Source organism: Paenarthrobacter aurescens, assembly GCF_041549525.1.
Lineage (GTDB): Bacteria > Actinomycetota > Actinomycetes > Actinomycetales > Micrococcaceae > Arthrobacter > Arthrobacter aurescens.
Genome location: NZ_CP157456.1, coordinates 2,518,773 through 2,980,145 on the forward strand (window position 1 = coordinate 2,518,773; position 461,373 = coordinate 2,980,145).

General features: G+C 61.4%; 411 protein-coding genes, 9 tRNA genes, 1 other RNA gene, 2 pseudogenes and 2 riboswitches (1 of these 425 cut by a window edge). Of the genes and pseudogenes, 151 read left to right on the forward strand and 272 right to left on the reverse strand.

From position 1 onward, the window contains the following. The 9 genes from ABI796_RS11665 to ABI796_RS11705 all read right to left on the reverse strand — a co-directional run. Window positions 1–209, reverse strand: partial view of a dynamin family protein gene (locus tag ABI796_RS11665; protein ID WP_141285224.1) — the beginning only. Its footprint begins 1,573 nt before the window's first position; the window shows 209 of its 1,782 coding nt (coding positions 1–209); its start codon is at window positions 207–209; its stop codon lies beyond the left edge, outside the window. A 105-nt stretch (window positions 210–314) separates the two neighbouring features. Next, window positions 315–390: transfer RNA gene (locus tag ABI796_RS11670), tRNA-Glu, on the reverse strand. Between the two features lie 127 nt (window positions 391–517). Continuing rightward, window positions 518–589 (reverse strand) — tRNA-Gln (locus tag ABI796_RS11675). Window positions 590–726: 137 nt separating this feature from the next. Then, window positions 727–1,455, reverse strand: coding sequence for an HAD family hydrolase (locus ABI796_RS11680; protein WP_141285222.1), 729 nt, complete (start codon window positions 1,453–1,455; stop codon window positions 727–729). An 8-nt stretch (window positions 1,456–1,463) separates the two neighbouring features. Then, on the reverse strand, window positions 1,464–2,990 hold the full coding sequence (gltX, locus tag ABI796_RS11685) for a glutamate--tRNA ligase (protein ID WP_141285220.1): 1,527 nt from the start codon (window positions 2,988–2,990) through the stop codon (window positions 1,464–1,466). A 122-nt stretch (window positions 2,991–3,112) separates the two neighbouring features. After that, on the reverse strand, window positions 3,113–3,889 hold the full coding sequence (locus ABI796_RS11690; protein WP_141285218.1) for a fumarylacetoacetate hydrolase family protein: 777 nt from the start codon (window positions 3,887–3,889) through the stop codon (window positions 3,113–3,115). Window positions 3,890–3,912: 23 nt separating this feature from the next. Beyond that, the gene (locus ABI796_RS11695) at window positions 3,913–4,713 is read right to left on the reverse strand and encodes an MBL fold metallo-hydrolase (RefSeq protein ID WP_141285315.1); all 801 of its coding nucleotides are present in this window, start codon (window positions 4,711–4,713) and stop codon (window positions 3,913–3,915) included. 324 nt (window positions 4,714–5,037) lie between these two features. Then, the gene (locus ABI796_RS11700; RefSeq protein ID WP_141285216.1) at window positions 5,038–6,150 is read right to left on the reverse strand and encodes a branched-chain amino acid aminotransferase; all 1,113 of its coding nucleotides are present in this window, start codon (window positions 6,148–6,150) and stop codon (window positions 5,038–5,040) included. 120 nt (window positions 6,151–6,270) lie between these two features. Next, window positions 6,271–7,323, reverse strand: coding sequence for a 3-isopropylmalate dehydrogenase (locus ABI796_RS11705; RefSeq protein ID WP_141285214.1), 1,053 nt, complete (start codon window positions 7,321–7,323; stop codon window positions 6,271–6,273). Window positions 7,324–7,512: 189 nt separating this feature from the next. Here ABI796_RS11705 and ABI796_RS11710 point away from each other — a divergent pair, with 189 nt between their 5' ends. From ABI796_RS11710 to ABI796_RS11725, 4 genes are all read left to right on the forward strand, one after another. Then, window positions 7,513–8,640 (forward strand): histidine kinase, encoded by a 1,128-nt coding sequence (locus ABI796_RS11710; RefSeq protein WP_141285313.1) that lies wholly within the window; start codon window positions 7,513–7,515, stop codon window positions 8,638–8,640. Between the two features lie 2 nt (window positions 8,641–8,642). Beyond that, entirely contained in the window at window positions 8,643–9,356 is a 714-nt protein-coding gene (locus tag ABI796_RS11715) for a response regulator transcription factor (protein ID WP_141285212.1), read from the forward strand. A gap of 121 nt (window positions 9,357–9,477) precedes the next feature. Continuing rightward, window positions 9,478–10,269, forward strand: coding sequence for an ABC transporter ATP-binding protein (locus tag ABI796_RS11720; protein ID WP_141285210.1), 792 nt, complete (start codon window positions 9,478–9,480; stop codon window positions 10,267–10,269). 3 nt (window positions 10,270–10,272) lie between these two features. Then, complete coding sequence (locus tag ABI796_RS11725) at window positions 10,273–12,738, forward strand: ABC transporter permease (RefSeq protein WP_141285208.1); 2,466 nt, start codon at window positions 10,273–10,275, stop codon at window positions 12,736–12,738. 119 nt (window positions 12,739–12,857) lie between these two features. Here the strand turns inward: ABI796_RS11725 and metG are convergent, their stop codons facing one another. From metG to ABI796_RS11770, 9 genes are all read right to left on the reverse strand, one after another. Beyond that, window positions 12,858–14,417 (reverse strand): methionine--tRNA ligase, encoded by a 1,560-nt coding sequence (metG, locus tag ABI796_RS11730; protein ID WP_141285206.1) that lies wholly within the window; start codon window positions 14,415–14,417, stop codon window positions 12,858–12,860. Between the two features lie 34 nt (window positions 14,418–14,451). Then, window positions 14,452–15,207 carry an ABC transporter ATP-binding protein gene (locus tag ABI796_RS11735; protein ID WP_141285204.1) on the reverse strand — a complete coding sequence of 252 codons (756 nt, stop codon included), beginning with the start codon at window positions 15,205–15,207 and terminating at the stop codon, window positions 14,452–14,454. Then, the gene (locus ABI796_RS11740) at window positions 15,204–18,014 is read right to left on the reverse strand and encodes an FtsX-like permease family protein (RefSeq protein WP_141285202.1); all 2,811 of its coding nucleotides are present in this window, start codon (window positions 18,012–18,014) and stop codon (window positions 15,204–15,206) included. Before ABI796_RS11740 ends, ABI796_RS11735 begins: the two co-directional genes overlap by 4 nt. A gap of 210 nt (window positions 18,015–18,224) precedes the next feature. After that, window positions 18,225–19,820, reverse strand: coding sequence for a phosphoglycerate dehydrogenase (gene serA / locus ABI796_RS11745; RefSeq protein ID WP_141285200.1), 1,596 nt, complete (start codon window positions 19,818–19,820; stop codon window positions 18,225–18,227). A 309-nt stretch (window positions 19,821–20,129) separates the two neighbouring features. Continuing rightward, complete coding sequence (gene ilvC, locus ABI796_RS11750) at window positions 20,130–21,155, reverse strand: ketol-acid reductoisomerase (RefSeq protein WP_141285198.1); 1,026 nt, start codon at window positions 21,153–21,155, stop codon at window positions 20,130–20,132. Window positions 21,156–21,231: 76 nt separating this feature from the next. Continuing rightward, window positions 21,232–21,744 carry an acetolactate synthase small subunit gene (gene ilvN, locus ABI796_RS11755; protein ID WP_011775174.1) on the reverse strand — a complete coding sequence of 171 codons (513 nt, stop codon included), beginning with the start codon at window positions 21,742–21,744 and terminating at the stop codon, window positions 21,232–21,234. A 2-nt stretch (window positions 21,745–21,746) separates the two neighbouring features. After that, window positions 21,747–23,651 (reverse strand): acetolactate synthase large subunit, encoded by a 1,905-nt coding sequence (locus ABI796_RS11760; RefSeq protein WP_141285196.1) that lies wholly within the window; start codon window positions 23,649–23,651, stop codon window positions 21,747–21,749. 294 nt (window positions 23,652–23,945) lie between these two features. Next, window positions 23,946–25,667 carry a dihydroxy-acid dehydratase gene (ilvD, locus tag ABI796_RS11765; protein WP_141285194.1) on the reverse strand — a complete coding sequence of 574 codons (1,722 nt, stop codon included), beginning with the start codon at window positions 25,665–25,667 and terminating at the stop codon, window positions 23,946–23,948. A gap of 91 nt (window positions 25,668–25,758) precedes the next feature. Continuing rightward, window positions 25,759–26,691, reverse strand: coding sequence for a LysR family transcriptional regulator (locus tag ABI796_RS11770; protein WP_141285174.1), 933 nt, complete (start codon window positions 26,689–26,691; stop codon window positions 25,759–25,761). Between the two features lie 179 nt (window positions 26,692–26,870). Here ABI796_RS11770 and ABI796_RS11775 point away from each other — a divergent pair, with 179 nt between their 5' ends. The 4 genes from ABI796_RS11775 to ABI796_RS11790 all read left to right on the forward strand — a co-directional run bounded on the left by ABI796_RS11775 (window position 26,871) and on the right by ABI796_RS11790 (window position 29,551). Then, window positions 26,871–27,899, forward strand: coding sequence for a hypothetical protein (locus ABI796_RS11775; RefSeq protein ID WP_246095861.1), 1,029 nt, complete (start codon window positions 26,871–26,873; stop codon window positions 27,897–27,899). A 23-nt stretch (window positions 27,900–27,922) separates the two neighbouring features. After that, window positions 27,923–29,086 (forward strand): sorbosone dehydrogenase family protein, encoded by a 1,164-nt coding sequence (locus ABI796_RS11780; RefSeq protein WP_141285171.1) that lies wholly within the window; start codon window positions 27,923–27,925, stop codon window positions 29,084–29,086. A 118-nt stretch (window positions 29,087–29,204) separates the two neighbouring features. Further along, a tRNA-Lys gene (locus ABI796_RS11785) sits at window positions 29,205–29,280 on the forward strand. A 195-nt stretch (window positions 29,281–29,475) separates the two neighbouring features. Beyond that, window positions 29,476–29,551 (forward strand) — tRNA-Lys (locus ABI796_RS11790). Window positions 29,552–29,643: 92 nt separating this feature from the next. On the opposite strand, the gene ABI796_RS11795 is transcribed toward ABI796_RS11790, so the two are convergent. Then, on the reverse strand, window positions 29,644–30,111 hold the full coding sequence (locus ABI796_RS11795) for a MarR family winged helix-turn-helix transcriptional regulator (protein ID WP_141282691.1): 468 nt from the start codon (window positions 30,109–30,111) through the stop codon (window positions 29,644–29,646). An 84-nt stretch (window positions 30,112–30,195) separates the two neighbouring features. On the opposite strand from ABI796_RS11795, the gene bcp reads away from it, so the two are divergent. From bcp to ABI796_RS11830, 7 genes are all read left to right on the forward strand, one after another. Continuing rightward, window positions 30,196–30,669 carry a thioredoxin-dependent thiol peroxidase gene (gene bcp, locus ABI796_RS11800; RefSeq protein WP_141282689.1) on the forward strand — a complete coding sequence of 158 codons (474 nt, stop codon included), beginning with the start codon at window positions 30,196–30,198 and terminating at the stop codon, window positions 30,667–30,669. A gap of 63 nt (window positions 30,670–30,732) precedes the next feature. Continuing rightward, window positions 30,733–30,814: transfer RNA gene (locus ABI796_RS11805), tRNA-Leu, on the forward strand. 185 nt (window positions 30,815–30,999) lie between these two features. After that, entirely contained in the window at window positions 31,000–32,667 is a 1,668-nt protein-coding gene (locus tag ABI796_RS11810) for an ABC transporter substrate-binding protein (RefSeq protein ID WP_141282687.1), read from the forward strand. Window positions 32,668–32,746: 79 nt separating this feature from the next. Next, complete coding sequence (locus tag ABI796_RS11815) at window positions 32,747–34,252, forward strand: malate:quinone oxidoreductase (protein ID WP_141282685.1); 1,506 nt, start codon at window positions 32,747–32,749, stop codon at window positions 34,250–34,252. A 67-nt stretch (window positions 34,253–34,319) separates the two neighbouring features. Further along, window positions 34,320–37,535 (forward strand): efflux RND transporter permease subunit, encoded by a 3,216-nt coding sequence (locus ABI796_RS11820; RefSeq protein ID WP_141282683.1) that lies wholly within the window; start codon window positions 34,320–34,322, stop codon window positions 37,533–37,535. 148 nt (window positions 37,536–37,683) lie between these two features. Continuing rightward, complete coding sequence (locus ABI796_RS11825; protein WP_141282681.1) at window positions 37,684–38,808, forward strand: LLM class flavin-dependent oxidoreductase; 1,125 nt, start codon at window positions 37,684–37,686, stop codon at window positions 38,806–38,808. Then, on the forward strand, window positions 38,808–39,269 hold the full coding sequence (locus ABI796_RS11830) for a MarR family winged helix-turn-helix transcriptional regulator (protein WP_141282679.1): 462 nt from the start codon (window positions 38,808–38,810) through the stop codon (window positions 39,267–39,269). Before ABI796_RS11825 ends, ABI796_RS11830 begins: the two co-directional genes overlap by 1 nt. On the opposite strand, the gene ABI796_RS11835 is transcribed toward ABI796_RS11830, so the two are convergent. Continuing rightward, window positions 39,266–40,072 carry a transglutaminase family protein gene (locus ABI796_RS11835; RefSeq protein ID WP_141282677.1) on the reverse strand — a complete coding sequence of 269 codons (807 nt, stop codon included), beginning with the start codon at window positions 40,070–40,072 and terminating at the stop codon, window positions 39,266–39,268. The two genes, ABI796_RS11830 and ABI796_RS11835, sit on opposite strands and share 4 nt — an antisense overlap. A 70-nt stretch (window positions 40,073–40,142) precedes the next feature. Then, complete coding sequence (locus ABI796_RS11840; RefSeq protein ID WP_141282675.1) at window positions 40,143–41,003, reverse strand: hypothetical protein; 861 nt, start codon at window positions 41,001–41,003, stop codon at window positions 40,143–40,145. A gap of 54 nt (window positions 41,004–41,057) precedes the next feature. Here ABI796_RS11840 and ABI796_RS11845 point away from each other — a divergent pair, with 54 nt between their 5' ends. Beyond that, on the forward strand, window positions 41,058–41,726 hold the full coding sequence (locus tag ABI796_RS11845) for a DUF1684 domain-containing protein (RefSeq protein WP_141282673.1): 669 nt from the start codon (window positions 41,058–41,060) through the stop codon (window positions 41,724–41,726). On the opposite strand, the gene ABI796_RS11850 is transcribed toward ABI796_RS11845, so the two are convergent. Then, window positions 41,714–42,943, reverse strand: a complete 1,230-nt coding sequence (locus ABI796_RS11850; protein ID WP_141282671.1) for an SLC13 family permease — start codon at window positions 42,941–42,943, stop codon at window positions 41,714–41,716. The two genes, ABI796_RS11845 and ABI796_RS11850, sit on opposite strands and share 13 nt — an antisense overlap. A gap of 132 nt (window positions 42,944–43,075) precedes the next feature. Between ABI796_RS11850 and ABI796_RS11855 the strand changes: the two genes are divergently transcribed. The 3 genes from ABI796_RS11855 to ABI796_RS11865 all read left to right on the forward strand — a co-directional run bounded on the left by ABI796_RS11855 (window position 43,076) and on the right by ABI796_RS11865 (window position 45,164). After that, window positions 43,076–43,672, forward strand: coding sequence for a DM13 domain-containing protein (locus ABI796_RS11855; protein WP_141282669.1), 597 nt, complete (start codon window positions 43,076–43,078; stop codon window positions 43,670–43,672). 100 nt (window positions 43,673–43,772) lie between these two features. Further along, window positions 43,773–44,651, forward strand: coding sequence for a fumarylacetoacetate hydrolase family protein (locus tag ABI796_RS11860; protein ID WP_141282667.1), 879 nt, complete (start codon window positions 43,773–43,775; stop codon window positions 44,649–44,651). A gap of 18 nt (window positions 44,652–44,669) precedes the next feature. Beyond that, window positions 44,670–45,164, forward strand: a complete 495-nt coding sequence (locus tag ABI796_RS11865; protein ID WP_141282665.1) for a GtrA family protein — start codon at window positions 44,670–44,672, stop codon at window positions 45,162–45,164. Between the two features lie 7 nt (window positions 45,165–45,171). On the opposite strand, the gene ABI796_RS11870 is transcribed toward ABI796_RS11865, so the two are convergent. From ABI796_RS11870 to ABI796_RS11895, 6 genes are all read right to left on the reverse strand, one after another. Then, window positions 45,172–46,341 carry a cysteine desulfurase family protein gene (locus ABI796_RS11870; protein ID WP_141282663.1) on the reverse strand — a complete coding sequence of 390 codons (1,170 nt, stop codon included), beginning with the start codon at window positions 46,339–46,341 and terminating at the stop codon, window positions 45,172–45,174. 7 nt (window positions 46,342–46,348) lie between these two features. Then, a complete protein-coding gene (gene nadC / locus ABI796_RS11875) occupies window positions 46,349–47,221 on the reverse strand; it encodes a carboxylating nicotinate-nucleotide diphosphorylase (RefSeq protein ID WP_141282660.1) in 873 nt (290 codons plus the stop codon). After that, entirely contained in the window at window positions 47,214–49,070 is a 1,857-nt protein-coding gene (locus ABI796_RS11880) for an L-aspartate oxidase (protein ID WP_141282658.1), read from the reverse strand. Before ABI796_RS11880 ends, nadC begins: the two co-directional genes overlap by 8 nt. A 62-nt stretch (window positions 49,071–49,132) precedes the next feature. Continuing rightward, window positions 49,133–50,440: a quinolinate synthase NadA gene (nadA, locus tag ABI796_RS11885; RefSeq protein ID WP_141282656.1), complete on the reverse strand. Its 1,308-nt coding sequence runs from the start codon at window positions 50,438–50,440 to the stop codon at window positions 49,133–49,135. Continuing rightward, window positions 50,437–51,156 carry an NUDIX hydrolase gene (locus ABI796_RS11890; RefSeq protein WP_141282654.1) on the reverse strand — a complete coding sequence of 240 codons (720 nt, stop codon included), beginning with the start codon at window positions 51,154–51,156 and terminating at the stop codon, window positions 50,437–50,439. The genes nadA and ABI796_RS11890 overlap by 4 nt, the downstream gene beginning before the upstream one ends. Window positions 51,157–51,268: 112 nt before the next feature. Then, on the reverse strand, window positions 51,269–51,742 hold the full coding sequence (locus tag ABI796_RS11895) for an Lrp/AsnC family transcriptional regulator (protein ID WP_141282652.1): 474 nt from the start codon (window positions 51,740–51,742) through the stop codon (window positions 51,269–51,271). A gap of 174 nt (window positions 51,743–51,916) precedes the next feature. Between ABI796_RS11895 and ABI796_RS11900 the strand changes: the two genes are divergently transcribed. From ABI796_RS11900 to ABI796_RS11920, 5 genes are all read left to right on the forward strand, one after another. Beyond that, entirely contained in the window at window positions 51,917–53,302 is a 1,386-nt protein-coding gene (locus tag ABI796_RS11900; RefSeq protein WP_141282650.1) for an amino acid permease, read from the forward strand. A gap of 138 nt (window positions 53,303–53,440) precedes the next feature. Continuing rightward, a complete protein-coding gene (locus tag ABI796_RS11905; protein ID WP_174754488.1) occupies window positions 53,441–54,493 on the forward strand; it encodes a thiamine pyrophosphate-dependent enzyme in 1,053 nt (350 codons plus the stop codon). Then, window positions 54,486–55,571, forward strand: a complete 1,086-nt coding sequence (locus ABI796_RS11910) for an alpha-ketoacid dehydrogenase subunit beta (RefSeq protein ID WP_141282648.1) — start codon at window positions 54,486–54,488, stop codon at window positions 55,569–55,571. Before ABI796_RS11905 ends, ABI796_RS11910 begins: the two co-directional genes overlap by 8 nt. Further along, complete coding sequence (locus ABI796_RS11915) at window positions 55,564–55,893, forward strand: biotin/lipoyl-containing protein (protein WP_141282646.1); 330 nt, start codon at window positions 55,564–55,566, stop codon at window positions 55,891–55,893. Before ABI796_RS11910 ends, ABI796_RS11915 begins: the two co-directional genes overlap by 8 nt. A gap of 1 nt (window position 55,894) precedes the next feature. Next, entirely contained in the window at window positions 55,895–56,725 is an 831-nt protein-coding gene (locus ABI796_RS11920) for an alpha/beta fold hydrolase (protein ID WP_141282644.1), read from the forward strand. Between the two features lie 3 nt (window positions 56,726–56,728). On the opposite strand, the gene ABI796_RS11925 is transcribed toward ABI796_RS11920, so the two are convergent. Continuing rightward, the gene (locus tag ABI796_RS11925; RefSeq protein ID WP_141282641.1) at window positions 56,729–57,142 is read right to left on the reverse strand and encodes a MarR family transcriptional regulator; all 414 of its coding nucleotides are present in this window, start codon (window positions 57,140–57,142) and stop codon (window positions 56,729–56,731) included. An 86-nt stretch (window positions 57,143–57,228) separates the two neighbouring features. On the opposite strand from ABI796_RS11925, the gene ABI796_RS11930 reads away from it, so the two are divergent. Then, a complete protein-coding gene (locus ABI796_RS11930) occupies window positions 57,229–57,897 on the forward strand; it encodes a phosphoribosyltransferase (protein ID WP_246095723.1) in 669 nt (222 codons plus the stop codon). Between the two features lie 110 nt (window positions 57,898–58,007). Here ABI796_RS11930 and ABI796_RS11935 read toward each other — a convergent pair whose 3' ends face one another. After that, a complete protein-coding gene (locus tag ABI796_RS11935) occupies window positions 58,008–59,342 on the reverse strand; it encodes an MFS transporter (protein WP_141282637.1) in 1,335 nt (444 codons plus the stop codon). A 130-nt stretch (window positions 59,343–59,472) separates the two neighbouring features. Here ABI796_RS11935 and ABI796_RS11940 point away from each other — a divergent pair, with 130 nt between their 5' ends. Then, complete coding sequence (locus ABI796_RS11940) at window positions 59,473–60,219, forward strand: IclR family transcriptional regulator (protein WP_141282722.1); 747 nt, start codon at window positions 59,473–59,475, stop codon at window positions 60,217–60,219. Window positions 60,220–60,342: 123 nt separating this feature from the next. Continuing rightward, window positions 60,343–61,143, forward strand: coding sequence for a MoaF C-terminal domain-containing protein (locus ABI796_RS11945; protein ID WP_141282635.1), 801 nt, complete (start codon window positions 60,343–60,345; stop codon window positions 61,141–61,143). A gap of 83 nt (window positions 61,144–61,226) precedes the next feature. On the opposite strand, the gene ABI796_RS11950 is transcribed toward ABI796_RS11945, so the two are convergent. After that, window positions 61,227–62,702, reverse strand: a complete 1,476-nt coding sequence (locus ABI796_RS11950; protein ID WP_141282633.1) for an APC family permease — start codon at window positions 62,700–62,702, stop codon at window positions 61,227–61,229. 248 nt (window positions 62,703–62,950) lie between these two features. On the opposite strand from ABI796_RS11950, the gene ABI796_RS11955 reads away from it, so the two are divergent. After that, window positions 62,951–63,925 carry a helix-turn-helix domain-containing protein gene (locus ABI796_RS11955; RefSeq protein ID WP_141282631.1) on the forward strand — a complete coding sequence of 325 codons (975 nt, stop codon included), beginning with the start codon at window positions 62,951–62,953 and terminating at the stop codon, window positions 63,923–63,925. 63 nt (window positions 63,926–63,988) lie between these two features. On the opposite strand, the gene ABI796_RS11960 is transcribed toward ABI796_RS11955, so the two are convergent. The 6 genes from ABI796_RS11960 to ABI796_RS11985 all read right to left on the reverse strand — a co-directional run bounded on the left by ABI796_RS11960 (window position 63,989) and on the right by ABI796_RS11985 (window position 70,789). After that, window positions 63,989–65,599 (reverse strand): sulfatase-like hydrolase/transferase, encoded by a 1,611-nt coding sequence (locus ABI796_RS11960; protein WP_141282629.1) that lies wholly within the window; start codon window positions 65,597–65,599, stop codon window positions 63,989–63,991. Further along, window positions 65,596–66,450 carry an ABC transporter ATP-binding protein gene (locus ABI796_RS11965; protein ID WP_141282627.1) on the reverse strand — a complete coding sequence of 285 codons (855 nt, stop codon included), beginning with the start codon at window positions 66,448–66,450 and terminating at the stop codon, window positions 65,596–65,598. The genes ABI796_RS11960 and ABI796_RS11965 overlap by 4 nt, the downstream gene beginning before the upstream one ends. After that, window positions 66,447–67,226, reverse strand: a complete 780-nt coding sequence (locus ABI796_RS11970) for an ABC transporter permease (RefSeq protein WP_141282625.1) — start codon at window positions 67,224–67,226, stop codon at window positions 66,447–66,449. The genes ABI796_RS11965 and ABI796_RS11970 overlap by 4 nt, the downstream gene beginning before the upstream one ends. Then, a complete protein-coding gene (locus ABI796_RS11975; RefSeq protein WP_141282623.1) occupies window positions 67,226–67,999 on the reverse strand; it encodes an ABC transporter permease in 774 nt (257 codons plus the stop codon). Before ABI796_RS11975 ends, ABI796_RS11970 begins: the two co-directional genes overlap by 1 nt. Window positions 68,000–68,025: 26 nt before the next feature. Continuing rightward, window positions 68,026–69,018 carry an ABC transporter substrate-binding protein gene (locus ABI796_RS11980; RefSeq protein WP_141282621.1) on the reverse strand — a complete coding sequence of 331 codons (993 nt, stop codon included), beginning with the start codon at window positions 69,016–69,018 and terminating at the stop codon, window positions 68,026–68,028. Between the two features lie 73 nt (window positions 69,019–69,091). Continuing rightward, window positions 69,092–70,789, reverse strand: a complete 1,698-nt coding sequence (locus ABI796_RS11985; protein ID WP_141282619.1) for an amidohydrolase — start codon at window positions 70,787–70,789, stop codon at window positions 69,092–69,094. Window positions 70,790–71,054: 265 nt separating this feature from the next. Between ABI796_RS11985 and ABI796_RS11990 the strand changes: the two genes are divergently transcribed. Then, a complete protein-coding gene (locus tag ABI796_RS11990; protein ID WP_141282617.1) occupies window positions 71,055–71,666 on the forward strand; it encodes a TetR/AcrR family transcriptional regulator in 612 nt (203 codons plus the stop codon). Here ABI796_RS11990 and ABI796_RS11995 read toward each other — a convergent pair. The 6 genes from ABI796_RS11995 to ABI796_RS12020 all read right to left on the reverse strand — a co-directional run bounded on the left by ABI796_RS11995 (window position 71,657) and on the right by ABI796_RS12020 (window position 79,213). After that, entirely contained in the window at window positions 71,657–73,030 is a 1,374-nt protein-coding gene (locus tag ABI796_RS11995) for an MFS transporter (RefSeq protein ID WP_141282615.1), read from the reverse strand. The two genes, ABI796_RS11990 and ABI796_RS11995, sit on opposite strands and share 10 nt — an antisense overlap. Before the next feature lie 86 nt (window positions 73,031–73,116). After that, the gene (locus ABI796_RS12000) at window positions 73,117–76,152 is read right to left on the reverse strand and encodes an AAA family ATPase (protein ID WP_141282613.1); all 3,036 of its coding nucleotides are present in this window, start codon (window positions 76,150–76,152) and stop codon (window positions 73,117–73,119) included. Beyond that, on the reverse strand, window positions 76,149–77,339 hold the full coding sequence (locus ABI796_RS12005; RefSeq protein ID WP_141282611.1) for an exonuclease SbcCD subunit D: 1,191 nt from the start codon (window positions 77,337–77,339) through the stop codon (window positions 76,149–76,151). Before ABI796_RS12005 ends, ABI796_RS12000 begins: the two co-directional genes overlap by 4 nt. A gap of 70 nt (window positions 77,340–77,409) precedes the next feature. Next, window positions 77,410–78,342 carry an aquaporin gene (locus ABI796_RS12010; protein ID WP_141282609.1) on the reverse strand — a complete coding sequence of 311 codons (933 nt, stop codon included), beginning with the start codon at window positions 78,340–78,342 and terminating at the stop codon, window positions 77,410–77,412. Window positions 78,343–78,509: 167 nt separating this feature from the next. After that, window positions 78,510–78,854, reverse strand: coding sequence for a DUF202 domain-containing protein (locus tag ABI796_RS12015; RefSeq protein WP_141282607.1), 345 nt, complete (start codon window positions 78,852–78,854; stop codon window positions 78,510–78,512). Window positions 78,855–78,856: 2 nt separating this feature from the next. Further along, window positions 78,857–79,213 (reverse strand): YidH family protein, encoded by a 357-nt coding sequence (locus tag ABI796_RS12020; protein ID WP_170224880.1) that lies wholly within the window; start codon window positions 79,211–79,213, stop codon window positions 78,857–78,859. 79 nt (window positions 79,214–79,292) lie between these two features. On the opposite strand from ABI796_RS12020, the gene ABI796_RS12025 reads away from it, so the two are divergent. Continuing rightward, window positions 79,293–80,363, forward strand: a complete 1,071-nt coding sequence (locus ABI796_RS12025; protein ID WP_141282604.1) for an ADP-ribosylglycohydrolase family protein — start codon at window positions 79,293–79,295, stop codon at window positions 80,361–80,363. Window positions 80,364–80,424: 61 nt separating this feature from the next. Here the strand turns inward: ABI796_RS12025 and ABI796_RS12030 are convergent, their stop codons facing one another. From ABI796_RS12030 to ABI796_RS12045, 4 genes are all read right to left on the reverse strand, one after another. After that, window positions 80,425–81,453, reverse strand: coding sequence for an exonuclease domain-containing protein (locus tag ABI796_RS12030; protein ID WP_141282602.1), 1,029 nt, complete (start codon window positions 81,451–81,453; stop codon window positions 80,425–80,427). Window positions 81,454–81,549: 96 nt separating this feature from the next. Further along, a complete protein-coding gene (locus tag ABI796_RS12035; RefSeq protein WP_141282600.1) occupies window positions 81,550–82,236 on the reverse strand; it encodes a hypothetical protein in 687 nt (228 codons plus the stop codon). After that, a complete protein-coding gene (locus tag ABI796_RS12040; RefSeq protein ID WP_141282599.1) occupies window positions 82,233–83,165 on the reverse strand; it encodes an ABC transporter ATP-binding protein in 933 nt (310 codons plus the stop codon). Before ABI796_RS12040 ends, ABI796_RS12035 begins: the two co-directional genes overlap by 4 nt. Then, window positions 83,162–83,563 carry a GntR family transcriptional regulator gene (locus ABI796_RS12045; RefSeq protein ID WP_218028003.1) on the reverse strand — a complete coding sequence of 134 codons (402 nt, stop codon included), beginning with the start codon at window positions 83,561–83,563 and terminating at the stop codon, window positions 83,162–83,164. Before ABI796_RS12045 ends, ABI796_RS12040 begins: the two co-directional genes overlap by 4 nt. Window positions 83,564–83,693: 130 nt before the next feature. On the opposite strand from ABI796_RS12045, the gene ABI796_RS12050 reads away from it, so the two are divergent. Next, complete coding sequence (locus ABI796_RS12050; protein ID WP_174754492.1) at window positions 83,694–84,455, forward strand: DedA family protein; 762 nt, start codon at window positions 83,694–83,696, stop codon at window positions 84,453–84,455. Between the two features lie 74 nt (window positions 84,456–84,529). Here the strand turns inward: ABI796_RS12050 and rdgB are convergent, their stop codons facing one another. The 6 genes from rdgB to clpS all read right to left on the reverse strand — a co-directional run bounded on the left by rdgB (window position 84,530) and on the right by clpS (window position 88,871). Beyond that, window positions 84,530–85,192, reverse strand: coding sequence for an RdgB/HAM1 family non-canonical purine NTP pyrophosphatase (gene rdgB / locus ABI796_RS12055; RefSeq protein ID WP_141282593.1), 663 nt, complete (start codon window positions 85,190–85,192; stop codon window positions 84,530–84,532). Then, complete coding sequence (rph, locus tag ABI796_RS12060; RefSeq protein WP_011775233.1) at window positions 85,189–85,947, reverse strand: ribonuclease PH; 759 nt, start codon at window positions 85,945–85,947, stop codon at window positions 85,189–85,191. The genes rdgB and rph overlap by 4 nt, the downstream gene beginning before the upstream one ends. 64 nt (window positions 85,948–86,011) lie before the next feature. After that, window positions 86,012–86,809: an MBL fold metallo-hydrolase gene (locus tag ABI796_RS12065; protein ID WP_141282591.1), complete on the reverse strand. Its 798-nt coding sequence runs from the start codon at window positions 86,807–86,809 to the stop codon at window positions 86,012–86,014. Then, on the reverse strand, window positions 86,806–87,864 hold the full coding sequence (murI, locus tag ABI796_RS12070; protein WP_141282589.1) for a glutamate racemase: 1,059 nt from the start codon (window positions 87,862–87,864) through the stop codon (window positions 86,806–86,808). The genes ABI796_RS12065 and murI overlap by 4 nt, the downstream gene beginning before the upstream one ends. Before the next feature lie 85 nt (window positions 87,865–87,949). Continuing rightward, window positions 87,950–88,516: a DUF2017 domain-containing protein gene (locus ABI796_RS12075; RefSeq protein ID WP_141282587.1), complete on the reverse strand. Its 567-nt coding sequence runs from the start codon at window positions 88,514–88,516 to the stop codon at window positions 87,950–87,952. Next, entirely contained in the window at window positions 88,509–88,871 is a 363-nt protein-coding gene (gene clpS, locus ABI796_RS12080) for an ATP-dependent Clp protease adapter ClpS (RefSeq protein WP_141282585.1), read from the reverse strand. Before clpS ends, ABI796_RS12075 begins: the two co-directional genes overlap by 8 nt. Before the next feature lie 37 nt (window positions 88,872–88,908). Here clpS and ABI796_RS12085 point away from each other — a divergent pair, with 37 nt between their 5' ends. Together ABI796_RS12085 and ABI796_RS12090 are read left to right on the forward strand one after the other, a co-directional pair. Continuing rightward, a complete protein-coding gene (locus ABI796_RS12085; protein WP_141282583.1) occupies window positions 88,909–90,237 on the forward strand; it encodes a nicotinate phosphoribosyltransferase in 1,329 nt (442 codons plus the stop codon). Further along, the gene (locus ABI796_RS12090; RefSeq protein WP_141282581.1) at window positions 90,237–90,863 is read left to right on the forward strand and encodes an isochorismatase family protein; all 627 of its coding nucleotides are present in this window, start codon (window positions 90,237–90,239) and stop codon (window positions 90,861–90,863) included. Before ABI796_RS12085 ends, ABI796_RS12090 begins: the two co-directional genes overlap by 1 nt. A gap of 77 nt (window positions 90,864–90,940) precedes the next feature. Here ABI796_RS12090 and ABI796_RS12095 read toward each other — a convergent pair whose 3' ends face one another. The 8 genes from ABI796_RS12095 to ABI796_RS12130 all read right to left on the reverse strand — a co-directional run bounded on the left by ABI796_RS12095 (window position 90,941) and on the right by ABI796_RS12130 (window position 100,476). Further along, window positions 90,941–92,716: a DEAD/DEAH box helicase gene (locus ABI796_RS12095; protein WP_141282579.1), complete on the reverse strand. Its 1,776-nt coding sequence runs from the start codon at window positions 92,714–92,716 to the stop codon at window positions 90,941–90,943. A 112-nt stretch (window positions 92,717–92,828) separates the two neighbouring features. Beyond that, window positions 92,829–93,167 (reverse strand): DUF3039 domain-containing protein, encoded by a 339-nt coding sequence (locus ABI796_RS12100; RefSeq protein ID WP_141282720.1) that lies wholly within the window; start codon window positions 93,165–93,167, stop codon window positions 92,829–92,831. An 8-nt stretch (window positions 93,168–93,175) separates the two neighbouring features. After that, window positions 93,176–93,958, reverse strand: a complete 783-nt coding sequence (gene nagB, locus ABI796_RS12105) for a glucosamine-6-phosphate deaminase (protein WP_141282577.1) — start codon at window positions 93,956–93,958, stop codon at window positions 93,176–93,178. Between the two features lie 106 nt (window positions 93,959–94,064). Beyond that, window positions 94,065–95,636 (reverse strand): transporter, encoded by a 1,572-nt coding sequence (locus tag ABI796_RS12110; protein ID WP_141282575.1) that lies wholly within the window; start codon window positions 95,634–95,636, stop codon window positions 94,065–94,067. Then, window positions 95,618–96,499, reverse strand: a complete 882-nt coding sequence (locus tag ABI796_RS12115; protein ID WP_141282573.1) for an ABC transporter ATP-binding protein — start codon at window positions 96,497–96,499, stop codon at window positions 95,618–95,620. The genes ABI796_RS12110 and ABI796_RS12115 overlap by 19 nt, the downstream gene beginning before the upstream one ends. 40 nt (window positions 96,500–96,539) lie before the next feature. Continuing rightward, window positions 96,540–97,640 (reverse strand): NADH:flavin oxidoreductase/NADH oxidase, encoded by a 1,101-nt coding sequence (locus ABI796_RS12120; protein ID WP_141282571.1) that lies wholly within the window; start codon window positions 97,638–97,640, stop codon window positions 96,540–96,542. Next, window positions 97,640–98,638, reverse strand: a complete 999-nt coding sequence (locus ABI796_RS12125; protein ID WP_141282569.1) for a tetratricopeptide repeat protein — start codon at window positions 98,636–98,638, stop codon at window positions 97,640–97,642. Before ABI796_RS12125 ends, ABI796_RS12120 begins: the two co-directional genes overlap by 1 nt. 38 nt (window positions 98,639–98,676) lie before the next feature. Then, window positions 98,677–100,476 carry a hypothetical protein gene (locus ABI796_RS12130; RefSeq protein ID WP_141282567.1) on the reverse strand — a complete coding sequence of 600 codons (1,800 nt, stop codon included), beginning with the start codon at window positions 100,474–100,476 and terminating at the stop codon, window positions 98,677–98,679. Window positions 100,477–100,678: 202 nt separating this feature from the next. Between ABI796_RS12130 and ABI796_RS12135 the strand changes: the two genes are divergently transcribed. Further along, window positions 100,679–102,007: an AI-2E family transporter gene (locus ABI796_RS12135; protein ID WP_141282565.1), complete on the forward strand. Its 1,329-nt coding sequence runs from the start codon at window positions 100,679–100,681 to the stop codon at window positions 102,005–102,007. A gap of 119 nt (window positions 102,008–102,126) precedes the next feature. Here the strand turns inward: ABI796_RS12135 and ABI796_RS12140 are convergent, their stop codons facing one another. Next, complete coding sequence (locus tag ABI796_RS12140; protein ID WP_141282563.1) at window positions 102,127–102,921, reverse strand: alpha/beta hydrolase; 795 nt, start codon at window positions 102,919–102,921, stop codon at window positions 102,127–102,129. A gap of 19 nt (window positions 102,922–102,940) precedes the next feature. After that, window positions 102,941–103,285, reverse strand: coding sequence for an ATP/GTP-binding protein (locus tag ABI796_RS12145; protein ID WP_141282561.1), 345 nt, complete (start codon window positions 103,283–103,285; stop codon window positions 102,941–102,943). Window positions 103,286–103,342: 57 nt separating this feature from the next. Between ABI796_RS12145 and nucS the strand changes: the two genes are divergently transcribed. The 3 genes from nucS to ABI796_RS12160 all read left to right on the forward strand — a co-directional run bounded on the left by nucS (window position 103,343) and on the right by ABI796_RS12160 (window position 105,844). Next, entirely contained in the window at window positions 103,343–104,038 is a 696-nt protein-coding gene (nucS, locus tag ABI796_RS12150; protein WP_141282559.1) for an endonuclease NucS, read from the forward strand. A gap of 45 nt (window positions 104,039–104,083) precedes the next feature. Then, window positions 104,084–105,334 carry an N-acetylglucosamine-6-phosphate deacetylase gene (locus ABI796_RS12155; protein WP_141282557.1) on the forward strand — a complete coding sequence of 417 codons (1,251 nt, stop codon included), beginning with the start codon at window positions 104,084–104,086 and terminating at the stop codon, window positions 105,332–105,334. Between the two features lie 306 nt (window positions 105,335–105,640). Next, window positions 105,641–105,844 (forward strand): cold-shock protein, encoded by a 204-nt coding sequence (locus ABI796_RS12160; protein WP_017199737.1) that lies wholly within the window; start codon window positions 105,641–105,643, stop codon window positions 105,842–105,844. Between the two features lie 178 nt (window positions 105,845–106,022). Here ABI796_RS12160 and ABI796_RS12165 read toward each other — a convergent pair whose 3' ends face one another. The 25 genes from ABI796_RS12165 to argS all read right to left on the reverse strand — a co-directional run bounded on the left by ABI796_RS12165 (window position 106,023) and on the right by argS (window position 133,553). Then, window positions 106,023–108,539, reverse strand: coding sequence for a DUF2156 domain-containing protein (locus tag ABI796_RS12165; protein ID WP_141282555.1), 2,517 nt, complete (start codon window positions 108,537–108,539; stop codon window positions 106,023–106,025). Further along, on the reverse strand, window positions 108,521–109,819 hold the full coding sequence (locus ABI796_RS12170) for an alpha/beta hydrolase family protein (RefSeq protein WP_141282554.1): 1,299 nt from the start codon (window positions 109,817–109,819) through the stop codon (window positions 108,521–108,523). The genes ABI796_RS12165 and ABI796_RS12170 overlap by 19 nt, the downstream gene beginning before the upstream one ends. Before the next feature lie 5 nt (window positions 109,820–109,824). Next, window positions 109,825–110,256: a DUF2550 domain-containing protein gene (locus ABI796_RS12175; protein ID WP_141282552.1), complete on the reverse strand. Its 432-nt coding sequence runs from the start codon at window positions 110,254–110,256 to the stop codon at window positions 109,825–109,827. Window positions 110,257–110,266: 10 nt separating this feature from the next. Further along, window positions 110,267–110,551: a F0F1 ATP synthase subunit epsilon gene (locus tag ABI796_RS12180; protein ID WP_014922172.1), complete on the reverse strand. Its 285-nt coding sequence runs from the start codon at window positions 110,549–110,551 to the stop codon at window positions 110,267–110,269. Window position 110,552: 1 nt separating this feature from the next. Next, a complete protein-coding gene (gene atpD / locus ABI796_RS12185) occupies window positions 110,553–112,004 on the reverse strand; it encodes a F0F1 ATP synthase subunit beta (RefSeq protein WP_141282550.1) in 1,452 nt (483 codons plus the stop codon). A gap of 83 nt (window positions 112,005–112,087) precedes the next feature. Then, window positions 112,088–112,978 (reverse strand): F0F1 ATP synthase subunit gamma, encoded by an 891-nt coding sequence (locus ABI796_RS12190; protein ID WP_011775258.1) that lies wholly within the window; start codon window positions 112,976–112,978, stop codon window positions 112,088–112,090. A 76-nt stretch (window positions 112,979–113,054) separates the two neighbouring features. Then, the gene (gene atpA, locus ABI796_RS12195; RefSeq protein ID WP_141282718.1) at window positions 113,055–114,692 is read right to left on the reverse strand and encodes a F0F1 ATP synthase subunit alpha; all 1,638 of its coding nucleotides are present in this window, start codon (window positions 114,690–114,692) and stop codon (window positions 113,055–113,057) included. An 85-nt stretch (window positions 114,693–114,777) separates the two neighbouring features. Further along, window positions 114,778–115,605: a F0F1 ATP synthase subunit delta gene (locus ABI796_RS12200; protein WP_141282548.1), complete on the reverse strand. Its 828-nt coding sequence runs from the start codon at window positions 115,603–115,605 to the stop codon at window positions 114,778–114,780. Beyond that, on the reverse strand, window positions 115,605–116,162 hold the full coding sequence (locus tag ABI796_RS12205; protein ID WP_011775260.1) for a F0F1 ATP synthase subunit B: 558 nt from the start codon (window positions 116,160–116,162) through the stop codon (window positions 115,605–115,607). Before ABI796_RS12205 ends, ABI796_RS12200 begins: the two co-directional genes overlap by 1 nt. Before the next feature lie 50 nt (window positions 116,163–116,212). Continuing rightward, the gene (gene atpE / locus ABI796_RS12210; protein ID WP_011775261.1) at window positions 116,213–116,431 is read right to left on the reverse strand and encodes an ATP synthase F0 subunit C; all 219 of its coding nucleotides are present in this window, start codon (window positions 116,429–116,431) and stop codon (window positions 116,213–116,215) included. 80 nt (window positions 116,432–116,511) lie between these two features. Beyond that, the gene (atpB, locus tag ABI796_RS12215; protein WP_011775262.1) at window positions 116,512–117,312 is read right to left on the reverse strand and encodes a F0F1 ATP synthase subunit A; all 801 of its coding nucleotides are present in this window, start codon (window positions 117,310–117,312) and stop codon (window positions 116,512–116,514) included. A gap of 81 nt (window positions 117,313–117,393) precedes the next feature. Then, complete coding sequence (locus ABI796_RS12220) at window positions 117,394–117,729, reverse strand: hypothetical protein (protein ID WP_141282546.1); 336 nt, start codon at window positions 117,727–117,729, stop codon at window positions 117,394–117,396. Continuing rightward, entirely contained in the window at window positions 117,716–118,207 is a 492-nt protein-coding gene (locus ABI796_RS12225) for a hypothetical protein (protein ID WP_141282544.1), read from the reverse strand. The genes ABI796_RS12220 and ABI796_RS12225 overlap by 14 nt, the downstream gene beginning before the upstream one ends. Before the next feature lie 120 nt (window positions 118,208–118,327). Next, window positions 118,328–119,440, reverse strand: a complete 1,113-nt coding sequence (locus ABI796_RS12230; protein ID WP_141282542.1) for an MraY family glycosyltransferase — start codon at window positions 119,438–119,440, stop codon at window positions 118,328–118,330. A gap of 276 nt (window positions 119,441–119,716) precedes the next feature. After that, a complete protein-coding gene (locus tag ABI796_RS12235; RefSeq protein WP_141282540.1) occupies window positions 119,717–120,673 on the reverse strand; it encodes a glycosyltransferase in 957 nt (318 codons plus the stop codon). Next, window positions 120,670–121,458, reverse strand: coding sequence for a WecB/TagA/CpsF family glycosyltransferase (locus ABI796_RS12240; RefSeq protein WP_170224879.1), 789 nt, complete (start codon window positions 121,456–121,458; stop codon window positions 120,670–120,672). Before ABI796_RS12240 ends, ABI796_RS12235 begins: the two co-directional genes overlap by 4 nt. Then, window positions 121,455–122,294: an L-threonylcarbamoyladenylate synthase gene (locus ABI796_RS12245; RefSeq protein WP_141282537.1), complete on the reverse strand. Its 840-nt coding sequence runs from the start codon at window positions 122,292–122,294 to the stop codon at window positions 121,455–121,457. Before ABI796_RS12245 ends, ABI796_RS12240 begins: the two co-directional genes overlap by 4 nt. Before the next feature lie 16 nt (window positions 122,295–122,310). Beyond that, on the reverse strand, window positions 122,311–123,180 hold the full coding sequence (gene prmC, locus ABI796_RS12250) for a peptide chain release factor N(5)-glutamine methyltransferase (protein ID WP_141282535.1): 870 nt from the start codon (window positions 123,178–123,180) through the stop codon (window positions 122,311–122,313). A gap of 46 nt (window positions 123,181–123,226) precedes the next feature. Continuing rightward, a complete protein-coding gene (gene prfA, locus ABI796_RS12255) occupies window positions 123,227–124,300 on the reverse strand; it encodes a peptide chain release factor 1 (RefSeq protein WP_014922181.1) in 1,074 nt (357 codons plus the stop codon). 253 nt (window positions 124,301–124,553) lie between these two features. Further along, window positions 124,554–126,716 (reverse strand): transcription termination factor Rho, encoded by a 2,163-nt coding sequence (rho, locus tag ABI796_RS12260; RefSeq protein ID WP_141282533.1) that lies wholly within the window; start codon window positions 126,714–126,716, stop codon window positions 124,554–124,556. A 305-nt stretch (window positions 126,717–127,021) separates the two neighbouring features. Beyond that, a complete protein-coding gene (gene thrB / locus ABI796_RS12265; RefSeq protein ID WP_141282531.1) occupies window positions 127,022–127,996 on the reverse strand; it encodes a homoserine kinase in 975 nt (324 codons plus the stop codon). A 2-nt stretch (window positions 127,997–127,998) separates the two neighbouring features. Next, a complete protein-coding gene (gene thrC / locus ABI796_RS12270) occupies window positions 127,999–129,102 on the reverse strand; it encodes a threonine synthase (RefSeq protein WP_141282529.1) in 1,104 nt (367 codons plus the stop codon). Next, window positions 129,103–130,419 carry a homoserine dehydrogenase gene (locus ABI796_RS12275; protein ID WP_141282527.1) on the reverse strand — a complete coding sequence of 439 codons (1,317 nt, stop codon included), beginning with the start codon at window positions 130,417–130,419 and terminating at the stop codon, window positions 129,103–129,105. It abuts the gene before it with no gap. Beyond that, window positions 130,412–131,884, reverse strand: coding sequence for a diaminopimelate decarboxylase (lysA, locus tag ABI796_RS12280; protein WP_141282525.1), 1,473 nt, complete (start codon window positions 131,882–131,884; stop codon window positions 130,412–130,414). Before lysA ends, ABI796_RS12275 begins: the two co-directional genes overlap by 8 nt. 4 nt (window positions 131,885–131,888) lie before the next feature. Then, the gene (argS, locus tag ABI796_RS12285) at window positions 131,889–133,553 is read right to left on the reverse strand and encodes an arginine--tRNA ligase (protein WP_141282523.1); all 1,665 of its coding nucleotides are present in this window, start codon (window positions 133,551–133,553) and stop codon (window positions 131,889–131,891) included. A gap of 275 nt (window positions 133,554–133,828) precedes the next feature. Here argS and ABI796_RS12290 point away from each other — a divergent pair, with 275 nt between their 5' ends. From ABI796_RS12290 to ABI796_RS12315, 6 genes are all read left to right on the forward strand, one after another. Continuing rightward, window positions 133,829–134,323, forward strand: coding sequence for a hypothetical protein (locus ABI796_RS12290; RefSeq protein WP_141282521.1), 495 nt, complete (start codon window positions 133,829–133,831; stop codon window positions 134,321–134,323). A gap of 5 nt (window positions 134,324–134,328) precedes the next feature. Continuing rightward, window positions 134,329–135,201 carry an FAD:protein FMN transferase gene (locus ABI796_RS12295; protein WP_141282519.1) on the forward strand — a complete coding sequence of 291 codons (873 nt, stop codon included), beginning with the start codon at window positions 134,329–134,331 and terminating at the stop codon, window positions 135,199–135,201. Then, window positions 135,198–136,700: an FAD-dependent oxidoreductase gene (locus ABI796_RS12300; protein WP_141282517.1), complete on the forward strand. Its 1,503-nt coding sequence runs from the start codon at window positions 135,198–135,200 to the stop codon at window positions 136,698–136,700. The genes ABI796_RS12295 and ABI796_RS12300 overlap by 4 nt, the downstream gene beginning before the upstream one ends. 108 nt (window positions 136,701–136,808) lie before the next feature. Next, window positions 136,809–136,881, forward strand: a tRNA-Arg gene (locus ABI796_RS12305). Window positions 136,882–137,055: 174 nt separating this feature from the next. Further along, window positions 137,056–138,096: a M4 family metallopeptidase gene (locus ABI796_RS12310; protein ID WP_246095721.1), complete on the forward strand. Its 1,041-nt coding sequence runs from the start codon at window positions 137,056–137,058 to the stop codon at window positions 138,094–138,096. A gap of 80 nt (window positions 138,097–138,176) precedes the next feature. After that, window positions 138,177–138,482, forward strand: coding sequence for a protealysin inhibitor emfourin (locus tag ABI796_RS12315; RefSeq protein ID WP_141282515.1), 306 nt, complete (start codon window positions 138,177–138,179; stop codon window positions 138,480–138,482). Between the two features lie 10 nt (window positions 138,483–138,492). On the opposite strand, the gene ABI796_RS12320 is transcribed toward ABI796_RS12315, so the two are convergent. Beyond that, window positions 138,493–139,461 (reverse strand): GlxA family transcriptional regulator, encoded by a 969-nt coding sequence (locus tag ABI796_RS12320; protein WP_141282513.1) that lies wholly within the window; start codon window positions 139,459–139,461, stop codon window positions 138,493–138,495. An 81-nt stretch (window positions 139,462–139,542) separates the two neighbouring features. Between ABI796_RS12320 and ABI796_RS12325 the strand changes: the two genes are divergently transcribed. The 3 genes from ABI796_RS12325 to hrpA all read left to right on the forward strand — a co-directional run bounded on the left by ABI796_RS12325 (window position 139,543) and on the right by hrpA (window position 144,828). Beyond that, window positions 139,543–139,713, forward strand: coding sequence for a hypothetical protein (locus ABI796_RS12325; protein ID WP_170224878.1), 171 nt, complete (start codon window positions 139,543–139,545; stop codon window positions 139,711–139,713). A gap of 158 nt (window positions 139,714–139,871) precedes the next feature. After that, window positions 139,872–140,864, forward strand: coding sequence for a YafY family protein (locus ABI796_RS12330; protein ID WP_141282511.1), 993 nt, complete (start codon window positions 139,872–139,874; stop codon window positions 140,862–140,864). A 13-nt stretch (window positions 140,865–140,877) separates the two neighbouring features. Continuing rightward, window positions 140,878–144,828, forward strand: coding sequence for an ATP-dependent RNA helicase HrpA (gene hrpA / locus ABI796_RS12335; RefSeq protein ID WP_141282509.1), 3,951 nt, complete (start codon window positions 140,878–140,880; stop codon window positions 144,826–144,828). A gap of 64 nt (window positions 144,829–144,892) precedes the next feature. Here the strand turns inward: hrpA and ABI796_RS12340 are convergent, their stop codons facing one another. Genes ABI796_RS12340 through ABI796_RS12350 form a run of 3 tightly spaced genes read right to left on the reverse strand, consistent with a single transcriptional unit; the run spans window position 144,893 to window position 147,356 of the window. Then, window positions 144,893–145,321, reverse strand: coding sequence for an HIT family protein (locus tag ABI796_RS12340; RefSeq protein WP_141282507.1), 429 nt, complete (start codon window positions 145,319–145,321; stop codon window positions 144,893–144,895). After that, window positions 145,318–146,466, reverse strand: coding sequence for an NAD(P)-dependent alcohol dehydrogenase (locus ABI796_RS12345; protein WP_141282505.1), 1,149 nt, complete (start codon window positions 146,464–146,466; stop codon window positions 145,318–145,320). The genes ABI796_RS12340 and ABI796_RS12345 overlap by 4 nt, the downstream gene beginning before the upstream one ends. After that, window positions 146,463–147,356: a sulfurtransferase gene (locus ABI796_RS12350; protein ID WP_141282503.1), complete on the reverse strand. Its 894-nt coding sequence runs from the start codon at window positions 147,354–147,356 to the stop codon at window positions 146,463–146,465. Before ABI796_RS12350 ends, ABI796_RS12345 begins: the two co-directional genes overlap by 4 nt. 92 nt (window positions 147,357–147,448) lie before the next feature. Between ABI796_RS12350 and ABI796_RS12355 the strand changes: the two genes are divergently transcribed. Then, complete coding sequence (locus ABI796_RS12355; protein WP_141282501.1) at window positions 147,449–148,531, forward strand: PLP-dependent cysteine synthase family protein; 1,083 nt, start codon at window positions 147,449–147,451, stop codon at window positions 148,529–148,531. Between the two features lie 17 nt (window positions 148,532–148,548). Here the strand turns inward: ABI796_RS12355 and ABI796_RS12360 are convergent, their stop codons facing one another. Then, the gene (locus ABI796_RS12360) at window positions 148,549–149,202 is read right to left on the reverse strand and encodes an MBL fold metallo-hydrolase (protein ID WP_141282499.1); all 654 of its coding nucleotides are present in this window, start codon (window positions 149,200–149,202) and stop codon (window positions 148,549–148,551) included. A gap of 94 nt (window positions 149,203–149,296) precedes the next feature. On the opposite strand from ABI796_RS12360, the gene ABI796_RS12365 reads away from it, so the two are divergent. After that, window positions 149,297–149,764, forward strand: a complete 468-nt coding sequence (locus ABI796_RS12365; RefSeq protein WP_141282497.1) for a Fur family transcriptional regulator — start codon at window positions 149,297–149,299, stop codon at window positions 149,762–149,764. Here ABI796_RS12365 and ABI796_RS12370 read toward each other — a convergent pair. From ABI796_RS12370 to ABI796_RS12390, 5 genes are all read right to left on the reverse strand, one after another. Next, window positions 149,761–150,651, reverse strand: a complete 891-nt coding sequence (locus ABI796_RS12370; RefSeq protein WP_141282495.1) for a metal ABC transporter permease — start codon at window positions 150,649–150,651, stop codon at window positions 149,761–149,763. The genes ABI796_RS12365 and ABI796_RS12370 overlap by 4 nt on opposite strands. Beyond that, entirely contained in the window at window positions 150,652–151,485 is an 834-nt protein-coding gene (locus ABI796_RS12375) for a metal ABC transporter ATP-binding protein (RefSeq protein WP_174754486.1), read from the reverse strand. A 131-nt stretch (window positions 151,486–151,616) separates the two neighbouring features. Continuing rightward, window positions 151,617–152,627, reverse strand: coding sequence for a metal ABC transporter solute-binding protein, Zn/Mn family (locus ABI796_RS12380; RefSeq protein ID WP_141282491.1), 1,011 nt, complete (start codon window positions 152,625–152,627; stop codon window positions 151,617–151,619). A 140-nt stretch (window positions 152,628–152,767) separates the two neighbouring features. Beyond that, window positions 152,768–153,838 carry a hemolysin family protein gene (locus ABI796_RS12385; RefSeq protein ID WP_373091371.1) on the reverse strand — a complete coding sequence of 357 codons (1,071 nt, stop codon included), beginning with the start codon at window positions 153,836–153,838 and terminating at the stop codon, window positions 152,768–152,770. Further along, a complete protein-coding gene (locus tag ABI796_RS12390) occupies window positions 153,835–155,193 on the reverse strand; it encodes a hemolysin family protein (protein ID WP_141282486.1) in 1,359 nt (452 codons plus the stop codon). Before ABI796_RS12390 ends, ABI796_RS12385 begins: the two co-directional genes overlap by 4 nt. A 486-nt stretch (window positions 155,194–155,679) precedes the next feature. Here ABI796_RS12390 and ABI796_RS12395 point away from each other — a divergent pair, with 486 nt between their 5' ends. The 6 genes from ABI796_RS12395 to ABI796_RS12420 all read left to right on the forward strand — a co-directional run bounded on the left by ABI796_RS12395 (window position 155,680) and on the right by ABI796_RS12420 (window position 163,264). Continuing rightward, on the forward strand, window positions 155,680–159,483 hold the full coding sequence (locus ABI796_RS12395; protein ID WP_141282484.1) for a multifunctional oxoglutarate decarboxylase/oxoglutarate dehydrogenase thiamine pyrophosphate-binding subunit/dihydrolipoyllysine-residue succinyltransferase subunit: 3,804 nt from the start codon (window positions 155,680–155,682) through the stop codon (window positions 159,481–159,483). A 140-nt stretch (window positions 159,484–159,623) separates the two neighbouring features. Beyond that, entirely contained in the window at window positions 159,624–160,223 is a 600-nt protein-coding gene (locus ABI796_RS12400; RefSeq protein WP_141282482.1) for a GDSL-type esterase/lipase family protein, read from the forward strand. A gap of 2 nt (window positions 160,224–160,225) precedes the next feature. After that, on the forward strand, window positions 160,226–161,527 hold the full coding sequence (locus ABI796_RS12405) for a serine hydrolase (protein ID WP_141282480.1): 1,302 nt from the start codon (window positions 160,226–160,228) through the stop codon (window positions 161,525–161,527). An 85-nt stretch (window positions 161,528–161,612) separates the two neighbouring features. Beyond that, window positions 161,613–162,461, forward strand: a complete 849-nt coding sequence (locus tag ABI796_RS12410; RefSeq protein WP_141282478.1) for a DUF4097 family beta strand repeat-containing protein — start codon at window positions 161,613–161,615, stop codon at window positions 162,459–162,461. Beyond that, the gene (locus ABI796_RS12415) at window positions 162,461–163,075 is read left to right on the forward strand and encodes a PadR family transcriptional regulator (protein ID WP_141282476.1); all 615 of its coding nucleotides are present in this window, start codon (window positions 162,461–162,463) and stop codon (window positions 163,073–163,075) included. Before ABI796_RS12410 ends, ABI796_RS12415 begins: the two co-directional genes overlap by 1 nt. A gap of 114 nt (window positions 163,076–163,189) precedes the next feature. Then, complete coding sequence (locus tag ABI796_RS12420; RefSeq protein WP_369299106.1) at window positions 163,190–163,264, forward strand: 50S ribosomal protein bL37; 75 nt, start codon at window positions 163,190–163,192, stop codon at window positions 163,262–163,264. A 120-nt stretch (window positions 163,265–163,384) separates the two neighbouring features. Here the strand turns inward: ABI796_RS12420 and rsrA are convergent, their stop codons facing one another. Beyond that, window positions 163,385–163,645 (reverse strand): mycothiol system anti-sigma-R factor, encoded by a 261-nt coding sequence (gene rsrA / locus ABI796_RS12425; protein ID WP_062066287.1) that lies wholly within the window; start codon window positions 163,643–163,645, stop codon window positions 163,385–163,387. Next, window positions 163,642–164,391, reverse strand: coding sequence for a sigma-70 family RNA polymerase sigma factor (locus ABI796_RS12430; protein ID WP_303409136.1), 750 nt, complete (start codon window positions 164,389–164,391; stop codon window positions 163,642–163,644). Before ABI796_RS12430 ends, rsrA begins: the two co-directional genes overlap by 4 nt. Before the next feature lie 228 nt (window positions 164,392–164,619). Here ABI796_RS12430 and ABI796_RS12435 point away from each other — a divergent pair, with 228 nt between their 5' ends. The 7 genes from ABI796_RS12435 to ABI796_RS12465 all read left to right on the forward strand — a co-directional run bounded on the left by ABI796_RS12435 (window position 164,620) and on the right by ABI796_RS12465 (window position 171,901). After that, entirely contained in the window at window positions 164,620–165,135 is a 516-nt protein-coding gene (locus ABI796_RS12435) for a DoxX family membrane protein (protein ID WP_141282471.1), read from the forward strand. A gap of 6 nt (window positions 165,136–165,141) precedes the next feature. Then, on the forward strand, window positions 165,142–166,524 hold the full coding sequence (aroA, locus tag ABI796_RS12440; protein ID WP_174754485.1) for a 3-phosphoshikimate 1-carboxyvinyltransferase: 1,383 nt from the start codon (window positions 165,142–165,144) through the stop codon (window positions 166,522–166,524). A gap of 2 nt (window positions 166,525–166,526) precedes the next feature. Next, entirely contained in the window at window positions 166,527–167,642 is a 1,116-nt protein-coding gene (locus ABI796_RS12445) for a ribosome small subunit-dependent GTPase A (protein ID WP_141282469.1), read from the forward strand. Between the two features lie 55 nt (window positions 167,643–167,697). Then, window positions 167,698–168,510, forward strand: a complete 813-nt coding sequence (hisN, locus tag ABI796_RS12450) for a histidinol-phosphatase (RefSeq protein ID WP_141282467.1) — start codon at window positions 167,698–167,700, stop codon at window positions 168,508–168,510. A gap of 171 nt (window positions 168,511–168,681) precedes the next feature. Beyond that, window positions 168,682–168,795, forward strand: a riboswitch (SAM riboswitch). A gap of 32 nt (window positions 168,796–168,827) precedes the next feature. Then, complete coding sequence (locus ABI796_RS12455) at window positions 168,828–170,237, forward strand: aminotransferase class V-fold PLP-dependent enzyme (RefSeq protein ID WP_141282465.1); 1,410 nt, start codon at window positions 168,828–168,830, stop codon at window positions 170,235–170,237. A gap of 113 nt (window positions 170,238–170,350) precedes the next feature. Continuing rightward, window positions 170,351–171,178: a class I SAM-dependent methyltransferase gene (locus ABI796_RS12460; RefSeq protein ID WP_141282711.1), complete on the forward strand. Its 828-nt coding sequence runs from the start codon at window positions 170,351–170,353 to the stop codon at window positions 171,176–171,178. Window positions 171,179–171,187: 9 nt separating this feature from the next. Further along, on the forward strand, window positions 171,188–171,901 hold the full coding sequence (locus ABI796_RS12465) for a metal-dependent transcriptional regulator (protein WP_141282463.1): 714 nt from the start codon (window positions 171,188–171,190) through the stop codon (window positions 171,899–171,901). An 18-nt stretch (window positions 171,902–171,919) separates the two neighbouring features. On the opposite strand, the gene ABI796_RS12470 is transcribed toward ABI796_RS12465, so the two are convergent. Further along, a complete protein-coding gene (locus ABI796_RS12470) occupies window positions 171,920–173,374 on the reverse strand; it encodes a DHA2 family efflux MFS transporter permease subunit (protein WP_141282461.1) in 1,455 nt (484 codons plus the stop codon). Window positions 173,375–173,405: 31 nt separating this feature from the next. Here ABI796_RS12470 and ABI796_RS12475 point away from each other — a divergent pair, with 31 nt between their 5' ends. Further along, window positions 173,406–173,774, forward strand: coding sequence for a hypothetical protein (locus tag ABI796_RS12475; RefSeq protein WP_246095716.1), 369 nt, complete (start codon window positions 173,406–173,408; stop codon window positions 173,772–173,774). 12 nt (window positions 173,775–173,786) lie between these two features. Here ABI796_RS12475 and ABI796_RS12480 read toward each other — a convergent pair whose 3' ends face one another. The 13 genes from ABI796_RS12480 to ABI796_RS12540 form a co-directional block, all read right to left on the reverse strand. Then, on the reverse strand, window positions 173,787–174,773 hold the full coding sequence (locus tag ABI796_RS12480) for a S1C family serine protease (protein ID WP_141282459.1): 987 nt from the start codon (window positions 174,771–174,773) through the stop codon (window positions 173,787–173,789). Window positions 174,774–174,933: 160 nt separating this feature from the next. Next, window positions 174,934–175,302: a transfer-messenger RNA gene (gene ssrA / locus ABI796_RS12485) on the reverse strand. Between the two features lie 98 nt (window positions 175,303–175,400). Next, window positions 175,401–175,871 (reverse strand): SsrA-binding protein SmpB, encoded by a 471-nt coding sequence (gene smpB, locus ABI796_RS12490; protein ID WP_017198498.1) that lies wholly within the window; start codon window positions 175,869–175,871, stop codon window positions 175,401–175,403. A gap of 76 nt (window positions 175,872–175,947) precedes the next feature. Further along, window positions 175,948–177,363 carry a M23 family metallopeptidase gene (locus ABI796_RS12495; RefSeq protein ID WP_141282457.1) on the reverse strand — a complete coding sequence of 472 codons (1,416 nt, stop codon included), beginning with the start codon at window positions 177,361–177,363 and terminating at the stop codon, window positions 175,948–175,950. A 55-nt stretch (window positions 177,364–177,418) separates the two neighbouring features. Continuing rightward, window positions 177,419–178,333: a permease-like cell division protein FtsX gene (gene ftsX, locus ABI796_RS12500; RefSeq protein WP_141282455.1), complete on the reverse strand. Its 915-nt coding sequence runs from the start codon at window positions 178,331–178,333 to the stop codon at window positions 177,419–177,421. Continuing rightward, the gene (ftsE, locus tag ABI796_RS12505; RefSeq protein ID WP_141282453.1) at window positions 178,330–179,094 is read right to left on the reverse strand and encodes a cell division ATP-binding protein FtsE; all 765 of its coding nucleotides are present in this window, start codon (window positions 179,092–179,094) and stop codon (window positions 178,330–178,332) included. The genes ftsX and ftsE overlap by 4 nt, the downstream gene beginning before the upstream one ends. 189 nt (window positions 179,095–179,283) lie before the next feature. After that, entirely contained in the window at window positions 179,284–180,402 is a 1,119-nt protein-coding gene (gene prfB / locus ABI796_RS12510; RefSeq protein ID WP_017198502.1) for a peptide chain release factor 2, read from the reverse strand. A gap of 95 nt (window positions 180,403–180,497) precedes the next feature. Further along, complete coding sequence (locus tag ABI796_RS12515) at window positions 180,498–180,950, reverse strand: pilus assembly protein TadG-related protein (RefSeq protein WP_141282451.1); 453 nt, start codon at window positions 180,948–180,950, stop codon at window positions 180,498–180,500. A gap of 513 nt (window positions 180,951–181,463) precedes the next feature. Continuing rightward, a complete protein-coding gene (locus ABI796_RS12520) occupies window positions 181,464–181,889 on the reverse strand; it encodes a TadE family protein (protein WP_373091387.1) in 426 nt (141 codons plus the stop codon). An 8-nt stretch (window positions 181,890–181,897) separates the two neighbouring features. Next, window positions 181,898–182,137: a hypothetical protein gene (locus ABI796_RS12525; protein WP_141282447.1), complete on the reverse strand. Its 240-nt coding sequence runs from the start codon at window positions 182,135–182,137 to the stop codon at window positions 181,898–181,900. Between the two features lie 109 nt (window positions 182,138–182,246). Then, entirely contained in the window at window positions 182,247–183,188 is a 942-nt protein-coding gene (locus ABI796_RS12530; RefSeq protein ID WP_141282446.1) for a type II secretion system F family protein, read from the reverse strand. Then, window positions 183,185–184,039, reverse strand: a complete 855-nt coding sequence (locus ABI796_RS12535) for a type II secretion system F family protein (RefSeq protein WP_141282444.1) — start codon at window positions 184,037–184,039, stop codon at window positions 183,185–183,187. The genes ABI796_RS12530 and ABI796_RS12535 overlap by 4 nt, the downstream gene beginning before the upstream one ends. Further along, complete coding sequence (locus tag ABI796_RS12540; protein WP_141282442.1) at window positions 184,039–185,262, reverse strand: CpaF family protein; 1,224 nt, start codon at window positions 185,260–185,262, stop codon at window positions 184,039–184,041. Before ABI796_RS12540 ends, ABI796_RS12535 begins: the two co-directional genes overlap by 1 nt. Window positions 185,263–185,548: 286 nt before the next feature. Here ABI796_RS12540 and ABI796_RS12545 point away from each other — a divergent pair, with 286 nt between their 5' ends. From ABI796_RS12545 to ABI796_RS12580, 8 genes are all read left to right on the forward strand, one after another. Further along, the gene (locus tag ABI796_RS12545; protein WP_141282440.1) at window positions 185,549–188,281 is read left to right on the forward strand and encodes a GH25 family lysozyme; all 2,733 of its coding nucleotides are present in this window, start codon (window positions 185,549–185,551) and stop codon (window positions 188,279–188,281) included. Between the two features lie 248 nt (window positions 188,282–188,529). Next, window positions 188,530–189,876 (forward strand): hypothetical protein, encoded by a 1,347-nt coding sequence (locus tag ABI796_RS12550; RefSeq protein ID WP_141282437.1) that lies wholly within the window; start codon window positions 188,530–188,532, stop codon window positions 189,874–189,876. A gap of 147 nt (window positions 189,877–190,023) precedes the next feature. Continuing rightward, window positions 190,024–190,815 (forward strand): hypothetical protein, encoded by a 792-nt coding sequence (locus tag ABI796_RS12555; RefSeq protein ID WP_246095715.1) that lies wholly within the window; start codon window positions 190,024–190,026, stop codon window positions 190,813–190,815. An 84-nt stretch (window positions 190,816–190,899) separates the two neighbouring features. Continuing rightward, a complete protein-coding gene (locus ABI796_RS12560) occupies window positions 190,900–191,427 on the forward strand; it encodes a hypothetical protein (protein WP_141282703.1) in 528 nt (175 codons plus the stop codon). After that, window positions 191,427–194,510 (forward strand): chitobiase/beta-hexosaminidase C-terminal domain-containing protein, encoded by a 3,084-nt coding sequence (locus tag ABI796_RS12565; protein ID WP_141282435.1) that lies wholly within the window; start codon window positions 191,427–191,429, stop codon window positions 194,508–194,510. Before ABI796_RS12560 ends, ABI796_RS12565 begins: the two co-directional genes overlap by 1 nt. A 213-nt stretch (window positions 194,511–194,723) precedes the next feature. Then, the gene (locus ABI796_RS12570) at window positions 194,724–195,479 is read left to right on the forward strand and encodes a glycosyltransferase (protein ID WP_246095714.1); all 756 of its coding nucleotides are present in this window, start codon (window positions 194,724–194,726) and stop codon (window positions 195,477–195,479) included. Continuing rightward, on the forward strand, window positions 195,476–196,504 hold the full coding sequence (locus tag ABI796_RS12575) for a lysylphosphatidylglycerol synthase domain-containing protein (protein ID WP_141282431.1): 1,029 nt from the start codon (window positions 195,476–195,478) through the stop codon (window positions 196,502–196,504). The genes ABI796_RS12570 and ABI796_RS12575 overlap by 4 nt, the downstream gene beginning before the upstream one ends. Before the next feature lie 93 nt (window positions 196,505–196,597). Continuing rightward, window positions 196,598–198,841: a YfhO family protein gene (locus tag ABI796_RS12580; protein WP_141282429.1), complete on the forward strand. Its 2,244-nt coding sequence runs from the start codon at window positions 196,598–196,600 to the stop codon at window positions 198,839–198,841. 221 nt (window positions 198,842–199,062) lie between these two features. On the opposite strand, the gene ABI796_RS12585 is transcribed toward ABI796_RS12580, so the two are convergent. From ABI796_RS12585 to ABI796_RS12615, 7 genes are all read right to left on the reverse strand, one after another. After that, window positions 199,063–199,794 (reverse strand): ABC transporter ATP-binding protein, encoded by a 732-nt coding sequence (locus tag ABI796_RS12585; RefSeq protein ID WP_141282427.1) that lies wholly within the window; start codon window positions 199,792–199,794, stop codon window positions 199,063–199,065. Continuing rightward, on the reverse strand, window positions 199,795–200,652 hold the full coding sequence (locus ABI796_RS12590) for an ABC transporter permease (RefSeq protein ID WP_170224877.1): 858 nt from the start codon (window positions 200,650–200,652) through the stop codon (window positions 199,795–199,797). A 2-nt stretch (window positions 200,653–200,654) separates the two neighbouring features. Then, window positions 200,655–202,661 carry a glycosyltransferase gene (locus ABI796_RS12595; protein WP_141282424.1) on the reverse strand — a complete coding sequence of 669 codons (2,007 nt, stop codon included), beginning with the start codon at window positions 202,659–202,661 and terminating at the stop codon, window positions 200,655–200,657. Beyond that, complete coding sequence (gene glf / locus ABI796_RS12600; protein ID WP_141282422.1) at window positions 202,658–203,842, reverse strand: UDP-galactopyranose mutase; 1,185 nt, start codon at window positions 203,840–203,842, stop codon at window positions 202,658–202,660. The genes ABI796_RS12595 and glf overlap by 4 nt, the downstream gene beginning before the upstream one ends. Window positions 203,843–204,026: 184 nt before the next feature. Further along, on the reverse strand, window positions 204,027–205,013 hold the full coding sequence (locus ABI796_RS12605; RefSeq protein WP_141282420.1) for a Gfo/Idh/MocA family protein: 987 nt from the start codon (window positions 205,011–205,013) through the stop codon (window positions 204,027–204,029). Next, the gene (locus ABI796_RS12610) at window positions 205,013–206,104 is read right to left on the reverse strand and encodes a DegT/DnrJ/EryC1/StrS aminotransferase family protein (protein ID WP_141282418.1); all 1,092 of its coding nucleotides are present in this window, start codon (window positions 206,102–206,104) and stop codon (window positions 205,013–205,015) included. The genes ABI796_RS12605 and ABI796_RS12610 overlap by 1 nt, the downstream gene beginning before the upstream one ends. Beyond that, window positions 206,101–206,718 (reverse strand): acyltransferase, encoded by a 618-nt coding sequence (locus tag ABI796_RS12615; protein ID WP_141282701.1) that lies wholly within the window; start codon window positions 206,716–206,718, stop codon window positions 206,101–206,103. The genes ABI796_RS12610 and ABI796_RS12615 overlap by 4 nt, the downstream gene beginning before the upstream one ends. Before the next feature lie 198 nt (window positions 206,719–206,916). Here ABI796_RS12615 and ABI796_RS12620 point away from each other — a divergent pair, with 198 nt between their 5' ends. Next, window positions 206,917–211,077: an FtsK/SpoIIIE domain-containing protein gene (locus tag ABI796_RS12620; protein ID WP_141282415.1), complete on the forward strand. Its 4,161-nt coding sequence runs from the start codon at window positions 206,917–206,919 to the stop codon at window positions 211,075–211,077. A gap of 39 nt (window positions 211,078–211,116) precedes the next feature. Here ABI796_RS12620 and ABI796_RS12625 read toward each other — a convergent pair whose 3' ends face one another. Beyond that, window positions 211,117–211,617 (reverse strand): hypothetical protein, encoded by a 501-nt coding sequence (locus ABI796_RS12625; protein ID WP_141282413.1) that lies wholly within the window; start codon window positions 211,615–211,617, stop codon window positions 211,117–211,119. A 238-nt stretch (window positions 211,618–211,855) separates the two neighbouring features. Between ABI796_RS12625 and ABI796_RS12630 the strand changes: the two genes are divergently transcribed. Beyond that, window positions 211,856–212,104: a WhiB family transcriptional regulator gene (locus tag ABI796_RS12630; RefSeq protein WP_003804966.1), complete on the forward strand. Its 249-nt coding sequence runs from the start codon at window positions 211,856–211,858 to the stop codon at window positions 212,102–212,104. A gap of 97 nt (window positions 212,105–212,201) precedes the next feature. On the opposite strand, the gene ABI796_RS12635 is transcribed toward ABI796_RS12630, so the two are convergent. Genes ABI796_RS12635 through ABI796_RS12650 form a run of 4 tightly spaced genes read right to left on the reverse strand, consistent with a single transcriptional unit; the run spans window position 212,202 to window position 220,571 of the window. After that, on the reverse strand, window positions 212,202–213,671 hold the full coding sequence (locus tag ABI796_RS12635; RefSeq protein ID WP_141282411.1) for a sensor histidine kinase: 1,470 nt from the start codon (window positions 213,669–213,671) through the stop codon (window positions 212,202–212,204). Window positions 213,672–213,702: 31 nt separating this feature from the next. Continuing rightward, on the reverse strand, window positions 213,703–218,559 hold the full coding sequence (locus ABI796_RS12640; protein WP_141282409.1) for an NAD-glutamate dehydrogenase: 4,857 nt from the start codon (window positions 218,557–218,559) through the stop codon (window positions 213,703–213,705). Window positions 218,560–218,616: 57 nt separating this feature from the next. Then, window positions 218,617–219,930 (reverse strand): chromosome partitioning protein, encoded by a 1,314-nt coding sequence (locus ABI796_RS12645; RefSeq protein WP_141282407.1) that lies wholly within the window; start codon window positions 219,928–219,930, stop codon window positions 218,617–218,619. Beyond that, window positions 219,927–220,571, reverse strand: a complete 645-nt coding sequence (locus ABI796_RS12650; RefSeq protein WP_141282405.1) for an SAF domain-containing protein — start codon at window positions 220,569–220,571, stop codon at window positions 219,927–219,929. Before ABI796_RS12650 ends, ABI796_RS12645 begins: the two co-directional genes overlap by 4 nt. A 155-nt stretch (window positions 220,572–220,726) precedes the next feature. On the opposite strand from ABI796_RS12650, the gene ABI796_RS12655 reads away from it, so the two are divergent. Further along, window positions 220,727–220,945 carry a helix-turn-helix domain-containing protein gene (locus ABI796_RS12655; RefSeq protein WP_141282403.1) on the forward strand — a complete coding sequence of 73 codons (219 nt, stop codon included), beginning with the start codon at window positions 220,727–220,729 and terminating at the stop codon, window positions 220,943–220,945. Here ABI796_RS12655 and ABI796_RS12660 read toward each other — a convergent pair. Next, on the reverse strand, window positions 220,942–221,529 hold the full coding sequence (locus ABI796_RS12660; RefSeq protein WP_141282401.1) for a hypothetical protein: 588 nt from the start codon (window positions 221,527–221,529) through the stop codon (window positions 220,942–220,944). The genes ABI796_RS12655 and ABI796_RS12660 overlap by 4 nt on opposite strands. 151 nt (window positions 221,530–221,680) lie before the next feature. Between ABI796_RS12660 and ABI796_RS12665 the strand changes: the two genes are divergently transcribed. Both ABI796_RS12665 and ABI796_RS12670 read left to right on the forward strand, forming a co-directional pair. Continuing rightward, complete coding sequence (locus tag ABI796_RS12665; protein WP_141282399.1) at window positions 221,681–222,460, forward strand: LysM peptidoglycan-binding domain-containing protein; 780 nt, start codon at window positions 221,681–221,683, stop codon at window positions 222,458–222,460. Between the two features lie 172 nt (window positions 222,461–222,632). Further along, entirely contained in the window at window positions 222,633–223,055 is a 423-nt protein-coding gene (locus ABI796_RS12670) for an Rv3235 family protein (RefSeq protein ID WP_246095713.1), read from the forward strand. Between the two features lie 96 nt (window positions 223,056–223,151). Here ABI796_RS12670 and secA read toward each other — a convergent pair whose 3' ends face one another. From secA to mtrA, 7 genes are all read right to left on the reverse strand, one after another. Then, on the reverse strand, window positions 223,152–225,893 hold the full coding sequence (gene secA, locus ABI796_RS12675) for a preprotein translocase subunit SecA (RefSeq protein ID WP_141282394.1): 2,742 nt from the start codon (window positions 225,891–225,893) through the stop codon (window positions 223,152–223,154). A 42-nt stretch (window positions 225,894–225,935) separates the two neighbouring features. Beyond that, window positions 225,936–227,225, reverse strand: a complete 1,290-nt coding sequence (locus tag ABI796_RS12680; protein ID WP_141282392.1) for a winged helix-turn-helix domain-containing protein — start codon at window positions 227,223–227,225, stop codon at window positions 225,936–225,938. A gap of 29 nt (window positions 227,226–227,254) precedes the next feature. Further along, entirely contained in the window at window positions 227,255–227,983 is a 729-nt protein-coding gene (gene hpf, locus ABI796_RS12685) for a ribosome hibernation-promoting factor, HPF/YfiA family (RefSeq protein ID WP_141282390.1), read from the reverse strand. A 143-nt stretch (window positions 227,984–228,126) separates the two neighbouring features. Then, complete coding sequence (locus ABI796_RS12690; protein WP_336623248.1) at window positions 228,127–228,984, reverse strand: ComF family protein; 858 nt, start codon at window positions 228,982–228,984, stop codon at window positions 228,127–228,129. Window positions 228,985–229,227: 243 nt separating this feature from the next. Then, window positions 229,228–230,946 carry an LpqB family beta-propeller domain-containing protein gene (locus tag ABI796_RS12695; RefSeq protein ID WP_141282387.1) on the reverse strand — a complete coding sequence of 573 codons (1,719 nt, stop codon included), beginning with the start codon at window positions 230,944–230,946 and terminating at the stop codon, window positions 229,228–229,230. Next, on the reverse strand, window positions 230,943–232,949 hold the full coding sequence (gene mtrB, locus ABI796_RS12700) for an MtrAB system histidine kinase MtrB (protein WP_141282385.1): 2,007 nt from the start codon (window positions 232,947–232,949) through the stop codon (window positions 230,943–230,945). The genes ABI796_RS12695 and mtrB overlap by 4 nt, the downstream gene beginning before the upstream one ends. Then, a complete protein-coding gene (gene mtrA, locus ABI796_RS12705; RefSeq protein ID WP_014922244.1) occupies window positions 232,921–233,595 on the reverse strand; it encodes an MtrAB system response regulator MtrA in 675 nt (224 codons plus the stop codon). The genes mtrB and mtrA overlap by 29 nt, the downstream gene beginning before the upstream one ends. A 224-nt stretch (window positions 233,596–233,819) precedes the next feature. Between mtrA and ABI796_RS12710 the strand changes: the two genes are divergently transcribed. From ABI796_RS12710 to ABI796_RS12735, 6 genes are all read left to right on the forward strand, one after another. After that, on the forward strand, window positions 233,820–235,106 hold the full coding sequence (locus ABI796_RS12710; RefSeq protein ID WP_246095712.1) for a proline-rich domain-containing protein: 1,287 nt from the start codon (window positions 233,820–233,822) through the stop codon (window positions 235,104–235,106). Between the two features lie 50 nt (window positions 235,107–235,156). Continuing rightward, entirely contained in the window at window positions 235,157–235,792 is a 636-nt protein-coding gene (locus ABI796_RS12715; RefSeq protein ID WP_246095711.1) for a DUF4129 domain-containing protein, read from the forward strand. Continuing rightward, complete coding sequence (locus ABI796_RS12720; RefSeq protein WP_141282379.1) at window positions 235,789–236,982, forward strand: DUF4350 domain-containing protein; 1,194 nt, start codon at window positions 235,789–235,791, stop codon at window positions 236,980–236,982. Before ABI796_RS12715 ends, ABI796_RS12720 begins: the two co-directional genes overlap by 4 nt. Beyond that, window positions 236,979–238,079: a MoxR family ATPase gene (locus ABI796_RS12725; RefSeq protein WP_141282377.1), complete on the forward strand. Its 1,101-nt coding sequence runs from the start codon at window positions 236,979–236,981 to the stop codon at window positions 238,077–238,079. Before ABI796_RS12720 ends, ABI796_RS12725 begins: the two co-directional genes overlap by 4 nt. A 31-nt stretch (window positions 238,080–238,110) precedes the next feature. Continuing rightward, window positions 238,111–239,403 carry a DUF58 domain-containing protein gene (locus ABI796_RS12730; RefSeq protein WP_141282375.1) on the forward strand — a complete coding sequence of 431 codons (1,293 nt, stop codon included), beginning with the start codon at window positions 238,111–238,113 and terminating at the stop codon, window positions 239,401–239,403. Window positions 239,404–239,480: 77 nt separating this feature from the next. Beyond that, window positions 239,481–240,194, forward strand: coding sequence for a DUF4166 domain-containing protein (locus tag ABI796_RS12735; protein ID WP_141282373.1), 714 nt, complete (start codon window positions 239,481–239,483; stop codon window positions 240,192–240,194). A gap of 10 nt (window positions 240,195–240,204) precedes the next feature. On the opposite strand, the gene ABI796_RS12740 is transcribed toward ABI796_RS12735, so the two are convergent. The 10 genes from ABI796_RS12740 to ABI796_RS12785 all read right to left on the reverse strand — a co-directional run bounded on the left by ABI796_RS12740 (window position 240,205) and on the right by ABI796_RS12785 (window position 251,856). Then, window positions 240,205–241,239, reverse strand: coding sequence for a hypothetical protein (locus ABI796_RS12740; protein WP_141282371.1), 1,035 nt, complete (start codon window positions 241,237–241,239; stop codon window positions 240,205–240,207). A 3-nt stretch (window positions 241,240–241,242) separates the two neighbouring features. Further along, window positions 241,243–241,632, reverse strand: a complete 390-nt coding sequence (locus tag ABI796_RS12745; RefSeq protein WP_141282369.1) for a chorismate mutase — start codon at window positions 241,630–241,632, stop codon at window positions 241,243–241,245. Window positions 241,633–241,765: 133 nt separating this feature from the next. After that, the gene (locus ABI796_RS12750; protein WP_141282367.1) at window positions 241,766–243,472 is read right to left on the reverse strand and encodes an ABC transporter ATP-binding protein; all 1,707 of its coding nucleotides are present in this window, start codon (window positions 243,470–243,472) and stop codon (window positions 241,766–241,768) included. Then, on the reverse strand, window positions 243,469–244,506 hold the full coding sequence (locus tag ABI796_RS12755) for an ABC transporter permease (RefSeq protein ID WP_141282365.1): 1,038 nt from the start codon (window positions 244,504–244,506) through the stop codon (window positions 243,469–243,471). Before ABI796_RS12755 ends, ABI796_RS12750 begins: the two co-directional genes overlap by 4 nt. A gap of 2 nt (window positions 244,507–244,508) precedes the next feature. Continuing rightward, window positions 244,509–245,600 (reverse strand): ABC transporter permease, encoded by a 1,092-nt coding sequence (locus ABI796_RS12760; RefSeq protein WP_141282363.1) that lies wholly within the window; start codon window positions 245,598–245,600, stop codon window positions 244,509–244,511. Between the two features lie 128 nt (window positions 245,601–245,728). Continuing rightward, on the reverse strand, window positions 245,729–247,357 hold the full coding sequence (locus ABI796_RS12765; protein WP_141282697.1) for an ABC transporter substrate-binding protein: 1,629 nt from the start codon (window positions 247,355–247,357) through the stop codon (window positions 245,729–245,731). 173 nt (window positions 247,358–247,530) lie between these two features. Next, window positions 247,531–248,652 (reverse strand): tRNA 2-thiouridine(34) synthase MnmA, encoded by a 1,122-nt coding sequence (gene mnmA, locus ABI796_RS12770; RefSeq protein WP_246095718.1) that lies wholly within the window; start codon window positions 248,650–248,652, stop codon window positions 247,531–247,533. A 138-nt stretch (window positions 248,653–248,790) separates the two neighbouring features. Beyond that, window positions 248,791–250,008 (reverse strand): cysteine desulfurase family protein, encoded by a 1,218-nt coding sequence (locus ABI796_RS12775; protein ID WP_141282359.1) that lies wholly within the window; start codon window positions 250,006–250,008, stop codon window positions 248,791–248,793. Window positions 250,009–250,141: 133 nt separating this feature from the next. Then, a complete protein-coding gene (locus tag ABI796_RS12780) occupies window positions 250,142–250,813 on the reverse strand; it encodes a hypothetical protein (protein ID WP_141282357.1) in 672 nt (223 codons plus the stop codon). Between the two features lie 116 nt (window positions 250,814–250,929). Then, window positions 250,930–251,856 (reverse strand): diacylglycerol/lipid kinase family protein, encoded by a 927-nt coding sequence (locus ABI796_RS12785; protein WP_246095710.1) that lies wholly within the window; start codon window positions 251,854–251,856, stop codon window positions 250,930–250,932. Between the two features lie 122 nt (window positions 251,857–251,978). Here ABI796_RS12785 and ABI796_RS12790 point away from each other — a divergent pair, with 122 nt between their 5' ends. The 4 genes from ABI796_RS12790 to ABI796_RS12805 all read left to right on the forward strand — a co-directional run bounded on the left by ABI796_RS12790 (window position 251,979) and on the right by ABI796_RS12805 (window position 255,067). Then, window positions 251,979–252,923: a J domain-containing protein gene (locus tag ABI796_RS12790; RefSeq protein ID WP_141282355.1), complete on the forward strand. Its 945-nt coding sequence runs from the start codon at window positions 251,979–251,981 to the stop codon at window positions 252,921–252,923. 51 nt (window positions 252,924–252,974) lie between these two features. After that, a complete protein-coding gene (locus tag ABI796_RS12795; RefSeq protein WP_141282353.1) occupies window positions 252,975–253,442 on the forward strand; it encodes a tRNA (cytidine(34)-2'-O)-methyltransferase in 468 nt (155 codons plus the stop codon). Between the two features lie 187 nt (window positions 253,443–253,629). Further along, on the forward strand, window positions 253,630–254,235 hold the full coding sequence (gene sigK / locus ABI796_RS12800; protein WP_373092979.1) for an ECF RNA polymerase sigma factor SigK: 606 nt from the start codon (window positions 253,630–253,632) through the stop codon (window positions 254,233–254,235). A gap of 1 nt (window position 254,236) precedes the next feature. Next, on the forward strand, window positions 254,237–255,067 hold the full coding sequence (locus ABI796_RS12805) for an anti-sigma factor domain-containing protein (protein WP_141282351.1): 831 nt from the start codon (window positions 254,237–254,239) through the stop codon (window positions 255,065–255,067). Window positions 255,068–255,149: 82 nt separating this feature from the next. Here the strand turns inward: ABI796_RS12805 and ABI796_RS12810 are convergent, their stop codons facing one another. The 6 genes from ABI796_RS12810 to ABI796_RS12835 form a co-directional block, all read right to left on the reverse strand. Then, window positions 255,150–256,553, reverse strand: a complete 1,404-nt coding sequence (locus ABI796_RS12810) for a gluconate:H+ symporter (RefSeq protein WP_141282349.1) — start codon at window positions 256,551–256,553, stop codon at window positions 255,150–255,152. Further along, the gene (locus ABI796_RS12815; RefSeq protein WP_141282347.1) at window positions 256,550–257,095 is read right to left on the reverse strand and encodes a gluconokinase; all 546 of its coding nucleotides are present in this window, start codon (window positions 257,093–257,095) and stop codon (window positions 256,550–256,552) included. Before ABI796_RS12815 ends, ABI796_RS12810 begins: the two co-directional genes overlap by 4 nt. 74 nt (window positions 257,096–257,169) lie before the next feature. Then, on the reverse strand, window positions 257,170–257,949 hold the full coding sequence (locus tag ABI796_RS12820; RefSeq protein WP_141282345.1) for a PIG-L deacetylase family protein: 780 nt from the start codon (window positions 257,947–257,949) through the stop codon (window positions 257,170–257,172). A gap of 5 nt (window positions 257,950–257,954) precedes the next feature. Next, the gene (locus ABI796_RS12825; RefSeq protein WP_141282343.1) at window positions 257,955–258,908 is read right to left on the reverse strand and encodes an electron transfer flavoprotein subunit alpha/FixB family protein; all 954 of its coding nucleotides are present in this window, start codon (window positions 258,906–258,908) and stop codon (window positions 257,955–257,957) included. A gap of 13 nt (window positions 258,909–258,921) precedes the next feature. After that, complete coding sequence (locus ABI796_RS12830) at window positions 258,922–259,725, reverse strand: electron transfer flavoprotein subunit beta/FixA family protein (RefSeq protein WP_141282341.1); 804 nt, start codon at window positions 259,723–259,725, stop codon at window positions 258,922–258,924. 283 nt (window positions 259,726–260,008) lie between these two features. Next, on the reverse strand, window positions 260,009–261,655 hold the full coding sequence (locus tag ABI796_RS12835; protein WP_170224876.1) for a S1C family serine protease: 1,647 nt from the start codon (window positions 261,653–261,655) through the stop codon (window positions 260,009–260,011). A 320-nt stretch (window positions 261,656–261,975) separates the two neighbouring features. Here ABI796_RS12835 and ABI796_RS12840 point away from each other — a divergent pair, with 320 nt between their 5' ends. Together ABI796_RS12840 and ABI796_RS12845 are read left to right on the forward strand one after the other, a co-directional pair. After that, entirely contained in the window at window positions 261,976–264,027 is a 2,052-nt protein-coding gene (locus ABI796_RS12840; RefSeq protein WP_174754484.1) for a TPM domain-containing protein, read from the forward strand. Between the two features lie 97 nt (window positions 264,028–264,124). Further along, window positions 264,125–264,913, forward strand: a complete 789-nt coding sequence (locus ABI796_RS12845; protein ID WP_141282334.1) for a PspA/IM30 family protein — start codon at window positions 264,125–264,127, stop codon at window positions 264,911–264,913. Between the two features lie 101 nt (window positions 264,914–265,014). On the opposite strand, the gene ABI796_RS12850 is transcribed toward ABI796_RS12845, so the two are convergent. The 5 genes from ABI796_RS12850 to ABI796_RS12870 form a co-directional block, all read right to left on the reverse strand. Then, window positions 265,015–265,812 carry a GntR family transcriptional regulator gene (locus ABI796_RS12850; protein ID WP_141286755.1) on the reverse strand — a complete coding sequence of 266 codons (798 nt, stop codon included), beginning with the start codon at window positions 265,810–265,812 and terminating at the stop codon, window positions 265,015–265,017. Window positions 265,813–265,930: 118 nt separating this feature from the next. Next, window positions 265,931–266,004 (reverse strand) — tRNA-Met (locus ABI796_RS12855). 263 nt (window positions 266,005–266,267) lie between these two features. Next, window positions 266,268–266,341: transfer RNA gene (locus ABI796_RS12860), tRNA-Met, on the reverse strand. Between the two features lie 133 nt (window positions 266,342–266,474). Beyond that, entirely contained in the window at window positions 266,475–269,555 is a 3,081-nt protein-coding gene (locus ABI796_RS12865; RefSeq protein WP_141285709.1) for a UPF0182 family protein, read from the reverse strand. A gap of 41 nt (window positions 269,556–269,596) precedes the next feature. Continuing rightward, window positions 269,597–270,733, reverse strand: a complete 1,137-nt coding sequence (locus ABI796_RS12870; protein ID WP_141285707.1) for a PDZ domain-containing protein — start codon at window positions 270,731–270,733, stop codon at window positions 269,597–269,599. Between the two features lie 210 nt (window positions 270,734–270,943). Between ABI796_RS12870 and ABI796_RS12875 the strand changes: the two genes are divergently transcribed. Then, a complete protein-coding gene (locus ABI796_RS12875; protein WP_141285705.1) occupies window positions 270,944–272,419 on the forward strand; it encodes a zinc-dependent metalloprotease in 1,476 nt (491 codons plus the stop codon). A gap of 110 nt (window positions 272,420–272,529) precedes the next feature. Here the strand turns inward: ABI796_RS12875 and ABI796_RS12880 are convergent, their stop codons facing one another. Genes ABI796_RS12880 through nudC form a run of 3 tightly spaced genes read right to left on the reverse strand, consistent with a single transcriptional unit; the run spans window position 272,530 to window position 276,274 of the window. After that, entirely contained in the window at window positions 272,530–273,156 is a 627-nt protein-coding gene (locus tag ABI796_RS12880; RefSeq protein WP_141285703.1) for a M48 family metallopeptidase, read from the reverse strand. Continuing rightward, window positions 273,156–275,288 carry an ATP-dependent DNA helicase UvrD2 gene (locus ABI796_RS12885; protein ID WP_141285701.1) on the reverse strand — a complete coding sequence of 711 codons (2,133 nt, stop codon included), beginning with the start codon at window positions 275,286–275,288 and terminating at the stop codon, window positions 273,156–273,158. Before ABI796_RS12885 ends, ABI796_RS12880 begins: the two co-directional genes overlap by 1 nt. Further along, window positions 275,285–276,274 carry an NAD(+) diphosphatase gene (gene nudC / locus ABI796_RS12890; RefSeq protein ID WP_141285699.1) on the reverse strand — a complete coding sequence of 330 codons (990 nt, stop codon included), beginning with the start codon at window positions 276,272–276,274 and terminating at the stop codon, window positions 275,285–275,287. Before nudC ends, ABI796_RS12885 begins: the two co-directional genes overlap by 4 nt. Before the next feature lie 194 nt (window positions 276,275–276,468). Here nudC and ABI796_RS12895 point away from each other — a divergent pair, with 194 nt between their 5' ends. Further along, window positions 276,469–277,671: a macrolide 2'-phosphotransferase gene (locus tag ABI796_RS12895; RefSeq protein WP_246095872.1), complete on the forward strand. Its 1,203-nt coding sequence runs from the start codon at window positions 276,469–276,471 to the stop codon at window positions 277,669–277,671. Between the two features lie 16 nt (window positions 277,672–277,687). Here the strand turns inward: ABI796_RS12895 and ABI796_RS12900 are convergent, their stop codons facing one another. Genes ABI796_RS12900 through ABI796_RS12910 form a run of 3 tightly spaced genes read right to left on the reverse strand, consistent with a single transcriptional unit; the run spans window position 277,688 to window position 284,990 of the window. Further along, a complete protein-coding gene (locus tag ABI796_RS12900; RefSeq protein ID WP_141285695.1) occupies window positions 277,688–281,239 on the reverse strand; it encodes an ATP-dependent DNA helicase in 3,552 nt (1,183 codons plus the stop codon). Further along, window positions 281,236–284,577, reverse strand: a complete 3,342-nt coding sequence (locus ABI796_RS12905) for an ATP-dependent DNA helicase (protein ID WP_141285693.1) — start codon at window positions 284,575–284,577, stop codon at window positions 281,236–281,238. Before ABI796_RS12905 ends, ABI796_RS12900 begins: the two co-directional genes overlap by 4 nt. Beyond that, window positions 284,574–284,990 (reverse strand): MGMT family protein, encoded by a 417-nt coding sequence (locus ABI796_RS12910; protein ID WP_141285691.1) that lies wholly within the window; start codon window positions 284,988–284,990, stop codon window positions 284,574–284,576. The genes ABI796_RS12905 and ABI796_RS12910 overlap by 4 nt, the downstream gene beginning before the upstream one ends. 66 nt (window positions 284,991–285,056) lie before the next feature. Here ABI796_RS12910 and ABI796_RS12915 point away from each other — a divergent pair, with 66 nt between their 5' ends. The 4 genes from ABI796_RS12915 (at window position 285,057) to ABI796_RS12930 (ending at window position 288,553) form a co-directional block, all read left to right on the forward strand. Continuing rightward, entirely contained in the window at window positions 285,057–285,767 is a 711-nt protein-coding gene (locus ABI796_RS12915) for a 3'-5' exonuclease (protein WP_141285689.1), read from the forward strand. Window positions 285,768–286,091: 324 nt separating this feature from the next. After that, window positions 286,092–287,042: an ABC transporter substrate-binding protein gene (locus ABI796_RS12920; protein ID WP_218028021.1), complete on the forward strand. Its 951-nt coding sequence runs from the start codon at window positions 286,092–286,094 to the stop codon at window positions 287,040–287,042. Window positions 287,043–287,054: 12 nt separating this feature from the next. Continuing rightward, window positions 287,055–287,819 carry an amino acid ABC transporter permease gene (locus ABI796_RS12925; protein WP_218028020.1) on the forward strand — a complete coding sequence of 255 codons (765 nt, stop codon included), beginning with the start codon at window positions 287,055–287,057 and terminating at the stop codon, window positions 287,817–287,819. Further along, entirely contained in the window at window positions 287,816–288,553 is a 738-nt protein-coding gene (locus ABI796_RS12930; RefSeq protein ID WP_017198579.1) for an amino acid ABC transporter ATP-binding protein, read from the forward strand. Before ABI796_RS12925 ends, ABI796_RS12930 begins: the two co-directional genes overlap by 4 nt. A gap of 94 nt (window positions 288,554–288,647) precedes the next feature. On the opposite strand, the gene ABI796_RS12935 is transcribed toward ABI796_RS12930, so the two are convergent. The 10 genes from ABI796_RS12935 to hemE form a co-directional block, all read right to left on the reverse strand. Continuing rightward, entirely contained in the window at window positions 288,648–289,922 is a 1,275-nt protein-coding gene (locus ABI796_RS12935; RefSeq protein WP_141285687.1) for a glycoside hydrolase family 3 N-terminal domain-containing protein, read from the reverse strand. A 129-nt stretch (window positions 289,923–290,051) separates the two neighbouring features. Beyond that, a complete protein-coding gene (gene hemL / locus ABI796_RS12940) occupies window positions 290,052–291,371 on the reverse strand; it encodes a glutamate-1-semialdehyde 2,1-aminomutase (protein ID WP_141285685.1) in 1,320 nt (439 codons plus the stop codon). 43 nt (window positions 291,372–291,414) lie between these two features. Beyond that, the gene (locus ABI796_RS12945; protein ID WP_141285683.1) at window positions 291,415–292,527 is read right to left on the reverse strand and encodes an LLM class flavin-dependent oxidoreductase; all 1,113 of its coding nucleotides are present in this window, start codon (window positions 292,525–292,527) and stop codon (window positions 291,415–291,417) included. After that, window positions 292,527–293,507 (reverse strand): porphobilinogen synthase, encoded by a 981-nt coding sequence (gene hemB, locus ABI796_RS12950; RefSeq protein WP_141285681.1) that lies wholly within the window; start codon window positions 293,505–293,507, stop codon window positions 292,527–292,529. Before hemB ends, ABI796_RS12945 begins: the two co-directional genes overlap by 1 nt. Next, window positions 293,504–294,358: a uroporphyrinogen-III synthase gene (locus tag ABI796_RS12955; RefSeq protein WP_141285679.1), complete on the reverse strand. Its 855-nt coding sequence runs from the start codon at window positions 294,356–294,358 to the stop codon at window positions 293,504–293,506. The genes hemB and ABI796_RS12955 overlap by 4 nt, the downstream gene beginning before the upstream one ends. 10 nt (window positions 294,359–294,368) lie before the next feature. Continuing rightward, complete coding sequence (hemC, locus tag ABI796_RS12960) at window positions 294,369–295,367, reverse strand: hydroxymethylbilane synthase (protein WP_141285677.1); 999 nt, start codon at window positions 295,365–295,367, stop codon at window positions 294,369–294,371. Beyond that, window positions 295,364–296,587 carry a ferrochelatase gene (locus ABI796_RS12965; protein ID WP_141285675.1) on the reverse strand — a complete coding sequence of 408 codons (1,224 nt, stop codon included), beginning with the start codon at window positions 296,585–296,587 and terminating at the stop codon, window positions 295,364–295,366. Before ABI796_RS12965 ends, hemC begins: the two co-directional genes overlap by 4 nt. After that, window positions 296,584–297,285 (reverse strand): hydrogen peroxide-dependent heme synthase, encoded by a 702-nt coding sequence (gene hemQ, locus ABI796_RS12970; protein WP_141285673.1) that lies wholly within the window; start codon window positions 297,283–297,285, stop codon window positions 296,584–296,586. Before hemQ ends, ABI796_RS12965 begins: the two co-directional genes overlap by 4 nt. Window positions 297,286–297,363: 78 nt before the next feature. Continuing rightward, window positions 297,364–298,860, reverse strand: coding sequence for a protoporphyrinogen oxidase (hemG, locus tag ABI796_RS12975; RefSeq protein WP_141285671.1), 1,497 nt, complete (start codon window positions 298,858–298,860; stop codon window positions 297,364–297,366). A 5-nt stretch (window positions 298,861–298,865) separates the two neighbouring features. After that, a complete protein-coding gene (hemE, locus tag ABI796_RS12980) occupies window positions 298,866–299,981 on the reverse strand; it encodes a uroporphyrinogen decarboxylase (protein WP_141285669.1) in 1,116 nt (371 codons plus the stop codon). A 158-nt stretch (window positions 299,982–300,139) separates the two neighbouring features. Here hemE and ABI796_RS12985 point away from each other — a divergent pair, with 158 nt between their 5' ends. After that, window positions 300,140–301,462 (forward strand): glutamyl-tRNA reductase, encoded by a 1,323-nt coding sequence (locus tag ABI796_RS12985; RefSeq protein WP_141285667.1) that lies wholly within the window; start codon window positions 300,140–300,142, stop codon window positions 301,460–301,462. 72 nt (window positions 301,463–301,534) lie between these two features. Here ABI796_RS12985 and moeB read toward each other — a convergent pair whose 3' ends face one another. Further along, window positions 301,535–302,737 (reverse strand): molybdopterin-synthase adenylyltransferase MoeB, encoded by a 1,203-nt coding sequence (gene moeB, locus ABI796_RS12990; RefSeq protein WP_141285665.1) that lies wholly within the window; start codon window positions 302,735–302,737, stop codon window positions 301,535–301,537. Window positions 302,738–302,743: 6 nt separating this feature from the next. Here moeB and ABI796_RS12995 point away from each other — a divergent pair, with 6 nt between their 5' ends. From ABI796_RS12995 to ABI796_RS13005, 3 genes are read left to right on the forward strand one after another with little or no spacing between them, the layout of a single operon-like run. Continuing rightward, on the forward strand, window positions 302,744–303,478 hold the full coding sequence (locus ABI796_RS12995) for a TetR/AcrR family transcriptional regulator (protein WP_141285663.1): 735 nt from the start codon (window positions 302,744–302,746) through the stop codon (window positions 303,476–303,478). 50 nt (window positions 303,479–303,528) lie between these two features. Next, complete coding sequence (locus ABI796_RS13000; protein WP_141285661.1) at window positions 303,529–303,753, forward strand: DUF3107 domain-containing protein; 225 nt, start codon at window positions 303,529–303,531, stop codon at window positions 303,751–303,753. Window positions 303,754–303,791: 38 nt separating this feature from the next. Beyond that, window positions 303,792–304,094 (forward strand): hypothetical protein, encoded by a 303-nt coding sequence (locus ABI796_RS13005; protein ID WP_141285659.1) that lies wholly within the window; start codon window positions 303,792–303,794, stop codon window positions 304,092–304,094. Window positions 304,095–304,151: 57 nt separating this feature from the next. On the opposite strand, the gene ABI796_RS13010 is transcribed toward ABI796_RS13005, so the two are convergent. The 4 genes from ABI796_RS13010 to thiO all read right to left on the reverse strand — a co-directional run bounded on the left by ABI796_RS13010 (window position 304,152) and on the right by thiO (window position 306,842). Then, window positions 304,152–304,478, reverse strand: coding sequence for a 4a-hydroxytetrahydrobiopterin dehydratase (locus tag ABI796_RS13010; protein ID WP_141285657.1), 327 nt, complete (start codon window positions 304,476–304,478; stop codon window positions 304,152–304,154). A gap of 31 nt (window positions 304,479–304,509) precedes the next feature. Beyond that, window positions 304,510–305,337, reverse strand: a complete 828-nt coding sequence (locus ABI796_RS13015; protein ID WP_141285655.1) for a thiazole synthase — start codon at window positions 305,335–305,337, stop codon at window positions 304,510–304,512. Between the two features lie 3 nt (window positions 305,338–305,340). Next, window positions 305,341–305,577 carry a sulfur carrier protein ThiS gene (gene thiS / locus ABI796_RS13020; protein ID WP_141285653.1) on the reverse strand — a complete coding sequence of 79 codons (237 nt, stop codon included), beginning with the start codon at window positions 305,575–305,577 and terminating at the stop codon, window positions 305,341–305,343. Then, window positions 305,574–306,842, reverse strand: a complete 1,269-nt coding sequence (gene thiO, locus ABI796_RS13025) for a glycine oxidase ThiO (RefSeq protein WP_141285651.1) — start codon at window positions 306,840–306,842, stop codon at window positions 305,574–305,576. The genes thiS and thiO overlap by 4 nt, the downstream gene beginning before the upstream one ends. Next, a riboswitch (TPP riboswitch) is annotated at window positions 306,835–306,953 on the reverse strand. It overlaps the preceding gene by 8 nt. 27 nt (window positions 306,954–306,980) lie before the next feature. Between thiO and thiE the strand changes: the two genes are divergently transcribed. Beyond that, window positions 306,981–307,652, forward strand: coding sequence for a thiamine phosphate synthase (gene thiE, locus ABI796_RS13030; protein WP_141285649.1), 672 nt, complete (start codon window positions 306,981–306,983; stop codon window positions 307,650–307,652). A gap of 38 nt (window positions 307,653–307,690) precedes the next feature. On the opposite strand, the gene ABI796_RS13035 is transcribed toward thiE, so the two are convergent. Then, window positions 307,691–308,359, reverse strand: a complete 669-nt coding sequence (locus ABI796_RS13035; RefSeq protein WP_141285648.1) for a ferritin-like fold-containing protein — start codon at window positions 308,357–308,359, stop codon at window positions 307,691–307,693. Between the two features lie 158 nt (window positions 308,360–308,517). Here ABI796_RS13035 and ABI796_RS13040 point away from each other — a divergent pair, with 158 nt between their 5' ends. The 4 genes from ABI796_RS13040 (at window position 308,518) to ABI796_RS13055 (ending at window position 314,012) form a co-directional block, all read left to right on the forward strand. After that, window positions 308,518–309,477 carry a TM2 domain-containing protein gene (locus ABI796_RS13040; RefSeq protein ID WP_141285646.1) on the forward strand — a complete coding sequence of 320 codons (960 nt, stop codon included), beginning with the start codon at window positions 308,518–308,520 and terminating at the stop codon, window positions 309,475–309,477. A gap of 142 nt (window positions 309,478–309,619) precedes the next feature. Next, on the forward strand, window positions 309,620–311,098 hold the full coding sequence (locus ABI796_RS13045) for an RNB domain-containing ribonuclease (protein ID WP_141285644.1): 1,479 nt from the start codon (window positions 309,620–309,622) through the stop codon (window positions 311,096–311,098). A gap of 278 nt (window positions 311,099–311,376) precedes the next feature. Then, window positions 311,377–313,089 carry a DEAD/DEAH box helicase gene (locus tag ABI796_RS13050; RefSeq protein WP_141285642.1) on the forward strand — a complete coding sequence of 571 codons (1,713 nt, stop codon included), beginning with the start codon at window positions 311,377–311,379 and terminating at the stop codon, window positions 313,087–313,089. An 8-nt stretch (window positions 313,090–313,097) separates the two neighbouring features. After that, entirely contained in the window at window positions 313,098–314,012 is a 915-nt protein-coding gene (locus ABI796_RS13055; protein WP_141285640.1) for a DNA-methyltransferase, read from the forward strand. On the opposite strand, the gene ABI796_RS13060 is transcribed toward ABI796_RS13055, so the two are convergent. Continuing rightward, window positions 313,985–314,593 carry a MarC family protein gene (locus ABI796_RS13060; protein ID WP_141285638.1) on the reverse strand — a complete coding sequence of 203 codons (609 nt, stop codon included), beginning with the start codon at window positions 314,591–314,593 and terminating at the stop codon, window positions 313,985–313,987. The two genes, ABI796_RS13055 and ABI796_RS13060, sit on opposite strands and share 28 nt — an antisense overlap. Next, window positions 314,593–315,438 (reverse strand): PHP domain-containing protein, encoded by an 846-nt coding sequence (locus ABI796_RS13065; RefSeq protein WP_141285637.1) that lies wholly within the window; start codon window positions 315,436–315,438, stop codon window positions 314,593–314,595. Before ABI796_RS13065 ends, ABI796_RS13060 begins: the two co-directional genes overlap by 1 nt. A gap of 80 nt (window positions 315,439–315,518) precedes the next feature. Between ABI796_RS13065 and ABI796_RS13070 the strand changes: the two genes are divergently transcribed. Beyond that, window positions 315,519–317,093 carry an aminopeptidase P family protein gene (locus tag ABI796_RS13070; RefSeq protein WP_141285635.1) on the forward strand — a complete coding sequence of 525 codons (1,575 nt, stop codon included), beginning with the start codon at window positions 315,519–315,521 and terminating at the stop codon, window positions 317,091–317,093. Between the two features lie 90 nt (window positions 317,094–317,183). Here the strand turns inward: ABI796_RS13070 and ABI796_RS13075 are convergent, their stop codons facing one another. Then, entirely contained in the window at window positions 317,184–318,053 is an 870-nt protein-coding gene (locus tag ABI796_RS13075; RefSeq protein ID WP_174754596.1) for a general stress protein, read from the reverse strand. A gap of 76 nt (window positions 318,054–318,129) precedes the next feature. Between ABI796_RS13075 and ABI796_RS13080 the strand changes: the two genes are divergently transcribed. Genes ABI796_RS13080 through ABI796_RS13090 form a run of 3 tightly spaced genes read left to right on the forward strand, consistent with a single transcriptional unit; the run spans window position 318,130 to window position 321,257 of the window. Next, window positions 318,130–319,413, forward strand: a complete 1,284-nt coding sequence (locus ABI796_RS13080; protein WP_011775428.1) for a magnesium transporter MgtE N-terminal domain-containing protein — start codon at window positions 318,130–318,132, stop codon at window positions 319,411–319,413. Then, window positions 319,394–320,125 (forward strand): DUF1003 domain-containing protein, encoded by a 732-nt coding sequence (locus ABI796_RS13085; protein WP_141285633.1) that lies wholly within the window; start codon window positions 319,394–319,396, stop codon window positions 320,123–320,125. The genes ABI796_RS13080 and ABI796_RS13085 overlap by 20 nt, the downstream gene beginning before the upstream one ends. Window positions 320,126–320,129: 4 nt before the next feature. Beyond that, entirely contained in the window at window positions 320,130–321,257 is a 1,128-nt protein-coding gene (locus ABI796_RS13090) for an Mrp/NBP35 family ATP-binding protein (protein WP_141285631.1), read from the forward strand. 69 nt (window positions 321,258–321,326) lie between these two features. On the opposite strand, the gene ABI796_RS13095 is transcribed toward ABI796_RS13090, so the two are convergent. The 3 genes from ABI796_RS13095 to sigE are packed head-to-tail and all read right to left on the reverse strand — an operon-like array spanning window position 321,327 to window position 323,305. Beyond that, window positions 321,327–321,713 carry a Sec-independent protein translocase TatB gene (locus ABI796_RS13095; RefSeq protein ID WP_141285629.1) on the reverse strand — a complete coding sequence of 129 codons (387 nt, stop codon included), beginning with the start codon at window positions 321,711–321,713 and terminating at the stop codon, window positions 321,327–321,329. A 10-nt stretch (window positions 321,714–321,723) separates the two neighbouring features. Next, window positions 321,724–322,674, reverse strand: coding sequence for a hypothetical protein (locus ABI796_RS13100; protein ID WP_246095871.1), 951 nt, complete (start codon window positions 322,672–322,674; stop codon window positions 321,724–321,726). Window positions 322,675–322,681: 7 nt separating this feature from the next. Further along, the gene (gene sigE / locus ABI796_RS13105) at window positions 322,682–323,305 is read right to left on the reverse strand and encodes an RNA polymerase sigma factor SigE (RefSeq protein ID WP_024817449.1); all 624 of its coding nucleotides are present in this window, start codon (window positions 323,303–323,305) and stop codon (window positions 322,682–322,684) included. 236 nt (window positions 323,306–323,541) lie between these two features. On the opposite strand from sigE, the gene ABI796_RS13110 reads away from it, so the two are divergent. Then, window positions 323,542–324,174, forward strand: a complete 633-nt coding sequence (locus ABI796_RS13110) for an O-methyltransferase (RefSeq protein WP_141285627.1) — start codon at window positions 323,542–323,544, stop codon at window positions 324,172–324,174. A gap of 84 nt (window positions 324,175–324,258) precedes the next feature. On the opposite strand, the gene ABI796_RS13115 is transcribed toward ABI796_RS13110, so the two are convergent. The 4 genes from ABI796_RS13115 to ABI796_RS13130 form a co-directional block, all read right to left on the reverse strand. Further along, window positions 324,259–324,426, reverse strand: a complete 168-nt coding sequence (locus tag ABI796_RS13115) for a DUF3117 domain-containing protein (RefSeq protein ID WP_009357720.1) — start codon at window positions 324,424–324,426, stop codon at window positions 324,259–324,261. 226 nt (window positions 324,427–324,652) lie between these two features. Beyond that, window positions 324,653–325,867 (reverse strand): hypothetical protein, encoded by a 1,215-nt coding sequence (locus ABI796_RS13120; RefSeq protein ID WP_141285713.1) that lies wholly within the window; start codon window positions 325,865–325,867, stop codon window positions 324,653–324,655. A 140-nt stretch (window positions 325,868–326,007) separates the two neighbouring features. Further along, window positions 326,008–326,349: a DivIVA domain-containing protein gene (locus ABI796_RS13125; protein WP_141285625.1), complete on the reverse strand. Its 342-nt coding sequence runs from the start codon at window positions 326,347–326,349 to the stop codon at window positions 326,008–326,010. A gap of 18 nt (window positions 326,350–326,367) precedes the next feature. Next, window positions 326,368–327,207: a TIGR00730 family Rossman fold protein gene (locus ABI796_RS13130; RefSeq protein ID WP_174754594.1), complete on the reverse strand. Its 840-nt coding sequence runs from the start codon at window positions 327,205–327,207 to the stop codon at window positions 326,368–326,370. Between the two features lie 163 nt (window positions 327,208–327,370). Between ABI796_RS13130 and ABI796_RS13135 the strand changes: the two genes are divergently transcribed. The 4 genes from ABI796_RS13135 to ABI796_RS13150 all read left to right on the forward strand — a co-directional run bounded on the left by ABI796_RS13135 (window position 327,371) and on the right by ABI796_RS13150 (window position 330,705). After that, window positions 327,371–328,126 (forward strand): amino acid ABC transporter ATP-binding protein, encoded by a 756-nt coding sequence (locus ABI796_RS13135; RefSeq protein ID WP_062072913.1) that lies wholly within the window; start codon window positions 327,371–327,373, stop codon window positions 328,124–328,126. A gap of 56 nt (window positions 328,127–328,182) precedes the next feature. After that, the gene (locus ABI796_RS13140) at window positions 328,183–329,061 is read left to right on the forward strand and encodes a glutamate ABC transporter substrate-binding protein (protein WP_141285623.1); all 879 of its coding nucleotides are present in this window, start codon (window positions 328,183–328,185) and stop codon (window positions 329,059–329,061) included. Window positions 329,062–329,155: 94 nt separating this feature from the next. Further along, window positions 329,156–329,806 carry an amino acid ABC transporter permease gene (locus ABI796_RS13145; RefSeq protein WP_062072917.1) on the forward strand — a complete coding sequence of 217 codons (651 nt, stop codon included), beginning with the start codon at window positions 329,156–329,158 and terminating at the stop codon, window positions 329,804–329,806. Next, on the forward strand, window positions 329,803–330,705 hold the full coding sequence (locus tag ABI796_RS13150; protein WP_141285621.1) for an amino acid ABC transporter permease: 903 nt from the start codon (window positions 329,803–329,805) through the stop codon (window positions 330,703–330,705). Before ABI796_RS13145 ends, ABI796_RS13150 begins: the two co-directional genes overlap by 4 nt. A 77-nt stretch (window positions 330,706–330,782) precedes the next feature. Here ABI796_RS13150 and dapE read toward each other — a convergent pair whose 3' ends face one another. Further along, window positions 330,783–331,907: a succinyl-diaminopimelate desuccinylase gene (dapE, locus tag ABI796_RS13155; protein ID WP_141285619.1), complete on the reverse strand. Its 1,125-nt coding sequence runs from the start codon at window positions 331,905–331,907 to the stop codon at window positions 330,783–330,785. Between the two features lie 85 nt (window positions 331,908–331,992). On the opposite strand from dapE, the gene dapD reads away from it, so the two are divergent. Together dapD and ABI796_RS13165 are read left to right on the forward strand one after the other, a co-directional pair. Beyond that, on the forward strand, window positions 331,993–333,018 hold the full coding sequence (dapD, locus tag ABI796_RS13160) for a 2,3,4,5-tetrahydropyridine-2,6-dicarboxylate N-succinyltransferase (protein WP_141285617.1): 1,026 nt from the start codon (window positions 331,993–331,995) through the stop codon (window positions 333,016–333,018). A gap of 15 nt (window positions 333,019–333,033) precedes the next feature. Next, window positions 333,034–333,876, forward strand: coding sequence for a hypothetical protein (locus ABI796_RS13165; protein ID WP_141285615.1), 843 nt, complete (start codon window positions 333,034–333,036; stop codon window positions 333,874–333,876). Window positions 333,877–333,939: 63 nt separating this feature from the next. Here the strand turns inward: ABI796_RS13165 and ABI796_RS13170 are convergent, their stop codons facing one another. Together ABI796_RS13170 and ABI796_RS13175 are read right to left on the reverse strand one after the other, a co-directional pair. Continuing rightward, entirely contained in the window at window positions 333,940–334,551 is a 612-nt protein-coding gene (locus ABI796_RS13170; RefSeq protein WP_141285613.1) for a hypothetical protein, read from the reverse strand. 109 nt (window positions 334,552–334,660) lie between these two features. Then, the gene (locus tag ABI796_RS13175) at window positions 334,661–335,287 is read right to left on the reverse strand and encodes a TetR/AcrR family transcriptional regulator (RefSeq protein ID WP_141285611.1); all 627 of its coding nucleotides are present in this window, start codon (window positions 335,285–335,287) and stop codon (window positions 334,661–334,663) included. 80 nt (window positions 335,288–335,367) lie between these two features. On the opposite strand from ABI796_RS13175, the gene galE reads away from it, so the two are divergent. Then, window positions 335,368–336,408 (forward strand): UDP-glucose 4-epimerase GalE, encoded by a 1,041-nt coding sequence (galE, locus tag ABI796_RS13180; protein WP_141285609.1) that lies wholly within the window; start codon window positions 335,368–335,370, stop codon window positions 336,406–336,408. 84 nt (window positions 336,409–336,492) lie between these two features. On the opposite strand, the gene ABI796_RS13185 is transcribed toward galE, so the two are convergent. From ABI796_RS13185 to typA, 5 genes are all read right to left on the reverse strand, one after another. Further along, window positions 336,493–337,776: a citrate synthase gene (locus ABI796_RS13185; RefSeq protein ID WP_024817462.1), complete on the reverse strand. Its 1,284-nt coding sequence runs from the start codon at window positions 337,774–337,776 to the stop codon at window positions 336,493–336,495. A 232-nt stretch (window positions 337,777–338,008) separates the two neighbouring features. Continuing rightward, the gene (gene dapC, locus ABI796_RS13190; RefSeq protein ID WP_141285900.1) at window positions 338,009–339,157 is read right to left on the reverse strand and encodes a succinyldiaminopimelate transaminase; all 1,149 of its coding nucleotides are present in this window, start codon (window positions 339,155–339,157) and stop codon (window positions 338,009–338,011) included. A gap of 12 nt (window positions 339,158–339,169) precedes the next feature. Continuing rightward, window positions 339,170–339,496 carry a ferredoxin gene (fdxA, locus tag ABI796_RS13195; RefSeq protein WP_018776555.1) on the reverse strand — a complete coding sequence of 109 codons (327 nt, stop codon included), beginning with the start codon at window positions 339,494–339,496 and terminating at the stop codon, window positions 339,170–339,172. A gap of 319 nt (window positions 339,497–339,815) precedes the next feature. After that, complete coding sequence (locus ABI796_RS13200) at window positions 339,816–340,247, reverse strand: hypothetical protein (RefSeq protein WP_141285902.1); 432 nt, start codon at window positions 340,245–340,247, stop codon at window positions 339,816–339,818. A 34-nt stretch (window positions 340,248–340,281) separates the two neighbouring features. Beyond that, complete coding sequence (typA, locus tag ABI796_RS13205) at window positions 340,282–342,198, reverse strand: translational GTPase TypA (protein ID WP_141285905.1); 1,917 nt, start codon at window positions 342,196–342,198, stop codon at window positions 340,282–340,284. Between the two features lie 283 nt (window positions 342,199–342,481). Here typA and ABI796_RS13210 point away from each other — a divergent pair, with 283 nt between their 5' ends. Next, window positions 342,482–343,324, forward strand: coding sequence for an SGNH/GDSL hydrolase family protein (locus ABI796_RS13210; protein WP_246095880.1), 843 nt, complete (start codon window positions 342,482–342,484; stop codon window positions 343,322–343,324). Between the two features lie 167 nt (window positions 343,325–343,491). Here ABI796_RS13210 and ABI796_RS13215 read toward each other — a convergent pair whose 3' ends face one another. The 5 genes from ABI796_RS13215 to ychF form a co-directional block, all read right to left on the reverse strand. After that, window positions 343,492–345,201 (reverse strand): ABC transporter ATP-binding protein, encoded by a 1,710-nt coding sequence (locus ABI796_RS13215; RefSeq protein ID WP_141285909.1) that lies wholly within the window; start codon window positions 345,199–345,201, stop codon window positions 343,492–343,494. Window positions 345,202–345,211: 10 nt separating this feature from the next. Next, window positions 345,212–346,156 (reverse strand): ABC transporter permease, encoded by a 945-nt coding sequence (locus tag ABI796_RS13220; RefSeq protein WP_141285912.1) that lies wholly within the window; start codon window positions 346,154–346,156, stop codon window positions 345,212–345,214. Beyond that, window positions 346,146–347,075, reverse strand: coding sequence for an ABC transporter permease (locus tag ABI796_RS13225; RefSeq protein WP_141285914.1), 930 nt, complete (start codon window positions 347,073–347,075; stop codon window positions 346,146–346,148). Before ABI796_RS13225 ends, ABI796_RS13220 begins: the two co-directional genes overlap by 11 nt. A 122-nt stretch (window positions 347,076–347,197) precedes the next feature. Beyond that, window positions 347,198–348,880: an ABC transporter substrate-binding protein gene (locus tag ABI796_RS13230; protein WP_141285916.1), complete on the reverse strand. Its 1,683-nt coding sequence runs from the start codon at window positions 348,878–348,880 to the stop codon at window positions 347,198–347,200. 817 nt (window positions 348,881–349,697) lie between these two features. Next, window positions 349,698–350,783 (reverse strand): redox-regulated ATPase YchF, encoded by a 1,086-nt coding sequence (gene ychF, locus ABI796_RS13235; RefSeq protein ID WP_026005753.1) that lies wholly within the window; start codon window positions 350,781–350,783, stop codon window positions 349,698–349,700. A 111-nt stretch (window positions 350,784–350,894) separates the two neighbouring features. On the opposite strand from ychF, the gene ABI796_RS13240 reads away from it, so the two are divergent. Beyond that, complete coding sequence (locus ABI796_RS13240; RefSeq protein WP_141285918.1) at window positions 350,895–352,169, forward strand: DNA recombination protein RmuC; 1,275 nt, start codon at window positions 350,895–350,897, stop codon at window positions 352,167–352,169. Window positions 352,170–352,280: 111 nt separating this feature from the next. Here ABI796_RS13240 and ABI796_RS13245 read toward each other — a convergent pair whose 3' ends face one another. Both ABI796_RS13245 and ABI796_RS13250 read right to left on the reverse strand, forming a co-directional pair. Next, complete coding sequence (locus tag ABI796_RS13245; RefSeq protein WP_141285920.1) at window positions 352,281–353,366, reverse strand: 4-hydroxy-3-methylbut-2-enyl diphosphate reductase; 1,086 nt, start codon at window positions 353,364–353,366, stop codon at window positions 352,281–352,283. A 50-nt stretch (window positions 353,367–353,416) separates the two neighbouring features. Continuing rightward, window positions 353,417–354,280 (reverse strand): hypothetical protein, encoded by an 864-nt coding sequence (locus ABI796_RS13250; protein WP_141285922.1) that lies wholly within the window; start codon window positions 354,278–354,280, stop codon window positions 353,417–353,419. A 182-nt stretch (window positions 354,281–354,462) separates the two neighbouring features. Between ABI796_RS13250 and xseA the strand changes: the two genes are divergently transcribed. Beyond that, a complete protein-coding gene (gene xseA / locus ABI796_RS13255; protein ID WP_141285924.1) occupies window positions 354,463–355,740 on the forward strand; it encodes an exodeoxyribonuclease VII large subunit in 1,278 nt (425 codons plus the stop codon). 73 nt (window positions 355,741–355,813) lie between these two features. Then, window positions 355,814–356,068: an exodeoxyribonuclease VII small subunit gene (locus ABI796_RS13260; RefSeq protein ID WP_141285926.1), complete on the forward strand. Its 255-nt coding sequence runs from the start codon at window positions 355,814–355,816 to the stop codon at window positions 356,066–356,068. 61 nt (window positions 356,069–356,129) lie between these two features. On the opposite strand, the gene ABI796_RS13265 is transcribed toward ABI796_RS13260, so the two are convergent. The 9 genes from ABI796_RS13265 to ABI796_RS13305 form a co-directional block, all read right to left on the reverse strand. After that, window positions 356,130–356,984 carry a polyphosphate kinase 2 family protein gene (locus ABI796_RS13265; RefSeq protein ID WP_141285928.1) on the reverse strand — a complete coding sequence of 285 codons (855 nt, stop codon included), beginning with the start codon at window positions 356,982–356,984 and terminating at the stop codon, window positions 356,130–356,132. Window positions 356,985–357,038: 54 nt separating this feature from the next. Then, entirely contained in the window at window positions 357,039–358,259 is a 1,221-nt protein-coding gene (locus tag ABI796_RS13270; RefSeq protein WP_062072990.1) for a pyridoxal phosphate-dependent aminotransferase, read from the reverse strand. Window positions 358,260–358,379: 120 nt separating this feature from the next. Then, window positions 358,380–359,339 (reverse strand): ABC transporter substrate-binding protein, encoded by a 960-nt coding sequence (locus ABI796_RS13275; protein ID WP_141285930.1) that lies wholly within the window; start codon window positions 359,337–359,339, stop codon window positions 358,380–358,382. Further along, window positions 359,336–360,079, reverse strand: coding sequence for an ABC transporter permease (locus ABI796_RS13280; RefSeq protein ID WP_141285932.1), 744 nt, complete (start codon window positions 360,077–360,079; stop codon window positions 359,336–359,338). The genes ABI796_RS13275 and ABI796_RS13280 overlap by 4 nt, the downstream gene beginning before the upstream one ends. Further along, complete coding sequence (locus ABI796_RS13285; protein ID WP_141285934.1) at window positions 360,076–360,816, reverse strand: ABC transporter permease; 741 nt, start codon at window positions 360,814–360,816, stop codon at window positions 360,076–360,078. The genes ABI796_RS13280 and ABI796_RS13285 overlap by 4 nt, the downstream gene beginning before the upstream one ends. Next, the gene (locus tag ABI796_RS13290; protein ID WP_141285936.1) at window positions 360,816–361,910 is read right to left on the reverse strand and encodes an ABC transporter ATP-binding protein; all 1,095 of its coding nucleotides are present in this window, start codon (window positions 361,908–361,910) and stop codon (window positions 360,816–360,818) included. The genes ABI796_RS13285 and ABI796_RS13290 overlap by 1 nt, the downstream gene beginning before the upstream one ends. Before the next feature lie 155 nt (window positions 361,911–362,065). After that, complete coding sequence (rsgA, locus tag ABI796_RS13295) at window positions 362,066–363,238, reverse strand: ribosome small subunit-dependent GTPase A (protein ID WP_141285938.1); 1,173 nt, start codon at window positions 363,236–363,238, stop codon at window positions 362,066–362,068. Between the two features lie 212 nt (window positions 363,239–363,450). Next, complete coding sequence (locus ABI796_RS13300) at window positions 363,451–363,903, reverse strand: NUDIX hydrolase (protein WP_141285940.1); 453 nt, start codon at window positions 363,901–363,903, stop codon at window positions 363,451–363,453. Between the two features lie 29 nt (window positions 363,904–363,932). Continuing rightward, window positions 363,933–365,729, reverse strand: coding sequence for a glycoside hydrolase family 35 protein (locus ABI796_RS13305; protein WP_141285942.1), 1,797 nt, complete (start codon window positions 365,727–365,729; stop codon window positions 363,933–363,935). 50 nt (window positions 365,730–365,779) lie between these two features. On the opposite strand from ABI796_RS13305, the gene ABI796_RS13310 reads away from it, so the two are divergent. After that, entirely contained in the window at window positions 365,780–366,811 is a 1,032-nt protein-coding gene (locus ABI796_RS13310; protein ID WP_141285944.1) for a pirin family protein, read from the forward strand. Window positions 366,812–366,874: 63 nt separating this feature from the next. Here the strand turns inward: ABI796_RS13310 and ABI796_RS13315 are convergent, their stop codons facing one another. Then, window positions 366,875–367,810 carry an N-acetylglucosamine kinase gene (locus ABI796_RS13315; RefSeq protein WP_141285946.1) on the reverse strand — a complete coding sequence of 312 codons (936 nt, stop codon included), beginning with the start codon at window positions 367,808–367,810 and terminating at the stop codon, window positions 366,875–366,877. Between the two features lie 83 nt (window positions 367,811–367,893). Here ABI796_RS13315 and ABI796_RS13320 point away from each other — a divergent pair. Further along, window positions 367,894–368,811, forward strand: a pseudogene (locus ABI796_RS13320) (nitronate monooxygenase); the annotation flags it as partial. Here the strand turns inward: ABI796_RS13320 and ABI796_RS13325 are convergent. Continuing rightward, window positions 368,747–369,832, reverse strand: coding sequence for a LysR family transcriptional regulator (locus ABI796_RS13325; protein WP_246095883.1), 1,086 nt, complete (start codon window positions 369,830–369,832; stop codon window positions 368,747–368,749). The pseudogene ABI796_RS13320 and the gene ABI796_RS13325 overlap by 65 nt on opposite strands. Window positions 369,833–369,931: 99 nt before the next feature. Here ABI796_RS13325 and ABI796_RS13330 point away from each other — a divergent pair, with 99 nt between their 5' ends. The 3 genes from ABI796_RS13330 to ABI796_RS13340 are packed head-to-tail and all read left to right on the forward strand — an operon-like array spanning window position 369,932 to window position 372,401. After that, window positions 369,932–371,149, forward strand: coding sequence for an MFS transporter (locus ABI796_RS13330; RefSeq protein WP_141285950.1), 1,218 nt, complete (start codon window positions 369,932–369,934; stop codon window positions 371,147–371,149). Window positions 371,150–371,192: 43 nt separating this feature from the next. Continuing rightward, window positions 371,193–371,834, forward strand: coding sequence for a TMEM175 family protein (locus ABI796_RS13335; RefSeq protein ID WP_141285952.1), 642 nt, complete (start codon window positions 371,193–371,195; stop codon window positions 371,832–371,834). A gap of 54 nt (window positions 371,835–371,888) precedes the next feature. Next, window positions 371,889–372,401: an Lrp/AsnC family transcriptional regulator gene (locus ABI796_RS13340; RefSeq protein WP_141285954.1), complete on the forward strand. Its 513-nt coding sequence runs from the start codon at window positions 371,889–371,891 to the stop codon at window positions 372,399–372,401. Between the two features lie 10 nt (window positions 372,402–372,411). On the opposite strand, the gene ABI796_RS13345 is transcribed toward ABI796_RS13340, so the two are convergent. Further along, entirely contained in the window at window positions 372,412–373,647 is a 1,236-nt protein-coding gene (locus ABI796_RS13345) for an MFS transporter (protein ID WP_141285956.1), read from the reverse strand. Window positions 373,648–373,803: 156 nt separating this feature from the next. Here ABI796_RS13345 and ABI796_RS13350 point away from each other — a divergent pair, with 156 nt between their 5' ends. Genes ABI796_RS13350 through zapE form a run of 4 tightly spaced genes read left to right on the forward strand, consistent with a single transcriptional unit; the run spans window position 373,804 to window position 376,927 of the window. Then, window positions 373,804–374,337, forward strand: a complete 534-nt coding sequence (locus ABI796_RS13350) for an Lrp/AsnC family transcriptional regulator (RefSeq protein WP_141285958.1) — start codon at window positions 373,804–373,806, stop codon at window positions 374,335–374,337. Window positions 374,338–374,356: 19 nt separating this feature from the next. Beyond that, window positions 374,357–374,782 carry a DUF1761 domain-containing protein gene (locus ABI796_RS13355; protein WP_141285960.1) on the forward strand — a complete coding sequence of 142 codons (426 nt, stop codon included), beginning with the start codon at window positions 374,357–374,359 and terminating at the stop codon, window positions 374,780–374,782. Between the two features lie 10 nt (window positions 374,783–374,792). Then, window positions 374,793–375,788, forward strand: coding sequence for a magnesium/cobalt transporter CorA (gene corA, locus ABI796_RS13360; protein WP_141285962.1), 996 nt, complete (start codon window positions 374,793–374,795; stop codon window positions 375,786–375,788). After that, complete coding sequence (gene zapE / locus ABI796_RS13365) at window positions 375,785–376,927, forward strand: cell division protein ZapE (RefSeq protein ID WP_246095881.1); 1,143 nt, start codon at window positions 375,785–375,787, stop codon at window positions 376,925–376,927. Before corA ends, zapE begins: the two co-directional genes overlap by 4 nt. Window positions 376,928–377,007: 80 nt before the next feature. Here the strand turns inward: zapE and ABI796_RS13370 are convergent, their stop codons facing one another. The 7 genes from ABI796_RS13370 to arr form a co-directional block, all read right to left on the reverse strand. Then, the gene (locus ABI796_RS13370; protein ID WP_141285964.1) at window positions 377,008–377,538 is read right to left on the reverse strand and encodes a ferritin; all 531 of its coding nucleotides are present in this window, start codon (window positions 377,536–377,538) and stop codon (window positions 377,008–377,010) included. Between the two features lie 54 nt (window positions 377,539–377,592). Beyond that, window positions 377,593–377,964 (reverse strand): fluoride efflux transporter CrcB, encoded by a 372-nt coding sequence (gene crcB, locus ABI796_RS13375; protein WP_141285966.1) that lies wholly within the window; start codon window positions 377,962–377,964, stop codon window positions 377,593–377,595. Beyond that, window positions 377,961–378,404: a CrcB family protein gene (locus tag ABI796_RS13380; RefSeq protein WP_141285968.1), complete on the reverse strand. Its 444-nt coding sequence runs from the start codon at window positions 378,402–378,404 to the stop codon at window positions 377,961–377,963. The genes crcB and ABI796_RS13380 overlap by 4 nt, the downstream gene beginning before the upstream one ends. Further along, window positions 378,391–378,912 carry a universal stress protein gene (locus tag ABI796_RS13385; RefSeq protein ID WP_141285970.1) on the reverse strand — a complete coding sequence of 174 codons (522 nt, stop codon included), beginning with the start codon at window positions 378,910–378,912 and terminating at the stop codon, window positions 378,391–378,393. Before ABI796_RS13385 ends, ABI796_RS13380 begins: the two co-directional genes overlap by 14 nt. Before the next feature lie 28 nt (window positions 378,913–378,940). Continuing rightward, the gene (locus tag ABI796_RS13390; protein ID WP_141285972.1) at window positions 378,941–380,644 is read right to left on the reverse strand and encodes an AarF/ABC1/UbiB kinase family protein; all 1,704 of its coding nucleotides are present in this window, start codon (window positions 380,642–380,644) and stop codon (window positions 378,941–378,943) included. A 5-nt stretch (window positions 380,645–380,649) separates the two neighbouring features. Further along, window positions 380,650–381,186, reverse strand: a complete 537-nt coding sequence (locus ABI796_RS13395; protein WP_141285974.1) for a PadR family transcriptional regulator — start codon at window positions 381,184–381,186, stop codon at window positions 380,650–380,652. Window positions 381,187–381,533: 347 nt separating this feature from the next. Then, the gene (arr, locus tag ABI796_RS13400) at window positions 381,534–381,959 is read right to left on the reverse strand and encodes an NAD(+)--rifampin ADP-ribosyltransferase (RefSeq protein ID WP_141285976.1); all 426 of its coding nucleotides are present in this window, start codon (window positions 381,957–381,959) and stop codon (window positions 381,534–381,536) included. Window positions 381,960–382,011: 52 nt separating this feature from the next. Here arr and ABI796_RS13405 point away from each other — a divergent pair, with 52 nt between their 5' ends. From ABI796_RS13405 to ABI796_RS13425, 5 genes are all read left to right on the forward strand, one after another. Then, window positions 382,012–382,440 (forward strand): GNAT family N-acetyltransferase, encoded by a 429-nt coding sequence (locus ABI796_RS13405; RefSeq protein ID WP_141285978.1) that lies wholly within the window; start codon window positions 382,012–382,014, stop codon window positions 382,438–382,440. Window positions 382,441–382,601: 161 nt separating this feature from the next. Beyond that, complete coding sequence (locus tag ABI796_RS13410; protein ID WP_344763160.1) at window positions 382,602–383,210, forward strand: TasA family protein; 609 nt, start codon at window positions 382,602–382,604, stop codon at window positions 383,208–383,210. 169 nt (window positions 383,211–383,379) lie between these two features. After that, a complete protein-coding gene (locus ABI796_RS13415) occupies window positions 383,380–384,072 on the forward strand; it encodes a signal peptidase I (RefSeq protein WP_141281520.1) in 693 nt (230 codons plus the stop codon). Next, window positions 384,056–384,466: an Hpt domain-containing protein gene (locus ABI796_RS13420; protein WP_141281522.1), complete on the forward strand. Its 411-nt coding sequence runs from the start codon at window positions 384,056–384,058 to the stop codon at window positions 384,464–384,466. The genes ABI796_RS13415 and ABI796_RS13420 overlap by 17 nt, the downstream gene beginning before the upstream one ends. Window positions 384,467–384,536: 70 nt before the next feature. After that, window positions 384,537–385,025: a hypothetical protein gene (locus ABI796_RS13425; RefSeq protein WP_141281524.1), complete on the forward strand. Its 489-nt coding sequence runs from the start codon at window positions 384,537–384,539 to the stop codon at window positions 385,023–385,025. Window positions 385,026–385,071: 46 nt separating this feature from the next. Here the strand turns inward: ABI796_RS13425 and ABI796_RS13430 are convergent. The 6 genes from ABI796_RS13430 to galU form a co-directional block, all read right to left on the reverse strand. Next, window positions 385,072–385,144 (reverse strand) — tRNA-Ala (locus ABI796_RS13430). Window positions 385,145–385,181: 37 nt separating this feature from the next. Beyond that, window positions 385,182–385,670 carry a hypothetical protein gene (locus ABI796_RS13435; protein ID WP_246095678.1) on the reverse strand — a complete coding sequence of 163 codons (489 nt, stop codon included), beginning with the start codon at window positions 385,668–385,670 and terminating at the stop codon, window positions 385,182–385,184. Beyond that, window positions 385,640–385,981, reverse strand: coding sequence for an SDR family oxidoreductase (locus tag ABI796_RS13440; RefSeq protein ID WP_246095679.1), 342 nt, complete (start codon window positions 385,979–385,981; stop codon window positions 385,640–385,642). The genes ABI796_RS13435 and ABI796_RS13440 overlap by 31 nt, the downstream gene beginning before the upstream one ends. Before the next feature lie 6 nt (window positions 385,982–385,987). Then, the gene (locus ABI796_RS13445) at window positions 385,988–386,878 is read right to left on the reverse strand and encodes a hypothetical protein (RefSeq protein ID WP_141281882.1); all 891 of its coding nucleotides are present in this window, start codon (window positions 386,876–386,878) and stop codon (window positions 385,988–385,990) included. Between the two features lie 145 nt (window positions 386,879–387,023). Continuing rightward, on the reverse strand, window positions 387,024–387,635 hold the full coding sequence (locus ABI796_RS13450) for a GNAT family N-acetyltransferase (protein WP_141281884.1): 612 nt from the start codon (window positions 387,633–387,635) through the stop codon (window positions 387,024–387,026). A gap of 11 nt (window positions 387,636–387,646) precedes the next feature. Next, entirely contained in the window at window positions 387,647–388,582 is a 936-nt protein-coding gene (gene galU, locus ABI796_RS13455) for a UTP--glucose-1-phosphate uridylyltransferase GalU (protein WP_174754468.1), read from the reverse strand. A gap of 98 nt (window positions 388,583–388,680) precedes the next feature. Between galU and ABI796_RS13460 the strand changes: the two genes are divergently transcribed. The 3 genes from ABI796_RS13460 to ABI796_RS13470 all read left to right on the forward strand — a co-directional run bounded on the left by ABI796_RS13460 (window position 388,681) and on the right by ABI796_RS13470 (window position 390,576). Then, window positions 388,681–389,295, forward strand: a complete 615-nt coding sequence (locus tag ABI796_RS13460) for a 5-formyltetrahydrofolate cyclo-ligase (RefSeq protein ID WP_141281528.1) — start codon at window positions 388,681–388,683, stop codon at window positions 389,293–389,295. Between the two features lie 144 nt (window positions 389,296–389,439). Continuing rightward, entirely contained in the window at window positions 389,440–389,703 is a 264-nt protein-coding gene (locus ABI796_RS13465; protein ID WP_141281530.1) for an FmdB family zinc ribbon protein, read from the forward strand. A 63-nt stretch (window positions 389,704–389,766) separates the two neighbouring features. Further along, window positions 389,767–390,576 carry an RcpC/CpaB family pilus assembly protein gene (locus ABI796_RS13470; RefSeq protein ID WP_141281532.1) on the forward strand — a complete coding sequence of 270 codons (810 nt, stop codon included), beginning with the start codon at window positions 389,767–389,769 and terminating at the stop codon, window positions 390,574–390,576. 26 nt (window positions 390,577–390,602) lie between these two features. Here the strand turns inward: ABI796_RS13470 and ABI796_RS13475 are convergent, their stop codons facing one another. The 17 genes and pseudogenes from ABI796_RS13475 to ABI796_RS13555 all read right to left on the reverse strand — a co-directional run bounded on the left by ABI796_RS13475 (window position 390,603) and on the right by ABI796_RS13555 (window position 415,933). Then, complete coding sequence (locus tag ABI796_RS13475; RefSeq protein WP_141281534.1) at window positions 390,603–394,760, reverse strand: DUF4011 domain-containing protein; 4,158 nt, start codon at window positions 394,758–394,760, stop codon at window positions 390,603–390,605. A gap of 158 nt (window positions 394,761–394,918) precedes the next feature. Beyond that, window positions 394,919–396,508, reverse strand: a complete 1,590-nt coding sequence (gene guaA / locus ABI796_RS13480) for a glutamine-hydrolyzing GMP synthase (protein ID WP_017200327.1) — start codon at window positions 396,506–396,508, stop codon at window positions 394,919–394,921. A gap of 106 nt (window positions 396,509–396,614) precedes the next feature. Beyond that, window positions 396,615–397,115, reverse strand: coding sequence for a DUF3817 domain-containing protein (locus ABI796_RS13485; RefSeq protein ID WP_017200326.1), 501 nt, complete (start codon window positions 397,113–397,115; stop codon window positions 396,615–396,617). Further along, window positions 397,112–398,008: an SURF1 family protein gene (locus ABI796_RS13490; protein WP_141281536.1), complete on the reverse strand. Its 897-nt coding sequence runs from the start codon at window positions 398,006–398,008 to the stop codon at window positions 397,112–397,114. Before ABI796_RS13490 ends, ABI796_RS13485 begins: the two co-directional genes overlap by 4 nt. Before the next feature lie 83 nt (window positions 398,009–398,091). Next, on the reverse strand, window positions 398,092–398,580 hold the full coding sequence (locus ABI796_RS13495; RefSeq protein ID WP_141281538.1) for a PTS sugar transporter subunit IIA: 489 nt from the start codon (window positions 398,578–398,580) through the stop codon (window positions 398,092–398,094). Between the two features lie 47 nt (window positions 398,581–398,627). Then, on the reverse strand, window positions 398,628–400,382 hold the full coding sequence (locus ABI796_RS13500; RefSeq protein WP_141281540.1) for a glycerol-3-phosphate dehydrogenase/oxidase: 1,755 nt from the start codon (window positions 400,380–400,382) through the stop codon (window positions 398,628–398,630). A gap of 162 nt (window positions 400,383–400,544) precedes the next feature. After that, a complete protein-coding gene (locus ABI796_RS13505) occupies window positions 400,545–401,678 on the reverse strand; it encodes a GuaB3 family IMP dehydrogenase-related protein (protein WP_141281542.1) in 1,134 nt (377 codons plus the stop codon). Window positions 401,679–401,901: 223 nt separating this feature from the next. Further along, entirely contained in the window at window positions 401,902–403,800 is a 1,899-nt protein-coding gene (locus ABI796_RS13510; protein ID WP_141281544.1) for an ABC transporter ATP-binding protein, read from the reverse strand. Between the two features lie 105 nt (window positions 403,801–403,905). Further along, window positions 403,906–405,417, reverse strand: a complete 1,512-nt coding sequence (guaB, locus tag ABI796_RS13515) for an IMP dehydrogenase (protein WP_026539869.1) — start codon at window positions 405,415–405,417, stop codon at window positions 403,906–403,908. A 258-nt stretch (window positions 405,418–405,675) separates the two neighbouring features. Further along, on the reverse strand, window positions 405,676–407,760 hold the full coding sequence (locus ABI796_RS13520) for an acyltransferase family protein (RefSeq protein WP_141281546.1): 2,085 nt from the start codon (window positions 407,758–407,760) through the stop codon (window positions 405,676–405,678). Further along, window positions 407,757–409,820, reverse strand: coding sequence for an acyltransferase family protein (locus ABI796_RS13525; RefSeq protein WP_141281548.1), 2,064 nt, complete (start codon window positions 409,818–409,820; stop codon window positions 407,757–407,759). Before ABI796_RS13525 ends, ABI796_RS13520 begins: the two co-directional genes overlap by 4 nt. 225 nt (window positions 409,821–410,045) lie before the next feature. Continuing rightward, window positions 410,046–411,176, reverse strand: a complete 1,131-nt coding sequence (locus ABI796_RS13530) for an NAD(P)/FAD-dependent oxidoreductase (RefSeq protein ID WP_141281550.1) — start codon at window positions 411,174–411,176, stop codon at window positions 410,046–410,048. A 7-nt stretch (window positions 411,177–411,183) separates the two neighbouring features. Further along, window positions 411,184–411,489: pseudogene (locus ABI796_RS13535) on the reverse strand (hypothetical protein); the annotation flags it as partial. A 98-nt stretch (window positions 411,490–411,587) separates the two neighbouring features. Further along, window positions 411,588–413,222 (reverse strand): response regulator transcription factor, encoded by a 1,635-nt coding sequence (locus ABI796_RS13540; RefSeq protein ID WP_141281552.1) that lies wholly within the window; start codon window positions 413,220–413,222, stop codon window positions 411,588–411,590. Window positions 413,223–413,384: 162 nt separating this feature from the next. Next, complete coding sequence (gene groL, locus ABI796_RS13545) at window positions 413,385–414,998, reverse strand: chaperonin GroEL (protein ID WP_141281554.1); 1,614 nt, start codon at window positions 414,996–414,998, stop codon at window positions 413,385–413,387. An 84-nt stretch (window positions 414,999–415,082) separates the two neighbouring features. Then, entirely contained in the window at window positions 415,083–415,379 is a 297-nt protein-coding gene (gene groES, locus ABI796_RS13550) for a co-chaperone GroES (RefSeq protein WP_011775524.1), read from the reverse strand. Between the two features lie 191 nt (window positions 415,380–415,570). Further along, window positions 415,571–415,933: a hypothetical protein gene (locus ABI796_RS13555; protein ID WP_141281556.1), complete on the reverse strand. Its 363-nt coding sequence runs from the start codon at window positions 415,931–415,933 to the stop codon at window positions 415,571–415,573. Between the two features lie 67 nt (window positions 415,934–416,000). On the opposite strand from ABI796_RS13555, the gene ABI796_RS13560 reads away from it, so the two are divergent. Beyond that, window positions 416,001–417,230 (forward strand): class I SAM-dependent methyltransferase, encoded by a 1,230-nt coding sequence (locus tag ABI796_RS13560; RefSeq protein WP_141281558.1) that lies wholly within the window; start codon window positions 416,001–416,003, stop codon window positions 417,228–417,230. A 12-nt stretch (window positions 417,231–417,242) separates the two neighbouring features. Here ABI796_RS13560 and ABI796_RS13565 read toward each other — a convergent pair whose 3' ends face one another. The 3 genes from ABI796_RS13565 to ABI796_RS13575 all read right to left on the reverse strand — a co-directional run bounded on the left by ABI796_RS13565 (window position 417,243) and on the right by ABI796_RS13575 (window position 419,457). Beyond that, window positions 417,243–418,055 carry a shikimate 5-dehydrogenase gene (locus ABI796_RS13565; RefSeq protein ID WP_141281560.1) on the reverse strand — a complete coding sequence of 271 codons (813 nt, stop codon included), beginning with the start codon at window positions 418,053–418,055 and terminating at the stop codon, window positions 417,243–417,245. A gap of 45 nt (window positions 418,056–418,100) precedes the next feature. Then, window positions 418,101–418,223 carry a type B 50S ribosomal protein L36 gene (gene ykgO, locus ABI796_RS13570; RefSeq protein WP_011775528.1) on the reverse strand — a complete coding sequence of 41 codons (123 nt, stop codon included), beginning with the start codon at window positions 418,221–418,223 and terminating at the stop codon, window positions 418,101–418,103. Between the two features lie 82 nt (window positions 418,224–418,305). Beyond that, the gene (locus ABI796_RS13575) at window positions 418,306–419,457 is read right to left on the reverse strand and encodes a GTP-binding protein (RefSeq protein WP_141281562.1); all 1,152 of its coding nucleotides are present in this window, start codon (window positions 419,455–419,457) and stop codon (window positions 418,306–418,308) included. A 162-nt stretch (window positions 419,458–419,619) separates the two neighbouring features. On the opposite strand from ABI796_RS13575, the gene ABI796_RS13580 reads away from it, so the two are divergent. Then, window positions 419,620–420,771, forward strand: a complete 1,152-nt coding sequence (locus tag ABI796_RS13580; protein ID WP_141281564.1) for a glutamate--cysteine ligase — start codon at window positions 419,620–419,622, stop codon at window positions 420,769–420,771. Between the two features lie 33 nt (window positions 420,772–420,804). On the opposite strand, the gene tsaD is transcribed toward ABI796_RS13580, so the two are convergent. Genes tsaD through ABI796_RS13610 form a run of 6 tightly spaced genes read right to left on the reverse strand, consistent with a single transcriptional unit; the run spans window position 420,805 to window position 426,112 of the window. Continuing rightward, entirely contained in the window at window positions 420,805–421,971 is a 1,167-nt protein-coding gene (tsaD, locus tag ABI796_RS13585; RefSeq protein WP_141281566.1) for a tRNA (adenosine(37)-N6)-threonylcarbamoyltransferase complex transferase subunit TsaD, read from the reverse strand. Continuing rightward, on the reverse strand, window positions 421,968–422,471 hold the full coding sequence (gene rimI / locus ABI796_RS13590) for a ribosomal protein S18-alanine N-acetyltransferase (RefSeq protein ID WP_141281568.1): 504 nt from the start codon (window positions 422,469–422,471) through the stop codon (window positions 421,968–421,970). The genes tsaD and rimI overlap by 4 nt, the downstream gene beginning before the upstream one ends. 13 nt (window positions 422,472–422,484) lie before the next feature. Beyond that, entirely contained in the window at window positions 422,485–423,156 is a 672-nt protein-coding gene (gene tsaB, locus ABI796_RS13595) for a tRNA (adenosine(37)-N6)-threonylcarbamoyltransferase complex dimerization subunit type 1 TsaB (RefSeq protein WP_141281570.1), read from the reverse strand. Then, a complete protein-coding gene (tsaE, locus tag ABI796_RS13600) occupies window positions 423,156–423,734 on the reverse strand; it encodes a tRNA (adenosine(37)-N6)-threonylcarbamoyltransferase complex ATPase subunit type 1 TsaE (protein WP_141281573.1) in 579 nt (192 codons plus the stop codon). The genes tsaB and tsaE overlap by 1 nt, the downstream gene beginning before the upstream one ends. After that, a complete protein-coding gene (gene alr / locus ABI796_RS13605; protein ID WP_141281575.1) occupies window positions 423,731–424,972 on the reverse strand; it encodes an alanine racemase in 1,242 nt (413 codons plus the stop codon). Before alr ends, tsaE begins: the two co-directional genes overlap by 4 nt. Before the next feature lie 45 nt (window positions 424,973–425,017). Next, a complete protein-coding gene (locus tag ABI796_RS13610; protein ID WP_246095680.1) occupies window positions 425,018–426,112 on the reverse strand; it encodes a carbohydrate kinase family protein in 1,095 nt (364 codons plus the stop codon). 46 nt (window positions 426,113–426,158) lie between these two features. Between ABI796_RS13610 and ABI796_RS13615 the strand changes: the two genes are divergently transcribed. Next, a complete protein-coding gene (locus ABI796_RS13615; RefSeq protein ID WP_141281579.1) occupies window positions 426,159–427,529 on the forward strand; it encodes a 6-phospho-beta-glucosidase in 1,371 nt (456 codons plus the stop codon). A 10-nt stretch (window positions 427,530–427,539) separates the two neighbouring features. Here the strand turns inward: ABI796_RS13615 and ABI796_RS13620 are convergent, their stop codons facing one another. After that, on the reverse strand, window positions 427,540–428,058 hold the full coding sequence (locus ABI796_RS13620) for a GNAT family N-acetyltransferase (RefSeq protein WP_141281886.1): 519 nt from the start codon (window positions 428,056–428,058) through the stop codon (window positions 427,540–427,542). Window positions 428,059–428,168: 110 nt separating this feature from the next. Here ABI796_RS13620 and mshA point away from each other — a divergent pair, with 110 nt between their 5' ends. Further along, a complete protein-coding gene (gene mshA / locus ABI796_RS13625) occupies window positions 428,169–429,413 on the forward strand; it encodes a D-inositol-3-phosphate glycosyltransferase (protein ID WP_141281581.1) in 1,245 nt (414 codons plus the stop codon). Between the two features lie 137 nt (window positions 429,414–429,550). Further along, window positions 429,551–431,239: a formate--tetrahydrofolate ligase gene (locus ABI796_RS13630; protein ID WP_141281888.1), complete on the forward strand. Its 1,689-nt coding sequence runs from the start codon at window positions 429,551–429,553 to the stop codon at window positions 431,237–431,239. 290 nt (window positions 431,240–431,529) lie between these two features. Here the strand turns inward: ABI796_RS13630 and ABI796_RS13635 are convergent, their stop codons facing one another. The 8 genes from ABI796_RS13635 to glmS all read right to left on the reverse strand — a co-directional run bounded on the left by ABI796_RS13635 (window position 431,530) and on the right by glmS (window position 444,253). Continuing rightward, entirely contained in the window at window positions 431,530–432,615 is a 1,086-nt protein-coding gene (locus tag ABI796_RS13635; RefSeq protein ID WP_141281583.1) for an inositol-3-phosphate synthase, read from the reverse strand. A 169-nt stretch (window positions 432,616–432,784) separates the two neighbouring features. After that, window positions 432,785–433,822 carry an L-glyceraldehyde 3-phosphate reductase gene (mgrA, locus tag ABI796_RS13640; RefSeq protein WP_141281585.1) on the reverse strand — a complete coding sequence of 346 codons (1,038 nt, stop codon included), beginning with the start codon at window positions 433,820–433,822 and terminating at the stop codon, window positions 432,785–432,787. Between the two features lie 79 nt (window positions 433,823–433,901). Next, window positions 433,902–435,674, reverse strand: a complete 1,773-nt coding sequence (gene treZ, locus ABI796_RS13645) for a malto-oligosyltrehalose trehalohydrolase (RefSeq protein WP_141281890.1) — start codon at window positions 435,672–435,674, stop codon at window positions 433,902–433,904. A gap of 88 nt (window positions 435,675–435,762) precedes the next feature. After that, window positions 435,763–438,075, reverse strand: a complete 2,313-nt coding sequence (gene treY, locus ABI796_RS13650) for a malto-oligosyltrehalose synthase (protein ID WP_141281587.1) — start codon at window positions 438,073–438,075, stop codon at window positions 435,763–435,765. Further along, window positions 438,072–440,354: a glycogen debranching protein GlgX gene (gene glgX, locus ABI796_RS13655; RefSeq protein ID WP_141281589.1), complete on the reverse strand. Its 2,283-nt coding sequence runs from the start codon at window positions 440,352–440,354 to the stop codon at window positions 438,072–438,074. Before glgX ends, treY begins: the two co-directional genes overlap by 4 nt. A 69-nt stretch (window positions 440,355–440,423) precedes the next feature. Next, entirely contained in the window at window positions 440,424–442,001 is a 1,578-nt protein-coding gene (locus ABI796_RS13660; protein WP_174754469.1) for an NAD(P)H-hydrate epimerase, read from the reverse strand. Between the two features lie 16 nt (window positions 442,002–442,017). Next, on the reverse strand, window positions 442,018–442,365 hold the full coding sequence (locus ABI796_RS13665; RefSeq protein ID WP_011775548.1) for a holo-ACP synthase: 348 nt from the start codon (window positions 442,363–442,365) through the stop codon (window positions 442,018–442,020). Window positions 442,366–442,369: 4 nt separating this feature from the next. Continuing rightward, the gene (gene glmS, locus ABI796_RS13670) at window positions 442,370–444,253 is read right to left on the reverse strand and encodes a glutamine--fructose-6-phosphate transaminase (isomerizing) (protein ID WP_141281591.1); all 1,884 of its coding nucleotides are present in this window, start codon (window positions 444,251–444,253) and stop codon (window positions 442,370–442,372) included. A 139-nt stretch (window positions 444,254–444,392) separates the two neighbouring features. Between glmS and coaA the strand changes: the two genes are divergently transcribed. Both coaA and ABI796_RS13680 read left to right on the forward strand, forming a co-directional pair. Then, on the forward strand, window positions 444,393–445,364 hold the full coding sequence (gene coaA / locus ABI796_RS13675) for a type I pantothenate kinase (RefSeq protein WP_303409138.1): 972 nt from the start codon (window positions 444,393–444,395) through the stop codon (window positions 445,362–445,364). 1 nt (window position 445,365) lies between these two features. After that, window positions 445,366–446,232, forward strand: a complete 867-nt coding sequence (locus ABI796_RS13680) for a D-alanyl-D-alanine carboxypeptidase family protein (protein WP_141281596.1) — start codon at window positions 445,366–445,368, stop codon at window positions 446,230–446,232. Window positions 446,233–446,301: 69 nt separating this feature from the next. On the opposite strand, the gene glmM is transcribed toward ABI796_RS13680, so the two are convergent. From glmM to rplM, 3 genes are all read right to left on the reverse strand, one after another. Further along, on the reverse strand, window positions 446,302–447,666 hold the full coding sequence (gene glmM, locus ABI796_RS13685) for a phosphoglucosamine mutase (protein WP_141281598.1): 1,365 nt from the start codon (window positions 447,664–447,666) through the stop codon (window positions 446,302–446,304). A 163-nt stretch (window positions 447,667–447,829) separates the two neighbouring features. Next, window positions 447,830–448,336 carry a 30S ribosomal protein S9 gene (rpsI, locus tag ABI796_RS13690; protein ID WP_017200290.1) on the reverse strand — a complete coding sequence of 169 codons (507 nt, stop codon included), beginning with the start codon at window positions 448,334–448,336 and terminating at the stop codon, window positions 447,830–447,832. Between the two features lie 39 nt (window positions 448,337–448,375). Beyond that, window positions 448,376–448,819, reverse strand: coding sequence for a 50S ribosomal protein L13 (gene rplM / locus ABI796_RS13695; RefSeq protein WP_011775554.1), 444 nt, complete (start codon window positions 448,817–448,819; stop codon window positions 448,376–448,378). A gap of 288 nt (window positions 448,820–449,107) precedes the next feature. Between rplM and ABI796_RS13700 the strand changes: the two genes are divergently transcribed. The 9 genes from ABI796_RS13700 (at window position 449,108) to ABI796_RS13740 (ending at window position 457,091) form a co-directional block, all read left to right on the forward strand. Beyond that, on the forward strand, window positions 449,108–449,752 hold the full coding sequence (locus ABI796_RS13700) for a prepilin peptidase (protein ID WP_141281600.1): 645 nt from the start codon (window positions 449,108–449,110) through the stop codon (window positions 449,750–449,752). Window positions 449,753–450,078: 326 nt separating this feature from the next. Continuing rightward, a complete protein-coding gene (locus ABI796_RS13705) occupies window positions 450,079–450,264 on the forward strand; it encodes a Flp family type IVb pilin (protein ID WP_231745612.1) in 186 nt (61 codons plus the stop codon). A gap of 102 nt (window positions 450,265–450,366) precedes the next feature. Then, a complete protein-coding gene (locus ABI796_RS13710; protein ID WP_062073138.1) occupies window positions 450,367–450,774 on the forward strand; it encodes a TadE/TadG family type IV pilus assembly protein in 408 nt (135 codons plus the stop codon). Continuing rightward, entirely contained in the window at window positions 450,762–451,802 is a 1,041-nt protein-coding gene (locus ABI796_RS13715; RefSeq protein ID WP_141281602.1) for a Tad domain-containing protein, read from the forward strand. Before ABI796_RS13710 ends, ABI796_RS13715 begins: the two co-directional genes overlap by 13 nt. A 51-nt stretch (window positions 451,803–451,853) precedes the next feature. After that, a complete protein-coding gene (locus ABI796_RS13720) occupies window positions 451,854–452,621 on the forward strand; it encodes a Flp pilus assembly protein CpaB (RefSeq protein WP_141281604.1) in 768 nt (255 codons plus the stop codon). Next, window positions 452,618–453,817, forward strand: a complete 1,200-nt coding sequence (locus ABI796_RS13725) for an AAA family ATPase (RefSeq protein WP_141281606.1) — start codon at window positions 452,618–452,620, stop codon at window positions 453,815–453,817. The genes ABI796_RS13720 and ABI796_RS13725 overlap by 4 nt, the downstream gene beginning before the upstream one ends. Beyond that, on the forward strand, window positions 453,814–455,256 hold the full coding sequence (locus tag ABI796_RS13730; protein ID WP_141281608.1) for a CpaF family protein: 1,443 nt from the start codon (window positions 453,814–453,816) through the stop codon (window positions 455,254–455,256). The genes ABI796_RS13725 and ABI796_RS13730 overlap by 4 nt, the downstream gene beginning before the upstream one ends. Window positions 455,257–455,258: 2 nt before the next feature. Beyond that, entirely contained in the window at window positions 455,259–456,200 is a 942-nt protein-coding gene (locus ABI796_RS13735; RefSeq protein WP_141281610.1) for a type II secretion system F family protein, read from the forward strand. Window positions 456,201–456,212: 12 nt separating this feature from the next. Continuing rightward, window positions 456,213–457,091, forward strand: coding sequence for a type II secretion system F family protein (locus ABI796_RS13740; protein ID WP_141281612.1), 879 nt, complete (start codon window positions 456,213–456,215; stop codon window positions 457,089–457,091). Window positions 457,092–457,225: 134 nt separating this feature from the next. Here the strand turns inward: ABI796_RS13740 and truA are convergent, their stop codons facing one another. From truA to infA, 7 genes are all read right to left on the reverse strand, one after another. Continuing rightward, entirely contained in the window at window positions 457,226–458,116 is an 891-nt protein-coding gene (gene truA, locus ABI796_RS13745) for a tRNA pseudouridine(38-40) synthase TruA (protein WP_174754470.1), read from the reverse strand. A 32-nt stretch (window positions 458,117–458,148) separates the two neighbouring features. Next, on the reverse strand, window positions 458,149–458,709 hold the full coding sequence (gene rplQ, locus ABI796_RS13750; protein WP_141281614.1) for a 50S ribosomal protein L17: 561 nt from the start codon (window positions 458,707–458,709) through the stop codon (window positions 458,149–458,151). A 66-nt stretch (window positions 458,710–458,775) separates the two neighbouring features. Further along, window positions 458,776–459,786 (reverse strand): DNA-directed RNA polymerase subunit alpha, encoded by a 1,011-nt coding sequence (locus ABI796_RS13755; protein WP_011775567.1) that lies wholly within the window; start codon window positions 459,784–459,786, stop codon window positions 458,776–458,778. Window positions 459,787–459,935: 149 nt separating this feature from the next. Beyond that, complete coding sequence (gene rpsK, locus ABI796_RS13760) at window positions 459,936–460,337, reverse strand: 30S ribosomal protein S11 (protein ID WP_014922380.1); 402 nt, start codon at window positions 460,335–460,337, stop codon at window positions 459,936–459,938. Window positions 460,338–460,388: 51 nt separating this feature from the next. Beyond that, a complete protein-coding gene (rpsM, locus tag ABI796_RS13765) occupies window positions 460,389–460,766 on the reverse strand; it encodes a 30S ribosomal protein S13 (protein ID WP_011775569.1) in 378 nt (125 codons plus the stop codon). Between the two features lie 196 nt (window positions 460,767–460,962). Next, window positions 460,963–461,076, reverse strand: coding sequence for a 50S ribosomal protein L36 (rpmJ, locus tag ABI796_RS13770; RefSeq protein ID WP_011775570.1), 114 nt, complete (start codon window positions 461,074–461,076; stop codon window positions 460,963–460,965). 72 nt (window positions 461,077–461,148) lie between these two features. After that, complete coding sequence (gene infA, locus ABI796_RS13775; protein WP_011775571.1) at window positions 461,149–461,370, reverse strand: translation initiation factor IF-1; 222 nt, start codon at window positions 461,368–461,370, stop codon at window positions 461,149–461,151. Between the last annotated feature and the right edge of the window lie 3 nt (window positions 461,371–461,373).

Below are 461,373 nucleotides of genomic sequence, written 5' to 3' on the forward strand. Positions count from 1 at the left end.
AGGCTTCGGTAGCGGGGAATCACGTAGTCGTCCAGCTGTGCCAGGGACTCACGAATCCACTGGCGCGCCTCGCGGACCTCCGGCACGGCAAGGGGCAGGGATGTGGCCGCAAGTTCCGCACGGGCCGCTTCCAAGGTCTCGACGGCGGTTACCGCGCCTTGGGCAGCTTGGATAGCCCGGGGTGTTCTCTGATCATCATTAGCGGTCACAGCATCATCATGCCAGCCCGATCCCCGTCACAGGGGCGGCGCAAGCAGGGAAGACAAATCCGGGGAAAAAGAAATCCCCCGGAACCATGGTTCCGGGGGATTTGCTGGTGACCCCAGCGGGATTCGAACCCGCGTTACCGCCGTGAGAGGGCGGCGTACTAGGCCGCTATACGATGGGGCCTTGCACTTTTTATCACCGTTTCCGGCGATCAAGCTGAATGAGTATTTCATACTTTCAGCTTCGCTCCAAATCGACTCAGCGACTTGAAACATCTGAATTTCCAGCGGATTTACGCGGACTTTCAGAGCTGGGATACCAGGACTCGAACCTAGAATGACGGTACCAGAAACCGTAGTGTTGCCAATTACACCATATCCCAAAGTGACTTTCGGACCGGAGTTCTACGCTTTGGTTTCCCTCAGCTTTTCCCTCCGTGCCCCTCAGCACGAGTAATGACTCTACCGGAGTCTTGCCACCTGCACAAATCGGAAAGCCGTTACCTGCATCACATGATTCCTACGCAGCCGTAGGAGCCGGCACCAGCAGTCGTGAAAGGGAGTCCACTTGGCGCCCCGTGAACTCCTCCACCACTTCCCCGGTCCTGTTCAGCCATACGCCGATCAGGCCGGCCGCCGTGGCGCCGTCAGCATCAAGGAGCCTGTTGTCGCCAACGTACAGCGTTTCTCCCGGCACTGTGCCCAGCAAGCGCACACCTTCGAGGTAGATTGCCGGATCCGGCTTTGGCACTCCCACAGTGTCCGTACCTACCAGGATCCTGATCCGGGACAGACCCGCACCATCAAGTTTGGCCCGCTGGTAATCATGGACATTGTTGCTCACGGCGCCGTAGGGAACACCGGCGGCATCCAGGGCATTGAGAACTTCCTCTACGTCCTCAAAAGCCCGCACATAAGCCGTCTGGAGCTTGTGATATTCGGCCACCCACGCTTGGGCCTGCTCACCGTCCTGAAGCTCCACGCCGAAGTGACCCAAAGCAGCTCTGCCCCTCAAGAGCCGCTGCTCATTGAAGGTCAGCTCTCCGGCCAGGTAGCGGTCGTAAAAATGCGTGGTCTCGTGGGTAAAGATGCGTCCGAACTTCACCCACCCGGCCTGATCCAGGCCGGGCAGGAGATGCTCGCTGACATCGCGCAGTGCCGTTGTCATGGCGTACTCAAGGTCCACCAGGGTGTCATCAATGTCAAAGAGGATACCGCGAACAGTGCCGAAAGAACTTGAAATAGCCATGACTTCTTCTACTGCTGGCCGCGGAACGCGCGGACCCGGGTGAGTGATGAGTCCTTGCCGAGGATCACCATGGACTCGAACAGGGGCGGAGAAATGCGGCGTCCTGAGATGGCGGTGCGCACAGGCCCGAACGCTGCGCGGGGTTTGATCCCGAGGTCCTCAACCAGGGCCTGCTTAAGGGCGGTCTGGATGTTCTCTGCCGTCCAATCACCGATCGGTTCCAGTGCCGCCAGAGCTGCATCGAGGACTTCGTCCATGTTCTGCGGAAGACCCTTGCGGGCATCCTCGGCAATATCAATGGCGTCATCGGCCTTGAAGAGGAAAGCCAGCATCTCGGGAGCTTCGCCAAGCAGCGTGATCCGTTCCTGAACCAGAGGGGCCGCCTCGTTGAGGATCTCTTCCTGACGCGGCGTCAGAATCTCCCCTACGAAACCAGCAGCCCGGAGGTAGGGAACCAAACGCTCCTTGAAGTCCTCCGGCGCAAGCATCCGCACATGCGTGCCGTTAATGGCTTCGGCCTTCTTGATATCAAAACGCGCGGGGTTACCCAGGACGTCGTGGATATCGAAGTTGGCTACGAGCTGCTCCACGGTGAAGATGTCCTCGTCCGCGCTCAGTGACCAGCCCAGGAGCGAGAGGTAGTTGAGCAGGCCCTCAGGGATGAAGCCACGTTCGCGGTGCAGGAATAAGCTGGACTCGGGATCGCGCTTGGAGAGCTTCTTGTTGCCCTGGCCCATGACATAAGGCAGGTGGCCGAACTCCGGCATGTACTCGGCAACACCAATGGCGTAGAGGGCGCGGTACAGCGCAATCTGCCGCGGAGTGGAGCTGAGCAGGTCCTCGCCGCGCAGGACGTGGGTGATGCCCATGAGGGCATCATCCACCGGGTTCACCAGCGTATAGAGCGGAGCTCCATTGGCGCGGACAACAGCGAAGTCGGGAACCGAACCGGCCTTGAACGTGATCTCACCGCGGACCAGGTCATTGAAGGTCAGGTCCTCGTCCGGCATGCGCAAACGCAGCACAGCCTCGCGGCCCTCGGCCTTGAACTGTGCCAGCTGCTCATCCGTAAGGTGACGGTCGAAGCCGTCGTAGCCCAGCTTGGGATCGCGGCCGGCCGCCTTGTGACGGGCTTCGATTTCATCAGGAGTGGAATAGGACTCGTAGATGTGCCCCCCGGCTTTGAGCTTGGCGATGACATCCTGGTAAATCGCGCCGCGCTGCGACTGCCGGTAGGGTTCGTGCGGCCCGCCAACTTCCACGCCTTCATCCCAGTTGATTCCGAGCCATTTCAGGGCGTCCAGCAACTGGTGGTAGCTCTCTTCGCTGTCCCGCGCCGAGTCCGTGTCCTCGATGCGGAAGATCAGCTTGCCGCCGGTGTGGCGTGCATAAGCCCAGTTGAACAGGGCGGTGCGGATCAGGCCAACGTGCGGTGTTCCCGTGGGCGACGGGCAAAAACGGACGCGGACCGGAGTCTCGGCGTTAACGGCAGGAATGGCGCTGGGGGCAGCGTTCGACGCAGAAGCAGTAGTCATAGTGGTTCCAACTTTACCGCCTGGCACCGCTTCAATTTCCCGGCCTGACGTGCCCGACGACGGCACTGGCCTTTCGTGCATGAGGCAAGTGCCGCCGTCGGGGTCTGACTACTGGGATGTGCCTAGCGGCGGACCACCGGGTTGGAAAGACGGCCGATGCCTTCGATCTCCACGTCAAAACGGTCGCCCTCACTGACCAGGCCGACGCCTGCGGGCGTTCCGGTCATGATCACATCGCCCGGAAGCAGAGTAAATGCGTGCGAAACGATCGAGACAAGCTCGCGGACGCCACGGATCATCTGGTTGGTGCTGCCGTCCTGGCGGAGTTCACCATTGAGCCGGCCCTGGATGGCCAGGTCCTCGTGGTCAAGGTCCGTTTCGATCCACGGTCCAAGGGGCGCTGAAGTATCAAATCCTTTGGCCCGCGCCCACTGAAGGTCGGTCTTTTGGACGTCGCGGGCTGTGAGATCGTTGCCGCACGTGTAGCCGAAGATGACGTCGTCGGCACGGTCCTCGGGAACGTCCTTGCAGATCCGGCCGATTACCACACACAGCTCAGCTTCGAAGGAAACTTCCTCCGAAAATTCGGGAAGGATGATGGGATCGTTCGGGCCGATCACCGACGTGTTGGGCTTGAGGAAGAGCAGCGGTTGCTGCGGAACCTCGTTGCCGAGCTCGGCAGCGTGCTCAGCGAAGTTCCGGCCGACGCCAATAACCTTGCTTCGGGGAATGATCGGAGCGAGGAGCCGTACGTCCTCAAGCTTGTGCTTCACATGGGTACGTTCCACACCGTTGAAGAAGGGGTCGCCGTTGATGACAGTGATTTCCTCACTGCCGGGCTCACCTTCAACAACGCCGTATAGGGGATCAGAATCAACTACAAACCGGGCGATACGCATGGGCTCAAGCCTACAGTCCGGCTCTAGCTTCGGAGGTAATCCAACTGGGCTGCGACCGAAGTCTCTGCCGCCCACCTGACGGAAGGGTCGACGTCGGGATAAACGGAGTCGGTGACCGCCGCAATTGACGCCTCGCTTCCCAAATGCCTCAGCGCCGTCCTGATTTGATCGAGCCTTTGCTCCCTGTGATCCCGGTACTCGCGGCACTTCTCGTCCAATGCCGGGAGAACAGGCCCATGTGCGGGCAGCAGTGTTGCGGGCCCGAGGGCTTCCAGCCTGTCCAGGCTTGCAAGGTAATCCCCCAGCTTGCCATCGGGATAATCCAACACGGTGGTGCCGCGGCCCAGAATGGTGTCGCCGGTCAGGACGGAGCCGGTGGGGCCGTCCTGCGGGAGATGGAAGCAGAGGGAGTCCGACGTGTGGCCCGGCGTTGCCACCACACGGATCTCCACGCCGCCGGCCATCAGCACCTCGCCGTCCATCAGCGGCTCACCTCCGTGGCAATGCTCAGGCAATGCTGCGCGGACCGGGGCGCCGGTGATCCGGTGAAAACGCGCTGAGGCCTCGGTATGGTCCGCATGCCGATGCGTAATGAGGACTACATCCACAACACCCGCCGATGCCAAAACTGCCAGGTGGTGTTCGTCTTCAGGGCCCGGGTCAACCACCGCCACAGAGGGGGAACCAGGGGCACCGATGACATAGGAGTTGGTACCGTCCAGGCTCATCGGGCCCGGGTTCGGTGCCAGTCTGAAACGGGTGAGCCCGCTGCTGCGCTGCAGGGAAGAGGAGCCGCTGGTGGGTGAGTTACCGGAAGTCGCCATCGATTCTGAAGTCACAGTCCCATCTTGGCACTGAACGCGCGCTCTCTCACATCCCGCGCCCTCCCCACCGCCCCTCTCTCACATCCCAGGCCTGTTCCACCAACGGTCTCTCATATCCCGTGCCCTTCCCAGACTCGACGCCTTCTGGCGGCTGAGGTGCCAGGATCGAGAACGTTAGAACGCCCGAGGGAACTGAGAGAAGGTTCGACGCAAACCCGAGTTATGTGATCGAGCGTGCGGGAAAGCAGAACAGCGGCCCTTCCGCTTGTCTGCCAAGTGGAAGGACCGCCGTCGTGCGTTGATGTGGTGCTGGAAAACCCGGGACTAGACCAGGCGGGTGAGCCAGCCGTGGGTGTCCTCCACGGTGCCGGTCTGGATGCCCAGGAGCTGCTGGCGGATGGCCATGGTGGTCTCGCCGGCTTTCGCATCCTCGGAGCCGATGAATTCCGTGGCGTCCTTGAGCACACCGATCGGCGTGATCACAGCTGCGGTGCCGCATGCGAAGACCTCGGTGATCTCACCGGAGGCAACGCCGTCGCGCCACTCGTCCAGGGTGATCTTGCGCTCGGTCACTTCACGGCCCATGTCCTTGGCCACCTGGATGACGGACATGCGGGTGACGCCTTCAAGGATGGTTCCGCTCAGGGCCGGGGTTACCAGGGAGCCGTCCTTCATGACGAAGAAGACGTTCATTCCGCCGAGTTCTTCCACGGCGTCGTCGTTGAAGTGGTCCAGGAACAATACCTGCTTGCAGCCGTTCGCTTCGGCTTCCTGCTGCGCAATCAGGGAGGCTGCGTAGTTGCCGCCGCACTTGGCAGCACCGGTACCGCCGCGGCCTGCACGGGCGTACTCGCGGGAGATCCAGATGGAAACAGGCTTGAGCTCGCCGCCAAAGTAGTTGCCGGCCGGGGAAGCGATAACCCGGAAAGACACTTCACGGGCTGCACGGACACCGAGGAACGCCTCCGTGGCAATCATGAACGGACGCAGGTAGAGGGCTTCACCGTCGCCGGAAGGAACCCATTCCTTGTCCGCCTGCACGAGTTCGCGGATGGCGCCGAGGAAGTACTCTTCGGGCAGTTCCGGGAGGGCCAGGCGACGCGCGGACTTGTTCAAGCGCGCTGCGTTCGCTTCGGGCCGGAACGTCCACACCGAACCGTCAGCGTGACGGTAGGCCTTAAGGCCTTCGAAGATTTCCTGGCCGTAGTGCAGGACAGCAGCCGAAGGGTCCAGGGAAATGGGTCCGTACGGCTCGATCCTGGCATTCTGCCAACCGCCATTGCCATCGGCGTCAACCTTGTAGTCAACGACGGCGGTGTGGTCGGTGAAGTAGTCGCCGAAGCCTGGGTTCGCCAGGACGGCTGCACGCTCCTCAGCAGATTTCGGGGTTTCCGAAAGCTGCTGGCTGAATTCGACGCCATGGGCAGTCTGAGTCATGTTTCCTCCACAGTCAGCTACCTGGCAGGGCGAACCGTGCCCCAAAAAAGGGTGTGGTTCAGCGATGGACCAGGGAAGCAGGTAAATAATTCAACACAAGCTTACGCCTGAGATTCGGGCCTAAAGTGCGGCCGCAATGGCATCGCCAATGGCGGCAGTGCCGCGTGGCTCGCCGGTGCGGCTTTCGACGTCGGCAACTACTGCCGCTTCGATCTTGCGGGCCGCCGTGGTGTAGCCAAGGTGGTCCAGGAGCAGCACTGCGGAGAGGATGGCCGCGGTGGGATCGGCTTTCTGCTGTCCGGCGATATCCGGGGCTGAGCCGTGGACGGGTTCAAACATTGACGGCGCAGTACGGTCCATGTTGATATTGCCCGATGCCGCCAGGCCGATGCCGCCGGTGATGGCCGCGGCGAGGTCGGTGAGGATGTCTCCGAACAGGTTGTCGGTGACGATGACATCAAAACGCGAGGGGTCGGTCACCATGAAAATGGTGGCTGCATCGATGTGCAGGTAGTCGTGGGTGACCTCGGGGAATTCCTGGGCCACGGCCTCGACAGTCCGCTTCCAGAGGTGCCCGGCAAACACGAGCACGTTGTGCTTGTGGACAAGGGTGACGTGCTTGCGGGGACGCTCGCTGGCACGGCGGAAGGCGTCACGGACAACGCGCTCCACACCGTGGGCGGTGTTGAGCGAAACTTCGGTGGCGACCTCGTGCGGCGTGCCGCCACGCAGTGTGCCACCGTTACCCACGTACGGGCCCTCGGTCCCTTCCCGGACAACAATGAAATCGATGGTGCCGGGGTTGGCCAGGGGGCTGCCGACCGTGCCGTAGAGGCGGGACGGGCGCAGGTTCACATAGTGGTCAAGGCTGAATCGGAGCTTGAGCAACATCTCGCGTTCAATGATGCCGGACGGGATGCGGGTGTCGCCCGGGGCAGCGCCTACTGCACCGAAGAGGATGGCATCACGGGTCCGCAGATCTGCCAGTACCTCGTCCGGGAGGGTCTCGCCAGTCTCAAGCCAGTGCTGGGCGCCGAGCTTGTAGTTTGTCAGTTCGAGGGCAACGCCTTCGGCGGCGACAGCCTTTTCCAGAACCTTGACAGCTTCGGCGATGACCTCGGGGCCAATGCCGTCGCCAGGGATGACAGCGAGATTGATGGACGTTGCGCTCATGGTTCTATCTAGCCAAGCAATCCACATGTTGGTCAAAATCGTCTCACTCCTCGAACATATCCTCACGATATGGCCCGGAAGTCAGACCCTGGCATGATGCCCGGCCCCGGACCCTGCGCATAGAGTCGTAGCGTGGATAGAAGGCACGCGGCGTACGAATGGTTCCGGATCAATCGCTTCAAAGTGGACATGACGGCAACCTGCCTGCTGATTCTCCTCTTCGGTCCGGTATATCTGGTTGCCGACAGGCCTTGGCTTTTCCTCCTGTCCTGCAGCTTGCTGTTTCCCCTCGCCTGGCGCCGCACCCGCCCGGCTGTGGCGGCTGGGGCCGTCATCCTGGTATGCCTCATCCAGTGGGCAGTGGGCGCGGAGCCAGTGGCCGGCCAGATCGCAGTTCCCCTTGTCATCTACGCCACGGCAGCCTATGGGCCCACGTGGGCCAGCCGGACAGTTCTGCTGGCCGGTCTCCTGGGTGGCGTCATGCTCACCACCCGCCTCTTTTCCACCACCGCTGAATCCGGCATCCTGGGCCTGACCATAGGTGCGCTCTACACTGTGCTGATCTGGATGCTGGTTCTGGTCAGTTGGACGCTTGGAGACCTCACTCGCGTCCGCAGGCTTCAGCTTCAAGCATTGGAGGACCGTACCCGGAGGCTTGAAGTAGAGCAGATGCAGGAACGGAAACTGGCTGCTGCCGACGAACGCTCCCACATTGCCCGCGAAATGCATGACATTGTGGCCCATTCACTCTCAGTCATCATTACCCAGGCCGACGGAGCGAGGTACGCTGCGGCAACCAGGCCGGAACTCGCTACCGAGGCCCTGGCCACCATTGCCGCCACGGGCCGGGACTCCTTGGGAGAGATGCGAAGACTTCTGGGGGTCCTCCGCTCGGACGACGACTCCCCTACCAGGCCACAACCCCGGCTCTCGGACCTGGATGAACTCCTCCTCGGCTTCCGTGCTGCCACACTCCAGGTGAGCTTTGATCAGTCCGGCGTACCCCGCAGGCCCCTTCCCGCCGGTGCTGAACTCACCGCTTACCGCATCATTCAAGAAGCCCTCACCAATGTAATGAAACATGCCGGACCCAACGCGACGGCGGGCGTTAACCTCACCTGGCAAGCCCGCGGATTGCAGCTGGACATCATCGACGACGGCCGGGGTGCCGCTGCGGATCCGCCCACGCCAGGCGGGGGCAACGGTCTGCCGGGGATGGGCGAACGGGTCTCCCTCTACGATGGTTCCTTGACCGCAGGCCCGGTACAGGGCGGCGGTTTCCGTGTGTCCGCTTTCATCCCCTATTCGGAGGCCTAACCTTGCCTGAGATCACCGCACCCATTCGGGTTGCACTCGTTGACGACCAGCAGTTGGTCCGTTCCGGTTTTGGCATGCTGATCAATTCCCAGCCGGACCTTGAAGTGGTGGCCGAGGCAGGTAATGGGATCGAAGCCATCCAAGCCCTGAGCGCCACGGCCGCAGACGTAGTCCTGATGGATGTCCGCATGCCGGGGATGGACGGCATTGAAGCAACCCGCAGAATTCTGGAACAGGCTGCGGCGCAGCCCTCGGGCTCCCAACGGGCTGAGATCAAGATCGTGGTTCTCACGACCTTCGACCTTGATGAATATGCTTTGGCTGCCATCCAGGCAGGTGCCAGTGGATTCCTGCTCAAGGATGCCCCACCGGAGGAACTGCTTGAAGCCATCCGCACTGTTTATCGCGGGGATGCCGTGATCGCTCCTTCCACTACCCGCCGTTTGCTGGATCATGTGGCGCCGCTCCTGAGGACCCAAACGCCGGAGCAAACTGAACACGCTGCCGCCGTGGAACGGCTGACGGCCCGGGAGCGCGAAGTCTTCGAACTGATCGCACAAGGAAAGTCCAATCCGGAGATCGCTGCAGGGCTGTTCCTCTCCGAGGCCACGGTGAAAACCCACGTGGGCCATATCCTGGCCAAACTCGGCGCACGTGACCGCGTACAGGTGGTGGTCATTGCCTACGAGACCGGCGTTGTGGCCCCCGGCACGTAGTCAGCACTGTGGCCTCATACCCGTAAGGCCGCCGGACTCAGACCACGGTATGAGCACGGTCCCGGGATAATGGACCCGCGGCCCGATCCTGCACGGCAAGGGCGGAACATAGCGTGAAACCATGACAACTTTTACGCCCCTCCCCCACCCGTCAGGATCCCGCCGGCCCGAAGCCTCGGACGGCACCACTGCGCCGGCCGTTGAGGCCCATGAACTGACCAAAAGCTACGGGCGTGCCGATACCAGCGTGACGGCACTGAACAAGGTCTCTGTGCGTTTCGACGCCGGAAAGTTCACTGCCATCATGGGGCCCTCCGGTTCCGGCAAGTCAACGCTGATGCACTGCCTTGCCGGATTGGATACCGCGGATTCCGGAAAGATCGTTCTGGGCGGCACCGAGCTGACCGGGCTCAATGACCGTCAGCTGACCGCACTTCGCCGCGAACGGATCGGCTTCGTTTTCCAGGCGTTCAACCTTGTGCCCACGTTGACTGCCGAGCAAAACATCACGCTTCCGCTCGCCCTGGCCGGAACCACGGCCGACGCCGGATGGCTGGATACCGTTGTCAGCACACTCGGGCTCAAGGACCGTTTGAAGCACCGGCCACATGAGCTCTCCGGCGGCCAGCAGCAACGCGTGGCTGTTGCCCGTGCGCTGCTGACGCGTCCCGACGTCGTCTTTGGCGACGAACCTACCGGCAACCTGGATTCGAGGGCCGGTGGCGAAGTCCTGGCATTGCTGCGTCGGAGCAGCCAGGAGATGGGGCAAACCATCATTATGGTCACTCACGATCCCGTGGCAGCGAGCTACGCGGACCGTGTGGTGCTGATGAGCGATGGAGGCCTGGTGGGCGAGATTCACCAGCCAACAGCAGAGTCCGTGCTCACTGCCCTGGGCAAGCTGGGGGCCTGAGGCATGTTGCGGGTTGCACTGTCCCAATTGACCACCCATGCCCGGCGGTTCATCGCCATAGGGCTTGCAGTCATGTTGTCTGTGATGTTTCTCTCGGCCACCCTCATGGTGGGCGCGAGCACCAATGCCTCGCTCGGGGCCAGCATCGGCGAGGCGTACCGCAACGCTGACGTTGTTGCCACGTCCAGGAGCGGGGAGCCGTTCACCCAGGCAGTGGTGGATGCGGCGTCCTCCTCGCCCTCGGTTGAGGACAGTTATGCCGAGCGGTCCACCTATGTAACCTTCCAAGCCGGTGGGGGTGAGCAATACGGCCGTCTGCGCAATGCGGCGCCGGCTTCCCTCGATGGTGCTGTCCTGACCACCGGGTCAATGCCATCAAAGGCATTCGAAGCCCTTATTGATCTCAAAACGGCCGGGCATCTGGGTCTCACGGTGGGCAGCACGTTGGAACTGCGCGGCCAGGGACCTGTGAAGACCGCGAAGGTGACCATTTCCGGGCTGACGAAGGCCACCAATGATCCCTTCTCCTCCTCGGCAGCGCAGCTGGTGGGTGCCGAGTCAGTGCTGAACGCTGTCCAGGACGCGGGAGCAGGCTTCTCCGGTCTGCAATTCACGCTCAAGGCCGGCGAGGATGTCAACGCTGCCAAGGAGTTCATCGCGCACCGCATGGAATCAGCCGGTGCCGTTGAGCCGATCCTTGAAACGGCGCAGGAGAAGGTCACCTCCACGGTGGCCATGCTCAGTGCCGGACAGGATCAGTTGACGGTTGTCCTGCTCGCCTTTGCAGGCGTGGCCATCCTCGTCTCCACGTTGGTAGTTGCAAATACCTTCTCCGTCCTGGTAGCTCAGCGGACCAGGGAATTGGCTCTGCTTCGTTGCCTGGGCGCCGGCAGGGCACAAATCCGCGGATCCGTGATGGTGGAGGCACTTGTTGTGGGCTTCATATCCTCGGTAGTGGGTGTCCTCGCTGCTACAGGCCTGATGACGGGCTTGATTGCCTGGGCAAAGTCCCAACCTGAACAGGCATTCGCCACGCTGGCCGTTCCGTCGTCGGCAATAGTTGCAGGCCTGGTGGCCGGGACGTTGCTGACAGTTGTGGCTGCGCTGGTGCCCGCAAAAGCAGCTACTGCCGTGGCTCCGCTTGCCGCACTCCGACCCACTGACGACGCGTCCGTCAGCAACCGGCGTGGCAAGGTTCGCCTGGTCATGGGCCTAGTGGCCCTGGTGGGCGGAGCGGCGTTGCTGGTTTACGGAAGCATGAGCGTCTCCTTGATGGTGGCACTGCTCGGTGGTGCAGCCTCGTTCGTGGGAATCCTGCTGTGCTCCACCCTCTTCATACCCCCAGTGGTTGCCATGGCCGGACGCCTGGCAGCACCGGCCGGAGTGCCCGGGAAACTCGCCGCTGTCAACGCGACGCGAAACCCTGCCCGGACTTCCGCCACGGCTGCTGCCCTTCTGATCGGTGTCACTTTGGTCTCGCTCATGATGACCGGGGCTGCTACCTCCAGGCACGCGTTCAACGACACCTTGGCGGAAAACTATCCGGTAGACCTCTCCGCCCAGACCGCCGTGGACACTGCCGATCCCTCCCAGGCCATCTCCAGGATCAAGGCGCTCGACGGCGTCAGCTCTGCTGTGCTGCTGCAGCCGGTGGGAACGCTGAGCGATGAGGCCACGCACAACGGCGGCAGGACCATTTACGGCCTCTCCGCCGCCGATGCCGCTTCGGTGGTGCGGGACAGTCACCTGAAACTGTCCGCGGGGACCGTTTACCTTCCCGAGGACTCCCCGGAGGGACCGGCAACCCTGACGACGCCGGCCGGTACCGTTACGCTCGAAGCCCAGGTCCTGCGGACGCGCCACGTGCCCGGCTTCGTTGAAATCTCCAGCGTCACCTCAGCTGTGCTGCCTGATACTCCCGGCATGGTCTGGGTAAAACTGGACGATTCGGTCTCGGGTGAACAGGTTCAGGCCATCCAGAAAGAGATCGCAGGAGCACTGGGGGTGCATGAGCGCACTGTCAGTGGAGCCGCCATTGAACGGGTAACTTTCAACAGCATCATTGACGTCCTGTTGCTGGTGGTCACCGGCCTCCTCGGCATCGCCGTGGTCATTGCCTTGATCGGTGTGGCCAACACCTTGTCCCTCTCCGTCCTGGAGCGAACACGCGAAAACTCCCTGCTCCGTGCCTTGGGACTGACAAGGGGCCAGCTGCGCGGGATGCTGGCCATCGAGGCCGTGCTCGTCGCAGGGGTGGCCGCAATCCTCGGGGCTGGCTTGGGTATTGTTTACGGCTGGCTCGGAGCGCAGGCAACTTTGGGAGGCGTAGCCACGGTTGTCCCGGCGGTGCCATGGCTCCAGCTGGCGGCCGTCTTCGGCGTAGCCGTGGTGGCGGGCCTCCTGGCTTCGGTGGTTCCTGCCCGGCGGGCTGCGCGGTTGTCGCCGGTGGAGGGACTCGCCACGGCATAAGTCCCCAACGCTCTATCAACTAATCACCCTTAAACTGAAACGCTCTCTCACCTCACCGGATGAACCGGAAGGAGGTGAGAGAGCGTTTCTTGTTTACGGCTGTGATGTGAGAGCGGGTCCTAGGCCTCGGCGGGCTCTTCATAGCGCGGGAAGACCGGAACCGGAGCCGGCAATTCGGTGCCGGCAACAATCGGTGTTGCCACCGCGGCGAACTGGCGGGACTGACCTTCCGGTTGTCCAAGCACCTCCAGGAGCTTTGCGGACGACGACGGCATCACCGGCTGGGCGAGGATCGCCACAATGCGGACAACCTCCAAGGTGACGTAAAGAACGGTGTTCATGCGCTCAAGATCGGTCTTGCGCAAAACCCACGGGGCCTGCTCCGCGAAATAGGCATTGGTATCGCCCAGAACGGTCCAGATCGCTTCCAGGGCCCGGCTGAACTCCTGTTTGTCGAAAGCGGCCCGCGCGGTTTCCAGCAGCGCCCCGGCCTGGGCCAGCAACGCTGTGTCCTCATCCGTGAAAGCACCGGGAACCGGAACCTTACCTTCGCAGTTCTTCGCCACCATGGACAAGGACCGCTGGGCCAGGTTGCCGAAGTTGTTGGCCAGATCGGAGTTCATGCGGCCCACGATTGCCTCGTGGTTGTAGTTGCCATCAGCCCCAAAGGGAACTTCCCGGAGGAAGAAGTACCGGCACTGGTCCAAACCGTACTGCGCAACAAAGTCCTGCGGGGCAACAACGTTGCCCAGTGACTTGGACATCTTCACGCCGTTGTTGGTCAGGAAGCCGTGGATCATGACGCGCTTGGGTAGTTCCAGGCCTGCGCTCATGAGGAAGGCGGGCCAGTAAATGGCGTGGAATCGTGAGATGTCCTTCCCGATCACGTGGACATCGGCGGGCCAGAACTTCCTGAAGGATTCCGAATCAATATTCGGGTATCCCACACCGGTCAGGTAGTTGGTCAGGGCGTCAACCCAGACGTACATGACGTGCTTTTCATCGCCCGGGACGGGAACGCCCCAGTCGAATGTGGTGCGGCTGATGGACAGGTCCTCCAGCCCACGGCGAACGAAGCTGATGACCTCGTTGAAGCGGGACTGCGGTGCACCGAACTCGGGCTGCTCCTCATAGAGCGCGAGGAGTTTCTCCTGGTAGTTGGAGAGCCGGAAGAAGTAGCTCTCCTCAGCGGTCCAGGTGACCAGGGTGTCCGTCTCCTTGGAGTAGCGGAGTCCGTCGTCCTTCACCACAGTATCGTCCTCGACGTAATAGGCCTCGTCCCGGACGGAATACCAGCCCTCATACTTGGACAGGTAGATATCGCCATTGGCTTCCATCTTCTTCCAGATGGCCTGTGAGGCGGCGTAGTGGTCCTGATCCGTGGTGCGGATGAAGCGGTCGTGGGAGATCCCCAAGTCCTGGCTCATCTGCTTGAAGGCCGCCGAGTTGCGGTCAGCGAGCTGCTTGGCAGTGATGCCTTCCTTCTCCGCTGACTGCTGCATCTTCAGTCCGTGCTCATCCGTTCCGGTCATGAAGAACACTTCATGACCGTCAAGGCGCTTGAAGCGCGCCATGGCATCAGTAGCAATGACCTCATAAGCGTGGCCGATGTGCGGCACGCCATTGGGGTAGCTGATTGCAGTGGTGATGTAGAACGGGGATTTCTCTGGAGACGTCACTCTAAGAAGTTACCTTTTTTTGGGATGGAATAGCTTAGTTAAGTTCGGTCAGCGTATCGCTGAGCCGTACCAGCTCGTGGTCGTGAGAGGCAACCAGAACGGCAATGCCATCGCTGGTGGTGTCCTTGAGGATGCCAATGATGCGGTTGGCCGCTGCACGGTCGAGGCTGGCCGTGGGCTCGTCCACCACCAATACGCGGGTTCCAAGGATCAGGGCACGGGCAATTGCTACGCGCTGGCGCTCACCACCGGAAAGCTGAGCCGGACGGTGGCGCATGCGGCGCCCAAGGCCCACCAGGTCCAGGAGGTCCTTGGCCATCTCTGTACGCTGTTCAACTTCGCCATCGGGTACAGCAGGGAGCAGGACGTTTTCCAGAGCGCTCATGCCGTCAATCAAGGCCCCGCCCTGATCCACGTAGCCGATCAGTGCCCGGCGGCGGTCCGCGATTTCGTCATCGCCCATGCTGTCCAGCGGCTGGCCCTCCCAGAAGACCTTGCCCGACGTCGGCAGGGTGAGTCCTGCGCTCACCGTCAGGATGCTGGTCTTACCGGAGCCGCTTCGACCGGCAATGCAATGCATCTCACCGGCGTGCAGGGTCAGATTGAAGTCATCGACGACGTCGACTTCCTCGGCACCGCCTTTATCTCCACCGTAGTGGATGGTGACGCGGCTCAGTTCCAACGGGGTTGCGTGATCGGCAGCCCTGACAATGGTGTTGGCTCGGGTCTGCAAGGACTCTTCCGCGGACTCCGGGGTGGCCGTCGGCTCGGGGTTGAGTTTGTCAGTCATTTGACTACTTTCGTTGCAATCGGAATCCAGCAAATAACGGCCAGCAGGCCAGCCAATCCGGCCCAGAGGGCCGCGTAGGGAGCCAGGATCAATCCCAGTCCCAAGGCGCCGAGGACACCCAATGGGAGTGCCACCGTGCCCACGAGGGCATTTTCGAAGAAGCGGACTTGGCCCAGCATGTCCGGGTTCCATCCCATGGCTTTCAACGTGCCGAGGTACTCGCGTTTGGCGTGAAGTTCAAACCGCCCGGTGACCAAGGTCAGGAGCAGGCCTACAACCACACCGAAGACAGCAAGGATAACGCTCGGCAGGGCAATGCTTGCTGCAGCCAGACCACTCAAGGCACTGGCACCTGCAGCCCGGGGAATGTCAATCAGGAGTGCAATCAAGGCACCAACGGCAGCTCCGAAGACGCCCACTGCCACAGCAAGGGAGATGGAGTTGAAACGGTTGGTGGTCAGCTGCCTGTTGGCAAAGGTCAGGGGTGAGTCCACAGTGACCAGCCGCTCATCATGCTGCGGTTCCTGATCAATGACCACGCGGTGGCGCAACTGCTGGGCGGCCAACAACGCGGCACCGCTGTAAATGACAAGCATGGTCACCGAGACGATCACGGTGGCTATGTTCCAGCTCAGCAAGCTCAGAATCACTCCGGCCGCAGCGAGGGCTGCGGCGCCCACGGCAAACTCTTCCAACACCCAGGAACGGATGCGTTTCTGCGTCCACCCCATGGCCCGGAGAATTCCGGCTTCACTCCTGCGCTGCCGGATGTAGCTCACTGTGGAAGCGCCCGTCAGGAGCGTGGCCCCAAGAAGCGTCAGGAACAGCAGGGTGATGTTGGTGCTGGTGAGCGAGCCCGAGACGGCGTCAGCGGCATCCTGCCGGACCCACGACTGCTGGACGGTGCCCAGCGGTGACTCCTTGCCGGCGTCGTCCTTGCTGTAGCCGGGGACGAAGATGTTGGCGTCTTCACGGGCGGAACCGGCCACCACGGTGGCCTCAAGGCCAAGCTCACGGATCTGGGTGGCAAGTTTCTCCACCTCAGGCTGTGCGGTCTTCCAGTTTCCGGCCGCTGATGCCTTGACACGAATGGCGTCAATGACGTCGGCGTTGCTGTCGTAGCCACGCGCCGCTGCCAGGCCGTAGTAGTCGGTGATGGCACCGGCGGACTGGCTGACCAGGCCCGTAGCGCTCAAAGACGGCTTCAATTCCGTACCCTCAACCTCTTTGCCCTCAGCGTCCTTGCTCAGGGTCATGGGGGTGGGATCATAGCCGCCCAGCGGGAGCTTGTTGACGTCGCCGGCAGCAGCCTTAACAGCGGCAGGGTCAAAGGTTCCGTACACCATGGGCAGCGGCGTTGCCGGCTTTTTACCTGTTTCCAGGTCTTCGCGGTATGAACGCTCTTCAACAGGTTTGCGCTGGGTCTGGTCCACGGGCGCCCCGAAGGAGGACTTCTCCGGCAAACGGTTCACTGTTACCCAGTCCCCCGGCGTGGCACTTTTTTCCGACGCACCATTAGCGGCGTCGTCGCCATCCTGATACTGCGGAGCAGCGGCAAAGGCTGTGCTCCACGTGGCCGGGTTGTACAAACCCTGGCTGAAGGACGCCGTGCTGCCAAGCAACTTGCTGTGGTCCGTTGATCCGGGCCATTCAAGGGCGAAGGGAGATTTGGAGACGAACGGGAGGTAATCCTTGTCCAGGGACCGGGAGACGGTACCAACGTCCTTGACCACCTTGCCGCTGGCGTCCAGTTCCTCGATCTTCACCGAGTACTGCAGATCAAGGGAGGTGCCGGAGCGGACAATCAGGGGAATGGCCTGGGAATCATCGGTGAGCAGGCCGTCACGCTTGGCCTGCTGGTACTGCGTCATCAACGGCGCCCAATGCTTGAGCTTGACGCCAAGGAAGTCCGGTCCTTCTTCCAACTGCTCCATGCTCAGGCCAGTGGTGAAGAGACTTTCAAAGTGGCGTCCGATAGCCCCGGCGTCACGTGCATCTGCCGGAGGCGCCTTCTCCAGCGGTGCCAGGAAGTCTCCAGCCGAGCCCAGCAGCGCACGCTCAGCGGCAGGGTCAACCGCGACGACGGACTCTGTCACCTCAGGTGCCAAAGGAAGCGCCACTGTGAGGTTAAAGAGGTTGTGCTCCGAGCCGAGTGCGGGGGCCGGGAACTTGATCCCGGTCTCGCCTTCAGGCCCGGCGATCCGGACGTTGCTGCCACCGGCGGTCTGTTCCTGGATCAGACGGCCCTTGCCCAGGGTGCCTTCGGCGCTGGTCTTGAAAAGAGTCTGCTGGTTCACGCCATCCGAGCTCGTGGCAGAGGCGGTCAGCCGGTATTTCTTGGGAGAATCGGACAGCACGGATTCCGCTGCCGGCCACTTGCCCGAATCCATGGCGGAGGGATCACCGGCGGTTACCGCGCCGGCCAGGCCTGAGTTGTACCCCAGGTAGTCCATGGCGTTAAGGCGCGGAGCCTCAAGGTTCTGCGATACCCGCGAGACCAGGCTGATGGGCGCTGCCACAGCCGTTTGTCCCATGGTGCGGATCTTCTCGAGCTGCTCAAAACTGATGCCGCCCTGGCCGTTGGCGATTTCCGGCTGGATCAATGAACCGCCTTCGCCATCTTGTGTCTGGTCAGGCTTAGCCTGGACCAGGATGTCGTAGAGTCCCCGCGAGTTCTCGTCCACTGTCCTGTTCAGAGCCGCCTGCGACTGGCTCTGAACGAGGACGGACAAGCACATGGCGACGATCAAAATGGCCGCGGTCAGCAGCAGCACACGGCTTCTGATGAACCTTTGGACGGCGTTCATTGGGCTCCCTGAGACCTTGATTGCGGGCGCGCACACAGACGCCGTGATTCCTCAAAAGACACAGAGAAATACCGGGCTGTATGTGCAAAAAGTTGTGGCCGGCCTGCTGCCGGGTCCGAATCGGCGGACCCAGCCATTGTAAGCAGACCGGCCACTCCTGCGTGCCAAGGTGTGTCGCCGGCACGCGAACCTCACTGATGTGAATCGGTGTTAGTCCTCCAGGTCCACTTCACGGACCATATCCGCGCCGATACCGGCCTTGATGGCCTCCAGCACCTGCTGTGGAACGGAACTGTCAATGGTCAGCAGCGCCAGAACCTGGCCGCCTTCGGTCTGCCGTGCCACCTGCATCCCGCCGATGTTAATGTTGTTCATGCCCAGGATGTGTCCGATGGTGCCGATCACGCCGGGACGGTCGGCGTAGGCCACAACCACCAGGTGTTCGCTGATGGGAATTTCCACGTCATAGCCGTTGACGCCCACCAGCTTCTCAACCTGCTTGGGACCGGTCAGGGTTCCGGCAACGGAGATCTGCGAGCCGTCGCTGAGTGCTCCACGAATTGTCAGGACGTTGCGGTAGTCCTCAGCATCCGGTGTGGTGATCAGGCGCGTGTTGATGCCGCGCTGTTCGGCGATCACCGGAGCATTGACGTAGCTGACCTGCTCGGTAACGACGTCGGCGAAGACGCCCTTCAGGGCGGCCAGTTCGAGTACCTTCACGTCCAGTGCTGCGATTTCGCCGGCTACCTCAACGTCAATCTGCGTCAGGGAAGCGTGGGTCAGTGCAGTGAAGATCCGGCCAAGCTTCTCAATCAGCGGGATGCCCGGGCGGACGTCCGGAGCGATGACTCCCCCGGCGACGTTCACAGCATCGGGTACCAGCTCGCCGGCAAGTGCCAGGCGAACGGACTTGGCCACCGAAACACCGGCCTTCTCCTGGGCTTCATCAGTGGAAGCACCCAGGTGCGGGGTGACAATGACGTTGTCGAACTCAAAGAAGGGCAGATCCGTGCTGGGCTCCTTGACGAAGACGTCAACCCCGGCTCCGGCAATCTGGCCTTCCTTCAGCGCAACGTGGAGTGCTTCCTCGTCTACAAGTCCGCCGCGGGCCACGTTGACCACGTAGGCCGTTTCCTTCATCTTGCGGAAGGCATCGGCGCCGAGCATGCCCACGGTTTCGGGCGTCTTGGGCATGTGGATGGTGATGAAGTCAGAACTTTCCAGCAGCTCATCCAGGGTGACCAGTTTGACGCCCAGCTGTGCTGCCCGGGCGGAGGTGATGTAGGGATCGTACGCAAGGATCTGGGTATCGAAGCCCTGGAGGCGCGCGGCCACCAAAGCACCAATGCGCCCCAGGCCGATGATGCCGATCTTCTTCTCGAAAAGTTCGATTCCGGTGTACTTGGAACGCTTCCACTCACCGTTCTTCAGCGCTGAGCTGGCCTGCGGAATGTGACGGGCGAGGCTCAGGATGTGCCCCACCGTGAGCTCTGCGGCGGAGACGATGTTGGAGGTCGGGGCGTTGACCACCATGACGCCGGCCTGGGTTGCGGACTTGATGTCCACGTTGTCCAGGCCCACGCCTGCACGGGCGATGACCTTGAGGTTCTTTGCCGCAGCAATTGCTTCGGCATCCACTTGGGTAGCCGAGCGGACCAGAATGGCGTCGACGTCGGCAATGGCGGACAGCAGCTGGGAACGGTCGGCGCCGTCGGTCTGTCGGATTTCAAAATCCGGGCCCAAAGCCTCGACTGTGGCGGGCGAAAGTTCCTCGGCGAGGAGGACGACGGGTTTGCTGGCTGACACGGGGAGGCACCTTACTTTGGACAACTTTGGACAGAACTGGACAAGGAGCGGATGCGTGGCCCGGGGCACGGCGCCGGGACCAGCCCAGAATATCGAATCCGGGGAGGGATTCCGGTGCCGGGAGGGGATGTTACGGCCACACCGGCAGCGGTTGTGAAGAAGTTCACAGCCCGCACGGTTGTGAAATTCGTTGGAGAAACAGCGTAGAAGCGGCGGGAAAAACGGTTCTCGATATGCGACGACGCCCGCCCGGCTGTGGTGACCGGACGGGCGTCGAAGTGCGTCGGCTGCTTAGCCGGCGCCAAAGGATCAGCGGGCTGCAGAACCTTCAACGTAGTCAGCGTCCTGCTGCTGCCAGGAGAACAGGGAACGCAGTTCGCGGCCCACCTCTTCGATGGGGTGCTGCTCTGCCTTGGCACGCAGTTCCTTGAACTCGGTGCCGCCGTTGTCCTGGTCATCGATGAAGCGCTTGGCGAAAGCACCGCTCTGGATGTCCGCGAGGACAGCCTTCATGTTTTCCTTCACCTCGGGGGTGATGACGCGAGGGCCGGAGACGTAGTCGCCGTACTCTGCGGTGTCGGAAACGCTCCAGCGCTGCTTGGCAATGCCACCTTCCCACATGAGGTCAACAATGAGCTTGAGCTCGTGGAGAACCTCGAAGTAGGCGATCTGCGGCTGGTAGCCGGCTTCGGTGAGGGTCTCGAAGCCGTACTGGACCAGCTGGGAAACGCCGCCGCACAGGACGGACTGCTCGCCGAAGAGGTCCGTTTCGGTCTCTTCGGTGAAGGTGGTCTTGATGACGCCGGCGCGGGTTCCGCCGATTGCCTTGGCGTAGGACTTGGCAAGGTCCCAAGCGGAACCGCTTGCGTCCTGCTCCACAGCGATGATGTCCGGGATACCGCGGCCGGCTTCGAATTCGCGGCGCACAGTGTGGCCCGGAGCCTTCGGGGCGATCAGGATGACGTCAACGCCAGCCGGAGCTTCGATGTAGCCAAAGCGGATGTTGAAGCCGTGGGCGAAGGCAAGCGCCTTGCCCTCGGTCAGCTTGTCCTTGATGGAGTCGTTGTAGATGGAACGCTGGTGCTGGTCCGGTGCCAGGATCATGATGACGTCGGCCCATTCGGCGGCGTCGGCAACGTTCTTGACGGTGAAGCCTGCGTCCTCAGCCTTGGCGGCCGACTTGGAGCCGTCCTTCAGCGCGATAACAACCTCGACGCCGGAATCGCGCAGGTTCAGCGCGTGGGCGTGGCCCTGGGAGCCGTAGCCAACGATGGCTACTTTGCGGCCCTGGATGATCGACAGGTCTGCGTCGTCGTCGTAGAACATTTCAGTCACTTGCGTAACTCCTCTTGAGTGGTTTTTCGTAGATATTGATAGTGGTGCTGCGGTACTGGGCTCAACGACGGGCGATTCACGCCGAACGGAGCGCCCTGTCACTCATGGAGCGGGATCCCCGTCCAACGGCCAAGGTGCCGGACTGCACAATTTCACGGATGCCGAACGGCTCGAGCACTGACAAGAGCGCAGCGAGCTTCTCGGGGGTACCGGTTGCCTCAATCACCAACGAGTCTGTGGAGACGTCGACGACTGCGGCACGGAACAGATCTGCAGCCTGGGTAACCTGCAGACGTGTCGCGGCATCCGCACGTACTTTGACCAGGATGTGGTCACGTTGTACGGAAGATTCAGAAGTCAGCTCAACAATCTTGATCACATTGACCAACTTGTTCAGCTGCTTGGTGACCTGCTCGATGAGGTCGCCGTCGGCGTCGACGACTACCGTCATGCGGGACATGCCGGGAACCTCGGTGGGTCCCACAGCCAGTGAATTGATGTTGAACGCGCGCCGGGCGAAGAGGCTGGCCACGCGGGTCAGTACGCCGGGTTTGTCCTCTACCAGAACGGACAGTGTGTGACGGCTCATGCCTAGTCCTCCTCTTCCCATTCCGGGGTCATGTTGCGGGCAACCTGGATCTGGTCATTGCTGACGCCCGCAGGCACCATGGGCCATACCATCGAGTTGGGGCTGACCACGAAGTCGATCACCACGGGGCGGTCGTTGATTTCCAGCGCCTTCTGGATGGTGGCGTCGATGTCTTCGTCGCGCTCACAGCGAAGTGCTGCGCAACCGTAGGCATCAGCCAGTTTCACGAAGTCCGGAATGCGGACGGTGTCGTGGCCTGTGTTCAGGTCCGTGTTGGAGTAGCGGCCCTCGTAGAACAGTGTCTGCCATTGGCGGACCATGCCCAGTGAGGAGTTGTTGATGATGGCCACCTTGATGGGGATGTTGTTGATGGCGCAGGTGGCCAGTTCCTGATTGGTCATCTGGAAGCAGCCGTCGCCGTCGATTGCCCACACTACGCGGTCCGGTTCACCTACCTTGGCACCCATTGCTGCCGGAACCGAGTATCCCATGGTTCCAGCACCACCGGAGTTCAGCCAGGCGTGCGGGCGCTCGTACTTGATGAACTGGGCTGCCCACATCTGGTGCTGGCCAACGCCTGCAACGTAGATGCCTTCCGGACCCGTGAGTTCACCGATGCGCTTGATCACGCGCTGCGGGGCGGTGAGGCCGTCTTCGGGCTCGGTCCAGCCCAAGGGGTAGGTATCGCGAAGGTTGCCCAGGAAGGCCCACCAGGAATCCAGGTCCGGGGTCCCGCTCAGTTCGAACTGCGTCTTCACGGCTTCTGTGAGCTCGGGAATGATTTCCTTGACCGAACCCACAATCGGGACATCGGCAGTGCGGTTCTTGGAGATTTCCGCGGGGTCGATGTCGGCGTGGATGACCTTGGCGAACGGGGCAAAGGTCTTCAGCACGCCAGTGACGCGGTCGTCAAACCTGGCACCGAGGGTGATCAGGAGGTCCGCCTGCTGAAGGGCTGTGACGGCGGAAACGGAACCGTGCATGCCGGGCATGCCCACATGCTGCGGATGCGAATCCGGGAAGGCGCCACGGGCCATGAGGGTGGTGACCACTGGAGCGCCGGTTGCCAGCGCCAGTTCCATGAGCTCCGCGGAGGCGTGGCCCTTCACCACACCGCCACCGACGTACAGTACCGGCTTGCTGGAGGCAGCGATCAGCTTGGCAGCTTCACGGACCTGCTTGTTGTGGCCACGCACCACCGGACGGTAACCGGGCAAATCCACCTTCGGCGGCCAGGAGAAGGTCATCTGGCCCACCTGGGCGTCCTTGGCGATATCCACCAGGACCGGACCCGGACGGCCCGTGGATGCCAGGTGGAAAGCCTCTGCCATGACGTGCGGGATGTCATTGGGATCGGTGACCAGGAACGAGTGCTTGGTGATGGGCATCGTGATTCCCACGATGTCCGCTTCCTGGAAGGCATCGGTACCGATCACTCCGCTGGATACCTGGCCGGTGATGGCCACCATCGGCACGGAGTCCATGTGGGCATCCATGATGGCGGTAACGAGGTTGGTGGCACCGGGTCCTGAGGTGGCGATGCAAACGCCAACCCGTCCGGTAACCATGGCGTAGCCTTGCGCGGCGTGGCCGGCTCCCTGTTCGTGACGGACCAGGATGTGATTCATGCTGGAGGCCATCAAGGGGTCGTAGGTGGGCAGGATCGCGCCACCGGGCAAACCGAAAATATCGTCCACGCCGAGTTCTTCGAGCGAACGGACAATTGCTTGTGAGCCGGACATCACCGTTGGGGGTACAACGGTGTTCGGCCCAAGTACAGGAGAGAGAGGTGCAGCAGCGTCGACGACGACGGCCTCAGCCGTACGGTCGACCTTTTCCGGAGCTTTGTAGGCTCCAGCGGACTTTGCAGCCATCAGCGAGGGGCTGATCGGCGATCCTTTGCTCATCGGACTCTTCCTTAGTGGATCTTCATTAGATGGATCTTGCTTCGGGGAATAAAAAAACCCCTCAGCCTTCCGGCTCTTCGAGGGGTTTGCGCGTGACGGTTCGTTACCAGTCGGGCTAAGCCACGCGCTTGGTAAGGACGACGACGCCAACGGTAACGAATGTGATCATGCGTTCAGTGTTCCCTCTAAGTGAGATACGTGTCAATTGACCACTATCGTATCTCACTATTTGGACAGCGATGTCCGCCTGCCGGACTCCGGCCGTCTCATGACAACCGGAGTCCCAAACAGGAATTATCCGCAGTACGCCCCGGTGGAAGCACTGTGGACAAGCTTTGCGTACTTGGCCAGCACGCCTTTGGTGAACTTGGCGGGAAGCGGCTCCCAGCCCTCCTTGCGGGCTTCGAGTTCGGCTTCGTCAACCAGGAGATCGAAGGAACGTGCGGCAATGTCCACGCGGATGCGGTCGCCGTCCTTCACAAAGGCAATGGGCCCGCCGTCCACAGCTTCAGGCGCAACGTGTCCAATGCACAGGCCTGTTGTGCCTCCTGAGAAGCGGCCATCGGTCAGCAGCAGGACATCCTTGCCAAGGCCCGCACCCTTGATGGCTCCGGTGATCGCCAGCATCTCGCGCATGCCCGGGCCTCCCTTGGGGCCCTCGTATCGGATGACCACAACATCACCCTTGTTGATCTCACCGTTGTCCAGCGCACTCAGGGCGCCCTGCTCGCGCTCAAAGACACGCGCAGTCCCCTCAAAGACGTCGGCATCGAAGCCTGCACTCTTGACGACGGCGCCCTCCGGAGCCATGGAACCGTGAAGGATGGTGATGCCGCCGGTCTTGTGGATGGGGTTGTCCAGGGCGCGGAGGATTTTGCCGTCCAGGTCCGGCGGGTTGATGGAGGCAAGGTTTTCAGCAAGTGTCTTGCCCGTAACGGTGAGGCAGTCACCGTGCAGCAGTCCGGCGTCGAGCAGTGCCTTCATGATGACCGGTACGCCACCGATCTTGTCGACGTCGGTCATCACGTAACGGCCGAAAGGCTTGAGGTCACCCAAGTGCGGAATTTTGTCCCCGATGCGGTTGAAGTCCTCCAGCGTCAGCTCAACCTCGGCTTCACGGGCGATCGCGAGCAAGTGCAGCACGGCGTTGGTGGAACCGCCGAACGCCATGGTGACGGCAATGGCATTCTCGAAGGCTTTTTTGGTCATGATGTCCCGCGCTGTGATTCCCAGGCGCAGCAGGTTCACTACCGCTTCGCCGGACTTGCGGGCAAAGTCATCACGACGGCGGTCTGCCGAGGGCGGGGCGGCTGAACCCGGGAGGGACATGCCCAGTGCCTCGCCGATGCAGGCCATGGTGTTGGCCGTATACATGCCGCCGCAAGCACCCTCGCCGGGACAAATGGCCTTCTCGATCCGGGTGAGGTCTTCCATGCTCATCTTCCCGGCGGCGCAGGCCCCCACGGCCTCGAAGGCATCAATGAGGGTGACTTCCTTCTCTGAGCCGTCTTCGAGCTTCACCCAGCCCGGCATGATGGAGCCTGCGTAGAGGAAGACCGATGCGAGGTCCAGACGGGCCGCGGCCATGAGCATGCCCGGAAGAGATTTGTCGCAGCCGGCAAGGAGCACCGAGCCATCAATACGCTCGGCCTGCATTACCGTTTCCACGGAGTCTGCAATGACCTCACGGGAAACCAGGGAAAAGTGCATGCCCTCGTGGCCCATGGAGATGCCGTCCGACACGGAGATGGTGCCGAATTGCATGGGGAAACCACCGCCGGCGTGGACGCCTTCCTTGGCACCCTGGGCGAGGCGGTTAAGGGAAAGATTGCAGGGAGTGATCTCGTTCCATGAACTCGCAACGCCAATCTGCGGTTTGGCGAAGTCGTCGTCGCCCATGCCCACCGCACGGAACATGCCACGGGCAGGGGCCGCATGAATGCCGTCGGTTACCACCCGGCTACGGGGTTTGATGTCCGGGGTGTTCGTTGTCGCAATCGGGGTGGTCTCACTCATGGTCCAAAGTCTATGTGCACCGGACACTTGCAGGCGCTGTTGCACGCCGGGTTAAGCCCATACTTTCCAATATTGCGGTTATTACCGGCCCTCAGATGTTCACATGTGAGGCATTGAGTTCCTTGGCGATCGCGGCAGCTTCGCTCTTGAGCATGTCCAAAACGATCCCGATAGTGGATCTCGCGGCCACCTCCTGCCGCGACAAAGCCACAATGCTCCTGCTCGCCTTCACCCCGGTGAGGGGGCGAAGAACCAGACCACGCCGCGCGCTTGCCCGGGCCGTGTACCGAGGCAGGAGGCAGATGCCGTGCCCTGCTCCCACCAAGGCCTCAAGCACCCTCAGGTCCGGGTATCGCTGCCCCCTGGAGGCCCGCCTGCCTGCAAGGAGTTCTATCTGGCGAAGGACAGTGTCGAAAGGAAATCCCTCCGGCACTCCTATCCATGGGTAATCAATGACGTCCGGCGGGCTTAGCCGGACTTTGGCCGCCAAGGGATGACCAGCGGGCATGGCCACGTCCAGAGCTTCTTCCAAAAGGGGAACTACCGTCAGGCCTTTCTTGGCGAAAACCTCCGGACCGTTCACACTGTGCGCCAGAACGATGTCGTAGTCGGCCACCAAGGGAGCGAAGTGGGCGGTTCCGGGATCCTCGAAGTGAGCATCAAAACTGAGCCCCTCAACGGAGGCAACCCGGTGCAACACTCCGGGAAGCAGCATTTCAGCAGCACTGGGAAAGAAAGCTGCGGAGACCCGTGTCTGCCAACCTTTCCGGTATGTGTCAATGGTGGACTCGGCCCTGGCCATGGCTGTGGCTATGTCCGATGCCGCGGCGGCCATGGCCAGTCCTGCTTCCGTGAGCTGAACTCCCCGGCCCACCTTCTCCACCAGGACAACGCCGATCTCGGCTTGAAGTGTTTTCAACTGCTGCGAAACGGCAGAGGCCGTGACATTCATTGCTTCGGCAGTTGCGCCAACACTTTGCCGGTCCGCCAATTCGCGCAGAATCTGCAGCCTTTTGAAGTCCATGGAGCCAGACTAGGTGACCGAAGGCAATTAACCGGTCCCGAATTCTTTTCACTCCCTGCTTAGTCAGGAAGCTGATATTTACGGCGAAGCAGCAGGTCAAACGCTGGACAGCCCATAAGGAGGCACGTAACGTCGGGAATACCACGAGCTGCACCCCTGTGAGCAGAAGGGCTTCCACCATGGACTGGTTAATTTGGGTCATTGTCATTGTTTTGGTCGTCGCGATTGTTTGGTGGCTGATGAACCGCAACAAGGCGCGGACAACCGATGCCACCGCAAGCCGGGCTCCGGCCGATGACCGCGTGTCCGGAAACACCGTGACCGCCGCCCCGGCAGCCATGGAGCCAAGCAACACAGCTTCCATGCCGGATCCCGCTGCAACGGCAGCAGGTGTAGCAGGCCTGGCGGGGGTCACCAATTCCGGCAAATCCGCCACGGAGGGCAGCGGCCCCAGGTTCAACGAGCCTGATGTTGCCGACCCGGATGCCACCGAAGCAGATGTTGCCCACGGAGCGTCCCCCGCTGCAGCGGAATCCCCCACTGCAGCAGAACCCCCCACAGCAGCAGACGTGGAGACCGAGCCGCGCGCCGCCGTCGACGATTCTCCGGCAGCTCCCGCCACAGACGCCCGGCCGGCTGCAACTCCGGGCTTGGGCGTTGCCGAACCCGTCATCGCTTCCCCCTCAGTGGCCGAGCCGGTCATTGACGAACCGGTAGTGGCAGAGCCTGTGGTGGACACGGACGCGAAGGTTCACGCGGCCGACGCCGGCGATGCTGTCCACCGGGACTCCGGTTCTGCAGCGGCAACCTCTACCCCGGACACCGGCGGGGTCCTGGCTGAGGACACCGCAAAGGCGGATGCAGCAGCCGATAAGGCCGAATGGGAATCTTCCTGGACGGATGCCGGCGGCACCCCGGTCCATCATCACGAATACACGGACCCACACTCCCCCACGTTGCCGGGCGCGGAGTCCGCTGCAGCCGAAGATTCGGCGGGCTCAGGCCATCTGGCTGTCGAGCACCCTTATGGGACCGGCTCCTCAAGCGCACCAGGGGACGCCTATCCCGTTAAAGCCAGCGCAGCTGCCATGACCTACCACGATGAAGACACTGCCGGCTATGAAGACGCTCCCGCTGACGTGTGGTTCGAATCATCCGCGCACGCCGAAGCAGCGGGCTTCCGGCCACCCCGCCGCAACAGGCACTGATCCGGCGGACGGTCAGGGACACCATGGTTGTGACACATGGCAGGCACCACCGGGAACGGCGTGAACGTTTGGTGCCTGCCATTGCGCTCGCTCTGCCCTTGTCCCTGCTGCTGATCCTCAGTGGATGTACGGGCAGTCCATCCTCGCCCGGAACCGCAGCAACACCGGTGGCCACGTCCGGGGCTCCTGCCACGGAAGGCGGGCAACCAACCACCGCGTCACCAATGGCCCCGGAAGTGGCCCAAAAGCTCGACGTCGGACTCCAGCTGCCGTGGTCGGTAGTCTTCCTGCCCGATGGCACAGCTGTAGTCTCCGAACGTGACTCCGCCCGGATCAAGAGCATCCGCAATGGCCAAGCCGCCACTGTTGGTGAGGTTCCCGGCGTCGACCCCGGCGGAGAAGGGGGCCTGCTGGGTTTGGCCCTCTCACCCGGCTTCGCAACGGACCGGTGGCTTTACGCGTATTTCACCTCCCCGGATGACAACCGGATTGCACGCATGAAGCTGACCGGGGACGCGGGTGGGACGCTGGCTCTGGGTGAGCCGGAAGTGGTCTTTTCCGGCATGCCCAAGGCTTCCACGCACAACGGGGGCCGCATACGATTCGGTCCCGATGGACTCCTGTACGTAGGCACCGGCGATTCCCAACGCAGGGAACAACCACAGGACACCAACGCCCTGGGCGGCAAGATCCTGCGGCTCACTCCGGAAGGCCGCCCGGCCCCGGGGAACCCGTTCGGTGAGAACCCCGTCTACAGCTACGGGCACCGAAACGTGCAGGGACTGGCTTGGGACAGCGATGGACGTCTTTGGGCCAGCGAATTCGGCCCGGACGTGGATGATGAGTTGAACCTGATCACCCCTGGCGGCAACTATGGTTGGCCTGCAGTGACCGGCGCGCCGGGCCGCAGCGGCATGATCGACGCGAAGGTGGTCTGGCCGTCAACCTCCGAGGCCTCACCCAGCGGACTCGAAATCGTTGACGGCATCGCCTATACGGGGGCGCTCCGCGGGCAACGACTCTGGGCGGTTCCACTCGATGGGGAGACCGCGGGCTCGCCTGTGGCTTATTTCACAGGTCAATACGGGCGCCTGCGGGACGTTGCCCGCGCCCCCGACGGCACCCTTTGGGTGATCAGCAACAACAAAAACCCCGATTTTGCGCTGATTCTGAGGGCAGGACGGTAAGGCCGGAGGCGGCGAACCGCTGATTTCACACTTCGGCGGAAGTCGTGTAGAGTTACATGTCGTTGCGGAGATCGCCGGAGAAAGAAAAGCTTCTCAGGCAGGAACCAAATCAACAGCTGCACCTCTAGCTCAACTGGCAGAGCAATTGACTCTTAATCAATGGGTTCCGGGTTCGAGTCCCGGGGGGTGCACCAAGGAGAAGGCCTTGGAGTGATTATCACTCCAAGGCCTTTTTGTGTTTTGCGGGACAACTCATTCAAGACAACACATGGCGTTCATCACGCCCTGCGCATTCTGGTCCCCAGGCACAAAAAAGTGGTGTAGAGTTATTTGTCGTTGCGGAGGTCAACGAGGAATGCGAATTCCCCGAATAAGCCGAAACAATAGCCGCACCTCTAGCTCAACTGGCAGAGCAATTGACTCTTAATCAATGGGTTCCGGGTTCGAGTCCCGGGGGGTGCACCACAATAAAAAGGCTCCGGATCGTAACTACGATCCGGAGCCTTTTTCTTTCCATGCCGGGGCTTCCCCAAGGAAGCCCCGGCCACAGGCTTACGTCAGACTTGCGGCAAGTCAGTGTCGATCTCGTGGGCTTGCTGTTCCGGCGCCGGCAACCCGGCCAGGCCGCGGACAACGATCCGAAGTTCCTCGCGAAGCCTTGCGGTGTCCACAGCAACGGGCGACAAAACATCCTGCTCAAGCTTTACTGCTTCTGCAAGAGCTGCAATACCGGCGTCAGTGAGGGTCACCACGTGACTTCGGCGGTCCGAATCGCTGCGTTGCCGGGTCACATGCCCGTGCAGTTCAAGCCTTGCGAGGGTAGTACCCATCGTCTGGGCCTTGACCCTCGCAACTTCGGCCAAAGCCGCCTGGGTGATGGCACCCTTGGCAGCCAACACCTGCATGGCAATGACACCGGCGTGGGTCAGGCCGATGGACTTCAATTTTTCGTTCCACGAGATTTCCACCAGGCGCGCAGCTGTCGAAAGCAAACGGGTGGTGGGCCATCTCTCCATATCTGGCATGCCGACAGTATATGCGCGGAAGCGGTGAGGGCGCGGCCTCTGGCACTAAACTGAGAAATCGCGAACACTGGCAAGGAGCATATTTTGGCTGAACGACTTATCCCGGGGGACATCGCCCCGGACTTCACACTTGAGGATGAAACCGGCAAAAGCGTGAGCTTGTCGGACCTGCGCGGTCGCAAAACCATCCTCTATTTCTACCCGGCAGCTTCCACTCCCGGATGCACCAAGGAAGCCTGCGATTTCCGCGACACGCTGGGGTCACTGAAAGCTGCCGGTTACCAGGTTGTTGGCGTCTCCCCCGATTCCGTCAAAGCACTTGCCAAGTTCAGCGAAGAAGAACAGCTGAGCTTCCCGCTGCTCTCGGACGAGGACCACGCAGTGGCCGAGGCCTACGGAGCCTGGGGTGAGAAAAAGAACTACGGGCGCAGCTACATGGGATTGATCCGGTCCACGCTGGTGATTGATCCCGAGGGAAAGGTTTCCCTGGCCCAGTACAACGTGCGTGCCACTGGGCACGTTGCCAAGCTCCGGCGGGATCTCAAGCTGGACAACTAACAGGTACACTGGAGGCCGGTATATGGCAGTTGCCCTTCTTTCAGACGGTCCAATTGCCTGCCAGCGCGAGTGGTGAAATTGGCAGACACGCAGGATTTAGGTTCCTGTGCCTTCGGGCGTGGGGGTTCAAGTCCCCCCTTGCGCACAGTTACATCAATACCCCCGGTTGCAAAGCCGGGGGTATTTTTCTCCTCAAGCAGCCGGGGGATCCTGAAGGTGCGCTGAAAGCTGGAAATGTACTGGGAAGCGCACTCAGGACGTTCAACTAGACTGGAATGCGGTCTGGCCGAAGCCGGCCACAGCACTTCCAACCGGCTTGAGGGGACACGAGTGGCAAGCAGCAAAATGCGGCGCCTGGGCATGCAGTTAGGTGCTGCTGTACTGGCATTGGGGATGGCCGGATGCACCGGAACTTCGGTGCCGTCACCGTCGTCGTCCACCGGCGACTCCCCCGCCATTCTTCCCACGGCAACCTTCAATTTCGGCACCGCGTCCATGCCTTTGGGCCTCGATCCTGCCGTCACCGCCGATTCCGAGTCGTACCGCGTCACCCGCCAGGTCCTGGAAGGACTCGTGGGAGTAGATGGCGAAACAGGCCAAACGACGCCTCTTTTGGCCACGGAGTGGAAAGACAGCAATAACGGGCTGAGCTACGACTTCACGCTCCGTTCCGGCGTGACCTTCCACGACGGCACCGTCCTGGATGCTACGGCCGTTTGCGCCAACTTCAACCGGTGGTTCACCTTTCCGGAGACCCTCAGGAGCCAGGCGCCGGGGATATCCTTCCAGAGCGTCTTCAAGGCCTACTCCGACCAGCCGGTGTTCTCAATCTTCAAGGACTGCAAGGTAGTCTCGGCCAGCGACGTCCAGATCAATCTGACGCGCCCGTTCACCGGATTCCTTCAAGCATTGACCCTTCCGGCGTTTGCCATTTCTTCCCCGGCCGCCTTGGAGGCGCAGAAAGCCAACGTCCTTGACCAGGTCCGGAACGGCCAGGCCATATCCGCTTACGCCGGCCATCCAGTGGGCACCGGTCCCTACGAATTCACAGCGTGGGATGAGAAAAAGCTCACACTGTCAAGTTACAAGGGCTACTGGGGCAACAAGGGACAGATCGCAACCATCAACTTCATCCCCTATGACCGCGCGGAATCACGGCAGCAAGCCCTCCTGGACGGCAAGATCGACGCCTACGACCTTGTGACCTCAGGCACGTTTGACCAATTGGTCAAAAAGGGTGTTCAGATCATCCAGCGCGATCCCTTCTCCGTGATGTATTTGGGGATCAACCAGGCAGTGGCACCATTGGAAAAGCCCGAGGTGCGCCAAGCGATCGAGATGGCGATCGACAAAGAGACCTTGATCCGGAAGTTCTTCATCGACAACACGGCCCAGGCTTCACAGTTCGTGCCACCCAAGCTCAGCGGATTCAACAACAACGCTCCCTCCCTGGGGTACAACCCGGACAAAGCCAAAGAGCTCTTGAAGAAGGCCGGCTACAAGGGTGAAGAACTGAAGTTCTACTACCCCCTCAACGCCACCCGGGCCTACATGCCCACCCCGGAAAAGATCTACGCCGAACTCAGCCGCCAACTGGTTGCGGTCGGCTTCAACATCAAACCCGTTCCGGTTGACTGGGAAGACGGCTACCTCCAACGGGTCCAGTCAGCCGGCGACCGGGGCCTGCATCTGCTCGGCTGGAACGGCTCGTATGCCGACGCTGACAACTTCCTGGGACCGCTGTTCGGTGAAACCCGGGCCGAGTTCGGCTACGCCGACTCCGAGGTGTTCCACAAGATCGAACGCGCGCGGGCCATGCCCGAGGGCGATGACCGCAACGCCCAATACCAGGCCATCAATGCAGAGATCGCGGCTTCAGTACCTGCCGTGCCCATCGCCTTCCCCATCTCGGCACTGGCACTGTCCGACAAGGTTGAAAGCTACCCGGCTTCCCCGGTCCTCAACGAAGTTTTCGCAAACGTCCGCCTAAAGCCTTGACGATTCCCCGCAATTTCAGTATTGAGTCTGCGCGGGGATATTCTGTGACAGCCAGTGCCGCCGCTAACGGAGATTGATCGTGACCTTCATTTCCAAGACTCAACATGCCGACGTCGTCCTTATTGGCGGTGGAATCATGAGTGCCACCCTTGGTGCGTTCATCAAGCAACTTGAACCCACCTGGACCATCTCCCTGTTCGAAAGACTCGACGAAGCAGGGCTCGAAAGTTCCGGCCCCTGGAACAACGCCGGCACCGGCCATGCTGCGCTGTGTGAGCTTAACTACTCTCCCGCAGCAAAAGACGGTTCCGTGGACCCGTCCAAGGCCCTGCACATCAACGAGCAGTTCCAGCTGTCCCGCCAGTTCTGGTCCCACCTTGTGGACAGCAAGGTGATCGGTTCCCCCAAGGGCTTCATCAACACTGTTCCGCACATGAGCTTCGTCATCGGCGATGACCACGCGAACTTCCTCAAGACCCGCTACGAGGCCCTGAAGCCCAACACGCTGTTCCGCAGCATGGAGTACACCGAGGATCAGGACCAGATCGCCAAGTGGGCCCCGTTGATCGTCAAGGGACGGGACCGCAAGCAGCGCGTGGCCGCAACCCGCGCCGCTGAAGGCACCGACGTCGACTTCGGCGCCTTGACCCGTGAACTGACCGATTACCTGCAGGGCAGCGGTGCCGAGGTCAACTACGGACACGACGTCACCAACATCCACCGTGCAGCAGGCGGTGGATGGGACCTCTCCATCAAACACCCCAAGTCAGGTGAGCACGGCCGCATCCACGCGAAGTTCGTCTTCGTGGGAGCCGGTGGCGGAGCACTGCACCTGCTGCAGGCATCCGGCATCCCCGAAAGCAAGGGATACGGTGGTTTCCCCGTATCGGGCCAGTTCTTCCGCTGCACCGATGACGCCATCACCTCCCAGCACAGCGCCAAGGTCTACGGCCAGGCGTCCGTCGGTGCACCGCCCATGTCCGTCCCCCACCTGGACACCCGCTATGTGGACGGCAAGCGCTCCCTCCTGTTCGGACCCTACGCAGGGTTCTCCACCAACTTCCTCAAGACCTCCAGCTACCTGGATCTTCCGCTGTCCATCCGCCCGGGAAACATCATCCCCATGCTGGCCGTGGCCAAGGACAACATGGACCTCACCGCATACCTCATCAAGGAGGTAGCCAAGCGGCATGAGGCCAAGGTTGAGGCCCTGCGCGAGTACTACCCCGAAGCTTCCGGGGGCAACTGGGAACTGATCACTGCAGGTCAGCGTGTACAAATCATCAAGAAGCATCCGCAAAAGGGTGGTGTCCTGCAGTTCGGCACTGAAGTCATCGCATCCCGCGATGGTTCCATTGGCGCACTGTTGGGCGCTTCTCCGGGCGCATCCACCGCTGTGCCCATCATGATCGAACTGTTGCAAAAGTCCTTCCCCAAGAACTTCAAGGGTTGGCAGTCCAAACTCAAGGACATGATGCCGGGCTACGGCGTCAAGCTCAACGAGAACCCGGATCTGGCAGCCGAACTGGAAGCAAGCACCGCCAGGTCACTGCAATTGGACGTGGCCAACGCCGTCCAAGGCTAGGCCACACCCGGGGCTGCGGCCGGTTCCCGTCAGTCGAATCGTCACGTAGACCGCAGGAGTCAATGCAATGTTCCGCTTGGCCAAACTGTCCCTGGGAAACCGGGCCCTGATCGCGCTGATCACCGTCTTTGCGGCGGTGTTCGGCGTGATCACCATGGGTTCACTGAAGCAGGAACTCATTCCATCGATCGAGTTTCCGCAGATCACCGTGGTGACCTCAATGCCGGGCGCCTCTCCGGAGGTGGTGGACAAGCAGCTGAGCCAGCCGCTGGAAACTGCTTTGAACAGCGTCGAGGGGCTTGAGTCAACAACATCGACCTCCCGCAACGGCGTATCCCAAATCACCATGGTGTTCACCTATGGTTCCAACCTGGACCGGGCGCGCAACCAGATTGACAGGGCCATCTCCAACGCCAAGCGGGTGCTGCCCTCCGACGTCGAGCCCCAATCCATAGCCGGCAACATCAGCGACTTTCCGATCGTCTATCTGGCGGTTTCTTCGGACAAGCCGCTGAGCGAACTCAATGCAGATCTCCTGAGGCTGAGCGTTCCGCGTCTGCAGAAGATAGACGGCGTCCGCGGCGCGGATGTAACCGGCGGTTCCAGCCAGCACATCCTGATCAAGCCCCGCCCCGCGGACATGGCAACTACAGGGGCCTCTGTCCAGTCCATCAGCAATGCACTGAAGAACAACGGCACCTTGGTTCCCGTGGGCACCATAGAGGACCAGGGCAAGACCCTCTCCCTCCAGCTGGGCAGCCCTGTGGATTCCCTGGAAATCATCAAGGGGCTTCCTTTGGCCGGGGCAAAGAATGCCGCCACCATCGGAGCCGTTGCCGAAGTCAGCATCGAGGACGACGCCGCCACGTCCATCACGCGCACCAACGGGAAGCCCACGTTGGCTCTTTCGGTTACCAAGAAGCCGGAGGGTGACACCGTGGCGATTTCGCATGCAGTGCGTGACGCAATCGGCCCCATGGAAGAGGAACTGGGCAACAACGCCAGCTTCACACCGGTTTTCGACCAAGCTCCATTCATTGAAAAGTCCATCAAGGACCTCACCACCGAGGGGCTCCTGGGCCTTGGCTTCGCCGTAGCTGTCATCCTGGTGTTCCTGATGTCGGTACGTTCAACGTTGGTCACCGCCGTCTCCATCCCGCTGTCCTTGCTGATTACTTTCATCGGGATTTCCGCCACGGGTTATTCGCTGAACATCCTGACTTTGGGTGCCCTCACCATTGCAATCGGGCGCGTGGTTGACGATTCGATCGTGGTCATTGAGAACATTAAGCGGCATCTGAGTTATGGCGAGCCAAAGCTGACAGCCATCCTGACCTCCATCAGGGAAGTTGCCGGGGCCATCACGGCTTCCACCTTGACTACCGTGGCCGTGTTCCTTCCCATCGCTTTCGTGGGCGACCTCGCCGGTGAGCTGTTCCGGCCCTTCGCCTTGACCGTAACCATCGCGCTGTTGTCATCACTGCTGGTTTCGCTGACAATCGTTCCGGTCCTGGCCTATTGGTTCCTTTCCTCACCCGGAAAGGGCGCTGAGGCACAGGCATCCGCCAAGGAAGCTGCGGAGAAAGCCCGGGAAGCCGAACAACGGAGTCGCCTCCAGCGCGGCTATCTTCCGATTCTTGCCAAGACGCAGAAACATCCCGTCATCACGTTGTCCGCCGCGGCATTGATTCTGGTGGCCACCATCGCCGTCTCGCCTCTTTTGGCCACTGATCTTTTGGGCCGCTCCGGCGAGAACAGCATGACAGTGCGCCAAGTCCTTCCGGCGGGCACCAGCCTGCAAGCCACCAGCGATGAAGCTTCCAAGGTCGAGGAATCGCTCAGGGGCATTGAGGGCATCAAGGACGTACAGGTCACGTCAGGTAACGCCCAGACAGGCTTCGCTGCGCTGACTTCCACCGGTTCGTCCAACTCGACGTTCACCATTGTCACCGATGAGAAGGTCAATCAAAGCAGACTTCAGGACGAGGTGCGCGCCAGACTCGAAGGAGCCGCCGGAAAAGTCACAGTAGGGTCCCAGCAAGGCGGATTTGGCACGTCCTCCACAGTGGACATCACCATCAGGGCCGCGAACTCCGCTGACCTGCAAACTGCAAGCGATGCCATGGTCAGCGCCATGGAGGGTGTCCCGGGCAGCTCTGAAGTGGCCACCAACCTTGCTTCGACGCAGTCGGTGGTCCAGGTCCGCGTTGACCGGGCCAAGGCCGTCGCGGCTGGCCTGACGGAAGAACAGGTGGGTGCATTCCTTGCATCAACCGTCAGCCCCATTCCAGCAGGTACGGTCAGGATCGAGACCAATGACTATCCGGTGCAGATCGGCGAGGGCACCCGCTTCACCAGCATTGCCGCTGTCCGTGCTCTTCAACTCCCCACCTCAGGCGGCGGGGTGCCGCTGCAGGCAATTGCCGCCGTCGAGCAAGTGGACACCCCCGTCTCGATTACCAGCAGCAACGGTCAGCGAACGGCGCGGGTAACCGTGACACCTTCAGGATCCAACCTTGGCAGTGTCAGCGCCGCGGTGCAGGAGCGGCTGGCAGGGGTGGAATTGCCCCCGGGAGTAACGGCTACCATCGGTGGGGCCACTACTCAGCAGGCTGAGTCCTTCCGGCAGCTCGGACTGGCTCTGCTGGCTGCAATCGCGATTGTCTATGTGATTATGGTGGCCGCTTTCAAGTCCCTCATTCAGCCGCTCATCCTGTTGGTCTCGGTACCGTTCGCGGCAACCGGTGCCGTGGGCTTGCTGTTGGTCACCGGTGTTCCGCTGGGATTGCCGTCCCTGATCGGCATGCTGATGCTGGTGGGCATTGTGGTCACCAACGCCATTGTGCTGATCGACCTCATCAATCAATACCGCAAGCCACATAACGGCAGCCCGGGCATGAACGTAGCTGACGCCATCACGCACGGCGCACGCCAGCGGTTGCGTCCTATCCTCATGACGGCCCTGGCCACGGTGTTCGCCCTGACTCCCATGGCATTGGGGCTCACAGGCGGTGGTGGATTCATTTCCCAACCGCTGGCGATCGTGGTGATTGGTGGTCTTGTCTCGTCCACGGCGCTGACTCTGGTCCTGGTCCCGGTTCTCTACAAGCTTGTGGAAGGCCGCCGGGAGAAGAAGGAGTTGCAGAAGGCCCTTCAGGACAAACCACCGGTTTCACCCGGCGACGGCCCCGGGAGCTCCGGATCGGCTGATTTTCAGGATTGGACCACTGGAATGATTCCCCGTGTTACCGGCCGCCGCGCCGCCCATAATCCCGCAGAGTAGCGAAAAACCAGCGAATCACGCTTGATGGACAGGCCCGGGAACAATTCCCGGGCCTGTCCTGTTACAGGTATCGATACATGCAAATGCATCTAGTTTGAGGTACACTGATTACAGCGCCCGGGACCTCGGGCAGGGAGAAAGGCACATCATGCAGATCGGCGTATTCAGCGTCAGCGACATCACCACTGACCCCACCACGGGCCGCACGCCCACCGAAAACGAGCGCATCAAAGCCTCTGTTGCCATTGCCAGGAAGGTCGAAGAAATCGGCATGGACGTGTACGCCCTTGGCGAGCACCACAACCGCCCCTTCTTCTCCTCCTCCCCCACAACCACACTTGCCTACATTGCAGCCCAGACCGAGCGCATTACGCTGTCCACGGCTACAACGCTGATCACCACCAATGATCCGGTCAAGATCGCCGAAGACTTCGCAATGCTCCAGCACCTCTCCGATGGCCGCGTGGATCTGGTCCTCGGCCGAGGCAACACGGCTCCCGTGTACCCCTGGTTCGGAAAGAACATCCAGGACGGGATTGAGCTCGCGATCGAGAATTACAGCCTCCTTCGCAAGCTGTGGGATGAGGACACGGTCAACTGGTCCGGCAAGTTCCGTACACCCCTGCAGAACTTCACCTCCACACCGCGCCCGCTCGACGACGTCGCCCCCTTCGTGTGGCACGGCTCCATCCGCACCCCGCAGATCGCAGAAGTCGCTGCGTACTACGGCGACGGTTTCTTTGCCAACAACATCTTCTGGCCCAAGGAGCACTACCAGCAGCTGATCGGGCTGTACCGTGAGCGCTACGAGCACTACGGACACGGCGCGGCGGACCAGGCAATTGTTGGTCTTGGCGGACAGTTCTTCATGAGGAAGAACTCCCAGGATGCGGTGAAGGAATTCCGTCCGTACTTCGACAACGCGCCGGTTTACGGGCACGGGCCTTCACTGGAGGACTTCACCTCGCAGACTCCGCTGACCGTGGGCAGCCCGCAGGAAGTGATTGAGAAAACGCTGACGTTCCGCGAAGCCTTTGGTGACTACCAGCGCCAGCTGTTCCTGATCGACCACGCCGGCCTGCCTTTGAAGACGGTACTGGAGCAGTTGGATCTCTTCGGCGAAGAAGTCCTGCCGGTACTGAGGAAGGAATACGCTGCCATGAAGCCAGCCCACGTGCCTGACGCACCAACGCACGCCTCACGCGTGGCTAAAGCCTTGGAAGCAAAGGTCAGCGAATCAGCCACCGCAGGTGCTGCGGGGCAGGACGCCTGATGTCCAGCCCTTCGGCGTCCTCCGCGGTTCGCCTCGCCGCCGAGACCTGGGAGTCCTTGTTCCGCTCCCAGGTGGCGGTGATGCGAAAGCTTCAGTCGGGACCGGCGTTCAAAACACTTCCCGTCAAGGAATACGATGTCCTCTTTACGCTGTCCAAGTGCCCTTCAGGTCAGCTCCGGCTCAACGAAATCAATGACAAGGTCCTGTTGAGCCAGTCCAGCCTGAGCCGCTTGGTGGACCGGTTGGAGAAGCGCGGGTTGGTGGAACGGACAACAGCCCCCGACGACGGCCGCGGGGTCCTGCTCTCACTCACCCCAGCGGGGAGTGAGCTCCAAAAAACAATTGGCCGGGAACATGTGCGGGACATCGCCAATCTGGTGGCACCTGCCCTCACAGCCGACGAGCAGCAGGAACTTCTGCGGCTGACGGAGAAGCTCCGCGCTTCGGTTGCCGGTCACTAACGCAAGCTGATGAGCTCCCGGGGGTCCTCCACCGGGAGCTCTCCGTTAACGGAGGCACTGACCTTGAGCGTTTTCAGGGTCAGGCTGCCGCCCACCGTGGACAGGAACGCCGTGTCAGAAGAATCCCGCCCTGCGGTGATGCGGAGCATGGATTCACGGGGGGCCAGTCCGGTGGGATCAATAATGTGCCACGCACCGTTGATGTGGGCCTCGGCAACAGCATGGAAATCCATGGGGCTCAATCCGGGCGCATATACCGCAGCCAAACGGGCGGGGACGTCCTTGGACCGCAATAGTGCAATGGCAAGATGTGCGAAGTCCCGGCACACGCCTTTCCGGTGCAGCAAGGTTTCCACGGCTCCATCAGTGCCCCGGGAAGATCCGCTGACGTAGCGCAGTTCCCCGTTGACCCAATCCCGGACTGCCTGGAGCAGCTCGGCGCCGTGCAGGCCTCCGAATTCGGCGTAGGAGGTAGGCAGCAACCTATCGGACTCCGCATACCGGCTGGGCCTGACGTACCTGATCAGTTCCATGGGACTGGAAGTGTCCGGCTCCCCGAAACCGTGAACCGTAGCCCGGTAATCCACTGTCACCTCACTCGGCTCGGTGAACTCCAGGTAGTGGAAACGGCCCCCGTGGTGGTCGCTGAGTTCGGCAAAAGGAACCTCAATACCATCACTGGTGATGGAGAGATTTTCCGCCAGGGACTCGTAACCATCATTATTGGCCACGGCGATGGCCATGGCCACCTTAGTGTTGGCTGCGGTCTTGAAAACGAGCGAGGCAGCAACATTGCGTTCCATTGATCTCCGGGGTGGGTGTGCGGCGGATGGCCCCATGGCCGCCGTGTGGGTGGATCAGCCAATCGCAGGGCTACAGATTGACCTTCAGAGACAGTAGCATCCGCTGGACATTGGCGAATTCAGAACCGTGGACGGCATACTTCGCGGCCAGGTCCAATGTATCGAAAGCCTTGGCCGGGGCAACCTTCTCATCTGCAGCAAAGGCATGGATCGCCGGGACGTCGCCAAAGGAGATATCTCCCTTCCCGGCAGGTCCCAGGACCCGGTTCCTCAGTTCACAGGACTGCCCGTCAACACCGGCCACCATGTTGGTAATGCCGTAGGAGCCAAAGAATTTGTAGCCCTGCACCACCCGGAACACCACGCGGGGGTCAATGGTGTCCGGGCCATCGGAGTGCGGGATGTCCAAAGGCACGCTGCTGATCACCACGTAGGGGCGTGCCTCGCCAGGCGGGCAGGAAGCAGGCGCGGCGGTTGGCAGACCTGTGTGAAGCGTGGCCAAGTAGCGCCCTTCGGCATCCTTGACCTCTACCTTCACAGCGTTGGGCAACGATCCCGCCTCCGGCGTCACCGACTGCGCTATCCACTCCTGCGGCAGTTCGAAGCTGACGGTTTTGGCGGAGTCCGTGTACGTCTTCCAGGACACCGCCGTTGCTGCCGGACTCGCTCCCGGGCTGGCCGAAACGGTGCTGCCGTCTGTTTCAGTGGGTGTTGCCGAAGGTGAGCCACCCGCGGCGCCAGATGCCGGCGTCGTAGCTTCCGGTGTTGCCGACCCCGATTCGGAGGTGTTGGGCCGGGAAATGTCAGTGGAAGTCACTTGCGGGCCCTTGTTTTCAGCAGTGCACGCTGCCGTCCCGGCGATGAAGGCCACAGCCAGTGAAATTGCGGCAAGTCGCTTGGCAGTACTGCGCAGGTTCAAGGTGCCGTTCATGACCTCAGCCTATCGGCGGCACTGCTGCGACACGCACAGGGCTAGGCTGAGGGTATGGCTCCCGATCAGCAGGACTATTTCGAGGACGATGTCCCCACCATGTCAGCGGTTGATATTGCCGACTGGCGCCTGCGGACGTTCGCCCTCTACGACAAAGTGCGTCAGCTCGCAGCTACCAACCCGTTCGACGCCCACGTGTTCTGGCGGCAGGAACGGGACCTGATGTTTGCTACGCATCCAGCCTCGGCGTTGACCCCCGGGTTGAAGGCCTCATTTTCCGGACTGAAAACGGCAGACTACGATCCTTCCTTCCGGAGGTACGCGGTCCTCTCTCCTGTTGGAGCCGGGCAGGAAATGAACGTCCAAACGGGCACTGACGGAGTGGTGCCCTTCACCAGAATCGGCACATTTGAGTTGCCCGGGCTGGGTTCATTGGCTGCATGGCGGCTTCGCAGCTACGGCGGCGGTATCTTTGTGCCTTTCCGGGACGCAACGGCCGGCAAGGACGGCGGAAGCTACGGGGCCGGCCGGTATCTGCTGGACACCGTCAAGGGCTCATTTCATGGAACCCGGGGGGCCGGCGCCGAACAGGAGTTTGTCCTGGACTTCAACTTCGCCTACAACCCCTCCTGCGCGTACAACGAAGCCTGGGCGTGCCCGCTGGCCGGGCCAGCCAACCGGCTGGAAGCAGCGGTGCCTGTAGGAGAGCTCTACCTGGGCTGACCCAACAGCCCGCCAGGGCCAAAAACGGCGAGCGCGGCTACTGCCGCCAGAATGGTCAGTGGTGCCACCACCAAGCCAAACACCGCGTATCCCTTCCATTTGATCAACACGTTCATCCGCACCAAACGGTCATGCCATAGCAGGGTGGCCAGGGAAGCCCACGGTGTGATCAACGGCCCCGCGTTCACCCCGACCAGCAGCGCCGCCATGCGCTCGGGGCTTCCGGCCAGAGGCTCGGCCAGAAGGTAGGCAGGCAGGTTATTGACCACGTTGGATCCCAGGGCGCCGGTCATGGCCAGCCTCAGAAGTTCAACAAACCCGTGTCCCTCGCCGGCCACCTGCCCCAGCAGTCGGGAGGCACCGAGGTACTGGGTTGCCTCCACCACCAGGAAAAGTCCGCAGGTGAACAGCAGCAGCGACCACGGAATCAGGGTCACTTTGAGTACCTTGGGGCGGCGGATGGCGAAAATGACCGCCAGTATCGCTGCTGCTGCGGTGGCAGGAATCCAGATTGCAGCCCCGGAGATGAGTGCCGGCAGGAGTAACAGCAGGACGGCGGCACTGCCCGCCAGCAGGACTTTGTCATTGCCGGCGCTCAGCACTTTGTCATTGCCGGCGCTCAGGGATGCCCTGTGGGCCGGTCGGGCGGAATCAAGGGCGTAACTCCTGCGAAGTTCGCGCCGAAACACCAGAGCGATCAAGGCCAGGGGAACCAGGACGGCGGCCAATGACGGCGCCCACATCAGTTGGGCAAACTGTGCGGGGCTGATGCCGCCCAGACTGTGTTGGGCAAGCAGGTTGGTCAGGTTGGAGATCGGAAGCAACAAACTGGCGGTGTTTGCCAGCCACACTGTGGTCAGGGCGAACGGCAGGACAGGAAGGCCCGCTTGGCGGGCAACCGTGACCACCACCGGGGTGAGGAGCACCGCGGTGGTATCCAGCGACAGAAAAACAGTGCTCACCGTGGCAAACAGGGCCAAAAGCAGCCACAACAGGACGCTGCGGCCCCGCCCCCAAGCCCGGATGTGGCGGGCAATCCATTGGAAAGTGCCGGCTTCACTGACGAGCTCAGTGACCACAGTCATGGCCACAACAAAGCCCAGGATGGGTGCCACCCGGTCCACGAGGACCGTCACTTCCTGCCATGGCAGGACACCCGTAGCCACGGAAATCCCACCAGCCACGAGCAGGACCAAGCCGATGATCGCCAGACGCATGGAACGGATTCTAAGCCCGGGTCCTGTGTTCTTCCTGCAGGGCAGATCATGGTGGCGGGGCGGGAAGAAGGCGTCACCGTCTTGTAAGCAATGGCGTCCCCAAAAACCCAGCGGGAAGCCTAGCCTTGGAACATGTTCACAGCGTGGAGAATGAACCGGTTGCGGCAGGTCATCCGGGCTCACAGAATCCTGGCACTTGCGGTAACGGTGTTGGTCCTTTCCGTAGGGATAGCCGGGGCTGCACTGTTCCAGCCGTGGCGCATTTTTACCAGCAGCAGCGTTTATGAAGCATTGCCTGCCACACCAGGTTCAGCGAGCATTCCGGCCCCCGTGTCCACGTCACTTCCAACTCCACTCCCGGCACCAGCAGCTCCGGTGACTCCGGTGACTCCGGTGATTCTGAGCTCGGGCACTTTCGAATCCCAGGAACATGTGACCACGGGTACTGCCCGGCTGGTGCAACTGCCTGATGGTAGTTATCTGCTCCGCCTTGAGGACCTTGCCAGCAGCGACGGGCCGGACGTCAAAGTCTGGCTGAGCAGCCTGGAAGCCGGGGGCGACTGGTTCAAGTACCGGTCCGGAAGATATGTGGACCTGGGGGCGGTCAAAGCCACGCACGGCAATCACAACTACCCCGTCCCTGCCGGCACGGACATCGCGGGGCTGACATCGGTGGTGTTGTGGTGCGACCGCTTCAGCGTGGCCTTCGGATCCGCACCTCTGACCTAAGGCGTTGCGGGGCCCGCTTTGCGGGCCAACAACGCGCCTTAGGGCGTAAAGCGGGCCCCGCAACGGAGGGGAACACGCCCCGAGGACGTAGGATGTCTTCATGACTTCGCCCCTGCCCCGCCGCCTTGCCCGTGTCCGGCCCACCCGGACGGCTACGGAGACCGGCCCGTCAATCGCCCGCCAGAGTCCTGACGAGCAATTCTTCGTGGCCAACGACTCCCCGGATTTCAACTCTGCGGAAGGAACCCGATGGACCGTGGTGGAGTCCCCTTTTCCGGCGTCGAGGGCCAATGGCAGCAGTCCCGCCAGGCAGGGCTGGGAGCCCGGGGCGCAGGTCAGCGAAGATGCCTTTACTTTCCTGGCCCCTTCAGTTCCTGTGAACGTGCTCGGCATGGCGCACAACACCGGGCAGCCCGGCCGCGACCTGCCACCACAAGCCTTCCACAAAGCAGCCTCCAGCGTGATTGGGCCCGGGGAAGCAATCCAACTGAGCTCCACCGTGGGCTACGTGGATCCGGAAGCTGAGCTGACGATCGTCGTCGGCCGGGCTGCACGCGGCTTGACCCTTGAAACGGCGAGGTCGGCAATACTGGGATACACCATCGGCAACGACGTCTCCGCCCGCGACCTCCAAAAGACTGACGAGCTCTGGATCAGCGCCAAAAGCCAGGACACCTTCACTCCTGCGGGCCCTTGGATGGTCACGGACCTCGATGTTGCGGATCTGGAAATCGGGATCGTCCACAACGGCACCGAACTGAAAACGGCGAGTTCCGCAGACCTCGGTTGGAAAGTGGATGAAATCCTGGTGTACCTGAGCTCCTTCATGACCCTCCAACCCGGGGATCTCGTACTCACAGGCTTCCCCGCAGAGTGCGCACGAATTCAGCCCGGGGACACCGTGGTGTGCCGTGTGGAAGGAATCGGTGAGCTGCGCAACCCCGTCACAGCCGCTTCCTGGGAACAGCAGCCCGCATAGTGTGTCAGGCTTAATGCCATGGAGATAGCTGCGGAGGCCACTGAGCTTCGCCCGTCTCCCTCACAAAAACCCCCGGGAAAACACCACAAGCGTCACCGCGGTGTCCTCAAATACCCGGTAGTGCGGCAATTGATCCGCTTCACGGGCGTTGGAATCGTCTGCACCGCGAGTTCGCTCTTGATTTACGCCTTGCTGCGTCCATGGATCGATCCCCAGCTCGCCAACGCCGTTGCCCTCATTGTGACGTCGTTGATGAACACGGCCCTGAACCGGAGGCTGACGTTCAAGATCACCGGCCGCAGGAAGCGCGCAAAGGACCACCTCAGCGGGGTGATTGTGATTGGCATCGCGCTGATTATCACCGGTGGGAGCTTGGGTGTGCTGCATCTTCTGAGGCCCGAAGCCACGGTCACCGAGGAGTTGTGGACCACCACGTTGTCCGGTTTTGCAGCCACTGCGGTCAGGTTTACCCTGCTGCGGCACTGGATCTTCCGGCGCGCACGGCACGTGTAGCGTGTGGTTACTCCCGCTGTTGCGGGGCAGCCAAGTTCCGGACGCGTCCGACGGCGGTTTCCACGGCAGCGGCTGCCTGCTCCAGTTCGGCGTCGGTGACAGCTGAGGTGAAGCTGAAACGCACCGCAGTCTGGGCCGTTTCAGGGGCAATGCCAAGCGCCACCAGAACAGGCGAGGGCGCGTCGGATCCCGCCGCACAGGCCGAGCCGCTGGAACACACCACGCCGAGCCGCTCCAGCTCAAGCAGCACAGACTCGCCGCTGGTGCCGGGGAAGCAGAAAGACGCCACAGAGGGCAGGCGCTGAACGCGGTGTCCGGTGAGCAGGGCATCAGGTACGGTGGCCAGTATCCGCTGGATGAACTGATCCCTGAGCTCCGAAACGCGGGCTGCCTGATGGGCCTGCTCAGCGTCGGAGAGCCTGAGAGCTGTGGACAGCGCAACAGCCCCTGCCACGTTCTCTGTGCCGGAGCGCTTGGCCCTCTCCTGGCCCCCGCCATGAACCAGGGGCTCTACCCGCAAGCGGCCCTTGGTGAACAGGACACCTGATCCCTTCGGCGCTCCAAGTTTGTGCCCGGACATGCTCAAGGCATCCACTCCAAGAGCTTTGACGTCCAGGGGCAACCAGCCGGCCGCTTGCACTGCGTCGGTGTGGAACGGCACCCCGTGTTCCCGGGCGACCGCCGCCAAAGCTGCAATGGGCTGGACAGTTCCAACCTCATTGTTCGCATACATGATGCTCACCAGTGCGGTCCTGGGACCAAGCACCGCCCGCAGGTCATCAACAGAAACCAGACCCTCCCCGTCTACCGAGAGTACGTCCACGGCGAAGTGATGCACCCGCTCCAGGTACCGGGCTGATTCTTCCACCGCAGGATGCTCGATCGCACTGATCACCACCCGGTTCAGGGAAGGATCAGCGGCCTGCCGGGCCAGCGCAATGCCCTTGATGGCGAGATTGTCCGCTTCAGTGCCTCCGGAAGTGAAGGTCACCTCACCGGCGCGGCAGTTCAGGACCTTGGCGACGCCGGAACGGGCCTCTGCGAGCGCTGCTGCTGCTGTTTCGCCCAGGCTGTGATGGCTGGAGGGGTTGCCGAACTCACCACTCAGGTATGGCCACATGGCCTCAAGGGCCTCACGGCGGACCGGAGTGGTGGCTGCGGCGTCCAGGAAGATCATGGGATGGTCAGGCAGTCTCTAGAACAACGTCGAGCCCGAGATCGAGGGCGCTCACACTGTGGGTCAGGCCGCCTATGGAGATGACGTCCACTCCCGCCGAGGCAATCCCGGTAACAGTGTTGACGTTTACGTTGCCGCTGGCTTCCACCGTGGCACGCCCGTCCACCTGCTTGACCCCAGCGCGAAGTTCTTCAACGGAGAAGTTGTCCAGCATGATGGTGTCCACGCCTGCAGCGAGTACTGGTTCGATCTGCTCGGCACGGTCCACTTCAACTTCGAAGTGCGTCGTGTGGCCAAGCTGGGCTTTGGCGGCAATCAGCAGCTCGGTCAGCATGCTGGAGTCACCTCCGGTCATGACGGCCAGGTGGTTATCCTTGGCCAGCACGGCGTCGGAGAGGCTATAGCGGTGGTTCGCTCCCCCACCACAGCGAACCGCGTAGCGTTCCAGAACACGAAGGCCGGGCGTGGTTTTGCGGGTGTCGGTGATCCGTGCACGCGTCCCTTCCACCAACCTGACAAACTCGGCCGTCTTGGTAGCAATGGCACTCATGCGCTGCACCAGGTTCAGGCCAACTCTTTCTGCCAGCAGGACCGAGCGGGCGTTGCCGCTGACGCGCGCGAGGTGGGTTCCGGCGTCGAATGTTTCACCGTCGGCGAGCAACAACTCAACCTCAGTGTCCGGGTCTACGAGCTTCATGGCATCGCGGAAAACTGTACCGCCGCTGAAAACACCCGGGACGCGCGCATTCAGCACAGCAGTTGCCCGGGCGTCTGCGGGGATCAGCAGTTGCGAGGTGATGTCGCCGCTGGGTGCGTCCTCCGCGAATGCCCGTTCCAGGATGTCCCGGACGGGGGCTGCGGGGAGGGTCAGGTTAGTCATGGACGAGGCTCACTTTCCGGCTCATGGTGTAACGCTTGTCAATATCTTCGACGACTCCGGGTTCCTCCCAGCTGTCGCTGCGGTAGTGGGCCCCCAGAGACGCCCGCCGTTCCCGCGCAGCATGTACCAGCAACTGCGCCGCCAGCAACAAATTCGCATCCTCATGCTCCCGAATATCCGAAGAATCAGGCACATTCAGTGGAAGCACGTCCTCTGCCCAGGCAGCCAACGCCACCCCGGCCTCACGAATCAGCACGCCATCACGCAACACACCGGCCTTCGCAGTCATCAACCGCCGCAAAGCCCCCCGCGAAAACACCCCCGCCTCCGCAAAAGAAACCTCGCGGGCCCCCGGCCCAGGCAAAGACTCAAACTCCCAGGCAACAGGAGCAGGCACCGGATCCAACACCAACGCCCAACCGCCCGGATTAGTCGACAAGTCCTCTTCCAGCGGCGCCAGAGGCCCCGACAGCGCCGTTGTCGCGTGAGGGCCCGAACCGGCCGCCGAGCTAGCGAGGCGATCGCCGGTACGAGGCGGGAGCGCAGGCGCCAAGGGGCCTGTGGCGCCGCGGTCACCGTAGAGGAACGCTTCAACGGCCCGCCGCCCGAACACGAGGCCTTCCAGGAGGGAGTTGCTCGCCAAGCGGTTGGCGCCTTGCACTCCGGTACAAGCCACTTCGCCGGCCGCCAGCAGCCCGGGAACAGAGGTGCGGCCGTAGAGGTCGGTCACTACCCCACCCATCCAGTAGTGGGCTGCCGGTGCCACGGGGACGAGCTCTGTTCTCCAGTCAACTCCGGCTTGGAGGGTGCGTTTGCTGAGGGTGGGGAAGCGCTTGGCCAGGAAGCCCCGGCCCCGCTGTTCTTCGATCACGGTGGCGTCGAGGAATACGTGGCCGTTGGGGTCCCCGAGTTTTGCCAGGTGCAGGGCGATGCTGCGGGAGACCACGTCCCTGGGTGCGAGTTCGGCATCCGGATGGTAGTCGGGCATGAAGCGGTGACCGGTGGCGTCTACCAGGATGGCGCCTTCGCCCCGCACCGCTTCGGAGATGAGCAGGGGGTCATTGTTGCCCTCGGCTTCGCGGGCTTCCTCAGGAAGCACCATGCAGGTGGGGTGGAATTGGAAGAACTCAAGGTCGGCGACGGCGGCACCCACACGCCATGCGAGCGCCAAGCCATCTGCTGTTGCCACAGCCGGATTGGTGGTTTGCGCGAAGAGTTGTCCAGCTCCGCCGGTGGCGAGCAGGACGGAGTCACCGTGGACACCGAGGTGGCGCCCTTCGTGAAGGAAATTGGCCCCCACCACGCGTCCACCCTGATCTCCGCCCAGGGAGAGCGAGGTTACTTGGGCGTGTCCAATCACCTGGATCTTTCCTGCGGCCTGGTAGTCCAGGACGGTCCTGATCAGCGCGGCCGCTACCCCGGCTCCTGTGGCATCGCCGCCGGTATGCAGGATGCGCGGAGCTGAGTGGGCTGCTTCAAGTCCCAGGGCGGGATCGCCGTCGTGGTCGAGGTCGAAGAGCACGCCGTAACGTTCCAGCCCGGCGATGTCCAGCCGCGCCTCGGTGCACAGCACCTGTACTGCTTCTTCGTTGCAGTGGCCGGCCCCGGCTTTGAGTGTGTCAGCGATGTGGGCTGCAACGGTGTCGCCGGGGGCGGGCTCGTCCAACACAGCGGAGATCCCGCCTTGGGCGTAGTAGGTGTTGCTGTCAGCGAGGGCACCTTTGGTCAACAGCACCACGTCAGCGCCGGCATCTGCGGCAAGCAGGGCCGAGTACAGCCCTGCGATGCCGCTTCCGACCACCACCAGCCGTTGGCGGGCAGTCCCGTCAGTTGGGCTCTCTGCTCTCATGTGAGGCTCGATTCGACTAGTCCGGTGCTGTTGCACCCGATGAAGTGATGCTGGGTGGCTTGCTAGGCAGGCTTGGCTGCAAGCATGCGTTCCAGCGCAATTTTGGCGTTGTCCTGTACGGAGTCGTCAACGGTGATGCGGTTGACGATGCGTCCTTCCACGAGTTCTTCCAGGACCCAGGCGAGGTAGCCGGGGTGGATGCGGTACATGGTGGAGCACGGGCAAATGACGGGATCGAGGCAGAAGATGGTGTGCTGCGGATTCTCGGCGGCGAGCCGGTTCACCATGTTGATCTCGGTGCCGATGGCGAACGTGGTGGGTTCGGTGGCGGCGGCGATGGCCTTTTTGATGAAGTCGGTGGATCCTGCGGAGTCTGCGGCGTCCACTACTTCCATGGGGCATTCGGGGTGGACGATCACGTTGACGCCGGGGAAGTCTTGCCGGGCTTTTTCGATCTGGCCCACGTTGAAGCGCTTGTGAACTGAGCAGAAGCCGTGCCAGAGAATGACCCGGGATTCCTGCAGTGTTTGTTCGTCGTTGCCTCCGAGTTCCTTGCGCGGGTTCCACATGGGCATCTGCTCCAGCGGAACGCCCAGTGCCTTGGCGGTGTTACGGCCCAGGTGCTGGTCAGGGAAGAACAGGACCCGCTGGCCGCGCTCAAAAGCCCATTCCAGAACCACTTTGGCGTTGGAGGAGGTGCACACTATGCCGCCGTTGCGTCCGCAGAACGCTTTCAGTGCAGCTGAAGAGTTCATGTAGGTGACGGGGATGACCGGTACGCGTCCGGATGCGTCTGGCTCCGTGCCGAAGATTTCTTCGAGCTGCTCCCAGCATTCCTCCACTGAATCTTCATCTGCCATGTCAGCCATGGAGCAACCGGCGGCGAGGTTGGGCAGGATGACGGCTTGTTCGGCAGTGGAGAGAATGTCCGCTGTCTCTGCCATGAAGTGCACGCCGCAGAAAATGATCGCTTCGGCGTCCGGCCTGGTCAATGCCGCGTTGGCAAGCTGGAAGGAGTCGCCTACAAAGTCTGCGTACTGGATGACTTCATCGCGTTGGTAGAAGTGGCCCAGAATGACGGCGCGGTCCCCGAGTGTTGCTTTGGCCGCCCGGATGCGGGCGTCCAGCTCGGCGTCGGTGGCTTTTTTGTACTCTTCGGGCAGCTGGCCTTGGCGGGGCGTAGCCTTGGGGGCAACGTCCTCGCTGGAGGCACCCGGACCATAGGCGGGCGCACCCGCAAGGGATTCTGCGAGGTCGTATTCCCAGGGGCCCCTGGCCAGGGCAGGGCTGCACGTGGACCCTGCGCGTGAGAGGCCCTTTTCAGCCTCTTCGCGAGTGATCAGCTGGACGGCAGTGTTGACGCTGCTCATGGTGTACTCCTGTTATCTGGCCCGAGGCCGGGCGTGCCGGTGAAGCGGTAGAGGCGTGGGGGGCGGTGTTTTCCGCCTTGCAGGTATTCACCGGTTTCTTCGATTTCCGGTGTTGCCTTGATTTGCCTGCGGAAGTTTGCGGGATCAAGCTGGCGATCCAGCACGGCCTCGTAGACTTCGCGGACTTGGGCGAGCGTGAAGAACTCGCCCAGCAGGTGGTAGGCGATGGACCCGTAGGCCATCTTGTTGCGAAGCCGCCAGAGTGCGTATTCGACAATCGCGTTGTGGTCGAAGGCCAGTTCGCCGAGCCTGTCTGCCCGGAACCAGCGCACATTCTCGGATTCATCGGCAAGGGCGGCCTCGGTGGGCTGAACCAGGGCCCAGTACACGATTGAGACGACCCTCTGGGTGGGTGACCGGTGAAGGCCACCGAAAGCGTACAGCTGCTCGAGGTATTGGGGTGCCAGCCCTGTGGTTTCGCGGAGGTTCCGTGAAGCGGCGTCCTGGAGGGATTCATCATGGGCCAGGGGCCCCCCGGGCAGTGCCCACATGTCCTTGTAGGGCTCACGGATCCGGCGGACCAGGGGCAGCCAGAGTGTGGGTCGCCCGGAGGTCTCGCTGGGGCGGAGCGCGAAAATCACCGTTGAAATAGCCAACGACGGCGGTGCGAGCCGCCGCTCGGCCACGTTGGCTGAGTTGGTGTTCACGGCGTTCACCTCGCTTCATCGCCGCCCGGAACCGTTCATCGTGATCCCGGAAATCTAGTTAAAGTCATCTTGACTAGAACTAATGGTACGGCTCAACAGCCCCACGGCAAAATGCTTTACGTCACACTGACTTCGCGGCAGCCTCCATCAGCGGCAGCGTGCGGCCCTGGATGTGGCTGTTCAGCACGATCACCGATGAACACCGGACCACTGATTTGGTGGCAATCATGGCATCAAGGACACGCTGCATGTCCGGGTTGGACCGCGCTGCAATCCTGACCATCAGATCCGAATTACCCGTGACCGTGTGGACCTCGATAATTTCCGGGATGGCACTCAAGCTTTCAATGATCGCGTCATGGCCGATCTCCTGGGTGATGGTGACGGAACAGAACGCCACCACAGGAAAGCCAAAATTGGCCGGATCAGGTTGGGGAACCCAGGACCCGATGACCCCGTTCTCGATCATGCGATCGATCCGGGACTGCACCGTGGCCCGGGCAACCCGGAGCACTCGGGAGGCCTCCAACACGGAAGATCGCGGCGAATCCGTGAAGAAACGTACAATTTTTGCATCAAGCGCATCGACCAGCATCAAAGTTCCTGTCCCCGGGGATCCGTAGCCATCACATCGCTACAGCAAAAAGTGATGTATCTTACAAACTGCGAGAATTATTCCACGGCTCTTGCTGCGTCGTCGACGCCCGCGTGCCACGTCCATAAGGCCAGCACGCCAAACCAGCATGTAATCCATAGAAGGTAGACACGTATGACAACGAAGTCCATCGCGGCTCCTGCCCCCACGTCCGGCCTCGGCCATTCACTGAAGCCACGCCAGCTGACCATGATGGGCCTGGGCAGCGCGATCGGCGCAGGCCTGTTCCTGGGTTCGGGAGCAGGCGTTCAAGCCGCCGGCCCTGCAGTGCTCATCTCCTACCTCGTAGCCGGGACGCTGATCATCCTGGTCATGTGGGCCCTTGGCGAAATGGCGGCCGCCAACCCCAACAGCGGCGCGTTCTCCGTCTACGCCGAAAAAGCCATGGGCAAGACAGCCGGCGGAACCATTGGCTGGCTGTGGTGGCTGCAGTTGGTAGTGGTCATTGCCGCAGAAGCCATCGGCGCGGCCGGGCTGCTGTTTTCCATTTGGCCGGTCATCCCCGTGTGGGTCCTTGCACTGGTCTTCATGGTGGTATTCACCGGCATCAACCTGGTGGGCGTGCGCAACTTCGGCGAGTTTGAGTTCTGGTTCGCCATCCTCAAGGTCGCCGCGATCGTCATCTTCCTGCTCATCGGCGCCGCCTTGCTGTTCGGCTGGCTGCCCAACGTCCCCTCCCCCGGCTTCTCGGCATTCGGTGACTTTGCTCCGAACGGGATCGGCGGCATTGCTGCCGCCTTGTTCGTGGTCATCTTTGCCTTCGGTGGAACAGAGATCGTCAGCGTTGCTGCCGCTGAAACCGAGAACCCCGCCCACAGCGTTGGCAAGGCCATCCGCACGGTGGTGTGGCGCATCCTGGTCTTCTACATCGGATCCGTTTTTGTGATCGCAGCGGTGCTCCCCGTGGGCTCGGAAGGACTGAAGTCCCCGTTTGCCGGCGTGCTGGACCTGGCAGGCATCCCCGGTGCCGGTGCCGCGATCACACTCGTAGCCGTGGTGGCCCTGCTCTCCGCCCTCAACGCCAACCTGTACGGCGCCTCCCGCATGATCTTCTCCCTGTCCGAACGCGGCGAAGCTCCGCGCTTCCTGTCCCGCCTCAGTGCCTCGAAGGTCCCCGTGGCCGCCGTCGGTATTTCAGTTGCCTTCGGCTTTATTGCCACGGTCCTTGAACTCCTGTTCCCGGAAAAAATCCTGCCGGCATTGTTGAACCTGGTTGGTTCCACCTGCCTGGTGGTTTGGGGTACAGCGCTGGTTTCCCAGTTCATCCTTCGCCGCCGGGCTGACAGGGACGGCACCGAACTGCCATTGCGCATGAAGGGCTTCCCCTACCTCACCATCGTGGGGCTGATCTTGCTGGGCCTGATCCTGGTGGTGGGCTTCGCCAACCCGGAAAGCGCAGGGCAGCTCATTGGAACGTTCATCCTGATCCTGGTCATTGCCGCCGGCTGCTTTATCAACGCCAGGTCCAAGGCCGCCAAACACGCCACTCCCGCAAAGTAACCGCCTGCTAATTACCTTCCAGAAGCCCTGCACAGTTTGTACTGTGCAGGGCTTCTTCTTTTGCCCAAATTGTACAAAGTGTTCCGTTTGAACTGAGCTGATTGCGCACAGGCCATTACGGTGACTAGGGTCACAGGCATGACTACCAATCCTGTGCCGGCCGTCGTCGAGGATGACGCGGCCCCGCTCACCCACCCTCAACTTCGTGAGCTGTACAACCTCATGGCTGCCGTTCGTCACCTGGACACCTCAGCCGTGGCCTGGCAGCGCCAGGGAATCATCCCTGGATACGCCCCAGAGCTCGGCCAGGAGGCTGCTCAGGTAGGCAGCGGCTACGCCGTGGACCGGACCCGCGACTTCGTTTTTCCCACCTACCGCGAAATGGGCGTAGCCCGGGCCATGGGCCTGGACATGGTGGGCTACATGTCCACCCACAAGGCAACCTGGCACGGCGGAATGTACAACCCCCTGGAGTCCCGGTTTGCCCCCATCCAGGCCGTGGTGGCGGGTTCGGTCCTGCATGCTGTGGGCTGGGCCCACGGCCAAACGCTTGCCGGCCACGCGGCGGGCGAGATGGGCGTAGCCATGACCTACTTCGGCGACGGTGCATCCTCCCAAGGCGACGTCCACGAAGCCATGAACTTCGCCGCCGTCATGAAGTCCCCCGTGGTCTTCTTCATCCAGAACAACGGCTGGGCAATCTCGGTCCCCACAGAACGCCAGGTAGCGGGCGGCTCCGTGGCGGCCCGCGCTGCCGGTTATGGAATTCCCTCCTTGCAGGTGGACGGCAATGACGTGGTAGCCGTCTACGAAGCCACCCGTTCCGCTTTCGCCCACTGCCGCGCAGGTAACGGTCCAGTGGTGATCGAAGCCATGACGTACCGCCGCGGCCCGCACTCCACTGCCGACGATCCCGGCCGTTACCGCACGCTGGAGGAGGAACGCCTTGATGCCGGTGAAGATCCTTTGACGCGATTCAGGCAGCGGCTCCTCGAAGAAGGCGTGGCCGACGAAGCATTCTTCGCAGAGGCACAGCGTTTGGCGGAAGAGGAAGAAGAAGCCGTCCGCGCAGGCATAGCGGACCTCGGCCCCCGGCCCGGCTCCGAGATGTTCAGCCTCGTCTTCCAGGAACCAACGCCCGCCCTTCAATCCCAGGCCACAGCGTGGCGCGAGGAGTCCGAACATGTCTGAGACCATTACCCAAGCGCGCCGGGAAGAGAACAACCCGGCCACAGCTGCCCCCGGCGTCCAGCAGATGTCCATGCAACAGGCCCTCAACCGGGCACTGGATGAAATTCTGGCCGAGGACCCTAAAACGGTGATCTTCGGCGAGGACTGTGGACGATTGGGTGGAGTCTTTCGCATTACCGACGGCCTGCAGGCCAAGCACGGCGAGCAACGGGTTTTTGACACCCCCTTGGCCGAATCCGGCATCCTCGGCATGTCAGTGGGCCTGGCCATGGCAGGATTCCATCCCATCCCCGAGGTCCAGTTCGATGGTTTCGCTTATCCGGCCATCAACCAGATCGTCTGCCAGATTGCCCGCATGAATTACCGCAGCCGCGGCACGCTGCCCATGCCCATCACCCTGCGCGTGCCCAGCTTCGGCGGCATCCGGGCACCGGAACACCACGGCGAAAGCCTTGAAGCACTCTTCGCCCACGTCCCGGGGCTCAAAGTGGTTTCTCCCTCCACGCCGCACGATGCCTATCATCTGCTGAAGTACGCTGCCACCCGGCCGGACCCGGTGATTTTCATGGAACCGAAGTCCCGCTACTGGCAAAAGGGGCCGGTGGATGTCACCAACGCCCTTCCAGGCACAGCAGTGCACGACGCCGATGCGGACAACGGCGGCAGCCTCACCGGCGCCCGTGTGGCCAGGGAAGGACGGCACATCACCCTCGTGGCGTGGGGCGCTATGGTTGCCCGCTGCCTGCAGGTTGCTGACTTGGCAGCTGAGGACGGCATCGACGTCGAGGTCCTGGACCTGCGCTGGCTGAAACCGATTGATGCTGCAGCTTTGGCGAGGTCCGTGGGAAAGACGCGGCGCGCCGTCGTCGTTCATGAAGCGCCGCTGACCTCCGGACTGGGTGCCGAGGTGGCCCAACTCATCACGCAGAGTTGTTTCTCGACGCTCAAGGCTCCAGTGGAGCGTGTCACCGGTTTTGACGTCCCTTATCCTTCCGGCGACCTGGAAGACGAATACATCCCCAACATTGATCGCATCCTCTTTGGGATCCAACGCGTACTGGAGTACCGCCGTGGCTGAAATTTCCTTCCCGCTTCCTGATCTCGGCGAGGGCCTCATTGAAGCAACCGTGCTGGAGTGGCTGGTGGAGCCCGGCCAGCAAGTGGAACGCAACCAGCCGATTGTGGAGCTCGAAACCACCAAATCAGCGCTCGAATTGCCCAGCCCCCAGGCGGGTAAAGTGGTGCGTATTCACGGAGCGCCCGGCGACACGATCAACGTTGGCGAGCCGCTGATTGTGTTCGAGGTCCCGGATGACACCGCCGGGATCGTGGGCACTGTTCCGAAGGACGAAGCACCCAAGCGCCGGGTCCGCCTGAGCGCCGTACTCGATGAGGACTGACATGATGACCGGCAGGCACACCATGGAACAGCACAGGCACACAGTAGAGGGCACCGACCCCGGGCTCTTCGTGGAAGTTCACGAGCCAGGCAATGACGCCGGCCTGCGTCCTGTGTTGCTGATCCATGGATTCTCCTCCTCGACCAAACTGAACTGGGCGGACAGCGGCTGGATCACCACCCTGCAGGATGCGGGACGGAGGGTGATCACAGTGGACCTGCCCGGTCACGGCCGAAGCCACTCCCCTGAGGACCTGGATTCCTATACGCCCAGCCGCATCCGCGCCGACCTTCTCCAAATAGTCACCGACGCCGGCGCCCGGCCCCTGCGCGATGGTGACCCGTCCACTGGACTGGACATCATTGGCTACTCGCTCGGTTCGCGGCTGGCGTGGGAATTTGGTGCCACCCAGCCGGACCTGGTTCACCGCATCGTCCTGGGCGGCCCGAGCTCGGCGGATCCGCTGGCAGCCTTTGACCTCGCCGCCGCCCAGCGGCACCTGGCCGACGGCACACCCATCGAGGACGCGTCCACGGCCGGCTTGCTGAAGATGGCGCAAATGCTCCCCAGCAACAACCTGTTCGCCATGCTGTCCCTCATTGAAGCCATCAAGGGCGAGCCGTTCGATCCCGCCGAAGCCGCTCCTCACATGCCGCTGTTGCTGGTTGCCGGGGAGAAAGACGAGCGGGCAACCACCATGCCGGAGCTGGCCGCCCTGGCCGGCGCCCGGGGTGGAATGGTGGAGACCCTGGTAATTCCCGGGCGGACCCACACCAACGTGATAACCAGCAGGGCCTTCAAAGAAGCTGCCGTTCAGTTCCTCGGCGTGTAGTTCTCAGCGGGTCAGGCGCTCGGCGTTGAGGCTCATGCGCTCCAGCACGCTCAGCGCCATGGCGTACTCGTCAATGCCGATGCCCATGGACAGGTCTTCGCGGGCATCCTCCACCAGCCTTTGGGCCTGGTGGTATGTGTCCCGGCCATGTTCGCTCAGTGCCAGCCGGTGGTCGATCATGGTGATCAGTCCACGCCCCACCAGGGCGGCAAGCTCCCGCTCTCGCAGCTTGGTATCGCCACCCCAGAGCGGCTGGAGGATGTCCTCCAGCTGATCCGGCAGCATGGCACCTTCCGAGAGTGCACCCAGGGCGTGCCATTGGCGCCGGGTGAGTTTGATCCGGGACAGGGTGGCATCGAGCTGGGCTTCCAGGGCGGCGTCGAGCCTCTTGATCCAATATCCGATTGGCTTGTTCACAAGCCCATGCTTTCAGCGGGGGCGTCACCGGGCAAGGTGTGGACTGTAGGCTTGGACATGCAACGAATTACGTGGAAGTGGAGCAGATGGGCATGCGTTTCAAGGACCGCGCGGAAGCGGGTCGGCGCCTGGCTGAAGGACTCCCCCAACTGAGGGAACGGCCTGAGACCATCGTCTTGGGCCTGGCCCGTGGCGGAGTCCCGGTAGCCGCCGCAGCAGCTGCAGAGTTATTCCTGCCTTTCGGTGCCGTACTGGTCCGCAAGCTGGGCATCCCCGGCCGTGTGGAGACCGCTTTCGGGGCACTGGCGTGGTCGCAGGGTGACGTTCTGCGGATGGTCAACAGGCCCCTGAAGGAGCTCATTCTCGCCCACGGAATCTCCCAGTCCGCTTTGGATGCCGTGGAAGCCCGTGAACGCTCCGAACTGACCCGCCGCGCCCAAACTTATCCTGGCATCGAGCACGATCTTCGCGGAAAGACAGTGGTGCTGGCCGACGACGGACTGGCCACGGGGGCCACCATGCGGGCAGCCGTAGAGGCGGTGCGGGCCGGCGGTGCCGCCACGGTGATCGCCGCGGTGCCCGTGGCATCGTTGGAAGCCTCAACGTCGCTGGCCCGGGTCTGCGACTTTGTGATGGCCCTGCACACGCCGGGCAAATTCCACGCTGTTGGCGCCTTCTACCAACGCTTCGAGCAGTTGTCCGACGCCGACGTCGTCAGCCAGCTTGAAAGTGCAGCTCCCAGCGGGCGCAAGTAACCGGCGTCGTCCATGGAGCAACGCGCTCTTGTTGTTGAAGCACCGCAAGGGTGCGGTCCCAGAGGACCGCACCCTTTCGTTTGTGCTCGCAATGGCCTTTGTAGCGGACCCTAGTGGTGGACGCTGTATCCCAGTGGACGGCCGCGGGTTTCCTTGGCCAGGATGACGCCAATTGCGGAGATGACACAGAGAACCATGATGTAGATGCCCACCGATCCGGACCACTTGGTGGTGTCAAGGAGTGCTTGAGCGATGAGCGGAGCAAAGGCACCACCCAGAATGGCGCCCAGGGCGTAGCCGATGGAGATTCCGGAGTACCGGACCTGGGCCGGGAACATCTCTGCGTACATGGCAGACATGGGTCCGTAGGACAGGCCCAAGCCGATGGTGAGGACAAACAGGGCCGTACCGTAAAGCAGGATGTCCTTGGAATCGATCAGCATGAACATGGGAATCATCCATGCGAAGACCAAGCCATAACCGATCAGGAACGTTTTGACGCGGCCGATTTTGTCCGAGAGCCAACCGCCCACCATGGTGAAGATGAGCCAGCCGAAAGAGGCGATGGTAGTGGCGAGCAAAACCTGGGGTGTGGGCATCTTCAACGTACGGGTGGCGTAGGAGATGAAGAAGGCAATCAACAGGTAGCCTGCTGCATTGTTTGCAATGAAGATCAGCGCGGCCAGAACAACTTCCTTCTTGTTCTTCCTGAACAGCTCGCCCAAGGGGGCCTTGCTTTCAGCCTTGCGCTGGGCGATTTCCTTGAAGACCGGGCTCTCACCAACAGCGCGACGGATGAGGTAACCCACCACGATGAGGACCACCGACAACAGGAACGGCACACGCCAGCCCCATGAGGCGAAATCTTCCTTGGACATTCCCGACTGCAGCAGGAACAACAGCCCGGTGGCCAGGATCATGCCGATCGGAACACCGATCTGCGGGTAGGCGCCGAAGAGTCCGCGCTTTTTCAGCGGGGCATGCTCCACAGCCATGAGTGCAGCGCCGCCCCATTCGCCACCCGCGGAGAACCCTTGGACCACGCGCAGGGTGATGAGCAGGACAGGGGCCCAGACGCCGATTGTTGCGTAGGTGGGCAGCAAGCCGATCAGCGCAGTTGCAGCTCCCATCATGACCAGGGTCATAACGAGTACAGCCTTGCGGCCCATCCTGTCGCCAAGGTGTCCGGCGACGAACGCTCCGAGTGGGCGGAACAGGAAACTGATGCCGATTGTGGCGAAGGACAGCAGCTGGGCTACTCCCGGGTTGGACTTCTCCAACGGAGAAAGGAACAACGGGGCCAGCAAAGTAGCCGTCAGCTGGGCGAAGATGAAGAAGTCGTACCACTCAATCGTGGTGCCCACCAACGTCCCGGCCAGTACCCGGCGCTCTTCGCGCTTGCTGCTGGGTCCTGACGGGGAGTCGACAGTGGAAGTTGCGGTCATTGGAACTCCATTGGGGTGAGAGTGACTGGTCGGCACGTGACTTGCATAAACCGACAGAACGGTCAGTTAGGAAAGAATACTACAACCTGTGAGCCAAAGCACAGACCCCTGCGGTGCAGGCCACCATAGAATGGTTCGCATGAATCCCCGCAGCGACGTCAAGGGCACCCCGGAAGCACCAACCCAGGTTCCGCCGTCGCAAACGCTTTCACGCGGAATCCGGGCGCTGGAGATTCTCGCGGCCGCGGAAAAGCCCCTCAGCATCGCTGAACTCACCGAAGCCCTGGGCGTCCACCGATCCGTGGCGTACCGGATCCTGCGAACCTTGGAGGACCACTCACTCTTGGTGCGCGACGACTCCGGGCGCGTTCAGCCCGGCCCCGGCCTGGCAGTCCTTGCCCGCGGAGTCTCACGGAACCTCCAAACCGCCGCCCTCCCCGAGCTCACCCAACTGGCCAACACGCTGCACATGACCGCATTCCTGGCAGTGTGGGACCATCAGGAATGCGTCACCCTGGTCACTGTGGAGCCGCGACACTCGGGGGCCGCACTTGCCCAACATCCCGGCAGCCGCCACCCCGTGAGCACAGGCGCCCCGGGAATCGCCATCCAATCGAGCATGACGGAGGAACGCTGGCAGCAGGTGGGCGCAGGCAACCCCTACCGCCCTGAAGCCCACGAAGCCCGCCGCCTCGGATACGCCACCAGCCACGATGAAGTCATCGCCGGGCTGTCCTCCATAGCCGCCCCCATCCACGTTCCCGGCGGACGGCCGGCCGCGATCGCCGTCGTCTACATCCGGCTGGACCAGGACTCCGATGCCGTGGGCAAGGCACTGGCCGCGAGCGCGGCAAGGATCGAAAGCCAGCTGGCCTGAACCCTTCCTTGCGGGTCAACTGACGTGCCCCACAGCACAAGACGATGGCCGTTCCGCCGCGAATACTCGAATGAAGGACCGGGCATTCCGTCCGGTCCTTCATTCGAGCCTGAGAAGGAACCCATGAGCCTGAATCTCCTAGACACCTCCAACTGGCTACCCCTGGACGGACTGGCCCCCGGCTTCGACGCCAACAAAGCCCCCACCGTGCAGGACCTGGCCGGGAAGGACTTCTCCCTGCGCAACGACGGCGGACCCATGACGTTCAGCTTCGACGACGAAGAAGTCCAGTGGGCTGCGGCAGGCCATTCAGGAACCGCGCCCTACGAGGCGTTCCAGGTGGCCGAGGAACTGTACTACGCCCAGTGGCAGAGTCAGCAGGATCCCCAATTTGCCGTTTCCCTGATCCTGGATCTGCTGCACGGCCGGGCGCTCTACATTGGCGCCGCACTCGGCAGGGCAACCGCCTCCAGCGTTGCTGTCCAGCACGATTTCCGCCCGGGAACGCTCGATGATCATCAGGCCACGGGGATCCCGGTAGCCGAAAGCCACGCGCTCATCGGCCGACGCGTTGAATGGGTCTACAGCGAATCCCACGCCTACGAACACATCTACCTCAGCCCCACTTGGTACACCTGGCAATGCCTCGCTGGCCCCGAGCGCGGATTGGCGGACACGGACTCCAACACTGTGTACCAAATCCGCCCCGGTATCTTCGTCTTTACCTGGCGGGAGAAGGTCATACCCTGTGGTTCAGTCACCATTGCAGACCACCGCGATCCTCACGCCATCAGGTCCCACGGCAGCCTTTTCGGATGGGATGAGGCAGGCACAAAACCGGTCCACTTCACGTTCGGTGCACATGGCCGCCTGATCAGCATCAGCCGGCACAGCCCGGAACTCGACCCCGCTACGGGGATGTAGCCCTCCGATGCGGAACATGAACTGAAGAAAACAAGGAAGCCCCGGCGACACTCGCCGGGGCTTCCTTCAGGTTGGGACGGTTATCAGTGGTCCGCCCCATGGCCGATCCGGGCGTACAGTGCCGGCTGCGAGCGCCGCAGCCGCAAACCCCAAATGACACCAGCAACTCCAGGCAACAAGACCAGCATCGGCAGGACAAACGTGACAGCCGTCGACTCAGTCTGTCCCAGCAGGACATTGAAGTTGGCCATGATGAGCACGAAGACCACCGCCAGGAGTGCGAATCCAACACCTGGGGCAATCACCCTGACCCACAGGCTCGCGCCGTGCTTTTCCCGGCGGAAGAAGCCGATCACTGCCACAGAGACCACTGTCATCAGCAGCACGAGGCCGATTGCACCACTGTTGGTAAGCCAGGTGAACATGGTAAGGACGGGATAGAGTTCGCCGAGTTCGGAACCCGAGCCGGCGATGGCGAAAGCGATGGTCACGACGACGGCAATCACCGTCTGCGCCAGCGAACCGGCGAAGGGCGCCCCGCTTTCGGTCCGCACCTTGGCCAGTGCTGACGGCAGGACGCGCTCGCGGCCAAGGGAGAAGAAGTAGCGGGCTACTGCGTTGTGGAAGCTGACGAGCGCGGCGAAGAGGCTGGTGACGAAGAGGATCTGGGCGATGTCGCTGAGCAGCACGCCGCCGTGAGTGCCCAGGAATGCGAAGATCATGTCCGGGCCGTTGGTGGTGGCCGCCTCAATCACGGCGGACGGTCCCGCTCCTATGGTCATGGCCCATGCAGAGACGGCATAGAAAACGGCGATGATGCCAACAGCAGCGAAGGTGGCACGGGCAACGGTGCGTTTGGGGTCCTTGGACTCTTCACCATAAATAGCTGCGGATTCGAAGCCCATGAAGGCGGCGATGCCGAAGGAGAGAACTGCTCCAATGCCGGGAACAAACAGGCTTTCGGGGCTGAACGTTGCTGCCGTAACGCCTTCGGGGGCCACCGCAAGGCTCATGACGTCGTACACAATGACCACCAGGAACTCCAGGGCAACCAGAACGCCAAGAACCTTGGCGGACAGGTCCACCCTGTTCACCCCCAGCCATCCGACAATTCCGATGCACACCAGCACGGGAATCCACCAGGGAACGCTCACGCCAAGCCGGGCGGACAGCAGTGAGGAGACGGTGAAGCCGAACAACCCGTAAATTCCTACCTGCATGAGGTTGTAGGCCATGAGGGCAATCAGTGATGCCCCTACGCCTGCCGGCCGTGAGATGCCCTGTGCGATATATGCGTAGAACGCGCCGGCATTGGTGACGTAGCGGCTCATGGCGGCGTAGCCAACAGCGAAGAGCGCCAGAATTGCGCCCAGGATCAGGAAGGACAGCGGCACGCCGGTCACGCCGGTAACCGCGAAGGTGGTGGTTACGCCGCCCGCGAGAACGGTCAGCGGCGCCGAGGCCGCGATAATCATGAAGGTTACTGCCGGTACGCCGAGCCGCCTCTTGGTGCCTACGGCTCCGGCGGCCCTGCCCTTGACGGGGTTGTCCACGCTCATAGTGTGCTCCTGCCTCGGTGCCGCGGGAGATTGCGCGGCACGGTGTCTGTCATTCCGCAATCTTCCACCGCAGGGCCCTTGCGTGACTTGTCTCACACGGCAGGGTGTTTGTCGCTGCACGCAAGCACGGTCGCGGGCCGGTCCCGGTGTAGAATCGTGGGCAAGCTCACGTCCGCACAACCGGCATTCCCGGCCCAGTGGCAGCGGCGCCGCGGGCGGTTGACGAGTGACCCTTGAAGAGGAGTTTGATGACCGTCGCGGCTGATACGGGCCCCGCAACCGTGGAAACCATCGTGGCGGAGTCTTTCCAGGAGTGGAGCAAAGCAATCTCCAACTCTTTCGTGCCCCTGGTGGCTACGGGTCCCAAGAGCTCATCTTTCCAAGGCTCCACCTTCCGAGGCGTCATGCGCGCTCGCGTGCTGGGGCAGATCTCCGTAGTTGAAATCACGGCCGGACCGCACACTGTCCTGCGCACGCCGGAGCTGATTGCCAAGTCCACGGGGCGCTTCTTCAAACTCAGCATCCAGCTCGCTGGTTCGGGCCGCCTGGTTCAGGATGAGCGGGAGGCGGTGCTGCGCCCCGGCGATCTCTCCATTTACGACACCTCCCGCCCGTACCAATTAACGTTCGACGACGACTTCCGCACTTTGGTGCTCATGTTCCCGCACGTATTGCTGGACCTGCCTGCAGAAGCCATGGGACATGTAACAGCCCTGCGCATTCCCGGCGATGAGGGCCTTGGCGAACTTATCAGCCCCTTCCTGGTCAAACTCGCCGACAACCTCGAGGCCCTTTCCGGCACCAACGGGCTCCGCTTGGTCCACAATGCCCTGGATCTGGTGACCACACTTTTCAACGGTGAGCTTGATCAACTCATTGAGACCGGCCGGGATCCGCATCTGCTGCTGCTGGGCCGCATCCATGACTACATCGAGGCCAATCTCGGTGATCCTGAGCTCTCCCCCGGAACCATAGCCGCAGCCCATTACATCTCCACGCGGCATCTGCATGACCTCTTCCAGGAAATCGGTACCACGGTGGCCTCCTCCATCCGCCAGCGGCGGCTCGAACGGTGCCGGCGGGACCTGAGGGATCCTGTGCTGGCTGATCGAGCCGTGACAGCCATCGCGGCGCGGTGGGGGTTCACCGATGCCGCGCATTTCAGCCGCATCTTCCGCGCCGCGTTCGGGAACTCCCCCACTGGCTACCGCAACAGTCACTGACGGCTGGCTGAACCGGCCAACCCGGCAGCCGCCGTCGAGCACTTAGGCCCCGCAGAGCCGCGGCTAAGCGGCCGCCGTGGGGGCCGTGCCCTGGTCCGTGAGGGCTGCCATCTCTTCGAGCATGGTTCGCAACAGCCGGTCTTCCAAGTCGGCGTAGGCAGGATCGCCGGCACGGTTGACCAGTTCCCCGGGGTCTTCGCCGTGATGGTAGAGCTCTGAAATCCCCGTGCCGAAGTAGCGGGTCAGCCTGCCCTCAGCTGTGATAACTGTCCGCATCCGGACAGGTCCCGGCAGTCCGTCCAAGCCGAATGGTTGTTCTTCCTCCACCAGGAGCGAGTCCCGATGACTCTCAGTCTCCCCCTGCAGCAGGGACACAAGGGAGCGTCCCTGAATGCCCCTATAGCCTTTGGAGCCGGTGAGCTCAAGAAGCGTCGGGGCTAGATCCGCGCTGGAAACCAGAGCCTTGGTACGCCGCGGCAAGCCTCCGGGAAGGTGCACCATCAACGGCACATTGGTCACCGCGCGGTAATGGACAAAATGTTTGAGCATGAGGCCGTGGTCACCAAAGAGATCTCCGTGATCGCTGGTGAACACCACAATGGTGTCCTCGGCCAGTCCCTGGCGATCCAGCTCATCCAGGATTCGGCCGATGTGCTCATCCATCATGGTGATCAGGCCATATTGGGCGGCCGCCGCGAACCTGTACTGCTCCTCCGTAGCCGCCCACGTCATGGTGGGGTCCATGTTCGGCTCGCCCCGGCGTTCGATCATGTTCCTCACGTGCGCAGGTGAGGAGGCGTGGTCCTGTTCGAAACCCAGCGGCAGTGGCAGGTCCTCTGGATTGTATAGATCTGAATAGCCTGCCGGGGGCGAGAACGGATGATGCGGATCCGGGAAGGAGACAAACATGAAGAAGGGCTGATCCTGCCCTGCGGCATCCTTGAGGTGTTCAATTGCTTTCTCGCTCACATAGCTTGTGGGGTGCATATCGGCCGGAACAGCCGTCTGGTACACCTGATCCCAGCCGCTGTAGGTAGCAGAGGAATTTGACGGACCTCCCAGCGATTCGGGATCAACGCCGCGCTCCCGGGCCCAATGGACGTAGTGGCCGCCGGGCCGGTCACCGTGACCGATGACAAGGTCCACGTGCTGGTAGCCGTAGTAGTCCGCGGGCAGCGGTATGAAACGGGCGTCATGGGCCTCCCGGTTTTCCCACTGATCCCAACCCGGGCTTAAGCCCTGACGCCGGGCATCGCTGGTACCGGGGTCCAACAACAGAGGGTCCGTGGACAGGATCTCCTCTGCCTGGTGCGGCTCAAACTCCCACCCCATGTTCTGGTGATGGAGCTTCCCCACGCCCACTGTGCGGTAGCCACCTGCCCACAGGGAACGCGGAACTGTCTGCGTCAATGGATCCAAAGTAATGCCGTTGCAACGGGTGCCGTGTGCAGAAGGCCAGCGTCCGGTCACCAGGCTGGCACGGTTGGGCATGCACGTGGGGTTGGCCACCGTGGCATTGTCAAAAACCACGCTCTTGGCTGCGAGAGCGTCCAGGTTAGGCGTCTTGACTGTGGCGTTGCCTCCGAAGCCGAGGTGGTCGGACCGGAGCTGGTCCGCGATGATGAACAGGATATTGGGCCGGCGGTTCCCAGCCGCCGCTCGCCGCCCCCTCATGCGGGCCTCTTAATGAGGGACAGTACTTCGGTTCGCTGCCGCGCAAATTCCGGCAACGAACGCGTAGTGATTTGGTCCCGTGGTGCCGGCAGGTCCACGTCCACCACTTTGAGGACGCGGGCGGGCCGGGAACCGAGCACCACAACACGATCAGCCAGGTAGACGGCCTCATCGATGTCGTGGGTCACCACCAAAATAGTCATGTTGAAGTCTTTCCGGATCTTCAGGCACAGATCCTCCAGATCAAAGCGGGTCTGCGCGTCCACGGAAGCGAAGGGCTCGTCCATGATGAGGATCTCCGGCCGATACGCCAGCGCCCGGGCAATCGCCACGCGTTGCTGCATGCCGCCGGACAACTGCCACGGATACTGGTTATGGGCATGGGAGAGTCCGACGGCGGCCAAGGCACTGTCGCAGCGCTCCTTCAGTTCCGCCGCGGGCAACTTGAGGTGCCGCAAGGGAAGGATCAGGTTTTTCCGGACGGTCAGCCATGGCATGAGCGAGCGGTTGTAGTCCTGAAAAACCAACGCCATCTCCGGCGGTGGGCCGCTGATGGTCCGCCCGTCAATGGCTGCACGTCCGCTGCTCGCCGGATGAAGGCCGGCCAGACATTTCAGGAGAGTGGTCTTTCCAACCCCTGACGGGCCAACTATGCAGACAACTTCGCCGGCGTCCACAGTGAAAGTGAGATCTTCAATGACTGTGTGTGATTTTTCGCCGCTGCCGTAGGTCTTGGCCAGATGCGCCACGTCCAGCCGAGGGGTGGTCGCACTGATGCGGGTTTCTGGTTGCTGTGCCATGGTGGACTTTCTGTTGGGGATGGGGAGGGACGGGGCCTGCCGGACGCTCATGCTGCACGCGCCATGCGACGGGATCCGATGTACCAGGACAGGACCTTGCGCTTGAGCAGGCTGAACAGCACGTTGACCAGGAATCCGATGACACCCAGGAGCAGGATGCCTGCCCACATGTCAGCGGTCATGAAGCTCTGCTGAGCCAGCAAGGTCATGGCTCCGATGCCCTGGGAACTGCCCAGCATTTCGCTGGCGATCATCACGATGAAGGCCACTTGAAGGCTCACTTGCAGTCCTGAGAAAATTTGGGGCATCGCTGCGGGGAGGAGGACATTGACCACGCGTTCCTTACGGCTGAACCTGTAGACCTTGGCTACGTCCAGGAGATCGTTGCTGACGCTCCGAATGCCGTCCACTGTGGCGATCATGGTGGGAAACAACGCCGCCAAAGCGATGCTGGTTACGCGCATCTGTGTACCGAAGCCGATCAGGGAGATGAAGATCGGCACCAATGCCACTGGAGGAATTCCACGGAGGAAATGGATCAGGGGATCGATCATCCACCGGACCGGAGGAACCAGTGCTGTGGCGAAGCCCAGGGCAACCCCGGCCACCGCTGCCATGGCGAAACCCAGGAACAGGTTCCCCAAGCTCAGGAGGACATCGGACTGGAAATGCTCAAACAGCCACAGTTCCTGGAAGCGGACAAGGATGGTTTCCAGCGGCGGGAAAAAGGGATCGGTGGAGTCCGCGGAAAGGAACCACCAGATGATCAACAGCAGCACAGGAGTGCCTGCTCCGATCACCCAGTTTCGGATTGCGGGGTTTCTCATCAGCGCACCACTTCCCGGTAGGACTCATGCCAGTGCAGGACCCGGCGCTCGGCCAGCCGGGTAGCACCTTGAAACAACAGACCCAGGACGCCGAGGACAATCACCAGGGCGTAGAGGCTGGCGTAATCACCCGCCGCCTGTGCTTGGTAAATGCTTTGGCCCAGGCCCGGACCGCCGCCAAGAAGGCCGGCCACCACGGTGACCACCAAGGCAGCAGGGGCCGCCACCCTCATGGCAGTGCCGATATACGGCATGGCGCTGGGCAAGACCACCCGAGCCAGAATCTCCCCCTGGCCCATGCCGTACGAGCGGGCAGTATCGCGTGCCACGGGGTCGGTTCCCTGAACGCCGTCTACGGTCTGCATGACAATAGGGAGCAGGCATCCGAAGACCACCAGGAAGAGCGCCATCTCAGCAGTGGGGCCAAGTACCAAAACGGCGAGGGGAAGAATAACGATCGGGGGAACCGGCTTCAGGAATTCCAGGACAGCCAAAGTGGCGTACCGAACTGATTCGAAGCTGCCTATGAGCAGTCCCAGGACCACCCCCGCCAAGGCTGCCATAGCCAGCGCGAGCAATGCGATGGCAAGCGTGGCGCCCAGAGCGGACCAGAAAGTGCCTGTCCCCAGAATGGTCGCGAGCGTGGCAAACACCTCGGTAGCCGATGGCAGGGCATTTCCTGCTGCCTTGGCCACAGCCAACACCTGCCAGATGACCAAGGCTCCCGCTATGCCCAGGGCACTGAACGCATAGGGACGGATAGATGCTTTCATGATGAATCTCCCATGGTGCTTCCGGCCTACTTCCCGAAAATAACGTCAGCCGGCAGCTTCACCGGTTCACTCAGGAATCCGAGCTCGGCAAGGTTCTTATTGGCACGCTCAATGTCTTCAATGCGGACGTCTTCGGGCCAATAGTTCACGGCACCGGACTTGACCACGTCCAGGTCAGTCTTGGTGATCTCGGCACTGAGCTGCTGCGCTTCATCAACGTGCGCATTGGCGTAGGCGTTCGCCTTGTAGATAGCGGCCCTGAAACCCTGCAACGCCTTTTCCTTGGACTTCACCGTGTTCGCCCCGGCCACCCAAAGGCCAATGGCGCCTTGTTCAAAGAATTCGACGCCGGGCGAAGCCAGGAGCCTGTTGCCCTCCGCGGCGGCCTTGGACGTGAACGGGGCCACGAGTGAGGCAGCATCCACCCGTCCGGAATTCAGGGATTGGAGTGCAGAGGAAGGATCAAGGACCATCCAGTTCACCTTGGCGGGATCGCCGCCGTCGTCCTTGACCAGTTTGCTGACAGTGACCTCCAGCTGTGCCTTGCGCGCCGGGACGCTGACGCTCTTTCCCTCCAGGTCCTTGGGCCTGTTGATGGTTGACCCCTGCTGCACCAAAAGTCCGGTGTCATCCACCCGGAGCAGGTCAGTGCCTTCACTGGCACCGTCCTTGTAGCCGTCGGCTGCGGCAATGATCTTGAGCGGCACGTTCTGGCTCAGTGCATTCAGCAGCGGAATGGAGGGCGTGTACGTGAGATCAATCTGGCCGCTCTGGGCCGCAGCAATGCCGGCCGGAGGGTTGGCAATAACAGAAATCTCCACATTGAGACCCTGCTCCTTGAAGTAGCCCTTATCAGCTGCAAGCCGGATGCCCGCGTCCGAACCTATGCCGATGGTGCCCACCTTCAGGGTGGTGGTCCCGTCCGCGGCGGGGGCGGCGGCCGGGCCGGAACCCCCACCGCAGGCGGCCAACGTCATGGACAAAACTGCGGCCAGGGCCAAGGGAATAGTGCGTCGCATGGTGCTCCTTGAATCACGAAAGGTTGGAAGGGAAAAGTTGTAGCTGATGGGGTGGACTACGTTGATGGGTGAGTTAGCCGGATTGGTGAACTACCCGGCCACCGCTGAGGGTGAGCCTGACCTCTGTGTCCAGGAGTTCTTCAATCTCCTCGTCCACGGGCCAGGGCTTGGAAAGCAAACACAAATCCGCCGTCATGCCCGGGGTCAAAGCACCCTTGAATTGCTCCGCATGGTCCTGCCAGGCCGCGTTGACGGTCATTGCCATCAATGCCTGCAAGCCGCCGATCCGCTCCGGGTCCCGCGGGTTGCCTGGCTGCGAACGAGTGCCCCGGCGAACAGCTGCCACCACTGTGCGGCGCCAATCGGCACTGGTCACGGGGGCATCCGAGGCAAGATTCAGACGGACTCCGGCCCCCAGCGCCGATTGCAGGGGCTGGTGCTTGGAGAAGCGATCCTCACCGAGAACCTGCCGCATGATGTCGCCGGCTTCTTGCCGGATAAGGGGGTTGGTGCTGTAACCAATACCCTGGGACGCCATGGTGTGAAGTGTTTCGGGGTCCCCGAAGGCCCCGTGGATGATGTAATGACGGTTCTCCGACCGCCCTGAATCCCCGTTGCCGCCATCCCCTGCGGCGATGATCGCTTGAACTGCGGCAGCGGTGGCCGCGTCCCCCGTGGCGTGAACGCCCGCCTGCAGCCCGGCGTCATTGATCAGCTTCAGGATTTTATGCAGCTCCGCAACCCGCTGGGCTTCGCTTGCTCCTTGGATCACCAGGCTGCCGTGCGTACATGCCTTCCCGTAGGGCTCGCTCATCCACGCGGTTCCGCTGCGGGGAATTCCATCGGCGAAAATCTTGACGCCCGCAATCCGCAGTTGCTCCGGACTGATGCCACGGTCCAAGTAGGCAGCGGACAGCCCGCTGCGCAGTCCTGCCTCAACCGCGCGCGAGTTGGCTCCCCCTGTTCCCGCGAAGAGCATCAGTACGTTGATTCGCAGCGAAAGTTGCTTCGCCTCGGCGAGGTCGGCCAGCAACTCCAGTGCCGCCGTCGAACCCGCACCATCCATGAGTCCCGCGCACGCCGGCCCCAGGCCGGGATCGGTGAGGGAGGTGATGCCCAAGGAATGCAGTTGCTCTTGGAATGCCAGCAGAGCAGGGCGCAAGGTTGATCCGGGGACCGGCGGCATTGCCCGCGAGAGAAGTTCCATGGCTCCGTCCTGGAGCAATCCTGTGGGAGTGCCGTCCGAGGACCTGGCTACGACGCCGCCGTCAACATCTGGCGTGGCGGCGTTAATACCGGCCCTTCTGAGCGCTTCGGTGTTGGCCAGCAACTGATGGCCGGTGCTGTCGAAAGCCACCACGGGCGTGTCCGGCCTGACATTGAGCAAGAACCCCTGCGCCGGCCCCAGCAGGGCTTCGTCCCACCCGTGGGCGCGCACCCAACCATCCTCCCCCGCCGGCGCTGTTTCCAGGACGTCGACGACGGCAGCCCAGTGGGGCGCCACGGCGGGTTCCAAGCGCACATACCCAAAGGCGGCCATGGCTGCCGAGACAAAGTGCAGGTGGGCATCGTTGATGCCTGGAATGACAGCTCCGCCTGCAGCATCGATCACCTGCGTGGCAGGGCCGATCCTCCCGCTTACGCCCCGGTGGCCCAGCGCGGCAATGCGGCCGCCCGTGATGGCGACGGCGTCGCTCACGTGATGTGGTGCCGCCGGATCCATGGTGTGGACCCTGGCGTTCGTGATCACCAGATCAGCGAAGTCTCCCATAGCTTCTCCTCAGTTCGCCGCACCAAATGTGATGCAGACAACGTTCCTGAAAGAAGTATGTCGCTTGACTGGGTCACTTGACTAGGTTTTGGCGTAAAATTTCTTTCACGGGAGTTTTCCGCCCCCGGCACGGCCATAACGGCGTCCCGGCGGATAGCGCCTACGATCAATGGGAACGCTGGGTCATGACCGGATCACCAAGGTGGCTGAACACGATCGTGGGCCCGTGACGTTCATGGAGGACTGAAAAGAAGAAGGTGAATGAATGGCCAGGGTTCCCGCCGAGGAAAGGCGGCTGCAGTTCGTCGAAGCGGCGGCAAGGGTGATCGCCCAAGATGGCCTCGCCTCTGCAACCACGCGACGAATCGCCACCGAAGCCGATGCCCCGCTTGCCGCACTGCACTATTGCTTCCGGAGCAAAGACGAACTTCTTGAAGAGGTTTACAACTTCCTCAGCAGGGACTATGCCAAGGCATTGGAGCCTGTGGCCGATCCAGGAATGGGATTACGGCACATGATTGGTGCCCATGCACGGCGCATCTGGAGCCGCATGCTGGATAATCCGCATGAGCAGGTCACAACGTTCGAACTGCTGCTCCGGCGGTTCCGCGTAGAAACCGAAGACCAGCCTCAGGCCTTGCTCATGAACCGCTCCATGTACGACGGCTGGGTCAGCTCAACGTTGGAGCTGTTCCGTGCCGCCGCTGACGCCGCCGGAGAGCCCGTTCCGGACAACCTGGAAGACATCACCCGCTTGTTTATTTCAGGGATTGACGGCATCAGCATGCAGCATTTGGCCGACCCCAACGACGAACGGTCACTGCGTTTGGTGGAACTCATGGCCGTTTCCCTCGCCGGAGCGCTCCATTACGCCTGAGGCCTGCGCTTCATCACCAAGGACGTAAGAACACCTAGCAACAAAAGGCCTGCCGCTGCGGCCACGGACACCACGAAAGCCGCGCCCGATCCCTGAGTTTGAGCCAACTGCCCGGCCAGATAGGAGCCCAGTGCAGTTCCGGCCACAATTCCGCTGGCCAGCGCCGTCATCACAGTGGCCATCCGACCTGCCGGAGCCACAACACCGCCGATGCTGAAGACAGTCACCATCACCGGCCCCACAGGGATGCCCAGTATCAGCAAGACAAAGACCATGGGCCAAATGCCTGCCGGGAGAAGCAGCAGAAGCGACAAAACGGACATCGCCAGCGCCGCGGCAACCCAACGGGAAGCCAAGCTGAACCGCTGCGGCCAGAATGCCACCGAAAGTGCCGCCACAGCTGAGCTGAGGCCCATCACGGCATACAGAATTCCTGCGATCTCAGCCGTGGCGTACTGGGCCGAGAAAGCACTGAGCGCATTCTGTGTGGCCCCGAAAAAGGTACCCATACACACCATTGCAACCACCGGAACGGCTACAACGGCCCCGGCCCAACGGTTACGTCCCCGGGACGTCGCTTCGCCCGGTTGCTCACTAACCAATTGTTGGGCGCCCGAAGGCACGACGCCGGCACGGGCCTTGCGTGGGGCCGGCATCACTGCACGCTGGCTGGGGTGGACCGCAAAGGCAGGAACCAAAGTGATGGTCATGACCGCGGCCAACGCCAGCGGCAACCATGGTGCCACCATACTGGCCAAGACGCCCACCAGGGCGGGACCCAGGACGAACGTGACCTCGTCTGCAGTACCTTCATAGGACAGTGCGGTGTCCAGGTCAGCCCGGTTGGCGGCCACACTCTTGCCGCCGTTGGCTGCAGATAGGTTGCGGGTGGTCAGCGCCATCCACCGGACACGGGCCATGGGGCCCACTTGGGGACAGCTGGCGCCAGCGAGAAAAGCGGCAATGAGGACTCCAACCGCCTCGCCCACAGAACCGTAAGTGGTGGTGAGGTATGCAGCAGCAAGGAGCCCTGCCACAGCAAGGGTGTTGATGACTGCTGCCACCATCAGCACAATCCGTTGGCCGGCCCTATCGGCCAAGGACCCCAGCACCGGAGCGCCCAACGCCGAGCCGATGCCTACGGCGCCGGCTGCCATGCCCCCGATTGCGTAGGAATGGCTGACGGCTGTCACCAGGGTCAGGGTGCCCACTGTCAGCATGGCCAAGGGAAGCCGGGCGAAAAGTCCAAGGGGCAGGAAACCAGGTCCCGCCAATTCGGGAAGCCGCGCGAAGCGGCCTGGCAAGCGTGAGGGGCGTGAGGGAGCCTGCGATGCGGGCTGTGAAGCTACAGAAATTTTATCCATTAATCCGGGTTCGCTAAAGAATGCGCATCGTCCCTCCTCCCGATGCGCGCGACCCGGTGTAACGGTTCAAGTCTATCGGATACGGCTCAGGCAGGGACAGCTTCGGAAATCTTCACGCTGGAACCGTGCCTTCCCTTGATGACCTGAAGCTGGTTGGTGATTCGCTGCTTCATCTCCGCGACGTGACTGACAAGACCAACTACCCGGCCGCCGTCGCGCAGTCCTTCCAGGGCATCCATCACTTGCTCCAAGGACTGGTCATCCAGACTGCCGAAGCCCTCGTCAACAAACAACGTCTCGATGTCCACACCACCGGCCTCCTGCTGGACAACATCAGCAAGACCCAGTGCCAGGGACAGCGACGCCATGAAAGATTCACCGCCGGATAGCGTCGAAGTGTCCCGCCGCTGGCCTGTCCACTCGTCCACAACTTCAAGCCCGAGGCCCGATTTTGCACCCCTGGCAGCCTTGGCGTCCGTGTGCTCCAAGGTGTACCTGCCATCGCTCATGGCCACGAGCCGTTCGGAAGCTGCAATGGCCACCTGTTCCAGCCTTGCTGCCAGGACATAGGTGTTCAGGCTCATCCTGTAGTTGTTATCTCCGGATCCCCTGAGAGTGTCCGCGAGTTCGGCCAGCAGATGTGCCCGGCTCCTTGGTTCCCTTCCGGCTTCGGCCAAGGTCCGGTACTCCTTCGCCAACCGGGCAACTGTATCCGCGGACTTTCCGGCAAGTCCGGCCGACAATGCCTTGGCCCGAGCGTCATCCGCAGCGTGGGACGCGAGAATCCGTGATTCAGCAAGTGCAGCCTCCGCCAGCGGAAGTTCACTCCTGGCTGCCTCCTTGGCAGCAAGGACAAGGTCCTCACCGGCAAACAGCTCATCCAGTCGGGACGATTCAGCCTCGAAATCTGACAGGTCTTTCTCCAGGCCCACAACGTCCGCTGGTGACAGAATCTCACGCCGGGCTTCATCGGCTGTGGTGAATCCGGACTCCGTCAAGGCTTTTCCAAGGGAAGCGGCCGCGTCTTCACCTGCTTGTTTTGCCTGATCAAGGTGACGCTCTGCATCCACGGCTTCCTGCAGAAGCTTCCGCTCAGCCGTGAGCGCCTCCAACCGCTCACGCAGGCTTGGGAAGCCCTCCCTCAGGCCGGCAAGTTCTGCTTCGAGGGCATCACACTGCTCTTGCAGCAGCTGAACTGCCGAAGACGCCTGAGCCGCTGCGTTTGCGGAACCATCATGATCTTGCTGCACCAGCGCGATCCGCTTGCCGAGGGCTTCGTGCCGGGCGCGAAGCTTCTCCAACTCCTCTGCAGCTTTACGTGCTGCCGCAACAGCTTCCCGGGCGGATGCCCTCTTGGCCCTGGCTTCAGCGGCATCCGTTGAACCACCTTGAGCAACCAAACCGGCGAGCACCTGCGCTGTGGAGGAAAGCTGCTCAGTGAGGCGCCCAAGAGCTTCCTCGCTTGCCTCAAACCGTTCCTTGGCCGCTTCCTCGTCCTGTGCGAGGGAGAGGGCTGATTGCACGGCCGCGGCGGGTTGGGGATGCTCTTCGCTTCCACAGACGGCGCAGGGCTGACCGCTCCGGAGCGATGCAGCCAGCTCCCCGGCTGCATTGGCCAAACGCAGTTCACGGACATCAAGCCATTGTTGGCGAAGGTCCTGCGATGTGCTGCGTGCTTGGAGGTGCTTCCTGGTAATCCCGTCCAATTCCTCGCTGACGGTGGCGTGACGGGCAACAATCTCCACCAACTCGGCGGCTTCGGCAGCTTCCCGCTCCAATTCCGTGAGTTTGTCAGCCAAAGGCTCCAGGGGCTGGATTTCCAACTCCACGGTGGAGACGTCCAGGCGCAACTGTTCCAGGACCGAGGCCGACGCCGCAGCGGAAGCCTGGTGATCTGCCACATCATCACTCATAGTGGCCAGACGGACTGCGATGGCCTCCAAACGCTGTTCATCGGGGAGCCGCGCCTCAAGGACCGCGGAGTTGGCTTTGATGGTTTCAAGCGCCATGCCCGGGTTTGCCGCCTCCAAGCCCGCTGCTCCGAGCTTCCCGCGGACGCCGGCAACCCGTACTTGGGCGGCTTTCACCTTGCTGGCTGCAGAATCAACCGCTTCCAGTTGCCCACTGAGAACGGCTGCCCTCCGGTGCTTTGCGAGCATCTCCTTGTTCTCCATGGCCCGGGGTGCTGCCAGCTCAAGCAGCACACGCCGCTGCGTGGCAGCACTGAGCCGGCCATGCCTCAGGGACTTCTCCTGGGCATCCTGGAATTGTTCCATAAGCCGGGTAGAGACGGACTCTGCGTTGGCAGCCTCATCCTGCCGGCGCTTCCACTCGGCGAGCACTTCTGCTTCCACTCCGGACAGCCAAGCCTCAGGTTCCTGGCCAGGCTGCGGTTCTGACTCCCGCTCTGGCTCCCCCAGAGCAGAAGCGGCAGCTGCAGGAAGATCCAGCTGATCCTGCTCTGCGGCAACCCGGTCCAGCAGCAGCTTCAGTTCCGAGGCATTGTCCTGCACCGCACGGGTGGCCTCGGCGGCTTGCTGCAGAAGTTGGCGTTCCACCGCTTCAAAACGCTGTGTACCAAACAATTTCTGGAGGAGGTCCAGGCGGTCGTTGGCTTTGGACCTCAGGAAAGCCGCGAAGTCGCCCTGTGGCAACATGACCACCCGGGTGAACTGCTCCCGGTCCATTCCAAGGACGTCCGAGAGCTCTGCACCCACCTCATCATTCCTGGAAGACTTCTCTTCCCAACTTCCAGCCACGCGTTCCCTGAGGAGGGTCTTGGCCTGCTGGGTGGTGAATCCATTGCGGCCACGGGCGCTGGGCCTGTCCCACGCCGGGGACCGCGTCACTTCAAAATGGCGTCCTCGCGCAGAGAATTCACAGACGACCCGAGGCTCCACGCCCGGCGCCGCGTGATCGCTGCGTAGTCGCTTTCCTTCCTGGCGGGCTCCGGGAACGGAGCCGTACAGGGCGAAGCAGATGGCATCGAGAATGCTGGTCTTTCCGGCCCCCGTAGCTCCGTTGAGAAGAAATAGACCCTGGGCACTCAAATGGTCAAAGTCAATGTGTTGGGGCGTGGCGAAGGGTCCGAACGCAACGATGTCCAAACGGTGAATTCTCACTGTGCGGCCTCCTGCAGGCGGACAGCTTCCAGGGCATCGCGCAGCGCAGCTTCCTCTGCCTCGTTTGCGTCGCGGCCCCTAACATGTTCCAGGAAGCCGCAGCAGACTCCGAGGTCGTCCTCTGCCGCGGCCAGGCGGTTGCTGTAACTGGTGGAGGTCCGCGCTTGGGCACCTTGGGGATCGAAGGAGAGCACCAGGGTTTCCGGGAAACGGGCACGCACCCTGTCCATGGCCTGTGCAGGCCGTTGTGCATCCGTGAGGGTGATCTGGCAATAGGCATTCTCTGCCCATGCATGTTCATCGCTCTCCAGGAGTTCTTCCAGAGTCCCCCGCAGGGTAGCCAGCGCCTTGGGGGCTTCCCAGAGGACTTCTTCAACGGCTACCGCGCCGCCGGCATTGAGGTCCACGAGCCATGCACCTTTGTGGTGTTTGGCTTCAGAAAATGAATAGGCCAGGGGCGAACCGGAGTAGCGGACATGAGGGGCCAGCTCCTGCCGCCCATGAAGGTGACCCAGTGCGGTGTAGGCGAAGCCTTCAAAGAGATCCAGCGGAACCGCGCCCAGACCACCTATGCTCAGGTCCCGTTCGCTTTCTGAGGTGACGCCTCCACTGGCAAAAGTATGTGCGAGGACTACCGGGTAAACCGGACCGGACTCCTGGCGTTTCTGAACATCCTTACGGATCCGCTCCACGGCTGCCTGGGTGACATCAAAGTGGGTGGCGTTTTCAGCCCCCAACCGCTCAGCGACGAGCCGGGGTTCAAGGTAAGGAATTCCGTAGATAGCCACATGGCCAAGCCCCGTGCTGCCCTCCTTAGGGTCATTAACCCCCAGAGGGAACAACACGGGTACGTCGAGTTCCTCAACGTGCGTCCTCAAGTGGACGCCCCCACGTTCGAGCAAGCGCGAGGCGAAGCCCAGCCTGATGGCGGAGTCGTGATTGCCGCTGGTCAAAACCACCGCGGCCCCCGCCTGCGTGATGCGCACCAAGGCCTCATCAAGAAGTTTGACCACATCCAGCCCGGGCAAAGCGCGATCATAGACGTCCCCGGCAATCAGCACGACGTCAACTGAGGCGGATTCCACCAGCGCTACCAGCTGGTCCACAAAGTTGCGTTGGGCGTCCAGCATGCCCACGCCGTGAAATGACCGGCCAAGGTGCCAATCGGAAGTGTGAAGTAACCGCATATTCCCAAGTTAACCGCCGGGCACCGACATTAAAGCGCAGGCGAGCCGTCCGTCGTCGAGCCCGTAGGGTTTATTTGCCCTTTTTACCGTCGAAGAAGTCCCTGGCGTCATCATTGACCGGACCAGCTTGCACAGCCCGGGAAGGAACAATGTCAGGTTTTCCAGCGGATTCCTGAACCTCGATCTCCTCCACCGGATCAATAGTGGCATCGAAGGAATCGTTGACCCCATCGCTGCCACCCAGGACATCCGCAGGCGCAGAAGCTTCAGCGGATGACAGGCCCTGGAAACCACGGAAGGCAAGGCCGGCAAGCGCCGCACCCATCAGCGGGGCTACCCAGAAGAGCCACAGACCCTCCACAGCCCAGGATGAACTGAAGAATGCCTGGGCCGTAGCGCGGGCCGGGTTAAAGGGAAGGTTCCCCAGGACTTGTCCAAGCTGCAGCAGAACCGCCATTGACAAGCCCACAGCGAAGGGCGCCATGGCAGGTACGGCCCGGCGGCCCGCTGTCGCACCAAGGAACACAGCCACAATGAGCGCTGCACCAAGGACCTCTACCAACAGAACTCCAGCCAGCTGGGTTTGGGCGGCGGCGTGTTCGCCAAAGCCCGGCGCAACGACGTCGAACGCGGCCCTGGCGTCCTTGAGGACCGGCACCGTGCTCACCACAAAGTAGATCAACGCAGCACCAATCACACTGCCGATGATTTGCGCCGCCAGGTAGCCCAAGGCCGCCACGGCCCGGATTCGGCCGGCGATCAGATTGCCCAGGGTGATCACGGGGTTGAAGTGGCCTCCCGATACATAGCCGAAGGCCAGCATGGCTGCCGTCACTGCAAGGCCGGTCGCAAGAGCTAGAGGCAAGGGGGCGGCGCCAGGATTTGAAAAGATCCCGACTCCCACAGCAACGACAACAACGAACATCGATCCCAAAGCTTCAGCAGACAGCCGGGCAACGAGTCCCGGCTGGGGTTCTGGTGTGGCCTGTACAGATGGGGTCATGTCCAATGAGTCCTTACGGTTGGTGTGAATGCCGGCTAACCAGCGTGCGCAGCGCTCTGCCGCCGATGATGGCAGGGCCTGATCTGAGTTCGGGGCAGTAAGTATTTTGTCAGCAATGAGTATCTTGTCAGCGGAGTCTGGACGCTTGCTGAATACTGCCCTTGAGCCTATCCTCCCAAAGCAATAGCTGCCATGGCAGTGGCAGCCAGTCCCACAACAGCCAGCGTGCTGACCAGGATGAGTTGGGCAGATGCTGCCTCGTTACCGGCGTGGAGTTGCCGTGAGCGAACCCACACTACCGATGCCAGCACAACAGTGGCTGCAGCAGCCATCAGGGCGCAGATCCCCTGGTAATCCAGTCCGGGAAGGCCGGTCATGAGATTGGCGGTGGAGGGTTCGGACGTCAGCCAACTGCGCCAAATGAAGAGGTCCACCACCACCAGGGAAATCAGAGTCCGGCGCCAGGCCAAGGTGGTGCGTTCGGGCTGGAGCCCGGGATCGCGCACTTCCATCCCTAGCGCGCAACCAGGATCAGCACGGCAAAGGCGAAGGCAGCTACGGCCACCACGATTGTCATGAACAGCATGACCCGGGAGAATGGGAGCGCCTGGTCATTGCGCATGGCCGCTTCCATCTGACCCCAGCGGCGGTACGAAAGAACAGCCAGTCCGGCCCCTACAAGCGCGAGCAGCACACAAAGGATCAGGCGGACGGGTGTGGGAGCTATGTTGGGCGCCAGCTGGTCCACCGCCACCGCGCCTGCGAGCAAGGCCAGGGAAGTGCGGATCCAGGCAAGGAAAGTACGTTCGTTGGCGAGAGAGAACCTGTAGTCAGGGGTCTTGCCTGTTCGTCGCCAAGCAGGTTCTCGCAAAATGTCTCCAGGATTTCTCAGTTGCCGGCAGCTTCCCCACCATATCAGCGGAGCCCCGCGGGCACGGTAAGTTACTGGCATGAGTGTTGAGCCTAAGACCCCCGCCGTTCCTTCCTTCGAGTCCCGCGTGTACGGGACACTTTTGGGCGGCGCGCTGGGTGACTCCCTTGGTTATGCGGTGGAGTTCGAGTCCATTGACGCAATTCGCGCCCGCTATGGTTCCGCAGGTCTGCTCTCCTTCGGGCAACTCGACGGCGGCAGCCACTTTTCGGACGACACGCAAATGACCCTGTACACCGTTGACGGTCTGGTGGAAGCCCTCGAATGGGCCAACGACGGCGTAGCAGCGGACGAGATCGCCTGCCTGTGGCTTGCCTACCTGCGATGGCTGGGCACCCAGGATGTTGCTGCTGCTTCGTCCGCTCCCGTGCCGCAACCCCGCTGGATCGATGCCCAGGAAGTTCTGCACCACCGCCGCGCACCCGGAAACGCGTGCCTGAGCGGATTGGCAACGGGTCAGATGGGAACAGTGGCACGTCCGGTCAATGCAGATTCCAAGGGCTGCGGTACGGTCATGCGCTCGGCCCCGTTCGGCCTCATCCCGCACATTTCACGCGAGGCGGTCTACAAGCTGAGCTCTGATGCTTCTTCATTGACCCACGGACACCCTTCAGCACGACTCAGCGCAGCAGCGTTCAGCCTGCTGATCCACAACATCGTGGCCGGAAGCGACATCCGCACGGCTGCGGCCGAGGCCCTTGACTATGTCAACGGCGTCCCTACCAAAGCACCCGAGCTGCCGGAACGCTTGGAGGCCGCCCTGCAGTTCTCACTGCAACCCACCACGTTGGACCCGGAAAAACTGACCGAAGCGCTTGGTGAAGGCTGGGTTGCCGAGGAGGCACTCGCCGTCGGACTTTACGCCGTCCTTGCCACCAGCGGCGGCACGCCGGCGGAACATTTCCGCAACGCCATAACCCTGGCCATCAACCACAGCGGTGACAGCGACTCCACCGGGTCCATCGCCGGAAACATCCTTGGCGCCTACTACGGCGAGGATTGCCTGCCGGCTGACTGGCTTGAGGCGTTGGAGGCCCCGGAGATTATCCGCGGCATGGCTGAGCGGCTCCTTGCCGTGACCACCGGCTAGGCAGCCTCCGCGCTCTCTGCGGTATCCGGGCAGCGTGAGGACATCACCTTGCAGACGACGGTTACGCGCCGCCTACCATTTGCAGGAACTCTCCCTCGGAAACAACCTCGATTTGCTGACCCTTGGCATGGAGTTCCAGGACCCGCTTTGCTTTGCCTGTAAGCCGGCCGGCACGGAGATCGCCCGCCACGAATCCATCACCCACAATCAGCACAGTAGTCCGTGCAGTGACCCGGCTTTCGGGGCGGGCGCCCATGTCCGCGGCCCGTGACTTCGCTTCGGGCCTGGTGATGGCCAGGTCCCCGGTGAACACCACGGTCTGGCCGAAGAGCGGGTGGCCGGGTTCCGCAGCCGGGTTTGGCAACGGGTTGGGCCCCTCCTCCGGCCAACTCGGGAAGCCGCCGGAAACGCCCAGTGAGCGTTCAAGGCTCCGTTCGGCAGCGCTTGCGGTCCCGCCTGTGAGCGCGGACATGCCTGCGAGCGCTGACATGGTTGCTTTGGAGAGTCCTTGTGCGGGATCGAAGGCAGGCTGCTTGGGCAGGTTCAATCCCAGGGAAAGGTAGAGCTCGGCGATGCTGTTGGCGTTGTTTCGCCGGGCAATGTCCACCAGGATGCCGGCGCAGGCGCGGGCATCCTCCGCGGCATCGTGGTGGTTGACCAGGGGAACGCCGGCTTCCTCGGCGGCGTAGGGCAGGGAATTGGACACCAGTGAGTAGCAACGGCGCGAGAGCATCACGGTGCACACGTAGTCATAGGCCGGCCCGGCCAAGCCGGAGACTTCCAGTCCTGAGCGAATAACGCCGAGGTCGAAGGCTGCGTTGTGGGCGGCCAAGATGTCGTTGCCAATGAAGGCGCCGATTTCCGGAAAGAGTTCCCCGAAGCGGGGGCGGCCTGCTACATCTTCGGCGCGGATGCCGTGGATACGGGTGTTATGGAACTCGAAGTGATCGTGGTTCTCCGGCGGGCGCATCAGCCAGGAAGCTTCTTCCACTACTACGCCGCCACGGACTTTGCTCAGGCCCACCGAGCACGGCGACCCCCGGAAGCCGTTGGCTGTTTCAAAGTCGATCGCCGTAAAGTCCAATGCCACTGGACAAGGTTACAGCCGGAAAAGGCCGCCCCTGCCGATTTCGACGGCGGGGCGGCCCTTCCAGCCTGCATTGTGGCCAACGCGACATGTGGTGGCCTATGGTGTGGCTTTGCGCAGGGTTGCGTAGGAACCTGCTGCGAGCACGCAGCACAGGAGCGCGGCCCACCCGCTGATGGTGAGCGGGGTCTGCTGGGCGAACCAGTTGCCAACGTGTCCCCATCCTTCAAACAAGGTGATAAGGGCGGCAAGGCCGATCAAGGCTACGGCTGTTCCCAAGGTAGAGACCAGGGTGCCTGTAGTGCCCCAGCGTTTGAAAATGGTTGCGAACCAAAAACCGATGATGAACATGAACATCATGACTACGAAGAAGAAAGCGGCTGTGGAGTACCAGGGGCCATCGGTAACCCACGGGATATTGAAGAAGTAGCCGTTCACACCCCAGCCGTTGCTTGCCCTTTCAAGGACGCCCCCGGCCATGTAGAGCACGGTCATCCCCAGGGCGATCAACGAGAAGAGGCCCAGGGTCCCCAGGTAGAATGCCCGCCGGCTGATGCTCAGCCCTTGGGAGAACGGGAAGACCAGGGTCATGCTCTGGATTCCAAGAACCAGGAAGTACCAGAGCGGCGCCTGGCTGCCGCCACCATTTTTGGCTTCTGAGACGGGAATGAGGGCGAAGATTGCCAGCGACATCAGGAAGGCCGCCCCCAGGATGGTCAACGGCCACCCTATATACGTCCACTTGTTGATCAGCTGCATCCGGGCAACTGCCATGGTCCTGCTCATCGCCTTGCCTCCATCGTGTGATCGGCGAATTCTTCACGGGCTGTTTCTGTTGCGCCTGCCCCGGCCATGGTCTTGCGAACCACCAATTGCTGCAGGGAAACCGGGGATAGTTCCAGGCCCAGCTCCCGGGCTTCGGTGCGTTCGCGGCCGCTGAGCACCTCGTCCACGGTCACAGAGGCCAGGGAGCCCAGCGTCTCGCGGTGCAGTATCCTGCGGCCGGCCAGGAAAGTGTCCACCTTTTCAGCCGAACCTGAAACCGTGACAGCCGAACCACGGATCTCCTCGGCATCGGCATCCATGATGATCTTCCCGTGGTCGATCACCACCACGTGTTCAAGGAGATTGGCAACCTCATCGATCAGGTGCGAGGAAAGGATGATGGTGCGGGGGTGCTGCGCGTAATCCTCCACCAAGCGGTCATAGAACAGCTGGCGGGCTACGGCGTCCAGCCCCAGGTACGGCTCGTCGAAGAATGTCAGCTCTGCACGCGAGGCCAAGCCAATAATCACTCCGACGGCGGACAGCTGACCACGCGAGAGCTTCTTGATCCGGCGCTTGAGGGGCAACTGGAATTCTTCGGCGAGGCGCTCGGCGAAGCCCTGATCCCAGTTTTTGTAGAAAAGGGCGGCGGAGCGGAAGGCATGGTGCGGTTGGAAATCATCCGGGTACTTCTGCGATTCACGGATGAAGCAGATCCGGGAGAGCACGGCCTCGTTCTCGTAGGCACTTGCGCCGAAGACGAGGGCTTCGCCGGAGGTGGCGAAGGCCTGGGCGGTGAGAATGGACATCAACGTGGTCTTGCCAGCTCCATTGCGTCCCAGCAGCCCGTAGATACGGTTCGCTGTGAGCTTGAGGTTGACGTTGTCCAAAGCATTGAGGTCTTTGTAATGCTTGATCAGGTTACGGGCCTCGACGACGGTCTCGTTCACAGGGCCGCGCTCCTTTCCTTATCTGTCGCATTGTCCGGCTCAAGCCCGGAGCTGCGTTCAATCATGGAATTCAGCTGCTCGGTTGTTATGCCCAGTTTTCGGGCTTCCAAGGCCAGCGGCTTGACGTACTGCTCAAAAAACTCTTCGGTCCGGCGTGCAACCAACTGTGCCCGCGCTCCTGTGGCAACGAACATCCCTATCCCCCTGCGTTTATAGAGAATTCCTGAATCCACCAGCAGATTGACGCCCTTGGCGGCAGTCGCCGGATTGATGCGGTGGAAAGCTGCGAAGTCGTTGGTGGAGGGAACCTGTGACTCTTCAGCCATGGTCCCGTCCACGATTCCGTTTTCAATGAGCTCTGCGATCTGCACGAAGATCGGTTTGCTGTCATCAATCATGAGCACCACCGCCTAACTGGTTCATTACTCATGTAACTAACCATACAACCGGGGAAATGAGAGTCAAGAGGCTCCCCCGAAAAACTCCATGACCACCGTCAAGTAGGCTTGATGGGTGATCTTTTCTGCGATAAGCGACCTTGCCGTATCCACAATCGGGGGCGCGGGCCCGGTTTCGCCGCCTATGGCTTCATTCCTTCCGGACTGGCTGAACCCCGACGTCTTCCTCCGCGATTCACCGTTGGGCCCCTGGGTGGTCCTCCTGGTCTGCGCCATTGTGTTCGCAGAAACAGGGCTCCTTGTGGGGTTCTTCCTGCCCGGTGACTCCATGCTGTTCACAGCAGGACTCCTGGTCTCCACCGGCGCCATCGAATTCAACCTGTGGGCCATGTGCGCCATGATCATCGTCGCTGCCATCATCGGCAACCAAACCGGCTATCTCATTGGATCCAAAGCCGGTCCTGCGATCTTCAATAAGCCGGACTCCCGGCTGTTCAAGAAGGAAAATGTGGAGAGCGCCCACGCTTTCTTCGAAAAACACGGCGGCAAGGCCCTGATCCTGGCGCGATTCGTTCCCATCATCCGCACTTTCGTGCCTGTGATCGTGGGCGTGGCACAAATGGACAAGCGCAAGTTCTTCCTCTTCAACGTCATCGGCGCAGTCCTCTGGGGTGGCGGTGTAACCCTGCTCGGAGCGTGGCTTGGTCAGTTCGAGTGGGTGGGCAACAACATCGACATCATCTTCATTGTCATTGTCCTGATCTCCGTCATCCCCATCTTCATCGAGATCGGGCGTGGATTCATGGCAAAGCGCAGGGCGGCAGCTGAAGGAACCGATCCTGTGGAGGAGTTCATCGAGGAGCACGAAGGCGGCAAGCACAGCGAGCACTAGGCGCCCCCAACACCAAGGGCAGCAAAAAGGCACCCCGCAGCGGCGGGGTGCCTTTTTTGTGCCCTGGCAAAGCGCTAGGCGGCGCCAGCCTCGGACAAAGCCTTCACAATCGCAGGCAGCAGAGCACGGAAAGCCTGACCCCGGTGGCTGATGGCGTTCTTCTCCTCGGCACCAAGCTCGGCACAGCTGCGGTCCATCCCGGCCGGCTGCAGCACGGGATCGTACCCGAAGCCACCTTCCCCGCGGGGCTCCCGAAGGAGCGTCCCCTCAAGCTGGCCATACTCCACAGTCTCGTGGGCAATACCATCAGGACCCGGAACTGCAAGAGCAGCCGCGCAAACGAAGGCAGCCCCCCGGAAGGAGTCCGGGACGTCAGAGAGCTGTGCCAGCAAAAGCCTCAAGTTGGCAGCGTCGTCTCCATGAGTGCCTGACCATCGGGCAGAGAAGATCCCGGGAGCTCCGCCGAGGACATCAACGGCAAGACCTGAATCATCAGCAATCGCTATGAGGCCTGTTGCCTCTGCTACTGCGCGGGCTTTGAGCAGGGAGTTCTCCGCAAAGGTCACACCGGTCTCGGCAACATCCGGGGCACCTGCCGCGGCAGCGTCCACCACCTGGGTGTCGACGTCGAGCCCTGGAACCTGGCCGCGAAGCAGCTCCCGGAGTTCCTTCAGCTTGCCTTTGTTGTGGGTAGCCAGGACGAGGCGAGGGGATTCTGACGCCGGCGTGCCGCTCACGGGGCTTCCGCCAGCGTCTCGCGCTGGATGGCGGACAACTGTGTAGTGCCCAGGAGGGCCAGATCAAGCAGGGCATTGAGTTCGTCGCGATCAAACGGGGCACCTTCAGCTGTTCCCTGTACCTCGACGAACTTGCCCGAACCGGTGACCACCACGTTCATGTCCGTCTCCGCACGAACGTCTTCCACATACGGCAGGTCCAGCATGGGTACGCCATCGATGATGCCAACGGAGACCGCTGCGATGGTGTCCACCAAAGGCTCTGCGTTGCGGGCAATGAGCTTGTTCTCACGGGCAAAGCGGATCGCTTCGGCAAGCGCCACGTAGGCGCCGGTGATCGCAGCGGTGCGGGTGCCGCCGTCGGCCTGCAGGACATCGCAGTCCAGAACGATGGTGTTTTCGCCCAACGCCTTGGTGTCAATGATGGAACGCAGCGAGCGGCCAATGAGGCGCGAGATCTCGTGGGTACGGCCACCGATCTTGCCCTTGACGGACTCACGGTCCGAGCGGGTGTTGGTGGCGCGCGGAAGCATGGCGTACTCGGCCGTGACCCAACCCCGGCCCTCGCCCTTTAGCCAGCGGGGCACGCCCTCGGTCAATGAAGCCGTGCACAGAACCCGGGTGTTGCCGAACTCGATCAGCGCCGAGCCTTCGGCCTGCTTGGACCAGCCGCGGGTGATGCTGATGGGGCGCAGTTGGTCCGGGGTCCGGCCGTCGGCGCGGATAACGGGTGTGGCTGTAGCTTCAGAAGTCATGGTTCCAGCTTAGCCAAGCCTGCGGCACCACTCCGACGCCACGTGCCCCAAGACGCCCGTAAGCCTAGATCGTGTAGTGGACTCCGGCGACAGCAACGGCTACGTCACCGGTGAAGACCGGCTTGGCCTCGGACAACACTTTGGTCTGCGAGGTCCATACAGGGATATGTGTCAGGAGGAGCCGCTTGGCGCCGGCATTCATGGCAGCCTCCCCAGCGCGCTTACCGGTGAGATGCACGTCCTTGATGCCATCATCCCGGCCTTCTTCAAATGCCGCCTCGCACAGGAACAAGTCCGAGCCCCTCGCGGCATCTTCGAGTCCCTGACAGGAATCGGTATCCCCCGAATAGGTGAGGATTTTGGTAACGGGAACGCCGTCCTTACCGGGTTCCGTGGCGGTGACACGCAGGGCATAGGCCTCTTCGACGGGGTGATTGACGGCGAACGGGGTCACCGTGAAGGGGCCCACAGCCACCGGCTTGAGCTCGGTCCAGTTGGTGAAGTCGAATTCCTCGTGCATACCGGGATCCAGATCCAGCCCATAGGCTGTGGCCATCCTGTCCGCTGTAGCCGCGGGACCCCAAACCGGCAGGCGGTCCCTGCCCCATCCACCCGGCTTCCACCGCACCGCGACGTGCAGGCCGCAAAGGTCCATGCAGTGATCCGGGTGCAGGTGGGTGAGGAAAATGGCGTCGATGTCTTCCAGGTCCGTATACCGCTGGATGGCACCCAAGGCTCCGCTGCCCAGGTCCATGACGATTTTCCACTCCCGCTCACCGTCGTGCGCTGTCACCAGATAGCACGAGGCCGGCGAACCGGGGCCGGGAAAGGAGCCTGTGCAGCCCACGATGGTCAGCTTCACAGATCACGTCCCATGGTTGTGCCGCTGAGGGTGTCGGGCTGGACAAAATACGAGCGGCGGGACAGTCCGGCTCCTGAACGTGCCGCTTCGAGCATCTCGGGAGTAATACGGGCCAAGCTGCCTGTGGGGTACTGGGCAGCGACGTGGTCCACATGCTTCACGGAAAGGACTTCCGGCCCCAGGAAGCGGCGGGCCAGGGTCTCAAACTGCGTGGCATCGCCGGTAGCTATGAACTCGTGGCTTGGTGCCCGGGCTTCCGTTCGCTGGATGCCATGGTTGGCCAAAGCGCGGTAAACATCCTTGGCGGTTTCTTCAGCACTGGAAACCAGCGTGACATCCTCGCCCATAACGAACGAGATGACACCGGTCAGCAGCGGATAGTGGGTGCAGCCCAGCACGACGGTGTCCACTCCGGCCACCTTGAGGGGCTCCAGGTACTCATTGGCGGCAGCCAGGAGATCGGGGCCTGTGGTGATTCCGGCTTCGACAAATTCCACGAACGCCGGGCAGGCCACAGAGGTTATGGAAAGGTCCGGGGCGGCAGCGAACGTGTCCTCATAGGCCCTGGAACCCACCGTGGCCGACGTTCCGATCACGCCGATCCTGCCCGAACGGGTAGCTGAGACTGCGCGCCGCACCGCTGGCTGGATGACTTCGATCACCGGGATGCCATACCGGGCAGTGTAGCGTTCCCGGGCATCGCGGAGCACCGCAGCAGAGGCTGAATTGCACGCAATGGTCAGCAGCTTCACCCCTGAATCCACCAGTTCATCCATGACGCCCAGGGCATTGGCACGAACCTCGGCAATGGGCAACGGCCCATACGGACCATGTGCGGTATCGCCGACGTAGAGGATTGACTCATTGGGGAGCTGATCGATGATGGACCGCGCCACCGTCAGCCCACCAACGCCTGAATCAAAAATGCCGATTGGACGTGTCCCTATGAGTTCCCCCGTGCCGATGGGGGCGTCACTGCCCAACGAGCCAAGTGGCGAACCCGAATCTGTTGTCATAATTATTCGAGAATAAGGCTTCCCGCGGTGTGCGGCCATTAACTGTGCTCTCCGCCTCGTGTCTGATGTGTCACAAGACATCCGGATCTGCGTTGAGGGCAGGAGCGGCAACCCGCCACCAGGATCAGGATTTTGCCTGCCTTGCGGCCATCATCGCCTGCACCAAAGACTCCTGAAGCCAGGTGGTGAAGTTATAGACGAGGGCAAGGTAGCTCTCCACGTCTTCGGCCTGGCTCCAATCCTGCATGCTGTGGATGTGCTCGGCATCGGCTTCATCGCGGATATCCAGGCGCTCGGCCAACACCAGCCGGACATCGTTCAAGGCCATCGACCACCGCGTGGCATCCTCGGGAGTCAGAACGAGCTCGTTCTTATCCAAGCCCAAAGCGGCCGCACGCAAGGCGCCGATTTTGTTCTCCCGGACAGAGCGTTCGGTGAGCTGGCGGAACTCCAGCGAGCCGCCGTCGTCGTCCTTCATGACGTTAGGCAACAGCCGCAACAAGGCGCGGTCACTTGGCTGCTTGACGTCCATATCCAGGCCGATCAGCGCGGCAAGAGGGTCTTCGTTCTCCCGGGCGTCAGAATCCAGCATGGAGATGACATCGTCCAATAATCCGCGCAGGAGGTCGCGCTCGGCGGGCTCCAGGTAACCGCTGATGCCCTTGAGGCCGTACTTGAATGCCTTAGCCACGCTGGCGGCCACCCTTTCCCGGTGTTTCGTTGCCGCTGGCGGCCTTCTCAACAGTGGCCCACAGGCCAAATCCATGCATGGCTACGGCATGCTGCTCCACCTGTTCCTTGCTGCCGTGGGCAACAATGGACCGGCCCTTCTTATGGACCTCCATCATGAGCTTGTGGGCCTTGGACTCCGAGTAGCCAAAGTAACTCTGGAACACATAGCTCACGTAGCTCATCAGATTCACGGGATCATTCCAGATCACAAGGTTCCACGGGATATCAGGGGCTGTCAGGACATCAGTGGCGGACCGCTCTTCAGCTTTGGTCCGTTCATCGATGTCCGTGCCATACGCAACGCTAGGGCTCATCTGTCCATTCTATGGCGGCTCGCACTAGAGTGAATTCGTGAGTAGAGCCTCGTCGTGGGACCACCCCGCAACTTCCTTGTACACAGACCACTACGAACTGACCATGCTTCAGGCCGCCTTGCACTCGGGCGCCGCGCACCGGCGCTCGGTGTTCGAAGCATTCGCCCGGCGCTTGCCGGACGGCCGCCGCTATGGCGTGGTAGGCGGCACGGGACGCCTGTTGGAGGGCATAGCCGATTTCCGCTTCGGCGAGGACGAGCTTGCCTTCCTTGAGCAAAACAAGGTGGTCAACCAGGAAACCCTGGACTATCTGGCCGACTACAAATTCAGCGGCGACATCTGGGGTTACGCCGAAGGCGACGCCTACTTCCCCAACTCCCCCATCCTCATTGTCGAATCAACGTTCGCCGAAGCTTGCATCCTGGAAACCTTCGTCCTCTCGGTCCTGAATCACGACAGCGCCATAGCTTCGGCTGCTTCCCGGATGACCTCGGCGGCCGGATCGCGTCCCTGCATAGAGATGGGCTCCCGGCGCACCCAGGAGGAATCCGCGACGGCGGCAGCCCGCGCCGCTGTGATTGCCGGCTTCGCCAGCACCTCCAATCTGGAAGCCGGCCGCCGCTACGGAATCAAAACAGTGGGCACAGCCGCACACTCATTCACGCTGCTTCACGACACCGAGCGGGAAGCCTTCGAAGCACAGATTGCGGCCTTCGGACCGGGCACCTCACTCCTGGTGGACACTTACGACGTCGAAACCGCGGTGCGTACCGCCGTCGAGCTGGCCGGGGACAAGCTGGGAGCTGTCAGGCTGGACTCCGGGGACCTCATTGCCCAGGCGCAGTGGGTCCGCCAGATGCTCGATGACCTCGGCAACGTCAACACCCGCATCGTGGTTACCTCGGACCTGGACGAATTCGCCATCGCGGCCCTGCAGTCAGCTCCCGTGGACTCCTACGGCGTTGGCACCTCGCTGGTCACCGGATCCGGCGCCCCGACGGCCAGCATGGTCTACAAGCTGGTCAGCCGCACCAACGATTCCGGAGAATTCATTTCGGTGGCCAAAGCGGCCAAGAACAAAGCAAGCGTCGGCGGACGCAAATACGCCCTGCGTAAACTCAATGAGCGCGGCCGGGCCACCCAGGAAGTCGTAGGGATCGGCCACCGCCCCGAAGATGACGGCAACGACCGCGAGCTGCTTCATCAATTCGTCAAAAACGGCGAGGTACTGCCCGGCTGGACCGGACCCGAAGGTGTCATCCGCGCCCGTGAACGGCACGCAGCCACCATGGCTGAGCTGCCCGCCGTCGTGAACCGCCTCCAGCGGGGCGAGGCCGCCATCCCCACTGTCTACGAGGAGAACTGATGTCCAGGGCCCTGATCATCGTCGATGTCCAAAATGACTTTTGCGAAGGCGGAACGCTCGCTGTAAGAGGCGGAGCCGCCGTGGCAAGTGCCATCACCGAGTATGTGGATGCCAACCAGCAACACTTCGATCACATAGTGGCCACCCAGGATTGGCACATCGAACCAGGCGAGCACTTCTCGGATAACCCGGACATGGTGGATTCCTGGCCACCGCACTGCAGGGCAAGAAGCAAAGGAGCCGAACTCCACGAGGACCTGGACCCCGAATACATCCACGCTTACTTCCGGAAAGGGCAGTACACCGCGGCCTACTCCGGCTTTGAGGGTGTTTTGGCTCCCGAAGACGACGTCCCCACCGGGGACCTCAAAGCCGGCACGGCTCCTGCCGAGGTCCTCGATGAAGACGCAATAGGGCTCGACGATTGGCTGCAAAGCCACGACGTCGAGGAAGTTGTAGTGGTTGGACTGGCAACGGACTACTGCGTCAAGGCCACTGCCCTGGACGCAGTCCAAGCCGGTTACAGCACCACTGTGATTGCCGAACTCACCGCCGGAATCGCCGAAGACCTCAGCGATACCTATGACGAGATGGAAGCGGCCGGCGTCGAGGTTGAACGCGACTGAGACCAAAGAGGCTGGAGACACCGCAAGGGCGCCGCAACCGCGGCGCCCTTGCGCTTTTCTGCTGACTCTTGAACCAGCTACTTCCGGCCGATGAACCAGTCCTGCAGCTTGCGCAACCGGGCCTGCAACTGTTCCTCGTTCGCTTGGGCCACCGCAGGGCCGCCGCACACTTCACGCAGTTTGGTATGAACCACTCCGTGAGGGGTTCCGGTGCGGGCTGACCAGGCGGCCACGTTCTTTGCCAGTTCGTTGCGCAGGTCCATCAGCATGCGGTGGTCGGGAACCGCCGGAGATGCAGCAGCTGCCAGAGGCGACTGGCGTTTCTTCCGCGACTGCTGTTCGTGCTGGCGCTGACGCAACAGCGTACCTACTTGTTCTGCGTCCAGAAGACCCGGAATTCCAAGGAAGTCCAGCTCTTCGTCGGAACCGATGTCTGCCCCGGTGCCGAACTCGCCGCCGTCGAAAAGCACGCGGTCAAAGGAGGCCTGGGAATCCAAGGCTTCGAACTTGCCCTTGGTGAGCTCGTCCGAGGCTTTGTCCTCACGGTTGGCCTCTGCCATGAGATTCTCTTCAGGATTGAAGAGCCCGTCTTCATCCTTTTCCGGCCGGTCCAGGGCGTGGTCGCGCTCCGCTTCCATGGTGTTGGCGAGAATCATCAGCGGAGGTACTGATGGCAGGAACACCGACGCCGTCTCGCCCCTTTTGCGGGCACGCACGAAGCGGCCAACAGCCTGGGCGAAGAACAACGGCGTTGACGTCGAGGTTGCGTAGACACCCACAGACAGCCGTGGAACGTCCACGCCTTCGGACACCATGCGGACAGCTACCATCCAGCGCTGGTCCCCTGCGGAAAACTCCTCGATTTTGCTCGAAGCCTTGGAATCATCAGAAAGGATCACCGTGGGCGACTGGCCCGTAATCTTCTTCAGCTGACCGGCATAGGCACGCGCGTCATCATGATCGGTGGCAATGACCAGCCCGCCGGCATCCGGCACGGTCCGCCTGACCTCGCCCAGACGTTTGTCCGCAGCGGCAAGGACGGCAGGGATCCACTCTCCGGTCGGATTCAAGGCCGTCCGCCACGCCTGTGAGGTGATGTCCTTGGTGACAGCGGCTTCGCCCAAGGACGCCGCCATCTCATCACCGGCACTGGTCCGCCAGCGCATCTGGCCCGAGTAAGCCATGAACAACACGGGGCGCACCACATGGTCCCGCAATGCGTTGCCGTATCCGTAGGTGTAGTCCGCCTTGGAACGGCGGATGCCATCGCGGTCCTCGGCGTACTCCACAAAGGGAATCGGCGAGGTGTCCGAACGGAACGGGGTACCGGTCAAGGACAGGCGCCGCGCGGCAGGGTCAAAGGCCTCACGGAGGCCGTCTCCCCAGGACAAAGCTTCGCCGCCGTGGTGGATCTCATCCAGGATCACCAATGTGCGGGCCGCTTCAGTCTTCGCCCGATGCAACATGGGCTTGCTGGCAACCTGCGCATAGGTGACTGCAACGCCCACAAAACCGCGGCCATGTTGGCCATCAGAGTTCTTGAAGTTCGGATCAATGGCGATCCCCACCTTAGCCGCGGCGTCCGCCCACTGCCGTTTCAGGTGGTCGGTAGGGGCAACAATGGTGATCCTGTTGACCACTCCGCTGTCCAGCAAGGTGGTGGCAATGCGCAGCGCGAACGTGGTCTTACCCGCGCCGGGCGTTGCCACCGCAAGGAAATCCTTGGGATTGCGTGTCATGTAGAGGTCAAGCGCCTCCTGCTGCCATGCACGAAGCTTGGGCGCTGTGCCCCACGCGGCACGCTCCGGGTATGCCGGAGGCAGGGACGGCCCACCAAAAAGTGTTTCTGTCATGCTGACTCCCCCGGCCTGACGGCAGCGACGATCATCTCAAAAAGCCCGGGCACGCCAAAGGCAGCCGTGGGACGAAAATGGTCAGATGGGGCCGGTGTTCTCTTCCCACCCACTACTTGGAGTTGCCCGGGCCGCCGTTGTTTCCACCGTCATTGCCGGGGCGGAGGCCTTCATAGATCTCCTTGCACTCCGGGCAGACCGGGAACTTCTTGGGATCGCGCCCCGGCGTCCAGACTTTGCCGCAGAGGGCAATGACGGGCTCGCCGGTCAGAGCCGACTCCATGATCTTTTCCTTGCGGACGTAGTGCGAAAACCGCTCGCGGTCGCCGGGCTCCACTTCCTGGCGCGTTTCCTCGCGCTCAATGGTGGCAGTGGACGTTCCGGCTCCGGAAAGCTCTCGCATGGGGTCGTTTTCGAATGGATCCGGAGGAAGCGTAGTCATGCCAAACATCTTACCGTCTACAGCCCCTGCCACTCCGGCTTGTTGTCATAGGTGTGCCGATAATAATCGGCCAGTTTCAGCGAAGACGCAGCAGCCTCATCGACCAAAATCGTGGCGTGCGGGTGCATCTGAAGGATGGACGCGGCACAAATGGCAGCTACCGGCCCCTCCACAAAATCCCGAACGGCCTGAGCCTTCTGCGCACCTGTTGCGACCAACACCACATGCCGGGCGTCCATGATGGTCCCCAGCCCCTGCGTGACCACATGGTGGGGAACGTCGTCGATGCTGTCGAAGAACCTCGCGTTGTCCTTTCGCGTCTGCTCGATCAATGTTTTGATGCGCGTACGGGATGCCAGAGAAGACCCTGGTTCGTTAAAGCCAATGTGCCCGTCTGTCCCCACCCCGAGGATCTGGAGGTCCACTCCGCCCACAGCTTTGATGGCGTCCTCATAAGCCTGGCATGCGGCCTCCAGGTCCTCGGCTGCACCGTCGGGTCCATGGACGTTATCCGGCTTGATGTTCACCCGGTTGGTGAACTCGCGCCGGATCACCTCGCGGTAGGACTCGGGATGCCCTGCTTCGAGCCCCACGTATTCATCCAAGGCAAAACCGTGCGCCTGGCTGAAGTCCAATCCCCCGGCCTCGTAGCGGCTGGCCAGTTCGTCGTAAATAGGCAAGGGGGACGAGCCCGTTGCCAGGCCCAGCACCGCATTGGGCTTACGGCGAACCAACGATTCGATGGCGTCTGCTGCAAGAGCACCGATCTGCTTGGTGCCAGGGAGAATGACAACTTCCATCGTCACGGCCTTTCTAGTTATGGGCGTCGAGTCCGGTTATGGGCTTCGAGCTATCTGACAGAGAGGTTATCCCATGTCCCACCTAGGAGACACGGTTGTTACGTCGTTACCGGTTCACGCTAAGTTGGGCAAACATCTCCGGGCCCCGCGCGTCCAACCATTTACCACCGAGACGCACACCCACCACGAAGAGGATGATGCCCAGCACAGGGCCCACAGCCAGATTGATCCATCCGGCTTCCGGACCTCCGCTGAATGCCTGAAAGGCCACCAAGGCAAGCTCCGGAACGAGCAGGAGTGCCAGAAGCCCCATGCCAACGGCCTGGACTGCCAAAGTCTGCGCCACATTTCCTGGCGGCTTCTTGAACGGGCTGTCTCCGGGCAAAGGTACAGCGATGTTGTAGCGGGCGGAAATAACCGAGGAGAGCCCAAGGCCGGTAAAGAGAGTGCCCAGTGACAAACCCAGAAGGTTGGGAAGCCATTGCCACTCCCCTGTCACAAAAAGCGGTCCCACGGTAAAGACCAGCACCACAGGGAGGGAAATTGCCAAACACGCCATGGCCCGGCCAAGCCGGTCATCAACGCCCCGGACCCCGGCCGCGAGATGGAGAGCAAAAGCTGTGTTGTCATATGAGACATCTGCGCAGATGGACCACGCCATCACGAACGCGGTCAACGGCCCCAGGATCATCAGCAGGCCGTAACTTCCGCTTTGCGAACCGCTGAAGAAAAAGAGGACAGGAAACAGCGGAACAATCACCAAGGATGCCGCATAGCGCGGATCCTTCAACCAATAGATCAAGGCGCGGGCAGCAACTGCACCCGCCGGTGACCCCGGAAGAAGGCCGAACAAGCCAAGCTTTCCACCCTTCTTTGCCGAGCCTCCGGAATACGGCGGCGTCACCAGCGCCCGCTGCAACAGCACATGCCAGCACAGGAGCAGACCAACAATGGTTGCTGCGGAGATCAGGAACTTAAGCCCGGCGGCGACCACGTTGCCGGACTCAAGATCGCCACCCAGAGACCACGCTGCACCCAGCGGCGTCCAGGACACAGTGCGGGCCAGCACGGGTAGGTAGTCGGCGCTGCCCCGGACACCGTCCACGATGCCCACCATGATGGGCCCCAACAGCATCAGCGGAATGAAGACGATAATGCTGCTGACATCCTTGAAGCGCCTCGAGGATGCAAGGCCAGCCGTCGCAGTCGTGACCACCTTGGAGAGCACTATGCAGGTGACTGCGCCCAAAACGGCTCCCAGCAAGGCGCCGGCCACTGCCGGAAAACTACGCCACCAAGTGCCAACCGTTCCCAACGCTGTGAGCAAAGTGGCCATACCCGGAATGCCGATGAAACCGGACAAGGCAAGTCCCGCCAGGAGCTGCCTCGGCGGTATGGCGAACGTAGTGAAACGGGCAGGGTCCAACGTCATGTCCGCCGCAGATGCCACGAGCGGAATGATGGCCCACCCCAGGACAGCGGCCGCTCCACCCAATACCACTACAGTGTGGGCGATCTCCGGATCAGCCCACCGCAGCGCTATGAGGCCTCCAATCAGGAGGACCAGCATTCCCAAAGCATAAAGAAGGCCCAAGGCCATGCCCACCAGCTGCCACGGGCTTCGCTTGAACCCGTTGAGAAGCAGGCGCCACTTGAGCCTTAGAAGGTGCGCAACCATTCCAGGCCCTCCGTCCGGTGTCCGCCGCCCACCATCTGAACAAAGCGTTCCTCCAAGGTGGAACCATCGCGGACTTCGTCCACGGAGCCCGCCGCCAAAACACGACCACCAGCCACCACAGCTACGTGGCTGCACATGCGCTGCACAAGATCCATGACGTGGCTTGAAACAATGACCGTACCGCCGGAGGCCACGTATCCCTCAAGGATGCCCCTGATGTTGGCGGCCGATACCGGGTCAACCGATTCAAAGGGCTCGTCGAGGACAAGCAGGCGTGGTGCGTGAATCAGCGCGGAGGCCAGTGCAATTTTCTTGGTCATGCCGGCCGAGTAGTCAACAACCAACGTGCCGGCATCCGCCTGGAGATCAAGGGCAGCGAGCAATTCGGGCACGCGCGAGCCCACCACTTCGCGGTCCATGCCGCGGAGCAGTCCGGAATAAGTGACCAATTGCTCGCCGGTCAAGCGATCAAACAGGCGTACGCCATCAGGCAAGACGCCCATAAGCTTCTTGGCTTCCAGCGGCCGTGCCCAAACGTCCACCCCATGGATCAACGCTGTGCCAAAGTCCGGACGAAGAAGACCGGTAGCCATGGAAAGCGTTGTGGTCTTGCCTGCTCCGTTGGGACCGACCATCCCATAGAAGGATCCTGCCGGTACTTCCAGGCTTACGCCATCAACGGCAATTTTCTCGCCGAATCTCTTGGCAAGGCCGCGAATGGACAGTGCAGCCAGTGGCATTGCCCCGCCGGAGGCCTCCGGGGGCGACGGCGGAGCGGCGGCCTGTGGGAGGGTGGGGGCTTGCGGCTCGGCAGCTTGTGGCGGCTCGGACGTGGACGTGGGTTCATGGCGTGGTTCCGTCATGAACCCAGCCTAACCTTGCCAACACAAAGCTGCGGAGGTACTAGAAGCCGTGGCGGGGAACGGCTCGCTGGTACTGCGGAACCCAAGGAATGTCATGACCAAGTTCGTAGGCAGCCCTGAGCCACCAATGCGGATCACGGAGAGCTGCACGGGCCATGAAAACCGCATCTGCCCGGCCGTTGGCCACAATGTCCTCCGCCTGTGTTGGGCTCGTCAGCAGCCCCACCGCACCAGTGAGAACTCCGGCGTCGTTCTTTACCTGCTGGGCGAACCCGGCCTGATACCCGGGCACCGCCCTGATCTGTTGATGGGCAACTGCGCCGCCGCTGGAGACATCCACCAGGTCAACACCACGTTCGGCAGCGGCTCGGGCCAGGCGCACGGATGCGTCCACGTCAACTCCACCATCAGCCCAATCCGAGGCCGAAATACGGAGCAGCAGCGGCATGGAGTCGGGAATGGCTTCCCTGACAGCATCCACTACCGCGAGCATCAGCCGGTTGCGACCTTCCTCGCTGCCACCCCAGGCGTCCGTCCGCGTGTTGATGAGCGGGCTTTGGAATTGGTGCAGGAGATACCCGTGGGCTCCATGAATCTCCACGGTGTCAAAGCCCGCATCCACCGCACGTTTGGCTGCGGAGGCAAAGTCGGCCACCACATCCTGGATATCCTCTTCGCTCATCACTCTCGGCGAAGCGTAGCCGTCGAAAGATTCGCTGCCTGGCCCCACGGTGACCCAGCCGCCGTCGTTTTCGGGAACAGAGCCTGAACGATCCGAAAACGGCCAGTAGGTGGATCCCTTGCGCCCGGCATGGGCCAGTTGGACACCGATCTTGGCATCAACGGCACCATGCCGGTGGACGAAGGCCACAATCCGTTCCCATGCGGCAGCCTGATCATCGGAATAGAAGCCCGCGTCCAGCGGGCTGATCCTGCCTGACGCGTTCACCGCAGCTGCCTCTGTAAGGATCAACGCGGCTCCGCCGGCGGCAAAGGAGCCCAAGTGCATCAGGTGCCAGTCGTTAGGGACGCCTTCTCCTGATTCCGGCCCACAACTGTACTGACACATCGGCGAGACCCAGCCACGGTGTGCAACCGTGAGAGAACGCAGCTGAAGCGGGGTGAACAGCGCGGATGGCACTAGAAGAGGACCCTCGCCAGCCCTTGGCGCGCCTTGGCTACACGCTCGTCCTGGGTACCTACAACCTCAAACAGCTCAAGGAGGCGTACGCGGGCGGTCTCACGCTCAGGACCGAAATTGCGGCCGATGAAGGTGATGATGCGTTTGAAGGCGTCATCGATGTGGCCGCCGGAGACGTCGAGATCGGCAACAGTCAATTGGGCCTGGACGTTGTCCGGTTCCTTCGCGGCGAGGTCCCGGAGGCTCTCGGCCTCGGCGGCTGAGAGCTTGTCCAACCGGGCCATCAGTTCCACCTGTGCCAGACCGGCTTTTGCATCAGCATCTGCCGGCTGCTCGAGAAGAGCCTGCTTGTAGGCCGCAATTGCCCCGGCGTAGTCGCCGGCCTCAATGGCATCGACGGCTGCCTGGTGCAACGGAGGAAGTGGTGCAGGTTCCGCGTCCTCCCCTTCCGCAGGGGCGTCACCTATGCTGCCGGTGACCCCATTGGCTGCAGCAACCTTGAGGAGTTCCTCCACAAGGTTTCGGATTTGTTCATCATCTGCCGGTCCTTGGAAAAGGGGGACGGGCTGACCCTTGACTACGGCAACTGCTGTGGGAACAGCCTGAACCTGGAAGGCCTGCGCCAGCTGGGGGAAAGCGTCAACATCAGCTGCTGCAAGTACCAGACGGCCACCGTAGCTCTGAACTACCCTCTCGGCGGCGTCAAGAACGGCGGGTGACTCCGCAGCGTAGCGGGACCACAGCAGGAAGAGCACAGGGATCTGCGCAGATAATTGCACCAGATCCTGGAAATTTGATTCGGTTGCATCTACCCGAAGCGGCGCTTTGCCGGCTTCGCCCCCTGGGGAGCCATCGGCAGGCGATCCGCCATCCGCAGGAGCAGACGGGGCGGTTGCCGACGGGGTGGCCGGGCGGCGCAGCGACGACAAGTCAACGGCACCACGAAGATTGAGCTGGCTGGCAGCGGCTGGAGTGGGTCGGTATCCGGGCGAACTCATACCGTCCACTCTAGCCGCTGCCCTGCCATGGGTCTGTCCTACTTGAAGCTGGCTCCAACCAGCCCGCGGGTAGCTGCCACGAGATTCATGGGATCTGCAGAACCTGCCGGGGGAATGTACACGGCCACGGATTCGGCGAAGTTCAGAACCATGCCCGTAGTGGTTTCCTTGCCACCGGCAAAGACTGCGGAATCGTCCTCAAGGAGAAGCTTGTCACCTGCAGCCTTTGGCGTTCCTTCGAACGCGAAGTCCAGGCGCCCTACAACCACGGCACCGCCGTCAGCAGTTCGCAGGACCACCGTCTGGTTGGTGACCGGCGTGTGCGTGAACTTGAAGTTGGCGCTGGTTCCGTTCTTCACGGTGTCCGCCTGGTAGGCCAGTGCCCCGGCAATGTAGGGGGAAGACTGCCCGTCGGCCAGCTTGCTGCGGTTGGGAGACTCAGGGTTGGTGAGCATTTCGCTGAGGATCTCCAAAGCCTGGTTGCCGCTGTAGGCCAGTCCCGTGCTGTCACTGGCCGGTACGGGCTCAGTACCCTTCCGCGGAACGGGGAAGGACGGGAAGTTGGTGCCGGGCTGAAGCGGTGCGCTGCCCCACAACTTGTAGTTTTCACGCGGGGAGAGCTGGACGAGGGTCAGAACCTGCGGCACCACGTTCCCTTCACCCTGGGTGAGGGCGAAGACGGTCCGGGGCCAATCACGCTTGGTGCTGATCACGCTGCTCTGAAGCTTGGTGGCCCGGACCGGCATACGTGGCTCGTAAGCGGACACAGTAGACCGGATTTTGTAGTTCTGCGTCCGGATCTGAAGTTCCATCTTGTCCACGCGCGGAGCAAGCTTAGCCGCGTCCTTGGCGGCATCGGCTGCATCAACAGTGCTCGCTACCTGCTCAAGGATCCTTTGCAGTTGGGATTCCAGCATGACCGGCGTTCCGCCTTCTGCAGCATCTGCAGAAGAGGATGTGGGTGTGGCCTCCGGTGTTGCGGTGGTGGCGTGGGCGGCGATTGCTGTGCCTCCCACCATCACGGCCGCAAGCGTGGCAGCCAAAGCTGTGACCCGGAGTGCCGGGCCTTCGGATCCCGCGCCACGCCGGCGACCCTCGTCACCAACAGGTGAGGTCGTCCCGGAAGACTTGGCCCCGGGCAAGAGGGGGTTTTCGGACTGGATCGGCAGCGTAGTGGTTTCTCCACCGTCGCCCGGGTGATCGTCGTCGTCGTCCTTGCGTCGGTTAGCCAAAGCCTTGGCGACGAACGGCAGAGCCGCACCGACCAGAATGATGATGATGCCCAGAACAATCAGCGGCACCGCCCAGGGAGTGGTGGCGTTGTTGGGGAACGTCATGGAAATCGCCGACGGCGCAGGCTGGGTACCGTCGCCGGCTACCAGGAGAGACCACTCACCATCAGCGGGAGGGTTCCAGGTGTAATCCAGATCTCCGCTGGCATCTTCAGTGCTGACCCACAAATCGGATCCAGCCGGCGAGGGCGCAGTGGCCTCCCCGTCTGCGGAAGAAACTTCCAGCGACTTCTGGTCAGCGGAGACACCGGTGAGCGTGTTGTGGGCCGTCTTGCCTACCCACGCTTCGACGTCGTCCGGGCGTCCGGTGGCAACAATGAAGTTACCTTCACCCTGGATCTTGATTTTCACCGGCCCGTCATGGAGGGCGATCAACTTTTGGTCGATCACGGTCAGCGGGGCAGCTTTGGTATCGCTGGGAACCGAAGCCGTCACGGTCTCAGCGGGGGCCCAAAAAGTCAGCTGGCCAATACCGGCCAGCATCGTCAGCAGGCCCAGCAGCACCAGCAAGGCTGCAGTCTTCAAACGCACAGGATCACCTATCATCAGCGGTCGTTGAACTTCAAGGGTAACCGTTTTGTTATCAGAGAGTCAGATCAAGGTGATCTCCCCAACATCCGGAAAAGCCCGCCAACGCGCCGCTCGGGCGTCATTCCGGGCTCCTGATAGTGTGGCGATGATCATGATATCCGGGCCTAACAACGCCTAAGTCCACCCTGTACCACCACTGAAAAGGCAACTAAACCGCGTGAAAGACCACATGGAGCCCCGTCCCGTCAATGAGCCCGGGTCAGGTGCGGCGGGTTCCCCTGCCGAGGGCGCTGCCGCTTCAGATGGCAGCACTGCTTCCGACGGCACCGCTGCGACGGTTCCCGTACGGACCGGACGCCTGGCAGCCATCAGCCGCAGGCTACGGCAGCCCATCCCCGGGGCAAGGAACCGGGTGCGCTTTGAGATGCCTCCGGAAACGGAATCCGATGACGGCAGGGACGGCTTCCGGCCCGAGGACGACCACGGCTTCGGCGCTCCGGGACCACGAATGTCCTCCCAACATCCTGTCTACGTGGGATTCATGGGTACTGCCGGCGTCGGTATTGCCTTGGCGGTGTTTTATGTGGCCAGCAACACCACGCAGCTGATTCTGTGGATCGTGGCGGCGCTGTTCATCGCCCTGGGACTTGACCCGGTGGTCCGCTGGCTGGAGGGCCGCAAGGTCCCCCGCCCGGCCGGCATCCTTATCTCTGTCTCGGCGCTGGTGCTCGCAGTAGCAGGCTTCTTTGCCACACTCATTCCCACCATCGTGGAACAGGTCTCGGAGATCGTCCGCCAAGCTCCCGAATGGATCCGCAACTTCCTCGACTCCGACTTCTTCCGCAACGCAGACAGCCAATTCGGTGTACGGGACCGTATTACTACTGAGTTGGACAAATTCGTCAAGGACCCTGAAGCGATGGGTGGCATCTTTGGCGGCGTGGTCGGTTTCGGCTCCACCGTTGCCAACGGACTCTTCGGCTCCTTGATTGTGCTGGTCCTGAGCCTCTACTTCCTGGCCGCCCTGCCGTCCATGAAGAAGTGGGCCTACCGCCTGGCCCCGCGCTCACGGCGCCCCCGCGTTGAGGCCCTCTCCGAAGCGATCACCGACTCCGTGGGCAACTACGTCATCGGCCAGGTCTGCGTTGCGCTCCTGAACGCCATCTTCGCCTTCATCCTGATGACCATCCTGGGCATCCCGTTCAGCGTCCTGCTTGCGTTCGTCGTTGCACTGCTGGCGTTTATTCCGTTGGTAGGCGGCATGATCGCCGCTGTAGTGGTAATCCTTGTTGCACTCACCGCAGGCTGGCAGACAGCCGTCATTTATGCGATCGCGTACTTCGCCTACCTGCAGTTCGAGGCGTACTTCATCTCACCGCGCATCATGCAACGGGCAGTGGCCGTACCGGGCGCAGTGGCAGTGATCTCAGTCATTGCCGGTGGCAGCCTTCTCGGGGTGCTTGGCGCGCTGATCGCCATCCCCACCGCCGCCGCCATCATGCTGCTGATCAAGGAAGTCTTCATCGTCCGGCAAGACCGGCACTGAGCCCTCCCTCGGTTTTTGTACAGGTAATGCCCCTAAGCATCCCGTTTAGGGGCATTATCTGTACAAAAACTTGTTACCGGGCTACATGGTTGCTACCCGGCTAGCTTGTTGCTACCCGGCTAGCTTGTTGCTACCCGCCCCGCCCACTGCCGAGGCAGGCCGTCCGCTCCGGCACCCGCCGCAGTGACGTCGTCGACGATCTCATCCAGGACGCGCGCGGCGTACTTCTCCCCCACCCACAGGTGTTTGGCACCGTCGACGCCTACAACCCGGGCCTGCGGAACAACGCTGAACCGCCGGGCTGCTTCAGCAGGCTGCAAGTAGTCATCGTGCTCGGGCACCAGGACAGTCAGTGGTTTTCCGGACGCCGCCCACTCCTTGAGGTGCACGTCCGTAGCCCGGTGCAATGGCGGCGAAAGCAGCACGGCGCCTTCGATCTGCGCCGCCACCGGCTCCGTGGCCCCGTACATGAGGGCGAGCTCGGTGCCGAAGGACCAGCCCACCAACCAGCGGTTGGGAAGCCCGCGCTCCACCGCAAAACGGACAGCTGCCTCCACGTCGTAGCGCTCACCAATACCTTCTTCGAACTCACCATCACTGGTGCCGCGCGGCGATGCCGTCCCGCGGGTATTGAAGCGCAGGACTGCGACGCCGGCCAACGCCGGCAACCTGTAAGAGGCCTTGCGGTACACGTGGGAATCCATGAAGCCACCGTGCGTGGGCAAGGGGTGCAAGGTGATCAACGTGGCAGTGACTTCCCCCGATTCCGGGAGCGCGAGTTCGCCCAGCAAAACTTTGCCGTCCTCTGTGGTGAACTCCACATTCTCGCGCGCGGCGGGGAGGACCGTTGAGGCGCGGATTTCCGAGGGCGAGTCCTGCGGGGTGAAAACAAACGATGCGGGGTCAAAACTCATGCAACCAAGCCTAAGGGAATCAGCGGTAGCGGTACGTCCTGCCCGTCCAGCAGTTGGTGTGCCAGTGCCTGCGTTCGGCCAATCCTGCGGCCTGTCCGAACAAGTGGCTGTCAGACCACACCACCAAATGCGCGATGCCCGGGACGATCGCAGTGGAACAACCGGGGCAGATGTACTGCTTTTCTGCCTTCTTGGCCGTCATGGTGCGCACTATCCAGTCTCCATCCGGCGCGCTTTCCCGCCTGGCGATTCCGCCGCGTGCCCGCTCAAGGTCCAGCTCCGGCGTCGGTTCAGTCCACTTGCCGCCGGCGTTGCCGGAGCGTGTGCTGGACGCGTTGCGACGAGGGCGGTTGGAGCGGGGCATGCTTCCATTCTGCCCCAGTCATCCTGATGTAGATGGTGAGACGGTAATGTGGGGCGGGTGCGACTCGTCATAGCCCGTTGTTCTGTTGATTACGTTGGCCGCCTCAAGGCCCATTTGCCCCTCGCTACCCGCCTGCTGCTGGTCAAAGCGGATGGCTCCGTGTTGGTTCACTCCGACGGCGGCTCCTACAAGCCCCTGAACTGGATGAGCCCACCGGCCACTCTTCGGGTGACTTCGCCTGAGGAGACCGAGGTAGAGGAAGGCGTGGTGGAACAGTGGACCGTCCAATCGGCCAAAACCGATGACCGCCTCATCATCAACATCTACGAGCAACTACACGACACCTCCCATGAGCTCGGCGTCGACCCCGGCCTGATCAAGGACGGCGTGGAAGCCGATCTCCAAAGGTTGCTGGCCGAACAAATCGAGCTGCTCGGCTCGGGCTATTCCCTGATACGCCGGGAGTACTTCACCGCGATAGGCCCCGTGGACATCCTGGCCAGGGATGCAGACGGCGCAACCGTTGCGATCGAACTCAAACGCCGTGGGGACATTGACGGCGTCGAACAGCTCACGCGGTACCTCGAACTCCTCAACCGCGATCCCCTGCTGGCACCGGTGCGGGGAATTTTCGCCGCGCAGCAGATCAAGCCCCAGGCGAAGGTCCTTGCCAACGACCGCGGAATCGACTGCGTCACGCTTGATTATGACGCCATGCGCGGCGTGGATGACAGCGAGTCAAGGCTCTTCTAAGTTTCCTCCTTCGGCACAGTGTGCCGCAGGCCTAGAATCAAAACCATGACTGTTGCCTCGCACTTTCCTTCTTCTTCCGCTCCAAGCCACCAGATCATCAGGGGGACGCTTGTCAGCGACGGCGAGGTGGTGGAGGACGGCCTGGTTGCTGTAGAGGGCGACAGGATCGCCTATGCGGGTCCTGCCAGCGACTTCAATCCCGAAGAATTCGACGGTTTCCAGAGCGCCATTCGCCTAGGTGTCCCCAGCGGCAGTTACCTCTTCCCCGGCCTGGTGGACGTTCACTGCCACGGCGGAAATGGCGGCGATTTTCCTGGCGGAGAGGAAGCCTCAGCGCGCAAAGCCATTGATTTCCTGCACCGGTCCGGAACCACCACATTCCTTGCAAGCATGGTCACCGCCCCCCGGGAAGATCTCCTCCGCGGCATTGAGCTCTATGTGAAGCTCGTGGACGAAGGGCTTGTGGCCGGCATCCACCTTGAGGGACCGTTCCTTTCCCACGCCCGCTGCGGCGCCCAGAATCCGGACTACTTGTTGGAACCGGACCTGGCACTCATGGACGAGCTGGTGGGTGCGGCGGCCGGCAAGCTGGCAACCATGACCTATGCCCCGGAACTTCCGGGTGCAGCGGCTTTGGTGGACCTGATGACGTCCCACGGCGTCACCCCCTCTTTGGGTCACACAGACTGCGACGACGCCACAGCCGCGGCGTCGCTGGCTGCGGCCCGCGAGGGACTTGAGTCAGCAGGGTTCGACGGCGTCAGCTCGCTGCCCACCGTCACTCACCTTTTCAATGGGATGCCGCCGCTGCATCACCGCGCCCCCGGCCCCGTTGCGGCATGCCTGCGCATGGCCCAGGAGGGCAAGGCAGTTGTTGAACTCATTGCCGACGGAACCCATTTGGACCCAAGCACAGTGGCCACTGTTTTCCAGCTGGTGGGAGCGGGCAATATTGTCCTGGTCACAGATTCCATGGCCGCTGCGGGATTGTCCGATGGCAGCTACATGCTCGGCCCATCGCCTGTGACCGTCAGCGACGGTGTAGCCACCCTCGATGCCACGGGCTCCATCGCCGGTGGCACCTCCACCCTGCTAGAGGTCGTCAGCAAAACTGTGGCAGCCGGCGTCGGACTTCCGGATGCCATTTGCTCAGCGACTGCGGTCCCGGCCGCGGTCCTGGGACTATCGGATGAAATTGGCGGGCTCCGACGGGGACTTCGGGCCGATGTTGTTGTCACCAACCAGGACTTGGAACTGACAGGTGTAATGCGCAATGGACAGTGGATGTCCCAGTAGCGTGCATTGTCCTGGTTTCCTGCATAGCCGGAAAAGCCCACGGGTGAATTCCCGAAGGCGGCGTTACCTTCTTTTTACCGAAAATTTTCCTGAATTGACCAAAAGACCGTTGACCTCCGGCAGAGCACATGAAAGTGTTGTAGCAGTCTTTGTGTAGGTGTTTTTCATGCTCGCAAGACCAGTTGCGAGCGTGAAGCTCCTGCGAATCAATCAAGCCCCGGCTTGAAAGATATTCAGGTCTTCTCGCGGAGTAACAAACCCGGTACGAGGTGTATCGGACTGATGTTCCACAATGAGGAGATATACATGGCACTGGGAACCGTCAAGTGGTTCAACGCCGAAAAGGGCTTCGGCTTCATCACCCCGGATGACGCGGATGGGGACGTTTTTGTTCACTACTCCGAGATCCAGACCGGTGGCTTCAAGACCCTCGATGAGAACCAGCGCGTTCAGTTCGAGATCGGTCAGGGAGCCAAGGGCCCCCAGGCAACCGGCGTTACGGTCGTCTAGTTTTACCTGCTGATCCCTGCTTTACGCAGAGACAACAAAAGACGTTGACCCCGGCTTTCGAGCCGGGGTCAACGTGTCTTAATCTCATGAATGCCGGACGCTATCCACGCAATCCAACATCGACTGTTACTAACCATGAAGAAACAGCGAAAGAGTGCCGGAAATAGGCGTTGACATTTCAACCAACCAAGCTCCTGAGCAACCGTGCGGAATGACGGACTGACAATCCGGGAAGATACGCCCTGCTGAGTGCGCGTCCTATTGCAGGAAGATGCAGGGGGTCCTGGTAATACATGTACAGCGTTCTGTACTCAGGTTGGAATCTGGACTTAAAGGATGCCAGGGACCTGAATCCGTAAACAGGTTCCAGTGCCTGCCCCACAACCTCCAGTATTCCCGCCAAGCCCTTGGCCCGCTGTTCTATTTCACTCTCTTCCCGGGCCAGGGGTGACCCGGACAGGGAAATCACTTCCACGGAGTCGCGCAAGTGCAAAACGGCCGAAGCGATCAGGAACTCCATGACTCCCGGGAAAGCGTCACCCCGCCGTCGCATGAAATCCAGAGTCCAACTGACAACAACGCCGTCTTCGTAGACGGGCAGCCAACTGGTCACGCCGTAGACGAAGCCCGAACCATCCACAGCAACGCAGCACAAGACGTCGTCGTCAACCAACTCATCCAGTCCACCCATGGTGAACCCCATTTCCGGGATCCGCTTCTGGGCTGCCCATTCTTCCGAGACTTCACTGACCTGGGCGCGTACTCCGTGGTGAAGTTCGGAGTATCGACCCCAGCACGCGGTGATTCCCATCTTGGCTGCACGGTTCAGCGACGTCCTCACGTTCTGCCACTCCTTGCCCCTGAACTCCAAATTCCTGATTCGTAACCGGGTCTCCTGCGCCACAGAGACCCGGCGGAATCCGCGTGATTGCAGCACGGGCCAAAGCTCGTCCGTGCAGGAGTAGAGGCACGGCGTCAATGCGTGCCGGGAGCAGTAGTCCAGGAAGCCTTCGGCGGCCGCCTCATGGTGCTGGCGTGCTCCGAAGGGACCCGCCAAGGTCAACGCCACGTGGCTGTGCTGTTGGTAGGCCACACCGCCAGCGCCGTCCGGGGTGAACCAAAACTTGTTCGGTTCCCATAGAGCCATCCATGAGAGTGAGTCTCCACCCCTTTTCACCAAGGCACGGGCCGCGTGCCGCGACTGGCGGTCTAGTCCGCCAGTGTGATGTCCGCGGACCAGCAGGACCCAGACCCCAATCAGCGCAATGAGCCAAAACAAGGTGCCGGAGTAGGAAAAGAGAAAGACCTCCATCACGTCCCGTTCGGCGAAAACCTTACGGTATACGCCGGGAAGTGGAACAGGGAGATACTGCCTGGCGAGTTCAGCAACCAATCCCAGCAGGCCGCCGTCGCGAACCAGACCGCCAGAAGCCAGCCACACCACTGTGTAGGCCAATCCGAGCCCTCCCCCGGTCAACCCGACCAGCCAGAACACCTTCCTGCGGAGACGATCAGAAGTCTCTACCCGGAAATGGCCCCGGTAAGCGAAAAGTAGCAACGCAAGTGCCAAAGGAACCAGGACCAGCGGAATAATGTGAACCACAGGCGAATTGAGCATGCCCGCATGTGACCGCCCATCCGGCCTCGGGATGCCGGCAAAAAGTCCAAGATAAATCGTGGACAAAGCCACAACTACCAGCTGCACGCCGATCGCTATTCCCAGCGCCAGGCGCCGCCCCCGCCTCATTCCATCAGCACAAATGAGGAGAAGAACCACAGGAACTACCGCCAGCGCCAGTCCAAATGGTCCTGTGTACCCTTGGCGGGCAATTTCAAGGCAACCGACGTCAATGGTTCCCCCGCAGTTGCTCTCGAGCTGGCTTAGGGTGGGAAGCGGATTGAGGATCACATCCCGCAACAGAGCCAAAGGTCCTGACGGGCTTTTGGCGGCGGCGGTGACGATGGGACCCACAGCGAAAATTGCCATGGTCAGAGCCAGGAGATTTCGGATTTCCCGGCTGGTTGACCTGTGGAGGTGGAGATGTCCCTGGCTGCTTTGGATCCACCAGCCCACCAGCAATCCAATGAGTGCGCCCAGGAAGCCAACTACCGTCTCGGCGTGTCCCACATAAAGAACCAGCAGCAAGGAAATGGCAAGCACCACAGTCCGGAGCCTGCGCTGCCACAGGGTGGACAGAAGCGCACTGGCAGCCAGGACGGACGTGAGGACTGCGCCGTAGGGCCCGATCAGAGGAACGTTGCTCATCCCCGAAAGCCAACCATCACCGAGGTACTGCGCAACTTGGGTCACCAGGAGGAACGCCGATACGCAGGCGAACTGACCGCCGATGAAAACCCCTGCCGCAGGAAGGGATCCCAGGTGTCGCTCGGCCAAGCCAAGGAGGAACAGAATCATCAGGACGGCCGTGGCGTAGGCCAGGGGGTTGGTGGTGAAGAACAGCGATGTCCAAATAGACCACCATTGACCTGACCGCAGGCCCTCCAGCGAGACACTCGCTACGGGAAGCCACTGCTGGGGCGGCCCCGTCAAAAAACTCGCGGTCACCAAAGACAGGCCTACAAAAAGGGTCAGAACCACCGTTGTAAACGGAGTTGACCACAGGTGTCTTACCGCTTGCCTCAATGCAGGTTGGAGCAAGCTTTTGACGGCAAGGCTCACCGCGGCAACCCCCACCGGGCGGCCAGAAATTCCAGTCCCCCGGGCATGCCTCGTATCACTGCGTCCCACGAGTGCCCGGCCTGGGCAATGGCATGTTCCTCTGTTTCAAACCCGGCGTTCCGTGCGGCATCAGCGAGTTCATGCATGTACTCGGTGAACTCGTGGTCAGCTTCGCCTGAGACCAGGTACACACCGCTGCCGGAATAGTCGCGTTGCTGCATCAACACCAAAGGTGTTCTGGACTCGAATGCTTCAACGTCGCCGTCGAACGAGTCCGAAATCGTCTTGTTTCTGTCTTTGGCCAGTGCGGGTTCCCTCTCAGCAGCGAAAGGAAGGATGGACGTGAACAGGTCCGGGTGGGCAGCGCCCATCTGCATGGCGCAGGTGCCACCAAAAGAGAATCCGCCCACCGCCCATTGCGTGTGATCCTTGGACACATCCAAATTCCCGGTGATCCAGGCAGGTACGTCCCGGGAAAGATAGGTATCCACGGAGGCTATGTTGCTGTCCATACACATGGTGTTTGCGTTCGTTGATCCGTTGGGGTCCACCACCACGGTGACCGGGGCAATCCCTTGGTGCTTTTCGGCAAACTGGTCCAGGAGAGAACGCAGCTGCCCACCTGTGAGCCAATCGGCAGGACCGCCAGGTTGACCGGCGAAGAGAACAAGCACGGGCAAAGTTGGTCGGTCAACCGCCTGATACGCGGGCGGGAAGTAAATGTATGCTTCCCGGGCGCTAAAGCCCGAAACCGTGCCGGGAATGTCGGCTTTGCGAAGGACACCGTTCCGGGGCAAGGAATCCGGGGCCTTCCAGGCAGAGGGTGCCGGCCCCGGCTTGGCGTCCGGACTGCGTTTGAGGGCCGCCTCCAGTGGCTGTATGCGCGCCACCGCAGTACCCAGCAGGTCCGAGACAGTATTGTTCAGTCCGAAATAGAGGTTTATCTGAACTATGCATAAGAGCAGGACCCCCAGCATTGCCGCCACACTGAACGAGCGGCCACGCCAGGAGTTTCGGGGAAACCGCGCTATGCAGAGGAGAAGGGCAGCAACTGCAGGAACCGCCCAAGCGAGAGTTTGGAACGGAAGGTTCTCGGAGAACGTGGCCAAGAGGTCCACCAGAATCCAATGAACCAGCGCTACCACAGCTATGGCCAGCACCAGGCTGGCTGGAACCAGAACCAACCACGAACGGCGTCGGCGCCACAGGAGGTAGGCCCCACCGGCAGCACCACAGGCGACGCTGAACCATAGGAACGGTCCATCAACCAGGCTGACGTCCGAAAGGAAATCCATGGCGCCTAACGCCAGGTTCCGACGCCGATGACGGGTCCAGCTTCGAGCCAGGACGACAAACCAGCGTAAGCATCAAAATTCATGGCCAACATGAATTTCTTGCCTTCATATTGCAGTTCAACCACAACAACGCCTGGCTGAATCCTGACGAGTTCATCTTCCGTGGGCTGACGGCGACCCAACAACTCAAGGGAACTGCGCGTGAACCTGTGCTTGGGAATGACGCTGAGGGACATCAAGCGGAACCACTCAAGCTCGTTGTCCTGATAACGACAAACCCCCATCTGCCAGCTGTTTCCAGCCATGCAAATGGAGGCGTCGACCGTGCCCAGGGCGCGCCGCAGATTGAAGCGGCGCACCCCGAAAAGGCACAGTGAAATGATCAGCAACGTAAACGCTGTTGCCAAAGCGATGAACGGAATAAGGGAATCGTCCATCAAGGTCGTGCTATCGGATCCCCGCTGTAGCCGCTTCGCCCAATTTGGCGTTGTCAGCAACAATCACCACGCGATCGTTGTCGACGGAGAAGAATCCGCCGTCAACAACTACTGCAATGCGATCACCGGAAACCGGCTGGATTGCCAGCTCGCCCGCGGCCATGATAGCCAGAAGGGGCGAGTGGCCCGGCAGGATTCCGATTTCACCATCGCTGGTGCGGGCCTTCACCATCTTGGCCGCACCGGACCACACGAAGTGGTCCGCCGCGACAATCTCAACCTCGAGCTCAGCCATACTACTTGGTCTGTTCCTGGATCTTAGCCCACTGACGCTCAACGTCATCCAGGCCACCGACGTTGAAGAACGCCTGCTCTGCGATGTGGTCAAGCTCGCCGTCGCAGATAGCGGTGAAGCCTTCAACGGTGTCCTTGATGGACACGGTGGAGCCCTCGACGCCGGTGAACTGCTTGGCGGTGTAGGTGTTCTGGGAGAGGAACTGCTGGATACGACGTGCACGCGACACGACGATCTTGTCCTCTTCAGACAGTTCATCAACACCAAGGATGGCGATGATGTCCTGGAGTTCCTTGTTCTTCTGCAGGATCTGCTTAACACGGACAGCCGTGTTGTAGTGATCCTTGCCGATGTACTGGGGATCCAGAATACGGGACGTGGACGTCAGCGGGTCAACGGCCGGGTACAAACCACGGGAGGCGATTTCACGGGAAAGTTCCGTGGTCGCGTCGAGGTGTGCGAAGGTGGTTGCCGGAGCCGGGTCCGTGTAGTCATCAGCCGGCACGTAGATTGCCTGCATCGACGTGATGGAGTGACCCTTGGTGGAGGTGATGCGCTCCTGGAGCAGACCCATCTCGTCAGCAAGGTTGGGCTGGTAGCCCACAGCGGACGGCATACGGCCGAGCAGGGTGGAAACTTCCGAGCCTGCCTGCGTGAAGCGGAAGATGTTGTCAATGAAGAGCAACACGTCCTGGTTCTGAACATCGCGGAAGTACTCAGCCATGGTCAGTGCAGACAGTGCCACGCGAAGACGCGTTCCCGGCGGCTCATCCATCTGGCCGAATACAAGGGCGGTGTCCTTGAGAACGCCTGCCTCTTCCATTTCAACCCAGAGGTCGTTACCTTCACGGGTACGCTCGCCAACACCGGCGAATACGGAAGTACCACCGAAGTTGCGGGCAACACGGGTGATCATTTCCTGGATCAGAACGGTCTTGCCAACGCCGGCGCCGCCGAACAGGCCGATCTTTCCACCCTTGATGTACGGGGTGAGGAGGTCGATGACCTTGATGCCGGTCTCGAGCATCTCCGTGGAGCCCTCGAGGGAAGCGAAGGACGGAGCCTTGCGGTGGATCGGCCAGTAGGCATCTGCCTTGATCTCGGACTCTTCGACGTCCAGCGGCTTGCCGAGAACGTTGAAGATGTGGCCCTTGACGCCGTCGCCGACGGGCACAGAGATGGGAGCGCCGGAGTCCTGCACGGTGGTACCGCGGACCAGGCCGTCGGTTGCCTGCAGGGAGATGGCGCGAACGAGGTTGTCGCCCAGGTGCTGGGAGGTCTCGAACGTGATGGTTTTCGTCTGGCCGTTGAGAGTGATCTCAGTGGTCAGAGCGTTGTAAATCGAGGGGATTGCGTCAGCCGGGAATTCGACGTCGACAACCGGACCAATAACACGGGCAATGCGGCCGGTAGCACCGGCCGTAGCTACGTGTTCGGTAGCAGTGGCAGTCATCTCTCTCACTTCACTCAGTAGATGGCGTGGGTTAAGTTTATCTGTTGTTGCAGGTGCGGCTTCGAGCCGAGGTTCAAAGCAGGCTAGGACGCGAGTGCGTCTGCGCCGGCCACGATCTCGGAAAGCTCCTGCGTAATCTCGGCCTGGCGGGCCGTGTTGCGAAGGCGCGTGTACTTCTTGATCAAATCCGTAGCGTTATCGCCGGCCGACTTCATAGCACGCTGGCGGGCTGCGAGCTCGGAAGCTGCGGCCTGCAGCATGGCTGCGAAGATGCGGGACTCGATGTAACGCGGAAGCAGTGCGTCAAGCACCTGCTCTGTTTCCGGCTCAAACTCGTACAACGGCAACAGCTCGGATTCCGAGGCTGCTTCCTCTTCGACGACCTCCAGCGGGAGCAAACGGATCACCGTGGGCTCCTGCGTAACCATGGACTTGAAGCGGGTGTAAACAACGTGGATTTCGTCCACGCCGCCCTCTTCGAAGTCAGTGGAGAAGTCTTCAAGAAGTGCAGCTCCGACTTCCTGCGCGGTTTCGAATTCCGGTGCGTCCGTGCCTCCGGTCCATACGCGGGCGTATGACCGGTTGCGGAAATCGAAGTACGCCTGAGCCTTGCGGCCAACCAGGTACGCCTTGACTTCCTTGCCTTCTGCGTGAAGAAGCTCGGTGAGACCTTCAGCCTGCTTGAGCACGCTCGCGGAATAGGATCCTGCAAGGCCGCGGTCCGATGTAATGATCAGGACTGCGGCCCGGCGGATCTGCTCCGGCTCGGTGGTCAGCGGGTGGTCGATTTCGCTCTGAGTTGCGACAGCAGAAACGGCGCGGGTAATCGCGTTCGCGTAAGGCAGTGAAGCTGCTACGCGGGCGCGGGCCTTACCGATGCGCGAGGTAGCGATCAGTTCCATCGCCTTGAAGATCTTGCGCATCGACGTCGTCGAGCTGATCTTCTGACGGTAGACCCGAATCTGGGCTCCCATACTTATCCTTTCCTAAGTTCCCGATGTGCTGCCCTGCCGGGGCCCTTTCGGACCCCGGCAGAGCAGGTTATCGAAACTAGCGCTTCTGCTTGACGATCTTTTCCTGGTCGACGTCGCCGCCGGAGATCGCTGCGTGCTCTTCGTGGCCGGCGCCAACCAGGTGGTTGTCGCCTTCGCCGAAGAAGCCCTTCTTGAAGGAAACGATTGCTTCCTTCAAGGCTGCAGCGGTGTCGTCATCCAGGACGTTGGTCTGTGCCAGCGTGGTCAGGATGGAGGACTTGTGCGTGAGGTGCTCCAGGAACTCGGACTCGAAGCGGTTGATGTCCTCAACCGGAACGTCGTCCAGGTAACCGTTGGTACCGGCCCAGATGGAGACAACCTGGTTCTCAACCGGGAACGGTGAGTACTGGCCCTGCTTGAGCAGTTCCATCAGGCGTGCACCACGGGTCAGCTGCTGACGGGAAGCTGCATCCAGGTCAGAGGCGAACATGGCGAATGCCTGCATGTCGCGGTACTGAGCCAGGTCCAGCTTCAAGGTACCGGAGACCTTCTTCATGGACTTGACCTGTGCAGCGCCACCCACGCGGGAGACAGACACACCAACGTCAACAGCGGGGCGCTGGTTGGCGTTGAAGAGATCCGACTGGAGGAAGATCTGGCCATCGGTAATGGAGATCACGTTGGTCGGGATGTAGGCAGAAACGTCGTTTGCCTTGGTTTCAACGATCGGAAGACCGGTCATCGAACCCGCGCCGAGCTCGTCAGAGAGCTTGGCACAACGCTCCAGCAGGCGGGAGTGCAAGTAGAAAACGTCACCCGGGTAGGCTTCGCGTCCCGGCGGACGACGCAGCAGCAGGGACACAGCGCGGTAGGCTTCAGCCTGCTTGGACAGGTCATCGAAGATCACCAGAACGTGCTTGCCGCCGTACATCCAGTGCTGGCCAATGGCCGAACCTGCATACGGTGCCAAGTACTTGAAGCCGGCGGGGTCAGATGCCGGGGACGCCACGATGGTGGTGTACTCCAGTGCGCCATGGTCCTCGAGGGTCTGACGAACAGCTGCGATGGTGGAAGCCTTCTGGCCAACACCGACGTAGACGCAACGGACCTGCTTGGTGACATCTCCCGAAGCCCAGTTGGCCTTCTGGTTGATAATGGTGTCCACGGCGATGGCTGTCTTGCCGGTCTGGCGGTCACCAATGATCAGCTGACGCTGGCCACGGCCGATCGGGATCATGGCATCGATAGCCTTGAGGCCGGTCTGCATCGGTTCGTGAACGGACTTGCGTTCGGTAACGCCGGGAGCCTGAAGTTCCAGTGCACGGGTGGCTTCGGCCTTGATCTCGCCGAGGTCATCGATGGGCTGGCCCAGGGGGTCGACAACGCGACCCAGGAAGGCGTCGCCAACCGGAACGGACAGGATCTCACCGGTACGGTGAACTTCCTGGCCTTCTTCAATACCGGTGAAGTCACCGAGGATAATGACACCGATCTCGCGGACGTCAAGGTTCTGGGCCAGGCCCAGCGTGCCATCTTCGAAGCGAAGCAGCTCGTTCGCCATGACCGAGGGAAGACCCTCAACACGGGCGATGCCGTCACTTGCGGTGGTTACACGACCAACCTCTACGCGCTCTGCGTTACCGGGTTCGTAGGACGCCGCGAACTCGTTCAACGCATTACGGACGTCGTCGGCGTTGATGGTCAATTCGGCCATCTGCAGTCCCTGCTCTCCTGTTTTCGTGATCATCGTTGCTCACGATGACCGGGTTTTATATCAGTTAAGTTGTGCTTTGTCTTCGCTAGCCAGCGAGCTGACGGCGGAGTTCAGTCAGACGGGCAATAACCGAAGCATCAAGTACTTCGTCACCCACCTGGACCCGGATTCCACCGATCAGTGCGGGGTCAACATTGACGTTGACCTTCAATTCGCGGCCGTACAGGGCATCCAGCCCGGCCTGCAGACGGCTGGCCTGCGTTTCCGTCAACGGACGGGTAACGCTGACAGTTGCAATCCAGCGCTGCTGACGCTTGGCTGCAAGCTTGGCGAATGACTCGACGAGCTTGCTCGGCTTGACACCGCGCGGCTGCGTAACTGCCTGGCTGATGAGAACCTTTGCTTCCTCGCTGCTGCCAGGAACAAGTTTCTCGGCCAGTGCAATCTTCGCCGCGGATGATGCCTGCGGCTCAGACAGAGCACGTTGTACTTCGTGGCTGGAGGCGACGGCCTGGTTGAAGGCAAACAGATCGTTTTCCAGCTCTTCCAGCCCCGTGATACCGGAGGCAGAAACGGCCGACTTGTTTTCAGCTACGGCAATGACAACCGTGGCGGCAAGCGTCTCGAGTGCATCGCCGATATCGCGTGCCGATGCCCAGCGCGAGCTGGCCAATCCGCCTGCAATCTCAGCAGCATCAGCGGAGACTTTCCCGCCAACCAGCTGCTTGACCAGCGCCGACTTCTCGTCACCGGAACGGGACGGGTCAGTCAGGGCGCGGCGCAAGCCAGCCGAGCTGTCCACCGTTCCCAGGATTCCGAAGAGGTCCTTAGCCAACTGCAGCGAGGCGAAGGGAAGCTTTGCTTCCAGCTGCGCCAGCGCTGTGGTCAGCGATTCGCTCGATATACCTGCCATTACTTAGCTGCACCTGCGCTCTGGGTCTCCAGATCTGCCAGGAAACGGTCCACAACGCGTGCGGCGCGCTGGTCGTCGGTGAGTGCTTCCCCAACGATGCGGCCGGCCAGCGTGGTGGCCAAAGTGCCAACCTCGGAACGAAGCGAGACAACAGCTGCCTGACGCTCCGATTCGATGGCAGCATGTGCCTGCTCAGTGATGCGTGCAGACTCGGCTGCAGCCTTTGCCTTCAGGTCCGCAAGGATCTGGGCGCCTTCGGCGCGTGCTTCTTCGCGGATACGGTTGGCTTCGGCACGGGCATCGGTGAGCTGCTGCTTGTACTCTTCAAGAGCTGCAGAAGCTTCCGCTTGGGCCGCTTCGGCCTTTGCAATGCCACCTTCGATTGCTTCGGCGCGCTCTGCGAAGGTCTTCTCGAACATCGGGACAACAAACTTGACCACGATGTACATGAGGACCGCAAAGCCGACGAGGACTACGCCCATTTCCCAGACGTTGGGAACGAGCGGATTAGCCTCCGCAGCGCCTTCAGTGGCGGCTGAGATGATCAGCTGATTCATATTTCACCCGTCCTATCTACTCGTGCTTGGGATTCGCTTGGTTCTAAGGACTAGGAAAGAACGAAAGCGAAGACCAGGCCGAGGATGGCGAGAGCTTCAGTCAGTGCCAGACCAAGGAACGCGATCGGCTGCAGCACACGCTGAGCTTCCGGCTGACGTGCAACACCGTTGATGTACGCGGCGAACACGAGACCCACACCGATACCACCGCCGATGGCCGAAAGACCGTAGCCGATGAGGTTGAGGGAGCCGTTGATGGTGCCTTCCATTTTTTCTTCCTTTCAAGATGCCGCCCGTGCGGCAGGTTGTTTGGGTTGCTTCATCCCCGCGAGGGGAAGTTTTTGGGAGCCTAGTGGCTGTCGGCGTGCAGGGCGCCTTCGATGTAGATCGCGGTCAACAGTGTGAACACGTAAGCCTGCAGGGCCATGATCAGTGCTTCGAGCATGTACATGGCTACAGCACCTACCAGGACCAGTACCGAAGCACCCTTGAGCAGAACGTTCTCCTGCATGACAAGGAACTCGATGCCGGAACCGGCGAGCATGACGATCAAGTGACCGGCCAGCATGGTTGCAAACAGACGGAGGCTGTGCGTGACCGGGCGGACCAGGAAGTTGGAGATGATTTCGATCGGTACAACGATCGGCAGGATGTACCACGGCACACCTGAAGGAACGGTGGCGAGCTTGAAGTACTTCAGGCCGTTCTTCTTGATGCCGATGATGATCCAGGTGAAGTAAACGATGCCGGCCATCACATAGGCGCCGCCTACGTGCGAGAAGCTCGGAAGCTGGATCACGGGAATGGCCCCGTAGATGTTGTTCACCAGAATGAAGAAGAACAGGCTGAACAGCAGCGGCACGTACTTGATGAAGTCCTTGCCGCCGATGATGTCCTTGGCGATGCCGTTACGGACGAAGCCGTAGGCCATCTCGCCTGCGAACTGCAGCTTGCCGGGAACCAGCTGCTGCTTACGTGCAGCGAGGATGAAGAATGTAGCGATAATGACGACCGAAAGGATCACCAGCAACATCTGCTTGGAGAAGCCATCGTGCGCACCCCAAGGCAGGATTGCCGGCAGGTGCATTTCGTCGATTCCGGGTGGGGTGAATGACCCCGAATCCTGGGCGGGGAGCGCAAGCGCGATCAACGCGTTTCCTCTCTGCTGTGTCCATCATTGGGCATTTGTTGGAGTCCGGACGCGTTGGACGCATCCGCATTCCTTGTGAAATTATTTGGCATTACTGTCCCCGTCCGTGGACGGACCGCTGTCTGCGTTGCTCTCGCCAGAAGAAGAGCTTTGCCTGGTGAGGCCGTGCATATGGGAAAGATAGAACCCTCCTGCGGCTCCCAGCAGAGCGCCAAGGAGCACAATCCAGCGGGTCCCCCACAGATTATCCAGACCCCAGCCTATCAAACTCCAGACAATGATCCCGCCAATGATGTAGCTGAAGACGGCAATGCCGGCGTTGTATCCGCCGTCGTTTCCAGCCTCGGCAGATTCACCGTGGTTGACAGCTTGCTTATCAGTAGCGGCGGGGCGTGAATAACGCTTACGCGGAGACATCCGGGCCACCCTTCTGCTCCTCAGGATCGTTGTAGATCTGCAGGCGGGCTTTGCTGAAGCCGTAGATTTCGGCGGCTTGCCAGAAGACAACGCTGACTACGGCCCCAATAAGGAACCATCTGTGATGGAGCCATTCCGGAGCCCCGAGCACAAAAAGCACAACAGCGAACCCGACCACCTTGATGAAATATGTTGCAACAAAGAGGCCGACAGCGCCGGAAGGGTTGTTACGGCCAACGAAGTGACCGATCAGAAGGCTGATCCCAAAGAAGAGCATGACCAGCACGGCACCGAACGCTGCTGAAAGCGCGCCCTGCCCGCCGTTCATGAAGGCCGCGATCACGCAAGTGAGTGCAGTGGCAGCTGATGCTGCTGCGGCGCTAAGAAGGAGCAACCGGAGCCACAACGAGGAAGTCTGACCAACAGATCCAACACCACGTTTACCGGACGGGCGTCCGGCTTCGGCGTTGGATGTCATGGGGATACCAATCCTCGTGGCACAGGTGCCATATTCTCAAAGTGGGGTTACGGGCGAGTGACTGTCCGCAGTAAGAATTCTACATGAGATAGAACTGTGACCATAACCGGACCGTCACAACTACTCCCCCGGCCGGGTGGAATTCCGGGTGAAGTAAGGCCACGCCGTCACGGCGGCCATGACAAGCGCTGCCGCTATTAGGACGATGAGCACTATCTGCCATGGGAAGACCGCAAAGGCCACACCGCCGAAGGCCAGAATGCACGTCCAAACATAAAGCATCACGACGGCGCTGCGGTGCGAGTATCCCAGGTCCACCAACTTGTGGTGGAGGTGCCCGCGGTCAGCGGACCACGGCGATTGCCCCCTGGCTGTTCTCCGGACAACAGCCATCCCCAAATCAAGGAGGGGAAGCGACAACACGGCGAAGGGCAGCAGGATGGGGACGATGGTGGGGATACCGTTGGCGCGGTCGTAAAGGCCGGAGCCGATCTGTCCTGTTGCCACCACACCGGCGGAAGCCATGAGCAAACCAATAAGCATGGCCCCCGAGTCGCCCATGAAGATCTTGGCCGGAAACCAGTTGTGCGGCAGGAACCCGATGCAGCTGCCCACAAGGATGGCCATCAGGAGTGTTGCGAGATCTGAGTTGTCCGTGGATGGGTTGTTGCGGTGAACCCAGTAAGCGGTGAGGAAGAACGCTCCGCCCCCAATGATGGCAACACCGGCTGCCAGCCCGTCCAAGCCGTCAATGAAGTTGACGGCATTCATGGTGGTCACAATCAGCCCGGCGGTCAGCACTATCTGGACCACCTCGGACTCGAGGAAGATCGGTTCCGGGATGAAAGGCACAACAGACATCCGCACGCCCCAGATTGCCACAATGAAGGCCGCTGCGGCCTGGCCCAGCAGTTTGATCCACCAACGGATGTCCAGGATGTCATCCGCGACGCCTACGGCAACGATCACCACGGCACCGGCCAGAATGCCCCAAGGGGCATCGTTGTGCCTGAAGATGTCCTTGACGAAGAAGGAATTGCTCGCCACCACCAAAGCGGCGAAGAAACCCACAAAAATGCCCAGCCCGCCAAGTTTGGAGATCAGGGCCGAGTGCATGTCACGGCTGCGGATGGGTTGGTACAACCGCAGTTTGTTTCCCACAACGCGGGCGCCCCACGTCCCGGCGTACGACACTATGGCCGCTGTAAGGGCCATCAGCATGTACATGATCATGAGGCAGCCCCAAAAAGCAGCCCGATGCATAGGCCGTTAGCCTGGATCACTGCACGCAGCCGGCGCGCTCTACCTCGAAATTGAGCGCAGCCCAAGGTGTGGAATTCTGTCTTTGGATAAATGGAACTTCTCCGTCGCCATGCCTGCACCGGCTGTGCCGAATGTTGCGGGATTTCTGTGGACTCTAGTCACGATACTAATGCCAACGGCCGTGACCAGCCTGTGATGCAGCCGCCGAGCCCCAGCGTGTTTGGCTCAGATCAAGCTGCGCGGCTCTTACCGAACAGGCTCCAGAACATCGCGCAATGCGTAGACGCCTTCGAGCACCTGAGTGTTGGAGCGAGGGGCTTTCAGGCTATGGCGCAGGCCCTTGAAGAGCCCCACCAACAGCACCTTACGGTTTGGCGAAGCGGCAATCGTGCGGGTCCAGTTGCGCAGCGAAGCACCGGTAAACAGGATTTTTTCCCAGGGAGCCAAAGCGTTGGAGCGGGTGTAAACCCAGAGTTTGTTCCGTACCTCGTAGTAGAAACGCGGGCCGGGATCGGCTCCGGCATCACCAAAGACCTTGGTGTGGTGGTTGGCCACCGAAGCGTTGGTGGTCAGGGCCGTCCCCCGCCGGGAAATTCTGGCGGTGTACTCGAGGTCGTCGTTCCAGATGAAGTAGTCCGCTATGGGCAGGCCGTGTTTCCGGATTTCCTCAGCACGGATCAACACCGATACGAAGGAAGCGCTCCGGATCTGGGTTGCACCCAGCCGGACAGCTGCGCTGCGCTGGCTTTCACTTGCGCCCATCCGGGGCCGCATGCGGTTCATGGGGTGGTCCCGACCATCGGTCCACACCACACGGCTGGCGATGAAGGCCGGGGCCTCCCCCGTTAGCCTGAAGTAGGACACGGAAACGTCCAAGGCTTCCCGCAGGGCGTTGGCCTGCGGCTCGGTGTCGTCGTCCATGATCCATACGTGGTCCGCAGCGTGATCGAGCACTGCACGCTCCATGCCCACCACGAAGCCACCGGCACCGCCGACGTTGGTGTTCAGTGTGACCACATCCGTTGTCAGGGGACCGTGGTATTGCCGGAGGAACTCCGCGGTGCCGTCCGTGGAAGCGTTGTCCACGATGACTACGGCATCCGGTACCTGAGTACCTGCGGCGATGCCGTCCAGGGTGGTCTGGAGGAGTTCACGCCGGTTATAGGTCACTACAACAGCCACCACAACGGGTTGGGACGTCATTTACTTGCCTTTGGTTTTGGATGGTTGAAGCGGCGCCTGATCAGCAGGCCTGCCAGCTTCCAAGGTTCGACGAAAACTCTGTAGGCCACCCGGCCCGGGTGAAGGAGCAGGCGCCACGCCCATTCGAGCCCCAGGCGTCCGAGCCAGCGTGGAGCCAGTTTTTGGACTCCTGCAACCTGTTCAATGGCACCGCCTACAGCACAGTAAACAGCAGGCGGCAATTCTGCGAGCCTACGGTGCAGGACGGTTTCCTGAAGGGGCATCCCGAGTCCGATCAGGACTACTTGGGGCCGGAAATCCCTCAGCCAGCCCACCACCGCCTCTTCCAAGGCGCTGTCCCACCCCTCACCGGGCATTCCGTCCACTGCTGCATCCGGCATGATGGCGCGCAACCGGGCCACCGCCGTCGTATTCGCAGTCCGGCCGGCTCCAACTACAGCGATTCGCTCCAGGCCCTTGACCTTTCCCAGCTCCGGGATCCAGTCCATGGAGCCGAGCCGGTACGCCATGGTTCCCTCATCTTGAGCTTGGACCGAACCCCTGTGTGCAAGACCCCACAGCATGGCCACAGGAGCTCCATCCAGCAGGACAACCGGGCTGTTCTCATACAAGGCGCGGACATCCGGGCGGGAGTGAAACAACGTGATGCTGTGAAGGTTGTGTCCCAGAACGGTGGCGGATCCGCCGGCGGCGATCAGCTCACCCATGGCATCGACAACCTCTTCGACGCGCATTGGAGTGGCGTCGACGTCAAGGACGGGGACGCGTTGGCGCTGTGGAATCATTCGGACTTGGCTTCGGTGGAGGCCTCCGGCTTCACCGTGTCCTGGCTTGAGTTCTCGACGGCGGCGGCTTCAGTTACTTCGACCGGCGCGTCCTGAACAACCGGCGCGTCCTGAACAACCGGCGCGTCTTCTGCAACAGGCGATTCCTCAGCAGCCGGCGCCTCGGCAGGACTCGTCTCGCCAATACCCAGCATCGACGGAACGATCTCGCGGAGCCGCTCCAGCTCTATGGCTCCCTGGCGCACTAAGCGGAACGGTGTTGATGTGGCATCGACGATCGTCGAGGGCAAAGCAGTAGTGCCCTTGATTGGACGGAAGCCGCCTTCTAGATAGACCTCAACGGACTCGGCCAATTGAAGACGGGCTTCTGAGGCAGTCTGCGCCGCTTCCTGGCCTGTCCGGTTTGCCGATGAAACAGCCAAAGGACCGGTGAGCCCGAGCAGATCCAAAGCGATTTGGTCATCAGGCATCCTGAGGGCCACGGTGCCCTTGGTTTCGCCGAGGTCCCAGTCCAGGGATGGCTGCGCGTGCAGGATCAGGGTCAGCCCACCGGGCCAGAAAGCTTGAGCCAGCGCCCGGGCATCGGCCGGTACGTCGGTGGCAAGTCCGTCCAGGGCATTGACCCGGGGAATCAGGACTGGCGGAGGCATTTGCCGGCTGCGGCCTTTGGAAGCCAACAACATGGTCACTGCCAGCGGCGAAAAGGCATCTGCGGCAATACCGTAGACCGTGTCCGTTGGCAGCACGACGCACTTCTTTTCGCTGATGGCTCGTTGGGCGTGCTTGAGCCCTTCAGCCCGCTGGTCATCGGAAGTGCAGTTATAGGTTGTGGTCACAGCGCTATTCTTTCACTCATTCAGGAGACGGGCTTGCCAGTATCGCGCTGGTGGCACGTTCCTTGCCGTTCAGGTCGTAGTGCGTGGAGACGTTGTTCCAACGTCCGGTTCGTTGCAGCATGCCCGCTATCCATGCAGCCTGGACCTCCGCGTGCTCCATAACAAAATACCCACCGGGTTTAAGGAGGCGGGCCGCTGAGGCCGCTGCCGCCGTCGGAAGTACCATGCCGTCCGCTCCCCCGCCGTACAACGCCTCCGGGGGATCGTGCAGGGCAACTTCAGGCTCTGTGGGAATCGCTTCGGCCGGGATGTACGGCGGATTGGACACCACGACGTCGAAGGTTCCGTTGTGCTCGGGGAGGGCGTCCCGTAGATCGCCTTGTATTAGGGTGACGCCGAGTGGTTCCAGATTCCGGGCGGCCCAAGCATGGGCAAGGGTGCTGTATTCCACCGCATGAACTTCTGCGCCCGGAACCTCAAAGGCCACAGATCCGGCAATTGCCCCGGACCCGGTACCCAGGTCCACTACCTTGGGGTTGGCGATCCCTGAGAGGTGATCGATGACCAACTGAACAACCGATTCCGTTTCAGGGCGGGGTATGAAAACGCCCGGCCCCACGCGTAACTCAAGGTGTCGAAAATACGCGACCCCGGTGATGTGCTGCAGGGGTACGCGTCCGGCCCGTTCTTCCACCAGTTCACCGTAGCCCTCAGGTGCGGCTGAATCGCCGAGCATCATCGCGCGCAGCCGCCCCAGGCCTACGCCCAGCAGGTGGTCGGCAAGCAACTCCGCGTCAACGCGCGGGCTGGGCACACCGGCGTCGGATAATACGGCAGTGGCCTCGCGGACAGCGTCCGCGAGGCTCTGGCCTTGGTAAAACGTCATGTATGTACTCTGCTGTGTTCGTCCGGCGCCGCTGTATTGCAGCTCGTTATTCGCCGATTGCGTCCAGCCGCGCCTGCTCGTCCGCTTCAATGGCAGACTGGATCACCGGCTCCAAGTCGCCATTCATCACGGCGTCAAGGTTGTAAGCCTTGTAACCGGTGCGGTGATCGGCGATGCGGTTCTCCGGGAAGTTGTACGTGCGGATGCGCTCCGAACGGTCCATGGTGCGGATCTGTGACTTGCGCTGTTCGGAGTTGGCGGCGTCGATCTGTTCCTGCTGGTGGGCAAGGAGACGGGCGCGGAGAACGCGCATACCGGCTTCACGGTTCTGCAACTGCGACTTTTCATTCTGCATGGCCACAACAATGCCCGTGGGCAAGTGGGTAATGCGAACAGCAGAGTCAGTGGTGTTCACAGACTGTCCACCCGGACCTGATGAACGGTAAACGTCGATCTTGAGGTCATTTTGGTTGATTTCAAGCTCTTCGGGCTCATCAACTTCGGGAAGCACCAGCACGCCGGCGGCCGAGGTGTGGATGCGGCCCTGGGATTCCGTGACAGGCACACGCTGGACGCGGTGGACGCCGCCCTCGAACTTCAAACGGGCAAATACGCCCTGTGCGGGGTCATTGGAGTTGCCCTTGATGGCCACTGCAACATCCTTGTATCCACCAAGATCAGATTCTGTGGCGGAGATCATCTCGGTCTTCCAACCACGCGATTCGGCGTAACGCATGTACATCCGCAAAAGGTCACCGGCGAACAACGCAGCTTCGTCGCCGCCTTCGCCGCCCTTCACTTCAAGGATCACGTTGCGGGCGTCATCAGGATCACGCGGAATCAGAAGGCGACGCAGCCGCTCCTGGGCCGCAGGGATCTGCTCCTCCAGCTGCACAACCTCAGCTGCGAATTCGGGATCTTCGTCTGCCATCTCCTTGGCAGCTTCCAGGTCATCGTTGAGCCCGCGCCACTTGTTGTACGCCTCCACAATTCCTTGAAGCTGAGCCGAACGCCGGCCCAACTTCCTGGCAGCAGACTGATCGGCATAAACAGCAGGATCACTGAGCTGCGCCTGAATTGCAGCATGCTCATCAAGCAATCCCTGTACGGACTCAAACATTTTCAAACCTCTTTCGACTCGCAGACAAGTCTAGTTGCGACGATTGGTGACTTAACGACCAACCGCTCAAATAAGCCGGCCAGCGAAGGTGACGGTAACGCTCAAGGTGACCTGACCGCCGTCATGTAATTTTGCCGGCCCGGGAGTGGCATCGGGCCTGTCGTAGCGTTGCTGCCGACGTACGCAGTACGTCAGCAGCAACGCGAAGGGGCGGGGCCGGCAAAATTACTCGACGGCCCCACCCCAGATAACGCTATTTGTCGTTGTCCGACTTCGCTCCGAGCGTCGTCTTCTGAACCTGCATGAGGAACTCGACGTTGCTCTGGGTCTCCCGGATCTTGTTGGTCAGCAGTTCAAGGCTCTGCTGCTGCTCCAGTCCGGAAAGGACGCGGCGCAGCTTCCACATGATCTTGACTTCTTCAGGCGAGAGCAGGTTCTCTTCGCGGCGCGTACCGGAGGCATTGACGTCCACGGCCGGGAAGATGCGCTTGTCTGCCAGTTGGCGGGACAGGCGGAGCTCCATGTTGCCGGTGCCCTTGAACTCTTCGAAGATGACTTCGTCCATCTTGGAGCCGGTCTCCACGAGCGCGGTTGCAAGGATGGTCAGGGAGCCGCCGTTTTCAATGTTGCGGGCTGCACCGAAGAAGCGCTTGGGCGGGTACAGTGCTGCAGAATCCACACCACCGGACAGGATACGGCCGGAAGCCGGTGCTGCCAGGTTGTATGCACGGCCCAGGCGGGTCATGGAGTCCAGCAGGACCACCACGTCCATACCCATTTCCACGAGGCGCTTTGCGCGTTCGATGGAGAGTTCCGCCACCGTGGTGTGGTCGTCTGCGGGACGGTCGAAGGTGGAGGCAATGACCTCGCCCTTGACGGTGCGCTGCATGTCCGTGACTTCTTCAGGACGTTCGTCAACCAGCACCATCATGAGGTGGACCTCAGGGTTGTTGGTGGTGATTGCGTTCGCAATGGACTGCAGGATGAGCGTCTTACCGGCCTTCGGCGGGGAAACGATCAGACCACGCTGGCCCTTGCCGATCGGGGCCACGAGGTCTATAACACGCGGGCCGATCTTCTTGGGGTCGGTCTCGAGGCGCAGGCGCTCGGACGGGTACAGCGGGACGAGCTTGGCGAACTCAACGCGGTCTTTGAGCTCTTCCGGCGTCTTGCCATTGACCGAAGTGACGCGGACAAGCGCGTTGAACTTCTGGCGCGCCGACTGCTGGCTGCGGTCTTCACCGTCACGGGGTGCGCGAATGGCACCGACGACGGCGTCGCCCTTGCGGAGGTTGTACTTCTTGACCTGTGCCAGGGAAACGTAGACGTCATTTGCGCCGGGAAGGTAGCCGGATGTGCGGATGAACGCGTAGTTTTCCAACACATCCAGGATGCCTGCTACGGGAAGCAGGACATCATCTTCGGTAACCTCGACGTCGTCAACGTCCGGTCCCTGCGCGCGGCCACGGCGACGTTCATTGCGGTCACGGAAGCGGTCGCTGCGGGTGTTCCCGTCACGGCTGTCCTGACCCCCACGACGATCGCTCCGGTCGCTCTGGTCATTGCGGTCCCTACGATTCCGACGGTTTCGGCGGTTGCCGGTGTCGTCGCCGTCGTTGTTCTCTTCCCGACGGCCGCGGGTGTTCTCGCGACGCTCGCGCTGCTGCTCGCCCGAATCGGACTGCTCGCGCTGTTCGGTGCGGTCTGCACGCTGTTCGCTGCGATCGGCACGCTGTTCGCGCTGTTCGGCGCGGTCGGCACGCTGTTCGCGCTGTTCGCTGCGGTCAGCACGCTGCTCACGCTGTTCTGCGCGGTCAGCACGCTGTTCGGCGGCCGGCGCTTCTGCTGCCTCGGCAGGCGCTGCGGCAGCTTCGCCACGGCGACGGTTGCGGGTACGAGGCTGACGACGCTCGGTTGCAGCTTCGCTGGTTTCCACCGCGGCCGGAGCTTCAGCAGCCGGTGCGGTTGCGGGCTCGGCAGGGGCAGCAGCGGCCTCGGCAGCTGCAACGACTCCATCACTGGTTGCGCGGCGACTGCGGCCACGACCACGGCCGCGAGGTGCTTCCTGGGCCGGGGCTTCGGCGGCAACTGCCTCAACAGGTGCGCTGCTTTCCTGGGTGGCCTTCGGCTCTGCAGCCGGGGCTTCCTTGGCCGCAGTTGCCTTCGCCGTGGCCTTGGACGCCTTGGCAGGGGCCTTGGTGGTGGATGTTCCGGCACGATGTGCCGAAATGGCCGTTACCAAATCCCCCTTGCGCATACGGGATCCCCCGGAGATGCCCAGCTGGCTCGCAAGAGCCTGGAGCTGGGCGAGCTTAAGGCCTGCAAGGCCGCTGCTCTTGGTGGTTGCTGCAGTTGACGAATCAGCAGCAGAAGATGTTGTGTCCACAGCTGAAGCCAGCTCAGTGGTTTCTGTCACGAAGGATCCTTCCCCCTCGACGGCGTCCAGAGCGAGAGCTGGACGCGATGATTTGTTCTGGGCTGCAGTTCAGATCTGCAGCCGGTGATTTGGGCCGTGCCTGATGGATTGTGGCCAACAGGGCCGGATACTGATCGTCATCACTGGATCCAGTTGCCCGGACAGCCGGCGTAGCTTTCAGGGAACAGAGTGTTTTCTGCGGCACCTGAGACAGGCCGGAAAGAGACGACACCACCAACGTTGGCACAGTTGACGAAAGGTACGGCGAAACACCGAGATCCAAAATCAGGGAACTGCCCGCGGCTTTACCGGCGGTGCACTTCCACTCTAGCACCTTGAACGTCTACAGCCAGCGTCATCACGCGCCAACCCACTTCGGGTGTGTTGTCCGAGGTGAATGCCTCGATGAATTCAACAACGGCTGCGGCTTGGTCCGCACCATTTGCCAGCACCATCACCGTAGGCCCGGCACCGGAGACAACAGCAGCATGGCCTGCGCTCCGCAATGCCGCGAGGAGGTCTGCGCTGGGACGCATGGCCTGTGCCCGGTAGCTCTGGTGGAGATAGTCTTCCGTGCCGGGAAGCAGCAGGGCGGGATTGGCAGTGAGCGCGTGAATCAACAGCGCCGCACGTCCGGAATTCATTGCAGCGGCATGGTGGCCAACTGAAGCCGGCAGCAGTCCACGCGCGGTCTCAGTGGCAAGTTCGTAATCCGGTACCGCCACTACCGGGATGACAGATGATGCGACGTCCGCACGCGTACTGCTGTACTGCTCGCTGTCCTGCCATGACAGCGCCAGTCCGCCGAAAATAGCGGGAGCCACGTTGTCCGGGTGCCCTTCAATCTCGCTGGTCAACTGCAGGATCCAGTCACGGTCCTGCCGGGACTCCTCCGGGACCAGTGCATTGGCGGCGGAGACGGCAGCAACTACTGCTGACGCCGAAGACCCCAGTCCCCTACCATGCGGGTTGACGTTGTCCGCAATGATTTTCAGGCCGGACCGCTGGAAGCCAAGGCGTTCCAGGGCGAGATCGATAGCGCGCACCACCAAGTGACTGGCGTCGCGCGGAAGGGTGTCCGCGCCCTCACCGGAGAGCTCGAATTCGAGCTCTCCGGTGTTGTGGGTTTCCACCGTCAAGGTGTCGTATATGGATAAAGCCAAGCCGAGGCTGTCGTAACCGGGGCCCAGGTTGGCACTTGTACCAGGGACCTTGACGGTCAGCCGCTGGCCTGCCGCGACGAGTGCACGATCGGTCGCGGTGGGCTGCGTTGATTCCACTCTTAGTTTTCTTCCAGTCCCAGTTCTGCGGCAACGGTGACGACGTCGTTCGGTACCTTTACCGGCTGGACATCGCTGCCGTCTTCTGTACGGAGGGCCCACTGCGGGTCCTTGAGTCCGTGACCGGTGACGGTGATAACGATTGTCTTGCCCGACGGTACTTCGCCTGCAGCGTGCTTCTTGATCAAGCCAGCAACACCGGCAGCGGAGCCGGGTTCGACGAAAACGCCTTCCTTGGCGGACAACCAGCGGTGGGCATCGAGAATCTCTTCATCAGTAACAGCCTCGATCAAACCGCCCGATTCGTCACGGGCGGCAACTGCCGTCTCCCAGGAGGCCGGGTTGCCGATGCGGATGGCCGTAGCGATCGTGTCAGGCTCAGTGATGGGGTGGCCGGCAACGAACGGGGCGGCACCTGCAGCTTGGAAGCCCCACATGACCGGCGTCTTGGTGGATACTGCCGGAAGCGTTCCGTTGGCGGTCTCGAAAGGCGCGGAGTACTCCTTGTAGCCCTTCCAGTAGGCGGTGATGTTGCCGGCGTTACCCACGGGCAATACGTGGATATCAGGTGCGTCACCCAAGCTGTCCACAACTTCGAAGGCACCGGTCTTCTGGCCCTGGATACGAGCCGGGTTGACGGAGTTAACCAGGAACACCGGGTAGGCCTCGCCAAGTTTCCGGGCGATGTCCAGGCAGTTATCAAAGTTGCCGTCAACCTGGAGCAGCGTGGCGCCGTGGGCAATGGCCTGGCTCAGCTTACCCATGGAGATTTTGCCCTCCGGCACCAGCACTGCACACTTGAGGCCGGCGGCGGTTGCATAGGCTGCAGCCGAAGCAGAGGTGTTGCCCGTAGAGGCACAAACTACGGCCTTGGCACCGGCCTCCACAGCAGCCGTCATGGCCATGGTCATGCCACGGTCCTTGAACGAACCCGTGGGGTTCATCCCTTCGACCTTCAGGTAGACCTCAGACCCCGTCAGCTCGGAAAGCTTCTGCGCGTGGACGAGCGGCGTGCCGCCCTCGCCGAGGGTGATGACCTTGGTGGCTTCCGTTACCGGCAAACGATCAGCGTATTCGCGGATTACTCCGCGCCATTGGTGAGCCACTTAGACCCCTTCTACCCGCAGTACGGATGTTACAGAATTGATGACGTCCAGGCCTTTGACGGCCTCGACGGTTGCCGCGAGTGCAGCTTCGGACGCACGGTGCGTCACGATTTTCAGCTCGGCTGACTCAACGTTCGAGGCAGAGTCGCGGTGGATGGTTTGGCGCATGGTTTCGATTGAAACGCCGTTTTCCGCAAAGATGTGCGCAATCCGGGCCAGCACCCCGGCTTGGTCTGCGACGTCCAAGCCTATGTAGTAGCTCGTTGTGGAGGCATCGATGGCCAGTGCCGGAACGTGTCCCGTGGTGGTTTCCGTTCGGCCAGGGCCGCCCAGAACCAAACGCCGGGCTGCGGAAACGAGGTCGCCCAGCACCGCGGATGCGGTGGGCGTTCCGCCCGCGCCTTGTCCGTAGAACATCAGTTCACCGGCGTTCTCCGCCTCAATGAACACCGCGTTGAAGGCGCCGCGAACAGCAGCCAGCGGGTGTTCGCGCGGCAGGAGTGTGGGGTGAACCCGCACGGAAATACCGCTGCCGTTCTCCGCTGACTCGATCTTCTCAGCGATGGCCAGCAGCTTGATCACAAAGCCGGCTTCCTTTGCCGAGGCGATGTCGGCAGCACTGACCTTGGTGATCCCTTCGCAATAGACATCGTCCAGCGAGAAGCGCGTGTGGAAGGACAAGGACGCAAGGATCGCTGCCTTCGCTGCGGCGTCGTGGCCTTCAACATCGGCGGTGGGGTCCGCTTCGGCGTAGCCCAGACGCTGTGCTTCAGCCAGGGCATCGGCGAACTGCGCGCCCGTGGTATCCATCTGATCGAGGATGAAATTGGTGGTGCCGTTAACAATGCCCAGCACACGGGTGATGCGGTCTCCGGACAGGCTGTCGCGTATGGGGCGCAGGATGGGGATGGCCCCGGCGACGGCGGCCTCGTAGGAGAGCTGGACTCCGGCCTTGTCCGCCTCTTCGTAGAGCGTGGGCCCATCCTGTGCCAGGAGTGCCTTGTTTCCGGTGACAACGCATGCGCCGTTTTGGATGGCAGTGAGGATCAGGGACCTGGCCGGCTCGATCCCGCCCATGAGCTCGATGACCAGGTCCGCGTCCTTGACCAGGGTGTGCGCGTCAGTGGTGAACAGTTCCCGCGGCAGTTCGACGTCGCGCGGAGATTCGATGTTGCGTACGGCGATGCCGGAAAGTTCCAGGCGGGCGCCGCTGCGGGCAGCAAGGGCCTCGGCGTCGTCAATCAGAATCCGCGCAACCTGGGCCCCAACGTTGCCACAGCCCAGCAGGGCCACCTTCAAGGTTCGCACTTCAGACATTCGCCACTCCCATGTCGCGGTTCAAGAGATCTTCTTCGGTTTCCCCGCGGACAATCAGCCGGGCGGCTCCGTCGCGCACAGCGACAACGCCAGGCCGGGCCAGGTAGTTGTAGTTGCTGGAGAGGGCCCAGCAGTAGGCGCCGGTACCCGGTACTGCGAGCAAATCACCGGCTGCCACATCCGCGGGCAGATATACATCTCTAACAACTATGTCGCCGCTCTCGCAATGTTTGCCCACTACTCGGGACAGCTGCGGATCGGCGTCAGAGTCCCGCGAAGCCAAAATTGCCGAATAATCCGCGTCGTAAAGCACCGGGCGGGCGTTATCGCTCATTCCGCCGTCCACCGACACATAGCGTCGCGGATACGTAACGTTCTTCAGTCCCTCTTCACCTTCAGGGGCATCAACGCGGACCGTTTTGAGGGTGCCCACTTCGTACAGGGTGAAGGTAGTGCTGCCCACAATCGCGCGTCCGGGTTCAATGGAGATACGCGGCGGTGTGATGTTCAGCTCAGCGCACGTGGAACGCACAACGGCGGCCATTGCCTGCGCGATCTCGGCTGGCGGCCGTGGGGTATCAACCGGGGTGTAGGCAATTCCGTAACCTCCACCGAGGTCAAGCTCTGGCATGACGATTGAGTACTTGGCTTGCATGGCGGCAAGGAAGCCCAAAAGCTTCTCCGCTGCCACAGCAAAGCCGTCCGGCTCGAAGATCTGCGAGCCGATGTGGCAATGGAGTCCCAGGAGTTCGATGCTGGGGTATGACGTTGCTGCAGCCACCGCTTCCTCGGCTGCGGACAGTCCGGCTTCATCAGTGGAGTCCTCAGCCATGGAAAGGCCAAACTTTTGGTCCTCATGTGCCGTAGCGATGAACTCGTGGGTGTGTGCGTGCACCCCAGGGGTCAGGCGCAGCATGACTTTGGCAACCTCGCCCCGGCCGGAGGCGATCTTGGCCACCCGCTCAAGTTCGTCGAGGCTGTCCACAACGATCCTGCCAAGCCCCATGTCCAGTGCGCGGTTGATCTCCGCATCTGATTTGTTGTTGCCATGCAGGCCCAGGTTGGAGCCATCAATCCCAGCGCGGGCGGCGACGGCGAGCTCGCCTCCGGAGCACGTATCCAGGCGCAGGCCCTCTTCTGCTACCCAGCTGGCCACTGCAGTGCACAGGAAGGACTTTCCTGCGTAGTAGACGTCCACTCCCCCGCAAATGTCAGCGAAGGCAGCGTCGAAGGAGTCTTTGAACGCCCTTGCCCGGGCTCGAAAATCCGATTCGCTCATGACAAACAGCGGAGTTCCGAACTGTTTCTTGAGCTCACTGACGGACATACCGTCAACGGTGACTTCACCGGCGTCGTTTTTCCCGACGCCGGCAGCCCACATGGGTTCCTGCAGCGCGTTGAGGTCCGCCGGGACGCTCAACCATTCAGGAGCGAGCGGAGATGCGTGGTCAGCAGCTGTGTTCATGGTCCTACATCCGTTCCGGCGCGGAAACGCCCAGCAGTTCAAGTCCGTTGGCCAGCACCTGGCTGGTGGCGTCGTTAAGCCAGAGGCGGCTGCGGTTGACGTCCAGGACGGGGTCATCACCCTGGGGCGATACCCGGCAGGCGTCATACCAGCGGTGATAGGCCCCTGCAATGACCTCCAAGTGGCGGGCAACACGGTGGGGTTCGCGGAGTTCTGCGGCCTTGGCCACAATGGACGGGTAACTCCCCAGGTAGGACAGCAACTCGTTTTCCGTGGCGTGGTCAAGAAGCGAGGCGTCGAAGGCATCCACGCCATCAACCTGACGCTCCACGCCTGCTTCGGCTGCATTGCGCGCCGTTCCGCGGGACCGTGCATGGGCGTACTGCACGTAGAACACAGGGTTCTCGTTGCTGTGCTTCTTCAGCAGCTCCGGGTCCAACGTCAACGGCGAGTCGGCAGGGAACCGGGCAAGCGAGTACCGGACGGCATCTTTCCCAAGCCAGGAGATCAGGTCCTTGAGCTCGATGATGTTGCCGGCGCGCTTGGACAGCTTGGCACCATTGACGGACACCAGCTGGCCAATCAGGACTTCGATGTTGACCTCAGGGTCATCACCGGCGCAGGCCGCAATGGCCTTCAGGCGGTTGATGTACCCGTGGTGGTCAGCGCCGAGAAGGTAAATCTTCTCAGTAAATCCGCGGTCCTTCTTTGAAAGGTAGTACGCGGCGTCCGCAGCAAAGTATGTGGGCTCACCATTGGCGCGGATCATCACGCGGTCTTTGTCGTCGCCGAAGTCCGTGGTGCGCAACCAAACAGCACCGCCGTCGTCGAACACGTGACCCTGCTCGCGAAGGCGGGCCACGGCGGATTCGATCGCACCGGCGTCGTGCAGTTCCTTCTCCGAGAAGAAGACATCGAACTCCACGCCGAACTCAGCCAGGGTGGCTTTGATGTCCGCCATTTGGGCCTCATAGGCAGCAGCACGGATAACAGGGAGGGCCGCCTCGTCCGTCAGCTCACGGATTCCGGGATGGGCCTTGAGGACTTCGTCGCCAAGTTCACGAATGTATTCACCCGGGTAGCCACCCTCCGGAACGCCACGGCCATGAAGACGGGAGAGGACGGAGTTGGCAAAAACGTTCATCTGCGAGCCGGCGTCGTTGATGTAGTACTCAGCGGTGACGTCTGCACCGGAAGCGCGCAGGACCCGTGCGATCGCGTCGCCCAAGGCCGCCCAGCGGGTGTGCCCGATGTGCAGCGGGCCAGTGGGGTTCGCCGAAACGAACTCCATGTTAACAACCCGGCCGGCGAGCGCCTGGTTGGTGCCGTAACTGGCGCCGGCCTCGACAATGGCCTTGGCGAGGGCGCCCGCCGTGGCAGCATCCACAGTGATATTGAGGAAGCCGGGACCGGCAATTTCCACACCGGTAACACCGGGAATGCCTTGCAGGTGATTGCTGAGGATTCCGGCGAATTCGCGAGGATTCATGCCGGCCTGCTTGGAGAGCTGCAGGGCAATGTTGGTGGCCCAATCTCCATGATCCCGGTTCTTGGGTCGCTCCACTCGCACGGATTCAGGCACGGCAGATTCCGTCAAGGTGATTTCGCCGCTGGAGACGGCGTCCTTAAGGCAGGCGGATATGGCAGCAGAGAGTTCTTCGGGAGTCACGCTCCTAGCCTACCGGGGGCCCGCAAAGTCGCGGAATTGAGGGTCCCGTATGTGGATACTGCGAACTCAGGCAGTTCTCAGTTACCGCTTCCTGGCAGCACAGACTGAACCATTACGCTGATTTTGACGTTATGAACACGTAGGAGGTGGCCTCGTTGGCCATCCCGGTACTCCCAGCAATCCTGATGAAAATGTCCATAGACCAATAAACGTCCATAGATCAATACCGGCCCACCGAGACGTTCAGTGGACGTCCCAGTTGAAACGAGCAGAACATGACTACGCCACTCCGTAAGAGCCTCTACGTTGGTTTCGCCGGCCTCTCCATCATTGGAACAGCCGCTGCCTGCGCCCCCACAACTGAAGCCCCCACAACCCGTACTCCGGCTACAGAGGATGGCGGACAGGCAGCCACCGGCAGCCCAACTTCTGCAGGCACGTCCTCGTCAGCGGCTGTCGCTTCCACCGGCGCGTCCACTTATAAGGACGGAACCTACAGCGCCGACGGCACGTACACCTCTCCCAATGGCCAGGAAAAAGTGGGCGTTGAACTGACGCTGGCTGCAGACAAGGTTTCTGCGGTGAACATCACGGTCCACCCTTCAAACCCCAATACCAAGAAGTTCCAGGGTGAGTTTGCCGGTGGCATCGCCGGGCAGATCGTTGGAAAGGACATCGACGAACTCAACGTCTCCAAGGTGGCTGGATCGTCGCTGACGTCCGGCGGCTTCAACGAAGCCGTGGAACAGATCAAGTCCCAGGCCAAGTAGGGGCCATGCCGCACCCTGGATGGAGCACTTTCAGCTTCGAAGGGATCGGTACTCAATGGGAGATTTCGACGCCCGGGGATCTTGCTCCCGGCATCCAGGAGGAGTTGCTGGAGACCGTCGCGGAGTACGACCATACGTGGTCACGGTTCAGGTCCGATTCCCTGGTCTCCGGCCTGTCCCGTGCTCCGGGCGTGATCAGCTTGCCGGGACATGCCGCCGCCCTCCAGGAGGTGTATTCGGCTCTGTATCGCATCAGTGACGGCGCATTGACCCCCTTGATCGGCAGCAGCCTGGAGCGGCTGGGTTATGACTCCTCCTACGCGCTTGCTCCTTCCGGGAGTCCTTTGGCCCCGCCCCGCTGGGAGGATGTCCTCCACTGGTCGGGACCTGAGTTGGCTGCAAGGGAGCCTGTGGTGCTGGACGTGGGAGCCGCCGGCAAGGGCCAACTCGTTGACCTGCTGGGCGATGTCCTGAGGGAGCAAGGGCAAAGCGACTTTCTGGTGGATGGAAGCGGCGACATGCTGCACGCCGGCGACCATCCGGTCACCGTTGCCTTGGAGCACCCCTACAACCCACGGCAGGCCATAGGCACCCTGGAGTTGGATAATGCTGCATTGTGCGCGTCCGCTTCGAACCGCCGTACTTGGGGAGACGGTCTTCACCATGTTCTGGATGGGACTACGGGCAAGCCAATAGGCACCACGGTGGCCACGTGGACCGTGGCCGCGAGCGCGCTGGTGGCGGATGCGCTGGCTACGGCGTTGTTTATGGTCGAACCACCCCGGCTGGAAGGTGAGTTCGACTTCTCGTGGCTAACCGTGTCTTCCAGTGGTTCCGCCGCGTTTTCGAACCGTTTTGAGGGGAGACTGTTCACATGATTGCCGCTAAGTCCCGAGTGGACACCTGGTTGGGCCGCTTCACTATGTACCGCCTGATTCTCTGGGTGCTGGGCATTCTGGCGGCCTATAGCATGGTCCTGAACCTCTTGGGGTGGTTGACGTTCGGCCTGCCTGAGATGGTGGTCCATTTAGTGCTTTGCCTGGGCGTGACCTACGCATCCAACAGCTTGCTTGCCAGGATTTTCGGCGTCAAGCCGCACACAGAGTCCTCGCTGATCACCGGGCTGCTGCTGTATTTCCTGTTTTGGCCCGCCTTTGGGGTGATGGATATGGCCGGCGTTGCTCTGGCGTGCGTGCTGGCCAGCGTCTCCAAGTATGCGCTGGCCTTCCGTGGGCGGCATATTTTCAACCCGGCCGCCGCAGGAGCCTTCATTACGGGCCTGACAGGGTTGAACATCGCCACGTGGTGGGCTGCCACCCCTTCCATGTTGTGGCTTCTGGTCCCGGGAGTGGTGCTGGTCCTGTACCGCACCCGGAAGATGCTGATGGCCGCCGTTTTCCTGGCAGTTGCCACCAGCGTCATTACCGTGGAGCTGCTCAGCCGCGATATGACCGTTGGCCAGGCCTTGTGGCAGTCCCTGGCGCAACGGCCGTTGCTGTTCTTCGTGGGCTTCATGCTTTCCGAGCCTCTCACCTTGCCTCCCCGCCGCTGGCAGCAGTTGGTGCTTGCCGCCGTCGTGGGTGTTGTCTTCGCGGTTCCGTACAACTTCGGTTTCATTGCCAATTCCCCGGAACTGGCACTGCTGCTGGGCAACCTCATTGCTTTCTTCCTGGGTCAACGCGGTGGCGTCCAGCTGACCTTCAAGGGCTCACGCCCACTTACCCCTGCCAGCACTGAATTCAGCTTTGAACCACGCAGGCCGGTGCGTTTTGCAGCCGGGCAGTATATGGAGCTGAACCTTCCCCACGCAGGCTCGGACGGTAAGGGGCGTCGCAGGGTCTTCAGCATCACCAGCCCGCCCGGCGCAGAGGAAGTCACTTTCGGCGTCGGCACGGCTGAGCCCCTTTCCACAGCGAAGAAAGCATTGTTTGCGCTTCGCCCCGGAGACACTGTTGCGGCAACTGCCGTGGGTGGGGACTTTGTGCTGCCGAACGACGCCGGGAAACCGGTCCTGCTCATCGCTGCGGGAATCGGCATCACCCCTTTTCTGTCCCAGCTTGCGGCCAAGGACGCTGACCGGGATGCTGTGGTGCTGTACCTGGCCAAGAGCCGCGATGAGTTGGCTGGTGTGGAACAACTGGAAGCCTCGGGCGCCACCGTGATAGCCCGGCTTGCGGACGGGTCCGCTCCCCCGCAGTTCATGCTCGACGCCGGCGACTCCAGGATCGATGCCCCGCGCCTCAAGGAACTGGTTCCGGATATCGGGAACCGGGAGGTGTTCGTCTCCGGCTCACCGGCAAGTGTGGACGCACTGCGCGCTGCAGCACGCGGCGCAGGAGCCCGCAGGGTCCATGTGGACTCGTTCGCCGGCTACTGACGGTGCATGATCCCCACCTTCCCACTGTGGCGCCGCCGGGTTTTCATTTGCGGCTCAGTGGCTGCTAAGCTCTAGGACGTCCCACCGGCAACGGAGGGAACCCTGGATGCCCTCGTAGCTCAGGGGATAGAGCGTCTGCCTCCGGAGCAGAAGGCCGTAGGTTCGAATCCTATCGAGGGCACAACGAATACCCCGCCGGTTTTGCCGGCGGGGTATTTTCGTAGGCGGGGTATTTCAGTGTGCCGGGTACTGACTATCAGTTCGGGGCTTGCCGGTCCTGCACCACAAAAATGTCCGCCCCTCCTCCTAGGCTGAATTCAGTTGGTCAGACTGATAGCTAAAGGGGTTTGCCGTGATGTGCTCGATCGTCCCGCCGTACATGCTTCGCAAGTTAGCCGCCCAAAACGAGCCCCGGCTGCGCGCTGTGGCAAGGGCTGCCAAAGAATCGCTGCTGCACATCAAAGACTTGCAGGCCATTCGCACAGCACCCATTCCGCAGGCGCCTCCCAGCGCCCGCCAGGCCAAGCCGGGCCCGCCCAAGCGGACCATTTACGATGCTGAGTCTTCAGAGGCCTTGCCCGGCCGCGTGGTCCGGAAGGAAGGTGCAGCGCCTACCGGGGACGTGGCTGCCGATGAGGCCTACGACGGCCTGGGGAGTACCCACCGGCTCTATGGGGAGATCTTTGGCCGTGATTCCATCGACGATGCCGGCCTGGTCCTGGATGCAACTGTCCACTACGGGAAGCTGTACGACAACGCTTTTTGGGACGGCTCCCAGATGGTTTTCGGCGATGGCGATGGGCAGATCTTCCAGCGCTTCACCAAATCCCTCAGCGTAATCGGCCACGAACTTGCTCACGGCGTTACCCAGTACACGGCCAATTTGGCCTACCGGAACCAGGCCGGGGCACTTAATGAGTCCATGTCCGATGTTTTTGGCGTCCTCGTGGAGCAGTACCTGAGGCAGGAGACTGCAACGCAGGCGAGCTGGCTGATCGGCGAGGGCCTGTTTACGGACCAGGTCCAGGGCGCCGCCCTGCGCTCCATGAAAGCTCCCGGCACTGCCTACGACGACGACGTCCTGGGCAAGGATCCGCAGCCGGACTCCATGGATACCTATGTTCGGACCAGTGCTGACAATGGCGGTGTCCACATCAACTCCGGCATCCCCAACAAGGCTTTCCATGTGGTGGCTACGGAGCTTGGCGGACATGCGTGGGAAGCCCCTGGCCAAATCTGGTACGGCACGCTGACCAGCGGAAGCCTTCCTGTGACGTGCACGTTTGGAAAGTTCGCCAAGACCACCGTTGCTACCGCAGAGGAACTTTTCGGATCCGGTTCAGCGGAGCATGACGCCGTCCTGAAGGCGTGGGAGACTGTGAAGGTCAAGGTTTAGTCAGGTGGCGGGACCGGACTTTTGCTTCGTTCCCTGCCGGTTGGCTGACCACGGAACAAAAGAACGAGAAGCAGCCGGCCATGAAGATCACCGTCCAACGCAGTGGGGGAATCGCAGCGATGACTCGTATCTGGAGCGTGGACGCCGTCTCTGCCGATGAGAAGGATCGGTGGGTTCCGATCGTCGAGGCCTGCCCGTGGGATGAAGCCAAGAACCAGGCCCGGGAGGTCAACGAGCCGGACCGCTTCATGTACTCCATCCGGGCGGGCCAACGCCGGGCCACTCTCCCGGACCGCGCCGTTACGGGTCCTTGGCAGGAACTGGTGGAATGCGCCAAAGCCGAAGGATCCGAGTCACGGGGACAACTGGGCAGCAGGCGCCGTTAGTTTCAACAGCCTAGATGGCTTCTGCCAGCTGGCCCCGGAAGGCCCGTCGGTAACTTTGCGGACTCGTGTCCAGCACCTTGGTGAAATGGTGGCGCAGCAGGACCGAGTGTCCAAACCCTGCTTCACGGGCAATTTCATCGATGTTCAGCTCGGTGGTTTCCAGTAGTTCCTGGGCACGCAGCACGCGTTGGGAGTTCAGCCATGCCGCAGGAGTCGCCCCGGTTTCCGCCCGGAATCTGCGGGCGAACGTCCTCGGAGACATGTGGAGCCGCGCAGCCAGATCGTTCACGCTGTGCTCTTGGTCCAGATGTTCCACCATCCACCGCAGCAGCGCCTCCATGGGTGCCGAACCACAGCGGGGCATGGGCCTGTCAATGAATTGCGCCTGGCCGCCGTCGCGATGCGGGGGTACCACCATGTCGCGCGCTATTGCTGCAGCCACGTTCGCCCCCAACTCTTCCCGGACCAGATGGAGGCATGCGTCGATTCCGGCGGCCGTCCCCGCGCTGGTGATGATTGTTCCGTCCTGCACGTAGAGGACGTTCTCATCCACCATCGCGGCCGGGTAGCGGCTGGCCAGGTCCTGAGAATAGTGCCAGTGTGTGGTGCAACGGCGCCCGTCCAACAAACCGGCGCGGGCCAATGCATATGCACCGGAACAAATGGACATCACCCAGGCGCCCCTGGCGTGGGCAGCACGTAAAGCGTCCAGAACGGACTCGGGGACTTCCTGGTCCCGTCCGAAGGGCGCCATGATCACAAGATCAGCATCGGCCGCTGCTTCCAGGCCGAGGTTTACATGAAGGGACAGCCCCGACTTCATGCGGATGTCTCCCGGTTCCGGGGCAACTACCCGGAAATCGAAAGCTGGCACGCCGGCACCCCGATCCGATCGGTCGATGCCGAAAACCTCGAAAGCGGTGCCGAATTCGAAGACTGAGAAGTTGGGGACAACGATCACAGCAACTGATGTCAACATATCTCCAGTGTGGCAGAAAATTATCTAAATGGGGCATTTCTGCCACTGTTTCTTGATCCTCCACAGGAGCAGGCTGGAGGCATGGAAATCTTCGGAATCATCCTCGTCGTAGTCCTCATCACCGCAATCGCCGCCACCATTTCAGCCTTGTTGAAGGATGGCCGCGGACACAACCCGCCCATCAAGTCCACCGAAGCCTGGAGTGCGTTCGAGGCTCCCAGCACGCCGTACTGGAACCCCCGCATCTACTAGGGGCATGCCAGGCCACTGCAAGGTCCGCCACACCACAACCAACCGACGCCCGCCCGTTCACCGAATTCTGCAGGATTCTTCGAACGGCGGGCGTCCCTGTTTAAGCCACCATGATTCCTGACACCACTGCGTCGGACACATGAGCTAGATTCACATGCATGATCCAAACGTCCGCCCGGCTCCTCCAATTGTTGTCGCTCTTACAGGTACGCCGGGAATGGACAGGCCCGGCTCTGGCTGACCGCATGGGCGTGACCGAACGGACGGTGCGCAGGGATATCGACAAACTGCGGAACCTGGGATATCCCATTCATGCATCCCCCGGAGTAGCGGGCGGATACCAACTTGGCGCAGGTGCCCAGCTGCCGCCGCTGTTGCTCGATGACAACGAGGCTTTGGCTGTGGCCTTGGGACTGAACTCTGTAGCCGCCGGTCCGGTAGCCGGTATTGGTGAGGCTTCAGTCCGCGCGCTGGCGAAGCTGGAGCAGGTACTGCCATCACGCCTGCGTCCAAAGTTCGCCATGCTGAAGGCTGCCGTTACTACCATCCCCAGCAATGCAGGCACCGTGGATCCTCAACAGCTCACCGTCGTCTCCGCGGCGATTTCGGACAGGCGGCAAATAAGCTTCGACTACGTCAAGTCCGACGGCGAGTCGGCTCGCAGGCTTGTGGAGCCCTACAGGTTGGTGGACACTGGCCGGCGCTGGTACCTGGTGGCGTGGGACCTTGAGAGGGAGGACTGGCGGACCTTCAGGGCTGACCGTCTTGCATCGCTGCCATCGGAACGCAAAAAATACACACCACGTCCCCTTCCCGCGGAAGACCTCGCCGCCTACGTGCAGCAATCCATCACCCGTTCGCCCTACAGGTTCGACGTCGTGGTGCGGCTTCGTGCACCCCTGGCCGAGGTTGCCGCGGTGGTAAATTCCCAATACGCCACCCTTTCAGCAGACGGCGCAATGGCTACCATCCTGCGGTCCGGTTGGGACAACCTGGCTGCGCCGGCCGCTTATCTGGCCGCACTGGACATGGATTTCGAGATCCTCGAGCCTGGCGAATTCAAGTCCTACGCCCTTGAACTTGCCCACCGGCTCAAGGGCGCAGCAGGGACTGTGACGGACGCAGCGGACGCCGAACCCCAGCCACAGTAGACTGGCAGCAGCCATGACACTTCATATTTCCTACCCCGCAGAGCTGCCCGTATCCGAGCGCCGCGAGGATCTGATGGCGGCCATCGCCGCAAACCAGGTGACCATCATTGCCGGCGAGACCGGTTCGGGGAAAACCACGCAGATCCCCAAGATGTGCCTCGAGCTCGGCCTTGGAGACAAGGGCCTGATCGGTCACACCCAGCCACGCCGGCTGGCCGCACGGACTGTGGCCGAGCGCATCGCCTCTGAGCTGGATGTAGAGATCGGCCAGGAAGTAGGCTTCCAGGTCCGGTTCACCGGCGAGGTCAGCCCTTCCACCAAGATCAAGCTGATGACCGATGGCATTCTCCTCGCCGAGATCCAGCGGGACAAACTGCTGCGGAAGTACAGCACCATCATCATTGATGAGGCCCATGAGCGCAGCCTGAACATCGACTTTATTCTGGGCTACCTCAAGCGCATCCTCCCCCAGCGCCCGGACCTCAAAGTCATCATCACTTCAGCCACCATTGATCCCCAGCGCTTTGCCAAGCACTTTGGCAACGAGGAAGATCCTGCCCCGATCATTGAGGTTTCCGGACGAACGTACCCGGTGGAGATCCGTTACCGGCCGCTGTCCCAGCCGGCGGGCGGGGACGACGAATCCTCGGACGACGAACTCGAAGAGGACCGCGATCCCCTCGACGCTGTCTGCGACGCCGTGGACGAGCTCGGCAAGGAAGCACCTGGCGACATCCTTATCTTCTTCTCCGGCGAGCGCGAGATCCGGGATGCCGCTGAGGCGATCAACGGCCGCATCCAGACAAACCGGCGCCTGGCCGGGACCGAGGTCCTGCCCCTGTTTGCCCGTTTGAGCCTGCAGGAACAGCACAGAGTGTTCAACCCCGGCGGCAAACGACGCATCATCCTGGCCACCAACGTTGCCGAGACCTCGCTGACTGTTCCTGGCATCAAGTACGTGATTGATACCGGTACAGCCCGCATTTCGCGTTACTCACACCGGACCAAAGTCCAGCGGCTTCCCATAGAGCGCGTTTCCCAGGCATCGGCAAATCAGCGCTCGGGCCGCTGTGGCCGCGTGTCAGAGGGAATCGCCATCCGCTTGTACTCCGAGGAAGACTTTGAGTCCCGTCCGCTGTTCACGGACCCGGAAATCCTTCGGACCAATCTCGCTGCCGTCATTTTGCAGATGACAGCCATGGGCGTTGCCCGCGGGCCCAAAGATGTTGAGAACTTCCCTTTCGTTGAGCCACCGGACTCACGGGCAATCAACGACGGCGTCACGCTACTGCGCGAACTCGGCGCTTTGAACCCGCCCAAGTCCGGTGACGCCAGCGGTAAAGGCCGCAGCGGCAGCGGCCTGACCGCCGTCGGGCATAAACTTGCCCAGCTGCCGGTGGACCCGCGGCTGGGCAGGATGATTGTGGAGGCGGGCAAGCGCGGCTGTGTCCGCGAGGTCATGATCCTGGCGGCTGCACTGACCATCCAGGACCCCCGGGAACGGCCTACGGATAAACAACAGCTGGCGGCGGAGAAACATGCACGTTTCCGCGATGAGCTCTCCGACTTCACCGGCTTCCTGAACCTGTGGAACTACATTCAGGAGAAGCAGCGCGAGCTCTCCTCCACCCAGTTCCGGAAGCTGTGCCGCAATGAGTTCATCAACTACCTCCGCGTCCGGGAGTGGCAGGACCTTTTCACCCAACTCCGTCAGATGGCCAAGCCCCTGGGCATCGCGCTGGACAACAATCGTGTTGCTGATCCCGTGGGCAACTACGAGGGCATCCATATCAGCCTGCTCTCCGGACTGTTGAGCCACATCGGCCTCCTTGACGAGCGTAAGCGTGAGTACGCCGGTGCCCGTGGAAGCCGCTTTGCCATTTTCCCCGGTTCAGCCCTGTTCAAGAAATCGCCCACGTTCGTCATGGCAGCCGAGCTCGTGGAAACAAGCCGCCTCTGGGCCCGCGTTGCCGCCAAGTTCGATCCCCTGTGGGCCGAGCAGGTAGCACCGGACCTGGTGAAGCGCTCCTACAGCGAACCGCACTGGTCTTCGCGGCAGGGCGCCGTCATGGCCCACGAAAAAGTGACGCTGTACGGCGTACCCATCATCCCCAACCGCCGCGTCAACTACGGGCGCGTCGACCCCGGCTTGTCGCGCGAACTGTTCATCCGCCACGCCCTGGTGGAGGGTGAGTGGAAGACGCACCATAAATTCTTCCACCGTAACCGCGCCCTGCTCCAGGAAATCGAGGAACTCGAAACCCGTATGCGGCGCCGGGACATCCTGGTGGACGATCAAACACTCTTCGAGTTCTATGATGCCCGTGTGGGCAAGGAAGTGGTCTCCGAGAGGCACTTCGATAAATGGTGGAAGGACGCCCGCCAGTCTGATCCCGATCTCCTGGACTTCGACCAATCGTTGCTGATGAGCGAGGACGCCGAGGCACCGGACGACTCCGCGTATCCGAAGAGCTGGCACCACAAGGGCTTTGAACTCCCGTTGAGTTACGAGTTCCACCCCGTGGCGCCCGGTTCAGCCCCCAATCCCTCCGACGGCGTCACCGCTGAAGTGCCGGTGTTGTTCCTCAACCAGATGGACGATGCCCCCTTCCGCTGGCAGATCCCCGGCCAAAGGGTGGAGCTGGTGACAGCCCTCATCAAATCGCTGCCCAAGCAGATACGGAAGAATTTCGTCCCGGCCCCGGACGTTGCGCGGCAAGCAACTGCTGCCCTTGAAGCAGACTTCGATCCCGCAGTTGATGAACTCGAGCCTTCGTTGGAACTGGTCCTTCGCAGGCTTCGCGGCCATGTCATTCCGCCCGGATCCTGGAACTGGGCTGCCGTGCCGTCACACCTGCGCGTGAGCTTCAAAGTGGTGGACAGCAGCGGGAAAGTCCTGGACGAAGGGAAGGACCTCTCCGAACTCCAGGAAAAGCTGGCACCTGCCACCCGCCGGGCCATTGCAGAGTCATTGGGTGCAACACCGGCCACCACATCACGCGCCAAAGGGGGTAAGGGTGCACAGGGCACTGACACAGCGCCCAACGGCAAAACCCCGGCATCCGTGCAAGCCACTGCCGGCGATGGAGTGCTGGCCGAACGCGCCGGCATCACCACATGGGACTTCGGCACCGTGGAGCGCCAGGTAACGCGGACCATCAAAGGCCATGACGTCACAGGCTTCCCTGCAATAGTGGATGAAGGCAAGTCCGTTGCGCTTCGGGTGTTCCAGACCCGGCAGGAACAGGAAGCAGCCATGCGTGGCGGTGTCATCCGGCTCCTCGCCCTGAGGATCCCGCCGCCGGACCGGTACGTGCTGGAGCACCTGAGCAACACGGAGAAACTGACGTTCAGCCAGAACCCGCATGGATCGGTAAGCGCGCTCATCGCCGACTGTGCACTGGCGGCCATTGACAAACTGGTGCCCCAGGACCTGCCGTGGGATAAGGAATCCTTTGATGCGTTGTACGAGGTTGTCCGGGCAGAACTGATCGACACCGTATTCACGGTGACCGCCGTCGTCGAACGCATTCTGGCCAGTACGCGGCGCATCCAGAAGCAGCTGAAGTCCAACACCAGCCTGCACCTGATCAGCGCCCTGAATGACATGAAGAGCCAGCTGGAGCAACTGGTGTTTCCCGGCTTTGTGGCACAGACGGGCTACAGTCAGCTCAGCCAACTGCCGCGATACCTGCAGGGGATTGAAAAACGGCTGGAAAAGCTCCCGGGCAATGTCCAACGCGATGGCATGAACATGGCAGTGGTTCAGGCCTTGGAGGATGACTACGACGACGCCGTGTCAGCCCTGCTGCCAGGACGTCGTGCCGGCACTGAGTTAACCCGCGTGCGCTGGATGATTGAAGAACTGCGGGTGAGCCTCTTCGCGGTTGAGCTTGGTACGGCCTACTCGGTGTCGGAGAAACGCATCCGCACAGCACTGAACCAGGCGTTGGCACCGGCGTAGCCGCCCAGGCGTGAAAAAACCCGGCGTTGCCAAAAAGCAACGCCGGGTTAAATCTTTTGGGGGCTCAGCCCTCAGGGACAGCGTCGCTGTGGCCCGCGTCGCGCAAGGCGGCACGAAGCTTCACGGCAGTGGCATCCATGATGGCCGGATCCGGGTTGTGGTCCACGTTGTGAAGTTCGAAATCCGCGGTGGAGTAGGCCGGCCACACATGGACGTGCAGATGATCCACCTCGAAGCCTTCCATCAACACGCCAACACGCTTGGCGTCAAAGACAGATTCCTGAACCTTGCCGATGCGCTGGGCAACGTCCATGACCTTGGCCAGCAGCTCAGGGCGGGCATGCGTCCACGAATCCACCTCTTCGCGGGGAACCACCAGGGTGTGGCCTTGGGTGATGGGTGAGATCGTCAGGAACGCCACCACGTCCTCGTCTTTCCAGACGAAGCGGCCCGGGATCTCCCCGTTGATGATCTTGGTGAACAGTGTGCTCATGCGTCTGCCCTTTCGGCTGGTTCCTGAAGTGTTGCGGTGTCCAGTACGAAACGGTACTTCACGTCCCCGGCCACCATGCGGTCGTAAGCCGCGTTGAGGTCTCCGGCTGCCACCATCTCAATGTCGCTGGCAACCCCATGCTCTGCGCAGAAGTCCAGCATTTCCTGGGTTTCCTCGATTCCGCCGATCAACGAGCCAGCGTATGCGAGTCGTCTGCGGATGAGCAGCCCCGGGCTCACCGGCGGCATGTCATCGGCGGGAAGCCCCAGCTGGAAGAGGGCTCCATCCAGGCGGAGGGTCCGGAAGTAAGGGTTCAGGTCATGCGGTGCCGCCACGGTGTCGATGATGACATCGATGCTCCGGTTGGCGGCCTCCATGGCCTCGGCATCCTTGGACAGGACCACGTGGTCCGCGCCCAGTTCCCGGGCAGCCTCGAACTTGGATTCGGAGGTAGTGAAAACGGTGACCTCGGCTCCCATGGCCTTGGCGATCTTAACGGCCATGTGCCCCAAGCCGCCCAAGCCCACAACACCTACAGAGTCGCCCTCTTCCACGTCAAAGTACCGCAGCGGAGAGTAGGTGGTGATTCCGGCACACAACAGCGGAGCCGCCGCAGCAGGATCCAGCGCATCCGGCACCCGCAGCACGAAGCGCCTGTCCACCACCACCGACGTCGAGTACCCGCCTTGGGTGATTTCGTCGCCGTGTCGCGGGTCCGCAGCACCGTACGTGCCCACATTGCCCCGTTCGCAGTACTGCTCCAGTCCCTCAAGGCAGCTCTCGCACTCACGGCACGAATCCACCATGCAGCCAACGCCCACACGGTCACCCGGGGCGAAGTCTTCAACTGCTGAACCCACGCGGGTTACACGCCCAACAATTTCGTGGCCGGGCACCAGGGGGTACGGAGGGACACGCCATTCGCCACGCGTTGCGTGCACATCCGAGTGGCACAAGCCGCAAAATTCAATAGCAATTTCGACGTCGTCCGGTGTCGGTGTTCGCCGGGCAATGGTCAGCGGCACCAATCCACTGTCCGGGGAGGTGGCGCCGTACGCTGCAGCCAGCGTTCCGGGCCGGCCGCTGCTGGTATCCATGGTGACGGGCTTGGCGAGGGGCGGGGGCACGGGTCGTCCGGGAGTCATGCTCCGACGCTACTCCCGGAGGCAGTGCTCGTGCCACTTGGCTCAAGGGGTTCAATGGGCGCGTTGCCCACAGCAACGTCATTTGCAGAATTGTTGGACCATTGCGAGAACGAGCCCGGATACAGTGCCGCCCGGTATCCGGCGATGTCCAGCGCGGCAATTTCGTGGGACGCAGTTACGCCGGACCCGCAATAGACGGCTACCTTGGACGAATCATTCAGGCCCAGCTCCTCAAAACGCCGCCGCAGCTCCTTTACGGGAAGGAACGTCCCATCAGGGGTGATGTTCTCCGTTGTTGGTGCGCTGATTGCACCGGGGATGTGCCCTGCCCTGGGATCGATGGGTTCCACCTCACCGCGGTACCGCTCCCCTGCCCTGGCGTCCAGCAACACACCATCGCGGTGATACTGGCCCGCCTCCTGCTCCGTGATGGCCGGCATGCGGCCCTCGCCCAAAGTGACATTTCCGACGTCGGGTAGCACCTCGCCGGATTCCACGGGGTAACCGGCCGCGCGCCAGGCTGCCAGGCCGCCGTCGAGCAGGTGCACAGAATCAAAGCCGGCGTTCCTCAGCATCCACCAGGCGCGGGCCGCAGCCAAACTGCCGCTGTCGTCGTAGGCCACCACGGTGTCGTGATCGTTGATACCCCACTTTCGGGCGGATTCCTCAAAGCGGGCCCTGGTTGGCAAGGGATGGCGGCCCATCCCCGGCTGTGCGGGGTCTGCCAGCTCCGTGGGCAGATCAACAAACACCGCACCCGGAAGGTGCGAGTCCAAGTATTCAGAGTGCCCATCAGAACGCCCCAGGACCCATCGGACATCCAGGAGTACGGTTCGCTCCCCTCTTTGGAGTCGCTGGTACAGTGCTGAGGCACTTATCAACGTGGCCATGATCTCTCCTTTGTTCCTCCGGCAGGGGCTTGGATGCCGCCGACGCCCGGTTTCAAGCCTAGGCTCATCTGCTCAGACATTAGGCTTATCCGGTGAGCAATTCGTGTATTCAGGACAGGGCATGGGCCAACGAGGCCATTCGCAAGATAGAGGCCGAGAACAACCGTTCCGCTGACACCCACCTCTACGCGGTTCCACTCCCGGAACACTGGGGAGTCCAGCTGTATCTAAAGGATGAGTCCACCCACAGATCGGGCAGCCTGAAGCATCGTCTGGCGCGATCCTTGTTCCTCTACGGTCTGGTCAACGGCTGGATCACGGAAGGCACCACCATTGTGGAAGCCTCCAGTGGGAGCACCGCCGTGTCCGAGGCCTATTTTGCCCGGTTGATCGGGTTGCCCTTCATCGCAGTGATGACCAAAACCACAAGTCCTGAGAAGATCGCCCTGATCGAGGAGTTTGGCGGTGCCTGCCTGTTGGTTGACCATGCCTCGGAGGTCTACGCCGTTGCCGAAGAGACGGCAAGGACATCCGGCGGGTATTACATGGATCAGTTCACCTATGCCGAGCGTGCCACGGATTGGCGTGGAAACAACAACATCGCCGAGTCCATCTTTGAGCAACTCTCCTTGGAAGAGCACCCTGTTCCTGAGTGGATCGTGGTGGGCGCAGGCACCGGGGGTACCAGCGCCACCATTGGCCGCTACCTCCGCTACAACCGGTACAACACCCGCTTGGCGGTAGTGGATCCCGAAAACTCCGCCTTCTACCCGGCGTGGAGGGACGGCGACACCGCCGCTGCCACCGGGCTGCCGTCAAGGATCGAGGGGATCGGCCGGCCCCGGTCGGAGCCGAGCTTCGTTCCAGCGGTCATCGATCACATGATCCAAGTGCCCGACGCTGCTTCGGTGGCAGCCATGCGGCACCTGCACAAGCTCACCGGGCTGCATGCAGGACCATCAACAGGGACCAACCTTTGGGGCGTCTGGCAGTTGGTGGCCGCGATGGTGGCCGAAGGGCGCCGGGGCAGCATCGTTTCGCTCATGTGCGACGCCGGCGACCGTTACGCGGGCAGCTACAACGACGCCGGGTGGTTGGCCGCGCACGGCCTGGACCCTGCACCGTATGAGGCAGCGCTGGACCGCTTCCACGACACAGGGCTCTGGACAGGATAGAGCTCTACGAAGTTGGGCTAAACCTCCACAGCGTCGCCCGGAGCAAGACGTTCATACCGGGTCCCGTAGCGGGCACCAATCCGGGTCACATGGCCCTCAACAATGCCACGGCCCAACTCATTGAGCAGTGCGTCATGGACCGGGAACGCCTTGGGAGCACGTACGGAGATGACAAAGTCAACAACCTCCCCCACCTTGGACCAGGGAGCATGGATGGGAACCAGAAGGGTCCGGACCTCGATTCCATCAGGGACCACAAAGGAGTCCCCTGGGTGAAAGACGTTCTCATCCACCAAGTAGCCAATGTTTGCTATCACCGGGATCTGGTGGTGGATGAGGGCATGTTGTCCCCCGAAGGCCCTCACGTTGAACCCTGCCACGTCAAAGCGGGAGCCGGGTTCCACTGCGTGCACCCGGTCGGCTACATCCTCGTTCTCCTGCAATGCCTCAGCCACCCCTGCCGGGGCATGCAACTCCAATACCTTGTTGCTCCGCAAAGCGGTCAGCACTGCCGGTTGATCGAGGTGGTCGTTGTGTTCGTGCGTAACAAGTACAGCGTGGGCACCGCTCAGCGCCTCCTCGGACTCGGAAAACGTCCCCGGATCAAGCACCAGGACCTTTCCTTCTTTCTCCAACCGGATACAGGCGTGGGTGTACTTGGTGAGCTTCATGGAGACAGCCTAGGGGCGCCCACTGACAGTTTCCAAGCCTGGCCTACTGGTAAAATTGGGGTTTGCCAGCATCCCCAGGGAAGTGAGTCTTTCAATGCCACAGGGCACCAATTCCGCCACGACCGGCAACGCGACGCCGGCCAGCAGCGGTGTGAAGGAGCAGCGGGTCACCAAGCAACGCTTGGCCGTCAGCGCCGCCTTGGACGAATTGGATGACTTCGTCAGCACCCAGGAGCTTTACCGACTGCTGCAGAACAAAGGAATTTCCGTGTCGCTTGCCACGGCCTACCGGATCCTGCAGTCCCTGGCTGACGACGGCCTCATTGATGTCCTTCGAAACGGTGACGGCGAGGCCGTCTACCGGCGCTGCGCAGTCACCGGACATCACCACCACTTGTTGTGCCGCAACTGCGGCAAGGCAGAAGAAGTGGAAGCACCCGCCGTCGAGACCTGGGCTGCCCGGACCGCTGCCGAACACGGCTTCACCGAGGTGGCACACACTGTGGAAATCTTCGGGCTATGCCCGGAGTGCACCGCTAAGAAAGCCGCCGGAGAGCTCTAGAGGGCACCTGCGGGTTGATCCCGCGATACGCGGCCGTTCAGGCCCCTGTTGGCGCGAACACGTCCAATCACCCGGCACACCACGTAGATCAGGAAAGAGAGCGTGGTGACGTAAGGGCTGATGGGAATCCGGCTTCCCAGGGCCAGGAGGATTCCGCCCACCGTGGCCGTCATTGCAAAGACGACGCTCAACAGCACCACCAGCCGGGGCGAGGTAGTAACCCTCAGGGCTGCGGCCGCCGGGGTAATCAGCAGGGCCAGCACCAGCAACGCGCCCACAATCTGAATCGACAACGCCACGCTGACACCAAGCAGCACCATGAAGCCGATGGCCAGGCCACGAACCGGAACACCCCGGGCCTCAGCCATCTCCGGGTCCACACTGGCAAAGCTCAGCGGACGCCAGATGGCCGCCAACGCGATCATCACCACAACAGCCGTTCCGGCGAGCACCTGAAGTTGTACCGAGTCAACGGAAACGATCTGACCGGTCAGTAAACCGAATTTGTTGGCTGCCCGGCCCTCATAGAGCGCCAGGAACAAGATGCCCAGGCCAAGGCCAAAGGGCATGATCACACCAATAATCGAGTTCTTGTCCCGTGCCCTGACTCCCATGAACCCCAACAGCACGGCCGCCGCAACGGAACCAATAAGGGAACCGAAGATGATGTCAGCTCCGATCAGCAAGGCAAAGGCCGCACCGGCGAAGGACAACTCGGAGATGCCATGAACCGCGAAAGCAAGGTCCCGCTTCATCACGAACGTGCCTACAAGCCCGCCCAGCAGCCCCAGAACGGCACCTGCCCAGATGGAGTTCTGGACCAGGACCAGCAATTCACCGTAGTTCTCGAAGTTGAAAATGGTCTGAAGAACGCTTTCGAGGTCCATTTAGAAGTCCTCCCCCGTGCTCGCGTGGGCTTCGTCATGGAAGTGCGTGGTGGCATCGGGCAGACCCACCACCACGATTCTTCCGTTGGCGTGGATCACTTCAACATGGCTGTCGTACAACTCCGAGAGCACCTCGGTGGTCATGACTTCCTGAGGGGTGCCCACCCGGAACTTGCCGCCGGCAAGGTAGAGCACGCGGTCCACGTAGTCGATCACAGGGTTAATTTCATGGGTCACGAAGACAACGGCGCTATTCCGTTCATGGCACTGCTTATTGATCAGTGAACTGACCCCCTGCTGATGATGCAGGTCCAGGGACAGCAACGGCTCGTCACACAGGAGGACCTGTGGCTCGGTAGCCAACGCCTGAGCCACCCTAAGACGCTGCTGCTCGCCGCCGGACAGCTGGCCTACCGGCACCTTGGCATAGTCTGAGGCACCCACCTGATCCAGCAACTGGTCAATCCTCTGATTGGTTGTAGCTGAAGCAAAGCGCATGCCCCAGCGGTGCCCGTCGATTCCCAGCCCCACCAAATCGCGGGCACGCAGCGGGGTGTCCGGTGCGAACGATTTTTGCTGAGGGATATAGCCGATCTTCTTGCTTCCGCGTTCCACGGGGTGTCCACCCAAGGACACCGTTCCGGCATGCAACTCCTGCAATCCCAGCAGGACTTTCAGGAAGCTCGTTTTGCCGCTTCCGTTGGGGCCAAGGACGGCGAAGAACTCCCCCGGGTTGATGTCCAGGTCCAGATCCCGCCAGAGTGTCCTCTTGCCGAACTGCAGGCTGGCTCCACGGAGGCTCACTACCGGTGTCAAAAGTTGTCCTCGATCCATGCGTTCCCTGGAACGCAGTTGTTGTGCCGCTGGTATTGGCCATCGGGCTGGTGGCAAGCAAAAGGCCCCGCAGCCATCCTGAATATCTTAGGACGCCGGCGGGGCCCTTCACCCCAAAACGGGTGGGAACCCTACTTCTTGAGTGCCGAAGAAACTGATTCCACGTTCTCAGTCATCCACTGGACGTAGTCTTTTCCATCAGGCAATGTTTCGGTGAAGTTCACTACCGGCACGCCGGCTGCATCTGCTGCCCGCTTGACGGACTCAGTCTGCGGACCCTCAGTTTGCTCGTTGTATGCCAGGAACCTGACGGACTTCGCGCTAACGAGGTCAGTTGTTTCCTTCAAAACGGCAGCCGGCACATCGGTCTCTTCTTCGATGGCAGCGCTGTATGCCGCAGGAGTCTTGTTTTCCAGGCCTGCCGCTTCCAGGAGGTACAGGGGTACGGGCTCAGTTACAGCCACCGGAGCATGATTGCTATCGGCCTTAATGGCATTAAGCTTAGCCTTGAGCTCGGCGAGCCTGGCCTTAAAGGCCTCGGCGTTTGCGGTGAATGTGGAGGCGGACTCCGCGTCCACCTTGCCGAGCTTGCCTGCTACGGCATCGGCGAGCTTGCCCATGGCGTCAAGGCTGTACCAGACGTGCTCGTTGAAGTCGCCATGCTCATGCGCGTGGGCTTCCTCGCCGTGGGCTTCTTCGCTGTGGCCCTCACCATCGGCCGCAAGGCCTGAGATCTCCACCGCGCTGATCATGTTCTCGTGACCGACGTTCGTCTCATCGGCAATTTTGTGAAGGAACTCGTCATAGCCTCCGCCGTTCTCCACCACGAGCTTGGCCTTGGAGATCACCAGCTTGTCCTGCGCGCTTGCCTCGTAGGAATGCGGGTCCTGGCTGGTCTTGGTGATGATGGAGCTCACGTTGACCTTGTCCCCACCAATAGCCTTCACCACATCCCCGTAGACGTTTGTGGACGTGACAACTTCTATGGCACCTGCTGACGACGGATCGGCTGCACCTGCCGGACCGGCAGTGCCGGCGCAGGAGGAAAGCAGCAGCGCGGAAAGAACCGCTGAAGCGGCCACGGACAGGCGGGTGGCGGAGCGACGCACAAAGACCTCGGATCTACTCAAAATGAGAATCAAACACAATTACTTCCGGGTTTCAGTGTATCCCCAAATAGGAATGGTTCCTATTTAGAGAAGTCTGGCGTCACCCGAACCGGGCAACGCCAGACTTCCCTGCTGCACTTTATTGCTGCCTCATAGGGCACATGACGGCAGCTTTACTGCACTTGCTGACCGCCATAGCGGCGAATACCGGTTGCCTGGGTAGCATCACGGATCTCGCCCACCAGCTGCTCAATGACGTCTTCGAGGAACAGCACGCCCTGGGTCTCTCCTCCGGCACCCACTACACGGGCCAAATGCGAACCCGTTCGCTGCATGACGGCCATGGCCTGCTCAATTTCGTCATCCGGGGCAAGGTTTGCCAGTGACCGGATCCGGCCCTCGGCAATCGGATGCTTCCTGCCTTCCTCCGGAATGGAGAGGATGTCCTTCACATGCAGGTATCCGGCGAGTTCGCCGTCGTCGTCAATCATCGGGAACCGCGAGAAACCAGTGCGACTGACTGCCTTCTCCAGATCCACAGGAGTGGAGGCAGCCCTCAGCACCACCAGCTTGTCCAAGGGCACCATGATGTGCGAAGCCGTGTGCTCGGAGAATTCCAAAGCTCCGCTCAACAGACCCGCTTCGTCGTCCACCAGCCCGTGGCGGGTGGATTCCTGGACGATCGACTGCACCTCCTCAAGCGTGAAGGAAGAGGACACCTCATCCTTGGGCTCGATCTTCATCAACCGCAGGATGTGGTTGGCCAGCCAGTTCAATGACCAGATAATCGGGTTCACCACGCGGGCAATGAACATCAGGGGCGGGGCCAACAACAGCGCAGCCTTGTCCGCAACGGAAACCGAGATGTTCTTTGGCACCATTTCGCCGAAGGTGACGTGCAGGAAGGTGACGAACAACAACGCGATGGCAAAGGCAATGACGTCTGCCAGTTCCACCGGAACACCCACCAGTTCAAGGGGCTCCGCCAGCAGGTGATGGATGGCGGGCTCGGCAACCTGCAGGATCAGCAAGGAGCATACCGTGATACCCAACTGGGCACAGGCAAGCATCAGCGACACGTTCTCCATGGCCCGCAGTGTTGTTTGCGCCCGCTTGGACCCGGCCTCGGCCAACGGTTCAATCTGGCTGCGACACGCGGACATGACTGCGAATTCGGCACCCACAAAGAAGGCGTTGCCAATCAGAAGCACCACGAGCCAGATAATTCCTGCCCAGTCACTCATCGGGCACCTGCTTCACGATGCGCAGTTTCGGTGTCCTCGGCGTTGTGCGTTTCCACTTCAGCTTCCACATGATGGAAGCAGATCCGGTCGATCCGACGGCCGTCCATCCTGGTTACCGTCAGCGTCCCACCGCCGGTTTCCACCACATCACCGGTTTTGGCAATACGTCCCAGTTGGCTCATAACGTAACCGCCCACAGTCTCATAAGCGGATTCGTCAGGCACAGTGAGGTTGGGGATTTGCTCGGATACCTCGTCCGGCCGTAGCAGGCCTGGGAAGTACCAGTCGCCGGAGGCACTCTGCAGCACGCCGGGCCGGACTTTATCGTGCTCGTCCGCGACTTCCCCGACGATTTCTTCCACAAGATCCTCAAGCGTAGCGATCCCCGCAGTTCCGCCATATTCATCCAGCACGACGGCCAGTTGGAGGTTCCCTTCCCGCAATTCAGACAACAGAGCGTCCAAGTGGATCGTCTCGGGGACCTGCAGAACATCGGTCATGATCGCGCCGGCTTCCAGCTTGGCACGACGCTCCGCGGGCACAGCTACTGCCTTCTTGACGTGAACAACGCCGCGGATATCGTCCGTGGAGTCCCCTATGACGGGGAATCTGGAGTACCCGGTCCGCCGTGCGGCGTCCAGGACATCAGAGACCGGCTGGTCGGCGTCGATGGTTTCCATGCGGATGCGGGGCGTCATGACGTCCGCTGCCGTGCGCCCGGAGAAATTCAGTGTGCGGGCAACAAAGTTGGCAGTACCGGCGTCCAATGTTCCCAGCTCGGCGGAGCGCCGGACCAGGGATGCCAGTTCCGCCGGGGTCCTGGCCCCGGAAATCTCTTCCTTGGCTTCAAGACCGAACAGGTTCAGCACCTTGTTCGAGAAGCCATTGAGAACCACGATTGCCGGCTTGAAGACTGCCGTGAACATCAGCTGGGGCCGCGCAAGACGCTTGCCTAAAGGGAAAGCGAGGGCTATCGCCATGTTCTTGGGAACCAATTCGCCCAGGAGCATGGACAGCAGCGTGGCGAAAGCCATGGCAACAATCAGTGCCACCGAATGCGCTGCTTCGGGGGTCAGGCCCAACAAGCCAAGGGGGCCCACCAACAACTGACCGACGGAGGGTTCCATGACGAAACCTGTCAGCAGGGTGGTGAGCGTGATGCCCAGTTGGCAACTGGAAAGCTGTGTCGAGAGGGACTTGAGGCACTTCAGCAAAGGGGCGGCAGCGTGGTCGCCGCTATCCACCGCCCGCTGAACACTGGCTTGGTCCAGGGCAACAAGGGAAAACTCAACTGCTACAAAGAAGCCGGTGCCAAGAATCAAAGCAAAGCCGGCAAGGAGAAGAAGCCATTCCACTTAGCGCATCACTCCAAGAGTGAGCACGTGCAGTGGTGATGATGCCTTTGCCGCGGGAATTCGCCCCGGCGGAGGCTGGTCAGGTCCGGCGGACGCACGGTCCGCGGCAGCACCGGCACTGAACGCCGGCGCGTGATGGGCATGTGAACGGGTGTTGCCGGCTCGACGGGCACGCTGTGCGGAGTTACCAGTTTGGCTCCCCCGACAGTTCCCAGGCCGGCACCTAGATTTACTGTCCATAAGAATTTCAGTCTACAGTCCCCCGGCCCGTGACGCCCCGGCGGCCTCACGTACGCTTCGAAAAAGAAGGACATGCCCATTAAGTCAGCCGCAACATGATTTAGGTCACCACTATTGGCAGTTAACCGGCGATCCTAACTAGACTGACATGGGTCTGAGTTCGCGGGACCCGGACCCTGGCCCGTCATTGTGGAGAGCATCTGCGGCCAGCGGGAAAACAACACTCATGGAAGAGGCGTATTTCAAGTGCCAGAGCAGCCCAGCCACCGTCTACCAGAGGAATTTGGCGGAAACGAGTGGCTCGTTGACGAACTGTACGAGCGGTACCAACAGGACAAGAATTCGGTAGACGCCAAGTGGTGGCCGCTCTTCGAGTCCTTTGCTTCCGGTGACGGCACTTCTTCCAACGGATCCTCCGCAGCCGCTTCGGCTGTCAATCCCCCCACCCAAGTACTTCCCGTGGTAGCTCCTGCTGCAGCGGCACCGGCACCGACGCCGGCCGCTCCTCCAGCTTCTCCTGCCGCGGAACCATCGGCACCGGCGGCCTCCGCCCCGGCGAAGAAGGCACCGGCCACGGTTGCCCGGGACGGAGCAAAGAAGCCCGTTGCCGGAGCCACGTCCCAGCCCATCCCGGCACAGCTGCCCAAGAGCACCAAGGCTCCAACGGCACCTGAGGAAGACGTTGTTTCCGTCCTCCGCGGCCCGGCCAAGGCCATTGCCACCAATATGGTGACAAGCCTGGAAGTTCCCACGGCCACAAGCGTCCGGGCAGTTCCAGCCAAGCTGCTCATTGATAACCGCGTGGTCATCAATTCCAACCTTGCCCGCGCCCGCGGTGGCAAGGTCTCCTTCACGCACCTCATCGGTTACGCCGTTGTCCGCGCGCTCTCCCAGTTCCCCTCAATGAACGTCTACTACGACGAAATCGACGGTAAGCCGAGCGCGGTGCAGCCTGCCCACGTGAACTTCGGCATCGCCATTGACATGCCCAAGCCCGATGGCACCCGCCTCCTGATGGTTCCGAACATCAAGAAGGCCGAGACCATGGACTTCGCCGAGTTCTGGCACACCTACGAGGACCTCATCAAGCGTGCCCGCAACGGCAAGCTCACTGCTGACGACCACGCAGGCACCACGGTTTCCCTTACCAACCCCGGCGGAATCGGCACGGTCCACTCGGTACCGCGCCTTTCCAAGGGCCAGGCCGCCATCATCGGCGTCGGAGCCCTTGACTACCCTGCCGAGTTCCAGGGTGCCAGCGAAAAGATCATCGCCCAGAACGCCATCAGCAAGATCCTTACCCTGACCTCCACCTATGACCACCGCGTCATCCAGGGCGCAGGCAGCGGCGAGTTCCTCAAGCTTGTCCACCAGCTCCTCCTGGGCGCGCAGAACTTCTATGATGAAATCTTCGAAGCCCTGCGTATCCCCTACGAGCCCGTGCGCTGGAGCCCGGACCTCCAGGTTGATCCTGCAGATGAGATCAACAAGGTTGCCCGTATCCAGCAGCTGATCCACTCCTACCGCGTGCGCGGCCACCTGATGGCCGACACCGATCCTTTGGAGTACGTCCAGCGCAAGCACCCGGACCTTGACGTCCTGACCTACGGCTTGACGCTTTGGGACCTGGACCGCGAGTGGCCCACCGGTGGATTCGGTGGAAAGCCTCAGCTCAAATTCCGCGACATCCTTGGCGTTCTGCGTGACGCTTACTGCCGCACCACGGGCATCGAATACATGCACATCCAGGAACCTGCTGAACGCAAGTGGTTCCAGGATCAGCTGGAGCACCCTTACTCCAAGCCCAGCCGCGAGGAGCAGCTGCGCATCGTGTCCAAGCTCAACGCCGCAGAAGCTTTCGAGACCTTCCTGCAGACCAAGTTCGTTGGCCAGAAGCGCTTCTCCCTCGAAGGTGGCGAGTCGCTGATTCCTTTGCTCGACGCCGTCATTTCGGACGCGGCCGACGACGGACTGGACGAAGTTGCCATTGGCATGGCCCACCGCGGCCGCCTCAATGTGCTGACCAACATCGCCGGCAAGACCTACGCGCAGGTGTTCCGCGAATTTGAAGGCACCCAGGACCCCCGCTCCGTACAGGGATCCGGTGACGTCAAGTACCACCTCGGCACCGAAGGAACCTTCACCTCGGACAACGGCAAGCAGACCAAGGTCTACCTGGCTGCCAACCCCTCGCACCTTGAGGCCGTGGACTCCGTCCTTGAAGGAATCGTCCGCGCCAAGCAAGACCGTCTTGACCAGGGAGAGTCCTTCCCGGTCCTGCCCATCATGGTCCACGGTGACGCCGCATTTGCCGGCCAGGGTGTTGTGGCTGAAACCCTCAACCTCTCGCAGCTGCGCGGCTACCGCACGGGCGGTACCATCCACGTGATCGTCAACAACCAGGTTGGCTTCACTACTGCACCGTCATCCTCGCGTTCGTCCACCTACTCCACTGACGTTGCCAAAATGATTCAGGCGCCGGTGTTCCACGTGAACGGCGACGATCCCGAGGCTGTTGTCCGCGTTGCCCAGCTTGCGTACGAATTCCGTCAGCGTTTCCACAAGGACGTTGTGATCGACATGGTCTGCTACCGCCGGCGCGGACACAACGAGGGCGATGACCCCTCGATGACCCAGCCGCTGATGTACAACCTGATCGAAGCCAAGCGTTCCGTTCGCAAGCTGTACACCGAATCCCTCATCGGCCGTGGGGACATCACCGAGGAAGAAGCTGAGCAACTGCTCCGCGACTACCAGGAACGTCTTGAGCGGGTATTTGCCGAGACCCATGCTGCGCAGACATCGCCGATCCCCATCATCACCGCTGACTCCGCTGCTGTCTCTGACATTGAGCGTCCCATTGCCCAGCAGTCGGACTTCGGTACGAATTCCCCGGCTTCCACGGCAATTTCCGCTGAAACCCTTGCCCGCATCGGCAAGGCGCACCTGGAGATTCCGGAAGGATTCACCGTCCACTCCAAGCTCAAGCAGCTTCTGGAGAAGCGTGAGCAGATGTCCCGCGAAGGCGGCATCGACTGGGGCTTCGGCGAAATAGCAGCCTTCGGCTCGCTCATCATGGAAGGCGTGCCCGTACGCCTGGCGGGCCAGGACTCACGCCGCGGTACGTTCGTTCAGCGTCACGCCGTGTTCCACGACCGCGCCAACGGCAACGAATGGCTGCCTTTGGGCAACCTTTCCGATGACCAGGCCAAGCTGTGGATCTACGACTCCCTGTTGTCCGAATACGCTGCCATGGGCTTCGAATACGGCTACTCGGTAGAGCGTCCGGATGCCCTGGTTCTCTGGGAGGCCCAGTTCGGCGACTTCGTCAATGGCGCACAGACCATCATCGACGAATTCATTTCCTCCGCCGAGCAGAAGTGGGGCCAGCGTTCCTCGCTGGTGCTCATGCTCCCGCACGGCTATGAAGGCCAGGGCCCGGACCACTCGTCTGCCCGTATTGAGCGCTTCCTGCAGATGTGCGCCGAGGACAACATGATCGTGGCCAACCCCACTACTGCTGCCTCGCACTTCCACCTGTTGCGCCGCCAGGCTTACAGCCGCCCGCGGAAGCCGTTGATCATCTTCACACCCAAGCAGCTGCTCCGTCTCAAGGGTGCCGCTTCGGCTGTAGAGGACTTCACCACCGGTGGCTTCAGGCCGGTCATTGGTGACCCGGAAGTACAGCCGGCCAATGTGGATCGCGTCATTCTGGTCTCCGGGCGTTTGTACTACGACCTCCTGTCCAACCGCCAGAAGTCCGGAGACACCTCCACTGCGATCATCCGTGTTGAGCAGCTGTACCCGCTGCCCAAGGCTGAGATTGACGCCGAGCTCGCCAAGTACCCGAACGCTGACATTGTGTGGGCGCAGGACGAGCCCGCCAACCAGGGTCCTTGGCCGTTCATGGGCTTGAACCTGGCACCGGAGCTCGATCGCAAGCTCCGCCTCGTGTCGCGTCCGGCATCGGCGTCTACGGCTGCCGGTTCCATGAAGCGCCACGCTGCTGAACAGGACGCCCTGATTAAGCAGGCGTTCGAACGCAAGTAAGCGAAACTGCCCGGCCTGAGGAGCGATTAGCGCGCCTTAGGCCGGGCAGTTCTGTTTAATGGGACAGGTACCCGGTTCCCGAACCGGCCGATGATCCGGCAAAACCGTGCAAGGACCGTAACGAGTGTGAAGAGGTAACCGTGGAAGACAGGAAGCTGCGCATCGCAGCTGTTGGAGATGAACTGCTCGCGGGCCTGGGGGATCCCCGCGCCTTGGGCTGGCTCGGAAGAGTCCTTGCCCGCACGCCCCAGGACTCCGTCGTGGTGGAAAGTTTCCCGCTCCCCTGCCCCATGGAAGGCACTGAGGGTCTTGCCGCGCGCTGGCAGGATGAAGCCGGAAGGCGCTTCAGCGATCAGCACGAGAACCGGCTGGTGATCGGCTTGTCCGGACGTGACCTCGAATTTGGGCTGTCCACGGCGCGCAGCCGGCTGAACCTGGCCAACATTCTTGATGGCGCCTCACACAGCAGCGTGGAGGTTTTTGTGGTGGGGCCACCGCCCACGTTGGATCCGGCCCGAAACAAACGGCTGGCCGAACTGAACACCGCTTTTGCCGACGTGACCACAAGGCGGAACCATCACTACGTTGACACGTTCTCTCCGTTGCTCAATCATGAGCAGTGGAGGACGGACCTCGCAGCCAATGGGGGGACACCGGGCCAGGCCGGCTACGGATTGATTGCGTGGCTGGTCCTGCACCGTGGCTGGTTCCAGTGGCTTAACATCGCTCAACCGGAGTAGCCATGGCGCGGAACAAGCAGGTTTCTGTCAGAGCAACAGTCGCAGCGGTCGTCGCGGCCGCCGTCGCAGCCACAGTCTCCTGCAGTTCCGGTCCCCCCTCCCCTGCCATCTCGTCCACGGCTCCCGCATCTTCCACAGCGCCGGCATCATCCACACCGACGTCGGCAACCACACCGGCTACAGCTGCCCCTGCAGCTTTGCAGCCCTTCGATGCCGCGAACTTACGCGCGGATTTCGAAAGGGCAGCGAAGGACGTCCTGGTACCCGGAGCCGTTGTGCTGCTTGAAACGCCCGAGGGAACGCTTAGTGCTTCGTACGGCACCGGCGTCCGTGGCTCCGACCGGCCGGTAACCGCGGAGGACCATGTCCGGGTAGGTTCCGTCACCAAGACCTGGACCACCACCGTCATCCTGCAGTTGGTTCAGGAGGGCAAGCTCGCACTGGATGATCCCGTGTCCAAGTATCGCCCCGACGTTCCCAACGGGGGCGCAATCACCCTGGACCAGATGCTGACCATGCGCAGCGGCCTGTTCAACTACACGGAGACCCTTGAGCTCAATACGGCCATGGACAAAGAGCCTCAAAGAGTCTGGCAGCCGGAGGAACTGATAGCCCTGGCCTTCGCGCACCCACCGTATTTCGCCCCGGGCCAAGGCTTTCACTACTCCAACACCAATACGGTGCTGCTGGGGCTGATCGCCGAGAAAATTGAGGGAAAGCCCCTTGCAACCCTTTTCAAGGAGCGCATTTTCGAACCATTGGGATTGAAGGGAACGGTCTTTCCCGAGGTCTCTTCCAACGCAGTTCCGAAGCCCCATCCTCAAGGATATTTCTACGGTGACAACGTCCTCACCATGACCAATCCCGCTCTTCCGGAGGACATGCAGAAGGAAGCAACGGCGGGCACCCTCGCACCGAACGACGTCACTGATGTCAACCCGTCATGGGCCTGGGCCGCCGGTTCCGGGATTTCCACGGCAGCGGACCTGAAGACGCTGGGCGAAGCCCTTATCAACGGAAAGCTCTTGAAACCGGAACTTCAGCAACAACGGCTCGACAGCGTCACCCCGACCAATCCGGATAACCCAACCGGCGCTTCGTATGGATTGGGGATTGCAAAGTTCGGTAACCTGTACGGCCACACTGGGGAACTCCCGGGCTTCAACACCTTCATGGGCAGCGATCCAGCCAATGGCGTCACCCTCGTGGTGTGGACCAACCTGGCACCGACCGCCGATGGAAAGGACCCGGCGGTGATCATCGCCCGCTCACTCATCGACAAGGTCTACAGCCCGTCTTCCTGACTTACACCCGTCAGACTGTTGCGTCCCTATAATTCGCGATATATCGTGTTCTCATCAACGCGATATATCGCAATCTGGAGGGATCATGTCTGAAGAACTTTGGACCGTGACGGGCCCGCAAACCATGGATGTGGAAAATGTCCGCTCACTGAAGCTGGGCATCGTAAAAGGCCGCTTTGATGTGGTGACGCACCAAGAGCCTTTCGTCCGCATCGAGATCAGCGAGGTTACAGGTGATCCGCTCACGGTCAGCCTCGTCGACGGAAGATTGGAACTACGCCACCAGCTCCAAGGACCGCAGGGCTGGTTCCGCAATTTGATGGGCACCGTGAACAACACGAGCCCGAATTCGGTGATCGTCAGCGTCGCCTTGCCATCCGGCGTCGATGTTGAGGCAGGTACCGTTAGCGGTGACGGGATGGTCTCGGGAATCACTGGCCGCACGCGGCTGAACACGGTCTCGGGCTCGGTCCTTGCAGACGGTACCACCGGGGAACTGCACGTCAACACAGTCAGTGGCGAAGTCATCGCCAGAAACCACGACGGCGTCCTGACCGCCAAGAGCGTCTCAGGAGAAGTCACCGCGTCCGGCAAGTTCAAGAATGTCCGGGCCAGCACTGTGAGCGGCGACCTCAGCTTCGACCTCCAGGACTACACCAACGATCTTGGTGCCAATTCAGTCTCCGGAGACCTCACCATCAGGCTCCCGCATGACGTCGGCCTGGACATCGTGGCAAAGTCGGCCAGCGGAACAGTGGTGATTGATGACCGGATGTACGCCCAGCCAGGCAGTAACGTCCACACCATTGTGGGCCCCGACGAGAGGTTGATGCTGGTCAGGACCAACACAGTATCCGGCAAGACCTACATCATGCACGGCTCCGCGCCCGCACCGGAGAATGACCACCCGGTACCCGGGGAAGCCGGCATCTGATGCCTCCGGTCTTCGCGCACGGGGCACTGCGCCTCTACTTGCTTGCGTTGCTGGAAACAGGTCCGAAGCATGGCTACGAGCTGATCAAGGCCCTGGGCGAGAGGTTCGGTGGCACCTACTCCCCCAGCGCCGGCACCATCTACCCGAGGCTGGGCAAACTGGAGGAGGAAGGCCTCGTGGCCACCGAGGCCGAAGGACGCCGCACCAAATACCTCATCACAGATGCCGGACGCGCTGAACTGGACAGTCGACGGCAGGAGCTGGCTGACGTCGAAGAGACCATATCCGCCTCCGTCAGGCGGCTGGCTGACAACCTGCGGGAGGACATCCGCACCAATATGCGCGGCCTTCGGGCAGATCTCGCGGCCACGGCCGAGGCTGCCCGCGCCAACGCTTCCTCAGCTTCTTTCACCAGCCGGCCGGCAGGCCACACCCCGGATAGCCAACGCACCCTCAAGGAAGCGGAACTGTTGATCCAGCGATTCCGGGACGACATCCGCGTGGAGTTACGCCAGTACGGCGCCTCGCAGCCCCTTACCCCCTTAGCGCTGGAGACCGTCCGCACCGTGTTGGACCAGGCCCGCATATCGATCAGGAATTCGTTGCGGAATTGAGCGAAAGCTGGTGGTTAGAGCACCTCAACTCCGGCCCGGTTCGCGGCGCAGCACCCGGATGTGCGAAACTGGAGGGCAGCTTTATTGAGTATCAATCCTTGAAGGAGGCCAGCTATGAGCAAGCGTGCACGTAAGCGTCGTGACCGTAAGCGCGGCGGCGCGAACCACGGCAAGCGTCCCAACACCTAAGCCACCGGCTTAGCGTTACAAGCTTAAAAGCGAAGGCCCCGGAAACCATGCGGTTTCCGGGGCCTTTGACGTTATGGTGAGCCCTGCAAAAGCGTCAGGCTCTGCCACGTTCGGCGGGAATCAGGCGTCCACCGGCTTAATGGCGTGAATCCTGTCCAGAATGGAGTTTTTCAGGTTTTCCGGAGCAGATTCGGTGCAGGAGCGCTTTACCATAGTGCGTATAAGGCACTCGAGATCGTACTGCTCAGCACATTCCCCGCAGGTGTCCAGGTGCTGCTTGATCTCTGTGAGATCCTCGCGGGTCAATGCACCGTCGAGGTACTCGTAGATCCGCTGCATTCGCGTATCGTCGCAATCGCCCAATCCCTGGCAGTCGCTCATTTCTCTTTCTCCTGATTGTTGCTTCCGGCCGCGGCCTGATCATTGGTTTGGGCCCTGAAGCCCCGTTCGGCGGCATAATCCGCCAGCATGTCCCGCAGCATCTTCCTGCCGCGGTGCAACCGTGACATGACCGTGCCGATCGGGGTGTTCATAATTTCTGAAATTTGCTTGTACGCGTATCCCTCAACGTCGGCAAAGTACACCGCCAACCGGAATTCCTCGGGAATCGACTGCAAGGCGTTCTTCACGTCCGAATCAGGAAGGTGGTCCAGAGCCTCGGTCTCTGCGGATCGCAGGCCGGCAGAAGTATGGGACTCCGCCTTGGCCAGCTGCCAATCCTCGATCGTGTCCGAGTTGGACTGCAACGGCTCGCGTTGCCTCTTCCGGTAGAGGTTGATGTAGGTATTGGTCAGGATCCGGTACAGCCAGGCCTTGAGGTTGGTTCCCGGCTTGTACTGGTGGAAAGCCGAAAACGCCTTGGTATAGGCCTCTTGGACCAGATCCTCGGCGTCCGATGGGTTGCGTGCCATCCGCATGGCTGCCGAGTACAGCTGATCCACGTACTGCATGGCGTCACGCTCGAAGCGCGCCCGCCGCTCTTCGGGAGTCTCAGAAGCAGGGTCGACGTCGGTTACCGCCGTCGCGTCGTCATCCGCGCCGGCTGCCTGGTACATGGCCGCTGCGGCCGGTTCAGTGGTGCTCATCGTTGCCAAGTCTACTGTCAGCTGCCGTGATTCCGGCTGCATTCCATATCCAGGCTCCGGCAACACCACCCGGTCCTTAACCAAAGTCAAAAAACCAACTCCGTTCAACAAGCGGCAAACACCATGCCGCAGTCCGGTCTCCACCGCACCTGATGTTCACAACGGTTGCTGCCGGGTAAATATTCCGCAAAAGTGCAAGACTAGAGCAGACTGCACCCCTTGAACACAACACTCACCGAACCAATGTGGCAAGCCATCAGGAGGCAAGACATGTCTGTTATCCGTTTTCTCGCACGTCCCATGCTCGCGTCCAGCTTCGTCGTCGCAGGGCTGGACAAGCTCAGGAACGCGGACGACACTGCGAAGCAACTCTCGCCGGTCCTTCGCCGCGCCTCAGAGTCGCTCCCCTTCAAAGCCGACGAAAAAACACTCGCGCGCGTGATCGGCGGGGCACAGCTGGGAGCCGGAGCACTTCTTGGACTCGGCAAACTCTCCCGCTTCGCCGCTACGGTCCTGGCCGTAACGTCGGCATTGAACTCCTACGTTGAATGGCGTTCTGCCGACATCAGCACCAAGGAAGGCCGCAGCGCCCGCAAGGCCCGGCTGCTGAAGAACATTTCCCTTACAGGCGGCGTCCTGCTGGCTGCCGTTGATACCGCAGGCCGTCCCAGCATTGCCTGGCGGGCAGAGCACCTGGCTGCCGACGCCAAGAAGGTGACGGGCAAGCAGATCAAGCGTGCAGATAAAGCAGTTCGCAAGGCCGTTGACAACGCAGTTGGAGCATAAGGAAGCATGACCGGTACCACCTCCGCACACGCCGATTCAAACAACACCGCCACTTCGTTGCCGTTATGGCCGGCTCCCTATGCCAAGGAGCCGGTGAACGCGACAGTGACGGTCCCCGGTTCAAAGTCGCTCACCAATCGTTTCCTGGTGTTGGCGGCCTTGGCGGATGGTCCCTCACGGTTGCGGGCTCCGCTTCACTCCCGCGATTCGGCGCTCATGATCCAAGCCTTGCGGCAGTTGGGAGCTACCGTCACCGAGGTACCCGGTGAGGGCAGGTTCGGGCCGGATCTGGAAATTACACCGCTTGATCCTGCCGCCGCCGGCGCCGAGACAGCAATCGACTGCGGACTGGCCGGTACGGTCATGCGATTCGTTCCACCGCTGGCTGCATTGCGTAACGGCGTTACAGTCTTCGACGGCGACCCCCACGCCCGTAAGCGGCCCATGGGCACCATCATCGAAGCCCTGATCGCCCTCGGCGTCCCGGTGGCAGCCGATGGCGGCAGGACGCCGTCGGCCCTTCCCTTCTCTGTTGAGGGCACCGGCGAGGTTCGCGGCGGACATCTGATCATTGATGCCAGCGCTTCATCGCAGTTCGTTTCCGCGTTGCTGCTGGTAGGCGCCCGGTTCAGTGAAGGCCTGCATCTTGAACACGTGGGCAAGCCCGTTCCCAGCCTGGACCACATCACCATGACCGTAGAGGTCCTTCGCAGCGTTGGCGTGATGGTTGATGATTCAGTGCCCAACCATTGGCGGGTCTCCCCTGGTCCCATCCGGGCTTTTGACCAGCGCATTGAGCAAGACCTCTCCAACGCAGGACCCTTCCTCGCCGCTGCACTTGCCACCGGCGGCACCGTGCGCATTCCCAATTGGCCTGCCGGTACCACACAGGTGGGCGATCAGTGGCGGAGCATCCTTACAGCCATGGGGGCCGAAGTAACTTTCCAGGACGGAACGCTGACCGTGACCGGCGGGCCTGAAATCATGGGCGCGGACTTTGATGAAACCAGCGAATTGGCACCAACGGTTGCGGCACTGTGCGCTTTGGCGAGCGGGCCGTCGCGACTGACCGGCATTGCACACCTCCGGGGGCACGAGACCGACCGGCTTGCCGCTTTGGTCGCCGAGATCAACGGACTCGGTGGTGACGCTGAAGAGACCGCGGATGGCTTGGTGATCCGCCCGGCGGCCCTTCACAGTGGTGTGGTCCACAGCTACGCCGACCACCGGATGGCTACTGCCGGAGCCATCCTGGGCCTCGCGGTCGAGGGCGTTGAGGTTGAAGACATCGCCACGACCTCCAAAACCATGCCGGAGTTCCCCCAAATGTGGGAAGCCATGCTGCAGCGGACCGAAGACGCCTCAGATCATGATGAGGCCAGCAACTGACCATGGGCCGTGACGCACGCTCCTGGGACGAATCGGATGTTCGGATCCGTCCCAGTAAAAAAGGATCCAGGCCCCGCACCAAGGACCGCCCCAGCCATGATGATGCCGTCATTGGCCGCATCATCACAGTGGACCGCGGACGGTACAGGGCAATTGTTGATGAAGATTCCACGAACGAACGCATTGTCATTGCAGCCCGCGCCCGTGAACTTCGCCGCAACCCCGTGGTCCCTGGCGACTTCGTGGCCCTCGTAGGGGACGTATCAGGTTCACCGGACACCTTGGCACGCCTTGTTCGGGTGGAGGAACGGAAGACGCTGCTTCGCCGCAGTGCTGACGATACCGATCCCATCGAACGGGTTGTGGTGGCCAATGCCGATCAGCTTGTGGTGGTTGTTGCCGCCGCCAACCCGGAACCGCGTACCGGGTTCATTGACCGGGCCCTGGTTGCAGCCTACGACGCCGGCATTGAACCGCTGCTGCTCATCACCAAGGCTGACGTCAAAGATCCGGCCGAACTCCTGGCCAATTACCTGAGCCTGGACTTTCCGGTGATCATCAGCCGCACCGCCGACTCCGAGGCCGGCGGCATTGACGCCCGCTCCGATGACGGGCTCTCCGCCCGTCTGGACAAAGACGCGGTATCCCAGCTCCGCTCACACCTCGGTGGGAAAGTCACCGTAATGCTCGGCCACTCCGGCGTAGGCAAATCCACCATGGTCAATGCCCTGACCGGCGCAGAACGTGCCACGGGCGGGGTAAACGCTGTAACCGGACGAGGACGGCACACCTCGTCCTCAGCCTTGGCGCTCAAGCTTGATGATGCCCCGTCCGGCAGTTGGATCATTGACACGCCCGGCATTCGCTCCTTTGGTTTGGCCCACGTTGACCCGGACCGGATCCTGCACTCGTTCCCGGACCTGGAGCCCGGTACGGAGACCTGCGACCGCGGCTGCAAGCACGGTGCCAACGCTACGAATTGCGGGCTGGATGCGTGGGTAAATGATGGCCATGCCGGCCCATCTGGAGTGGCACGGTTGGCATCCTTGCGCCGCCTGCTGGGTGCCGACCCCCGCCTGGAAGCCAAAGAGACCAAGGAGCTTGGAACCGTCAACTGATGGGCGGCGGCTTCACCTCCCCACTGCAGCGGGCGTTTCAGGATAGTTTGGTGGCATGACCCAACCCGTTTCCACCTACAACGATGACCTGCGCCTTGCCCACGTCCTCGCTGATTCAGTCGATGCCCAGACCATGGATCGCTTCAAGGCACTGGACCTGCAGATCGAAACCAAGCCGGACCTCACGCCGGTTACGGACGCTGACAAGGCCGCGGAGGAAGCAATCCGCGGCCAATTGTCCCGTTCACGCCCGCGGGATGCGGTTCTTGGCGAGGAGTTTGGCAGCAGTGGGCACGGTTCGCGTCGGTGGATCATCGATCCCATTGACGGCACCAAAAACTTTGTCCGGGGCGTCCCGGTGTGGGCAACGCTGATCGCCCTCGTGGACGAAGGCGAACCCGTGGTGGGAGTGGTCAGCGCGCCGGCATTGGGCAAACGGTGGTGGGCTGCCAAGGACATGGGCGCTTACATGGGCCGCTCCCTGGCCTCGGCAACACGACTCAAGGTGTCCAATGTTTCCCGGCTTGCCGACGCCTCGATGTCCTACTCCAGCCTCTCGGGATGGAAGGAACGCGGCAACCTGGATGAATTCCTGGGGCTCACCGAGGACATCTGGCGCACACGCGCCTACGGTGACTTCTGGTCCTATTGCCTGGTGGCCGAGGGTGCGGTGGACATCGCGTGCGAGCCGGAGTTGAACCTCTATGACATGGCTGCACTGGTCCCTATTGTCACTGAGGCAGGTGGCCGGTTTACCTCCTTGGAGGGCGAAGACGGTCCCTTCGGCGGCAATGCACTGGCTACCAATTCCATCCTGCACTCCGAAGTCCTCAAGCGGCTGAACCCCGGGCTGGACGACCTTCTCTAACAACCGAACCCTTGGCAAGAGCTGAATATTCCACTGTGGGGACCCCTTTTTTGGGGGTCTCCACAGTCTTTTATTCGCTGGAAAGTCCAAATCGCATCCAACGTAACAAAGGGCTTAATAAACGGCGGTCGCTTTGGAAGCGTCCCGCCCCGTGCCTTAGCCTTTTTTACAGGTCACGAGTGCCAGCGCTAAACCCCGGTTTGCTGGCCGGCAACCCTCCATTCGCGGTGGGGTGCCCCGGGTGACGACCCGGCCGGTCCGGAACGGATGCGGCAAGCGCGGATCCCCCAACGGGGGTCCCTCTTGAGCGAGGTCCCATGAGCACTGTCACGTTGAACTCAAACACCATTGCGTCCCTTGTAGACGAGTCACTGCCCCAGGCAGCCGCAGCGGTCCGTCCGCTCGCCGCAGTCACCGGCGCTGAACTGCAGGCACCACTGATCCAAGGTGGTCACGTACGCTACGCAAACCTCGACTACGGCGCATCGGCTCCGGCCTTGAGCATCGTCTCCGCCTACCTCAACGAAGTCCTTCCCTATTACGCCAGCGTGCACCGGGGAGCCGGGTATGCCTCCCAAATCAGCACGTCCGTGTACGAGAATTCCCGAAACATTGTCCGTGACTTTGTGGGCGGCCGGCCTGATGACTCCGTGATCTTCACACGGAACACCACGGATTCCCTGAACCTCTTGGCCGGGTGCCTGCCCCGGGTGGCCGGCGAGTTCACCGGTGAAGTCCTATACCTGGACATCGAGCACCACGCCAACCTGCTTCCTTGGCAGGGAGTCCCCCACCGCAGCGTGGTGGCGGCCCCCACCTTGGCTGAAACCTTGGACAAGCTCCGCGGCGAGCTCGCCCAGGGCGGGGTAAGCCTGCTGGCAGTGACCGGCGCCTCGAACGTCACCGGCGAAATCCTCCCCATAGCACGTCTGGCTTCGCTGGCCCACGAACACGGCGCAAGAATCGTGGTGGACGCGGCCCAGCTCGCCCCGCACCGCCGAATCAACATCGCCGAGGCTGACGTCGACTACGTCGTCTTCTCCGGACACAAGCTGTACGCCCCCTTTGGTGCCGGCGTCGTGGTGGGCCGTCCCGATTGGCTCGACGCCGGAACTCCCCACCTGGCCGGCGGTGGAGCGGTTCGCGAAGCCCGCCTGGACTCAGTCAGCTGGGCAGCCGGACCCGCGCGACACGAAGGCGGCTCACCCAACGTGCTCGGTGCCGCAACTCTTGCCCGGGCCACCCAGGTGCTCGCAGGCCTGGACCAGGATGCATGGCACGCCCACGAAACTGCCATCCGCTCATACCTGGTGAAAGGGCTGGAAGCCATTGACGGCGTGACCGTCCACAAGATCTTCAACGATTCACTGGACACCATCGGCGTGGTCAATTTCTCGGTGGAAGGATTCGACGCCGGACTGGTTGCCGCTTATTTGGCGGCGGAACATGGCGTTGGCCTGCGGGATGGCCGCTTCTGCGCCCACCCGCTCCTCAAGCGCCTTGGGCTCCCCTCAGGATCCTTGCGGGCGAGCTTCGGCGTGGGCTCCCGACTGGAGGACGCCACGCGGCTGCTGGCAGGCATCGAAGAACTCAAGCGCAACGGACTCGGGTGGGACTATGTGGTGGACGAAGGCCGCTGGGTCCCGGCCAACGATCACCGCAGCTACCCGGAGTGGGCGCCGAATACTCCAGGCACCGCGGGCGCAGCTCCCTGCACCGTCGACTAGAAAAGAGTCTGCACCTTCTGCTGAGGTGGGCAGCTGGGGCAGTGCCGGACAGGGACAATGCGGTAAATTCGTAGGGTACTTTTTGCCACCCTCCAAAGGAGTTCCGCGTGTCCATGTCCTCCCAGGGTGGTGCCGCAAACCTTGCGGCAGGCATCCCCGGACCAGCCGGACCGAGGGGTCCAAAGCTGGCCGCCATCCGTCGGCTCGAACTCGGCCAGAGCTTTCAGGACGGCGGAGAACACTACGAGCGCGTACGTCCGGGGTATCCCGGTGATTCAGCGGACTGGCTGATTCCCGCAAGGGCTCAAACCGCGGCCGACCTTGGAGCAGGCACGGGCAAGTTCACGGCATTGCTCGTCGAACGCGGACTCGAGGTCGCCGCCGTCGACCCTTCCGCGGACATGCTGAAGCAACTTCGAAGGGCCTACCCCCACGTCATGGCGCTGGAGGGAACGGCAGAGGCAACTGGACTGGCGGACTCAGCATTCGACGTCGTCAGCGTTGCCCAGGCCTGGCACTGGTGCGAACCCCTCGCAGCCAGCACCGAGATTGCCCGGATTTTGCGGCCCCACGGAGTTTTGGGGCTCATCTGGAATCAGTTGGATACGTCACTGCCTTGGGTACACCGCCTTTCCCGCATCATGCATGCAGGCGATGTCCACAAGCCCGGTTTCCGCCCAGTGATCGGCCCGGAGTTCGAGGGTCTGGAACACCACGTGACCGCGTGGCAAGACGCCCTGACACCTGAAGACATCATGGAACTGACCAAGTCCCGCAGCTACTATCTGCGCGCCAACGACGCCACCCGCGAGAAAGTCCTGGGCAACCTGAAGTGGTACCTCTACGATCACCTTGGCCATGCCCCCGGTGAAGCCATTGGGTTGCCCTACGTGACGCAAACGTGGCAGGCATTCAAGATCCAGGGTCCAACGCCACTGTAGGCTTGGAGCGTGAAGACCAGTACGCCCTCCTCCTCGATCGAGGACTACGTCAAGGTCATCTACTCCTACACGGAGTGGCAGGACAAGCCCATTACGTCGTCCCAACTAGCCCAGCGCCTGGGGGTGGCCAATTCCTCGGTGTCCGAAATGGTGCGCAAACTCAAGGACCAGGGTCTGGTTGATCACCAGCCCTACAGCGCTATCAGGTTGACCTCAGAGGGCATGCGTCTTGCGCTGTCCATGGTCCGCCGCCACCGCCTCATTGAGACCTACCTGGTGGAAGAACTCGGCTACAGCTGGGACGAAGTTCACGACGAAGCCGAGATGCTCGAACATGCGGTATCCGATACTTTCATTGAGCGCATGTCCGCCAAGCTGGGCCATCCTGTACGGGACCCGCACGGGGACCCGATTCCTACAGCCGACGGGTCTGTTGAGCTGCCTCACGCTTACCGGATGATCGAGTTGGATCAGGGCCACTCAGGGCGCATCACGCGCATCAGTGACGAAAATCCTGACCTCCTGAGGTATCTCGCTGCAGAGGAGATCGCCCTGGACGCCCCCGTTGAAGTGGTGGGGCGCAAACCCTTCGGCGGCGCCCTGGTGGTGCGCATCGGCACCGGCGCCACAGGCCGGGAATTCGACCTCGCGGACGAGGTCACCTCGGCTCTATGGGTTCAAAGCGCCGAGGCCCACGAAGGTTGCGTTCTTCCGGCCAGGTGACCCTATAAGCACGGAGGGTCAGCTACGCTGGCCGGCCGCGCCGTCGTCGTCGCTTGTTTCGTCAGCTTCGCTCAGAACGGCAGGGGCGCCTTCCCGCACTGGGTTCCTGATCCCTGCTGCAGATGCCACCGCGCCAAGCACGAATAAGCCGGCCGTCACCAGTAAAGCGTTGAACAGACCCTCCCTGGTAAATACCGGGCCCACAATGACGCCGGCGAATGCGATGGAGATCAGTCCAGCGATTCTGGCAATGGCGTTGTTGACCGCCGAACCAATCCCCGCCTCATCCGGCGGGACAGCACCGAGGATTGCAGCCGTTAGTGGCGCCACCAACGTGGCCAGTCCCAGGCCAAAGACGATTTGGCCCGGCAGTACCTGCATCCAGTAATTAAGGGGCTCCTGAACCGTGAGCGACATCAGGAAACCCGCAGCGCACAGCAGCGGGCCGATGGTCATGAACCAGCGGGGGCCGTACTTCCCTGCCAGAGCACCAAAGTAGGACGCCCCCAGCATCAGGATGACAGTACTGGGAAGCAGTGCCATGCCCGCCACCGTGGCCCCCATGCCGCCCACCTGCTGCAAGTAGATACCCAACACGAAGAAGCCCAGAGAGATGGCGGCGTAAATGGCCAGAGTGGCGAGATTACCCCACGCAAAGTTGCGGATACCGAAGAGCCTGAGCGGCAACATGGGCTCAGCAGCCCGGGACTCGTGGATGAGGAACAGCACCATGGCTGCTATGCCCACCAAGAGCGGAACCCACACTTGAGGGCTGCTCCACCCCATCCTTCCCTGTTCGATAAACGCATACACCGCACCGCCCAAGCCCACCATGGCCAGGAGAGCTCCCAGGTAGTCGATCCTTTTGCTCTTGTCCCTGGCGGCGTCGGACTCCCTTAGGCCTGCAAGCATGGGCCAAATGGCCACTGCGGGAATGACGTTGATGAAGAAGATGAACCGCCAGGAAAGCAAGTCCACAGCGACACCACCGATGAGCGGACCCACAATGGCCGCGGCGCTTGTCCATCCGGACCACTGGCCAATGGCCTTGGACTGGGCCGGGCCGGAGAACGAGGAAATGATCATGGCGAGCGAACTCGGGACCAGAAGCGCGCCGGCCACCCCTTGCAGGGCCCGGGAAACCACCAGCACTTCGCCGGTCCACGCCAGCCCGCACATCACCGAAGTCAGGGCGAAACCGGCCAATCCCCATTCAAGGATCCTTGCTCTGCCGAAATGATCCGAAAGCGAGCCCGCTACCAGGATCAGCGCGCCCAACGTCAGCAGGTAGGCGTCCACCACCCACTGCTGGATGACCAAGCCACCGCCCAGTTCTCGACCTATTGCCGGGAGTGCGAGATTGACCACAAAGCCATCAAGGATTGCGATGAACGACGCCACAATTGCCACCACAAGGACGCGCTTCTGGAGCGGAGTACTCGGGGGCAGGGCTGCTGCGTCAGTCATGTGCACAGCCTACGCCGGGAAAGTCCCGTATCGTTGAATGGTGATTAGTAGACGTGATGCCGCTTTGGCCCTGGATATTTCGATGGAAATGGCCCAACGCCACGGTATTCCGTCCCGCCTCTCCGAAGCGGATCTGAGGGACATGCAGGACAACCCTCCCCCGTGGCTGGTGCAGTCCCGGGCCAACCGTACCGGCAAACGACCCGTCTGGGTCCACCTGACGTGTGCCGTATGCGGCTACACCGAAGCCGTACGCCCCAAGAAATGGTGGCCCGAGTTCTCCTTCGTCTTCTGTGGCACGCATCGGAACAGCGAGCTGCCAGAGCTCTTCCTCGGCGACGTACGCAGCGAGTATGAAGGCGTCGGAAGCCGGTTCGTCGGCGTCGTGGACGTTCGCAAGGACTAACTTGCGTTGGGCCTAGGCCTGCTGGCTCATCTCTGCAGGTACGGCAGTCAGCTTCAGCACCTTACCGTCGCGGAGCACCGTCAACGGGAAGGGCTGGCCGATCGCCTCGGCAAACAGCAGTTTCTGCAGGCTTTCAGCGCTCGATACCGCCCGATCCAGAGCACGCAGAACCACGTCCCCCGGCTGCAGTCCGGACGACTCAGCCGGTGAGCCCGGGATTACTTCCACCACACGCAGGCCTTCCTTTTGTCCGGTCCGCACCACTGCACTGGCATCCAACGGGATCGGAGTGCTCACCAAGCCCAAGTACGCACGGTGAACCCGTCCGTCCTTCAGGAGCGAAGCAATGATTCGCTGGGTTGTTCCGTTAATCGGTATTGCCAGTCCCAGCCCCAGGCCGGCAACTGCTGTGTTGATGCCAACGATCCGTCCTTTCGTATCGGCCAGCGCGCCACCGGAGTTTCCGGGATTGAGCGCAGCATCGGTTTGGATGACATCCTCGATGACACGACGGTGCTCACCGGCCCGCACAGGAATGGATCGTCCCAATCCACTCACCACACCGGCAGTCACAGACCCCGCCAGTCCCAGCGGATTGCCCACAGCGATCACCAATTGACCCACCCTCAGAGTCTCAGCGTCGCCCAACAACGCCGGCGGTGGGGAGGTCCTCACGCCACGGACTATGGCGAGATCCGAGAGGGGATCTGCGCCTACCAGCTCCACGTCCGTATGCTTACCGTCAGCAAACACAGCCCGCCCGGACCGGATACCAGCCACCACGTGCGCGTTGGTCAGCATGTACCCGTCTGCAGTGAAGACCACTGCTGAACCACTGCCTCCGCGTAGCCGGCCTCGACGGTCCGTGCTCGTCATCTCAATGGCCGCCACGTGCGGCGTCACGGACTCAGCAACTCCTATGACGATCCTGGAGTAAGCGTCCATGGCCTCAGAGTCCTCATGGAAGACATCGTCAAATGCCGGATTCGTAGTCATCATGTGCCTCCTGCTGCGCCCGCCCTATACGTCGGCAAGACGCCTACTCACTACAACTCTCTAACACGGGCCGGTAGTCCGGGAGTCGCTACGCCCTAGGTGAACGCCCAGGAACCTGCCCAAAGAGAAAACCCCCGGATCGCGAGGATCCGAGGGTTTTCCGGGGTGGAGATGGGGGGAATTGAACCCCCGTCCGATGTCGTTTTGTCAGGGCTTCTCCGGGCGCAGTTCGCGTCGGATTTTCTCGGCCCCAGCCATCCTGCGAACAGGTGGCTGATCCGGGCCCAGTCATCTAAGAGTCCCGTTTACCTCAATGACGAAGGCAAACAGCAGTGGCTATCTAAATGACGCCAGGAACCGGGGCGATAGCAACCCCGGGCTGACGGACTGTCTTACTGCTTAGGCAGCGAGAGCGAAGTCAGTGCGCTTAGATTCGGCACTTATTGGTTTGCAGACAGCGTTTACGAGATAATTCTGCATCCTCGGCCCGCTTCACCTGTCGCGACTAACATCGTCGAAACCGATCATCCCCGTATTTTGTTACCAAACCCGGCAGGAGTCTTTGGAATCCCATCGGACTACCTATCATAACGCATTCATCCGGTGGATCATTCCCCGGACGCAGTGTTGCTAGCGTCGGTTGCGTTCCCGCAACTCGCGCAGAGATTCGCGCTTGTCCTGCTGCTCGCGGAGGGTCTGCCGCTTGTCGTAATCCTTCTTGCCACGGGCAATGGCGATTTCCACCTTGGCCCGGCCGTCCAGGAAGTACAGCTGGAGAGGAACAACAGTGAATCCGGACTCGCGGATCTTTTGCGAAATCTTGTCCAGTTCATCCCGGTGCAACAAGAGCTTACGACGCCGACGGGCGGCATGGTTGGTCCAGCTCCCCTGATGGTACTCGGGGATGTGGATGCCCTCCATCCACAGTTCGTCGTTGTAGAACGTGCAGAACCCGTCAACCATGGAGGCATGACCTTCACGGAGGGACTTCACTTCTGTTCCCATGAGGGCAATACCTGCCTCATAGGTATCCAGAACATGGTAGTTATGCCGGGCCTTCCGATTGGTGGCCACTACCTTACGGCCACTTTCCTTGGGCACGGTAGAACTCCTTGATAGATGCGGATTTCAACTAGTGTACGCCAGCACGGCGGACTCTCCGCGCGCTGTGGGCACGCTACAGAAGGGTCATGGGGTCCACTGCGGCGCTGTTAAGCCAGGTTTCAAAGTGCGCGTGGCAACCTGTTGAGTTACCCGTGCTCCCCGAGTAGGCAATGAGTTGGCCTGCTGATACCTGCTGACCGTTCGCCACCACAATGCTGCTGTTGTGGTAGTAGATGGTGGTGAGCGAATTGCCTTGAACCACGCCATGGGACAGTTTTACCCGCCATCCACCGCCGTCGGCAGAGTTCCATCCCGAGTTAAAGACCTCTCCCGCGGCCGCGGCGTAGACAGGCGTGCCACACGCTGCTCCAAAGTCAATGCCGGTGTGCATGTAACCACCGGTGCCGTAGAAGTCGATGGTGCCTGGTGGTGTTGCCCGCCAGCCGAATCCGGAGGTAATGGGGACAGCGCTTGCGAAGGGGTGCCGAAGACCGAAGGCTGACGGTGAACCTGCCGGCGGAGGGGAATACGGCGGCTCAGGAGGCGCAGGCCTTCCCTGGGCTGCTGCAGCAGCAGCGGCCGCCGCTGCTGCTGCTTCAGCGATCCGTCGCTGTTCGGCTTCCCAAGCTTCCCTGAGCTTCCGGTCGCGCTCCACGATTTCAGCGGCCACAGTATTCTGCTCCGCTTTGACCCGGGCGAGGTTGGCTTCAATGCCGGGCTTGGCAGCTTGCAGTTGTCCGTTCAGCCGCGTGGTGTCCTCAATCAGCTTGTCGACTTCAGCCTTCTTGCTGGCAGCTTCGTCTCTTGCCGATTTCTCCCGCTCCAGAGCTGCGTCTGCTTTGCTCTTGAGATCCTGGATTTCCTCCTCGACGGCAACCAGCCTCGCCTGGGAGTTGACGTTGGTGGCGTTTTGCTGAGTCAGCTTGGTCATCGCCGCGTTTTGGCTGCGCATGGCCTGATCAGCCAAGTCCATGGACTCGGTGAGGCTGCCGGATTCACTGGACCCGAACAGGAGGGCAATGTTGGTAGGCACACCACCGGACTTGTAAGCCTGCGAGGCGATCTGGCCGATCAGCTTCTTGGTGTCGGTGATCTTCTGCTTATCGCTTTCAAGCTGCTCTGTGATCTTGGCTTTGTTCTGCTGGGCAAGCTCAACCCTGGCAGCAAGTGCCTCGACTTCCTTGACCGCGCTGGCTACCCTGCCCTGCGCCTCCAGGAGGGCCTGCTGGGCGCCCGGAAGTCGGCCCTGGTAGATGACCAGGTCACCGGCAGCCTTGGCGATGTTGGAATCTACGAACTCCAGCGATGCCTGAACGCGGGCCGCTTCTGCTTCCAGCGCAGCTTGCTGGTCCTCTAGGGTGTCGGCCGAGGCAGCCGGAGCGCCGGACAACAGGCTGACGGCCAACCCCACGGCAAGAACCGCCCCCAGAAACCGAGCATGGCCGGACGCGAGGCGCCGGCGCAAAGGGTTCGGGTCCAACGTGGTCATCAGGAGTCCTTTTCGATTGTCAGCATGGCAGTCGTTTCAGTCGGGGCGTCCACGGCTACACCTTGAGGTAACGCCGGAGGGTCAACAGCGAAGATATACCAGCCAAACCGGCACCAAGTGCAATCAGTACCGGAGCAATCACCAGCACCTGGGTGGAGGAGATGAAGGGGGTATTGAGGAACTGCCGCGACAAATCCCCGTTGAGCCAGAAGTGAGCCATCAGCCAGAGCGTGACAGAGGCCAGGAGTGCCCCGACGACAGCAGCAATAACACCTTCGAGAATGAACGGTAGTTGGATCACCATCTTTGATGCCCCCACAAGCCGCATGATTCCCGTTTCACGCCGTCGGCTGAAGGCAGAGAGCCGGATCGTGGTGGTAATCAAGAGGACTGCGCAGAAGATCATCACCGCCGCAACGCCTATGGCTGCAACTGACGCCCCGTTCATCCAGGAAAAGATCCGTTCGAGCACCTGCCGTTGGTCGCTGACGGTCTCAACACCTGGCTGCGAGGAAAACGTCTCGCTGATGATCTCGTACTTCTCCGGGTTCTTCATATTGATCCGGAAGGAGGCCGGCAACTGGTCTTCAGAGACGGAATCAACAATTGGCGAGTTGGAGAACTGCTCCTTGAAATGCTTGTAGGCCTCAGCTTGAGACTCAAACTGGAAATCGTTGATGTAAGGCTTGATGGCCGGCGACTCAAGCATTGCCTGGAGGTTTGCCTGCTGTTCCTTGGTGGCAGAACCCGAAGCGCAACCCACCGCCGTCGAGCCGTCATTGCAGAGAAAGACGGCCACCTGGACTTTGTCGTACCAAAAGCCCTTCATCTGGTTGATCTGCATCTGCAGCATTCCTGCTGCACCCACGAACGTCAGGGAAACAAAAGTTACCAGGACCACGGAAATAACCATGGAAAGGTTACGGCGCAGGCCGCTGCCGATTTCCCCCAGGATAAACAAAAGCCTCACAGCTGTGCCCCCTGCGCGCGGTTGAGTTCCTCGCCGCTGGCGTCCCTCAACCGGCGCGACTCTCCCACAACCGGAATCATTGAGGTGTAGAGCGCCTTCGCTTCGTCGCGAATGACCTTGCCGTTTTTGAGTTCCACCACCCGGCGCCGCATCTCATTGACGATGTCGTCGTCGTGCGTGGCCATGACTACCGTGGTGCCGTTCTGATTGATTTTGTCCAGGACGCCCATAATTCCCATCGAGGTAATGGGGTCAAGGTTTCCGGTAGGTTCGTCCGCCAGCAAAATACCGGGGCGGTTTACGACGGCGCGCGCGATCGCCACGCGCTGCTGCTCGCCCCCGGAAAGCTCATGGGGCATACGGCGTTCTTTGCCCTCCAGGCCAACGGTCTTCAAGACCTCCGGCACCGTCTCCCGAATAATGGAACGGCTTTTACCGATCACCTGCATCGCGAAAGCTACATTCGCGAAAACGTTCTTCTGTGGCAACAACCGGAAATCCTGGAAGACAACCCCAATTCCGCGCCGAAGCTTAGGGACGCGCCAGCTGGAGATGTTGGCAACGTTCTGGCCAGCCACATACACAGAACCGGCCGAAGCCTTGTCCTCTTTCAAAATCAACCGAAGGAACGTGGACTTGCCCGAGCCAGAGGCGCCCACCAGGAAGGTGAATTCGCCGCGGTTGATCTCAAGGCTCACGGCATCGAGCGCTGGTCGGGCGTTCTGCTCGTAGACCTTGGTGACATTCTCAAATCTGATCATGGGCCTTTTGAACCCCGCCGGACATGGCGTAACCGCCCAGTCCAACAGCCGGAGCGCGGGCTTTCGATGGGGGAAGTGAGAGCACCGGCCACTCGACTATACGCACGTGGCAGCTGTGATTCCGCGGCTTTCCCAGGCGTGTCGCGCAATCGGAGATTTTCGCCTGGCTCCCGCTGCGCCAGCAAACCCCTAGTTGGCCGCAGCGTTCCGGTTGCCTGTACGCCAGCGAATGCCGGCGTCGATGAAGTCGTCAATATCCCCGTCCAGAACGGCCGAGGTGTTTCCTACTTCGTGTTCCGTCCTCAGGTCCTTGACCATTTGATAGGGATTGAGAACGTAGGAGCGCATTTGGTCACCCCAGGAAGCCTTGACGTCTCCCGCCAGTGCCTTCTTTTCGGCGTCCTGCTGTTCCTTCTTAACAAGCAGCAACCTCGACTGAAGCACACGCATGGCAGCCGCCCGGTTCTGAAGCTGGGATTTCTCATTCTGCATTGAAACCACAATGCCTGTGGGGATGTGCGTCAGCCGGACAGCGGAGTCAGTGGTGTTAACGGACTGACCGCCAGGACCGGAGGAACGGAAAACGTCCACACGGATCTCGTTGTCCGGAATCTCGATTGAGTCGGTCTGCTCGATCAAGGGGATGACTTCAACTGCCGCGAAAGAAGTCTGACGGCGCCCCTGATTGTCAAAGGGACTGATACGAACAAGACGGTGTGTGCCGGCTTCAACGCTCAAGGTGCCAAAAGCGTAGGGTGCCTTCACTTCGAAGGTGGCGGACTTCAACCCTGCTTCTTCAGCGTAGGAGGTATCCATGACGGTAGTGGGATAGCCATGGCGTTCAGCCCACCGAAGATACATTCTCATCAACATCTCGGCGAAATCGGCAGCATCGACGCCACCGGCCCCCGCCCTGATGGTGACCACGGCCTCGCGCTCGTCATACTCCCCGGACAGCAGGGTGGTAATTTCGAGCTCAGCCAGTGCCTTGCGGATGGAGGAGAGTTCTTTGGCTGCTTCAGCCATGGAATCTTCGTCGCCCTCATCCTGGCCGAGTTCCACCAGGACTTCGAGGTCGTCAATTCGCGACGCCAGCTTGGACAGGCGCTCAACTTCAGACTGTCTGTGCGACAAACGTGAGGTGATTACCTGGGCGGAAGCAGGATCGTCCCAGAGGTCCGGGGCCCCCGCCTGTTCGCTCAGCTCAGCGATCTCAGCCTTGAGAGCATCAACATCGGTGACGTTTTCGATTGAGCTGTACGTTGCTCGAAGTGCGCGGATTTCCGCGGGAAAATCAATTTCAGCCATGATCATCCCAGCGTACGCTATCCGTTGCACTCTCTGATGGCTCCTTACCCGGGCCACGCAGCTTGCTCCCAGGGAGCTCAGCGGCGTACGGATCGCTATTGAACGAGTCGGGACCGGGCCGTCGCCTTCGCCTCGATGAGAATCCCGTCGGGTACCAGAAAACTAACCACCGGGGGGTGCACGACGGCGGTAAGGACCACAACCGCTGTACCACCGGGCTCACTCCCGGTACCTCCCGCGATAACCAGGTGGTCGTGGCGGGAAGAGGCGCTGCTGGCTTCGAGATAAGAGTCCGTAGCAGCCATCACTCTGGCGTCCACCAATGTAGTTGACGGAGCGCCTCCTCCACCCATGTCCCCTACCGTGTACGAATCCGCGGCAGCGAGCGCGGCCCCGTCAGCCAGAGACAACAGTTTTTTATGCTCCAAATAGACCGCTGAGGCAGCCATAACCACTGAAGCCAGGAGTAGTGCCAAGAGCACGAAGCCGACAATCAGAACCGTGATCTGGCCTTCCTGCGGTTCCCCCTTCGATGAGGCCACGGTCATTGGTACCTTCCCACCACTTGGGAGGCTGTTGCACTGAGCCGGCCCGCCTTCAAGTGCAGTGCGTCCCCAAATGGCATAAAAGGCAAGGCAACGTCCAGTTGAACCGTCACAGTCACTGTTGTACCGGCAGACAAACACCCTTCGCGATTACACGCGAATGTCACGCTGGCTAATTCAGGTGGATGTCCGTAGTCCTTCAGGGTAACAAGCACGCTCCGCTCCGCGGCAATCCTCGCACTTGCCGGGTCCGCTTGGGTCACAAAGACCTTTGCTGCTTGATCCGCGGCACCCACCACTGCAAACGCCCCTCCTTGGATTTGGCCTACGGTCACAACGAAATAGACCACGGGCACCATGAGGAGCACTGCGAGAAAGGTAAATTCCACCACCGCACTGCCGGTTTCTGCTTCAGGACCCGCAGTACCGGTATTCGCCCTGGGATGGGATCCGCCCGGCAAGCACAGGGCCTCGCGCACCCTCCGACGGAAAGCGGTCAACCGTACCTTTGCCGTGTCAACCCGGAAGATCGGCATGACCCTTGACCTCCAAGGTCTCACGCGGGCCAATCAGTCCAACAACCGGCAGAGGGGCCCTTACGGTCACTTCCAAGGTTCGGATTCCCTCTATGGTCACTTCAGTCGATGTGACGTCCCGTGAAAATTCACTGTTCAACGAACCAGCGATCAACTCCGCGGTCCTGGTCCTGGCATCGGCGAACGTCCGGTCTGACAATGAGCCGTACCGCGCCCCGGAAGCTGCTGCATCAATGAGGGTATTCCGGACGTGCAGGACCAGCATGAGTTGAACAACCGACATAAAAAACAAGGTGAGCAACGCACCAACCAACACGAAGTCCACCACCGCGGATCCTTGCTCCTTCGCATTTCCAGCTGGCCATGAGGAATCAGGGTCACCAACAATCCATGGATACTTCTTCACCGCGGGTCCTAATTGCCCACCTTGCTCATGGCCTGATTGAAAAGGTCGCTCAACGCCGGCGTTGCGATGGCAAGCAGCCCTGCCACAAGGATCGCGGACATCAATGTAATCATTACCCAGCCGGGTACGTCACCGCGTTCACTGTCATCCTGCGGAGGCAGTCCCCTCCGGGCGGCCACTACGAACAACCAGAAGGAACACAGGAACAGGATGGACAAAGCGGACGGTTTGCGTGCAATGCGATTCATGATTTTCCCCAAGGTATTTGAGACTCTGTTGATTCGGGATGGTGCTGATTCGGGATGGTGCTGATTGATGCGGTGAACGGACCGCCAAGCTGGATCAAGGACTGGGACGTTAGAGGCTCATTTCCAACGCGGCGATCGCAGGAAAGGCGGCAAAGATAACGGTCAGAGGGAGAACGCCGAAAACCAGCGGGACCATCATGGCAATCTCTTTACGGCCTGCAGACTCCATAAGATCGCGCTGCGCGGCGTCCCTGACATCCGCAGCCTGCGCCCGGAGGACATCGGCCAGAGGCGTTCCGCGCTCCACGGCCACCACCAGGCCGTCAATGAATCTGACCAGCGGCGGCAGTTCCGCCCTTGAGGAGAAGGCTTGGAGCGCTTCGGTAAGTGGCTTACCGGATCGTGCATCGGCCAGGATGGTGGCGAACTCTCCGGAGAGCTCACCGTTGGAACTGCGGCTCACCCTGTCCATGGCTCCCATCGCGCTCTCCCCCGCAGCGACAGCGAGCGCCATGAGTTCCGCCAGGCTGGGAAACTCAGACAACATCCTCGATTCCCGTCGTTTAATCGTCTGCCCCAGGAGGTAGTCGCGAAGGAGGTAGCCGCCCAGCGCGCTTCCGATGACCGAAATGAAGGAAACAGCCGGACTGAAGCGGCCGGCACCGGCGCCGGCGACAACCACGAGGACAGCAACGACGAACGCGACACCGGCCCAAAGAAACTGTTCAGCACGGAAGTCCAGCGTTGATTTCGTTGAACCGGCGCGGGCAAGCCGCTTTCCAAGGGCCGTAGAGCCTACGTTCAACCGGGACATGGAGGAGACAACATCGCGGATGATTGGCCGCAGTATTCGTTCAAGGGGACCAAACGGCGTGAGATTGTGTGTGGGGCCCCGCAGAAGGCGTGACTCCAGATTCTGCGACTTCAGTTGTGGTTCGATCCGGTCGGCGAAGCTCGTTCCGCGCATAAACGGGAGCCTCACCAGGATCAACCAACATCCGGCACCCAGGAAAAGGCCGCAAAGCACGGCGACAGCGGTTGATGTGTTCATCCAAATACCCGCTCGTCTTCCGGCAAGGCCCCAACGCGAAGCATGACGGAGTAGCAGAAAACGGAGACCAGGAGACCTCCAAGCAACACCATCGCGCCGAGCCCGGAGTTATAAGCCAGCATGGCTTCAGGTCTGCTTGCCATGACCACCAAAACAATCCAGGGCGCAGCCACGGCAAGCCGGGCCGCATTGACTGTCCATGACTGGCGGGCTTCGAGCTCGCTGCGTGTCCGCGAACTATCACGGAGGAACCCGGAAAGAGTTCCCAACATCCGGCCGAGATCCGAGCCACCTACTTCGCGGGTCATTCGCAAGGCCTCTATTATGCGGTCGGCCACGGGATCGGCGAGCCGGTCCTTAAGTTTGTTCACCGCAGCCTCAAAATTTCCCGCGGCTCTGTAGTCGGCCCCAAAATCCAAGAACAGGTCACGCAATTCTTCGGGTCCGTTGTGTCCCAGCTGGATCAGTGCTTCCGGAAGTGCAAGACCGGCACGGATGGCCGAGCGCAAGTGGTCCACTACGTCCGGCCAGAGTTGCCTAAGCGCGTTCCGGCGATGACGCGCCCGCCAACGGACCGCGGCAAAAGGAACCCAGGCACCGAAAATTGCGAAGCAGACTGCAACTGGAGGGGATCCTGTCAGAACGAAGAAGGCAAGCAGCGCAAAGAGGCCACAACCGCCACAGGTGGCTAGGAGCCCACCACTGGAGACTTTCTCGATTCCTGCTGACATCAGGAGAAGGTCCAAGCGCCGGGGCTTCTTCCTTTTTGGTTCCGAGGGCGGCTCTACCCATGTGGACCACCACACGAGGAATACTCCTAAGCCTCCTGCAATACCTAAGAGGGGCGCCATCAGTTCAACTCCAGAAGGGCAGCAACATCGAACCCCGCCCGGGCAAATTTATCCGCTGCCGGCATCGAGTTGCCTCTGGGCTGTAACTGCCCGCCAACCATTCCAAAGACACCAGAGGACTCAATGATCCCGTTCTCCACCCTGCGCCCCAGGGACAGTATCTCGGTCACTTGCCTGCGCCCTGTGGAATGGCGCCCGCAATGAACCACGAGGTCAATGCACGACGCGACCGTGGGCACTACAAACGCACTGGAAATGTTCGCACCTGCCAGGAGCGGGAGGGTGCAGATTTTCGTTACGGCGTCGTGAGCGGAGTTGGCATGCACAGTACACATCCCAGGCAGGCCAGAGTTCAGTGCAATAAGCATGTCAAGGCTTTCCGCTTCCCGAACCTCTCCCACTATGAGGCGATCCGGCCTCATCCGAAGCGCTTCCTTAACAAGGCGCCGCAAAGGGATTTCACCTTCACCTTCGAGGTTGGCTTGACGGCATTGGAGGCCCACTACGTCGCGCAAAGGCAACTGCAACTCAAAGATCTCCTCCACGGTGATAACGCGTTCACGGGAACCGATGCTCGAAGCCAGGCAATTTAGCATGGTGGTCTTTCCCGCTTGGGTTGCCCCTGAGACCAATATGTTGAGCCCGCTGGCTACCGAAGCACCAAGAAACCGGGCAGCCTGGGGCGTCAGGCTCCCGAGTTCCACCAAGTGTTCGAGCCGGCTGGCCCTGGCAATGAACTTCCTGATGTTCACTGCCCAGTGCTTGCGGGTAATGTCCGGGATCGCTACATGAAGCCGGGAGCCGTCCGGGAGGGCCGCATCCACGAACGGGGATGAGACATCTACACGGCGGCCGGAACTCTTCAGCATCCGTTCAACGAGATCGCGCACCTGCTGCTCAGTGAGACTGACGGCAGTCAGCTCTGGTTCACCGTTGCGGGCCACGTAGATTTCATGCGGGGCGTTGATCCATATCTCCTCAATCGCTGGATCATCCAAAAGGGGCTGCAGCGGACCAAATCCTGCCACGGCATCAAATATGTGTTGCCGCGCTGCCTCCAAGTGGCCGAGCGAGGGCAGTGGCCCCAGGAGCGCACGTTCGTCGTAATCGTTCACCGCGGCGTCCACAAGGAGCCGCACGTCCTTCGTTTGCTCCAGGGGATCCAGGCCACGGCGCCTGATGAGTTCCCGGACTTCTCCCTCGACGATTTTTACAGCATCCACTTCTCTCCCCGATGATCACGAGCGCGTAAACGAGAGGCGCATCTCGAGTTCTTCACGCTAGGCGAGCAAATAAGGCGCCTCAAGTCGTCACCAATGGCATGTGGATAACTCCCATCGTCAGTCACATCAGCATCCCTGATCCCACTAGTCACTCCAGTCCCGGAATGTTAGGGTAAAGCCCGTTAGGAGCTGGCCTTTGGTCTCATGCGCAGGCGCCCCGCCCCGGAGCTTGTCCGCAAGCCACCCCATGTGCCGCTGAGCCGCGGCACAGGGCCGGATGTGAAAAATGAAAACTAATTCGATGGACCCGGTCCGCCGCATCCCACTGGCACGTGCAGCCCTGGCGCTAACTATCGCCTTGGTGGGCGGAAGCTGCCTTGGCGCTCCCGCATGGGCCCAGACATCCGGGCCGCAAACCGCCCCGCTTTCAGACACTCAGGAAACGCAAGGCCCCCGGCCTGCCGGAAATGGCCCCGAACCAGCGGTCCCCGGTGACGGGTTGGCCTCCAGCACGCCGGTGCCCAACCAGCAAGAGCCCCTGCCCGCCGTCGAACCTTCACCCTCGGTTACGCCGCCACCGGCCCCCAAGGCCCTCGGCCAAACTGATGCGCAACGGCCAACACCCCAGGCAACGCCAGGCATGGCCCCCAATGCTGAGGCCATGAAAGAGGCCATGCGGGCCGCCATTCCGGCAGGTGGCGCCGAGATGGGACAACGTTCGCCACGTGTGTTGTCGGCAAAACAACAGAGCGCATCTGCCCCGCCTGCCGGCGCCAAGGGAGTTGGCGGGTCAGTGAAATCCGCGGTACCCATGGCCGCAGATACTTCTCACTGGCGTCCCACCATCGGCATCGCGGGGCAGGACGTCAGCGCACACCAAGGCAACGTCAATTGGCAAAGCCAATGGAATCTGGGCTCCCGTTGGGCGTACGTCAAGGCATCCGAGGGCAACTACTACCTCAACGAAAACTACGCACAGCAATACAACGGCTCCCGCCAGGTAGGCATGGTCCGTGGCGCATACCACTTTGCGATCCCCAACTGGTCCTCCGGAGCGGATCAAGCCAGATATTTCGTGGCCAACGGCGGTTCGTGGACGGCCGACGGTTACACACTCCCGCCCGTACTGGACATCGAATACAACCCCTACGCCGGCCGTACCATCAACGGCTTCTACTTTGGGAACACCTGCTACGACATGTCCAAGGCACAACTTGGGCAATGGGCGGCCGATTTTGGTAACACGGTCAAGGCCCTCACCGGCCGTTTCCCGGTCATCTACAGCACCACCGATTGGTGGGACACCTGCGTGGGCAACTCCACCTTCGGCAACTACCCGTTGTGGATCGCGTCCTACTGGAACAACCCCACCAACTCCCCCGGGGACATGCCCGTCAGCTGGGGCAACTACACCATGTGGCAGTACAGCAGCACCGGCCCGTTTGAAGGGGATTCCAACATCTTCAACGGCACTTACGACCAACTGCGAACCTTTGCACGAGGAGTCAGCCGCCCTGCCAGCCCCTCCATCCGGTCCGGCGCCGACGTCCTCGCTGCCATGCCCTCCGGCCGCCTGGACAATTTCCCGGCAGATGGACAAGGCCGCATCACCGGACCCGTAGCCATAGGCTCCGGATGGGGAACTGCACAATCCGTGCACGTCGTGGACTGGAACCAGGACGGCGTCCAGGACATCCTCGCCCAGTGGCCGGACGGCTCGCTCCAGGTCTTCCGCGGAGCGTCAGGCGGGGGCTTCCTCGCCCCCATCGTGGTGGGAACAGGGTGGCAGGAAATGTCGCTCACCGTTGGATGGTGGAATTCCAGGGACGCATATCCCGGAGTCATTGGACAAGATGGCAAAGGAAACCTCTACCGCTATGCCAACCCGGGGGCGGGCGCCCTCAGCGGCGGCGTGCTCATAGGGACGGGATTCGGCGGGCACCAGTTCAACCAGTTGGATTTTGACGGTGACGGAAACCAGGACATCGTCTCCCGAACCAGCGATGGCATCATGCGCCTTTACCGTTCCAACGGAGTGGGTTCGTTTCTCTCCGAACCGAGCCAGGTGATTGGCAACGGCTGGTCCGCCATGACGTCGGTCAGCTCTGCAGCCGGTTTTAGCGGCTCCGGTTCCCAGGGACTTCAAGCGCGTACCGCCAATGGCGACCTTTACTACTACCCTGCCGTGTCCGGATCCTGGGGTAACCGCTTCCTCATCGGCGTGGGCTGGAATGACGCGAACGTCATCAGTGGCGCGCCGGTCAACGTTGAGACCACCCTGGGCGTCGACCCGCAAGACGTCGTGGCTGCCCGCCAGGACGGAAACCTGTACCGGTACCCGGGGTCAGGTTCAACCTCCTTGCTGCCTGCCGAACTTATCGGAGTGCAGTGGACCGGCCTGAAGGCAGGTTTCCTCACGGACTGGAACGACGACGGCGCCCTGGACATCCTCGCGCAGTGGAACGACGGGCGGCTTAGCGTCTACCCGGGATTCAAGGGTAGAGGCTACGGGGCACCGATCAGCCTTGGCACCGGCTGGAAGGACTGGACGCTCACAGTCGGCTCATGGAAGAAGGCCGATACCCGTCCCTCCATAGTGGGATACGATCCCTCAGGCCGCTTGTTCCATATCAGCAACCCATCCGGCACCGGATTGGGGGCGCGTGTCCAGATTGGGACTGGTTGGACAGGACTGGGCATCATTCAGATGGACTTCGACAAGGACTCGAATATGGACCTCCTTGCCAAAAACACTGCCGGCGATTTGGTGCTGTACAGATCAAACGGCAACGGAGCATTTCTCCAGGAAGCGGCTGACACCGTCGGGGTCGGCTGGAATGTGATCAACAGCTACGGATCCATCCGGGGCTTCGCCGGAGCGGGGTCCACCGGAATTCTTGCTCGAACAACCACCGGCGACCTCCGCTACTACCCTGTGGGACAGAACGGAAGCTGGGGCACCCCTGCGAGGATCGGCACCGAGTGGGGTGGCCTGAGAATCCTCACCCCCGCCGGTTAATCCGGCGCAGCACCGGAATTGAAGAAGGACCCGCACACTCCATTTGGCGTGTGCGGGTCCTTTCTCATTTGGAAAAACCCTGCATAGGAAACAAATAATGTTGCTTCGGAGGACTGGGTATAAATCACGGGGTTGCGTGATCTAATGAAGGTGGTCTCACGTATTGGCTGTTCAGCGCATTCGGGAAACGGGCTTTGTTTGGGGGCAAACGAAGGTCACCAATGCGCACAATCAAGGAGTGATCTTTCATGGCGTTTACCGTTTCAACGGCCAAGGTCAGCATTTCGCCGCCGCTTGACGTCAATCCCTACATGGCGGGGTACGGGACCCTCGACGGCGGCCGGGAGGCTACCAGCAGTGCACCTTACGAATCATTATGGGTTCGTGCGATCGTGCTGTGGGAAAACGGCTCCCCCAACTTGATCATGAGCGTGGACATTCTTGCCCTGCCCAGATCCATCCACCAGCGGGCACGGCAACGTATCCTCGCGCTGGCAGGCTGGTCCAACGGCGATATCCTCATCCAGTCCACCCATACCCATAATGGGCCGGCTGTAGTGGATACCCTTCATCCGTTCATGTGCTACGGGTTGTCGGACCTGTCCATGGTGGAAACCTATAGTGAGCACTTGGAGAACGACCTCGTGGACGCTGCGAGGGAAGCGCTCAACGCAGCACAGACGGCCGTTACGTTGGACTACAAGGTCACCACTGCAAGCATCGCCTACAACAGAGTGGGACTCCCCTACCTGGAAAACACCGTTCCCGTGATCGTGGCACGAAAGCCTAACGGGAACGCTGCGGCGGTCATCTTCAACTACGCATGCCACCCGGTCGCTGCCGGCATGCGAACACTGTTCGACGGCGACTATCCCGCCGGTGCTTGCAACTACATCGAAAACACCAACCCGGAGTGCTTCGCCTTGTTCCTCCAAGGAGCAGCCGGGGACCAGAACCCCATGGGAGTGCCCAGCTGGGAACTGAGGGACGAGTACGCCACCACCCTCGGCGCAGCTGTTGACCGGGCCATGCAAACGCCTGGACGGGTCATTGGCAGCCCGCTCCAGACCAGCTACCAGGAAGTTCAGATTCCCCTGGACATCACGCCCACGGCAGGGAACATGGCAGCCGTGCGGGCTGCGTACGCGTCCCGCCTGCCAAACCTGGACGGCAACCCGGCCTGGTATGGCCGCCATGCCCAAGTCATGATCGGTCGAATCGACAGCGGCAGCTACGAGACCTCTGTAGTGTGCCCGTTCCAGGTGTGGAAGTTCGGCGGTAGCCCCCAGTTGAGGATCGGAATCGTCGGGGGCGAGTTGGTCAGCGGCTACGCGGCATACTTCCGGGCAAAGTTCGGTGGTGCAAACGGAGTGATTGTTGGCGGTTACGGAAACGAATCTTGCTACTACGTTCCCAGTGCACAGTTCCTGCCTCCCTATTCATCAGGGGGCAGCTACGAGGGCGGCTGGGACCCGGACCATCCGGGGATCGCGGGAGGCTCCATGACCGTTTACGGGCACATCGGCCACTTCCGGGGTGGAACTACTGGCGTTGAAGCAACGGTTATTAACACGCTGAACTCAATGTTCGCCTAAAACCAACCGTCGTTGAAGGCCTTGATCTGCGGAACAGGGCCTTCAACGTTTGCGCAGCGATTTTTTGTCGCTGTATCGATACCCGATTCCCTGGCAAATGCGTTGACCGGGAATCGGGTTCTGACAACCATGGAGGTGGAGGTCATCATGCGAACCTTGTACCCGGCCGCTGCGGCACTGATGCTGCTGATTGCGGGATGTTCCGGCACAACAACACCCTCGCCCACGGCATCGGCCGTTCCCTCCGCATCGTCAGAACCAAGCCCAACGCCCACCTCATCGGCGGCACCGAGTCCCGAACCGACTGCGCCAGGCAGCGGGCAGGGTGCCGGTGCCCCTGATGACTCGGGGCGGTTCTCCTATGTGTGCTCAAACCTTAACGAGGCTGTTCCGGACGTTACCTACACAAGCCTGACGGAGGTGTGGGCTTCCACGGAGTATGTCCGCTTGGCTTCGTGCACCGCCAGTTATGAAGGCCCGGGCCCTTTCGAACCCACGGAGGACGAAGCAAAGATCATTTCCATAGCAGAGCCTGGTATCTCTCCGTCGGACGGACTAGAAACCTACTTGACAGCCCTTGCCCTGTGTACCCGTGTCAGCGATGAAGCAGCGTCCGGGCTTTTCGGACGCAACAGCCGGCAGATGCTGCTAGCTGCCAGTGAGCTATGCCCCAGGGCACCGCAAGGAAAAATCATTGGCTTGTGGGCTTCCGGCGAACGGGCTGCAGACGGTGAATATGCGGTAGAAGACGGAGGTCTGGTACCCGGAAAGTTCCATCTCCGTAAGACCCCGCCCGACGGGTGTACCTGGTCAGTTGCGGGCTCTGACGGCAGTCAAAAGGCCGCCGGCGGAGCCGCGGAAGGCCAATCCGGAATAGTGCTGGAAGAAAAAGACGTCCTAACTAGTGACAAATGCGGAATTTGGGAGAAGATGGAGTAATGCAGCCGGTAACGGCTGGGGCGAAAATCCAACTGCATGCGGAGCTGGGGAGCATCCGAATGAAGTGGGGATCCCTCGGTGGACATGCCAAGACGCGTTGTCGTCCAGCTTGGCCTAGCCGGTCTCGTTCTTACAGGCTGCTCGGTCAAGGTCGTAGAAAATGTTGAGCCTTTCAAACTGGGCGTGACGAATGCCGGCGATGCCGACAAACCACGCGTCGAAAGACCCGAACCAGTAAAGCGCTATCAATTCGAGTGTCGCGGAATCAACGGAAATCCGCTGATTATCTTGTCGAGCCTTGAAGAGGTTTGGGCGAACACCCAATACAAGAAATTCGCCGACGTCGTAGTGACTTATGTGGGCCCACAGCCCCAAGTATTGGCAGCGGAAGAAAATGCTGCAGTTAATGTCGCTATCGAGGCGGGGGCCACGGGCTCACGCAATGATATTTGTCTCGCCATCATCAAAGCGTGCACAAGAAACAATCCGCCCACCATCAGCACGGCCCTCTATGGCCTTGGGGGCGTTCCCATTGTCAAAGGAGCGCTGACATTCGCGCCCATGGCGCCGCAGGCCGCGGTCCTGACCAAGTGGCTGAAGGAAGTGGCGTGATGGAACAGCAAACACGGCACGACGCCGGGTGGCGGCTTCGCGGACGCAAGGTCATCACCGCATTGGCTGCAGTTCTACTGACGGCTGCAGGCATGACGGCGATGGTTTCAAGCACCCCCGCCCACGCAGACCAGCAGAAACAAATCATAGGGATCGGTCTCACCAAACCCGCAGGGACCGTTTTGGACCCCATTGGCCGGATGTGGGTTTCTGACAGTGTGGCCGGGTTCTGCCGGATGTCAGAGCCGGTTAACGGAAATGCCGGCACTATTGAGCAGGACACGTGCCTGGGCGGAAGCCTGCCTGGTGCCGGGCCCGGGCCCAAGGTTCCCGGAGTTTCAATTGTTCTCGATCCCACACCGGGATCGATAGGAAGTGGTGACGAGACAGTCTTCATTCCGGACTCCGCTGTTGGAAGTTCGCACCTGGTCAGGGCCGTGTGGAACCCTCCGCTGGATCTCTTCGAATACAGCAGCACGCTAACGGTTCTTGACGGCGATGTCCGCCCGAATGCAGTTTCTGACGGTCCTGACGGCAACATCTATTTGTCGTTCGCCAATGCCCGGTCAATCATCAAGATCGTAAATCCCACCATCATGCACCCAAGCATTGAATCCATAGCCTCTGTGAGCACCCGTTCTCTGGGCCTCGTAGCGGCGGGCTGGGACAGCAACGGCAACGTCAGCATCTACGTTCTTGAAACCACCGGCCTCAGGGCATTCTCTGCCCCTGGAGACGGTGCCATGACGGACTACGTACCGCTGACTTCCTACAACGTTGGCGTCGCGGCAGCGATCTACTATGACTACGATGCCCACGTTATCTATACAGGGACAAGCAGCGGCACCACAGCAGGCACGGACAAGGTTTCGCGTCTGAACCTCACCACTGGCGTTGTGGACAATCAATGGGCCTTGGGCTTCAGCAAAATCAGTGGCCTCGGCATGCGCGGCGGACAGCTGCTTGTACTTGATGATCCCGGCCAATTGGGCTCGACTCCGGCAACCGGCCGAGGCAGCATCAGCATCCTCGGCGGCGCGGTAGCCAAGATCATTTCAGGTCCAACCCTGGCAAATGGTGCGCAGGCTCCCAACCCCGAGTTCACCAATGACACCACTCCAACGTTCGCCGTGACCGCGGAGCCGGCCGGCAGTGCCCTGGAGTGTTCCATGGGTGGAACGTGGGTTGATTGCACCGGAGGAACCTACACTTCGGCTGCGTTGCTCAACGGACCTCAGACCTTCTCCGTAAGGCCTGCTCCAGGTGGGGTTCCGGTTTCACGGAGCTTCACGGTGGACACTGTAGCGCCTGCCGCACCTGTCTTCACTTCTCCCAACAGTGGCCAGGTTGTCAACGGCAAGCCTGTACTGGGCGCCACCTTCGAGCAGGGAACGACGCTCAGCTGTTCAGTCGATTCCACTGCCGATGCCGCCTTCCAAACATGTGTACCCGGTGACACTTTTACGCTCACCACAGCAGGTACGCATGTATTGCGGATTCGCAGCACAGACCAGGCAGGCAACGTCAGCCCCGTCACTGCGCAAACGGTGACCGCTGACTTGACCGCCCCGCAGGTAGCCATCACGGCTCCCGCCAGCGGAGCTACTGTCGGAGCCGGCTACCAATTTCAATTCAGCTCCTCCTCCTCGGACGTCGCGGGATTCCGTTGTCGTTTGGGAACCGATGCCTTCACAGCATGCACCTCACCCAAGGTCTATGCAGACATCGCGAACGGACCCAACAGGTTCGAGGTAGAGGCCCGGGACACTGCAGGCAACACCACCGTTGCTGGCGTCAACTTCACGGTTTTCGTAGCTGACACCACACCTCCATCGGTGACTGCCAGTCCCGTAGGGGGAACGTATGGTCCTGCAGCCAAGGTCACGCTGACAGCCAGCGAGGCCGACGCGAAGATCTACTACACGGAAAACGGCACGGCCCCCACCACGGCCAGCACGCTCTACACCGCTCCCATCACCATGGGAAGCAAGACCATCACCTATATTGCAGTGGACGCCGCCAACAATGCCTCGGCTCCGCAGTCCCAGGTGTATGTACTGGACAACGTAGCGCCAACGGTGACTGCAAATCCCCTGGGTGGGAACCTCACCCTTGGTCAAAAGGTCACGTTGACTACAGAGTCCGGGGCGAAGATCCACTACACCACGGACAATTCCACGCCCACGGTTTCCAGCCCTTCCGGCATCACATCGGTGACATTGACTCCGGCGGCAACAACAACGGTCAAGTACTTCGCCGTGGATGCTGCCGGAAACCAATCGGCAGTAGCCTCGCAGACTTACACCTTGCCTGCGGCTCCGGCCAATACGTGGAAGGACTACAACTCCGATGCCAGGAATGACGTCCTCGCCCGGGATGCAGCGGGCACGCTGTGGCTCTATCCGGGCAACGGCACAGGTGGATGGTTGGGCAAGGTCAACACGGGAACGTCGTGGAACAACTACAACCTGATCATCCCAACACGGGATTTCAGCGGCGATGGGCGAAGTGATGTCCTTGCCCGTGACGCCTCCGGCCAGATCTGGCTCTTCAGGGGAAACGGTACAGGCGGGTGGCAGCCTCCCGAGGTGGTGGGCTCCGGCTGGAGCGGCTTCACAGCCGTGGCAGCACCGGGCGACTTCAGCGGAGACGGCAAATCCGATGTGCTGGCCAGGGATGCTTCCGGAGCCCTGTGGCTCTACAAGGGCGATGGATCGGGAAAGTTCAGCACTGGCCGGACCCAGGTCGGATCAGGGTGGAACGTTATGAATGCCATCTTCAGCACCGGTGACTTCAACGGCGACGCCAAGACAGACGTGATTGCACGCGATACAGGGGGCGCCTTGTGGCTTTACCCCGGAAACGGCAGCAGCGGCTGGGGTGCGCGCATCCAGATCGGCAGCGGCTGGAGCGGCATGACGGCCCTGCTTGGACCCGGCGATTTCAACGGCAACGGCAAAGCCGATGTTCTTGCCCGGGACGCCAGCGGAAACCTGTGGCTCTACCCAGGCAACGGCTCCGGCGGTTGGCTCGCGTGGGGCCAGGTAGGCAATGGATGGCAAGGATTTACTTCGCTCCCCTAATACGGGACAGACACAGCTTGCCGTTTTGAGGGGTGCACCGGAGAATATCCGGTGCACCCCTTTCGTCTGCTGCCGGCGGCGAGGCTGCCGTACTTCCACAGAAGGCATCCAACAATGAACTAGACTGAGGGTTTGCAAGGAACTCGTGACACCAGCGTTGCGGGCTGCGGCTGGCGTTCAAGAATTCGTCGGCACGAACTACCGAGGAGAGTCTTGACTTTCGACCAGGCAGGCCAACCGGATCTCTCCGTTGTGATCCCGGTCTATAACGGAGAACGGATTTTGGCGGCAACAATGGCCCGTCTTTCCGGCTACTTAACCAGTGGCACCTCCGAGATCATCATCGTGGAGAACGGTTCTTCCGACAAAACACTCGAGGTCGCCCTTAAGCACGCGGTGGACACGCCCAACGTGAGGTTCCAGGTCCTCCAAAGCCAAAAGGGCATGGGAAATGCCTACCGCAGGGGCATCGAAGCCAGCTCAGGCCGCCGGGTACTCCTCACGGCCGATGACCTCCCCTTCGGCACGGACGATCTTGACGAAGACAAAAAACTAACCACCAAGCCGCACATTGTCATCGGTTCGAAAGCCCACAAGGACTCGATCACAGAACGAAGTGCGATTCGTGGAATTACCACCTTCGGTTTCAAGACCCTGCGGCAGGTGATTCTCGGATCCAAGATCGGCGATTCCCAAGGGACCCTGATCGTCGACGGCGAGTGGCTGCGGAGCATGGTAGACCGCTTTGACGATCCCGGGTTCCTCTTCAGCACCCAGGTCGTCTATGCCGCTGAGAAGCAGGGCTTCAAAATCGTCGAAGTGCCCGTCACACTGGCACCGGACGACGAACCGGGCGAAACCACCATCCGAACTGCCGACGTCGTCAAGATGTTCAAGGGACTCGTGGCCATGCGCCGCCGTCGGAGTGAGTTCGCGGCAGCACCCAACGCCGGGACGCGCGCCTCATGACGGACTCAATCGCAGAAACACCGTCGAATAACAACGACGTCCATCAGGAACAGCCTCCTGCCAAGACCACCAAAGCCAAGCTGGTGGACTTCGCACGGCGCGCACTGGTAGTGATCGTGTTCGCCGCTGCGGTGTATTTCATTGCAGTCCAATGGCCGCAAGTCCAAGCCACCGTTTTCGCGCTGTATTGGTGGCAGGTTCTGCTGTCCCTGCTGGCACTCATCCCGGGTGTTCTCCTGGGCATGTATATGTGGCGGGTCGTTATGGCGAGCTTGTTGCGCCAGGTTGACGTCGAGCCCCAGGGGCTGGTGCTCAACCAGATCTATCTTGTCGGCCAAATCGGCAAATACCTTCCCGGTTCGGTGTGGGCATTCGTGCTGCAAATGGAGCTGGGCCGCAAGAACGGCATTGCGCGTGCGCAAGTCTTTGTGGCATCCCTGGTAAGCACCGGAATCACCATCGGAGCAGCCCTGGTAGTCGGAGCGTCGGCTCTGCCGATTCTGGTCCAACGTCAGCCCAATCTGCAGTGGCTGTACGTCATTCTTCCTGTGGTCATCCTGGCGATGAACCCGAACGTTGTGACGTTCCTGGTCAACATCGTCCTTCGGGTCTTCCGCCGGCCCCCGCTTCCCGAGCGTATCCAGGCCAACACCATGGTGAAGGCTTTCATCCTGGGCGTTCTGATGTACCTGTGCTTCGGGCTGCACTTGTGGATCCTGGTTGGCCATGAGGCCACACTGGACCTCGCAACCTTCCTGGTCCTGACTGGTGCGTTGGCTCTTGGCATGACCTTGGGTGTTCTGGCATTCCTGCTTCCTGCCGGCGTTGGTGCCCGGGAAGCGATCCTCATCCTTGCCTTGGCCGGAATGATGAGTGCCGGCGCGGCTACAGCCATCGCAGCCCTGTCGCGCATCATGTTCACCATTGCGGACCTATTGTGCGTCGGCATCGCTTTTGTTCACTTCCGGTGGCGGCAACAGTCCGCTTCCAAGACTCCCGCCGAGTCCACCTCCGAGGCCCCGTAACAGGTTCCGGATGCCTGCGGCTGTGAGTGATCACGGCAGAACACCGGGCCAATTTTCAGACTTATGCCGCGCGCTAAGGAGCAAGCCAAGACCATGACAGCAGGAACTTCCGTGGCTACCGCCCAGCGACCACCGGTTGCCCGGCGCCGCTACTTCTTGCAGCACGACTGGCACTGGGGCATTATCACTGCCGCCATAGCCGCCGTTGCCTCCATCATTCCCAGACTCTTCAATCCCACGTTCTACTACTGGGATGACATGATGCAGTCCTTCCTCCCGTTGTGGCGGCACATGGGTGAGGAGATTCGTTCCGGCCGTTTCCCCTTGATGGAGCCCGGCGGCTGGGTAGGCGGCAACATCGTGGCCGAGGTTGGCTACGGCATTTTCAACCCGGTAAACATCGTCAACTCGGTCATCGTTTCAAACTTCGAGAACCTGTCCCTGGCGAGCTACTTCATCATCGTCCAGTTCATCGCGTTGCTGGCGTTCGGTACGTTCATGCTGGCCCGCGACTATGGGTCCAACCGGCCGCTTGCCCTGGCCGCCGGCGTAGCTATCCCCTTCAGCGGATTCACACTCTTCTATGAAGCAGCCCGCTGGCCAGGCGGCCTGATGGCCTTCGCCTGGATTACCGTTTTCTGGTGGTCAGTCCGACGCTACGCCCGTCGGAACACATCGCCCTTCCTGCCGTTCCTGCTGGGCTTCCTCACCATGACTGCCGGTAACCCGTACGGTGCCATAGGCGTTATTCTCGTCCTCGCTGCAGTCGCGATTGAACTGATGCTCATGAGGCACTGGCGCAGGCTGATTCCGATCGTCATCGTCGGCGCCTTGGTGGGTCTAACCGCCGTCTTGGTCTACTTCCCGTTGCCTCTAAGCTCTGCCGTGACCGTACGCCAGCAGAACGAAATCCTGAATGACCTCTTCCTTTCCCCGGATATGTCATCGCTGCTGACAATGAGCACATCCTCCATGAGGCCTCGAATCAACAACTTCTGGGCTCCCATCGATAACGTGCCCTCCAGTTACCTGGCGTGGTTTGTCCTGCCGTTGCTTCCATGGCTTGATTTCCGCAGCTTCAGGAACCGTTCACGCCAAATATTCAGCATTTACATCATCACAGGCATCTACTTCCTGCTCACTTTCGCTCCCTCCCAGGTTCTTGTTTTCCGTTGGCCGATCCGACTCATCGAATATGTGTACCTCGGCGTCATCGTTCTCGTTGCAGTGGTGGCCTCAGCTGGTCTGAAAACCACCTCCTGGAAGAAACGGTTGTTTATCACCGTTGCCATTCTTGGGTTTGGAACGTACCGGGCCTGGTCCATGGTGCCCGACGGCGGTAAATGGCAGGTCTTCACTCTCGCCGTGACACTCGTTCTGGTGGGCTTGGCCGTCCTTGGCTGGAAGCGGTTTGGCTACCGGGGACTTGCAGCAGTGATGGTGGTTGGAACAATCGCTACCCTCGGAATGCAATCCAGGCAATTCGTCCCCAACAATGCCGTTGCCGGCATCGGTTCCCCCGTGGACGCGGACACACTCCGTGACTCCACGAGCAACTACCGGGGCAACACAATTCAGATCTTCAACACCATGAAGATTACGGGCGAGGAATTCACTGAGGGCCGCCTGCTCTACGGCAACCAGATCCTCAATGCCGACGTCAATAACAGCATGGGCCGTTACAGCGGAATCAGCTTCACCACGTACGTCAATGCCTTGTGCATGAACTACCGGGGTGAAACCTGCCCGCTGGCTTACACGGAACTGTTCAAGCAAGCCTCCGGTGAAATAAATGCCACGCTTGCGGACGTCCTTCAAGTCGAAACCGTGGCCGTGCAGAAGACCATGATCGCCCCTGACCAGCTCAACGTTGCCCCGGGTTGGTCCATTGTGGCCTCCGATGAAACCAGGACAATCCTTCAGCGGGAAAACCCCTTGCCCTACCCGGGCACTGTCTCTTGGGCCGCCGATGGCATCACGGTCAAGGAGTCCGTCAGGGACGGCAACGATGAACACATCACCCTCTCCGGAGATGGCACCGCCGGGAAGTTGACCCTTGCCCGCCTCGCGTGGCCCGGTTACACCGTCACGGTAGATGGGGAACCGCAAAAGCTCACGCAGGGTCCGGCCGGAGTAATTCTGGTGGATGTCCCGGCAGGAGCCACATCGGTTGATGTAACGTTCACGACGCCGGGTCTCACCATGGGCCTCGCGGCCCAAGCAGCCGCTTGGTTCGGAATTCTGGTCTTCACTGTTTTCCACTACGTTCGCCGGCATCGCCGCAAGGCGACGGAAGAACAGGCAGTCCCAGCGCCTGCTGAGAAGGTTTCCGTGTAGCCGGTCCGGTATCGTCCGTAAGGCTGCAGGACCCGGAAGAGCGTCCATCCCCAAGGATGGACGCTCTTCTTGTGTTCCCGCTGCATGGCGGGCTCGGGCAGCTCTGGTGGTACCCTCCAAGACGGCCTTGGCCCCGCACAATGAAGGCCACCGCTCATCCTCCGGAGAGGACGTGTGGTGGCCTTCGCTGCGCTTCGTGGGATCACATGCCGATGATCGCCTTAGTTGCTGTCCCTCAACCAAGCAACAGCCTGGTCAGCCGGGCCTTCGAACTGCACCGTACCGGAAGCAAGGACTACTCCCCTGTCGCAGATACGCGAGATCATGTCGAGATCGTGGCTCACCACAACCAAAGTCCGTCCTTCATCCGAAAGTTGCTTAATCTTGGCCAAGCACTTTTTCTGGAACGGTTCGTCGCCAACGGCCAGAATCTCATCCACAAGGAAAATATCCGGCTGCGTGTGAACAGCCACGGCGAAGGCCAGCCTCAGAAACATGCCGGAGGAATAGAACTTCACTTCGGTGTCTATGAACTGCTCAATCTCGGAAAAAGCAACGATCTCATCGAACTTCTCGTTAATTTCCTGCTCAGTCATTCCCAGGATCGCGGCATTAAGGAAGACATTTTCACGCCCGGACAGATCCGGGTGGAAGCCGGCGCCAACTTCGATGAGCCCGGCCACACGGCCCTTTGTACGGACTGTTCCCTTGTCCGGCAGGATGACTCCGGATATGAGTTTCAGCAGCGTGGACTTTCCCGAGCCGTTGAAACCCAGCAGGGCCACGGTTTCGCCGGGCTGAATCTCGAAGCTCACATCATGGAGGGCATCGAACTTCTTGCTGAGATCACTTTTCCGGCCTTTCACCAACCACACGAGCGTCTCCTTGAGGGAGTGCGAATGGCGAAGATTGAACGTCTTCTTAAGGCCCTTGACGATTATCGCGGCGCCCATCTAGACCTCCTGCGCAAAGTGGCCCTCAAGTCGTCGGAAGACGAGTTGGCCGATGATAAGGAACAACGCTGCCATGCCGAGGCCGATGAGTCCGGTCCACATCAGATGCGGGGGCAATTCGACCGGACGATCCACAGTGGGATACCAGAACGCCCAGTGGAACAATTCCACCGCCACAGTGATCGGGTTGAGCTGGTAGATCACCAACACCCACTCAGGGGCCAACCGGCGAATCATTGTCCAGTCATAGAGCACCGGCGATGTCCAGGTAACGATCATCATCAACATGTCGACGATGTTCTCTGCGTCGCGGAAGAACACATTGATGGCCCCGGCCAAGAGGCCCAAACCAGTTGCTGTTACCGCCACGATCACGAAGCCCAAAGCAGCTCCAATGAGCTGCATGATGTCCGGCTTCCACCCGTTCAGCAGCGCGGCCGCCAACAAAACCACCAGTTGAGGGAGAAAATGAACCGCTGCTACCCACACTGAGGCAACCGGGAACAGTTCCCTTGGCAGATAAATCTTTTTGACCAAGGCCGCGTTGGAGACAATTGATCTCGTTGCATTCGAGAACGCCTCAGAGAAGAAATTGATGACGATGACGCCGGAGAACATGTACAGCGCATAGTTGGGGATCTGATCCCCCACGCGGAGCACAATTCCCAAGGCGAAGAACAGTACAACGTACTGAACCAGCGGCTTGACGTAGGACCAGGCAAGGCCAAGGACAGAGCCCCGGTACCTTACGCGGAGTTCCTTGCGAACTATCAACTTAAGGAGGTAGCGGCGCCGATATACGTCCAGCAGCCCCGCACCTACCCCGGGAACAGCATATGTTTCAGTGGAAGTCGTCATTGCTACTTGCTGGGCTCCGAAGCTTCGAACGTTTCCCGCCAGGATTCCATGGAAGTAATCTCAGGAAGCGCTTCGCGGTACTGAGCCCTCAGCGTCTCCCAGTTGGAGAAAAGCTGAGCGTGCAGTTTGGCCGATTCGACCACCAGCTGCCGGGCCATTTTGGGGTCCCGCAAATGCCAGGAAGCGCCTGTGCCGTCCGCGTTGGACACTACGGCACTGTCCAGGTGAGCCAAGCTCCACCACTTGCCATCCTGATGGGCTACGTGCGCCTCAGGATTGGCTTTGGCAGTATCACGCACCGGGGCAAGCGTTTGCTTGAGGACAGTCTTCACTGCCCACGGAAGCAGGCCCAGAGGACCAGGCTGCTTGTAGGACTGAGGCTTCTTGGGAGGACGCTTGCGGAAGACCTCCGGGAACGCTGCAGGGTCTGTCTTGACCTGCGAGTCCGGGAACTCCTCACGCATGGCACGGAGTTTGGGCATGGTGGTGGGCAACTGCTTGTGAAGGTTGCCCGGTCCTGCAAGGACATCGCGCAGAGCCATCACGCGGGCCTGCTCCGGGTAGTACTGCATGGACACCAGGTGCTTGACGTCCGTGTTCAAGCTCTCCCGCAAAATGCGCCCGCCCTTGGGGAACGGGGAGTGCAGGAGAGTGGCGATGAGACGGTTGCGCTCGTGGTAGTAAGCCTGCCAGTCCACGGAATCGTCCTTGTCGGCCCACGAGACATGCCAGACTGCTGCTCCCGGGAAGGTGACAGTGGGGAATCCCGCTGCGCGGCCTCGGAGGGAGTATTCAGCGTCATCCCACTTGATGAACACCGGAAGGGACAGGCCGATGGTTTCAACAACGGTCTTGGGGATGAGGCACATCCACCAGCCGTTGTAGTCTGCGTCCCAACGACGGTGCAGCTGCGGAGTGGAGCGCAGACCTGCGTTGGAGAAGTCGTGATTACCAAGTCCTTCCACCGGTCCCCAAAGGAACCGATAAAAGTTCACTACCTCTGAGTACGCGTGAAGGACGGATTTGTTGTACATGTCGAACATGTGGCCACCAACAATGGTCGGCTTGCGGCAGAGGTCGGCAAACGCCACCGCCCGCATCACACCTTCCGTTTCCAGCTCGATGTCGTCGTCCAGCAGCATGACGTAGTCGCTCTTGTCAGAAACGACCATCTCGTACATGTTGCGGGCAAATCCGCCCGAACCGCCCAGGTTGCCCTGGTTGATGATTCGGAGTTGGTCACCCATGGACTCAGCGACGGTATCGAAGCCGGCTTCGTCGGCCACCTTCTTGTTGCCCTGGTCCACGATGATGAGTTCGGCAAGTATTTCCCGAAGGCCTGCGTCGGCATCGATGGACTTGATGGTCTCGAGGCAGTAATCGGCACGATTGAATGTTGTGACGCCAAGTGTCACACGACCCTGGGGGCGGCCCTCATCGGGGACAGCCCAGTGAGCGCTCTTGAGCGTCATTCCGTCGCCGCCTGCAATGAGGTCGAACCAGTACCAGCCACCATCTCCAAAGGGAGCCAAGGTCAGATCGAACTCATTGGTGGATGAGCCCTCCACCAGAATCGAGTCAACGCGCTGAGCAGCGCCACGGGCGTTGGAACGGTACACGATGACCGTTCCCTCTCCCTCGGTTTCAATGTGGAGCACAGTCTTTTCAGCAATGGTCCATTTGCGCCAGTAACTGGCAGGGAAAGCATTGAAATAGGAACCGAACGAAAGTCGCTCACCGCGACGGACCTGAACGGAGCCCCGCCCCAGGATGTCCTCCGGGTGGAGTTTCCGTGCCATGCCAATCGCCTGGACATCGGCGCTTCCGCCGCTCCTTTGGACCTTGTTGGTATCAGGATCCACATACAGCGGCAGTGTGTCGAGGTCGCGGTTGGCAGGAAAAATTATGCGCTGGACAATCCGCAGGTTCTGTTCCGTCGATGCCGGGGTTTCAGCGGCAGTAGTGGCCGTCATGGCAGTCTCCTGGCTTTCGTTTGTTGTAGCGGTCATGCGTCCACTCCCCCGCTTTCAAGCTTGGCGCCGCCGGTGAAGTGCGGCTTGATCTTGTTGTCGTACATGGACAAAGCCGAACCGATGGCCATGTGCATGTCCAGGTACTTGTAGGTTCCAAGGCGGCCACCGAACAGAACCGACTTCTCGCCCTTGGCAAGATCCCGGTAAGCCAGCAGCTTCTGGCGGTCCTCAGAAGTGTTCACCGGGTAGTAGGGCTCGTCGCCCTTTTCAGCAAAGCGTGAGAATTCACGCATGATAACGGTGGCGTCCTTGGTGTAATCACGCTCGGGGTGGAAGTGGCGGAACTCGTGGATCCGCGTGAACGCAGCATCAGCATCCGGGTAGTTCATGACAGAACAGCCTTGGAAGTCCTCGATCGGCAGGACCTCCTCTTCGAGATCGATGGTGCGCCAGGAGAGATCGCCTTCGGCGTAGTCGAAGTAGCGGTCCACCGGACCCGTGTAGATGACCGGCACCTGACCGAGGACAGAAGAGCGGCCAAACTCGCCGTCGTCGAAGAAGTCTGTGTTCAGGACTACCTCAATGTTCGGGTGATCCGCCATGCGTTCAATCCATGCGGTGTAGCCGTCTACCGGGAGACCCTCGTAGGTGTCATTGAAGTACCGGTTGTCGTAGTTGTAGCGCACAGGAAGCCGCGAAATGATCTCGGCGGGCAGGTCCTTCGGATCCGTCTGCCACTGCTTACCCGTGTAGTGCTTAATGAATGCCTCATAGAGGGGGCGGCCGATGAGTTGGATGCCCTTGTCATTGAGGTTCTGGGGATCGGTACCCGCCAGCTCGCCGGCCTGTTCGGCAATGAGTGCCTTTGCCTCCGTGGGGCTCATTGCCGAGCGGAAGAACTGGTTGATGGTGCCCAGGTTAATGGGCATGGGGTACACCTCACCCTTGTGGCTGGTGTACACCTTGTGCTGGTAGTTGGTGAACTTGGTGAACCTGTTCACGTATTCCCAAACACGTTCATTCGAGGTGTGGAAGAGGTGGGCGCCGTAGCGGTGTACCTCGATTCCGGTCTTCGCCTCATTCTCGCTGTAGGCGTTTCCACCAATATGGTGGCGGCGATCGAGCACCGCAACCTTCAGCCCCAACTCGGTAGCGGCGCGTTCTGCAATGGTCAGGCCAAAGAAACCCGAGCCGACGACGACGAGATCAGCGTTCACAAACTCTCCTGTGTATTGGCGTGCGGGCACAGAGATGCCCACGTCTACTGGTCAAGGCTACCCGACGTTACGATCGTTCCCCGATTCGGCGGTTCACAGCATCAGTGCAGCAATTGTCCGAAAAAAAGAACGGGAGGCTTGGCTTAGAGCCGGCCTCCCGTTCAATACTGCTGAAAGAACAAAGTCAGAGCGAGATCACAGAGCCTGTACCTGCGGACTCGAGCACAGCCTCAGCAACGCGAAGGGTTTCAAGACCTTCGGCCATTGTGACAATGTTCATGGACTTTCCGAGCACAGCGTCCCGGAATGCCTCGTGCTCCATTTTGAGCGGTTCGCGCTTTGCCAGGGCAAAACGCGTGGACGAACCCTCGGAAACGCCGCGGAAAGCGGCGACGGAGTCCCAGTCGGTCTGGAAAGTGCCATTCTCGATGAATGTCAGGTCCGCCGAGATGGTATCGGCAATATATGCACCCCGTTCGCCCAGAACCACAGTTGTGCGCTCCTTCATGGGCGAGAGCCAGTTGACGATGTGGTTGGTGACCACGCCGCTCTTGAGATGGCCAATGGCGGTGACCATGTCCTCGTGTTCGCGGCCGCTTCTGGAAGTGGTGTGCGCAACGACGTTCACGAAGTTGCTCTGTGCAAGCCAGGCTGTGAGGTCGATGTCGTGGGTCGCCAGGTCCTTGACCACACCAACATCCGCGATGCGGGAAGGGAACGGGCCTTGCCGGCGAGTGGATATTTGGTAGACCTCGCCCAGATCGCCGTTGCCGAGCCGTTCGCGCAGGCTTTGCAATGACGGGTTGAATCGCTCAATGTGGCCTACTGCCCCAATCAATCCCCTTGAGTCAAAAGCCTCGGCGATACGACGGCCTGACTCGGAGTCGTTGGCAATGGGCTTTTCCACCAGGCAGTGCACACCGGCTTCAGCAAGTTGCAAGGCAACTTCTTCGTGAAGCACGGTCGGCACTGCGGCTACGGCCATGTCGATTCCCTGCTCAATGAGCTGTTCAACCGAACTGCAGACCTCGAGTCCGCTGGCTACGTTGTGAGGATCTCCGAAGGAGTCAGCCACCGCTACGAGGTCCACGCCTTCGAGCTCGCGGATAACGCGGGCGTGGTGGCGGCCCATCATCCCCAGTCCGATGAGGCCTGCACGCAGATTTGCCACTAGCTTCCTGCCTTTGCGATGGCGTTGACCGCCGAAACAATACGGTCAAGATCGTCCTGGCTCAGCGACGGGTGAACCGGGAGCGACAAGACGCTGGCCGCGGCTTCCTCGGTAACAGGCAAGTCATCGGAGGTCTGGAAAGGAGCGAGGCGGTGGTTCGGGATGGGGTAATACACGCCACAGCCCACGTTGTATTCCTCACGCAGGGCCTTGGCGAAACCGTCACGGTCCTCAGCGATGCGGATGGTGTACTGGTGGTACACGTGCTCGTAGCCTTCAGAGACCTTGGGGGTCACTACGCCTTCAATGTTGGCGTCGAAGAAGGCAGCGTTCTCCTGGCGGGTCTTGGTCCAGGCATTGATCTTGGTCAACTGCACGCGACCAATGGCAGCGTGAATGTTGGTCATGCGGGCGTTGAAGCCAACAAGCTCATTTTCGTATTGGCGCTCCATGCCCTGGTTACGGAGCAGCCGGAGGCGGCGCTCGACGTCGGAGAGGCCCGTGCTGACCATGCCACCTTCGCCGGAGGTCATGTTCTTAGTGGGGTACAGGCTGAACATGGCGAAGTCGCCGAAGGTACCCACTTTTCGGCCATTGACGGCCGCACCGTGCGCTTGGGCGGCATCTTCGAAGACCTTTACGCCGTGCTTGGAAGCGACTGCCCCGATTCCATCGACGTCAAAGGGGTGCCCGTAGAGGTGAACGGGCATAATGGCAGCCGTTCGTTCCGTGATTTTCGATTCAACGGATGCGGGATCAAGAGTGTAGTGATCCAGGTCGACGTCAGCGAAGACAGGAGTCGCTCCCGTCAGAGCCACGGAGTTGGCCGTGGCAGCGAAAGTAAAGGAAGGAACAATCACTTCGTCGCCGGGACCGATGCCGGCAGCCAGGAGGCCAAGGTGGAGGCCTGACGTACCGGAGTTGACTGCTACTGCAGCCCTGCCGTCGAGGAGTACCTGCGAGAATTCCTGCTCAAAGGACGCGACCTCCGAGCCCTGCGCGAGTTGGCCGGAGGCCAGGACAGCTTCTACCGCCTTGCGCTCGTCATCACCAATGATGGGTTTAGCGGGGGGAATGAATTCGGGGCTCATGCCTCTACCTCTCGAAGGGTCTCGTTCTGTTCAACATATGTGGCGCCGGTCTCGGGGCATACCCAGTTTTCGCCTTGGCGCTGCAGCGGGAAACCGGCTTTTCCAACCCAACCGTGGCGTTTGGCCGGAACTCCGACCATCAGGGCAAAGTCAGGGACGTCCTTGGCGACAACAGCGCCGGCAGCCACTGTGGCCCATCGTCCGATGGTCACCGGAGCGACGCAGACGGCACGGGCACCGATGGATGCACCTTCACGAATGGTGACACCAACGGGTTCCCAATCGTGAGCGCTCTTCAATCCGCCATCCGGGCTAACCGCCCGGGGGTAAGTATCGTTTGTGAGTACCACAGCCGGGCCAATGAAGACGCCGGCCTCCAGTACCGCGGGCTCGTAGACAAGTGCATAGTTCTGAACTTTGCAGTTGTTCCCCATCTTGACTCCGGTGCCAATATAGGCCCCGCGTCCTACGATGCAATTGATGCCTAATTCGGCCTGCTCGCGGACTTGGGCAAGATGCCAAATCTTTGATCCATCACCAATTACCGCCTCGTCTGAAACATCGGCGCTCTCTGCAACCACTATCACCGGTGAAGGTCCTTCCTCATTGAGCACACGCGACAACGAGATTCATCTTAGCTGAGACACCAAGCCGCGGTGTCAAGGGTGCCCGCGTGTGAGTTCAGGCTGAGTTTTCCACATAGGCAACAATCGCCCCTGCCCCAAGGTTCGCAGCGCCGTAGCGTAATTCACATCAACTGCGGAAATTGTCTCCGCACTTTGTTGACTCCGCACAGTGAAGGGGAGGAACCCATGGCCTTGGAGTGCACCCTGGTGCGCGCCCCCGGTGCTGTTGAAACAACGGAACCGGAGGAACTCAGCGTCGCAGTCCCGGCCGGCACCTCCGGCACACATGTACAGCAGCTTCTGACAGCAGCACGTGGTACGGGCTTCCTCTGCGTCGAAGGGCGAGCGCTGAACACCCTAACGGTGGGAGAGCCACCTTTGGTTTCAGGGGCCGTTCTCGTCGATGATGGGCCGCCACGTCGAGAAGATCCTCCCCACCGACGAAATAACTTCCCGGCCTCTCCCCTGATGCTGCTCACCCACTCAGGTCCCGGCGCCGGCTCCATCTTCAGAATCCAACGAGGCTCACACCGAATCGGCAGGGCTTCGGCTGAAATTGCCGTGGCCGACCCCGGCATGTCCAGGGAACACGCCATTCTGGAAGTGTCCGGTACAGCCGTCGCGCTGAGGGCGGCGGACCGCGCAAAGCCGGTTTTCGTGGACGGCCGGTCCACAAAGCGCTCTTTGTTGACGGCCTCCTCCACTGTTGAATGCGGAAACTCCACCTTCACCGTAATCACGGACAGTAGCCCCTGCCCGCAGATCAGCGGTGCTGCGGGGCTGTCCGTTGAGGCACCACGTGAAGTACGTCATACACGTCGCCATGGCAACCGCTTGGCCATGGCCTTGGCGGCGGGACTGCCGTTGCTTGCTGGAATCGGCCTCTCCTTGGCTACGGGCATGTGGATGTACTTGGGATTCACGGCAATATCGGCCATTAGCCTTCTCGTCCCGTTGATTGCAGGCCGGAAGGGCCGCCTTGAGGGAAAACTGGCACTTGGGCGGGCAGTTCAGGAGGACATCAAACGCCGACGCCGATGCTCACCATCGGCAGCAGAGATCATTTTGGCAGTTCATGACTCTTCGGAACGTGGCCGCTCGCCAGTGGAACAGGGGGCAAGGGAGCCAGTGGTTGAGGAGGCAAACGCCACCAGACTCCCGGCTCCGGCAGCCGAAGCCGAACCAGGTGGGCATGATGTTTGGCTCCGGCTGGGAATCACGCAATCAGTGGCCAACATTCAACTCGTTCCCGCGGATCCACACTTTCGGCAGCCGCCTATTGGGGCCGCCCCGATGACTTTGAATCCCGGGTATCCCGAAGTGGCGGTTTGTGGACAGCCCCACCATGTGGACGGCCTGCTGCGTTTTTTCTTGATGCAGCTGGCCAGCTTTCCCTCTGCCGCCCAGACGCCTGTCATTGTTTTCGGGAAGCTGGAGAGGTTGCCATTGAGTGCACGGTTTCTCCACCAGGTGACGCTGACGGACTGCCCCAGCACCGCCCTTGCCGCGCTTCAGCAAGCAAACGGGTTGGGCACGGGAAAGCTGTTCATGGTTGATGATCTTCTTCCTCAGGACGAGGAATCGTGGTTGCCCCTCGTGAAGGCCGCTCGATCCGCCCGTTGGCAATTGATCCGATGCTCCCTCACGCCGGCACCTTCCGCGGCGGTCATCGTACTTTCACCTACGGGAACTGCAGGCTACCTGGAGGCCGGCAACCATCGCCGCCCCTTCGTACCGGATCTGGTTTCAGCAGAAGTTTTCGATGGCTTTTGCCGCAAGAGAGCTGCCTCAAATTCAGAAGAAAGGGCCAGCGCGGGCGCAACTGTTCCCCAGGCTTGTTCACTCGCCGATCTGCTCCCCCACGGGCAGCGCAGAGTACTCCGCCGATGGGCCGAGATGTCCGGGCACACCGGCCCTGCCGCCGTGCTGGGAGCGAGCCGTGGCGGTGAGGTGACTTTTGATTTCACGCTCGATGGCCCGCATCTTTTGGTCGCCGGAACCACGGGCTCCGGCAAATCCGAGCTCCTTAGGACGCTGGTGGCGTCCATGGCGCTACGTCATTCTCCGGATCACACAACGTTTCTGTTCTTTGACTTCAAGGGTGGATCGGGCTTGCAGCCTTTAGTAAGCCTGCCGCACTGCGTGGGGCTTCTGACGGATCTCGCCAAGCACCACTTGGAGCGCGCCCTTGTTTCGCTCCGTGGAGAGATCCGGTACCGAGAAGAGTTATTCGCCGCGGCCAGTGTTTCTGATCTTGCGCAGTATCGGAGCGCAGCCTCCCCCACCGACCCAAAGGTGCCGTTTCTGGTCCTGGTGATTGATGAATTCCGCATGTTGGTAGATGAAGCACCGAACAGTCTCCGCGAGCTCATGCGCATCGCCACCATCGGGCGTTCCCTGGGCATTCATTTGGTGATGGCCACCCAACGCCCTCAGGGGGCTTTGACCGCCGATATCCGGGCAAACGTCACCTCAAGCATCTCCATGCGTGTGCAAACGGAGGCAGAATCCATGGACATCATCAACACGAAAGCCGCCGCAACCATAAAGGTGAGCACGCCGGGCCGGGCCTTTCTTGCGAAAGCTTCCAGTAGCCCTGAAGAGTTCCAAACAGCCTCCCTCTCGCCCCATGTCACCGTACCCGCCTCAGGGCTTGGGAGTTCCCCGCAGGCGGTGCAGTCAGCGTCGCAGGCTTTGCAGCGTCGGCCCACAGTCAGCAGGAACGCGGAAAGTCAGGCAGGCTCCCTCCTGGACACTGGACCTGAATGCGTGGTTTCAACGGTCCGCAGTGCTTGGCATGCGCTTGGAAAAGCCCTGCCCAAACGTCCAATTGCCTTGCCCTTGCCAGCGTCGATTCCTTGGCGGGAACAGGTTTCCGAGCCGGACAACGCCCGCGCCTCCAGGGAGGGCAGACGGGCTGTGGGACCCCTGGCTCTAGTGGACAGGCCTCATCGCCAGACGATGGAGCCGCTGCTGTGGTCCCCTTCCGAAGACGGCCATCTGGCAATGATCGGCGGCGAGTCCAGCGGCATGCGCGAGTGTTTCATGGCTACCTCGGCCATGCTTGCTACCCGTGAACCTCAGCCCCACCTCTATATCCTCGATGCCACGGGGACGTTTGGCCACCTCGGCGACGAAGTTCGGATCGGTGCTGTGGTAGGACTTCATCAACTGCAGTTGGCTGCACGGGTCTTGCAACGCCTCATCGGAGAAATGGAACACCGACGAACCCCTGGAGCACTTAAGACCGGGAATTCGCCCCTGGTGTTGATTGTGGCCGGGTGGTGTTCGTGGGCTGCTGCCCTACGGACGGGGCCTTTTGCATACGCGGAAGGGATCCTGCAGGACATCGTGAGGGACGGCAGTTCCCTCGGTGTCACTGTCCTCATCTCAGGGGAAAGGGAGCTCGTCAGCTCACGTTTCTTTGCCGGAATACAGAACCGCGCGTATTTCCCCTCAGGATCCAGTGAAGAGTCCAGATTCCACTGGCCACGAATCCCTGACGTGGATTCACTTCCCGGGCGGGCCGTCCTGATGGGGAAGTTCGCTCAGGACGACGGTACGGTGGCCCAGTTTCGCACTGCTCCAGTGAATGAGCGGTGGCCGTTCGATCACCTTGCCCCATCCGATCCGCCGTTCCGGGTAAGGCCACTCCCTGGCCTTCTTCTTGCCCATGATTTCCGGGCTCTGCTTCCACTGGCGGAAGTACTTGCAGAATCCTGCGCCGAAATCGATACCGGCTTGGCCGAGCCCCTAGCCGTTTGCGACCGGGTGGGGTCGCCAGTGTGGATTGGGGTCGGAGGGGATGAAGCCGTTCCGGTGTCCATGCCGTTGCGCAAAAACGGAGTCAGCACCATTCTTGGCGGTCCTCGTTCTGGAAAGAGCTCGGCGCTGGCAGCGCTACAGGCATTGAATCCATCGGTTCCCTGGGTGGTCCCACCGGATGCGTTGATGGCTGGCGACTTCTGGGTTTCAGTTGCACGCGAAGCAGCATCGGGCAGTCTTGAACCCAACAGCATCCTGCTCGTGGACGACGCCACTTCTTTGGATCCCCAAGGTCGCCAGGCCTTGGCCGACTTGGTGGGAAGGGTCCGCTGCATCATTCTGGCGGCATCACCAAGTCCATCTCTTGCTCTCCATCTTCCCCTTGCAAAGGAAGCGCAGGCCTCCGGAACGGGCTTGGTGCTGGCACCCGGAACGCCCCATGACGGTGACCTCCTCGGAGTGAGGCTTGAAGCCGTTCGGGCGGGGCTCCCGGGGCGTGGCTTTCTCATCAACGGATCGGAGGTCGTGCCATTTCACAGCGTATTCACACCAGATTTTTCCGCACACCCCAAAACCAGCTAACTAGCCGCTCCGGCTCCGGCTCCGGCTCCGGAACTACGTTTACAACGCTGCGGACGATCCCCCGGTATTGGAGGCATAGGCCACAACGTCCTTCTGAAAGAGGAAGACAATCGCAACCAACGCCGGAAGCAGCATGGCCAGTCCTTGCCACACCAGCCCGCCGGTCAAAGTGGGAAAGCCTATGGTGAGAACAAACAATTGGGCCACCAACGCTGCGGCACGCGTCCATCGGTAGCCGCGGAACAGGAAGTGCCCCACGGCGAATAACCAGATGGAGAACGCCAGCAGCAGACCCAGAGTGAAGATCGCTCCCCAAAAAGTCAGCACAGGTGCACCGCTAAGGAGTTCATATGCGTACCAAGCGGCGGCACCGAGGAGAGCGAGGGCTTCGAGGAGGACAACCACGGAAATAATGACAATTCCCAGCGGCGGGCGGGCAGCGCCGGGATTGTTTGCAGCGAGGTTTCCAGTCGGCTCGGAATCATCGCTTCCATCCGGGCCGGGGACGGGCTGGGCTGGGTTTACGGGAGGTCTTGACACACTGGCACACTACCGGACATAGTCATCTAGCAGTGAGGGCACTGGCGGCTGATGTGATGCATCGCTCACGGATTCCGAGCATTTCGACCACTAACACCCCTTGTTTACAAGGCGTTAACATGAAACGCTTGACTCAGACGACCAAGGGGGCCCATGCGGGCCCCTTTCCTTTGGAGCCTCTCGTGAATGTTTTCACAAAAGGCCCTTCTAGTTCTCACGAATGGAGTGACTGATCAGCATGGATTGGCGTAATCGCGCAGCCTGCCTCGACAAGGACCCGGAGCTCTTCTTCCCAGTAGGCAACACGGGACCAGCACTTCTGCAAATCGAGGAAGCCAAAAGCGTCTGCCGCCGCTGCCCCGTCGTGGACACCTGCCTTCAGTGGGCCTTGGAGTCCGGACAGGACGCCGGCGTCTGGGGCGGAATGAGTGAAGACGAACGACGCGCTCTCAAGCGCCGCGCTGCACGCGCACGTCGCGCTTCCTGACCCAAGGATCGAAAAGGCCGCGGACCATATGGTCCGCGGCCTTTTTCGTTGGCTTCTGCTCGCCGGAATCAGCAACCCTCCAAAAAAAGGGTGAGGGCTACGCTCTGGCGAGATTGAGGATAATCTCGACGGCGGTTCCGCCTCCCTCGCGTGGCATCCACCGAATGGAACCTCCAAGCTCACTTGTCACCAGCGTACGAACAATCTGCAACCCCAGCCCCTCGGTGTACTGACCGTCCGGCAGGCCTACGCCATCGTCCGCTATGGTAACGGTCAGGAATTCGTCGTCGCCCTCGCCATCCGCCCTGTCGGCCAGCAACCACACCGTTCCTGTGCGTCCCTCAAGTCCGTGCTCCACGGCATTGGTGACCAGTTCGTTGATGACCAGGGCCAACGGGGTGGCAAAATCGCTGGGCAACTCACCGAACATGCCTGCCCGCTCCGTTCGCACTTGCTGCGACGGAGAGGCGACTTCCGCGGACAGCCGGAACTGGCGTCCAATCAGTTCGTCGAAGTCCACGCTCTGCGTTAACCCTTGCGAGAGAGTTTCATGGACAAGAGCGATAGTTGCGACGCGTCGCATCGCTTGCTCCAGTCCCTGTTTGGCTTCGTCGCTTACCATTCGCCGCGATTGCATACGCAAGAGAGCCGCCACGGTCTGAAGGTTGTTTTTCACCCGATGGTGGATTTCCCGGATCGTGGCGTCCTTGGTAACCAGCTCCATTTCCCTGCGGCGCAACTCGGAGACGTCGCGGCAAAGTACCAGGGCTCCAAAACGGTGCTGTTCATCGCGCAAAGGAATGGCACGAAGTGAAAGGCTGACGCCCCTGGACTCAATCTCACTTCGCCACGGCATGCGTCCGGTCACCACCAAGGGCAAGGTCTCATCCACCATCCGCCGGTCCTTGAGCAGGCCGGCCGTTACCTCCGCAAGGGAACGGCCCTCAAGGGATTCCACTTCACCGAGTCGGCGGAAGGCGGAGACACCATTAGGGCTGGCGTACTGCACAATGCCGTCGGCGTCGAGTCTGATCAGCCCGTCGCCGACTCGCGGCGCGCCTCTACGGGAGCCTGTCGGTGAGGCAAAATCGGGCCAAAGGCCCAACGTTCCCATCCGCAGGAGGTCATAGGCGCATTGACGGTACGTCAATTCCAACCTCGACGGCATACGCGAACTGGACAAGTCCATATGAGAGGTCACAACCGCGAGTGTCCTGCCGTTGCGCACCATCGGCACAGCCTCCACCCTCAGTGCCATCTCGCTGCTCCAGCTCGTTTCACTGGAGCGCTCTATTGATCGGCTGTTCCAGGCCTTATCTACCAGCGGGCGCAGGTCCGAGCGAATGCCCTCGCCCACGAAGTCCGCGTGGAACACCGTATGGGATGTTGACGGACGAACGTGGGCGAGGGCAATGTAGCCGAACTCCGGGTGCGGGAACCATAGAGCAAGGTCCGCGAATGCCAAGTCAGCCACCATTTGCCAGTCACCGACGAGGAGGTGCAGCCATTCGGCATCTCCAGGCCCGAAATCAGCGTGTTCCCTGATGGGGTCTGTAAAGATTGCCACTGCACCTCCATTTGCAACGCCGGGACTGACCCTAGCGTCGAACGATTGACCTCAAGAGCCTTAATGCTACCGACAGGGAAGCCATGTCGTCGGCTTCAAGCGCGTTGACCTCGTCAAACATGGTCTTGGCGCGTCCCAGCTGTTCGGCATTTTGCCCTTCCCACGCCTTGAGGCGATCTTCTGCTACGGCGCCCGGCGCTGTCGACTCAAGTACCGACGTCGTCATATCCGCCACAGTGGAGTACAAGTCATCGCGGAGGGCTGCCCGGGCCAAAGCCTGCCAACGGTCGTCGCGGGGCAAGGAACTGATGCGTTCCAGGAGCGAATCCACATGGAAGCGATTGAACACGGTGTAATAAACGTGCGCGACTTCTTCTACACCTTCATTTCCGGTCTGGGCAATCCGGGCGATGTCCAACAGCGCGTAGCTCTCGAACAACTCGGCCCACCTGGTTGCCAGTTGATCCGGCAGCTCCCAACCGCGGGCTTTCTCCAGCCAACCGGAGATGCGGACCTTATCCTCACCCCGGAGGTATTCCAGCAGCTTGGCCCGCAGAGGAGCGAGCATGGGCTTGAAGGAGGCCACGACGTCGGCAATAGGCTGTGACGCCATCCCCTGCCCCAGCACCCAACGCACTGCCCGGTCAAGCAAGCGCCGAATATCCAGATGGACTTCGCTCCAGTGCTCCGTGGGGAATGAGGCAGGAAGCGCATTGAGCTCAGCCACCATAGGATCGAGGTCGTAGATTTCACGCAGCGCAACAAATGCCTTGGCTACGGCTACCTCGTTGGCTGAGGTTTCTTCGATAGCCCGGAAGGCGAAGGTGATGCCGCCGAGGTTGATGATGTCGTTAGCTACTACTGTGGCAATGATTTCGCGCCGCAGCGGGTGAGTATCCAATTCGGCATCGAACTTCTCCCGCAGCTGCTTCGGGAAATAGTCGCGGATGGTGTCAGCAAACCACGGATCATCCGCGAGATTGCTTTCGCGCAACGCCGAAGCGAGCTCGATCTTTGCGTAGGCGGCCAGGACTGCCAGCTCAGGCGAGGTCAGCCCCTGCCCCTGTTCAAGCCTGGCGCGGAGTGTCTCTGTGGTGGGAAGTGCTTCGAGATCGCGTTTGAGGTCCGCGGACTTCTCCAGCCAGTCCATGAGCCGCTCGTAGCTTGGGCTCCAGTCAGCCACCCTTGTGCGGTCGTTGAGAAGGAGGATGTTCTGATCAATGTTGTCCTGCAGGACAAGCCGTCCCACTTCATCGGTCATGTCCGCCAGGAAGCCGGCCCTTTCAGCAGAGTCAAGCTTGCCGGCCGCTACCATGCGGTCAACGAAGATCTTGATGTTGACCTCATGGTCGGAGCAGTCCACGCCCGCGGAGTTATCAATGGCGTCCGTGTTCAGGATGACACCTTGCAGGGCGGCTTCGATCCGGCCTCTTTGCGTCAGTCCCAGGTTACCGCCTTCACCCACAACCTTGACCCTCAGATCACGGCCGTCCACGCGAATGGCGTCGTTGGCCTTATCTCCCACGGCCGCATGGGTTTCGGTGCTGGCCTTGACGTAGGTGCCGATGCCACCGTTGTAGAGAAGGTCTGCCGGCGCCAACAAGATCGCACGAAGAAGTTCCGGCGGGCTGAGCTGGGTGGTCCCGTCAGGAAGTCCCAGCGCCTTGCGTACCTGCTCCGAAACCGGGATGGTCTTGGCCTGACGGGGGTAAACGCCGCCGCCTTCGCTGATGAGCGTCCGGTCATAGTCGTCCCAGGAGGACCGCGGCAGTTCAAAGAGCCTCTGCCGTTCCTCAAACGAAGTTGCAGCATCAGGTGTGGGATCCAGGAAAATATGGCGGTGATCGAACGCAGCCAACAGCCGGATATGGCGGGAAAGCAGCATGCCGTTACCAAAGACGTCCCCGGACATGTCGCCAACGCCAACTACCGTGAACTCTTCAGTCTGGGTGTCCAGGTCAAGTTCGCTGAAGTGCCTCTTGACTGATTCCCATGCTCCGCGCGCAGTGATGCCCATGGCCTTGTGGTCGTAGCCCACCGAACCGCCCGAAGCAAAGGCGTCACCGAGCCAGAAGCCATATTCGGCAGCAAGCCCGTTGGCGGTGTCGGAGAAAGTAGCGGTGCCCTTGTCCGCTGCCACCACGAGGTATGAGTCGTCACCGTCGTGACGGACAACGTCCGACGGCGGCACAAGCGTTTCGCCGTCCGCTGAGGTTACGAGGTTGTCCGTGATGTCCAGCAGGCCCCGGATGAATGTCTTGTAGCTTTCGACTCCTTCAGCCATCCAGGCTGCCCTGTCCACGGCCGGGTTGGGAAGCTTCTTGGCAAAGAAACCTCCCTTGGCGCCGGTGGGGACAATCACGGCGTTCTTGACGGTCTGCGCCTTTACAAGGCCGAGGATCTCGGTCCGGAAGTCCTCCCGGCGGTCGGACCAGCGCAGGCCGCCACGGGCTACCTTCCCGAAGCGAAGGTGCACACCTTCAACTCTGGGTGAGTAAACCCAGATTTCGTACATGGGGCGTGGGAAAGGAAGACCGTCAATGGACGTGGGGTCCAGTTTGAAGCTGAGGTATTCCTTGTTCTGGTAGTAATTCGTGCGGAGGGTCGACTCAATAAGGTTCACGAAGGTGCGCAGGACGCGATCAGCGTCCAACGTGGCCACCTGTTCAATCGACTCCGCGAGGGCAGCGCGCGCTGCAGCCTGACGCTCGGGCCGTTGCTCTTCGGCAACGTTGGGGTCAAATCGCGCGGAGAAGAGCTCGTTGAGCCCCCGCGCTACATCCGGGTTGGCCAGGAGAGTGTCTGCGATAAACCCGAACGAGTTGGTGTTGCCCATTTGCCGCATGTACTTGGCGTAGGCACGCAGTACCACCACTTGACGCCAATGAATGCCTTCGCGGAGCACCAGACGGTCAAAGTTGTCCGACTCGACCAATCCGGTGATGGCTGCGCCGAAGGAATCGCTGAGGAGATCGCCGGTGGCCAAAGGGTCCACGCCCGCCGGGTACTTGAGACCAAGATCGTAGAGGAAGAAGTCGCGATGATCTGAGGTTTCAATCTCGAAGGGCCGCTCATCCAGAACCTCAAGGCCGAGATTGTGGAAGTAGGGCAGGATCTGGCTGAGGCTCTTGGGCTCCATCAAGTACAGCTTGACCCGGGCATCCTCTTCCAGGGCCTCACCGGCACCTTCGGGGAGATAAACGTGGACGCCAGGCCTGGTTTGTTTGGTGACGAGTCCAACGCGCTCTGCCTCCGCTCCATATTTCTCGAAGCGTTCAATGTCTTCAAGGGCATCTTCCACCTCGTAATCCACGCGGTAGCCGGCCGGGAATGCTTCAGCCCACAGCGCAGACAGAACATCAGCATCGGCCGAGGAGCGATGCTCACGGAGGACCTCGGAAATACCTTCGCTCCAAGACCGGGACGCACGCATCAGCCGTTGTTCCAGCTCCTTGACGTCCACTTCGGCGAGTTCAGCTGTGCGGGGCAGGCGGATCCGGAAGAAAACACGAGCCAACGCAGATTCAGTGATCCTGGCCTCGTAGTCAATGCTTTCGGCATGGAATGTCTCGCGGAGTTCCTGCTCAATCCGGAGCCGAACACTGGTGGTGTATCGGTCGCGCGGCAGGTAGACCACTGCGGACATGAAGCGGCCGTAGATGTCAGGGCGCAGGAACAACTTGGTCCGCCGGCGCTCTTGAAGGCGCTGGATCCCGGTAGCAGTGGCGGCAAGATCGGCAATCTCTATTTGGAAGAGTTCGTCTCGGGGGTATGTGTCCAGGATTCCCAAAAGATCCTTGCCCGAGTGCGAGTCAATGGGGAAACCGGCATTGCGGAGCACGGCGTCCACTTTGTCCCGAACGATCGGGATGCTGCGTACTGATCCGGTGTAAGCACTGGTGGCGAACAGGCCGATGAAGCGGCGTTCTCCGTTGACGTTGCCCAGCGCGTCGAAGCTCTTAACTCCGATGTAGTCCAAATAGGCGGGCCGGTGCACAGTAGAGCGGGAATTCGCCTTGGTAATGACCAGTGCGCGCTTTTCCCGTGCACGCTTCCGGCCGGCATCCGTGAGGTGCTGAACCTGTCGCGTGGTGTCGCCTGCGCGCAGAAGCCCCAGTCCGCTGTCTTCCCGGAGCTGAAGAACGTCTTCACCGTTCTCATTGACGAGGTCATATTCGCGGTAACCAAGGAAGGTGAAGTTGCCGTTATCCAGCCAGCGGAGGAGATCCTGCGCCTGCCTGAGTTCGGCCACTTGCTCCGGGTGGGTAACTCCCCCCAGCGCCTCGGCCAGCTCGAGCGCCTTGCTTCGCATCTTGGGCCAGTCCTCCACGGCGGCCCGGACATCGCCAAGGACACGTTGAAGTCCTGCAATCAACTCTTCCCGGGCATCATCACCTACCCGGTCAATTTCCACCGCAATCCAGGATTCCATGTGGGATGCGTTATCGGTATCACCCAGGAGATGGGCCACGCTGGGGAGCGCCGCGGTGTCGCCACTTGAAATGCCGACGTTGGAGGGGACCCTTGAAATATTGGTGAGCTCCCCCGATTCCCGATCCCTCGAGACCACGAACAGCGGATGCATCACCAAGCGGATGGCGCAGTTCTGACGGACAAGTTCTGCGTTGACAGAGTCGACCAGGAACGGCATATCGTCCGTGACAATGTAGACGACGCTTCGCTCCGGTTCGCCGGCAATGTGGACCACGGCGTTACCAGGTTGACGGGACTGGGCAACGTTTCTGTGCGCTGTTGCCCGCGCAATCAGGACTTCAGGCGAATACGCCCGAGCATCCTCCTCTGCGAGGTGTTCATAGTAGTCACCGAAGAACCCTTCACGGACAACTGCTGCATCGGACCGATCCTCCACGCTGGATCCTGACGACATCGACAAACGCCTCCATCACAAGTTGATTGCTGCGACTCTGCAGCCCACATGTTGACCCTAGCGCTTTAGGTGGTACAAAGCTCTGATACTTCGGCCAAAGGAATTACGTTTTTGCTGGACAGGTGCACAGACCAGTTCCGCTATGGCCGTTCTCAGGGGCGAGTCCGGAGCTACCTCCAACAGGACCGAACCTGAACGCAAAGCGGCATCACACGCCACGGTGTCAGCTGGAAGATAGGCATCCACACCTATGCCGGGGCCGTACCGGTCCCATGCGTCCTCGAGTTGCTGCTTGGGTGAATGGCCCACTGCAGAATGCTTCACCTTGTTCAGCACCACGCGCGGTGCCACCTTTGGTACCGCGGCTTCAAGTTCCGCAAGTCCACGCACCAAACGGGGCACCCCAATGGCATCCGCAGCACCTACGGCAAAAACAACGTCAGCGACTTCCAAGCTGCGCAAAGTAGCAGCATTCCGACGAGGAGCGACGGTGTCGAAGCTCAGTTCTTCATCTGACTCCAGGCAGAAACCTGCATCAACCACAACGTGTTCGGCCAATCGACGGGCCACCTCCAGGACGGTCGAAACGGACCCGGCTCTGAGCTCGGTCCAACGATCCGCTCTGGTGGTGCCTGTAAGTACTCTGAAAGTCCCTCCTTTGGTAAAAACAGGAATGGCCACCGCCTTGAGAGCCTCCCCATCGAGCAGGCCCTGGTCCGCCAGCCGGCACGCCTGGGCGAGTCCCGCCGACTCATCCAGGAGGCCAAGGACCGCCGACACACTTGCACCGTAACTGTCGGCGTCCACAAGAATGACCGATTTGCCGTCAGCGGCCAACTCCGCAGCGATGTTGACGGCCAGGAGCGTTCTTCCCGGAGCCCCTATAGGGCCCCACACGGTGATCACCTCCCCCTCACCTTCCGGGGGCTCTTCAGCCTCAGGGTGACTCGAGGGCATCAACAGCAGGCCTGCTCCCGGATCCGCAAAACCTGCGTCCCACGCTGGGGCAGGCATGTCCGCCCGGCTCTCCCGACCAACCGCCTCCGAGATCTTGGCGGCGAGCTCATTGGCCTCTATGCCAGTTAAAGCCGGTACGGCGCCTATTGAGTTCAGCCTCTTGGCCTCGGCAGGGTCATCCGTGAGGGCAATGATTGAGACGCCCACAGCCCCGAGGCGATCCACCAAGGTGGTGGTGAGTTCCTCGCACCCCTCCGCCACGACTGCGGCCACGGCGAGGCCACTTTGGCACGCAGCAATAAGTTCAGCCAGCTCCGAACAACGGCGAACCACGGTCACTGGTCCATGCAGGCGCTCCAGCCCGCCCACCACAGCCTCTTGCGCCAGGCCCACGGTGACAACCGGAATGCTCATCGGACCACTCCCGACGGATTCCACACTACAGAGACCTTTGCTTTGTTCGCCTGGGCCCCCAACAGTTTTGGCATCTGCTCGTCCGTCACCAGCACCATCACCACGGTGGTTTTAGCCGAGCCCAAGGCGGTACTTCCAGCAGTCATCCCCGAAATTTCCGCGCCCGGCAGGAGCAGTTCCGGCTCCTCAAAGGCGCTGCTGGAACCTGGCATGGAAATCCAGACATCAACCCGAGCACCCGGGACGGCTTGCGGAGGAAGTTCCTCCTCCATGGCTATAGCCACCGGTTTGCGGTCCAATGCATCGGCGGCGCCCATACTTTCCCGAGGTATCAATTGGTTCTTTGCCACCCGCTGCAGCGCAACCCGGCCCTCAGCAAGGCCATTTTCGACAGTGACGTATTCAGCCTCGACGTCGTCCAAGCGGACCTTCACAACAGCAAGATCTTCCTCCGTCACCGTCTGACCCACAGCGATGTCTTCCCGGGCCGCGTACACCTGCGTCGTCCTGTCGGCAGAACCCACCAACGCAATGACGCCGGCGACGGACCCCAGAACCAGCAGCAGGCCGATAAGTAGCCTGGGATCTTTCCATGAGGGCTTCTTTAGCCTCGCGGCGGTGACGCCAACGCTTTGACCCATTCTTCTGCTCCCCCGGTATGAGTTACGGCAAGGTTGAGTGACCCGCCTCTTTATTCATACCGGCGCTCTTTGATGGAACCAAAGCCAATGACCCCAAAGCGGCTGAAACTGTGGATAACTACACCAAACAGAAGCAACGGTGGCAAAATGAAGCCATGCCCCGATTTCTGACTCTTGCGGACGTCGCAGAACAACTACAAATCAACTCACCTCAGGCCTACGCCCTGGTTCGAAGCGGAGAGCTTAAAGCCATACAGGTCGGCGGCCGGGGACACTGGCGCATCGAGGAAAAGATGCTGGAGCAATATATCCAGGACCGCTACGCAGAAGCCGATCGCATGATCGAAGAAGCCAAAGCAAAGAGCAGGACCTAGTTCCCGCCACCCTTGAGGTCCTGGTTACCCGCCGAGCAAAGCGCCGCCAGTGAACTGAAAGGGATGGTCATTACCGCAGTTACGTTCCCGGCCCTGCGCACTTCGCCGTGCAGGACCACAGCAAGGTCGAAGAAGTCCCGCCCTACCTTGTCCATGACCCCTTGCAGCCCGAATCCTTCACCAGCGGATGCCTTCAGGTGTACAACCACTTCGGTGCGATCCTGAGCCAGCGCCCTCAGCGCGGAAGCGATTCCCAATGACTGCTGAATCTGCGATTCAGGTTTCAGAGCCACCCTGCCCAGCCCCTGGTATGACAGTACTGAAGAATATGGCAGCAACCATTGCCGCGCCCCTTCCGCCAGGATCAGCCACTGGCTCCCCACATGGTTCAGCCGTCCCCGTATGGTTTGCCCGCCGATCAGGACGATCCTGATCTCCGCGCCACGGGCTCCGCGCAGCCGGTCAGCAACTTCGATCCCGGCCGACTCCACCCTGGCCCGCTCCGTAATTTCGGATTCGACCTCCAAGGCGCGCGTATTAGCCAGTTGTCCTTCCAAGTCCCTGAAGAGAGAGTCCCATCTCATGTGGTCAGACTAGGCTGCATGGAGGACGAACGACGAAATTCACGAGGTACATCAGGATTGGAATTGGACAAGGCGAAGCGAGTGTGTCCAGAATGGGTCAACTAGATCAAAGTGCATCAAACTGCATCAAATAAAGCATGGGGAGCTTCAAGTGGTAAAAGCATTGCGTAGAGACACCGCGCTGGCCGCATGTGTTCTTGCCCTGGGGTTGTCCTTGGCGTTTATTGGGAGCGCGCTCCTTACGCAATGGCAGGATGCTGAGCAGCGCAGGCAGCACTTCACCTTCGAGCATCTCCTCGGCTTCGTCGCCAGTGCGGTAGGGCTTTCAGTTGTGTGTTGGTGGGCGCTGAGCTTCCTTCTGGCGTTCCTGGCCTCGCTCTTGCATCGAGTGGGACACAGGAGAGGCGCCGACTTCCTCTCAAGGTTCAGCCCGGCGTTTATGCTGCGGCTTGCAGTGGCTGTCATGAGCCTGAACATCATGGGTGCCGGGGTTGCCCAGGCAGACGCCGCGGCGCCACCGGAACCTGGCTGGCAGAGTGCTTCCTCCCTTGCTAAGCCACCCCTGCAGGTGGCGTGGACGCCCGCACCCTCGAGTCACGCAGGTTCCCTCCCGCCATCGCAAGAAGACACCATGGCAGCTGTGCCGCTGCCCAAAGATCCGCGTTGGTATCCTCAGCCTCCCGTGATTGATCCCGGTCTGCTCAGCAGGCAGTCGTTACGTTCGGCAACCGCTGTGGCAGAAACGGCCGTCGTGGTTCAGGACGGCGACTCGCTGTGGTCGATCGCGGCTTCCAGACTTGGGCCCTTTGCAACTGACGTAGACGTCGCGCTGACGTGGCCCAAGTGGTACTCGGCCAACCGGGCAGTCATCGGAAGCGACCCCACTGCATTGCGGCCAGGGCAGGTCCTCCAGCCTCCCGCGCCAAGCTAACAGTCCTGCATCAACCTTTCATACAGGGCTAAAGTGCCCTTCTTCCATAAGGACCGTCCGCTCAGGGGCGTTGTCCATTTCTCAAAGCCAAGTCCAGTGTCATCCCAGCAGAAGCCATCGAGCCAAGCGTCCCCACGCTGCAGCTCATGTAGTGAATGCCAGAGGTATGACCATGACCGTTGCAACCACCAGCCGACCAGCTAACCGTCGGAGCCCGCAGCGCGCGACTCCTGCAGCCGGCCAGAGCGGTTTGGACATTGACGTCCGGCTTGTTGCCAGAAGCATTGCGCAGGCAGTTCTGGAAGTACTGGCGGGTACCCGTCCAGTGCATCAGCTCTCCCGATCATTGGATTCGGAGTGCTACGTGTCCCTCCAACACCGGGCAGCCTTGACCCGAAAGCACGCCGCCAGGAGCAGGGGTTCTGCGCAACCACACCGCAGCCCCATGGTCCGATCCGTTCGGGTCTGTTCAATTTCCGAGTCCATCTGTGAAGCAAGCATCGTAGTGGCCGAGGAGCAGCGCTGCCGTGCCGTCGCCATGAGGCTGGAGCGTCTGGAAGGAATCTGGCAGGTGACCGCGCTGGAAATCGGATAATTGCATCCTCGGCAACGTCTTCGAAGACTAAAAGGGTGAAGCCCGGACTATCAGTCCGGGCTTCACCCTGTTATGCGCTCATGTTGCCTTGATCGCCTAGCGACGCTTCTTCTTTGCCTGTTTCCGCTGATCCTGGGCTGCCGCCTTGGCAGGATTGCCGGAGCGTCCCGATGCGCGGCCCTCAATGCGCGTCTGCGTGGCTCCGTCTTCTCCGGGTGCCGTGTACTGGAGCTGTGCAGGCTTTTCGGGCGCCTGAAGGCCAGCCGCACGGATTTGCGGATCGTGATGCTCTGTGTGTGCACCGGAGGCGGAATCGTCGGCAACCACCACATCTTCAGCCGGAGTTACTTCAACCTCCAGGTTGTAGAGGAAGCCAATACTTTCCTCACGAATGGCTTCCATCATGCTCTGGAACATGACAAACCCTTCGCGCTGGTATTCAACCAGGGGATCACGCTGGGCCATGGCACGAAGCCCGATTCCCTCTTTGAGGTAGTCCATTTCGTAGAGGTGTTCCTGCCACTTGCGTCCAAGGACCGAGAGGACAACCCGGCGCTCGAGCTCGCGCATGCTTTCGGAGCCGATCGCCTCTTCCCGAGCCTGATATACGAGCTTGGCATCTGAGAGGATCTCCTCCCTCAGGAATTCTGCCGTGACCCTGGACTTGCCGCCGGCTTCTTCAATGATTTCCTCGGCTGTAACCGTGGCCGGGTACAACGTCTTCAGGTTAGCCCATAGCTGGTTGTAGTCCCAGTCGTCGCCTGAGCCTTCGGCAGTGGCGGCATCAATGAGTGAGTTGATGGTGTCTTCCAGGAAGAACTGGACCTTTTCGTGCAGGTCATCACCTTCAAGGATCCGACGACGGTCGCCGTAGATGGCCTCGCGCTGGCGGTTGAGGACGTCGTCGTATTTGAGGACGTTCTTGCGCTGTTCGGCGTTGCGTCCCTCTACCTGGCCTTGCGCCGATGCGATGGCACGCGAGACGAGCTTCGACTCCAGCGCAACATCATCGGGCACGGAGCTGTTCATGAGCCGTTCGGCCGCACCTGAGTTGAACAGCCTCATGAGGTCATCCGTCAGGGAGAGATAGAACCGGGATTCGCCGGGGTCGCCTTGGCGTCCGGAACGTCCGCGGAGCTGGTTGTCGATCCGGCGGGACTCGTGACGCTCAGTTCCCAGAACGTACAAGCCACCGAGGTTGAGAACTTCTTCATGCTCGTCTTTGACGGCCTGTTTGGCCGCAGCCAGAGCGGCAGGCCATGCTGCCTCGTACTCTTCTGAGTTCTCCTCGGGATCCAGGCCCCGCTTGGCAAGCTCGGCAATGGCCGTGAATTCCGCGTTGCCGCCGAGCATGATGTCAGTACCACGGCCCGCCATGTTGGTTGCCACGGTAACTGCGCCCTTTCGCCCGGCTTGCGCCACGATTGACGCTTCCCGTGCGTGGTTCTTGGCATTCAACACTTCGTGTCGGATGCCTTCCTTGGACAAGAGCTTCGAGAGGTACTCACTCTTTTCAACGCTTGTGGTACCTACGAGTACAGGCTGACCATGCTCATGCCGTTCAGCAATGTCCTGAACGACAGCATCAAACTTAACAACCTCGTTCTTGTAGACAAGGTCCGGCTGATCGATGCGTTGCATGTCGCGGTTTGTGGGGATGGGAACAACGCCGAGTTTGTAGGTGCTCATAAACTCTGCGGCTTCGGTCTCGGCAGTACCGGTCATGCCGGCCAGCTTGGAGTACATGCGGAAGTAGTTCTGCAGCGTCACCGTGGCGAGAGTCTGGTTCTCAGCCTTGATTTCTACATTTTCTTTGGCCTCAATGGCCTGGTGCATGCCTTCGTTATAGCGACGGCCGGCCAGGATTCGCCCTGTGTGCTCATCAACGATCAGGACCTCGCCGTCGAGGATGACATAGTCTTTGTCCCGCTTGAACAATTCCTTGGCTTTGATCGCGTTGTTGAGGAAGCCGATCAGCGGGGTGTTGGCGGATTCGTAGAGGTTTTGAATGCCGAGGTAGTCCTCTACCTTCTCAATACCTGCTTCCAGGACGCCCACGGTTCGCTTCTTCTCGTCCACCTCGTAGTCGACGTCGGGCTGCAAACGGAGCACGACTTTGGCGAATTCGCTGTACCACCGGTTGGTGTCACCTTGCGCAGGACCGGAAATAATCAATGGTGTACGTGCTTCGTCAATCAGGATGGAGTCGACCTCATCCACGATCGCAAAGTTGTGCCCGCGCTGGACCAGCTCGCCGGCATCCCAGGCCATGTTGTCGCGCAGGTAGTCAAAGCCGAATTCGTTGTTGGTTCCGTACGTTATATCTGCCGCGTACTGCTCGCGCCGGACGGTGGGGTCCTGATTGGACAGGATGCACCCACTGGTCAACCCGAGGAATCTGTAGACCCTGCCCATGAGCTCGGACTGGTACTCGGCAAGGTAGTCATTGACAGTGACAACATGGACACCCTTGCCCGAGAGCGCGTTGAGGTATGCCGGAGCAGTGGCAACAAGCGTCTTGCCTTCACCGGTTTTCATCTCCGCGATGTTGCCAAGGTGAAGCGCAGCGCCACCCATGAGCTGGACATCGAAGTGCCTCATGCCCAAGGTCCTGGAGGAAGCTTCGCGGACAGCGGCAAAGGCTTCCGGGAGGAGTGCTTCCAGGGTTTCGCCGTCCTCGTGGCGGGACCTTAGCCGGTCCGTTTCCTCGCGGATTTCAGCGTCCGTGAAGGACTTGAAAGTGTCTTCCAGGGCATTGATGGAATCGGCATAGTTCCGCAGTGTCTTGAGTGTCTTTTTGTCACCCGTGCGGAGAAGTTTTTCGATTAGTGATGCCACGTGAAATTGCTCCCAGTCTCATGCTGCCGAATTCTGGCTGTTTCAGTCTACGGGAGAGACCAGTGCCACGTTGCCGGGTTCACCTCTGAGCGGACTGGCCTGATGAAGACTTCCTCCCGGGTCAACGCCGTCTCTTGCAACAGCCTCGGCCAGCGCCCCGGCCAAGTCCCCCACAGGCCACACCACTACGTCGTCAAGGCCGAGCCACGTAGCCATCAACCCGAGTTCTTTGGCAAGTTCGACGGCGGTATCCGCCGGTGCGGTCGGCTCAGCAAAAGCTGAGCGCACCAGAAGTTGACGGGATGCCCGATCTGCTTTCAAATCCACCCTGGCAACGATTGCTTCCCGGAGCAGGAACGGCAGGACGTAATAGCCGAAACGCCTTTTGGCTGCTGGGGTGTAGATCTCGATCCTGTAGTGGAATCCAAACAGCTCCTCCAGCCTCCGCCGCTCGAAGACCAGGGAATCGAAGGGACTGAGCAGCGCCCGGCCGGCTGCCTTTCGCGGCAAAGGGGCATCCACATGCCGGAACGTCTCCCTCGCCCATCCTCGAACCTCAACCCGCTCCAGGCGTCCTGCCCTGACCAATCGTTCCACTGACTCCGCACCCGCTTTTATGGGAGTCCGAAAGTAGTCAGAGAAGCAACGTACTGTGCCAATGCCGTGGGCCTGGGCGGCTGCGTCCATCAAGCGGTCGAGGGCTGCTTCGGCGTCGTCGTCGATCGGTTTGGCCAAGGGGATTACCCGTGAGGTGAGGGTGTATTTTCGTTCAAATTGCGATGTCCTCGAAGCAGCGGAAATCCGACCCTCCTCAAAGAGGTGCTCCAGGACGCGTTTGACGATGTTCCAGTTCCAACCCCAGTTATCCCGGCCTTGGTCTTCATCATGGCCCAGCTCTGCGGTAAGTTCGGCCGCTGTCATGGGTGGCCCAGCACTGAGGGTCATCAGGATCCGGTCTTCCATGTCCTGCCGCACAGAGGGCTCAAGACGATGTGCTCCCACCCACGCCCGCTTCTGCCAGATGAGCAGGTCCTGGAAGTGGTCCGGGCGGATAAAGCTGGCCTCGTGCGCCCAATACTCCATCATTTGGCGTGGCTTGCGACTCGCCATGGATTGCAGGATAAGGGGATCGTAATTGCCCAACCGGGAAAAGAACGGAAGGTAGTGGCTTCGCGCCACGACGTTAACAGAATCGATCTGGACAAGCTGGAGCCTGGCAAAGGTCCGGCCCACCGCCCGTGAAGTTACGGGGCCGGTGGGCCGGACCTTTGCCAATCCTTGTGCTGCCAATGCGATCCGCCGTGCCTGTGAAAGGCTCAGCGAAGCGGTCATTGAAGTCCCTTCATACCTAGGGTGAGGCCTTACTTTGCCGTGGCGGCCTGATCATTGGAGCGATAGGCGTGAATCTTCTCTTCCACAGCTTCCTCACCGGGCTCGCAGGTAGAGTCGAGGGTGATCACGCCGTAGGTCCAACCACTGCGGCGATACACAACCGACGGCGCGTTGGTTTCCTTGTCCAGGAACAAGTAGAAGTTGTGACCGACGAGCTCCATGTTATCCACTGCGTCATCGAGGGTCAGCGATGCAGCAGGAAAAACCTTCCGGCGGATCAGGACAGGTGAGTCGCCTGCCGGAATGTCGTTTTCAATGTCATAAGGAGACCGCTCGTCTACCGCGGGTGCGGACTCGTGATGATTACTTGCCTCCACGTAGAGCGGCTCACTTGCACTGGCGGGTTCAAGTGTTGCCGTGGCTTCCCGTACAGCCTTGGGTGTGTGGCGGCCGTGGTGCACCTTCTTGCGGTCCTTCGCGCGGCGAAGCCTCTCAAGCAGCTTGTTGTACGCGAGATCGAAGGCAGCAAACTTGTCAGCGGCTGTGGCCTCGGCACGGATAACGGGGCCTCGGCCCAGGACAGTGACTTCTACAGTGAGCTCACCAGGCGTCTGCCTGGGGTTGGTTTCCTTGGAAACCTTTGCGTCAACCCGCTGGACCTTATCCCCCAGCGACTCAATCTTTGAGATTTTTTCGCCGGCATATTCGCGAAAGCGGTCAGAAACTGTGAGATTTCGTCCGCTGATCATGAACTCCATGGTGCCCTCCAAATAACTCAGGTGACACGACAACGGCGCTGTTGGGGGCTTGTCTGACGGACAGTCGAGCCCCTTTCCGAGCCGCTATCGACAGGTACATCTTTTCTTGGTACCCACAACCGACGTTAGTTCATCGCCACCGGTTATTCATCCTTTAGCCACTTATTTTTTGATTGAGTCTTAATGACTGAACCGGTGTCGCCCGAAGAAGCTCCAGAAGCGTAGGCTGGTGGCCTCGTGGCCGCGAGCACAACGGCGCCGCAGACCACTCCGCCAGCCGCAGTGACCGCCCGCGCTGCCTCCGCGAGCGTAGCGCCGGTGGTCAGGACGTCGTCCACAAGAATGCACTTTCGGCCTGCCAACTCATGGGCTCTTCCTGGCCTGACCCGCATGGATCCCCTTACCCGGCGGGCGCGTTCACCCCTGCCAAGGCCTTTCTGGCCGCCTCCTCCATGATCCACCGGGGCATGACCGGTGGCATCGTCAACGAGCTTCGCAGCAAGCTGCAGGGCAGCTTCCCGGGCACCAACGAATGTTGCCGGCTCCCTCGACTTCCCAAGTACGTCCATAACCGGACAAAGGGGCAGCATCCTGCGCATGCGAATGAAGAAAAGCAGCAGATGCACAGGACTGAATCCTCGCCTCCGATAAGCCTTGCCACTACTGGGAACAGGGATCAGACAGTAGCCGGGTCGGCCACCGATGGCCGCATCCACGGCTGCGCTCAGGCAGGGAGCCAGAACTGCTGCAAGTCGCCATTGGCCTTGGTTCTTAAAGGACAGTAGGCAGCGAGCCAGCTCATCCCGATACGGCCCAGCAGCAACCACACCCACTTTGGTGGTTCCATTGAGATCAACCAAGGCCGGCGATTCCAGCTCGGCCCGGAACGGCTCCCTGCACAGCTGACGGACTCTTCTTGCGCAAGAGCCGCAGAGCACCGCATCTTCAGTTTCACAACAGACACAGTCCACAGGAACGAGCACTGCCAGCAGGTCCACCATGGCACCCTGCAGTACTGCAACTGCCCTGTCCGTTCTTCTTTGGGCAGGTCCGCGGCGACGGGCACGGACGGGTTCGGGACGATTGAGGTCGGGATCGAGACGGCGCAACCGCGAGCCACCCAACCAGGCAAGGAAAGTTAAAGTCACTCTGGCAGTCTGGCCGTATTCTCCTCGCTGAGGACCCCCGTTGCTGCTTATGTGGATAAACGCTTATGTGGGTAAGGAGAAAACCTGGCCCGGGCGTCAGCCCGGAAAAGCCGGCTCGGTTGGTCCTTTGAGTTGAAGCTCCCAGCCATTGCCGACCCTTTGGAAGATCCCATCAGCGGACTGTCCGTATATTTGCTCGGCGCCGTTGCCGACGCTGAGGCTGGTTAGTCCATCCCAGGGAGCCAACTGCTGCGGTTCCCCGGAGGCCAGCGACAAGAGCTCCGGAACCACCGTTGCAGTGGCCGAGCCTGACATTACGGCCACAGTGGACCCGTTCACCCAGGCGCCTTGATCAGCTGCGCTGCTGCCCAGAAGCGTGATGGGGAGGGTGAGGTCCTTGGGAACTCCGTCCGTGTTCCGTACTATGCCGGTAATCTGCACTGCGGTTTTACCGTTCGCCTCAGAGATGACCAGCGCCCGGGTTCCTTCGCGGGAAACCCTGAAGTCCTTGACCGTTCGCCCTGTGAGCCACGCCGGCGTCATGGTGACGTTGGGAATGGCGGCACCAGGAGCTATGCCCGTGGGCTTGTAAGCCACCACTTCGGCAGCTCCGGTGGCGCCGGGGCCCGCTGTCCACACCCAGTCGTTCGGGCTGAATGAAGGACCGGTAAGTGTGCTTCGGGTGGTTAGCTGTCGGGCGGGCTGGCCCGGTTCGATCGAGTACAGAGTGGTTTTGTCCCCGTTAAGGAAAGCAGCTGTCTGCGAGACCGGTGACTCCGCGGGCGAGTGAGGTCCGAGTCCGGCAACTGACTGGATGTCCGGCAGCTGAGTAACCCTGTTGTTCTCGTACCGCACAAGATCGCCGTTGTTCACTGCAATCTGGCGAGCGGGAACACTCTTGTCCAGCACCGGAGGCAGGACAGTCCCGTTGTCTTCCACGCGGACCAGATCCTGATCGGCACGAAGCTGAACGTTGATGACATCGGGCTGACTGCGGAAAGTTAAGGCCAGCTGGTTCTGCATCCTTTGCCGATCCTCAGCGGAAGCGTCAAACAGCTCCTTGGCAGAGAGGTCCACCTGTGCTGCGCCGGAGACAACCGGCACCGATTCCCGTGCGAGTTTCATTCCCGACGGGAAGGCACTGACCACTGCCCCTCTCAGGTAGGGGGCCGGACCGGCAAGCAAGGCGCTGGTCATGGACTTAACGGTGTTCTTTTTGATGAACCACCGGTAGTCCGGCACTGCGTAGGTGAACGTGGGATCGTAGAAATAGATGGGATTGGCCCCATAGATCACCTTGAACGTCTCCTCCAGAATGGCCGTGCCATCAGGGACCTTGGAGATTCGCCATTCCCCTTCAACCTGCTCAAGCGTTAGGGGAATGGTTTCCTTGGTACCGGGAGGAAATTGGGTGGCAACGCCGTCGGCATCCACCGAATATGCGAGGTCGAGTTCGAAGACGTATTCGTTCTCCCCTGCTGCTTTGACCACTTGTGCCTCGCGAAACACGAGGGCCCGTTTGTCCGGTTTCCACGTGACGGACTGCGCTTGCGTGAGGAACTGCCGCGCCACGGGGTAATCGTCCTCGTACCCGCTGCCAGCCATGTAGAAATCTTCAATGACACTTTCCGGGCTGGAACCGGGCCGTGGAGCAGCAGGGAAAAAGACCGGGGCGTTGGGGTTGCCGGCGCCTTCGTCCTTACTCTTGCCCACAGGACCGGAACGGGGAATCTGTGCGCAGGAAGCCAGCAGGACCATCACCACGGCAAGCAGCGCTGCCAGTATCCTGCTTCGCTTTGGACTCAGCGCTTTCATGAGCCCTCCCCTGCCCCTGCGTCCGGTTGCTGGGGCTTCCCGCCCACGGCTTGGGACGGCATCGTGCTCCCGGATTCGGGGTCCAGGACAAGCATCTGCCGTTCGCTGGCCGCTCCCGGGAATTCAATGTCCGCCGGTTCGAGCTGAAGCGGAGACTTCACAATGGTGCCGCCTTGCCGCAGCGGAAGCGTCAGCCGGAAGTTGGACCCTGCCCCTTTCCTTCCCCAGGCTTGGAGCCAACCATTGTGCAGTTTAGTGTCCTCAGCAGCGATGGAAAGGCCCAGTCCGCTTCCGCCTGTAGTGCGGGCCCGTGCAGGATCTGCCCGCCAGAAGCGGTCGAAGACTCTTGCAGCCTCAGCTGGGGTCATCCCAATGCCGTGGTCTCTCACTGAGACGGCCACAGCATCGTGATTGGCCGCAACGGAGATGTGGATGGGCTTGCCCTCGCCGTGTTCCAGGGCGTTGAGCAGCAAGTTACGGAGAATGCGGTCGATCCTGCGGGAATCCATCTCCACAATGATGCTCTTCTGGCGGGAATTCAGCCGGACCTCGGAACCGTACTCCACAGCCACCGGCGCTGCGCCTTCCATGACGTGTGAGATGACCTGGAAGATGTCCTGCGGTTCTGCGTCAAGGACGGCGGCTCCGGCGTCGAAACGTGAAATCTCCAGCAAATCCGAGAGCAAGGACTGAAAGCGCTCAACCTGGTGGTAAAGCAGCTCTGCCGACCTCTTGTTCATGGGGTCGAAATCGTCCCTGGCATCGAACAGGACTTCGGCTGCCATGCGGACCGTGGTGAGGGGGGTGCGCAGTTCATGGGAGACATCGGAGACAAAGCGTTGTTGCATCTGGGAGAGAGTGGCCAACTGCGTGATTTGTTCCTGGAGGCTGGCGGCCATGTGGTTGAATGAAGCGCCCAATCTGGCGACTTCGTCTTCCCCCTTGACCACCATGCGTTCCTGCAACTGTCCGGCAGCAAGCTTTTCCGACACCACGGCGGCATGGCTGACCGGGCTGACCACGTTCCGGGTCACGTACCAGGCAATGGCACCAATCATGAGGACCAAGGCGGCACCGCCGGCCCACAGGACGTTCTGTATCTCATCCAGTGTTTGTTGGGCCGTGTTGAGGTCATATATCAGGTACAGCTCATAGGCCGTCCCGTTGAAGGTGACCATGTTTCCCACAGCAATACCGGGCCTGTCCTCGTTGCCCACTGGAAATTGGGTGGAGGCCCAGAACTGCTGCTTACCGCCGCTTTGAACCGCCTTGCGCAAGTCGGGGGGAATGACCCTCACGGTCAGCTGGTCCGAAGCGCGCGATTCAACCCAGCGGTTACGGGGTTTGGTTTGTTCCGGAGCCGCTTCGAAGACGTATCTGCGCTGAATGACCGAGCCTCGCCCCTCAACGGCAGTCAAGGTGTCATAGACCAACGTGATGACGCTTGACTGATCGGTGACCTGCGCGCCGTCGAACGTGTCCTGGACTTGCTTGACGTTGAAGCGTGACTCGGACTCGGCCTGGGCCAGCCGCTCCTGAAAAAGATTGTTGGCAATTTGGTTGGACAGGTAGGCGCCCACTATCGCAAAGGACGTCACTGCCAGCAGCAGAGTGGTCAGGACCGTGCGGAATTCCAGTGACCGGCGCCAGCGCCGCAGCAATGAACGCCAAAGGAAGCGCAGTCCCGGCCTGATCTGCCGTATGCCAAGGGACACCAGCCGTGAAACGCGAAGGACCAGGATCAAAGCCCGGCGTTTCCAGATCCGCGTTCGGGACAGAAGCCAGGAAAGACTCCGGGTGTTCTTCGCGGTCTGCGCCGGCACCGCTTCCTGATGCTCAGACGGCGTTTCCTGCTGCTCAGACGGCGCTTCCGGGGTCACCGACTGTGCCGGGGTCTCCTGCTGGACACCGGCCGGACCGGGGTTGTGGGGCCCCGGGTTTCCGTCCTCCGTGCCGGTCTTGCCGACCGGGGACTCAGGAACCTGCTTTATATCCGACACCACGCACCGTCAAAACGACCTCGGGCGCTTCGGGATCACGTTCAATCTTGGAGCGCAGCCTCTGGACGTGGACGTTCACCAGCCGAGTGTCAGCGGCGTGACGGTATCCCCACACCTGTTCAAGCAATAGTTCGCGTGTGAACACCTGCCACGGCTTCCGTGCCAAGGCAACCAGAAGATCGAATTCAAGGGGCGTCAGTGAAATCCGCTCCCCGCCACGGGTCACCAAGTGACCTGCGACGTCGATGGTGACATCAGCAATACGCAGCGTTTCAGGGGCTTTCTGGTCACCTGGACGCAGGCGCGCACGAACCCGCGCTACCAGCTCAGCAGGCTTGAAGGGCTTGGGCACGTAGTCGTCGGCGCCTGATTCGAGCCCACGAACCACATCCGAGGTGTCCGACTTTGCGGTGAGCATGACGATGGGAACATCCGATTCCCCGCGGATTTGGCGGCATACCTCGATCCCGTCAGAGCCCGGGAGCATCAGGTCCAGGAGCACGAGGTCCGGTTTGGAGGAGCGGAAGACCTCCAACGCCTGGCCGCCGTCTGCGCAGAACACCGGCTCGAAGCCATCATTGCGCAGGACGATGCCAATCATCTCTGCGAGTGCTTCGTCGTCGTCAACTACCAGAATGCGTGCCTTCATAGTTATATATTCCCTTATCGCCAAGTCTTTGTCCCGTTGGGCACGGCGCACGGCATGGCGCCTCAGGAGCACTTCCACCGTACTGCACTCTTTATTTGGCTCTCCGCGGCGGGGCCTCGCGGACGGCAGGCTATGAGGGACGACGGCGGGACTATAGGCTGGGGGCGAAGGTCCGTGTGGGGGACGTCGGGAGTCGACGGGCCGGATCTTATGGGGAGGGAATCGTGTCACAGCCAGAGCCCGGACACAATCAGCCGGGCGGCCAACCGCAATGGGGCAACCAACCGCACGGTGGCCAACCACAATGGGGCGGCCAACCGCAATGGGGCAACCAACCGCAATGGGGCGCCCCTCAAGGTTGGGCTGCGCCGCAGGCCGGCGGCCAGCATCGTCCCGGACCTCACGCTGGATGGCCTCCGGGGCCACCGTACGGACAACCTTTCTATGTAGCTCCCCCCAAGCCGGGTGTCATTCCCCTGCGTCCACTGCAGTTCGGAGAGATCCTGGACGGCGCGTTCCAAACGATCCGCCGGAATGCTGCGTCCATGTTCGGTTCCGCGCTGATCGTCCAAGCAATCGGAGCGGTCCTGATCGGCCTTGTGACCGTGGGCATGGTCCAACTGACGGAGTCTTTCGAGGCCGTCAGTTCAGAAGCAGAGTTGGCCGATGCTATGGGACCCTTCTTTGCCTTCATGGCCGGCACCTTGGGAATTTCGGTGCTGATCGGCTTCCTGGGATCGGTCCTGCAAGGTGTCCTGGTTGTGCCGGTCTCCCGTTCCGTCCTCAACCGGCGTACGGGCTTCAAACAAATGTGGAAGCTTGCAGCACCCCGAATACTGCCGTTGCTTGGGGTCGCCGCGCTGCTGACCTTTGGCGGCTTGCTCGCCGCTGCCGCGGTGATCGGGATCGCGATTCTCCTGTTCACCGCCATGGGGCCCGCCGCATTGCTGATTGTCCTGCCCCTGGGGCTGGGATCAATCGTCGCCTTCGTGTGGATTGCCCTGAAGCTGATGGTGGCCCCGGCTGCCATTGTGGTGGAGCGGACAGGCGTTTACGACGGACTGCTCAGGTCCTGGCAGTTGACGAGGAACAACTGGTGGCGCATCTTCGGCATCACGTTGGTGGTAACCATTATGGTGGGAATCATCGCCCAAATTGTGCAGATCCCCGTGTCTTTGGTATCCGCAGCAATCGGTGGGGTCGTAGCTCCCCACCCGGACCCTGAATCGATGACCTCCACCTTGGTTCTGACTACCGTGATTTCCACGGCAATAGGTGCGTTGGTGGGGTCAGTGACATTCGCCTTCCAAGCCTCTGTTTCCAGCTTGATCTATATGGACCTTCGCATGCGTCGGGACGGCTTGGACGTTGAATTGATGCGATTGATGGAAACGGGTTCCGATCCTGAAGGGATCCCCGGCGGGCCAACCGCTGCACCCGGAAACCCTGCCTGGCCGTCCGGTGGTGGACCCTTTCCGTCAACTCCCCCCGGGCAGCACCCTCACGCATGAGAGCGGCCGCGATTGATGCTTACTTGTCACTGGCGTTAATGGAACCGCCTGTGACACCGGACCGCGACGAAGCGCGGCGCTGGGCCATTGAGGAACTGTCCAACCCCCGGTACCCGGACGCAACTCCCGGCTGGCTTGAACAGATCTGGCGGGATTTCATGGATTGGCTTTCGTCTTTGGACGGTGGCTCAGGGACCGGTCCTGATCTTGCTGTTCCGCTGCTGGTGGTTCTGGCCTTGGCGCTGATCATCGCTGCGATCGTTTTCGTGCGGCCGAGGCTGAACGCCCGGAGGTCAAAAGAGGCCGCGGACCTGTACGGCGAGGACACCAGCATCGACGCCGAAGGCTACCGTGCGCGCGCGGCAACAGCAGCCGACGGCGGCAACTGGCCGTCCGCCGTCGTCGATCAGTTCCGTGCGCTTGTCCGCTCCGCAGAGGAGAAGGACATCATTGATGTTCGGGCCGGCAGGACCGCAGACGAAGCCGCTGCCCAGCTGGGCGGGGTTTTTGGCACGGCACAGGTCAAACTCATGGCCGCTGCCGGAATTTTCGACGCCGTGCGGTACGGCGAACACCCCGCGACGCGTACTGACTATGAGTCAGTACGCCGGCTGGATGCTGAACTTCTTGAGTTGAAGCCTGACTTTGCTGCACGGACCAGTGCCGGATTCGCGGTGCCCCAATGAGCATTACGGAACGCGTGAACCAGGAAGAGAACACTGACGCAGGACTGTCATCCGGCCAGGGATTCAGGGCCTGGTTCAGGAAGAACCTCGTCTGGATTGCCCTCGCTGCCGTTCTTGCTGCCTTAGTGACTTTCCTGGCGATCGACAACGTCTCCGGCGCCACCGATTCCCGGCGTTTGTCCGCACGCAACCCTGCACCTGATGGCGGAATGGCGGTGGCCGAAATCCTGGGCCGCCAAGGAGTAACAGTCACGCCCACGGAGACGTTTGAGGACACGTTGAAAGCCCTTTCAAGCAAGGACGAAGCCACAGTCCTTCTCTATGACGCGCAGGGTTTTCTTGACCGGTCCCAGCTTGAGGAGATCACGGCAGCAGCGGACCGGGTTGTGGTGGTAACCCCGCGTCTGAGGACCCTCAATGGCCTGACCGAAGGGATCCGCCCTGGCGGTGTGGTCCCTGAAATAACGCAGGCCATTGAACCAGGCTGCGAGCAGGTGGATGCACTGGAAGCGGGCCGCGTATCCGCGCAGGGTTCTGTCTTCTCAGGGCCGGTAGTCTGCTACTCCCCGCAGCAGAACGGACCCGGACTGTATGCCGAATCAGCCGATGGCAGGGTAACGGTTTTGGGTAGCCGGGAGCTCGTGGACAATCAGCACCTGGCCCTGGAAGGCAACGCCGCCCTGGCCTTGCGCACGCTGGGCAACAACCCGGACCTTGTGTGGTACATCCCCGGCGTCGGTGATGTACCGGCATCAGACTCGAGCCCCACACTCAACGAGCTCGCACCCCGGTGGCTGGCGTTCGCAGGCCCCTGGCTGGGCTTCGTGGCCCTGCTGGCCATCCTGTGGCGGGGCCGGCGCATGGGCCCCCTGGTATTTGAACCCCTGCCCGTGGTGGTCAAAGCCGCCGAAACCGCAGAAGGCCGTGCGCGTCTGTACCAGGACTCGCGGGCCGTGGAACTGGCCGCCCGGAACTTGAGAGCCGGAACCATGTCACGGCTGGCCAGGCACTTCAACCTTGGACCCGACGCCACTACCCAAGCAATTGTGGACGCGACAGCCCGCCACGTGGAGCTGCCGGCCACAGAAGTCCGGTCCGTCCTGATCGACTTCACGCCGCAAAGCGAAGGACAACTGGTCCTGTGGGCACAACAGATTGAACGAATAGAACAGGAAGCGATCGCCCGATGAGCAGTCACACGGACAGCAACAGCCCTTACGCGGACACGACGCCCCAGCCGGACGCCTTGCAGCAGGAAGCACCCCCGCACGTTACGGGCCGCCAAGGTACAAACCCTGAAACCGGGTATCCGGAGAACGGGCAGAATCACCCCCTCCAGGATCCGGCACGGCAGTCGTTGCTCAATGTCCGCGCCGAGGTAGCCAAAGCTGTAGTGGGTCAGGACTCCACGGTAACCGGCATGCTGATTGCCCTTCTCTGCGGTGGCCATGTTCTCCTGGAGGGCGTTCCCGGCGTTGCCAAGACCCTCCTCGTGAGGGCTTTGTCCACTGCTCTGAGCCTGGACACCAAACGTGTTCAGTTCACTCCGGACCTCATGCCAGGTGACGTCACCGGTTCCTTGGTCTACGACTCCCATACCTCTGAGTTCACTTTCCGTGAAGGCCCGGTGTTCACCAACATCATGCTGGCCGATGAGATTAACCGAACTCCTCCGAAGACGCAGGCTTCGCTTCTGGAAGCTATGGAAGAACGTCAGGTTTCCGTGGACGGCGTGTCCCGCCCGCTTCCGAGCCCGTTCATTGTTGCAGCTACCCAAAATCCTGTGGAGTACGAGGGCACCTATCCCCTGCCGGAGGCGCAGCTGGACCGCTTTCTCCTCAAACTGACCATGCCCCTGCCGGGTCGTGCTGAGGAGATCGAAGTCATCCGCCGCCATGCCAGCGGATTTGATCCGCGGAATCTCTCCGCTGCCGGCGTGCGGCCGGTGGCTGGTGCTGTGGAGCTTTCCGAGGCCCAGGAAGCCGTTGCGCAAGTGACCGTGGCCCCGGAGATCCTCGCTTACATCGTGGATGTGGTGCGTGCTACGAGGTCTGCTCCGTCATTTCAGCTGGGCGTTTCGCCTCGCGGGGCAACTGCCTTGCTCAAAACGTCCAAGGCCTGGGCCTGGTTGTCCGGCAGGTCCTTCGTTACCCCGGATGACGTCAAAGCGTTGTCCTTGCCCTGCCTGCGGCACAGGGTTGGCCTGCGGCCCGAAGCCCAGATGGATGGGATCGCAGTGGACGATGTTCTGGGCAGCATCCTCGCCTCGGTTCCGGTTCCCCGGTGATCACCGGGCGGCGTGTGCCGAGGGGGCTTGAGTGGCCATAACGGGTCGTTTCGTCTTGTTGGCGCTTCTGGGTCTGGTCCCCTTGGTGGCCGTCCCCGGATGGCTCACGGTGCTGTTTGTTGCTGCGGGGCTGGTGCTTGTCCTCGTGTTGGATCTGGTGCTGGCGGCATCCCCGGCCCGCCTCGTTCTGGAGCGGCTGCAGCCTGGAAACGTGACGCTTGAGGGCAAAGCTGACTCCGTGGTCACCGTCACCAACCCCACACGGCGTAAGCTCAGGGCCCAGGTCAGGGATACGTGGCAGCCCTCGGCGGGCGCCTTGAACCCTTCACAGTCCCTTGTGGTTCCGGCCGGGGAGCGTCGCCGCATGACAGTAACCCTGTTTCCTCGCCGTCGCGGTGATCTCAAAAGCCCCCACGTGACCATCCGCTCCATGGGCCCATTGGGCATGGCGGCAAGGCAGCGTACGCGTATCCTCCCTGGCCAGTTGCGTGTCCTCCCACCTTTCCACTCGAAGCGTCATCTTCCTTCCAAACTGAGGAAACTCCGGGAATTGGATGGCAAAGCCGCCGTGCAGATCCGTGGGGCAGGTACCGAATTCGATTCCTTGCGCGACTACGTCCGCGGTGACGACGTCAGGTCCATCGACTGGCGCGCCACAGCACGCCGCACATCGGTGGTGGTGCGGACCTGGCGTCCGGAGCGGGACCGGCGGGTGGTGATCGTTCTTGATACTTCGCGCACGGCGGCGGCAAGAATCGAGGACGAGCCCAGGCTCGATACCGGGATTGAAGCGGCGCTGTTACTCGCCGTCCTGGCAGAGCGCGGTGGTGATCGTGTGGACTTCCTCGCCTATGATCGGAGGCTCCGGGCACGGGTTGAGTCAGCGTCAAAGGGAAACATGTTAGGTCAGCTAGTCCAGGCCATGGCGCCTCTGGAAGCGGAACTGATCGAGCTCGATTGGCAGCAGATTCCCTCACAGGTCCGTGCGGTCTCGGCGCACCGCTCCATGGTGGTGCTTTTAACGGCGCTCGACGGCGGTGCCCCCGAAGAGGGCCTCCTCCCCACTGTGGCCCAACTGTCACGGCAGCACGTTGTGGTGGTGGCATCTGTCCGGGATCCCCTGCTTTCTGCCATGAAGGAAGAGAGGACCACGGCCAGTCAGGTGTTCCGTGCAGCAGCTGCCGAACGTGCGCTTTTGGAACGTTCTGCAGTAATGGTTCAGCTCCGGCAACTCGGCGCTGAAGTGGTGGACGCTGAACCCCACGACGTCCCGCCACTGCTCGCTGATACGTACATACGGCTGAAAGCAGCCGGGCGGCTCTGACTTCTAGGGCTTTGGCTTCTGAATGACGTTCCGCGCACCGGTCTTACATACAGCTTTGTCTCCAAGGAAGGACTGCCATGAATACCCCCATATATCAACTGGCGCTCGGCGAGGAATTCTCCCGCCTCACCCCTGAGCTCCAGGACTATTTTTCTTTGGCGGCCGGGTCCGGTTCCTACGGAATCGGCACCGGTGTTTTCGATGTTGTGGGGTGCCGGCAAAGGTGGCTGCGGCCTCTCCTCGCCCTCACAGGCGGCGAGGAAGCTTTCTTTCCCGAATACGGCGAGGGAATCCCGTTCCGGATTGAAAACCACGCCCATGTGGATCCCTTTGGCCGCCCGGCCCTGACCGCGCGCAGGGAGATCTACTTCCCCACCGGAACACGGCTGTTCCACGATACAACCAGTGCCGTCCTGCCTGACCGCGGGAATGGAAACACCAGGTTGGTGGACCACGTTGGCAGGTACCGCCGCCTTGTGACGGATCTGAATGTGAGCGTGACGGACCAGGGTCATCTCCGCGGCGTGTCTGCGGCGAGCAGGCTCCTCCTGGGCCCCTTGCGCATACCGCTGCCGGCTGCCCTTGACGCACGTGCCTACGCCGAGCAGTGGTGGGACAAGGAAGAGGGCAAGCACCGCATCCAAGTCAAGGTCATCCAGCCTCAAATCGGTGTGGTGCTTGTTTACGCAGGGCGCTTTGACTACCGCCTCGTGCCGTACTTGCCGGGAGCAGCTCCCGGTACGGCACTTCCGCGCTACGCCGAACCGGACCGTTGGGAAAAGAGGATCTGAGGTACTGTGCTCAGCCCTGAGCCAGTTGGTCCAAGCCGTCAGCGACGTCCGTCAGCTTCTTCAGAACATCCTTGGCCGTCGAAGGAGTGTACTCCGCCAGTCCCGTGGAGGGCGTGACTCGCAGGCCCGCCAATCCGGAAGCAGGAAGACCCAGTTGGCGCCACGGCTTCCAGATGCTCTCGACCAATTCAGCCGTGCGCGGTAGTTGGGCCCGGGGCCCGCTGGTTGAAAGCACTCCCGCCCACACTCGTTTGCCGTCCTCCACGGCCCCGGCGAGATGCTCCCACTGGCGGGTAGTCAGGGCCTTCAGGGGCACCGCCACGCCATCGGCACCAGCGGCGAAGACCCGCTCGATGGGCGCTTCGATTTCCGGCACAGAGACCACCGTCTCCACCACACCCGCAGCTTTCAGGGCGCCGATCACCACGCGCCACGCACCTGTTACTTCTTCCCCGGAGATGGACCGCAGCGTCCGGTACCCGCTTGCTGTCGGAATGGTTCCTGCCATGACGGAGGCGATGTCCGGTTCGTCAATCTGGACCACCACACGTGCACCCGGCACGGCAGTGGAAATGCGATTGAGGTGCACTCCGAGGCCTGCGGCCAAAGATTCGGCAATGTCCCTGCGAGCGCCGTAATCCAGGAGAGCCCGTTCTCCACCGTGGAGGTAGAGGTTGGCGGCAAGGCTCAGGGGGCCTACCACCTGAATTTTGAACTCCGTTGCCGATGCTTCCTCGGCACCGGCGATGTCAGCCAGGATGTTGATATCGGTCGATAACGCCGAACTGGCGCGGCGCGCATCCTTTCCGGGCCTGTCCACCAAGCGCCAACCGTGCGGCTGGACGTCAAGTGCCAGGTCAACCAGCAGGGAGCCGGTCCGCCCGATCGCGTCCGAGCCGACTCCTCGATCCGGCAGCTCGGGCAGGAAAGGAAGGTGGGGATCCCCCAACTCGCCCCGGATAATGCGGGTGGCTTCGGCAGGATCGGTGCCGGGCCAGGGCCCAAGTGCGGTGGCGCTGGCGCGCACGCTCTCCAATGCCGTCATGGGTTACGCCTGCTGGCTGGAGATCTGGTGATCCTCGGCGATTGCCTCGTGGTGGCGGATCACTTCACTGATGATGAAGTTCAGGAACTTCTCTGCGAAGGCAGGATCAAGGTGGGCATCCTCGGCGAGCCTGCGCAGCCGGGCAATCTGGGCCGATTCACGGCCTGGATCACCGGCGGGAAGCTTATGGGTGGCCTTCAGAATGCCCACTTTTTGGGTTGCTTTGAAGCGTTCCGCGAGGAGGAAGACAAGTGTTGCGTCGATGTTGTCAATGCTGGACCGGATGGACAGCAGCTCATCCATGACGGCACGGTCCACATGGCCGGCCAGGGAACTCGCTGCCGGGTTGAAGGAATCGTCGTCATGGGGAAGGGCGTTGTTCTGCTCGGTCATGCATCCCAGTCTATGGTGTGCGGCAGTAGGGTCGTGGGTGTTACTTGCCTCCCGGCAGAAGGTACGCCGCCCCGGGGGACGGCGTACCTTCCGGACACAATTGCTTCTGCACCTGAATCTGCCTGGGGATGGTTCAACTACCCAGCAGCGAGCGGTGCGCTTCCCGCCGTCGTGCTTGTTCATCCGGATCCGGCACCGGCAGCGAGGCGATGAGTTTCTTGGTGTAGTCGTGTTGCGGTGAGCCCATCACATGATTGCCGATCCCCTGCTCAACCAGCCGGCCCTTGTACAGGACGCCAACCCAGTGGGACAACATGTCCACTACCGCGAGGTCGTGGCTGATGAAGAGGGCTGCAAAGCCGTACTGCTCCTGGATGTCCTTGAAGAGGTCCAGCACTTTTGCCTGCACCGAGACATCAAGGGCGGACGTGGGTTCGTCGGCGATCAAGAGCCTCGGGTTGAGCGCCAGGGACCTGGCCAGGGACGCGCGCTGCCGCTGCCCACCGGAGAGCTCGTGCGGGTAGCGTTCAGCGTACGACGCCGGCAACTGGACTGATTCGAGCAGCTCACCTACCTTTTTCCTCGCCTCAGCCGCACCAGGCTTGGTGTGGATAAGCAACGGTTCTGCGACGCACTCACCGATGGTCAGGTGCGGGTTGAAGGATGCGGCCGGATCCTGGAACACAAAGCCGATCTCCTTGCGCAGCGGACGGAAAGTGCGCTCCTTAAAGTCCAGCATCTCGTACCCCAGGACCTTCAGGCTGCCCCCGGTGGTCCGGGTCAGACCGGCTATGGCCCGTCCAATGGTCGACTTACCCGAGCCGGACTCGCCCACCAGTCCAAAGACCTCATTTTCGGAGACTGTGAAGCTGACATCGTCCACGGCCTTGAATCCGTGCCTGCCAAAACGGCCGGGATATTCGATAGTGAGGTTCTTTGCTTCCACCAGGATCTTGCCTTCCTGGTGCAGCCGGCCGCGGGCGCCTTCCGATGCTGAGTTGCGTCCAAGATGCGGCACTGCTGCCAACAGGTTCCTGGTGTACTCCTGCCGGGGTTCGGCAAACAGGACCCTTGCTGGGGCTTCCTCCACAACATCGCCCTGGTACATGACCACAACACGGTCCGCGAGGTCTGCAACAACTCCCATGTTGTGCGTGATGAGGACTATTGAGGTTCCGTAGTTGTCCCTCAAATCGCGCAGGAGCTGCAGGATTTCGGCTTGAACCGTAACGTCCAGAGCTGTGGTGGGCTCGTCCGCCACGATCAGCCCCGGGTTGAGCGCCAGCGCCGCGGCGATGACCACACGCTGTTTCTGGCCACCGGAGAACTGGTGCGGGTAATAGTTGACCCGCGTTTCGGGATCAGGGATGCCCACTTTTCTCAGCGCCTCGGTTGCCCGGTGTTTGGCTTCCTTTGCCGAGATGCGCCGCCCATCGGTGGAGTGCGCCCGGATGCCTTCTGCTATCTGCCAGCCCACTGTGAAAACCGGGTTCAAAGCCGTGGACGGTTCCTGGAACACCATGGCCACATCGCGGCCACGGATTTTGCGGAGGGTGTGTGGGCTGACACTGATGACATTATTGCCGTTGATCACCACGGCGCCGGAGCTGATAGCCGTTTCCGGAAGCAGTCCCAGGATGGTCTTGGCCGTGACTGTTTTGCCGGAACCGGATTCACCCACTATGGCTAGAACTTCACCGGCTCCAACATTCAGGCTCACATCCTTGACGGCATGAACGTCCCCGCCGTCTGTGGCGAAAGTGACCTGAAGGCGATCAATCTTCAGTACCGGTTGTTCGGTGTCTGTCCGGTCTGGAATGTTTCGAGGATTGGTGGTCATGACTTCCCTGCCTCTGCGGGGTCTGTTGGTGTTTCCGGTCCTGCCGGCGTGCGCAGTTCCGTGGATGCCGATGCCTGGGATGCGGGCGTTCGTCCTGCGCGTTTGCGGCCACGGATCCGGGGGTCGTTGAGGTCATTGATGCTTTCGCCCACCAGGGTCAGTCCCAGGACGGTCAGCACAATGGCGATGCCGGGGAAAACGCCGGTCCACCAGATACCGGATGAGGTATCAGCCAGTGCTTTGTTGAGGTCGAATCCCCATTCGGCCGCGGACGTGGGCTCGATTCCGAAGCCAAGGAACCCCAAGCCTGCCAGTGTCAGGATCGCTTCGGAAGCGTTGAGGGTGAACATGAGGGGCAAAGTACGGGTTGCGTTCTTGAAGATGTGCCTCCCAATAATGCGCACACTGGACGCCCCAAGCACCTTGGCCGACTCCACAAAAGGCTCGGCTTTCAGCCGGATGGTCTCTGCACGGATAACCCGGAAATACTGTGGCACGAACACCACGGTGATGGAGAAAGCACAGGAGAAAATTCCACCCCAGAAGCTGGATTGCCCGCGGCTGATGACGATTGAGATCACGATTGCCAGGAGCAGGGTTGGAAATGCGTAGATGGCATCTGCCACCACCACCAGGATCCTATCCAGCCAACCTCCAAAGTATCCGCTGAGAAGGCCAAGGATCACACCGAGGAACAGGGACATTGCCACGGACACAATGATGACTGTCACGGCGGTTTGCGAACCCCAGATCACCCGCGACAGGACGTCGTATCCACCAACGGTTGTTCCCAGCAGATGCTTTGAATTGGGGGCTTCCTGTGTGGGGAACGATCCTGTGTCATCGCTGAGTTGGGAGTAGCCGTAGGGGGCGAGGAGGGGAGCAAAGATGCTGGTGAGAAGGAAGATCCCGCTAAGGACCACACCCACAATGAGCATGCCCCGCTGGAGGCCCACGCTCTTTTTGAGGTGACTGATCACAGGAAGCCTAGAGAACAGAGGCTGCTTGGGTCGGGTCAGTTGAGGAGTGCTCATGGTCAGTACCTCACTCGGGGGTCGATGAGCGCGGCAATGATATCCACCACGAAGTTGGTGACAGCTACGATGATGGCCAGCAGCACCACAATGCCCTGGACAGCAACGAAGTCGCGTGCGTTCAAGTACTGCACCAGCTGGTAGCCCAGTCCCTTCCACTCAAAGGTGGTTTCGGTGAGGATAGCCCCGCCAAGCATCAAAGCAATTTGCAGGCCCATGACGGTGATGATGGGAATCAATGCGGGTTTGTAGGCATGCTTTGTCACCAGGCGGAACTCGCTGACGCCCCTGGAGCGCCCTGCCTCCACGTAGTCCTTACCCAGTGTTCCAATGACGTTGGTGCGGACCAGGCGAAGGAAAACACCTGCGGTGAGCAAGCCCAATGCAATCGCCGGGAGTACTGCGTGGGAAGCCACATCACCGAGTGCTGTGAAGTTTCCACTGCGCAGCGCGTCCAGCCAGTAGATACCTGATGGTGCTGCCAGGCCGCTCATGGTCAGTTCTGTCCGGGTGGAGGCGCGGCCCGCTACCGGGAACCAGCCCAGCCACACGGAGAACGTGAGCTTCAGCAGCAGCCCCGCGAAGAAGACCGGGGTTGCATAGCAAAGGATGGCGAAGAACCGCAGCAGGGCATCAGGAGTCTTGTCCCGGTGCTGGGCCGCGATGAGCCCGAACGGGATGCCCACTGCAAGCGCCACGATCAGTGCGTTGATGGAAAGTTCAAGAGTGGCCGCGCCAAAGGTTGTCAGCACCTCCACTACGGGACGCCGGTCAGTGATGGTGGTGCCGAAGTTTCCAGTGATCAGCTGGCCAAGATATTCGAAGTACTGGACCAGGACCGGGCGGTCGTACCCGGCATCGTGGATGCGTTGGGCCAGGACGTCCGGGGGTAGTCGCCCGCCTTGGGATGCGGTGATGGGATCGCCAATGACCCTCATCAGGAAGAAGACCAGTGTTACCAGAATAAAAACCGTGGGAATGATCAGGAAGAACCGGATCACGATGTATCTGCCAAGCCCTCCCCCGGCCTTGGACTTGCTCTTGGGAGCAACAATGCCGGGTTCGGCCTCGGGGACCTCAATAAGTGTTGTCATTTGCTACCTGCATTTCCTGCCCGTGGATTACGCGGGGTTTGTCTCATGCGTGCGGGCCACATTGGTGGTCAGCGAAGGGGGCGGGACACCGGATCAGTGTCCCGCCCCCCCTCATCACAAAGGTGCGGTTACTTGGAAATTACGCCCAGGCGGAACTTGAAGGAGGGGTCCAGGGTCTTTTCGACTCCGTTGACGCCGCTTCCGGCTACGGCCACCTGCGCACCTTGGAGCAAGGGCAGTGTGGAGATGTCCTTGGCCAACGCATTCTGGACGTCCTTGATGGCCGCTTCACGTTTGGTCTTGTCCGCTTCGGTGAGCTGCTTACCGATCAGTTCGTTGACCGTGGCGTTGTTGTAGTGGTTCTTCAGGAATCCGCCCTCGGGGAAGAACGGTGTGAGGTAGTTATCGGCATCGCTGAAGTCCGGGAACCAACCGAACTGGAACAACGGGTACTCGTCAGCACGGCTTGCCTTGCTGTAGGTGACCCATTCGGTGGACTGCAGGTTCACCGTGAACAGCCCCGACTTTTCCAGCTGCTCCTTGACCATGGCGTACTCATCTCCTGAGGATCCGCCGTAGTGGTCCGGGTTGTACTGCAGGTTCAGTGCAACGGGTTCGTTGATCCCGGCGTCCGTCAAGACCTTCTTGGCTTTGTCCAGGCTCGGCTTTCCGTCGTCGCCATAAGCTTCCTTGAAGGACTCGTTGGCACCGAGGAATCCGCTGGGAACGTTGGAGTACAGGGGCAGGTATGTGCCCTTGTACACCTGGTCAGCTATGGCTTGCCTGTCCACCAGGTTGGCAACGGCCTGGCGAACGGCCAGTGCCTTCGCCGGGTCTGCGCCTGGTGCCTTGTTGCCGTACGGCATGGTGTCGAAGTTGAAGGTAATGTAGCGGATCTCGCCACCCGGGCCGGTGAGGACCTTGACCTTGGAATCCTTGCGGAGATCGTCGATGTCCGTGGCGCTGAGGCTGCGGAACGCGACGTCAATGGCTCCTTGCTGGATTTCCAGTTTCAAGTTGGTGGGGCTGGCGTAGTACTTGATGGTGGCAGCGTCATTGGCCGGCTTACCGAGGGCACCCTGGTAGTCCGCGAAGGCCTTGAAGCTGACAAGTTCGTTCTTCTTGTAACTGTCAATGGTGTACTGGCCGTAGAACGCATTTGCCTTGATGATCTCGTCATCTGAAAGGATTTTGTCGGCCGGGAAGACTTCATCGTCCACGATCGGCGCTGCGGGGCTGCTCAGGATTTGGCTGAACGTCTGATCGTTGGCGTTCTTCAGCTTGAACACCACCGTGGTGGCATCCGGTGTGCTGACGCTCTCGATGTTGGTCAGCAGCGAGGCCGGACCGGCGGGGTCATTGATGGCCACCTGCCGATCGAAGGAGTGCTTGACGTCCTTGGAATCCAAGGTGTGTCCGTTAGCCCATTTGAGCCCGGACTTGAGCTTGACGGTGTATTCGGACGGCGCGGTAAACGAGGACGATTCCGCGAGGTCCGGAACGGGTTCTGCACCGCCGGGCTTGGAGTTGAGCAGGAAGGAATAGACCTGGTTCATCACCATGAATGAACCGTTGTCATAGGATCCTGCCGGGTCCAGCGACGTGACTTTGTCTGTGGTGCCGTAGGCGATGGGGCCCGCGGCGGCCGGGGCGGAGGATGAGCCGCCGCCGGATGGTCCCGTGCAGGCCGTCAAGGCGAGCGCGGAGATGCCCGCCAGCGTGATAACGCCGTGCAGGGCCTTCTTGTTCAGTGCCATCTGGTGAACCTTCTGTTCGATGGATTCGGCGCGCCGCCGCCGGATATTTGTGACGGCGCACACTCTTGATTCCATGATTCAACCAGACTTGGAAGGCCGCGAACCCTTCATTTTGTGATTTGAGACACAAAATTTACTTTCCAGTAGCTTTCCTCTGCGGAGGCTACCGGCTTTTACAGCACTTCCCTCTGAAGGGACCGGGCAGCATCGATGGTTGCCTGCCCCAGCACGCGACTGCCCTGATAGAGAACAACGGTCTGCCCCGGGGCCACACCGCGCAAGGGATCGGTCAAGGTGACCACCAACTGGGCCCGTTCAACACCGGAATCGTCTGCGACGTTCTCTACCCTGGCTACAGCCGGCACCGGATCGCCGTGGGCCCTGACCTGGGCATGGCAATCGAACTCAGCGCCGCTGGCAACTTCGGAAATGGGCAGACCGGCCCACGAAACCTTAATGCCACGGATCTCGTCGATCGCGAGCAGGGCTTCGGGTCCAACAACCACCTTGTTTTCCTTGGGGCGGATCTCCAGGACGAAACGGGGCTTGCCATCTGCCGCAGGGGTTCCCAGCTTCAGGCCGCGACGCTGCCCCACAGTGAAGGCGTTTGCGCCGGGATGTTCGCCCACCTTGGCGCCGGTTTCGTCAACGATGTCCCCGGTGGTCATCTCGATCTTTTCGGCCAGCCACCCGCGGGTATCGCCGTCGGAGATAAAGCAGATGTCGTGGCTGTCCGGCTTGTTGGCCACGGACAGGCCCCGACGCTCAGCCTCAGCGCGTACCTCAGCCTTGGAGGGGGTGTCCGCCAGCGGGAACATGGAGTGCTTGAGTTGCTCGTGTGTCAGGACTCCCAGAACATAGCTCTGGTCCTTGGCCCAATCTGCAGCGCGGTGAAGCTCCCGGTTTCCATCCGCGTCTTCAATGACCTTGGCGTAGTGTCCGGTACATACGGCATCAAAACCCAGCGCGATTGCCTTCTCCAAGAGGGCTGCGAACTTGATTCGTTCGTTGCACCGCATGCACGGGTTCGGCGTCCTGCCCGCGGCGTACTCGTCAATGAAATCCTGGACGACGTCTTCCTTGAAGCGCTCCGAGAAGTCCCACACATAGTAGGGAATGCCCAGGACATCGCAAGCCCGCCAAGCATCGCGGGAATCCTCGATGGTGCAGCAGCCCCGGCTTCCTGTACGCAGTGTGCCGGGCATTCGCGATAGAGCAAGGTGGACACCGACGACGTCGTGCCCGGCCTCGACGGCCCGGGCTGCGGCCACGGCGGAGTCAACTCCGCCGCTCATTGCTGCAAGTACTCGCATGCTGGCTTTCTGTCTGTGGGAGTTGGAGCATCTGGCCCGGCAAGGAACAGCCGGCGTGCCCATCTATTCTAGCCTGCGTGGCCTTCCGCCGACGAAAGGCCGGTTTCCGGATCCGAAGTCCTACGCTTGGCGGGCTACCGTAGCCGCTGTTTGAATGCTGGATTCGTGCCCGGCCATCCCTGCCTGCCGCGCCCTGAAGCAGGCCTCGGGAAGTGCCTTCAGGAGCAGATCCACATCAGCATCGGTGGAACTGTGGCCAAGGGTGAAACGCTGGGCACCGCGGGCCGTATCCTCATCCAGGCCCATGGCCAGGAGGACATGGGAAGGCCGGGGAACCCCTGCGGTGCACGCCGAACCAGTAGAGGATTCGACGCCGGCCAGGTCCAGGAGGAAGAGCAGGGAGTCGCCTTCACACCCGGGGAAGGTGAAATGTGCGTTTCCCGGGAGCCGTCCTTCTCCGGGCGCACCTCGGAGCACTGCGTCCGGAACAGCCTGCTTCACGCCGCGGATGAGGCGTTCACGCAGCGCGCCAAGGCGTTCCCGCTCAGCGGCAAGATTTGCCGTCACAGCTTCCGCGGCAGCGGCAAAGGCGGCGATTGCGGGGGTATCCAGCGTTCCGGAACGAACATCGCGTTCCTGGCCACCGCCGTGCTGCACCGGGGTCAGTTTCACAGCGCGCCCCAGGAAAAGGGCTCCCACGCCCACAGGACCGCCCAGCTTGTGCCCCGAGACGGACATCGCTGCCAGTCCGGAGTTCCTGAAATCTACAGGGATTGAACCGAAGGCCTGCACTGCGTCGGAGTGGACGGGGATTCCGTGCGGCTTCGCCAGCTCCACGATCTCTTTCACCGGCTCAATGGTGCCCACTTCGTTATTGGCCCACATGACGGTGATCAACGCCACAGACTCGGGGTCGCGTTCGATTTCCTGCCTGACCTCCTCGAGCAGGACCTTCCCTTCGCTGTCCACCGGAAGCCATACAACCTCGGCGCCTTCGTGCTTTTCCAACCACTCCACCGTGTCCATCACCGCATGATGCTCGACGGCGGAACATAGTATGCGCGTTCGGCGGGGGTTCTCGTCCCGCCTGGCCCAAAAGAGTCCCTTGACTGCCAGGTTGTCCGCTTCGGTACCACCGGAAGTGAAAATCACCTCGGAGGGATGCGCTCCGGCCGCAGCTGCCAGGGTTTCCCGGGCGTCCTCCACGGCCCGCCTCGCGCGGCGACCGGCACCGTGCAGCGACGACGGGTTCCCGGTCCGCGCCAGCTCCCGCGTCATGACAGCGAGTGCTTCGGCCGACAGGGGCGTGGTTGCAGCGTGGTCAAGGTATACAGGCACCCTCCAATTCTACCGACGCAGTACCGGGGTCGGCGCCGGTCGCCCGTGGGCCGATGTTGGTGCGGGAGGCGTAACCCGGTTCTTTGGCTGGCTCCCGATTAAAGGACCATGATCAATACGGCGGGACCCATGATCAGGACGGCGGGACCACAACAAGTCGGGACAGGGCTTCAGTACGGGCAACATTGAAGGTGGCGTCATCCGGGCAGGACAGGGAGATATACACCGAGGATGCCGGGGCACTGAACAACCTGGCCAAGACAAGCGCCGGCTTACCTCCCACTGCTGCCGAGGACTCAAGGCCCAGGAACTCAACACTGCGCTGCGGCTTGTCCGATCCCTCTCCCCAGCGCAACGATGCCGGCTTCAAACCGTCCAAAGCGCCGCCTTTGAGGTAGCTGAACAGCTCCTTTGTTGACGCGGCATCATCACCGGCCACCACCAACGGGCCCTGATTCACACTGACCCGGACCGCGAACGTGCACCCATCGGTCTTCTTGTACCTGTTTTCGCCCTGCAATGCCGAGTGAACCACGGACCAACCAGGGACCTCCTCCAACCGCGTGGACACCGTGACGGGCTCCCCGGGGGCCAACGTGCCTCCTGCCGCAAGCGGCAAGTCCTTCCCAGCCACCGCAGCCGCGTCATGTCCCGGAGTAATGGTAGGAGTAGCCAGCGTAGATACAGACGGCATAGGCGCAGGCGCAGCAGGATCAGGAACGTTGACGCTGCAGCCAGCCAGCAACACACCAGTGGCACCGCCGGCAACCAAGCCAGCCAGCCGCCGTCGAACGTTTCCCGCCACTGTGTCTCCTTGCCGTCCGTTCAGATATAGGGCGTGGGAACCGCGCCCATCGACTCCCAGCGCTTCAGCCCTTTGCCACCGCGATCGAGTCTAGCCGTCCGCCGTAGCAGGGCTGACTATGCGAGAACCCACAGACCTGCAGGAATCACGTCCACATCCACCGGCAAAGCAGCGATCCGCTCGCCGTCTGCGTACGCCACCACACCCTCGGCTTCCAGACGCACTTTCCGGACGCGCCTGATCTCAACGGCGGGATGGTTTGTGTGCTTCCCGGCAAAAACTTTGGGAAACACGGCAAGGAAGCGGAGCCTGGAAAGCGGCTTAACCACAAACATGTCCAGCCAGCCGTCGTCGGCCACTGCTTCAGGGGTGATCATCATGCCGCCACCAATGGACCGCCCGTTGGCCACCGAAATGAGCAATGCCGGTTGATGCCAGGTCACATCGTCGGCCGTGACGGTATAGGTAATCGGGCGAAATGAACCCAATTCCCTGAGCATCGCAAGGTTGTAACGGCTCTTACCGCGGGGCCAGCTCCACGAATTGGCGCGCTCGTTCACCGCGGCATCGAACCCTGCTGAGAGGACACCGGCGAAGTACGTTACCTCACCACCGGCCGTGACCCTTCCAGCGTCTATCCGGCGCCCGCCTTTCCCCAGCGCCTCCAGCAACCGGCCGCATGCAGCTGAGGTGTCGTTCAGAGGCAACATCAAGAGCCGCGCCACGTCATTGCCTGTCCCGGTCGGAACAATGCCCAAAGGGATGTCCATCCCCGCGAGCGCATTAACGCCCAGATGAACCATGCCATCGCCACCCACCACAACCAACGCCGCCACTCCGGCTGCCAGCGTCCGCTCAACCAGGCACCGCAGGGCGCCGTAGCTTTCCGCTTCAAGCACGACGACGCCCCAGCCGGCGGCGCGGATGAACCCTACGGCCTCGTGCCCGGCGTCGCGCGAACGGCCAAAAGAAGCCGCAGGATTGATGGCAACAGCGATTTTCATCGGCGTGCCGGAAAGGCTCTCGGCCGCCGGAAGGTTCACAGCCTGAATTATGCCAGCGGGAACCACATGCCCCGTTGCCGACGTTTACATTTTGGCTGGATAAACTTGCCAGTACCGCGCCTCTGCAGAAGCGCGACCACATCGTAGAGAAGGGCCCGTGCTTGGCCGAGGGCAACAGTTCGCACTATCAGGTTCTCCGCGTTTCCGTCACCGCTACGGACAAAGAGATCAAAGTGGCCTACCGCAAGGCTGCCCGAAAAGCGCACCCCGACCACGGCGGAGAAGCAGAGATGTTCCGGCGCGTCACCCTGGCGTACGAAACCCTCATTGATCCCCAACGCAGGGCGGACTACGACCGAAGGTACGCCCGCGGGGCCTCCGAGGTAAGCCAACCGCGGCCCGGCGATTACACAGGTACCCCGGCCCCGGGACCCGGGGCCACAACAAACGTCAAACGGCCTCAATCACAGCGCAACACTGCCGGCGATCCTGCAGTCTACGTACCGGCCTTCGGGGACCCCAACGAAGTCCCCCTCATCTCAGCGGCCGAAGCAGCCCAACAAGTCCACGGCCTCCCCCGCAAACGCGGCATCTTTGGCGCCGAAGCCCGCATTCAACGCGAAATGCGCACCGTCCAGCTCATCAGCCGGCAAGTGCTACCCGCCATACCCGCAGCCAGGCTCATCAATGGGTTGCGCTCGCCGTCGGATAACAACCACATTGACCACGCTGTCCTCTCCGGGTATCGGCTGGCATTGGTTGGTTCCATGCTGCTGCCCAAAGGCGCCTACGCCTGGGACGGCCACTCCCTGCGGCACGGCGGGCGCTCGGTGGCTCCCCCGCAACTGGCCCATATTGTCCGGCACATGCAGGATCTCTTTCCCGAGCTCAACGTCACCGGCTGGGTGGTCCTGCACAGCCCTGACGGAAACCTCCACGAACCGGTCATCGACCACTATGGCAAGGGACAATCAAGCACCACGGCAGTGGAAGTAGTCAACGCTGCAGGACTGGTGCGGGGACTCAAGCAGTTCCTCAGCTCAGGTCCTGCCCCAAACACCGTGGTGGTACCTGTCCTGGCGAGGCTCCTGCGGGGGATGCACTAGCTCCACCTTGCAACAGCGGGCGGAGTGCACGGGGTTGACTAAGATGGGACAGTGTTCCGCATCCTCTTCCACACTCCAGAAATCCCGGGCAATACGGGCAACGCCATCCGCTTGGCCGCCATCACGGGGGCTGAACTTCACTTGGTGGAGCCCCTCGGCTTTGATTTTTCCGATGCCAAACTGCGTCGCGCCGGGCTCGATTACCACGATCTGGCCGTAGTCACTGTCCATAAGGACATTGAAGCCGCGTGGGCCGCGCTCAAGCCCGAGCGGGTTTTCGCCTATACTTCCGACGGCGAGACCTCCTATACGGACATCAGCTACCGCGAGGGCGATGTCCTGATGTTCGGGCCAGAATCCGTGGGCCTACCGGCGTGGCTGAAGCAGGACCCGCACGTGACCGCCCGTGTACGTCTTCCCATGAAGCCGTCCCTGCGCTCCCTCAACCTGGCAAATGCCGCTTCAATCGCCGTGTTTGAGGCCTGGCGGCAGAACGGTTTTGCCGGCGCCAAGGTCTAGCCCATCCAACGGCGCCTCAGCACCGAATACCTTATGCAGGACAACTCCTGCCATGGACATTTCGTTGAGGAGTCTCGTGAGCGCGCTGCAGACCAAGGTGATGACGGCCAACCGCTATATAGTCGTGTCCGTCAAACCGCATGTCCGTGCTGCCGGTTTCAAACGGGACAACATATGCTGGACGGTGATGGACATCCCCAACACTCCCGGCCCCCCGGTTTTCGAAGCTACCGGCACTGCGACTGATCTGAACTCGCAGCTTTCCGGCCTGCTCCAACTCGTGGCAGCCGGTGACCAGCAGGCATTCGCCGAGTTTTACAGCCTCACCTCGCGCCGTGTCTTTGGCATGGCCCGACGCGTCCTGATAGACCCCGATCTCAGCGAAGACGCCACGCAGGAGGTTTACCTGCAGGTCTGGCAAGGTGCTGCCAAGTTTGACCGCGCCGCAGGGACCCCCCTGGCCTGGCTGATGACCATCGCGCATCGCCGCGCCATTGACCGTGTCCGCGCTGTGCAGGCGGCCACTGATCGCGAAGCCAAATACGGCGCAGCGAGCCAGGACCCGGACCGTGACCTGGTGGCTGAGGAAGCTGATACCAACATGGAGGCCGAAGCAGTTAGTCGCTGCCTCGGCACGCTGACGGACACCCAGCGCGAGTCCGTTCGCCTCGCCTATTACGGCGGCTTGACGTACCGGGAAGTCGCAGAGCATTTAGGTGCCGCTGTCCCCACCATCAAGTCCCGCATCCGTGACGGGCTGCTACGACTGAAGACCTGCTTGGGGGTGGGTTGATATGAGCGAAAACACCAGTGGAGGCTTTATCCGCAGAATGTTTGCCAATGACATCGCTACAGACCTCGCCGAGGGCCGCGTCCTCGAACTGGCCGAACTCTACGCCTTGGACGCCGTCAGCGACGACGAACGGGACATGATTGACCGGTTCATCAAGGATGCCCCGGAAGGTGCTGAATTCCTGGAGCGGGTCCGCGAGGCCCGGGAGACGTTGGCCGTCAGCTTTGCACCTGAGGAAGCACCGCCGGCCGGGCTTCTGGATAACATCATGGAACGCATCGCCCAGGACACCGCCCAAACCGCTGCAGAGCCGGCAGTCGCCCCGGAAGCGGGTCCCGCCGTCGACGACCTCGCACTTGCCAGGGCTAAACGCGAGGAACGGACGCGCGCCGGTGGCGCACGCAGATGGATTGTCGGGGCAGCTGCTGCAGCCGTGATCGCACTCGGTGGGATCGGGGTTGGCGCGTATGTCTCCGCCCAGAACGACCCCGTCAACCAGGTCCTTCAGGCGCAGGACGTCCAGCAGAAATCGGCACCTGTTCCCGGCGGGGGTACGGCCACCATCTCGGCATCTTCGGCCAAGGATTCCTTTGTGGTCCTGATGGATGGCGTTGCACCCGCCCCGGAAGGGAAGGTCTACCAGTTGTGGACCCTCCCCAAGGACGGCTCTGCCCCCGTTCCGCAAGGCACCATGGACGCGGAGACTCTCTCCAAGCCGGCGGTTGTTAAGGGCCTGTCCTCAGCTTCCTCGGTAGCGATCACAGTTGAACCAACGGGCGGATCAAGCGCCCCCACCACCGATCCTGTCCTGGTGGTCGGGCTCAGCGCCTGACTCCAGTTGTTCCAACGCCCGACGGCGGCCGTCCCACCCAAGGGGACGGCCGCCGTCGTTCATTTTGAACTTGTTTCCGCCGCTATAACACCAGCGAAAGGAGCATGACAAAACCGAAGCCCACCACGGAGATCAGTGTCTCCATCACGGACCAGGTTTTGAAGGTCTGCCCAACGGTCAGCCCGAACAGCTCCTTGACCAACCAGAATCCGGCGTCGTTGACGTGGGACAGGAACAGGGAGCCTGCGCCGATTGCCAAAGCCAGCAGTGCTGCGTGTGTTGGGCTCAGGCTGCTGGCCAAGGGCGCCACGATGCCGGCCGCCGTCACTGTGGCCACAGTTGCCGAGCCTGTAGCAAGGCGCAGGGCTACTGCCACGATGAAGCCGAGCACCAGAACCGACATGTTGGCTCCTTCGGCCCACTTCTTGACCGCATCACCCACTCCGGCACCGATCAAGGTCTGTTTGAAGCCGCCGCCGGCGCCAACAATGAGAAGGATGGCGGCGATAGGCCCGAGGCTTTCGCCCAACTTGGCTGTAATCCGGCTGCCCGTGAAGCCCACGGCATATCCGAAGGTCACTATCGCCAAGAGAACCGCCAACGTCATGGCCACCAGGGGCTGTCCGACGAAGTCGAAGAAGATCCTGATTCCGGGAGCCGTTTCAGGATCTGGCCAGATGATGCCGCCCAGGGCCTTCAACAACATGAGCACCACCGGGAAGATGATGGTCAGCAGCGTTACAAGGAAGGACGGCTGGCGCTTCACTTCGCTCAGGTCCGCTGCGTGCTGGGTATCGATGCCGCCGGCAACGGCAGGTGCGTCCACAGGCACCCAGCGTGCGGCCAGGCGTGAGAACAGCGGACCACAAATGATCACTGTGGGGATCGCTACAAGGATGCCCAAGCCAAGTGTCGTGCCCAATTCCGCCTTGACTGCACTGATGGCGATCAGTGGTCCAGGGTGCGGTGGAACCAGCCCATGAAGCACGGACAGGCCAGCCAGGGCCGGTATGGCGATACGCATGAGCTTCATCTTGGATCGCTGAGTTACCAGGACGATCACCGGGAGCAACAGGACGAGCCCGATTTCGAAGAACATTGGCAAGCCGATGATCACAGCTACCAGCGTGATCATCCACACCAGTTTGTTGCCACTGGCTTTGGCCAAAAGGGTATCCACCACGCGGTTGGCCCCACCGGAATCAGCCAGCAGCTTCCCAAGCATGGCTCCAAGCGCGATGAGCAGGCCAACTTCCTTGAGGACACCGCCAACGCCGTCCTCAAAGTTGGTGATGACCTTCCCCAGTTCCACGCCCGAGGCCAGTCCCACGAAGGCCGAGCCCAGAACCAGCGCCAGGAAGGGGTGAAGCTTCAGTTTTGCGATCAGCACCACAATGAGGGCTATGCCCAACGCAGCCACCACAAGGAGCTGGGTGTCGTGTGCTGTCCATTCCTGCACTTGCGTCGCCGTTTCCAGAACCTTCACGAGGCAGTCACTCCGGTACCGGCGCCCAAAGCCCGGAGCCCCAGACGTTCAATGACTTCCTCGGCTTCTTCGGCCGGTGAAGCGGAGACGCACAAGGAGATGTGGTTCTCCTCTTCCGTTGGCTCCTCAAGGGCATCGAACTGTGATTCCAGGAGCGAGGGCGGCATGAAGTGGCCGTGCCTGGAGGCGAGGCGGTCCGAGATCTTGTCCTTGCTCCCCTGCAGGAAGACGAAAACAACACCTTCCCCACGGAGTACATCGCGGTACTTCTTTTTTAGTGCCGAGCAGGTGATGATCGCCGGCGTCCCGGCCTCCACATGTTCGCGGATCCAGTCCGAAATGATGCCCAGCCACGGCCATCGGTCCTCATCGCTGAGAGCCTGGCCCGAGTGCATCTTCGCCACGTTTGCCTCGGGATGGAGGTCGTCGCCCTCGGCAAGCTCCCATCCGAGTTTCCCGGCGAGTACGCCGGCTACTGTCGATTTGCCCGAACCGGAGACTCCCATAATCACCAGCACGGGTTGTTGCGCAGTCTTCGCCATCAAAGTCTGCCTTCCTCGAATAAATATGATTTAACCGAGGTCAAGCATATGACACGGGTTACACCACAGCAACGTCAGAAGCCGGCGATGGTGCTGGAGCCGTTGACCGAGACCACATGGAAGGCCTCGGCACTGGTCCCCGCGGGCAAGCCGGCACGCTCTCCGTTCGCCAGCATCATGCGGCGAACCACCCTCTCCATGCCTGCAATATCCGGGTGCTGGCTCGCATGGACGCGGATGGCGTCAAGCTTGGCTTCCACTTGATCCGAGACGTCCACAAAATGGTTCTCCCTGGCATCCGGGCTGGAAATAAACCACAACCACGGCAGCTTGTAGGCAGCGAGCCCCTCAGCCGCCAGTTCCGGGTAGGCAAAGGGATTCTCCACTGCCGGGTAAACAGCCCGGGTGACAGCTTCACCCGCAGCAAGGTGGTCCGGGTGGCTCTTTTGGAGGCGGTCCCAGTTGCGCTCCGGATGCATGGTCAGCACAATGTCCGGACGGATCTGGCGAATCAGCTTCACTACCTGTTTGATGACGCCATGCGTCGGCTCGAGGTATCCGTCCAGCTCGTGCAGGTAGTGGATATCCGTCACGCCCACCAGAGCGGCCGCCCTCCGTTGTTCCTCCACGCGGAGTTCGGTGATTCTTTCCCTGTCCGCAGGGTCGAAGCCGCCGGCATCGCCGTCGGTCATGATGCAGTAGCTGACCTCGACGCCGGCAGCCGTCCAGGCCGCGATGGTACCGGCGGCGCCAAAGTCAATGTCGTCAGGATGGGCGGTAAAACAAAGCACCCGCTCAACGCGCTCCGAAGAGGCGTCAAACGGGCTCCTTGCTGACGTTGAGTCAGTGGGCAAAGGGATCAGCCTTTCCGCTTCTTGATCTCTTCAGTGGCTTGGGGAAGAACCTTGAAGAGGTCACCAACAATGCCGTAGTCGGCAATCTCGAACACCGGCGATTCCGCGTCCTTGTTGATTGCCACAATGACCTTGGATGTCTGCATTCCGGCCTTCTGCTGGATGGCACCTGAAATGCCTGCAGAAATGTACAGCTGCGGTGAAACCGTAACGCCGGTCTGGCCCACCTGGGCATCGTGGCCGATCCATCCCGCATCTGTTGCGGCACGGGAGGCACCCACAGCCGCGCCCAGTGCATCCGCCAACTCTTCCAGGGGTCCGAAGTCGCCGTCCACGCCGCGACCACCGGCAACCACGATCCGCGCTTCGCTGAGGTCCGGCCGGCCGCTGACAGGCTTCTCTGTGCGAGCGGCAATACGTGCGGAGTTGGCCAGGCCCTCGGCGGGAACCTCAACCGTGACAGTTGCCGGAGCAGCGTCCGCGCCTGCCGGGGCGGGTTCGACGTTGTTGGCCTTGACCGACAGGACGGTCACAGGAGTAGTAGCTTTCGCAGTGGTGTTGTAAGAGCCCGCCAGGACCGACTTGTGCGCGGTGCCGTCAGCCTCAACACCCACAACATCGGTGATAACCCCTGCGTTGAGCTTGATGCCAAGCCGACCCGCGATTTCCTTGCCCTCAGGAGAGTTATCCAGCAGGACCACCGTAGCTCCCGACGCAGCCACGGCAGCGGCGAGGTAGGCAGCCTTTGGCCCCACGAGGTAATTGTCGAGCTCTTCAACCGACGGCCGGTAAACGGTAGTGGCACCGTAGGCGCCCAAGGTGGCGGCGACGTCGTCGGTCAACTCACCGGTGAACGCGACGGCGGTCTCCCCCAGCGAGCGGGCGATGGTCAGGAGCTCCAGGCTGCTCTTCTTCAGAGCCGCTCCCGGGTTGTCAATGAAAACAAGTGCATTTGCCATGGTTGCAGTCCCCTTAGAGCAGCTTCTGTGCGGCGAGGAAGTCGACCAGCTTGATGCCGGCGTCGCCGTCGTCGGTGATGATGGTCCCTGCAGTGCGCGGCGGGCGGGCCTCTGCGGACTCCACCACGGTCCAGGAACCGGCTAGGCCCACCTGGGAGGCGTCCACGCCAATGTCAGCCAGCGACAGGGAGGCGATCTTTTTCTTTTTGGCCGCCAGGATGCCCTTGAAGTTGGGATAGCGCGGCTCGTTGATCTGGTCCGTGACCGAAACCACTGCAGGAAGCTGAGCTTCCACAGTCTCCGAGAAAGCACCGGCATCACGGCGAGCCGTGACCTGGCTGCCCGCAACCTCAAGGCTGGAGGCAAAGGTGACCTGCGGGAAATTCAAGCGCTCGGCAAGCTGTGCCGGGATGAGCGAGGTCTCGCCATCAGTGGAAGCCATGCCGGTCAGGACCAAGTCCACCGGCCGGCCATCGGCCGAAATGTGGCGGATGGCAGCGGCAAGCGCCAACGAGGTGGCAGCAGCATCCGAACCAGCCAAAGCGTCATCGCTAAGGTGGACGCCGGAATACGCGCCGATCTGGAGTGACTTCTTCACAGCATTGACCGCACCGGAGGGGCCCATGCTCAAAGCAATGACCTCATTTCCGGCCTTCGGTCCACCGCGCTCCTCTGCCAGTTGGAGCGCTGCCTCGAGAGCGTACTCGTCCAATTCAGACAAGATGCTCTCTTCACGGTCGGTTGTGTTGCCAGGTCCGTTGATGTGCCGGTCGAACTGGGCGTCCGGGACGTGCTTGACCAGAACGACAATCTTCAATGTCTCTTCCACTGTCTTCGAAGCAGCCTTCCATGCTTGTGGACGGCCAACCGCAGCAGCGTGGCCGTGAATTGCCCAGCTCGTGGGCTCGTCCTAGCTAAGCATATTGCCCGCAGAAAACCACTCCCCGCGTTAAGCCCTGTTTCAGCTGAACGCGATGCTCATCGATTGCGGGACCCAGCCAGGACCTCATCAGAGGTAGGGGGCGGCACCCTGGAGGTGCCGCCCCGTCGTCGTGAGCAGTACTGCTTGCCGTTACGTTCCGGCCAGGGGGACGTTCCGGCTATTGGGCGGCGTCGAGGGTGACCTCGACTTCCTGGGTCTGGCCACCGCGCTGGATGGTGACCTTGACCTTGGCACCGGCCGGCTGCTCGCGGACTGCGGCGGTCAACTGGTTTGGATCGCTCACGGCGTAGTCGCCGAACTTGGTCACAACATCGCCAACCTTGAGTCCGGCCTTCGCAGCAGCCGAGCCCGACGTCACTGAAGCAACTTCGGCACCTACTGAGAAGCCCGAATCGCCGCCCGTGGACGACTTCGACCGCACTGACACACCGAACTGACCGTGGCTTGCCTTACCGGTTTCGATGATCTCCTGCGCAACGCGCTTTGCGTGGTTGATGGGAACACTGAAGCCGACGCCGATGTTGCCGCTGGAGGATTCGGACGTTCCGCTGCCCGCCGAAGCGATGGCCACGTTGACCCCGATCACTTCACCCTTGCTGTTCACCAGCGCACCACCGGAGTTACCCGGGTTGATTGCGGCGTCAGTCTGGATCACGTTGATGGCGATCGAGCCCTCGTTGGCTGTCCTCTGGCTCTGTCCACCATTTGGCGGTGCGAACTGGAAACCTTCGTCGTCACCTTGGCTCTCATCCGGTGTGCCTTCCGGCACAGCTGAGGACGCCACACTGATGGTGCGGTTGAGCGTGGACACAATGCCATCCGTGACCGTTCCGGTCAGACCCAATGGCGAACCAATGGCGACGGCGGTGTCCCCCACGTTGATCTTGGACGAGTCACCGAGCGTTGCCGGCACCAAGCCCGAGGCGTCGCTGACCTTGATAACGGCAAGGTCAGACAACGGATCGGTACCAACCACGGTGGCTTTCAGGACCTTGCCGTCACTGGTGCGGACCTCGATTGCGGCGTTTGCGGTAGCGCCATCCAGCGTCACCACGTGGGTGTTGGTGAGGATGTGGCCTTGGTCGTCAAGAATGATGCCTGAACCTGTACCACCCTCATTTCCACTGGTTGCCTTGATGGTCACCACGCTGGGCGAAGCTTTGGCGGCAGCAGCGGTAATAACGTTGACGTCGTCCTTATTGTTCACGATGACGGTGCTGGACTGTCCGCCGTTGGACGCAGCCGGAGCCGGGTTATCCCACAACGCGTTGCTGCCGGCCACTACGCCGCCACCGATCAGACCCGCCGCAAGCATGCTGGCTACCAAGGTGCCGACGCCGAATGCAGGCTTGCGCTTGGTGGCAACCGCTGACGAATGCCCTGGGGTGTGGTGCATACCCGGGCTATTGTGGCCCTGCGCGTTCTGGAACCCTTGCTGGTTTTGGTACTGCTGCTGGTTTGGGTACTCCTGCTGGTTTCGGTACTGCGCAGCCGCGTTTTCTTCCGGGTTCGCCCCACCATAGAAAGGCTGGTGCTGCGGGTAGCTCGGGCGGTGAGCGGGATCGTGCTGCTGCGGAGCGCCGTAGTATTGCGGCTGCTGCGGCTGCTGAGGCGCCGCGGGAGGCTGGAAAGCAGGCAGCGGCGTAGTGGGCTGCGCCCCGCCGTCAGCGGCGGCACCCTGCCCGGAAGTCCTAGCCGGCTGCTGCAGGTTAGCGCCGGCATCGCCCTGCTCCACGCTGTTTTCCCGCGGCTCCGATGGCTGGCGGTCCTCGGGGGCAGTGCCCTGGGCTGGATTCTCCGTCATGGGTGTTCCTTTCATCCTCGTCTCCAACAACTATGTACCCGGTAACTGGAACAAAAGCGGACGTTCGCTGGGAGCTTGCTGAAAGATTCGGCCAGTGTTCAATTTCCAGGCGAAAGGACCTTCAACGGCTCAACAATCCGGCGCTCTCCTATATTTCGCTGGTGGCATATTCACCCCTGTGGACGGGTCAGGGGGTGCACCATAGAATCAAGAGGAATTGCCACAGCGACCTGCGGCTTTACACCATGCGTGGGGGCGCTGAGCATTCTGTGACGATTGGTACGCCTTGTTCCAGTCGCAGACGTGCTGAAGGGTTGCACATGCGGTCAATAGTTAAACGCGCACTCGCCGTAATCGGCCTGGCTGGAATGTTGGCCCTACCGGCCACATCTGCTTGGGCCGCTGATCCGGTGACCATTCCGTCCGGCCAAAACATCGTGGACGACGCCAACGTCTTGGGCAGCCGAAAAGGCGAAGTCCAGGAAGCCATCCAAAAGACGCTCAAGGACCACAAGTACAACCTGTACGTGGTCACTGTGGACTCCTTCACGAATCCATCGGTGCCCTCGGAATGGGCCAAAACGGTGGCGACCAATAAAGGCATGGGCAAGGCAGACGCCATCTTGGCAATCTCCAAGGCCGGTCAGTACTACTTCGCCCTGAACTCTGCGAGTTCCATCGCCTCAAAACAGTCCAACATCACGCAGAACGCCGTGGCAGCGAATCTGGGCGCCGGCAAGGCGGACTTTGCACAGGCCGCTATCGATACCGCTGCTGCCATTGGTGACGCGGCAGGCGGAGGCAGTGGAACAGTGCCCAGCGGCAATGCCGGCGTCGGCGTCCTTGTCGGGGTTGGCGTGGTGGCAGCAGGTGGCGCCGGAACCTACCTCTACCTGCGAAACCGTCGTAAGAAGGCCGGCACCAAAGCCGTCAGCGCCAGTTATGGACCGCAGGGCGAACAGCTCGATCCCCTGGCAGGCCTGACCATTCCTGAGCTGCGCCAGAAGAGCGGCTCGCTGTTGATCGAGGCGGATGACGCCATCAAGTCCAGCGAGCAGGAGCTTGGCTTCGCTCAGGCCCAGTATGGTGATTCCGCCATCGGCAACTTCACCAAGGCCTTGGAAGAAGCGAAGGCCCACATGACGGAGTCCTTCAAGCTGCAGCAGCAGTTGGACGACCATATTCCTGACACCGAAGAGCAGCAGCGAACCTGGCTCGGCGAAATCATCCGGCGTTCAGAAGCTGCCCTGGCTTCATTGCGCGACCAGAAGGCTGACTTCGACTCCCTTCGCGAGCTTGAAAAGAATGCCCCCCAAGCGTTGACGGCCGTAACTGCCGGGGCCAAGGAGGCCGATGCCAAGATCGCCAGCGCAGAGCAATCGCTGGAAGGCCTGCGCTCAAAATACGCTGAATCCGCTTTGACTCAAGTCTCCGATAACATCCTGCAGGCCAAGGAGCGGCTCGCCTTCGTGCAGAACGCAGCTACCGCCGCACAGGAGAAGTTGGCAAGCGGCGAGAACAGCCTTGCAGCTGTGGCCGTTCGCGCCGCAGAAGAAAGCCTGCACCAAACAAAGGTGCTGATCGATGCCATCTCAAAGACAGCCGGCAGTTTGGATGAAGCCCGCGCTTCCTTGGAAGGCGCCGTAGCTGAAACCAGCCAGGACCTCGCTCAGGCACGAGCACTGATCCAGTCCGGCGCACACCCGGAACTCGCGGGTCCGGTGGCCGGTGTGGAAGCTGCCCTGGCGCAGGTGAAAACCGAGATCCAAGGCGGAAAGATCGATCCCATCGCCACGCTCAGCCGCTTGGAATCAGCTCATCAAGCGCTGGACCAGTCTTTGTCCGGTGTTCGCGATCAGCAGGAACAGGCTCGTCGGGCCCAAGCTTCGCTTCAGCAAACCATCATGGCGGCGCAGGCACAGATCAGCGCCACGTCGGACTACATCACCGCGCGCCGCGGCGGCGTGGGCACAGAGGCTCGGACACGGTTGGCCGAAGCCCAGCGCAACCTTGACTACGCACTCTCCATCTCACGCAATGATCCGGTTACCGCTCTGACTTACGCCCAGCAGGCACATTCCCTGGCGGCGCAGGCAGCGCAACTTGCCCAGTCCGACGTCGATCAGTTTGGTTACGCCGATCAGGGCTACGGCCGCGGAGGGATGTTCGGCGGGGGCGGCGGAGGCGGCGGCCTTGGCGGTGCCATCCTTGGCGGTATCCTCATCAACTCCATCCTGAACGGCGGCGGAGGCGGTTGGGGCGGCGGCAACGACGGCGGAGGTGGCGGTGGATTCTTCGGGGGCGACTCCGGCGGCGGCGACTTTGGCGGCGGCGGGGGCGATTTCGGTGGCGGAGACTCCGGCAGCTTCTAGCCAGACAGACTAGGCGGGTCAACGCCCCGCATAGAAGCGGTACAACAACTGATCACTGACTTCAGTGTCACTACTGAGCAGGACGAAAGGCAACACCATGGTTAAGCAGTCCATTTTCGGTCGGATCTCACAGCTCGCCAAGGCGAACATCAACGCCTTGTTGGACCAGGCTGAGGACCCGCAGAAGATGCTGGACCAGATGGTCCGCGACTACACGAACAACATTGCCGAGGCCGAATCAGCCGTGGCCCAGACCATCGGCAACCTCCGGATGCTGCAGGCGGACTACAACGAAGACGTCAAGAACGCGCAGGACTGGGGCAACAAGGCCCTGGCAGCCTCCCGTAAAGCAGATGAGTACCGCGCTGCAGGCGATCCCGTTGACGCGCAGAAGTTCGACAACCTGGCCAAGGTAGCCATCCAACGTCAGATGACCGCTGAATCCGAGGCGAAGGCGGCAGAGCCGAGCATTGCTTCGCAGACCGAGGTTGTGGACAAGCTCAAGACCGGGCTTGACCAGATGAAGAACAAGCTGAACCAGCTGACCGCCAAGCGCAACGAATTGGTGGCACGCTCCAAGACCGCTGCTGCCCAGTCCCAGGTGCACGATGCCCTCAAGAGCATTGACATCATGGATCCCACCAGTGAAGTTGGTCGCTTCGAAGAGAAGATTCGCCGTGAAGAGGCCAAGGTGCTGGGCCAGCAGGAACTCGCCAGCTCCAGCCTCGATGCCCAGTTCAACCAGCTCGAAGACCTCGGCGAGCAGACCGAGATTGAGGCTCGTCTCGCCGCCCTGAAATCCGGTGGGTCCAAGCCTGCCATTGGGGCAGGCGCCCCGGCATCAACCGGAGCGACCGTTGACGAAGCCGATTTCGACAAGCTCTAAGTGATAAAGCTGCAGTAGCCGATGCTGAGGCTGCCCAGGCGTTGAAACGAGAATCGGGCCGGATCCAATATTGGATCCGGCCCGATTCGCTTAAGCCGGACTCAACCCACCGATGGAACCGGAGAATCCTGGTCGGGACTAACGTCAGTTGCCACCTCGGCTCGGATTTCGAATCCCTTCGGGTGGAAGTACGTCACAGTGCACTCCAGCACCTCACCATGCGCGCCCAGCGTCGTACGCTCCAGTCGGGGAACCATGGCGAATCCGCGAACGTTTAGAGCGTCTGCCAGATGCTCAGGGGGTGCGTGCATAGTGACTGTGATTTCCGCCCGATGCAGCGGCTTCAAAGTCCTGTCCTGGATGACCTGGTAGATGGAGTTCCGCTCGGCATCCGCCAAGCTGATATGACGGCCTATGTGCGAAGGGATGAAAATCTCGGCAATGGCGTAAGGCCACCCCGCACTCGAGTAAGAGCGCCGGATCACCAGAACCAAGTTGTCGTCAGAGACAAGCTTGGCTGGCACTGACTGGTCCTTCTCCATCCATTTGTACTCAATGAGTCCCTTGACGGTTTTCATACCGGCCGCCGTGAACGTCTCCATGAAGGGTGCCAATCGGTTCAGCATCTTCACGGGCCTCTGGGCCATCACGAAAGTACCCTTGCCCTGCCTTCGGACCAGCAAACCCTTTACAACCAAGGTCTCTATAGCTTTGCGCACTGTGGTCCTACTGATGCCATAGGCGTCCATCAGCGTCTCTTCCGTGGGAATCCTGGAGCCCGGCTCCAACCGGCTGACTTCGTCTGTCAGGACGTCAGCCACCTGCTGGTATACGGCAACTGGACCGTCTCTCTGAAGGACTTCACGATTAAGGCCAAATCCGTAGTCGTCGTTGACCATTGAGTTCCATCCATTTCTTGACTCAGCGAATCCGGGTTCGATGCTAACACCGGCGTCCGGACAACCGGTTAAACAAAAGATCCGGATCAGTAGTTACTGATCCGGATCTTTTCTTCAGTTGCGGGGACAGGATTTGAACCTGTGACCTCTGGGTTATGAGCCCAGCGAGCTACCGAACTGCTCCACCCCGCGTCGCAAGATCAACTCTACCGCACCCGTCAGGGTGCTTCTGACCATATGGCCCCTAAGGTGCCGCAGATCACTCCCTGAAACCAGTAAGCTCCCTTGTGGCCGCTCTGGCGGCAGTGCGCCAAGCGTCACCATTGAATCGGATGGCACTGTTACAGCCTGAGCGAGCGTCACCACCACACCCGAGGGACATGAGCGAGTGTCGCCAAAGCCAGGGCAAAACAAAAGGTCCGGATCAGTATTACTGATCCGGACCTTTTCTCCAGTTGCGGGGACAGGATTTGAACCTGTGACCTCTGGGTTATGAGCCCAGCGAGCTACCGAACTGCTCCACCCCGCGTCGCAAGAACAACATTACCGTCACGTGAATGGCAGACCAAATCCTGGCGACGTGATGTGCATCTCCCCCAAAACGAAAGGCCGGCACCCGCCCCCGAAGGGAACAGGCACCGGCCTTTCAGGCGCTCAAAGAACTAACTGCTTGGTGTCGGCGAGGGTGTAGCGCTGGGAGTAGCTCCCGGCGTCGCCGTGGGTGCCGGGGTGGCATCCAAACGGTTCTGGGCATCGATCGCCTTCTGCAGTGCCTCAGACAACTTGGTCTGCTGCGCACCGTATCCGGCGAAGTCACCCTTAGCCAATGCTGCCTGGCCGTCCTGGATGGCCTTGTTGGCCTCGTCCAGGGCCGCCTTGAGCTCCGCCTTGGCATCGGTGGGGCCGGCCGGCGGCGTCGTTGTTCCGGGGGGCGCCGTTGGCGTCTGGCCGTTGTTGGCGACGTCCCCGGCAGAAGCGCCGGAGTCTCCGCCGAACAATTGGTTCAGTGCTTCGTCAAGGGTGGGCGCGAAGCCGATCTTGTCACCGAAGGCAACCAGCACACGCTGCAGCGTGGGGTAGGACGTTTCACCCGTGGACTTCAGGTAGACGGGTTGCACGTAGAGCAGACCGCCACCCACAGGAAGAGTCAACAGGTTACCGTTCAGCACATCTGATGCACCCTGGCGCAGAAGGTTCAACGCCTGGGAGACCGTGGGATCGGAGTTGAACTTGTTCTGGGCCTGGCCCGGACCCGGCACCTGGGTGTCGGTTGGCAACTCCAGGAGCCGCAGCTTCCCGTAACTCTCGGCCTTGACCCCCTTCTCGTTTCCAGCATCAGAGTCAGCTGCAAGGAATCCATACAGAATGTTCCTCGCACTACCGTTGACCGTCTGAGGAATGAACGATGACGTCAGCTGGAAAGCCGGCTTCTCCTGGTCAGGCATCTGAAGTGACATGTAGAACGGAGGCTGCTTGACGGCCTCGGAAACGGTGGGATCGTTCGGAACGCTCCAAGCATCGTTGTTCTGATAGAAGCTGTCCGGATCCGTCACGTGGTAACGGCCGAGAAGTTCACGCTGAACCTTGAAGAGGTCTTCAGGGTACCGAACGTGGCTCATGAGGTCGCCGGACATTTCCGAGTACGGCTTGATGACTGTGGGGAAGACCTTCTGCCAAGCCTTCAGGATGGGGTCCTGATCGTCCCAGGCGTAGAGATTCACCGAACCGTCGTAGGCATCCACGGTGGCCTTGACCGAGTTCCGGATGTAGTTCACCGAGCTGTTTGGCAAGGCGACTGTGCGGCCGGCACTCGTTTGGGAATCGGCCGTGGCGTTCTGCAACTGCTGCGGCTGCGAGTAAGGGAAGTACTGGCTGGTGGTGTATCCATCAACAATCCACTTCACGCGACCGTCAACTACGGCCGGGTAGGCATTTCCGTCGACCGTCAGGTAGGGAGCAAGCTTCTCAACGCGTTCGCGGGGATTGCGTTCGTAGAGAATCTGGGATTCCGCGTTCACGCCGTCCGAAAGCAGGAGATCCGAAGACTGGAACTTGATGGAGTACAGGATTCTGTTGAGCCAGTTGCCAACGTTTGGTCCACCGTTGCCGCTGAAGGTGTACTGCGTTTCGCCGCCACCTTCACGGCCCGCAGGCCGGTCCTGCTCCCGGTTCGGAGCGCCGTCGGGTGCACCCACAATGGAGTACTCCGGTGAGTTCTCGCCGAAGTAGATGCGGGGCTCATAGGTGTTGTCGTTACCAAGGACGCCGTTGGATGGAATACCCGACTGCAGGAACTCCGGCTTGCCATCCGCGGTGAACTTGTTGCCCTTGGCTGCCACGACGCCGTAACCGTGCGTGTAGACAATGTGCCTGTTGACCCAGGTCTGCTGGTTGGCGCTGAGGCCATCCGGATTCAGTTCACGGACAGCAATGACGGTGTCCTGAACTTTGCCGTCAACCATATAACGGTCAACATTCAAGGTTTGCGGGAACTGGTAGTACGGACGGTACTGCTCCAGCTGGGCGAAGGCCGAGGAAATAAGGTTCGGGTCCAGCAGACGAATGTTGGCGGTGGTCTGCGCATCCGCGGCCAGGGCCCCGGTGGTGGCGGTGGTTGTGGCGTTGTAGGCCGAGACATCGATCTTGTCCAAACCGTACGCGGCCCGCGTCATCTTGATGTTTCGATCAATGAACTCCTTTTCCAAGGTGTTCTCCGACGGGCGTACCTGGAATTGCTGAATAACCCAGGGGTAAACGCCTCCGGCCAGAATGGCCGTGATGACCAACATCGCAGTACCGATCACCGGCAGGCGCCAGCGTCCAATGACCGCGGCAATGATGAAAAGGATGGCAACGAGGCCCGCAGCAACGGCAAGGATCGCCTTGGTGGGGACAACCGCATTGACATCCGTGTAGAGGGCACCGGCCCAGCGGCCCGAGTTGCTTTGAACGGTGGTGTACCTGTCAAGCCAGAAGTTGATGCCCAGCAGGACCAGGAAGAGAGCGCCGGTGACTGCAATGTGGATCTGCGCCGCCCGGCTCGTAAAGATGCCGCGTTCCATGAGCCGGATGCTGCCATAGAGGTAATGCGTGAGGATCCCCGCAATACCGGCAACAACTGCGATGCTGATCAGGAATCCGGTCACGAAACCCAGGAACGGAAGTGTCATCAGATAGAAACTGATGTCCATGTTGAACAGAGGATCGTTCTGTCCGAATGGTTCCTGGTTGAAGAACAACAGGGCCTTCTGCCACTGGCTGGCAGCCGCGCTGCCTGCAAAGAGACCGAACAGGATGGGAAGGCCGATCATGACAACCCTGCGAACAGGCTCAAGCTGGGCCTGGTAACGATTCAGGTTGTCCCGGGCTTCGGCATCCGGAGCATAGACGGGCCGGGAGCGGTAGGCGATCCTGATGGCGAAGAAGACAGCGGCAAACATCATGGCGAAACCAATGAGGAACGTGATGATCCTGGCGAGGTTTTCGCGAATATAAACTTCGAAGAAGCCAAGCTGCTGATACCACAGGACGTCAGTCCACACATTGGCGAAGAAAATGAACCCGACGACGGCCACTGCCACGACAATGAGCGTCGGCGTCAGAGCACCTCGTCTCAGCGGTGATCTTCCGGGCGGGTTGGAGCTGGCGGGACGGGACAAACTCTGTACCTCATTGGTGTCAGTGAACAGTCGGTGTGCGCGTGCTGACAATCTCTGCCGCTGGGAGGTGGCAGAGGCCGTCATCTATGCCACGAGTGGCAGTGAAGCTAAGTTCCACCGTCAGTCTAGTTGTTTGTGCAGGTGGGAAGGCTCCCCGTGTCCTGGCCGGCTCCGAGCCGCTCCACGGCGGCGGTGGCGTCGGCAAGGGTTTCAACTTTTACTACCTGAAGCCCGTCCGGGACATGTCCTGCGACATCGGCGCAATTGGAGGCCGGTGCGAGGAACATGGTTGCCCCTTTTTGGCGTGCGCCAATCATTTTCTGGGCAATGCCGCCGATGGGCCCCACAGCTCCATCTGCGGTGATGGTCCCGGTGCCCGCAATGTGTTTGCCACCGGTGAGGTCTCCCGGAGTGAGGTTGTCAACAATGCCCAGAGCAAACATCAAGCCTGCGCTCGGTCCACCCACGTTGTCCAAGGAGATGCTGACATCAAACGGGAACGTGAAATCACTGGCGAGCAGCACACCCAGAACATAGCGGTCGGCCTGATTCTTGGTGGGAGTTATGGTTTCCGAAACTGAAGTACCCTTCCGGTCCAGGCCCACCACCACCGGTGCCCCCGCTGTGGCGGCCAGTTCTGCCTGGACCACGCTCATGGATGTGATGGCCTTGCCGTTGATGGAAACCAGGCGGTCACCTTCCTGGATCTTTCCGGTGGACGGGGAAGGATCTGACAGGCCGACCACGTTGAGCCGCTGTTCAAACGGGATCTCAAGCTCACGCAAAGCTGCTGCCACTGCGTTTTCCTGCGAGGTTTCCATGGCAATTTCGCCCTGTTGCACCGTCTGCTCGGCAGTGGTGCCCTTGGGGTAGATGAGTTCCTCCGGGTAAATCGCTTTGGAAGGATCCAGCCATGCCCGGAATACGTCGAAAATGCTTGCTGGGGTCTTCGGACCGCCGGTCATCACCACTGTGGTGAGGTCAAGGTTGCCGTTGGCCGGAAAGGAATCGCGACCGGAGATACTGATCACGGGCTTATCGCCATCTTTGCCCAGCGTGTTGAAAGTGGGACCCGCTGACTCAATGACATACGGCACCGGCAAGGCTGCCGCACCAATGCCAAGGCCCAATGCCAGAAGGCCGGAAATCACCATGATCATGTACCGGCCGTCACGGGGCGGTGCCTGAGGCACGGAGGCGGGATCGGCGTCGGGCGTCTGACGCGGGGCCAATGAGCCCTCGGGGCTGGGCGAAGTAAGCATTGAGGCCTCTCTATGCCGGCATTGCGTGACCGGATCCATGGCTCCTGCCGCCAAGAGCGGCGGCGGCACATACCAAAGAACAACACTACGCGTTCTGAGGTTCCAGGGCTGCTTTGCCTACAGCGAACGGGAGCTCATCCGGGCAGACAGCCTTCCTGCCGCGCGGTACGGTGAAAGAGATCACCAGCCAGTTCGACGATCGGCGGCACCATGACTTCCAATCCCAACAATCCGTCCAACGACGACGAGACGCCCAAGGATCCGCTGGCAGAAATGCTCCAGAACCTGATGGGCGGCCAGGGCATGGGCAACATCGATCCCGCTGAGCTGGCCAAGGCTGCAGGTCTGCCCAATGATCCCCAGCTCCTTCAGCAGATGTTCGCCCAGGTTCAGGCCATGATGAGCTCCACCTCCGATGGCCCCGTTAACTGGCAACTCGCCCACGAGAACGCCCGCCGCGTCGCGGCCGCCGGAACGGACCCCTCGGTCAACGCCCACCAGGCGAGGGAGATTGACGAAGCGCTCAGGCTGGCAGAGCTGTGGCTGGACCCGGTGACGGACCTCTCCGCAACCGGACTGATCGGCCGCGCATGGTCCCGGGCCGAATGGGTCGAGGCAACCCTGGGCACATGGAAGCGTCTGACCGAGCCGGTGGCCAACAGCATCGCCAACGCACTATCAAACGCCCTCACCCAGCAAATGCCTGAGGAAATGAAGTCCATGATGGGCGGGGCCTCATCCATGCTGCAAAACATGGGCGGAGCAATTTTCGGCATGCAACTGGGCCAGGCCATCGGTGCGCTCTCAGCTGAGGTTGTCAGCTCCACTGACATCGGAGTTCCCCTGGCAGACCTCGAAATGGCACTGTTGCCTGCCAATGTAGCCAAATTCGGGGAAGGCCTCAGCCTTCCTGAGAACGACGTTCGGCTCTTCCTTGCCGTTCGTGAGGCCGCCCATGCACGCCTGTTTGTCCAGGTTCCTTGGTTGCGCGGTCATCTCTTGGGAGCAATCGAGGCTTACGCCCGCGGAATTCACATTGACATGTCCCGCATAGAAGACCTTGCCAGGGATCTTGACCCCAGCAACCCCGAAGGAATCCAGGAAGCACTCTCACAGGGAGTCTTCACCCCCGAACGCACGCCTGTCCAGACCGCTGCCTTGGAGAAGCTCGAAACAGCCCTCGCCTTGGTGGAAGGCTGGGTGGACGAGCTCACAGCCGAAGCCACTGACAAGGTGCTGCCTTCCGCTACCGCGCTGCGCGAAACCGTGCGTCGTCGCCGGGCTACAGGCGGACCGGCTGAGCACGCTTTCTCCTCCCTCGTGGGCCTTGAACTTCGGCCCCGCAGGCTACGCGAAGCGGCAACGCTATGGGCGACGCTGAAGGAAGAACGGGGCATCGCCGGCCGCGACGCGATCTGGCACCACCCGGATCTCCTGCCCACCGGTGAGGATCTGGACGACCCCAAGGGCTTCTCCGAACGGCGGCGCTTGGCTGAAGCAAGTGACAGCGAAGTTGACGATGCCCTGCAGAAGCTTTTGAGCGGCGGCTACGAAACCGCCGAGGAAGAGAACGCCGACGCTCCGGAACCGGAGGGACCTTCAAGCCCCGAGGGCAATTCAACCGAGAACGTTTCCGGCGAAGAACCGGAAAGCGACGACAACAACCCCCAGGCACCAAGCAAGTAAGCAAGAGTCCTAAGAGGTATCTGCACAACGAAACATAACTGCACGGCTAAGGTACCTGCACAGCGGCCGCCATCTCCGTGGCGGCCACTGTGCGTTAAGCCTTCTATGTCCTAGTCAGCTATGGCCCCGGCCGTGTTGCCGGTATCCTCCGTGTCAGCTTCCGCCGGAATACCCCGGGATGTAGCGAAGGCAACGCCTTCCAGGAACGCCTTGGCCCGCTGAGTCTCAGGGTAGGCCTCAACCAGCTTCCAGAATGCGGCATTGTGCCCCGCCACCAGCAAGTGGGCGAGCTCGTGGACCAGGACGTAGTCAATGACCCATTGCGGCATTCGCTGAAGTTTATTCGACAACCTTATGGTGCCGTCGGCGGGGGTGGCCGAACCCCAACGGGAGTTCTGGTTGGATACCCACCTGACCGATGACGGGACGGCCCGCCCGCCGAGGTAGGTTTGCGACAGGTACTCGGCATGTTTGGCGAGGGCTTGATCAGTGGCCGGACGACGCCTTCCCGAACCGGTTTGCCGCTCCCCCTGCTTCTTCAACTTGGCCAGCATCTTCCGAACCCATTCCCGTTCCTGGGATTTGGTGAAGCTGGCAGGAATGGCGATCACAGCGCTGCCGTCTTCCCAGAAGGCGGCGACAGTCCGGCGCCGCCTTGCTGAACGACGAACGACCACCGGGGCGCCGTCATCGGTGACGTGCGGAACGCCGGCGTCGGAGGCGGACTGACGGGACATCAGAGTTCGCTGCTCTCAGCGAGTACGGCAAGGACCGCTTCGCCATAGCGTTCGAGCTTGGAAGGGCCAATGCCAGCCAATCCAGCAAGTTCCTCCAGTGAAGACGGCTTAGCCTCGGCGATGGCGGTCAAAGTGGCATCGGTGAACACTACATATGCTGGAACATCAGCTGATTGGGCTTCGTCTCTCCGCCACTGCCTCAAAGCCTCAAACGTCTGTTCCTCGTAGCTGGGCGGACACTGATTACAGCGACCCACCTTGCGCTCGGCCCCACTGGCCAACATGCTTCCGCAAACCTTGCACGACGCCGGGACAGCGGCTTTGCGCCGCGTGGGACCGGTCTTGCTGCGGGCGTTGGCGGACGCCACGGAATTAGGGCGAAGTCCGTCGAGGAACCGGGAAGGCTTGCGGTTGGCACGGCCACCCGGGGTCCGGGCAGTAGACCAGGAAAGATTCAAATGTTCGCGCGCCCGGGTAATGCCCACGTAAAGCAACCTTCGCTCTTCGTCCACGTCTTCGGGGGTATCTGCAAAGGAAATGGGCATAAGGCCTTCGCTGAGGCCCACCAGGAACACCGCATCCCATTCCAACCCCTTGGCTGCGTGGAGGGAAGCAAGCGTGACGCCCTGAACGGTGGGCGCGTGTTGGGCTACCGAGCGCTCCTGGAGCTCGTTGACGAACTCCGCCAATGTGAAGGACTCCCCGCGGCTGACAGCAAGCTCATCAGCCAAGGCAACCAGCGCCGCCAAGGATTCCCATCGCTCGCGCAGCGCTCCCCCGTTGTGGGGGGCGGCGTCGGTATAACCCAGTGACGCCACGATGTCCCTGACGATCTGCCCCAGCGCTTCCTGGGGCCCCTCGGCCACGGCGCGGGTTGCCGCGCGCAACTGGAGGATGGCATCACGGACCTCCTTGCGCGCGAAAAACCTCTCGCCTCCCCGGAGTTGGTACCCGATGCCGGCAGAGGCCAGTGCTTGCTCGTACGCTTCAGACTGACCGTTTGTGCGGAACAGGATGGCGATCTCGCTTGCCTTGACTCCTGCGTTGAGCAGTTCCTGGATCCTGCCGGCCACCACGGCTGCCTCGGCTTCGTCATCCGGGCATTCCATGAAGCGGGGCTCCGGACCGGACGGCCGTTGGGCAACGAGCTTGAGCGGCGCGGCCCACGCGGCATCCGCTGTGGGTCCGCCGCTTCGGCGGGAACCGAGGAGGTCGTTGGCCAACTTCACCACCTGCGGAGTGGACCTGTAGTCACGAATGAGCTTGACGACGGTTGCTTCGGGGAACTGCGCCTTGAATCCCAGAAGATGTTTGGGCGAAGCTCCAGTGAAGGAGTAAATGGTCTGGCTGGCGTCACCCACCACGCACAGCTCGTTCCGGCCACCGAGCCACAGGTCCAGAAGCCTCTGCTGCAACGGCGAGACGTCCTGGTACTCGTCCACCACAAAATGGCGGTATTGCTCCCGGACTGTTGCCGCTACTTTAGGGTCTTCCTGGAGAATTCCCACAGTGATGAGCAGGACGTCTTCGAAGTCGATAACGTTGCGGTCAGTCTTGATGTCCTCGTAGGCCTGGAACACCCTGGAAACCGCGGTGAGATCGAAACCTCCGGGGGTGCCGCGACCCTGGGCATTCTCCAGATAATTGGCCGGGGTCAGCATGGACACCTTGGCCCACTCGATTTCGGCCGCCAGATCCCTGATGGATGCACGATCCGTGCTGAGGCGGAGCCTACGGGATGCCTCGGCAATCATATTGGCTTTATGGTCCAACAGGCTCGGCAATGTGCCGCCTATTGCCTGAGGCCAAAAGAACTGCAACTGCCTCAGGGCTGCTGCGTGGAATGTTCGGGCTTGAACATTGGCGACACCAAGGTCGCGGAGCCTGCTGCGCATCTCGGCTGCGGCCCGGGCAGTAAAAGTCACGGCCAGCAGCCGCTGGGGACTGTACACGCCGGAATGAACCCCGTAGGCAATGCGGTGGGTGATGGCACGCGTTTTACCCGTGCCAGCGCCTGCGAGGACGCACATGGGTCCGGTCAGGGTACTGGCGACTTCGCGTTGCTCTTCGTCCAAGCCGTCGAGGATGCGCTCCTCAAGCGAGACACCGAGCTGGAAAACTCCTTCGGTCACGGCTGGAGGTCTTCGATGACGCCGCCGTACCAATGCTCAATCAAGGAACGCGCAATGGACAAGCGCGTCGAGATAGTAATCTCACCGCTCAAGACGGCCTCCTGCAACTCCTCGCGACTGAACCACCGCGCACGGGTGACCTCTACGCCGTCCGGCCGAGCAACGGCGTCGTCCGTTTTGGCCGTGAAGCCCAACATGAGTGAGGCGGGGAAGGGCCAGGACTGCGAACCCAGGTACTGGCAGGCAGTCACACGGACACCTACTTCTTCCCCGATTTCCCGCACAACGGCCTGTTCAAGAGATTCGCCGGGCTCAACGAATCCTGCCAACGTGGAGTAGTTTTTGGCGTCAAGGGGCCCACCCCCACCGAGGAGAAGGCGGCCATCGGGGCCAACCACCGTGACGATGATGGCCGGATCCGTGCGTGGGTAGTGCTCTGAATTGTCCTTGGGACACCGGCGAACCCAGCCGCCTGCTTCAATATCAGTGGGCGTGCCGCACTGTGGACAATGCGTATGGGTTGCGTGCCAGTTGGATATTGCGCTTGCCTCGATGAACAAAGCGGTGTCCTTGGCATCCAGGCGTGCCGCGACATCCCGGAATCCTGCCCACTCAGCATCCAAGGGCACAGTCGCCGTTCCCGGAGCGGGCGGTTCCGGGACCGTGAACAGGACCACGGATGTGCCTTCAGGCAACGAGGAGGACGTCAGGGTTGTGCCCAGGTATATGGCCGCAGCAGCCCCGGAAGCTGATCCGCCAAGAGCATTCCACAGCGTAGCGGCGTCGCCGAACCACAGCCCGTCAGCGGTGACCAAGGCCTTGCGCTGGGAAATCACCATGGCCTTCGCCGAGCCGGAGGCAATGAGCTCCTCAACCATCCCCGGTTTCATGCGGATGCCCGAGCCCCGATCCACCATGGCAGGGCGGACAGGAAGAACAGTCTCCATCAGGTGGTTGGCAAGCGCCGGTGACTCCGTTTGACTCATGTATCTACCGTACTGACTCGCACCGACAAAAAACATTTGGATAGGTCCCCCGCTGTGGACACCTTCGCCTAAGCTTGCCTGATCCGGCCCCGTACCCGGTTTTTGCTCCATAATTGCTGTGCATTTGCTGCGGATCTGAAGACTCGCCGCACTGCATCATGGCCAGAAGCCGCACTCAATCTACCGTTGAGAACGTGAGAAGAACACCGCTAGAACTGGCCGCCATAGCAACCGCGGCGGTGCCCGGCCTGGCGCCGACGGCCGCAGCCTATTCCCCCGACGACGACGCCGACTTCGACTCAGCGTTGCTGTTCGACGCGGAAGGCAAACGCTGGCGGGTTCGTTCTCCGCGCCATCCCGAAGCCAGCACACGGCTGGAAACCGAATTCATGGTGCTGCGGGCCTTTGCGCCGGCCATCCGCGCCGAACTGCCTTTTCACGTACCCACCATTGCCGGCACTGTGCGGCAGGGTGCCTTGACCACCTTCGTCTACGCGCACCTTCAAGGCTCGACGCTTTCCATTGAAGAACTCTCAGCCGGGAGCCCCTCCCTGGCCCGGGAAGTGGGAACAGCTCTAGCAGCCATTCATGACCTGCCTCTGACCTTGGTCATCAATGCAGATCTTCCCAGCTACTCGGCCAATGAGTTCCGGCAACGCAAACTCAACGAACTGGACCAAGCAGCAACCACCGGCAAGATTCCGGCCACCCTGCTGCGTCGTTGGGAGCACGCCTTGGAAGACGTCGCTCTATGGCGCTTCAATCCCTCAGTGGTCCACGGGGACCTCCACGAAGACAACCTCATGGTCCACGACGACACTGTCACGGCCCTGACCGGCTGGACAGATCTACGGATCGGAGACCCTGCGGACGACTTCGCCTGGCTGGTGGCCTCCAATGAAGCATCCTTCGTTGAGGCGGTCCTTACCCACTACACCCAGGCACGCCGCGATGTCCCCGACGCCCACCTTCTACGCCGGGCGGCGCTGCTGGCCGAGTTTGCCCTTGCCCAATATCTGGTCAAGGCCATGGCGGCAGGGCACCAAAGCATGACGGCGGAAGCGGAGTCGATGCTCCAAACCCTTGCCGACGACATCGACCAGCAGATGCGCCGCGATGAAGAAGCGGCGCAAGCCGCTCACGAGGCCGCCTTGGATACTGCCCCGGATTCGCCGGTCAGCCTCCCGGCTGTCAGCGTCTCCCCTGTCAATGTCCTTGATGGCAATGCCCCTGCTGCCAATGTCCCTGCTGTCAGCGTCGCCGCAATTCCGGAGGAGCCGAACTCTGCGGACGCCGGAAACAACGACGCCGGCACCACCTCAGGCTCCGAGGACACCTCCACAGCCGCCATCAGTGTGGTCAATGTAACGCCGCTTCGCGCGGCCGAGCGTTCCTGAGGTCTCCCGCTTTCACCTATTCGGCTGCCAGGGAGCTGCCGCTCTTCAACGCCCGCTGGACGATCAGCTCCAACTCCTCGGCACTGCCAAGATCATGCGGGCGCACCACCGCGTCATCCGCCACATAGTAGAAGGCGGCGCTGACGTCCTCGAGCGGGACGTCTTTGAGCCGTGCCCACGCAAGCCGGTAAACCGCGAGTTGCACGGCCCGGACCGCCAGTTGCTGACCTGCAGGGCGGCGGCCGGTCTTCCAGTCGATGAGTTGCCAGCGGCCGTCGGCATCACGGAATACGGCATCGATGCGCCCACGGACTACGACGTCCCCAATCCGTGTTTCCACGGGTACTTCAACGAACGCAGGAGCACGTTGGGCCCATTCAGAGTTCTTAAACGCCGCCACCATCTCATCCAGGCCGTAAGCCTGGTCAATATGGGAGTCTGAGCCCGGCGCTTCATCAAGATCCAGCATTCCCGTAGTCCCGAAGTACTCCTCCACCCAGGCATGGAAAGCAGTACCCTTCCGAGCGGAGATGCCCGGCTCGCGGGGAACCGGCCTGCGCAGCTGGGACAGCACTGCCCCCGGGTCAGCCCCCAGGTCAACAAAAAGGGACGCAGAGATGTGGCTGGGGAGGTGGACGTCCTGAATGCTCTTGAGCGAGCGCTGCCGATCCAGCAACAGATCAGCTTCCTGCGACCATCTCCCTGCAACGCCCGCCAGATCTTCTGCCGGTGCCGTGCCGTTTTCCTCCATGTATGTACGAACCATGTCCGCTGCCTGATCCATAGCCGCCCTTCTGCCAGGAGTCAGCCGGAGGCGGGCACCGGTCCGTGGATCCGAAGGCCCTTCCAAGGGGTCATAAGGAAACAGCGCAACTTCAAGCACTGAGGTCAGCGGGCTTTCCTCAGGCAAGGCCTCCTCGGCCACCGATTCCGCATGGACCACCGCAGCTCGGGCTGACGGTGCGCTCCCGACTGACGGTGCACTCCCGACTTGATCGGCCCGGCCGCCGTGGTCCTCCTCGTGTGCACCTCCTGCCAGCGGCGCCAGCTCGGAGAGAAAGGCAGACATGCCGGCCATACCGGATCGAGAACCATTCCAGGCAGCACTGGACGCCCACAGGACGAACTTCGCCCGAGTGTAGGCGACGTACGCAAGCCTCCTCTCTTCAGCCTCACCATGGTGCTGGACCTCGGATTTGAAGTCCTTCTCCGCATCCAGCCACCCCTTCTGGTCAGGTTGATCAAGATCCCATTGCGGGAGGTCGCCCCGATCCCCACGCAACGGCCATGGCAGGGCCGCAGCGCCTGTACTCCAGCGCGAATCCCTGCTGCTGGGGAACGAACCGGCGTTGAGTCCGGGGACAAAGACGACGTCCCATTCCAAACCCTTGGAAGCATGGACAGTGAGCAGTTGCACCGCTTCCCTGTTGGTCTCAACGGGAGCCACATCCAGGCCGCCTTCTTCAGAGGCAGCGGCTTCAAGCCACGCCAGGAAGGCCAGTAAGTCAATACGCTGTGAGGTCTGCAGGAAGCCTGCTGCTGCATCCTGGAATGCATCCAGGTTGCGCCGCGCCTGGTGAATGCTGACCCCCGGTTTGGCGGCGACCTCAATGTCCAGGAGCATGGCTCGTTCCACCTCGCCCAGCAGTGTGGTGAGGTCATCTCCTATGTAGCTCCTGAGTGCCCGAAGCTCCGAGGCCAGCGTGGTCAGGCGTTCCAGGGCAGCAGCGCTCAGGCTCCTCCCATGGCCGGAAGTCCAGCCGGGCCGAGGGAGGAAATCAAGGGCCTCAACGAGGCTTGCGGCATCGGTGATGTCACTCTCAATCACAGTTCCTGACGGTTCTTCGTTGTCAAAGGATTCTGATTGGGCTTCCGGCGCCGAGCGTCGTCGGGCCAAGAAACGGGACCAGTCGCTGAAAGCCATCAAGTCTGCCGGACCAATCCGCCACCGTGCGCCTGCCAACAACCTCATCAAGGCATCCGAACGTCCGGGATCGGCAAGGACGCGCAGGGTGGCCACCAAATCCACGATCTCCGGCGTATCCAGCAAGCCGCCCAGCCCGACGATCTCGTAGGGAATTCCCTGGACCTCGAACTCACGGCGGATGCACTCCATTTGCGCGCGTCGGCGACAGAGGACGGCCATGGTGGGCTGGACCGGGGTGCCGTCCTTCTCTTCCTCAAAAACAGTCCTCCGGTACCGGCGGACATCGCGGGCTATGACTGCGGCTTCTTCTTCGTCTGTTCCAAACCGGGCAATCACCACGCTTCCATCCACCGCGGCGGGGCTTGGAACCAATGCCGGGACGGAAACGGACCCGGGCGTCTCCCTCTCCCCCGCCGGGCCGTCGGCGGCTGCCGCTCTGTTCAAGGGCGCTGCAATGGTGTTTGCTGCCCGGAGGATGTTCCGCCCGTTCCGCCATGCTGTGGTCAAGTAGGAAGTGGGCGCAACGGAGTAGGACACCTGCCCGCCGGAGGGGTCCGCGTGACGCACCGGAAACTCCTGCACAAAGTGGAACAGCTGGCCGGCCGAAGCGCCGCGGAAACCATAAATGGACTGGTTGGGGTCACCCACTGCAGTAACTGCGTGGCCTTGACCGAATAGACGTGAGAACAGGACCAGCTGCGCGTGGGACGTGTCCTGGAACTCGTCCAGGAGCACTACTTTGTAGCGGGCACGTTCAGTGGTGGCAGCGAGCGGAATGTCACTGGCGATGCGGGCAGCAAGCGCCACGAGGTCTCCGAAGTCCAGGACACCGCGTTGTCGTTTTGCTTCCTGGTAACGAACCACCATGTCGGCAACGCTGGCGCGTGTCCTGAGCATCGCGGCAAGCTCCGCAGCCGCCTGGGTGGGATTTTTCTTGGCGCCGGCCACGTAGGGAAGCTGTTCAAACGTCTGAACCCGCTCCAGAACCCAGTCCCTTACCTCCGCCGGATTCTGAAGGTGCTCGGCGCACTCTCCCGCAAGCTGGATGACCGCATTGACGAGCGTGGATTTGGCGGCCGTGAAATGCTCGTACTGACCGTCGTACGCTTCGACGACTTCGCTCGCAAGTTGCCAGGACTGCGCTCCTCCCAGCAACACGACGTCCCGTTCGATGCCCAGCCTTAGGCCGTAGTCTGAGACGATGCCGCTTGCATAGGAATGGTACGTGGATACCTTGGGCTCAAGGTCATCGGCACCAAGGAGCCCCTCCGGAAATCCAATGCTGCCGTTGTCCTCCGAAGCTATGCGCTGGAGAGTGGCCAGTTTGGAACGTATGCGGCTCGCCAGTTCTCCGGCAGCTTTGCGGGTGAATGTCACGCCGAGAACTTCTTCCGGACGCACCCAGCCGTTAGCCACCAGCCACACCACACGGTCTGCCATGGTTGCCGTCTTGCCCGAACCCGCCCCTGCGATCACCAGGCGAGGTGAGAGCGGAGAAGCAATGATGTCCGCCTGCTCGGGCGTCGGGTGGTTCTTCTCACCAAGGATGGTGGCCAGCTCAGAAGGTGTAAACCTTGGCTCAGGCACTGACTGGAAGTCAAGGGGAAGGGAGGCAGAGCCGTCCAGGAGCTCGGTTGTCATTCGGTGACCTGCTTTCCTCTGGCGCACAGCGGGCAAACATCCGGAAGGCGGCATCCGTGTCCGCCATGCCCTCCCTTGCCGGGATCATGCCGCGCCTCAAACGTCGAGCCGGCCATCAGGGCAGCCGCTTCGTTGACGAGGCCCTCGGCCCAGTTGTCTGCAGGATCCAACGGATCCTGCTGCTGTACCGCCGGCCCTTTGGTTTTTGTCCCCAGTTGGGCCAGAACGGCTCCGCCGGGGACAGGGCCGCTTGCCGACCCGGCGAGGGGCGGTTCCCCTCCAGATCCAGCATCCTGGAAAGCACCCTTCAGGACAGCCGCCTGGTAGGCACCCAGTTGGGGGTGTTTGGCAACCTCCGCCTTTCCCGGTTGCCGTTTTCCCGTTTTGAGGTCCACGATCACGAGCCTGCCCTCCGGATCTATCTCGAGTCGGTCAACCTGGCCACGGAGCACCGCGTGACGGGAGGCCTCCTCTTGAACGCTTTCAGAAGCGTCAACGCCCAGGGGCTCAACCGCGACATCCGGGAGCTGAACTTCGAAGTCGTGCTCCACGGCCAGCAGGCTTCTACCCTCGGCGCGCATGATCAGAACATACTGGGCCAATTTCCGGACCATGAGTTCGGCCCGCTGAAAATCGAGCTTTCCTTCCCAGTTATCTTTCATGCCCAAGGTTGGCCAACGGCGTACAAGTTCAGCAACGTACTCGGCTCCTGAGGCCTCTGGAAGCTCCTGGGCAATACTGTGGACCAAGGTGCCCAGGCTGCGCGCGAAGTCGGTGGCCGCTTCACCGCCGGCTGCTTGAACAAACCAGTCCAGCGGGGACTTGTGGACAGCCTCCACTTTGGATGGCGAAACAGAGACCGTACCTCCAGGCGGCACCACGGCTTCCTGGGAGCTCAGCGCGGCCAGACCCCACCAAGTGTCCGGGTGCGCACCCGGAACCGGCGGTTCCGTACGGGCCAGCCGTGCCAATATCCGTGCCGCCTCATGTGCGGTACGGGCATCCCCTACCCCGTGCTCCTGGGATTGGGCATGCTGCCTCAGTTCCGCAACAAGGGCCCTCAGGGTCATGGGTCGGTCAACCGGGGTGTAGCCGCGCTTGTATTCACCGGAACCCAACGGGGCCACGTAGTCCAGGAAGGCAGAAGGTTGTTCGTCCTCGGAGGACACGGCTGTGCAAATCAACACTTCACGGGCTCGAGAGACTGCCGTTGAGAAACTCCTGAGTTCGTCGTATCGAATATCCCGGAGCCTGCTAAGGGGCCCACGCCGGAGGGCGTAGTCCACTCCGTGCTCAACGGCATCAGCGTAGACAGTGCTGCCCAGCAGCTCTCCCCGCAAACGGGTGTTGGGCCATATGCCTTCCTGGAGCCCGGCTACGATCACTACCGGCCATTCCCGGCCGGCAGCACTGGCGGGAGTCATAATCTCCACGCAAGCCTCCAGCTGAGCCCTTGCGGCAAGAGTGTCCATGGGCAGTTCCTGGTTCAACAGGTAGTCAAGGAATTGTTCGGGACCGGAACCGGGCAGTTGGTCCACGAAGCGCTCAGCTGTGTGGAACAGCGCCATCATTGCGTCAAGGTCCCTATCGGCACGAGCCCCGGCATTGCCACCTTCAAGGGCCGTTTCCGCCCAGCGGGAAGACAGCCCGGTAGCGTGCCATAAAGCCCACAGGACGGACTCTGCGTTGGCGCCCGGCTCGGCTGCTGCAGCGGTTCCAGCTGCGATCATGCGGGCAAGCCTGCGGGCTGAACTGCCCTCTATCCCCAACGAAGCCAGAGCCCCGGGCTGGAGCAAGGCCTCGACCAACAGGGCATCGCTGGAGCGACCCCCACCCCCGAGGAGTTCTTCACGGCGCAGGGACTGCCGCAGCCTCCGCAGTTCAATGGCGGTGGCTCCTCCGATGCGGGACGTCAGAAGCGAAACCGCCACTTCCGGCGTTAGCTTGGCAGGGTCCAGTACAACGGCAAAGGCTTCCAGCAACGGACGAACAGCGACCTCGTCACGGACAGCCGAATCCGCTACCGGAACTCGAACCGGAATCCCTTGGCCGCTGAGGTAACGCTGCATCTGGGAAATCAGTCCGCCGTTGCGGACAATCACGGCGATATCGCTGAACTCCCGGGATTCCCGGAGCTGTGCCTCAAGAATGCGCTGAGCAATGTACCGTAGCTCGTGCACGGCCGAGGGAAGCACATGCCCCTCTACGCGGCCGTCGCTGTCAACTGCCTCGGAAGAGCCCTTGCGAGTGTGGGGTTGTTCCAACTGCCTGGCCAATTGGCCACCGGAACGCTGCGAGATGCGGGCTGCCACGCGGGTCCAAGCCTCAGCCACTTCCGGCGTGTGCCTATGAGTTACGGACAGGGGACGTTGGAGCACATTTTGCTGCGCGCCGCCCAGAAGCGTTGGCAGCTCTGCGACCAAGTCCGGCCGTGCGCCGCGAAAACCCTGCACCACTGTGTCCGGCGAGAACGTCACCACAATGTCCTTCCCCTCACCGACATCGGCAAGGAGCTCGAACACTGCCGGGTTCGATTCCTGGGCGTCATCCACCAAAATGAGCTGGAGCCGTTCCCGCTCGGCAGCCAGGAATTCCGGCGAATCCTGGAAAATCTGGCGGGCAGTAGTGATGATTCCGGCCGGGTCAAAGGCCTCCGGCATGCGGAGGTCCAGGACATCCCGGTACTCGCTGTACAGCTGGGCTGCTGCCATCCAATCCGGCCTTCCGCACTCATAGGCAAGGCCAACCAGGTCCTCTGCGGTGCGCCCCGATTCGATGATGCGGTCAAACAACTCCCGGATCTCGTGACGGAAGCCCCGGGTAGGAAGTGCCGCTGTAAGATCCTCCGGCCAGGGCAGCTGAAACCCCGGACGGTTGTGACCTTCCAGCAACTCTTTGATGATGAGGTCCTGCTCGGGGCCGGACAAAAGCTTCGGTGGCCTTGTTAGCGGCAGGATGCCCTCAGCTTTTGCCCGTCGAATAACGTCAAAAGCGTATGACGCCCACGTTCGCGCGGGCGTGGTACTCAGACTGCGGTCCAACCGGCCTGTGAAGGTGTCCCGCAGTGCCGCAGCAGCGTGGCGCCCGGGTGCAAGGATGAGGATCTGCTCCGGGTTCAGACCATCATCCCGGACGCGGCGTACCGCAGATTCCACGAGAACTGTTGACTTCCCCGTGCCCGGTCCGCCCGGCACAAGGATGGGGCCGCTCCCTTGGCGCAGGGAAACAACCGCATTCTGATCCGGAGACAGCGCGGGTGCCGCATAGTGGGTCTCGCGCGGCGGAAGCAGGCGGAGGGCTGCCGATGCTTTACGGGTTTTGGCAGGAGTGGCGGTCACACAGTCATTTCATCATCGGGTACCGACAATTTATGGAGTTGACGCTCCAACTGGTCAGAGATCACATCAAGTTGATCGAAATCGGAGTCCGTAGGCGCCCATCGGGCGTTGTTCAGATCGACACGCCACCGGCCTTCGCCAGTCATGAGGAAAGCCTTAAAGGCCCCATGCAATGGGGTGGATTCGTCCAGATAGTGCCGCAAGGCATCGGCTTCGTGGCCCTGCGGCGCTTCCCCGCTGGCGCGAAGCACGCGCCACCACGCCACTGAACTTCCGTAGTGGCTCATGACTGCGCCGACCTGCCGTGGCCCGCCGGCGCCCAGAAGCTCAGCGACGTCACCATAGGAGACTGCCGAGCCTGGCGGAACAAGGTCTACAACGGCCAGAACCGCCGTCACATACTCCATCCGCATGTGTTCAGCGTAACGGCAGGAGTGTCGTGCCCAAAGAGTGTCGGACCCAGCCGGTAGCTTGAAGACATGAGCTCCTGGAACACCCTCTCCCGCGCCGCATTCGACCTCGAGACCACCGGGAAGAACTCGCGGTCAGCTCGGATCGTCACCGCTTCCATCACAGTTGTGGATGCCCACGGGGAGCTCATGGCAGAGCACGAGTGGCTCGCAGATCCCGGCGTGGAGATCCCGCTCGAAGCCAGCGAGGTACACGGGATATCCACGGAGAAGGCCCGCGCCGAAGGCCGCCCGGCAGCAGAAGTCACACGCGAAGTGGCCGGGGTACTTCAAGGACTGTTCGACGACGGCACTCCCGTCATTGCTTTTAACGCCAGTTACGATTTCACCGTGTTGGCGGCAGAATCTGCCCGCTACGGCGTTCCCCAACTGAGCCGCTTCCCCGTGCTTGATCCCTATGTGATGAATAAGCAGGTGGACCGCTATCGCAAGGGAAAGCGCACCCTGACTGCCCTGTGCGAGGAATACGGCGTGGACCTGACAAACGCCCATACCTCCGCGGCGGATGCCTTGGCCACGCTCCGGGTTTTGGACGCCATGGCCGGCAAGTTTCCCAAGCTGCAGATGCCGGCGTCCACGCTGCATCAGCTGCAAGTAGACTGGGCGGCGTCCCAGGCAGCCGATTTCCAACAATACTTGCGGCGGAGCAAGCCCACCGCCGTCATCGAGGGTGAGTGGCCGGTTCTTCCGCCCGAGGATGCGAGCCGGGGCGGCTTCTAAGCCGGAGGCATCCTTCGGGGGTTACGTTCTGCGACGCAAGTCACAGGAACTTCGGGAACCTCCTGTCCAGGATTTTTAGGGCGGGGATTCCGCGCATACCCCCAGTAGCGGAATTGTCCGGACATGCCTCGCCCCACTAGGGGAACTTTATTCGGTAAAATTGAGGGTAAGCAACCGTTTCTTCGATTCACCATGCCTTGGTGAGCTGGTGACATAATTAAGTTTGGCGGGTTGAAGTCTGCTAAAGCAGCCAACCTTCGTATTGCTGCCGCATTCCCCGCCCACCGCGAAACGTCTCCGTGACTCGATGAAAGTGATTTCTTCATGAAATTCAAAGCCCCTAAGTGGCTGTCTGTTGCCCCCGTGGCCGCAGCCCTGGTGATTTCCCTGGCAGCATGCGGCGGAGGAACCTCCGAGCCCAGCGGCTCCCCCACCGATGCGCTGGCCGGCAGCGACCAGAAGTCGTTGGACACGTTTACCACCGCCGACGTGACTCCGCTGGATCAGATCGACAAGTCCAAGCTGGGCCTGATCACCGACGGCACCCTCCGCGTAGGCACCCTCTCCGATGCCCCGCCAAACATCTTCATTGATCCTTCCGGCAAGTTCACTGGATACGACAACGAGCTCCTGCGTGCCATTGGCGACAAGCTGGGCCTCAAGGTTGAATTCGCGTCTACTGACTTCTCGGCGCTCCTTTCCCAGGTGGGCAACAAGCAGTTCGACGTCGGATCCTCCTCGATCTCCACCACGGACGCCCGTCGCAAGACGGTGGGCTTCACCAACGGCTACGACTTCGGCTACATGGCCATTGTGACCAAGAACGATTCCAAGGTCACCGGCTTCGCTGACGTGAAGGAAGGCCTCCGCGTCGGCGTCGTCCAGGGCACCGTCCAGGACGACTACATGACCAACACGCTCAAGATCGAGCCGGTCCGTTTCCCTGACTACAACACGGTCTACGGCAACGTGAAGAACGGCCAGATCGACGCTTGGGTTGCTCCTTCCCAGCAGGCCGAAGGCCAGGTCAAGGAAGGCGACAACACCAAGATCGCCGAGAAGGTTGTCAACACCCAGAACTTCACTGCATACGCCGTGAACAAGGACAACCAGCCGCTGATCGACGCCCTGAACTCCGGCCTGGATGCCGTAATCGCTGACGGCACGTGGGCCAAGCTCACGGCTGAGTGGTACAAGGACCGTCCCACTGCCGCCGAGCAGACTCCCCAGGGCTGGAAGCCGGGCAGCAAGGCCGTCCAGCTCCCCGCCAAGTAACCAAGGCGTTCCATGGATATCCTCAATCAACTAGCCGAGACCTTCTTTGACTGGGAGGCAATGGGCGAAGTCATCCCCAAGATGTTCGCCGTCGGTCTGCCCAACACCATCGTCCTGGCTGTCGTCTCGGGCATCATCGGGACCGCTCTCGGGATGCTGCTTGCCCTGATGGGGATTTCCCGGAACGCAGCAGCACGGTGGGTAGCCCGCATCTACACGGACATTCTCCGCGGGCTTCCTCCGGTGCTGACCATCCTGGTGATCGGTTTCGGATTCGGCCCGATCATTCGTGAATTAACGGGTTCCACGAGCCCGTACCCCATGGCAATCGCAGCATTGTCGTTGATGTCCGGCGCGTACATCGGTGAGATCTTCCGGTCCGGCATACAGAGCGTGGATAAAGGCCAGCTCGAGGCCACCCGTGCGTTGGGTTTCAGCTACGGTTCCTCTATGCGCCTGGTGGTAGTGCCCCAAGGCATCCGGCGGGTACTTCCTGCGCTGGTCAACCAGTTCATTGCATTGATCAAGGAATCGTCACTGGTGTTCATGCTTGGCCTCCTGGCATCCGAGCGTGAAATCTTCCAGATCGGCAAGGACTTTGCAGCCAACAGCGGAAACCTGTCCCCGTACGTGGCAGCAGCCATCTTCTACTTGGCATTGACCATTCCCCTCACGCACTTTGTGAACTTCATTGACGCCCGCATGCGCGCTGGACGCCCAGAGAAGAAGGAACCGGACGAGGCTGCGGCCGTTGTTGGAAAAGGAGCGCAGGCATGAGTGAATTCGCATCAGGCACGTTGACGGCGAAGAACATCCACCTGTCCTTCGGCAGCAACCATGTTCTCAGGGGCATCGACCTCCACGTCGAGAAGGGCACCACGGCCTCCGTGATCGGCCCCTCAGGCTCCGGCAAGTCAACGCTCCTCCGGGTCATGAACCGGCTCATCGAGCCGGACCAGGGCGACATCCTGCTGGATGGGCGTTCGGTGCTCAAAGACAACCCGGATGAACTGCGGCGGCGGATCGGCATGGTCTTCCAGCAGTTCAACCTCTTCCCGCACAAGACGGTGGCTGAGAACATCTCCTTGGCGCTGCGCAAACTCCGTGGCATGTCCAAGGAACAAGCCCGCGACGAAGCCCTCGCTCAACTGGACCTTGTGGGTTTGAAGCACAAAGCTGACTCGCGTCCTGCCAACCTTTCCGGTGGCCAGCAGCAGCGCGTGGCGATTGCCCGTGCGCTTGCCATGAAGCCTGAAGTGATGTTCTTTGACGAAGCTACGTCCGCGCTGGACCCTGAACTGGTCAAGGGTGTCCTTGCCCTCATGACTGATCTGGCCCAGGGAGGAATGACCATGGTTGTGGTGACTCACGAAATGGGCTTCTCCCGCAACGTCTCTGACATTGTCACCTTCATGGATGCCGGCGTAGTGGTTGAATCCGGTCCTCCTGAGCAACTGTTCACCAACCCGCAAACAGAACGCCTTCAGGGCTTCCTGTCGGACGTTCTCTAGGAACTGTTTGCACAACTGAACAGGCATCACTTGCAAAGAACCCCGCCTTCGAAATGAAGGCGGGGTTCTTTGCTGCACTCAGGAGGCTCTGCCGCTACTGACCGGCTTTCACCCGCAGTACCGTAAGCGCTGCGGCATCCACCTTTGCCCGGAAGGCCGGGTCCGCCACAGCCTTCTGCACCACTGCTTGGTGCATGGCCGGAATGCTTGCGGGGTTGGCGCACACCAGCATTGTTCCACCCGCGCCAAAGAAGTTCAGTGCCCGGTCTGCATCGGACCAGGCTTCCAACTGAGCGGCACTGCAGAGGTCATCGGAGAGAACGATCCCCTTGAATCCGGCGTCAGAGCGCAGCATGGTGTCCATCACCATCGGTGAGAACGGTGCAATATTCGCGGGGTCGATTTTGTCGTAGTAAGCATTGGAGACCATCACCCATTGGGCGCCGGAGGTGATCGCTGCTTGGAAAGGCTTCAGCGCAGGATCATCCCTTGTGGTGGTTGTGTCTCGAACATCCTTGCTGACGTCAGTGTTGGGAACAACCCTGCCCAAGCCCGGGAAGTGCTTAACCACGGGGGCCACGCCGGCGTCTTTCATCCCGTCCGCAAAAGCGTTGCCCAAGAGCGAGACGGTGCCCGGGTCATAGCCGTACTCCCGCTGAAAGTGGCCGATCGGGGCATTGGACGGCGCAAATTCCGGACTGGTTACTGTATCCAGGACCGGTGCGAGGTTTACATTGACGCCCACACTGCGGAGTTCCTTACCCCACGCCGCTGCGTCTGTGCGAAGCTTTGCGGCACCGGAAGACGCCTGCACCAAGGCAGTAGGAATCGTGGAAAAACCTTGGCCGGACAGCACCTGGACGTAGCCGCCTTCTTGGTCCGTTGCTACAAAAAGGGGCACCCCTCCCGTTGTATCAGCGGAAACTGTGCTGGTCAGAGAAGATACGACGCCGGCTGTGGGTCCCGTTCCGGCTTTGCTGCGCCCACTGAGATAGACATTTCCGGCGTGATACTTGGTGAGTGCTTGCAAGGTTGCCGGCTCGGCGCCGGTTGCCTTGGCTGCCACCATGAACAGCTGACCCACGCGCTGCTCCAGGCTGAGCGCGGCGAGTTGCTGCTCGGCCGCTGACCGGGTAGTCGGTGCAGGTGCAGGCGGGACGGAAGGCGCTGCGGATGCTTCGGGTGACGTGCGTTGGGTAGTGGGGGTTGATGATCCTGAGGGCGAAGAGGACGTAACCGTTGATTGCGGTTCCGATGACGCTTGGCTGGAGTTCGGAGTGCCGCTGGAACATGCGGTAGCCGTGGCCAGCAGGGCTCCCGCAGTGGCGATGCTGAGACTGATCGATGCAACGGATGGACAATTGCGCATGGTAAACCGTGAATTCGTTGGGGGTGGGTTTCCACCTACGAGCCTACCCCGGGACAAGCAACGATGCCCCGGCCACCTGCTTCGTGCAGGAAGGCCAGGGCATCACCAAGGACCAGGAATCGCCAGAGACTAGGCCGTGGCGCCCGCTGCGGCCTTCGCGGCCGCCGGAAGGGCGTCAAAGATCCGGTTCATGGCTGCGTCATCATGGGCTGCGGAGAGGAACCAGGCCTCAAAGACAGACGGCGGCAGGTAAACCCCGGAGTCCAGCATGGAGTGGAAGAACGGGGCGTACCGGAAGCTCTCCTGCCGCTGGGCGTCGTCGTAATTGTGTACACCGTGGGCAGAGGTGCCAAAGGCGACGGAGAACAGATTTCCTGCGCGCTGGATGGAGTGGTCAACACCTGCGGCGTCCAGGGCAGCGGAAAGCGCAGCGGAGAGCTCCAGCGAGCGGGCATCAACGTAGGCGTAGACCTCCGGAGTTGCGTTACTCAGCGTTGCCACACCTGCCGCCATGGCCACCGGGTTTCCGGACAGCGTACCGGCCTGGTAGACCGGTCCCACGGGAGCGAGGTAATCCATGACGTCGGCGCGGCCGCCCAGCGCCGCCGTCGGCATTCCTCCGCCAATGACCTTGCCGAAGGTGAGCAGGTCCGGAGCCCAGCCTTCCTGGCGACCGGTCAGGCCCCAGTAGCCGGCGTAGCCCGTGCGGAAGCCGGTGAGGACTTCGTCCAGGATGAGAAGGGCACCGTGTTCCCTGGTAATGCGGGACAGGCCTGCGTTGAAGCCCTCCCCCGGGGTGACAACTCCCATGTTGGCCGGTGCGGCTTCGGTGATGACGGCAGCGATGTTCTGACCGTGGGCAGCGAAAGCAGCCTCGACGGCGGCGAGATCGTTGTAAGGCAGGACGAGGGTTTCGGCGGCGGTAGCTTCTGTGACACCGGCCGATCCGGGCAATGCCAGGGTTGCAACTCCCGAGCCCGCTGCTGCCAGCAGTCCGTCAAGGTGCCCGTGGTAGCAGCCGGCGAACTTGATGATCAGGTTGCGGCCGGTGAATCCGCGGGCCAAGCGGACTGCGGTCATGGTGGCTTCGGTTCCGGTGGAGACCATGCGCAGGCGTTCGACCGCGGACACCCTGTCCTTGACGATCGCGGCCAGGTTGGCTTCATCAGGCGTGGAAGCGCCGAAGGAAAGTCCACGATCCACGGCTGCATGGACGGCGTCGAGCACGGCAGGATGCGCGTGCCCCAACAATGCCGGCCCCCACGAGCAAACGAGGTCCACATATTCCTTGCCGTCCGCGTCCGTCAGGTAGGCGCCCTTGGCCGAAACCATGAACTTCGGAGTACCGCCAACCGAGCCGAAGGCCCGCACCGGCGAGTTCACGCCACCGGGCATCAGGGACCGGGCGCGGTCGAAGAGTTGATCGGACACGGGGGTGTTTGAAGTCATGGTTCCTATTCTTTCAGTGATTCAGGAGCGGTTGGGCCGCGGTCTAATGTGCGGCCAGCAGCTCGGCAACCCTGGGGGCCACCTCGGTGCCGTACAGCTCAATGCAACGCATCATGGATTGATGCGGCAGAGTTCCATTGCTGTATTTGAGGTCGAAGCGATCCACGCCGAGATTTCGCTTGAGCAACGCGATTTTCTGCGCCACGGTCTCCGGAGAGCCAACGTAGAGGGCACCTTCAGGGCCGCACATGGTATCGAACTCTCTTCGGTTCCCCGGACCCCATCCACGTTCAGCACCGATCCTGTTGCGCTGCTCCAGCCAGTGCGGGAAAAGCTCCTCGCGGGCAGCCTCGTCCGTGTCAGCAATGAAACCAGGTGAGTGGGTTGCGATCTGGCGCATGGGATGGCTGTACTTCGCCATTGCCTCACGGTACAGGTTGACCAGCGGCGCAAAGCGGCGAGGCTCTCCCCCAATGATGGCGAAGATGATGGGGTAGCCGTACTGGGCGCAACGCAATACAGACTCAGGAGTGCCGCCTACACCGATCCAGGCCGGAAGCAGGTGGTGCTGCAGGTGGGGGTATACCTGCAACCCATTGACGTTTGCCCGCGTCCGCCCTTCCCAATGAACGGGTTTCTGCGCACGGACCTGATCGAAGAGTTCCAGTTTTTCCTCGAACAGGACCTCGTAGTCGGCCAGATCCAAGCCAAAGAGCGGGAACGACTCCACGAACGAACCCCGGCCCAGCATGACCTCGGCCCGGCCGTTGGACAATGCGTCCACAGTTGCGAATCGCTGGAATACCCGGATGGGATCATCGGAGCTGAGCACGGTGACAGCGGACCCCAGCCGAATGCGGGAGGTCACTGCAGCCGCCGCTGCCAGGAAGACTTCGGGCGCCGAAACAGCGAAATCGCGCCGGTGATGTTCTCCCACACCGAAAGCATGGATTCCGACGGCGTCAGCCAGCTTTGCTTCCTGGAGCAGCTCACGCAGTACTCGCGCATGCTCTTTGGGGTTCCCGTCTTCATCCACCCCGGCATCACCGAATGTGTTCAGGCCGAGCAGGATTTCATGTGCCGAAACTGGCGCGGCGGGGTCCGAGGGGGCACCGGATTCTGGTGCGGCAGCGGAATCAACGGGAACAGAGGACATCAGGACTCCTTCAGCCAGCCTGCCAGTTCGGAGGCCCAGTAGGTCAGGACAGTATCGGCTCCGGCACGCTTGATGCCGAGGACGGATTCGGTGATGGCACCCCGCCTGTCGATCCAGCCGTTTGCGGCGGCCGCTTCGATCATGGCGTACTCACCGGAGATTTGGTAGGCCGAGACCGGCACTGGACTCATGGCCGCGACGTCGGCCAGGATGTCCAGGTAGCTCATGGCGGGCTTGACCATCACCATGTCCGCGCCTTCTTCCAGGTCCAGCTCAACTTCCAAAATGGCTTCCCTGCGGTTGGCCGCGTCCATCTGGTAGGTCCGGCGATCACCTTTGAGCTGGGAATCCACGGCTTCACGGAAGGGGCCGTAGAACGCTGACGCGTACTTGGCTGCGTAGGCAAGAACTGCTGTGTTCTTGTGACCGGATTCCTCCAGCGCCTGGCGGATGACCGCGATCTGCCCGTCCATCATCCCGGAGGGCCCCAGGACGTGGGCTCCGGCGTCGGCTTGGGCAACAGCCATCCGCCCATAAATTTCCAGTGTGGCGTCGTTGTCCACGTAGCCCTCTGAGTCGAGGACCCCGCAGTGTCCGTGGTCGGTGAACTCGTCCAGGCAAACGTCGCCCATGATGACCAGGTCATCGCCTACCTCGGCTTTGACGTCGCGGATGGCTTTGTTCAGGACACCTTCGGGATCCAACGAAGCGGTGCCCTGGGCGTCACGGACGGCGGGCACACCGAACAGCATGATGCCGCCCACACCCAACTCCACCGCTTCTGCTGCAGCCCGTTTCAAGGATTCGGTGGTGTGCTGGACGACGCCGGGCATGGAGCTGATGGGACTGGGCTCGGTGAGTCCTTCGCGGATGAACGCCGGGAGGATCAGGTCCGCTGGCGCCAAGCGGTTCTCGGCGGTGAGCCTGCGCATGGCCGGAGTTGTGCGCAAGCGGCGGGGACGATGGTTCGGAAAGCTCATTGCGTATTCCCTTCGTTGGCAAAAACAGATTCCAGGGCGGCCACGATGCCGTCCGGAGTTGGTTCTTTGGCGGTGGCAGCCACGGTGAGGCCAAGCCTGGTCGCTTCCGCCGCCGTCGGACGTCCAATGGCGATCAGCCGGCAACTGCCCAAGGGCAGCAACGTGGCAGCTATTCGGCGCGCTGCGCTGGGAGAGGCAGCCACCATGGCATCAAGGTTTTCTGAGTCCAGTGCCGCCCGTGTCTCTTCGACGCTGAGGATCGGCGAAGCGTCGGCGTCGGACATGACGACGCCGGAGGGAAGGTCCGCGGTCAGGCGCAGTTCCGCGCGGGCAGGGTAGTCCACCGTCCGGTAGGCGACGACGGAGGTCACCTTCGCGCCCTTGGCCGTCAGTCCCTCGCGCAGGCCTGGCGCGGCGATATCAGCTTGCGGAAGGAAAACGCGCTCAGCGGACGTATCCCACACAGCAAGGAGGCCTTCTGCGGACTGGACATCTGCAGGAGCCAACGCGACGGTGAGGCCAACCGATTCAAGAACCTGCCGGGATGAAGAACCAATAGTGGCGACTTTCGTTCCCGGCGGAACGAGATCCGTGAGCACGACTCCGCGCTGCGCGGCCTTCTCCAACAAAACCCGGACGGTGGTGATGCTGCTGATCACCAGCCAATTGAAGTCACCGGCCCTCAACCCGTTCAAGGCCGCATCCAGGGGCGCCTGATCCGGGGTCATTTCAAAATCGATGAGCGGAAGCACCAACGGCGTGGCCCCCCGGTTACGCAGGAGCGACGCCAACGGCCGTGCACGGTCGGCGCTCCTGGTGATCAGGACACGCCGACCGGTCAATCCGTTCATTTCATGCGGCTCAGGATGCGGCAAGATCCGCGATCTCCGCGGCGCCTGCAGCGAGCAAAAGCTCGGCCACTTCAATGCCAAGCAACGTCGCTCCGACCTCCGTGAGGCCGTCGGTGGCCTTCTTCTCCCGCACAGTCTTGGTGCCATCCACGGCACAGACCACTGCTTCAAGATGCAGCATGCTGCCCTTCCGGAAGGCGTAAGCCCCCACGGGAGCTGCACAGCCGGCTTCAAGACGTGCCAGGACGGCGCGTTCGGCAGTGACTGCAAGGCGGGTGTCGTTGTCATCCAACGCCGCAAGGGCCTGCGCCAGCACTCCGTTGGATCCCTCGGTGGAGCCTGCCACACGCGGAGCGTCAGCAGTCCGGCACTCGATCGCCAGCGCTCCTTGTCCCGGGGCCGGCAACATGACGTCGGACTCGAAGAACTCGCTCACGGTGTCCAGGCGATCCATGCGTTCCAAGCCAGCAGCGGCCAATACCACGGCGTCAAGATCGCACGATTTGCCGGGGACAACTTCATCCGTAACATTTCCCGGCAAACCCGGAACCCGGCCGAGGCGCGTATCCACGTTTCCACGGATATCCAACACCTCAATGTCCGGACGCGCAGCCCGAAGTTGAGCGGCACGCCGTGGTGAGCCTGTGCCGACTTTGGCCCCGCCTGGTAGCTCAGCGAGGGTCATACCGTTGCGTGCACAAAGGACATCGCGGACATCCACCCGCTTGGGTGTTGCGGCGATGCTCAAGCCAAGTGCCGCCCCCGTGGGCAGGTCCTTGAGGGAGTGCACGGCAACATCACAGGTCTCGGCGAGGAGGGCATCCCGAAGGGCCGCGACGAACACACCCGTACCGCCCATCTGGGAAAGCGAGCCGGTCTTGACGTCGCCTTCGGTCTTGATGTGCACGAGTTCCACCGGGAAACCGCCAACTGCAGCCAAGCGGTCCGCTGTTTGCTGCGTCTGCGTCAGGGCAAGCTTGCTCGCCCTGGTGCCGATGCGAACAGTCACTTGGCAACCTCCGGGGCAGGATAGGGGTCATGGCCGATGCCGATCCCTGCGCCTACTTCTGAGATGACGGGCTTGGCTCCGCGGAAGTTCTCGCAGCAGTTGGGACGGCAGACGTCGTACCAAGGGCCCAGATCAGTCACGTGCGGACGTTCTGCGATGTTGTTCTCCACCGTGCGCTCACAAATGAGGTCCACCAGGCCGGACACGAAGGCCGCATGGGTACCCGGGGTGGGAACGCGTGTGGCTTCAATGTTGAGGTTTTTGCAGGTTTCCAGTGCCTCGGTGTCCAGGTCCCAGGCAACTTCCATATGGTCGCTGACAAACCCAAGGGGAACGATCACCACGCCGCGGACGCCTTGGGGAGCGATCTCCTCAAGGTGGTCATTGATGTCCGGCTCGAGCCAGGGAATGTGCGGGGCGCCGGAGCGGGATTGGTACACCAGGTCCCAAGCGACATTCGGTGCAACAACGTCCATGATGGCCTGGGCATTGGCGAGGTGTTGCGCAGCGTAAGCCGAACCCTCAGCGAATTCGCGCGGCTCGTCCTCGGATCTGCCCGCGGCCTCTGCATCCCGGGTAGGAATGGAGTGCGTGGCGAACAGCACCCGGATCTTCGAGTCCGGATCAGCAACGCCGGCAGCGGCCAGCTTGCCGCGGATCTCTTCCAGACCGGCGGCGGTGCCCTCAAGGAAGGGTTGAACCACGCCGGGGTGGTCGAAGTACTGGCGGATCTTGTCCACCTCGAGCTTACCGTCCAAGCCCGTTTCCGTCAGGGCGATGCCAATGTCCTCGCGGTATTGGCGGCAGCTGGAGTAACAGGAGTAGATGCTGGTGGTGAGCATCAGGATCCGGCGGTGTCCGGCGTCGTAAGCGTCCTGCAGGACGGGCGCAATGTAAGGGTCCCAGTTGCGGTTGCCCCAAAGTACGGGCAGCTCGATGTCCCGCTTGGCCAGCTCAGCCTCGATGGCGGCCTTCAGCTCACGGTTCTGCTGGTTGATGGGGCTGATCCCGCCGAAAGCACGGTAGTGGTGCGAAACCTCTTCGAGGCGTTCGTCCGGGATGCCCCGGCCACGGGTGACGTTGCGGAGGAAGGGGATGACGTCTTCCTGGCCTTCGGGCCCACCGAAGGAAGCGAGCAGCACGGCGTCGTAATGCTTGGCTTCCTGGCGGCCACGCTCAGTGACGGCGTTCTGTGCAGTGGATACAGCGGGGCCGGTCATGCGAGAACCTCGGCAATCTCGGCAGCCGTGACGCGGCGACCGGTGTAGAAGGGGATTTCTTCACGGACATGGTTGCGGGCCTCGCTGTCCCGCAGGTGGCGCATCAGGTCGACAAGGTCCACCAGTTCCGGTGCCTCGAGTCCAAGAATCCATTCCCAGTCCCCCAGCGCGAAGGAGGAGACGGTGTTGGAGATGACCTGCGGGAATTCCCTGCCCAGCAGGCCGTGTTCGCGGAGCATGGCGCCGCGTTCCTCGGCCGGAAGGATGTACCACTCGTAGGAGCGCACAAACGGGTAGACGCAGAGCCAGGTGCTGGGCTCGACGCCCCGAGCATAAGCAGGCACGTGGCTCTTGGAGAATTCAGCCTCGCGGTGCACGCCCATGGCGGACCAGACGATGTCGGTTCCCGCGAAGAGCTTGCTGCGGCGGATGGACCGGACGGCTGCCTGCAGGTCCTCGGGCTTGGCGCCGTGGAGCCACACCATGATGTCGGCGTCCGAGCGCATTGCCGAGACGTCATAGCTGCCGCGGAGGATCACGCCGCCCTCCGCGAGCTTCTCCGTGAGGGCTTCGAACTCCTGGGCAGCATCGCCGCTGCGCAGGACGTCGGCCGAGCGCTTGAAGACCGTCCACAGCGTGAAGAACTGTTCTTCGGTTTCAGCAGTTTTAGTGACAGATTCGGCAGAAGTGTGGCTCATGGTTCAAGTTTGCCCCGTGCTGGCCGCTAAGTCGAAACGGATCAGTTCTACAAGACGTAGAAGTGATGCAAATCACAATTAGCGGGAATCATCCTCACGCACCGAAGCCAGTTGCCTGCGGGTATCCGCCACAACCGCAGCAAGGCCGTTTCCAGCCAACCAACCGCCCACCACGGTAAGTCGATCGGCAGCGGAGCACGCCCTGCGGACTTGTTCCACGCGCTGTTTATGACCGACGGCGGCGAACGGTAAGGCACCCGCCCAGCGGACCACATCCCAATCCACAATGTCCGCCCTGGAAACCGGCACAGTCAGCAGCGCCGAGGCATCCTCAACGGCAGCAGCAAGGAGGGAATCGTCATCCATGAGAACATCCGGACCTGCGTTTGCCTCTTCGCGCCGCCCATAGGACAAACGAAGAACATGCGTACCCGGGCCGGCCTGCTCCGCCAGCCAATCCCACTTCGCCGTTGCATGGGTCAGCGCCTTGGCCCTGATCCCCGGGGTTTCAGGCGCCACCAGGATTCCGGTCCCGCGTGGCCTGCCATCGAGCTGCGGCAGGTCCACCACCATGGTCACCAAGCTCACCAAGGGCCCCGGAGCCGGACGCAGCCCGGAGAGTTCAGGCAAGGATTTCTCCAACAAGCCCACAGCGGCCGGACCATCAAGAGCCACCACCAGGCGGCCGGCGTCGAACGTTGATTCTCCCGCGGTAACCTGCCAACCATCGGCCGTCTTCACGACGGCATCGGCGTGGCGCCCGCTCAGCAGCTGCACTCCTCGCTCCCGCAGATCAGCCACCAGGGCCTCCACCAGGGTGTTCATTCCGCCCTTGAGGCCCGCTACGGCGGAACCCGCCTTTGCAGGACCGGAAGCTGCTCCGGCGCCGGACGCCGCCGGACGTTGGGCTGTTTTGCGTTGAGTGGCAACCGCAGCAGCGAGAGAACCGTGGGTGCGGATTCCGGCACGCAGGCCCGGGGCCACCATGTCCACATCCAACAGGGCAGGATCAGCCGAGTGGACTCCGCCTACTACCGGCGAAACAAGCCGCTTCAGAACTCTTTTGCCCATACGGGTACGCACCAACGAGGAAACGCTGGTGACCTCCGAGGACGTACCCACAGAGGCTGGGAGCCAACGGTCCAGGGAGGCCCTGATGGATCCGGCAAGCCCAAGAGACCGCCTGACCTCAGGGTCCCACGGGTTTGCCGGAATGCCGAGCACTCCGGTCTTGGGAAGTTCCTGCGGCCCGTCCGGAAGCTGCACCCAGGCCCCTCCGGGATGAGGAGCCACTATGCGCTCTGCCAGACCCAACTCACGCGCGAGATCGGCTACGGCCGTGGACCGCGTGGCAAACGACTCCGCCCCGCTGTCCAATCGCAGCCCCGCAACAACATGGCTTCCCACACAACCGCCCCAGGAAGTTCCTGCCTCCAGGACAGTCACGGCTGAGCCGGCGGAAGCCAATTCCCTTGCGGCGATCAGGCCGGAGATGCCGCCTCCCACCACCACGGCAGTTGGGCGTTCGGCTGCCGCCGCGGGCTTGGAGGTGGGTGTTGGGTGCCCCCCGCGCATCGTTACTACTCCGCTGGGATGGAGTGGATAAGCTCCACCACGCGCGTCAGGACGGTGGGGTCCGTTTCCGGAGGAACTCCATGGCCAAGGTTCAGGACGTGGCCAGGGGCGTGGGAACCGGCAGCGATGACCTCGCGGACATGGGCTTCAAGGACCTCCCACGGAGCGGACAGAAGAGCGGGATCGATGTTGCCCTGGAGCGGCACAGTGCCACCCAGGCGCCGGTTCGCCTCATCCAAGGGAAGCCGGTAGTCGACGCCCACAACGTCCACGCCTACGTCCCGCATTGCCACCAGCAGTTCAGAGGTGCCTGTTCCAAAGTGAATCAGCGGCGCCCCCAGGCCGCGTACATGGTCCAGCGCGCGGGTGGATGCCGGCGCCACATACTTGGTGTAATCACCCAGGCCCAGGGACCCCGCCCAGGAATCGAAGAGCTGCGCGGCCGAAGCGCCGGCCTCAAGTTGGGCCTGCAGGAACATCCCGGAAGTATCGGCCGCCCAGTTGGCCAGCGCGGCCCAGGTCTCGGGATCGGAGTGCATCATGGTCCGCGGACCGAGGTGGTCACGCGAGGGCTTTCCCTCAACCATGTAGGCCGCCAGGGTGAACGGGGCGCCTGCGAAACCGATCAGCGGCGTCTTTCCAAGTTGGGCAACGGTCAGGCGGACGGCTTCCCGGATGGGCTCCAGGGCCTCCCACGTCAAGGCAGGCAAGGCGGCAACATCAGCGGCCGTCCGGACAGGCTTGTCCAAAACAGGTCCAACGCCGGGGACGATGTCCACGCCCACGCCGGCAAGCTTCAGGGGAATGACGATGTCCGAGAAGAAGATGGCAGCATCAACATCGTGCCGGCGGACAGGCTGGAGGGTGATCTCAGCGGCCAGCTCGGGCCGAAGGCAGGAGTCCAACATGGCAACGCCTTCGCGCACCTTCAGGTACTCGGGCAGGGAACGGCCGGCCTGGCGCATGAACCACACAGGCCTGCGGGATGGGGTGCCGCCGCGATACGCGGTAATCAAGGGCGAGTCCGAAGTGCGGCCGTCCTTCAGTGGGTGGTTGGCGCCGAGGGTTCCCGCCGGGGCGTTGGAGGCCGTACTGTTGGATGCTGCCGCGCTAGAAGTCATGCCTTCGATTGTGCCGAAAATCCGGGGCAAAAGATAACGACAAGCTGTCACGGTGCGCTCTACCCGGGCCGCTGTGGCGGGGATCACCATCCTTGGTGGGGATCGCCACGGCGCCGCATTGTTCTACCGGGCTACGAAAAAGCTATGATTGGGGTGCTGTGGTTCTTTTCTCATTGGTGGCTACACACGCCGACATCGACCTCGAAACTGTCGCTCAGTTGAGCAACGGTTCCTCCGAGCTTGCCTCGGCAGCCCTGACCGACTCCTCCGTGGTTTCCGGTGCCGTGGTCCTGGCCACGTGCAACCGCTACGAAATCTATGGGGAAACGGCCAACGGTGCTGACCTCGAAGCAGCCCGTTCCGCCCTCGTTTCACAGATCAGCGAACTGAGCGGCCTGAGCGAGCAACTCGTCTCCCGTTCCTTCGCCACCAACACCGGCCCGGATGTCACACGGCACCTCTTTGCTGTGAGCGCCGGCCTGGATTCAGCTGTTGTGGGCGAACGCGAGATTGCAGGACAGGTGCGCCGGGCACTGATCACCGCCCAACAGGAAGGCACCGCCAGTTCCGGTTTGGTTCGCCTATTCCAGGCGGCTTCCAAAACGGCCAAGGACGTAGGCGCGCAGACAGCCCTGGGCTCGCGTGGGCTTTCGATCGTTTCGGTCGCTTTGGACCTCGCCACGGACCTCGCCGAGAACGACGATTGGTCCACCAAGAAAGTTGTGGTCTTCGGAACCGGGGCCTACGCCGGCGCCACCATGTCACTGCTGCGTGAGCGCGGCTGCACAGACGTTTCCGTTTACTCTTCGTCCGGCCGCGCCGAAGGCTTTGTGGCCACCCGCGGGGGCACAGCACTGGACGCCGACACCCTTCCCGCGGCTGTTGCCGCGGCTGACGTCATGATTGGCTGCAGCGGCTCGGACAACAGGGTGGAAGCTGCGGACCTTGCCCGCGTCCGGGCCAACTCCGGAAAACCTTTGATCGCGATCGACCTTGCGCTCACCCACGATTTTGATCCCGCAGTGGGAGAACTCGACGGCGTTGAACTCCTGACGCTTGAATCCGTTCGACTGGCCGCACCGCAGGAGCAGGCAGAGTCGCTCTCCCAGGCAAGCGCGATCGTCAACGGCGCCGCCACCTCTTTCGAGTCCGAACGGGAGGCCCGCTCCGTGGACACCGCAATTGTGGCGCTGCGCCGTCACACCATGAATGTCCTTGACGCGGAGATGGAAAAAGTCCGCGCCCGGCACGGTTGTACAGCCGCTGCTGAAGAGGTGGAGTTCGCCCTGCGCCGGATGGTCAAGCAGCTCCTGCACATTCCCACCGTCAGGGCCCGTGAACTGGCCGCCAATGGCCAGCAGGATGACTACGTTGCCGCCCTGGAGGCGCTCTACGGCATCCAGGTGGAACAGCCACAGGCTGCTGCCCCCGCAGCGGAGTGCCCTGTGGATCACCAGCAGCTCCGCTCCGAAAGCGCCTGACGGCCCGCAACGCAACGGCACGCAACGCAAATCTGCCCTCCCGGTAAAACCGAGAGGGCAGCTCTTCGCCGCCTAGTAAACAGGCTTCTCCGGTTCGACGTCGCGCACCCAGGCGAGAATACCGCCGTCGAGATGGCTGACACGGGTATAGCCCGCTGTCCGCGCCGCTTCGAGGACAGCTGCCGAGCGCGTTCCGGCTTTGCAGTGGAACACAATGTCCTTGTTCTGCGGCAACTCAACCCATGCCTCGCCGGAGAGAATGCGGCCCTGCGGAATGAGGACCGAGCCGTCAATGCTCACGATGCTGTGCTCGCCGGACTCGCGGACATCGACGAGTTCGAAGTCGCGCTCCCCCAGTTCCCTTTCGGCAAGCATTGCTGCCAGGTCCTTGGCGGTGACCGTGTGATCCTGGTCCGTTGCCGCCGGGGGCGTCACTCCGCAGAAGGCTTCATAATCGGTCAGTTCCGTGATGGGTTGGGCCTCCGGATCCTTGGAGACCTTGATTTCGCGCCAGCTCCCGCCCAAAGCATCAAAGAGCGCCACACGGCCCAGCAATGAACGCCCGACGCCGGTGATCAGCTTAACGGCCTCGGTGACCATGAGCGATCCAACCGCTGCGCACAGCATGCCGAACACCCCGCCCTCGCCACAGGACGGTACAGAGCCGGCAGGAGGCGCCTCAGGGTAAAGATCCCTGTACGTTGGCCCGTGCTCGCCCCAGAAGACGCTCACTTGGCCATCAAAGCGGAAGATGGATCCCCAGACGTAGGGTTTGCCGAGGATGGCAGCGGCGTCGTTCACCAGATACCGGGTGGCGAAGTTGTCCGCGCCGTCCAGGATGAGGTCATATTGCGCAAACAATTCCAGCGCGTTGGAAGAGTCAAGCCGGACATGGTGCAGGACAACGTTGACCAGGGGGTTGAGTTCAGCAATGGCCTTGCGCGCGGATTCGATCTTGGGGGTGCCCACGTCCTTCACGCCATGGATGACCTGCCTCTGCAGGTTGCTCAGATCCACCGCGTCATCATCCACTATCCCCAAGGTGCCCACGCCGGCGGCGGCCAGGTAAAGCAGTGCCGGGGAACCCAAGCCGCCGGCGCCGATGACCAGTACTTTGGCATTCTTAAGCCTGCGTTGGCCCAGGGCGCCGATTTCAGGAATGATGAGGTGCCGGGAATACCGTTCCACCTCGGTGGGCGTAAGTTCGGCTGCCGGTTCAACAAGGGGCGGCAGGACAGCGGGCGCAGCGGTGTGGGCAGCAACAATTGAGGCCATACCCCAATGTATGCCCGCAGATACCGCCGGGTCATATTACCCCCCGGTAGAGTAGTCATAACTGCAAAGGAAAGGCGGCAGACTGTGGCTGACGGCACACGGGCAAACGATGGGGCACCGGCCAAGCAGGAACGGGCAGGTACAACGCGTTCACCAAGGTTGCCGCGCGACGAACGCAGGGCACAGTTGCTGAATGCGGCACTGGAAGTTTTCGTCTCCAACGGCTTCCATGGGGCGGCCATGGACGAAATCGCTGAAGCCGCGCATGTGAGCAAGCCGGTGCTTTATCAGCACTTCCCGTCCAAGCGGGAGCTCTACATGGCGCTCCTGGACAGTCATTTGGCAGCCCTGACACAGCTGATGCTCAACGCCTTGAACTCCACCACGGATAACAAGGAACGCGTCAAAGCCGTTATGCGCGCCTATTACAGGTTCATTGCCGACGACGACCAAGCCCATCGCCTGGTGTTTGAATCGGACCTGATCAACGATCCCGATGTCAGTTCGCGGTTGGAGACGTTCAACAAGACCTTTGCCGACGCCGTGGCCCACGTTATTGCCGAGGACACCAAGCTTCCCCCGCTCGAGGCACAGCTCCTGGGGCGTGGCCTGGCCGGAATGGCGCAGGTCAGCGCCAGGTACTGGCTTGAAACGGACGGAAATCTGGACCTCGATGTGGCCAGTGATCTGATCTATCGTTTAGCTTGGCGCGGAATCAGTCGATTCCCCAAAGAGTCCTAGGCTACAAATAGAGGACTGACTTACAACTTGATTGGCTTGGAGGCCTTGCTGTGGAAGTAAAGATCGGCATTCAGAACGTTGGCCGTGAGATCGTGCTCGAATCCTCCTTGGATGCTGACGCCGTTGCCAAGATTGTGGCCGAGGCCGTTACCAATGGCTCCGAGCTGCGCCTCACTGATGAGAAGGGTCGCCAGGTGATCGTTCCCGGCAACGTGCTGGGCTATGTTGAGATTGGCGCTGAGGAAGTTCGCCGCGTAGGTTTCGGCGCCCTCTAAGGCATTCCCTTCCACCCGTTGTCCGCTAAGGAGTTTTGATGCTTTCTCTCGTCGTGGTGGTTTTGGCCACTATTGCCACCGGTTTCATCGTGTGGGCCAACGACAAGCGGCACAGCAAATACGGGATCGCCTTACCGGCCGGCGTCTCTGCGGCTGTGGGAACCCTGAGTTGGATCGCATTCATCAGCGCCGGCTTGGGTTACCAGCCTGGCGCCACGTGGATTCCGTGGGTTTTACCCATTGTCCTGGGAACGGCAGCTGCCGCCGGTGTGGTGGTTTTCCTGGGCCGGACACGCACCAGGCATGATACTGCGGCCCTTACCAAGGCGCTGCGGCTCTAAGACCGCAAATGTCAGGGACCGTCACTTTTGGGTGACGGTCCCTGCTTTTAAGCCACTTTATGACGCCGGATACCTCCCGGGCTGGGCAACTGCACCTGTCTCTGCTGCTGCCCCGCTCACAGCCTTGGCCGCGGCGACGTCACGCTGAGTCACGTGTCCGCCGGCGTCGTGGGTTACGTAGCGGAGGAAAACCCTGTTGTAGCGCCACTCCAAGTCAGGATGGTGTTGTTGTTCCTCGGCGATCCGGCCGATCGCGGCAATGAGCGCCAGTGCCCCGGCCGACGTCGGAGTTTTATAGACCGTCACCAGGCCATCCTGGTGCTTCCAGTCGGGAAGGTCTCCGAGGGCAGCCTGAATGGCTGTCTCCGTCATCTGATCTGCCATGACTGCTCCTTCATTGCTTTGGAACGCGCCGTTAGAGGAACTCTGCCCGGCCCTCCATCGCCGAGGACGCCAGCGCATGTTCCCGCCGTGGGATCCGGCCTGCCTGCTTTGCCAGCCTACCGGCCACCACGGCGTGTTTGAAGGCCTCACCCATTTGCACAGGGTTCTGAGCACGGGTTACCGCGGTGGCGAGGAGGACAGCATCGCAGCCCAGCTCCATGGCCAAGGCGGCATCCGAGGCGGTCCCGATCCCGGCGTCGAGAACAACCGGCACGGAGGCCCGTGACACGATCAGCTCAATGTTGTGCGGGTTCAGGATGCCAAGTCCGGTTCCGATGGGCGAGCCCAAGGGCATCACTGCCGTGGCCCCCAGGTTCTCCAGCCTGAGCGCCAGGACGGGGTCGTCGTTGGTATAGGCGAATACCTTGAATCCGCGATTGACCAGTTGCTCGGTTGCTTCCACAAGTTCCACGGCGTCAGGAAGGAGCGTCTGTTCATCGGCGATCACTTCCAGCTTCACCCAATCGGTCTCCAGGGCTTCCCGGGCCAACTCAGCAGTCATCACGGCATCCTTGGCGGTAAAACAACCAGCGGTGTTGGGCAGCACACGGATGTTGTGGTCCACCAGGAGCTGGAACAAGGATCCCGTTTCGGCCGGCGAGTAGCGGCGCATCGCCACCGTGGTGAGTTCCGTCCCGGAGGCAAGAAGGGCAGCCCCCAAGCCATCCAGGCTCGGCGCACCGCCGGTGCCCATGATGAGGCGGGATCCGAGCTCCACGCCATCGATCACCAGGGCGTCTCTGCCCAGCCCGGTGGCGGGAACGTCGGTGGTGCGAACGTCAACGTTTGATGTTGTCATGGTTCAGCCTCCTTGGACTGCTGTTACGAGTTCGAGTTCGTCTCCGTCGGCGAGCGCTGTTGCGGCCCATTGGCTGCGCGGCACCACCTCGGAGTTACGTGCGACGGCGACACCCAGCTTCCCGCCGTCGGCCGCCTGTCCGCTTGGGTCCAGGGCGCGGCCGGTGATGGAGGTGACGAGAGTGCTGACGGAGGCGTCATCGGAGACTGCATGATCGGTTCCGTTGAGTTTGATGTTCATGCGGATTCCTTGGTGGGGGTTGATGCTGATGGTGTGGGCAGTGCGGGAAGGGAAGCGGTGTTGGTGAAACGATCGGGGCGGAAGGGCGCCCAACGCGGGTCCGTGGAACCGTTGAGGAGATCCCCCGCGATTTTGGCGGCCACTGGTGTCAGCAGCACTCCGTGGCGGAAGAAGCCCGTGGCAACGATCAGGCCGGCAACCTCTCCTGTGTCACTTGTAACCCTGCCCAGGAGGGGTGCGTTGTCCGGGGTCCCGGGGCGGGCCCGGGCAGTTGCCTCCAGGAGTTCCAACTCGGCCACGGCGGGCACCAGAACCTGGGCATCCCTGAGCAGCTGGTAGACGCCACCTGCAGAAACAGCGTTGGATGGCGCTGACAATCCGTCCTCACGTTGTGTCGCGCCAATCACCACAGTGCCATCGTCCCGGGGCACGATGTAGACCGGCACTCCCCGAACCATCCCCCGGATGGTGGAGGAGACCAGCGGCCGCAGGTGCGCAGGAACGCGAAGCCGGAGAATGTCGCCATAGACAGGTCTCACCGGAAGGTTCAATCCATCAGGCAGTCCGGACAGATGCGGGGCTCCCAGCCCGTTGGCCACCACGGTCTCCCGGGCCGTGACCGTGGCACCGGACTCAAGCTGAACTCCAGTGACGCGCCCCCGGTCCCACAGCAGACTGCGTGCAGGGGAAGAAACTGCGTATCCAGCATCGGCTCCGGCTACCCAGGAAGGGTCTTCGGGTCCGTGCGAGGACAATCCACTGGCGATGCATGCCGCGAGTTTTCGCGGATCTACCTGGTGGTCTGCGGGGATGTCCAAAGCGCAGGAAATCTGCGGGCTGAGAAGCGGTTCGCGTTGCCTCGCATCCCGCAGGGTGAGCGGCTCAATGCCTAAACCGGCCGCAAGTTGCACTGCCCTCAGGTCTGCGAGCGCCCTGCGATCGGCGGCATCAGCACCCACGGCGAGGGTGGGCGTCGTGCGGTATCCGCTGTCCCCTCCCTGTGTGGATAGTCCCTTCACGAAGGCGGGCCAAAGCCGGGAAGACTCGAGCATCAACTCCAGGAGTTCTTCCTCCTGATAATGCAGTTCGCTGACGGGGGCAAGCATTCCTGCCGCAGCGAACGTTGCGCCCGAGGCCGGCTCAGGATCGATCAGTACTACTGAACGGCCTTGCCGCCTGGCTTCGTGGGCAATGCCGTGGCCTATGATGCCGGCGCCGATCACGGCAACGTCTGCCTGGAGGTGGGTATGGCGGGAATCTGCCATTCGTTTCCTTCCCTACGCCGGTACTAGCCGGATCAGGTCAAGCGGTCGGCTCTGAAGCCCTCTCAGCCGGACGGTCATATGACGATCGTCGCGGCTCCCGCAGTACGTGCCCAGTTTAGAGGAACTACTCTGGTTTCCATGACCCAGCCTGACGCTCTTGCCGCCGCCCGCCTCTACCTGTGCACCGATGCCCGTAAACGGCAGGGCGATTTTGAAGATTTTGTGGATGCCGCTTTTGAGGGTGGGGTGGACATCATTCAACTCCGGGACAAGACGTTGGAAGCTGCTGAGGAACTGGAAATATTGGCCGTCCTGCGGAGCGTCGCGCAGCGGCACGGGAAGCTGTGGGCCGTTAACGACCGTGCCGATGTTGCCAGTATTTCCGGGGCTCCTGTGTTCCACATCGGCCAGAAGGACCTGCCATTGACGGCCGCCCGGACGCTCCTGCCGAACGTCACCGGAATCGGCTTGTCCACCCACACGCCGGAACAGATTGACGCGGCGCTGGCCACCGCCCAAGGTCCTCTGGGACTGGATTATTTCTGTGTGGGTCCCGTGTGGGCAACACCTACCAAACCCGGCCGGGCTGCTGTTGGTACCGGCTTGGTCACATATGCCGCAGAAGCACAGAAGCGAGCGGATCACGAAGTGACGCTGCCGTGGTTCGCCATTGGGGGCATCGACCACAACAACGTGGAAGAAGTAGTCGCGGCCGGCGCCGGCAGGATTGTTGTGGTCCGCGCCATCACTGAGGCAACGGACCCGACGGCGGCAGCGAAGTCGCTGCTGCAGGCGCTGGACGCCGTGTAACAGGACACCAGAGAGCGCTGTGAGGGGGCAGCAGGCAGCTAAGCGGTGAGGCCAAGGCCCGTCATGCGGCGGGCGTGCTTGGCAGCAAGTTCCGCCGTCAGCGTTTTGACCGCGGCACGCGCATCCGGGGTGTTCTTCAGCGCCGGGCCGAGGACGGGATGTTCCACACCGACGCGCTGGGCCTGCGTCAAGGCCTCTCCCACCAGGCGCCGCCCCCATAGGGCGAGACGCGAGGCCAGGCGAGGGTCATCGGCCAAGGCCCTGTTCAGCAGGACGCGAAGCACTTCTGTGGCTTGATCGGGGGAAGCCACGCGTTCAACAAAGTGCTGGGTTGTTGAGTCGAGGAACATGGACACAGCCCTGTAGAAGTCCGAGGACACGGTGTCGATCACATAGGCCTTCATGACCGATTCGAACCAGTCCCCCGGTTTGGTGCGCTCGTGGAAATGGTCAAAGGAGCGTTGGAACGGCAGCATGGCGTGCTCGGGGTCAACCCCGATCTCCCACAACCGATCGCTGAGGAGGGCAAAGTTGCCATATGCTCCCACGGCTATTTTTGCCAGCACAGACCTGTCATGAAGCGTAGGTGCTTCACGGGAATCGAGGGAAAGCCGCCCAAAAGCAGATAGTTCCCCGTAAGCCATGGCGCCGAGCAACTCCGCGGAGAGTTGCCCGGCGGAGGTTGCGGCGTCCAAGGAAGTGCCCATGTACCCAGCCTATCCCCGGCCGGCCGTGACGTTACCGGGGGGTTGAGTTCCTGCGTCCAGCGCTATTGCTATTAGGCTGACTCGAAGTGAGTTGACTGCCGCGTGCCCTGCACGCCGGATGTCCTCCTTTTTCGCACCCAATTCCTTGAAGGATTCCCATGAGTCACCCGAGTTACCCACCCGTGCCACAAGACGACGCCGGGTCATCAGTTCCGCAGGTCCCCGCGGCGCCTTACAGCCATAACGGCCAATTCCAGGGTGGAGCCCAGGCAAGCTACCAGCCGGGCCCCGGAACCAGCCCGTATGGGATCCCGGGCGGGGAAATTCCGGCCAAGTCCTTCATGACCACCTGGATTCTGGCACTGCTCCTGGGTGGATTCGGTGTGGACCGTTTCTACTTGGGCAAGATCGGTACAGGAATCGCGAAGCTGCTCACTGCTGGAGGCTTCGGCATCTGGTCAATCGTGGACCTCATCATCACTTTGACCGGTAACGCCCGGGACAAGCAAGGCCGTCCCCTAGCTGGCTACCCGGAGAACAAAAAGAAGGCCTGGATCATCACCATCGTGGTCTGGTTCGCCGGCCTGATCGCTGGAATCGTGTCCACGGTGCTGTCTTTGAGCCTTGTTGCTGCCGCAGTCCAGCAGGCCGGAACCTCGCCGGTCGCACCGCTCCCCTCGGCCTCCCAAGGCCCCCTGATCCCGTCCTCAGGAACTGCCAGCGAAGCAAACACCTTCACGGTAACTGTTGATGAGGGCACCACGGTGAAGGTGGGCGTCATTGATTCCCTGTACACCCAGGAGATCCCCTCAATGTCCTACATGAAACCCGCCAACGGGGGCTTCCTTGTCCTGGAGGTGTCCTGGGAGACCGTGACCGGGACCAGCTTCGCAGCACCAACCAACTTTGAGGCCTACGATGCCGACGGCAAACAGGGAGAACTTTTGTTCCTCGAGGAAGGCCTGGGCAGTCTGCCCATGGGGACTGTTGCCTCGGGGGAAGCCAAGCAGGGAGTGATCGCGTTCGACATCAAGAACGGCCCCACCACCGTTGTGATCGCAGATGTCTACGGTGAAGAAGCAGCAACCTTCACCCTGACACCCGCAGCCGGGCAGTAGCCCACCGGAGGTTCTCCGGCCACAAACCTATCCGGACCTGCGCCACTATCGCAGGTCAGAGCCCGCCGCCCCTGCCTGGGACGGCGGGTTCTTTCGTCCGGCGTCCAAGACTACGGACACATTTGGGGCTAACCTGATTTTCGTGTCACATCATCGGATAGCGCCCAACGTAGACGACTCCTCGGACCAGCTCGCGGCGGCCCTTGCGGCCCTCCGAACGGAGCTGGAACTGCCCGGCGAGTACCCTGCCGAAGCGGTGGAAGAAGCACGGCTCGCCGTGGAGGCCCTTGCCCTGCCGGGTCATGACCTGCGCAACATACCGTTCGTGACCATAGATCCGGCCACATCCACTGACTTGGACCAGGCCTTGTTCATTGATCGCGCCGGCGATGGCTACAAGGTCCTGTACGCGATCGCCGATGTCCCTTCCTTCGTGGCTCCCGGTGGCGCCTTGGACAACGAGACGCGTGAACGCGGGCAAACCTTCTACGCCCCGGATGGGCGGATTCCGTTGCACCCTGAGGTCATCAGCGAGAATGCCGGAAGCCTCCTGGCCAACCAGGACTGCAGTGCTTTTGTGTGGGACTTCGATGTTGATGCCGCAGGCGAAGTGCAGGCAGTCACCGTTTCCCGCGCCGCCGTCCGCAGCACTGCCAAGTTGAGCTACAAAGGCGCACAACAGCAGATTGATGACGGCACTGCCCCAACCGTTCTTCAGCTCCTCAAGGAATTGGGACTCAAGCGCGTTGAACTGGAGCGGCAACGTGGCGGAGCAAGCCTGAACATGCCTGAGCAGGAAATTGTCCAAGCGACCGACGGCGGCGGATACAGGATCGCTGCCGCCCCGTCCCTCCCGGTTGAGGACTGGAATGCACAAATTTCCCTGATGACCGGCATGGCAGCTGCGCAGATGATGCTTGACGGGAAGGTGGGCATTCTGCGCACCATGCCCGCGCCGGATGACCGGTCACTGCTCCATTTCAAGCGCCAAACTTCCGCACTCGGCAAACCATGGGACGGTAACGTCCCCTACGGCGAGTACCTGAGGACCTTGGACGCAACGGAACCCAGGCAACTGGCCATCCTGCACTCAGCAGGTATGTTGTTCCGGGGCGCCGGCTACACCCCGTTTGACGGCGAGGTACCTGCAGAGGTCATCCAGGCAGCCATCGGGGCTCCGTACGCCCACACCACCGCACCCCTCCGCCGCCTGGTGGATCGCTTTGTCCTGGTGATCTGCGAAGCACTCAGCAACGGCCAGGAAATCCCGCAGTGGGCCCGCGAGGCCCTCCCGTCGCTGCCGGAGATCATGGCCTCCTCGGATCAGTTGGCCGGGCGCCTCGAGCGTGCGGCGCTGGACACTGTGGAAGCAGCCCTCGTGGCCAACCACATCGGCCAGGAATTTGACGCTGTTGTCATCTCAGGGTCCAAACCCTCCAATGGGAACTCCAGGGGAAACGGCAACGGAAACGGCAACGGCCCCTATGGCGTCATCCAGATAGCAGATCCAGCTGTCACGGCCCGGTGCGATGGAGACATGGAATCCGGAACCACAGTCAGGGTGCGGCTGCTCAAGGCCGATATCGCCAGCCGCGAGATCAGGTTTGAGCTGCTTCCCTGACGGCCGTTCATGCGGCGATCCCGGCTTTCCGGCCCCCAGAGGATAGACTGGGCATGTAGTAATGGATGCCCGGTCGTTGATTCAGTTAATTTTTGAACTCAACAAGCCCGCCCCTACGCGATCTTGAGATGTACCAACTGGTCACCAGTGCCAGTACTTAGATAGCCCGCGATCGGCTTCCACTGGACTTGCTTGCGCGCCCGTTCGTGCTCCGGTACGGCTATGCCGCCGCCGTTGAGCATGCAGCGCCAATGCCCAAATGAATAAGGAAACTCCCTGTGAGTGAATTGCATACCCACGAAGTCCTGACGGACTCCACCGGAACAGAATCAATCGAACCCGAGGAAACGATCATCTCGGATGAGACGCCCCACGAGATCGAAGAAAAGTCGTTCGCTGACTTCAACGTCCGTGCGGACATTGTTGAGTCCTTGGCTGACGCCGGAATCACGCACCCCTTCCCCATCCAGGCCATGACCTTGCCTGTGGCCCTGAGCGGCCACGACATCATTGGCCAGGCCAAAACGGGTACCGGAAAAACACTGGGCTTCGGCATCCCCGCACTGCAGCGCGTTGCCGGTCGGGACGATCCCGGCTACGCAAAGCTCGCAGTTCCCGGTGCGCCCCAGGCATTGGTGATCGTTCCCACCCGCGAGCTGGCCGTGCAGGTAGCCAACGATCTCCAGGCCGCTTCACGCAAGCGCAATGCCCGCATCGCCACGATCTACGGTGGCCGCGCCTATGAACCCCAGATTGATGCCCTGCAGAAGGGCGTCGAGATCGTAGTTGGTACTCCGGGCCGTCTCATCGATCTTTACAAGCAAAAGCACCTGAGCCTCAAGAACGTCAAGATGGTCATCCTTGACGAAGCGGACGAAATGCTGGACCTCGGCTTCCTCCCCGACGTCGAGACCCTGATTGCCGGCACCCCGGCCGTTCGGCAGACTCTCCTGTTCTCCGCAACAATGCCCGGCCCGGTCATTGCGATGGCACGCCGCTACATGACCCAGCCCACCCACATCAGGGCTGCTGACCCCAATGATGAAGGCCTCACCAAGCGGGATATCCGCCAGCTCATCTACCGCGCGCACAGCATGGACAAGACCGAGGTGGTTGCCCGCATCCTGCAGGCACGCGGCCGGGGACGCACCATCATCTTCACCAAGACCAAGCGCACCGCTGCCAAGGTTGCCGAGGAACTCGTTGACCGCGGTTTCGCGGCCGCGGCCATTCACGGCGACCTCGGCCAGGGCGCCCGCGAGCAAGCCCTTCGCGCCTTCCGCAACAACAAGGTTGATGTGCTGGTGGCCACCGACGTCGCAGCCCGCGGCATCGACGTCGATGACGTCACCCACGTGATCAACTACCAGTGCGTTGAAGACGAAAAGATCTACCTGCACCGTGTTGGCCGTACCGGCCGCGCAGGCAACAAAGGCACTGCAGTCACGTTCGTTGACTGGGATGACATGCCTCGCTGGGGCCTGATCAACAAAGCTCTGGGACTCAGCGTTCCCGAGCCCGTGGAAACCTACTCTTCCTCGCCGCACCTGTACTCCGATCTTGACATCCCCGAGGGCACCAAGGGCCGCCTGCCGCGCAACAAGCGCGTCCTGGCCGGCGTCGATGCCGAGGTTCTTGAGGACTTGGGAGAGACCGGCAAGAAGAACGCACGCTCCGGCGGCTCAGGCCGCGACGGCGGACGTGATAACAAGCGCGACGGCGGTCGCGACGGCGGCCGTGGCCGCTCCGGCAGGTCCGGTGACGCCGGGTCCACCGAATCCAAGGGTGAGAGCAGCCGTAACCGCACCCGCCGCCGTCGTACTTCCGATGGCGAAGCAGCCCCCGCTGCGGGCTCCTCGGAGACCCGGACCGCCACGGCGGACAGCGCAGAAAAGCCGGCCCGAACGCGTCGGACCCGCACGCGCCGCCGTAACGGCGAAGTGGTTTCCGGTGAGACGGCAGCAGCCCGGTCCGGCAGCACCGAGGCCTAAAAACCTCAATGACTGAATCTGTTTGGGCGCCGGACGGCGGCAACCTGGTGATGCACGCGGACAACGCGGAATTCCTCCCTACGCTGCCGGACGGCGCCTTCACACTCATTTACGTGGACCCGCCCTTCAACACCGGCCGGGTCCAACGCCGCCAGGAAACACGCATGGTCCGCAACGCGGACGGCGACGGCGACCGGGTTGGCTTTAAAGGCCGCTCCTACGACACCATCAAGGGCGCGCTGCACAGCTACGACGACGCCTTCAGCGACTACTGGTCCTTCCTGGAACCCAAGCTCGTTGAGGCCTGGCGCCTGCTGGCCGACGACGGCACCCTGTACCTCCATTTGGACTACCGGGAAGTCCACTACGCAAAAGTCATGCTCGATGCGATCTTCGGCCGGGAATGCTTCCTCAACGAAATCATCTGGGCCTATGACTATGGCGCACGGGCAAAGAACCGTTGGCCTACCAAGCACGACAACATCCTGGTGTACGTGAAGAACCCCACCAAGTATCACTTCAACAACGCTGAAGTAGACCGGGAACCGTATATGGCCCCCGGTTTGGTGACACCGGCCAAGCGCGAGCTCGGCAAGCTGCCCACGGACGTCTGGTGGCACACCATTGTTTCGCCTACGGGACGCGAAAAGACCGGCTATCCCACCCAAAAGCCTGAAGGCCTGATCCGCAGAATTGTTTCCGCATCAAGCCGCGAGGGCGATTGGTGCCTTGATTTCTTTGCAGGTTCAGGAACCCTCGGGGCGGTGGCCGCCAAGCTGGGCCGTAAATTTGTGTGCGTCGACCAAAACGAACAGGCAATTCAGGTCATGCAGAAACGGCTGGGCAGCGCGGCGGACTTTCTCCGAAGCGGCGACCAGGCGGACCCCGGGTTGGATCAGGCAGCGCCCTTCACGAAGGCCTGAACGGCATCTGCGATCATCTGAACGGCGATTGCTGAGAGCAGCAGACCGGCGATCCGGGTGACCAGCTCCACCCCGTTTTCACCGAGAACGCGCTGAACCACTCCGGCGAAACGCATGGCCAGATACAGTGAGCCCAGCACCACGGCAATGCCAAGGCCCACTGCCAGGTACTCAGACAGCTGGCCCGACTGCTGCACAAAGACCATGACGGCGACGATCGCACCGGGTCCTGCCATGAGCGGAGTCCCCAGCGGCACGAATGCCACGTTCTTGTACTTGGCCGCATTCTCCTCGCCACTCGTGGAACCGGTCAGCAACTGAAGTGCGATCAGCACCAGGAGCAGACCCCCTGCACCCTGCAAAGCCGCCAGGGAGATGTGCATGTAGTTCAGGATGGACTGTCCGAAGATCGCGAACACCACGATCACGCCAGTAGCCACCAACAGGGCCTGGAACGCTGAACGGTTCCGGTCCTTGGCCGACATCTGCGCCGTCAAGGACATGAAAATGGGCACGGTACCAGGCGGGTCCATGATCACGAACAGGGTGACAATCACGGAGGCCAGAAGTTGCAGATCCATTACCGGATCACCGTGCTGCCGGTAGCCAGCTCCTCGATCCGCAACAAGACCTCGGGCGAAGTGGTGTTCTCGCCCAGGAGATTGGGTTTTCCTGCCCCGTGATAGTCAGAAGAGCCTGTCATGAGCAGCCCGTGTTCGGCGGCCAGGCCACGGAGGAATATGCGGCCCTCTTCCGGGTTGTCCCTGTGGTCAACCTCAAGTCCCAACAGACCGGCATCAATCATGTCCCGGTAGGTACTCTCCCCCACAATCCGCCCTCTGGAGGAGGCCACCGGATGGGCGAAGACGGGAACGCCGCCGGCTGCGCGGACAAGCTCAACAGCCACCGCAGGGTTGGGGGCGTAGTGCTGGACAAAGTACCGGGAATGTGAGGTAAGGATGGAGGTGAAGGCCTCCGTTCGATCCGCCACCACGCCGGCGGCCACCAAAGCATCGGCGATGTGTGGCCGGCCCACTGTGGCGCCGGGAGCAACGTGATGGATCACGTCGTCCCACGTCAACGGATAATCCTCGGACAACAACGTGACCATATGCTCGGCGCGGGTCAGCCGGGCGTCCTTGGACTTGGTGATTTCCTCCAGCAGGCCTGCATGGGAAGGGTCATGAAGGTAGCTGAGCAGGTGGACGCTGATTCCTTGCTCCGTCCGGCAGGAGATCTCCATCCCGGGAACAAAAGCAATGCCGTGTTCACGGGCAGCCGCAGCCGCGGACTCCCAGCCATCCGTGGAATCGTGATCAGTCAAAGCCACGGCGTCCAGGCCGGCCGAGACGGCGGAGATGATCACCCCGGAGGGGGTCTCGGTTCCGTCGGAAACATTAGAGTGTGCATGCAGGTCTATCCTCACTTTCCCAGCCTATGGGATGCAGGCCCGCTTGGCCGGTTGCGCCGTTGGCCTCCTCGCCTCACTGGTGGGACGATGTAACGGTGAACGATGCCGAAAACACCCAGAACTCGTCCTCCCAGCCGCTGCAGGAGCGTGTCAACAACCGCTCGCAACGGCCCACCTCAGATGCTTTCAAGGCCTTTATGGCAAGCAACTGGGCGCCCGCCCCGCAGGTGACCCCTGAGCGTGACGCCGTAGCAGACCACGCCGCGCGCCGTCGTCGTACTATCTCCGAACAGTTCAAAGGCGAACGTCTGGTCATCCCCGCCGGCCCGCTGAAGGTCCGTTCCAACGACTGCGACTACCGGTTCCGCCCCCACTCCGGCTTTGCCCACCTCACGGGTCTGGGCCTGGACCACGAGCCCGACGCCGTGCTGATCCTTGAGCCTGTGGCTGAAGGAAAGGGCGACGACGGCGGTCACCACACAGCCACCCTCTACTTCCGTCCGCTGGCCGGCCGGGACACCGAACAGTTCTACGCCGACTCGCGCGCTGGCGAGTTCTGGATCGGTGCGCGACCCACCCTGGCTGAATTCGAAGCCCGCTTCGGCCTGCCGACGGCTCACATCTCCGAGCTTGAGATGGCCATCACCAAAAATGTGGGTGCCCCGGAAATCGGTGGCATCTCCATTCGCCTCGTCCGCAAGACGGACGAAAACATCGACGCCCTGGTGGACACCGCCCGCTACAACACGGCCAAAGATCCTGAGAACCTTGACCTCGGTGAACTCGACGCCCTGGATGAAAAGCTCAGCGAGGCACTGTCCGAGCTGCGCCTGATCAAGGACGAGTGGGAAATCGAACAGATGAAGATCGCTGTGGCGGCTACCGTTGAAGGCTTCGCTGACGTGGTCCGCGCTCTCCCCCGCGCTCTGACCCACAAGCGCGGCGAGCGGGTAGTTGAAGGAGCATTCTTTGCCCGTGCCCGCGAGGAAGGCAACGAGCTCGGTTACGACACCATTGCCGCGTCCGGCAACAACGCCACGGTGCTGCACTGGAACCGCAACTCCGGAACCGTCAATGCCGGCGAGCTCCTGCTCCTGGACGCCGGCGTGGAGGCAGACTCCCTCTACACTGCGGACATCACCCGGACACTTCCGGCCACAGGCACCTTCACCGATGTCCAGCGCAAGGTTTATGAAGCAGTGCTCGACGCCGCCGACGCCGGCTTTGCTGCCGCGCAACCGGGCGTGAAGTTCCGGGACATCCACACCGCAGCAACCACCGTCCTTGCCGAGCGGCTTGCGGAATGGGGCTTGCTCCCCGTTTCGGTCGAAGAAGCGATCAGCCCGGAGGGCCAGCAGCACCGCCGCTGGATGCCGCATGGCACCAGCCACCACCTGGGCCTGGACGTCCACGACTGCGCACAGGCGAAGCGTGAACTCTACCTCGATGGAATCCTCACCGAAGGCATGGTGTTCACCATCGAACCGGGCCTGTATTTCAAGAACGAAGACCTCGCCATCCCCGAGGAATACCGCGGGATCGGCGTGCGCATTGAAGACGACATCCTCATGACAGCGGATGGCCCCGTCAACCTCAGCGCTGCTTTGCCGCGCAAGGCTGACGACGTCGAATCATGGATGGCCGGCATCTACCAGGAAGCCCAGGGCTAAGCGCGGGAGTTCCACTAACTCAAAAGGGAAGGCCACCGGAGATCCGGTGGCCTTCCCTTTTTGTCCTGCGAATTTGTCCTCCGAAGGAAGCTACTGCTTGGAAGAATCCTCTGAGCCGGACTGTTGTCCCTCTTCCTGCGGTTCGTTCTGTGCCTGAGGTTGCGCCTGCGGTTGCGCCGGGCTCTGTGCGTCGCTCACCCGCACGCCGTACTGCGGACGGCCGTCGGGGAGATCAGGGTAGCGGACAGCTGCAGGCGTCGGGTTCTGAACAGGCTGGTTCTGAACAGGCTGGTTCTGAACAGGCTGGTTCGCCGGGGCCGCGTTCTGTCCCTCCGGCGTGCTTGATCCAGTGGGCTCCGGGCCGCGCTGGCCATAAGGATCGTTCCACGTGGAAGGACGCTCAGGTGCTTGGCCCGGCTGCTGGAACGGCTGGTTGTAGTTGGCGGCCTGCGGAGCGGCTGCCTGCGAGGGGTTCATGGGAAGTTGGTGGAGCAGGCGGCGGGCCTCATGGGCTGCCTCTACCGCCACGATGACGTCATAGTTGGTAGCCACCACCTGGCTGGTGGAGGTGAAGTCACGCTTGCCCCGCTGCGTGGCGTAGGTGACGATGCCGAAGAGCATGAAGAACGCCGCACCCATCAGCACTGAGGTGATGATGGAGAACGGTCCACCGGCGGGGGTGAAGAAGGAGAGCATGACGCCGACGAAGAGGCCGAACCACATACCGCTCAGGGCACCGGACAACGCCACCCTGGGGTAGCTCAGGCGGCCGGTCACCCGCTCCACCATTTTGAGGTCGTTGCCCACGATCGACACCAGCTGAACAGGGAACTGCTGGTCTGCCAGGTAATCCACCGCCTTCTGGGCATCCAAATACGAAGTGTACGAGCCGACGGTCTCCCCCTGGGGAACACTGCGGGACTCCTCAACGGCTTTGGGACCACCAAAAATGTTTGACATAGCCCCATTGTGTCTCATGGACATGTGTACCGGCTGGAATTCAGCTAAAAGAGAGCAGACTCGGTAGCCTGTAAATATGAGCACACATCCTTCACGCGTCTTCGTCGCGCGCTTGCTCGGCTTGGACGTCTTCGACCCCCTGGGCGATCGTCTCGGCCGGTTGCGCGATGTTGTGGTGCTCTCACGCGGCACCCGCGGTGCGCCGCATGTGGTGGGCATCGTGGTGGAAGTTCCCGGCAAGAAGCGCGTCTTTGTTCCCATGACGCGCATTACGTCCATCGACCAGACGCAGATCATCTGCACCGGTCTGGTGAACCTTCGCCGATTCGAGCAGCGAGGTGCCGAAACCCTGGTGGTTGCTGAGATGTTCGACCGCCGCGTGACCCTTGCTGATGGCAGCGGAGACGCCACCATTGAGGACATCGCCATGGACCAGCACAGGTCCAAGGACTGGTTTGTCAGCAAGCTGTTCGTCCGCCGTGGCCACTCCCTCTCCCCCTTTGGCAGGCTCCGCCGCAACGAGACCCTGATCATCGACTGGGCTGATGCCCAGACCGGCGCCCACAATGAGCCCCAAGCCGCCACCCAGTTTGTTGCCACCCATGAGGACCTCAAGCCTGCAGACTTTGCTGAGGCCCTTCAGGAAATGAGCGACAAACGGCGTTTTGAAGTGGCCAGTGAACTCCAGGATGAACGACTCGCAGATGTCCTCCAGGAACTTCCGGAAGACGATCAGGTGGAGATCCTCTCCGCCCTTGACGTGGAACGTGCCGCTGACGTCCTCGAAGAGATGGATCCTGACGACGCCGCCGATCTCCTGGCAGAGCTCCCTTCGGCCCAAGCCGAAGAATTGCTTCAACTCATGGAACCTCAGGAAGCCGAGGACGTCCGCCGTCTCCTGGAGTACGACGAAGATACTGCCGGCGGCCTGATGACCCCGGTCCCTGTCATCCTGCCGCCTGAAGCGACCGTGGCAGAAGCCCTTGCCCACGTCCGGCGCGAGGAACTGTCGCCGGCGTTGGCCTCATCCATCTTCATCGCCCGTCCACCACTGGAGACTCCCACCGGGCGTTTTCTGGGCGTGGTGCACATACAGCAGCTTTTGCGCTTCCCCCCACCCGAACCGCTGGGCAACCTCGTGGATAAAAACCTTGAGCCACTCTCGGATCAAGCCCATATCTCCGAAGTAGCCCGGACCTTGGCGACGTACAACCTGAACTCACTTCCAGTCGTGGACGACGACGGCCGCCTCGTGGGGGCGGTGACTGTTGATGACGTGCTGGATCACCTGTTGCCGGATGACTGGCGCGCCCACGAGGACGACGCCCCTATAAGGAAACTTGGAGGCCGCATTGGCTGATAACAACGCCACCCGATCCCCCAAGTCCTCAGGACGGACGAGCAGCAGCCTTGACACACCCCTGAGCGGGCGTCAACGCATCCTGCCCAAGTTCTCGCCGAACCCGGATGCCTTCGGGAACGCCACGGAGGGCTTTGCCCGGTTCATGGGCACGCCTACGTTCCTCGTCTACATGACGGTGTTCTGTGTGTTCTGGCTGGCCTGGAACACCTTCGCTCCCACGGACTGGCAGTTCGACCGCGTGGAGCTGGGCTTCACCCTGCTGACCCTGATGTTGTCCCTTCAGGCCTCCTACGCCGCACCCCTCCTGCTGCTGGCCCAAAACAGGCAGGACGACCGCGACCGCGTCTCGCTCCAGCAGGACCGCCAGCGTGCCGAACGTAACCTCTCCGACACCGAGTACCTGACGCGGGAACTGGCTTCCCTCCGCATCGCCCTGCGTGAAGTAGCCACCAGGGACTACGTACGGACCGAACTCCGAAGCCTGCTTGAAGACATCATTGATGCCCAGGAGGAACTCCGGGAGAACGAAGGCAGCTCTGACGGCACGGAATCGCCCGGGGATAAGGTCAAGGAAAAATTGAAGGAAAAGCGCGACAAATCGCGCAGCCCCCGGACCCAGCAGATTCCCAAAGTGCGCGCCCCGCGAACCACAGGCCCACAACATTCAACCGCCAAAACGCCGCCCGAAAACCCTGAGAGCCGAGCCTGACCATATGAGCATTGCATCGGCCGAGGCGCTGCATGCTGCCTTGGCAACCGTCATTGATCCCGAGCTGCGTCGCCCGATTACCGAACTCGGGATGGTGGAATCGGTATCAGCAGATGATGACGGCACCGTCCACCTTGCCGTTCTGCTGACCATTGCCGGATGCCCGCTGCGCGACACGATTACCAAGGACGCTACGGAGGCCTTGATCCGGGTTGCCGGCGTCACAGCCGTGGACGTGGAACTGAAAGTCATGAACCAGGCGCAGCGCGAGGCCCTCAAAGAACAGCTCCGTGGGCCCGGTGGACAACGCGGCATCCCTTTCACCAAACCTGGTTCCCTGACCAAGGTATATGCCGTGGCCAGCGGAAAAGGCGGCGTGGGCAAGTCATCGGTAACAGTCAATCTTGCCTGCGCATTGGCCGCCCAGGGCCTGCGGGTGGGGATTGTGGACGCCGACGTGCACGGCTTCTCCGTACCCGCACTGATGGGGATTACCCAGAAGCCCACCCAAGTGGACGACATGATCCTTCCGCCGGTGGCCTATGGCGTAAAGGTCATCTCCATCGGCATGTTTGTTGCCGGCAACCAGCCCGTGGCATGGCGCGGTCCCATGCTGCACAGGGCCCTGGAACAATTCCTCAGCGATGTTTACTTCGGCGACCTCGATGCCCTCTTCCTGGACTTGCCTCCCGGAACCGGCGACATTGCGATTTCCGTGGCACAGCTGCTGCCGAACGCTGAAATCCTGGTGGTTACAACGCCTCAGGCAGCAGCGGCGGATGTGGCCGAACGTGCGGGAACAATTGCCACCCAAACGGGTCAGAAGGTTGCCGGCGTCATCGAAAACATGTCCTACCTGGAGATGCCCGACGGCGCGCGCATGGAACTGTTCGGAAGTGGCGGAGGTGCCATCCTGGCTGAACGGCTGAGCACCGCTGTAGGAACCGAGATTCCCCTCCTCGGCAACATCCCGTTGGACATCCGGCTACGCGAGGGCGGTGACGCCGGAACCCCCGTGGTTCTAGCTGCACCTGAAACGGCGGCGGCCAAAGCGTTGGAGGGTATTGCTGCTTCCTTGGCAACCAGGCCCCGGGGATTGTCCGGCATGCCGTTGGGAATCCAGCCCCGCTGAGCAGGTTGTTGCAAGCTCTACAGGCTTTTGCGGCTCTACAGGCGATAAAGGCTGGGAACTGCTTTCAGCTCAGGTTGCTTCGGTGTCGAAAGGAGCAGCTTCGCCCTCAGCGAGCCTCTCAATGACCCGCACCGGGGTTTTGGGTTTGATCTCTGCTGCTGCACCAGCAGCAGCCACGGGTGCTCCGGCACTGACAGGTTTGTCGTCATCGAGAAGCGCATCCTTGATGATGCGCCGGGGATCGTACTGACGAGGATCGTACTTCTTCCAGTCGACCTCATCGATGTCGATGCCGACTTCTTCCTTGATCTGCTCGCGGGCGCCGGATGCCATCCGACGCACTTCCTTGACCAGGTTGGCGAGCTTTTGAGTGTATTCGGGCAAACGGCTGGGACCGATGACGAGTACGCCGATGATCAGAAGGAGTATGAACTCCGGGCCGTTGATTCCAAGCACGTTACGAAGATTACCTTGTCTCCGGTGCCGCTCCTAAACCGGCGGGACGGAGCAGGGTCTGGAGGCCTCGGAGCACCCTTTTGTACCATGCCTCGTGGTCTTCAGGAGCTGGCGTCATGGACATGGACTCCCCTGCCCGGACAATTTCAGGGACAGCATCGTCCGCGGCGTCGGCCGGGAGGTCGGAGGCGTAGCTGATCACAGCTGAGGGCATGGTGTAAACAGCCTTCCAAGGGGTTCCCTGTGTGACAGAGAGTTGAGCCGAAGTGGATCGCCCTGGTCCGGATCCGTCCGTGGGCAGGTGTTCCTCCACGATGGTGGCATAGTGACCGTTGTTCTGGAGCCTGATCTCCACTGCCGGGTTGCCGTTACTGCTGATGGCCTGGGCTGAGACCACGTGGAACCCCATTGCGGACAGCTCAGGGCATGCCCAGCCTTTGTCCCGCAGTGACTCCAGTTGCCCAGGGCTCAAACTGACGGTGCTTCCGGCACGAAACGCAGGTCCCACCATGGTCTCGACGGGGCTGCCCGTCCAAGCGCCGCCAAGAGTCCCGGCGTCGGATGCTTCTGCGGGAACACGTGGCTCCGTATCACCGGCAATCACATACGCCGAGACGGCCAGGGCGCCGGCGCTGACTACCAGGGTGCCCGCAGCAACGCCCATCAGGCGAAGGCCCCGGAACCTGGGGCTGGGATGCGGCAGCGGTGTGTAATGCTGCGCGAAGCCGGACTGCCCGGGCTCGTTGGCAAGGCGTTCTGTGTGCTGGATCAGGCGCGCCGCCAGATCCTGGCTGGCTTCGGGGACGGCAGCCCCACGGAGTCGCTCAAGATACTGCCGTTCACGACGAAGGGCGAGGCGGCATTCGGCGCAGCGCTGCAGGTGCTCCGGGCTACGCGTATGGCGCAGCCCAGCCAAAGTTCGCCGGGACAGTGCTCCCGGACGATGAGGACGTCGAGGCATCGACAACCTAAAGAATGCTGGCGATGCGGGGCATCTTCAACCGCGGCTTGCGTGCCTCGGCCGGGCGGGGATCACGGTGGGCAAGCTTTTCGCGGAGCATGGTCCTTCCGCGGTGAATACGGGACCTGACGGTTCCCAGTTTCACACCAAGCGCCTCTGCGACCTCGTCATAGGAGAGGCCCTCAAGATCGCACAGCACGACGGCGGCGCGGAAGTCCGGCGGGAGTTCCTCCAGCGCCCTCTGGACGTCAAGGTCCAGGTTGTTGTGTTCGAAGCTCTGCTCAGGTCCGGGTTCACGGCCCGGCAAACGGGATTCCGCGTCTTCCGCCAGCGCATCAAAGCGGATCCTGCTCCTGCGCCGAGCGCCGTCCAGGAACAGGTTGGTGGTGATGCGGTGCAACCAGCCGTCCAAGGTTCCGGGCTTGAAGTTCTCCAAGGAACGGAACACCCTGACGAAGACCTCCTGGGTGAGGTCCTCAGCGTCGAACTTGTTCCCGGTCAGGCGATAGGCGAGGCGATACACCTTGGCGGAGTGGTTGGAAACCACTTCCTCCCAGCTGGGCATGACCCAATCAGTAACGGCCTCTAGGCTTTCCGATGTTTGGACTGGCGCAGCATGCGATGCCGGCATCGTCCACTCCCCTCAAACTGTGGTTCACCGAATACCCGGTGCCGCCCACCTCATGGATGACCGGAGCATTATCATCCCAAGTTTGTCTGGGAATTTCCTGACTGGCCGGGAATTTCTTCGCAAGGCTGAAAACCATGGTGGACACAGCTCCGGGGAGCCCCTCGGCAGCGGGTTTACGGAGGCGGACACAGTAGTCTTGGTACAAACACCCCTACCCGCGGAAAGCGAACCCCTTCATGAGTGCCGACAAGTCAAGCAGCTGGTCCTACGCAGAAGATCTGCCGGCTGAGGATGACGTGTTGTTGCGCGCCCGTGAGCGTTCCTTTGAACTGGGGGTCACCCCCATCAGTCCCGGCGTGGGCGCAGTACTGACTGTGCTTGCAGCCGCATCCAAGGCGCAGACCGTAGTAGAGGTCGGCTCCGGCGCGGGCGTGTCCGGGGTCTGCTTGCTGCGGGGCCTGAGCCCCCAGGCCGTGCTGACCACCATTGACGTGGACGTTGAGCACCTCAAGGCCGCCAGGGAAGCTTTCCTGGAGTCCGGCAGCCCCGCCAACCGCACCCGCACCATTTCCGGCCGTGCAGCTGATGTGCTGCCACGTCTGACCGACTCCGCGTACGATCTGGTTTTCATTGACGCCGACAAGCCGAACTTTCCCAAGTACGTGGAACAGGCAATCCGTCTGCTCAAATCCGGCGGCACATTGGTGATCAACGATGCTTTGGATAAGGACCGTGTTGCCAACCCGGCAGCGCGGGATGCCACTACCGTAGTTCTGCGTCAGATCGTGAAGGCAATACGCGACGACGAACGGTTGGCTTCGGCGATGCTGCCAACAGGCGATGGACTCCTGGTAGCCGTCAAGAAGTAGGTTCCCTGCTGGCAGGGAAAACAGCTTAAACAAAAGCAGGGCTCCGGTTTACCGGGCCCTGCTTTGTAAATCTGTTCAATTCGCCTACTCAGTAACCCCTACGAGGCATTCCTTGAGGTTGGCCGCTTCCGCTGCGTTGAGCTCGACAACGAGTCGTCCTCCGCCTTCGAGCGGCACACGCATAATCAAGCTGCGTCCCTCTTTGGTAACTTCCATAGGGCCGTCGCCGGTACGTGGTTTCATAGCCGCCATTAGGAAAATCCCCTCCATTTGTCCCAAGTCACGCCAACCCGGCCGGGCTGGTTCCGCGTCGCAATTGCAGCCGGCGGCACCGCTGGGGAGGCCGCCTTGGCCGGGCACTTTTCGGTGCTTTGTCCTTGCTCTTGGTTCATTATCCCGTAATTACCCGTCCGTAGCGAATCAAACGCTCATTTGTCCGGGCTTTGTACATACTCCGTCCGTGCGGCAAACCTCCACGTCAGGGCGGATAGTCACCGCCGCCGGGGAGCGGAGCCCACGCCCACAGCCACACCACCCAGACGATTTGGAGGAGGAAGAACATCACCACAACACTCCCTCGGTACGCTTTGGATTTGGAGAGCAGCGCCGCGGCCAACGCCAAGGGAAAAAGCGGGAGCAGCATTCTGAACGTGCTGGTTTGGGGATGAAGGAAAACCAACAGGTAACCCATGTAGCAAGCGCACCAAAGCCTGAGCTCGGTTCCCAAGGCCCTGACCGGCCTGGACATCATGGCCAGCACAAACAGTGCCGTGAAAACAAACGGGGCCAGCACACCCAGTACAGGACCAAACAGCATCCTGCCCGTATCGAACCAGGGCTTGAAAGGCACAAGATCGTGCCCCCGCCACGCTGTCTCAGTTCGTGTATAGGCAGTGATGTCACCTGTAGTTGCCCAGGCAATGGCCGGCCACGCGAGAGCTCCAATGCCCGCCGCCAGCACCAGCACCCCCAGCGAGAACAGGCTGCGGGCGGACTCTGGCTCGTCTTCATCGGCTGAACCGGGCGCCGAAGCAGAGGTGGGGCGTGCCGTGGAAGGCCCGAAGCGCTGCCACAGGCGCCACAGCAACAGCAGTCCAACCATGGCCGCAAAGGGGACCCCCGTAGGCCTTGAGAGGCACATGAGAAGCACTACGGGGACAGCGGACAGATATCGACGCCGGACCACCAGCAACAATGCGCCGGAAAGCAGCAACAGATTCAATGACTCGGCGTACGGAACCTGAAGGATCGGGGACACTGGAAAAGTGGAAACGAAGACCACGCCCCACAGTGCGCCACGCTTGCCTGCAAATTCGCGGAAGAGTTTGTAGATCACCAAAGCCGCGCCCACGCCCGCCAGCATCGCAATGGTGGTCAGGGCCGGCATAGTGCCCATGCCGGTGACGGCAGAGAGAGCCCTCCCCAGGAAGGGGAAGAGCGCATAGAACGCCCAGGCGTTTTGTTGAACGACTCCGCCCGCGTCAACCGGGAGGACCGAGGGGTAGCCGTTCTCGGCAGCTTCCTGGTACCACCGCCCATCCCAGATGGTGATGAAATTCCAATAATCCGGAGCGGGAGGGAACCACGGATTTGTTCCCTGATGAATGGCTGCCGCCATGAAGATGCACGCGCTGACCAGCCGGGCCGCCACAAAGATCAGGCTGACCTGCAGCCACCACGGCCACCCGGCCATTCTTAGCGCCGCGGCAGACAGCCCTTGGGACAGCCGGTCCGCGGGTCCCCGCTGCCCTGGGCGTTCAGGGGCGGACGTCCTCTTAGTGCCGGACCTCCTTCCGGACGTGGGGGTTCCTTCCGGGCTGGGGGTTCGGGTGCTCACCGCGGTGCCCGGCCCGATTCGCCGTCCTCAAGGCGGGGCTGAACCAAAGCCTTGAGTCTTTCGATCTCAAGGTCCTTGGCCTGCAACTGCTCCTTAAGCTCGTCCAGGACCTGGTCCACCTGATCCATCCGGTACCCGCGAAGGCCCAAGGCGAAGCGCACGGAATCCACGTCTACGGGTTTGGCCTCTTCAGGCAGCAGAACAGCGGGCAGGCCCGGAACGGGTTGTTCAAGCCCGGATCCAATCGAGCGGCCCTTAACCATCCCGGCACCGAGATACAGCGCAGCACCAACCAGGACTATCGCGAGAAACACCAGGAATAAGCTCACAGTGTCCATCGTGCCAGAAACAGTGGGTTACTCCGGGCGTTGGTTTCCGTTGGGGGTAGGCGGAAGTGGTGCACCGTGAAGGACACGGTGCACCGCGTCCGCTGGGTCATCCACCAACTGGATCAGATCGAGGTCTTTCTCGGAGACCATCCCTTCGGCCACCAGGGTCTCCTTGATCCACTCGATCATGGGTCCCCAGAAACGGACACCGAGCAGCACAATGGGGAACGAGGTCACCTTGCGGGTTTGCACCAGCACCATGGCTTCGAACAACTCATCCAGAGTGCCAAGTCCTCCGGGGAGAACCACGAAGCCCTGGGCGTACTTGACGAACATGGTTTTGCGGGCGAAGAAGTACCGGAAGTTGATGCCCAAATCCACCCATTGGTTCAGTCCCTGCTCAAATGGCAGTTCGATCCCCAGGCCTACGGAGGTTCCGTTGCCTTCCACAGCGCCCTTGTTGGCAGCTTCCATGGATCCCGGACCGCCGCCGGTGATCACGGCTACTCCGGCTTCGGCGAGCTTGCGGCCCACGTCCACGGCCATCTCGTAGTACTCCGTTCCCGGTTTGGTTCGCGCGGAACCAAACACACTGACGGCGGGGCCCAGATCAGCAAGGGCTCCGAAGCCCTCCACGAATTCACTCTGGATTCGCAGAACACGCCAAGGATCGGTGTGGATGAACTGGCCGGCACCGCTTGTATCCAGCAAATGCTGATCCGACATCCCTGTATCAGCCTGTTTGCGCCGGAGCTCTAGGGAGCCTTTGTGCTTGGCGGGGGCGATCTCCGAGGGGAGGGGCACATGGGTGCCGGTGACGCGACCGTTGGCATCCGGACGGGGAACAGGGTGCTGGCTCATGCTCATTGCCCAAGGCTAGCGCGGATGACGGTGTGCTCCGTTGCAGCGACCCGCTTCTTGCATTCCACTCTGGTATCTCGCTGTGGGGCAGGTTTCTGTTCAGTCACGATCTTGGGGAAGTTGCCGTGACCGTGGTCATATTTGCTTCTTTGTTCGCTAGATTCGTCCTATGACTACTCAAGCGTCCGGCGATGCCCTCGTCTCCCTGAACGGCGTCAATAAGCACTACGGTCAACTGCATGTCCTCAAAGACATCAACCTTCAGGTCAAGAAGGGTGAAGTCGTGGTGGTAATCGGACCTTCCGGATCCGGTAAATCCACTCTCTGCCGTGCGATCAACCGCTTGGAAACCATCGACGACGGCGACATCGCCATCGACGGGAAGAAGCTCCCCGAAGAAGGCAAGGACCTCGCGCACCTGCGTGCCGACGTCGGCATGGTGTTCCAGTCCTTCAACCTGTTCGCCCACAAGACGATTCTTGAGAACGTCACGCTGGGTCCCATCAAGGTGAAGAAAGTGGCCAAGGGCACGGCCGACAAAGAGGCCATGGCACTCCTCGAGCGGGTCGGTGTGGGACATCAGGCTCCGAAGCTTCCCGCCCAGCTCTCCGGCGGCCAGCAGCAGCGTGTGGCCATTGCCCGCGCTCTTGCCATGAAGCCCAAGGTGATGCTGTTCGACGAGCCCACGTCTGCACTGGACCCTGAGATGATCAACGAAGTGTTGGACGTCATGATCCAGCTGGCCAAAGAAGGCATGACCATGATTGTGGTCACCCACGAGATGGGCTTCGCCCGCAAGGCCGCTGACCGCGTGGTGTTCATGGCTGATGGTCAGATCGTGGAGGACGCCACTCCTGAGGAATTCTTCACCAACCCGAAGAGCACCCGCGCCAAGGACTTCTTGTCCAAGCTCTTGACCCACTAGCTCCTTACCGCCAGCACCCCCGGCCGTAAGGCGGCCACCCATATGAAAGGAACACCATGAAGTCTCTTATTACCCGGAGGAAGTCGCTCCTGGTGGCCGCATCGGCTGCGCTTGCTCTCTCGCTGAGCGCTTGCGGCGGCGGCAGCAGCACCACTACTCCCCCGGTTGCCTCGGCAAGTTTCGAAGCCGGCACCACCATGGAGAAGCTGAACAAGGCCGGGACCATCAAGATCGGAACCAAGTTCGATCAGCCGTTGTTCGGCCAGAAGGGCCTGGACGGCAAGCCGGTCGGTTTCGACGTCGAAATGGGCAAGGCAATCGCCGCCAAGCTGGGTATCGCCGCGGACAAGATCGAGTGGGTTGAGACCGTCTCCCAGAACCGTGAGTCGTTCATCGAGCAGGGCCGCGTTGACTTGGTCATCGCTACCTACACCATCAATGATGCCCGTAAGGAAAAGGTCGCCTTCGCCGGACCGTACTACGAAGCCGGTCAGGCTCTCTTGGTCAACAAGGACGACACCACCATCACCAAGCCTGAAGACGTAGCCGGCAAGAAGGTCTGCTCTGTTACGGGTTCAACTCCGGCCAAGACCATCGCCGAGAAGTACAACGCTGAGGTAGTCCCTGCAGCCACGTACACTGCTTGCCTGGAGCCGCTGCGCAACAAGCAGGTTGTTGCCGTGACCACGGACAACGTGATCCTCGCAGGCTACGTGGACAAAGAGCCTGATGCCTTCAAGCTCGCCTCGGATGAAACCTTCACCAAGGAGCCCTATGGAATCGGCCTGAAGAAGGACGACACCGTGTTCCGCAACTGGATCAACGACCAGCTTGAGGGATTCGCCAAGGACGACACCTACAAGAAGGCCTGGGAAGCCACTGCAGGCAAGGTCATCAAGACCGCCCCTGAACTTCCTGCGATCAACCGCTACTAGTCGGGACCCGTCAACTGCCGCTGCCCCCTTCCGGGCGGCGGCAGTTGACGAATCCAGGACCCTGTTCCCTGATTAGCTGCAGCCAAAGGAAGCCATGGACGCCGTCATAGCAAGCCTCCCCGAATATTGGGACGGATTTCTCCGAACCCTTTATCTCTCCGTAATTTCAGGAATCATTGCCCTCATTGTCGGCACACTCCTGGCGGCCATGAGGGTTTCCCCCGTGGCAGCACTTCGCGGTTTCAGCATGTTCTATGTTGAAGTGGCGCGTAACACCCCGCTGACCATCATTTTCTTTTTCGCCGCCATTGTTCTGCCCCGGTTGGGCGTCAAGTTTGAACAATTCGAAGTTGCCGCCATCATCGCGTTGAGCAGTTACACGGCCGCCTTCATTGCCGAAGCCGTCCGTTCCGGCGTCAACAGCGTGCCTGTGGGGCAAGCAGAAGCTGCCCGCAGCGTCGGCATGACCTTCACGCAGGTTCTGGGCTTCATCGTCCTCCCCCAAGCGGTGCGCACCGTAGTGCCCCCGTTGATCAACATCCTCATTGCCCTGGTAAAGAATTCCTCGGTGGCCGGCGCGTTCTTCGTCCTTGAGCTTTTCGGTTACGGCCGCCAGCTCTCCAACGACTACGGCAACCAGGTCCTCTGGATCCTCCTTGGGGTGGCGTTCTTCTACCTCCTGATCACAGTTCCCCTGGGACTTCTGGCGCACTTTGTTGAACGAAAGGTGGCGATTGCCCGATGACATCGGTCCTTTACGACGTCCCCGGGCCCAAGGCCCGCCTCTATTCGCTCATCGGCTCCGCCGCAGGCGTGTTGATTATTCTCGGCATTCTGGCCATCGCTGTTGTTACCCTCGCGCAGCAGGGCATTTTTGATGCCGACCGCTGGGAGATTTTCTACGGCCCCATGGCTCCGGACGTCTGGAACCTGATTGGCCAAGGCATCGTCTCCACTTTGACCGCTGCTGCTGTGGCGGCCGTCATCGCGTTTCCCTTGGGCATTGCGCTCTGCCTGCTGCGTATCTCTTTGATTCCGTGGATCCGGATTCCCACGCAGGTAGTCCTTGAGTTCCTCCGCGGCATGCCCGTGGTCCTCATGATGTTGTTCGTCCTGTTGGTTTTCGCCACGGGCCAGTTCCAAGCCGTTGTTGTTGGCTTGGTTCTTTACAACGCCGCCATCTTCGCTGAAATCCTTCGTGCCGGCATCCAGTCACTGCCCAAGGGACAACGCGAGGCTGGTTTGGCGATCGGCCTCCGGAGCTTCCAGTCGCGGATGTCCATCGAGTTCCCGCAAGCCGTGAGGCGCATGCTGCCGTCCTTGGTTGCCCAGTTGGTGGTTCTGCTCAAGGACACCTCGCTCGGCTACATCGTGGGCTACGAGGAACTGCTGCGGAAAATCCAGATCATGGCCGACTTCCTTGGCCCTGACTTCCTGTTCCCGGCGTTCTTCGTTGGCGCTGCGATCTACATCCTGATCAACCTGACCGTGTCACGGATTGCCATCATGATCGAACGCCGCGGTTCCAAGAAAGCCGCCGGCGGCATGGCTCCGATGACGATCCGAACCGGCCTCGAAGGTACCGGCAACGACCCCGTCGCACAAAACGTCGTTCCTGGCGCGGAAAACCCGGAGAAGAAGTAATCCTCTACTCAAGAAGAAGGTCCGCAGCTGCCAAGCTGCGGACCTTCTTCTTTTGCTGTGCGGGGTAAACGTGAGGACTATGCGGTGAGCCAGGTCCTCAGTGCCCGGAGGCACTCACGGATGGCATCGGCGTCGACGTGCTCGTTGTCCTTGTGCGCCAGCAGTGGATCGCCGGGGCCGAAGTTCACCGCCGGGATGCCCAGTTCACTGAAACGCGCGACGTCGGTCCATCCGTATTTGGGTTTGGGCTCGGCACCCACTGCTGCGACGAAGGACGCTGCGGCGGGGTGATTAAGTCCGGGCCTCGCGCCGGCAGCAGCGTCTGTACGGACGACGTCGAATCCTTCCAGAAGGTCCCTGACGATGGCCTCTGCCTGGTCCGGATTCTTGTCCGGAGCGAAACGGTAGTTGATCTCCACCACGCAGCGGTCCGGGATGACGTTGCCCGCCGTGCCCCCGTTGATTTTCACGGCGTTGAGGCTTTCGCGGTAATCCAGGCCGTCCACGTTGATGGTCTGCGGCTCGTAAGCGGCGAGCCGCGCCAGAATAGGTGCTGCGGCGTGGATCGCGTTGACGCCCATCCAGGCACGCGCGGAGTGGGCTGTTTCGCCGATGGTGGTGGCTTCGAAACGGCTGGTTCCGTTGCAGCCGCCTTCCACCGTGCCGTGCGTGGGCTCCAAAAGGATCGCGAAATCACCCGTCAGCAGATCTCCGTGGTTCCGAACCAACCTGCCCAGGCCGCTCTTGACCGCTTCCACTTCCTCGTGGTCGTAGAAGACGAAGGTGACGTCCTTGTCCGGCTGCCGCCCGTCGTCGAACAGTGTTGCCGCCAGGGCCAGCTGGACCGCCACCCCGCCCTTCATATCTGTGGTGCCGCGGCCGTACAGCACGCCCTCGCCCGGAACCCCGGATTCCCAAGTGGCTGGAACGGTGCCCAGCGAGCCCTCAACGGTGGGCAGGGGCACGGTATCAAGGTGGCCGGCCAGGATGACGCGCTCAGACCGGCCAAGTTCGGTGCGGGCAATGATGGAATCCCCGTCCCGGGTCACGGTGTACGCAGGGATGGCCCGCAACGCTGCCTCGATGGCATCGGCGAGCTCGGTCTCATTGCCGGAGACACTGTTGAAGTCAATGATCGCGGCCGTCAGGAGCGCTACGTCCTGGCGAAGGTCAAGGAGGGCGGGAGCAGGGTTCAGGGTCACCCGTCCAGCCTAACGCCCGCAATTGCGACTTCTGCGGTGTGAGACGGGTTTTAACCGACCTCTGCCTGCTGGATAGACTTGGCCCATGACTGAAACTGCTTCCTCTGCTGTGCCCGCAACCGCGCCCGCCAACCCCCGTTCCGCTTACGGCTTCGGCCTGGCCACCATTGCCACCTCCGCTTCCGGGGAAGCAACCGTGCTGGACGTCTGGTACCCGGCGCCCGCTCTGGGTGTTGCAGCCGATACCCTGCGCGACGTCGAGAACGCCGACCCCGCACTTACTGCACTGGCCAACGACGGCAAAGACGCTGATCGCGGCACCGAGCAGAAAGTAGTCTTTGCACAAATCGACCTCGACGCCGCCCCCGCGGACACCGCCGATGCCTACCTGCGTTTGCACCTCCTCTCCCACCGCCTGGTCAAGCCGAACAGCATCAACCTTGACGGCGTCTTCGGCAAGCTGCCCAACGTGGTGTGGACCAACTTCGGCCCCGCTGCGGTTGACGGCTTCGAGCTGACCCGCGCACGCCTGCGCAAGCGCGGCAACGTAGTGGTTTACGGCGTGGACAAGTTCCCGCGCATGGTTGACTACGTGGTTCCCACCGGCGTGCGTATTGCCGACGCCGACCGCGTCCGCCTCGGCGCCCACCTCGCCGAAGGCACCACCGTGATGCACGAAGGCTTCGTGAACTTCAACGCAGGCACCTTGGGCACCTCCATGGTGGAAGGCCGCATCTCTGCAGGCGTCGTGGCCGGCGACGGTACGGACGTTGGCGGCGGAGCGTCCATCATGGGCACGCTCTCCGGTGGCGGCAAGGAAAAGATCGCCCTGGGTGAGCGCGTCCTGCTGGGCGCCAACTCCGGCGTGGGCATCAGCATCGGCGACGACTCCGTGGTGGAGGCCGGCCTTTACGTCACCGCCGGTACCCGCGTGCGCGTTCCGGGCCCCAAGGATGAGAACGGCGAGGACACCAGCCAAATCATCAAGGCTGTGGAACTCTCCGGTGTCCCCAACCTCCTCTTCCGCCGCAACTCCACCACTGGCGGCGTGGAAGTCCTTCCCCGCAAGGGCCAGACGGTGGAGCTGAACGAGGCTCTGCACGCCAACTAGCAGGAGATCAACCACATGCGCCGGTTCCGCCGCGCCATAGTTGCGGTGCTGGCTTTGGCCCTCGTAGCAGGTGCCATTTACGCAATAGTTGCTGTGCTGCAGCGCTCCGAGACCCTGGTCACGGAGCGCTGCCTCGCCGTGGCGGGCACCGAAAACCATGAGCTTGCCACCGATCAGGCCGCGAATGCTTCGCTCATCACTGCAATTTCGGTTCGGCGGGGGCTGCCACCCCGCGCGGCAACCATCGCTTTAGCCACGGCCATGCAGGAATCAAGGCTGCGGAACATCAATTACGGCGACGACGCCGGCCCGGACTCCCGCGGACTGTTCCAACAAAGGCCATCGCAAGGCTGGGGAACCGAGGAACAGGTCATGGACCCCGTTTACGCAGCGAATGCGTTCTTTGATGGTTTGGTCAAGGTTCCAGGCTATGAGTCCATGGAGATCACCCAGGCCGCCCAGGCGGTCCAACGCTCTGCCTTCCCCCGCGCGTATGCCCAACATGAAGGCATGGGCAGGGCCTTCGCTTCTGCTCTAACAGGGCACTCCGAGGCCGCGCTGAACTGCGAACTGCGCATGCCCGAAGCGGCCGGTGACCCTGCCGTCGTCGTCGATGAACTGACGACGGCGTTCGGCACCCAAGCGGCCACCGTTCAGGGTCGCTCGGTTCAGTTGGACATCAACGGTACCCAAGCCTGGGCCGTGGCTCATTGGGCCGTGGCGAACGCCAAAACCCTGTCCATCACGCAGGTGGACGTTGACGGCCAGACGTGGAACCGGGAGAAGCGCGACGGCTGGCAGGCCTCCGCCGCTGAAACCGGGGGCGTCACCCTCACCGTCTCAGCCCCAGCCACGTGAGTTTTTGTACAGCTCCTGCCCGCAAAAGCGGTTCTTAGGGGCCGTATCTGTCCAAAAACTCCCTCAGGCGAGCATCTCAACAACGGGCTGGACGTAGCTGCGGAACACATCAGGCTCTGAGAGCAGCTGATGGCTCATGATCATGGTGCTCGGTTCCAGGTACCAGGCGCGGGGCTCGTTGAGCGGCAGCTCGATGATGGTCAGTTCGAAGTCGCGGGAACTCCGGCCAACCTCCAGGAGCCGGTCCTCCACCAACTCGTTGAGGAGATGGGTCACCCCGTTTGCTTCACGGGCGGCCTCAAGATGGGCATACTCATCAATTCGGTCCGTGGCCCATCCCAACGCAGAACCGAAATGTGCCTGCAGGACGCGCTGAAGGGCCGGGGAGTTGCCGAAAGCCTTGAAGCTGGGCGGCGACAATTCCGGAGCCGGATTGGGATAGGACTTCACCAGGCTCTCCCACCACGCCTCCCACTCAGTCTTCAGCGCCGGTAGTCCCCCCACATCAGAGGTGAGGTGCTTGTGGTCAGCATGCCGGACTTTAGGGGCTGCATGGGAGAGCACGGGCTTTCCGGCACCATCAAGTCCGGCAACGTCGCGCAAGTACAGGGCAATGAGCATCGGCCCGGACGTATCCATAGTGATGCGCCATCCCGGGCCGCCTGACTCGTGCATGCGAATTCCTCCCTTTGGCAGGTCCCCGACACATCCCAGTCTATTCCCCCTGCCACCGGACGGTAATGGCATCCGGGGCTTCTTGTGCAGCAGGCAGCGGGGGCAAACCTCAGGAACCTGCAGGCACGCCCCTTAGGGACCGCAGGTGAGCGGTGAGGACGTCGCTGCACATCTCTGCGGTCATCCACTCGGGCTGCAACAGCGCGTGCATGCACAGGCCATCCATGGTGGCCAAGAGCCTCTCCGCTTCGGTCACCAAGGTTTGCTGCGTATCAGTTTCGCCCGGACTCAGGATCATGATGAGTCTGCCTACAATCGCGGCCACGGTGCGGTGGCTGCGCTCCGCTTCAGCGGCCAGGACAGGTTTGATCCGGGCTGCATGCCGGAACGCCATCCAAACGCAAGCATCTACCGCCAGCTCCTCGTCCAGGGGCAGGAACTGGCCAAGGAGGTTCAGCACAGCATGGTGCTGCTCTGAGGTCTCCGGCCCGGCTTCCTCGACGGACGCGAGTGCTGCCTCAAGGCGGGCCGCGATCCGATCGATGACCACGCCAAAGGAATAGATCAAAAGTTCGTCGCTGCTGGAAAAGTAGTGTCGTACAGAACCAACGGCCAAACCCGCTTCGTCAGCTACTTCCCTGAGGGACGCCCGTTCCAAGCCATCGCCGGCAATGATCCTGAAGACCGCTTGGACAACTTCCTGGCGCCGGGCTTCGGCATCAACAATTTTGGGCACTAATTGTTTTTAGCACGAACGTGCTTCAACACCGTTGACCACAGAGCGGCGTGGCTCGGATTTCCGATAGCGTAGGGACCATGAAAATTCTTGTTACGGGTGGCACCGGCTACATCGGTTCCCACACCGTTTTGTCCCTTCAGGAAGCCGGTCATGAGGTTGTGGTGTTGGACAACCTCGTGAACTCCAGCGAGGAATCCCTCCGCCGGGTCTCGGAGCTCACCGGTAAAACAGCAGCGTTCCACAAGGTGGACCTGGTGGACGAACCCGCTGTGGAAGCCGTCTTTGACCAGCACCGGATTGACGCCGTAATTCACTTCGCCGGCCTGAAGGCTGTTGGCGAATCCGTTCAGGAACCCCTCGCCTACTACTACAACAACATTGTGGGCACCCTGAACCTTCTCCGCGCCATGGACAAGCACAACGTGCGCTCCATCGTATTCAGTTCCTCAGCCACGGTGTACGGCGAGCACAACCCCATCCCCTACATCGAGAAGATGGAAATCGGCGCGAACAACCCATACGGCCGCACCAAAGAGCAGATCGAGGACATCCTCTCTGACCTTGGCAACGCGGACGACCGCTGGCATATCGCACTGCTGCGCTACTTCAACCCCGTGGGCGCACACCCGTCCGGCCGCATTGGCGAGGACCCTCAGGGCATCCCGAACAACCTCGTCCCCTTCATCGCACAGGTAGCCGTGGGGCGCCGCGAGAAGCTCATGGTCTTCGGCGGCGACTACGACACCCCCGACGGCACTGCCCAGCGCGACTACATCCACGTGGTGGATCTGGCCGAAGGCCACGTAGCAGCCCTGAACTACATCGCTGAGCGCGCCGGCGTGCGCCGCTGGAACCTTGGCTCCGGCCGTGGCTCTTCCGTCCTGGAGGTCCTGCGGTCCTTCGAGAAGGCCGTTGGCCAGCCGATCCCCTACGAGATCACCGGGCGCCGCGCCGGCGATCTCCCGGCCTTCTGGGCGGATGCTTCTTCAGCCCTCGCGGACCTTGGATGGTCCACCACCAAGACAGTGGACCAGATGTGCGAGGACCACTGGCGCTGGCAGAAGAACAACCCTTACGGGTACAACGCCGCTCAGCCTGCCGCGGCGAACAACGCCTAGTCTGCAAGCACCGCAACCAACGACGGCGGCCGCTCACCTCGCGCGAGGTGAGCGGCCGCCGTCGTTATTGCCGTTATTGCCTGATCAGTTGGCCGGGTAGTTGCGCTCCGGTTCCCCTGTGTAGAGCTGCCGCGGACGGCCGATCTTGGTCTGGGGATCGTTGATCATTTCGCGCCACTGGGCAATCCAGCCCGGGAGGCGTCCAATAGCAAAGAGGACCGTGAACATCTTCTCCGGGAAGCCCATGGCCTTGTAGATGAGGCCGGTGTAGAAGTCGACGTTCGGGTAGAGCTTGCGCTGGATGAAGTAGTCGTCAGCCAAGGCCTTCTCTTCCAGGCGCATGGCGATGTCCAGCAGTTCGTCGTTGCCGCCGAGCTTGCCCAGAACTTCGTGTGCCGTTGCCTTGATGATCTTGGCGCGGGGATCGTAGTTCTTGTAGACGCGGTGTCCGAAGCCCATGAGGCGGACGCCGTCTTCCTTGTTCTTGACCTTCTCCATGTAGTCCTCGGGCTTGATGCCGTCGGCCTGGATCTGGCGGAGCATCTTCAGCACGGCCTCGTTGGCGCCACCGTGTGCGGGGCCGAAGAGGGCGTTGATGCCGGCGGAAACCGACGCGAAGAGGTTGGCGTTGGAGGAGCCCACAAGACGCACGGTGGACGTGGAACAGTTCTGCTCGTGGTCCGCGTGCAGGATGAGCAGGAGGTCCAGTGCCTTGACTACTACCGGATCCATCTCGTACTGCTCGGCCGGAAGACCGAAGCTCAGGCGCAGGAAGTTCTCCACGAGGTTCATGGAGTTATCCGGGTAGAGCATCGGCTGGCCGATGGACTTCTTGTGCGCGTAGGCGGCGATGACCGGCAGCTTGGCCATCAGGCGGATGGTGGAAACTTCCACGTGCTCGGCGTTGAAGGGATCCAGCGAGTCCTGGTAGAACGTGGACAGCGCCGAAACGGCCGAGGAGAGCACCGGCATGGGGTGGGCGTCACGCGGGAACCCGCCAAAGAAGCCCTTGAGCTCCTCGTGCAGGAGCGTGTGGCGGCGGATCTTCTGATCAAATTCTTCCAACTCGGTGGGAGTGGGGAGGTTGCCGTAGATCAGCAGGTAGGAAACTTCGAGGAAGCTCGAGTGCTGCGCGAGCTGCTCAATGGGGTAACCGCGGTAGCGCAGGATGCCTGCGTCGCCGTCGATGTAGGTGATGGCCGAGGTGGTGGCCGCTGTGTTCATGAAGCCGGGGTCATAGGCAACGGCGCCCGTCTGCTTCAGCAGCTTGGAAACGTCGTAGCCTTCGTTTCCTTCTACAACCTTGATGCGCGGCAGTTCGAGTTCGCCGCCGGCATGGCGCAGTGTCGCGCTGGTGGTCTCAGTCATGGAGTCCCCTTCATGAGGCCTCAGGGCCTCTATCGAACGCTTGTCCAACCACCTTCTGGTGCCGCCGCCTTTGACCCTACTGTTGCAGGGCTCCAACGGCCGAAGTGCTTTCTTGGAGAAGGCCACCATTGATAGTCAGTTAAAAAGCTACCGCCAGTAACCCTACGGAACTAATCCGTACCGTCCGGTTACTGGCGGAATGACGCTATTAGTGGTGCAAGTCACAGCATTGTTATGACCCTGTGGTAAGCCGTTCCACGGCGGCATCAATTCGTTCATCGCTGCCGGTAAGGGCAACCCGGATGAATCCGTTACCGGCGTCGCCATAGAAAACGCCCGGGCCAACCACTATGCCCAATTCAGCGAAGCGGGCCACTGTATCCCAAGTGGCTTCTCCGGCCGTGGACCACAAATACAGCCCCGCTTTGGATTCATGGATCGTCAACCCGAACTTCTCCAGCGCCGGCACAATCCTCTCGCGGCGCCCACGGTAGAGGTCCTTCTGGGCCAGGACGTGTGTGGCATCGCCCAAAGCAACGCGCATTGCTTCCTGCACCGGGTAGGGAACGATCATGCCGGCATGTTTACGGCTGTTGACCAGGTTGGCCATGATCGCGGAGTCTCCTGCAACAAACGCGGCGCGGTACCCGGCAAGGTTGGACTGCTTGCTGAGCGAGTACACGCACAGCAGGCCGTCCGTGGAACCGCCGGTGACGCGGGGATCAAGGATGCTGGGAACAGCTTCTCCCCCGCGTTGGGCATCCCATTCGCCCCAACCCAGCTCGGCGTAGCACTCATCCGAAGCCACCACCGCGCCGAGCTCGCGGGCCTGGCCCACGATCCGCTGCAGTGACTCAACATCGCGGACGCTGCCCGTGGGATTGCCCGGGGAATTGATCCAGATCAGACGGACCTTCGCGCGGGTGGCTGGATCAAGGTCGTCGAGGTCGTCAGCTGCAACGGCCGTGGCACCTGCCAGAGATGCGCCGATATCGTACGTCGGGTAGGCAACGGTAGGCCTGACAACAACATCGCCGTCGCTCAAACCGAGCAGGAACGGCAACCAGGCCACGAGCTCTTTGGATCCGACGGTGGGCATGACGTCCTTGGGATCCAGCCCCGGCACTCCACGGCGGCTGGCGAACCAGTCCACCACTGCCTGCCGCAAGGCCTCCGTACCGTGAACCGTGGGATAGCCATGGGCATCAGCGGCGCCGGACAGAGCCTCGCGGATCAGCGCGGGAGTGGGGTCCACCGGCGTGCCGATGGAAAGGTTTACTGCGCCACCAGGGTGTTTAGCAGCTGTGGCAACGTACGGCGCCATAGCCTCCCACGGGTAGTCAGGCAGGTTCAGGCCGAAAGCCGGTGCCGCGGAAATCAAAGAAGCTACCGCCTAGTGGTCTTGGTTCTGCGGGGGCAGGGCGGCGATGAACGGGTGATCCTTGCCGGTGTTGCCGATCTTGGCGGCACCGCCCGGGGAACCGAGGTCATCAAAGAACTCCACGTTGGCCTTGTAGTAATCGGCCCACTCTTCCGGGGTGTCATCCTCGTAGTAGATGGCCTCAACCGGGCACACAGGTTCGCAGGCACCACAGTCGACGCATTCATCGGGGTGGATGTAGAGGGAACGCTCACCTTCGTAAATGCAGTCAACAGGGCATTCTTCAATACATGCCTTGTCCTTGACATCCACACACGGCTGCGCGATTACGTACGTCACGTCCCAGACCTCTCCACGGTTTGTCCCGGCGATGGCCGGGGTAATACGGCCGGCATCATGCCGGGCACTGAACTTCCGAGCCTATTATCCAACAGTGCGCTGACGCCAACCTAGCCCGCGTCTTAGTATGAAACGGTGACTCCCCCGAATTTGCCGCCCCAGGAATTTCTCCTCCACGCAGAACCAGGAATCCGGGTGGTGGTCCGGTACAGGATTGAGGACGGCCTGACGGACGCCTTGGGCTATCTGGTGAGAACCGCTGATGGCGCCTGTACCGTACGGACCCGCACATCCGACGTCGAAATTCCGCTGGCCATGGTTATCGCGGCGAAAGAGGTTCCGCCTCCGCCACCGCGGCGGCAGTCTGTTCGCGCCTTGTCCGACTAACAACACGTCGGCTGATGACCACAAGCATGATTAACGTCACTCCGCCAATGCCAAACACCCACACATTGCCAAGGGCATCTCCAAGTATCAGCTGCTTGGCAGGTCCGGCAGAAGACAAGACCCCGACGACGGCGTAACTCACCACGCCTGCCACCGCGGCCGGTACCACTGATCGGGACCAGGCGGCGAGCCACAATTGGACCGAGGCCAGCAGCACCAAGGCCGCTGCCACGCCCCAAGGGACCTCGACGCCGGACCAGAGCAGGGTCCGCCGGTGCAGCCCCGTACCGGCCAGGGCAACGAAAAGAGCCGCCAGTACGGCCGTGGCAATGCCACGAACCGAACCGGCGGCTCCTCTCTTCATTCAGCTGTTCCGGACTGGTTCAGACCAGTGCGGACTAGGACTTTGCGCGGGCGCGGTTGGCCTTGGCGCGCTCGTTGGAGTCCAGGATGACCTTACGGATACGGATGGCCTCCGGGGTTACCTCAACGCACTCGTCTTCGCGGGCGAATTCAAGGGACTCTTCGAGGGTGAGATCACGCGGCGGCGTCAGGTTTTCGAATGTATCGGAGGAAGCGGCACGCATGTTGGTGAGCTTCTTTTCCTTGGTGATGTTCACGTCCATGTCGTCAGCGCGGGAGTTCTCGCCAACAATCATGCCTTCGTAAACCTCGGAGGTGGGCTTCACGAAGAAGGAACCGCGCTCCTGCAGGTTGATCATGGCGAACGGCGTCACAACACCGGCGCGGTCGGCAATCATCGAACCGTTGGTACGGTACTCGATCGGTCCGGCCCACGGCTCGTAGCCTTCGGAGATGGAGGCAGCGATGCCGGCGCCACGCGTGTCCGTCAGGAACCGGGTACGGAAGCCAATCAGGCCACGTGCAGGGACGATGAATTCCATGCGGCACCAGCCAGTGCCGTGGTTGGCCATGTTGGTCATGCGGCCCTTGCGGGCAGCCATGAGCTGGGTGACCGCACCGAGGTATTCCTCGGGGACGTCGATGGTCATGTGTTCCATCGGTTCGTGCAGCTTGCCGTCGATGGTCTTGGTGACTACCTGAGGCTTGCCCACAGTGAGCTCGAAGCCTTCGCGACGCATCTGCTCAACCAGGATGGCCAGCGCGAGCTCGCCACGGCCCTGAACTTCCCAGGCATCGGGACGCTCAGTGGGCAGAACCTTGATGGAGACGTTACCGATCAGTTCCTTGTCCAGGCGATCCTTCACCTGGCGTGCCGTGACCTTGGCGCCCTTGACCTTGCCGGCCAGCGGCGAGGTGTTGATACCAATGGTCATGGAGATCGCGGGATCGTCCACGGTGATCAGCGGCAGCGGCTGCGGGTTCTCGGCATCCGTCAGGGTTTCACCAATGGTGATCTCCTCGATACCGGCCACAGCAACAATTTCGCCCGGGCCTGCGGACTCAGCCGGAACACGGGTCAAAGCCTTGGTTGCCAGCAGTTCGGTGATCTTGACGTTCTTGAGCTCACCGTTTGCGCGTGCCCAAGCCACGGTCTGGCCCTTGCGGAGCGTGCCGTTGTAGATGCGGAGCAGGGCGAGGCGGCCAAGGAACGGGGAGGCGTCCAGGTTGGTCACGTGTGCCTGCAGCACGCCGTCCGGGTTGTAAGTGGGAGCCGGGATGTGCTCGATGATGGTCTTGAAGAGGGGTTCGAGGTCCTCGTTCTCCGGAGCAGAGCCGTTGGCCGGCTGGTCCAGGGAAGCGCGGCCAACCTTTGCGGCGGCGTAGACAACCGGAACTTCGAGAACCTTGTCCAGGTCCAGGTCCGGAACTTCGTCTGCGAGGTCCGAGGCGAGCCCCAGGAGCAGGTCCATGGACTCGTGGACAACTTCGTCAATGCGGGCATCCGGACGGTCGGTCTTGTTGACCAGGAGGATCACCGGCAGGTGCGCGGCGAGGGCCTTGCGGAGCACGAAGCGGGTCTGGGGCAGCGGGCCCTCGGAGGAGTCCACCAGCAGGACGACGCCGTCAACCATGGACAGGCCGCGCTCCACCTCGCCACCGAAGTCGGCGTGGCCGGGGGTGTCAATCACGTTGATGGTGATGGTCTCGCCGTTGGACGACGGGCCGTTGTAGGCAACCGTGGTGTTCTTGGCGAGGATGGTGATGCCCTTTTCGCGCTCCAGGTCACCGGAGTCCATGACACGGTCCTCAACCTCACCATGGGAAGCGAAGGAGTTGGTCTGCTTGAGCATGGCGTCGACCAGGGTGGTCTTGCCGTGGTCAACGTGTGCGACGATCGCGACGTTGCGCAGATCGCTCCGCGACGCAGTGTTGGTGATGGTTTCAGACATGCGTTAATGACTCGTTTCAGTGGTGAAGTCAGCTGTTTGTATCCGCGCGCATACCTGATCGACTTGATCGGAACACACAGCGAAAAGACCCCGGGACACAGGGCACCTGCATCCAGTCTAAACGCAGATGCATTTCTGAGCCTAAAATGCAAGCTATTCAGCGCTTCGCTGTGGCCCCGCTCACACGCGTGTGATGTTACATAAACGCAAGTCCAGATGCTGGATTTTCCCTGTCCTGTGCAGCATGATGGGCTGCAGAACCAGTGCCACGTGGAGAACAAAGATGCGACAAGCTCCGGCCGTGTTCCGCATGCTCGCACCATTGATCGCCACAGGCGTTCTCCTGGTGGGTTGCGGACCAAGCCCAGCGCCAATCACCACCCCCTCTGGATCAAGCGCGCCCGGTCCCGCGCAGACAGCGGCCGCAGACAAACCACTCAGGGTTGCCCCGGCACCCAGCTCCCTGAACCTGCCTGTGGGATCGCTGTACAAAAACCCGGCGAACAACCGCAGTGAACTGGTTCTCGCCGACGTCCGCCACACCGCCGTACTCATCGGCGATTCCCAATCCATGCCCAAAGACTCCTGGCCGCAGCAGGGCATAACCGCCATGGGCTACAAACTGCATGTAGTGGGCATGGGCGGCACCGGTTACGTGGCCACCAACGGGAAGACCGGCAACTACATCGATGCATTGCAACGTGGAGACTGGGTTCTCCCCTTCGGCGATCCACCGTTGATCGTGATTCAAGGTGGCGGCAATGACGCCACCCAGCGGGCAACCGACGCCCAGATCACCAGCAACGCCGAGCGGCTCCTGGCTGCCTTGAAAAAGCGCTACCCGGGCGCCACCCTGGCCATGATTGGAACGCTTGCCAAGGGTGTGGGCAACGGAGGCGGACGCCGAACCGAAATCGACGCTCTGCTGGGACGGATCGCCGCCAAGCACGCCATCCCCTTCGTCAGCGCGGGCGATTGGCTCACGCGCTACGACGCAATTGGGGACCTCCAGGACGGCGTTCATTTGAAGGCTTCCGGGCACGCGAAGCTGGGCACCGCCTTGGCTCGCGAATTCACCGCCCTTGGCCTCATGGCACGCCCGGATACCGCCGAGCCGGCGAAGTAGCCCGCGTCGTCGTACCGGGCGTTGCGGGGCCCGCTCTGCGCGCTTCCTGCGATCTTTGACGCGTAGAGCGGGCCCCGCAACGAGTGATTTAACGGCAAGAGCCGGTGGTTCCCTTTTCGGGAACCACCGGCTCTGTTGCTAGTCAGCCGCTAAACGCTCGACGCCGGTCAGGCCACCGCGGGTGGCAAGAGCAGCGAACCGCCCGGAATAGCATCCAGGAGTGCCTGGGTATAGGCCTCACGGGGGTTGTCGAAGACGTCATCAGTGCTGCCCGTTTCCACGAGCTTGCCCTTTTCCATCACGCAGACATGATCCGCGATCTGGCGGACCACTGCGAGGTCGTGGGTGATGAACAGGTACGTCAGGCCAAGGTTGTCCTGCAGATCAGCGAGCAGGTTCAGCACCTGCGCCTGGACAAGTACGTCCAAGGCCGAGACCGCTTCATCGCAAATGATCACTTCCGGGTCCAAGGCCAGGGCCCGGGCAATGGCAATACGCTGCCGTTGACCACCGGAAAGTTCGTTGGGATACCTCTGCATCATGGACTGCGGCAAGGCCACCTGGTCCAACAGTTCCCGAACCTTCTTCTCTCGGCTCGCAGCGTTCCCGATCTTGTGCACGCGCAGCGGCTCTTCAATGGTCCTGAAAATGTTGTACATCGGATCCAAAGAACCGTACGGGTCCTGGAAGATGGGCTGCACGCGGCGGCGGAACTTGAAAAGTTCCTTGCCCTTAAGACCTGCCGTGTCCACACCGTCAAACACAATCTGTCCCTCGGTGGGCTTTTCCAGCTGGAGAACCATTTTTGCCACCGTAGACTTGCCCGAACCGGACTCCCCTACAATCGCCGTGGTGGTCCCGCGCTTCACAGAGAAGCTGACATCGTCAACAGCAGCGAAATCGGACGTCTTTCCCAGGCCCTGACGCAGCTTGTAGATCTTGCGCAGGTTTTTGATCTGAAGGACCTCGTCCTGAACACGCTCCTTAGCCGCGGCTACGGGCGCCAGAAGATCCTCGGCTTCCACGCCCTGTTCCTTGGCCACCTGGATGCGGCGCGAAGCCAACGACGGCGCCGACTCCACCAAACGGCGGGTGTAAGGGTGCTGCGGATTGCGAAGCAGCTCCAAGGAAGGACCAGCCTCCACCACGTTGCCCTGGTACATGACAATGACCTTGTCAGCACGTTCGGCAGCCAGGCCGAGGTCGTGGGTAATGAGCAGCACGGAAGTGCCCAGCTCTGTGGTCATCGTGTCAAGGTGGTCCAGGATCCTGCGCTGCACTGTGACGTCCAGCGCCGACGTGGGTTCGTCGGCAATCAGAAGCTTGGGCTGGCAACTCAGGCCAATGGCAATGAGCGCGCGCTGGCGCATGCCTCCGGAGAACTCGTGCGGGTACTGCTTGGCGCGACGCGCTGCATCCGGAAGTCCGGCTTCGGCGAGGACGCGGGCAACGTCCTCCGGGCCGTCCGGACGACCATTGGCCTTCAGGGTTTCCCGAACCTGATAGCCGATCTTCCAGACCGGGTTCAGGTTGGACATGGGATCCTGCGGAACCATACCGATGTGGCTGCCACGGAGCTCGATCATGCGCTTCTCCGAAGCGTGGGCGATGTCTTCGCCGTCGAGCAGAATCTGCCCGGCTGAGATGCGTCCGTTGTTGGGCAGCAAACCGATGGCGGCCAACGCCGTCGTCGACTTTCCTGAACCCGACTCCCCCACAATGGCGACTGTTTCGCCGGGCATGATGGAAAGGTGGGCGTTTTTAACCGCCTTGACCTCCCCGGAGCCGGTCTTGAAGGTGATGGCCAGGTCCTTGATTTCCAAGATGGGCCGTACTGGTGCAGTGGCTTCATCAATTCTGATGTCGGCAGAAGTCATGGTCGCCTCCTTAGCGCTGACGGCTCTTGGGATCAAGAGCATCGCGGACGGCGTCGCCAAGCATGATGAAGCTCAGGACGGTGATGGACAGGGCAGCTGCCGGGTACAGCAGGATTCCGGGATTGGTTCGGATGGACGCGTTGGCCGCGGAAATGTCGTTACCCCACGACATCACGCTGCCGGGCAGCCCAACACCCAGGAATGAAAGGGTGGCTTCCAGAACGATGAAAACGCCCAGTTCCAGGGTGGCGAGGACAATCACGGGCGCCAAGGCGTTCGGCAGGGCGTGTTTGACCAGCGCGCCGAACTTGGACACGCCAAGTGACCGGGCAGCAGTGACGAAGTCCGCGTTACGAACTTCGATGACAGCACCTCTGGTGATTCGAGCCATTTGTGGCCAGGCCAGAAGGGATATTGTCAGGACCACTGTCCAAACACTCCTGTTCTCACGGAACAGGGGCAGCTGAGTGATGACCAAGGCGCCGAGGATGATCGGCAAGGCAAAGAAGATATCGCCGAGCCGGGCAAGAACAGAATCCAGCCAGCCACCGTAGTAACCAGCCAGCGCGCCCAAAGTGACACCGATGATGATGACGCAGAGGACTGAAAGTACACCCACAGCCAACGACGCCTGCGTACCGTGGATCACGCGGGAATAGACGTCGCATCCCTGCAAGGTGAAACCCAGCGGGTGTCCGGCCGTGGGGCCGCCCTCAGAGTTAGCCAATTGGCAGTCGCTGTTTGGCTCCACGCTGGTGAAGAGGCCAGGGAAGAGGGCGACTGTTACAAGCAGCAGGATAAGAAGCGACGAGATGATAAACAGGGGTCGGCGACGAAGTTTACGCCACGCATCAGCCCAGAGGCTCAGAGGTGCCTGATCTGTTTTGACAGCATCAGTCGCCAGAAGCGGAGTCTCCTCGACAGGAGCCACAAAGTGTTCAGTGTTACTGGTCATAGCGGATCCTCGGGTCAAGCCAGGCGTACAGGAGATCAACCAAGAGATTGGTGATAACGAAAACCAACACCAGGACACTCACGATGGCGACGATGGTGGGGCCTTCGCTGCGTGAGATCGCTTGGAAGAGCTTGTTTCCCACTCCAGGCACGTTGAAGATGCCCTCCGTGACGATCGCGCCACCCATAAGCCCGCCAAGGTTGGCACCAAGGTAGGTAACAACGGGGATCAAGGAGTTCCTCAGGATGTGGGCAACAACAACTCTGGGACGCGAAAGTCCCTTGGCAGTCGCCGTACGTACATAGTCCGCGTTCATGTTCTCACTCACGGAAGCGCGGGTAAGCCGGAGTACATAGGCGAAGGAGACAAGTCCCAGCACTACTGCCGGAAGAATCAGGTTGCCCCAGTCGGCATTGGCGCCCACTGTGGGCTTCGCCCAACCAAGCTGGACACCGAACACAAGCTGGAAGACGAAGCCCAGAACGAAGGTGGGAACTGCGATCACCAGAAGCGAAACCACCAGAACGGTGGAATCGAACCACTTGCCCTTCTTCAGGCCGGCAAACACGCCGAAGGCGATACCGAATACTGCCTGGATAATGAGGGCCTCGATAGCCAACATTGCAGTGACGGGGAAGGCCCTGGCCAAGGAGTCAGCAATAGGCTGCTGGGTGAAGTCAACGCCCAGGTTAAAGGTGAACAAGTTCTTGATGAAGAGCCCGTACTGAACCCAGAACGGCTGATCCAGGTTGTACTGGGCGCGTAAAGCGTCGATGACGCTCTGCGGCGGCTGGCGCTCTCCAAACAGAGCTGCAATCGGGTCGCCGGGTAGAGCGAAGACCATGTAATACACAAGGAGGGTGGTCCCCAGGAAAACCGGGATGACCTGAAGGAGCCTGCGCAAAATAAAGCGAACCACGGGTCACCCCTCTCCGGTGGTCGGGTGTTGCTGTTTCATGTGTGCCTTCCTGCCAAGCAAGCAAGGGGGGCCCGGCGCTAGCCGGACCCCCCTTGCCCTAAGGCAAGTTCAGATCCTGAGGACTACTTGGCCTCGATGTCGAAGTAACGGATGCCGCCATTCCAGCCGGTTTCAGCTGAGACAACGTTGTTGCTCCAAACAATCGGGGTTGCCCGGTACCACAGGGGCAGACCGGGGAGGTCCTTGAACAGGATCTCCTGTGCCTGGTTGAACTTCTTGTTGGCGTCTTCCGGAGTCTTCGCTGCAAGGCCTTCCTTGAGGAGCTTGTCGAACTCAGGGTTCGAGTACTTCTCGTAGTTGGACGATGCGTTGGTTGCCCAAACCGGTCCAAGGAAGTTGTACAGCGACGGGTAGTCACCCTGCCAGCCGGCACGCGTCAGGCCCGGGAGGGACTGGGACTTGCGCAGATCCAGAACTTCAGCGAACTTGGCGAACGGCTGGATTTCTGCCTGAATACCGAGGTTGTTCTTGAAACCGTTTGCAACGGCGTCGATCCATTCCTTGTTGCCACCGTCAGTGTTGGAGGCGATGAGGAGCGGCTTGGAGCCGTCGTAAGGCTTGATCTTCTCGGCCTGCTCCCAAAGATCCTTGGCCTTGGCGGCGTCGAACTTCAGGACATCGCTTCCGGGAATAGCATCGTTGTAGCCGTCGAGGACAGGAGCCGTGAATTCAGTCGCCGGGGTACGCGTGCCGTTGAAGATCACCTTGGTGATTTCTTCGCGGTTGATTGCGTGGGACAGAGCCTGACGACGCAGAAGGCCAGCTTCACCCTGGAAGTTCGGGTTGTAACCCGGGATGTTCAGGGTGGCGTTGTTGGCGTTCGGCCGCGTGGAGTTACGGTCCGGGAAGTCCGTGGTGTAGGTCTTCAGTGCGTTGGACGGAACGACGTCAGTGACGTCGAGGTTGTCAGCCTGAAGGTCGGTGTATGCGGGGCCCGGATCGGTGTAGAACTTGAAAGTTACACCACCGTTCTTTGCAGCACGCGGACCGGTGTAGTCAGGGTTCTTGACGAGGGAGATGGACTGGTCATGTACCCAGGCACCTTCCTTCTCGAACTTGTACGGGCCGTTACCCACAGGGTTCTCGCCAAACTTCTTGGTGTCCTTCAGGGCCTCGGAGGGAAGCGGGTAGAAGGCAGAGTATCCAAGGCGCAGGGACCAGTCAGCTTCAGGCTGAGTCAACTTGACCGTGATGGTCTGGTCGTCCGGAGCGGCCAAGCCGGACATCGTCTGCGCGGTAGGCGCCGGCGTCGAGGTCTTCTTGCCATCAGCGGAGGTGGTCTCAGTGACTGCGCTGACATCGGCGTAACCTTCGATTGATTCGAAGAAGAAGCCGTTGTTCTGGAGGTTGGTGCTCAGTGCAGCAAAGTTCCAAGAGTCAACAAACGTCTTGGCCGTGACGGCCTCACCGTTGGTGAACTTGGAGCCGGACTTGACCTTGATGGTCCAGTTCTGCGAGTCGGTGGTTTCGATTGACTCCGCCAGTGCGTTGACGGGCTTGCCGTCGGAGTCGTAGGCACGAAGCCCTTCAAACAGCAGCTCGACGACGCGGCCACCGTACACCTCATTGGTGTTGGCGGGAAGCAGCGGGTTCTGCGGTTCATTGCTATATGCGGAAATGACCTTGTTCGGATCAGCTGCGGCTGAGCTGTTCGTATTGCTGCCGCCACCGCCGCCGCAACCGGTCACTGCGAGGGCGATGATCGCCGCTACGCCTAGAGCTTTGGAAGTGCGCGAGAAACGCATTCCGCCTCCTATGAGTCGTGGAGTTGAGCAGGGGAAATTCGTGACTCCCCCCAGGCACAGGCACAGTTTCCTACTGTGACGTTGCCTACATGTGAGTGTAAGCCTACCCACATTGCGTCCAGATGATGGGACGTGCTGGCCAAACTGTAACCGTTCCGCAACCTACAGATGCCTAAATTGGCGCGGATTTCAAGTCAAACGTTACCCGGTGGTAGCATTCGCTGTCTGACAGCAGGACAGGGCGAATTTTGGGCAAAGAAAGAGCCCCGGACCCATGGGGCCGAGGCTAAGTCCTTGAGTTTGGAGAACAGTCGTAGTGGAGGCTATTGACGCTCAGCTACCGCGGCCAGTTGTGCGGTGACCAGGCTCCAGCCCTCCTGTAAGCCGAGCTGATCATGCTGTGCGAGCGACTCCGCATCCCCGTGCCGCGCCACAATGCGGTACAAGGTTCCTTCGCTGTGATCGGTGAAAGTGACACCTGCACTTGTATGGCTCGGGGTCGCGATTCATGCTTCTCCCTAACCTTATTGGCACCCTTCGAAACTGCTGCCCGGCCCATTATGCTTGGCGAATGTCTACAGATGAAGAAAAGGATCCGCCCATCCCGGCTGACGTGGAGGGCAAAATCCCTAGAAAAACGCACGACAACCCCGATTCCAAGCAAGCAGACAAAGGCGCCGAACCCGCAGATTCCCAGAAGAGACCGTGATGACACTCGATGGTCCGGGCAAGCGGAAGACCGCGGGCATTGAAGTCTTGAACTTCAATGCCCGCGGTCAACTGAGGCGCTGGAGGGTTCTGTGGAACACAAACCCAATTACACGTTGAAGCGGAACTCCACTACGTCGCCGTCGGCCATCACGTACTCTTTGCCTTCAATACGAACCTTGCCACGGGACTTGGCCTCGGCCATGGAACCGGCGTCGATGAGGTCATCGAACGAGACAACCTCGGCCTTGATGAAGCCGCGCTGGAAGTCCGAGTGGATCACGCCGGCCGCCTGAGGTGCGGTGTCGCCTTGGCGAATGGTCCAGGCACGGGTTTCCTTGGGGCCAGCCGTGAGGTAGGTCTGCAAGCCAAGGGTGTGGAAACCTACGCGCGCCAACTGGTCCAGGCCGGATTCGCTCTGGCCGTTCATTTCCAGCATTTCGCGGGCCTCTTCCTCGTCCAGTTCAACGAGGTCGGCTTCGAGCTTTGCATCAAGGAACACAGCGTCCGCGGGCGCAACGAGGGCACGCAATTCGTCCTGCTTCTCCTGGTCCCCAAGGATGCCTTCATCGGCGTTGAAGACGTAGATGAACGGCTTCGCGGTCAGGAGTCCCAGCTCCTTGAGGTGGCCCATCTCGAGTTTGTCGCTCTTGATGGAGGAGAAGATGGTGTCACCGCGTTCCAGAACTGCCTGGGCAGCCTTGATGGCAGCCAGTTCGGCTGCTTCACGCTTCTTGATCTTGACTTCTTTTTCGATACGCGGGATGGCGTTTTCGATGGTTTGAAGGTCTGCCAGGATCAGCTCGGTGTTGATGGTCTCCATGTCGGAGCGCGGATCAACTTTGCCATCCACATGGATGACATCGGGATCGTCAAAGACGCGGACAACCTGGGCGATGGCCTCTGCTTCGCGGATGTTGGCCAGGAACTTGTTGCCCAGGCCTTCGCCCTCGGAGGCACCCTTGACGATACCGGCGATGTCTACGAAGGACACCGGGGCGGGCAGCAACTTCTGCGAACCGAAGATCTCCGCCAGTTTCGCCAGGCGGGGATCCGGGAGGTTGACCACGCCGACGTTGGGTTCAATCGTTGCGAAGGGATAGTTCGCAGCGAGCACCTGATTACGGGTCAGTGCGTTGAAAAGAGTTGATTTGCCGACGTTGGGCAGTCCGACGATGCCAATAGTAAGAGCCACGAGCATTGATTCTACCCGTTGGAACCACTTCCGGGGTTGTCGCCGCCCGCAAACGGCGCCCACGAGCATAGCCTCGCTAAAACTGTCGTACCCCTGTGACAGGGTTGCCCCATGGATGGATTTGGATTGGTATTGGCACTGCTCATGCTGCTTATTGGCGCCGCGGTAGGTCTCGCGGCCGGCTATGTTGTCTTCCGACGCCGGGGTGCTGGCTTGGAAGAAGACTTCGACGCCGTTTCTTCACGGCTTTCGGACGTCACGGCACAGCTTGCAGCGGCCGACGCTGAGCGGCGTCTTTTGTTCACACAGAACCGGGAGCTGAGCGCAGCCAGGAATTCCGACGGCAGTGTTCTGCGGGCGCTGGCCCCTGTGGCCGAAAAGTTGACGGCAGTGCAGCAGCAGGTTTCACTTCTGGAGCGGGACCGCGTGGAACAGTACGGCCAGCTGGCTCAGCAATTGCAGGATGCACGGTCCTCAGATGAGCAGCTCCTTCGGTCAACCCATGCTTTGGCATCCGCGCTCCGCTCCAACAGTGCCCGCGGCCAGTGGGGGGAAGTTCAGCTCCGCAGAGTGGTGGAGGCCTCGGGAATGCTCCGGCACGTGGATTTCCACGAGCAGGTTCATTCCGGCAACAAGGACAGCACGCTGCGGCCGGATCTGGTGGTCCAGCTCCCCGGTGGTAAGCAACTGGTAGTGGACGCAAAGGTACCCTTGGCGTCCTACCTCGCCGCCCAGGAACAACTCCACGGAGACGGTTCCTTTGGCGAGTCCGTAGGGCCCGCCATCAACCGTGACTCCAAGACGCTGCTGGCCCAGCATGCAAAGGCTCTCAAGGCTCACATCGATGCCCTGGCAGCCAAGAAGTACTGGGACATTCCAGGGAACTCCCCCGAACTGGTGATCTGCTTTCTTCCGGCAGAATCCATCCTTGCCTCAGCCCTTGAGGCCGATCCCGCATTGCTGGAGCACGCCTTGTCCAGGAACGTGGTTCTCGCATCACCAGGGACCTTGCTGGCGGTCCTGAAGTCCGTCGCATTTACCTGGCGGCAAGACGTACTTACCGACAGCGCCCACGAACTGTTCGAGCTCGCGAAGCAACTTTATGAGCGCATGGGCACCCTGGGTGAGAACGTGAGCAAGCTGGGAAGCTCGTTGAAGACCTCCGTGGACCGCTACAACGCCATGGTGGGCACGCTGGAGGCTCGGGTACTCCCCACGGCACGCAAGCTCAACACCATGGACGATGCCGGATTGGCCGCGCCGATGTCCGTTGAGGCCGTCCCGCGCGCGTTGGCAGCGCCGGAGCTTCTTGCCGTGGACACCCGCGATCAGCTGGATTCCGCCCGCGACCAGGAAGACAGCGAGGACCGCGAGTCTGCCGCCTAAATGACGGCGCAGCGCCAACAGAACTGGCCCGCAACGGAAGCCCTCCCGAAGGAAGGCGGCCATTGCGGGCCAGTCTCGTTATGACTCGAATGTGGCGGCAGGTGTTTTGCGCTAGGACGTGGTGCGGTTTCCGCGGCCACCCAGGGCACGCGTAACATCGCCGGCCTTCTTCAAGGTGGCCCGCAGTTCCTTGGGAAGCGAGAAGAGCAGATCTTCCTCTGCCGTCACCACTTCCTGGACTTCGCCGTAACCGTAGTCAGCCAGGAGTCGCAGAACATCCTTGACCAGAACTTCAGGAACAGAAGCACCCGAAGTCACGCCTACGGTAGCAACGCCCTCGAACCAGGACTCGTCCACTTCATTGGCGAAGTCCACGCGGTAGGAGCTCTTGGCTCCATATTCGAGGGCTACTTCAACCAAGCGCACCGAGTTCGAAGAATTGGCCGAACCAACAACGATCACGAGGTCGGCCTGCGGTGCGATCTTCTTGATGGCCACCTGGCGGTTGGTAGTGGCATAGCAAATGTCGTCACTGGGCGGATCCTGCAGCGTGGGGAACCGGTCCTTCAGAAGACGGACGGTTTCCATGGTCTCGTCAACACTGAGTGTGGTCTGGGAAAGCCAGATGGTTTTCTCCGGATCGCGGACGGTGACCTTGTCTACCTCGTGCGGTCCGTTGATGATCTGGATGTGGTCCGGGGCCTCACCGGCGGTTCCTTCGACCTCCTCATGGCCTTCGTGACCAATAAGCAGGATGTCGTAGTCTTCCTTAGCGAACCGCACGGCTTCCTTATGCACTTTGGTGACCAACGGGCAGGTCGCGTCGATAGTCCGCAATCCACGGTCCTCGGCTGATTGCACCACAGCGGGAGAGACACCATGGGCGGAGAAGATCACCAAAGCACCCTCGGGGACCTCGTCGGTTTCTTCGACGAAGATAGCTCCTTGTTCCTCCAAGGAACTGACCACATGCACATTGTGGACGATTTGTTTGCGGACGTAGACGGGAGGACCGTAGTGCTCAAGCGCCTTCTCCACAGCAATAACAGCGCGGTCCACGCCGGCACAGTACCCTCGAGGAGCTGCCAACAGAACCTTCTTGGGACCCGTGACGGGTGCCGCTGCATGAACCTCTTCCGGAGAACGGCGTCTGCGGGGCACCGTGGGCATAGGAATGGAAACTGCTGTGCTGGTCATTCCTCCATGCTACCGGGCCAGACTTTGCCTACCTGCTATCAGGCAGGACTTTAGCTGCCGGCCGAACGTGACCCTCGTCGCCCTGACACGACGGAGCCTATGACGCCTGCCACAAACACGGCCCCTGCGGCGATTGCTGCAGTGAGAACCCATTCTCCGAAGCCGGTCTTGGCTGCGGTGAGGAACTCCTGCTTAAACAACTCAGCCACGCCGTTGGCGCTGGACAGGTTTCCAACCACTCCCCCGGCGAGATCCGCACCTGCCGTCCAGAGTGCAGCAAGCGCCAATCCGCCGAGCCCAAGGAACACCAGCACCAGAGAACGCCGACGGGCGGCCACGAGCGCCAGCGATAGCGAGAGCAAAGCCCCGAGGGCAGCTACCCACCATAACGGTGCGAAGGCTGCCACCCGCTCCACCAGTTGACGGTGGGATGGCTCGCCCAAGGAAACCAGGCTTTCGGCTGGAACATCAATCCTGATCCGGACGGCCTCAGCGAAGTGGTCTCGAATGAGCCTGACCATGGGACTGATATCGAGGACCAAGGCTGTGGTGGCTGCGGTCTCCTCGCTTTGGTTCACTGCGCCGAAGTTCAACCTGTGGCTATTGCGTACCGTTTCTTCCCACGCCTGCGGGTAGTCGCTCCAGGACTGCATGCCCGACGCCGCGGCACGGAGTGCGTCTGCCGCCAATGACTGAATGGGTCCTGGAAGATCCACCGAGGACTCGAACGTTCCCACAGCGGCGCTGGCCAGGCGGCTCTGGAATTCCGGGTTGTTACCCAGGGCACCGGCCAAACGGACAAAACCCTCTTCTTTGACAATATTCTGGTCCACCCATGCGGTTGGAACAGCGACGGCTGTGAGGAGCAAGGCGAGGATTACTCCCAATGCTGAGACAAAAGTACGCAAGGTCATCCTCGGGCTCGGGGGCTATTCCACCATCCTAGGACTGTCCACATAACAGAAAAAATGTCGGAGGCCTCGTCCAAGCTATGGATAGAGTTGGATGGCCGGCTGGCACTCACAGCCGCACCCCTGAGCGAGGACTATGACAATGCAGCTGCAAACACGGCGAATGAACCAGGCACGGGCCACCCATGTGTGCTGAACCAACGCCGGAATCCACGCTGCCCGGGACCGCCGCGGAGACCAGCCCGGACAACCCCTGGCCCTTGCAGTTGCTCTCCCGCAAGCTCAAGGCACACATAGAGAGGGCCCCGGCTGCCTGGATTGAGGGCCAGGTCATTGAACTGAACCGCCGGGGCGGCAACGCATTCTTGACCCTGCGTGATGTTGACGCTGAAATCTCCCTTCCCGCATCAGTTTGGTCAACTGTGCTCGACCGCCAGAAGATACCCCTGGAACGCGGCTCCCGCGTGGTGGCCTTGGTCAAGGCGGACTTCTGGGTCAAGACCGGACGCCTGAACATGTCTGTGAAGGACATCCGCCCGGTAGGCCTCGGAGATCTGCTGGCAAGGATTGAACGGCTGCGCCAAGCGCTGGCAGCCGAGGGCCTGTTTGCCGACTCGCGGAAGCGGAAACTCCCTCTTCTCCCCCACCGGATCGGCCTGATAACCGGCAGGGATTCCGATGCCAAGAAAGACGTCATGCGCAACGCTGCGTTGCGCTGGCCAGCAGTGGAGTTTGACGTCCGCGAAGTAGCTGTCCAAGGCAACACAGCTGTTTCACAGATCATTGCGGCTTTGAAGAAACTGGACGCTGACCCGCACGTGGATGTCATTGTCCTTGCCCGTGGTGGCGGCGCCTTGGAAGATCTCCTGCCGTTCAGCAATGAGGACCTCATTCGCGCCGTATCGGCAGCCACCACACCGGTTGTCAGTGCGATCGGCCATGAAGCTGATCGTCCCATCCTCGATGACGTAGCAGACCTCCGGGCGTCAACCCCCACGGATGCTGCCAAGCGAATAGTTCCGGACGTTGCCGAGGAGTTGGCCATGGTTCGGCAGGCCAGGGAACACTTGCGGCGCAGCATCAGCCGCATGGTGGACCGGGAGACGGACAGGCTCCACGCGCTGAGGTCTCGTCCAGTACTTGCCACTCCCGCTTCAATGGTGGACGCCCGGTCCGAAGACATCCACCGCCACCAGCGAAGAACCCATGCTGCGGTCAGCACCGCCGTCCTCCGGGCGCTGGATCAGGTCCACCATCTGCGTGCGCAGGTCCGTGCCTTGTCACCGCAAAAGACGTTGGACCGCGGCTATGCCGTTGTTCAGCTCATAGGTGAGGACCAAGCCGGACACCACGTGGTCAGCAGCCCGGAAGAAGCCCCGGAGGGAACAGCCCTAAGCGTCCGCGTGGCTGAGGGACGATTCAAAGCCGTCTCCGCCGGATCGGCTCAGCTCATGGACCGCTGAATCTGCTGAGCTGCTGAGCTGCTGAGCTGCTGCGCCCCTGAAACCACCGCCTACCATCACACCAAAGGACACCATGACTGAGAACAATGCCGCTCCAACCCCCGATTCCCTGGACAACCTGAGCTATGAAGAAGCCCGCGAACAACTGGTGGCCGTAGTGGGCCGCCTGGAGGCGGGCGGTGCCAGCTTGGAAGAATCGCTGGCGCTCTGGGAGCGAGGCGAAGCACTGGCCAAACGCTGCGAGGATTGGCTTGAAGGCGCGCGTCAGCGTCTGGCGACCGCCCGCGAAGCAAACAACGACGGCGGAGCTGCCGCCGGCTCCCACTAACATTCCAGGCGGTAACGGCTTCGGGCTCTACTGCAGGGGTAAGGACCCCCACCACAAGGGGTTAGGACTCCACCACAAGGGCGCGCTCGGCGGCTACGTCAAAGTCAGCCTTTGGCCAATCCAGCTTCATCCCACCCAGGGCGTCCAACAGCAGCTGCTGAACTGCGATCCGCGCGTACCACTTCTTGTTGGCCGGGACCACGTGCCACGGGGCGATCTCCGTTGACGTCTTCTCGAAGGCAACGCTGTAAGCATCCATGTAGTCGTCCCAGAACGCACGCTCGGCGAGGTCGCCGCGGCTGTACTTCCAATGTTTGGCAGGATCATCCAAACGGGCGATCAGACGCTTTTTCTGTTCTTCTTTGCTGATGTTGAGCATGACCTTGACAATGGTGGTTCCTTGCTCGAACAGGCGCGATTCAAAGTCGTTGATCGCCGCATACCGGCGCTCCAGTTCAGCAGCATCCGCCCACCCGTGGACCCGGTGAATCAGGACGTCCTCGTACTGCGAGCGGTCAAAGACTCCCACCATCCCCGCAGCTGGGGCCTGTTTCTCGATCCGCCACAGGAAGTCGTGGGATTTTTCCTCATCCGTAGGGGCCTTGAACGCGGTCAGCTGCACGCCTTGGGGGTCCATGGCACCCACCACATGGCTCACAATGCCGCCCTTGCCTGCAGTGTCCATGGCCTGAAGGATCAGCAAGAGCCGCTTGGGGTTGCCGAACCTCCCTTCGGCAAAGAGCTTTTCCTGCAGCTCCGCCAGCCGGTCATCCTGGGCGGCCAGCAGTGCTTTGCCATCCGCCTTTGCGCCGGTGTACCCGGGGGTGGATTCAGGATCCACCCCTGCCAGCGAAAACCCCGGCCCAACTCTCAGGACTTCGGCCGGACTTTTGGCGAATTCCACTGCAGCAGCCATTGGGATGCCTTTCTGCCGGGCCGCACCCCCGTGGGCGCGGCTATGGTCCTCAGGCTAGTTGCCCGGGTACCTCGACAGGAAGTCCGCCATGCGCCCAATGGCTTCCTCGATGTCTTTGACGTTGGGCAAAGTCACCATTCGGAAGTGGTCGGGGCGAACCCAGTTGAAGGCGCGTCCGTGGGAGACCAGGATTTTCTGTTCCTTCAACAGGTCCAGGACGAACTTCTCGTCATCACGGATATGGAAGACCTCGGGGTCCAACTTCGGGAACAGATACAAGGCGCCCCTGGCCTGCTGGGTGCTGACGCCGGGAATGGCGTTCAGGAGATCGTATGCCTTGTTGCGCTGCTCCAGGAGCCTTCCGCCGGGAAGGATGAGATCGTTGATGCTCTGGTAGCCGCCCAATGCCGTTTGGATGGCATGTTGGGCAGGAACGTTGGCACATAACCGCATGTTGGCCAGCAGGTTGATGCCTTCGAGGTAGTCCGCAGCGTCCTTCTTGGGACCGGAAATTGCCATCCACCCGGCACGGTAACCGCACACACGGTAGGCCTTGGACAACCCACTGAAGGTCAGGCAGAGGACGTCGTCCCCGGTGAGCCCGGCCAGGTTCACATGGACGGCGTCTTCATACAGGATTTTTTCGTAGATCTCATCGGCGAAAAGAACCAGCCCATGCTTTTCTGCCAGGGCCACGATCTTCTTGAGTGTCTCTTCCGGGTACACGGCTCCGGTGGGGTTGTTGGGGTTGATCACCACAATGCCCTTGGTACGGGGGGTGATCTTGGATTCCATGTCCTCAAGATCGGGCTGCCAACCGGACTCTTCGTCGCAGAGATAGTGCACCGGCCGTCCGCCGGCCAGAGCCACCGAAGCCGTCCACAACGGGTAGTCCGGCGTGGGAATCAGGACTTCGTCTCCATCATCCAGCAGTGCCATGAGGGACATGGTGATGAGCTCACTGACACCGTTGCCGAGGTAGATGTCATCAACATGGATGTTCTGGATTCCGCGTGTTTGGTAGTACTGGGAGACTGCGGTTCTGGCCGAGAAGATGCCGCGGGAATCGCTGTAACCCTGGGCGTTTGGCAGGTGGCGGATCATGTCCACCAAAATGGCGTCAGGCGCTTCAAAACCAAATGGTGCCGGGTTTCCGATGTTCAGTTTAAGGATCCGGTGACCCTCCGCTTCCATTTGCTGGGCGGCCTGAAGAATCGGTCCACGGATGTCGTAGAGGACATTATGAAGCTTGGTGGACTGCTTGAAATTCGCCATCCCTCAAATATGCCACACGGGTGATGGAGTTCAGCTGAGACTTGACTCACACAAACGACGACGGCGGTGACGGGCCCGCGTGGGTCCGTCACCGCCGTCGTACGCGGTTTTGTTCAGGTGCTACTTGACGATGCCCTTGTCCTTCAACCAGGCTGCTGCTGCATCCTTGGGGGCCTGCTTCTGATCGCCACTGACGGCCCTGTTCAGGTTGATGAGGTCTTCAGTGGTGAGGATCTTGGAGACGTTGTTCAGCGCTTCCTTTGCCTTGTCCGTCATCTTGGCCTCCTTGACCAGCGGCAGAACCTGCTGGGCCTTGAAGTTGTTCTTGGGGTCTTCCAAGACCACGAGGTCGTTGTCCGCAATGGACGGCGTGGTGGTGTAGATGTCCGCCACCTGCACCTTGTCCTCAAGGAGTGCCTGCAGCGTCAGGTTGCCGCCGCCGTCGTTGAACGGCTGCAGGCCCTTGAGCTCACAGCCGTAATTGGCCTTCAGGCCCGGGAAGCCATAGGCACGGGTTTCGAAAGTAGCCGGCGCGGCCATGGTGAAGTCCTTGCAGACCTTGGCAAGATCCTCAATGGACTTCAACTGGTACTTCTCAGCCGTTGCCTTGGTAACCACCATGGCGTCCTTGGATTCGGCCTTGGCAGGCTCCAGGACTGCAAGGCCATCCGGCAGCTTGCCCGGAAGCGCCTTGTAAACATCCTCCGCGGAAACCTCCTTGGCTTCCGTATCCACATAGGACAGGAGGTTGCCGGAGTAGTCAGGGACCAGATCAACGGAGCCGTCCTGGACAGCCTTGAAGTAGATTTCACGCGAGCCGATGTTCGGCTTGGAAGTGGCAGTAAGACCAGCGGCGTTGAGGGCGCCGACATAAATCTCTGCGATGACCTGGCTCTCCGGGAAGTCTGCCGAACCAACCACCAGCGAACCACCGGCAGCGGCAGAGCCGCTGGGTGCGGAAGTGGACGGAGTGGCCAACGGACTGCCGCCGCACGCGCTCAGTGCAAGGGCCACACCCACTCCAGCGGCAAGGCCACCGAGACCACGGCGCGTAAGGGTCATGGGGACGGGATTTTTCATGGTGTACCTCCTTGAACGGCAGCCCCGGCTGGAACCGAGGCTGTGAGATCATCGGCTGCCTTCTGGCGGCCTCTTGAATCGAGGGTCAGGCCGGGTGAGAGGACAAGCCTCTGCACGCCGGCAAGGATCAGGTCCACTGCGATGGCCAGCCCTGCGATGAGCAGGGAGCCACCGAGCATCCTGGGAAAGTCCTGCAGGACGAGGCCGTCGAACAAGTACCGGCCCAAGCCACCCAACGGAAGGTAGGCAACCACGGAAACTGTGGCGATGACCTGCAAAACAGCTGTACGGATACCACCAAACATCACCTGCAGGCCGTTGGGCACCTCCACGCGGAAGAGGATCTGAAGTTCGGTCATCCCCATGGCCCGGGCGGCGTCCACCACAGTGGCATCGACGCTGGAAATTCCTGCATAGGTCCCCGCCAGGAGCGGGGGTACGGTGAGGATGACCAACGCCCAGACAGGCGGCATCAGGCCACTGCCGGCAAGCAGCGCGAAGAGCACCAGCAACCCGAGCGTGGGGAGGGCACGTAACGCACCGGCCACAGCCACGGCAACCACGCGGCCACGGCCGGTGTGCCCAATATAGAGGCCGATAGGCACTGCGATGGCAGCCGCAATAAGGAGAACCAAAGCACTGTATTGCAGGTGCTCCAGCAAACGGGTGGGGATGCCTCCGGTGCCGGTCCAGTTCTTGGGGTTGGTCAGCCAGGCAATGGTTTCCGCAAAAATGTTCATGCCGACGCTCCAGGGTCCGGGCGCAAACCCGCAGGCCGTGTGGCAGCTCCGGCCTTGGGTTCCGTGGCCAGGGCGTTGGCGTCCGGACGCGGCGACTTTCCACCGGCAGCCCGGGTCCACGGGGTCAACAGCCGCTCCAGGACCACCAGAACCGCATCCATCAACAGCGCGAGAACCAGAATGGCGATGATGCCCACCACAACTTCGGTAATGAACGTCCGCTGCAGGCCATCAGTGAACAGGACTCCAAGGTTGCCCACTCCCAGCAGTGCGGCCACGCTTACCAAGGAGATGTTGCTGACCGATACAACGCGCAGACCGGCGAACATCACGGGCAAAGACAACGGAAGGTCCACTTGGAAGAAACGGGCCAGGGGTTTGAACCCCATGGCCACCGCAGCGTTCCGGAGGTCCTCATCCACGGAGTCGAAAGCGTCCATCGCAGCACGGACCAGCAATGCCACAGCATAAATGGTCAGCGCCACCACCACATTCAGCGGATCCAGGATCCGCGTGCCCAGGATAGTGGGAAGAATAATGAACAGGGCCAGTGAAGGAATGGTGTAGAGCAAGGACGTAGCTGTGGCCAGGACTGACCTCAGGACGTTGTTGCGCCTGGCCAACTGCGCCAAGGGAACTGAAATCAGCAGGCCCAGGATCATGGGGATGATGGCCAGCACCATGTGCTGACCGGCCAGCCCCAGGACCATGCCACTGTTGGCAAGGAACCACTCCATCAGGTGGCATCCTCCCTGTGGTGGCGGACTTCTTCGATCAGTGCCAGCACTTCGGGTGCCTTCAAGACTCCAGCCACCCGGCCGTCGTCGTCCACGGCAACGCCCAGGCCGGACGGCGAGGACAACGCCGCATCCAGCGCCCGCCGCAAAGTATCTCCCTTGCGGAAGAGTGAGCCCCCGGGAATCAACCCGGCGCCATCGCGCGGTGAAGACCACCCCAGCGGACGCGAATCATCATCCACCACCAAGGCCCACTCCCCCGATTGGCGGCCGGCGTGCTGGCCATCGGAGGAATTCACCATGGTGACCGGGTGCAAAGTCACGGCGTCTGCGGGGTTGAAAGCCAGATGCCGGAACCCGCGGTCGCGTCCCACGAAGGAGGCCACGAAGTCATTGGCAGGTGCACGAAGAATCTCTTCCGGCGCCGAGTATTGTGCAAGTTTGCCGCCGACGGCGAAGACAGCAACTTTGTCACCAAGAACAGTTGCTTCATCGATGTCGTGGGTGACAAACACGATGGTCTTCGCCAACTCGCGCTGCAGGCGCAGAAGCTCCTGCTGGAGTTCATCACGGACCACGGGGTCCACTGCACTGAATGGTTCGTCCATCAACAAAACCGGCGGATCAGCAGCGAGCGCCCGGGCAACCCCTACGCGCTGCTGCTGACCACCTGAAAGTTGGGACGGGTACCGCTTGCCCAGCACGGACGCCAGCCCGACGACGTCGAGCAGTTCCGCGGCGCGTTTCCGCGCCGCGGCCTTGGGAACGCCATTGAGCCGCGGGACGGTAGCGATGTTGTCCAGTACGGATCGGTGTGGCAGCAGCCCCGATGACTGCATGACGTAGCCCATGGAGCGGCGAAGTTGGGCTGCAGGGACCTGGGAGATGTCCTCGCCGGCAACAGTGATGGTTCCGCTGGTGGGCTCCACCATCCGGTTGATCATGCGCAGGGACGTGGTCTTGCCGCAGCCCGAAGGGCCGACGAACACGGTGATGGCGCCCTTGTCTATGGACATGGTGAGGGCGTCAACCGCGGGTTGGCCGCCTTGGTATTGCTTAGTGACGCTCTTGAACTCAATCATGGCTTCGGCCATACCAGGGCTTACCTATCTGTGGTGGAGAACATCGGTAGAGCCAGATGATCATATGCACTCTTATTACTTGGCTGCAAAGCAATCTTCACCCAGCGTAGCCAGCGCCACCGATGCTTGTCAGCGCCGCCACGAATTCCGTAATGAATCGGCAATGTTCAGCGTTTCCTTCGCTTGCCGCCCTTCCCCGCCCGTTCCTCGGCCTGATCGTGTCTGTAACGCTCCGCTGCACGTTGGCCCCGGTCAGCTGACATGACCTTCTGGTGCCACTGCCGCTGATACGCCCGGCGGGCCGCTGCGTCGTGTTTCCTTGCCAGCGCCGCAAGTTCGCGTTGCAGCTTCAGGTAGCTGGCCCAACGCCTGGGATCAAGGGTTTCCTCTGCGAGCGCCTCCTGAACGGCGCAGCCCGGTTCTGCTTGATGGGCGCAGTCGGTAAACCGGCAGTTGGAGAAAAGTTCTTCCAGATCTCCGAACATTTCTTCCATTCCCTCCTCCGCGTCGAAGAGCCCGAAGCCACGGACTCCCGGGGTGTCCATCAGCACCGCACCGCCAGCCAGGGGCACTAATTCCCGGGAGGTGGTGGTGTGTTTGCCTTTGCCGTCGCCGGCCCGGACCGCGCCGGTCTGTTGGACGTCCCGTCCCGCGAGGGCATTGATGAGTGTTGATTTCCCGGCCCCGGAGGGACCAAGCAGCACCAACGTTGCCCCGGTGGGTATGTGCTGCATCAGCTCTTCGAGGCCATCGCCGTGCTCAGCGGAGGTGGTGACAACCTCCACACCGGCCGCCTGAAGGATGACTTCCCCCACAACCTCGTCCGCGAGGTGGGCAAGATCGGCTTTGGTGATCACAACCAGCGGCGTGGCGCCGGAATCCCATGCGGCCACCAGCGTCCGTTCAAGGCGGTTATGGGTCAACGGACGATCCACTGGGACAACAACGGCAACAATGTCAATGTTGCTGCCCAGGATCTGCTCCTCCGAGGAGGCTTCAAAGGCCCGCTTGCGGCTCAGCGCGGAATGCCTGGGGAGGACCTCGACGACGGCTGGCTCACCGGCGTTGTTGTGGCCGATCCATACCCAGTCCCCTGTTGCAGGGACAAGCCCGTGCGTTGGGTAGGGCAGGTGCAGCAGATCCGCTGCAGTTGCCACGAGCACCCGGTTTCGGTCCAGGCGCACTACCCGGCCGGGGACGGCAGAGTCCTGAGAATCAGGGGCGGTGTGGGTAGTGAAAAGGGCGGCGGTGGAGGCTGTGAAGCCGTACTCCACAGGTCCCTGCACATGGTTGGTGGTGGTGCTGAATAAAGGGTCGCTTGAAGAAGCGTAAGTGTTCAATGAAATGCCTCTGATGAGGCCCGACCGCCCTAGTTTTGGCGGGCTGATGCCGGGACAGGAATGGTGGGCTGATGACGGCGCGCCGCAACTGACTGCGGGGCGCGCAAGATCGCGGGAATCATCAAAATCCACCTCCTCGGCATCCGGGCCGGCAGCTTGTGAGCCGGCACGATGTTCAGCGTAGCTAAAATACAGTGCTTTTGGCTAGGCCTTCAGTTCAGCTTTCCGTTGGCCGGGCGCTCATGGTGCAGGCGCAGTGCCGTGTCCACCAAGGACACCCGGTTGAGTTCTTGGATATCCTCCAGCGGGATCCACGCCGCGTGGGTGGTGCTGCCATCTACCTCGTGGGTCAGCTCGCCGCCCACCACTGTTGCCTCATAGACCAGCCTGAGGGCTTGAAAGTCCTTCACCGAACCGTCTGGGCGGATCTCGCCTGGCCAGTGTCCGACGTCGATGCCCAGCATTCGATCAATGCGTGCTTCGTAGCCGGTTTCTTCAAAAACTTCACGCCTGCAGCCATCCACTGGATGTTCTGCCAGGTCCAAGCCACCGCCCGGCAACGTCCACCCTTCCTTGCCATCCTGCTTCCAGTACGCCAGCAGGATCTTCTCCTCCTGGACAATCACGGCGTATGCGGCTGGTCGGGTATCGAAAGGCAGGGTCATGAAGTCAGCATAGAACCTTGTCCCGGGGCTTACGGAAGTTCAGCTGCCCCAATGGGACCCGCTTCTTCAGGACCCAGGTCCGGCCCTTCGCGTAGTTCGACGACGGTTCCACGCTTTTCGAGTTCCAGCACCTTGATGCTGTTGCGGCCTGTCTTCAGCAGGGGCGTCGGTGCGTAGAGGGTCACCTGCGGGCCTTTCTCCCAATATCTGCCCAGGAGGAAACCGTTGAGCCACACAAAGCCCTTCGTCGAGTCGGGCAGGGCTATATAGGTATCAGCTGGTTCTTCCACCTCAAACTCAGCTCCCGCCAGCCCTTCAAGGTTTTTCTGCGTCCACTCGGCAACGGCCACAGGGGTCTGCGTCCAGTGGAAGGTATAGCGCTGGTTGATCAGAACGCCGCCCAGGATGCCTTTTCCATGACCGGTCAGTGGTCCGTAATTGATGCGGCCGAGGTTTTCCACCAGGATTTCCAGCCGGGCAGTTGCCCCGGTGCCGGAGAGAGTCAGGCCCTCTGCCCCGGAAACGTCATCCAGGATTCCGGCAAAGACGCCATCAACCCACACATAGGCTCTGTCGTTCAGGCCCGTGATCCTCAGCTTGCTCTGGGCAGGGGAACCGGCACGGCCGGGAAGGATGGCCTCGGCTGCGTAGAGGACCATGCCGGCGTCAAGACCCAACTGTTCGAAACTGAGCGGCTTGACACTGCTGACCGCGTTTCCGGCATCCCGGACCAGCTCAAGAAGCTCAGGGCCTGCGCTCAACGGAACAGTCTGCGCGGGAAGGACGGGAGCTTCGGCCAGCAGCTCACTGGGGATGTTGGGCATTTCATCAATGCCTTGAGCTCTGAAGAACTCCTTGCGGAAGGCATGGAATTTGGGCGTCAGTGCCCCGTTCTCTGCAATGGGCGCGTCAGAGTCGTAGCTGGTGACAGTCGGCTGCAACATTCTGCCATCGTGATTACTGCCGGAGCGCAGACCAAAATTGGTCCCGCCGTGGGCCATGTAGACGCACAGTGAGCCGCCGGGATCGAGCATCTTGCGGGCTTCGGCTGCGGCGTCCGCAGCGTCCCGGCGGTGATGGTGTTCGCCCCAGTGATCGAACCAGCCGCCCCAGAATTCGACGTTGAAGAACGGCTCGTCCGGCCGGCGTCGCTGCCAGGTAGCTATGGCTTCGTCCCCCCGGCTTCCCAGTGTGGCGGTCGCCCAGGTTCCCGCAATGGAACCGCCGTCCAGGAAGTAGTCCGTGCCGCCGTCGGCTGTGAACAGCAGCTCACTGATACCGCGTTCCTCAACGACGCGCCGGTTCCAGCGGATGTACTCGTGGTCATCGCCATAGCTGCCGTATTCGTTCTCAATCTGAACGGCCACCACTGGACCACCAGCGGATGCCTGCCGGGAGGCGATGATGGGCAGGAGGTGATCGAACCACTCCTCGATTGCTGAGGTGAACACCGGGTCCATGCAGCGCAGGCCAATGCCGGGAATGCCGGTCAGCCAGGCGGGGAAGCCGCCGTTGTCCCACTCGGCGCAAATGTACGGGCCGGGGCGGACGATCACATCCAGCCCCTCCTGGCCGGCAAAGTCAATGAACCGCCCCACATCGCGCCAGTCGCTGAAATCCGGTGCCTCATCCCGCTTAGGCTGGTGGAAGTTCCACGCAACATACGTATCCACAGTGTTGGCGCCCATCGCCTTGAGCCGACGCAGCCGGTCCTGCCACAGGGCGGGGTGAACACGGAAGTAGTGGATGGCCCCGGCGAGGATGCGATACGGTTCACCCGAACGGTAAAGGACGGCGTCGTGGTAGCTCAGGAGGGCGTTGTTCACGTGGAACAGATTAGCTCAATATCCAACATTTATGCACAGGTGATGATCGCATGACCAATCTTGATACTTCCCCCGCACAGGAAGTCTGCCCCGCGGCCCCGGAAGGTCAAGGTCCCTGTGTTCAGCTGTGGCCCGAGCGCGAGGTTCCCTTGGGCGGTGTGCGCGCCATGAACGTGATCCGCACGCTTCCCCAGCGGGGACTGCCCACCGTGGGCGCCTGGTGCTTCCTGGATAGCTTCGGCCCGGATCGTGTGGCCATGAGCGTACTCCCCCACCCCCATTGCGGCCTTCAAACCGTCACCTGGCCCCTGGAAGGATCGGTCCGGCACCGCGATAGCGTAGGCAGCGATGTGGTTGTCCAGCCAGGCGAGCTGAACATCATGACCGCAGGCAATGGCATCTCCCACTCGGAGTTCTCCGTCATTGCGGCCGGCACGGGCACCGGGTCAGCTGCGCTCGTGGAAGAAATCCCCATGTCCCGGGGGCTCCAGCTATGGGTTGCCCTGCCGGATGAGCACCGGCACCGCGCGCCGTCATTCGAGCAGGTCAAGGACTTGCCGGTGGCAGTGGGTGAAGGCTTCAGGGCTACCGTGATGGTGGGCGAATTCGCCGGTCAGCGCTCCCCCGCCACCATGTTCAGCCCCATTGTTGGAGCGGACATCACCGGTACGGGATCCTTGGACCTGCCGCTGCGGCCTGACTTCGAGCACGCAGTGTTGGTCCTTGACGGCCACCTCGTGATCGATGGTCAGGACATTGAAGCAGGTCCACTGGCTTATCTGGGCGCCGGAAGGTCCAACCTGGCGGTCCAGGCGGAGCCGGAGACCCGCTTCATGCTTTTGGGCGGCGAACCGTTCGGCGAAGACCTGCTGATGTGGTGGAACTTTGTGGGCAGGACCCACGAGGAAGTTGAAAAGGCGCGCGAGGAATGGGAAGCCGAAGGGCTGCTCGACGACGCCGCTGCCGCCACCTCACGCTTCGGGTTTGTCCCCGGCCATGGCCCGGACGCAGGACCGGAAGCCGGCCGCATTCCCGCCCCGCCCCTGCCGGGAGTGAAGCTGCGCCCACGAACCCGCGGCTGAATTTTTGTACAGCTAATGCCCTAAAGAGGCCCCTTTGAGGGCATTAGGTGTACAAAAACGCGGCTAGGGGCGCTGCTCTGCCACCAAACGCGGAACACCGAAGACGGGATCCTGCTGGAGGATGCGCACATCAGTGATGCCGCTTTCGGCCAGTTTGGCTTTGAATGCCTCCTGAAGCCGCGGGACGTTCATGCCGAGACCGCTTCCCAGGATCACCGGGCCCTCCAGTCCCAGTTGGCGGATGGTTTGTTCGGCGAGGTCAGCGAGGTCGCGGCCCGCCTGCTTCACCAAAGCCATGCTGGTTTCATCGCCGGAATCGGCCGCTTCCACCACCAACCTGGCTTGCTGCGCCCAGTAACGGCGGCCGGTGTCCGGTGAATGGAACAGTGCTATCAGCTTGCCGGGTTCTTCCACACCCACCGAATCCAACAGTGCGCGGCTGAGCTGATCAGGCTCCAAACCCTGGTTCATCCGGCGCAGGCTATGGCGGACAGCCTCGCGCCCCAGCCAGTAGCCGCTTCCTTCGTCACCCAACAGATAGCCCCAGCCGCCCGCCCGGGCTTCCTGGCCGGCGTCGTTCTTTCCCCATGCGGCCGAACCTGTGCCGGCAATGACCGCCACTCCCGTGCTCGCGCCCCCGGCTGCCAGTAACAGGCGTGAATCGTGAACCACAGTGATGTGCGCGCCAGGGGCATGGGGTGCAATGAGATCCGCGAGCGCCTGGGCGTCTTCGTCCGTATCGATCCCACCGGCACCGGCATAGACCTGATCAACATGGCCGCCACCGATTTTGCCGAACAGCTCACGAAGGTTCGCTGCGGCCTGCTCCCGGCTGACATTCTGAACATTTGAGCTGCCTGCGCTCTCATCGCGGACCGGCATTCCGTTTTCGAACCGGACGCCGCGGGTTTTGGTGCCGCCGATGTCGAGCCCTATGACGGTGCCGCTCACGGTCAACGGCTGGGCGTGGGAATGCTGGGCAGAGTCAGGATTGTTCACCGTGAAAGACTAGCTTGGAGCGTCCGGAGGAGAAACCGCACATGCCCGAATCCTTATTTGGTACACCGTTTATTGCAGCTCCCATGGCCGGCGGAACGTCCACACCGGCGTTGGTGAAGGCAGTTCATGAGGGCGGCGGGCTGGGATTCATAGCCGCCGGCTACAAAAACCCCGAAGCCATGATTGCCGAAATAGCTGCCACGCGGGAACTCAAGGTCCCGTTCGGCATGAATGTGTTCGTACCGGATGCACGTCAACTCCCGCCAGATCCTGAAGCCCGCGAGGAGATTGAGGCATACCGGGCCGAATTGGAACCTGAAGCGGCCCGCTACGGCGTGACCATTCCTCCCCTGCGGCTCGATGACGATGACGCGTGGCAGGACAAGATTGACGCCCTGCTGGCCGATCCCGTGGAGTTCGTGAGTTTCGCTTTCGGGCTGCCGGGCAAACCGGTGGTTGACGCCCTGCGCAAGGCGGGCAGCCGCGTCATTTGCAGTGTTACCGGCGTGGAGGAAGCTCTTGCTGCTGTGGAGCAGGCTCCTGATGCCATCGCTGTGCAGCACAGCTCCGCAGGAGGTCACACGGCTGCTTTCCTGCCCGCCGGGCGGGGACCAGCACCCCGGACGACGGCGGAGCTTGTTGCCCAGGTGCGCACCGTCGTCGAACTTCCCCTCATAGCGGCAGGAGCGATCACGGACAGCGCTTCGCTTCGCGATGTCCTGGCGGCAGGAGCGGTAGCCGCGCAGGTGGGTACTGCGTTGGTTCGCACGGAAGAGAGCGGCGCACGGAAGGTGCACAAGGATGCGCTGGGCGATCCTGCCTTCACGGAGACGGCCATGACCCGGGCATTCACCGGACGGTGGGCGCGTTCACTGGTCAACGATTTCGTTCGGGACCACCGTGACGCACCGGAGGGTTATCCTGCCATTCACCATCTCACCAGCGGTGTCCGGGCTGCAGCTTCTGCTGCCGGAGATCCCCATCGCCTGAATCTATGGGCAGGGACCGGGTGGCAGCAGGCAAGGACCGGATCAGCGTCCGAGGTAGTCCGGGAGTTCCTGAACGGGCTCTGACGAGCTCAGCGAGCAAGTCCTCCCCTTGGTTGGCTACGAGTTCGCGGAAAAGTTTCACCGCATCCGGCTCGAAGCTTCGCTCCCGCCAGGCGATACCAATTTGCCGGAACGCCAAATCCGATTCGATGGCCACTTCAACGAGCCCGAGTTCGGCCTTCGGAAGGAACTGTCCCGTCCCTGATCCGGGTCCTGCCGGCGGCAGGATGCTGAACCCCAACCCGGCTGAGACCAGGCCCCGGGCGGAGGTTGACTCCTGGACTTCAAAAGCGATGCGGGGGCGGAAGCCTGCTTCGCGCAAAAGGGCCTCCCCCAGTGCCCGCAGGCCCACTCCCTCGGGAAGGGTGATGTAAGGGTCATGCCGGAGCTCGGAGAGGTGCACGGTGGACCGTTCGGCCAAGGGATGCCGGTAGTGAAGCACGGCACGCAACGGTTCACGGTACAGCGGCATGGCATGGATGCCGCGCCCCTCCGGCGCGATGGGTGCCGTGAGGGCAAAGTCCATGTCCCCGGCGGCCAGTTGTGCCAGGCATTCGTCCCGTGGGCCCTGCCAGAGTTCGAAAACAGTGTGCGGGTGGCGGGCCCGGAAGGCGCTGATGAGCAGGGGCAACGTCGCCTCGCCGAAAGTGTGCTGGAACGAGACCCCAATGCGCCCCCGGACCACATCCGATTCGTGCCGAACCCTGTCCAACCCGGCCTGAAAATCCTGCAGTGCTGCCTCGATATAGGGCAGCAACGTCCTGGCTGCAGGTGTCAGCCGGATCCCCCTGCCATCCCGGATCAGCAGGTCCATGCCCACTATGGCGCTCGCCCTGGCCACAGCCCGGCTGACCGTTGACTGGGGAACGCCGAGGATATCCGCGGTTTCAGTCATGTGTTCGGTCCGGCCGAGTTCTGCCAGGACCGGCAACAGCGGGAGCAGTTGAACGAGTTGATGATGATCCGGCTCCATGGCGTTCCTTCGGCTGGCGATCAATTCATGCACTAACGCATCAATCGTAAGCGACCTATGCATTGGAACAGGGAGTTGCCTCCGTCCTAGTCTGGCTCGGTGAGCAAAGCAACTAGGCACGCCCCCACCGATTCCTGGGCCGGGCATGTCAAAGGGACCCGCGGCTACAGCCGGGTGCTGGCCGCGCTGGCCCTCGCCGGCGTCGCCACGTTCGCCCAGTTGTACTCCACCCAAGCGGTCCTTCCACTCATGGCATCGGAGCTGCAGATCACGGCCGCCGAAGCCGCTTTGAGTATTTCCCTGGCCACGGTTGGCCTTGCCGCTACCGTACTTCCATGGTCTTTCCTGGCGGACAGGATCGGCCGGGTCCGCGCCATGGCAATCGGCATTGCCGTGGCCACCGTGGTGGGATTGCTGGTGCCTCTTGCACCCACCGTGCCCGTGCTGTTGGGACTGCGGACCTTGGAAGGCATGGCATTGGGCGGCATCCCCGCAATCGCCATCGCGTATCTGAATGAGGAAGTCACCAAAGTCCACACAGCTCTGGCGGCCGGGACATACGTTGCCGGAACTACCTTGGGTGGATTAGCGGGCCGTTTGGTGGCCGGACCGGTGGGTGAACTGTGGGGCTGGCGGGCGGCAACGTTGGCAGTATCCCTGCTGGCCACGGTCTCCGCTGTATTGTTCCTGGTGATCGTTCCAAAACAACGTCGCTTCAGCCCGGCACCAGCACTGGGATTTCGCGGAGCTTGCCGGACCTTGGGTGGGCACGCCGGAAATCCCAAACTCCTGGCGCTGTACCTCCAGGCGTTCCTGCTCATGGGTGGCTTTGTTGCCGTCTATAACTACCTTGGCTTCCGATTGCATGCTGAACCTTTCGCTCTTCCTGCCACCGTTGTCAGCCTCATTTTCCTGGCCTACTTGTCCGGAACCGTGAGTTCGCGGTGGGCCGCGGGGCTGACCACCAGGTTTGGCCGCCGGAACGTCCTGGTGGCGGGCATCGCCATCATGTCCGCAGGTTTAGCCATGACGTTGCTGGAAAACCTGGCCGCAACTTTGTCCGGGCTGGTGATCTTCACCGGGGGCTTCTTCGCCGCCCACAGCGTCGGTTCAGGATGGACCGGAGCCATTGCCACCTCAGGCCGCGCACAGGCAGCATCGCTGTACAACCTGTCCTACTACCTGGGCTCCAGCGTCATCGGCTGGGCCGGGGGTCTGGCTTTTCAGGCGTTCGGCTGGACGGCCTTGGCACTAAGCGTGATCGCACTGTCATGCACGACGGCGGCCGTCACCTTGATAGTTCACCGCTCGCCGTAGATCTCCTGCTGATTTACCCCGGACTGCCCCTACAATCGGAGGCATGGCACAGGTCACGAAAGCCCGGGAATTGTCGTCCCCGGAACGTGTACAGGCTTTTACGGATGCAGTTGTGGCGATCGCCCTGACTTTGTTGATCCTGCCGCTCATGGAGAGCGTGGGGGAACTGGCCGACCACAATGGCACTACGGCCCAGTGGTTGGCCGAGGAACAGTTTGCCCTGCTGGGCTTCGGTTTAAGCTTTATCCTGATCGCTGTGTTCTGGGTGCACCACCACAAGATTTTCCGCAGCGTCAAGCGCGTGGACCCGGGCCTGCTGTGGTTGACGGTGGCATGGATGTTCACCATTGTGGTGATGCCGGTGGCAACCTCGCTCTCTACCCAGTTGGAATCGGATTGGGCCCAGCCCCTGGTCTACATAGGGACGTTGTTCGCCACCAGCCTGATGCTTCTTCTGACACGCTCCTATCTGCGTTCCCACCCCGATCTCCACGAGATGTCTGACGATGACGCAGTGATGGGCATCCGGGCGAGCTGGATCGTTTCCGGGCTCTTCCTTGCTGCACTGGTCCTGGCGGTCGCCATTCCCGGGGCAGGTAATTGGCCACTGCTGTTGATGTTGCTCAGCGAGCCGCTGCAGCGCTTTGACCGGAGACGGATTCGCCGGAGTTCCGCAATACGATAGTCACCTGAAGAATTGACCGCATAGGATGGATGGAAGGCAATTTCAGGAGGATCCGTGACCAACCCCACGAAGAATGTTCGGTCAAGCGCCGGCAGCGCAGAGCCGCTGGACGCGATCGATGAACGGATTCTCGCCGCGCTGGTGGACGATGCCCGCATTTCCAACAAGCAGTTGGCTGAACTCGTGGGAATTGCACCTTCCACGGCCCTGATGCGCACCAGGGCGCTCTCCGAACGCGGAATCATTGAGGGCTTCGAAGCGGTGTTGAGCCTGCCGGCAATCGGCCGCTCTGTACAAGCACTCATTGCTGTACGCCTGCGCGCCCATGACCGGGATCAGATTGACCGCTTCACCGCACGGGTTCCCAAGCTTCCGGCGGTCATTTCCACGTTCCACACCACCGGCTCAGTGGACTATCTTCTCCACATCGCCGTAGCCAACACGGATGACCTCCGCAACTGGCTCCTTGACAACCTCGCCACCGATCCTGTGGTGGGTCACACGGAAACCACCATGGTCTTCCAACACATTCCCGGCAACCGGGGACCCCTTCCCGAGAACGACTAAACGCCGTTGATCAGGAGCGCAGGGCGCCATGCAGTGATACTGCTGCCAGCGATAGCGCTGCGACGCCGCACAAGGCAGTGAACAGCACGACGGCGGCCTGCAGGCCAAGTGCCGTCACGGCAAATCCCAGCCCAATCACCGGGACAGCGCTACCCAGATAGGTGATGACGTACACGGTGCTGATGACTTGGGCATGGCGGGCTGCTTCCACTTTGCCGGCAACCTCGTTGAATACCTGCTGGAAGGCGATTCCCTGGCCTATCCCTGCCGTGATGCTGGCAGCGACAAGCAACCATGGGCTGGACCACGCTGCCGCGGCTCCCACCAGGACCACCGAGACACCCAGCACGCCAAGTGAGACAGGAACAAGCAGGCGTCCGCGGACGCCCAGCAGCTGGCTCAGGGCGGAAGCTCCCAGAGTGATGCCGGCAAGCAGGCCGATCAGCGGCCTCGAATCAGCGTGGACCACAGTAGCGAAATAGCTCGGGGCCAAGGACAGGCAGAAGCCAAACACCGCGAAACTCAGGAAGCCGGTAGCGGCAGCCATCCAGAACGCTCCCCGCGCGTCACGGGAGACGGAGGGCTTCCGCGGCGCAAGGACCTTGAGGGGCCTGGGCCCTGCCGCGGGGGCGATGGCGGGCCTGGCTTTGAGGAGCCACAGCGGAACAAGGGCCGCTACCAATACCGCCGAATGGATGTAATACGGGGTGCGGGTGGGGTCCGGCAGGAGTGACAAGAGGCCACCAATTGCCGGGCCGGCGGCTACACCTCCGGCTGAGGAAAGCAGCGTAAAACGGGAGGCCCAGTCCGGCCGTTGGGGAAGCAGTTCGCGCAGCGCCGCCGAGCTGGCTCCGGTGGCCAGGCCTACGGCCACACCCTGCAGCGCCCTTCCCAGGGACAACGTCACAAGCGAGTCGGCATTGGCGAAGATCACTCCGCCTATCAAACCGACGAACACAGCCAGCACCAGCGCGGCCCGCCGCCCGATGTGGTCCGACCAGTGCCCTGCCACCATGAGAACTGCAACCAACGCCAGGACGTAGCTGGAGAAAGCGACGGTGACGCCCAGTGAGGACATGCCCAGCCTGGCTTGGAGCAAGGGATACAAGGGTGTGGCGAGGTTCGCACCAACCAGAAGTGTAAAGATCACTACCCCGGCCAGGACCAACCTGGCGGTGGTGGAGGCATCCCATCCCCAGCGCTCGGCGGTAACCGGACGCATGCGGAGTTCGCTCAAGACAGTCATTTCATTGCCTTCGGGCTCGGTGGCCGGGCTGCTGGTTTCCTTGTGGGAAGAACAACCGGCGCTAACTATTGATGGCAACAGAATGCAATAGGGCTGCGCTCAAAGAGCTATGGGAATGTAAGAATTGAGCAAAATACTCAAAGTAGTGCGAGCCACATGAGCTGGAGTGACCATTTGAACACGCTGGACCCCATGGACCTGAAGATCCTGTTGGAACTCATCAAGGACCCCCGCATGCAGATCGCCGAATTGAGTGATGCCCTGGGGATTGCACGCAACACCGCTCAGAGCCGGGTGAAGCGCCTTCTCCGGTCCGGAGTCCTTCATGCAGCAGGGCGGGAAGTGGACCTCGAAAAGGTGGGCTACGACGTCGTCGCCTTCGTCACCATTGAAGTCACCCACCGCGAGCTCGACGGCGTTATTGGCGCCTTGCGCCTGATCCCCCAGGTATTGGAGGTCCACGAAATTTCCGGCCGGGGTGACCTGTGGTGCCGGGTAGTAGCAACCGACACCCACAACCTGCAATCAGCATTGCGTTCCGTTCTGCGCACCAAGGGCGTCATCAGGACCGAAACCGTCCTGGCCCTGCACACCCATATCCCCTACCGCACCGAGCCACTGATTGGCCGAATGGCAGCAACACCAACACGGTCCCGGCCGGAGGGCAGAAGCACGGGGACCGACGCCTGAGCGCATTAGGCTTTTAGGCATGGATTGGCTCTCACACATCTCCCAGATCAACTGGCTCGCCGTACTTTTGGCTTTCGTTTCAACCATGGTGATCGGCTTCGTCTGGTACATGCCGGCCGTACTTGGCCGCCGGTGGATGCAGGCAATCGGCAAAACCGAAGACGACCTCAAGAACATTGAAGGCGGAGCGGGGATTTGGGTTCCCATGATGGTGGCAGCAGCGGTGACCAGCGTCCTCCTCGCAGTCCTCATCAGCGCCCTGGACCTCAACACTTTCCTTGCCGGCGGCTTCTTCGCGCTGATCCTCGCCTTGGTATTTCGCGCAGGCGGCCACGTCATCCACAACGGCTTCGCCGGTCGTCCAACCGCGGTGACCCTGATCGACTCCGGCCACGACCTCGTGGCAATGACCGTCGCGGGCGCCATCATCGGAGCCATGCAGTAGCGTTCAACCAGTGACCATCATTGATAACGCCGTATATGTGGACGGCGTCCGCACTGCCACCCCGCACACCCTCGAGCAAACCTTTGAGACGCTGGCGGAACATGGTGGCATGGCCTGGATCGGCCTGTACCGTCCCACCAAGGACGAAATGACTGCCGTTGCCCAGGAGTTCGGGCTTCACGAACTTGCCGTAGAGGACGCCGTCTCAGCTCACCAGCGGCCCAAGCTTGAGCGCTACGACCACAACCTCTTTACAGTCCTGCGGCCCGCGCGCTACCTGGACGAGACCGAAACAGTGGAATTCGGCGAACTCCACGTTTTCACGGGACCGAACTTTGTAGTGACCATCCGGCACGCCGAGACCGGTGGCGTGGCTCGTGTGCGCAAACGGCTGGAAGAGCGCCCGGACCTCCTCCGCCATGGTCCGGAGGCCGTGCTCTACGCCCTCCTGGACCAGGTGGTGGACGACTACGCACCAGTGGTTGCAGGACTGGAAAACGACATTGACGAGATTGAGGACCAGCTCTTCAGCGGTGACAGCGCGGTTTCACGCCGTATCTATGAGCTGGCCCGTGAAGTCATACAGTTCCAGCGTGCCATCCACCCCCTGCCTGACATGATGGTGCTGCTGGAAAAGGGCTTCGAAAAATATGGCGTGGACATTGAGCTCCAGCGCTCGCTCCGCGACGTCGAGGACCACGTACAGCGGGTGATTTCCAGGGCAAACTCTTTCCGGGACCTCCTCCAAAATGCGCTCACCCTTGACGGCACGCTGACAGCCAACCGGCAGAATGAGGCCAGCGCGGCGCAAAACGAGCAAGTCAAAAAGATCTCCTCCTGGGCAGCCATCCTCTTTGCACCTTCCTTCGTGGCAGGTGTCTACGGTATGAACTTTGACCACATGCCCGAGCTGCACTGGGACTTCGGTTATCCGCTCGCGGTAGGACTCATGTTCGGCGCTGCCTTGCTCATGTACGTCATCTTCAAGCGAAAAGGCTGGCTGTGACGCCTTCCTTGGGACGTCCCCGCAGTCAACGGGACACCATGAGGGCTCTGCTCGAAGGCATGGCGTACGACGCCGGGCGGTCAGGTTTTGAACTTGCTGCAAGTCAGCGTCAAGCAGCTGAGCGGTTGGCCACCTTTGGCGCACAGGTGACCGGCCGCCGTCGGGCGCTTCTGCGGAAGTCGCCAAGAAGCCTTTACTTTTACGGACCTGTAGGCCGCGGAAAGACCTGGCTGATGGACAGCTTCTACGCAAGGCTCAGGGCACGCAAACGGCGCGTCCACTTCCACGACTTTTTCCGCAGCCTTCACGGCGGCACCCAAGGGTGGGAATCCGGAAACGGCACAGCTATCCAGCAATCGGTGGACGGGCTGCTGGACGGTGTTGACGTATTGTTCTTTGACGAGTTCCATGTCCACGACATCGGCGACGGCATGTTCATCTCCCGGCTGCTCCGGACCGCCGCACAGCGCCGCATTTCCCTGGTGGTCACCTCCAACTACGCCCCGGACGAGCTCCTGCCCAACCCTCTCTGGCATGATCATTTCCTGCCCACCATCGAGGCCATCAAGGACATGATGGATGTGGTGGAGATCGATGGTTCCACGGATTTTCGTCGTTACCCGGCGGCAGGAACAGAGCCTGGGACCGGTGCCTTCAGATCGGGGCGCATCATTTCCCCGGGCACGCCCGGGCAGCTGGGCCGCCTGGGTCTCTTCCGGCCAGTGCCATCCCAAAGCCGTGTGGTTCAGCCGACAACCCAGCCGATAGTGGTCAAGAACTCCGATCCGGATGTTCTGTGGGTCAGTTTTGAGGAACTGTGTGACGGGCTGACATCGACGTCTGACTTCCTGGCGCTGGCTGAAACGTTCACGACGTGGGTCATAGACGATGTCCCTTCCCCCACGGAAGGTGATGCTGCATCCGCGCCGGCTTGGCAGCGGTTCAGCAACGTGGTGGATGTGCTCTACGACCAGGACATCACCCTGTTCCTGATCAGCACCGAACCACTGAATTGGGACACAGAGACGAGCCGGAACGTGCTGCCCGTGGATCTCGCCCGCATCGCCAGCCGCCTGTCCATGCTGCTTCCCTCCCCACCGGATGAGAACCTTGAACGCGAAAAGGCCGCCGGAAGCTAAGCTTCCAACGGCCTTTTGAGGCTGGTGGCCCTTGTATTGCTGTTAGATGGCGGTATTGCAGGTAGATGACGGTATTGCAGTTAGATGACGCCGCCGGCAGCGGAGGGAGCGCTGGTGTCGTTTCCACCATCGCCCACAGTTTCGCGGGCTACGTAATTCTCAATATCGAAGAGGTTCTCTGCCCGCTCGGTGATGTTCAGCAATGTGGTCATGGACGCCACTTCCTCAACCTGCTCCTTCAGGAACCACAACATGAACTGCTCACCCAGGGCATCACCCTCAGCACGGGCAACGCGGAACATCTCCTCAATGTTGCGGGTGACTTCCTTCTCCTGCTCCAAGGCGAGCGCAATGGGTTCCTTGGCGTTGGTGAAGTTGTTGCGAACAGGGGCGATGCCCGGAATCTCAACGTGGACGTTGCGGTCCAGCATGTACTGGACCATCATCATGGCGTGGTTGCGCTCCTCGAGCGACTGGCGGTAGAAGTGACGGGCCAGCTGCGGGAGGTCCTCGCCATCAAAGTACACAGCCACTGCAATGTATTGCTGGGAGGCTGCAAACTCATTGGCAACCTGGGCGGACAACAGCTCATTGAAAGTCTTCTTAGCCATGGCTCGATCCTACAGGCGGGGCATGACACTTCCGTTGGTGAGCTTGACCACTCTTCACGGCAGCAGCAGGCCAACCCCCACGCCGGCCGTAGCTGAAAGAACGCTCGCTGCCATTGAACCCAATCCGTTGATGAGGGCCAACCCCGTCCGCCCGCTTTGAATCAACCGGATGGTCTCCAGGCTCGCTGTACTGAAGGTGGTGTAGCCGCCAAGGAAACCCGTCCCCAAGATCAGGAAAACGGACTCCGACGCACGTCCCCTCATTACCGCTCCGGCAAGAACCCCCAGGGCAAAGGAACCGGTGATATTGATCAGGATGGTGCCCCACGGCAGGGCGGTCTTGAAGCGCTGCCGAATCGCGCCGTCCACCACGAAGCGGGCCACTGCGCCGATTCCTCCGGCGAGCGCGAGGAGTATCACCGTCACAGCTGCCCTCCGGTAACGCGCCGGTGCTGCCAGGCCCCCAACCAGATGCCTGCGGTGGCGGCGGCGGCCCCGCCGAACAAGCTCGCAGCCAAATACCCGGCGGCTCCGGGTACGGCACCGGCCATCAAAAGATGGACCGCATCCAAAGCCAAGGTGCTGTACGTTGTGAAAGCTCCCAGGAATCCTGTGCCCAAGGCGAGCCGAAGAACCCGCCGGGTGCCGGCGTCGGGCCCCCTGCGGGAGAGTCCTTCCAGCAGGAGACCCAACGCCAGGGCGCCTGAGAGGTTGATGATCAAAGTCGGCAGAGGCCAGGCACCTGGAGCCGGAATGACCAGCCCGAGGCCGTGGCGGGCCAGCGCTCCAAAAACGCCGCCAGCCGCAACGATCCCAATGAGGTGCCAGCGAAAGTGAAGGGGACGTTTTACCTCAGTAGTCGTCATCGTCGTCCGGGACCCGGGGGTTCACGGGGACAACCAAAACCGGCAGATCCTGCCGATGGGACAGGCGCCGGGCCACGGAACCTGCGGTCATTTCTTTGAGCGCAGCGGTCAGCTTGTGCTCGCGCGTGCCCACAACAATCATGGAGGCACCAATGCTCCCTGCTTCGCGTGCCAGGGCGTGCGCCGGCTCCCCTGCGAGCGGCACGATGCTCCACTCAATCTCGCGGCCGGAAAGCTGTTCGGCAAGGGTTACCTTCAGGGCATCGGGGATCCCTTGAGCGCCATCAACGCCGTCCGGGTCGATCGGCGCAGCCGGCCCTCCGGTTGTTCCATCCACGGGATACACCGTGGCATCGGCATAGGCGCAAACAAGCCGGAGGCCCGCTCCGGCGGCAATCCGGGCCGCCTGCTCCACCACCACCGGCTGCTGCCCGGGCATCACACCCACCAGGATGGGGCCGGACATCTTGCCGGAGGCTTCGGGATGGGGCGCTGGGGTCTCAGTCACAGCGCAATTCTACGACGACCCTGAAAGCTCATTGCGTTCCACGCCCGGGCCACAGACCGTAGAGCAGCGGAACCGCCGATGCGATCATGACCAAGTTGCCCAGCACAAGGTCCTCGGACCGAATCACAGATCCGGCAACCAGCAGTGCTGCGAAAACCACTGCTGCTACTGCTCGGCGGACCAAAACGATGAGCCGGGACATCTGGCGTTCCAAACGACGGTTGGATACCTGGAGTGTTCCGTCTTCGAACCGGGTCACCAGACCGTCAAGCCGCTTCGGCAAGCGCAAAGCGACCGTGGCGGCGTCGAACGCCTGACCCGCCAGGTCAGAGACGAGGTTGCCGCGCTCGTCCCGCAGCAGCTGTGCTGCATAGGGTTCCACCGAATCCCACAGGTTGAAGCGGGCATCCAGCGAGCTGCATACCCCGGATGTCAGTGACATGGCGCGGATGATGAGCAGGAAATTCTCCGGTAACTGGAATGGCAGCGACCTGATGACGTTGCCGAATTCTGCCCCGAAATCGCGGAACTCCCGTGGGTCCACGTCACGAAGTTCTGCGAAACCCATGCCACCAAAGCGTGCGAAGAGTCCCGTCATGGCCCGCTCCAGCTCAGCCGTGTCAGCCGAGGGCATCAAGACACCCACATCGCTGATGGCGGCCACAAGGCCCTTTCCATCCCGGGAGGCCGCCGCGATCAAGAGCTTCCGCAGCCCGCTCCTGGTCTTGGCCGGAACCTCACCCATCATGCCGAAATCGATGAACGTCAGTTTCCAGGGGCGTTCCGCCGACGTGGAATCGGGCGTGACAAAGATATTCCCAGGGTGGGGATCGGCGTGGAAGAAGCCCTTTGTGAACAACTGGTCAAACATCACGGACGCAAATACCGGGGCAACTGACCCCGGATCAATTCCAGCCATGCGGAGGGACTCAGCATCGGTGATCTTGATGGCGGTGACGTCTTCCAAGGTGAGCACGCGGCGTGTAGTCCGCTCCCAGACCACACCCGGAACCGTCACTCTGTCGTCGTCAGCAAAGTCAGCCGCAAAACGCTCCGAATTTGCGGCCTCATTGAGGTAATCGATCTCCTCAAGGCTGGTTTGTGCGAACTCCTTGATCAGTGCGGGCACGTCGGCACGGTTTGAGACGATGCGGATACGGCTGAGCCAGCCTCCCACGCGTCGCAGAGCAGCGAGATCGACGTCCACGATGGTATCGATGCCGGGCCTTTGTACTTTGAAAACAACACTGCTGAGGCCAGTATCCTCAGCTACGCCGGGGAGGAGCTTTGCCCGGTGCGCCTGCCCAAGGGACGCTGCCGCTATGGGCGTCTCCTCAATTGACGCAAAGACAGCTTCCAGGGGTGCCCCGAGCTCCGCCTCGGCAAGAGTCCTGATGGCAGGGAAAGGAACGGGCGGCACCTCGTCCTGGAGGCCTTCGAGTTCAGCGGTGATCTCAGGCGGAAGAACATCCAGCCTGGATGACATAAACTGGCCCACCTTGATCATCAAGCCGCCGAGCTCCACAGCAAGGTCATGGAACCGCCTGGCAAAGCGTTGCATCCTCCGGGCGCGGTTACGCTCGGTCAATCTTCGCAAGCCCACACGAGGCAGGAACAGCTCGAACCACCAGGTCACCAGCAAATGCCATGCGGCGAACCTGAGTATGCGTCGGTAACGGGCGCGGGCTTGCCCGGCCAAGGAATCCGTATGGTCGCCTCGAAGCGACGTCACGCCCTTCAGTCCTGGGCGAGGATCGAATACAGCCTGCGACGTGCCTCTTCCAGCACTGTCACGGCCTCATGCACCTGCTTTGGGGTACCAGTGCGGCCCACTTGTGCCGCGGCTTGGGCAAGTTCCACCCCGGCCTTGGGCAGTGCGGCGAAACCAGGGGTGTTACCGGCGGATTCCCACGGCGCTGCAGTTTCGGCGCTTGCAACGTCCTCCCGTCCAGCCTCGGTGAGGGAGTAGATTTTGCGGCCATTGGATTCTTCGGTACTGACAAAACCTTCGTCCGCCAGCAGCTGAAGCGTGGGATATACCGAGCCGGCGCTGGGCTTCCAACTTCCGCCGCTGCGCTCCTCGATTTCACGGATGATCTGGTATCCGTGCATTGGACGCTCAGCAAGTAGGGCCAATATGGCTGTCCTCAACTCACCCCGGCCCGCCCTGGTACCGGCACGCTTTTCAAACCGCGACCGGAACTCCTCCACGGCCTGCCACATGCCATCCAGGTTGTTTCCCATGAATCCATTTGCAGGGAAAGAATTATGCATCAAGCTCACCTCGGTATGTCGCGAACGATACTGAACGATACTTAACGATATACCTGTTTGCTTCCCCGCAACAATGGCCCTCCTGCGCAGGGCCGGACAGCACTTCTGGGTGATGCCGTCCGGCCCCTGCCGCGGATCCTTGGGGCAGCTCCGGCGAACGAGGGGGGTCATCGGCCGGTGCGTGGATCCGCTGGCTCCAGTAAAAGCCAGCCGGCAAGGAGGCGCACGAGTAGTTGGTACTCGAGTTTTGTAGACCCGCCGGCAAGTACTACTTGGCTGTTTGGAGTGATCTTCCCGGCGACGGCCTGTGCGGCATGGCCAGACAGCCGGGCAGCGGAGCCGCCTCGTCAGTTGATGATTTCTCCGCGTTCGTCCGCAGCAATTGCCGCAAGACGTACCCGCCATTCCTGCAGGGCGTCCGGAGCCAAACGAGTCCAATCGGTCACTTCACCGATGACTCTGAGCGGGGCGCCGCTGCGAAACGACCGCGTAGGGTTGCCGGGAAATTTTTTGTCCGTCACGTTGGGGTCATCCTCGAACGCACCGGTGGGCTCAACGAGGTAGACGCGCGGTTGGCCATCACCGGCCGCGAGCTCGGCGGCCAAACCTGCCCCATCCCGAAGAGCTGTGAAGTAGATATGGTTCACCACCACCTCAGGACGGTAGTTGGACCTGAAGCCTGGGCTAAGGAAGTCGCCTTCCCGAAGGTCCGCCTTCGTGCCGTGATAAAAAGGACCCTCGTCCAGTGGCTTAGGTACTTGTGGTTGGCTCACAGCTTCAGCTTAGTTGCAGGTTCATGCGCGCTAATCGTGCAAGGCTGTCCCAATGTCTGCATTCACATTTTCAACACATGGAACGGTAGTTGAGGCGGAGCTCCTCTCCCTCTACACATCGGTGGGTTGGTCCGCCTACACCAACCGCCCAAGCGTTCTTGCCCAAGCGATCAGGAACTCTTCACTAGTGGTGGTGGCCCGAAACCAAGAAGGCGCATTAGTGGGCTTGGCTCGGGCTATTTCAGACGATGCCAGCATTGCCTACGTTCAAGACATTCTCGTCAGGCCTGAGTTCCAAAATAAAGGTGTTGGGCGAGCCCTTTTCAGCCGTGTTCAAGAAAGATACCGGCACGTGCGGCAGTTCGTCCTCATCACTGACGATGAACCCGGACAACGGGCCTTCTACGAAGCGATGGGGCTTAAGGAGGGCGCCGACTTCGAGGCGGGGCCTGTGCGGGTATTTGCCGAATTCCGCTCCTAGGTTGGCTTGCGGGAGTCTTGAGGTTTTCCTGAGGCAGTGTTGACCGTTCACAGGATTTGTTCTTGATCCACGCCCGGCACAGTAGAACCTGTCAGCCAGAGAGGCTGGAAAAGAACGGCCGGCCGGTCTCACGGTGGCCTCCCGAAAGGAAACTGATCCTCATGGCCATCAGCCTCAAAACCACCTCCGGCAAAATCCTCGCCTCCGTCGCACTGGTCGGCACCGCAGCCGCCGTGGCCGGCATGGGCACCTACGGCGCGTTCACGTCCTCCACCTCCGCCTCCCAGGCAGTCACCGCAGGCACCGTCACCATCGCCCTGGGCGCACCCGGACCGGCCAACACCCTCAACGTCCCCGTCGCGGGCCTGCTGCCCGGAGACAAGGTCGAAAAACTCGTCACCCTGGCCAACACCGGCAACTCAGACCTGAACAACGTCACCCTCACCACCTCCGCCGGGGCCACCGGCTCCCTGCTCACCACCGACGCCACCAACGGCCTGCAACTGACCATCGAAAACTGCAGTGTGGCCTGGACCGGTGCCACCGCACCCTACAACTGCACCGGCACCCGCAGCACCGTCCTGGCCTCCGGACCCGTGATCGCAGCGAACAAAGCCCTGGCCAACCTCACCTCACTGACCTCGGCCAAAACCGACAACCTCAAAGTCACCACCGCGTTCCCCACCACCGCGAACAACGACTTCCAAGGCGCCACCTCCACCATCGCCTTCGCCTTCACCGGCACCCAACGCACCGAAACCACCAAATAAGCAACAAGGGAGCCGAAAAGCTCCCCCATAGCCCCGGGGGCCGGCCCGTTTGCCCTTCAGGCCGGTCCCCGGCCCATTTCCTGAGCAAGTCTTGAGGCCGCACCGCAGCAAGCCTTGAGTTTGTCCGGACAGACTAAAGCACAACAAACCATAGAAAGGAACGCCAGGCATGAGCGCACTGAGCACCATCTCCACCCCAGCCGCCCACGGCCGGCGTTCCGCCGCGCAGTCCCCCGAGACCGCCGCTGTGAAGCAGCCCGCAGCGGCCACAACTTCATCCCATGACAAGCCGGGCGCATTCCGCCGGGTAGCCGGCAAAGTCGTCAGGGGCATCGGCGTGGGCATGCTGGTCCTGGGCGCCGTGATTTTCCTGTTCCTCGCGATAGGACCGCGGATTCTTGGCTACCAGACCTCAACCATGTTGACCGGATCCATGGCGCCGCTGATCAACCCGGGAGACGTCGTCGTCACCGTCCCCACCCCCATAAATGACATCAAAGTGGGCGACGTCATTACCTACCACATCCCCGTCGAGGATCAACGGGTGGAAACCCACCGCATCACGGACATCACCACCACTGCCGACGGGGGCGTGGCAGTCCAGACCAAAGGCGACGCCAATAACGGCATCGACCCCTGGATCGCCACTCTTCAGGGCCAAACCGTGGACAAGCAAGTAGCCACCATCCCGTACGTAGGCAATGCCATCCGCACGCTCCGCGAACCCATGGTCATGAACACCCTGATGTACGGTGCCCCCGCAATCCTGGTGATCGGGATGCTCGCCTCCATCTGGACCAAAGATCCCAATAAATCAACGCCGGAAAACACCGCAGGGGCCGGGGATGAAGCCGCCGCGTAGCTCCGCCACCGGCGATTGGGACCTGGGCCGAATCCAGTCCCTTGCTGACGAGCTTGGAAACCCGAGGCCGGCGTTGCGGTTCTTGGCAAAGTACTTCTCAATGCTCCCGCAGCGGGTGGAAAGGATTGTCCACGCAGTTGATGACGGCGATGCCTCAGAGACCACAACGGCACTTCTTAGCCTGAAGATCAGCTCCGCCATGGTGGGTGCGCTGGAAACGGAGCACCAGTGCCGGGCCATGGAATCCATGATCCGGGAAAACCACTTCGAGGACGCGGCCCAAGCACTTCCGGCTTTGCGGCAAACAACGGACCGCTGCCTCGCCTCACGGTCCAACCTCATACGGGCAGCACACGCCTCACTGAACCGGCCCGGTGGGTTCTTCCGTTCTTGAGCAGACCTTGAGTGTTCACCGAGGTCATTCCTGAGACCCGTTGGGCAGACTTGGAACAGAACATCGGGCTATGGAAACGGGGATCAAGGACATGCAGGGCAAGGGCTTCATCTGGCAGGTACCAGCCATCATCCTGGCTGCAGTACTCCTCTTGATGTCCGTCCAGGTTTCGCCCGCACATGCCTCGTTCAGTGACACCGACACAGGAGCCATGGCCATGACCGCCGCACGCATCCCCGCCCCGGCAGCCAACACCGTGGCCGTGACCAAGAGCTGCGATTCGTTTCTCTGGTTCGGCCAAGCCAAAATCAGCGTCAGCAGCTTCACGGCCGTTGCCTTCGCCAACTATCACGAGTTGAAGGTCATCGACCCGGACGGCGTGGTGCAGTTCACCGGTGACATGAGCAAGAGTTCGGGGCGATCATACAGCTCAGGAATCCAGAATTCCGCGAATTTGTCCGGTACCTGGACCTACCAAATCCGCGGATACTACAAGGTTCCCAACTCCACCAATTCCTGGGCGGGTCAGCCCCTTACCGGCACGTTGAACTGCCAATAAACCGCAGAAGGTGAGCTGGGATTCCGGAGACCCGTCCTAAAAAATGTGGAGCTAAGGAGATTCGAACTCCTGACCTCTTCGATGCGAACGAAGCGCTCTACCAACTGAGCTATAGCCCCTGGATCGAGCCTCATGGGCCCGGCCAGTGTCCTTAGGCTACAAACTTTCCCTGCGCTTTTCCAACCAAGACACGAACCTCTCCTTGCCGTACGGCTGCTCCGCAGTCAGATTGTGTCCGGCACGAAGAAAGGCACCCAAGGAACCAGGTAAAGGCAGCTGAATAATTTTTCCCCGCGCGCCCGTAGTCGTCTTCCATAACTCCGCCATCTGCCGCATGGAGAGGGTCTGTGGTCCCGCTATGGTCATCATGCGATGCATTCCCGGCTCCGAGTCATCCACCGCCGCCTGAAGCAAGGCACCGGCAACATCCACAGGTGAAATCGACTGAAAGCTGACACCTCTGAACGTTGGGACCAGCCGAACTTTGGCTCCAGCGGCGAAGATCATAGCTACCAAGCCATGGAATTGGGTAGATCTGACCCCAACGGTTTGCAGAGGAGCCTCGGCGTACTTCCGTTCCTTGGCAGCCTTGGAGGCGTAGAAAGCGGAAGAAGTCAGGTCGCAGTTGATGATGGACAGTGCCACCGCCCTGCCAACCCCTGCAAGGTGAGCAGCGGCGAGAAGCAGCCACCGCCGTCGGCGAACTGCTTTTGGGCTTTGCCGGATTGTCCCTCGAGGCAATCAATAACGACGTCGGCGCCCGCCAGTGCGTCCGGCAATCCATCCCCAGTGGTGACGTCGCCGGCAAAGTACGTTGCGCCGTCGTCGCGCTTCACCGAGCCTGGCGTTGGTACATGACGGCTGAGGACAGAAACCTTGTGACCCGCTGCCACTGCCAGCCGGACAACTTCACGACCCACCTGGCCTGTGCCACCGGCAACGCAAATGGCTGTCATTGCCTATTAGGCGCGGCGGCGCTGCAGGACATCGTCCAAGTTGCTCAGGGCGCTATGACCCTTGGCCGTCGCCATGACGGAAGTTACTGCCTCAGCCTGCTCGACGTTCTGCTTCAGCACCGGCTTACCAACGGGCTTTGGTGCCTCAGGCAGGTCCAGGGGAACGGGTGCTGGACGTGGCGCCTTGGCGGCGGCGACGTACGTAGGCTTGGGGACCTCCACAGGCTGCCAGCTGGCGCCCTTGGAGTCGTTGACTGCGTGAGCTGATTTATCTCCCGCGGCCACAGCAACAGCCAGCGCTGCCTCCCGCAACTCAACGGCGGACAACCGTGCAGCCTCGCGGCTGGTGGCCTCGGCGTCGAAAACCGCGGTCTCCTTCGCCTCCACCACCGGCTCCTTGGGCAAGTAGCGCGCAGGTGTAGGAATAGGCGCGGCCTGAGCGGCACGGCGCGCCCTGCGTTCACGGAGGTCCCTCAGGGCAAGCTTACGCAGGGTCACCACGGCAAGTACCGCGCCGACGAAGGCCACCAACGGCAACCACACCGAGCCGACACCCAAGATTCTTAGAACTCCGGAAACTGCTGCCGTGACCAAGAGGGCAAGGCCCGCCAAAGCCAGCGTGAGCCGGGCATACCGGATAGTGAAAGGCGTAGGGTGCGCCTTCGGCAATGAGGGCTCCACCTTTGGGGAATCCTGGGGCGAAGCCGGTGCTTTGCTGTGCATGGTCTCCATTGGTTTCTCCTGCTGAGGTGCCAAGGTCAGTACCACCCCTGCCTGCTTTTCGTCTGGTTCGTCATCAAAAGCCTCTGCTGGAACAGCGGCCGTTTGGACTTGTTGCCGCCTGTTCCGCAGAACATAAGGCGCCACCCAGACCATCCACAGCGCAACAGTGACCACAAGTATCACTGAGCTGCTGAGAGGGAAGTCCACATTCAAAACCGTAGAAGCAAATCACCGGGTGCGGCGGCATTGCGGCCGGTGTGTCGTGGGCGAGTCCGCAAATGACTGGAGATATGAGCGAAAAGGCCCATGACCTGCCCGTTTATCCTCTGAGCCACCGACGAAGCAGGCCTTCGGGAACTTCCTCGGCCGTCAACGCGAAGGAACGGTGATCGGCCCATTCGCCGTTGATATGCAGGTAGCGCTCCCGGTAACCCTCGTCACGGAATCCGAGCTTCTCCACAACTCTCAAGCTCGGAGAGTTTTCGGGCCGGATGTTGATTTCCATGCGGTGCAGGCCCAGCACCCTGAAGCAATGATCAGTAGCCATGGCAACAGCTGTAGGGGCGATGCCACGCCCGGCGCGGTCCTTATCAACCCAGTAGCCCAAAGTGGCCATCATAGCCGATCCCCACACGATGGAAGAGACCGTCAGTTGGCCCACAATCCGTGGGTCACGGAAGCCGGCGGTTCGCTCCACAATAAGAAACGGCAAAGCGGTTGATTGACGGGCCTGCTCATTCAGAGAACCCACCATTTGGCGGTAGCTGGGCAGGCGTCCACCAGGAGCCGGGTTGGACGCCTCCCACGGCGCCAGCCACTCGCTGTTCCGCGAACGGACTTCGGACCATTCCCGCTTGTCGCGGTATCTGATGGGCCGAAGCAGCAGGTCTCCGCTTTCCAGCGTCACCGGCCAGATCGCAGAGCCGTACATCATGAATTTGTCTATTTGGGAAGCGTGGCTGTGAAGTTGGGCAGCCATTCACGAAGCTCAGGACCAAGGTCTTCGCGTTCGCAAGCGAGCTCGATGCACGCCTTGAGGTAGCTGAGCTTGTCCCCGGTGTCATAGCGGCGGCCGCGGAAGACAACGCCGTATACACCGTAGCCTTCACCTTCGCCGGCAGCGAGCACCTCAAGGGCGTCCGTCAGCTGAATTTCTCCACCGCGCCCGGGAGCCGTCTTTTCCAGGACATCAAACACGGCCGGGTGCAGAACGTAACGTCCGATCACGGCAAGGTTTGACGGTGCCTCTTCCGGGGAGGGCTTCTCTACGAGTTGCTTGATGCGTACGTAGCCGTCCTCACCGCTGGCCTCAACATCGGCGCAACCATAAGCGCTGATCTTGGAAGGTTCCACCTCGATGAGGGCAACCACGGAACCGCCGGTCTTTTGCTGAACGGCAATCATTTCGCTCAGCAGATCCTCGCGGGCGTCGATCAGGTCATCGCCCAGCAGCACGGCGAAGGGCTCATGACCTACGTGCTGCTTTGCACGAAGGACAGCGTGACCAAGGCCGTTCGGGTCGCCTTGGCGGACATAGTGGATGTCACCAAGGTTGGTGGCGGACTGGATGGCTTCAAGCTTGGCGGTATCGCCCTTCTCGGCCAATGTGGCTTCAAGAGCCGGCACACGGTCAAAGTGGTCTTCCAGTGCTCGCTTGCTGCGCCCTGTAATCATCAGGACGTCATGCAGGCCCACTTTGACTGCTTCTTCGACTACATACTGGATGGCAGGCTTGTCCACCACGGGCAGCATTTCCTTCGGCATCGCCTTCGTGGCGGGAAGGAACCGGGTGCCAAGGCCTGCTGCGGGAATGACGGCCTTACGGACAGCGTTGTTTTCTAGAGTCACCGGACTAATGTAACGGACAGAACACTTCATCGGCTAAACCCCTCGCCGCGTCGTTGGCACATTTGATTACAGCATTGGAGAACTCCTGCTGCTCAAACGTGACGCGGCAACCACACGATCGGACACAGATGGCAACGAAGGAAGACATTCGCAGCAGCCGGCGACTCCACAGACGGACGCTTACCCCGGAGCATCTGGCAAGCGCAGGAGAGTCACTTGCACAGCACGGTACGGCTTGGGCCGCGAGCGTCTCCCCGGATGCAGGCGCTACCTTTGCCGTGTACCTGGGCGTGGCTTTCGAGCCACCCACCATCCCACTGATTACCTCGCTGCATAAGGCCGGACACCGGGTCCTCTTGCCCGTCTGCGAGCCGGGAAGGCTCTTAAGCTGGGTCTACTGGACACCTGAAACGGCCTTTGTCCGGTCCCCTTACGCGCCCATAGACGAGCCGGAGGGCGAACGCCTTGAAAGCTCTGTGATAGCCGGCACCGCTGGGATTTTCATGCCCGCGACGGCGGTGGACCGGGATGGGAACAGGATCGGTCAAGGCGGCGGCTACTACGACCGGCTCCTCCAGGGCCTTGATGCCTCCGGCGGCCGCCCGCCCACCATCGCGGTGGTGTTCGACGACGATTTGTTACCTTCAGGCTCCATCCCTGCCGAAGCATTCGACCGGCCCGTGCGCCAGGCGCTGACCCCGTCCGGAGTTGTGCATCTCCACGAAGGCCCTGAAGAGAACTGAGCCCGGCGCGTGAGGTCCAGCACAACCGCTGGCACGTCCCGCGGTGACCGATGATAGAATTAGCACTCAGGCCCTGCGACTGCTAAAGCGGAATTTCCGCCGACGCTGCACAGGACCTGAACTTTGTCCTAAAGGAGGAACTCAGTGCCCACATACGCATATGCCTGCAAAGACTGTGACCATGCCTTCGACATCGTCCAGTCCTTTTCTGACAGCTCCTTGACGGAGTGCCCCGAATGCAAGGGCGCGCTGCGGAAAAAGTTCAACAGCGTGGGCGTCGTTTTCAAGGGCTCGGGTTTCTACCGGACTGATTCCCGCGACGCGAAGGGCAGTACTGTCTCCCCTGCGCCGGCTGCTCCTTCACCAGCACCCGCAGCTACACCGGCAACCGCTGCGGCCGGCAGCTAGGGTTTTCCACATAGGGCAACCGGGCGCTGTTTTCCGGCCCGGACAGCTGACTAACGTGGCGGCATGCCACACATGTCACGCAGCGCCCTCCTCGCCCGCGCCGAACGCTCATCGCGGGCCGACAGTCATTGGCCGCAGCTAAGCCCAAGCCCCTCCCTTCCAGCGCATTCCCGCGTCCGGACCGGTTCACGATTCCGACGCAGCGGACCAGGTTCCGGGCCCGGCCTGCGTGCACAACGCCCCGGGTTCGGCTTCTGGATCCTGCGCAACCGCCGCTTCGCAGTAGCGCTCCTGTTGTGTGTGGCCGCCGGCATCGCAGTCCAACAACTGACCCCCGCCTCGGAGCAGCGCATAAACATCCTGGTGGCAGCCCGGGACCTCCCAACGGGGACCAGCCTTGCTGCAACTGATTTCACAAGTATTGAGGTGCCGCCAGGTCTGGCTATCAGCGAAGCCCCCGGCAGCGTCAACGGCCTTGTTGGCCGCCAACTCGCATCCCCTCTGGGCAAGGGGCAAATACCTTCGGAATCGAGCCTGCTGGGCCCAGGCCTCCTGACAGGAGCGCCGGTCGGAGCCGCTGCTGTCCCCCTACGAATGGCCGACCCCTCCTCCATCCAGCTTCTCTCCCCCGGCCAACTGATTACAGTGGTCCTCGCAGCAGCCGGGTCATATGACGAATCAAGGCAGAGCCAAATTCTTGCAGGGCCCCTACCCGTCCTCTGGACGTCGGCGCAAGGCGGCAAACCAGGAGAATGGCTGGGGACGGGTGACACCGAAGGCCTGGTGGTGGTGGCTGCCGATCCCCAACAAGCAGAAAAGCTTGCCGGCGCATCAACGCAAGGCAAGCTTTTCTTCGTTTTGGTCAGCCCGTGAAGGACGGCTCAGTCAGTACTTGCCGTTCAGCCCCAATGCGGCGGCTTCTGTTCCTTCAGCCACTGCTCATGGTCGTAACCGGAGTCATCGCCCCACCGCCGCGGATCATCCTCAGCGGCCTTGGTGGGAAGAATTCCGCTGGAACCGGCTTTGGCTCCCGTGGACTTTGGATCCGTTGCGTCCTGGGCCGAAGTGCCACTGACCTCTTCGCCGGGGTCCTCAGCAGCGTGGTCTTCCGCGCCTGTTTCCTGATTCATCAGTGGTGCTTCTTTCGCGTTCTCTGCCTCATGAACATGGCCATGACGCTCTTTGCCTTGACCATGGTCAACGGATTCGGTGGCAAACACGGGCTGGTCACTGCCTGGGTTCAATGGTTCCTCATCCGGGTGAAGAAAACCACGGTGGGCCGACGCCGACTGGGCGATGTGATTCTCCAGGCCCAAGTAGGAGCCGATCCGGTCCGCGCAGGACGAAGGATCGGTGAAGACCTCGATCGTCCAGAGCGACATGTAACGCCACCCCATGCGCTCCAGCAATTGCGGCCTCAACCGGCTCCGCTCACGGACACTCATCCGGCGGTACCGTTCAGTGCCATCGGATTCGATTGCCACGGGGGTGGGAATCTCAGCACCTTCGCGGCCAATGGTGTGAACGGGGTCAGCAGCCGCCGCGATATCCAGCACGCCATCATAAAGGTGCCATACCCGCGCTCCCCGGGCGCGCAAGCGTTCGCCAAGATCGGCCACCAACGGATCTTCGCCCAAGGCCTGTTCGCTGGCTACAGCACGGGAGGCAGGGGTTCCAAGGTTACTGTTTCCGGAGAGTTCGCGGTCCAGAAGTTCGTAGAAGTCCACTGCACCATGAGCCAGACGATCCAGGTCAAGATCCTCAGGCCTGAAGCACGTGAGGACGTGCATGGAGCGCCGGGCACGCGTCATGGCAAGGGCAAAGCGGTTGCGCCCGCCCTCAGTGGACAACGGACCGAAGGAATGAAGCGCACGGCCATGTGGAGTTCGGCCATACCCCAGAGAGAAGATCACGTGGTCACGCACCAGACCCTGGGCGCGCTCGAGGTCCACCACACGGAAGGACTCAGGGCCCGCTCCGAAGAAGCTGGACAGCAGAGGGTGATTGGGCAGTTGCAGCCTGATGGCTTCACCAATCCGGGCAGCATGGCGCAAGCTCGCAGTCACCACAGCCAAGGAAGTACGGGGCCTGAGCCTGGCGTGTTCAAAGACAAGATCCACCACGCGGTTGACCTCCGCGGTGACTGACTCTACGCCCTCATGATCCGCACCGGGCAAACCGGTGCCGTCGGGAATGTACTCCACATGGATGGATCGGTCCAAGCCTGTAACCGAGTTGCCGTCGGGCAAACGGCGCAGGCCGCCGTCGTAGTAGTTCTTGCTCAACTGGAGGATCAGGTCCTCATCCACCGCGCGGTAAACCCAATTCAGCTGCCAGGTGGGAAGGACCCTGGCCAATGCCTTGAATGCACTGTCCACATTCTCGTGGCTGGCCACGCCGGCAACAGGGGGTTCCACCGCTACGCTGAACGTGCGGGCGTGCGCAATCTTGGCATCACCGAAAGCAACCACCTGCCGTGCCCTCGCGATTGCCGGAAGAACAGCCTGCAAAGAAGTGGATTCGGCATCAATGATCACCACGGCGTCGAATTTTTGCTCTGCCGGGAGAACCCCCGTGAGCAAGTAAGGACTGACGGACCATACCGGCACCAGCAGGGGCACAAGATCCGGTGCCTGGGCGCTCAGGGCGGGCAAGGTCACCCGGCCATCCTTCAACAGGGCACGGAGCAGTTCTGCCTGCCGCGGGTGCTCAAGAAGACCCTGGCGCCATTTTTGGGCCAACTGCCAGCGAAGGCGGGCGGCACCACTGGCAATGTGTGCTTGATCGGCGAGCCGATACTCAGCTTCCAGGCGCCGCAACGAGTCCCCGTCAGACATGGCGAGGTAGTCATCACCGCTGATCATGGCTTCCAAGGCGGACTGCCACCAAGCCAGATCCAGTTCGGCGGCTACGGACGACGCCGGGACCTCGCGGGCAGCAAGGTCGGCCAGCAGTTCCCCGAGTCCGTGCTCCCGCATTTCCTCAATGAGTAGCGTTCGCTCGGGAAGTGTTTCCAACGTGGCTGTATCGGCAACAAGCCGCTCCAGCCGTTCCATGAGTTGCAGGTACGGTGTGCCGTGCAGGGAGCCGCCATCGGTGGTGTGCTTGAGGGCATCACCGAGGCGTCGCAGCTCACCATCGAGTTCCCGGTAAAGGGCACCGAGATCGGCAAGGCCGGAGGGAACGGCCGGGTGCCGTTGGGTTGTTGCGTAGTCCGCCCACAGAGCCCGCTGCTCCTGGACCAGAACCAATGAGCTGTGCAGGTCCGCGATGTGAACGCCGGGCCGGACATATTCTTTAGCCACCCTGCGCAAACGGGAGCGCTGCATTGAGGGCATCTCAAGATTGCGTTCACGGCGCCACGCAGAGCTGGCGGTGGCAGAAATGAGATCGTGCACCGGCCGGTCGAAAATGTCCGGGGTGAACTTATCCAGGCTCTCCCGAACGGCAATCAGCAGTTCCAGCTGGGCGCCCCACTCCGTGAAAGTTTCGCCCAGGCGAATCTCGGCGTGGTCGGACACCTGCTTCATGCGATCCCGCAGGACCGGTAGCTTCTCCTCGGCCACACGGGCGAGCTGCTGTGCTTCCTCCGTCTCCTTGCGGGTCACCAACCGGGCACCGTACCAAGGGCTGGAAGTGGAGGCCCGGCTGAAGCTGCCAAGCTCGGCAGCCCGACGCAGACGTCCGGCAAGTTCTTCGCGGTCCTTGATGTTGTCCAGGACGCTTCGCTTCAGGCGCACCGTCGTGGAGGGAGCCGGATGGATGGAGGTCAGTTCAGCGAGGGACTGCATTGCCTGATAGGGCGAGCACCCCCAGCGTTCACGGACGTTATGGAGGGAAGCGACGTGGTCCATCAGGGCATGACGGTGACCGGTCAGTGTCTGGTGAAGATTGCCAAGCTGCGGCTCAAGGGCTTTCTCATTGCGCATGATGGCCCGGACCAGCTGGCCCTTAAGTTGCTGCGGGGTGGTGCCGTTTCCTGGCCGGAAGAGCATCGACTCCAGGCCTAATGATTCAAGGTGGCCGGAAAGTCCTGCGAGGCTGGCTTGCCTGTCTCCCACCACCAGAACGGACTTGCCCTCGCTCACCAATGCACCAATGGCGTTGATGGCAGTTTGCGTCTGGCCGCTTCCTGGCGGAGTGCTGACAACAAGGGAGTCCCCGGCGCGAACGGCATCCACAACATACTGCTGATCGGTGTCGGCATCGAGCAAAAGAAGTTCATCTGCCGGATCCCGAAGGTCCAGGCTGGGGAAACGGCCTGCCTTGATTGGTTCGGGCTCAATGTCCCCGCCATTGGCCGCAGTCGAGAGGGCCGCCACCGTGGGATTGTTCATGTTGATCCAGGGATCATCAAGGTTGCCTGAGAGGTCAGCCAGCGTAGTGACCAGCAGGTTGAACTCCACCTCTGCCCCATGAATCGGCTGAATCAGCGTGGCTAAGCGGTCCAGGACCGGCTGAGGATCAAGCCGGGCAGTGTTGTAGGCCATTCGGGCAACTGCATTGACGTCAAAGACGATGCCATGGACCGTTTTCAAATGGCGCACCAGAGCAGGATTCATCCGCGCTTGCTCGGTGAGCTGGAGCTCGAAATCGTCCTCGCCCGGCCGTACCGTCAAAACAATGGATGTGAGCATCACTGGTGCGGAGACACGCTGGGGCTTGCCGCCCACAGCAGAGGTCCACACCACAGTGCCGGCCGAGAGGTACCCGGCCTCAATGCCGCGGTCGTTGCTGAGCTCGAAAATTTTGGACCGGATGTTGCGGGCAGCCCTGGCCGCCACCAAATACTGCTGGCGATCCCTGATGAGTGTGGACAGCCGTGTTCGCCGGCCTGCGAGCAACTGCGCCAGCCCGGACGGGTGGGCGTTGCTGAGATCGATGGCGCCTTCAGGCGTCTTGACGAAGCGCAGCATCGTGTCCGCCCCGGTGACGGGTTTGAGACCAGACAGCCATTTGCGGAGCTCTTCGGAGCCCTCTTCCTGGCCTTGACCTACTGACACGACTTCTGCCTTCTTTTCTGTACTAGCTTTAGACGCCTTGGACCATACCGGCATACTTTCGAGGGTAGCGGGAATCCTCGGGCAGCTCGCTCCGCAACGCTGTTCCGCTGCGAAATTAGCGTCCATTTCACAGCTGCGGGCCGTTACGCGGACAAAGACCCCGGTTCAACGAGAGTGGCCGGCCTCCCAGAGGAAGCCGGCCACTCAAAGAACTATTCCCACTCGATGGTTCCCGGTGGCTTGCTGGTGACGTCCAGCACCACGCGGTTAACTCCATCCACCTCGTTGGTGATCCTGTTGGAGATCCGGGCAAGCAGGTCGTAGGGCAACCGCGACCAGTCCGCCGTCATGGCGTCTTCTGAAGACACTGGACGCAGCACGATCGGGTGACCGTAGGTGCGGCCGTCGCCCTGCACGCCAACACTGCGCACATCAGCCAAAAGCACTACTGGCATCTGCCAGACGTCGTTGTCCAATCCTGCGGCCGTGAGTTCTGCACGGGCAATGGCATCGGCCTTGCGCAGCAGGTCCAGGCGCTCCTTGGTCACTTCACCCACGATCCGGATTCCCAGGCCGGGACCCGGGAACGGCTGGCGACCCACAATTTCCTGCGGCAAGCCCAACTGGGCTCCAACGGCCCGGACCTCGTCCTTGAACAAGGCCCGCAGTGGCTCTACAAGTTCGAACTGCAGATCCTCGGGAAGTCCGCCCACATTGTGGTGGCTCTTGATGTTCGCGGCACCTTCGCCGCCGCCTGACTCGACGACGTCCGGGTAAAGGGTGCCTTGGACGAGGAATTTGATCTTTTCACCTTCGGCAGCGGCTTGGGCGATGATGGCCCGCTCCGCTTCCTCGAAGGCACGGATGAATTCACGGCCAATGATCTTGCGCTTGGTCTCAGGATCGCTGACACCGGCCAAAGCCGATTGGAAGCGCTCTTGCTCGTTGGCTACGTACAGGTTGACGCCGGTAGCTGCCACGAAGTCCCGCTCAACCTGCTCGGCTTCACCTTCACGCAGGAGGCCGTGGTCCACGAAGACGCAGGTCAGCTGATCGCCGACCGCGCGCTGCACCAGCGCAGCAGCCACGGCGGAGTCGACGCCGCCGGAGAGGCCGCAGATAACCTTGGAGTCGCCGATCTGCTGGCGGATCCGGTCAACCTGCTCCTCAAGGATGTTGCCCGTGGTCCAGTTGGGACTGAGGCCCGCTCCCTTAAACAGGAAGTTCTCCAGAACGTGCTGTCCAAGGACGGAGTGCTTCACTTCCGGGTGCCACTGCACACCGTAAAGGCGCTTCTCGTCATTGGCGAAGGCAGCCACCGGGGCTCCGGCCGTGGTGGCCAGGACCTCGAAGCCCTCGGGTGCTTCATGAACGGAGTCTCCGTGGCTCATCCACGTGTTCTGCGACGACGGGACGCCGTCGAGGATGGAGCGTGCGTCACCCACGAGGAGGGCTTCGGTGGCTCCGTACTCCCGCAAACCGGTCTGGGCCACCTTGCCACCCAGGGCATTGGCCATGGCCTGGAATCCGTAGCAGATGCCGAACACGGGAACGCCGGCCTCGAAGAGGTCAGCCCCCACAAACGGCGCGCCCTCGGCGTAAACGCTGGACGGACCTCCGGAGAGAATGATGGCTGCCGGGTTCTTGGCCAGAAGCTGCTCGGTGGTGAAGGTATGCGGAACAATTTCCGAATACACATTCGCTTCGCGGACGCGGCGGGCAATCAGCTGCGCGTACTGGGCACCGTAGTCAACAACCAGCACCGGCTTCTGGGAAGTTTGGGGTGCGGTGGGAGTAGTCACCAGACAAGACTACTTTGCCGGGCCGCCCCGGTGCACGTTGACGAGGGCGGCCCAAGGCCAAAAGGGGCCTTGCCGTAAGGCATCTCACATCTGGATGCCGTGGACCTTAGTAGCGCTTGGACGCCTGCGGATTGGCTGCGAGTTCAGCTTCCACCTGTGCGTGGAATTTCTTCTCCACAATGAAGGACAGCAAGGGGATGACTCCGCCGAGGGCCAGGAGGACCATTTTGGAAAATGGCCACCGCATGAGCGACCACAGGCGGAAGTTTGAAACCAGGTAAACCACGTACATCCAGCCGTGCACAATCAGCACCGAGGTGGAGATGTTGAAGCCCCCAATGACGCCTTTGGGCTCGGATTCAGCAAAACCGAAACCGAACGGTTGGCCGGTAACGGCGTTCGTTCCGCCGGCGAAGAGTGAAACGCCGAAACCGTAGCGGGCAATCAGCTCAGCGCACAGGAGGAGGAGCATGGCGCCGGTGAGGTATGCCATGACTTTGTAGAACTTCAGTGCCGAACGGATTTGTGCTTCCGTTCCGCCGAAACGCCTCTTCTTGGGCTTGGGTCCGGACTGTTCAGGCTGGATAGCCGGTTTTGGCTCAATCATTGCTGCACCTTTTGTTCGGGCTCTGGGCTTGTGGAGTCTGGGTTTGTGGGGGCCGGCGCTGAGGCGTCCGGGACTGCTCCGGGATGGCCGGCATCGGCGTGCTCATCATCCCCGTACTCCTCGTCCTCGTCTTCTTCGAGGTCGCGCCGGTAGTCGTCCTTGACCAGTCGCCACCAGATAAAGATTGAGAAACCCGCGAAGACAACCCATTCCACCGCGTAGAAGAGGTTCAGCCAGTTGACTTGCTCAGCGGGGGGCTGCGGGGGAATGTTGAGCGGCTTGACGTCGTCTCCGAGGGCAAGCGCGGCTCCGCCCGAAACTTCGGATGTGGCGGCGATGAAGCCCTGGTAGCTGGACACTTCCCACTTATTGATGAGTTCCGCGGAGGAAACTGCGGACGCCCGGCCTGGACCGGCGTCGACGTTGGGGGCCGGCGCTTCAGAAGGGATGAGGCGACCGGTCACCGTGATGGTGCCCGACGGCGGCGGGCCGGCTTGGGCGGCATCGGCCACCCAACCGCGGGCTACGGGAATCCAGGTCTGGGCAGAGGCGCCGGCGCCTTTAAGCGTTGGGGCGTCATTGACGGCGAAGGCCGAGACGATCCAGAAGCCCTTTTGGTTGTTGTAAAGGCGACCCTCTACAAGGACCTGCTTCTGGGGATCATAGGTTCCGGTAGCGGAGACCATCTGGTCCGAGACCGAACCGGGAAAGAACTGGCCCGGCTGGAGGACGTCCACCAGGGGCTTTACTTCTTCAATGCTGGACGGTGCCGGGGGCTCGTGTTGGGCGGACCGGCTGAGCTGCCATTGACTGAGCAGCACAAACACCCCGGACAACAGAAGCGCAAAGATCAGTCCTGCGATCCAGCGGGGTTTCAGCGCGGTTTTCAACACCCCTTAACCGTACTTCGTCCGGCTGTAGAACAACGAAACGGCTGCCAGCCCCAAGAAAGGGCCTGACCCTGCTGCCCCAATCTCTAGTGGTCGAAGAACACCAGGCTGGAGTTGATCAGTTCGGAAATGACCTCGGGATCGTGTGCCCGTCGCAAGGATTCCCGGAAAGACTCCTTGGACAGGGAACGGGCCAAAGTGGCCAGAACCTCGAGGTGGTCGGAGAAGGAACTGGCAGGCGTTGCAATCAGGAGGATAAGGGTTGCCGGACCGTCAGTGGCTCCAAAGTCCAAGGCATGGCCGAACTTGGTAACGCCAACGGCGATGGAGATCCTGTCCACAAATTCGCTGCGGGCATGCGGCAGGCCGATTCCACCTGGAAGGCCGGTGGCAAGCTGGTGCTCCCGCGAATGCACCTGCTCCAAAAACCCTTCGAGGTTGGAGATTCTGCCGGCGGCGTGGAGCCTGTGAGCCAGCTGCGCTGCGGCGTCAATCTTGTCCCGGGCAACAAGTTCAAGGATGACCGTATCCGGGGTTGTCAGTTCCGCGTCGTACCGGTCAAGTGGTTCAGCCAAGTTGTGTTCCCTCCGTGTGGCCTGCCGGCCTCAATTCCTCGAGCTGGTCAGCGAAGGGGAACAATGTCCTCCACTCCCATGCGCGCAGCATCAGCCGATTCGTCATCGGGTTGCTGCTGGCTAAGCCGTTCAGCTTCCACACGTGCCAGGTAGTGCTTGATTTCGCTTTCGCGCTGAGTCTCGCTCCAGCCAAGGATCTCTCCCATCAGCTTAGCTACAACCGGAGCGGCAGACACACCCCGGTCCCATGCTTCGATGGAGATTCGGGTTCGGCGCGTCAGAACGTCGTCAACGTGACGCGCGCCCTCATGGGTTGTGGCATAGACGACTTCTGCGGCCAGGTAGTCATCCGCTCCGGGAAGAGGCTCCCCCAATTCCGGCCGGGCAGTGATGATTTCCAGGACTTCCGGCGTCAAGGATCCGAAGCGGTTGAGCAAATGCTCCACCCGCGCCACATGCACTCCGGCTTGTTCGGCCAGTCTGCCGCGGCGGTTCCAGGCAGCTTTGAAACCCTCCGCGCCAAGGAGCGGGATGGTTTCGGTGCAGCTGGAGGGAACACGTTCATCCATGGCCCTGGTGGCCTCGTCTACAGCATCCTTGGCCATGACGCGGTAAGTGGTGTACTTTCCGCCGGCCACCACCACGAGTCCGGGCACCGGGTGAGCCACCACATGCTCACGGGACAGTTTGGCGGTGGAATCGTTGTCCCCTGCCAGCAGCGGACGAAGGCCGGCGTAGACGCCTTCTACGTCTTCACGGGTCAGGGGGCGTTTGAGGACTTTATTGACATGCTCCAGCACGTAGTCAATGTCCTTGCTGGACGCTGCAGGATGGGCCTTGTCCAAGGTCCAGTCAGTGTCGGTAGTGCCAATGATCCAGTGCCTGCCCCAAGGGATCACAAAGAGCACTGATTTTTCGGTGCGGAGAATCAGTCCCACGGTGGATTGGAAGCGGTCCCGTGGAACCACAAGGTGAATCCCCTTGGATGCCCGGACCTTGAGCTGGCCACGATCGGTCACCATCGCCTGTGTCTCATCAGTCCAGACGCCGGTGGCATTGACCACTTGCTTCGCCCGTACTTCGAAGACGCTGCCGTCCTCTTGGTTTTCCACCTTGGCTCCCACAACACGTTCGCCTTCACGCAGGAAGTCCACCACGCGCACGCGGTTTGCGGCATGGGCTCCGTAGTGGGCCGCGGTCCTGACCACGTTCACCACCAGGCGGGCGTCGTCCACTTGGGCGTCGTAGTAACGGATGGAACCTACGAAGGCATCTTCCTTCAGGCTCGGGGCCGCGCGCAGGGTTCCACGCCGGAACAGGTGCTTGTGCATGGGAACGCCCCGGCTATGCCCGGACGTCAGGCCCAAAGTGTCATAGAGCATGATTCCCGCGCCAACGTAAGGGCGCTCCCAGATACGGCGTGTCAGAGGGTAGAGGAAAGGGACAGGGCGCACCAGGTGCGGGGCTATGTGCTGGATCAGCAGCCCGCGCTCTTGAAGGGCTTCCTGGACGAGGCCAAAATCCAGCATTTCCAAGTACCGCAGCCCGCCGTGAATGAGCTTTGAGGACCGGGACGAGGTGCCGGAGGACCAGTCGCGGGCCTCAACTATGCCTACGGTGAGGCCACGGGTCACGGCATCCAAAGCCGCGCCGGCACCCACCACGCCGCCTCCGACAATCAGGATGTCGAGTTCCTTGCCCGCCTGAGCAGTAGCTTTCAGGACTTCAATTGATGCGGCGCGGGATTCCGGGCTCAACGCTCCCGGGGAATTAACCTGCGGACCGCCTGCGACATTGCTCATCGGACCCCTCCTCAAACGCAACAGCTGGTAGTCCCCTACCCTACTTGCTGCTTGCCGCCTTGGGCAGGGCTGCCCACCAGATGCCTACAGCCGCTACCCCGGGAAAAAGGAAGCCCCGGGAGCAGAGGGTGCTCTGCTCCCGGGGCCCGCCTTCCGGCAGTCCTAGCCGAGGTACGGCGAAACGACGACGTCGACCCGCTGGAACTCTTTCAGGTCCGAATAGCCGGTGGTTGCCATCGAGCGGCGCAGGGCGCCGATGAGGTTGGAGGTGCCATCGGTGTGGTGGCCCGGTCCAAAGAGGACCTCTTCCAGCGGACCCACGGTGCCGACGTTGACGCGGTCTCCGCGTGGTGTTTCGAGGTGGTGGGCTTCAGGGCCCCAGTGCCAGCCGCGTCCGGGGGCTTCTTCGGCACGCGCCAAGGCGCTTCCAAGCATGACGGCGTCGGCGCCCATGGCAATGGCCTTGACGATGTCGCCCGAGCTGCCCATACCGCCGTCGGCAATAACGTGAACGTAGCGTCCACCGGACTCATCCATGTAATCGCGGCGGGCGGCGGCGACGTCCGAGATGGCGGAGGCCATGGGCGAGTGGATTCCCAGCGCGCGACGTGTGGTGGTGGTTGCACCGCCGCCGAAGCCCACCAGGACGCCGGCAGCACCCGTGCGCATAAGGTGCAGGGCAGGTGTGTACCCGGCAGCTCCGCCAACAATCACGGGAACGTCGAGCTCGTAGATGAACTGCTTGAGGTTCAGTGGCTCGTGGTTCTTGGACACGTGCTCGGCGGAGACCGTGGTCCCGCGGATAACAAAGATGTCCACGCCGGCAGCCACAACGGTCTTGTAGTGTTCCTGGGTCCGTTGCGGGGTCAAAGAACCGGCAACGGTGACACCGGCAGCGCGGATCTCGGCCAGACGGGAGCTGATGAGTTCAGGTTGGATGGGCGCTTGGTACAGCTCCTGCATGCGCCGGGTGACAGCAGAACTGCTGGGCTCCTCGGACAAGCCTGCGATCTCGTCCAACACCTTCTGGGGGTCCTCGTACCTGGTCCAAAGGCCTTCGAGGTCAAGCACGCCAAGCCCGCCAAGCCGGCCAAAGGCGATTGCAGTGTCCGGGGACATCACCGAGTCCATGGGTGCAGCGATCACCGGAGTGTCGAACTTGTAGGCGTCGATCTGCCAGGAGACGGAGACATCCTTGGGGTCACGGGTCCGGCGGTTGGGGACGATCGCTATGTCATCCAGGGAGTAGGCACGACGCCCACGCTTGCCACGGCCAATCTCAATCTCATAAGTCACGGCTCTTACTTTACTGGACCCCTCCCGGAACCCCGATTCCGGAGTGAACGTGAGAACTTCACACAGTTGCTTTCCCCATGGGCAGGGGTGCCCATGGCAGTCCCCCGGACGAATCCTAAAGCCTGCCAAAACACGTAAACCATGCAAGGGGACCCATGGCGTTTGGCGCAGAAGAGGGCGCCCTGCTGCTGAACCTGAGCAAGGGTGAAAGAAAAACCTGGCTTTAGGCCTCGGACGATTTCCGGCTGGTCTCCTCCACCGAAAGCTGGGATTCGAACATCCGGAAGTACCGTCCCCTCAGGGCAACGAGTTCCTTGTGTGTTCCTTGCTCGGCAATGCGGCCATCCTCCAGCATGTACACGATGTCCGCCTTCTCTATGGTGGCAAGGCGGTGGCTGATGGCAATGATGGTGCTGCTCCGGTCCGCGAAAAGCCTGGTGAAGATGCGGTGCTCCGCCAGGGCGTCAATGGCAGATGTTGGTTCATCCATGACCATGAACGAGGCGTCCCGGTAGAAATTCCGCGCCATGGCAAGCCTCTGCCATTGGCCACCTGAGAGCCCGCTTCCCTTCCGTCCCCGGGGGTCCTCCATCCAATTGCTGACGTGGTTCTCAAGGCCGTTGGGCAACTTGTTGATGAACTCCATGGCTTCGGCGTCCGAGGCCGCGCGCCGGATGCGGGCGTCGTCCCGCGGCTGGTCCACGTCTCCCAAGTAGATGTTCTCCGCGGCGGTGGCGAACTCATACTTCAGGAACTCCTGGCTCAGGACCGCCAGGTGCCGGTGCCAGCTGGTCACGTCCACTCCGGCGAGGTCCACGCCGTCGAGCAGGACCTGGCCGGAATCAGGCCGGTAGAGGCCCGCCAGGATACGAATCAGAGTTGACTTCCCTGCACCGTTCTCCCCCACAATCGCTATGTGCTGACCGGCCTTGATGGTCATGGAAATACCCTTGATGACCTCCATCTCGCTCCCCGTGTAGCTGAAGCGGATGTCCTTGAGCTCCACGGTGGTTGGCGACTTGGGGAGCGGTTGCTCCTTTCCGCTGGGAACGGGAAGGGCCATGAAAAGCTCGTAATCCTTGAGGTTTGCCAGATCCTCATCAATGGAACTGAGCGAGGAGACGAGGCTGTTGGCGGTGGACAGCGCACGGCTGACAATCTGCTGGACGTAGAGAAACTGCCCTACCGGCTGCGCCCTGGCGATGATCTGTCCAACAACCCAGACCAAGGACACCACTTCTGCTCCGTATTGGAGGGAATCGGCTGCCAACTGCTTGGGGATGTAGCGCTTTTGGAAATCCAGGCGCCTGCGTTCATCGGCGTCGCGGAGCCTTGACCTCAAATCCATGAGGTATCCAACTATCCCGTAGAGCCTCATTTCCGCGATGTGCTGGGGCCTGAGCAGATTTTGCTCGATCATCCTGCGTTGCCGCCGCGAATCCACCTGCGTATTCCAGTGAGCAATCTGCTCGCGGGAAAGCTTGAACTGCAGGTACACGCTGGGCACTATTGCTACCAAGACAATGACCGCGATCCACCAGCTGACCAGCAACAAGGCGCCAATGGCCAGCACCACGGAAACAAACTGCGTGAAGATGGCCGCGATCCGGTCCAGCACACGCGCGTATGAATCAGAGAACCGTTTGGCGCGGTCGTAAAGGTCCACCGTTTCTTTGTCGTCATATCGCCAGAACTCCAGCGCCAGGAACCGCTGGTACATCATGTCACCCACGATCGCACCGACCTTGAAGCTCATCAGCTGCTGGATGTACCGGTCAACGCTGTTGAAGGCGCCCCAGAACAGTCCAAGAGCGGCAGTGATGATGACGTACAGAATGGCCCGCGGACCGGCGTCGGGATCGCCCGCGTAGCCGGCCGCCAGCGCCGTGGTGGTCAGGGCCGCGAAGTACGTGGTGACCAGCGGGAGGGTGGCAGAGATCAGGGACCCTGCCACTTTCATGATGACCGCACCGGGTGAGGCTTTGAAACTGACCTTGAGGACCTGCCCGACGGCGCGTGCGTACGGCCGCAGGGCCAACTTGCGGGGCGGCGTTTTGCCCGGCGGGACTGAGTTCAGCCGGACAGACTCCGGGTGCCGCGGTTGCGCGGGCATTTCTGGCATGTGCCCAGCCTATTCTTAGGGACCGACAATATTGCGGCGTCCTGTTAAACAACTGTTCCCCGTGGAAACTTCCACGGGGAACAGCTGTTTGGTTCGCGTGACGGATCAGCGTGAACCGTAGTTGGGAGCCTCTACGGTCATTTGGATGTCATGCGGGTGGGACTCTTTAAGGCCTGCCGGGGTGATACGGACAAACTTGCCGCGTGCCTTCAGCTCCGGGATGGTGGGGGCGCCGGTGTAGAACATGGTCTGGCGAAGGCCGCCAACCAACTGATAAGCCACCGAAGCCAGCGGACCACGGAAGGCCACCCGGCCTTCGATGCCTTCAGGGATGAGCTTGTCATCGCCGGAGACGTCCGCCTGGAAGTAGCGGTCCTTGGAGTAGGAGGTGTTCTTGCCACGCGATTGCATGGCACCAAGGGAACCCATGCCACGGTAGCTCTTGAACTGCTTGCCGTTGACGAAGATGAGCTCGCCCGGGGACTCCTCACAGCCTGCAAGGAGCGAGCCCAACATGACGGTATCGGCGCCGGCAACCAGGGCCTTGCCGATGTCGCCCGAGTACTGCAGGCCGCCGTCGGCAATCAGCGGAACTCCGGCGGGGATCGCGGCCTTGGCGGATTCGTAGATGGCGGTGATCTGCGGCACGCCAACACCGGCAACCACGCGTGTGGTGCAGATGGATCCGGGACCCACGCCCACCTTGATGCCGTCAGCGCCGGCGTCGATCAGCGCCTGCGCGCCTTCACGAGTGGCAGCCTGGCCGCCGATGATGTCCACGTGGGCTGCAATGGGATCGGACTTCAGGCGCCGGATCATGTCCAGCACGCCCTGGGAGTGACCGTTGGCGGTATCTACGAACAATGCGTCCACGCCGGCGTCAATGAGCTTCATGGCCCGTTCCCAACCATCACCGAAGAAGCCGATAGCGGCACCCACACGGAGGCGGCCTTCGTCATCCTTGGTAGCCAGCGGGTACTGCTCTGCCTTGGTGAAGTCCTTGGTGGTGATGAGGCCCTTCAGGCGGCCTTGTTCGTCCACGAGAGGGAGCTTCTCGATCTTGTTGGTGGCCAGCTTGTGCGAGGCTTCCTCACGGCTGATGCCCACGTGTCCGGTAATGAGCGGCATCTTGGTCATGGCATCGCTGACACTGCGCAGCGGGAATTCAGATTCCGGAATGAAGCGGGTGTCGCGGTTGGTGACAATGCCCAACAGGCGACCATCCGTGTCCACTACGGGCAGGCCGGACACGCGGTAGCGGGAGCACAGCTCGTCCAGTTCCTGCAGCGTGGCCTGGGGGCCGATGGTGAGCGGGTTAGTGATCATGCCGGATTCACTGCGCTTGACGCGGTCAACGTGCTCGGCCTGGTCATCAATGGACAGGTTGCGGTGAACCACACCCAAGCCACCCTGACGGGCCATGGCGATGGCCATGCGGGACTCGGTGACGGTGTCCATGGCCGCTGAAAGCAAGGGTGTCTGGACCGAAATCCGCTTGGAGATGCGGGATGAGGTGTCGGCGTCGGACGGGATGACGTCAGTGTGGCCCGGGAGCAACAGGACGTCGTCGTAAGTCAGGCCAACAAAGCCAAAGGGATCGTGTTCGGGCTGGGTCATGAGTGTGCGCCTCTTACCTGGGTTCCGGGGGCTTAACTGGTAGGGGTTGCAACTGATGACCAGCCCGTCATTACGGGACTGGCCTGTGCATTAGGTACCTGTGCAGAATTTGGCTGTGCAGAAGGTATTGGATAAATACTAGAACCTTCGCGCCGATCGCCATATTCCGCGAGGCTCCAGTGTGAGCAACGGCACTGGCGGCAACAGCGTTGGCGGCAGGACGGCGTCGTACGTTTGCACCGTGAGCAGCTGCCCAACCTAGCCGGCGGACCAACCGGTAGCTGCCAGCAGCCTCTCCTCAAACATGGGAATCATGGTTTGCACGTAGGTCTTGGACAGGTGGTTGTCATCCTTATAGACGTACACATTTCCTACTACAGCCGGACACGTGCCTTGCTCGCAGATGAAGTCGCTCATGTCCATCAGGTGGAGCCCCTCCACTTTGCCGACGTAATCGTCCAAGGGTGATGACGCTGCCAAGGACTCTTCCAGCGGCACATTGCAGTCCGGTGAGTCCTTGCCCTTCTTTTGGACGCATTCAGGCATGTTGAAACTGAAGCGCGGGTTGTCCCGCACACCCACAACATCAATTCCAAGGTCCGTGAACGGCTTGATGCCTTCGAGGTACCCGGGCACTTCGGTCTCAAAGGGCGCGTCCACGTGCGTCAGCGACGCCACGGTGAAAACGGCGTCCGGCTTATGCTCCAGAACATAGGCTGAACTCGCCCTGTTGAAATCGTTGCAGAAGTCCGCACGTTCCGGAGATTGGGCACCGAACCTGCAGCCACCCTTGAGCAGGGTCACCACTTCCCAGCCGTGCTCCTTGGCAATGGGGCCAAGGGCAGCCATGTATTGCTGGGAGTGGGAGTCGCCCAGAACAACAATCCTTTTGGTAACAACCTCGGGCTCCTCGTTCTGCAGGCATCCCTCCAGCACGGGATCGGCAGGCACGTTATCCCCTGTGCAGGCACCGTCCACGTTGGCCCATTCGTCTTTCATGGCCGCCGGCGCCGGGATGATCAGGGCTTCCTCGCTCGGCTTTCCGGCGTAGTCCGGGGCCAGCGCCGCTGCGCCGGGCGTCAGCTCGTGAGGTTGCTCCGCAATCGCGGCCGCTTCGGCAGTGATGGCGCTTTGCCATGCGGTGACCGGTAGCGCCAACAGCGCACCGCAGGAGACAATCACGACGGCGGCCCGCCAGGACCGCACGTCCGGCCACTTCCAGCTGCGCAGGGGTACTTCCACGAACCTCGTGGTGACAACCGCGAGCAGGAGGGAAACCGCCATGATTCCCAAGCCTTCCAGGAGGCTGGGTTGGGTGGTTCCGGCGGCCAGGAGGAAGAAGACCAGAATTGGCCAGTGCCACAGGTAGAGGGCGTAGGAGTTGTCTCCCAACTTGACCAGAGGACGGGAACCCAGCAGGCGATCAACGCCGAAACGGCTGCCGCTTTGCCCGGCGATAATGACCGCGGCTGCCGCAAGAGTGGGCCACAGAGCCACGAATCCGAGGAAGGAACGATCCACCGGGAGCACCAACCCGCAGGCGAGCATTGCCGCAATACCGGCCCAGCCCAGGACCACACGAAGACGGCGGCCCGGCTTCAGATACGGAATGGCCAGGGCCAGCAGGGAACCCAGGGCGAACTCCCAGAGGCGGGCGCGGGTGTCAAAGTAAGCGTAAGCCTGATTGGTGGCGGTCTGCTCAATGGAGAACAGCAGCGACGCCGGAAAGAGAGCCCCGAACGCGATGAACAGCAGTTGCCTGTGGGATGGAGCTTTCCGCTGCGGAAACAGCCTGGCCAGCAGTGGTTGCAGCAGGGCCACACCGGCGAAGATCAGTGGCCACAGAATAAAAACCTGGCCTTGGACTGACAACGACCAAAAATGTTGGAGGGGGCTGGCATCCACGTGCTGCTGCGCGTAGTAGTCCACGGCGAAGGCGGCAAGCTGCCAGTTTTGGCGATACATCAGCGAAGCCCATGCTTCGGTGAGGACATCCGGCCACCGGCTCTGCGGGATCAGCGCCCAGGTACCGGCGAGGATGGCAAGCAGGACTACGACGACGGCCGGCAGCAGACGCTTGAAGACGTGGAGCCAATGCTGCAGGAGCCTCAGTGGTGCTCGGCTTTCGAGCTTACGGGTGAAGGAGAGCGTCAGCAGGAAAGCCGAGATCAGCAGGAAGACATCCACACCGCCGGAGACCTTGCCCAGCCAGATATGGTAGGCCGCTACCATCAGCACAGCCAGGGCACGCAGGCCTTGGACTTCGGGCCGGAATCCGGGTTTTGCCTTCGCCGCCGGCTTCCCTGACACAGGGTCCGGCGCGGCGGTGCGTGTTTGGGTCATCGTTGCCACCCCGTCGCGGCAAACCACCTTTCGTCCAGCATGCCTGCCATACTCTTGGCGTAGCTTTTGGTCAGGTGATTGTCATCGAGATAGACGAACGTGTTGCCAATGATCGGTGGGCAGTAGAGTCCCTGGCACATGAGGTCGGTCATATCCAGTAAGGAAAGATTTTCGAACTTGCCGGTCACCGCCTCAAAGGGACTTGGTTCAGCCAGGACATCGGCCTTTAGCGGGCGGCAATCCGGGCTGTCCACACCCTTGGCAAGGGTGCAGTCCGTCAGGCTGTACGTAAATCGGGGGTTGTCCCTCACCGCCACCACCTGGATACCCAGTTCAGTGACCTCGGGGATGAGATTCTCAAAACCGTGCGTCAGCCTTTCATCCGGCAAGGAAGAAACAGCAGCCGTTCCCACCATGAACAGGGCGTCCGGCGCATGCTCACGGATATGGCTGCGCACCTCACTGTTGAACTCGTTGCAGGCAGGCTCGGACTCAGGATCCTCAGTCATGAAAGGGCATGCCCCATACAGCAGGGAATACAGGCGCCAATGGTGCTGCTCAGCCAGTACTTCCAACGCGCCCAGCCACTGCTGGGAATGGGAGTTGCCCACCACAAGGACCGTCTTGGTGGCATCTGCGCCCACCTTGTTCTGTTTGCAGTTCTCCTGCAGCAGTTGCGAATCGGGTTTGGTGTCCCCGGAGCATGAGTCGGGAAGGTTGGCCCAGTCCCGCCCGATCCGTTCCGCGGTGGGCTGGGTGAGGGCATTCGGAGCCGCTTCATTGACGTACGTGGGCAGGAGCGCCTTGGCACCGGGATTATCGAAGACCATGCGAGCCTCCGCGGCTTGCTGGTCAAGGTCCAGGCGGTACTGAAAAGCCGCGAGGGGCGCGGACACCACCGCGAGGCAAGCCACGATCGCGATGACCGAGCGGCGCCGTTTTACCTCGGGCCACTTCCATTCCCGGAACGGCTTCTCCACGAACTTGGTGGTCAGGAAAGCCAAGACGAGCGACAACGCGATGATCGCCGTACCGGACAGCCATCCGGCATGATCCTTGCCGCTCCATGCCAAAGCAATCACCAGAATGGGCCAGTGCCAAAGGTAAAGGGCGTAGGAATTGTCACCGAGCCGGACAAGGAATGTGGAACTCAGTATCCGGTCCACACCAAAGCGGCTGCCGGTTTGGCCGGCCGCGATCACAGCTACTGCAGCCAGCGTGGGCCACAAAGCGACGAATCCGGGAAAAGCCGTTTGTACCTGGAGCAGGATGCCGCAACTGAGCATGGCGGCCACACCCACCCAACCCATGACGATGCGTACAGGCCTGGAGAAATTCAGGGCGGGCAGGATCAGTGCCACCAACGTGCCCAGGGCAAACTCCCACAGCCGGGCAAAGGTATCGAAGTACGCCACGGCCTGGTTGTTGGCAGTGAAGATGATGGAGTAGACAAACGAGACCAGGAAGATGAGGGCGAAGACGTAGACCAGCGTGGCCCGGTAGCGGAGGTCAAAGCGGCGGCACACAAACGCTGCAGCGGCGAAGATGATGGGCCACAGAATGAACACCTGGCCCTGGATGGACAGGGACCAAAAGTGCTGTACGGGGCTGGCCATGCTGTGGTCAGTGGCGTAATAGTCAACGGCCAGGTCCTGCAGCAACCGGTTTTCGAAGTAGAACAGCGAGGCCCAGGTTTGCTGGACGATCTCAAACCAGCGCGTAGCCGGCAGGAAGATAAAAGTAGCTGCAAGAGTGGACACCAGAACCACGACGACGGCGGGCAGCAACCGCCTGAACAGGTGCAGCCAGTGGCGCACAAGGTCCATGGGCCGGCCCTGTTTGTAACGTCCCGTGAACTGGAGGGTCATAAGGAACGCTGAGATCAGGAGGAAGACATCTACTCCACCGGAGACCCTGCCGATCCAGATGTGGTAGCTCACCACCATGAGGACGGCCAAGGACCGAAGGCCTTGGATTTCAGGGCGGAACTTGGACTTCGCAACGGGTCCGGCAGCACGCCTACCGTGGTGGGCAGGGGCTGGAATCGTTGGCGTCGTCACGGTAGGCAGTTCCTCAGAGCGGTGGCACAAAGCATCAATATTACGCGTTTTCAGACGCGTAACCCATGTGGGAGATTGTTCCTGGCCGCCATCCGAAGCCCCATCAGCACAGGTCCAGCCATATATTGTGCCACCCAAACCTGTGTGTGACCTGTGCTGATACTTCCGTCGGTCACAAACCCTGTTGCCCGGCACAACCCTGTAGAACGTGAGCTATCACACGCTTTATGCTGCTTGGCCGGCGGCGTTAGGCTGCACTGCCGGTTCACCCGCAAGGCCGGAACCTTGCTCTGCGAGCCGGCGGGCGAGGTAGCGGGCGTCCCTGCTGACTCCGGGGAGCGTCGCCGAAGCTGCCGCGAAAAGAAACTCCTGACCTATGAAGTACACGCCCGGAACATCGCCGGCCACTCCCCGCCTCTGTTGGGGCTCACCGAAGGAATCGAAAACCGGGAGGTTCACCCACGAGTAATCCTCGTGGTAACCGGTGCACCAGATGACATTCAAAGCTTCCACGCGTGTCCCATCTTCCAGGACCGGCCGGCCCTGCGAGACCCCGGCCAGCCTCGGTACCAGATGCACCCCTGCAGCAACCAGGTCCTTGGTCTTGGTCCGGATCAATGGTGCCGCCATCGACTTGAAAGCAGGAGCGGCCTTGCGACCGACGGGTGTGTTCATGTTCAAGACATGCAGTCCAAGAAACCGCACCACGGGAAGGGCAAAGCGTGCAGCGGTCCGGCCGTGCCGCATGGGCATCTCACCGCTGGGGCGTCCGGCCAGTTCAGTGGCGTGGGATTTGCCCACTTCCAAGGCTATTTCAGCTCCTGAATTGCCCAGCCCCACCACCAGCACGGGGCCATCCTTCAACTGCCCGGGGTTTCTGTAGTCCGCTGAATGCAGTTGACGTATCTCCGGATCCAGGTCCCCCGCGAAATGCGGCCGCTTCGGCAGATGGTGTCCTCCGGCAGCGATCACCACATTCTTGCTGCGCCAGCTGCGATCTCCCGCAGTCACTGTGAACCCGGCTCCATGACGATTGATCCCGTCAACGCGGACGTCTGAGACGAAGGGGAGGTCAAAGCGGCGCACATAGTCCTCCAGATAGTCAGCCATTTGGTCCTTGCTGGGGAACGCCAGACGGTCACCGGGGAAAGGCGCTCCAGGGAGACCGTCATACTTGGCGGGAGTAAAGAGCCGCAGGGAGTCCCAACGTTGGCGCCAGGCTTCCCCTGGCCTCCCGTACTGATCCAGAATCAGGAAGTCCCGGCCTTCCTTGGCCAGGAAGTATCCGAGCGCGAGCCCTGCCTGCCCACCTCCCACGATGAGCGTGTCCACCATGGATTCCTGCTTGGCGTTCATGGTTTTTCCCTTCACTTACTGGTTCTCCGATATGTTTATTGAGGGCGTCGTCAGGGACCTTCCGGTAGCGCAGGCACCACAACAGCATCAGTGCGGAGGCAACAATGTAGAAGGAGTGCAACAGCCAAACGGGGCCCGCCGGGAGGTCGAAGACGTAGAACGAATGCACTGCATTGGCCACATTGGTGGTGGCGATGTTGCCTACGCTGTAGGACTCAAGGTCCTTGGTGCGCACAGCTTTGAGGAGCATGGGCAGCATGCTGGCGGCGAAAAGCACTGTGGAAACGGTGCCGGCAAGCAGTGGAATGTTCATAACGCCAAGCTATGGGGCCAGCCCGTTCCCCCGCGTCGGCAGAAAGACGCATTTGTGTGCACGCCGCATGGGTATTTCTGCGCACCCTCGCCGGAGAGTCAGCTGAGAAGATGATGATCCAGTGCATACCGCGTGGCAGCAACGCGTGACGGCACCGCCAGTTTGGTCAGGATATTGCTGACGTGCCGTGCCACTGTCTTCTCGCTGAGGTAGAGGGAACGGGCAATGGTTTTGTTGGCGCCGCCCTCTGCCACCAGCCGCAGGACTTCCAGCTCACGGCTGGTCAACGGAGAAGCGTCCCCGCTCGTTTCGCCAGTCAACTCCAAAACATCCGCCACTGCCGGAGTTGCCCCGAGATCGGCGAACCCGGCTTGTGCGGCCTCGAACTCCATCGCAGCAGAGTCGTGGTCGGCCAGCAACATGCAGGAACGGCCCGCCAAAACCCTGCAGCTGGCTTGGCCAAAGGGGGCCTCAAGGCTGTACCAGAGCCGCCAGGCCTTCCTCGCCGCAGCCAGGGCCGCTTGCGGATTTCCTTCGGCGAGCAGCACAGCGGCTTCCGCCTGCGCAGCGAGCGCCTGTTCCAAGGGCCTGCATGCTTCACCAACTGGTGCCGCCAATTCGTCCGCCGCTGCGCGGGCCGCTTCAAGATCGCCGGCTGCAAGCTCAATCTCCACCACCGACGGGAGCAGTCGACGACGGTTGGCCGGGTCAGCTCCGGCCATGGCCCGGCGCACCATGGTTTGGGCTTGCGCTTCCTTGTGCTGCCGCAGGAGCAGGAGGGCCAGGCCCGGCAGTGCTTCAAAGCCTGTCTCGGCGGCCTTGGCATAGGCCGAGGCTGCTTCTTCATCACGGCCGGTGAGGCGGAACAGCTCGCCTTGAAAGTACCAGGCACCCCATGTCGCTTCAGGATCGCCGTGCCGGGAACGGTCTTGTGCGATCTTAAGCGCCGCCAGGGCTTCCTCCCAGGCTCCATGGAGAATGAAGAGCTCGGCCCTGTGCGTTTGGCATTGGCCGCTGAACATGACCATGTCAGGCTGCTGCCCGCACCAGCGCGCCAGCGCAGCCGTCCACTCGTGTGCGCGGGCTACGTCCAAGGTCAGGCGGCAGCTTCCGATCACAGCACAGTAAATGATGCCCGAGGGGATGGGCGAAACTTCCCCGGCACTGACCGCGACCATCGCTTCGTCCAGGAACGCGAGGCCTTCATCAGGGAATCCCAGAGTGATCCGTGCAGTCCCGACGCCCAACTGACCCAAGGCCGTCAGGTCGGGGTCGTGGAACCGCTGTCCCAATGCCAATGCGCGGCTGAAGAGCTCGTTGCCGGTGTCCGGGTTCCCTCCATACAGTGCCCGCAAGGCTGTGGGGATCAGGATGTAGCCCTCGGCCTCCTCGGGATCAACCATTCCATCCAGCAGGTGTTTGGCACGGGACAACCAGCCCGAACCCCGGGCCTGTTCTCCAAGGTTCATGAGGTAGAGGACCAACCACGCTGCACAGCGGGCCGCTCCTGCCATATCCCCCATGGTCAGGTACTCATCATGGGCTCGCGTCAGGTAGGCAACACCCTCCGGTTCCTTACCCAGGAGCATGGCCACCGATGCCACCAGCTCAATGTCCCGGGCAGGCAGGCCACCCTCGGTGTCCGCGCGGGCGAGGCAATCCAACGCATCGCTCCAGCGACGCTCGGAGAACGCCGAGCGTCCCAGGTCCAAGGCTGTGGCAGGCATCGTCATGGCTCACCTTGCGGCGACCCTGCACCCCGATGACGCACCCAAGCCGCCGTATTAGCGTCAGGTTACCGCCGCCGTCGTACGCTCACAATAGCCACCCCGTGCAAAGCCGCAGACAACAAAAGCCCCGGTCAAAGCGACCGGGGCTTGTGTTGAACAGGGCCGTTAGTGCTGGTGGCCTGCGTGTGCGTCTTCTTCCTCGGCCGGCTTCTCGGCAACCAGGGTCTCGGTGGTGAGAACCAGGGCTGCGATGGAAGCGGCGTTGCGGAGTGCGGAGCGGGTGACCTTGACGGGGTCGATCACGCCTGCGGCGATCAGGTCCTCGTACTCGCCGGACTTGGCGTTGAAACCGTGGTTGGCCTCGAGCTCGGAAACCTTGGCAACAACAACGAAGCCATCGAAGCCTGCGTTCTGGGCGATCCAGCGCAACGGCTGGACCAGGGCGCGGCGGACGATGCCCACAGCAGCTGCAGCGTCACCCTCCAGTGCCTTGACGGCCGGGGACTCGTCCAATGCCTTGAGGGCGTGGATGAGGGCGGAACCGCCACCGGAAACGATGCCTTCTTCAAGGGCTGCACGCGTAGAGGAAACAGCGTCCTCAATGCGGTGCTTCTTTTCCTTCAGCTCAACCTCGGTGGCCGCGCCAACCTTGATCACGCCGATGCCGCCGGCCAGCTTGGCCAGGCGTTCCTGCAGCTTTTCCTTGTCCCAGTCGGAGTCCGTCCGGGTCAGCTCAGCGCGCAGCTGTGCAACGCGGTCCGAGACGTCCTCAGCCGATCCGGCACCGTCAACAATGGTGGTGTTGTCCTTGGTGACCGTGATGCGGCGTGCGGTACCAAGTACCTCAAGGCCAACGGTGTCCAGGCTCAGGCCGAGGTCCGGGGAAACAACCTGGGCGCCGGTCAGCGTTGCGATGTCCTGGAGCATGGCCTTGCGGCGGTCGCCGAAGCCCGGCGCCTTGACGGCAACAACGTTGAGCGTGCCGCGGATGCGGTTGACGATCAGCGTAGACAGGGCTTCGCCTTCAATGTCTTCAGCAATGATGAAGAGCGGCTTGTTGGCCTGCAGTGCCTTCTCCAGCAGCGGCAGGAAGTCCTGCAGCGAGGAGATCTTGCCCTGGTTGATCAGGATGAGGGCGTCTTCAAGGACCGCTTCCTGGCGCTCTGCGTCTGTGACGAAGTACGGGGAAAGGTAGCCCTTGTCGAACTGCATGCCCTCGGTGAGGACCAGCTCGGTCTGGGTGGTGGAGGACTCTTCGATGGTGATCACACCATCCTTGCCAACCTTGCCGAACGCCTCGGCCAGCAGCTCGCCAACCTCGTCGCTCTGCGCGGAAATGGCAGCAACGCTGGCAACCTGGGTGCCTTCAACTTCGCGGGCGTTCTCCAGGAGGCGGGCTGCGACGGCTTCAACGGAAACCTCGATGCCGCGCTTGATCTCACCCGGAGCAGCGCCGGCAGCAACGTTGCGCAGGCCTTCTTTGACCAGGGCCTGTGCAAGCACGGTGGCCGTGGTGGTGCCGTCGCCTGCGACGTCGTTGGTCTTGGTGGCTACTTCCTTGGCCAGCTGTGCGCCAAGGTTCTCGTAGGGGTCATCAAGCTCAACTTCGCGGGCAATGGTCACGCCGTCGTTGGTGATGGTGGGAGCTCCCCACTTCTTGTCCAGCACGACGTTGCGGCCGCGCGGGCCAAGCGTCACCTTGACAGTGTTGGCGAGCTTGTCGATACCGGCCTCAAGAGACCGGCGGGCAGCATCGTTAAAAGCAAGCTGCTTTGCCATGGTTGTGTCCTTTCAAGACAGAAAACCCGCACCGCTGACGGCTGGAATGATTCCAACGCGACGGCGGTGCGGGGCTCCGGGAAGTTACTTTACGACGATCGCAAGGACGTCGCGGGCGGACAGAACGAGGTACTCGTTGCCGCCGGTCTTGACTTCGGTTCCACCGTACTTGGAGTAGATGACGACGTCGCCAACAGCTACGTCAACCGGTACGCGGTTGCCGTTGTCATCGAAGCGGCCGGGGCCGATTGCAACAACTTCGCCTTCCTGCGGCTTCTCCTGTGCGGAGTCCGGAATGACCAGGCCGGAAGCGGTGGTCTGCTCTGCTTCGAGCGGGCGAACAACAATACGATCCTCAAGAGGCTTAATCGAGACCGACACTCGGACTCTCCTTTTCATGAGCTGATTCATGGACTAAGAACTAGGGTGCCGGAGCGTACAACCGTCGTCGCGGTGCCGGAAGACGCTTGGCGTGGTTAGCACCCTCCGGGGGAGAGTGCTAACAAGACTCTATGTAAGCGTTAGCACTCGGTCAAGGTGAGTGCCAGCATTTCGTCATGGGTGAACGTCACTCACCTGCCGGTGAGGTCCTCCAGATCGTAGTCCTGACCGTCATCATCTTCGTCCAGCGCGGCGTTGCCGCGGTTCAGGTACAACACCACGGCAGCGGCAACAGCCACGACGCCGGAGACCACCAGCGTGATGATTCCACCGGTCCGCGCGGCGCTGTAAAGTTCGCGAATGCCCCGGGCTTCATCGGTGGCGTCGTTGACGCTCTTGCCGGCTACCGAATAGGTGGCGGCATTGAAGGAATCCAACGCAAAAATGATGATCAGCAGGCCGATGCAGACCACCGCGATCACGATCCCCGCTATGAGGGCCGGGCGCGCTGCCTTGATCAGGGTGGAGGCTGGTTGTGCTGCGTTGTCTTCCATGAAAACAACCCTATCCGGCTGATTCGCCGGTCACGCTCCCAAGCGCTGCGACGTTAGGCTTGATCCCATGCCTCACGCACCGCAGGAACAGATCGCGCCCTTGCTGACTACTGAAGGATGGGAACTTCTTGCCTCACTTGGGCCTTACCGCGAAGCCGATTCCTTCAGCATCAACGCCGACCTCCGGAAGGCCGGGCACTCCCCTGAGCTGGTAGCGGCGGTCCTCACGCAATCCCGGTTGCGAACACGCGCGGAGGCGAAGTTCGGCGAGTTTGCGCGGCAGATGTTGTTCACCCAGGCCGGCCTGGAGCAAGCCACGCGCTTGAACGTGGCCGCCAGGCATGCCGAACGCTTCGCGAAAGCCGGAATCCGCCACGTTGCGGACCTGGGCTGCGGCCTTGGCGCCGATTCCATGGCCATGGCGTCCATGGACATTACGGTGACCGCGGTGGAAATGGATGAGACCACTGCCGCATGTGCCACCATCAACCTCATGCCTTTCCCCCATGCCACCGTGGTACACGCCGATGCGACGTCAGTGGAGCTGGACGGAATCGAGGGCGTATGGCTCGATCCCGCGCGCCGAACCACCTCAACGTCAGGGACCAAGCGGATCTGGGATCCTGAAGCGTTCTCTCCCCCGTTGTCCTTCGTGGAGAGTCTCGCAGCTACCGGCCGTGCCATCGGCGTCAAAATGGGTCCGGGCATTCCACACGACTCCGTACCTTCGGGGTGCGAGGCCCAGTGGGTTTCGGTGGGCGGCGACGTCACCGAAGTGACGCTCTGGTTCAACGCAGTCTCCCGCCCGGCCGTGCGCCGGGCCGCCCTGGTGATTGGCAGCCAGGGCGCCGCTGAAATCACCAGCAGCGCGGATTTCGACGGCGGCCCGGTAGCCGCCGTCGGGCCTGTAGAGGGTTACCTCTACGAACCCGATGGTGCCGTGATCCGCGCAGGCCTGGTGGCCGACGTCGCCGGGCGTTTGGGTGGGCATCTGGTGGACGAACACATTGCCTACATCTGCGCCCCCGAACTGCACGACACCCCGTTTGCCCGCGCTTACAAGGTGCTTGAGGTGATGCCCTACAACGTCAAGGCCATGAAGTTGTGGGTGAAGGAAAACGGCATCACGGTCCTTGATATCAAGAAGCGTGGCACTGCTGTGACCCCGGAAGAACTGCGCAAGCAACTGCTTCCGGCCAAGCCCGCAAAAGGGATGCCTCCCAAAACAGCCACCCTCGTCCTCACCAGGATTGGCGAGGAGAGAGTGGTTGTGGTGGTGGAGCCTGTTACGGCCTGACGCTCCAAAGAGTCAGCGGCGCGAGAACTCCGAGGCTTCCCGGACCTGCTCAGGGCTGGGGCGGACACCGGTGTACAGGACAAACTGTTCCTCGGCCTGAATGGCAATGACTTCAGCGCCTGTGATGACTTTCTTCTCCGCCTTCCGGGCAGCGCTGATGAGCGGCGTCTCCGAAGGCAACGCAACAACGTCAAACACCACCTGAGCCGCGGCAATAGTGGCGTCATCGAAAGACTGGGCCGTTTCATCCGCACCTGCCATTCCCAGTGGCGTGACATTGATGATCAGATCCGCAGTGGAGCCGTTGACGTCGTTCTGCCAAGCGAATCCGTAAAGATCGGCAAGGGCACGGCCGGTGTTCTCATTGCGGGCCACAATGGTCACCGCGGTGAACCCGGCATCCCGGAGCGCCGCGGCCACCGCTTTGGCCATGCCGCCTGCACCGCGCAGCAGGACGGTGTGGCTGTTGGGAACCCGGTGGTCCTTCAACAGCCGGGCAATGGCGATGTAGTCAGTGTTGTAGGCCGTGAGGACGCCGTGGTTGTTCACAATGGTGTTCACGGAATCAATGGCTTGCGCCGATGGATCCATCACATCAACAAGCGGAATAACCGCTTCCTTGTACGGCATGGACACCGCGGCACCCCGGATGGGGAGGCCGCGGATGCCCGCCACCGCAAGGGCGATGTCCGCGGGGGCGAATGCCTTGTAGACAAAGTTCAGGCCGAGCAGATCGTACAAATAGTTGTGGAACCTGGTCCCGATGTTGCTGGGCCGGGCCGCGAGCGAAATGCACAGGGACATGTCTTTGTTCAGGATTGGCATTCCCCCATTAAACAACGCCCGTACGGTGGTGCCGTCAGCTGGCTTTTAGCCCTGCCGCGCCTTCATCCGTGGGTTGTTCTTGTTGATGACAAAGGTCCGCCCGCGCCTGCGCACAATCTGGGCGCCGGGGATCTTCTTGAGGGCACGCAGGGAATTCCTGACCTTCATGGTGTTTCTCCTTTTGTTGGGTGTTTGGCCTAATTATGTGTTTAGCTCGGCTGGGTGTTCAGCCCGCCCGGGTGTTGCTGGATCAGAGGGCGTCGCTGAGTTCCAGGGGATCGTCCCAGACTCCAAAGTCCTGCTTCATCTCGGCTTCGGTCAGTTGGCAACCGTCCAGAAGATGGCGGATTTCCTTCGGGTCCACATCCTCTTTCCTCCTGGTAATGGCCAGGACCGTTCCGCGATCGCCATGGTTGGGATGCCAGTCAAGAAGGGAGTCCACGTCCGTCCCCGCTTTCCCCGGGCGCGCAAAGACAGGAGCTGATTCGGCGGAGTCGGCCAACCACTTTCCTGTACTTTCAAGCCACACACGTGGCCCGATTCCTTGGACGGCAATCCTCGTTTGGGGCGCTGATGCGATCCAGAGGCGGCCTCGGAGCCAGTGCGTCCCTGCTGCCAGATGAGGCAGTGCGTCCCGGAAACGCCCGGGGTGCAACGGCCGGCCGGCCTTGTGAAGCACCGTGCGGTAGGAACCGTCCGCTTCGCTGACGGGCACACGCACGACGCCGGGACGGTTGCGCGCCGCTGCCTCGGCGTCGTCAAAGCAGCCCGGCCGGTAGTCCTCTGCCGCACCCACAACCCCTGCATGGAACGCCAACTGGCCCAGCAGCTCAAGGCCCAACCGCCATTGCGCGGTGCCTTCACGGGATTCGCCCGTCAGTACCGCACCCAGTCCGGGGTGGACCATGACAGTGTCCACCTGCCCGAACTCGCCAATCAGGAATTCACCGCTGGTGCGCTCATCGGAAGGCATGGAGGTGAACCCGGATTCAAACAGCGTGTGGCGGTCCCACATATGGTCATCCAGGTCCGCGGGGTCCAGGGCCAGTACTGCGTTATCGATCACCGCCGGGCCACTCAGGCCCCGCCGAAGCTCCGCCACGGCCATCGCCGCCGCAACTCCGGGCGGGAGGCCAAGGACTATGTGGTCAAAGCCGCAGGAGGCGAGGCGTTCCGCGGTGGGAACTACATCCAGTCTGACAGTGCAGCTGAGGCAGCCATGCTCCAGGACCGTGGTTTCGCGCTCGAACAACTGGCCGTTCCGGTAAACCCTCCGCAACACCAAGGAGCCGTCCAGAAGATCATGAAGGACCACTACGGAGTTGCTGTGGGTTTGGCCGAGCCTGGCCGCGGCTGTTTCGCGGCACTGGCTGTCCAGGGAACTGAGGACTGTGAGATGCATGCAGTGATTCTATTGAGAAGCATTCTCATTAGCAAGTCGCGCGCGCTGTGCACCAAAGGCCCAGCAGGAAGCTGCGTTCCGGCTGCATTAGACTTGATCCGACCGCTGGCGGCCCCACAGCGGGGAACCGTGTCCGGCTGAGACAGACAAAGAGGGGACTACGTGCAGATTGATTTTGCGCCATCCAGGCAATCGACACTGGGTGTGGAATGGGAGTTGGCGCTCGTCAATGCACGCACCGGGGAACTGGTATCAGTAGCAAATGACGTCCTGAAAGGCGTCGCCGCGAACCATCCGGACCTCAATGAGGACGACGAACACCCCCATATCAAGCGCGAACTTCTTCTGAACACCGTGGAACTGGTCACCGGGATCTGCGAGACAGTCAAGGACGCCAAGGAAGACCTCAGCCGCTCCCTCGCCGCCGTGCGTGAAGTCACCGATCCCATGGGCGTGGAAGTGTTCTGCGCAGGCAGCCACCCGTTCAGCCCTCCCCTGCTTCAGCCCGTCACGGACAAGGAGCGCTACGCCAAACTGATTGAGCGGACCCAATGGTGGGGACGCCAAATGGTGATCTACGGCGTTCACGTCCATGTGGGCATTGACCGCAGGGACAAGGTCCTCCCTATTCTGGACGGCCTGGTCAACTACTTCCCGCACTTCCAGGCATTATCCGCCTCCAGCCCTTACTGGGCAGGAGAAGAAACCGGCTACGCCTCCCAACGGGCGCTGATGTTCCAGCAGCTTCCCACCGCCGGCCTGCCCTTCCAGTTTGAGAGCTGGGAGGCGTACGAGTCCTACGTCCAGGACATGTTCACCACCGGCGTGATCGACTCGACGTCCGAAATCCGTTGGGACATCCGGCCAGTGTCCAATCTGGGCACCATCGAAATGCGCATCTGCGACGGCCTGGCCACTCTTGAAGAAGTAGGCGCCATTGCGGCGCTGACCCAATGCCTGGTTGACGAGTTCTCCACCATCCTTGACGCTGGGGGCAGCATCCCCACCATGCCGCCGTGGCATGTGCAGGAGAACAAATGGCGGGCCGCACGCTACGGCATGGAAGCCATCATCATTCTCGACGCCGAAGGCAACGAACAACTCGTCACAGATCACCTCGCCGGGACAGTGGCCCGCCTTGAACCCGTCGCGGCCAAGCTCGGCTGCTCCGAAGAACTGGCAGATGTCCTGAAAATCATTGAGCGCGGAGCCAGCTACCAGCGCCAGCGCCGCGTCGCCGCCGAACACAACGGGGACCTGCAGGCAGTGGTCATGGACCTCGTACAGCAGATGCGCAAGGGACCCGACGCTTAGCAGGCAGCTGTGCTCATTAGCAGGCAGCTGAACTCAGGCGGGCACTGACACCGTAGTGACCGGCATGGACGAATCCGGCGCGAACTCCACCCCGCTCGGAGCAATGCCGGCCATGACCAGCTGGGCTCCGAGGGCGGCAACCATGGCTCCGTTGTCCGTGCACAGATCCAGCGGTGGAACGTGCAATGTGATTCCGGCGGACGTACAACGCTGCCCGGTCAATTCCCTCAACCGGGAATTCGCAGCGACTCCCCCACCCAGCAGGACATTGGTGATGCCGTGCTCTTTGCAGGCCAGAACAGCCTTGGAACTGATGACGTCCACCACGGCTTCCTGGAACGCCGCGGCAATGTCAGCTACGGGAACTTCCTCGCCGCGGGCTTCGAACTGCTCCACGCAACGGGCCACGGCCGTTTTGAGGCCGCTGAAAGACCAGTCATAGCGGTGAGGGCCCTTCTCCTCAGCAGTACCCATGTATTTGGGTTGGGTGAGGCCCCGGGGGAAGCGGATGGACTTGGGATTGCCTTGGCGGGCCACTTTATCGATCGCAGGGCCACCCGGATACCCGAGGCCCAGGATCCGTGCCACCTTGTCATAGGCTTCACCGGCGGCGTCGTCGATTGTTGAACCCAACAGCTCAACATCGTCGGTGATGCTGCGGATGCGCAGGATTTCGGTATGCCCACCTGATACCAGCAGCGCGCCGAGGTTCTCCGGGAGCGTACCGGCAGCCAGCGTGCCTGCACCCAGCGGACCGGCACCCACGCCGGCGGCAGCAGCGGCGTCGGACTTTCCGTTGGACGCCTCCAGCAGCCCTACGCCAACGTGCGCCACAAGATGATTGATGGCATACAGCGGCTTGCCCGTGGCAACGGCCAGGGCTTTGGCAGCACAAACACCCACCATGAGGGCACCGGCCAGTCCGGGACCGGACGTCACAGCAATGGCGTCAATGTCCTCCAAAGTGACACCTGCCGCCTGCAGCGACTCCTGCAAGGTGGGCACAAAAGCGTCCAGGTGCGCCCGTGATGCGATCTCCGGAATGACGCCACCAAAGCGAACATGCTCATCCATGGACGAGGACACAGTGTTGGTCAACAGGGTGGTCCCACGCACAATCCCCACGCCGGTCTCATCGCAGGAGGATTCAATGCCCAGCACCAGCGGCTGCTTTGACTGTTCCGGATACTGCCCGCTCACGCTGTGGCTCCTTCGGGGGACTGTGGTTTGTTCAGTTCAAGGCGCATGATCAGGGCGTCGGTACCGTCCCGGTAATACCTGGGACGCACGTGGATCTGTTCGAATCCGAACCTCAAATACAGTTGCTGGGCCCGGGGGTTGTCCGCCCGGACCTCCAGCAGGACGTCTGCGGCACGGCGGCGCCTGGCTTCTTCGATCAGTTCGGTCAGGACCGCCGAGCCAATTCCCTTGCCCTCAAATTCAGGAACTACGGCGATCGTCTGGATGTCCGCGATCGGCTCGATGCACATGAGACCGGCGTAAGCCACAATCTCTCCCGCAACCTCCGCCACAACGTAGCGGCGGGTCTCGGGCTGGGCCAACTCGTCAAAGAACATTTGCAACGGCCAGGCGTCCACGGGGAACAACCGGCGCTCCAAAGCCTCCACTGCCGGGATGTCAGCTTCGGTCATATCGCGCAACGAAACACCGGCAAGTTCCAGCTTGGGTGACAGCTTCACAGGGTCCTTCCCATCACAGCGCACGCTTTCTGGGCCCTGGCACCTGGGCATCGGATTCACGCAGGTACAGCGGAGTGGAGTCCAGCAGGGCCTGGCCGGCGGTGAGTTTGGCCAAAGCGAACTGGCCCAGCGAGGCGGCGTCCGGTTGGGTTTGCGCAAAGTCCTCATCAGCTGTGAGGACATCGGAGTAAAGGCCTGCGCCCGCCCCAAAAACAGGCAGGTCCGGAAGTTCGGAAGCGAAGCCAACATGCGGGCCGTCCACCAGCTGGGGAAGCTGACCTTCAAGCAGCGCGTAGCGGGCCCAGTAAACCTCTTTGCGTCGGGCATCGGTAGCCACAAGGAACTCCGGGGCTGCCGCCGTTGACTCCGCCACTTCCAAGGCAATGGCATCAAGGCTCATCAGCCCGTACAACGGCTTGTTCCATACGAAAGCGAGCGTACGGGCGGTGGCAATCCCGGAACGGAGCCCCGTGAAAGGCCCGGGGCCCACACCTGTGACAATCGCGTCAATGTCCGCCCCGGTAACGCCGGCACCGGCCAGAAGTTTCTCGATCCCGGGAGCGAGGACTTCGGCATGGCTGCGGGTGTCCTCCGTGGCAAAGGAATCCACCACGCTCTCCATGGCATCGTCCGAGATCAGCGCTGCGCTGGCAACCGCTGACGTATCAATAGCCAGGATCAGCATCAATGACCTTCCACTTCTGAAGTACTTTGGAGGAGTTGAGGTGCTTCCACCCAGCGGGGACCGAACCCACGGAAAATGATGGTGCGGGGTTCGTCATCATCCTCGGTATCAAAATCCAGGACCATCCCGTCCATGGTGGTCGCGGTGCTTTCCCCACCAACAGACCTGTGAAGTTCAACCTCCAACCGGCTGTCCGAGAGGTGCTCCACCCGGTCTTTGCCCCACTCCACTACCGTGACCGCTGTGTCCATGGTGTTCTCGAGGTCGATGTCATCGATCTCCGCCGCCGAGTCCAGCCGGTAAGCGTCAACATGGACCAGGTCCGGACCCCCGGGCCGGGGGCCATCAGGAAGATTAGGGTGGATGCGCACAAGAACGAACGTCGGCGAAATGATGCCTGCGCGGACCCCCAGGCCCTCCCCGAGGCCCTGGGTGAACGTCGTCTTGCCCGCACCCAGCTCGCCTGTAAGGACCAGGAGATCCCCGGCCTCAAGCACCCCGCCCAGAGCCGCTGCGAGCGCATGTGTCTGCTCCGCCGTCGTGACCGTGAGCGTGCGCTCCCACTGGGCCTGGCTCACAGCGCTGCCGTTTCAGCCCGGCCGGCACCGGCAGGGGCCTCCGGGAGCTCGTTGACATAGCTGCGCGGGACCCGAGGGCTGATGCGCGTGACGATCTCGTAGTTGTTGGTTCCTGCTGCGGCCGCCCAATCATCGGCTGTGGGGCCACCGCCGGCACCGTTGCCGAACATCACGGCCTCGGCTCCTTTGAGTCCCGCCATGGCTTCCGGGGACAGTGGTCCCAAATCGATGACCATCTGGTCCATCGCAATCCTGCCCACTACCGGATAGGTGACGCCGTTTACCTGCACGGGTCCTCCGGTGGCGATCCGCGGCACGCCGTCCGCATAGCCCAGCGGCACCAACCCAAGGGTGCTTTCCTCACTGGTGTGGTAATTGAGCCCGTAGGAAACGCCTTGGCCCTGGGGAACCTTCTTGCAGTTGGACAGGAGGGTCCGGACCGTCATGGCCGGACGCAGGCCGAGTTCGGCTGAGGTGGCCCCTTCGAAGGGCGAGAGTCCGTAGATGCCCAAGCCCACACGAACGAGGTCGAAGTGGGAGTCCGGGCGGGACAATGCCGCCGGTGTGTTGGCGATGTGCCGGACTTCAGTGTCCACACCGGCGTCCTCGGCCATGGCGATTGCTTCGCGGAAGAGGGACAGCTGATCATCGGTTTCAGTGCGCTGCGGTTCATCGGCCACCGCCAGGTGGGAGAAAATCCCCACTACCCTGAGCAGACCCTGGTCCTGGTATTCCATGGCCTGGCCCAGAAGCTGGTCCCAGTCCGCAATGGTGCAGCCGTTCCGCCCAAGCCCAGTATCCACCTTCAGATGCACACGCGCGGGCCGTTCCTGTTCCCGTGCTGCTGCCACTACCGCTTCGAGCTCCCAGCCGGAAACTCCGACGTCGACGCCGGCGGCTACTGCGGCTTGAAAGTTGCTTTCGCGGGTGTGCAGCCAGGCGAGCAGCGGAGCATCAACTCCGGCGGCGCGCAAGGCGAGCGCCTCAGAGATGTGGGCGACGCCCAACCAGGCTGCTCCGGCGTCGAGGGCTGCGCGGGCTACCTGCACGGCGCCGTGCCCGTAAGCGTCTGCTTTCACCACAGCCATCACAGCCGCCGGAGAGGCGATGCCCACGAACTGACGAACGTTGTGCCGCACGGCGTCGAGGTCGATGACAGCGGAGCGCTCCAGCACCGCTGACTTTGCTATGGAGGCCCTGGACCCGATCCCGATATCTGCAGCTGCTTCGTAAGTCACCCTAGAGATTCTAGTGCTGCCAGTGAACTGGGGTTAACTGCGGTGCTACTGGGCATCGGACAGATGCGCGATGGTGGCCCGTGCTCGTCGCTGGGCCTCCGCCGGGATGTCCTTCACAATTGGTTCCAGGAAAGCGAACCGCCGCAACCATTGGCTGGACTGGCGTTCCTTCCGTGCATTCGCCCTCTGCCACCAGTCGGCAATGTCTCCCCACCCTGGTGCAGCCAAGGAGCCACCCACTTCCTGGACCGCCAGGGAAGCGCAAAGGTTGGCGAACCGGAGCCGGTCCCCCAACCTCCACCCTGCCAGGGAACCCACAATGAACGCCGCCCCAAAGCAGTCCCCGGCCCCGGTGGGATCGGCTGCTGATACAGGCAGTGACGGCACCCATTCCTCTTCCCCGGTTTCGGAGTCCACTGCCACCGCGCCTTGAGGCCCAAGGGTCACCACGGCCACGGGGACGCGGTCAGCCAGCGAATACAGGGCTGCCCATGGATCGGCTTTGCCGGTGAACGCCATCGCTTCAGGAGCGTTGGGCAGGAAAGCGTAGAAGTTGGCCAGCTGATCCAGGCGCCGCTGGGACCACTCCCCCGTAGGGTCCCAGCCCACCACGCCGAAGAGTTTGGTGCCTGCATCCTTAGCTGCGAGCATCCACGGTTCGAGTTCCTCACCCAGATCGGCGACGGCGGCGAGCGCCTTGGGTGGTTTCCCGATCAGTTCCGAGGAACTGATGGGGGCCGGGTGTCCGTGAGTGACCATGGAACGGTCCTGGTTCACGCACATGGACACCGTCACCGGTGAGTGCCAACCGGGAACGCGTTGGGAAAGCGAGAGGTCAACGTGTTCCTGGCTCTCCAGGATCTGCCAGTTGTAATCCCCGTAACCGTCATCGCCGAACGTTGCTGCGAGGTTTGTTCGCAGGCCCAGCCGTGCGGCGGCAATGGCCTGGTTGGCTACGCCGCCAGGGCAGCTGCCCATGCCTTCGCTCCACACCTCCGTGCCGGGCTCCGGGGCGTGCGGCAGTCCGGTGAAAATGATGTCCTGGAAAACCGTTCCGGTCAGGAGGAGGTCGCACTGGTGGTTCCCGTCCGACCTCACTGCAGCCAGGGGATCGTATCGTCGCTGGGGAATACCGTCCATGCACGGCAGACTACGCTGCACGTACTGGGCTGCATAGACTCTGAGCATGCGGCTCATGATCGCCGGTGGCGGCGGATTCCGGGTTCCCCTCGTGTACAGGGCCTTGTGCGAGGGGCCTTTTGCGGGTTTGGTGGATGAGCTCGTTCTCTACGACGTCGATGAAGTGCGGCTCGCTGCCATTGAGGCTGTGCTTGGCGATATGCCCGCCGACGCTTCTGGGCCCACAGTCATGGTTTCCACGGATCTTAGGGAGGCACTCACCGGGACGGACATGGTGTTTGCAGCGATCCGGCCCGGGGGTACTGCGGGGAGAATCGCTGATGAGCAGGTTCCCTTGAGCCTGGGCTTGCTGGGCCAGGAGACCACCGGAGCCGGCGGCATCTCCTATGCGCTCCGCTCCATCCCACGGATGCTGGAACTCGCTGAGGCCATGCGGGAGCGTTGCCCTGAGGCCTGGTTGATCAACTTCACAAATCCGGCCGGCATGGTCACGGAGGCTCTGGTACCGGTCCTGGGTAAACGGGTGATCGGCATTTGCGATTCCGCCGGGGGCCTGGTCCAGCGTGCTGCCCGCGCTGCCGGGGCACCCCTTACCGAAGGAATGCTCGACGGCGTGGGCTACTACGGGTTGAACCACCTTGGCTGGCTTTACCGGTTGGCCCCTGCCGGGCGGGATCTCCTGCCCGCCCTTCTGTCCGATCACGGGGCTCTGGAGTCCATGGAGGAAGGCCGTTTGTTCGGTCAGCACACCCTGCTTCAGCTTGGGTGCCTGCCCAACGAATATCTGTATTACTACTACCAAACTCCGCAGGCCACCAAGGCCATCGGAGAGCAACGCGAAACGCGCGGCGCGTCCATCCATGGGCAGCAACAGTCGCTCTATCCCTCGCTGCTGCAAGCCTCCCACCCCTACCGGCTCTGGGATTCCGCCCGGCGCTCCCGCGAGGAAGGCTACCTGGCGGAGGCAAGGACTCATGGGGAGCAACGGGACGAGACCGATCTCGCAGGGGGCGGCTACGAACGTGTGGCGCTTTCAGCCATGCGTGCTCTCTCCGGCGGCGGCACCGCCCAACTCATCCTCAACGTGCCCAACTCCCCCGTGTCCCCTGCCGGGCCCGCCGCCCAGGTGGCGGTACCCGGGCTGCCCGCGGACGCCGTCGTCGAGGTTCCCTGCGAGGTAACAACCGACGGCGCGTTGCCGCTCGCGCAGGACCGGCCCGGCGGGCAGTTCCTCACTCTGATGCAGCACATCAAGGAGGTGGAGCGCCTGACCATCCGCGCTGTGGTTTCCGGCGGGCGCGAAGCCGCTGTCCAAGCCTTTGCCGCACACCCTCTTGTGGGGTCACGGCCTTTGGGCGAGGAACTGTTGGAGGGGTACGAGGCCGCTTTTCCTGAATTAACCCAACTGTGGGGCTAAGACTGTTGGGCTAGAGCTTCCGGTACATCACGTGCAGGCCCACGTAGCCGATTTCCGGATGGTTGAAAGCTTCAGGAACCGTAGCCAGAATCCTGAAGCCCATGGACTGCCATAACCACACCGCACGGACGTTGCTCTCCACCACGGCGTTGTACTGCATGGAACGGAACCCCGCGGCCTTGGCTTCACTCAGGGAGTAGGCGCACAGGGCCCGGGCAATGCCTTGGCCTGAGTTGTTGGCCCCCACCATGTATCCGGCGTTGGCAACATGGCTTCCGCCACCGGCCTGGTTGGCGTGGAACTCACCCGTTCCCAGGACTTCGCCGGTGTCCCGGGCCACCGCCACGAAGGTCTGGCCCGGAGCGTCCTTGATCCACTTGGACCTGGCCGTTTCCTCGCTGGTGTCGCGATCCCAGGTAAAGGTCTCGCCCTCGCGGATCACCGGCTGCAGGATGGACCATATCCCGGGCCAGTCCTCCGGCGTTGCTTTACGGATGTCAAAGGATTGTTCTTGGCTCACAGCGGCCACGCTAGCAGCCTTGTCCACATAGCGGAGCTTGCCCGGCTTGGGATTCAACGGCAGGAGTAATGTTTTCTGCAGTGCAAAGTTGATTTGCTGTGATCGTGAGGAGGACCCGGATGCCATTGATCCGTCGTGTGGCGTTTCTGTCGCTCCACACCTCCCCCATGGAGCAGCCCGGCGCGGGAGATGCCGGCGGAATGAACGTCTATGTCCGCGCCTTGGCCATGGCACTTGCGGAGTCCGGTGTGGAAGTGGAGATTTTTACGCGTTCCACCAAAGCCGGACAGCCCGCCGTCGAGCATCCCGGGCCGGGCGTCTGCGTCCACAACGTGATGGCAGGGCCCCGCCGCAAAGTGCCCAAGGAAGAACTGCCGGCGCTGCTGCACCACATGGTGGAAGAGATCGACAAGATCCGCCACCAACAGCTCCACGGCCGCTACGACGCCATCCACTCGCATTACTGGGTTTCCGGCGTGGCAGGGCTCGAGTTGTCAGAACTTTGGGGTGTCCCGTTGATCCACACCATGCACACCATGGCCAAGGTCAAAAACCTTGTCCTTGAGTCCGGCGAACGGCCTGAGCCGCGGCGTCGGGAAGACGGTGAACAACGGATTGTTGACGGCGCGTCACGGCTGGTTGCCAATACTCCTGCCGAGGCGGAGGAACTGGTCTCCCATTACGGGGCGGACCTGGACAGGATCGACGTCGCGCCGCCAGGAGTGGACCTCAAAGTGTTCACGCCCTCATTCCGGCGAAAGTCCCGTTCCTTGCGCGGCGTCAGGCCGGACAGTTTCCACATTCTCTTTGCCGGCAGGATTCAGCGGCTCAAAGGGCCCCAGGTGTTCGTCAGGGCTGCCGGGATCCTCCGCAAACGCAGGCCGGACATCGATTTGGAGATGACCATCCTGGGATCCCTCAGCGGGGCAAAAGACTTCAACCTCCAGCACATCATTGAAGACGCCGGACTGTCCGACGTCGTGACCCACCGGCCGCCCGTTGTGGCACCGGAGCTGGCTAGCTGGTTCCGTTCAGCAGACGTGGTGGTGATGCCCTCCTTCAGCGAGTCCTTTGGCTTGGTGGCGTTGGAAGCACAGGCGTGCGGTACACCCGTGGTGGCCACAAACGTGGGGGGCCTGTCCCGCGCGATCTCGGACGGGCGGACGGGCATGCTGGTGGACGGACACGATCCCACCGACTGGGCAGACGCCCTGGAAGATCTATACGACGACGTCCAAACCCGGGAGGACATGGGCAGGCTGGCTGCCACCCACGCTGAGGCCTTTGGATGGCAACGTACTGCCGCCATCACCCTGGAGAGCTACCGAGAGGCTGTTGGAGGGCTGCTTCTTCCCCGGCGCTGAGCCTTCGCCGGTATCCGCCGCCTTCGCCTGCATCCGCCGCCTTCGCCTGCATCCGCTCCGGGGCTGATAGATTGTGCCGCACAGCCTACGAATCCCAGCAGCAGCATCCCCGCTGCGGGCAGAGCCAAAGGACAATGATGTCTGAAAACAAGGTCCTGAGTGATCTGGAAATTGCCCACCGTGCCACCATGCTTCCCATCGAAGCAATCGCCCAGCGGGCCGGAATCGCCGTGGAAGCCTTGGAACTTTACGGGCCCTACAAGGCCAAGATCAATACGGCCAAGCTCGTCCAAACCCAGGGGAAGACCCCCGGCAAAGTGGTGCTCGTCTCCGCCATGTCCCCCACACCCGCCGGAGAAGGCAAATCAACTACCACCGTGGGGCTCGCCGATTCCCTGGCCCGCGCCGGCCACAATGTGATGATCGCCCTGCGGGAGCCGTCCCTGGGCCCCATCCTTGGGATGAAAGGCGGGGCCACCGGCGGCGGATATTCCCAAGTGCTGCCCATGGACGATATCAACCTGCACTTCACAGGTGATTTCCACGCCATCACCTCGGCAAACAACGCCCTCATGGCCCTGGTGGACAACCACATTTACCAAGGCAACCAACTCGGCGTCGATCCACGCCGCATGACGTTCAAGCGCGTGCTGGACATGAACGACCGCGCACTGAGGGAAGTCGTCATAGGACTCGGCGGCCCTATGCAGGGAGTGCCCCGGCAAGACGGCTTCGACATCACTGTTGCCTCCGAAATCATGGCGGTCTTCTGCCTCGCCACCGACCTTGACGATCTTCGGAACCGGCTGGGACGCATCACCTTCGGGTACACCTACGATCGCACGCCAGTCACTGTCTCAGACCTTGGGGTGGAGGGTGCGCTGACCATGCTGCTCAAGGACGCCATCAAACCCAACCTCGTCCAAACCATCGCAGGGACCCCCGCTTTGGTCCATGGCGGCCCCTTCGCCAACATAGCCCACGGGTGCAACTCGCTGATCGCCACACGTACCGCCATGCAGCTTGCAGACATCGTGGTCACCGAAGCCGGTTTCGGCGCGGACCTCGGTGCCGAAAAGTACATGGACATCAAGGCGCGCATCGCGGACGTCGCCCCATCCGCCGTCGTGGTGGTCGCAACCATACGGGCCCTGAAGATGCAGGGCGGTGTTGCCAAGGAGAACCTCAGCGAGCCAAACGTCGAGGCCGTGGCCGCCGGCGTCGAGAACCTGAAAAGGCACGTCGGCAACATCGCTAAGTTCGGAATCTCCCCTGTGGTGTCCATCAATAAGTTTGCAACGGATGCTCCCGAGGAACTTCAGTGGCTCCTTGCCTGGTGTGCCGCAGAAGGCGTGCAAGCGGCCGTCGCCGATGTGTGGGGGCGCGGAGGAGGAGGGGACGGCGGCGATGAACTCGCAGCCAAGGTGGCAGCGAAGCTGGATGCACCTGCCGGGTTCCATCACCTGTACCCGCTGGAACTCAGTGTTGAGGAGAAGATCCAAACCATCGTGCAGGAGATCTACGGGGCCGACGGCGTGGAATTCTCAGTCCCGGCACTGAAGCGTCTGGCCGAGATCGAAAAGAACGGCTGGTCGGATCTGCCCGTCTGCATGGCCAAAACCCAATACTCCTTCACGGACGACGCCTCCAGGCTAGGTGCGCCCAAAGGGTTCCGGGTGCACGTCCGCGAGCTGATTCCCAAAACCGGTGCCGGGTTCATCGTTGCCCTGACCGGTGCGGTGATGACCATGCCCGGCCTCCCCAAGGAACCGGCCGCCATGCGCATGGATGTGGACGCTGACGGCAACCCCACCGGCCTCTTCTGATCCTCTCTCACATCCCTAACCCTTCAACCTGTCCCTCTCTCACTTCCCAGCCCTTCCCCACCAACGCTCACTCCCTCTCTTGAGGAGAGGGATAGAGCGTCCGGAAGAAGCCCGAGGGAACGGATAGAGCGTCGGGAAGAAGCCCAGGGGAACTGATAGAGCGTCCGGAATAAACCCGGGGGAACTGATAGAGCGTCCGGAATAAACCCGGGGGAACTGATAGAGCGTCCGGGAAACGACGAACGCCCCCGTATTCGAAATGCGGGGGCGTTCGGGTGAAACGAAAGTCTTTAGCGCTCGATGTCGCCGCGGATGAAGGCTTCAACATTGTCGCGGGCGAGGTCGTCGTTGAACTGCTCCGGCGGCGACTTCATGAAGTAGCTGGAAGCGGAGAGCAGCGGGCCGCCGATTCCGCGGTCCAGGCCGATCTTCGCGGCACGGATGGCGTCGATGATCACACCGGCAGAGTTCGGCGAATCCCACACTTCGAGCTTGTATTCGAGGGAAACGGGGGCATCACCGAAGTTACGGCCTTCGAGACGGACGAAGGCCCACTTGCGGTCATCGAGCCAAGCAACGTAATCGGACGGTCCAATGTGGACGTCGTCAGCGTGCAGTTCTGCCTCGACGTTGGACGTGACAGCCTGGGTCTTGGAGATCTTCTTGGATTCAAGGCGATCGCGCTCGAGCATGTTCTTGAAGTCCATGTTGCCGCCAACGTTCAGCTGGTACGTGCGGTCCAGGGTGACACCGCGGTCTTCGAACAATTTGGCCATGACGCGGTGCGTGATGGTGGCACCGATCTGGCTCTTGATGTCATCGCCAACAATCGGGACGCCGGCTTCGGTGAACTTGTCAGCCCACTCTTTGGTGCCGGCAATGAAGACGGGCAGGGCGTTGACGAATGCTACACCGGCGTCGATGGCGCACTGCGCGTAGAACTTGGCGGCCTGTTCCGAACCGACAGGCAGGTAGCAGACCATGACGTCGGCCTTGGCTTCGCGAAGAGCAGCGACGATGTCAACTGCTTCGTCCGGGGCCTCGACGATGGTTTCGCGGTAGTACTTGCCCAGTCCATCAAGGGTGTGGCCGCGCTGGACGGTCACACCGGTTGCGGGAACGTCGGCGATCTTGATGGTGTTGTTTTCGCTGGCGCCGATGGCATCGGCGAGGTCAAGCCCAACCTTCTTGCTGTCGACGTCGAAGGCAGCAACGAACTGAACGTCATTGACGTGGTACTGGCCGAACTCGACGTGCATCAGACCCGGGATCGTGGCCTTGGGGTCAGCGTCGCGATAGTACTGAACACCTTGGACCAGCGATGCGGCGCAGTTACCTACGCCGACAATGGCAACACGAATCGGATGTGAAGACACGAAACTCCTTTTTGAGAAATAACCTCAGGTGCCAGGCGCCTCCCTGACAGAGACCAGGGCACGACTGAATGGCACGGCGCCATTCGGCGCACACTTTCATTCTAGCCAACACAGAGGAAGCCGGTTTTGTTCCCAACCGGCTTCCTTCATTTATGTCAGTCCTTCGAGGCTACTCCTGCGCCCACAAATTGATGTCCGACTCAACGGCGAACTCATCAATGGCGGTCAGTTCTTCCGTAGTGAACTTCAGGTTGTTGATGGCGCTGAGTGTGTCCTCAAGCTGGGCCACGCTGGAAGCACCAATCAAGGCAGAGGTCACAGGCGAGCCCTTGGGCTGATCGCGAAGGATCCACGCAATGGCCATTTGGGCCAGGCTCTGTCCACGTCCCTCGGCGATGGCGTTCAATCCCCGCACACGGTCCAATTTGTCTTCCGTCAGTGCGGACCCGGAGAGGAACCTCTCCTTGGCTGCACGGGAGTCGGCCGGCACACCGTTGAGGTAACGGTTGGTGAGCATGCCTTGCGCCAGCGGCGAGAAGGCGATGGAACCGGCACCCACCTGGTCCAGTGCCTCGTACAGGTTGGGTGAGCCGTTTTCCGTCCAGCGGTTCAGCATGGAGTAGCTGGGCTGGTGGATGAGCAGAGGGGTGCCGAGGTCCTTCAGGATCCGGGCGGCCTCGAGCGTCTGTTCAGGCGTGTAAGAGGAGATACCTGCGTACAGTGCCTTGCCGGACCGGACGGCGTAGTCCAGGGCCCCCATGGTCTCTTCCAAGGGCGTCTCAGGATCGGGGCGGTGGCTGTAGAAGATGTCCACGTAGTCCAGGCCCATGCGTTCCAGGGACTGATCGAGGCTGGAAATCAGGTATTTGCGGGATCCCCACTCGCCGTAGGGGCCCGGCCACATGTAGTAGCCGGCTTTGGTGGAGATGACCAGTTCATCACGGTAGGGCTTGAAGTCATCCTTGAGGTGACGGCCGAAGTTGGTCTCCGCCGAGCCATCCGGCGGTCCGTAGTTGTTGGCGAGGTCGAAGTGGTTGACACCAAGATCGAAGGCCCGGCGGAGGATGGCGCGCTGTTCGTCGAATCGTTTGTCATCGCCGAAGTTGTGCCACAGGCCCAGCGAGATGGCGGGGAGCTTGAGTCCACTGCGTCCAACGCGGCGGTAGGGCATGGTTTCGTAGCGGTTTTCCGCAGCCGAATAAGTCATACGTACCATCCTGCCACTGCGGAAACCGCGGTGACGGCGCCGTCCGCTATGTGGGCGCCGTCACCTGGTTTCCTGCGACTTACTGGATGCGTACGACGGCGGCGCTGGCGCCCGGGAGCGTCAACGTCCCCTCTTCCAGAACTGCTTTATCGTCAGTGGCCAGCAAAACGTCGCCACTTACGGGAGTGTCGAGTGCTTCGTCCCCGAAGTTGCAGACCACCCGGACGTTGCCGCGGGAAAACTGCAGCCAGTGTTCGTCGTCGTCGAATTCGACGGAGGTTCCCCCGAAGCCGCCGTCCACCAACTCGGGATTGTTACGGCGCAGTTGTGCCAAATCCCTGTACAGCTGCAGCAAACGTTCGTGTTCCCCCGTGCCTGCCTCGCCCCAGTTGAGCTTTGAACGTTGGAAGGTCCCGGGGTCCTGGGGATCAGGAACAACAGCAGGGTCCCATCCCATCCGTTCGAATTCCTTGATCCGCCCTTCGGCCGTGGCTTTGCCAAGCTCGGGTTCAGGGTGGGAGGTGAAGAACTGCCAGGGCGTGGATGCGGCGAATTCCTCCCCCATGAACAGCATGGGCGTGAAGGGGGATGTCATGGTCAGGACGGCACCGATGGCCAGCTTGCCGTAGGACAACGAGGCTGTGAGGCGATCGCCTGTGGCCCTGTTTCCAATCTGATCATGGTTCTGAAGGCAGACGACCAATGCGGAGGGGTGTGCCAGATCATGCCGGATAGGCCGTCCGTGATGCCGTCCCCGGAAGCTGGAGTAGCTGCCATCGTGCAGGAAGCCATGCTCCAGTACCTTTGCCAGCACTGCGAGCGAGTCAAAGTCGGCGTAGTAGCCGGTGGTCTCCCCACTGAGGTTGACGTGCACGGCGTGGTGAAAGTCGTCGCTCCATTGGCCCTCCAACCCGTAGCCGTTGTCCTGGCGCGGGTAGATGAGCCGCGGGTTGTTCAGATCCGATTCCGCAATCAGTGTCCTGGGTATCCCTGTTTCCGCTTCCACCTCGTCTCCCAGCGCCCCGAACTCCTCGAGGATGTGGACGGCGCGCTCGTCGCGCAAGGCATGCACAGCGTCGAGCCGGAGTCCGTCCACGTGATAGTCCCGGAGCCACATCGCTGCGTTTTCGAGGATGTAGCGGCGGACCTCGTCCGAGCCGGGGCCGTCAAGATTTACCGAATCCCCCCACGTGTTGCCCTCCCCCGATTTCAGGTAAGGACCGAACTTGGGCAGGTAGTTTCCGCTTGGCCCGAGGTGGTTGTACACAACGTCCTGGATGACGCCCAAGCCCGCAGCATGCGCCGCGTCCACAAAGCGTTGATAGGCCGCCGGGCCGCCGTAGGGCTCGTGCACCGCGTACCAGAGAACGCCGTCATAACCCCAGTTGTGAACTCCGTTGAAGCCGTTGACCGGGAGCAACTCTACGAAGTCGACGCCAAGGTCTACCAAGTAGTCCAGCTTTTCGGCGGCAGCATCCAACGTGCCCTCCGGGGTAAAGGTGCCCAGGTGAAGCTCGTAAATGACCGAGCCTTTGAGGCTCCGCCCTTTCCAGTCGCTGTCCTTCCACTGATGTGCGGAGGGATCGAAGGTGGCGGAGAGCTGGTGAACTCCGTCCGGCTGCCTCCGTGAGCGCGGATCGGGAAACGGCCCTTCTCCGTCCACGACGTAACCGTAGCGAACGTCGTCCCCTGAATTCCCTCCCACATCAGCCGGCGCCCGCCACCATCCGGCTGCGGCGCCGTCGTGATGTTTCTCCATGGAGTACTCGTGACCCCCTGCCAGCAACCGGACTGAATCGGCATTCGGCGCCCAGAGGTCGTAAAGATTTTTTCCAGCAGCGTGCTCCAGCATCATGCTCCCTGTACGTGTTTCAAGCGTGCTTTGCAATGACGTGTTGACGGTGCGATCACCGCAACAGGGTGATCGCACCGTCCGGAAATCAGTCCGTGGGAACCAAGAGGGCCACAGGGTAGTGCTCCAGCAAGGTGGCCAGAGGGACAGTACCGGCCCGGTAGCTGGTACCGGTGAGTTCGTCCCGGCAGTCCACGGTCAGTTCAAGGCTCGTGTCCCGCCAGCCGCCTTCCCTGGCCAGGCGCTTGGGCAGACGGGTGGCAACCGTGAGGGCGCCCCGGCGTTCTGCTCCGCGGTCGAAGGCCACCACATGTCCGGCGGCCGCGCCCTGGGCAGCCACCGGAAGGTAACCGGCAAACAGCTCCGGCCTGTCGCGGCGTAGCCTCAGTGCACGCGAAACCACCAGTAGTTTGGCAGCATCGTCGGTGAACGCGGGCTTCTCACCACGGTCCAATCCTTCCAGGGCGGCGACGCGGGCTTCGAAGTCCACCGGCCGCCGGTTGTCAGGATCAGTCAGTGAACCGTCCCTGAATTCCGTGCCTTGGTAGACGTCCGGAACGCCGGGCATGGTCAGCTGGATCAACTTGGCGGACAGCGAATTGGAGGTTCCGTAAGGTTCGAGCTCGTTGACGAAATTCGTCAGGGCAGCCGCTACCTCCGGAACATCGAAAACGGCGTCGACGGCGGCTGCCAGCAGCCGTTCGAAGTCCTGGTTGGGATCGGTCCAGTTGGTTGAATTGCCGGCTTCGCGGGCCGCTTTCAGCGCGTAGGACTGCAGCCGCTGACGATCAGCCGGCCAGGCACCTGCGATTGATTGCCAGATCAATGCCGACAGTGGGCCGTCCGGGATGGGAGCCAGGTCATGGACGATGCCCAGGAAAAGCTCCCATTCCGGTACAGACTCAGAGATCACGGAAATTCTTGCCCTGGCATCCTCGCTCCGCTTGGTGTCGTGGGTGCTCAGGGTTGTCATGGACAGCGGCAAAAGCTGCTGCCGCCGAGCCATGCGCTCATGGAAGACATTGCCGGGGATGGAGAATTCCGTGGGATCGGCGCCCACTTCCGTCAATGACCCCAGCCGGGTGTAACGGAAGAATGCGGTGTCCTCCACACCCTTGGCCATGACCATGCCGGACGTCTGTTGGAAACGGCGGGCCAGCAAACTGGACTCATCCAGCAAGAGCGGCTGGAGCTGGCTGAGCACTGTTGCCAGGTCAGGCCGCTCCTTGGCTGCGTTTTCCACGGACTCGATCAGCGTCTTCGCACCATAGGGCAGATATGTCCTGTAGATGGGGAAGCAGCAGATGACTTCGGCCAGGGCATCGGCTACCTTGGCGAACGGCAGCTCCAGCGATTCAGGCACAAGACGGGCCAGCCTCAGGACTTCCGAGCGCAGGATGCCATCAGCAATCCGGCGCTTGGTGGCATGAATCATGGCATGGTAATCCGCTGGTGCCTCGGCATCCCGGAGACGGGCATCGAGGGAGTTCAGGTACTCCTCCGCTGCGGGGTCTACAAAGAGCCGGTCTACGTCGGCCAGTGCGTCGTAGCCCGTGGTCCCTTCGCACTCGAAGGTGTCCGGCAGCTGTTCCCCGGGTTCAAGGATCTTCTCCACCAGAAGGTAGGCACCCCCTGTGGCTTCGCGCAGCCTTGCGAGGTAGCCCTCGGGATCGGCAAGCCCATCCGGGTGATCGATCCTTAGACCGTCAACCAGGCCTTCGCGGAACCAACGGACTATCTCTTCATGGGACTCATCAAAGACCCAGGGAATCTCCACGCGTACGCCCGCCAGGGTGTTCACTGCGAAGAACCGGCGGTAGTTCAGGTCCGCGTCGGCCCGGCGCCACCCCACCAACTCGTAATGCTGCCGTTGGTGAACCTCGCGCGGGTTGTCCCCTGGGGCGTATGTCCCTTCGGCCAAAGGGAAGCTGTGATCGTAGTACCGCAGTTGGTCGTCCACGATCTTCAGTTCGTCAAGGTCGTCGTCGCTGCCCAGGACGGGGATGCGGATTCTTCCCCCGCCGAAGTCCCAGTCGACGTCGAAAGCCTCGGCGTACTTTGAACCGCGGCCCTCCTTGAGCAACTGCCACCACCAGGCATTCTGCTTCGGTGATGCAACTCCCATGTGGTTTGGCACGATGTCCGCCAGGACGCCCAAGCCCTTTTCCTTCGCCGCCCGGGAGAGCGCGGCAAGCCCTTCAGGGCCTCCTCGGGATGGATCCACCGTGGAGGGATCGGTCACGTCGTAACCGTGATCAGACCCCTTCTCCGCGGTCAGGATAGGTGAGACATAAACCCAATCGATTCCCAAGGATTGCAAGTACCCTGTGAGCTCAGCAGCATCCTGCAGTGTGAAGCCCGGACGAATCTGGAGCCTATAGGTGGAGACGGGGGTCCTCATGCTTCCGTCTCCTTCTTTTCACCTTCATTTTCATTGCCCTCGGGCCCGGCATCTTTGTAATCGAAGGGCAAGGAAGTCACTGCCGGGGCGGTGATGGATGCCGTTTCCGGAGTGCTGGTCTGGGTCAGTGCGGCAAGGGAAGCTGCTACCGAGTGATCGGGTTCAATTTCCGGAGTGCTGTGGGCGCGGAGTACCACCAGCGACTTTCCGCCCACCATCAGGATTTGGTCAGGTTTGACGACGCCCGCTTCAGCACCTTCACCGGCAGTATCGATCATGACGTCCCATGCCGGGGCGTACTCATCCGAAGGAATCCGGAAGCCCACCTCGTCCTGATCGGCATTGAAGTACAGCAGGAAGTTGACGTCGGTGATGCGTCGGCCCTGTGTATCCCTGCCATGGATGCCATCGCCGTTGAGGAACACGCCCACGGAACGTCCCAACGCTTCGTCCCAATCGGAGGGGCTCATGGTGCTGGCGTCGGCATCAAGCCATACGATGTCCGGGAGCCGTTCCCCTTCGCCACGCAGCACAGGACGGCCATCGAAGAAGCGGCTGCGGCGCAGGCTGGGGTGCTTGGCCCGCAATGCGCTGACCGCCGCCGTGAACTCCACCAATGGCTGGTCCACGTTGTCCCAGTTGATCCAGGTCAACTCGGAGTCCTGGCAGTAACCGTTGTTGTTGCCGTTCTGCGTCCTTCCGAGTTCGTCACCATGCAGAAGCATGGGAACGCCTTGGGACAGGAACAGCGAGGCAATGAAGTTTCGCTGCTGGCGTGCCCTCAGGCCCAGGACCGTGGGATCGTCCGTGGGGCCCTCAGCGCCGCAGTTCCATGAACGGTTGTGGGATTCGCCGTCGTTGTTGTCTTCGCCGTTGGCCTCATTGTGTTTCTCGTTATAGGAAACAAGGTCAGCCAGCGTGAAGCCATCGTGGGCGGTGACGAAGTTGATGGAAGCCACGGGACGACGCCCCGAGTGCTCGTAGAGGTCCGCCGAGCCGGTCAGCCTGGATGCGAACTCGCCAAGGGTGGAAGGTTCGCCACGCCAGAAGTCACGCACAGTATCCCGGTATTGGCCGTTCCACTCCGTCCACTGCGGTGGGAAGTTGCCCACCTGGTAGCCGCCGGGTCCAACGTCCCACGGCTCGGCAATGAGCTTGACCTGGGAGACCACCGGGTCCTGCTGGATCAGTTCGAAGAAGGTGGACAGCTTGTCCACGTCATAGAACTCACGTGCCAGTGTGGAGGCGAGGTCGAACCGGAAGCCGTCCACGTGCATTTCGGTCACCCAATAGCGCAGGGAGTCCATGAGCAGTTGGAGGGAGTGCGGGCTGCGGACGTTCAGCGAGTTACCCGTACCGGTGTAGTCCATGTAGTACTTCTGGTCATCTTCCACCAGGCGGTAGTACGCGGAGTTGTCGATTCCCTTGAAGGACAGTGTGGGACCCAGGTGGTTGCCTTCGGCGGTGTGGTTGTACACCACGTCCAGGATGACCTCAATACCAGCTGTGTGCAGCGCACGCACCATGGCCTTGAAGTCCTGGACCTGCTGGCCGGTGTCTCCCTTGGAGCTGTACGTGTTGTGGGGCGCAAAGAACCCAATGGTGTTATAGCCCCAGTAGTTGTTCAGGCCCTTGTCCTGAAGGATGCCGTCGTTGACGAACTGGTGCACCGGCATCAGTTCGATCGCCGTGATGCCCAGCTTCTGCAGGTGGGAAATAACGGCCGGGTGCGCTACGCCGGCATAAGTACCGCGCTGTTCCTCCGGAACTTCCGGGTGCAGCTGGGTGAGGCCCTTGACGTGTGCCTCGTAGATAACGGACTTGTGGTACGGAATCCGCAGCAGCTTGTCCCCGTCCCAGTCGAAGAACGGGTTGATGACCACGCCCAGCATCATGTGCGGTGCAGAGTCCTCGTCATTGCGCGAATCGGGGTCGCCCATGTTGTACGAGAACAAGGACGGATCCCAGTCGATTTGCCGGTGGATGGCCTTGGCGTAAGGATCCAGCAGCAGCTTATTGGGGTTGAAGCGCTGACCGGCGTCGGGGTCGTAAGGACCGTGCACCCTGTAGCCGTACTTCTGCCCCGGTTGAACCTGCGGCAAATAACAGTGCCATACGTAACCATCTACCTCGGTAACGTCTACGCGGACTTCCCCGCCGTCGTCGTCAAAGAGGCACAATTCCACTTTTTCGGCCTTCTCGCTAAACAGCGCGAAGTTGGTGCCGGTGCCGTCAAAGGTGGCACCCAGCGGATAAGCCGATCCAGGCCAGACTTCCATGCGTTCTCCTCTTGATGATGCGAACAACTGTTGCAAGCCTACTCAAGCCCTCAGACACCGACAGTAACCTTAGGGTCTTGTACGGTCGTATTCCGCGTTGAGCGAACCAATGACGCGCGGAACCGCCCTCATGATGGCCGAGGCTGTAAGGGGACCTCCCTCAAAATCTGCCGAAGCGAGGGTCCCGGCGCGTCCGTGGACGCTCGCCGCAACCGCTGCCAAGGCAGCCCAGCGATCGGCGGGATCCAAACCCAACGCAGCATAGGCGCCGTCGTCGTGCCGGACCAGCTCGGTTGACTGCGCCAGCAGCGCCCCGAGTACGCCGGCCAGGACATCTCCGCTGCCCGCAGTAGCCATCCACGCGGTGCCGTCGGACTGACTGAAGACAACGCCCGACGGCGAGGACACCAGTGTGGTGGCGCCCTTCAGGAGCACTGTGGCACCGGTCAGTTCGGCCGCCTGGCGTACATAGTGCAGGGGACGGGATTCGACGTCGTCCCGGGTTACCTCCACTTCCCCCGCTGAAGGAAGCGAAGTGAGCAGCGTGGCCAGTTCCCCGGCATGCGGAGTCAGTATCCAATGAGCCGGGCATCGTTGCGGCAGGAGGCTCAACGCGCCGGCATCCACCACCACCGGCAGCTCGTGTGCGAGGGCCGAGGCTCCGGCGTTCCTTGCCCGTTCCAGCTGTTCCTCGCCGTCAACCCCGGACCCCAACAGCCATGCTTGGACACGGCCAGGGTGGTCAGTTTCCCAGAGAGCCTCGGGGGTTCGGGCCAGGACCAGCTGCGCAGCTTCCCGGGGCCCCACGTACCGCACCATCCCAGCCCCGGCAAGGGCGGCGGCGTGAACGCCCAGGACAGCAGCCCCGGCAAAACGCGGTGAGCCTGCCACTACACCCAAAACGCCCCTCGAATACTTGTGCGCGCGGCGGCCAGGATCAGGCAGCAAGGCCCCGATGTCCGAGGATGCGAGCCTGCGAATCTCGGGGCGGCAGTGTTCCAAGGCATCCTCAATGCCGATCCGCACCAGCTCCACGCGGCCCGCACACCCTTCACCAGGATCTGCCATCAGCCCGGCTTTGACGCCGCCAAAAGTGACAGTGACGTCCGCATCCAGCACCGGCCAGTGCACAACACCAGTGTTGGCATCCAATCCGCTGGGGAGATCGCAGGCCACCACCAACCGAGGATGCAGTTCCTGGAGGGCTGCTGCCAATTCGGCAGAAGCACCACGCAATCCCCCACGGGCGCCGGTCCCCAGCAACGCATCAATAATCACGTCATCGCCCGCGCAGAGGACGGCAAGCTCTTCGACGTTCGCGGCTTCCAAGCTCAGTTGACGTCCGCCAGCCGCAACAAAAGCAGCCAAACCCTCCGGATGCGCTTCACCAGCGGTGAGAATCGCCATCGTCCGCATCCCGCGGCGGGCCAGGAAAGCTGCAGCGAAGAGGCCATCGCCGCCGTTGTTGCCTTTGCCTGCCAGCACGGTGACGCTCGCACCGGCAAGCTTCCGCCGGCTTTTGACCTCCCGGGCAACCACCTGGGCCAGTCCGTAAGCGGCCCGGTGCATAAGAACAGCGCCCTCACCGGAGTCCAGGAGCGGCTGTTCCGCATCCCTGATCTGTTGTCCGGTGAAGGCGCTGATCATTGTATATGTAGTCCGTTTAGCCCTCGGCGAGGACTGTAGCCGTAGCTATGCCGCCGTCGTGGCTCATGGACAAGTGCCAGCGCTTGACGCCCTTCGCTTCGGCCACAGCAAGCACCGTTCCCTTGACTTGAACGGTTGGTCCGTTCTCGTCCAGGCCAATCCAGCAATCCTGCCAGTTCATCCCGGCAGGAGCACCAAGCACCTTGGCCACAGCTTCCTTGGCCGCAAAACGGGCGGCCAAGGACCTGGTGTTCAGTTCCCGCTCGGCAGGAACAAACAAACGGTCCCGGAGCCCCGGAGTGCGTTCCAGCTGCCGACCAAACCGCTCGATGTCTACGACGTCTACGCCAATGCCAACAATCATGGCGTTATTCTACGGTGACGCTCTTGGCCAGGTTACGCGGCTGATCGACGTCGTATCCCTTGGCACCGGCCAGTTCAGCAGCAAAGATCTGCAGCGGAACGGTGGTCAGCAGCGGCATCAGGAGGGTGGGGGTTTCGGGTACGTAGAAGACCTGCTCTGCGTAATCCTTCACCGATTCATCGCCCTCTTCAGCGATCACCAGGGTGCGGGCACCACGTGCACGTACTTCCTGGATGTTGCTCACTACCTTGGAGTGCAGGGAGTCGCGACCACGCGGGGACGGCACCACAACGAAGACCGGCTGACCGTCGTCAATGAGGGCGATGGGACCGTGCTTCAGCTCACCGGCAGCAAAGCCTTCAGCGTGGATGTAAGCAATTTCCTTCAGCTTCAGCGCGCCTTCGAGGGCTACCGGGTAGCCAACGTGGCGGCCCAGGAACAACACGGACTTCTCGTCCTTCATGCTGCGTGCAAGCTCACGCAACGGCCCCGCGTTGTCCAGGATCTTTTGGATCTTGGCAGGGATCTTGTTCAGGTCCGCAAGGACGTCCTTGATCTGGCCGGAGAAGATGTTGCCACGCAACTGGGCCAAGTACAGGCCCAGCAGGTAGGCAGCGGTGATCTGAGCCAAGAACGCCTTGGTGGAGGCAACGGCGATTTCCGGGCCGGCGTGCGTGTAGAGTACGGCGTCGGATTCACGCGGGATGGTGGAACCGTTGGTGTTGCAGATGGAGATGGTCTTGGCACCCTGTTCACGGGCGTAGCGGACAGCCATGAGCGTGTCCATGGTCTCGCCCGACTGGCTGATGGAAACCACCAGGGTGTTGGAGTCAACAATGGGATCGCGGTAGCGGAACTCGTGCGCGAGCTCCACCTCGGTGGGGATGCGGCACCAGTTTTCAATGGCGTACTTGGCTACCAGACCAGCGTAGGCTGCGGTACCGCAAGCCAGCACGATGATCTTGTCTACCTGCTTCAGGAGTTCCGGATCAATGCGGACCTCGTCAAGGGTGAGCTTGCCGTTGAGGTCCGAGCGGCCCAGGAGGGTCTGCGCTACGGCGTCCGGCTGGTCGTGGATTTCCTTCTCCATGAAGGAGCTGAATCCACCCTTTTCTGCCGAGGCCGGGTCCCAGTCAACGTGGTATTCCTTGCCCTCTGCGGGAGCGCCGAAGAAGTCCGTGATCTCTACCGAATCCGCGGTGATGGTGACGATCTGGTCCTGTCCCAGTTCCACCGCGCGGCGGGTGTAGTCAATGAAGCCGGAGACGTCGGAGCCGAGGAAGTTCTCGCCATCGCCCAGGCCCACTACCAACGGGGAGTTGCGGCGGGCGGCCACCACGACGTCCGGCTGGTCCGCGTGGACTGCCAGGAGGGTGAAAGCGCCTTCGAGTCGCTGGCAAGCCAGGCGCATAGCCTCGGTGAGGTTGCCGCCGTCGCCATTGAGCTGGGTGCGGAAGATGTCGCCGATCAGGGCGGCCGCAACTTCAGTATCAGTCTCGGACTCGAAAGTGACGCCCTTGCCCAGCAGTTCCTGCTTGAGCTCAGCGAAATTTTCAATGATGCCGTTGTGAATGACGGCCAGCTTGCCGCCATCAGAGAGGTGCGGGTGAGCGTTACGGTCGGTTGGTCCGCCGTGCGTAGCCCAACGGGTATGGCCGATGCCGGTCAAGGACTCGGGAACCGGGCTTGATTCCAGTTCTGCGATCAAGTTGCTCAGCTTGCCGGACTTTTTACGGGAGGAGATGCTCCCGTCAGCTACTACTGCGACGCCGGCGGAGTCATAGCCGCGGTATTCCAGACGGCGCAGCCCTTCCACCACAACGTCAAGAGCGCTGTATCCAGCTGCCTTGCGAGACGAATTGCCAACATAGCCTACGATTCCACACATGGGTACAAGCCTAACGGCTAGTGCAAACAACTGATGTGGGACATCCCCCCTCTTCTGCGTTTCCTGTGGACCTTTAGCCCTCACAATTCACCTGCCCGCCGTCCTGCATTTCCTGATCCGCCCTGTGGAGGGCAGAATCATGAGCGTGACTTTGCAACGCTCCGAAGCTAATGGCGACGGCGCTTCCCCGTTTGTAGAGCTGGACCGTCAAACGTGGTCCAGGCTTGCAGCGCAGATGGAGCAGCCCCTCAACGAAGAGGACGTCTTCCGTCTCCGGGGCCTCGGCGACCCCCTGGACATGAAGGAAGTCAGGGAGGTCTACCTCCCCCTTTCACGGCTCCTGCACCTCTACGTCGAGGCCTCCCACCAGCTTCACGCAGCCACCACCACGTTCCTGGGCGAGCAGACCCAACGCACGCCGTTCGTCATTGGCGTAGCCGGATCAGTAGCTGTTGGTAAGTCCACCATTGCCCGCGTGCTCAGGGAAATGCTCCGGCGCTGGCCAGGGACGCCCAACGTGGAGCTCATCACCACCGATGGCTTCCTCTACCCGTTGGCCGAGTTGAAGCGCCGGCACCTTCTGGAGCGGAAGGGCTTCCCGGAGTCCTACGACCGCCGCGGCCTTCTTCGCTTTGTTTCCGAAGTCAAAGGCGGCGCGGAGGAAGTGCGCGCACCGTGGTACTCCCACGTGACCTACGACATCGTCCCGGGAAAAGAAGTTGTGGTGCGGCGTCCGGATGTCCTGATTGTTGAGGGGCTCAACGTCCTGGCCCCCGCCCGCCCCCGCATGGACGGCAAACAAGGACTGGCCGTCAGTGACTTCTTCGATTTCTCCATCTACGTGGATGCCAAAACTTCCTACATAGAGGAGTGGTACGTGGACCGCTTCCGCAAGCTCCGCACCACCGCATTTGCACAACCCGAGTCCTACTTCCACCGTTACGCCACGCTCTCTGACGACGATGCGGAGTCCACGGCACGCGGGATCTGGAAACGCATCAACGAGCCCAACCTTGAGGAAAATGTGCTGCCTACCCGTGGGCGCGCGCAACTGGTGCTAACCAAGGACGCAGACCACTCCATCCGCCGCATGCTGCTGAGAAAGGTCTAAGGTGACTCACAATCCTCAGCCGCTGCCCAGCAGACGAGTCTTTGCAAGCCTGCTGACCGCCGGAGCGGGAATGGCAGCCCTGGCCGCCTGCACCCCGGAAAGTGCGGCCCCCACACCTGTGGCAGCCAATACCGTCAGCGAAGTCCCGTCGCCGTCGGCACTCGCGTCCAGCTCCCCCTCAACTGCAGAGCCTGCACCCGTTGAACCCACGGCCGTTCCCAGCGATGTTCCTTCCAGCTCGGCCCCCTCCCACGCCGTCGCCCCGCAACACTCCCTGACTGATCCCACGAGCCCCTGGGTTGTAGTCAACAAGCACCGGCCTCTGGCACCCCAGGACTTCGTTCCCGCAGATTTGGTGCAGCCTGGTGTGCGGCTCGCCGTCAGCGGAGAAGCGGCGTTGCTGAACAGCACGACGGCGGCTGCCGCTGAAAAGATGTTTGGGGCCGCGGCTTCTGAGGGCGTCATCATGACGCTGGCCTCGGGTTACCGTTCCTACTCCACCCAGGTGGCTACCTACGGTGGATACGTCGCCAGCACTGGCCAGGCGGCCGCAGACCGGGCTTCCGCACGCCCCGGACACTCCGAGCATCAAACGGGCTGGTCCTTTGACATTGGCGACGGCGCTGGAGCCTGCAGCTTCCAGCCATGCTTCGCCGAGCAGCCCGCCGCTGTATGGGCCAAAGCCAATGCCCACAAGTTCGGCTTCGTGGTGCGCTACCCGTGGATGTTCCACGACACCACCGGGTACTTCTACGAGTCCTGGCATCTGCGCTTCATCGGCGTGGAGGCAGCCACGGACATGGCCACGCGGGGTATCGCCACCCTGGAAGAATACTTCGGGCTCGAAGCAGCGCCGGACTACCTGTAGCTCCGTAAACACCAAGGCCCGCACCCGGCTTCTACTCAAGCTGGGGTGCGGGCCGAAAAGTTGGCTTGCTTAGACTGCCATCTCACTCGGAACGCCCAAACGCTCCTTGACCACGGCAGCAAGACCCTTGCAGATGCGCTCGGCGGTTTCCATGTCCGCAGCTTCCACCATGACGCGTACCAGAGCCTCGGTGCCTGAGGGACGGAGCAGCACCCGGCCGGTCTCGCCCAGTTCCAGCTCCGCAGCGGCAACGGCTTCGGCGACGCCCTCATCAGTGGCGGCCCGGGCCTTATCAACATCCTTGACGTTGATCATGAGCTGCGGAAGCTTGGTCATGGCACTGGAGAGCTCTTTGAGGCTGCGGCCGGTCAGGGCAACCTGCGCTGCGAGCTGGAGTCCGGTCAGAACACCGTCGCCGGTGGTGGCGTAATCCGAGAAAATCACGTGTCCGGACTGTTCACCGCCCAGGTTGTACCCGCCGTCGCGCATTTCCTCCAGCACGTAACGGTCACCAACACCGGTTTCGCGGATGGAGATGCCGGCCTCGCGGAGGGCAATCTTCAGGCCGAGGTTGCTCATGACCGTGGCCACCAGGATGTTGTCCTTGAGCTTTCCGGCCTCTTTGAGGGCCAACGCCAGGATCGCCATGATCTGGTCGCCGTCCACTTCGTTGCCTTCGTGGTCAACAGCCAAGCAACGGTCCGCGTCGCCATCGTGCGCTACACCAAGGTCAGCGCCATGTTTGACCACAGCTTCCTTCAGCGGGCCCAAGTGGGTGGAGCCAACGCCCTCGTTGATGTTCAATCCGTCAGGTTCGGCTCCGATGACCACAACATCAGCGCCGGCGTCCTTGAACACCTGGGGCGAACAGCCGCTGGCTGCACCGTGGGCGCAGTCGAGGACAACCTTGAGGCCTTCAAGCCGCTTGGGAAGCGTACCGAGCAAGTGAACAATGTACCTGTCCTCGGCGTCCGAGAACCGCTGGATACGGCCGACGTCGGCACCCACCGGGCGCTGCGGCTCTTTGCCCAGCTGCGCCTCGATGGCGTCCTCAACATCGTCGGGGAGCTTCTGGCCGCCGCGTGCGAAGAACTTAATACCGTTGTCCGGCGCGGGGTTGTGGGAGGCCGACAACATGACTCCGAAGTCGGCGTCGAGATCTGCCACAAGGTACGCCGCGGCGGGAGTGGGAAGCACTCCGGCGTCGTAGACGTCGACGCCGGAGCTGGACAGCCCTGCCTCGACGGCAGCGGCAAGGAACTCACCGCTGGCCCTGGGGTCCCTGGCGACCACGGCGCGGGGCCGCTTGCCATCGGTGGTGCGGTCATGGCCGAGTACGACGGCGGCTGCCTGCGCGAGCTGCATAGCCAGTTCGGCGGTGAGCAATCCGTTCGCGAGACCGCGGACGCCATCTGTTCCAAATAATCTAGACATCGGGTCAAGTTTAGACGACGTCAGGTCACCACTGGTTCACGACGCTTCCGAAGGGCCACATGCGGCGCTCCTCCCCACCCTCCTTGAGCCTTAAACAACGAAGGCCCGCCCCGCCGAAAGGGCGGAACGGGCCTTCGATACCCCCGCGAGGGGGTAAGCGTGTTTAGCGCTTGGAGTACTGCTGAGCCTTACGTGCCTTCTTGAGACCAGCCTTCTTGCGCTCGATGACGCGGGCGTCACGGCTCAAGTAACCGGCCTTCTTGAGGGTGGCGCGGTTGTTGTCGACGTCGATCTCGTTCAGTGAGCGAGCAACGCCGAGACGCAGCGCACCGGCCTGGCCGGAGATGCCACCGCCGTGGATACGGGCGATGACGTCGTAGGCGCCTTCGAGATCAAGGATCTTGAAGGGCTCGTTGACGTCCTGCTGGTGCAGCTTGTTCGGGAAGTAGTTGTCCAGCGTGCGGCCGTTGATGGTCCACTTGCCGGAACCCGGAACAACGCGAACGCGTGCAACGGCTTCCTTGCGGCGGCCAACAGCTGCGCCGGCAACGGTCAGTGCCGGGCGCTCCTTCTTGGGCGCATCTTCACCAGATGTGCTTTCAGAGGTGTAGCTGGTGAGGGTTTCCTCAGCCTCGACGGCTTCGGCGGTCAGTTCTTCGTTCTGAGCCACGGTTCTCCTTGTAATAAAAAGTTTAGTTGGTGGCCAGGACTACTGGGCGACCTGGGTGATTTCGAAAGTCTTCGGCTGCTGTGCAGCGTGGGGGTGCTCCGGGCCTGCGTAGACCTTGAGCTTGCCCAGCTGCTGAGCGGCGAGGGAGTTCTTGGGGAGCATGCCCTTGATGGCCTTCTCAACAGCGCGAACCGGGTTGGATTCCAACAGCTCGGCGTAGTTGACGGAGGTCAGGCCGCCCGGGTAACCGGAGTGGCGGTATGCGCGCTTCTGCTCCAGCTTGGCGCCGGTGAGGGCAACCTTTTCAGCGTTGATGATGATGACGAAGTCGCCCATGTCCATGTGGGACGCAAAGGTCGGCTTGTGCTTTCCGCGCAGCAGTGTTGCGGTCTGGCTGGCAAGACGACCAAGGACAACGTCGGTGGCGTCAATGACGTGCCACTGGCGGTTGATATCGCCGGGCTTCGGGGTGTACGTACGCACGGTTTTGCCTCGTTCTTGTTCTGGCGTTCATGTTTTAGGCGGCACGCAATAAGGCGTGCACCTACTATGTATGCGCTACCGGAGCAGAGGTGAGGGCTCTATGTACCAGTTATCCCAGGATCTCGAAATGCCTCAGGAGTTAGCGATCCTGCAACTGGATCCTCCGGAAGGCATGTGTCATCGAGATAGGACACGCACAACGACTCTAAACAATACCGTCACTAGGGCGTCCGGGTCAAAATGGGGTAACCGCCCCGCCGGGCAGCAGACCTCACCCAGGGAGAGCATATGACCCACTGGCCCGCCTTTCCCCTCATTATCGCGCTCCTTGGCTTGCTCCTCAGCCCCGCCGTTGAGCTGGTCATCTCACGCACGCTGCCCAGGCTCGGCGGCCTCCCCGGGATCAAGGTAAGGATCACGACGGCAGCACTCACCGCGCTGCTTTTTGGCTTGCTCGCGTGGCGCTTTGGTTTCTCTCCGGAGTTGCCGGCATTCCTTTTATTGGCATTGCTGGGCGTGCAACTTTCGCGGATCGATTTCACGCTGCATTTGCTGCCCAACCGCCTCGTACTGCTGTTACTGGGGGGCGGCTTGGTGCTTCTTTGCTCATCCGCAGCTCTCACGCCGGGCTGGCCGGACCTCTTCCGCGCCCTCGCCGGAGGGGCTGTCCTGTTCGCGAGCTACGTCATTCTTAAACTTATTTCGCCAAAAAGCCTCGGAATGGGCGATGTGAAACTCGCAGCACCCCTCGGACTGTACTTGGGGTACTTGGGTTGGCAGCAGGTACTCTTCGGTGGACTGTTGGGATTCGTGGTAGGTGGGGTGCTCACGGTACTGATGTTGCGCCTGCGACGCACGGAAAAACCCACAGAAACGGCACATGGTCCAGCGATGGTCATCGGCGCCCTCAGCGTCGCCCTGGTCATGAGCTGACACGACGTAGTACGCACTTACCTCTCCCATCCCGGGCCCCCAAATCACTAAGGCTCCTGTCAAAACCAAGTAGTTTCGAGCCCTTTTTCATCCAAAACTGAGTACTTCCTCCCCTCAGTGCGCGCCGGCGAGTAGCGGCCCCTCCCCCAAGTCGAGTACGGCTACGCATTGTCGCAGCCACTTCCCAGGGTGAATTCTTATCTCATCGAATTCCGAACCGCCAAAGCAAACATGGGGGTAGTTCGGGAAACGTATAAATGCAAATTCCGATAATTTGCTGGACCTATATCCACATTCACGAATATTTTTCTGGGAAGGAAATTCCAATGTCTGCTTTCATGTTCACCATTACCTCGTACATTGCCGGCGTCAAGGATCGCTTCACCTCCGATGAGAAGGGCGCGACGATGGTTGAATACGGCATCATGGTCGCCGCTATCGCTGTCGTGGTGGGAGTTGCAGCCTTCGCACTCGGAGGGCGTGTTACTACTCTCTTCGGTGGCATCCTCTAGCTCAGCCACGTGACTCGGTTGGTCGCGGCTGCCGATTGGCAACCACGACCAACCCGTCGCTTTTAAAGCACGTTCTGTTGGATCTGGGACCGGGAGACGGATGTGAAATCCAAAACGAATGAGCGTGGCGCCGCGGCCGTGGAACTGGCCATCCTCCTGCCACTTTTGCTGCTAATCCTGTTCGGAATCATGGAGTTTGGGCGCGCCTACAATGTCCAGGTTTCCCTGACTCAGGCCGCACGTGAAGGAGCCCGCCATGCCGCAGTGCACTACCAAGACGGCACCCTCGACGTCTCCGGCGCCGCTTTGGCAGCGGCGCCGGCCTTGGACGGATTAGGAGTCACCGTCGCAGACAATGCTTCCAGCTGCGCGCCAGGATCAAACGTGGAAGTCACCACCAGTGTTTCCCTGTCTTCGATGACTGGATTCCTGGACGCCGGCTTCTTCGGCGGAACAGGCATCTTCCCGCTTAATTTGTCAGGAGTGGGGGTCATGAGATGCGGTGGTTAGACAGGGCACGACGGGATATTTGGACGCATAAGGATTCGGTCGACTCCGAACGTGGCGCAAGCACCGTCATCGTCGCAGGCCTCATGGTCGTCCTCCTCGGGTTTGCCGCCTTGGCCGTGGATGTCGGGGCAATCTACGCCGAGAAAGCTCAATTGCAGAATGGCGCTGATGCAGCAGCGCTGGCTATCGCCACCGACTGCGCAGGGGGTAACTGCGGGAGCAGCGCGTCTACCGGAAACCAGTTCGCCAATGACAATGCCAATGACAACACCAGCGGCGCCGTCGTAACGTTCCCCTCTGCCACTACGGTACGGGTGGTCACCAATGCCAGGGACACTGCGGGCCAGAACAGCTTCTCACTTTTCTTTGCGCGGGCAATGGGCTACGACACGACCACAGTTGACGCGTCGGCTGAGGCCTCGTGGGGCGCTCCGTCAGCTGCGACCACGTTGCCGTGGACGGTCAGCGAGTGTGTGTTCAAAAAGTATCTTTCGCCAGCCCAGCTCGCGTCCCTTAATTCGACGGGGAATTTCACAGGAGATCCGGTTCCAACGCACCTGCTGTTGCGATACGACACCAACGCACCAACCGTGCCGGGCTGTGCAGCGCAAAACGGCTACCAACCTGGTGGTTTTGGTTGGCTCGTCACTGATTCCGGTTGTTCCACCGACATCGATCTGGACGCGACTGTCGATGGACAAACCGGTAATCACTTCCCTAACGCTGCTGCCTGCGACGCCGCCCTTTCCACCATCATGGACGAGCCTGCACTGATACCGCTCTTCAACACGGCCACGGGCAATGGCAGCAATGCGAAATACACCTTGGTTGGTTTTGCAGCATTCCAAGTAACCGGATACAAGTTCAGCGGCTCTGGGGCCGTGCTGGACCCCCTGGCACCAAGCTGCACGGGAAATTGCCGTGGACTCCAGGGGTTTTTCTCACGCTTTGTGTCCCTCGAAGAGGGCATGCAAGTTGCAGGAGGCATTCCTAATTATGGGGCTTCCGTCGTCTTGCTCACCGAGTAGTTGCTCACAGAGTCGCTGCTCTCGAACTCACGAAACTCAAAGGAGTAGAAAGTGAAAACACGCCTACTGGGAGGCATTGCGGCACTGCTGTTAGCAGTCATCGGCACGGTTTTGCTGGTCACCTATGTTCAGGGAGCCGATAAGCGTGCGCAGCAAGGGCTTGATCCCGTAAACGTCCTTGTGGTTAAGGAACGCATTCCGGCCGGCACCAAGGCTGAAGAAATTCAGTCCAAGGTCAAGACCGAAACCCTGCCGCAGTCGGCGGTGGCACCCGGCACCATCAATGCCCTTAGCGATCAAAAGGGCAAGGTCACCTCATCAGACCTCCAACCAGGGGAACAGCTTCTGGGAGTAAAACTGGTCAGCCCCAAAGATCTCGCACCAGGCACTGTTCCTGTACCCGAGGGATTGCAAGAAGCAACGTTCGTACTTGCGCCCGAGCGAATCCTGGGAGGCCGGATTGAGGCCGGAGACACCGTCACAGTCTTTGCTTCCTTCAAATTGGACGAAGCGGTTCCGGCAGGTGCGAACCTTCCGGCTGGGTTGACCGGATGGAAAGACTTCACAGAACTGCTGTATCACGACGTTCTGGTCACCGCAGTCCAGCAAGCAGCCCCTGACGCAGAAAAATCAGCAGGAACTGACAAGGGGGTGGCACTTCCCAACGGATCCGCCTACGTCACGGTGGCGCTCAGCGACGCCAACGCTACAAAGATGGTCTTCGGCGCAGAGTTTGGCACGCTGTGGCTCTCCAAGCAGACCGACAAGACCGTCAAGAGCGATCCTCCGACGACGACCTTTGGAGGGCTGGTCCAATGAGCCGCTTCGTAGCCGTCACTGCCGTCCGTGACTTTGAAGGACGCATTCGGCAAGCCATCAGTGGCGCACTGCACGGAGACCTTCAAACGTTGTCCCCGGCCGTCCTCCAAGCCGGCACCGACGAAATCTTCAAGCAGCTGACAGGAGCACCTCCAGAGGTGATGATCCTCGGCCCAGGCGTCAATCCTGACGACGCTTTCAAACTAGCCACGGTGATCGACCTCCAGTACCCGGAAATCAGCCTCCTGATGGTGGCCGAGCCCAGCGCTGACATTGTGCTGAAAGCCATGCATGCAGGAGTCAGGGATGTGGTCGCCCCCGAAGCGGACGTCAACGAACTCCGAGTCCTCCTGGAACGTGCATGCTTGGCCGCCGCCAGCCGGCGACGCGGAATGCAACCAGCTGCCGAATCCGGACAAGAGCGGGGACGGGTCATTGCCGTCATGTCACCGAAAGGCGGCGTGGGAAAGACGACTGTTGCCACGAACCTCGCCATTGGCTTGGGGTCGCTTGCGCCGATGAGTGTGGTGATTGTGGACCTGGACCTGCAATTCGGCGACGTCGCTTCCGGCCTGTTGCTCGAACCGGAGCACTCCATCACCGAAGCTGTTCACGGAGCTGCTGCCCAGGACTCCATGGTCCTCAAGGCGTTTCTGACCGTCCACCCAGCCGGAATCTACGCACTCTGCGCACCACAGAAGCCCTCTGATTCGGACTACATCACTGCCGAACACGTCACCCGCCTCCTCAATCAGCTGGCAACAGAGTTCAAGTACGTCGTGGTGGACACTGCACCAGGCCTTGGCGAACACTGTCTCGCCACGCTGGAGTTGGCCACCGATGGAGTCTGGGTGTGCGGGATGGATGTGCCCAGCATCAGGGGTCTGAGGAAGTGCTTCAGCGTTCTGAAGGAACTTCAGCTGTTGCCACAGGGCCGGCATACGGTCTTGAACTTCGCGGACAGGAAGAGTGGTCTTTCCGTCCAGGACGTTGAAGCCACCATCGGAGTGCCCGTTGACACGGTCATTCCGAGGTCCCGCACTCTTCCCTACTCCACGAACCGTGGCATCCCGGTCCTGCAAGGCACAGTTCGGGATTCAGCGATCAAGGGACTGCGGAAGCTCGTTCAGCGGTTCGATCCTCGGCTCGAATCCGCACCTCAGAACAAACTGCACCGAAGGGTGGTGGTGTCATGAAGCTGTCAGAGAGACTTTCGAAGAATAACTCCCTTGGTGTCGCTGCCCCGGGTGACATGCAAGCTCCGGACACGGCTCCTGGCGGTGACTGGATAGCAACAGCTTCAGCGCCCACCCCAATATTGCGCGGTGCACCCACTACGCCTGCGGTGGATGCGCTGGCCGGACTCAAACAGCGTGCGGCTTCTTCCCTGTTTGAACGCATCGGAAACCGCATGGGTGACACGTCGTCATCCGAAGAGGATCTTCGGTCTTTTGCAGTGGACGAACTCTCAGCAGTCATCGATGAGGAGCAAGTACCGCTCTCCCCCGAGGAGCGGCGTCGGCTCATCCGCGAGATTTCCGACGAGGTGATGGGCTACGGCCCGCTGCAGCGTCTGCTGGAGGACCCCTCCGTCACGGAAGTCATGGTGAACCGCTTCGACCAGATCTACGTGGAGCGGCATGGACACTTGGCCTTGACCGAGCTGCAGTTCAGTTCGGATGACCACCTGCGGAAGGTGATTGAACGGATCGTTTCAAGAGTCGGACGCCGCATCGATGAATCGTCTCCATTGGTCGATGCCCGGTTGGAGGACGGCTCGCGTGTGAATGCGATCATCCCCCCGCTGGCTGTCAACGGACCATCGTTGACCATCAGGAAATTCAGCCACGTTCCGCTCACGGTCAGGAATCTCATTGAGTGGGGCTCCATGAGCCTGGAGATGGCTGAATTACTGAGCGCCTGCGTAAGGGCACGCTTGAATGTCATCGTTTCGGGCGGCACAGGCACAGGAAAGACGACATTGCTGAACGTTTTGTCGTCCTTCATCCCGGAGTCCGATCGAATCGTCACCATTGAAGACGCCGTGGAGCTACAACTTCAACAGCGTCATGTCGTCAGGCTGGAAAGCCGCCCACCCAATATTGAGGGAAAGGGTGCTATCACTATCCGTGATCTGGTCCGTAACTCGCTTCGTATGCGCCCGGATCGGATTATCGTCGGTGAGGTCCGTGGCGGTGAATCCTTGGACATGCTGCAGGCGATGAACACCGGCCACGATGGCTCCCTGTCCACTGTGCACGCCAACTCTCCCAGGGACGCGATTGCACGATTGGAGACGCTGGTGTTGATGGCCGGAATGGATCTTCCGCTTCGCGCAATTCGGGAGCAGGTTTCCTCAGCTGTTGATCTCATCGTCCAAGTAACGCGTTTGCGTGATGGCAGCCGACGAGTCACTCATGTCACCGAGGTGCAAGGGATGGAAGGGGATGTCGTCACACTCCAGGACGCTTTTCTCTTCGACTACTCGGCAGGTTTGAACGCCCAGGGGCACTTCCTGGGCAAAGCTATCCCTACAGGCATTCGGCCCCGTTTCCTCGATCGGTTTACGGAGCTCGGAATTCAGGTATCCCCTGCGACCTTTGGTGTCGCTCCAGTAGCGGTGGGGAGGCGTTAGCGATGGAATCCCCAGCGTTCTTCTTCCTCGCGATCGCACTCTGTGTGTCCGCCCTCATCGTCCTGGTAGCCGTGGTCCTGAAACCGCGGAATGGCCCTATCCCGGTTGAGCGTCGTCGGGTGGACCTGCCACAGGATAACTCCGCAGTGGGGCGCGTTTCCGAGTCTGCGGTGCGCCTGGTTGATACCGCCATTGGCACGTCTGGGGGCCCCTTCAATCGAGAGGTCCTTTACAACGCCGGCGTCAAACAGGCTCCTGCAGACGTGACGGTGGTGGTTGTGATCGCCGCTGTACTTCTGGGAGGCTTCGGCTGGCTTTTGATTAATCCCTTCATTGGCATTGTGCTCGCTATTGCCACACCTTTTGGAGCGAAGCTGATCCTCGCCGTGAAAACAGGAAAACGCCGCGGCAAGTTTGAGATGCAGTTAACCGACACCATTCAGATGTTGATTGGTGGCCTTCGCGTCGGGCACAGCATCATGAGGTCATTGGAGGCCGCGGCACAGGAATCACAGGCCCCCACGTCAGAAGAACTGGCCCGGATTGTCAACGAAGTACGAATCGGCAAGGACCCTCGGCAGGCACTGGAGGATTGTGCCAGCCGTATGGACAGCGAAGATTTCCAGTGGATTGGGCAAGCAATCCAGATCAACCGCGAGGTGGGTGGCGACTTGGCCGAGGTATTGGAGCAGGTGGCAGGAACCATCCGGGAGCGCAGCGAAATCAAGGGCCACGTACGCGCCTTAAGCGCTGAAGGCAAGATGTCAGCGGTGGTCTTGATGATTCTTCCTGTTGCTGTGGGACTCTTCATGTCCGCGTTGAACCCCGGTTACATGAGGCTCTTCGCAGAACACCCCATAGGGATCGCCCTGGTTGTGGTCAGCGCGGTCCTGTTCGCTGTTGGCGGCTTCTGGATGAGCCGCACTGTGAAGATCAAGTTCTAGGAGACAACGCTCATGACTCCCGTTGCATGGCTGATCATAGCCACCATCGTTCTGCCGGTAGGCTACTTCGCTTGGTCGCTGCTCAGCATCGACCGTAAGGGCATAGTTGCCATTCAGAGCAATCTCGGTTCGGGCTTCGCGCAAGGTGGCGGGGTAAACCTTCAACGTCCCCCTCTCCTGCTGGGCGTCGCCAGGAAACTGACCCCTGGCAGCTACGAAGCCAAAATGGATCATTGGCTCGCCCTCGCCGGGCGGCCTATGTCGATGCCGTTGCCCAAGCTCCTAGCCCTAAAGCCCGCACTTGGGCTGGCCGGAGCACTCGGCGGAGTATCCCTGTTTCTTCTCAGTCCGGGACCCGGAATGGTAGGACTGGGCCTCTTCCTGACAGTGTTTCTGTATTTCCTTCCAGACCTCCTGATCTACAACTCCGGGATAAAACGGCAGGAAGCGATCAAACTCGAGTTTCCCAACACCCTGGATCAAATGCTGATTTCGGTCGAAGCAGGCCTCGGCTTCGAATCGGCGATGGAACGGGCTTCCTCGCAGGGGGCCGGTCCTCTGCCTCAGGAACTCATGCGCACGTTGCAGGACATCCAAGTGGGTCGTCCCCGGCAGGAGTCGTACGAGGCATTGGCCGATCGATGTGCCGTACCTGACGTCCGCAGTTTCGTCCTTGCCGTAATACAAGCCGACAAATATGGCATCGGGATCGCGAACGTCCTCCGCGCCCAGGCCAAGCAAGCACGCGTCAAACGGAGGCAAAGCGCAGAGGAGCGTGCGATGAAGTTGCCCGTCAAGGTGCTTTTTCCGCTCTTGTTCTGCATCTTCCCGGTCCTCTTCATAGTCCTTCTGGGTCCGGCAGCCATCAAGATCATGCAGGCCTTCTCCTGATCTTGCTCCGCGGGAAATAGACCGGCACTTCGCGGATCCCAGACCACGAAGTGTCACAACGGCCCCCTTCCGGTACCCAGAGCCGGGAGGGGGTCCTCCTGTGTCCGGACGGACGTCAACAGGACCCCGAAATGCTATTCCCGCCGCGCCCTTGTCAGCTCAGCCCGGGCCAACAGCTCACTATCGGACGGGTAGGCGACTTCTTCAAGAACCAAGGGGTGTGGAGCCGCGAGCCCGGACTTGGCATCGCGTTTTCTTTCCAGGAGCCGGGAGTACAACCACGCCGGGGACTCCAAGGACTCCCCCACCCGCAGGGCAGAACCAACCAAGGACCGCACCATGTTGTGGCAAAACGCATCAGCCTGAACGGTGGCCACAATGACACCGTCGCTGGATCGGGCAAAGGAAAACTTCTGTAGCTCGCGAATGGTTGTGGCGCCCTCACGAGGCTTGCAATAGGAACGGAAATCCTGGAGCCCCAGCAGAGCCGATGCGCCCTCGTTCATCAGCGCAACGTCCAACGGCGTCTTGTGCCACAAGGTGATGCCCCGCAGTAGCGGGTCCCAGCGTTCGGGACCGTCGGCAATCCGGTAGCTGTATCTGCGCCACAACGCAGAGAAGCGGGCATCGAAGCCTTCCGGCGCCAGACCGGCGTCATGCACTTCAATTGCACCTGTCAGGTCACCAAGTATCCGGCTCAACGCTCCGCGGAGTCGGCGCAGAAGCGCGACGGCGGGATCGAGTTCGTGCCCTCGCGGCAGTGATAGCCACTCAGCTTCCGTGAGGTCCAGGTGAACAACCTGTCCGCGGGCGTGGACGCCGGCGTCCGTCCTGCCGGCGACAGTAACGCGAACAGGCCGCTGCAGAAGGAGCGCCAGTGCTTCCTCAAGGGAACCCTGCACGGTACGAAGACCGGGCTGCAGCGCCCAACCGTTGAAAGGGCCGCCGTCGTAAGAAAGATCAAGTCGGACACGCAAAAACCCGCCGCCCCCCAAAACGGGGGCAGCGGGTTTTCGTTCGTTCATAGACTTAAGTCTACTGGGAAGAATTCAGTGAATTACTTCTTGTCCTCAGCGGCCGGAGCCTCTTCGGTTTCAGCAGCTTCAGCTTCAGTGGCCTCTGCCTCAGCGGCCGGAGCCTCTTCGGTTTCAGCAGCTTCGGTCTCTACAACCTCTTCCTCAGCAGCCGATGCTTCAGCAGCCGGAGCAGCCTTGGCAGCGGCAGCGGTTGCCTCAGCAACAACGGCCTGCTTGGGGGAAACGGGCTCGAGGACGAGCTCGATGACAGCCATGGGAGCGTTGTCGCCCTTGCGGTTGCCGATCTTGGTGATGCGGGTGTAGCCACCATCGCGGTTGGCAACGGCACCGGCGATGTCGGTGAACAGCTCGTGGACAACGCCCTTGTCGCTGATCAGGCCGAGAACGCGGCGGCGTGAAGCGAGGTCGCCACGCTTGGCGAAGGTGACCAGACGCTCTGCGTACGGCTTAAGGCGCTTGGCCTTGGTGACCGTGGTGGTGATGCGCTTGTGCTCAAAGAGAGCAGCTGCCAGGTTCGCGAGCATCAGGCGCTCGTGAGCCGGGCCGCCTCCGAGGCGCGGACCCTTAGTGGGGGTAGGCATAGTTATTTCTCCTGTTATGTAAGCCGTTCAGGTCCATCACTGGACCCGGCGGCCAAGATCTGCTGTTTAGAGCTCGTCGTCGCTGAACGCGGCGTCGTCCTCTTCGATGGCTGCGGCGCGGGCTGCGAGATCGAAACCGGGAGGGGAGTCCTTGAGGGACAGACCCAGTTCCACGAGCTTTGCCTTGACCTCGTCAATGGACTTCGCACCGAAGTTACGAATGTCCATCAGGTCAGCCTCGGAGCGGGCAACGAGTTCACCCACGGTGTGGATGCCCTCACGCTTGAGGCAGTTGTAGGAACGGACGGTGAGGTCCAGATCCTCGATCGGCAGAGCCATGTCAGCTGCCAGGGCAGCGTCCGTCGGCGACGGGCCAATCTCGATACCTTCAGCTGCGGTGTTCAGCTCACGAGCCAGACCGAACAGTTCCACCAAGGTGGTGCCTGCGGAAGCAACAGCATCGCGGGGGGCGATTGCCTGCTTGGTCTCGACGTCGACAATGAGCTTGTCGAAGTCGGTGCGCTGCTCAACACGGGTAGCTTCCACGCGGAAAGTTACCTTCATGACCGGCGAGTAGATCGAGTCAACCGGAATACGGCCGATCTCGGAGTCGCCGGACTTGTTCTGAGCTGCCGAAACGTAGCCACGGCCGCGCTCGATGGTCAGTTCGAGTTCGAACTTGCCCTTCGAGTTCAGTGTGGCAATGTGCAGATCCGGGTTGTGGAATTCGACGCCGGCCGGCGGAGCGATGTCCGCGGCGGTGACGACTCCGGGGCCCTGCTTGCGCAGGTAAGCAACAACCGGCTCATCGTGCTCGGAGGAAACCGAAAGGTTCTTGATGTTCAGGATGATCTCGGTGACATCTTCCTTGACACCCGGAACCGTGGTGAACTCGTGCAGCACGCCATCGATCCGGATGCTGGTTACAGCGGCACCGGGGATGGAGGAGAGCAGGGTACGGCGGAGGGAGTTTCCGAGGGTGTAGCCGAAGCCCGGCTCCAGCGGTTCAATGATGAAACGGGAGCGGTTCTCGGATACAACTTCTTCAGACAGGGTGGGGCGCTGTGCAATGAGCACTTAGGTTTCCTTTCGGCGAGCATCCGCTATATGACGCAACACAGGTGGTGGAAATCGGCTTCGGTTTCCAGCCTGGCCAGCCGGGCCATGCTGATGGAGGGTCGAAACCATCCATAGCAGGCCCGGCCGGTCAGGCGGGGAAGACCTAATTAGACGCGGCGGCGCTTCGGCGGGCGGCAACCGTTGTGGGCGCTGGGGGTGACGTCCTGGATGGAGCCAACCTCGAGGCCAGCGGCCTGAAGCGAACGGATTGCGGTTTCGCGTCCGGATCCCGGGCCCTTGACGAATACGTCAACCTTGCGCAGACCGTGCTCCTGAGCGCGCTTTGCAGCGGCTTCGGCAGCCATCTGAGCGGCGAACGGAGTGGACTTACGGGAGCCCTTGAAGCCAACCTCACCGGCGGAAGCCCATGAGATTACAGCACCGTTCGGGTCCGTGATGGACACGATGGTGTTGTTAAAAGTGCTCTTGATGTGCGCCTGGCCAAGCGCAATATTCTTCTTATCCTTGCGACGCGGCTTACGAACCGCTCCACGAGTCTTCGGGGGCATTGTTTCTCCTACAGAAAGTTATCGGGGGAAAACCGGATTAATCCCGAGGGATTAACGGCCGGCCTTCTTCTTGCCGGCGACGGTGCGCTTCGGGCCCTTGCGGGTACGAGCGTTGGTCTTCGTACGCTGACCGCGTACGGGCAGGCCCTTGCGGTGGCGCAGGCCTTCGTAGCTGCCGATCTCTACCTTGCGGCGGATGTCAGCGGCTACCTCGCGGCGAAGGTCACCCTCAACCTTGTAGTTGCCTTCAATGTAGTCACGCAGCTGGACCAGCTCGGCGTCAGTCAGGTCCTTGACGCGAACGTCAGCGCTGATGCCGGTGGCAGCCAGGGTTTCGTGTGCACGGGTCTTGCCCACGCCGTAGATGTAAGTAAGCGCAATTTCCAACCGCTTTTCGCGGGGAATGTCTACGCCAGCGAGACGAGCCATAGTGGCAGTACTCCTTGAATAAACCGGAGGTCGTAGGCAGTACACCCACACGTTCAGTGTGGCCCCAGCCTCCGACCGGGGGTTCGCTGACCAGGCTCTGTACTGCAGTCCTGGCACAGCTTGTGCTGCCTTTATTTACTTGCGTGGGCTAGCAGCCCAGGTTTGTCCTTGCGGACGCAGATTCCCGGAAGGGGAATTAGCCCTGGCGCTGCTTGTGGCGCGGGTTCTCGCAGATCACCATGACCCGGCCGTTACGGCGGATCACTTTGCACTTGTCGCAGATCTGCTTGACGCTCGGCTTGACCTTCATGGCGTTCCTTTGCGTGTTTTGCAGTTGATCTGCTGGAGCGGCTTAGGCACTATTGCCTTGCCGCCCAGCAATTTACTTGTAGCGGTAGACGATACGACCACGTGTGAGGTCGTATGGGCTCAGCTCAACCACTACCCGGTCCTCGGGGAGGATTCGAATGTAGTGCTGTCGCATCTTCCCAGAGATGTGTGCGAGAACGACGTGCTTATTGGTGAGCTCAACACGAAACATCGCATTGGGCAGCGCCTCAGTCACAACGCCCTCGATCTCAATGACCCCGTCCTTCTTGGCCATATC

Coding starts and splice junctions, on each gene's coding strand:
- ABI796_RS13530 (WP_141281550.1), bottom strand. CDS start 411,176: ATGAACGCCAAGCAGGAATCCATGGTGGACACGCTCATCGTGGGAGGT.
- ABI796_RS12115 (WP_141282573.1), bottom strand. CDS start 96,499: ATGACGGAACCACGCCATGAACCCACGTCCACGTCCGAGCCGCCACAA.
- ABI796_RS11855 (WP_141282669.1), top strand. CDS start 43,076: ATGTTCACAGCGTGGAGAATGAACCGGTTGCGGCAGGTCATCCGGGCT.
- ABI796_RS12435 (WP_141282471.1), top strand. CDS start 164,620: ATGTCTGTTATCCGTTTTCTCGCACGTCCCATGCTCGCGTCCAGCTTC.
- ABI796_RS11725 (WP_141285208.1), top strand. CDS start 10,273: ATGTTGCGGGTTGCACTGTCCCAATTGACCACCCATGCCCGGCGGTTC.
- ABI796_RS12745 (WP_141282369.1), bottom strand. CDS start 241,632: ATGACCGAGCAGAACAACGCCCTTCCCCATGACGACGATTCCTTCAAC.
- hemE (WP_141285669.1), bottom strand. CDS start 299,981: ATGACTTCTAGCGCGGCAGCATCCAACAGTACGGCCTCCAACGCCCCG.
- ABI796_RS12590 (WP_170224877.1), bottom strand. CDS start 200,652: ATGACGACTTCCACTGAAACATATGCTGTTCCCGGGGTAGGTGCGGGG.
- ABI796_RS12430 (WP_303409136.1), bottom strand. CDS start 164,391: ATGCAGCCGGAATCACGGCAGCTGACAGTAGACTTGGCAACGATGAGC.
- ftsE (WP_141282453.1), bottom strand. CDS start 179,094: ATGATCAGATTTGAGAATGTCACCAAGGTCTACGAGCAGAACGCCCGA.
- ABI796_RS12320 (WP_141282513.1), bottom strand. CDS start 139,461: ATGTTGACATCAGTTGCTGTGATCGTTGTCCCCAACTTCTCAGTCTTC.
- ABI796_RS12835 (WP_170224876.1), bottom strand. CDS start 261,655: ATGACGGAGAATCCAGCCCAGGGCACTGCCCCCGAGGACCGCCAGCCA.
- ABI796_RS11820 (WP_141282683.1), top strand. CDS start 34,320: ATGTTCCGCTTGGCCAAACTGTCCCTGGGAAACCGGGCCCTGATCGCG.
- ABI796_RS13565 (WP_141281560.1), bottom strand. CDS start 418,055: ATGCCAATCCTGAACAAAGACATGTCCCTGTGCATTTCGCTCGCGGCC.
- ABI796_RS13475 (WP_141281534.1), bottom strand. CDS start 394,760: ATGCCGGTATGGTCCAAGGCGTCTAAAGCTAGTACAGAAAAGAAGGCA.
- hisN (WP_141282467.1), top strand. CDS start 167,698: ATGACCCAACCCGTTTCCACCTACAACGATGACCTGCGCCTTGCCCAC.
- gltX (WP_141285220.1), bottom strand. CDS start 2,990: ATGACTACTGCTTCTGCGTCGAACGCTGCCCCCAGCGCCATTCCTGCC.
- ABI796_RS13140 (WP_141285623.1), top strand. CDS start 328,183: ATGAAGTCTCTTATTACCCGGAGGAAGTCGCTCCTGGTGGCCGCATCG.
- ABI796_RS12720 (WP_141282379.1), top strand. CDS start 235,789: ATGAGCATTACGGAACGCGTGAACCAGGAAGAGAACACTGACGCAGGA.
- ABI796_RS12630 (WP_003804966.1), top strand. CDS start 211,856: ATGGATTGGCGTAATCGCGCAGCCTGCCTCGACAAGGACCCGGAGCTC.
- atpA (WP_141282718.1), bottom strand. CDS start 114,692: ATGGCCGAATTGACCATCAACGCCGACGACGTCCGTAATGCGTTGAAC.
- ABI796_RS11935 (WP_141282637.1), bottom strand. CDS start 59,342: ATGACCGCAACTTCCACTGTCGACTCCCCGTCAGGACCCAGCAGCAAG.
- ABI796_RS13060 (WP_141285638.1), bottom strand. CDS start 314,593: ATGGATCTGCAACTTCTGGCCTCCGTGATTGTCACCCTGTTCGTGATC.
- ABI796_RS12445 (WP_141282469.1), top strand. CDS start 166,527: ATGGGCCGTGACGCACGCTCCTGGGACGAATCGGATGTTCGGATCCGT.
- ABI796_RS11835 (WP_141282677.1), bottom strand. CDS start 40,072: ATGGAACGCAATGTTGCTGCCTCGCTCGTTTTCAAGACCGCAGCCAAC.
- ABI796_RS12620 (WP_141282415.1), top strand. CDS start 206,917: ATGGCCTTGGAGTGCACCCTGGTGCGCGCCCCCGGTGCTGTTGAAACA.
- ABI796_RS11840 (WP_141282675.1), bottom strand. CDS start 41,003: ATGAACGGCACCTTGAACCTGCGCAGTACTGCCAAGCGACTTGCCGCA.
- ABI796_RS11710 (WP_141285313.1), top strand. CDS start 7,513: ATGACGGCAACCTGCCTGCTGATTCTCCTCTTCGGTCCGGTATATCTG.
- ABI796_RS11720 (WP_141285210.1), top strand. CDS start 9,478: ATGACAACTTTTACGCCCCTCCCCCACCCGTCAGGATCCCGCCGGCCC.
- ABI796_RS11940 (WP_141282722.1), top strand. CDS start 59,473: ATGGTTCGCATGAATCCCCGCAGCGACGTCAAGGGCACCCCGGAAGCA.
- ABI796_RS12005 (WP_141282611.1), bottom strand. CDS start 77,339: ATGCGGTTACTTCACACTTCCGATTGGCACCTTGGCCGGTCATTTCAC.
- ABI796_RS12925 (WP_218028020.1), top strand. CDS start 287,055: ATGGATATCCTCAATCAACTAGCCGAGACCTTCTTTGACTGGGAGGCA.
- ABI796_RS11700 (WP_141285216.1), bottom strand. CDS start 6,150: ATGACTCAGACTGCCCATGGCGTCGAATTCAGCCAGCAGCTTTCGGAA.
- ABI796_RS12920 (WP_218028021.1), top strand. CDS start 286,092: ATGAAATTCAAAGCCCCTAAGTGGCTGTCTGTTGCCCCCGTGGCCGCA.
- ABI796_RS13405 (WP_141285978.1), top strand. CDS start 382,012: ATGTCTGCATTCACATTTTCAACACATGGAACGGTAGTTGAGGCGGAG.
- ABI796_RS12560 (WP_141282703.1), top strand. CDS start 190,900: ATGCCAAGACGCGTTGTCGTCCAGCTTGGCCTAGCCGGTCTCGTTCTT.
- ABI796_RS13005 (WP_141285659.1), top strand. CDS start 303,792: ATGCTTTCTCTCGTCGTGGTGGTTTTGGCCACTATTGCCACCGGTTTC.
- nudC (WP_141285699.1), bottom strand. CDS start 276,274: ATGAGTCAAACGGAGTCACCGGCGCTTGCCAACCACCTGATGGAGACT.
- ilvN (WP_011775174.1), bottom strand. CDS start 21,744: ATGAGCCGTCACACACTGTCCGTTCTGGTAGAGGACAAACCCGGCGTA.
- ABI796_RS12315 (WP_141282515.1), top strand. CDS start 138,177: ATGAAGATCACCGTCCAACGCAGTGGGGGAATCGCAGCGATGACTCGT.
- ABI796_RS12300 (WP_141282517.1), top strand. CDS start 135,198: ATGATTGCCGCTAAGTCCCGAGTGGACACCTGGTTGGGCCGCTTCACT.
- treZ (WP_141281890.1), bottom strand. CDS start 435,674: ATGCTGGAGCACGCTGCTGGAAAAAATCTTTACGACCTCTGGGCGCCG.
- ABI796_RS11850 (WP_141282671.1), bottom strand. CDS start 42,943: ATGCGTCTGGCGATCATCGGCTTGGTCCTGCTCGTGGCTGGTGGGATT.
- sigK (WP_373092979.1), top strand. CDS start 253,630: ATGGACATCCCCAACACTCCCGGCCCCCCGGTTTTCGAAGCTACCGGC.
- ABI796_RS12845 (WP_141282334.1), top strand. CDS start 264,125: ATGGTTAAGCAGTCCATTTTCGGTCGGATCTCACAGCTCGCCAAGGCG.
- rpsK (WP_014922380.1), bottom strand. CDS start 460,337: ATGCCCCCGAAGACTCGTGGAGCGGTTCGTAAGCCGCGTCGCAAGGAT.
- ABI796_RS12735 (WP_141282373.1), top strand. CDS start 239,481: ATGAATACCCCCATATATCAACTGGCGCTCGGCGAGGAATTCTCCCGC.
- ABI796_RS12880 (WP_141285703.1), bottom strand. CDS start 273,156: ATGTCCCGTCAGTCCGCCTCCGACGCCGGCGTTCCGCACGTCACCGAT.
- ABI796_RS12525 (WP_141282447.1), bottom strand. CDS start 182,137: ATGAATCGCATTGCACGCAAACCGTCCGCTTTGTCCATCCTGTTCCTG.
- ABI796_RS13135 (WP_062072913.1), top strand. CDS start 327,371: ATGACTACTCAAGCGTCCGGCGATGCCCTCGTCTCCCTGAACGGCGTC.
- ABI796_RS12930 (WP_017198579.1), top strand. CDS start 287,816: ATGAGTGAATTCGCATCAGGCACGTTGACGGCGAAGAACATCCACCTG.
- ABI796_RS13250 (WP_141285922.1), bottom strand. CDS start 354,280: ATGACCTTGCGTACTTTTGTCTCAGCATTGGGAGTAATCCTCGCCTTG.
- ABI796_RS13130 (WP_174754594.1), bottom strand. CDS start 327,207: ATGAGCATGAGCCAGCACCCTGTTCCCCGTCCGGATGCCAACGGTCGC.
- ABI796_RS13665 (WP_011775548.1), bottom strand. CDS start 442,365: ATGATTGTTGGCATTGGCGTAGACGTCGTAGACATCGAGCGGTTTGGT.
- ABI796_RS13395 (WP_141285974.1), bottom strand. CDS start 381,186: ATGCATAATTCTTTCCCTGCAAATGGATTCATGGGAAACAACCTGGAT.
- ABI796_RS12740 (WP_141282371.1), bottom strand. CDS start 241,239: ATGACGGCATTGGAGAGCGTGCGCGCCAGCGCCACCGCACTTGGGCCC.
- thiS (WP_141285653.1), bottom strand. CDS start 305,577: ATGAACATCAAACTCAACGGAACCGATCATGCAGTCTCCGATGACGCC.
- ABI796_RS13270 (WP_062072990.1), bottom strand. CDS start 358,259: ATGGCGAATTTCAAGCAGTCCACCAAGCTTCATAATGTCCTCTACGAC.
- rplQ (WP_141281614.1), bottom strand. CDS start 458,709: ATGCCTACCCCCACTAAGGGTCCGCGCCTCGGAGGCGGCCCGGCTCAC.
- ABI796_RS12125 (WP_141282569.1), bottom strand. CDS start 98,638: ATGAGTTCGCCCGGATACCGACCCACTCCAGCCGCTGCCAGCCAGCTC.
- clpS (WP_141282585.1), bottom strand. CDS start 88,871: ATGAGCCCTAGCGTTGCGTATGGCACGGACATCGATGAACGGACCAAA.
- aroA (WP_174754485.1), top strand. CDS start 165,142: ATGACCGGTACCACCTCCGCACACGCCGATTCAAACAACACCGCCACT.
- ABI796_RS13350 (WP_141285958.1), top strand. CDS start 373,804: ATGAGCTGGAGTGACCATTTGAACACGCTGGACCCCATGGACCTGAAG.
- ABI796_RS12610 (WP_141282418.1), bottom strand. CDS start 206,104: ATGAGCCCCGAATTCATTCCCCCCGCTAAACCCATCATTGGTGATGAC.
- ABI796_RS13420 (WP_141281522.1), top strand. CDS start 384,056: ATGAAGCCGCCGCGTAGCTCCGCCACCGGCGATTGGGACCTGGGCCGA.
- sigE (WP_024817449.1), bottom strand. CDS start 323,305: ATGCCGGCATCGCATGCTGCGCCAGTCCAAACATCGGAAAGCCTAGAG.
- ABI796_RS13075 (WP_174754596.1), bottom strand. CDS start 318,053: ATGTCAAACATTTTTGGTGGTCCCAAAGCCGTTGAGGAGTCCCGCAGT.
- ABI796_RS13345 (WP_141285956.1), bottom strand. CDS start 373,647: ATGACTGTCTTGAGCGAACTCCGCATGCGTCCGGTTACCGCCGAGCGC.
- mnmA (WP_246095718.1), bottom strand. CDS start 248,652: ATGAGCGGCGGAGTTGACTCCGCCGTGGCCGCAGCCCGGGCCGTCGAG.
- ABI796_RS13630 (WP_141281888.1), top strand. CDS start 429,551: ATGTCTGAAAACAAGGTCCTGAGTGATCTGGAAATTGCCCACCGTGCC.
- ABI796_RS11895 (WP_141282652.1), bottom strand. CDS start 51,742: ATGCTGGTCGATGCGCTTGATGCAAAAATTGTACGTTTCTTCACGGAT.
- ABI796_RS13425 (WP_141281524.1), top strand. CDS start 384,537: ATGGAAACGGGGATCAAGGACATGCAGGGCAAGGGCTTCATCTGGCAG.
- ABI796_RS11955 (WP_141282631.1), top strand. CDS start 62,951: ATGACCGTCGCGGCTGATACGGGCCCCGCAACCGTGGAAACCATCGTG.
- ABI796_RS12585 (WP_141282427.1), bottom strand. CDS start 199,794: ATGGGCGCCGCGATAATCGTCAAGGGCCTTAAGAAGACGTTCAATCTT.
- infA (WP_011775571.1), bottom strand. CDS start 461,370: ATGGCCAAGAAGGACGGGGTCATTGAGATCGAGGGCGTTGTGACTGAG.
- ABI796_RS13555 (WP_141281556.1), bottom strand. CDS start 415,933: ATGGAAGACAACGCAGCACAACCAGCCTCCACCCTGATCAAGGCAGCG.
- ABI796_RS11735 (WP_141285204.1), bottom strand. CDS start 15,207: ATGACTGACAAACTCAACCCCGAGCCGACGGCCACCCCGGAGTCCGCG.
- ABI796_RS12310 (WP_246095721.1), top strand. CDS start 137,056: ATGTGCTCGATCGTCCCGCCGTACATGCTTCGCAAGTTAGCCGCCCAA.
- ABI796_RS13110 (WP_141285627.1), top strand. CDS start 323,542: ATGAGTGCCGACAAGTCAAGCAGCTGGTCCTACGCAGAAGATCTGCCG.
- ABI796_RS12915 (WP_141285689.1), top strand. CDS start 285,057: ATGAGCTCCTGGAACACCCTCTCCCGCGCCGCATTCGACCTCGAGACC.
- ABI796_RS12330 (WP_141282511.1), top strand. CDS start 139,872: ATGATCCAAACGTCCGCCCGGCTCCTCCAATTGTTGTCGCTCTTACAG.
- ABI796_RS11930 (WP_246095723.1), top strand. CDS start 57,229: ATGGGCATGCGTTTCAAGGACCGCGCGGAAGCGGGTCGGCGCCTGGCT.
- ABI796_RS11825 (WP_141282681.1), top strand. CDS start 37,684: ATGCAGATCGGCGTATTCAGCGTCAGCGACATCACCACTGACCCCACC.
- ABI796_RS11880 (WP_141282658.1), bottom strand. CDS start 49,070: ATGAGAGCAGAGAGCCCAACTGACGGGACTGCCCGCCAACGGCTGGTG.
- ABI796_RS13615 (WP_141281579.1), top strand. CDS start 426,159: ATGCGGCTCATGATCGCCGGTGGCGGCGGATTCCGGGTTCCCCTCGTG.
- prfB (WP_017198502.1), bottom strand. CDS start 180,402: ATGGCTGAAATTGATTTTCCCGCGGAAATCCGCGCACTTCGAGCAACG.
- ABI796_RS13740 (WP_141281612.1), top strand. CDS start 456,213: ATGACTCCCGTTGCATGGCTGATCATAGCCACCATCGTTCTGCCGGTA.
- ABI796_RS12850 (WP_141286755.1), bottom strand. CDS start 265,812: ATGGTCAACGACGACTACGGATTTGGCCTTAATCGTGAAGTCCTTCAG.
- ABI796_RS13240 (WP_141285918.1), top strand. CDS start 350,895: ATGGATGGATTTGGATTGGTATTGGCACTGCTCATGCTGCTTATTGGC.
- ABI796_RS12170 (WP_141282554.1), bottom strand. CDS start 109,819: ATGGATTTCCTTTCGGACGTCAGCCTGGTTGATGGACCGTTCCTATGG.
- galE (WP_141285609.1), top strand. CDS start 335,368: ATGAAAATTCTTGTTACGGGTGGCACCGGCTACATCGGTTCCCACACC.
- ABI796_RS11860 (WP_141282667.1), top strand. CDS start 43,773: ATGACTTCGCCCCTGCCCCGCCGCCTTGCCCGTGTCCGGCCCACCCGG.
- prmC (WP_141282535.1), bottom strand. CDS start 123,180: ATGACGTTTTACCAAGGCCAGAGCCTCGCGGACGCTGTCCGCGAGGCC.
- ABI796_RS12025 (WP_141282604.1), top strand. CDS start 79,293: ATGAGTGTTGAGCCTAAGACCCCCGCCGTTCCTTCCTTCGAGTCCCGC.
- ABI796_RS13010 (WP_141285657.1), bottom strand. CDS start 304,478: ATGGCAGATCAGATGACGGAGACAGCCATTCAGGCTGCCCTCGGAGAC.
- truA (WP_174754470.1), bottom strand. CDS start 458,116: ATGAACGAACGAAAACCCGCTGCCCCCGTTTTGGGGGGCGGCGGGTTT.
- ABI796_RS11985 (WP_141282619.1), bottom strand. CDS start 70,789: ATGGGAGACTTCGCTGATCTGGTGATCACGAACGCCAGGGTCCACACC.
- ABI796_RS13220 (WP_141285912.1), bottom strand. CDS start 346,156: ATGACCAGTAACACTGAACACTTTGTGGCTCCTGTCGAGGAGACTCCG.
- ABI796_RS12460 (WP_141282711.1), top strand. CDS start 170,351: ATGTCCTCCCAGGGTGGTGCCGCAAACCTTGCGGCAGGCATCCCCGGA.
- ABI796_RS13560 (WP_141281558.1), top strand. CDS start 416,001: ATGCCTCACGCACCGCAGGAACAGATCGCGCCCTTGCTGACTACTGAA.
- ABI796_RS13280 (WP_141285932.1), bottom strand. CDS start 360,079: ATGAACATTTTTGCGGAAACCATTGCCTGGCTGACCAACCCCAAGAAC.
- ABI796_RS13275 (WP_141285930.1), bottom strand. CDS start 359,339: ATGAAAAATCCCGTCCCCATGACCCTTACGCGCCGTGGTCTCGGTGGC.
- ABI796_RS13015 (WP_141285655.1), bottom strand. CDS start 305,337: ATGACAACATCAAACGTTGACGTTCGCACCACCGACGTTCCCGCCACC.
- ABI796_RS11865 (WP_141282665.1), top strand. CDS start 44,670: ATGGAGATAGCTGCGGAGGCCACTGAGCTTCGCCCGTCTCCCTCACAA.
- ABI796_RS13300 (WP_141285940.1), bottom strand. CDS start 363,903: ATGACCCTGCCTTTCGATACCCGACCAGCCGCATACGCCGTGATTGTC.
- xseA (WP_141285924.1), top strand. CDS start 354,463: ATGTGTGCTGAACCAACGCCGGAATCCACGCTGCCCGGGACCGCCGCG.
- ABI796_RS11905 (WP_174754488.1), top strand. CDS start 53,441: ATGACTACCAATCCTGTGCCGGCCGTCGTCGAGGATGACGCGGCCCCG.
- ABI796_RS12455 (WP_141282465.1), top strand. CDS start 168,828: ATGAGCACTGTCACGTTGAACTCAAACACCATTGCGTCCCTTGTAGAC.
- ABI796_RS11740 (WP_141285202.1), bottom strand. CDS start 18,014: ATGAACGCCGTCCAAAGGTTCATCAGAAGCCGTGTGCTGCTGCTGACC.
- ABI796_RS13705 (WP_231745612.1), top strand. CDS start 450,079: ATGTCTGCTTTCATGTTCACCATTACCTCGTACATTGCCGGCGTCAAG.
- ABI796_RS12235 (WP_141282540.1), bottom strand. CDS start 120,673: ATGACGTCCCAACCCGTTGTGGTGGCTGTTGTAGTGACCTATAACCGG.
- ABI796_RS13725 (WP_141281606.1), top strand. CDS start 452,618: ATGAGCCGCTTCGTAGCCGTCACTGCCGTCCGTGACTTTGAAGGACGC.
- ABI796_RS12045 (WP_218028003.1), bottom strand. CDS start 83,563: ATGATTGATGACAGCAAACCGATCTTCGTGCAGATCGCAGAGCTCATT.
- atpD (WP_141282550.1), bottom strand. CDS start 112,004: ATGACTGCCACTGCTACCGAACACGTAGCTACGGCCGGTGCTACCGGC.
- ABI796_RS12090 (WP_141282581.1), top strand. CDS start 90,237: ATGTCCAGGGCCCTGATCATCGTCGATGTCCAAAATGACTTTTGCGAA.
- ABI796_RS12725 (WP_141282377.1), top strand. CDS start 236,979: ATGAGCAGTCACACGGACAGCAACAGCCCTTACGCGGACACGACGCCC.
- ABI796_RS12825 (WP_141282343.1), bottom strand. CDS start 258,908: ATGGCAAATGCACTTGTTTTCATTGACAACCCGGGAGCGGCTCTGAAG.
- ABI796_RS12385 (WP_373091371.1), bottom strand. CDS start 153,838: ATGAGTGACTGGGCAGGAATTATCTGGCTCGTGGTGCTTCTGATTGGC.
- ABI796_RS11960 (WP_141282629.1), bottom strand. CDS start 65,599: ATGAGGGGGCGGCGAGCGGCGGCTGGGAACCGCCGGCCCAATATCCTG.
- ABI796_RS12110 (WP_141282575.1), bottom strand. CDS start 95,636: ATGGTTGCGCACCTTCTAAGGCTCAAGTGGCGCCTGCTTCTCAACGGG.
- ABI796_RS12955 (WP_141285679.1), bottom strand. CDS start 294,358: ATGAACGGATTGACCGGTCGGCGTGTCCTGATCACCAGGAGCGCCGAC.
- ABI796_RS12015 (WP_141282607.1), bottom strand. CDS start 78,854: ATGGAAGTGCGCGATCCCGGGCTCCAGCCCGAACGCACCACCTTGGCC.
- ABI796_RS13730 (WP_141281608.1), top strand. CDS start 453,814: ATGAAGCTGTCAGAGAGACTTTCGAAGAATAACTCCCTTGGTGTCGCT.
- thiE (WP_141285649.1), top strand. CDS start 306,981: ATGACCCAGCCTGACGCTCTTGCCGCCGCCCGCCTCTACCTGTGCACC.
- ABI796_RS11680 (WP_141285222.1), bottom strand. CDS start 1,455: ATGGCTATTTCAAGTTCTTTCGGCACTGTTCGCGGTATCCTCTTTGAC.
- ABI796_RS12765 (WP_141282697.1), bottom strand. CDS start 247,357: ATGGCACTGAACAAGAAGGCCCTGCACGGCGTTATCACGCTGGCGGGC.
- ABI796_RS12010 (WP_141282609.1), bottom strand. CDS start 78,342: ATGACCCCATCTGTACAGGCCACACCAGAACCCCAGCCGGGACTCGTT.
- ABI796_RS12640 (WP_141282409.1), bottom strand. CDS start 218,559: ATGTCGTCAGGATCCAGCGTGGAGGATCGGTCCGATGCAGCAGTTGTC.
- glmS (WP_141281591.1), bottom strand. CDS start 444,253: ATGTGTGGAATCGTAGGCTATGTTGGCAATTCGTCTCGCAAGGCAGCT.
- ABI796_RS12220 (WP_141282546.1), bottom strand. CDS start 117,729: ATGTCTCCGCGTAAGCGTTATTCACGCCCCGCCGCTACTGATAAGCAA.
- ABI796_RS11830 (WP_141282679.1), top strand. CDS start 38,808: ATGTCCAGCCCTTCGGCGTCCTCCGCGGTTCGCCTCGCCGCCGAGACC.
- ABI796_RS12225 (WP_141282544.1), bottom strand. CDS start 118,207: ATGACATCCAACGCCGAAGCCGGACGCCCGTCCGGTAAACGTGGTGTT.
- ABI796_RS12140 (WP_141282563.1), bottom strand. CDS start 102,921: ATGAGTTTTGACCCCGCATCGTTTGTTTTCACCCCGCAGGACTCGCCC.
- nagB (WP_141282577.1), bottom strand. CDS start 93,958: ATGGAAGTTGTCATTCTCCCTGGCACCAAGCAGATCGGTGCTCTTGCA.
- ABI796_RS13450 (WP_141281884.1), bottom strand. CDS start 387,635: ATGTACGGCTCTGCGATCTGGCCGGTGACGCTGGAAAGCGGAGACCTG.
- ABI796_RS12945 (WP_141285683.1), bottom strand. CDS start 292,527: ATGTCCTCTGTTCCCGTTGATTCCGCTGCCGCACCAGAATCCGGTGCC.
- ABI796_RS12650 (WP_141282405.1), bottom strand. CDS start 220,571: ATGGGTCAAAGCGTTGGCGTCACCGCCGCGAGGCTAAAGAAGCCCTCA.
- nadA (WP_141282656.1), bottom strand. CDS start 50,440: ATGAGCAGCGTCAACACTGCCGTCCAGCTGATCACTCGCGAAGAGGCT.
- ABI796_RS12475 (WP_246095716.1), top strand. CDS start 173,406: ATGGTGATTAGTAGACGTGATGCCGCTTTGGCCCTGGATATTTCGATG.
- ABI796_RS12670 (WP_246095713.1), top strand. CDS start 222,633: ATGACCGTTGCAACCACCAGCCGACCAGCTAACCGTCGGAGCCCGCAG.
- ABI796_RS12865 (WP_141285709.1), bottom strand. CDS start 269,555: ATGACGGCCTCTGCCACCTCCCAGCGGCAGAGATTGTCAGCACGCGCA.
- ABI796_RS13335 (WP_141285952.1), top strand. CDS start 371,193: ATGGCACAGGTCACGAAAGCCCGGGAATTGTCGTCCCCGGAACGTGTA.
- lysA (WP_141282525.1), bottom strand. CDS start 131,884: ATGAACACAGCTGCTGACCACGCATCTCCGCTCGCTCCTGAATGGTTG.
- ABI796_RS12815 (WP_141282347.1), bottom strand. CDS start 257,095: ATGGCGAAGACTGCGCAACAACCCGTGCTGGTGATTATGGGAGTCTCC.
- ABI796_RS12875 (WP_141285705.1), top strand. CDS start 270,944: ATGACTTCCAATCCCAACAATCCGTCCAACGACGACGAGACGCCCAAG.
- thiO (WP_141285651.1), bottom strand. CDS start 306,842: ATGGCAGATTCCCGCCATACCCACCTCCAGGCAGACGTTGCCGTGATC.
- ABI796_RS13520 (WP_141281546.1), bottom strand. CDS start 407,760: ATGACCCAAACACGCACCGCCGCGCCGGACCCTGTGTCAGGGAAGCCG.
- coaA (WP_303409138.1), top strand. CDS start 444,393: ATGAGCGTGACTTTGCAACGCTCCGAAGCTAATGGCGACGGCGCTTCC.
- ABI796_RS11695 (WP_141285315.1), bottom strand. CDS start 4,713: ATGGCGACTTCCGGTAACTCACCCACCAGCGGCTCCTCTTCCCTGCAG.
- ABI796_RS12760 (WP_141282363.1), bottom strand. CDS start 245,600: ATGACAACACTTATTGAGGTCCCCGAGGCCGAACCCGGCATTGTTGCT.
- ABI796_RS13415 (WP_141281520.1), top strand. CDS start 383,380: ATGAGCGCACTGAGCACCATCTCCACCCCAGCCGCCCACGGCCGGCGT.
- ABI796_RS13715 (WP_141281602.1), top strand. CDS start 450,762: ATGCGGTGGTTAGACAGGGCACGACGGGATATTTGGACGCATAAGGAT.
- rsrA (WP_062066287.1), bottom strand. CDS start 163,645: ATGAGCGACTGCCAGGGATTGGGCGATTGCGACGATACGCGAATGCAG.
- ABI796_RS12375 (WP_174754486.1), bottom strand. CDS start 151,485: ATGGATCGAGGACAACTTTTGACACCGGTAGTGAGCCTCCGTGGAGCC.
- ABI796_RS12910 (WP_141285691.1), bottom strand. CDS start 284,990: ATGCGGATGGAGTATGTGACGGCGGTTCTGGCCGTTGTAGACCTTGTT.
- ABI796_RS13500 (WP_141281540.1), bottom strand. CDS start 400,382: ATGAGCAATGTCGCAGGCGGTCCGCAGGTTAATTCCCCGGGAGCGTTG.
- ABI796_RS12340 (WP_141282507.1), bottom strand. CDS start 145,321: ATGAGCACACTGTTCACCAAGATCATCAACGGGGAGATCCCGGGCCGC.
- ABI796_RS12840 (WP_174754484.1), top strand. CDS start 261,976: ATGCGGTCAATAGTTAAACGCGCACTCGCCGTAATCGGCCTGGCTGGA.
- ABI796_RS12295 (WP_141282519.1), top strand. CDS start 134,329: ATGCCGCACCCTGGATGGAGCACTTTCAGCTTCGAAGGGATCGGTACT.
- atpE (WP_011775261.1), bottom strand. CDS start 116,431: ATGGAAGGCACCATCAACGGCTCCCTCAACCTCATCGGCTACGGTCTT.
- groL (WP_141281554.1), bottom strand. CDS start 414,998: ATGGCAAAGCAGCTTGCTTTTAACGATGCTGCCCGCCGGTCTCTTGAG.
- ABI796_RS11995 (WP_141282615.1), bottom strand. CDS start 73,030: ATGGATAAAATTTCTGTAGCTTCACAGCCCGCATCGCAGGCTCCCTCA.
- ABI796_RS12555 (WP_246095715.1), top strand. CDS start 190,024: ATGCGAACCTTGTACCCGGCCGCTGCGGCACTGATGCTGCTGATTGCG.
- nadC (WP_141282660.1), bottom strand. CDS start 47,221: ATGACTAACCTGACCCTCCCCGCAGCCCCCGTCCGGGACATCCTGGAA.
- ABI796_RS13380 (WP_141285968.1), bottom strand. CDS start 378,404: ATGACGACTACTGAGGTAAAACGTCCCCTTCACTTTCGCTGGCACCTC.
- ABI796_RS12495 (WP_141282457.1), bottom strand. CDS start 177,363: ATGACCACGTTGGACCCGAACCCTTTGCGCCGGCGCCTCGCGTCCGGC.
- ABI796_RS12755 (WP_141282365.1), bottom strand. CDS start 244,506: ATGAGCACTCCTCAACTGACCCGACCCAAGCAGCCTCTGTTCTCTAGG.
- ABI796_RS13310 (WP_141285944.1), top strand. CDS start 365,780: ATGACCAATCTTGATACTTCCCCCGCACAGGAAGTCTGCCCCGCGGCC.
- ABI796_RS12690 (WP_336623248.1), bottom strand. CDS start 228,984: ATGGTGGACCTGCTGGCAGTGCTCGTTCCTGTGGACTGTGTCTGTTGT.
- glgX (WP_141281589.1), bottom strand. CDS start 440,354: ATGGAAGTCTGGCCTGGATCGGCTTATCCGCTGGGTGCCACCTTTGAC.
- ABI796_RS12095 (WP_141282579.1), bottom strand. CDS start 92,716: ATGACAGAAACACTTTTTGGTGGGCCGTCCCTGCCTCCGGCATACCCG.
- ABI796_RS11920 (WP_141282644.1), top strand. CDS start 55,895: ATGATGACCGGCAGGCACACCATGGAACAGCACAGGCACACAGTAGAG.
- treY (WP_141281587.1), bottom strand. CDS start 438,075: ATGAGGACCCCCGTCTCCACCTATAGGCTCCAGATTCGTCCGGGCTTC.
- ABI796_RS12145 (WP_141282561.1), bottom strand. CDS start 103,285: ATGCCCCGCTCCAACCGCCCTCGTCGCAACGCGTCCAGCACACGCTCC.
- hrpA (WP_141282509.1), top strand. CDS start 140,878: ATGACACTTCATATTTCCTACCCCGCAGAGCTGCCCGTATCCGAGCGC.
- ABI796_RS12575 (WP_141282431.1), top strand. CDS start 195,476: ATGACGGACTCAATCGCAGAAACACCGTCGAATAACAACGACGTCCAT.
- ABI796_RS12205 (WP_011775260.1), bottom strand. CDS start 116,162: ATGAATCAGCTGATCATCTCAGCCGCCACTGAAGGCGCTGCGGAGGCT.
- hemL (WP_141285685.1), bottom strand. CDS start 291,371: ATGACTTCAAACACCCCCGTGTCCGATCAACTCTTCGACCGCGCCCGG.
- ABI796_RS13575 (WP_141281562.1), bottom strand. CDS start 419,457: ATGCATCTCACAGTCCTCAGTTCCCTGGACAGCCAGTGCCGCGAAACA.
- ABI796_RS13090 (WP_141285631.1), top strand. CDS start 320,130: ATGAGCATTGCATCGGCCGAGGCGCTGCATGCTGCCTTGGCAACCGTC.
- ABI796_RS13355 (WP_141285960.1), top strand. CDS start 374,357: ATGGATTGGCTCTCACACATCTCCCAGATCAACTGGCTCGCCGTACTT.
- ABI796_RS12655 (WP_141282403.1), top strand. CDS start 220,727: ATGCCCCGATTTCTGACTCTTGCGGACGTCGCAGAACAACTACAAATC.
- ABI796_RS12695 (WP_141282387.1), bottom strand. CDS start 230,946: ATGAAAGCGCTGAGTCCAAAGCGAAGCAGGATACTGGCAGCGCTGCTT.
- ABI796_RS11965 (WP_141282627.1), bottom strand. CDS start 66,450: ATGAGCGTCCGGCAGGCCCCGTCCCTCCCCATCCCCAACAGAAAGTCC.
- ABI796_RS13245 (WP_141285920.1), bottom strand. CDS start 353,366: ATGACCAGCACAGCAGTTTCCATTCCTATGCCCACGGTGCCCCGCAGA.
- ABI796_RS12550 (WP_141282437.1), top strand. CDS start 188,530: ATGGCGTTTACCGTTTCAACGGCCAAGGTCAGCATTTCGCCGCCGCTT.
- ABI796_RS12595 (WP_141282424.1), bottom strand. CDS start 202,661: ATGACCGCTACAACAAACGAAAGCCAGGAGACTGCCATGACGGCCACT.
- ABI796_RS11990 (WP_141282617.1), top strand. CDS start 71,055: ATGGCCAGGGTTCCCGCCGAGGAAAGGCGGCTGCAGTTCGTCGAAGCG.
- ABI796_RS13230 (WP_141285916.1), bottom strand. CDS start 348,880: ATGCGTTTCTCGCGCACTTCCAAAGCTCTAGGCGTAGCGGCGATCATC.
- ABI796_RS12035 (WP_141282600.1), bottom strand. CDS start 82,236: ATGAGCAGGACCATGGCAGTTGCCCGGATGCAGCTGATCAACAAGTGG.
- ABI796_RS13440 (WP_246095679.1), bottom strand. CDS start 385,981: ATGACAGCCATTTGCGTTGCCGGTGGCACAGGCCAGGTGGGTCGTGAA.
- ABI796_RS13735 (WP_141281610.1), top strand. CDS start 455,259: ATGGAATCCCCAGCGTTCTTCTTCCTCGCGATCGCACTCTGTGTGTCC.
- ABI796_RS11690 (WP_141285218.1), bottom strand. CDS start 3,889: ATGCGTATCGCCCGGTTTGTAGTTGATTCTGATCCCCTATACGGCGTT.
- ABI796_RS13410 (WP_344763160.1), top strand. CDS start 382,602: ATGGCCATCAGCCTCAAAACCACCTCCGGCAAAATCCTCGCCTCCGTC.
- mshA (WP_141281581.1), top strand. CDS start 428,169: ATGCCATTGATCCGTCGTGTGGCGTTTCTGTCGCTCCACACCTCCCCC.
- ABI796_RS12290 (WP_141282521.1), top strand. CDS start 133,829: ATGACTACGCCACTCCGTAAGAGCCTCTACGTTGGTTTCGCCGGCCTC.
- ABI796_RS12360 (WP_141282499.1), bottom strand. CDS start 149,202: ATGAAGCTCACCAAGTACACCCACGCCTGTATCCGGTTGGAGAAAGAA.
- ABI796_RS12365 (WP_141282497.1), top strand. CDS start 149,297: ATGCCACAGGGCACCAATTCCGCCACGACCGGCAACGCGACGCCGGCC.
- ABI796_RS11760 (WP_141285196.1), bottom strand. CDS start 23,651: ATGAGCAAAGGATCGCCGATCAGCCCCTCGCTGATGGCTGCAAAGTCC.
- ABI796_RS13370 (WP_141285964.1), bottom strand. CDS start 377,538: ATGGCTAAGAAGACTTTCAATGAGCTGTTGTCCGCCCAGGTTGCCAAT.
- ABI796_RS13610 (WP_246095680.1), bottom strand. CDS start 426,112: ATGGACGGTATTCCCCAGCGACGATACGATCCCCTGGCTGCAGTGAGG.
- ABI796_RS13260 (WP_141285926.1), top strand. CDS start 355,814: ATGACTGAGAACAATGCCGCTCCAACCCCCGATTCCCTGGACAACCTG.
- glmM (WP_141281598.1), bottom strand. CDS start 447,666: ATGTCTAGATTATTTGGAACAGATGGCGTCCGCGGTCTCGCGAACGGA.
- ABI796_RS11970 (WP_141282625.1), bottom strand. CDS start 67,226: ATGAGAAACCCCGCAATCCGAAACTGGGTGATCGGAGCAGGCACTCCT.
- ABI796_RS13470 (WP_141281532.1), top strand. CDS start 389,767: ATGCCACACATGTCACGCAGCGCCCTCCTCGCCCGCGCCGAACGCTCA.
- ABI796_RS13325 (WP_246095883.1), bottom strand. CDS start 369,832: ATGGAGCCGGATCATCATCAACTCGTTCAACTGCTCCCGCTGTTGCCG.
- ABI796_RS13700 (WP_141281600.1), top strand. CDS start 449,108: ATGACCCACTGGCCCGCCTTTCCCCTCATTATCGCGCTCCTTGGCTTG.
- ABI796_RS13150 (WP_141285621.1), top strand. CDS start 329,803: ATGACATCGGTCCTTTACGACGTCCCCGGGCCCAAGGCCCGCCTCTAT.
- ABI796_RS13145 (WP_062072917.1), top strand. CDS start 329,156: ATGGACGCCGTCATAGCAAGCCTCCCCGAATATTGGGACGGATTTCTC.
- galU (WP_174754468.1), bottom strand. CDS start 388,582: ATGAAGTGTTCTGTCCGTTACATTAGTCCGGTGACTCTAGAAAACAAC.
- ABI796_RS13510 (WP_141281544.1), bottom strand. CDS start 403,800: ATGCCAGAAATGCCCGCGCAACCGCGGCACCCGGAGTCTGTCCGGCTG.
- ABI796_RS11705 (WP_141285214.1), bottom strand. CDS start 7,323: ATGAGCGCAACGTCCATCAATCTCGCTGTCATCCCTGGCGACGGCATT.
- ABI796_RS13170 (WP_141285613.1), bottom strand. CDS start 334,551: ATGCACGAGTCAGGCGGCCCGGGATGGCGCATCACTATGGATACGTCC.
- dapD (WP_141285617.1), top strand. CDS start 331,993: ATGACTGAAACTGCTTCCTCTGCTGTGCCCGCAACCGCGCCCGCCAAC.
- ABI796_RS11845 (WP_141282673.1), top strand. CDS start 41,058: ATGGCTCCCGATCAGCAGGACTATTTCGAGGACGATGTCCCCACCATG.
- murI (WP_141282589.1), bottom strand. CDS start 87,864: ATGGCCGCACACCGCGGGAAGCCTTATTCTCGAATAATTATGACAACA.
- ABI796_RS13200 (WP_141285902.1), bottom strand. CDS start 340,247: ATGAAGAGAGGAGCCGCCGGTTCGGTTCGTGGCATTGCCACGGCCGTA.
- ABI796_RS12900 (WP_141285695.1), bottom strand. CDS start 281,239: ATGACAACCGAGCTCCTGGACGGCTCTGCCTCCCTTCCCCTTGACTTC.
- ABI796_RS13100 (WP_246095871.1), bottom strand. CDS start 322,674: ATGCCTCGACGTCCTCATCGTCCGGGAGCACTGTCCCGGCGAACTTTG.
- ABI796_RS11975 (WP_141282623.1), bottom strand. CDS start 67,999: ATGAAAGCATCTATCCGTCCCTATGCGTTCAGTGCCCTGGGCATAGCG.
- ABI796_RS11770 (WP_141285174.1), bottom strand. CDS start 26,691: ATGGACTTCAAAAGGCTGCAGATTCTGCGCGAATTGGCGGACCGGCAA.
- ABI796_RS12240 (WP_170224879.1), bottom strand. CDS start 121,458: ATGATTCCACAGCGCCAACGCGTCCCCGTCCTTGACGTCGACGCCACT.
- rph (WP_011775233.1), bottom strand. CDS start 85,947: ATGACTTCTGAAGCTACAGCCACACCCGTTATCCGCGCCGACGGCCGG.
- ABI796_RS13210 (WP_246095880.1), top strand. CDS start 342,482: ATGCGACAAGCTCCGGCCGTGTTCCGCATGCTCGCACCATTGATCGCC.
- ABI796_RS12995 (WP_141285663.1), top strand. CDS start 302,744: ATGTATGCCCGCAGATACCGCCGGGTCATATTACCCCCCGGTAGAGTA.
- ABI796_RS12870 (WP_141285707.1), bottom strand. CDS start 270,733: ATGCTTACTTCGCCCAGCCCCGAGGGCTCATTGGCCCCGCGTCAGACG.
- ABI796_RS11980 (WP_141282621.1), bottom strand. CDS start 69,018: ATGCGACGCACTATTCCCTTGGCCCTGGCCGCAGTTTTGTCCATGACG.
- ABI796_RS13460 (WP_141281528.1), top strand. CDS start 388,681: ATGGCAACGAAGGAAGACATTCGCAGCAGCCGGCGACTCCACAGACGG.
- ABI796_RS12325 (WP_170224878.1), top strand. CDS start 139,543: ATGGAAATCTTCGGAATCATCCTCGTCGTAGTCCTCATCACCGCAATC.
- ABI796_RS12160 (WP_017199737.1), top strand. CDS start 105,641: ATGGCACTGGGAACCGTCAAGTGGTTCAACGCCGAAAAGGGCTTCGGC.
- ABI796_RS12190 (WP_011775258.1), bottom strand. CDS start 112,978: ATGGGAGCCCAGATTCGGGTCTACCGTCAGAAGATCAGCTCGACGACG.
- ABI796_RS13285 (WP_141285934.1), bottom strand. CDS start 360,816: ATGGAGTGGTTCCTTGCCAACAGTGGCATGGTCCTGGGGCTGGCCGGT.
- ABI796_RS12545 (WP_141282440.1), top strand. CDS start 185,549: ATGAAAACTAATTCGATGGACCCGGTCCGCCGCATCCCACTGGCACGT.
- ABI796_RS12410 (WP_141282478.1), top strand. CDS start 161,613: ATGTCTGAAGAACTTTGGACCGTGACGGGCCCGCAAACCATGGATGTG.
- ABI796_RS13040 (WP_141285646.1), top strand. CDS start 308,518: ATGAGTCACCCGAGTTACCCACCCGTGCCACAAGACGACGCCGGGTCA.
- ABI796_RS11870 (WP_141282663.1), bottom strand. CDS start 46,341: ATGATCTTCCTGGACGCCGCAGCCACCACTCCGGTCCGCCGTGAGGCC.
- ABI796_RS12415 (WP_141282476.1), top strand. CDS start 162,461: ATGCCTCCGGTCTTCGCGCACGGGGCACTGCGCCTCTACTTGCTTGCG.
- ABI796_RS13265 (WP_141285928.1), bottom strand. CDS start 356,984: ATGGCTGCTGCAGTGGAATTCGCCAAAAGTCCGGCCGAAGTCCTGAGA.
- ABI796_RS11950 (WP_141282633.1), bottom strand. CDS start 62,702: ATGAGCGTGGACAACCCCGTCAAGGGCAGGGCCGCCGGAGCCGTAGGC.
- ABI796_RS12100 (WP_141282720.1), bottom strand. CDS start 93,167: ATGTTTGGCATGACTACGCTTCCTCCGGATCCATTCGAAAACGACCCC.
- ABI796_RS13215 (WP_141285909.1), bottom strand. CDS start 345,201: ATGACTTCTGCCGACATCAGAATTGATGAAGCCACTGCACCAGTACGG.
- typA (WP_141285905.1), bottom strand. CDS start 342,198: ATGTCTGAAACCATCACCAACACTGCGTCGCGGAGCGATCTGCGCAAC.
- ABI796_RS12535 (WP_141282444.1), bottom strand. CDS start 184,039: ATGGCGCCCCTCTTAGGTATTGCAGGAGGCTTAGGAGTATTCCTCGTG.
- ABI796_RS13165 (WP_141285615.1), top strand. CDS start 333,034: ATGCGCCGGTTCCGCCGCGCCATAGTTGCGGTGCTGGCTTTGGCCCTC.
- ABI796_RS12275 (WP_141282527.1), bottom strand. CDS start 130,419: ATGTCTGAAGTGCGAACCTTGAAGGTGGCCCTGCTGGGCTGTGGCAAC.
- hemG (WP_141285671.1), bottom strand. CDS start 298,860: ATGCGCGGGGGGCACCCAACACCCACCTCCAAGCCCGCGGCGGCAGCC.
- rpsM (WP_011775569.1), bottom strand. CDS start 460,766: ATGGCTCGTCTCGCTGGCGTAGACATTCCCCGCGAAAAGCGGTTGGAA.
- ABI796_RS12130 (WP_141282567.1), bottom strand. CDS start 100,476: ATGATAGGTGATCCTGTGCGTTTGAAGACTGCAGCCTTGCTGGTGCTG.
- ABI796_RS13125 (WP_141285625.1), bottom strand. CDS start 326,349: ATGGACACTGTGAGCTTATTCCTGGTGTTTCTCGCGATAGTCCTGGTT.
- ABI796_RS12480 (WP_141282459.1), bottom strand. CDS start 174,773: ATGATGACTACGAATCCGGCATTTGACGATGTCTTCCATGAGGACTCT.
- ABI796_RS12515 (WP_141282451.1), bottom strand. CDS start 180,950: ATGACCGTGGCCTCATCGAAGGGGGAACCGCAGGAAGGCCAGATCACG.
- ABI796_RS11910 (WP_141282648.1), top strand. CDS start 54,486: ATGTCTGAGACCATTACCCAAGCGCGCCGGGAAGAGAACAACCCGGCC.
- ABI796_RS12645 (WP_141282407.1), bottom strand. CDS start 219,930: ATGAGCATTCCGGTTGTCACCGTGGGCCTGGCGCAAGAGGCTGTGGTG.
- hpf (WP_141282390.1), bottom strand. CDS start 227,983: ATGGAGTTCATGATCAGCGGACGAAATCTCACAGTTTCTGACCGCTTT.
- ABI796_RS12370 (WP_141282495.1), bottom strand. CDS start 150,651: ATGGACCTCGAAAGCGTTCTTCAGACCATTTTCAACTTCGAGAACTAC.
- guaB (WP_026539869.1), bottom strand. CDS start 405,417: ATGACCCAGCCCGAACACGATCCCTTTGGCTTTGTTGGCCTGACTTAC.
- ABI796_RS12750 (WP_141282367.1), bottom strand. CDS start 243,472: ATGACCACCAATCCTCGAAACATTCCAGACCGGACAGACACCGAACAA.
- ABI796_RS13055 (WP_141285640.1), top strand. CDS start 313,098: ATGACTGAATCTGTTTGGGCGCCGGACGGCGGCAACCTGGTGATGCAC.
- ykgO (WP_011775528.1), bottom strand. CDS start 418,223: ATGAAGGTCAGGAATTCCCTGCGTGCCCTCAAGAAGATCCCCGGCGCC.
- prfA (WP_014922181.1), bottom strand. CDS start 124,300: ATGTTTGAGTCCGTACAGGGATTGCTTGATGAGCATGCTGCAATTCAG.
- ABI796_RS12405 (WP_141282480.1), top strand. CDS start 160,226: ATGGCGCGGAACAAGCAGGTTTCTGTCAGAGCAACAGTCGCAGCGGTC.
- hemB (WP_141285681.1), bottom strand. CDS start 293,507: ATGAGCTTTCCGAACCATCGTCCCCGCCGCTTGCGCACAACTCCGGCC.
- ABI796_RS11945 (WP_141282635.1), top strand. CDS start 60,343: ATGAGCCTGAATCTCCTAGACACCTCCAACTGGCTACCCCTGGACGGA.
- ABI796_RS13120 (WP_141285713.1), bottom strand. CDS start 325,867: ATGGCCGGGTGGCCGTGGTGGCTGCAGGTCAGCCTGATCTTTGTGGCG.
- ABI796_RS12155 (WP_141282557.1), top strand. CDS start 104,084: ATGACTGTTGCCTCGCACTTTCCTTCTTCTTCCGCTCCAAGCCACCAG.
- ABI796_RS12350 (WP_141282503.1), bottom strand. CDS start 147,356: ATGGCCACGTTGATAAGTGCCTCAGCACTGTACCAGCGACTCCAAAGA.
- moeB (WP_141285665.1), bottom strand. CDS start 302,737: ATGGCCTCAATTGTTGCTGCCCACACCGCTGCGCCCGCTGTCCTGCCG.
- ABI796_RS12530 (WP_141282446.1), bottom strand. CDS start 183,188: ATGAACACATCAACCGCTGTCGCCGTGCTTTGCGGCCTTTTCCTGGGT.
- ABI796_RS13660 (WP_174754469.1), bottom strand. CDS start 442,001: ATGATCAGCGCCTTCACCGGACAACAGATCAGGGATGCGGAACAGCCG.
- ABI796_RS12580 (WP_141282429.1), top strand. CDS start 196,598: ATGACAGCAGGAACTTCCGTGGCTACCGCCCAGCGACCACCGGTTGCC.
- ABI796_RS13485 (WP_017200326.1), bottom strand. CDS start 397,115: ATGATTGAGCCAAAACCGGCTATCCAGCCTGAACAGTCCGGACCCAAG.
- rpmJ (WP_011775570.1), bottom strand. CDS start 461,076: ATGAAGGTCAAGCCGAGCGTCAAGCAGATCTGCGACAAGTGCAAAGTG.
- ABI796_RS11795 (WP_141282691.1), bottom strand. CDS start 30,111: ATGCCAGATATGGAGAGATGGCCCACCACCCGTTTGCTTTCGACAGCT.
- ABI796_RS12935 (WP_141285687.1), bottom strand. CDS start 289,922: ATGCGCAATTGTCCATCCGTTGCATCGATCAGTCTCAGCATCGCCACT.
- ABI796_RS12180 (WP_014922172.1), bottom strand. CDS start 110,551: ATGGCTGAGCTCGAGGTTGAGATTGTCGCGGCGGACCACTTCGTGTGG.
- hemQ (WP_141285673.1), bottom strand. CDS start 297,285: ATGAGCCACACTTCTGCCGAATCTGTCACTAAAACTGCTGAAACCGAA.
- ABI796_RS13035 (WP_141285648.1), bottom strand. CDS start 308,359: ATGGGCACTTCCTTGGACGCCGCAACCTCCGCCGGGCAACTCTCCGCG.
- ABI796_RS12965 (WP_141285675.1), bottom strand. CDS start 296,587: ATGACCGGCCCCGCTGTATCCACTGCACAGAACGCCGTCACTGAGCGT.
- ABI796_RS11900 (WP_141282650.1), top strand. CDS start 51,917: ATGACAACGAAGTCCATCGCGGCTCCTGCCCCCACGTCCGGCCTCGGC.
- tsaB (WP_141281570.1), bottom strand. CDS start 423,156: ATGCTGATCCTGGCTATTGATACGTCAGCGGTTGCCAGCGCAGCGCTG.
- ABI796_RS12200 (WP_141282548.1), bottom strand. CDS start 115,605: ATGGCAGGTATATCGAGCGAATCGCTGACCACAGCGCTGGCGCAGCTG.
- ABI796_RS12565 (WP_141282435.1), top strand. CDS start 191,427: ATGGAACAGCAAACACGGCACGACGCCGGGTGGCGGCTTCGCGGACGC.
- ABI796_RS13185 (WP_024817462.1), bottom strand. CDS start 337,776: ATGACTGAGACCACCAGCGCGACACTGCGCCATGCCGGCGGCGAACTC.
- ABI796_RS13115 (WP_009357720.1), bottom strand. CDS start 324,426: ATGGCGGCTATGAAACCACGTACCGGCGACGGCCCTATGGAAGTTACC.
- ABI796_RS12805 (WP_141282351.1), top strand. CDS start 254,237: ATGAGCGAAAACACCAGTGGAGGCTTTATCCGCAGAATGTTTGCCAAT.
- ABI796_RS12175 (WP_141282552.1), bottom strand. CDS start 110,256: ATGGACGATTCCCTTATTCCGTTCATCGCTTTGGCAACAGCGTTTACG.
- ABI796_RS12345 (WP_141282505.1), bottom strand. CDS start 146,466: ATGACTCCCGGACGACCCGTGCCCCCGCCCCTCGCCAAGCCCGTCACC.
- ABI796_RS12680 (WP_141282392.1), bottom strand. CDS start 227,225: ATGACCGCTTCGCTGAGCCTTTCACAGGCACGGCGGATCGCATTGGCA.
- mtrA (WP_014922244.1), bottom strand. CDS start 233,595: ATGAAGGCACGCATTCTGGTAGTTGACGACGACGAAGCACTCGCAGAG.
- mgrA (WP_141281585.1), bottom strand. CDS start 433,822: ATGACTTATTCGGCTGCGGAAAACCGCTACGAAACCATGCCCTACCGC.
- ABI796_RS11775 (WP_246095861.1), top strand. CDS start 26,871: ATGGACTGGTTAATTTGGGTCATTGTCATTGTTTTGGTCGTCGCGATT.
- ilvD (WP_141285194.1), bottom strand. CDS start 25,667: ATGAGTGAGACCACCCCGATTGCGACAACGAACACCCCGGACATCAAA.
- ABI796_RS12660 (WP_141282401.1), bottom strand. CDS start 221,529: ATGAGATGGGACTCTCTCTTCAGGGACTTGGAAGGACAACTGGCTAAT.
- ABI796_RS11780 (WP_141285171.1), top strand. CDS start 27,923: ATGGTTGTGACACATGGCAGGCACCACCGGGAACGGCGTGAACGTTTG.
- ABI796_RS13540 (WP_141281552.1), bottom strand. CDS start 413,222: ATGACGATGCCTGCCACAGCCTTGGACCTGGGACGCTCGGCGTTCTCC.
- ABI796_RS12230 (WP_141282542.1), bottom strand. CDS start 119,440: ATGATCATGTACATGCTGATGGCCCTTACAGCGGCCATAGTGTCGTAC.
- ABI796_RS13080 (WP_011775428.1), top strand. CDS start 318,130: ATGAGCACACATCCTTCACGCGTCTTCGTCGCGCGCTTGCTCGGCTTG.
- ABI796_RS13290 (WP_141285936.1), bottom strand. CDS start 361,910: ATGGCCGAAGCCATGATTGAGTTCAAGAGCGTCACTAAGCAATACCAA.